The organism is Sphingopyxis sp. 550B, from assembly GCF_057401805.1.
Map to the genome: position 1 here is coordinate 2,348,713 of NZ_CM171610.1, position 450,750 is coordinate 2,799,462.

415 protein-coding genes, 11 tRNA genes, 1 other RNA gene, 6 pseudogenes and 2 riboswitches (1 of these 435 only partly in view) are annotated in these 450,750 nt (G+C 65.5%); of the genes and pseudogenes, 250 read left to right on the forward strand and 183 right to left on the reverse strand.

The window, feature by feature from the left end; all coding sequences use genetic code 11:
- The 22 genes from AC2S9W_RS10975 to AC2S9W_RS11080 form a co-directional block, all read left to right on the forward strand.
- Positions 1-1,303, forward strand: partial view of an acyl-CoA ligase (AMP-forming), exosortase A system-associated gene (locus AC2S9W_RS10975; protein WP_067184529.1) — the 3' portion only. 230 nt of this gene lie to the left of the window's left edge; the window shows 1,303 of its 1,533 coding nt (coding positions 231-1,533); its start codon lies beyond the left edge, outside the window; its stop codon occupies positions 1,301-1,303.
- A complete protein-coding gene (locus AC2S9W_RS10980; protein ID WP_212597427.1) occupies positions 1,300-2,529 on the forward strand; it encodes a pyridoxal-dependent decarboxylase, exosortase A system-associated in 1,230 nt (409 codons plus the stop codon). Before AC2S9W_RS10975 ends, AC2S9W_RS10980 begins: the two co-directional genes overlap by 4 nt.
- A 182-nt stretch (positions 2,530-2,711) precedes the next feature.
- On the forward strand, positions 2,712-3,365 hold the full coding sequence (locus AC2S9W_RS10985) for an XrtA/PEP-CTERM system exopolysaccharide export protein (protein WP_067111617.1): 654 nt from the start codon (positions 2,712-2,714) through the stop codon (positions 3,363-3,365).
- A 48-nt stretch (positions 3,366-3,413) separates the two neighbouring features.
- On the forward strand, positions 3,414-4,955 hold the full coding sequence (locus tag AC2S9W_RS10990) for an XrtA system polysaccharide chain length determinant (RefSeq protein ID WP_067111588.1): 1,542 nt from the start codon (positions 3,414-3,416) through the stop codon (positions 4,953-4,955).
- Between the two features lie 14 nt (positions 4,956-4,969).
- Positions 4,970-5,998 (forward strand): P-loop NTPase, encoded by a 1,029-nt coding sequence (locus AC2S9W_RS10995; protein WP_067111585.1) that lies wholly within the window; start codon positions 4,970-4,972, stop codon positions 5,996-5,998.
- A complete protein-coding gene (locus AC2S9W_RS11000; RefSeq protein WP_212597426.1) occupies positions 5,995-7,689 on the forward strand; it encodes a porin family protein in 1,695 nt (564 codons plus the stop codon). The genes AC2S9W_RS10995 and AC2S9W_RS11000 overlap by 4 nt, the downstream gene beginning before the upstream one ends.
- Before the next feature lie 23 nt (positions 7,690-7,712).
- Positions 7,713-8,858 carry an XrtA/PEP-CTERM system-associated ATPase gene (locus tag AC2S9W_RS11005; RefSeq protein ID WP_212597425.1) on the forward strand — a complete coding sequence of 382 codons (1,146 nt, stop codon included), beginning with the start codon at positions 7,713-7,715 and terminating at the stop codon, positions 8,856-8,858.
- Positions 8,859-8,902: 44 nt separating this feature from the next.
- Positions 8,903-9,763: an XrtA system polysaccharide deacetylase gene (locus AC2S9W_RS11010; protein WP_212597424.1), complete on the forward strand. Its 861-nt coding sequence runs from the start codon at positions 8,903-8,905 to the stop codon at positions 9,761-9,763.
- The gene (locus AC2S9W_RS11015; protein ID WP_212597423.1) at positions 9,760-10,830 is read left to right on the forward strand and encodes a FemAB family XrtA/PEP-CTERM system-associated protein; all 1,071 of its coding nucleotides are present in this window, start codon (positions 9,760-9,762) and stop codon (positions 10,828-10,830) included. The genes AC2S9W_RS11010 and AC2S9W_RS11015 overlap by 4 nt, the downstream gene beginning before the upstream one ends.
- A gap of 109 nt (positions 10,831-10,939) precedes the next feature.
- Positions 10,940-12,148: a TIGR03087 family PEP-CTERM/XrtA system glycosyltransferase gene (locus AC2S9W_RS11020; protein ID WP_212597422.1), complete on the forward strand. Its 1,209-nt coding sequence runs from the start codon at positions 10,940-10,942 to the stop codon at positions 12,146-12,148.
- On the forward strand, positions 12,145-13,623 hold the full coding sequence (xrtA, locus tag AC2S9W_RS11025; RefSeq protein WP_212597421.1) for an exosortase A: 1,479 nt from the start codon (positions 12,145-12,147) through the stop codon (positions 13,621-13,623). Before AC2S9W_RS11020 ends, xrtA begins: the two co-directional genes overlap by 4 nt.
- Before the next feature lie 11 nt (positions 13,624-13,634).
- Positions 13,635-15,530 carry an XrtA/PEP-CTERM system amidotransferase gene (locus AC2S9W_RS11030; protein ID WP_212597420.1) on the forward strand — a complete coding sequence of 632 codons (1,896 nt, stop codon included), beginning with the start codon at positions 13,635-13,637 and terminating at the stop codon, positions 15,528-15,530.
- An 80-nt stretch (positions 15,531-15,610) separates the two neighbouring features.
- The gene (locus tag AC2S9W_RS11035) at positions 15,611-16,810 is read left to right on the forward strand and encodes a GNAT family N-acetyltransferase (protein ID WP_212597419.1); all 1,200 of its coding nucleotides are present in this window, start codon (positions 15,611-15,613) and stop codon (positions 16,808-16,810) included.
- Positions 16,807-17,673 (forward strand): cupin-like domain-containing protein, encoded by an 867-nt coding sequence (locus AC2S9W_RS11040; protein WP_212597418.1) that lies wholly within the window; start codon positions 16,807-16,809, stop codon positions 17,671-17,673. Before AC2S9W_RS11035 ends, AC2S9W_RS11040 begins: the two co-directional genes overlap by 4 nt.
- Positions 17,674-17,976: 303 nt before the next feature.
- Positions 17,977-18,195, forward strand: coding sequence for a hypothetical protein (locus AC2S9W_RS11045; RefSeq protein WP_486570814.1), 219 nt, complete (start codon positions 17,977-17,979; stop codon positions 18,193-18,195).
- Entirely contained in the window at positions 18,196-18,414 is a 219-nt protein-coding gene (infA, locus tag AC2S9W_RS11050; RefSeq protein ID WP_010162480.1) for a translation initiation factor IF-1, read from the forward strand.
- Between the two features lie 26 nt (positions 18,415-18,440).
- Positions 18,441-19,013 (forward strand): Maf family protein, encoded by a 573-nt coding sequence (locus tag AC2S9W_RS11055; protein ID WP_486570815.1) that lies wholly within the window; start codon positions 18,441-18,443, stop codon positions 19,011-19,013.
- Positions 19,006-19,974: a ribonuclease gene (locus tag AC2S9W_RS11060; RefSeq protein ID WP_486570816.1), complete on the forward strand. Its 969-nt coding sequence runs from the start codon at positions 19,006-19,008 to the stop codon at positions 19,972-19,974. Before AC2S9W_RS11055 ends, AC2S9W_RS11060 begins: the two co-directional genes overlap by 8 nt.
- Positions 19,964-20,158 carry a DNA gyrase inhibitor YacG gene (locus AC2S9W_RS11065; protein ID WP_067105818.1) on the forward strand — a complete coding sequence of 65 codons (195 nt, stop codon included), beginning with the start codon at positions 19,964-19,966 and terminating at the stop codon, positions 20,156-20,158. The genes AC2S9W_RS11060 and AC2S9W_RS11065 overlap by 11 nt, the downstream gene beginning before the upstream one ends.
- A gap of 94 nt (positions 20,159-20,252) precedes the next feature.
- Positions 20,253-20,328 (forward strand) — tRNA-Phe (locus AC2S9W_RS11070).
- Between the two features lie 208 nt (positions 20,329-20,536).
- Entirely contained in the window at positions 20,537-21,040 is a 504-nt protein-coding gene (locus AC2S9W_RS11075) for a hypothetical protein (protein ID WP_212597416.1), read from the forward strand.
- A 14-nt stretch (positions 21,041-21,054) separates the two neighbouring features.
- Positions 21,055-21,870, forward strand: a complete 816-nt coding sequence (locus tag AC2S9W_RS11080; RefSeq protein WP_212597415.1) for a hypothetical protein — start codon at positions 21,055-21,057, stop codon at positions 21,868-21,870.
- Positions 21,871-22,012: 142 nt separating this feature from the next.
- On the opposite strand, the gene AC2S9W_RS11085 is transcribed toward AC2S9W_RS11080, so the two are convergent.
- The gene (locus AC2S9W_RS11085) at positions 22,013-23,419 is read right to left on the reverse strand and encodes an FAD-binding oxidoreductase (RefSeq protein WP_486570817.1); all 1,407 of its coding nucleotides are present in this window, start codon (positions 23,417-23,419) and stop codon (positions 22,013-22,015) included.
- A 33-nt stretch (positions 23,420-23,452) separates the two neighbouring features.
- On the reverse strand, positions 23,453-25,000 hold the full coding sequence (locus AC2S9W_RS11090) for an acetolactate synthase large subunit (RefSeq protein ID WP_486570818.1): 1,548 nt from the start codon (positions 24,998-25,000) through the stop codon (positions 23,453-23,455).
- A gap of 216 nt (positions 25,001-25,216) precedes the next feature.
- Between AC2S9W_RS11090 and AC2S9W_RS11095 the strand changes: the two genes are divergently transcribed.
- The 5 genes from AC2S9W_RS11095 to AC2S9W_RS11115 are packed head-to-tail and all read left to right on the forward strand — an operon-like array spanning position 25,217 to position 29,242.
- The gene (locus AC2S9W_RS11095) at positions 25,217-25,804 is read left to right on the forward strand and encodes a MaoC family dehydratase (protein ID WP_104960321.1); all 588 of its coding nucleotides are present in this window, start codon (positions 25,217-25,219) and stop codon (positions 25,802-25,804) included.
- Positions 25,804-26,286: a MaoC family dehydratase gene (locus tag AC2S9W_RS11100; protein WP_486570819.1), complete on the forward strand. Its 483-nt coding sequence runs from the start codon at positions 25,804-25,806 to the stop codon at positions 26,284-26,286. Before AC2S9W_RS11095 ends, AC2S9W_RS11100 begins: the two co-directional genes overlap by 1 nt.
- Positions 26,283-27,533, forward strand: a complete 1,251-nt coding sequence (locus AC2S9W_RS11105) for a CaiB/BaiF CoA transferase family protein (protein ID WP_486570820.1) — start codon at positions 26,283-26,285, stop codon at positions 27,531-27,533. The genes AC2S9W_RS11100 and AC2S9W_RS11105 overlap by 4 nt, the downstream gene beginning before the upstream one ends.
- Positions 27,530-28,441, forward strand: a complete 912-nt coding sequence (locus tag AC2S9W_RS11110) for an HpcH/HpaI aldolase/citrate lyase family protein (RefSeq protein ID WP_067105807.1) — start codon at positions 27,530-27,532, stop codon at positions 28,439-28,441. Before AC2S9W_RS11105 ends, AC2S9W_RS11110 begins: the two co-directional genes overlap by 4 nt.
- Before the next feature lie 9 nt (positions 28,442-28,450).
- Positions 28,451-29,242 carry an IclR family transcriptional regulator gene (locus AC2S9W_RS11115; RefSeq protein WP_104959497.1) on the forward strand — a complete coding sequence of 264 codons (792 nt, stop codon included), beginning with the start codon at positions 28,451-28,453 and terminating at the stop codon, positions 29,240-29,242.
- An 81-nt stretch (positions 29,243-29,323) separates the two neighbouring features.
- Here the strand turns inward: AC2S9W_RS11115 and AC2S9W_RS11120 are convergent, their stop codons facing one another.
- Positions 29,324-30,217, reverse strand: a complete 894-nt coding sequence (locus tag AC2S9W_RS11120) for an alpha/beta fold hydrolase (protein WP_104959498.1) — start codon at positions 30,215-30,217, stop codon at positions 29,324-29,326.
- Positions 30,214-30,495 (reverse strand): hypothetical protein, encoded by a 282-nt coding sequence (locus tag AC2S9W_RS11125; RefSeq protein ID WP_067105801.1) that lies wholly within the window; start codon positions 30,493-30,495, stop codon positions 30,214-30,216. The genes AC2S9W_RS11120 and AC2S9W_RS11125 overlap by 4 nt, the downstream gene beginning before the upstream one ends.
- 298 nt (positions 30,496-30,793) lie before the next feature.
- On the opposite strand from AC2S9W_RS11125, the gene AC2S9W_RS11130 reads away from it, so the two are divergent.
- The 4 genes from AC2S9W_RS11130 (at position 30,794) to AC2S9W_RS11145 (ending at position 37,164) form a co-directional block, all read left to right on the forward strand.
- Entirely contained in the window at positions 30,794-31,948 is a 1,155-nt protein-coding gene (locus AC2S9W_RS11130; protein ID WP_067105799.1) for an acyl-CoA dehydrogenase family protein, read from the forward strand.
- A 134-nt stretch (positions 31,949-32,082) separates the two neighbouring features.
- Positions 32,083-33,681, forward strand: coding sequence for a GMC family oxidoreductase (locus AC2S9W_RS11135; protein ID WP_067105797.1), 1,599 nt, complete (start codon positions 32,083-32,085; stop codon positions 33,679-33,681).
- 21 nt (positions 33,682-33,702) lie between these two features.
- Positions 33,703-34,590 carry an HpcH/HpaI aldolase/citrate lyase family protein gene (locus AC2S9W_RS11140; RefSeq protein WP_486570821.1) on the forward strand — a complete coding sequence of 296 codons (888 nt, stop codon included), beginning with the start codon at positions 33,703-33,705 and terminating at the stop codon, positions 34,588-34,590.
- A 330-nt stretch (positions 34,591-34,920) separates the two neighbouring features.
- Positions 34,921-37,164, forward strand: a complete 2,244-nt coding sequence (locus AC2S9W_RS11145) for a TonB-dependent receptor (protein ID WP_486570822.1) — start codon at positions 34,921-34,923, stop codon at positions 37,162-37,164.
- 145 nt (positions 37,165-37,309) lie between these two features.
- Here the strand turns inward: AC2S9W_RS11145 and AC2S9W_RS11150 are convergent, their stop codons facing one another.
- Positions 37,310-38,209 (reverse strand): MBL fold metallo-hydrolase, encoded by a 900-nt coding sequence (locus AC2S9W_RS11150; RefSeq protein ID WP_424539195.1) that lies wholly within the window; start codon positions 38,207-38,209, stop codon positions 37,310-37,312.
- Between the two features lie 178 nt (positions 38,210-38,387).
- Here AC2S9W_RS11150 and AC2S9W_RS11155 point away from each other — a divergent pair, with 178 nt between their 5' ends.
- Positions 38,388-39,812: an aldehyde dehydrogenase family protein gene (locus tag AC2S9W_RS11155; RefSeq protein ID WP_486570823.1), complete on the forward strand. Its 1,425-nt coding sequence runs from the start codon at positions 38,388-38,390 to the stop codon at positions 39,810-39,812.
- Positions 39,809-41,158 (forward strand): MmgE/PrpD family protein, encoded by a 1,350-nt coding sequence (locus AC2S9W_RS11160; protein ID WP_486570824.1) that lies wholly within the window; start codon positions 39,809-39,811, stop codon positions 41,156-41,158. The genes AC2S9W_RS11155 and AC2S9W_RS11160 overlap by 4 nt, the downstream gene beginning before the upstream one ends.
- Positions 41,159-41,191: 33 nt before the next feature.
- Here the strand turns inward: AC2S9W_RS11160 and AC2S9W_RS11165 are convergent, their stop codons facing one another.
- On the reverse strand, positions 41,192-41,752 hold the full coding sequence (locus AC2S9W_RS11165) for a peroxiredoxin (RefSeq protein WP_486570825.1): 561 nt from the start codon (positions 41,750-41,752) through the stop codon (positions 41,192-41,194).
- A 202-nt stretch (positions 41,753-41,954) separates the two neighbouring features.
- On the opposite strand from AC2S9W_RS11165, the gene AC2S9W_RS11170 reads away from it, so the two are divergent.
- The gene (locus AC2S9W_RS11170) at positions 41,955-42,293 is read left to right on the forward strand and encodes a YciI family protein (RefSeq protein WP_486570826.1); all 339 of its coding nucleotides are present in this window, start codon (positions 41,955-41,957) and stop codon (positions 42,291-42,293) included.
- On the opposite strand, the gene AC2S9W_RS11175 is transcribed toward AC2S9W_RS11170, so the two are convergent.
- Together AC2S9W_RS11175 and AC2S9W_RS11180 are read right to left on the reverse strand one after the other, a co-directional pair.
- Positions 42,290-42,868: a cytochrome b gene (locus tag AC2S9W_RS11175; RefSeq protein WP_486570827.1), complete on the reverse strand. Its 579-nt coding sequence runs from the start codon at positions 42,866-42,868 to the stop codon at positions 42,290-42,292. The two genes, AC2S9W_RS11170 and AC2S9W_RS11175, sit on opposite strands and share 4 nt — an antisense overlap.
- A 15-nt stretch (positions 42,869-42,883) precedes the next feature.
- On the reverse strand, positions 42,884-43,690 hold the full coding sequence (locus AC2S9W_RS11180) for an alpha/beta hydrolase (protein ID WP_486570828.1): 807 nt from the start codon (positions 43,688-43,690) through the stop codon (positions 42,884-42,886).
- A 130-nt stretch (positions 43,691-43,820) separates the two neighbouring features.
- On the opposite strand from AC2S9W_RS11180, the gene AC2S9W_RS11185 reads away from it, so the two are divergent.
- Both AC2S9W_RS11185 and AC2S9W_RS11190 read left to right on the forward strand, forming a co-directional pair.
- Positions 43,821-44,870 (forward strand): FecCD family ABC transporter permease, encoded by a 1,050-nt coding sequence (locus tag AC2S9W_RS11185; protein ID WP_486570829.1) that lies wholly within the window; start codon positions 43,821-43,823, stop codon positions 44,868-44,870.
- Positions 44,867-45,646 (forward strand): ABC transporter ATP-binding protein, encoded by a 780-nt coding sequence (locus AC2S9W_RS11190; RefSeq protein ID WP_486570830.1) that lies wholly within the window; start codon positions 44,867-44,869, stop codon positions 45,644-45,646. Before AC2S9W_RS11185 ends, AC2S9W_RS11190 begins: the two co-directional genes overlap by 4 nt.
- A gap of 56 nt (positions 45,647-45,702) precedes the next feature.
- On the opposite strand, the gene AC2S9W_RS11195 is transcribed toward AC2S9W_RS11190, so the two are convergent.
- The 3 genes from AC2S9W_RS11195 to AC2S9W_RS11205 are packed head-to-tail and all read right to left on the reverse strand — an operon-like array spanning position 45,703 to position 50,166.
- Positions 45,703-46,764, reverse strand: a complete 1,062-nt coding sequence (locus AC2S9W_RS11195; protein ID WP_486570831.1) for a YncE family protein — start codon at positions 46,762-46,764, stop codon at positions 45,703-45,705.
- Position 46,765: 1 nt separating this feature from the next.
- Positions 46,766-47,932 (reverse strand): ABC transporter substrate-binding protein, encoded by a 1,167-nt coding sequence (locus tag AC2S9W_RS11200; protein ID WP_486570832.1) that lies wholly within the window; start codon positions 47,930-47,932, stop codon positions 46,766-46,768.
- A gap of 17 nt (positions 47,933-47,949) precedes the next feature.
- Positions 47,950-50,166: a TonB-dependent siderophore receptor gene (locus AC2S9W_RS11205; RefSeq protein ID WP_486570833.1), complete on the reverse strand. Its 2,217-nt coding sequence runs from the start codon at positions 50,164-50,166 to the stop codon at positions 47,950-47,952.
- A 468-nt stretch (positions 50,167-50,634) separates the two neighbouring features.
- On the opposite strand from AC2S9W_RS11205, the gene AC2S9W_RS11210 reads away from it, so the two are divergent.
- The 3 genes from AC2S9W_RS11210 to alaS all read left to right on the forward strand — a co-directional run bounded on the left by AC2S9W_RS11210 (position 50,635) and on the right by alaS (position 54,604).
- Positions 50,635-51,261, forward strand: a complete 627-nt coding sequence (locus tag AC2S9W_RS11210) for a glutathione S-transferase family protein (RefSeq protein WP_486570834.1) — start codon at positions 50,635-50,637, stop codon at positions 51,259-51,261.
- Positions 51,251-51,850, forward strand: coding sequence for a hypothetical protein (locus tag AC2S9W_RS11215; RefSeq protein ID WP_486570835.1), 600 nt, complete (start codon positions 51,251-51,253; stop codon positions 51,848-51,850). The genes AC2S9W_RS11210 and AC2S9W_RS11215 overlap by 11 nt, the downstream gene beginning before the upstream one ends.
- A 96-nt stretch (positions 51,851-51,946) precedes the next feature.
- Positions 51,947-54,604 carry an alanine--tRNA ligase gene (alaS, locus tag AC2S9W_RS11220; RefSeq protein ID WP_486570836.1) on the forward strand — a complete coding sequence of 886 codons (2,658 nt, stop codon included), beginning with the start codon at positions 51,947-51,949 and terminating at the stop codon, positions 54,602-54,604.
- A 63-nt stretch (positions 54,605-54,667) separates the two neighbouring features.
- Here the strand turns inward: alaS and AC2S9W_RS11225 are convergent, their stop codons facing one another.
- Together AC2S9W_RS11225 and AC2S9W_RS11230 are read right to left on the reverse strand one after the other, a co-directional pair.
- Positions 54,668-55,081, reverse strand: a complete 414-nt coding sequence (locus tag AC2S9W_RS11225) for a holin family protein (RefSeq protein WP_067105766.1) — start codon at positions 55,079-55,081, stop codon at positions 54,668-54,670.
- Between the two features lie 57 nt (positions 55,082-55,138).
- Positions 55,139-55,708: a glycoside hydrolase family 108 protein gene (locus AC2S9W_RS11230; protein WP_076075844.1), complete on the reverse strand. Its 570-nt coding sequence runs from the start codon at positions 55,706-55,708 to the stop codon at positions 55,139-55,141.
- Positions 55,709-55,778: 70 nt separating this feature from the next.
- On the opposite strand from AC2S9W_RS11230, the gene AC2S9W_RS11235 reads away from it, so the two are divergent.
- Positions 55,779-56,756: an NADPH:quinone oxidoreductase family protein gene (locus tag AC2S9W_RS11235; RefSeq protein ID WP_486570837.1), complete on the forward strand. Its 978-nt coding sequence runs from the start codon at positions 55,779-55,781 to the stop codon at positions 56,754-56,756.
- A 12-nt stretch (positions 56,757-56,768) separates the two neighbouring features.
- On the opposite strand, the gene AC2S9W_RS11240 is transcribed toward AC2S9W_RS11235, so the two are convergent.
- Positions 56,769-58,226: a helicase HerA domain-containing protein gene (locus AC2S9W_RS11240; RefSeq protein WP_486570838.1), complete on the reverse strand. Its 1,458-nt coding sequence runs from the start codon at positions 58,224-58,226 to the stop codon at positions 56,769-56,771.
- A 93-nt stretch (positions 58,227-58,319) separates the two neighbouring features.
- Here AC2S9W_RS11240 and AC2S9W_RS11245 point away from each other — a divergent pair, with 93 nt between their 5' ends.
- Positions 58,320-58,580, forward strand: coding sequence for a hypothetical protein (locus tag AC2S9W_RS11245; protein WP_486570839.1), 261 nt, complete (start codon positions 58,320-58,322; stop codon positions 58,578-58,580).
- A gap of 160 nt (positions 58,581-58,740) precedes the next feature.
- Here the strand turns inward: AC2S9W_RS11245 and AC2S9W_RS11250 are convergent, their stop codons facing one another.
- Together AC2S9W_RS11250 and AC2S9W_RS11255 are read right to left on the reverse strand one after the other, a co-directional pair.
- Positions 58,741-61,410 (reverse strand): TonB-dependent receptor plug domain-containing protein, encoded by a 2,670-nt coding sequence (locus AC2S9W_RS11250; RefSeq protein WP_486570840.1) that lies wholly within the window; start codon positions 61,408-61,410, stop codon positions 58,741-58,743.
- Between the two features lie 42 nt (positions 61,411-61,452).
- Entirely contained in the window at positions 61,453-63,075 is a 1,623-nt protein-coding gene (locus AC2S9W_RS11255; protein ID WP_486570841.1) for a serine hydrolase domain-containing protein, read from the reverse strand.
- Between the two features lie 210 nt (positions 63,076-63,285).
- On the opposite strand from AC2S9W_RS11255, the gene AC2S9W_RS11260 reads away from it, so the two are divergent.
- From AC2S9W_RS11260 to AC2S9W_RS11275, 4 genes are all read left to right on the forward strand, one after another.
- Positions 63,286-63,951: a response regulator gene (locus tag AC2S9W_RS11260; protein ID WP_067105752.1), complete on the forward strand. Its 666-nt coding sequence runs from the start codon at positions 63,286-63,288 to the stop codon at positions 63,949-63,951.
- A gap of 3 nt (positions 63,952-63,954) precedes the next feature.
- On the forward strand, positions 63,955-65,448 hold the full coding sequence (locus AC2S9W_RS11265; protein ID WP_486570842.1) for a sensor histidine kinase: 1,494 nt from the start codon (positions 63,955-63,957) through the stop codon (positions 65,446-65,448).
- Positions 65,449-65,513: 65 nt separating this feature from the next.
- Positions 65,514-66,938 carry a CapA family protein gene (locus AC2S9W_RS11270; protein WP_486570843.1) on the forward strand — a complete coding sequence of 475 codons (1,425 nt, stop codon included), beginning with the start codon at positions 65,514-65,516 and terminating at the stop codon, positions 66,936-66,938.
- Between the two features lie 56 nt (positions 66,939-66,994).
- Positions 66,995-68,134 carry an NAD(P)/FAD-dependent oxidoreductase gene (locus AC2S9W_RS11275; RefSeq protein ID WP_486570844.1) on the forward strand — a complete coding sequence of 380 codons (1,140 nt, stop codon included), beginning with the start codon at positions 66,995-66,997 and terminating at the stop codon, positions 68,132-68,134.
- Positions 68,135-68,160: 26 nt separating this feature from the next.
- On the opposite strand, the gene AC2S9W_RS11280 is transcribed toward AC2S9W_RS11275, so the two are convergent.
- Positions 68,161-68,295 carry a hypothetical protein gene (locus tag AC2S9W_RS11280; protein ID WP_486570845.1) on the reverse strand — a complete coding sequence of 45 codons (135 nt, stop codon included), beginning with the start codon at positions 68,293-68,295 and terminating at the stop codon, positions 68,161-68,163.
- Positions 68,296-68,434: 139 nt separating this feature from the next.
- Here AC2S9W_RS11280 and AC2S9W_RS11285 point away from each other — a divergent pair, with 139 nt between their 5' ends.
- From AC2S9W_RS11285 to AC2S9W_RS11305, 5 genes are all read left to right on the forward strand, one after another.
- Entirely contained in the window at positions 68,435-68,677 is a 243-nt protein-coding gene (locus AC2S9W_RS11285; RefSeq protein ID WP_486570846.1) for a KTSC domain-containing protein, read from the forward strand.
- 456 nt (positions 68,678-69,133) lie between these two features.
- Positions 69,134-70,126 (forward strand): ornithine cyclodeaminase family protein, encoded by a 993-nt coding sequence (locus tag AC2S9W_RS11290; RefSeq protein ID WP_486570847.1) that lies wholly within the window; start codon positions 69,134-69,136, stop codon positions 70,124-70,126.
- A 179-nt stretch (positions 70,127-70,305) separates the two neighbouring features.
- Complete coding sequence (locus tag AC2S9W_RS11295; RefSeq protein WP_486570848.1) at positions 70,306-70,545, forward strand: hypothetical protein; 240 nt, start codon at positions 70,306-70,308, stop codon at positions 70,543-70,545.
- 11 nt (positions 70,546-70,556) lie between these two features.
- Positions 70,557-70,790 carry a hypothetical protein gene (locus AC2S9W_RS11300; RefSeq protein ID WP_486570849.1) on the forward strand — a complete coding sequence of 78 codons (234 nt, stop codon included), beginning with the start codon at positions 70,557-70,559 and terminating at the stop codon, positions 70,788-70,790.
- A gap of 23 nt (positions 70,791-70,813) precedes the next feature.
- Positions 70,814-71,041 carry a hypothetical protein gene (locus AC2S9W_RS11305; RefSeq protein WP_486570850.1) on the forward strand — a complete coding sequence of 76 codons (228 nt, stop codon included), beginning with the start codon at positions 70,814-70,816 and terminating at the stop codon, positions 71,039-71,041.
- Between the two features lie 338 nt (positions 71,042-71,379).
- Here AC2S9W_RS11305 and AC2S9W_RS11310 read toward each other — a convergent pair.
- Positions 71,380-71,456 (reverse strand) — tRNA-Pro (locus AC2S9W_RS11310).
- A 266-nt stretch (positions 71,457-71,722) separates the two neighbouring features.
- On the opposite strand from AC2S9W_RS11310, the gene yajC reads away from it, so the two are divergent.
- Genes yajC through secF form a run of 3 tightly spaced genes read left to right on the forward strand, consistent with a single transcriptional unit; the run spans position 71,723 to position 74,708 of the window.
- On the forward strand, positions 71,723-72,052 hold the full coding sequence (yajC, locus tag AC2S9W_RS11315) for a preprotein translocase subunit YajC (RefSeq protein WP_486570851.1): 330 nt from the start codon (positions 71,723-71,725) through the stop codon (positions 72,050-72,052).
- Positions 72,053-72,101: 49 nt separating this feature from the next.
- A complete protein-coding gene (gene secD / locus AC2S9W_RS11320; RefSeq protein WP_486570852.1) occupies positions 72,102-73,715 on the forward strand; it encodes a protein translocase subunit SecD in 1,614 nt (537 codons plus the stop codon).
- Positions 73,716-73,727: 12 nt separating this feature from the next.
- Complete coding sequence (secF, locus tag AC2S9W_RS11325) at positions 73,728-74,708, forward strand: protein translocase subunit SecF (protein ID WP_067184413.1); 981 nt, start codon at positions 73,728-73,730, stop codon at positions 74,706-74,708.
- 13 nt (positions 74,709-74,721) lie between these two features.
- Here the strand turns inward: secF and AC2S9W_RS11330 are convergent, their stop codons facing one another.
- Both AC2S9W_RS11330 and AC2S9W_RS11335 read right to left on the reverse strand, forming a co-directional pair.
- A complete protein-coding gene (locus AC2S9W_RS11330; RefSeq protein ID WP_486570853.1) occupies positions 74,722-75,885 on the reverse strand; it encodes a glycosyltransferase in 1,164 nt (387 codons plus the stop codon).
- 283 nt (positions 75,886-76,168) lie between these two features.
- Entirely contained in the window at positions 76,169-76,729 is a 561-nt protein-coding gene (locus tag AC2S9W_RS11335) for a helix-turn-helix domain-containing protein (RefSeq protein ID WP_486570854.1), read from the reverse strand.
- A gap of 105 nt (positions 76,730-76,834) precedes the next feature.
- Here AC2S9W_RS11335 and AC2S9W_RS11340 point away from each other — a divergent pair, with 105 nt between their 5' ends.
- A complete protein-coding gene (locus AC2S9W_RS11340; protein ID WP_486570855.1) occupies positions 76,835-77,317 on the forward strand; it encodes a DUF6456 domain-containing protein in 483 nt (160 codons plus the stop codon).
- A 195-nt stretch (positions 77,318-77,512) separates the two neighbouring features.
- Here the strand turns inward: AC2S9W_RS11340 and AC2S9W_RS11345 are convergent, their stop codons facing one another.
- Positions 77,513-79,294, reverse strand: a complete 1,782-nt coding sequence (locus AC2S9W_RS11345) for an ABC-F family ATP-binding cassette domain-containing protein (protein WP_486570856.1) — start codon at positions 79,292-79,294, stop codon at positions 77,513-77,515.
- Positions 79,295-79,428: 134 nt separating this feature from the next.
- Here AC2S9W_RS11345 and AC2S9W_RS11350 point away from each other — a divergent pair, with 134 nt between their 5' ends.
- A complete protein-coding gene (locus tag AC2S9W_RS11350; protein ID WP_424539469.1) occupies positions 79,429-80,181 on the forward strand; it encodes an SIMPL domain-containing protein in 753 nt (250 codons plus the stop codon).
- Between the two features lie 208 nt (positions 80,182-80,389).
- Here AC2S9W_RS11350 and AC2S9W_RS11355 read toward each other — a convergent pair whose 3' ends face one another.
- A complete protein-coding gene (locus AC2S9W_RS11355) occupies positions 80,390-81,010 on the reverse strand; it encodes a hemerythrin domain-containing protein (RefSeq protein ID WP_486570857.1) in 621 nt (206 codons plus the stop codon).
- A gap of 125 nt (positions 81,011-81,135) precedes the next feature.
- Positions 81,136-81,816 carry a prolyl hydroxylase family protein gene (locus AC2S9W_RS11360; RefSeq protein WP_244857909.1) on the reverse strand — a complete coding sequence of 227 codons (681 nt, stop codon included), beginning with the start codon at positions 81,814-81,816 and terminating at the stop codon, positions 81,136-81,138.
- Between the two features lie 102 nt (positions 81,817-81,918).
- Here AC2S9W_RS11360 and AC2S9W_RS11365 point away from each other — a divergent pair.
- The 4 genes from AC2S9W_RS11365 to AC2S9W_RS11380 all read left to right on the forward strand — a co-directional run bounded on the left by AC2S9W_RS11365 (position 81,919) and on the right by AC2S9W_RS11380 (position 83,885).
- Positions 81,919-81,995: transfer RNA gene (locus tag AC2S9W_RS11365), tRNA-His, on the forward strand.
- Between the two features lie 105 nt (positions 81,996-82,100).
- A complete protein-coding gene (locus tag AC2S9W_RS11370; protein ID WP_169799682.1) occupies positions 82,101-82,259 on the forward strand; it encodes a hypothetical protein in 159 nt (52 codons plus the stop codon).
- A 94-nt stretch (positions 82,260-82,353) separates the two neighbouring features.
- Entirely contained in the window at positions 82,354-83,403 is a 1,050-nt protein-coding gene (locus tag AC2S9W_RS11375; RefSeq protein ID WP_067110064.1) for a Glu/Leu/Phe/Val family dehydrogenase, read from the forward strand.
- A gap of 128 nt (positions 83,404-83,531) precedes the next feature.
- Entirely contained in the window at positions 83,532-83,885 is a 354-nt protein-coding gene (locus AC2S9W_RS11380) for a YbaN family protein (protein ID WP_067110067.1), read from the forward strand.
- 36 nt (positions 83,886-83,921) lie between these two features.
- On the opposite strand, the gene AC2S9W_RS11385 is transcribed toward AC2S9W_RS11380, so the two are convergent.
- The gene (locus tag AC2S9W_RS11385; RefSeq protein WP_486570858.1) at positions 83,922-86,537 is read right to left on the reverse strand and encodes a TonB-dependent receptor plug domain-containing protein; all 2,616 of its coding nucleotides are present in this window, start codon (positions 86,535-86,537) and stop codon (positions 83,922-83,924) included.
- 282 nt (positions 86,538-86,819) lie between these two features.
- On the opposite strand from AC2S9W_RS11385, the gene ccmC reads away from it, so the two are divergent.
- The 8 genes from ccmC to AC2S9W_RS11425 all read left to right on the forward strand — a co-directional run bounded on the left by ccmC (position 86,820) and on the right by AC2S9W_RS11425 (position 93,865).
- The gene (ccmC, locus tag AC2S9W_RS11390) at positions 86,820-87,572 is read left to right on the forward strand and encodes a heme ABC transporter permease CcmC (RefSeq protein WP_076075807.1); all 753 of its coding nucleotides are present in this window, start codon (positions 86,820-86,822) and stop codon (positions 87,570-87,572) included.
- A complete protein-coding gene (ccmD, locus tag AC2S9W_RS11395) occupies positions 87,569-87,724 on the forward strand; it encodes a heme exporter protein CcmD (RefSeq protein ID WP_076075805.1) in 156 nt (51 codons plus the stop codon). Before ccmC ends, ccmD begins: the two co-directional genes overlap by 4 nt.
- Entirely contained in the window at positions 87,721-88,158 is a 438-nt protein-coding gene (gene ccmE, locus AC2S9W_RS11400; protein ID WP_076075802.1) for a cytochrome c maturation protein CcmE, read from the forward strand. The genes ccmD and ccmE overlap by 4 nt, the downstream gene beginning before the upstream one ends.
- 133 nt (positions 88,159-88,291) lie before the next feature.
- The gene (locus tag AC2S9W_RS11405; RefSeq protein WP_076075800.1) at positions 88,292-90,259 is read left to right on the forward strand and encodes a heme lyase CcmF/NrfE family subunit; all 1,968 of its coding nucleotides are present in this window, start codon (positions 88,292-88,294) and stop codon (positions 90,257-90,259) included.
- The gene (locus AC2S9W_RS11410; RefSeq protein WP_076077927.1) at positions 90,256-90,786 is read left to right on the forward strand and encodes a DsbE family thiol:disulfide interchange protein; all 531 of its coding nucleotides are present in this window, start codon (positions 90,256-90,258) and stop codon (positions 90,784-90,786) included. The genes AC2S9W_RS11405 and AC2S9W_RS11410 overlap by 4 nt, the downstream gene beginning before the upstream one ends.
- A complete protein-coding gene (locus tag AC2S9W_RS11415) occupies positions 90,783-91,211 on the forward strand; it encodes a cytochrome c-type biogenesis protein (protein WP_076075797.1) in 429 nt (142 codons plus the stop codon). Before AC2S9W_RS11410 ends, AC2S9W_RS11415 begins: the two co-directional genes overlap by 4 nt.
- Positions 91,208-91,858 carry a tetratricopeptide repeat protein gene (locus AC2S9W_RS11420; protein WP_076075795.1) on the forward strand — a complete coding sequence of 217 codons (651 nt, stop codon included), beginning with the start codon at positions 91,208-91,210 and terminating at the stop codon, positions 91,856-91,858. Before AC2S9W_RS11415 ends, AC2S9W_RS11420 begins: the two co-directional genes overlap by 4 nt.
- Before the next feature lie 75 nt (positions 91,859-91,933).
- The gene (locus AC2S9W_RS11425; RefSeq protein ID WP_067110093.1) at positions 91,934-93,865 is read left to right on the forward strand and encodes a potassium transporter Kup; all 1,932 of its coding nucleotides are present in this window, start codon (positions 91,934-91,936) and stop codon (positions 93,863-93,865) included.
- Between the two features lie 36 nt (positions 93,866-93,901).
- Here AC2S9W_RS11425 and AC2S9W_RS11430 read toward each other — a convergent pair whose 3' ends face one another.
- Positions 93,902-95,383, reverse strand: coding sequence for a serine hydrolase domain-containing protein (locus tag AC2S9W_RS11430; RefSeq protein ID WP_486570859.1), 1,482 nt, complete (start codon positions 95,381-95,383; stop codon positions 93,902-93,904).
- 181 nt (positions 95,384-95,564) lie between these two features.
- Between AC2S9W_RS11430 and AC2S9W_RS11435 the strand changes: the two genes are divergently transcribed.
- Together AC2S9W_RS11435 and AC2S9W_RS11440 are read left to right on the forward strand one after the other, a co-directional pair.
- Positions 95,565-96,437, forward strand: coding sequence for a hypothetical protein (locus AC2S9W_RS11435; protein ID WP_486570860.1), 873 nt, complete (start codon positions 95,565-95,567; stop codon positions 96,435-96,437).
- The gene (locus tag AC2S9W_RS11440; protein WP_486570861.1) at positions 96,400-96,939 is read left to right on the forward strand and encodes an AHH domain-containing protein; all 540 of its coding nucleotides are present in this window, start codon (positions 96,400-96,402) and stop codon (positions 96,937-96,939) included. Before AC2S9W_RS11435 ends, AC2S9W_RS11440 begins: the two co-directional genes overlap by 38 nt.
- On the opposite strand, the gene AC2S9W_RS11445 is transcribed toward AC2S9W_RS11440, so the two are convergent.
- From AC2S9W_RS11445 to miaA, 14 genes are all read right to left on the reverse strand, one after another.
- Entirely contained in the window at positions 96,929-97,900 is a 972-nt protein-coding gene (locus tag AC2S9W_RS11445; protein ID WP_067110106.1) for an NAD(P)H-dependent flavin oxidoreductase, read from the reverse strand. The genes AC2S9W_RS11440 and AC2S9W_RS11445 overlap by 11 nt on opposite strands.
- A 96-nt stretch (positions 97,901-97,996) precedes the next feature.
- Positions 97,997-98,404, reverse strand: coding sequence for an acyl-CoA thioesterase (locus AC2S9W_RS11450; protein ID WP_486570862.1), 408 nt, complete (start codon positions 98,402-98,404; stop codon positions 97,997-97,999).
- On the reverse strand, positions 98,397-100,703 hold the full coding sequence (gene metE, locus AC2S9W_RS11455) for a 5-methyltetrahydropteroyltriglutamate--homocysteine S-methyltransferase (protein WP_486570863.1): 2,307 nt from the start codon (positions 100,701-100,703) through the stop codon (positions 98,397-98,399). The genes AC2S9W_RS11450 and metE overlap by 8 nt, the downstream gene beginning before the upstream one ends.
- A 116-nt stretch (positions 100,704-100,819) precedes the next feature.
- A riboswitch (cobalamin riboswitch) is annotated at positions 100,820-101,022 on the reverse strand.
- Positions 101,023-101,099: 77 nt separating this feature from the next.
- Positions 101,100-101,639 carry a hypothetical protein gene (locus tag AC2S9W_RS11460; RefSeq protein WP_486570864.1) on the reverse strand — a complete coding sequence of 180 codons (540 nt, stop codon included), beginning with the start codon at positions 101,637-101,639 and terminating at the stop codon, positions 101,100-101,102.
- A 168-nt stretch (positions 101,640-101,807) separates the two neighbouring features.
- Positions 101,808-103,472 (reverse strand): 2-isopropylmalate synthase, encoded by a 1,665-nt coding sequence (gene leuA, locus AC2S9W_RS11465; RefSeq protein ID WP_420877525.1) that lies wholly within the window; start codon positions 103,470-103,472, stop codon positions 101,808-101,810.
- Between the two features lie 211 nt (positions 103,473-103,683).
- Entirely contained in the window at positions 103,684-104,328 is a 645-nt protein-coding gene (locus tag AC2S9W_RS11470; RefSeq protein ID WP_486570865.1) for a YceI family protein, read from the reverse strand.
- Between the two features lie 95 nt (positions 104,329-104,423).
- The gene (locus AC2S9W_RS11475) at positions 104,424-104,837 is read right to left on the reverse strand and encodes a hypothetical protein (RefSeq protein WP_486570866.1); all 414 of its coding nucleotides are present in this window, start codon (positions 104,835-104,837) and stop codon (positions 104,424-104,426) included.
- 263 nt (positions 104,838-105,100) lie between these two features.
- On the reverse strand, positions 105,101-106,354 hold the full coding sequence (locus AC2S9W_RS11480; RefSeq protein ID WP_486570867.1) for an adenosylmethionine--8-amino-7-oxononanoate transaminase: 1,254 nt from the start codon (positions 106,352-106,354) through the stop codon (positions 105,101-105,103).
- A gap of 149 nt (positions 106,355-106,503) precedes the next feature.
- The gene (gene bioD / locus AC2S9W_RS11485; RefSeq protein ID WP_486570868.1) at positions 106,504-107,112 is read right to left on the reverse strand and encodes a dethiobiotin synthase; all 609 of its coding nucleotides are present in this window, start codon (positions 107,110-107,112) and stop codon (positions 106,504-106,506) included.
- A complete protein-coding gene (locus AC2S9W_RS11490; protein WP_486570869.1) occupies positions 107,112-108,248 on the reverse strand; it encodes an 8-amino-7-oxononanoate synthase in 1,137 nt (378 codons plus the stop codon). The genes bioD and AC2S9W_RS11490 overlap by 1 nt, the downstream gene beginning before the upstream one ends.
- Before the next feature lie 131 nt (positions 108,249-108,379).
- Positions 108,380-109,414 (reverse strand): ketol-acid reductoisomerase, encoded by a 1,035-nt coding sequence (gene ilvC / locus AC2S9W_RS11495; protein WP_486570870.1) that lies wholly within the window; start codon positions 109,412-109,414, stop codon positions 108,380-108,382.
- A 92-nt stretch (positions 109,415-109,506) separates the two neighbouring features.
- Positions 109,507-110,022, reverse strand: coding sequence for an acetolactate synthase small subunit (gene ilvN, locus AC2S9W_RS11500; protein WP_067184358.1), 516 nt, complete (start codon positions 110,020-110,022; stop codon positions 109,507-109,509).
- Between the two features lie 5 nt (positions 110,023-110,027).
- Positions 110,028-111,782: a biosynthetic-type acetolactate synthase large subunit gene (ilvB, locus tag AC2S9W_RS11505; RefSeq protein ID WP_212597352.1), complete on the reverse strand. Its 1,755-nt coding sequence runs from the start codon at positions 111,780-111,782 to the stop codon at positions 110,028-110,030.
- Positions 111,783-111,868: 86 nt separating this feature from the next.
- The gene (miaA, locus tag AC2S9W_RS11510) at positions 111,869-112,831 is read right to left on the reverse strand and encodes a tRNA (adenosine(37)-N6)-dimethylallyltransferase MiaA (RefSeq protein ID WP_486570871.1); all 963 of its coding nucleotides are present in this window, start codon (positions 112,829-112,831) and stop codon (positions 111,869-111,871) included.
- On the opposite strand from miaA, the gene serB reads away from it, so the two are divergent.
- Positions 112,830-113,714, forward strand: a complete 885-nt coding sequence (serB, locus tag AC2S9W_RS11515; protein WP_067109660.1) for a phosphoserine phosphatase SerB — start codon at positions 112,830-112,832, stop codon at positions 113,712-113,714. The genes miaA and serB overlap by 2 nt on opposite strands.
- Positions 113,715-113,716: 2 nt before the next feature.
- The gene (locus AC2S9W_RS11520) at positions 113,717-114,295 is read left to right on the forward strand and encodes a septal ring lytic transglycosylase RlpA family protein (protein ID WP_076075759.1); all 579 of its coding nucleotides are present in this window, start codon (positions 113,717-113,719) and stop codon (positions 114,293-114,295) included.
- Between the two features lie 750 nt (positions 114,296-115,045).
- On the opposite strand, the gene AC2S9W_RS11525 is transcribed toward AC2S9W_RS11520, so the two are convergent.
- From AC2S9W_RS11525 to AC2S9W_RS11565, 9 genes are all read right to left on the reverse strand, one after another.
- Positions 115,046-116,260 carry a dihydroorotase gene (locus AC2S9W_RS11525; protein WP_486570872.1) on the reverse strand — a complete coding sequence of 405 codons (1,215 nt, stop codon included), beginning with the start codon at positions 116,258-116,260 and terminating at the stop codon, positions 115,046-115,048.
- Positions 116,251-117,246 carry an aspartate carbamoyltransferase catalytic subunit gene (locus AC2S9W_RS11530; protein ID WP_486570873.1) on the reverse strand — a complete coding sequence of 332 codons (996 nt, stop codon included), beginning with the start codon at positions 117,244-117,246 and terminating at the stop codon, positions 116,251-116,253. The genes AC2S9W_RS11525 and AC2S9W_RS11530 overlap by 10 nt, the downstream gene beginning before the upstream one ends.
- Positions 117,247-117,324: 78 nt before the next feature.
- Complete coding sequence (locus tag AC2S9W_RS11535) at positions 117,325-117,948, reverse strand: FMN-dependent NADH-azoreductase (RefSeq protein WP_486570874.1); 624 nt, start codon at positions 117,946-117,948, stop codon at positions 117,325-117,327.
- A gap of 13 nt (positions 117,949-117,961) precedes the next feature.
- The gene (locus AC2S9W_RS11540) at positions 117,962-118,420 is read right to left on the reverse strand and encodes a MarR family transcriptional regulator (protein WP_082797106.1); all 459 of its coding nucleotides are present in this window, start codon (positions 118,418-118,420) and stop codon (positions 117,962-117,964) included.
- 24 nt (positions 118,421-118,444) lie between these two features.
- Positions 118,445-120,667 carry a TonB-dependent receptor gene (locus AC2S9W_RS11545; RefSeq protein ID WP_486570875.1) on the reverse strand — a complete coding sequence of 741 codons (2,223 nt, stop codon included), beginning with the start codon at positions 120,665-120,667 and terminating at the stop codon, positions 118,445-118,447.
- Positions 120,668-120,786: 119 nt separating this feature from the next.
- Positions 120,787-122,034, reverse strand: a complete 1,248-nt coding sequence (locus AC2S9W_RS11550) for an acyl-CoA dehydrogenase family protein (RefSeq protein ID WP_207797297.1) — start codon at positions 122,032-122,034, stop codon at positions 120,787-120,789.
- Positions 122,035-122,112: 78 nt separating this feature from the next.
- Entirely contained in the window at positions 122,113-122,571 is a 459-nt protein-coding gene (locus AC2S9W_RS11555; RefSeq protein WP_158682148.1) for a MarR family winged helix-turn-helix transcriptional regulator, read from the reverse strand.
- Between the two features lie 262 nt (positions 122,572-122,833).
- Positions 122,834-123,304, reverse strand: a complete 471-nt coding sequence (locus tag AC2S9W_RS11560; RefSeq protein WP_067109625.1) for a DUF3237 domain-containing protein — start codon at positions 123,302-123,304, stop codon at positions 122,834-122,836.
- Positions 123,305-123,380: 76 nt separating this feature from the next.
- A complete protein-coding gene (locus tag AC2S9W_RS11565) occupies positions 123,381-125,561 on the reverse strand; it encodes a TonB-dependent receptor (protein ID WP_076075741.1) in 2,181 nt (726 codons plus the stop codon).
- A 140-nt stretch (positions 125,562-125,701) separates the two neighbouring features.
- Here AC2S9W_RS11565 and AC2S9W_RS11570 point away from each other — a divergent pair, with 140 nt between their 5' ends.
- Entirely contained in the window at positions 125,702-127,081 is a 1,380-nt protein-coding gene (locus AC2S9W_RS11570) for a spinster family MFS transporter (RefSeq protein ID WP_076075738.1), read from the forward strand.
- A gap of 36 nt (positions 127,082-127,117) precedes the next feature.
- On the opposite strand, the gene ruvX is transcribed toward AC2S9W_RS11570, so the two are convergent.
- A complete protein-coding gene (ruvX, locus tag AC2S9W_RS11575) occupies positions 127,118-127,579 on the reverse strand; it encodes a Holliday junction resolvase RuvX (RefSeq protein WP_104960328.1) in 462 nt (153 codons plus the stop codon).
- Between the two features lie 189 nt (positions 127,580-127,768).
- The gene (locus AC2S9W_RS11580) at positions 127,769-129,070 is read right to left on the reverse strand and encodes a DUF3089 domain-containing protein (RefSeq protein ID WP_076075736.1); all 1,302 of its coding nucleotides are present in this window, start codon (positions 129,068-129,070) and stop codon (positions 127,769-127,771) included.
- A 196-nt stretch (positions 129,071-129,266) separates the two neighbouring features.
- Between AC2S9W_RS11580 and AC2S9W_RS11585 the strand changes: the two genes are divergently transcribed.
- The 7 genes from AC2S9W_RS11585 to AC2S9W_RS11615 all read left to right on the forward strand — a co-directional run bounded on the left by AC2S9W_RS11585 (position 129,267) and on the right by AC2S9W_RS11615 (position 137,933).
- Positions 129,267-131,015, forward strand: coding sequence for a DUF4153 domain-containing protein (locus AC2S9W_RS11585; protein ID WP_076075733.1), 1,749 nt, complete (start codon positions 129,267-129,269; stop codon positions 131,013-131,015).
- 66 nt (positions 131,016-131,081) lie between these two features.
- A complete protein-coding gene (gatC, locus tag AC2S9W_RS11590) occupies positions 131,082-131,384 on the forward strand; it encodes an Asp-tRNA(Asn)/Glu-tRNA(Gln) amidotransferase subunit GatC (protein WP_067109613.1) in 303 nt (100 codons plus the stop codon).
- 115 nt (positions 131,385-131,499) lie between these two features.
- A complete protein-coding gene (gene gatA / locus AC2S9W_RS11595; protein ID WP_104960329.1) occupies positions 131,500-132,981 on the forward strand; it encodes an Asp-tRNA(Asn)/Glu-tRNA(Gln) amidotransferase subunit GatA in 1,482 nt (493 codons plus the stop codon).
- A 1-nt stretch (position 132,982) separates the two neighbouring features.
- Positions 132,983-134,449 (forward strand): Asp-tRNA(Asn)/Glu-tRNA(Gln) amidotransferase subunit GatB, encoded by a 1,467-nt coding sequence (gene gatB, locus AC2S9W_RS11600; RefSeq protein WP_104959536.1) that lies wholly within the window; start codon positions 132,983-132,985, stop codon positions 134,447-134,449.
- Positions 134,450-134,874: 425 nt separating this feature from the next.
- Positions 134,875-136,188, forward strand: coding sequence for an amidohydrolase family protein (locus AC2S9W_RS11605; RefSeq protein ID WP_083675099.1), 1,314 nt, complete (start codon positions 134,875-134,877; stop codon positions 136,186-136,188).
- An 18-nt stretch (positions 136,189-136,206) separates the two neighbouring features.
- On the forward strand, positions 136,207-136,482 hold the full coding sequence (locus AC2S9W_RS11610) for a DUF3311 domain-containing protein (protein WP_076075728.1): 276 nt from the start codon (positions 136,207-136,209) through the stop codon (positions 136,480-136,482).
- On the forward strand, positions 136,479-137,933 hold the full coding sequence (locus AC2S9W_RS11615) for a sodium:solute symporter family protein (protein WP_067107427.1): 1,455 nt from the start codon (positions 136,479-136,481) through the stop codon (positions 137,931-137,933). The genes AC2S9W_RS11610 and AC2S9W_RS11615 overlap by 4 nt, the downstream gene beginning before the upstream one ends.
- A gap of 6 nt (positions 137,934-137,939) precedes the next feature.
- Here AC2S9W_RS11615 and AC2S9W_RS11620 read toward each other — a convergent pair whose 3' ends face one another.
- A complete protein-coding gene (locus tag AC2S9W_RS11620) occupies positions 137,940-138,860 on the reverse strand; it encodes a LysR family transcriptional regulator (protein ID WP_067107519.1) in 921 nt (306 codons plus the stop codon).
- Positions 138,861-138,985: 125 nt separating this feature from the next.
- Between AC2S9W_RS11620 and AC2S9W_RS11625 the strand changes: the two genes are divergently transcribed.
- The 10 genes from AC2S9W_RS11625 (at position 138,986) to AC2S9W_RS11670 (ending at position 152,378) form a co-directional block, all read left to right on the forward strand.
- Positions 138,986-139,909 carry a dihydrodipicolinate synthase family protein gene (locus AC2S9W_RS11625; RefSeq protein WP_234002619.1) on the forward strand — a complete coding sequence of 308 codons (924 nt, stop codon included), beginning with the start codon at positions 138,986-138,988 and terminating at the stop codon, positions 139,907-139,909.
- A 5-nt stretch (positions 139,910-139,914) separates the two neighbouring features.
- Positions 139,915-141,114, forward strand: coding sequence for an NAD(P)/FAD-dependent oxidoreductase (locus AC2S9W_RS11630; RefSeq protein ID WP_486570876.1), 1,200 nt, complete (start codon positions 139,915-139,917; stop codon positions 141,112-141,114).
- Positions 141,107-141,403 carry a (2Fe-2S)-binding protein gene (locus AC2S9W_RS11635; RefSeq protein WP_067107434.1) on the forward strand — a complete coding sequence of 99 codons (297 nt, stop codon included), beginning with the start codon at positions 141,107-141,109 and terminating at the stop codon, positions 141,401-141,403. Before AC2S9W_RS11630 ends, AC2S9W_RS11635 begins: the two co-directional genes overlap by 8 nt.
- Positions 141,400-142,776: an FAD/NAD(P)-dependent oxidoreductase gene (locus tag AC2S9W_RS11640; RefSeq protein ID WP_486570877.1), complete on the forward strand. Its 1,377-nt coding sequence runs from the start codon at positions 141,400-141,402 to the stop codon at positions 142,774-142,776. Before AC2S9W_RS11635 ends, AC2S9W_RS11640 begins: the two co-directional genes overlap by 4 nt.
- 120 nt (positions 142,777-142,896) lie before the next feature.
- A complete protein-coding gene (locus AC2S9W_RS11645; RefSeq protein ID WP_486572077.1) occupies positions 142,897-143,385 on the forward strand; it encodes a VOC family protein in 489 nt (162 codons plus the stop codon).
- A gap of 15 nt (positions 143,386-143,400) precedes the next feature.
- On the forward strand, positions 143,401-143,808 hold the full coding sequence (locus AC2S9W_RS11650; protein ID WP_104959541.1) for a RidA family protein: 408 nt from the start codon (positions 143,401-143,403) through the stop codon (positions 143,806-143,808).
- A 64-nt stretch (positions 143,809-143,872) separates the two neighbouring features.
- Positions 143,873-146,872: a TonB-dependent receptor domain-containing protein gene (locus tag AC2S9W_RS11655; protein ID WP_486570878.1), complete on the forward strand. Its 3,000-nt coding sequence runs from the start codon at positions 143,873-143,875 to the stop codon at positions 146,870-146,872.
- Between the two features lie 154 nt (positions 146,873-147,026).
- Complete coding sequence (locus AC2S9W_RS11660; RefSeq protein ID WP_486570879.1) at positions 147,027-148,823, forward strand: DUF885 domain-containing protein; 1,797 nt, start codon at positions 147,027-147,029, stop codon at positions 148,821-148,823.
- Positions 148,824-148,848: 25 nt separating this feature from the next.
- Positions 148,849-150,594, forward strand: coding sequence for a DUF885 domain-containing protein (locus AC2S9W_RS11665; protein WP_067107439.1), 1,746 nt, complete (start codon positions 148,849-148,851; stop codon positions 150,592-150,594).
- Positions 150,579-152,378 carry a DUF885 domain-containing protein gene (locus AC2S9W_RS11670; RefSeq protein ID WP_486570880.1) on the forward strand — a complete coding sequence of 600 codons (1,800 nt, stop codon included), beginning with the start codon at positions 150,579-150,581 and terminating at the stop codon, positions 152,376-152,378. The genes AC2S9W_RS11665 and AC2S9W_RS11670 overlap by 16 nt, the downstream gene beginning before the upstream one ends.
- 41 nt (positions 152,379-152,419) lie before the next feature.
- On the opposite strand, the gene AC2S9W_RS11675 is transcribed toward AC2S9W_RS11670, so the two are convergent.
- Positions 152,420-154,114 (reverse strand): amidohydrolase, encoded by a 1,695-nt coding sequence (locus tag AC2S9W_RS11675; RefSeq protein ID WP_067107444.1) that lies wholly within the window; start codon positions 154,112-154,114, stop codon positions 152,420-152,422.
- Positions 154,115-154,179: 65 nt separating this feature from the next.
- Positions 154,180-154,374: a hypothetical protein gene (locus AC2S9W_RS11680; RefSeq protein WP_067107446.1), complete on the reverse strand. Its 195-nt coding sequence runs from the start codon at positions 154,372-154,374 to the stop codon at positions 154,180-154,182.
- A 175-nt stretch (positions 154,375-154,549) separates the two neighbouring features.
- On the opposite strand from AC2S9W_RS11680, the gene AC2S9W_RS11685 reads away from it, so the two are divergent.
- The 3 genes from AC2S9W_RS11685 (at position 154,550) to AC2S9W_RS11695 (ending at position 158,830) form a co-directional block, all read left to right on the forward strand.
- Positions 154,550-154,634, forward strand: a tRNA-Leu gene (locus AC2S9W_RS11685).
- 91 nt (positions 154,635-154,725) lie between these two features.
- Positions 154,726-156,315 carry a trigger factor gene (gene tig / locus AC2S9W_RS11690; RefSeq protein ID WP_104959545.1) on the forward strand — a complete coding sequence of 530 codons (1,590 nt, stop codon included), beginning with the start codon at positions 154,726-154,728 and terminating at the stop codon, positions 156,313-156,315.
- Between the two features lie 40 nt (positions 156,316-156,355).
- Complete coding sequence (locus tag AC2S9W_RS11695) at positions 156,356-158,830, forward strand: serine/threonine-protein kinase (protein WP_076075718.1); 2,475 nt, start codon at positions 156,356-156,358, stop codon at positions 158,828-158,830.
- A 28-nt stretch (positions 158,831-158,858) separates the two neighbouring features.
- Here AC2S9W_RS11695 and AC2S9W_RS11700 read toward each other — a convergent pair whose 3' ends face one another.
- Positions 158,859-159,476, reverse strand: coding sequence for a DNA-3-methyladenine glycosylase family protein (locus tag AC2S9W_RS11700; RefSeq protein ID WP_067107452.1), 618 nt, complete (start codon positions 159,474-159,476; stop codon positions 158,859-158,861).
- A 100-nt stretch (positions 159,477-159,576) separates the two neighbouring features.
- Between AC2S9W_RS11700 and AC2S9W_RS11705 the strand changes: the two genes are divergently transcribed.
- Positions 159,577-159,894: a 2Fe-2S iron-sulfur cluster-binding protein gene (locus AC2S9W_RS11705; RefSeq protein WP_067107528.1), complete on the forward strand. Its 318-nt coding sequence runs from the start codon at positions 159,577-159,579 to the stop codon at positions 159,892-159,894.
- A gap of 82 nt (positions 159,895-159,976) precedes the next feature.
- On the opposite strand, the gene rlmB is transcribed toward AC2S9W_RS11705, so the two are convergent.
- Positions 159,977-160,744, reverse strand: coding sequence for a 23S rRNA (guanosine(2251)-2'-O)-methyltransferase RlmB (gene rlmB / locus AC2S9W_RS11710; protein WP_104959547.1), 768 nt, complete (start codon positions 160,742-160,744; stop codon positions 159,977-159,979).
- Positions 160,745-160,824: 80 nt separating this feature from the next.
- Here rlmB and AC2S9W_RS11715 point away from each other — a divergent pair.
- The 4 genes from AC2S9W_RS11715 (at position 160,825) to AC2S9W_RS11730 (ending at position 164,485) form a co-directional block, all read left to right on the forward strand.
- Positions 160,825-160,911, forward strand: a tRNA-Tyr gene (locus AC2S9W_RS11715).
- A gap of 187 nt (positions 160,912-161,098) precedes the next feature.
- Complete coding sequence (locus AC2S9W_RS11720) at positions 161,099-162,325, forward strand: tyrosine-type recombinase/integrase (protein ID WP_104959548.1); 1,227 nt, start codon at positions 161,099-161,101, stop codon at positions 162,323-162,325.
- A gap of 78 nt (positions 162,326-162,403) precedes the next feature.
- Entirely contained in the window at positions 162,404-162,640 is a 237-nt protein-coding gene (locus AC2S9W_RS11725; protein ID WP_104959549.1) for a sigma factor, read from the forward strand.
- A 75-nt stretch (positions 162,641-162,715) separates the two neighbouring features.
- Positions 162,716-164,485, forward strand: a complete 1,770-nt coding sequence (locus AC2S9W_RS11730; protein WP_083675097.1) for a tetratricopeptide repeat protein — start codon at positions 162,716-162,718, stop codon at positions 164,483-164,485.
- Positions 164,486-164,548: 63 nt separating this feature from the next.
- On the opposite strand, the gene AC2S9W_RS11735 is transcribed toward AC2S9W_RS11730, so the two are convergent.
- The 4 genes from AC2S9W_RS11735 to AC2S9W_RS11750 all read right to left on the reverse strand — a co-directional run bounded on the left by AC2S9W_RS11735 (position 164,549) and on the right by AC2S9W_RS11750 (position 168,821).
- Positions 164,549-166,660 (reverse strand): prolyl oligopeptidase family serine peptidase, encoded by a 2,112-nt coding sequence (locus AC2S9W_RS11735; RefSeq protein ID WP_076077904.1) that lies wholly within the window; start codon positions 166,658-166,660, stop codon positions 164,549-164,551.
- 98 nt (positions 166,661-166,758) lie between these two features.
- A complete protein-coding gene (locus AC2S9W_RS11740; protein WP_076075710.1) occupies positions 166,759-167,181 on the reverse strand; it encodes a DUF4112 domain-containing protein in 423 nt (140 codons plus the stop codon).
- Positions 167,182-167,223: 42 nt separating this feature from the next.
- Positions 167,224-168,717: an ABC transporter substrate-binding protein gene (locus AC2S9W_RS11745; RefSeq protein WP_076075708.1), complete on the reverse strand. Its 1,494-nt coding sequence runs from the start codon at positions 168,715-168,717 to the stop codon at positions 167,224-167,226.
- Between the two features lie 17 nt (positions 168,718-168,734).
- Positions 168,735-168,821 (reverse strand) — tRNA-Leu (locus tag AC2S9W_RS11750).
- A gap of 90 nt (positions 168,822-168,911) precedes the next feature.
- On the opposite strand from AC2S9W_RS11750, the gene AC2S9W_RS11755 reads away from it, so the two are divergent.
- Both AC2S9W_RS11755 and AC2S9W_RS11760 read left to right on the forward strand, forming a co-directional pair.
- The gene (locus AC2S9W_RS11755; RefSeq protein WP_076075705.1) at positions 168,912-169,871 is read left to right on the forward strand and encodes an ABC transporter ATP-binding protein; all 960 of its coding nucleotides are present in this window, start codon (positions 168,912-168,914) and stop codon (positions 169,869-169,871) included.
- Complete coding sequence (locus AC2S9W_RS11760) at positions 169,868-170,635, forward strand: ABC transporter permease (protein ID WP_067184276.1); 768 nt, start codon at positions 169,868-169,870, stop codon at positions 170,633-170,635. Before AC2S9W_RS11755 ends, AC2S9W_RS11760 begins: the two co-directional genes overlap by 4 nt.
- Before the next feature lie 38 nt (positions 170,636-170,673).
- On the opposite strand, the gene AC2S9W_RS11765 is transcribed toward AC2S9W_RS11760, so the two are convergent.
- The 4 genes from AC2S9W_RS11765 to aroA all read right to left on the reverse strand — a co-directional run bounded on the left by AC2S9W_RS11765 (position 170,674) and on the right by aroA (position 175,363).
- A complete protein-coding gene (locus AC2S9W_RS11765; RefSeq protein WP_067107492.1) occupies positions 170,674-170,952 on the reverse strand; it encodes an integration host factor subunit beta in 279 nt (92 codons plus the stop codon).
- Positions 170,953-171,153: 201 nt separating this feature from the next.
- Complete coding sequence (rpsA, locus tag AC2S9W_RS11770; RefSeq protein ID WP_067107495.1) at positions 171,154-172,863, reverse strand: 30S ribosomal protein S1; 1,710 nt, start codon at positions 172,861-172,863, stop codon at positions 171,154-171,156.
- 545 nt (positions 172,864-173,408) lie between these two features.
- The gene (cmk, locus tag AC2S9W_RS11775; RefSeq protein WP_067184272.1) at positions 173,409-174,038 is read right to left on the reverse strand and encodes a (d)CMP kinase; all 630 of its coding nucleotides are present in this window, start codon (positions 174,036-174,038) and stop codon (positions 173,409-173,411) included.
- Entirely contained in the window at positions 174,035-175,363 is a 1,329-nt protein-coding gene (aroA, locus tag AC2S9W_RS11780; RefSeq protein ID WP_067184269.1) for a 3-phosphoshikimate 1-carboxyvinyltransferase, read from the reverse strand. Before aroA ends, cmk begins: the two co-directional genes overlap by 4 nt.
- Before the next feature lie 125 nt (positions 175,364-175,488).
- Between aroA and AC2S9W_RS11785 the strand changes: the two genes are divergently transcribed.
- On the forward strand, positions 175,489-175,809 hold the full coding sequence (locus tag AC2S9W_RS11785) for an FYDLN acid domain-containing protein (RefSeq protein ID WP_067107503.1): 321 nt from the start codon (positions 175,489-175,491) through the stop codon (positions 175,807-175,809).
- Between the two features lie 122 nt (positions 175,810-175,931).
- Positions 175,932-176,007 (forward strand) — tRNA-Ala (locus tag AC2S9W_RS11790).
- A gap of 75 nt (positions 176,008-176,082) precedes the next feature.
- Here the strand turns inward: AC2S9W_RS11790 and AC2S9W_RS11795 are convergent.
- Positions 176,083-176,529, reverse strand: a complete 447-nt coding sequence (locus AC2S9W_RS11795) for an RrF2 family transcriptional regulator (RefSeq protein WP_067107506.1) — start codon at positions 176,527-176,529, stop codon at positions 176,083-176,085.
- 149 nt (positions 176,530-176,678) lie between these two features.
- Between AC2S9W_RS11795 and AC2S9W_RS11800 the strand changes: the two genes are divergently transcribed.
- A complete protein-coding gene (locus AC2S9W_RS11800; RefSeq protein ID WP_486570881.1) occupies positions 176,679-177,236 on the forward strand; it encodes a hypothetical protein in 558 nt (185 codons plus the stop codon).
- Positions 177,220-177,933, forward strand: coding sequence for a COG3904 family protein (locus AC2S9W_RS11805; protein ID WP_067184265.1), 714 nt, complete (start codon positions 177,220-177,222; stop codon positions 177,931-177,933). The genes AC2S9W_RS11800 and AC2S9W_RS11805 overlap by 17 nt, the downstream gene beginning before the upstream one ends.
- A gap of 195 nt (positions 177,934-178,128) precedes the next feature.
- On the opposite strand, the gene AC2S9W_RS11810 is transcribed toward AC2S9W_RS11805, so the two are convergent.
- Positions 178,129-178,932, reverse strand: coding sequence for an enoyl-CoA hydratase-related protein (locus AC2S9W_RS11810; protein WP_067184262.1), 804 nt, complete (start codon positions 178,930-178,932; stop codon positions 178,129-178,131).
- A 724-nt stretch (positions 178,933-179,656) separates the two neighbouring features.
- Entirely contained in the window at positions 179,657-180,295 is a 639-nt protein-coding gene (locus tag AC2S9W_RS11815; protein ID WP_424538173.1) for a hypothetical protein, read from the reverse strand.
- Between the two features lie 77 nt (positions 180,296-180,372).
- Between AC2S9W_RS11815 and AC2S9W_RS11820 the strand changes: the two genes are divergently transcribed.
- Positions 180,373-181,968, forward strand: coding sequence for a peptide chain release factor 3 (locus AC2S9W_RS11820; protein ID WP_067184256.1), 1,596 nt, complete (start codon positions 180,373-180,375; stop codon positions 181,966-181,968).
- 60 nt (positions 181,969-182,028) lie between these two features.
- Positions 182,029-182,493 (forward strand): hypothetical protein, encoded by a 465-nt coding sequence (locus AC2S9W_RS11825; protein ID WP_486570882.1) that lies wholly within the window; start codon positions 182,029-182,031, stop codon positions 182,491-182,493.
- Here AC2S9W_RS11825 and dinB read toward each other — a convergent pair.
- A complete protein-coding gene (gene dinB, locus AC2S9W_RS11830) occupies positions 182,486-183,607 on the reverse strand; it encodes a DNA polymerase IV (RefSeq protein WP_104959550.1) in 1,122 nt (373 codons plus the stop codon). The two genes, AC2S9W_RS11825 and dinB, sit on opposite strands and share 8 nt — an antisense overlap.
- Positions 183,608-183,732: 125 nt before the next feature.
- Between dinB and AC2S9W_RS11835 the strand changes: the two genes are divergently transcribed.
- Both AC2S9W_RS11835 and AC2S9W_RS11840 read left to right on the forward strand, forming a co-directional pair.
- A tRNA-Gly gene (locus AC2S9W_RS11835) sits at positions 183,733-183,806 on the forward strand.
- A 160-nt stretch (positions 183,807-183,966) separates the two neighbouring features.
- Positions 183,967-185,325, forward strand: coding sequence for a tyrosine-type recombinase/integrase (locus AC2S9W_RS11840; RefSeq protein WP_486572078.1), 1,359 nt, complete (start codon positions 183,967-183,969; stop codon positions 185,323-185,325).
- Here AC2S9W_RS11840 and AC2S9W_RS11845 read toward each other — a convergent pair.
- Positions 185,222-186,376, reverse strand: a complete 1,155-nt coding sequence (locus tag AC2S9W_RS11845) for a hypothetical protein (RefSeq protein ID WP_486570883.1) — start codon at positions 186,374-186,376, stop codon at positions 185,222-185,224. The genes AC2S9W_RS11840 and AC2S9W_RS11845 overlap by 104 nt on opposite strands.
- Positions 186,377-186,549: 173 nt before the next feature.
- Between AC2S9W_RS11845 and AC2S9W_RS11850 the strand changes: the two genes are divergently transcribed.
- The 12 genes from AC2S9W_RS11850 to AC2S9W_RS11905 all read left to right on the forward strand — a co-directional run bounded on the left by AC2S9W_RS11850 (position 186,550) and on the right by AC2S9W_RS11905 (position 198,451).
- Entirely contained in the window at positions 186,550-187,140 is a 591-nt protein-coding gene (locus tag AC2S9W_RS11850) for an RNA polymerase sigma factor (protein ID WP_486570884.1), read from the forward strand.
- Entirely contained in the window at positions 187,106-188,089 is a 984-nt protein-coding gene (locus tag AC2S9W_RS11855) for a FecR family protein (protein WP_486570885.1), read from the forward strand. The genes AC2S9W_RS11850 and AC2S9W_RS11855 overlap by 35 nt, the downstream gene beginning before the upstream one ends.
- A gap of 367 nt (positions 188,090-188,456) precedes the next feature.
- Positions 188,457-192,509 carry a TonB-dependent receptor gene (locus tag AC2S9W_RS11860; RefSeq protein WP_486572079.1) on the forward strand — a complete coding sequence of 1,351 codons (4,053 nt, stop codon included), beginning with the start codon at positions 188,457-188,459 and terminating at the stop codon, positions 192,507-192,509.
- A 16-nt stretch (positions 192,510-192,525) separates the two neighbouring features.
- A complete protein-coding gene (locus tag AC2S9W_RS11865; RefSeq protein ID WP_486570886.1) occupies positions 192,526-193,020 on the forward strand; it encodes a hypothetical protein in 495 nt (164 codons plus the stop codon).
- Positions 193,021-193,028: 8 nt separating this feature from the next.
- The gene (locus tag AC2S9W_RS11870; protein WP_486570887.1) at positions 193,029-193,919 is read left to right on the forward strand and encodes a sulfotransferase domain-containing protein; all 891 of its coding nucleotides are present in this window, start codon (positions 193,029-193,031) and stop codon (positions 193,917-193,919) included.
- A 146-nt stretch (positions 193,920-194,065) separates the two neighbouring features.
- Positions 194,066-194,923: a metal-dependent hydrolase gene (locus AC2S9W_RS11875; protein WP_486570888.1), complete on the forward strand. Its 858-nt coding sequence runs from the start codon at positions 194,066-194,068 to the stop codon at positions 194,921-194,923.
- Positions 194,924-194,951: 28 nt separating this feature from the next.
- Positions 194,952-195,365 (forward strand): DUF2147 domain-containing protein, encoded by a 414-nt coding sequence (locus tag AC2S9W_RS11880; RefSeq protein ID WP_486572080.1) that lies wholly within the window; start codon positions 194,952-194,954, stop codon positions 195,363-195,365.
- Positions 195,347-196,123 (forward strand): helix-turn-helix transcriptional regulator, encoded by a 777-nt coding sequence (locus tag AC2S9W_RS11885; protein ID WP_486570889.1) that lies wholly within the window; start codon positions 195,347-195,349, stop codon positions 196,121-196,123. The genes AC2S9W_RS11880 and AC2S9W_RS11885 overlap by 19 nt, the downstream gene beginning before the upstream one ends.
- A 53-nt stretch (positions 196,124-196,176) precedes the next feature.
- Positions 196,177-196,803 (forward strand): acyl-homoserine-lactone synthase, encoded by a 627-nt coding sequence (locus AC2S9W_RS11890; RefSeq protein ID WP_486570890.1) that lies wholly within the window; start codon positions 196,177-196,179, stop codon positions 196,801-196,803.
- Positions 196,800-197,675: a phytanoyl-CoA dioxygenase family protein gene (locus AC2S9W_RS11895; RefSeq protein ID WP_486570891.1), complete on the forward strand. Its 876-nt coding sequence runs from the start codon at positions 196,800-196,802 to the stop codon at positions 197,673-197,675. Before AC2S9W_RS11890 ends, AC2S9W_RS11895 begins: the two co-directional genes overlap by 4 nt.
- On the forward strand, positions 197,662-197,874 hold the full coding sequence (locus tag AC2S9W_RS11900; protein WP_486570892.1) for a transcriptional regulator domain-containing protein: 213 nt from the start codon (positions 197,662-197,664) through the stop codon (positions 197,872-197,874). The genes AC2S9W_RS11895 and AC2S9W_RS11900 overlap by 14 nt, the downstream gene beginning before the upstream one ends.
- Before the next feature lie 199 nt (positions 197,875-198,073).
- Entirely contained in the window at positions 198,074-198,451 is a 378-nt protein-coding gene (locus tag AC2S9W_RS11905; RefSeq protein WP_486572081.1) for a DNA -binding domain-containing protein, read from the forward strand.
- On the opposite strand, the gene AC2S9W_RS11910 is transcribed toward AC2S9W_RS11905, so the two are convergent.
- A complete protein-coding gene (locus AC2S9W_RS11910) occupies positions 198,421-198,660 on the reverse strand; it encodes a helix-turn-helix domain-containing protein (protein WP_431593717.1) in 240 nt (79 codons plus the stop codon). The two genes, AC2S9W_RS11905 and AC2S9W_RS11910, sit on opposite strands and share 31 nt — an antisense overlap.
- A gap of 154 nt (positions 198,661-198,814) precedes the next feature.
- Between AC2S9W_RS11910 and AC2S9W_RS11915 the strand changes: the two genes are divergently transcribed.
- From AC2S9W_RS11915 to drmB, 11 genes are all read left to right on the forward strand, one after another.
- Positions 198,815-199,054: a hypothetical protein gene (locus tag AC2S9W_RS11915; RefSeq protein WP_486570893.1), complete on the forward strand. Its 240-nt coding sequence runs from the start codon at positions 198,815-198,817 to the stop codon at positions 199,052-199,054.
- 234 nt (positions 199,055-199,288) lie between these two features.
- Positions 199,289-199,522, forward strand: coding sequence for a helix-turn-helix domain-containing protein (locus AC2S9W_RS11920; protein ID WP_486570894.1), 234 nt, complete (start codon positions 199,289-199,291; stop codon positions 199,520-199,522).
- On the forward strand, positions 199,515-200,078 hold the full coding sequence (locus AC2S9W_RS11925) for a S26 family signal peptidase (protein WP_486570895.1): 564 nt from the start codon (positions 199,515-199,517) through the stop codon (positions 200,076-200,078). Before AC2S9W_RS11920 ends, AC2S9W_RS11925 begins: the two co-directional genes overlap by 8 nt.
- Positions 200,066-200,644 (forward strand): lytic transglycosylase domain-containing protein, encoded by a 579-nt coding sequence (locus AC2S9W_RS11930; protein ID WP_486570896.1) that lies wholly within the window; start codon positions 200,066-200,068, stop codon positions 200,642-200,644. The genes AC2S9W_RS11925 and AC2S9W_RS11930 overlap by 13 nt, the downstream gene beginning before the upstream one ends.
- 112 nt (positions 200,645-200,756) lie before the next feature.
- A complete protein-coding gene (locus tag AC2S9W_RS11935) occupies positions 200,757-200,951 on the forward strand; it encodes a DUF6771 family protein (RefSeq protein ID WP_486570897.1) in 195 nt (64 codons plus the stop codon).
- A 251-nt stretch (positions 200,952-201,202) separates the two neighbouring features.
- Positions 201,203-201,715, forward strand: coding sequence for a hypothetical protein (locus AC2S9W_RS11940; protein WP_486570898.1), 513 nt, complete (start codon positions 201,203-201,205; stop codon positions 201,713-201,715).
- A 327-nt stretch (positions 201,716-202,042) separates the two neighbouring features.
- Positions 202,043-204,076: an AIPR family protein gene (locus AC2S9W_RS11945; protein ID WP_486570899.1), complete on the forward strand. Its 2,034-nt coding sequence runs from the start codon at positions 202,043-202,045 to the stop codon at positions 204,074-204,076.
- 88 nt (positions 204,077-204,164) lie between these two features.
- Positions 204,165-206,678: a DrmE family protein gene (locus AC2S9W_RS11950; protein ID WP_486570900.1), complete on the forward strand. Its 2,514-nt coding sequence runs from the start codon at positions 204,165-204,167 to the stop codon at positions 206,676-206,678.
- 12 nt (positions 206,679-206,690) lie between these two features.
- Positions 206,691-208,403 carry a nuclease-related domain-containing DEAD/DEAH box helicase gene (locus AC2S9W_RS11955; RefSeq protein WP_486572082.1) on the forward strand — a complete coding sequence of 571 codons (1,713 nt, stop codon included), beginning with the start codon at positions 206,691-206,693 and terminating at the stop codon, positions 208,401-208,403.
- Positions 208,400-211,822: a helicase-related protein gene (locus AC2S9W_RS11960; protein ID WP_486570901.1), complete on the forward strand. Its 3,423-nt coding sequence runs from the start codon at positions 208,400-208,402 to the stop codon at positions 211,820-211,822. The genes AC2S9W_RS11955 and AC2S9W_RS11960 overlap by 4 nt, the downstream gene beginning before the upstream one ends.
- Positions 211,823-211,854: 32 nt before the next feature.
- Positions 211,855-213,642 (forward strand): DrmB family protein, encoded by a 1,788-nt coding sequence (gene drmB, locus AC2S9W_RS11965; RefSeq protein ID WP_486570902.1) that lies wholly within the window; start codon positions 211,855-211,857, stop codon positions 213,640-213,642.
- A gap of 5 nt (positions 213,643-213,647) precedes the next feature.
- On the opposite strand, the gene AC2S9W_RS11970 is transcribed toward drmB, so the two are convergent.
- Positions 213,648-215,213 carry a DNA cytosine methyltransferase gene (locus AC2S9W_RS11970; protein WP_486570903.1) on the reverse strand — a complete coding sequence of 522 codons (1,566 nt, stop codon included), beginning with the start codon at positions 215,211-215,213 and terminating at the stop codon, positions 213,648-213,650.
- Between the two features lie 41 nt (positions 215,214-215,254).
- Here AC2S9W_RS11970 and AC2S9W_RS11975 point away from each other — a divergent pair, with 41 nt between their 5' ends.
- Entirely contained in the window at positions 215,255-215,677 is a 423-nt protein-coding gene (locus AC2S9W_RS11975) for a very short patch repair endonuclease (protein WP_486570904.1), read from the forward strand.
- A gap of 32 nt (positions 215,678-215,709) precedes the next feature.
- On the opposite strand, the pseudogene AC2S9W_RS11980 reads toward AC2S9W_RS11975, so the two are convergent.
- Positions 215,710-215,879 (reverse strand): annotated as a pseudogene (locus AC2S9W_RS11980) (IS3 family transposase); the annotation flags it as partial.
- Between AC2S9W_RS11980 and AC2S9W_RS11985 the strand changes: the two are divergent.
- From AC2S9W_RS11985 to AC2S9W_RS12000, 4 genes and pseudogenes are all read left to right on the forward strand, one after another.
- Positions 215,812-215,976 (forward strand): hypothetical protein, encoded by a 165-nt coding sequence (locus AC2S9W_RS11985; protein ID WP_486572107.1) that lies wholly within the window; start codon positions 215,812-215,814, stop codon positions 215,974-215,976. The pseudogene AC2S9W_RS11980 and the gene AC2S9W_RS11985 sit on opposite strands and share 68 nt — an antisense overlap.
- A gap of 498 nt (positions 215,977-216,474) precedes the next feature.
- Positions 216,475-217,455, forward strand: a complete 981-nt coding sequence (locus AC2S9W_RS11990; protein WP_486570905.1) for an ArdC family protein — start codon at positions 216,475-216,477, stop codon at positions 217,453-217,455.
- Positions 217,452-217,874 carry a DUF2958 domain-containing protein gene (locus tag AC2S9W_RS11995; RefSeq protein ID WP_486570906.1) on the forward strand — a complete coding sequence of 141 codons (423 nt, stop codon included), beginning with the start codon at positions 217,452-217,454 and terminating at the stop codon, positions 217,872-217,874. Before AC2S9W_RS11990 ends, AC2S9W_RS11995 begins: the two co-directional genes overlap by 4 nt.
- Before the next feature lie 88 nt (positions 217,875-217,962).
- A pseudogene (locus AC2S9W_RS12000) lies at positions 217,963-218,571 on the forward strand (ParB/RepB/Spo0J family partition protein); the annotation flags it as partial.
- Positions 218,572-218,851: 280 nt separating this feature from the next.
- Here AC2S9W_RS12000 and AC2S9W_RS12005 read toward each other — a convergent pair.
- Positions 218,852-219,217, reverse strand: coding sequence for a hypothetical protein (locus AC2S9W_RS12005; RefSeq protein ID WP_486570907.1), 366 nt, complete (start codon positions 219,215-219,217; stop codon positions 218,852-218,854).
- Positions 219,218-219,480: 263 nt separating this feature from the next.
- Between AC2S9W_RS12005 and AC2S9W_RS12010 the strand changes: the two genes are divergently transcribed.
- The 9 genes from AC2S9W_RS12010 to rlxS all read left to right on the forward strand — a co-directional run bounded on the left by AC2S9W_RS12010 (position 219,481) and on the right by rlxS (position 226,912).
- Positions 219,481-219,957 carry a tyrosine-type recombinase/integrase gene (locus AC2S9W_RS12010; protein ID WP_486570908.1) on the forward strand — a complete coding sequence of 159 codons (477 nt, stop codon included), beginning with the start codon at positions 219,481-219,483 and terminating at the stop codon, positions 219,955-219,957.
- A 107-nt stretch (positions 219,958-220,064) separates the two neighbouring features.
- Positions 220,065-220,235, forward strand: coding sequence for a tyrosine-type recombinase/integrase (locus AC2S9W_RS12015; RefSeq protein WP_486570909.1), 171 nt, complete (start codon positions 220,065-220,067; stop codon positions 220,233-220,235).
- Positions 220,229-221,140: a tyrosine-type recombinase/integrase gene (locus AC2S9W_RS12020; protein WP_475283338.1), complete on the forward strand. Its 912-nt coding sequence runs from the start codon at positions 220,229-220,231 to the stop codon at positions 221,138-221,140. The genes AC2S9W_RS12015 and AC2S9W_RS12020 overlap by 7 nt, the downstream gene beginning before the upstream one ends.
- On the forward strand, positions 221,137-221,376 hold the full coding sequence (locus AC2S9W_RS12025; RefSeq protein ID WP_486570910.1) for a hypothetical protein: 240 nt from the start codon (positions 221,137-221,139) through the stop codon (positions 221,374-221,376). Before AC2S9W_RS12020 ends, AC2S9W_RS12025 begins: the two co-directional genes overlap by 4 nt.
- A 16-nt stretch (positions 221,377-221,392) precedes the next feature.
- Complete coding sequence (locus tag AC2S9W_RS12030) at positions 221,393-222,136, forward strand: tyrosine-type recombinase/integrase (RefSeq protein WP_486570911.1); 744 nt, start codon at positions 221,393-221,395, stop codon at positions 222,134-222,136.
- A gap of 215 nt (positions 222,137-222,351) precedes the next feature.
- Positions 222,352-223,416, forward strand: a complete 1,065-nt coding sequence (locus AC2S9W_RS12035) for a chromosome partitioning protein ParB (protein WP_486570912.1) — start codon at positions 222,352-222,354, stop codon at positions 223,414-223,416.
- A 362-nt stretch (positions 223,417-223,778) separates the two neighbouring features.
- Positions 223,779-224,099, forward strand: coding sequence for a DUF736 domain-containing protein (locus AC2S9W_RS12040; protein ID WP_486570913.1), 321 nt, complete (start codon positions 223,779-223,781; stop codon positions 224,097-224,099).
- Positions 224,100-224,149: 50 nt separating this feature from the next.
- Positions 224,150-224,584, forward strand: coding sequence for a hypothetical protein (locus AC2S9W_RS12045; RefSeq protein ID WP_486570914.1), 435 nt, complete (start codon positions 224,150-224,152; stop codon positions 224,582-224,584).
- 342 nt (positions 224,585-224,926) lie between these two features.
- Positions 224,927-226,912, forward strand: a complete 1,986-nt coding sequence (gene rlxS, locus AC2S9W_RS12050) for a relaxase/mobilization nuclease RlxS (RefSeq protein ID WP_486570915.1) — start codon at positions 224,927-224,929, stop codon at positions 226,910-226,912.
- A 154-nt stretch (positions 226,913-227,066) separates the two neighbouring features.
- Here rlxS and AC2S9W_RS12055 read toward each other — a convergent pair.
- A pseudogene (locus AC2S9W_RS12055) lies at positions 227,067-227,231 on the reverse strand (acyl-CoA dehydrogenase family protein); the annotation flags it as partial.
- Positions 227,232-227,250: 19 nt separating this feature from the next.
- On the opposite strand from AC2S9W_RS12055, the gene AC2S9W_RS12060 reads away from it, so the two are divergent.
- The 5 genes from AC2S9W_RS12060 to AC2S9W_RS12080 all read left to right on the forward strand — a co-directional run bounded on the left by AC2S9W_RS12060 (position 227,251) and on the right by AC2S9W_RS12080 (position 231,584).
- A complete protein-coding gene (locus AC2S9W_RS12060) occupies positions 227,251-227,592 on the forward strand; it encodes an alpha-ketoglutarate-dependent dioxygenase AlkB (protein ID WP_486570916.1) in 342 nt (113 codons plus the stop codon).
- Positions 227,593-227,795: 203 nt separating this feature from the next.
- Positions 227,796-229,193: a His-Xaa-Ser system radical SAM maturase HxsB gene (gene hxsB, locus AC2S9W_RS12065; protein WP_486570917.1), complete on the forward strand. Its 1,398-nt coding sequence runs from the start codon at positions 227,796-227,798 to the stop codon at positions 229,191-229,193.
- A complete protein-coding gene (gene hxsC / locus AC2S9W_RS12070) occupies positions 229,184-230,254 on the forward strand; it encodes a His-Xaa-Ser system radical SAM maturase HxsC (protein WP_486570918.1) in 1,071 nt (356 codons plus the stop codon). The genes hxsB and hxsC overlap by 10 nt, the downstream gene beginning before the upstream one ends.
- Complete coding sequence (gene hxsA, locus AC2S9W_RS12075; protein WP_486570919.1) at positions 230,251-230,862, forward strand: His-Xaa-Ser repeat protein HxsA; 612 nt, start codon at positions 230,251-230,253, stop codon at positions 230,860-230,862. The genes hxsC and hxsA overlap by 4 nt, the downstream gene beginning before the upstream one ends.
- 2 nt (positions 230,863-230,864) lie before the next feature.
- Positions 230,865-231,584 (forward strand): hypothetical protein, encoded by a 720-nt coding sequence (locus tag AC2S9W_RS12080; RefSeq protein WP_486570920.1) that lies wholly within the window; start codon positions 230,865-230,867, stop codon positions 231,582-231,584.
- Here the strand turns inward: AC2S9W_RS12080 and AC2S9W_RS12085 are convergent.
- Positions 231,518-232,057, reverse strand: a complete 540-nt coding sequence (locus tag AC2S9W_RS12085) for a hypothetical protein (protein WP_486570921.1) — start codon at positions 232,055-232,057, stop codon at positions 231,518-231,520. The two genes, AC2S9W_RS12080 and AC2S9W_RS12085, sit on opposite strands and share 67 nt — an antisense overlap.
- Positions 232,058-232,147: 90 nt before the next feature.
- Between AC2S9W_RS12085 and AC2S9W_RS12090 the strand changes: the two genes are divergently transcribed.
- The gene (locus AC2S9W_RS12090; protein ID WP_486570922.1) at positions 232,148-232,792 is read left to right on the forward strand and encodes a hypothetical protein; all 645 of its coding nucleotides are present in this window, start codon (positions 232,148-232,150) and stop codon (positions 232,790-232,792) included.
- A gap of 93 nt (positions 232,793-232,885) precedes the next feature.
- Here AC2S9W_RS12090 and AC2S9W_RS12095 read toward each other — a convergent pair whose 3' ends face one another.
- The 6 genes from AC2S9W_RS12095 to AC2S9W_RS12120 all read right to left on the reverse strand — a co-directional run bounded on the left by AC2S9W_RS12095 (position 232,886) and on the right by AC2S9W_RS12120 (position 239,953).
- Positions 232,886-234,403 (reverse strand): hypothetical protein, encoded by a 1,518-nt coding sequence (locus AC2S9W_RS12095; RefSeq protein WP_486570923.1) that lies wholly within the window; start codon positions 234,401-234,403, stop codon positions 232,886-232,888.
- Positions 234,378-235,406 (reverse strand): nucleoid-associated protein, encoded by a 1,029-nt coding sequence (locus AC2S9W_RS12100; protein ID WP_486570924.1) that lies wholly within the window; start codon positions 235,404-235,406, stop codon positions 234,378-234,380. The genes AC2S9W_RS12095 and AC2S9W_RS12100 overlap by 26 nt, the downstream gene beginning before the upstream one ends.
- 327 nt (positions 235,407-235,733) lie before the next feature.
- Entirely contained in the window at positions 235,734-236,303 is a 570-nt protein-coding gene (locus tag AC2S9W_RS12105) for a Cap15 family cyclic dinucleotide receptor domain-containing protein (protein ID WP_486570925.1), read from the reverse strand.
- 23 nt (positions 236,304-236,326) lie between these two features.
- On the reverse strand, positions 236,327-236,794 hold the full coding sequence (locus tag AC2S9W_RS12110) for a hypothetical protein (RefSeq protein WP_486570926.1): 468 nt from the start codon (positions 236,792-236,794) through the stop codon (positions 236,327-236,329).
- A 313-nt stretch (positions 236,795-237,107) separates the two neighbouring features.
- Entirely contained in the window at positions 237,108-238,670 is a 1,563-nt protein-coding gene (locus AC2S9W_RS12115) for a ThiF family adenylyltransferase (RefSeq protein WP_486570927.1), read from the reverse strand.
- A 2-nt stretch (positions 238,671-238,672) separates the two neighbouring features.
- Positions 238,673-239,953, reverse strand: coding sequence for a CBASS cGAMP synthase (locus AC2S9W_RS12120; protein ID WP_486570928.1), 1,281 nt, complete (start codon positions 239,951-239,953; stop codon positions 238,673-238,675).
- Positions 239,954-240,043: 90 nt separating this feature from the next.
- Between AC2S9W_RS12120 and AC2S9W_RS12125 the strand changes: the two genes are divergently transcribed.
- Together AC2S9W_RS12125 and AC2S9W_RS12130 are read left to right on the forward strand one after the other, a co-directional pair.
- A complete protein-coding gene (locus AC2S9W_RS12125) occupies positions 240,044-240,661 on the forward strand; it encodes a hypothetical protein (protein WP_486570929.1) in 618 nt (205 codons plus the stop codon).
- A 200-nt stretch (positions 240,662-240,861) separates the two neighbouring features.
- On the forward strand, positions 240,862-241,806 hold the full coding sequence (locus AC2S9W_RS12130) for an IS630 family transposase (RefSeq protein ID WP_486570737.1): 945 nt from the start codon (positions 240,862-240,864) through the stop codon (positions 241,804-241,806).
- A gap of 168 nt (positions 241,807-241,974) precedes the next feature.
- Here AC2S9W_RS12130 and AC2S9W_RS12135 read toward each other — a convergent pair whose 3' ends face one another.
- Positions 241,975-242,979, reverse strand: coding sequence for a GSU2403 family nucleotidyltransferase fold protein (locus tag AC2S9W_RS12135; RefSeq protein WP_486570930.1), 1,005 nt, complete (start codon positions 242,977-242,979; stop codon positions 241,975-241,977).
- 346 nt (positions 242,980-243,325) lie between these two features.
- Here AC2S9W_RS12135 and AC2S9W_RS12140 point away from each other — a divergent pair, with 346 nt between their 5' ends.
- The 19 genes and pseudogenes from AC2S9W_RS12140 to AC2S9W_RS12230 all read left to right on the forward strand — a co-directional run bounded on the left by AC2S9W_RS12140 (position 243,326) and on the right by AC2S9W_RS12230 (position 259,627).
- Positions 243,326-243,541 carry a hypothetical protein gene (locus AC2S9W_RS12140; protein ID WP_486572108.1) on the forward strand — a complete coding sequence of 72 codons (216 nt, stop codon included), beginning with the start codon at positions 243,326-243,328 and terminating at the stop codon, positions 243,539-243,541.
- A gap of 23 nt (positions 243,542-243,564) precedes the next feature.
- Entirely contained in the window at positions 243,565-243,795 is a 231-nt protein-coding gene (locus tag AC2S9W_RS12145) for a transposase (protein WP_486570931.1), read from the forward strand.
- Between the two features lie 210 nt (positions 243,796-244,005).
- On the forward strand, positions 244,006-244,362 hold the full coding sequence (tnpB, locus tag AC2S9W_RS12150; RefSeq protein WP_486570932.1) for an IS66 family insertion sequence element accessory protein TnpB: 357 nt from the start codon (positions 244,006-244,008) through the stop codon (positions 244,360-244,362).
- A gap of 31 nt (positions 244,363-244,393) precedes the next feature.
- Positions 244,394-245,909: pseudogene (gene tnpC / locus AC2S9W_RS12155) on the forward strand (IS66 family transposase).
- 18 nt (positions 245,910-245,927) lie between these two features.
- Positions 245,928-247,796 (forward strand): annotated as a pseudogene (locus AC2S9W_RS12160) (conjugal transfer protein TraG); the annotation flags it as partial.
- A gap of 3 nt (positions 247,797-247,799) precedes the next feature.
- Positions 247,800-248,204: a ribbon-helix-helix protein, CopG family gene (locus tag AC2S9W_RS12165; protein WP_486570933.1), complete on the forward strand. Its 405-nt coding sequence runs from the start codon at positions 247,800-247,802 to the stop codon at positions 248,202-248,204.
- A complete protein-coding gene (trbB, locus tag AC2S9W_RS12170) occupies positions 248,201-249,220 on the forward strand; it encodes a P-type conjugative transfer ATPase TrbB (protein ID WP_486570934.1) in 1,020 nt (339 codons plus the stop codon). The genes AC2S9W_RS12165 and trbB overlap by 4 nt, the downstream gene beginning before the upstream one ends.
- A gap of 1 nt (position 249,221) precedes the next feature.
- Entirely contained in the window at positions 249,222-249,557 is a 336-nt protein-coding gene (locus tag AC2S9W_RS12175) for a TrbC/VirB2 family type IV secretion system protein (RefSeq protein ID WP_486570935.1), read from the forward strand.
- Positions 249,554-249,826 carry a VirB3 family type IV secretion system protein gene (locus tag AC2S9W_RS12180; RefSeq protein WP_184097120.1) on the forward strand — a complete coding sequence of 91 codons (273 nt, stop codon included), beginning with the start codon at positions 249,554-249,556 and terminating at the stop codon, positions 249,824-249,826. The genes AC2S9W_RS12175 and AC2S9W_RS12180 overlap by 4 nt, the downstream gene beginning before the upstream one ends.
- Positions 249,820-252,333 carry a conjugal transfer protein TrbE gene (gene trbE, locus AC2S9W_RS12185; RefSeq protein WP_486570936.1) on the forward strand — a complete coding sequence of 838 codons (2,514 nt, stop codon included), beginning with the start codon at positions 249,820-249,822 and terminating at the stop codon, positions 252,331-252,333. The genes AC2S9W_RS12180 and trbE overlap by 7 nt, the downstream gene beginning before the upstream one ends.
- Positions 252,314-253,063 (forward strand): P-type conjugative transfer protein TrbJ, encoded by a 750-nt coding sequence (trbJ, locus tag AC2S9W_RS12190; protein ID WP_431591512.1) that lies wholly within the window; start codon positions 252,314-252,316, stop codon positions 253,061-253,063. The genes trbE and trbJ overlap by 20 nt, the downstream gene beginning before the upstream one ends.
- Positions 253,064-253,186: 123 nt before the next feature.
- Positions 253,187-254,491 carry a P-type conjugative transfer protein TrbL gene (trbL, locus tag AC2S9W_RS12195; RefSeq protein WP_486570937.1) on the forward strand — a complete coding sequence of 435 codons (1,305 nt, stop codon included), beginning with the start codon at positions 253,187-253,189 and terminating at the stop codon, positions 254,489-254,491.
- Positions 254,492-254,494: 3 nt separating this feature from the next.
- Positions 254,495-255,292 carry a conjugal transfer protein TrbF gene (gene trbF / locus AC2S9W_RS12200; protein WP_486570938.1) on the forward strand — a complete coding sequence of 266 codons (798 nt, stop codon included), beginning with the start codon at positions 254,495-254,497 and terminating at the stop codon, positions 255,290-255,292.
- Positions 255,289-256,110 carry a P-type conjugative transfer protein TrbG gene (trbG, locus tag AC2S9W_RS12205; protein WP_486570939.1) on the forward strand — a complete coding sequence of 274 codons (822 nt, stop codon included), beginning with the start codon at positions 255,289-255,291 and terminating at the stop codon, positions 256,108-256,110. Before trbF ends, trbG begins: the two co-directional genes overlap by 4 nt.
- Positions 256,103-257,320, forward strand: coding sequence for a TraB/TrbI/VirB10 family type IV secretion system protein (locus tag AC2S9W_RS12210; protein WP_486570940.1), 1,218 nt, complete (start codon positions 256,103-256,105; stop codon positions 257,318-257,320). Before trbG ends, AC2S9W_RS12210 begins: the two co-directional genes overlap by 8 nt.
- Positions 257,313-257,528, forward strand: coding sequence for a DUF2274 domain-containing protein (locus AC2S9W_RS12215; protein ID WP_431591517.1), 216 nt, complete (start codon positions 257,313-257,315; stop codon positions 257,526-257,528). The genes AC2S9W_RS12210 and AC2S9W_RS12215 overlap by 8 nt, the downstream gene beginning before the upstream one ends.
- Positions 257,525-257,746 (forward strand): helix-turn-helix domain-containing protein, encoded by a 222-nt coding sequence (locus AC2S9W_RS12220; RefSeq protein WP_431591518.1) that lies wholly within the window; start codon positions 257,525-257,527, stop codon positions 257,744-257,746. Before AC2S9W_RS12215 ends, AC2S9W_RS12220 begins: the two co-directional genes overlap by 4 nt.
- Positions 257,747-257,967: 221 nt before the next feature.
- Positions 257,968-258,714: a type IV toxin-antitoxin system AbiEi family antitoxin domain-containing protein gene (locus AC2S9W_RS12225; protein WP_431591519.1), complete on the forward strand. Its 747-nt coding sequence runs from the start codon at positions 257,968-257,970 to the stop codon at positions 258,712-258,714.
- The gene (locus tag AC2S9W_RS12230) at positions 258,707-259,627 is read left to right on the forward strand and encodes a nucleotidyl transferase AbiEii/AbiGii toxin family protein (protein ID WP_431591520.1); all 921 of its coding nucleotides are present in this window, start codon (positions 258,707-258,709) and stop codon (positions 259,625-259,627) included. Before AC2S9W_RS12225 ends, AC2S9W_RS12230 begins: the two co-directional genes overlap by 8 nt.
- A gap of 305 nt (positions 259,628-259,932) precedes the next feature.
- Here AC2S9W_RS12230 and AC2S9W_RS12235 read toward each other — a convergent pair whose 3' ends face one another.
- From AC2S9W_RS12235 to AC2S9W_RS12255, 5 genes are all read right to left on the reverse strand, one after another.
- Entirely contained in the window at positions 259,933-261,105 is a 1,173-nt protein-coding gene (locus AC2S9W_RS12235; protein WP_104959563.1) for an acyl-CoA dehydrogenase family protein, read from the reverse strand.
- A gap of 23 nt (positions 261,106-261,128) precedes the next feature.
- Entirely contained in the window at positions 261,129-262,340 is a 1,212-nt protein-coding gene (locus AC2S9W_RS12240) for a CaiB/BaiF CoA transferase family protein (protein ID WP_076075696.1), read from the reverse strand.
- A gap of 108 nt (positions 262,341-262,448) precedes the next feature.
- Positions 262,449-263,666 carry an amidohydrolase family protein gene (locus tag AC2S9W_RS12245; protein ID WP_486570941.1) on the reverse strand — a complete coding sequence of 406 codons (1,218 nt, stop codon included), beginning with the start codon at positions 263,664-263,666 and terminating at the stop codon, positions 262,449-262,451.
- A gap of 139 nt (positions 263,667-263,805) precedes the next feature.
- A complete protein-coding gene (locus AC2S9W_RS12250; protein WP_067184094.1) occupies positions 263,806-266,025 on the reverse strand; it encodes a TonB-dependent receptor in 2,220 nt (739 codons plus the stop codon).
- 116 nt (positions 266,026-266,141) lie between these two features.
- Entirely contained in the window at positions 266,142-267,587 is a 1,446-nt protein-coding gene (locus AC2S9W_RS12255) for an MFS transporter (protein WP_076075695.1), read from the reverse strand.
- A gap of 196 nt (positions 267,588-267,783) precedes the next feature.
- On the opposite strand from AC2S9W_RS12255, the gene AC2S9W_RS12260 reads away from it, so the two are divergent.
- The 4 genes from AC2S9W_RS12260 to AC2S9W_RS12275 all read left to right on the forward strand — a co-directional run bounded on the left by AC2S9W_RS12260 (position 267,784) and on the right by AC2S9W_RS12275 (position 270,869).
- On the forward strand, positions 267,784-268,590 hold the full coding sequence (locus tag AC2S9W_RS12260; protein ID WP_067105470.1) for a FadR/GntR family transcriptional regulator: 807 nt from the start codon (positions 267,784-267,786) through the stop codon (positions 268,588-268,590).
- 118 nt (positions 268,591-268,708) lie between these two features.
- Positions 268,709-269,146 carry a hypothetical protein gene (locus tag AC2S9W_RS12265; protein ID WP_486570942.1) on the forward strand — a complete coding sequence of 146 codons (438 nt, stop codon included), beginning with the start codon at positions 268,709-268,711 and terminating at the stop codon, positions 269,144-269,146.
- Positions 269,147-269,430: 284 nt separating this feature from the next.
- Positions 269,431-270,504 (forward strand): serine hydrolase domain-containing protein, encoded by a 1,074-nt coding sequence (locus tag AC2S9W_RS12270; RefSeq protein WP_082737233.1) that lies wholly within the window; start codon positions 269,431-269,433, stop codon positions 270,502-270,504.
- A 191-nt stretch (positions 270,505-270,695) separates the two neighbouring features.
- Positions 270,696-270,869 carry a DUF1328 domain-containing protein gene (locus AC2S9W_RS12275; RefSeq protein ID WP_486570943.1) on the forward strand — a complete coding sequence of 58 codons (174 nt, stop codon included), beginning with the start codon at positions 270,696-270,698 and terminating at the stop codon, positions 270,867-270,869.
- A gap of 152 nt (positions 270,870-271,021) precedes the next feature.
- On the opposite strand, the gene AC2S9W_RS12280 is transcribed toward AC2S9W_RS12275, so the two are convergent.
- Positions 271,022-272,854 (reverse strand): DUF885 domain-containing protein, encoded by a 1,833-nt coding sequence (locus tag AC2S9W_RS12280; RefSeq protein ID WP_486570944.1) that lies wholly within the window; start codon positions 272,852-272,854, stop codon positions 271,022-271,024.
- Between the two features lie 215 nt (positions 272,855-273,069).
- Here AC2S9W_RS12280 and AC2S9W_RS12285 point away from each other — a divergent pair, with 215 nt between their 5' ends.
- From AC2S9W_RS12285 to AC2S9W_RS12295, 3 genes are all read left to right on the forward strand, one after another.
- Entirely contained in the window at positions 273,070-273,699 is a 630-nt protein-coding gene (locus AC2S9W_RS12285) for an EF-hand domain-containing protein (RefSeq protein WP_212597285.1), read from the forward strand.
- 121 nt (positions 273,700-273,820) lie between these two features.
- Positions 273,821-274,555 carry a response regulator gene (locus AC2S9W_RS12290; RefSeq protein WP_212597284.1) on the forward strand — a complete coding sequence of 245 codons (735 nt, stop codon included), beginning with the start codon at positions 273,821-273,823 and terminating at the stop codon, positions 274,553-274,555.
- Complete coding sequence (locus tag AC2S9W_RS12295; protein ID WP_486570945.1) at positions 274,552-275,892, forward strand: sensor histidine kinase; 1,341 nt, start codon at positions 274,552-274,554, stop codon at positions 275,890-275,892. Before AC2S9W_RS12290 ends, AC2S9W_RS12295 begins: the two co-directional genes overlap by 4 nt.
- Positions 275,893-275,928: 36 nt before the next feature.
- On the opposite strand, the gene AC2S9W_RS12300 is transcribed toward AC2S9W_RS12295, so the two are convergent.
- From AC2S9W_RS12300 to AC2S9W_RS12330, 7 genes are all read right to left on the reverse strand, one after another.
- Complete coding sequence (locus tag AC2S9W_RS12300; protein WP_486570946.1) at positions 275,929-276,732, reverse strand: acyl-CoA thioesterase; 804 nt, start codon at positions 276,730-276,732, stop codon at positions 275,929-275,931.
- Positions 276,733-276,855: 123 nt separating this feature from the next.
- The gene (locus AC2S9W_RS12305) at positions 276,856-278,025 is read right to left on the reverse strand and encodes a saccharopine dehydrogenase family protein (RefSeq protein ID WP_067184073.1); all 1,170 of its coding nucleotides are present in this window, start codon (positions 278,023-278,025) and stop codon (positions 276,856-276,858) included.
- A gap of 70 nt (positions 278,026-278,095) precedes the next feature.
- Positions 278,096-278,584, reverse strand: coding sequence for a DoxX family protein (locus AC2S9W_RS12310; protein ID WP_082737232.1), 489 nt, complete (start codon positions 278,582-278,584; stop codon positions 278,096-278,098).
- A 72-nt stretch (positions 278,585-278,656) separates the two neighbouring features.
- The gene (dcd, locus tag AC2S9W_RS12315; protein WP_067109979.1) at positions 278,657-279,211 is read right to left on the reverse strand and encodes a dCTP deaminase; all 555 of its coding nucleotides are present in this window, start codon (positions 279,209-279,211) and stop codon (positions 278,657-278,659) included.
- A gap of 39 nt (positions 279,212-279,250) precedes the next feature.
- Complete coding sequence (locus AC2S9W_RS12320; protein WP_067109982.1) at positions 279,251-279,718, reverse strand: cytidine deaminase; 468 nt, start codon at positions 279,716-279,718, stop codon at positions 279,251-279,253.
- Positions 279,715-280,467: a glycoside hydrolase family 25 protein gene (locus AC2S9W_RS12325; RefSeq protein WP_067184067.1), complete on the reverse strand. Its 753-nt coding sequence runs from the start codon at positions 280,465-280,467 to the stop codon at positions 279,715-279,717. Before AC2S9W_RS12325 ends, AC2S9W_RS12320 begins: the two co-directional genes overlap by 4 nt.
- A 2-nt stretch (positions 280,468-280,469) precedes the next feature.
- A complete protein-coding gene (locus tag AC2S9W_RS12330; protein ID WP_067109990.1) occupies positions 280,470-280,967 on the reverse strand; it encodes a UPF0262 family protein in 498 nt (165 codons plus the stop codon).
- Positions 280,968-281,140: 173 nt separating this feature from the next.
- Here AC2S9W_RS12330 and AC2S9W_RS12335 point away from each other — a divergent pair, with 173 nt between their 5' ends.
- Entirely contained in the window at positions 281,141-282,652 is a 1,512-nt protein-coding gene (locus AC2S9W_RS12335; RefSeq protein WP_067184065.1) for a replicative DNA helicase, read from the forward strand.
- Positions 282,653-282,765: 113 nt separating this feature from the next.
- Here the strand turns inward: AC2S9W_RS12335 and AC2S9W_RS12340 are convergent, their stop codons facing one another.
- The 8 genes from AC2S9W_RS12340 to astD all read right to left on the reverse strand — a co-directional run bounded on the left by AC2S9W_RS12340 (position 282,766) and on the right by astD (position 288,960).
- A complete protein-coding gene (locus AC2S9W_RS12340) occupies positions 282,766-283,575 on the reverse strand; it encodes a phosphoadenylyl-sulfate reductase (RefSeq protein WP_067184063.1) in 810 nt (269 codons plus the stop codon).
- 61 nt (positions 283,576-283,636) lie between these two features.
- Positions 283,637-284,062, reverse strand: a complete 426-nt coding sequence (locus tag AC2S9W_RS12345; RefSeq protein ID WP_067184061.1) for a DUF934 domain-containing protein — start codon at positions 284,060-284,062, stop codon at positions 283,637-283,639.
- Positions 284,055-285,689, reverse strand: a complete 1,635-nt coding sequence (locus AC2S9W_RS12350; protein WP_486570947.1) for a nitrite/sulfite reductase — start codon at positions 285,687-285,689, stop codon at positions 284,055-284,057. Before AC2S9W_RS12350 ends, AC2S9W_RS12345 begins: the two co-directional genes overlap by 8 nt.
- A gap of 1 nt (position 285,690) precedes the next feature.
- A complete protein-coding gene (locus AC2S9W_RS12355; RefSeq protein WP_067110003.1) occupies positions 285,691-285,987 on the reverse strand; it encodes a DUF2849 domain-containing protein in 297 nt (98 codons plus the stop codon).
- Positions 285,975-286,772: a uroporphyrinogen-III C-methyltransferase gene (cobA, locus tag AC2S9W_RS12360; RefSeq protein WP_486570948.1), complete on the reverse strand. Its 798-nt coding sequence runs from the start codon at positions 286,770-286,772 to the stop codon at positions 285,975-285,977. The genes AC2S9W_RS12355 and cobA overlap by 13 nt, the downstream gene beginning before the upstream one ends.
- A gap of 81 nt (positions 286,773-286,853) precedes the next feature.
- Complete coding sequence (locus AC2S9W_RS12365) at positions 286,854-287,192, reverse strand: helix-turn-helix transcriptional regulator (RefSeq protein WP_156483067.1); 339 nt, start codon at positions 287,190-287,192, stop codon at positions 286,854-286,856.
- Between the two features lie 20 nt (positions 287,193-287,212).
- On the reverse strand, positions 287,213-287,413 hold the full coding sequence (locus AC2S9W_RS12370; protein WP_486570949.1) for a type II toxin-antitoxin system RelE family toxin: 201 nt from the start codon (positions 287,411-287,413) through the stop codon (positions 287,213-287,215).
- Between the two features lie 101 nt (positions 287,414-287,514).
- Positions 287,515-288,960 (reverse strand): succinylglutamate-semialdehyde dehydrogenase, encoded by a 1,446-nt coding sequence (gene astD / locus AC2S9W_RS12375; RefSeq protein ID WP_486570950.1) that lies wholly within the window; start codon positions 288,958-288,960, stop codon positions 287,515-287,517.
- A 130-nt stretch (positions 288,961-289,090) separates the two neighbouring features.
- Here astD and AC2S9W_RS12380 point away from each other — a divergent pair, with 130 nt between their 5' ends.
- The 4 genes from AC2S9W_RS12380 (at position 289,091) to AC2S9W_RS12395 (ending at position 293,026) form a co-directional block, all read left to right on the forward strand.
- Positions 289,091-289,978, forward strand: a complete 888-nt coding sequence (locus AC2S9W_RS12380) for an alpha/beta fold hydrolase (RefSeq protein WP_067110012.1) — start codon at positions 289,091-289,093, stop codon at positions 289,976-289,978.
- Positions 289,979-290,022: 44 nt separating this feature from the next.
- The gene (locus tag AC2S9W_RS12385) at positions 290,023-291,174 is read left to right on the forward strand and encodes a glycosyltransferase (RefSeq protein WP_486572083.1); all 1,152 of its coding nucleotides are present in this window, start codon (positions 290,023-290,025) and stop codon (positions 291,172-291,174) included.
- Between the two features lie 84 nt (positions 291,175-291,258).
- Positions 291,259-292,662 carry an NAD(P)H-dependent flavin oxidoreductase gene (locus AC2S9W_RS12390; protein ID WP_067110015.1) on the forward strand — a complete coding sequence of 468 codons (1,404 nt, stop codon included), beginning with the start codon at positions 291,259-291,261 and terminating at the stop codon, positions 292,660-292,662.
- A gap of 61 nt (positions 292,663-292,723) precedes the next feature.
- Entirely contained in the window at positions 292,724-293,026 is a 303-nt protein-coding gene (locus AC2S9W_RS12395) for a GIY-YIG nuclease family protein (RefSeq protein WP_076075678.1), read from the forward strand.
- Between the two features lie 106 nt (positions 293,027-293,132).
- On the opposite strand, the gene AC2S9W_RS12400 is transcribed toward AC2S9W_RS12395, so the two are convergent.
- Positions 293,133-294,131 carry a 2-hydroxyacid dehydrogenase gene (locus tag AC2S9W_RS12400; protein ID WP_104959564.1) on the reverse strand — a complete coding sequence of 333 codons (999 nt, stop codon included), beginning with the start codon at positions 294,129-294,131 and terminating at the stop codon, positions 293,133-293,135.
- Between the two features lie 128 nt (positions 294,132-294,259).
- Here AC2S9W_RS12400 and AC2S9W_RS12405 point away from each other — a divergent pair, with 128 nt between their 5' ends.
- Both AC2S9W_RS12405 and AC2S9W_RS12410 read left to right on the forward strand, forming a co-directional pair.
- Positions 294,260-294,718 (forward strand): SH3 domain-containing protein, encoded by a 459-nt coding sequence (locus AC2S9W_RS12405; RefSeq protein ID WP_067184039.1) that lies wholly within the window; start codon positions 294,260-294,262, stop codon positions 294,716-294,718.
- Positions 294,719-294,791: 73 nt separating this feature from the next.
- A complete protein-coding gene (locus tag AC2S9W_RS12410) occupies positions 294,792-295,775 on the forward strand; it encodes a phosphatase PAP2 family protein (RefSeq protein WP_486570951.1) in 984 nt (327 codons plus the stop codon).
- Between the two features lie 69 nt (positions 295,776-295,844).
- On the opposite strand, the gene AC2S9W_RS12415 is transcribed toward AC2S9W_RS12410, so the two are convergent.
- From AC2S9W_RS12415 to AC2S9W_RS12425, 3 genes are all read right to left on the reverse strand, one after another.
- Positions 295,845-296,267: an RcnB family protein gene (locus AC2S9W_RS12415; protein WP_486570952.1), complete on the reverse strand. Its 423-nt coding sequence runs from the start codon at positions 296,265-296,267 to the stop codon at positions 295,845-295,847.
- A 382-nt stretch (positions 296,268-296,649) separates the two neighbouring features.
- The gene (locus tag AC2S9W_RS12420; RefSeq protein ID WP_424538189.1) at positions 296,650-297,837 is read right to left on the reverse strand and encodes a thiolase family protein; all 1,188 of its coding nucleotides are present in this window, start codon (positions 297,835-297,837) and stop codon (positions 296,650-296,652) included.
- 125 nt (positions 297,838-297,962) lie between these two features.
- Entirely contained in the window at positions 297,963-298,940 is a 978-nt protein-coding gene (locus tag AC2S9W_RS12425; RefSeq protein WP_067110032.1) for a helix-turn-helix transcriptional regulator, read from the reverse strand.
- A 188-nt stretch (positions 298,941-299,128) separates the two neighbouring features.
- On the opposite strand from AC2S9W_RS12425, the gene AC2S9W_RS12430 reads away from it, so the two are divergent.
- The 3 genes from AC2S9W_RS12430 to AC2S9W_RS12440 all read left to right on the forward strand — a co-directional run bounded on the left by AC2S9W_RS12430 (position 299,129) and on the right by AC2S9W_RS12440 (position 303,752).
- Positions 299,129-301,855: a hypothetical protein gene (locus AC2S9W_RS12430; RefSeq protein WP_486570953.1), complete on the forward strand. Its 2,727-nt coding sequence runs from the start codon at positions 299,129-299,131 to the stop codon at positions 301,853-301,855.
- 241 nt (positions 301,856-302,096) lie between these two features.
- The gene (locus AC2S9W_RS12435; RefSeq protein ID WP_486570954.1) at positions 302,097-303,551 is read left to right on the forward strand and encodes a coniferyl aldehyde dehydrogenase; all 1,455 of its coding nucleotides are present in this window, start codon (positions 302,097-302,099) and stop codon (positions 303,549-303,551) included.
- A gap of 114 nt (positions 303,552-303,665) precedes the next feature.
- A tRNA-Leu gene (locus AC2S9W_RS12440) sits at positions 303,666-303,752 on the forward strand.
- 512 nt (positions 303,753-304,264) lie between these two features.
- Here AC2S9W_RS12440 and hemN read toward each other — a convergent pair.
- The 10 genes from hemN to ccoN are packed head-to-tail and all read right to left on the reverse strand — an operon-like array spanning position 304,265 to position 313,586.
- Complete coding sequence (hemN, locus tag AC2S9W_RS12445; protein ID WP_076075660.1) at positions 304,265-305,578, reverse strand: oxygen-independent coproporphyrinogen III oxidase; 1,314 nt, start codon at positions 305,576-305,578, stop codon at positions 304,265-304,267.
- Positions 305,579-305,610: 32 nt separating this feature from the next.
- Positions 305,611-305,835, reverse strand: a complete 225-nt coding sequence (locus AC2S9W_RS12450) for a hypothetical protein (RefSeq protein WP_067107790.1) — start codon at positions 305,833-305,835, stop codon at positions 305,611-305,613.
- A complete protein-coding gene (gene ccoS / locus AC2S9W_RS12455; protein ID WP_067107787.1) occupies positions 305,832-305,978 on the reverse strand; it encodes a cbb3-type cytochrome oxidase assembly protein CcoS in 147 nt (48 codons plus the stop codon). The genes AC2S9W_RS12450 and ccoS overlap by 4 nt, the downstream gene beginning before the upstream one ends.
- The gene (locus AC2S9W_RS12460) at positions 305,975-308,092 is read right to left on the reverse strand and encodes a heavy metal translocating P-type ATPase (RefSeq protein WP_104959566.1); all 2,118 of its coding nucleotides are present in this window, start codon (positions 308,090-308,092) and stop codon (positions 305,975-305,977) included. Before AC2S9W_RS12460 ends, ccoS begins: the two co-directional genes overlap by 4 nt.
- The gene (locus AC2S9W_RS12465) at positions 308,089-308,535 is read right to left on the reverse strand and encodes a FixH family protein (RefSeq protein ID WP_067184025.1); all 447 of its coding nucleotides are present in this window, start codon (positions 308,533-308,535) and stop codon (positions 308,089-308,091) included. The genes AC2S9W_RS12460 and AC2S9W_RS12465 overlap by 4 nt, the downstream gene beginning before the upstream one ends.
- Positions 308,532-310,055, reverse strand: a complete 1,524-nt coding sequence (ccoG, locus tag AC2S9W_RS12470) for a cytochrome c oxidase accessory protein CcoG (RefSeq protein ID WP_083675093.1) — start codon at positions 310,053-310,055, stop codon at positions 308,532-308,534. The genes AC2S9W_RS12465 and ccoG overlap by 4 nt, the downstream gene beginning before the upstream one ends.
- On the reverse strand, positions 310,042-311,007 hold the full coding sequence (ccoP, locus tag AC2S9W_RS12475; protein ID WP_076075654.1) for a cytochrome-c oxidase, cbb3-type subunit III: 966 nt from the start codon (positions 311,005-311,007) through the stop codon (positions 310,042-310,044). Before ccoP ends, ccoG begins: the two co-directional genes overlap by 14 nt.
- On the reverse strand, positions 310,997-311,170 hold the full coding sequence (locus tag AC2S9W_RS12480) for a cbb3-type cytochrome c oxidase subunit 3 (protein ID WP_067184021.1): 174 nt from the start codon (positions 311,168-311,170) through the stop codon (positions 310,997-310,999). Before AC2S9W_RS12480 ends, ccoP begins: the two co-directional genes overlap by 11 nt.
- Positions 311,167-311,916: a cytochrome-c oxidase, cbb3-type subunit II gene (gene ccoO / locus AC2S9W_RS12485; RefSeq protein ID WP_067107773.1), complete on the reverse strand. Its 750-nt coding sequence runs from the start codon at positions 311,914-311,916 to the stop codon at positions 311,167-311,169. Before ccoO ends, AC2S9W_RS12480 begins: the two co-directional genes overlap by 4 nt.
- 11 nt (positions 311,917-311,927) lie before the next feature.
- Positions 311,928-313,586: a cytochrome-c oxidase, cbb3-type subunit I gene (gene ccoN, locus AC2S9W_RS12490; RefSeq protein ID WP_067107770.1), complete on the reverse strand. Its 1,659-nt coding sequence runs from the start codon at positions 313,584-313,586 to the stop codon at positions 311,928-311,930.
- Positions 313,587-313,815: 229 nt separating this feature from the next.
- On the opposite strand from ccoN, the gene AC2S9W_RS12495 reads away from it, so the two are divergent.
- Entirely contained in the window at positions 313,816-314,487 is a 672-nt protein-coding gene (locus tag AC2S9W_RS12495) for an OmpW/AlkL family protein (RefSeq protein ID WP_067107767.1), read from the forward strand.
- Here the strand turns inward: AC2S9W_RS12495 and AC2S9W_RS12500 are convergent, their stop codons facing one another.
- The 4 genes from AC2S9W_RS12500 to AC2S9W_RS12515 form a co-directional block, all read right to left on the reverse strand.
- A complete protein-coding gene (locus tag AC2S9W_RS12500) occupies positions 314,488-315,183 on the reverse strand; it encodes a Crp/Fnr family transcriptional regulator (RefSeq protein ID WP_067107764.1) in 696 nt (231 codons plus the stop codon).
- 46 nt (positions 315,184-315,229) lie between these two features.
- Entirely contained in the window at positions 315,230-316,081 is an 852-nt protein-coding gene (aguB, locus tag AC2S9W_RS12505) for an N-carbamoylputrescine amidase (RefSeq protein ID WP_486570955.1), read from the reverse strand.
- Between the two features lie 57 nt (positions 316,082-316,138).
- Entirely contained in the window at positions 316,139-317,122 is a 984-nt protein-coding gene (locus AC2S9W_RS12510; RefSeq protein WP_486570956.1) for an agmatine deiminase family protein, read from the reverse strand.
- A 138-nt stretch (positions 317,123-317,260) separates the two neighbouring features.
- Positions 317,261-318,937, reverse strand: coding sequence for a M28 family metallopeptidase (locus tag AC2S9W_RS12515; protein WP_486570957.1), 1,677 nt, complete (start codon positions 318,935-318,937; stop codon positions 317,261-317,263).
- A gap of 226 nt (positions 318,938-319,163) precedes the next feature.
- Between AC2S9W_RS12515 and AC2S9W_RS12520 the strand changes: the two genes are divergently transcribed.
- Complete coding sequence (locus AC2S9W_RS12520) at positions 319,164-321,149, forward strand: S9 family peptidase (RefSeq protein ID WP_104959569.1); 1,986 nt, start codon at positions 319,164-319,166, stop codon at positions 321,147-321,149.
- A gap of 57 nt (positions 321,150-321,206) precedes the next feature.
- Here AC2S9W_RS12520 and rpsD read toward each other — a convergent pair whose 3' ends face one another.
- Positions 321,207-321,818: a 30S ribosomal protein S4 gene (rpsD, locus tag AC2S9W_RS12525; protein ID WP_067107752.1), complete on the reverse strand. Its 612-nt coding sequence runs from the start codon at positions 321,816-321,818 to the stop codon at positions 321,207-321,209.
- A 200-nt stretch (positions 321,819-322,018) separates the two neighbouring features.
- On the opposite strand from rpsD, the gene AC2S9W_RS12530 reads away from it, so the two are divergent.
- On the forward strand, positions 322,019-322,324 hold the full coding sequence (locus AC2S9W_RS12530) for a chorismate mutase (RefSeq protein WP_067107749.1): 306 nt from the start codon (positions 322,019-322,021) through the stop codon (positions 322,322-322,324).
- On the opposite strand, the gene AC2S9W_RS12535 is transcribed toward AC2S9W_RS12530, so the two are convergent.
- Genes AC2S9W_RS12535 through rpiB form a run of 5 tightly spaced genes read right to left on the reverse strand, consistent with a single transcriptional unit; the run spans position 322,321 to position 325,508 of the window.
- On the reverse strand, positions 322,321-323,061 hold the full coding sequence (locus tag AC2S9W_RS12535; protein WP_104959570.1) for an RNA methyltransferase: 741 nt from the start codon (positions 323,059-323,061) through the stop codon (positions 322,321-322,323). The two genes, AC2S9W_RS12530 and AC2S9W_RS12535, sit on opposite strands and share 4 nt — an antisense overlap.
- Entirely contained in the window at positions 323,058-323,528 is a 471-nt protein-coding gene (gene nrdR, locus AC2S9W_RS12540; RefSeq protein WP_067107743.1) for a transcriptional regulator NrdR, read from the reverse strand. Before nrdR ends, AC2S9W_RS12535 begins: the two co-directional genes overlap by 4 nt.
- A gap of 3 nt (positions 323,529-323,531) precedes the next feature.
- Positions 323,532-323,750, reverse strand: coding sequence for a hypothetical protein (locus tag AC2S9W_RS12545; RefSeq protein WP_076077890.1), 219 nt, complete (start codon positions 323,748-323,750; stop codon positions 323,532-323,534).
- A 4-nt stretch (positions 323,751-323,754) separates the two neighbouring features.
- Positions 323,755-325,062, reverse strand: a complete 1,308-nt coding sequence (gene glyA, locus AC2S9W_RS12550) for a serine hydroxymethyltransferase (protein WP_067107740.1) — start codon at positions 325,060-325,062, stop codon at positions 323,755-323,757.
- Complete coding sequence (rpiB, locus tag AC2S9W_RS12555) at positions 325,059-325,508, reverse strand: ribose 5-phosphate isomerase B (protein WP_067107737.1); 450 nt, start codon at positions 325,506-325,508, stop codon at positions 325,059-325,061. The genes glyA and rpiB overlap by 4 nt, the downstream gene beginning before the upstream one ends.
- A gap of 114 nt (positions 325,509-325,622) precedes the next feature.
- Between rpiB and AC2S9W_RS12560 the strand changes: the two genes are divergently transcribed.
- The gene (locus tag AC2S9W_RS12560; protein WP_169799658.1) at positions 325,623-325,787 is read left to right on the forward strand and encodes a hypothetical protein; all 165 of its coding nucleotides are present in this window, start codon (positions 325,623-325,625) and stop codon (positions 325,785-325,787) included.
- Between the two features lie 23 nt (positions 325,788-325,810).
- Here AC2S9W_RS12560 and AC2S9W_RS12565 read toward each other — a convergent pair whose 3' ends face one another.
- The gene (locus AC2S9W_RS12565; protein ID WP_067107735.1) at positions 325,811-326,467 is read right to left on the reverse strand and encodes an alpha/beta hydrolase; all 657 of its coding nucleotides are present in this window, start codon (positions 326,465-326,467) and stop codon (positions 325,811-325,813) included.
- A gap of 241 nt (positions 326,468-326,708) precedes the next feature.
- Here AC2S9W_RS12565 and AC2S9W_RS12570 point away from each other — a divergent pair, with 241 nt between their 5' ends.
- Both AC2S9W_RS12570 and AC2S9W_RS12575 read left to right on the forward strand, forming a co-directional pair.
- Complete coding sequence (locus AC2S9W_RS12570; RefSeq protein ID WP_076075634.1) at positions 326,709-327,794, forward strand: cysteine desulfurase family protein; 1,086 nt, start codon at positions 326,709-326,711, stop codon at positions 327,792-327,794.
- Complete coding sequence (locus AC2S9W_RS12575; RefSeq protein WP_104959571.1) at positions 327,791-328,129, forward strand: 2Fe-2S iron-sulfur cluster-binding protein; 339 nt, start codon at positions 327,791-327,793, stop codon at positions 328,127-328,129. The genes AC2S9W_RS12570 and AC2S9W_RS12575 overlap by 4 nt, the downstream gene beginning before the upstream one ends.
- Positions 328,130-328,136: 7 nt before the next feature.
- Here the strand turns inward: AC2S9W_RS12575 and AC2S9W_RS12580 are convergent, their stop codons facing one another.
- The gene (locus AC2S9W_RS12580; protein WP_199775073.1) at positions 328,137-328,493 is read right to left on the reverse strand and encodes a nuclear transport factor 2 family protein; all 357 of its coding nucleotides are present in this window, start codon (positions 328,491-328,493) and stop codon (positions 328,137-328,139) included.
- A gap of 182 nt (positions 328,494-328,675) precedes the next feature.
- Here AC2S9W_RS12580 and ffs point away from each other — a divergent pair.
- From ffs to AC2S9W_RS12625, 9 genes are all read left to right on the forward strand, one after another.
- Positions 328,676-328,773: signal recognition particle sRNA small type (gene ffs / locus AC2S9W_RS12585), an RNA gene on the forward strand.
- 102 nt (positions 328,774-328,875) lie between these two features.
- On the forward strand, positions 328,876-330,582 hold the full coding sequence (locus AC2S9W_RS12590) for a DNA polymerase III subunit gamma/tau (protein WP_082797028.1): 1,707 nt from the start codon (positions 328,876-328,878) through the stop codon (positions 330,580-330,582).
- On the forward strand, positions 330,579-330,914 hold the full coding sequence (locus AC2S9W_RS12595) for a YbaB/EbfC family nucleoid-associated protein (protein WP_067107723.1): 336 nt from the start codon (positions 330,579-330,581) through the stop codon (positions 330,912-330,914). Before AC2S9W_RS12590 ends, AC2S9W_RS12595 begins: the two co-directional genes overlap by 4 nt.
- A 153-nt stretch (positions 330,915-331,067) precedes the next feature.
- Positions 331,068-333,464 (forward strand): endopeptidase La, encoded by a 2,397-nt coding sequence (lon, locus tag AC2S9W_RS12600; protein WP_076075625.1) that lies wholly within the window; start codon positions 331,068-331,070, stop codon positions 333,462-333,464.
- Between the two features lie 157 nt (positions 333,465-333,621).
- Positions 333,622-333,894, forward strand: a complete 273-nt coding sequence (locus AC2S9W_RS12605) for an HU family DNA-binding protein (RefSeq protein ID WP_067107716.1) — start codon at positions 333,622-333,624, stop codon at positions 333,892-333,894.
- Between the two features lie 152 nt (positions 333,895-334,046).
- Positions 334,047-334,121, forward strand: a tRNA-Val gene (locus AC2S9W_RS12610).
- An 88-nt stretch (positions 334,122-334,209) separates the two neighbouring features.
- Positions 334,210-334,518, forward strand: coding sequence for a hypothetical protein (locus AC2S9W_RS12615; RefSeq protein WP_067183997.1), 309 nt, complete (start codon positions 334,210-334,212; stop codon positions 334,516-334,518).
- A 118-nt stretch (positions 334,519-334,636) separates the two neighbouring features.
- Complete coding sequence (locus AC2S9W_RS12620) at positions 334,637-335,302, forward strand: response regulator transcription factor (protein WP_067107710.1); 666 nt, start codon at positions 334,637-334,639, stop codon at positions 335,300-335,302.
- A gap of 10 nt (positions 335,303-335,312) precedes the next feature.
- Positions 335,313-336,716: a sensor histidine kinase gene (locus AC2S9W_RS12625; RefSeq protein ID WP_212597244.1), complete on the forward strand. Its 1,404-nt coding sequence runs from the start codon at positions 335,313-335,315 to the stop codon at positions 336,714-336,716.
- A 269-nt stretch (positions 336,717-336,985) separates the two neighbouring features.
- Here AC2S9W_RS12625 and AC2S9W_RS12630 read toward each other — a convergent pair whose 3' ends face one another.
- Positions 336,986-337,681, reverse strand: coding sequence for a glutathione S-transferase N-terminal domain-containing protein (locus AC2S9W_RS12630; protein ID WP_076075620.1), 696 nt, complete (start codon positions 337,679-337,681; stop codon positions 336,986-336,988).
- On the reverse strand, positions 337,678-337,965 hold the full coding sequence (locus AC2S9W_RS12635) for a chorismate mutase (RefSeq protein WP_067107705.1): 288 nt from the start codon (positions 337,963-337,965) through the stop codon (positions 337,678-337,680). The genes AC2S9W_RS12630 and AC2S9W_RS12635 overlap by 4 nt, the downstream gene beginning before the upstream one ends.
- A gap of 104 nt (positions 337,966-338,069) precedes the next feature.
- Between AC2S9W_RS12635 and AC2S9W_RS12640 the strand changes: the two genes are divergently transcribed.
- The 3 genes from AC2S9W_RS12640 (at position 338,070) to AC2S9W_RS12650 (ending at position 341,915) form a co-directional block, all read left to right on the forward strand.
- A complete protein-coding gene (locus AC2S9W_RS12640; RefSeq protein WP_067107808.1) occupies positions 338,070-339,083 on the forward strand; it encodes a polyprenyl synthetase family protein in 1,014 nt (337 codons plus the stop codon).
- Between the two features lie 7 nt (positions 339,084-339,090).
- Positions 339,091-341,565: an ATP-dependent helicase HrpB gene (gene hrpB / locus AC2S9W_RS12645; RefSeq protein ID WP_286749825.1), complete on the forward strand. Its 2,475-nt coding sequence runs from the start codon at positions 339,091-339,093 to the stop codon at positions 341,563-341,565.
- A gap of 71 nt (positions 341,566-341,636) precedes the next feature.
- Positions 341,637-341,915, forward strand: a complete 279-nt coding sequence (locus tag AC2S9W_RS12650) for an ETC complex I subunit (RefSeq protein WP_067183988.1) — start codon at positions 341,637-341,639, stop codon at positions 341,913-341,915.
- A gap of 3 nt (positions 341,916-341,918) precedes the next feature.
- Here AC2S9W_RS12650 and pyrF read toward each other — a convergent pair whose 3' ends face one another.
- The 6 genes from pyrF to AC2S9W_RS12680 all read right to left on the reverse strand — a co-directional run bounded on the left by pyrF (position 341,919) and on the right by AC2S9W_RS12680 (position 345,031).
- Positions 341,919-343,028 (reverse strand): orotidine-5'-phosphate decarboxylase, encoded by a 1,110-nt coding sequence (pyrF, locus tag AC2S9W_RS12655; RefSeq protein WP_286749826.1) that lies wholly within the window; start codon positions 343,026-343,028, stop codon positions 341,919-341,921.
- The gene (locus tag AC2S9W_RS12660; protein WP_067107700.1) at positions 342,932-343,150 is read right to left on the reverse strand and encodes a DUF4170 domain-containing protein; all 219 of its coding nucleotides are present in this window, start codon (positions 343,148-343,150) and stop codon (positions 342,932-342,934) included. The genes pyrF and AC2S9W_RS12660 overlap by 97 nt, the downstream gene beginning before the upstream one ends.
- Before the next feature lie 156 nt (positions 343,151-343,306).
- Entirely contained in the window at positions 343,307-343,660 is a 354-nt protein-coding gene (locus AC2S9W_RS12665) for a hypothetical protein (RefSeq protein ID WP_212599067.1), read from the reverse strand.
- Positions 343,644-344,030: a hypothetical protein gene (locus AC2S9W_RS12670; protein ID WP_286749827.1), complete on the reverse strand. Its 387-nt coding sequence runs from the start codon at positions 344,028-344,030 to the stop codon at positions 343,644-343,646. The genes AC2S9W_RS12665 and AC2S9W_RS12670 overlap by 17 nt, the downstream gene beginning before the upstream one ends.
- The gene (locus AC2S9W_RS12675) at positions 344,030-344,482 is read right to left on the reverse strand and encodes a phage holin family protein (RefSeq protein ID WP_067107697.1); all 453 of its coding nucleotides are present in this window, start codon (positions 344,480-344,482) and stop codon (positions 344,030-344,032) included. The genes AC2S9W_RS12670 and AC2S9W_RS12675 overlap by 1 nt, the downstream gene beginning before the upstream one ends.
- 6 nt (positions 344,483-344,488) lie before the next feature.
- Positions 344,489-345,031, reverse strand: coding sequence for a hypothetical protein (locus AC2S9W_RS12680; protein ID WP_076077885.1), 543 nt, complete (start codon positions 345,029-345,031; stop codon positions 344,489-344,491).
- Between the two features lie 216 nt (positions 345,032-345,247).
- Between AC2S9W_RS12680 and eno the strand changes: the two genes are divergently transcribed.
- Positions 345,248-346,522 (forward strand): phosphopyruvate hydratase, encoded by a 1,275-nt coding sequence (gene eno / locus AC2S9W_RS12685; protein ID WP_286749828.1) that lies wholly within the window; start codon positions 345,248-345,250, stop codon positions 346,520-346,522.
- Position 346,523: 1 nt separating this feature from the next.
- On the opposite strand, the gene AC2S9W_RS12690 is transcribed toward eno, so the two are convergent.
- Entirely contained in the window at positions 346,524-347,282 is a 759-nt protein-coding gene (locus AC2S9W_RS12690; protein WP_286749829.1) for a class I SAM-dependent methyltransferase, read from the reverse strand.
- A gap of 124 nt (positions 347,283-347,406) precedes the next feature.
- Here AC2S9W_RS12690 and AC2S9W_RS12695 point away from each other — a divergent pair, with 124 nt between their 5' ends.
- From AC2S9W_RS12695 to AC2S9W_RS12720, 6 genes are all read left to right on the forward strand, one after another.
- A complete protein-coding gene (locus AC2S9W_RS12695) occupies positions 347,407-347,733 on the forward strand; it encodes an FtsB family cell division protein (RefSeq protein ID WP_067107690.1) in 327 nt (108 codons plus the stop codon).
- Positions 347,734-347,871: 138 nt separating this feature from the next.
- Entirely contained in the window at positions 347,872-348,942 is a 1,071-nt protein-coding gene (gene pdhA, locus AC2S9W_RS12700; protein ID WP_067107687.1) for a pyruvate dehydrogenase (acetyl-transferring) E1 component subunit alpha, read from the forward strand.
- 1 nt (position 348,943) lies between these two features.
- Positions 348,944-350,353 (forward strand): pyruvate dehydrogenase complex E1 component subunit beta, encoded by a 1,410-nt coding sequence (locus AC2S9W_RS12705; protein WP_286749830.1) that lies wholly within the window; start codon positions 348,944-348,946, stop codon positions 350,351-350,353.
- A 111-nt stretch (positions 350,354-350,464) separates the two neighbouring features.
- Positions 350,465-351,097, forward strand: coding sequence for an isoprenoid biosynthesis enzyme family protein (locus tag AC2S9W_RS12710; protein ID WP_286749831.1), 633 nt, complete (start codon positions 350,465-350,467; stop codon positions 351,095-351,097).
- Between the two features lie 85 nt (positions 351,098-351,182).
- Positions 351,183-351,902 (forward strand): serine O-acetyltransferase EpsC, encoded by a 720-nt coding sequence (gene epsC, locus AC2S9W_RS12715; protein ID WP_067107799.1) that lies wholly within the window; start codon positions 351,183-351,185, stop codon positions 351,900-351,902.
- Positions 351,902-352,255, forward strand: a complete 354-nt coding sequence (locus AC2S9W_RS12720; RefSeq protein WP_286749832.1) for a DUF2794 domain-containing protein — start codon at positions 351,902-351,904, stop codon at positions 352,253-352,255. The genes epsC and AC2S9W_RS12720 overlap by 1 nt, the downstream gene beginning before the upstream one ends.
- Here the strand turns inward: AC2S9W_RS12720 and AC2S9W_RS12725 are convergent.
- Together AC2S9W_RS12725 and AC2S9W_RS12730 are read right to left on the reverse strand one after the other, a co-directional pair.
- A complete protein-coding gene (locus tag AC2S9W_RS12725) occupies positions 352,227-353,288 on the reverse strand; it encodes a hypothetical protein (protein WP_286749833.1) in 1,062 nt (353 codons plus the stop codon). The two genes, AC2S9W_RS12720 and AC2S9W_RS12725, sit on opposite strands and share 29 nt — an antisense overlap.
- Positions 353,289-353,409: 121 nt before the next feature.
- Positions 353,410-354,312 carry an SDR family oxidoreductase gene (locus AC2S9W_RS12730; protein WP_067107670.1) on the reverse strand — a complete coding sequence of 301 codons (903 nt, stop codon included), beginning with the start codon at positions 354,310-354,312 and terminating at the stop codon, positions 353,410-353,412.
- A 271-nt stretch (positions 354,313-354,583) separates the two neighbouring features.
- On the opposite strand from AC2S9W_RS12730, the gene AC2S9W_RS12735 reads away from it, so the two are divergent.
- Positions 354,584-355,858 (forward strand): OprO/OprP family phosphate-selective porin, encoded by a 1,275-nt coding sequence (locus AC2S9W_RS12735; protein ID WP_486570958.1) that lies wholly within the window; start codon positions 354,584-354,586, stop codon positions 355,856-355,858.
- Between the two features lie 296 nt (positions 355,859-356,154).
- Here the strand turns inward: AC2S9W_RS12735 and phoB are convergent, their stop codons facing one another.
- From phoB to AC2S9W_RS12765, 6 genes are all read right to left on the reverse strand, one after another.
- Positions 356,155-356,853, reverse strand: coding sequence for a phosphate regulon transcriptional regulator PhoB (gene phoB, locus AC2S9W_RS12740; protein ID WP_067110139.1), 699 nt, complete (start codon positions 356,851-356,853; stop codon positions 356,155-356,157).
- Entirely contained in the window at positions 356,853-357,572 is a 720-nt protein-coding gene (gene phoU, locus AC2S9W_RS12745) for a phosphate signaling complex protein PhoU (RefSeq protein ID WP_076077882.1), read from the reverse strand. Before phoU ends, phoB begins: the two co-directional genes overlap by 1 nt.
- 25 nt (positions 357,573-357,597) lie before the next feature.
- Positions 357,598-358,380 (reverse strand): phosphate ABC transporter ATP-binding protein PstB, encoded by a 783-nt coding sequence (gene pstB, locus AC2S9W_RS12750; protein ID WP_286750536.1) that lies wholly within the window; start codon positions 358,378-358,380, stop codon positions 357,598-357,600.
- A 2-nt stretch (positions 358,381-358,382) separates the two neighbouring features.
- On the reverse strand, positions 358,383-359,639 hold the full coding sequence (pstA, locus tag AC2S9W_RS12755) for a phosphate ABC transporter permease PstA (RefSeq protein ID WP_486570959.1): 1,257 nt from the start codon (positions 359,637-359,639) through the stop codon (positions 358,383-358,385).
- Complete coding sequence (pstC, locus tag AC2S9W_RS12760) at positions 359,632-361,008, reverse strand: phosphate ABC transporter permease subunit PstC (RefSeq protein WP_067110148.1); 1,377 nt, start codon at positions 361,006-361,008, stop codon at positions 359,632-359,634. Before pstC ends, pstA begins: the two co-directional genes overlap by 8 nt.
- A gap of 137 nt (positions 361,009-361,145) precedes the next feature.
- A complete protein-coding gene (locus tag AC2S9W_RS12765) occupies positions 361,146-362,195 on the reverse strand; it encodes a substrate-binding domain-containing protein (RefSeq protein ID WP_486570960.1) in 1,050 nt (349 codons plus the stop codon).
- 186 nt (positions 362,196-362,381) lie between these two features.
- Between AC2S9W_RS12765 and AC2S9W_RS12770 the strand changes: the two genes are divergently transcribed.
- Positions 362,382-362,690: a putative quinol monooxygenase gene (locus AC2S9W_RS12770; protein ID WP_286750158.1), complete on the forward strand. Its 309-nt coding sequence runs from the start codon at positions 362,382-362,384 to the stop codon at positions 362,688-362,690.
- Between the two features lie 132 nt (positions 362,691-362,822).
- Here AC2S9W_RS12770 and uvrA read toward each other — a convergent pair whose 3' ends face one another.
- A complete protein-coding gene (gene uvrA / locus AC2S9W_RS12775; RefSeq protein ID WP_286750157.1) occupies positions 362,823-365,807 on the reverse strand; it encodes an excinuclease ABC subunit UvrA in 2,985 nt (994 codons plus the stop codon).
- A gap of 179 nt (positions 365,808-365,986) precedes the next feature.
- Here uvrA and AC2S9W_RS12780 point away from each other — a divergent pair, with 179 nt between their 5' ends.
- Both AC2S9W_RS12780 and AC2S9W_RS12785 read left to right on the forward strand, forming a co-directional pair.
- Positions 365,987-368,092: a M13 family metallopeptidase gene (locus AC2S9W_RS12780; RefSeq protein ID WP_286750156.1), complete on the forward strand. Its 2,106-nt coding sequence runs from the start codon at positions 365,987-365,989 to the stop codon at positions 368,090-368,092.
- A 114-nt stretch (positions 368,093-368,206) separates the two neighbouring features.
- Positions 368,207-368,614, forward strand: a complete 408-nt coding sequence (locus AC2S9W_RS12785; protein ID WP_156483069.1) for a hypothetical protein — start codon at positions 368,207-368,209, stop codon at positions 368,612-368,614.
- 198 nt (positions 368,615-368,812) lie between these two features.
- On the opposite strand, the gene AC2S9W_RS12790 is transcribed toward AC2S9W_RS12785, so the two are convergent.
- The 9 genes from AC2S9W_RS12790 to wecB (AC2S9W_RS12830) form a co-directional block, all read right to left on the reverse strand.
- A complete protein-coding gene (locus tag AC2S9W_RS12790; protein WP_286750160.1) occupies positions 368,813-369,547 on the reverse strand; it encodes a LytR/AlgR family response regulator transcription factor in 735 nt (244 codons plus the stop codon).
- Positions 369,547-370,719: a sensor histidine kinase gene (locus AC2S9W_RS12795; protein WP_067110166.1), complete on the reverse strand. Its 1,173-nt coding sequence runs from the start codon at positions 370,717-370,719 to the stop codon at positions 369,547-369,549. The genes AC2S9W_RS12790 and AC2S9W_RS12795 overlap by 1 nt, the downstream gene beginning before the upstream one ends.
- A 101-nt stretch (positions 370,720-370,820) precedes the next feature.
- A complete protein-coding gene (locus AC2S9W_RS12800) occupies positions 370,821-372,278 on the reverse strand; it encodes an MATE family efflux transporter (RefSeq protein ID WP_237233494.1) in 1,458 nt (485 codons plus the stop codon).
- Entirely contained in the window at positions 372,275-375,046 is a 2,772-nt protein-coding gene (locus AC2S9W_RS12805; protein WP_286750155.1) for a valine--tRNA ligase, read from the reverse strand. Before AC2S9W_RS12805 ends, AC2S9W_RS12800 begins: the two co-directional genes overlap by 4 nt.
- Positions 375,047-375,206: 160 nt before the next feature.
- Positions 375,207-377,279: an alpha/beta hydrolase family protein gene (locus AC2S9W_RS12810; protein ID WP_286750154.1), complete on the reverse strand. Its 2,073-nt coding sequence runs from the start codon at positions 377,277-377,279 to the stop codon at positions 375,207-375,209.
- A 67-nt stretch (positions 377,280-377,346) separates the two neighbouring features.
- Positions 377,347-378,405 (reverse strand): mannose-1-phosphate guanylyltransferase/mannose-6-phosphate isomerase, encoded by a 1,059-nt coding sequence (locus AC2S9W_RS12815; protein WP_286750153.1) that lies wholly within the window; start codon positions 378,403-378,405, stop codon positions 377,347-377,349.
- Positions 378,406-378,441: 36 nt separating this feature from the next.
- Complete coding sequence (locus tag AC2S9W_RS12820) at positions 378,442-379,221, reverse strand: class I mannose-6-phosphate isomerase (protein WP_286750152.1); 780 nt, start codon at positions 379,219-379,221, stop codon at positions 378,442-378,444.
- A 73-nt stretch (positions 379,222-379,294) separates the two neighbouring features.
- On the reverse strand, positions 379,295-380,590 hold the full coding sequence (wecC, locus tag AC2S9W_RS12825) for a UDP-N-acetyl-D-mannosamine dehydrogenase (protein ID WP_286750151.1): 1,296 nt from the start codon (positions 380,588-380,590) through the stop codon (positions 379,295-379,297).
- Positions 380,577-381,695, reverse strand: coding sequence for a non-hydrolyzing UDP-N-acetylglucosamine 2-epimerase (gene wecB / locus AC2S9W_RS12830; RefSeq protein WP_286750150.1), 1,119 nt, complete (start codon positions 381,693-381,695; stop codon positions 380,577-380,579). The genes wecC and wecB (AC2S9W_RS12830) overlap by 14 nt, the downstream gene beginning before the upstream one ends.
- A gap of 122 nt (positions 381,696-381,817) precedes the next feature.
- Between wecB (AC2S9W_RS12830) and AC2S9W_RS12835 the strand changes: the two genes are divergently transcribed.
- The 10 genes from AC2S9W_RS12835 to AC2S9W_RS12880 all read left to right on the forward strand — a co-directional run bounded on the left by AC2S9W_RS12835 (position 381,818) and on the right by AC2S9W_RS12880 (position 393,683).
- A complete protein-coding gene (locus AC2S9W_RS12835; RefSeq protein ID WP_486570961.1) occupies positions 381,818-382,696 on the forward strand; it encodes a metallophosphoesterase in 879 nt (292 codons plus the stop codon).
- Between the two features lie 232 nt (positions 382,697-382,928).
- The gene (locus AC2S9W_RS12840) at positions 382,929-384,872 is read left to right on the forward strand and encodes a polysaccharide biosynthesis protein (protein ID WP_486570962.1); all 1,944 of its coding nucleotides are present in this window, start codon (positions 382,929-382,931) and stop codon (positions 384,870-384,872) included.
- Positions 384,869-386,293, forward strand: coding sequence for an O-antigen ligase family protein (locus AC2S9W_RS12845; protein WP_286750147.1), 1,425 nt, complete (start codon positions 384,869-384,871; stop codon positions 386,291-386,293). Before AC2S9W_RS12840 ends, AC2S9W_RS12845 begins: the two co-directional genes overlap by 4 nt.
- A gap of 8 nt (positions 386,294-386,301) precedes the next feature.
- Positions 386,302-387,060, forward strand: coding sequence for a polysaccharide biosynthesis/export family protein (locus AC2S9W_RS12850; RefSeq protein WP_286750146.1), 759 nt, complete (start codon positions 386,302-386,304; stop codon positions 387,058-387,060).
- A gap of 30 nt (positions 387,061-387,090) precedes the next feature.
- Entirely contained in the window at positions 387,091-389,298 is a 2,208-nt protein-coding gene (locus tag AC2S9W_RS12855) for a GumC family protein (RefSeq protein WP_486570963.1), read from the forward strand.
- Complete coding sequence (locus AC2S9W_RS12860; protein WP_286750144.1) at positions 389,295-390,563, forward strand: tetratricopeptide repeat protein; 1,269 nt, start codon at positions 389,295-389,297, stop codon at positions 390,561-390,563. The genes AC2S9W_RS12855 and AC2S9W_RS12860 overlap by 4 nt, the downstream gene beginning before the upstream one ends.
- 1 nt (position 390,564) lies before the next feature.
- Positions 390,565-391,176, forward strand: a complete 612-nt coding sequence (locus AC2S9W_RS12865; protein ID WP_286750143.1) for a sugar transferase — start codon at positions 390,565-390,567, stop codon at positions 391,174-391,176.
- The gene (locus AC2S9W_RS12870) at positions 391,112-392,122 is read left to right on the forward strand and encodes an ATP-grasp domain-containing protein (protein WP_486570964.1); all 1,011 of its coding nucleotides are present in this window, start codon (positions 391,112-391,114) and stop codon (positions 392,120-392,122) included. The genes AC2S9W_RS12865 and AC2S9W_RS12870 overlap by 65 nt, the downstream gene beginning before the upstream one ends.
- A gap of 13 nt (positions 392,123-392,135) precedes the next feature.
- On the forward strand, positions 392,136-392,828 hold the full coding sequence (locus AC2S9W_RS12875) for an HAD family hydrolase (RefSeq protein WP_286750141.1): 693 nt from the start codon (positions 392,136-392,138) through the stop codon (positions 392,826-392,828).
- Between the two features lie 30 nt (positions 392,829-392,858).
- Positions 392,859-393,683: an FkbM family methyltransferase gene (locus AC2S9W_RS12880; RefSeq protein WP_486570965.1), complete on the forward strand. Its 825-nt coding sequence runs from the start codon at positions 392,859-392,861 to the stop codon at positions 393,681-393,683.
- 34 nt (positions 393,684-393,717) lie between these two features.
- Here AC2S9W_RS12880 and AC2S9W_RS12885 read toward each other — a convergent pair whose 3' ends face one another.
- From AC2S9W_RS12885 to AC2S9W_RS12920, 8 genes are all read right to left on the reverse strand, one after another.
- Positions 393,718-394,608 carry an AglZ/HisF2 family acetamidino modification protein gene (locus AC2S9W_RS12885; protein ID WP_486570966.1) on the reverse strand — a complete coding sequence of 297 codons (891 nt, stop codon included), beginning with the start codon at positions 394,606-394,608 and terminating at the stop codon, positions 393,718-393,720.
- The gene (gene hisH, locus AC2S9W_RS12890) at positions 394,509-395,120 is read right to left on the reverse strand and encodes an imidazole glycerol phosphate synthase subunit HisH (RefSeq protein ID WP_486570967.1); all 612 of its coding nucleotides are present in this window, start codon (positions 395,118-395,120) and stop codon (positions 394,509-394,511) included. Before hisH ends, AC2S9W_RS12885 begins: the two co-directional genes overlap by 100 nt.
- Positions 395,117-396,271, reverse strand: coding sequence for an N-acetyl sugar amidotransferase (locus tag AC2S9W_RS12895; RefSeq protein ID WP_486570968.1), 1,155 nt, complete (start codon positions 396,269-396,271; stop codon positions 395,117-395,119). The genes hisH and AC2S9W_RS12895 overlap by 4 nt, the downstream gene beginning before the upstream one ends.
- 106 nt (positions 396,272-396,377) lie before the next feature.
- Positions 396,378-397,262 (reverse strand): NAD-dependent epimerase/dehydratase family protein, encoded by an 885-nt coding sequence (locus tag AC2S9W_RS12900; RefSeq protein ID WP_486570969.1) that lies wholly within the window; start codon positions 397,260-397,262, stop codon positions 396,378-396,380.
- Positions 397,249-398,469 (reverse strand): glycosyltransferase, encoded by a 1,221-nt coding sequence (locus AC2S9W_RS12905; protein WP_486570970.1) that lies wholly within the window; start codon positions 398,467-398,469, stop codon positions 397,249-397,251. The genes AC2S9W_RS12900 and AC2S9W_RS12905 overlap by 14 nt, the downstream gene beginning before the upstream one ends.
- Before the next feature lies 1 nt (position 398,470).
- A complete protein-coding gene (gene rfbG, locus AC2S9W_RS12910; RefSeq protein WP_486570971.1) occupies positions 398,471-399,577 on the reverse strand; it encodes a CDP-glucose 4,6-dehydratase in 1,107 nt (368 codons plus the stop codon).
- The gene (locus AC2S9W_RS12915; protein ID WP_486570972.1) at positions 399,574-400,362 is read right to left on the reverse strand and encodes a sugar phosphate nucleotidyltransferase; all 789 of its coding nucleotides are present in this window, start codon (positions 400,360-400,362) and stop codon (positions 399,574-399,576) included. The genes rfbG and AC2S9W_RS12915 overlap by 4 nt, the downstream gene beginning before the upstream one ends.
- A 186-nt stretch (positions 400,363-400,548) precedes the next feature.
- The gene (locus tag AC2S9W_RS12920; protein ID WP_486570973.1) at positions 400,549-401,448 is read right to left on the reverse strand and encodes an FkbM family methyltransferase; all 900 of its coding nucleotides are present in this window, start codon (positions 401,446-401,448) and stop codon (positions 400,549-400,551) included.
- A gap of 45 nt (positions 401,449-401,493) precedes the next feature.
- Between AC2S9W_RS12920 and AC2S9W_RS12925 the strand changes: the two genes are divergently transcribed.
- Positions 401,494-402,474, forward strand: coding sequence for an SDR family oxidoreductase (locus AC2S9W_RS12925; RefSeq protein WP_486570974.1), 981 nt, complete (start codon positions 401,494-401,496; stop codon positions 402,472-402,474).
- A gap of 18 nt (positions 402,475-402,492) precedes the next feature.
- Here the strand turns inward: AC2S9W_RS12925 and AC2S9W_RS12930 are convergent, their stop codons facing one another.
- Entirely contained in the window at positions 402,493-403,836 is a 1,344-nt protein-coding gene (locus AC2S9W_RS12930) for a nucleotide sugar dehydrogenase (protein ID WP_486570975.1), read from the reverse strand.
- A 206-nt stretch (positions 403,837-404,042) separates the two neighbouring features.
- Here AC2S9W_RS12930 and AC2S9W_RS12935 point away from each other — a divergent pair, with 206 nt between their 5' ends.
- The 6 genes from AC2S9W_RS12935 (at position 404,043) to AC2S9W_RS12960 (ending at position 411,372) form a co-directional block, all read left to right on the forward strand.
- A complete protein-coding gene (locus AC2S9W_RS12935) occupies positions 404,043-405,200 on the forward strand; it encodes a methyltransferase domain-containing protein (protein ID WP_486570976.1) in 1,158 nt (385 codons plus the stop codon).
- Between the two features lie 36 nt (positions 405,201-405,236).
- Positions 405,237-406,091: a sugar nucleotide-binding protein gene (locus tag AC2S9W_RS12940; protein WP_486570977.1), complete on the forward strand. Its 855-nt coding sequence runs from the start codon at positions 405,237-405,239 to the stop codon at positions 406,089-406,091.
- A 42-nt stretch (positions 406,092-406,133) separates the two neighbouring features.
- A complete protein-coding gene (locus AC2S9W_RS12945) occupies positions 406,134-407,615 on the forward strand; it encodes a lipopolysaccharide biosynthesis protein (RefSeq protein ID WP_486570978.1) in 1,482 nt (493 codons plus the stop codon).
- A 43-nt stretch (positions 407,616-407,658) separates the two neighbouring features.
- A complete protein-coding gene (locus AC2S9W_RS12950; protein WP_486570979.1) occupies positions 407,659-408,819 on the forward strand; it encodes a glycosyltransferase family 2 protein in 1,161 nt (386 codons plus the stop codon).
- 130 nt (positions 408,820-408,949) lie between these two features.
- Complete coding sequence (locus tag AC2S9W_RS12955; protein ID WP_486570980.1) at positions 408,950-410,065, forward strand: glycosyltransferase; 1,116 nt, start codon at positions 408,950-408,952, stop codon at positions 410,063-410,065.
- A complete protein-coding gene (locus AC2S9W_RS12960) occupies positions 410,062-411,372 on the forward strand; it encodes an O-antigen ligase family protein (protein WP_486570981.1) in 1,311 nt (436 codons plus the stop codon). Before AC2S9W_RS12955 ends, AC2S9W_RS12960 begins: the two co-directional genes overlap by 4 nt.
- A gap of 19 nt (positions 411,373-411,391) precedes the next feature.
- Here AC2S9W_RS12960 and AC2S9W_RS12965 read toward each other — a convergent pair whose 3' ends face one another.
- From AC2S9W_RS12965 to galE (AC2S9W_RS12995), 7 genes are all read right to left on the reverse strand, one after another.
- Positions 411,392-412,561: a DegT/DnrJ/EryC1/StrS family aminotransferase gene (locus tag AC2S9W_RS12965; RefSeq protein ID WP_486570982.1), complete on the reverse strand. Its 1,170-nt coding sequence runs from the start codon at positions 412,559-412,561 to the stop codon at positions 411,392-411,394.
- Entirely contained in the window at positions 412,558-413,790 is a 1,233-nt protein-coding gene (locus AC2S9W_RS12970) for a glycosyltransferase family 4 protein (protein ID WP_486570983.1), read from the reverse strand. Before AC2S9W_RS12970 ends, AC2S9W_RS12965 begins: the two co-directional genes overlap by 4 nt.
- A 16-nt stretch (positions 413,791-413,806) precedes the next feature.
- The gene (wecB, locus tag AC2S9W_RS12975; protein ID WP_486570984.1) at positions 413,807-414,955 is read right to left on the reverse strand and encodes a non-hydrolyzing UDP-N-acetylglucosamine 2-epimerase; all 1,149 of its coding nucleotides are present in this window, start codon (positions 414,953-414,955) and stop codon (positions 413,807-413,809) included.
- Positions 414,952-416,091: a polysaccharide biosynthesis C-terminal domain-containing protein gene (locus tag AC2S9W_RS12980; RefSeq protein WP_486570985.1), complete on the reverse strand. Its 1,140-nt coding sequence runs from the start codon at positions 416,089-416,091 to the stop codon at positions 414,952-414,954. Before AC2S9W_RS12980 ends, wecB (AC2S9W_RS12975) begins: the two co-directional genes overlap by 4 nt.
- Complete coding sequence (locus tag AC2S9W_RS12985) at positions 416,088-417,116, reverse strand: polysaccharide biosynthesis protein (protein ID WP_486570986.1); 1,029 nt, start codon at positions 417,114-417,116, stop codon at positions 416,088-416,090. The genes AC2S9W_RS12980 and AC2S9W_RS12985 overlap by 4 nt, the downstream gene beginning before the upstream one ends.
- Positions 417,117-417,303: 187 nt before the next feature.
- Positions 417,304-418,308, reverse strand: a complete 1,005-nt coding sequence (locus tag AC2S9W_RS12990) for an NAD-dependent epimerase/dehydratase family protein (protein ID WP_486572084.1) — start codon at positions 418,306-418,308, stop codon at positions 417,304-417,306.
- 4 nt (positions 418,309-418,312) lie between these two features.
- Positions 418,313-419,344: a UDP-glucose 4-epimerase GalE gene (galE, locus tag AC2S9W_RS12995; RefSeq protein ID WP_486570987.1), complete on the reverse strand. Its 1,032-nt coding sequence runs from the start codon at positions 419,342-419,344 to the stop codon at positions 418,313-418,315.
- A gap of 112 nt (positions 419,345-419,456) precedes the next feature.
- Between galE (AC2S9W_RS12995) and AC2S9W_RS13000 the strand changes: the two genes are divergently transcribed.
- From AC2S9W_RS13000 to AC2S9W_RS13020, 5 genes are all read left to right on the forward strand, one after another.
- Positions 419,457-420,959 carry a protein adenylyltransferase SelO gene (locus AC2S9W_RS13000; RefSeq protein WP_486570988.1) on the forward strand — a complete coding sequence of 501 codons (1,503 nt, stop codon included), beginning with the start codon at positions 419,457-419,459 and terminating at the stop codon, positions 420,957-420,959.
- Between the two features lie 146 nt (positions 420,960-421,105).
- Entirely contained in the window at positions 421,106-423,397 is a 2,292-nt protein-coding gene (locus AC2S9W_RS13005; protein WP_486570989.1) for an autotransporter assembly complex protein TamA, read from the forward strand.
- Positions 423,398-423,444: 47 nt separating this feature from the next.
- Positions 423,445-427,623 carry a translocation/assembly module TamB domain-containing protein gene (locus tag AC2S9W_RS13010; RefSeq protein ID WP_486570990.1) on the forward strand — a complete coding sequence of 1,393 codons (4,179 nt, stop codon included), beginning with the start codon at positions 423,445-423,447 and terminating at the stop codon, positions 427,621-427,623.
- Positions 427,623-427,862, forward strand: a complete 240-nt coding sequence (locus AC2S9W_RS13015) for a hypothetical protein (protein ID WP_424539507.1) — start codon at positions 427,623-427,625, stop codon at positions 427,860-427,862. The genes AC2S9W_RS13010 and AC2S9W_RS13015 overlap by 1 nt, the downstream gene beginning before the upstream one ends.
- A riboswitch (yybP-ykoY riboswitch) is annotated at positions 427,839-427,941 on the forward strand. It overlaps the preceding gene by 24 nt.
- Positions 427,942-428,039: 98 nt before the next feature.
- Positions 428,040-428,612 (forward strand): TMEM165/GDT1 family protein, encoded by a 573-nt coding sequence (locus AC2S9W_RS13020; protein WP_486570991.1) that lies wholly within the window; start codon positions 428,040-428,042, stop codon positions 428,610-428,612.
- Here AC2S9W_RS13020 and galE (AC2S9W_RS13025) read toward each other — a convergent pair.
- A complete protein-coding gene (galE, locus tag AC2S9W_RS13025) occupies positions 428,609-429,625 on the reverse strand; it encodes a UDP-glucose 4-epimerase GalE (protein ID WP_486570992.1) in 1,017 nt (338 codons plus the stop codon). The genes AC2S9W_RS13020 and galE (AC2S9W_RS13025) overlap by 4 nt on opposite strands.
- A 236-nt stretch (positions 429,626-429,861) precedes the next feature.
- Between galE (AC2S9W_RS13025) and AC2S9W_RS13030 the strand changes: the two genes are divergently transcribed.
- From AC2S9W_RS13030 to AC2S9W_RS13040, 3 genes and pseudogenes are all read left to right on the forward strand, one after another.
- Positions 429,862-429,937 (forward strand) — tRNA-Lys (locus tag AC2S9W_RS13030).
- Positions 429,938-430,342: 405 nt separating this feature from the next.
- Positions 430,343-430,771, forward strand: a complete 429-nt coding sequence (locus tag AC2S9W_RS13035) for a hypothetical protein (protein ID WP_486570993.1) — start codon at positions 430,343-430,345, stop codon at positions 430,769-430,771.
- 384 nt (positions 430,772-431,155) lie between these two features.
- Positions 431,156-431,476, forward strand: a pseudogene (locus AC2S9W_RS13040) (ATP-binding protein); the annotation flags it as partial.
- Positions 431,477-431,572: 96 nt separating this feature from the next.
- Here AC2S9W_RS13040 and AC2S9W_RS13045 read toward each other — a convergent pair.
- Entirely contained in the window at positions 431,573-432,034 is a 462-nt protein-coding gene (locus AC2S9W_RS13045; protein WP_486570994.1) for a hypothetical protein, read from the reverse strand.
- A gap of 193 nt (positions 432,035-432,227) precedes the next feature.
- Between AC2S9W_RS13045 and AC2S9W_RS13050 the strand changes: the two genes are divergently transcribed.
- The gene (locus AC2S9W_RS13050) at positions 432,228-434,405 is read left to right on the forward strand and encodes a M3 family metallopeptidase (protein ID WP_486570995.1); all 2,178 of its coding nucleotides are present in this window, start codon (positions 432,228-432,230) and stop codon (positions 434,403-434,405) included.
- Positions 434,406-434,426: 21 nt separating this feature from the next.
- Here the strand turns inward: AC2S9W_RS13050 and AC2S9W_RS13055 are convergent, their stop codons facing one another.
- The 9 genes from AC2S9W_RS13055 to ectA form a co-directional block, all read right to left on the reverse strand.
- Positions 434,427-435,383 (reverse strand): cation diffusion facilitator family transporter, encoded by a 957-nt coding sequence (locus AC2S9W_RS13055; RefSeq protein WP_286750054.1) that lies wholly within the window; start codon positions 435,381-435,383, stop codon positions 434,427-434,429.
- 9 nt (positions 435,384-435,392) lie between these two features.
- A complete protein-coding gene (locus AC2S9W_RS13060) occupies positions 435,393-437,774 on the reverse strand; it encodes a membrane-bound PQQ-dependent dehydrogenase, glucose/quinate/shikimate family (protein ID WP_486572085.1) in 2,382 nt (793 codons plus the stop codon).
- Between the two features lie 151 nt (positions 437,775-437,925).
- A complete protein-coding gene (locus tag AC2S9W_RS13065; RefSeq protein WP_286750056.1) occupies positions 437,926-439,275 on the reverse strand; it encodes an MFS transporter in 1,350 nt (449 codons plus the stop codon).
- Positions 439,272-440,510 (reverse strand): MFS transporter, encoded by a 1,239-nt coding sequence (locus AC2S9W_RS13070; protein WP_286750057.1) that lies wholly within the window; start codon positions 440,508-440,510, stop codon positions 439,272-439,274. The genes AC2S9W_RS13065 and AC2S9W_RS13070 overlap by 4 nt, the downstream gene beginning before the upstream one ends.
- Positions 440,511-440,520: 10 nt before the next feature.
- On the reverse strand, positions 440,521-441,981 hold the full coding sequence (locus AC2S9W_RS13075) for an aspartate kinase (RefSeq protein ID WP_286750058.1): 1,461 nt from the start codon (positions 441,979-441,981) through the stop codon (positions 440,521-440,523).
- Positions 441,978-442,898, reverse strand: a complete 921-nt coding sequence (gene thpD / locus AC2S9W_RS13080) for an ectoine hydroxylase (RefSeq protein WP_286750059.1) — start codon at positions 442,896-442,898, stop codon at positions 441,978-441,980. The genes AC2S9W_RS13075 and thpD overlap by 4 nt, the downstream gene beginning before the upstream one ends.
- 30 nt (positions 442,899-442,928) lie before the next feature.
- On the reverse strand, positions 442,929-443,330 hold the full coding sequence (locus AC2S9W_RS13085; protein WP_286750060.1) for an ectoine synthase: 402 nt from the start codon (positions 443,328-443,330) through the stop codon (positions 442,929-442,931).
- A 24-nt stretch (positions 443,331-443,354) separates the two neighbouring features.
- Entirely contained in the window at positions 443,355-444,659 is a 1,305-nt protein-coding gene (ectB, locus tag AC2S9W_RS13090) for a diaminobutyrate--2-oxoglutarate transaminase (protein WP_286750061.1), read from the reverse strand.
- Between the two features lie 2 nt (positions 444,660-444,661).
- Positions 444,662-445,174 carry a diaminobutyrate acetyltransferase gene (gene ectA, locus AC2S9W_RS13095; protein ID WP_286750088.1) on the reverse strand — a complete coding sequence of 171 codons (513 nt, stop codon included), beginning with the start codon at positions 445,172-445,174 and terminating at the stop codon, positions 444,662-444,664.
- 259 nt (positions 445,175-445,433) lie between these two features.
- On the opposite strand from ectA, the gene AC2S9W_RS13100 reads away from it, so the two are divergent.
- The 7 genes from AC2S9W_RS13100 (at position 445,434) to AC2S9W_RS13130 (ending at position 450,032) form a co-directional block, all read left to right on the forward strand.
- Positions 445,434-445,928 (forward strand): MarR family winged helix-turn-helix transcriptional regulator, encoded by a 495-nt coding sequence (locus AC2S9W_RS13100; RefSeq protein WP_286750062.1) that lies wholly within the window; start codon positions 445,434-445,436, stop codon positions 445,926-445,928.
- Positions 445,929-445,979: 51 nt separating this feature from the next.
- Positions 445,980-447,203, forward strand: coding sequence for a glycosyltransferase family 4 protein (locus AC2S9W_RS13105; protein WP_486570996.1), 1,224 nt, complete (start codon positions 445,980-445,982; stop codon positions 447,201-447,203).
- Positions 447,204-447,243: 40 nt separating this feature from the next.
- Complete coding sequence (locus tag AC2S9W_RS13110; RefSeq protein ID WP_286750064.1) at positions 447,244-447,774, forward strand: sigma-70 family RNA polymerase sigma factor; 531 nt, start codon at positions 447,244-447,246, stop codon at positions 447,772-447,774.
- Positions 447,767-448,489, forward strand: coding sequence for an anti-sigma factor family protein (locus tag AC2S9W_RS13115; protein ID WP_286750065.1), 723 nt, complete (start codon positions 447,767-447,769; stop codon positions 448,487-448,489). The genes AC2S9W_RS13110 and AC2S9W_RS13115 overlap by 8 nt, the downstream gene beginning before the upstream one ends.
- Positions 448,490-448,508: 19 nt before the next feature.
- Positions 448,509-448,856 carry a VanZ family protein gene (locus AC2S9W_RS13120; protein WP_148650861.1) on the forward strand — a complete coding sequence of 116 codons (348 nt, stop codon included), beginning with the start codon at positions 448,509-448,511 and terminating at the stop codon, positions 448,854-448,856.
- Between the two features lie 60 nt (positions 448,857-448,916).
- Entirely contained in the window at positions 448,917-449,687 is a 771-nt protein-coding gene (locus tag AC2S9W_RS13125; protein ID WP_286750066.1) for a DUF72 domain-containing protein, read from the forward strand.
- Between the two features lie 75 nt (positions 449,688-449,762).
- The gene (locus AC2S9W_RS13130; protein WP_286750067.1) at positions 449,763-450,032 is read left to right on the forward strand and encodes a DUF6961 family protein; all 270 of its coding nucleotides are present in this window, start codon (positions 449,763-449,765) and stop codon (positions 450,030-450,032) included.
- A gap of 9 nt (positions 450,033-450,041) precedes the next feature.
- Here AC2S9W_RS13130 and folK read toward each other — a convergent pair whose 3' ends face one another.
- Positions 450,042-450,602, reverse strand: a complete 561-nt coding sequence (folK, locus tag AC2S9W_RS13135; protein WP_286750068.1) for a 2-amino-4-hydroxy-6-hydroxymethyldihydropteridine diphosphokinase — start codon at positions 450,600-450,602, stop codon at positions 450,042-450,044.
- Positions 450,603-450,750 lie beyond the last annotated feature (148 nt).

Consider the following 450,750-nt stretch of genomic DNA (forward strand, 5'->3'; position numbering starts at 1 on the left):
GGCGCGCGCCGGGCTGATCCATGTGCCCGTCAACCCGCTGCTCAAGGGACCGCAGGTCGCGCATATACTGGCCGACAGCGGTGCGACACTGCTCGTCACCAACGCGCCGCGCGCCGACATGCTCGGCGACGGCCGGCCGGCGGATTGCGCGTTCGAGGATCTGAAGGCCGCCGAAACGGCGATCGATTCGGACGGGCCGGCGCTGCCGCCCTCGCGGGCCGGAACGGACGAACTGGCCGCGATCCTCTACACCAGCGGATCGACCGGACGTCCCAAGGGCGTGATGCTGAGCCACGCCAACCTGTGGCTGGGGGCAGAGAGCGTCGCCTCCTATCTGAAGATCGCGCCCGACGACCGCGTGCTCGCGGTGCTGCCGCTCAGCTTCGACTATGGCCAGAACCAGCTTCTTTCGACCTGGTACGCGGGCGGGGCGGTCGCGCCGCTCGACTATCTGACCCCGCGCGACGTGGTGAAGGCCGTGGCGCGATACCGCGCAACGACGCTGGCGGGGGTGCCGCCGCTGTGGGTGCAACTCGTCGAAAGCGACTGGCCCGCCGATACTGCCGCCCTGCTGCGCCGCCTGACCAACAGCGGCGGCGCGCTGACCCCGACGCTCATCGATGCGATGCGCGCCACCTTTCCGAATGCCGCCATCTACCCGATGTACGGACTGACCGAGGCGTTCCGGTCGACCTGGCTCGACCCGGCGCTCGTGGCGTCGCATCCGACCTCGATGGGCCGTGCGATCCCCCATGCCGAAATCCTGGTGTGCCGCCCTGACGGCAGCGTGACCGACGACGACGAGCCGGGCGAACTGGTGCATTGCGGACCGCTCGTCGCGCAGGGTTACTGGCACGACGCCGAACGCACCGCAGAGCGTTTTCGCCCCGCACCGCCGGCCTCGCGCCATGGCGGCATCGCGGTCTGGTCGGGTGACACGGTGCGCCGCGATGCCGAGGGCCTGCTGACCTTCGTCGGCCGCGACGATGCGATGATCAAGACCGCGGGCAACCGCGTCAGCCCCACCGAGGTCGAGGATGCGGCCGTCGCCTCCGGCCTTGTTTACGAAGCCGTCGCCTTCGGCATCCCCGATGCGCGGCTCGGCGCGGCGATCGTGCTGATCGTGCGCGGCAGGGGGGGGGATGCGGATCGTGACGGGCTGGCGGCGTGGCTGCGCCAGACGCTGCCCAACTTCATGCAGCCGCAGACGATCGAGTGGCGCGACACCCTGCCGCGCAATCCCAACGGCAAGCTCGACCGCGTCGCGATCGCTGCGGACTGGACGCGGCAGGTGGCGGCATGAAGCCGCACGGCCCGATTCCGCCCGGCTTCGCCGCCGACGCCGACGGCATGCTGCTGATCGGGGGCGCGCGCGCGGACCGGCTTGCCGATGCTGCGGGCGACACGCCGCTGTTCGTCTATGTCGGCGCGCTGCTGGCGGCGCGGATCGCCGAATGGCGCGCCGCATTTCCCGAAACGGTGCAGCTTCACTATGCCATGAAGGCGAACCCCTATCCGCCATTGCTCGCCTTCATGGCGGAGCGGGTCGACGGGTTCGACGTCGCCTCGGGCGGCGAATTGCGGGCCGCGCTGGCGAGCGGCATGGCGGCCGAACACATCAGCTTTGCCGGACCCGGCAAGCGCGACCGCGAACTGGAAGCGGCGATCGCGGCGGGCGCGACGCTCAACCTCGAATCGATTGGCGAGGCGAACCGCGCGCTCGCCGTCGCCGCGCGGCTCGGCATCACGCCGCGGCTGGCGGTGCGGGTCAATCCCGACTTCGACCTCAAGGGATCGGGGATGAAGATGGGCGGCGGCGCCAAGCCGTTCGGCGTCGATGCGGCGGAGGTCCCGGCGCTGGTGCGGCGGCTGATCGACGCCGGTGCCGATTGGCGGGGTTTCCACATTTTCGCCGGATCGCAGGCGCTGGACGCCGCCGCCATCGCGGAGACGCAGGGGCAGACGGTGGCGCTCGCGGCGCGGCTGGCGAACGACGTCGGTGCGCCGCCGCCGCTCGTCAACATCGGCGGCGGTATGGGCGTGCCCTATTTTCCTGGCGATACCGCGGTGGATGCTGTGGCGGTCGGCGCCGCACTCGCCGATACGCTGGCGGCGCGCGATCCGGTGCTGGCGACCAGCCGCTTCGCGATGGAACTTGGCCGCTGGCTCGTCGCCGAAGCCGGCGTCTACCTGACGCGGATCGTCGATCGCAAGGTCAGCCACGGCGAAACCTTCCTCGTCACCGATGGCGGACTCCACCATCAACTGGCGGCAAGCGGCAATTTCGGCACCGTGATCCGGCGCAACTATCCGATCGCGCTTGCCAACCGCTTCGGCGGCGAGCCGGCCGAGACGGTGTCGGTAGTGGGCTGTCTGTGCACGCCGCTCGATCGGCTGGGCGATCAGGTTGCGCTACCCGCGGCACAAGTCGGCGATCTTGTTGCGCTTTTTCAGGCGGGCGCCTATGGCGCCACGGCGAGCCCGGCAGCTTTTCTCGGCCAGGGACCGGCGCGCGAAATGCTCGTCTAGACGGCGATTTCTGTTCCGAACAGGGACAGTTTGCGACAAGCGCGGCGCGAACCTACCCCAATACTAACGGTATGTTCACCCTTTTCGAGCATGGCTGACCCTGACGCAATGGATGTCATTGCGGGTTCCGGCGCGTTTCCGGGCCCGCGAGGGCGCCCGGCTATGCGAAAGGTGATATGAACATGCGATCCTTCCCCTCGCTCCGCGCCGCCCGCGCCGCGCTGGTTTCCGGCATCGCCGCGACCGCGCTGACCGGCTGCATGAGCGCCGGAACCGCGCCGCAATTGCCGAGCGCCAATTTCGTCGCGAACCAGGAAGGGCCGGGCGAGGAATATATCATCGGGCCGCTCGACGAACTGCAGATTTTCGTGTGGCGCAATCCGGAACTCGGCGGCAAGGTCCAGGTGCGTCCCGACGGGCGGATCACGACGCCGCTGATCACCGACATGCCCGCGGTCGGCAAGACGCCGACGATGCTTCAGCAGGACATCAAGCTGGCGCTCGGCCAATATATCACCGACCCGATCGTCAGCGTCATCGTCACCAGCTTCAACAGCACCTTCTCGCAGCAGGTGCGCATCGTCGGCGCGACGGAGAAGCCGGCGTCGATTCCCTATCGCGCCAACATGACCGTGCTCGACGCGATGATCGCCGTCGGCGGTCTCGGCGAATATGCCGCGGGCAACAAGGCGCGGCTCGTGCGCTACGATAAGGGAAGCGGCAAGCAGCACGAATATGCTCTGCGCCTCAACGATCTGATCAAGCGCGGCGACATCAAGGCCAATGTGAAGCTTCAGCCGGGCGACGTCATCATCATTCCCGAAAGCATGTTCTGACATGGACGGCCGACCCTGCCCCGCGATCCGAAGGACTGAACCCCGGCGATGAATGGTCTATATGACGAACTGCGGTTGGCGCTGCACAGCGTCTGGACACGCCGGTGGCTGGTGCTGGGCGTCGCCTGGGGTATCTGCATCCTCGGCTGGCTCGCGATCGCCTCGATCCCGAATCGCTACGATTCGCGGGCGCGCCTGCTCGTCGACATCAACCAGATCCTGCCCGACGATACGACCGCCGGTTTCGGCGGCCGTCAGCGGATCGATCAGATTCGCGAGACGCTGACCAGCGCGCGCAACCTCGAAAAGGTCGCGGTGACGACGGGCTTGCTGCCCGTCGGCGCGGGCGAGCGCGAGCGGGCCGGGGCGGTCGGCATGTTGCAGAAGAGCATCAAGATCGTTCCGCAACAGGATAATATCTTTGAGATCACGTCGAGCGTCGCCGTCGGCAGCCTGTCGGATGCCGACAATGCCAAGCTGGCTTCGGGGGTACTCGACAGCCTGATAACCGTTTTCCGTGATGACCAGTTGCGCGGCGGGCGCATGAACGCGCGCGAGGGGCTGAAATTCCTCGATTCGCAGATCGCCGACCGGGAAAAGGCGCTGCGCGAGGTCGAGGGTCGGCGCGCGGCCTTCGAGGCGCAGAACATCGGGCTGATTCCCGCCGGCGCCGGCTCGCCCGCGCAGCGCGTCGAAGCGGCGCGCGCCGAACTTGGTCAGATCGACACGCAGCTCGTTGCCGCGCAGGCTGCGCTTGCCGCGACCAACGGCCAGCTCGCCTCGACCCCGGCGACGATCAACGTGCCGGGTCTCGGTGCCACCGGCGGCGGCGTCGCGCGCCAGCAGTTGGCGGGCGCGCAGGCCGAACTGTCGGCGATGCGCGCGCGCGGGCTGACCGATGCGCACCCCGACGTCGTCGCGCTCAAGAGCCAGATCGCCTCGCTGAAGGCGCAGGCGGATCGCGAAGGCAGCGGCGGAAGCGCCGGCAACGCGCAGAACCCGGCTTATGGTTCGCTCGCCGCCATGCGTGCCGAGCGGCAGGCCACCGTCAGCGCGCTGAGCGCGCGCAAGGCGCAACTGACCGCCGATATCGCCAGGATCACGTCGCAGCAGATCCAGAATCCCGGCATCGCGGCGGAATATGACCGGATCAACGGCGAGTATACCGCGCTCAAGGCACAATATGACAAGCTGCTCGGGCAGCGCGAGCAGGTGCGCCTCCGCGGCGACGTGCAGACGGAAACCGACGCGATCCGCGTCGAGCTGCTCGATCCGCCGACCAAGCCGACCAGCCCCGCCGCGCCCAATCGCCCGCTGTTCCTGACCGGCGTCCTGCTCGCGGGTCTTGCCGGCGGCATCGGCGTGGCCTTTGGCCTCGCGCAGGTCCGCACCAGCTACGCGACGGCGGGCAAGCTCGAACGCGCAAGCGGACTGCCGGTGATCGGCTCGATCACCGAGGTGGTGACGCCCGAACGGCATGTCGAACGACGCAAGCGATTGATGTGGCTCGCGGGCGGGGCGGGCGCGCTCGTCGGCCTCTACGCCCTGCTGCTCGTCGCCGAGTTCGTCCAGCGCGGCATGGTCGCGTGAGCGGGGAGAAGGACATGAACGACCAACGCCCCGTCAAGCGCCCGCCGTCGCTGCTCGAACGCGCCGCCGACATGTTCGGCCTCGACCCCGCGGCGAACGCGCCGACGATCGACGTATCGAAGCTGCCGCCCGAGCCCGAGAAGAAGAAGGCGAAGGCCCGGCCGGCGCCCGCCGCCGAAACGCCGCAGGCGGAGGCATTGCCTCCCGAAGCCGTGGTCGAGGCCGCCCCCGCGATCGATCCCGCGCCGGCGAAACCTTCGCCGCGCAAGGAGGTCGCCAAGGCCGCGCCCGCCGTCGTGCCGACGCGCCAGGGGACGATTGACCGCGAGCGGCTTGCCGCGCGCGGCATGATCGTGCCCGGCGCGCCCGTCACCGGGATCGCCGAGGAATATCGTATCGTGAAGCGCGAGTTGATCCGCAACTTCGCGGGAACGGCGAACCGCCCGGTCGTGCCGCGCGGCCACCGCGTGCTGATCGCTTCGGCCAATCCGGGCGAGGGCAAGACCTTCTCCGCGGTCAATCTCGCGCTCAGCCTCGCGGTCGAGGCCGATCATGACGTGCTGCTCGTCGATGCCGACATCGCGAAGCCGAGCGTGCTCGAAACGCTGGGGCTGGAGGATGGGCCGGGCCTGATGGACGCGCTCGCCGATCCGCATCTGACGCTCGGCGATTGCCTGATCCAGACCGACATTCCGGGGCTGAAGGTCATGCCTGCCGGAACGCAGCATACGCACGATACCGAACTGCTCGCCTCCGCGCGCACAGAGGCGCTGATCGCCCAGCTCGAAGCGGGTGCGCCGGGGCGCATCATCATCTTCGATTCGCCGCCGGTGCTGGCGGCATCGCCGGCCGCGGTGCTCGCCGGCCATGTGGGGCAGCTCATCATGGTCGTGCGCGCCGACGAAACGCTCGAATCGGCACTGCGCGACGCGATCGGACTGATGGGCGCCTGCCCGCACGTCCAGTTGCTGCTCAACGGCGTCAAATATTCACCGGGCGGTCGCCGCTTCGGCACCTATTACGGACAGGGAGGCGCGTCATGATGCGCACAACCAGCTTGCGCCGCGTGGGCGCGATCGCAGCGCTGCTGCTCGCCGGCACCGCGACCGGCGCGCACGCGCAATTTTCGGGCGATGGCGGTCCGGGGGCGGACGAAGCCCCCGCTGCCCCTTCCGCAGCCGGCGCGGGTTCGCGGTCGCGCGGACAGAAGAAGATCGACGTGTCGCCCTATCTCGAAATCGGGCAGGTGCTGACCGCCGAGCTCAAGGGCGGCGGCGACGTGCTGACCTACACGACCGTTGCGGCCGGGGTCGACGCCGCGATCGTCACCCGCCGCGCCGAGCTGGCGGCAACGCTGCGCTACGAGCATCAGTTCGCCGAATCGCGCGGCTACAGCGATCAGGATATCATCAGCGGTCTCGCGCGTGGGCGGCTCGAACTCGTGCGCGGCCTCAACCTCGAAGGCGGCGCGCTTGCGACGCGAACGCGTGCCGACGGGCAGGGCGCCGACAACGGCATCTTCAACGGCCGCGCCACGAACGTCGCAAACCTCTATTCATTCTACGCCGGCCCGACACTGGTCCAGCGCGTCGGCGATCTCGACATCGGGGCGGGCTATCGCTTCGGTTACACCAAGGTCGACGTCGAAGCGCCCGCGCTGCTGCCTGGCGGCGTTGCGCGGCAGAATGTCTTCGACAGCTCGACGAACCATGCGGCGTGGGCCAGCATCGGCCAGCGGCCAGGCGATCTGCCCTTCGGCTGGCAGCTGTCGGGCGGCTACGAACGCGAGGATGCAAGCCAGCTCGACCAACGCTTCGAAGGCAAATATGCGCGCGCCGACATCACCGTCCCGATCAGCCCGACCGTCGCATTGCTTGGCGGTGTCGGCTATGAGGACATCGAGATCGGCCAGCGCGACCCCGTGCTCGACACGAACGGCATTCCGGTTCTCGACGCCAACGGCCGCTACGTCACCGACAAATCGAGCCCGCGCCAGCTTTCCTTCGACACCGACGGGCTGATCTGGGACGCAGGCGTCATGTGGCAGCCGAGCCGCCGCACCTCGCTGACCGCGCGCGTTGGCCGCCGTTATGGCGATACCATCTATACCGGCAGCTTCACCTATCGTCCCGATCACGCGACGCTGGTGCAGGTCGGCCTCTATGACGGCCTTTCCAGCTTCGGACGCGGCCTGTCGGGCGGGCTTGCCGCGCTCCCGACCCAGTTCGACCCGTCGCGCAACCCGGTCGGTGGCGACATCAATCCCTGTGTCTTCGGCCAGCAAAGCGCGGGATGCCTCAATCCGCAGCTCGGCAGCGCAACGGCGTTCCAGTTCCGCAGCCGCGGCGTTCAGGCGATGTACTCGTCGCGCTACGGACGTTGGACCTATGGCGTCGGTGTCGGCTATGACCAGCGACGCTTGCTGGCACCGGCGCTGTCGGCGATCGCCGATTTCGACGGCGTGAAGGATGAAAGCTATTATCTCTTCCTGTCGGCGGGCCGCGAACTCGGCACCGATGCAAGCCTCAGCCTTGCGGGTTACGTCAACTATTTCGACAATGGCGCGCCGGGGGCCGGCGATGTGCGGTCGGCGGGGGTTTCGGCGGCTTATTCGCGTAGATTCTGGCGTGGGTTGACGGGAACCGCGGCGGCGGCGCTGAATGCCTTCGACCAGGACGGCTTCAACAGCCAGCTTATCGGTTCGGCGCTCGTCGGCCTGCGCTATAACTTCTGATCCAGACTCCCGGGGATAGAGCGATGTACGATCAATTTTACGGCTTCAGCGGGCGTCCGTTCCAGCTCACGCCCGACCCGGCCTTCTATTTCGAGAGCGGCACGCACCGCAAGGCGATGTCGTACCTCGGCTATGGTCTGGCGCAGGGCGAGGGGTTCATCGTCATCACCGGCGACGTCGGCGCGGGCAAGACGACGCTGGTCGGCCACCTGATGAACACGATCGACGCCAACCGGCTGACCGCGGTCAAGCTGGTGTCGACGCAGGTCGAGGGCGACGACCTGCTGCGCCTGGTCGCCGAGCAGTTCGGCCTCGAATGGGAAGGGCAGAGCAAGGCCGAACTGATCCGCGCGATGGAACAATATCTGCGCGAGCAGGCGCGCGCGGGCCGCCGCACGCTGCTGATCGTCGACGAAGGCCAGAATCTCGCCATCTCCGCGCTCGAAGAGCTGCGGATGCTGTCGAACTTCCAGCTCGGCGGGCATTCGCTGCTCCAGATTTTCCTGCTCGGCCAGCCCGAGTTCCGCCAGACGCTGTTCCATTCGCCGACGCTCGAACAGTTGCGCCAGCGCGTGATCGCGACGCACCACCTCGACCCGATGGAGCCCGAGGAGGTCGAGCCCTATATCCTGCACCGGCTGGGCAAGGTCGGCTGGACGGGCAACCCGGGCTTCAGCCCCGAGGCGTTCGAGCTGATCTTCGATTATAGCGGCGGCGTGCCGCGCAAGCTGAACGTGCTGGTCAGCCGCCTGCTGCTGTTCGGCGCGGTCGAGGAACTGAACCGGATTTCGGGGCATCATGTCCGCAGCGTGATCGCCGAGATCGAGGCCGACCGCGGCATCGACGAAGCGACGCTGGCGCCGGCGCCGGTCGAGGAGGTCGTGGAACTTGCCGCCGCGATGGCGCCCGTCGCCGCGCCCGCGGCGCCGACGGAATGGCCGCCGGCCGCGCCCGACGCGGCGCCCTTTGCCGCACCGGTCGCCGCCGATCCGCCGGCGGTCGATCCCGAGCAGCTTGCCGCCCTGCGCGAGCAGATCGCGCGGCTCGAGGCGCGCGTCTGCGAACAGGACGACGCGCTGCGCCGGGTGCTTGACCTGCTGATCGAATGGGTCGAGCGCGATCCCGAGAACGCGCCCAATCCGGCGCGGTCGCAGGTCTGGGCGGCATGACGCAGCCACGATTCCCGGCTATGGGTTTCATGAGGTGAAGAACGATGCGGAACGGCCTGTCGGTCGATGTCGAGGACTGGTTCCAGGTCGGCGCCTTTGAGCGCACGATCGACCGCGCCGACTGGCCGACGCTCGAATGCCGGGTCGAGGCGAATTGCGACGCGGTGCTCCAGATGTTCGCCGAAGCCGGCGTCCACGGCACCTTCTTCACGCTGGGCTGGGTCGCCGAGCGCTACCCGGCGTTGATCCGGCGGATCGTCGCGGCGGGACACGAACTGGCGAGCCACGGCTACGACCACAAGCGCGTCTTTCAGATGAGCGCCGACGACTTCGCCGCCGACCTGAAGACAGCGCGCGCGATCCTCGAGGACCTGGGCGGCGTCGCGGTGCGCGGCTATCGCGCGCCGAGCTTTTCGATCGACGCGCGCACGCCGTGGGCCCACTCGATCCTCGCCGAACAGGGCTATGCCTATTCGAGCAGCGTCGCGCCGGTCGTCCACGATCATTATGGCTGGCCGCAAAGTCCGCGCCACGCATGGCGGCCGGTCGCGGACAGCGACCTTGTCGAATGGCCGGTGACGACGGCGCGCGCCTTCGGCCGCACGCTCGCGGCGGGCGGCGGCGGCTTCATGCGCCTGCTGCCCTATGGCTTCACGCGCTGGGCGATCCGGCGGATGAATGCCGAGGAACATCCGGCCATCCTGTATTTTCACCCGTGGGAGATCGACCCCGGCCAGCCGCGCGTGACCGACGCGCCGCTGAAATCGAAGATACGGCATTACAGCGGCTTGTCGGCCATGGCTGGCAAGCTGAAGCAACTGCTCGCCGATTTCGAATGGACGCGGGCCGATGCGCTGCTTCCCGCGCAGCAGGACCGCGCGCGGCCGTGGCGCGCCGCGGCATGAACGCCCCCACCCATCCAGCCGCAGCGCCGGGCGTTTCGGCCGCGCCGCTCGGCGAAGCGACGGCGTGGGACGCCTATGTCGCGGCGCATCCCGCCGCGACGCCTTTCCACAGTCGCATGTGGTGCGAGGCGGTGACCGCGGCGACGGGGCATCGGTGCCATCTGGTCGCGGCGCGCGACGCGACAGGGGCGCTGACCGGCATCCTGCCGCTTCATCATGTCCGATCGGCGCTGTTCGGCCAAGCGCTCGCCGCGACCGGCTTTGCCGTCGATGGCGGGATATTGGCGGACGATGACGCCGTCGCGGCGACGCTGGCAGACGGGGCGACCGATGTCGCGCGGTCGCTGGGCGTGCCTTCGGTCGAATTGCGCGGCGGCGTGCTGCCCATGGCGGAGAGATGGACGCGCGAGGATGGCGTCTACGCCGGTTTCGCGCGCGATCTGGCGGCCGACGATGCCGCAGAACTGCTCGCCATACCGCGCAAGCAGCGCGCCGAGGTGCGCAAGGCGCTCGAAAGCGGCCTGACGGTGACGACGGGCCGGGACGAAGCCGAACGGCGCGACCATTATCGCGTCTATGCGACGAGCGTGCGCAATCTGGGGACGCCGGTCTTTCCGAAGCAGCTGTTCGATGCGGCGCTCGATGCGTTCGGCGACGATGCCGACATATTGACCGTGCGCGAGGATGGCCGCGCAGTGGCGAGCGTGCTCAGCCTCTACTGGCGCGGCGCGGTGATGCCCTATTGGGGCGGTGGGCTGGCCGAGGCGCGGGCGCTGCGCGCGAACGAGCTGATGTATTATGCGCTGATGCGGCACGCGCGCGCAAAGGGCTGCACGCGCTTCGATTTCGGCCGATCGAAAGTCGGCACCGGGCCGTTCGCCTACAAGAAGAACTGGGGGTTCGAGCCGCGACCGCTCGTCTATGCGCGCTGGCTGGCGCCGGGCGAGACGCCGCGCGACACCAATCCCACCAGCGCGAAATACCGTTTGCAGGTCGATCTGTGGAAGAAAATGCCGCTGTGGGCCGCCAACCGCATCGGCCCGCTGATCGCGCGGGGGTTGGGATAGGATGGCCGCGATCTACGGAATTTCGTCATTGCGAGCGAAGCGAAGCAATCCAGAGCGGCGTACGCGACTCTGGATTGCTTCGCTTCGCTCGCAATGACGATGATCGTCGATGGCTGAGATCCTGTTCCTGGTGCATCGCGCGCCGTGGCCGCCCGATCGCGGCGACCGGATCAGAAGCTGGCACATGTTCGAGGCACTGGCGAAATGGGCGCCGGTGCATGTTGCCGCGCTCGCCGACAATGCGGCGGATGCAGCGGTGGCGCGTAAGAAAATGACCGCGCTTTGCAAGAGTTTGGCAATCGAGGTTCGCAAGGTGTCGCGACCGGTGGCGCTGGCGCAGGCCGTGCTGCGCGGCGAGCCGGTGTCGAACCGGCTGTTCCGCAGCAGTGCGCTTGCCGCGCATGTGCGCGGGCTTCTGGCGAGCGGCCGGGTCACGCATATCGTCGGCTTTTCGGGCCAGATGGCGCAGTATCTGCCCGCACGGTTCGACGGTCCGGTGATCATGGATTTCGTCGATGTCGATTCGGCCAAATTCGCCACCTATGCACAGCAGGACGCGCGCCAGCCGCTTCACTGGGTTCATGCGCGCGAAGCGCGGGTGCTCGGCGCCTATGAAGCCAAGGTCGCGCGCAGCGCCGATGCCAGCCTGTTCGTCAGCGAGGCGGAGGCGGCGCTGTTCCGCCGGCAAAGCGAGGTCGATGCCGACAAGGTGCACGCGGTCGAGAACGGTATCGACACCGATCGCTTCGACCCCGCGCTGCCGCTGGCCGAAGTCGCGGCGGGAGAGAGGCCGCTTGCCGTGTTCACGGGCCAGATGGATTATCGCCCCAATGTCGATGCGGTAAGCTGGTTCGCGACCGATATCCTGCCGCTGATCCGGCGGCGGCATCCGCAGGCGCGTTTCGCGATCGTCGGCCGGGCGCCGACCGACGCGGTGCGCGCGCTCGAAGGCCAGCCCGGTGTCACCGTCACCGGTGAGGTGCCCGACGTGCGGCCGTGGCTGGCCGCCGCCGACGCCGTGGTCGCGCCGCTGCTGCTGGCGCGCGGGGTGCAGAACAAGCTGCTCGAGGCGATGGCGATGGCGCGGCCGGTCGTCGCCAGCGCCGCCGCCGCGACGGGGATCGACGCGGTTCCCGGCGATCAGTTGCTGGTCGCCGACGATGCGGGGGCGATGGCCGGCGCGGTCGTCCGCCTGTTCGACGATCCGCAAGCGGCCGCGGCGATGGGCGCCGCCGCGCGCGCGCGGATGATCGCGCGCTATGGCTGGGACGCGCGGCTGGCCCCGCTCGGCCATCTGCTGGGACTGACGACGCGATGACGGTGTGGCGGAGACAACTGGCCGCGCTGGCATTACTGGCGGGGGCGATCCTCGCGCTTTTCGCGCGCGACCTGGCCGATCTGGTCGGCATCTGGTGGCATAGTTCCACCTTCACCCATTGCCTGCTGATGGTGCCGATGATCGGCTGGCTGGTGGCGCAGCGTTGGCCGCAACTGAAGACGCTGACGCCGGCCTTCTGGTGGCCGGCGGTCGGCTGGCTCGCGGGCGCGGCATGCGTCTGGCTGGTCGGCGAGGCGGCGGGGGTGGCGCTGCTGCGACAGTTCGGCCTTGTGCTGATGCTGCAGGGAGCGGTCGGCGCGACGCTCGGCGAAAAAGTGGTTCGCGCGCTGCTCTTTCCGCTCGGCTATGCGCTGCTCCTCGTGCCGTTCGGCGAGGAACTGGTGCCGCTGCTCCAGACGCTCACCGCGCATATCAGCGTCGCGCTGCTGCATCTGTCGGGGCTCGAAGCGCATATGGAGGGCGTGTTCATCACGACGCGCGCCGGTTTCTTCGAGGTGGCCGAAGCCTGTTCGGGGGTCAATTTCCTGATCGCGATGCTCGCCTATGCGGTGTTCGCGGCGCATCTTTGCTTCCGAAGCTGGCCGCGGCGCGTCCTGTTCGTCGCTATCGCGCTGGCCGCGACGGTTCTCGCCAACGCGCTGCGCGCCTGGGGCACGATGGTCGCCGCCGAAATCTGGGGAATCGAGCGCGCGGCGGGGATCGACCATATCTTCTATGGCTGGATCTTCTTCGGTCTGGTGATTCTGGCGGTGATGCTGGGCGCGCGCCGCTGGTTCGACCGCCCGGCCGGCGATGCGGCGGTCGACGTCTCGCGGCTCGGCGGGCCTGTGCGCTATCGCGGCGACGGCCGGGCCATCCTGCCGGTCGCGCTGGCGATCCCGTTGCTGTTCATCGGCTGGGCGGCGCTGGTCGGCGGGCGTTCGGCGCCGCTGCCGGCGACGATGCCGGTCGAAACGCCCGCCGGCTGGCATGCTGCTGCGGCGCAGGGCCTGCGCTGGGGGCCGCGTTTCGACGGCGCCGACCAGCGCCTGCTGCGCCATTTCGCCGATGCGAAGGGGCGCCGCGTTGCGGTCGCGATCGGCGGTTACGAGCGGCAGGCCGAGGGGCGCGAGGTCGTCGCTTTCGGGCAGGGGGCAGTCGATCCCGCCGGCAAATGGGCGTGGAGCGCGGCGCTTGCCCCGGTGGACGGCGGCCGGACCGAACGGCTGCTCCACCCCGGCCCGGTGCTCCGCGACGCCGCGACCTGGTATGTCGTCGACGGGCGCGCGACCGGCAGCGCGCGCGCGGCGAAGCTGGCCGGGCTGCGGGCGCGGCTGCTCGGCGGCGACCCGCGCGCGCTGTCGCTGATCGTGTCGAGCGAGGCGGGGCAGGGCGGGCGCGCTGCGATCGCCGATTTCCTTTCCGCGTCGGGCGGAGCGCAGGCGATGGCTGACCGCGCCCTCGAAAACCGCTAAGGCCCTGATCCATGTGTGGGATCGCGGGCATCTATCATCTCGAAACGGCGAAGCCCGTCGACCCGGCGCGCGTGCGCGCGATGCTGCACCCGATGGCGCATCGCGGCCCCGACGGATCGGGCGACTGGACCGCGCCGGGGGTCGGGCTCGGCCACCTGCGCCTGTCGATCATCGACATCGCGGGTAGCCCGCAGCCGATGGCGAGCGACGACGAGGCGGTGACGCTCACCTATAATGGCGAAATCTATAATTTCCGCGCGCTGCGCGCCGAACTGGAGGATCGCGGCCATCGGTTCCGCACCAGCGGCGATACCGAGGTCATCATCGCCGCGTGGCGGCAATGGGGCCCTGATTGCCTGTCGCGACTCAACGGCATGTTCGCCTTTGCGATCCACGATCATGTGCGCGGCTGCCTGTTCCTCGCGCGCGACCGGCTGGGCGTGAAGCCGCTGCATTATGCGCGCCTGTCCGACGGTTCGATCGCCTTTGCGTCCGAGCTCAAGGGGTTGCTCCGCCACCCGCTGCTGCGCTGCGAGGCGAAGCTGACCGCGGTCGAGGATTATCTCGCTCTCGGCTATGTTCCCGACGACAGTTGCATCGTCGCGGGGGTCGAGAAACTGCCCGCCGGCCATTATCTGATGCTCGAACGCGGCAAGGCCGTTCCCGCGCCCTCCTGCTGGTGGTCGCCCGATTTTTCGAACCGCATCCGCGCCAGCGAAGGCGAGGCGGCCGAGCATCTCGTCCACCTGATGCGCGCCGCCGTCACCGACCGGATGGTCGCCGACGTGCCGCTGGGCGCGTTCCTGTCGGGCGGGGTCGACAGCAGCGCGGTCGTCGCGCTGATGGCGGAGGCGAGCGCGCGGGCGGTCCGGACCTGCACCATCGGTTTCGACCAGGCGGCGCTCGACGAGACCGCCTATGCGCAGCAGATCGCCGAGCGGTTCGCCACCGACCATCGCGCGCGTACCGTCGCGGCCGCCGACTTTGCGCTGGTCGATCGCATCGCCGACATGTTCGACGAACCCTTCGCCGATGCGAGCGCGCTTCCCACCTACCGCGTGTGCGAACTGGCGCGCGAGGAGGTGACGGTCGCGCTGTCGGGCGACGGCGCGGACGAGGCGTTCGCGGGCTATCGCCGGCTGGTGTTCCAGCATCAGGAGGAACGGCTGCGCGCGATGATCCCGGCGGTGCTGCGGCGCAACCTGCTGGGTCCGCTCGCGCGCGTCTGGCCGCAGATGGACTGGGCGCCGCGCCCGCTGCGTGCCCGCGCGACGCTCGCCGGCCTGTCGAAAGGCGGGGCCGAAGCCTATGCCGAGGCGGTCGGCGTCACCGGCCCCGACCAGCGCGCGCGCCTGTTCAACGACGCCGCGAAACGCGCGCTCGGCGATCATGTCGCCGAGGCGCGCTATTGGAAAGCGATGGCCGAGGCGCCGGCGCGCGAGCGGCTCGACCGCGCGCAATATGCCGATCTGAAGATCTGGCTGCCCGGCGACATCCTGACCAAGACCGACCGGATGAGCATGGCGGTCGGCCTGGAGGCGCGCGAGCCGCTGCTCGACTATCGCCTCGTCGAATTCGCCGCGGCGCTGCCCGCCGCGATGCGCGTCAAGGGCGGAACGGGCAAGGCGATCCTCAAGCAGGCGATGGAGCGCTATCTGCCGCACGACATCCTCTATCGGCCGAAGATGGGGTTCGTGACGCCGGTGTCGCACTGGTTCCGCGGGGCGCTCGCCGATCAGGCGCGCGCGCTCGCGACCTCGTCGACGCTGGCGCGGTCGGGCTGGTTCGACATGGCGGAAATCGAGCGCATCGTCGCCGCGCACCAGGCGGGCCGCCGCGATCACGGCCGGCTGATCTGGCAGTTCTTCATGCTCGAGAAGTCGCTGGCGAAGCTGTTCGGATTGTGACGGCTGAAGATCGGCCTACGGAAAATCCCTCGCATGAATCGCCACGTCATCTTAACGACTTGCTGTCAGGCTCGCCGCCGATGACGGTCTATCCCGCCTTTCCGGCCCACGATGTGGCGACGCACGAGGACGCCGCGCCGCTGGCGGTGCGCGTCGTCGATCCGCTGTCGCTGTCGCCCGAACTGGCGGCGGCGTGGGACGCGCTGGCGGACGACGCGAGCGAGCCCAACCCCTTTGTCGAACGCTGGTGCCTGCAGCCCGCGCTCCATCTGCTCGACCCCGAACGGCGGGCGCGGCTGGTGATGGTGCGCGACGGCGACGGCGGGCCGGTGATCGGCGTGATGCCGCTCGCGCCGGCGGACCGGTACGGCCGCCTGCCGCTGCGCCATGCGATCGGCTGGGCGCACCCCAACCATTTCCTGGGCCTGCCGCTGGTCCGCGCGGGGTTCGAGCGGCTGTTCTGGTCGATCCTGCTCGGCTGGTGCGACGCCGCGCCCTGGGCGAGAACGCTGGTCCACCTGCCGCGCCTGACCGAGGACGGGCCGCTGCACCGCGCGCTCGCCGATGTGGCGCAGGGGCGCGGCCGTGCGGTCGAAATCGTTCACCGCGAGGAACGCGCGCTGCTCGATAGCCGCCTGTCGCCCGACGCCTATTGGCAGGCCGCCGTGCGCGCCAAGAAGCGCAAGGAATTGCGCCGGCAGACGAAGCGTCTCGCAGATCAGGGCGAGCTTGCCTTTCGCCGCTGGCGGCCGGACGAGCCGCTCGACCCGTGGATCGACGCCTTCCTCGACCTCGAGATGCGCGGCTGGAAGGGGCGCGCCGGATCGGCGCTCGCGAGCCATGGCGAGACCGAGGCCTGGTTTCGCGCGACGCTGGCGGGCGCTGTCGCCGCCGACCGGCTCGCGATGAGCGCGCTCGATCTCGACGGCCGGCCGCTCGCGATGCTGATCCATTTCCTCTGCCCACCCGGCGGCTTCTCGTTCAAGACGGCGTTCAACGAGGCTTATGCGCGCTTCTCCCCCGGCGTCCTCCTCCAGCGCGAGAATCTCGACCTGCTCGATGATCCGGCGATCGACTGGGTGGACAGTTGCGCGGTGCCGCATCATCCGATGATCGACAGCATCTGGCGCGAGCGCCGGCGGCTGGTCTGGGTCAATGTGCCGCTGTCCGCCGCGCCCGATCGCTGGCGCTTCGACGCGCTGACCCGGATCGAGGCGATCTGGCGGCGCTGGAAGCGCTCGCATTCCACCCCTTCCGACGCCATACAGGACCCGTCATGACCATGCATCAGGCGATCGCCACTCCGATCTTTCCCGCCGAGACGCTCGACCGCATGGCCGAACTCTATCCCTCGCAGGCCGGATTGCTTCACCATCGGCTCGATGAGCATCCGTTGCTGTCGCTGGGCGCGCTGGCCGCGCTCGGCGAGAGCCTGCCCGCGGGGCAGGTCGAATATAATCCCGGCGACCTGCCGGTCGGCATCCGGCCCGAGGACGTCCCGTCGAACGGCCTGTCGATCGGCGAGACGATCCGCACCATCGAGACCAACCGGAGCTGGGCGGTGCTCAAGAATATCGAGACGGAGGCCGGCTATCGCGCGCTGTTGATGGACTTGCTCGGCGAGCTCGAACCGGTCGTCGCACCGCGCACCGGCGCCATGCTGATGCCGCAGGGCTTTCTCTTCATCTCGTCGCCCGGGTCGATCACCCCCTATCATTTCGATCCCGAGCACAACATCCTGCTGCAACTGCGCGGCCGCAAGGTGATGCACGTCTGGCCCGCGGGGGACGAGCGCTTCGCCGACCGGCGCGAGCATGAGCGCTATCACACCGGCGGCCATCGCAACCTGCCGTGGCAGGACGCCTTTCGCGGCGGCGAGCAGCAGGTGCCGCTCGGCCCCGGCGACGCGGTGCTGGTGCCGGTGATGGCCCCGCATTTCGTCGCCAACGGCGATGCGCCGTCGATCTCGCTGTCGATCACCTGGCGCAGCGAATGGAGCTATCGCGAGTCCGAGGCGCACGCCGCCAACGCGCTGCTGCGGCGTCTGGGGCTCGACCCCGCGATGCCGCCGCGCTGGCCGGACTATGCGCGGGCAAAGACGGTGGGCTGGCGGATCGCCCGGAAACTCAAGCTGGTGTCATGATGATTTGCCTCACGCAAAGGCGTAAATAAAGGCGACTATGTATTTTGCAAACGCGCTGGCGCCGGCCTTCGAGCGGAAGGCGACTGCCGGTATGTTTAGAATCTTGTCATTCCCGCGAAAGCGGGAATCCAGCGTGGGGGCAGCCGACGCATACCCTGGATTCCCGCTTTCGCGGGAATGACAAAGGTGGGGAAGGCAGGCGAATGTCCGCTTCCCACCCCAAAGCCGGCGTCCTCGCTTGCGTTTGCAATCGATATAATCGCCAAATAAAAGATCTCACACAAAGACACAAAGAGGGCGACTGTGCTCCGCGACATCGTGCATGATGCGCGCAGCGCTTTAAAAAACGGCCGCCTGCGGCGGCAAGCACGCTTGCAAGGCGGCGCACCCTCTTTGTGTCTTTGCGTGAAGCAAATTCTTCATGCCTTCAGCGTGAAGGCCACCCCCGCGACAGATGGCTTTCCATTGCGCCGATTTGGCGTTATGGGCGCGCATCCGAATATTCGAGCCCCCAGAGGATAGATGGCGAAAGAAGAACTTCTGGAAATGCGCGGCCAGGTGGTCGAACTGCTGCCGAACGCGATGTTTCGCGTCAAACTGGAAAACGACCACGAGATTCTGGGCCACACGGCCGGCAAGATGCGCAAGAACCGCATCCGCGTGCTGGTGGGCGACGAGGTGCTCGTCGAACTCACCCCCTATGACCTGACCAAGGGTCGGATCACCTATCGCTTCAAATGAGCGGTGCGGCGACGATGCCCGCCCCCATGCGACATCTGGTCCTCGCTTCGACATCGCCGCGCAGGCGTGAGCTGCTGGCGCGGATCGGCCTGACGCCGTCGCGCATCGCCGCGCCCGAGATCGACGAAACGCCGCTGAAGGGCGAGAGCCCGCGCGCCTATGTCGCGCGCCTCGCCGAAAGCAAGGCGTGCGCGGTCGAGCGGGCGGCGGACGAGGTCGTGCTCGCCGGCGACACGACGGTCGCGGTCGGTCGCCGCATTCTGGAAAAGCCGGCCGACGAGGCGGATTTGCGCCGCATGCTGGCGCTGCTGTCGGGACGCCGGCACCATGTGCATTCGGGCGTCTGCGTCGTCGATGCCGATGGCAGGGCGCGGGCGCGCGTTGCCGACACCGTCGTCGCCTTCAAGCGGCTGACCCCTGCCGAGATCGACTGGTATGTCGCGAGCGGCGAGGGCATGGGCAAGGCGGGCGGCTATGCGATCCAGGGGCGCGCCGAAATCTTCGTCCGCTTCCTGTCGGGAAGCCATTCGAACGTCGTCGGCCTGCCGCTGTTCGAGACGCGGGCGCTGCTGACCGCCGCAGGCATTCCGCTTGGCTGAGTGGCTTTATGAGGCCGGGATCGGCGAGGCGCGCGCCGCGCTGGTTGAGGACGGCCGCATCGTCGAGGCGCGGATCGAGCGCGAAGGCGAGGGGCCGCGTGTCGGGGCGATCCTGACGGCACGGCTCGTCGAACCGGGCCGGTTGTCGCTCGACGCGCCGGGCGAGCCGGTCGCGACGATCGCCGCGCCGGGCGTCCCGCTCGGCAGCCGCCTGACGGTCGAGATCACCCGCATGGCGCTGCGCGAGCGCGGCCGCGACAAGCCGGCGCGCGCGCGGCTGGCGGATGACGGCACCCAGCCTTCGCCGGGCCCCGACCTGCGCGCGCGGATCGCCGCCACCGGGATTCCCGTCGCTGATCTGCCCGCGACCGGGCCCGACCGGCTCGAAGCGGCCGGCTGGTCCGAACTGATCGACCGCGTCCGCACGGGATACTGGCCTTTTGGGGGCGGGGCGCTGTGGGTCGATGCGACCCCGGCGATGCTGCTGATCGATATCGACGGCGAAGGCGACGCCTTCGCGCTCGCGAAGGGGGGCGCGGCGGCGGCGGTGCATGTCGTGCGCTGCTGCGACGTCGGCGGCGCGATCGGCATCGACTTTCCGTCCTTGCCCGGGCGTGCCGAGCGGCAGGCGATCGACGGGCTGATCGATGCCCTGTTGCCGCAGCCTTTCGAGCGCACGGCGGTCAACGGCTTCGGCTTTCTTCAGATCGTGCGGCGGCGCGAACGGCCGTCGCTGATCGAGCAGGTGCGATTCGACCCGGTTGCGACCGATGCGGCGTTGCTGCTGCGGCAGGCGGGGCGCGCGGTGGGGACGGGAGCGCTGCAACTTGTGACGCGCCCGGCCGTTGCCGAATGGATCGGCGCGCATCCACACTGGATCGATGCCTTGCAGAAGAAGAGCGGCCGCGCCGTGGCGGTCGTCCCCGATGCGCAGATAAAAGGAGCGGGCCATGCCCAATGAACGTTCGGCGAGGACGCGGCGCTGCCCGCTGTGCGGCAAGCCGCGCGACGAGGCGTACAAGCCCTTCTGCAGCCGTGGCTGCCGCGATCGCGACCTCAACGCATGGTTCGGCGAGGGCTATCGGGTGCCCGTCGACCAGGCCCCGGACGGCGCCGCCGACGGCGGCCGGCAAAGCGAAGATTGAGGGGCGCGACGGACGCCACAAAGGCTCTGGACAGGATCGAAAGCCCTGCCTATAGCCGCCGCTCTCCCGCCCGGCCGTCAGCCGCGGCGGCGATGCCCGGGTAGCTCAGTTGGTAGAGCATGCGACTGAAAATCGCAGTGTCGGTGGTTCGATCCCGCCCCCGGGCACCATTTGGCCTTTTAAGGCAATGTCCGGGATCTCCCAGTAAGCGGCTGGTTTCCAGAACTTTTCTGAGCGAATCGCCGAACCGTCGCCCGGATTTCGGGTTTCCGGAATTTCAGTCGAGTGGTCCTGCCGTTCCCAAATGCGATGCTCTTGAATAGCAGTTGACGACTTGCAGAACGATGATGAACAAGGGGGGATGGGAGGCGAAATATTGTGGGCGAACGGACGATCGAGCTTTGGGGATGGATAGTCGCTTGCGTCGCCTTTTTTGTTCCCATGCTCGCGGTCCTGGCGCTTTCATTCCTGGCCCTTTCTGACGCCGCTACCCCTGAAGTTCTGGTCGACATCAGACCATCCGAAAAGGCGATCGATCTTTTCGCCTCCTTGACACAGGTCATGATTACCATGTCGGTGGGGTTGGTCGTTGCGGCGCTGTGGTTGTTTCGGCAGCCGCTGAAGCCCAGATATCGGCGATTCCAGGGCGCGATGCTTATCGCATCCATGCTGGCGGCTCTTGTCACCTTTTATTCCGGCCTCCGATTTCTCTATGACAGCGGCGTCCAGCTTACGCTGATGCCGTTCGAGTTCGGCCTTGTGAGATCGCGGCTCTATTGGGAAGGCATAGGCCTTCTTGCCCAGCTGTCGGTCTTGTCTTTCACCGCCGTGGTCCATCATTATTATCGGGACGGCCGATATCGCACAGGGGGGCGCGGTTGATGCGATTATGCCATTTGGCGATGCTAGCGGTTCTCGGGGGATGCGGTAGCGGGGCGCGTGCGCAGGAGCCCGTTGCATCTTATGCCGAACGACAAGCTGCACTGAAAACCGCGGTCAGCCAGGAGTTTCGGCAAGTTGAGCGGGTGAACTGCATTCCCGCCCCGGATAATAATTGTGCTTTCTTCGGCCTGGTCATCGAATCTCAAGCCAGCACTATTTGCAGTGATACGGTCCTGCCAGTCGACCAGTATCGGTCGGCAACCGGCGTGAAGTACGGCCTTATCATGAAGGTCACGATCCGCGCGAACCACCCCGCGCCCGCAGACATCGAAACACCAATTCTGTTTTTATTGCCGCACGGCGAACCGCAAGGCGTCTGTGCGCCAGAACAGCTTTTGATTGCCAATACCCCCGTCTCCGTCCGCATCCCGCGTTGGAAACGGCTTTCGTGGAATGGACTTGAAAGCCTCCCGGACGCCGAGCGCGTCCAGCCCGATTTTGGCGATATCTTAAGCGGAAGCCTCGGGGGATTGTTGGGAGGCATCGCCACATCACAAGCGGCGATCCGCGCTCCAGGCATTCTGGACTGGATATTCAACAGCGGTCGGCAGGAGCCCGTTAAATTGCGCATCAGCTCACAGCCCGCCGGAGGAATCGTTTATGTTGGAAGCCGAATGATCGGCACGACGGAGCAGGCATTCGGCCTGACACCGACCCAGTTCAAGAATGCGTTTGTGCTGTTGAAGGGAAAAAAGATACCCATCAACACATGCACACAGATTGGCGGCGATTCCTGGGTCAAGATCGCCTGCCAATTGTCGGCGGAATAGTATCTTTTTCCTATAATTTTCTCCACGGCGGATCGTCTTCAATCGGCCGGAATAACCGGAACAAGTTGTCGAGCCGTCGCTCGGATGGGGAGCTTCGCGCTGAGCCTCCTTCCCTAAGTGGACCATCCGCCTCACAAATTGGTCAGGCTCCGCTGTCGGGGATGAGGACCTTGCCCGGATTGAGCAGATTCAGCGGATCGAGCGCGGCCTTGACCAGTCGCATGGTGGCGATTTCTTCCGGGGTTCGGGATGAAGACAGCCAGGCGCGCTTTTCCAGTCCGATGCCATGCTCGGCGGAGATCGATCCGCCGATCGCTTCGAGCGGGCGATAGACGAGCTCCTCCGCGCGGTGGCGCGCCTCTTCGCTCCACGGGCGCGGAGCGACGCTGATGTGCAGATTGCCGTCCCCCAGATGGCCGAACACCATCAGCTTGCCCTGGCCCGCCCATTCGGCGTCGACCGAAGCGGTCAGGCCCGCGACATAATCGGGCATCGCCGTCACGGGCAGGCTCACGTCGAACACCGCGCAGGGCATCATCGCCTCCATGATTCCGGGGATATCCTCGCGGATGCCCCAGATCGCGCCACGCTGGGCGCCCGACGACGCGATCACCGCGTCGGCGGCCAGTCCGCCGGCGAGCGTTTCCTCCATCAATGCCGTGAAGAACGTCTCGTCGCGCCCCGGGTCCATGCCGGACGCTTCGACGATGACATAATAGGCGTGCCCGGCGGGGAGCGGCGGTTGGTGCCGCCCGCTGTCGATCGCGATCGCCCGGTAATGCGATTCCCACATCACCTCGAACGAGGTCAGCATGGCGCCGAGCCTGCCGCTGCACAGCGAAAGCAGCCCGGTGATGCCATCGAAATCGTCCACTGCCAGCAAGGCGGTGGCGGTGGTCAGGGGCTTGGGATGCAACCGCAGGACGGCGCGAGTGACCAGGCCCAGCGTCCCCTCGCTGCCGATGAACATCTGCTTGAGGTCATAGGCGGCATTATTCTTGAGCAGATGGTTCATTGACGACAGCACCGTGCCGTCGGCGAGAACGACTTCCAGCCCCAGGACATTCTCGCGCGTCATGCCATAGCGGACCACCTGATTGCCGCCGGCGTTGGTCGAGACGGTTCCGCCGATCGTGGCCGACCCCCGTGCCCCCAGATCGACCGCATAGATCAGATCGTGCTCCAGCGCCGCGTCCTGCGCGGCCTGCAGCGGCACGCCCGCCTCAACCGTCATCGTTCGCCCGACCGGGTCGACCGCTTCGACCGCGCGCATCCGTTCGAACGATATCTGCAGTTCATGGCCGGCCGCGTCGGTGCCGTGGACCAGTCCGCTCAGCCCGCCCGCGGCGATGACGGGCTGGCGGCGCGCGTGGCACAGGCGCATGATCCGGGACAGTTCGTCCGTCGAGCGCGGCCGGACGATGGCGGCGGCCATGCAGGACGAGAAACCGAGCCAGTCGCCCGGCCGTTTGGCAAGCTCGGCGCCGGCGATGACGCCGCCATCCCCCGCGATGGCCCTGATGGCGTCGAGCAGATCGTCCTGTGGCATGGCTGCGTCTCCTGGCGGCGGGATATGGTGGGGTCAGATCAGGACTTCGATCAGGTGCGGTCCCTTGTCGGCCAGCGCTTCGTCCAGCGCTTCGCGTAGCTCTTCCGACGTCGTGGCTCTGCGTGCCGGCACCCCCATGCCCTCGCTGATCGAAACCCAGTCGATCGCCGGATTGCGCAGATCGAGCATCGACAGCGCCTTGGGGCCGGGGTTCTGCACGCCCACGCGCATCAGTTCGATGTTGAGGATGGCATAGCTGCCGTTGTTGATGAGGATCGTGGTGACATCCAGCTTTTCGCGCGCCATCGTCCACAGCGCCTGGCAGGTATACATCGCGCTGCCGTCGGCCTGGAGCGCGATCACCTTGCGTTCGGGGCACGCCACCGCCGCTCCCACGGCGAGCGGCAGGCCGATCCCGATCGCGCCGCCGGTCAGCGTCAGCCAGTCGTGCGGCGCGGCGCCCGCCGTATACGGAAATAGCGCGATGCCGGACGTGTTCGCCTCGTCGGTGACGATCGCGTCCTTCGGCAGCGCGGCCGCGATGACCGCACCCAGTTTCACCGGATCGAGCCGGCCGCCGTCGATGGGCGGCGTTCCCGCCTGCTGGACCAGCGCCGGCTCGGCCGGGGCGCCCAGCGCGTCGGCGAGATCGGTCAGCGCCTGCTCGACATCTTCTTCCGCGGAGGCGAGCCGGGCCGCGCGCGCGCCATCGGGCGAAAGCCGGCTGGGCTTGCCGGGATAGGCGAAGAAGGACACCGGTGGTTCGCAGCCGCAAAAGACGATCGCCTTGAAATCCTGCAGATATTCCTGCGCCTGTTCGCCGAAATAGGGGAGTCTCTCCACCGCCACGCGGCCCGCCCCGCGCTGCAGCCGGGCGGGGAACGTCTCGCAGATCAGGCGCGCGCCCGTCGCCGCTGCAATACGCCCGGCCTGCTCGAGCGCGCCTTCGCGCAGCGCGCGTCCGCCCAGGAAGATCGCTTTCGGCGCATCGGCTTCGCGAAGCAGCGTCGCGACCTCTTCGATCACCGCCGCCGGGACCGTCGGCGCGGCCGGCGCCGGGCGCACCGCGACGCTCGCGCTGCCCTCGGTCCACGCATGGTTGGCGGGGGCGATCAGGGTCGCGATACGCCCGGGATAGGCGGTGGCGACCGCCATCGCCTCGGCACCGGCCTGCGGCAGGTCGCGTTCGGACCGCGACGCCTTGACCCAATCGGACATCGGCCTTGCGACGCCCGCCAGATCGCTGGTCAGCGGCGAATTATATTGCAGATGATAGGTCGCATGATCGCCGACGACGTTGACGACGGGCGATCCGGCCCGCCGCGCATTGTGCAGATTGGCGAGGCCGTTGGCGAGGCCGGGGCCGAGGTGGAGCAGGGTCATCGCCGGCTTGTCGGCCATGCGGCCGTAACCGTCGGCCGCGCCCGTGACCACGCCTTCGAACAGGCCCAGTATCGCGCGCATCCCGTGCTGCCGGTCGATCGCGGCGACGAGCTGCATCTCGGACGTTCCGGGATTGGTGAAACATACTTCGACGCCTGCCTGGGCCAGGGTTTCGATCAGAGCTTCGGCGCCGTTCATACATATCTCCCCTTTATCTCGATCGCGGCCGGTCCGGTGGCGTGGCGAACCGATTGATAGCCGATGGCAGCCGCGACGAAATGACCTAGCGCAAAACGCACGCTTCTCCCGCATCAATTGTCGGCCGTCATGGCGATATCGTGCCTGCCTACGGTTTCGGCGATGGATTCCGATCCCGCCCATGCGACGCAATGCAGCGATCTCATCGCATCTGTAATGACAAGGCCGCAACGCGCTTTGCCACCTTGCCGCCTTCCCGCGAACATCGCATCGCAAAGCGTGCGGCGGCAGCAGGAGAAGGAAGTCGTGTCGAACGACGTGCGAGCGCGAGCGGAGCTTTGGGCAAAGGGGCGGCTGTTCGAGGATTTCCACGAGGGGCAAAGATTCGATCATCATTGGGGGCGGACGATATTGGAGAGCGATACCATGCTCTTCTCCACCCTGACCCTGTCCTTCAATCCGCTTTACTTCAATCGCAGCTATGCGGTCGCTCATGGTCATCCCGACATCGTGGTCAATCCACAGCTGGTGTTCAACGTCGTGCTCGGCCTGACGGTCGAGGATTGCAGTGAGATCGGCGGGCCGTTCCTGGGCGTGTTCGACCTCGACTATCATCGCCCGGTCTATCCCGGCATTACCCTGCGCGCGCGCAGCGAGACGATCGAGGCGCGCCTGTCCGCCAGCAATCCGGCGAACGGTATCGTGACCTGGAAGACGGAAGGCCTCGACGACGCGGGCGAACGGATCGTGTCCTTCCGGCGCTCGAACCTGGTCGCGCGGCGCTTTCCCGAAGGAGCGGAGTGATGGAGAAGCTGTCGAGCCTGACGGGCACAGCCAACTATTTCGAGGATTTTGCGGTCGGCGACGCGATCCGGCACCAGCGCGGCAAGACGATCACCCCGCTCGAAAACGTCCTTATCACCAACATGGTGATGAATACGGCGCAGGGGCATTTCAACGAGCACCATATGGCGAATTCGCCGTTCCGGAAGATATTGTCCTATGGCGGTGTCAACTTCTCGATGGTGCTGGGTCTCGCGTCGCAGGATTGCTGCGAGAATGCGCTGGCGGAACTGCGGCTCGACAATATCCGGCTGACGAAGTCGGTCACGCACGGCGATACGCTCTATGCCTGTTCGGAGGTGCTGGAGAAGCGCGACGCCGATCGTGACGATGCGGGCATCGTCGTCTTCAAGCATTATGGCTACAACCAGCATGACGAACTGGTCGCCGAGGTCGAGCGCACCGTGCTGCTGAAGCGCAAGAGCCATTGGGGCGACCGGTGAGCGCGCCGCGCTTCGGAGCGCTGTCCGACATCCGGATCATCGACCTGACGCAGATGCTGGCCGGGCCCTATGGGACGATGATGCTCGCCGATCAGGGTGCAGAGGTCATCAAGATCGAGAGCCCCGAGGGCGACATGAGCCGCGCCGCGGCGGGAAAGGCGCAAGCCGCCGGCGAAAGGAAGCTTTCGGGATATTTCCAGAGCATCGGGCGCAACAAGGACAGCGTCGTCCTCGATCTCAAGACTCAGGGCGGCGTGCGGGCGCTGAAGGCACTGGTCCGCGACGCCGACGCAGTGGTCGAGAACTTCCGCCCGGGGGTCATGGACCGGCTGGGTCTGGGCTGGGATGTGCTGCGCGCGATCAACCCGCGGCTCGTCTATGGATGCCTGCGCGGTTTCGGCGACCCGCGTACCGGGGCTTCCCCCTATCAGGATTGGCCGGCGTTCGACGTCGTCGCGCAGGCGATGGGCGGCATCATGGCGATCACCGGCCCCGATGCCGCGACGCCGACGAAGGTCGGGCCGGGGGTGGGCGACATCATACCGGGCATGATGCTGGGCTTCGGCGTGCTGGCGGCAATCCACCATGCGCGGCGGACCGGCGAGGGGCAGATCGTCGACGTCGCGATGACCGACGCCGTGCTTGCGGTGTGCGAGCGCAGCGTGTGGCAGCGATCGTTCGACGGTGTCCTGCCGGGGCCGGAGGGCAATCATCATCCCTTCCTCTGCCCCTTCGGCATGTATCCCGCGTCGGACGGGTTCGTCACGCTGGCGGCCCATATCGACAGTTTCTTCGCCTCGCTGTGCGATGCGATCGACGCGCCGCAACTCGCGACCGATCCCGATTTCGCGCGGCAGGATGCACGGTCGGCCAATCGGTTAAGCCTGATTGCGATCCTCAGCGACATCACGCGGCGCTTCACCAAGGCGGAGCTGGTCGCCCGGCTCGGCGGGCGCATGCCCTTCGGCCCGGTGATGAACATTGCCGAGATCGCCGAAGATCCGCATTTTGCCGCGCGCGAAATGATCGTGACGGTGGACGAGCCGGGGCAGCCCGACGCCACCGTGGCGGGCGTGCCCGTCAAGATGACCGTAACGCCCGGTGGGGTGCGCCGGCGCGCGCCCTTTCTTGGCGAACATACCCGCGTCCGCCTGATCGAGGCGGGCCTGACCGAAGACGAGATCGAAGGGCTGATCGCTCGCCGAGAGGCCGCCAGCTTTGATACCAACGAAAGGAATTCCGAATGACCCAACGGCCCGCGCGTGCCCGCCGTTCCCAGCTCTCCGTCCCGGGAAGCAGCGAAAAGATGCTGGCGAAAGCTGCCGCCTCGGCTGCGGACCACGTCTTTTGCGACCTGGAGGACGCCGTTGCGCCATCCGCCAAGGTCGAGGCGCGGCAGAAGATCGTCCACGCGCTGAACACGCTCGACTGGGGTGGCAAGACCCGCTGCGTCCGCATCAACGACGTGACCACCCAATGGTGCCACGGCGACATCATCGAGATCGTCGAGGGCGCCGGCGCCAATGTCGATACGATCATGCTGACCAAGCCCTACTGCGCCGCGGACGTGATCTTCCTCGATCGCATGCTCGGCCAGCTCGAACAGAAGCTGTCGCTGGACAGGCGGATCGGCATCGAGGTTCTGATCGAAGAAGTCGAGGCGCTTCAGAATGTCGAGGAAATCGCCCGCTGTTCGGATCGGATGGAGGCGCTGATCTTTGGCATGGGCGATTATTCGGGATCGCAGGGAATCGAGACGAAGAATATCGGATCGACCGACGGTTATCCGGGCGACATCTTCCACTATGCCCGTTTTCGCATCACCATGGCCGCGCGTGCCGCGGGTATCGATGCGGTCGACGGACCGTTCGCCAATTTCAAGGACGACGCGGCCTATCGCCAGGAAGCGGAACGCGCCAAGGCGCTCGGCATGGTCGGCAAATGGGCAATCCATCCGTCGCAGATCCAGCCCGCTCTCGATGTGTTCAGCCCCTCGCGGGAGGAAGTCGATCGGGCGCGCCGGATCGAGCAGGCTTATCGCGAGGCCGAAAGCGCGGGGTTGGGCGCGGTGCAGGTCGATGGCGTGATGATCGACGTTGCGGTGCTGCGCCTGACGCGCAATACGCTGCGCAAGGCCGAACTCATAGGGATGTAGGATAGGAACATGTCACGGTCGGTGAAGTCGGCGGAACGGACGCTCGCGCTGTTCGAGCTGTTTTCACGCCGACAGCAGCCGCTGACCGTGGGGCGCATTTCGGCCGAACTCGCGATCCCGCAGGCGAGCACCAGCATGCTGCTCGCCAATCTGCGCGATCTGGGCTACATCACCTATGACGCGCACCGGCGCACCTATGCGCCGACGATCCGCGTCGCGCTGCTCGGTAGCTGGATCAACCGCGAGTTCGACCAGGCGGGATCGCTGACCGCGATCCTGTCGGACCTTCAGCGCGAAGTGCAGGAAACCGTCTTTCTGGGTCTCCAGAACGGACCCTATGCCCAATATATCGCGACCATCCTGCTCAAGAAGCCGCGCGGGATGCGCGTGGAAGCGGGGCAGCACAAACTGCTCACGGCCTCGTCGGTCGGACGAATGCTGCTGTCGCTGAAAAGCGACGGCGAAATCCAGCGCTGGGTGCACCGCTGCAACGCCGAGGCGACCGAGGATCGGCTGCGGATCGGCGTCAGCGAATTCATGGCGATCATCGAGCAGATCCGGCGGCAGGGTTTCACACAGACCCGCGGCGACGTCACGCCGGAATTCGGGGCGATCGCCGTGACCGTGCCCGCACCGCGCGGCTTCATGCCGATGGCGCTGGGCGTCGGCATTCCCGTGGAGCGGATCGAGGCGAAGCATGACATGATCGTCGATGCACTGCGCCACGCCAGCGAACGGCTGAAAATCATCACGCTGCCGCAGCAGGAGCCGAGTTCGCGCGACACGATCCTTGGGCCCTGACCCTAGATCGTACCGCCGCCGGGTGTCGCCTGTGCGGGCGGGCCACCGGGCCTTATGTACGAAGACGATCCTGCCCCGATCTCAAGCCGCGACGCTGCTTTCCCGGGCACGGATTTCATCGAGCACGGGGCGAAGATAGCCGAGGAAGCGCTCGGGGTCCTCGCTCATCGGGAAATGGCCGAGGCCCGGCATCAGGCTGTACTTCGCGCCCTCGACGTGCCGCGCCACCTCTTCCGCCGCTTCGGGCGGCGCCGAATAGTCATATTCGCCGCTCAGCAGGTAGAGCGGACAGACGGCGGTGTCGATATTGGCGACCAGCCCGTTGCGAAGGTCGCCGTCGTCGAAATAATAATAGAGATCTCCGGCAAAGACGCCGGGGCCGCCCTGCATATAATGCCAGATTGTCTCCCACCGGTCCTTGTGCGGCGCTTCCGGCCCGATCAGGCCGGAGATCAGCATCGAGCACATCTCGCCGCCGTGCGCTTCGGGGCGGTTCATGATCGCTTCGTCGCTATATTGGGCGTTGAAGACGCTTTCGGCATGAAGCCCCGATTGCAGACCGATCGCCGCCCGGAACTTCGGACCGTGGCGCAGCGCGAGGTGCAGGACGGCGCGGCCGCCGATCGAGCAGCCCATGACGATGGGGCGGTCGATGCCGAGCGCCTCGATCACCTTCATCACCGTCGCGACATAGCGGTCGCTGGTCAGCAGATAATCGTCGCGCTCCCACCCTTCGGGCGGCGACGACTTGCCGTGATAGGGCAGGTCGAAGGCGATCACCCGATATTGGGACAGCAGCCGTTCGTCGTTCATCAGCGCGCGATACTGGCGACTGTCGGCACCGGCGGTGTGCAGGCAGAGCAGGGGAATGCCTTCGCCGGCCTGCTCGACATAGACGCGGTTGCGGCGCCCCTCGACGTCGATGGTGATGTAGCGGCCGACGGCCGGTTCGAAACAGGGTGCGACGGTGGTCATCCGAACATCCTTCCGGTTGCGAGTTGCTGGAGAATGTCCTTGAGGACATAGGAATAGCGAAACAGCGTCAGGAAGTCGCCCGTCACGTCGGCGCGGCCCGTTTCCGCCATCGCATAGATGTCGTGGCATCCCGGCGGCGGCACCGGTTGCTGGAACGCGGCCCAGGCCTCCGGCGCGATCCGGATCGTGACGTCGGCAGTCTCGTCGGCCGCCGCCGATGCGACCTTTCCGTCGCGCAGCGCCAGCAGCCAACGCCGGTCGCCGGTCTCGATGCGCAAGACGCAGTTTGCGAATCGCAATCTTCGCTGGACCGACGGGTCCGCGTTCAAGGCGTCCAATATCTCGGTCGAAGGCATGGCTACACTCTCCCTGCGACGGCGGTTCGCGCCCGTCCTGTCCGATGCCCCTTGTCTTGCGCGCTTTGTCCTCGCTGTCGAGTTCGCACCTGCTGCGTGCACCCTTCCATTACACATGCGATGAAGCGGGTGGTCGCGTGGCGCCCGGACGCCGATCCGCATAGACGGGAAGCGAGGGCGCCGGTGCAGCGCCGCACGACATGAGATCGGGAGCTTGGCAATGGGGTGGATGACCGAAGAACGCCTGATGATTCAGGAAAGCGCGCGCGATTTCGCGATGAACGAAGTGCTGCCGATCGCGAACCGGCTCGATCCCGTCCAGGGGATCATCCCCGACGATCTGATCCGCAAGATGGGCGAGCTTGGCTATTTCGGCATCGTCGTGCCGGAAAAATACGGCGGCCTGGGATTGGGCGCGTTCGAATATTGCCTTGTCGCCGAGGAACTGGCGCGCGCGTGGATGAGCGTCGGCAGCCTGATCGCGCGCGGCAACAGCATGATCGGCATGGAAAGCATGAGCGAGGAATGGCGCGCCGACGTGCTGCCACGCGTCGCGCGCGGCGAATATCTCGGTGCCTTCGCCATGTCGGAACCGAACGCCGGCAGCGATGTCGCCAACATCAGCACGCGCGCGGTCCGCGACGGCGACGATTATATCATCACCGGCAACAAATATTGGTGCACCTTCGCCGATGGAGCCGACTTCGTCACCGTCATCGCGCGCACCGGAACCGATCCCGACCCGAAGCGCCGCCATGCGGGGCTGTCGGCCTTCGTTCTCGAAAAGCCGCGCGGCGAATTGCCCGCGGGCGTGCAGGGGTCGCCGATCCCGAAGATCGGTTATTTCGGCTGGAAGACATGGGAACTGGCGTTCGACGGCGTGCGCGTTCCCGCTTCGGCATTGCTGGGCGAGGAAGGCAAGGCCTTCTACATGATCGCGCACGGCCTCGAACGCGCGCGGGCGCACACCGCGGCGCGCTCGATCGGTCTCGCGCGCGGCGCGCTGGAGGATGCGCTCGCTTACGCCAAGGAGCGACAGCAGTTCGGCCGACCCATCGCCGAATTTCAGGACATAAGGTTCAAGCTGGCGCGGATGGCGACCGAGATCGAGGCATGCCGCCAGCTCATGTATCATGTCTGCGATCAGATCGACACGGGGCGGCGCTGCGATGCCGAGGCGTCGATGGTCAAATATCTCGCCTCCGAAATGGCAGAGCGCGTCACCAGCGACGCGCTGCAGATATTGGGCGGCGCCGGCTATACCACCCATTATGCCGTCGAGCGCTATTGGCGCGACGCGCGGCTGACCAAGATTTTCGAGGGCACGTCGGAAATCCAGCTGCGGATCATTTCCGACCATCTGCTGGGACGCTGAGCGGCGGGCGGCGGGGCGCCATTCCATCGCAGATGTAATGAGATGGGTGCCCGGCTTGCGCGGGACCCCGCGGCGATGATCATGGCCGGCGAACGAAATGACGGGAGGCGCCGGACAGGTCCGGCGGACGGATCATGCAGCACTATGACTATATCATCGTCGGCGCCGGCTCGGCCGGCTGCGTGCTCGCCAATCGGCTGAGCGAGAGCGGAAAGCACCGGGTGCTGTTGCTGGAGGCGGGGCCGGACAAGGAAAGCTTCTGGGTCCGCACCCCGGCGGGAGTTCCGTTCCTCTACACCGATCCCAGGCTCAACTGGATGTATCATTCGGAAGAGGAGCCGACGCTGGACGGCCGGCGCGTCTATCACCCGCGCGGCATGCTGATGGGGGGATCGAGCGCGATCAACGGCATGGTCTATATCCGCGGCAATCGGTTCGATTACGACCGGTGGGCGGCGGAGGGCAATGCGGGATGGTCGGCCGCCGACGTTCTGCCCTATTTCCGGCGCGCCGAAACCAATCTCGATTTCGTCGACCAGTATCACGGATCGACGGGGCCGATGCGCGTCGCGCGTGCTTCCTATGACATCCCGGTGGTCGACGCCTTCGTCGATTCCGGCCGCGCGGCCGGGCTGCCGCCGACGGAGGATTTCAACGGCGCGCAGCAGGAGGGCGCCCAGCTCTATCAGTTCACGATCAGCGAGGGGCGGCGCAATTCGACGGCCCACTCCTTCCTCCGGCCGGCGCGGCGCCGTCCCAACCTCGAACTGCTCGATCGTGCGCCGGTCAGCCGCCTGATCATCGAGGACGGGCGGGTGCGGGGCGTTTGCTATGTCCGGGGTGGTCAGGAGCACCGCGCCTATGCGCGCGAGACGTTGCTGAGCGGCGGATCGATCAATTCGCCCCAGCTTCTGATGCTGTCGGGGATCGGCCCGGCGGCGCATCTCGCCGAAAACGGCATCGCGGTCGTCCACGATCTGCCGGGCGTCGGCCGCAATCTTCAGGACCATATCAGCGCCCCGGTCAACTACGAGACGCGCGAGGGCATGTCGCTCAACAAGACCCTGTCGGGGGTGCGCAAATATCTCAACGGCGTGCGCTACCTGCTGACGAGGTCGGGACCGCTGTCGCTCGGAACGTCGCAGGCGGCGGCATTCATCCGCACCGATCCCGAAGCGGCGGCGCCCGACATCCAGATCAGCTTCCGCGCCTGGAGCTTCGATTTCAACGCGAGAGGCCAACTCAAGATGCACAGCTATCCGGGGGTACAGGCGGTGGCGATCCTGCTTCGTCCCGAATCGCGCGGAACGCTGACTCTCAATCCGCAGGATCCGCGGCAGGCGCCGGTGCTGCGCTTCAACTATCTGACCGAGGAATATGATCGCGCCACCCTGCTGCGGGGCATCCGATGGATGCGCCGCATCGCCTCTACCGGCGCGTTCGGCGATGCGGTCGTGCGCGAATGCGGGCCGGGCGAACAGCTCCAGAGCGACGACGAAATCCTGTCCTACGTCCGCGAATATGCGCAAAGCGTGATGCATCCTGTCGGTACCTGCAAGATGGGGACCGGCCCCGACGCGGTCGTCGATCCCCGGCTTCGCGTCCATGGCATACCGGGCGTGCGCGTCATCGATGCGTCGATCATGCCCTATGTCGTCAGCGGCAACACCAACGCCCCGACGATCATGATCGCCGAACGCGCCGCTGACCTGATTCTGGCCGACGCCGGCTGACTTCCGTTCGGAGACGCTTTCATGCGATTGCCTTTCAAGCCGCGCCGCACCGCGCTCTACCTGCCCGCGATCAATGCCAGGGCCGTTGCCAAGGCGCGGACACTGCCGGTCGATATCGTCATCCTCGATCTGGAAGACGCGGTCGCGCCGGAGCGAAAGGAAGAAGCGCGTAACGCCGCCGTGGCGGCGGCGCAGGAGGGCGGTTTCGGGGACCGCGAGCTGATCATCCGCGCCAACGGACTCGACACGCCCTGGTGGCGCGACGATCTGGTCGCGGCTGCGCGCTCGGGCGCGGACGGCGTGTTGGTGCCCAAGGTTGGCAGCGCCGCCGACATCGCGCGCTGTGAGGAACTGCTCCGCGATGCGCCGGCGGGACTGTCGCTGTGGGCGATGATCGAGACTTGCGCGGCCGTTGTTGCATTGCCTGCCATCGCGGCCGCCGCGGAGGGCTCGCGCCTTGCGGCAATGGTTCTGGGCACCAACGATCTTGCGAAGGAAATGCGCGCGGCGCTCACGCCTGACCGGCTCGCTTTCCTGCCGATCCTGACCTCCGCCGTCATCGCGGCGCGCGCGCATGGGCTGATCGTACTCGACGGAGTCTGCAACGATTTTCAGGATATCGACCGCTTCGAGGCGGAGTGTCGGCAGGGTCTGGTATTGGGCTTCGACGGCAAGACCATCATCCATCCGCGACAGGTCGATCCGTGCAATGCCGTCTATTCGCCGACCCCCGACGAGGTGCGATGGGCGGAGCGCATCATCACCGCTTTCGATGCGCCCGACCATGCGGGGAAGGGGGTGGTGCAGATCGACGGGCAGATGGTCGAACGGCTTCACCTCGACGATGCGCGACGTGTGCAGGCTACAGCGGCCGCGATAGCACGCCGACGCGATGAATCGGTCGATTGAGAGCGCCATCTCATCACGTCTGTGATGAGTTCGCGTCGGATGGCACCGAATACTCGCACATCGGAGGCGATTGTGCTTTCGTAGTGGAGAAGGTTGGAAAAGGGCTGCCGACTCCTACTGATTTTCAACCTCTTCATCCTGTTTTCCAAATAATCCTGCGCTGCGGGAGGAGGAGTTGTTTCGCCTTTTCAGGCTCCGTTTCTCTGAATTTCTGAAAATGAAGTTCCATCATTCACAAGATATTCCATGCGCGAAGCATGAGATTTGGGAGGGAGTTTTGCGATGCTTACCAAAAGCATAATGCTTCAATCGGCCGCACTGGGGCTCATCATGGCGGCACCTGCCCATGCCCAGACGTCTTCGGACGAGAGCGAAGTCGCTCGTGCGACCTCGAGTGACGACATCGTCGTCACCGCGCAGCGCCGCGAGCAATCGATGCTCTCGGTCCCGATCGCGATTACCGCGGTAACGGGCGCCGCGCTCGCCAACGCGGGGGTCAGCGACAGCAGCCAGCTTGCGACGGTCGTTCCGAACCTCCAGATCAACAGCGCCTACGGCAAGACGCAGCCCAATTTCTCGCTGCGCGGTATCGGCGTCGGCAACGAATATTCCGCCAATCAGGCATCGCCGATCGGCGTCTATATCGACGATGCCTATATCGCGTCACGTACCAGCCAGGGCGCCCAGCTCTACGATCTCGAACGCATCGAGGTGCTTCGCGGTCCCCAGGGGACGCTGTTCGGCCGCAACACCACGGGCGGCGCGATCAACATGATCACGCGCAAGCCGGACCTGTCGGGCAGCAGCGGCTATGTCGAGGCGAGCTATGGCAATTATGACACCCTCCATGGACAGGCCGCGCTGGAAACGACGCTGGTCGAAGACCAGCTCGGCATCCGCATCGCCGCCAACTACGATCGCAACGACCCGACATTCAGGAATCTGATTCCCGGCAAACCCAGTCCGAACGGCGGAACGAGCTATTCGGGCCGCGTCCAGCTCCGCTGGAAGCCGGTGCCCGAACTCGACGTGTTGCTGAAGGCCTATGGATCAAAGGACAAGCTGACCCAGGGCGCGCTCCATTCGGTCGGCGCGACGCCGTCGGGAGCCAATCCGATCACCGGCTATACGCGCGACGGGCTGGGTTTCTACGAGGTCGAATATGGCTATGCCGGCAAGCGCCGGACCAACAGCTATGGCTTCCTCGGCAAGATTTCCTACGAGGCGAGCGACAGTCTCACGCTTCACTCGCTGACCAGCTACGACGGCGGCTATTTCCTCGTCGACAATGATGCCGACGCGCAGCCGCTCAGCCTGCTCGATTATACGCCGTCGTCGAAGACCCACCAGTTCAATCAGGAATTGCGGGCGAACCTGTCGACCGATCGCCTCGATCTGGTGCTCGGCGCCTATTACGGGACCGATACGACGCGGACCAACAACAATCTCGGCCTCTATTTCTTCCTGCGCGACCTTGGCGCGCCGCCCGATGTGACGGGTGCGGCGGGCGGCTTCTCGATCAACCAGCGCTATATCCAGGATCGCCGTTCGACCGCGATCTTCGCGCAGGCCGACTACAAGCTGACCGACCAGCTCACGCTGACGGCGGGGCTGCGCTATACATGGGACAAGTCGAAGCTGCGCAATGCGCTCTCCTATTTCGGCGACTATGACTATGAGCCGATCGTCTATACCGTCACCGACCCGGCAAATTACGGTCAGCCGGTGCCGACCCAATATGGCAAGGACGGCGCGCTGACCGGCCGCCTCGCGCTCAATTACGAGTTCGACAGCGGGGCGATCCTCTATGCCAGCTACAATCGCGGCTATCGCGGAGGGACGTTCAACGGCGGCGCCTACGCCAGCGTCGCACAGCTCGACTATATCAAGCCGGAGACGGTCAACGCCTATGAAGTGGGCAGCAAGGGACGGCTGTTCGACGGCGCGATCAGCTATTCGCTCGCGGCTTTCTATTATGATTACAAGAACCAGCAGACCAACGAGGTCATCAACTTCACGGGCTTCCTCCGCAATGCCGGTTCGGCGACCGTCTATGGCGGAGAACTGGAGCTCAACGGCCGCGTGTCGCCCGCGCTGTCGTTCAACGCGTCGCTGGGATTGCTGCACAGCAAATACGATCAGCTCGTGCTCGGCCGCGATGTCGCGAGCGGGACGGTCGGCGTCGATCTGGCGGGGAATGAGCTGCCGTTCGCGCCGCACGTGACCGCCCAGGCCGGCATCGACTGGACGATGGCGCGGATCGGCGACGGCGACCTCAAATTCCTGCCGCGTGTCTCCTATACCGGACATCAGTGGTTCTCGCCGTTCAACGACCGCGAATCCTTCCCCGGCGACCCGATCGGCAACGAGCGTCTGCACCAGGACGGCTATGCGAAGGTCGATGCCCAATTGCTGTGGAGCAACGACCGGATCACCGCCGGTCTCTATGTCAAGAACCTGTTCCAGAAGCATTATTATCTCTACGGTCTCGATCTCAGGACCTTCTTCGGGCTCGATTTCTTCGCGCCTGCCGATCCGCGCACCTGGGGGGCGATGGTGCGCTTCAACTTCTGACGCCTATCGCCTTCTCTCAGCCTGATCGGGCGCAGCCGCATGCGTGGCTGCGCCCGTTTTTTTTCATCCGGGGGTCAAGAAAAAGGCCGTCGCCATCGGTGGAACCGAAGGCGACGGCCGTGCGGGGCGCCGAAGCGATAGGGCGTCAGGGCAGCCGGACGGTCGGCTCGAACTCCAGCCGGAACGCATCTCCGTCGCGCACGACCGTGCCGCCGCCCGCGCCCGTCCAATGCGTGCCGAGGACGAGGCAGCCGTCCTCGGTCGCGTCGGTGAACAGCTTCCAGCGCGTCCTTTTGCTCATTTCGGGGTCGGCATCGACGTTGGTGCCCCAGTCGGGATGCGCGAGTTGGCAGGGGTGATGGACGCAGTCGCCGGTGATGATCGCGCTTTCGTCTTCGGAGCGGACGACGATCGAGACGTGGCCCGGCGTATGGCCGATGGTCGGCGTCAGAAACACCTCGTCGGTGATCCGGTGATCGACCTCGACCAGATCGACGAGCCCGGCATCGATCACCGGCTGGACCGACTCCCGCTCGACCGAGGCGTTGCATTCGCGCCAGGCTTCGTCGACGTCGGGACTGTGGTGGGTCGCCTGCATGAAATCATATTCGACCCGCCCGAACAGATAGCGCGCGTTGGGGAAAGTCGGCACCCAGCGCCCGTCGACCCGGATCGTGTTCCAGCCGACATGGTCGAGGTGCAGGTGGGTGCAGACGACGACGTCGATCGATTCCGGCGGGAACCCCGCGGCCTTCATCTTTTCCAGGAAATCGGTCTGCATCTGGTCCCAGATCGGCGCGATCTTCAGGTCCTTGCCGTTGCCGATGCAGGTGTCGACCATGATCCGCTTCGTGGGTGTGTCGAGGATGAAGGCGTGCAGGCTGAGGCTCGGCTCGCCCTTTTCGGTGATGAATTCGGGGTAGAGCCACGGGATCGCCAGCAGCGCCTCTGGCGTCGCATCGGGCATCAGGCCCGGTATGCCTTCGGGCACGATCTGTTCGATGACCTGACTGATCCTGACCTTGCCGATTGTCCAGCTTTGCATTGGTTCATCCCTCACCCGATCGAATAGGGCCCGTCCGGACCCGGTTGCGCGAGGATAGCGGAGAAAGGTCCGTGCCCGAATGCGTCCGGACGATCCATTGCATATGCGATGAAGCGCGCGGGCCGTTTTGCGCCGCCGCCGAAAGCGATAGGGTCATGCGGAGGGAAAGGATCGCACGATGGATTGCCACCATTTCATTGACGGCCGCGAGGTCGTCGAACCGGGCGCGCGCTATCTCGATAATCTGGCGCCGGCGACGGGCGAAGTGATCGGGCGTGTCGCGCTCGGCGGCGCGGAGATCGTCGACCAGGCGGTCCAGTCGGCGCGCGCCGCCTTTCCGGCGTGGCGCGACATGCGGCCGATGGAGCGCGGCCGTATCCTCGTCGACATCGGCCGCGCGATCCGCGCCCATGCCGCGCGACTGGCGGAGATGGAGGCGCGCGAAACCGGCAAGGTCATGGCGCAGGCGGCCGGCGAGATCGAGATGTCCGCCCAGTATTTCGAATATTACGGCGGCCTTGCGAACATCTTCTACGGCGAAGTCATCAATATCGGTGCGCCCTATCACAGCTACACGCGCCGCGAGCCTTTTGGCGTCGTCGCGACGATCCTGCCGTGGAACGCGCCGCTGAATCAGGCGGCGCGCGCGATCGCGCCGGCGCTGGCGGTCGGCAATACGGTGGTGGCCAAGCCGTCGGAGGAAACGCCGTCGACGCTGGTCGAGGTCGCGCGCCTTGCGGTCGAGGAATGCGGCCTGCCGCCCGGTGTCGTCAACGTCGTGCTGGGCACGGGGCGCGAGGTCGGCGAGCCGCTGGTCGCGCATGAGCGCATTCGCAAGGTCATGTTCACGGGCAGCGTGCGGGCCGGGCGAGAGATCGGCCGGGTCGCCGCGGAACGGATCATTCCGCTGACGCTGGAACTCGGCGGCAAGTCGCCGAACATCGTCTTCGCGGACGCCGACCTCGACGCGGCGGTGGCGGGCGCGGTGCGCGCCTTCACGATGAATGCGGGACAGGTCTGCGTCGCGGGAACGCGGCTGCTGCTCCAGTCGTCGATATATGATGCCTTTCTCGACCGGCTCGTCCCCGCGGTCGATGCGCTCCGATATGGCGATCAGGACGGCGCGGTCTTCGGCGCGACGACCACAGCCGCGCAGTTCGAGCGCGTGCGCCGGTTCCATGATCTGGCGAAGGCCGAAGGCGCGGTGCGGCTGACGCGCGAGCCGCCGGAACCGGCGGCGGGCAAGGGGCTCTTCCCGGCACCGGCAGTCTATGCGGGTGTAACGCCTGATATGCGGATCGCACGCGAGGAGGCATTCGCCCCCATTCTGACCGTGCTGACGTTCGAGGATGAGGATCAGGCGGTCGCGATCGCCAACGACAGCGATTTCGGGCTCGGCGCGGGAGTCTGGACCCGCGACATCGGCCGCGCGCTCCGCATGGCCGCGGCGCTGGAGGCGGGCCAGGTCTTCGTCAACGAATATATGGCCGGGGGCATCGAGACGCCCTTTGGCGGGTACAAGAACAGCGGCTATGGGCGCGAGAAGGGGATCGAGGCGCTGACCCATTATACCCAGCTCAAATGCGTGACGATCCGCATATGAGCGCGGAAAGCCGGATGGCAGGCGCGCAGCCGTTCACTGGCTTACTCGCGCGGTCGATCGCGGGGTCGGGGAACGCGCGTCCGACGGGCGAGCAATATGCCGCCGTCCGCCGCATCCTGATCGATTGGCTGGGCGTCGCGCTGGCGGGAACGACCGAGCCGGTCGCGAAAATCCTCCGCGCCGAGTTTGCATCCGCCGAAGGCGCGGCGTCGGTGCTGGGCGGCGGCCGGGCGGCAGCCGCCGATGCGGCGCTGGTCAACGGCACCACCGGCCATGCTCTCGATTATGACGATGTTCAGCAGTTCATCGGGCATCCGGCGACGGTCGTGGTTCCGGCCGCGCTGGCGGTGGCGGAGACGGTGGACGCGGGGGGCGAGGAACTCGCCCGCGCGATCATCGCCGGTTATGACGCCGCGCGCTTCGTCGGGACGCTCGCCATGCCGGGCCATTATGACCATGGCTTCCATTCGACGGCGACGATCGGCGCGTTCGGGGCGATGGCGACGTCCGCCGTGCTGATGGGCCTCGCGGCGGAAGAAACCGAAAACGCGATCGGGCTGGCGGCGACGCAGGCGGCGGGGCTGAAATCGATGTTCGGGACCATGGCCAAGCCCTTTCACGCGGGTCGTGCGGCGTCGGCCGGCGTCATTGCCGCCCGGCTTGCCGCGCGCGGAATGACCGCAAATCGCGAAAGTCTGGAAACCGATCAGGGCTTTCTCGCCACTCAGGCGCATCAGCCGGTTCCGGCCGACTGGCGGGCGCCGCGGTTCGGGGAGAGCCTCGATCACCTGCTCTTCAAATATCACGCCTCCTGCTACCTGACGCATTCGAGCATCGAGGCGGTCCGGCAGTTGGTGATCGAACGGGGGCTGATCCCGGACGCTTTGGAGAGCGTCGTACTTCGGGTTCCGGCCGGCCATCTCAAGGTCTGCAATATCGAAAATCCGGCGACCGGCCTCGAATCCAAATTCAGCCTGCGGCAGGTCGTCGCGTTGACGCTCGGCGGTTATGACACGGCGGATATCGGCGTTTTCAACGACATGCTCGCCGGCGACGAGGCGCTCGGACGCCTGCGCGGCAAAATCGGCGTGGTGGGCGATCTCGACAGCATATTCGGCGCGAGGACGACCATCAGGCTCGGCGATGATACGATGCTCGAGGCGGTTTGGGACGTGTCCGAAGCGGATATCGGACCGAATGATCTCGACGACAGGCTGGACCGGAAATTTTCCGTATTGGCGACACCCTTGATCGGCGCAGCACGCGTTCGCGAGGTCCTCGATCTTTCATACGACATTCGCAACATCGACCTGGCGAAGCTGTCGGCCTCCCTCCATATCGCCTGAGAAACCGCGGTTCTCACGGCTTAAGTTCGGCGGTCAGCCGCGCTTGGCGTTCCATGCGCGGACCGCAGCCAGCGTCTTTTCTATATGCGCCTGCGGGTTGCGGTCGGTGTAGCTCAGCAGGATGGTTCCGTCGGGTGCGATGACGAACGACGTCCGGTTGGAGATGAGCGTCTGGTTGGGGCCCGGCATGGCGGTGTCGTATTTGACCGCGACCTTGGCGCCCGGATCGGCCGCGACGGCGAACTTGTCGCGGCATTCCGACTTGGAGAATTCCGCCACGCGATCGATGTTGCCGGCGGTCACGCCAATGACGCGGGCGCCCAGCTGGTTGAACTGGCTGTTTGCCTCCGCGAACAGATGGGCCTCCATCGTGCAGCCGGGGGTGAAGGCGGCGGGGAAGAAATAGAGCACGACCGGCCCGTTCCGCAGCGTCTGTTTCAGCGTCAGGCTGAAGGATTTGCCGCCCTGCGCCGCGTTCAGCGTGAAGTCGGGCGCCTTCGCGCCCTGCTGGAGGGCCGCTATGCCCTGCGCCGGAAGGACGGCCAGCAACAGGCCGAGGCCGAACGACGTCGCGATCTTGTTCCGGATTTTCATCTGGCTTCTCCAACTCGAACGGTGGGCGCGCGCCTCGTCCGGACTCTCTTTCGCTCTCCTCTTCGTCGGCGCGTGGCGAAAGGTTGCGACGGGAGACAGGATGATGAAAAAAAGCGGCGGCGTCTACACCGATCATTCGTTTCCCGGCCGCGCGCTCGACGGGCCCCTTGTCGTCGCGACCGCCGCGATGCATCATTGAGCGATGACCAAATACCTCATTTCCTTTCCGAGCGAAGCCATGGTCCTCACCGACGCGGAGTTCCCGATCGTATCCGCCGACGCGCACGCGGTGATCGAGGAAGCCAGGGCCGCCGGCGTCTATGTGTTCGGCGGAGGGATTGCGGAGCAGGTCGCACCCGTGCTGGTCTCCACTGACGGATCGGTGTCGGCCGAAATCTATCCCGGCAGCGGGCTCACGGGCGGCTTCACGGTGCTGGAACTGCCGTCGCGCGAGGATGCGGTCGAGTGGGCGAGGAAGATCGCGGCGGCCTGCCGATGCGCGCAGGAGCTTCGCGAATTCATGTACGACCCCGCGAGCTAGTCCATGCTTGGTTGTAGCGGCGCCGCGGCGTCCACGCGGCGGCCGAGCATGCGGGAGAGCGTGTCGTCGCGCCACCCGAAGCGATGCACCAGAACCATCGCGACGTGCCCTGCGATCAGCGCAAGCAGCGTCCAGGCCAGCAAGCCGTGCACCGCATTGGCCGGGGCGGTCATCCACGCGATCTCCTGTCCCGTCGGTGCTGCGAACTCGATGCCGAACAGCGTCACCCCCTTGCCGCTTCCGGCCATGCGGAACAGCGCGAGCGTGGGCACGACGATCATCAGCAGATAGAGGAGGATATGGCCGATGCGCGCCGCCTGGCCGATCGCATTCGATGAATAGGCGGGGCGCCGCCGCCGGTTGCGAAGCGCCCAAAGCGCGCGGACGACGACGAGTGCAAGGATGAGGGCGCCGACCGATGCGTGCGTGCCGACCCAGAATTTCATCAGCGGGACGCGGCCGAGCACGCTCTTCATGATCATGCCGCCGAGCTGCCAGAACAGCAGCAGCGCCATCGTCCAATGCAGCAGCCGTGTCATCGATCCATAATGGTTGGGCGTGTCGCGCAGCAGCATGTCGGTCCTCCGTTCCTAGCGCCCGGCCGCCGACGCGAGCCGCAGTGCGCGCGGGATGGCGGCGGATATGATCGACGCATGATCTTCTTCGGCAAGCATCCGGTACTGGACGTTCGCGGGGTCGAGGCGGTCCGCGAGCAGCGTCGCCATGTCGCGGGCGCGCGCCACCATCTGCCGCTCGGCACGCCGGCTGCGGACCGCATCGCTGTCCTGCCGAGCGGTCTGCCAAGGCGGCAGTTCCTCCTCCCACTCGCCGACGCAGAGCAGGATGCGATGATCGCCGAGCGGCGCCTGACGCAGGGCTCCGCGCAGGCCGTCGGGGTCCCACCAGATCGACGGGCTGATCGCGGCGATCGCGGCGAACAGATGCGGGCGATGCGCCAGCATCCACAGCGCATGATAGCCGCCGAGCGAATGGCCGAAGAGGGTCAGGCGTCGCGGATCGAGCCGAGCGTGTGCCGCGACGGCGGCGATCACATCGGCCTCGACGAAACGCGCGAAATCCGATGCCCCGCCGCGCGCGCCGAAATCGCGTTCGCGATGGCGGTCCTGCGGGTCGCGGTCGGGCGACGACAGGCCGATCAGGATCATCGGTCCGGTTCCCGTTGCGTCGGGACGGCGACTCATCCGCCGCAAGGCTTCCACCGCGGTCGCGAAGCAGCCTTCGCCGTCGAGCATCAGCATCGCGGGCCAGCCCCCGACGGGTGCTTCGCCCGCCGGGACGTGGAGGTCGACGCGATAGGCCGCATCCCCGCGCGGCAGGCTCAGCGACAGGCATTCGGCGATGCGTGGATCGGTGGCGGGGGTGGCAGAAGCGGTCATGGTCCGATTAGGGCTGGAATTGCGAGCGGTTTTCAATAAGGCGGATGGCATCGATGCGCCGTTCGATCAACCCATGCCAATCCAAGGGAAACAAAATGTCATGATCCGGTCGGCCGGACCTTCTCCGACGATGAAAGCCATGCTGGACGATTATCGGCGCACGGTGCGGCGGCGCGTGATGGTCATCGTGCTGATCGCGGCGATCGCGGTGGCGGCGTTCGTCGTCGATCTGGTGACCGGGCCATCGGGGATGGGCGCGCGCGACGTGCTGTATGGCATCGCCCATCCCGACCGGATCACGCCGGGACAGCGCGCGATCATCTGGGACGTGCGATTGCCTTACGCGATGATGGCGGTGATGGTCGGCGCATCGCTGTCGCTCGCGGGCGCCGAAATGCAGACGATCCTCGATAATCCGATGGCGAGTCCCTTCACGCTCGGCGTGTCGTCGGCCGCTTCCTTCGGTGCGTCGCTGGCGATCGTGCTGGGGATCGGTCTGCCGTTCGCGGGGAGCTGGGCGGCCGACTGGATGGTGTCGCTCAACGCCTTTCTCTTCGCTTTCCTCGCGATGCTGCTGCTTCAGGCGGTCGCGCGGCAGCGCGCGGCGGGCGCACAGACGCTCGTCCTGCTCGGCATCGCGCTCGTCTTCGCCTTCAACGCGCTGACCTCGCTCGTGCAGTTCCTCTCGTCGCAGGAGGCGTTGCAGCAGCTCGTCTTCTGGACGATGGGGTCGCTGTCGCGCGCGACGTGGAGCAATGTCAGCGTGCTCGCGCTCGTCCTGCTCGCCGTTGCACCCTTTTCGCTGGCATCGGCCAGGGCGCTCACCGCGCTCCGGCTCGGCGAGGACCGGGCGCAGAGCTTCGGGGTCGACGTCGGGCGGCTGCGTTTCCTGTCGCTCTTTCGCATCAGCCTGCTGGCCGCGACCGCGGTGGCCTTCGTCGGCGCGATCGGGTTCATCGGCCTTGTCGGCCCGCATATCGCGCGCATGCTGCTGGGTGAGGATCATCGCTATCTGCTGCCGGCCAGCCTGTTCACCGGTGCCGCGATCATGTCGGTCGCGTCGGCGCTGTCGAAGCTGCTGGTGCCGGGGGTGCTGATGCCGGTCGGTATCGTGACCGCGATGATCGGCGTCCCGATCTTCCTGTTCCTGATCTTTCGCAGCGGAAGGCAGGGGGCATGAGCGCCGGCCTCCATGTCACCGACCTGTCGGCGGGATATCGCGACCGCGCGGTGATCGAGCATCTGTCGCTGCCGCCGATCGCGCGCGGCGAAACGATCGCGCTGCTGGGGCCCAATGCGGCGGGGAAGAGCACGCTGCTTCGTGCGCTCGCCGGCCTGACGCCCGCGCGCGGCTCGATCCGGCTCGACGGGGACGAACTCAACGGCCTGCCGCTCGCCGACCGTGCGAAAGCGGTGACCTACATGCCGCAGACGCTGCCGCAGGGGATCGCGCTCACCGTGCTCGAAACGGTGATCGGCGCGCTCGAGGCGTCGCCCACCGGGCAGGGCCATGGTGGCGATGCGGCGGAGCGCGCTATGGCCGTGCTCGGGCGGGTCGGGATCGAAGCGCTGGCGATGCGCGGAATCGATCAACTGTCGGGCGGGCAGCGGCAACTCGCGGCGCTCGCGCAGGCGCTCGTGCGCGCACCGCGCCTGCTGCTGCTCGATGAACCGACGAGTGCGCTCGACCTCAATCACCAGGTGCGCGTGCTCGATCTGGTGCGTTCGCTGGCGCGCGAGCAGGACATGATCGCCGTGCTCGTGCTTCACGACCTGCAGGCGGCGGCGCGGATCGCCGACCGCGTCGTGGTGCTGTCCGAAGGGCAGGTGGCCGCCGCAGGGCCGCCCGAAGAAGCGATCACGCCCGCGGTGCTGGCCGACGTCTGGCGAGTGCGGGCGCGCATCGATCATTGCGAGCGCGGGTCGCTGCGCATGGTGATCGACGATATATTGTAAGGAAGCCGCCCGTTCCGCTTGGGATCGGGCGGCCTTTCGGTGCGTTCGTCAGACGGTCAGGGGCGGATCAGCGTGACCGTGTCGCCCTTCGGATCCTCGACCGGCGGCGTCCCCGGCGCGGCGTCGCGCGGCAGGCCGCGGGCCTTGTTCGTCACATAGACGCTGTTGTCGGCGCGATTGATCGCGATTGTCTGCGGGAAGGTGCCCGTTTCCAGATCGGCGAGCTTTTCGTAAGTTTTCGCATCGATGACGCTGACCGTTCCGGCGCGGCGGTTCGCGACATAGATCTGGTCCACGGCGCCGTTGTAGGCGACGCTGAGCGCGCCTTCCCCGGTCGGGACCGCCTTGATCAGCGAGCCGTCCCTTGCGTTGATCACGCCGAGCACGCCATTGCCCTGGTTGGCGACGAACAGACGCTGCGTCGCGCCGTCATAGGCGACGTTGATGGCATTCTCGCCGCCGCTTGGCCAGCGGGCCTTCACCGCGCCGCTGTCGCTGTCGAGGACGATCACGTCGTTGCTGCTCATGCCGGTCGAGAAGATCCGCTTGTTCGCCGGGTCGAGCGCCAGTCCGGTGAGCGAAATGCCCGGCACCGCGATGACGCGGTCGAGCGTGTTGCTCTTGCCGTCGATCACCCAGATGGCGCTGGGCGTGTCGCTGCCGCGCATCGCGCCGACGACGGTGACATAGACCTTGTTCGCTCCCTCATCGACGGCGACCTGCCGGACATGGGCCTTTTCGCCGACCTTGACGGTTCCGACGACCTTGCCCGTTGCGAGGTCGACTGCCGATACCGATCCGTTGCGCGTATCGGTGCCGTAGAGGGTCTGTGTGGTCTGGTTGATCGCGAGGCCGTAGAGCGGGCTGGTCGAGACGTCGATCGACCCCTTCGGCTGCAGCGTCTTGCCGTCGAGGCGGACGATCGCGCCCTTGTCTTCGCCGCGCGGGCCGACCGCTGCGATATAGATGTCGTTGTCGGCACCGTTCTGCACGATCTCGTAGAGCCCGCCCGGAGCGACCTTGACCGAGCGGTCTACCGCCGGCTTCGCCCATGCGGCCGTTGCACCGGCCAGTGTGACGAGAGCCACCGACAATTTGAAGGCGTTGCGCATAACCATGTCATTCTCCTGTTGAAGCGGGGGAGGGCTGGAGATCGGTCCAGTAGCTTCCGGTGTAGGGGACCGCGAGAAACCGCCGATTGATCGCATCGAGCGTCGCCTGCGGATCGAGATCGCCGAACAGGTCGGGATGGATCCACCTGGCGAGCGCCTCGGTCGCGACGATGTCGATGGGCGAATTGATCATCTGGTGCGACAGGCCATGGACGCGTCCGGCGCGCACCGCCGACAGGCTGGCGATCCCGCGGCGTTCGGTCACCTTCCGCAACGACGCGCGCGACCGCGCCTCATCATATTGCGGGCCTACGACGAAGCCGCCGGCCTTTTCCAGATGCGGGCCGCCGGTGGCGATGTAGACGTCCGGATTCCGGTCGATGACATATTCGAGGTTGAGCTTGCCGAACGGCGCCTTGATCACATCCTCGCCGATATTCCTGCCGCCGACGAAGCTGATATAGTCGCCGACGTTGCCCTTGCCGGGCGAATTGCAGCAATCGGGGCCGTTGCCGGCATGCGCCTCCAGAAACACCGTCGGGCGCTTGTCGGCGGGGATGGCGGCGACGCGCTTGCTGATGACGTCGAGCTTGTCCTGACGGAATTTGTTGTAGGCCGCCGCTTGCTCTTCGCGACCGATCAGGCGCCCGAGCAGGGTCAGGCTGCGCGCCTGGTTTTCGAAGGGGTGCGAGAAGAAGTCGATGAAGACGACATCGACGCCGGCGCCGGTCAGTTGCGCGACCTGCGCGTCGGTCGGACCCGATCCCAGCGAGACGACTGCCGCTTTCGGCGCTGCGGCGAGCACCGCCTCGACGCTGAACTCGTCGGACGAGTTGGGCGTTCTGGGCAGCGTGGCGAGCTTCGGAAAGCGCGCGACATAGGCCTTATATTGTTCGGGGCTGATCCGGTTGACGTCGCCCGACCACCCCGACAGCAGGCTGACCGGATCGGGATGGATCAGCGACAGCGCGATCAGGTAGCGGCCGTCGTCGATCGTCAGCGGCGTCGCGGGCAGCGTCAGGTCGAGCGGACGGTCGCGCAGGTCGGTGAGCGGGGCATCCGCGCCCGCCTTGCGCTTGTCGTCGGACTTGCCGCAACCGGCAAGCACCAGCGGCAGGGCGCCGAGCAGCGTCAGCGCCGCGCGTCGCGACGGGATCGATCGTTCGATTTGCATCCGATGAATCTCCATCGTCACCAGCGATATTGCAGGCGCGCGGTCGCGGTGCGGCCTTGGCCGTAATAGCAGGCCTGCGTCGCGGTGCAGGTCGCGACATAGCGCTTGTCGGCGAGGTTGCGGACGTTGACCGCGAGCGACAGGCCCGAATCGGGTACGTCGTAGCGGAGGAACGCGTCGAAGAGCGTGTAGGAAGGGATCGCGAAGAGCGGGTCGTTGCTGACGAGCCCCCAGCTGTCGCCGGTGTAGCGCACGCCGCCGCCGAAACCGAAGCCGACGAGCGGCCCCGCCTTGATGCGGTAGTCCGCGAAGAGCGACGCCTGCCAGTCGGGAATTTGCGGCAGGGCATTGCCGATCTGCGCCGCGGCGCCTTCGGTCACCTTCGCCTTGATCCGCGTTGCCGTGGCGATCAGCGTGAGCGCGTCGGTCGGCGTCGCGCGGCCCTCGAATTCGAGCCCGCGATAGCGTCCTTCGCCGAGCTGGACCTGACAGGGCGTCAGGGTCGGGCCGCAGCGGGCGCCCGCCGGATCGGCCGTCAGCAGATTCTGCTGCGTGATCTGGAAAGCCGACAGCGTCAGATAGATGTTCTGCCCGGGCGGCTGATAGCGCAGGCCGAACTCATATTGCTGACCGGTCGTCGGCACGAAAGGGCGGCCGGTGGCATTGGTCACCGGATCGTTCTGCAGCGGCAGGAAGGATTCCGAATAGCTGGCGTAGGGGGCAAGGCCGAAATCGAAGAGATAGACGCCGCCGATGTTCCATGTGAAGGCCTCCGCCTTCAGGCGAAAGCCCGTGTTGTTCAGGCTGTTCGACAGATTGTCGGTCGCCCAGTCGTTACGCGCACCGATCGAAAGGCGCAGATTGCCGACCGAAAGCTGGTCCTGCAGATAGAGGCCGGTCTGTTTCGACACGGCGCCGCCATAAATCTGCGGGCTCAGCGCGGCGGCATAGCCCGAGGAACCGCGCGGAACGGGATCGAAAATGTCGAGGAGCGGCAGCACCAGCGTCGGCGCGGCGCCATCGCGATCGTGCGACCAGTCGGTGTGGAAATAATCGACGCCGCCCAGCACGACATGCTCGATCGCGCCGGTCGCGAAGCGCGCCTCGATCTGCGTGTCGGTCGCCCAGCCTTCGGATTCGCCGCGCCCCTGCACCGCGCGCCGCTGAATCGTCTGGCCGGGAATGCAGCCGGGAATGCAGCCGGGAATGTTGGCGGGACAGGCGGTCAGCGTGTCGCCGCCCATGACCACCGCGCGATAGAAGCTGTCGATCTTCGTATAGCGCGTGTTGTTGCGGATCGCGAAGCCGTCGCCGAAGCGATGCTCGAAGAAGGAGGCGACCAGATACTGGTCGCGGTCGAAATCGTTCCAGCCGGGCTCGCCGAGATTGGCGTCGAGCGGGATATACTTGCCGTTCGACGCGTTGAGCGTGCCGCGCATCGGCAGGAACTGGAAGGTCGAAGCGCCCTCGTCGCGCTGATACTGGCCGAGCAGCGTCCATGTCGTGTCGGCGCCGAGGCGGAAGGTCACGCTCGGCGCGATGTAATAGCGCGAGTTCGGCATGTCCTTCGCGCGCGTTTCGCCATGCGAGGCGAGACCGACGAACCGCACCGCGACATTGTCCGACAGCGGCGCGCCGACATCGGCGCCCGCCAGCAGGCGCGCACGGTCGAGGTCTCCGAAGGCCTGACCCTGGAACAGCACCTCGCCATGCGCGCGGAAGGTCGGCTTCTTGGTGACGAGGTTGACGATCCCGCCGGGCGCGGTCTGGCCGTACAGGACGCTCGACGGACCCTTCAGCACATCGACCTGTTGCAACCCGAACGGGTCGAAGGCGGGGCGTGTCCATTGTCCCCCTGCGGGAAGGCGCAGGCCGTCGACGAAATTGTTGTTGCTGCCGAAGCCGCCGGCGCCGAAGCCGCGGACCGTGATCTCGTCGACCCGGTTGTCGTTGCCCTGCGGCTGCGCTTGCACCCCCGCGACATAGGAAAGCGCGTCGGACACCGTATCGACCGCGCGAATATCCATCTCGGCGCGATTGACGACGGTGATCGTCTGCGGATTTTCGATCAGCGGCGTGTCGGTCTTGGTGCTGGCCGACGCGGTGCTCTGGCCGGTGGCGATCACGACGATCTCGTTCGACATGGCGTCGCTGCCGTCGCCGGCATTCGTCTGGGCGGCGAGCGCAGAGGGGACGAGCGCGGCAATGATCAGGCCGGTAAGGCGGGCACGCATAATGGGCTCCTGTGAATGCCGCTCCCATCGGCGGCTTTCTGTCCGCTAATAAGAATTAGTCGCATTAGCAACACTCCTTTGTGTCAAATCATGTCGGATGAGCGTGCCACTTGCGGGCTGGTCGGGCGAAACGGGGCCGGGAGCGGCCGAAAGGTTCGTTCGCGCGCGCGGCTTCGAAAGCCGATGAGCGTAACCTTCGATCTTTCGCCGCTTTGCCGATCTCGATCCCTCGCAGGTTTTCCCATCGCAGACCCGACATTGCTTCCATCCGAGCCCGATTGCGTTCTATGGTCGGTTGGGATTTGGCGTTCGGCGCGCTGCCTCATCCGTTCGTCATGCTGAACTTGTTTCAGCATCCATGGCCGGACCCCTCCTTTTGCGCCGCCTTTCAGGTGAGGGGCAGACCATGGACCCTGAAACAAGTTCAGGGTGACGAAAGGGACAAACCGTGCCGCGAAAGGAGAATCGATGAGCCTGATCGTCCACCATCTCAACAACAGCCGTTCGCAGCGTATCCTCTGGCTGCTCGAGGAAATCGGCGCGCCATATGACATCCGCTTCTATGACCGCGACCCGGCGACCAACCTCGCGCCGCCCGAACTGCTGGCGGTCCATCCGCTCGGCAAGTCGCCGGTGATTGAGGACGACGGCCGCGTGATCACCGAGTCGGGGGCGATCGTCGAATATCTGTGCGAGCGGCACGGCGGCGGGCATCTGGTTCCCGCGCGCGGCACCGACGATCATGTCCGCCATCTCGAATGGCTGCATTTCGCCGAGGGATCAGCGATGACGCCGATCCTGCTGCGCATCTACACCGCGCGGCTCGGCGAGGCGGCGGCGGTCCTCGAACCGCGGATCGTGCAGCAGCTCGACGCGCATTTCGCCTATATGGAAAGCCGTCTCGGCACGAACGGCCATTTCATCGGCGACAGCCTGTCGGCGGCCGATATCATGCTGAGCTTTCCCGCCGAGATCGCGATCATGCAGGGCATGGCGCCGCGCTATCCGAAGCTGGCGGCGTTCGTGAACGCCTGTCACGACCGTCCGGCGTGGCGCCGCGCGCGCGACAAGGGCGGCGCCTATTATGGCTATTGATACTTTTCCCGTCCGGCGCATCGCATTGGCGATCGGCGCGGCGCTGTTCGCGGCCGGCCCCGCGATGGCGGCGCCGCCGCAACTCGGCCCGGAGGTCGAGCGCGATGTCGTCGCGCCCGAAGGCGTCGCCTTCGCGCCCGCCGCGGTCGACGAGGAGGGGGCGATCGACCGCTTCGCCGCCTATGTCGCGGCGCTGGCGAAGCGCGATTACGATGCCGCCTATGCGATGCTGCGCCTGTCGCTGCAGGCGTCGAGCCCGCGGCTCGAATGGGAGATGAACCTGCGCAAGCGCGGCACATTGTGGGCCGACGGGAGGCTGCGCATCCTGCGGCTGAGCTGGTATCTCGACCCCGCAGGGCAGCCGCCCGGCGTCTATGCCGCGTTCGATTTCCGGGGCGACCGGGCGGATGGAACGATGGATTGCGGCTATGTCGTCGTCCATCGCGCCGCGCCGGGCGCCGGCTTCACCATCGTCCGCACCGATACCTCCGAAGTGCCGCCCGAACTGATCGAGGAGGGCGTGCCCAAGGCCGACGTGCTGCACCAGCTTCCCTGCTATCTGGGCAAGGGGATCGCGACGGCTTTCTGATGCGGAGGCGCCTTCCGTCGAACCGGCGGAAGGCCGATAATCGTGCGGACCACTAATCACCTTGTCGCACCGTGCCAAAATCCCTAATTCGCGCGCATGACATCGACCAACGACATCCGCCGCTCCTTCCTCGACTATTTCGCGGGCGAAGGGCACCATATCGAACCGTCGGCGCCGCTGGTGCCGTTCAACGACCCGACGCTGATGTTCGTCAACGCCGGGATGGTGCCGTTCAAGAATGTCTTCACGGGGCTGGAGAAGAAGCCCTACAGCACCGCGGCTTCGTCGCAGAAGTGCGTCCGCGCGGGCGGCAAGCACAACGACCTCGACAATGTCGGCTATACCGCGCGCCATCACACTTTCTTCGAGATGCTGGGGAATTTCTCGTTCGGCGACTATTTCAAGGAACAGGCGATCCACCATGCCTGGACCCTCGTCCACAAGACGTGGGGCCTGCCCGCCGACAAGCTGACCGCCACCGTCTACCACACCGACGACGAGGCGTTCGACCTGTGGCGCAAGATTTCGGGGCTGCCCGAGGAACGGATCATCCGCATCCCGACCAGCGACAATTTCTGGTCGATGGGCGATACCGGGCCGTGCGGGCCGTGCAGCGAAATCTTCTATGATCATGGCGACCATATCTGGGGCGGCCCGCCGGGATCGGCCGAAGAGGACGGCGACCGTTTCATCGAGATCTGGAACCTGGTGTTCATGCAATATGAACAGCTGCCGGGCGGCGAGCGCGTCGACCTGCCGCGGCCCAGCATCGACACCGGCATGGGACTGGAACGTCTTGCGGCGGTGCTGCAGGGCGTCCACGACAATTACGACATCGACACCTTCCGGGCGCTGATCGCCGCGTCGGTCGACCTGACCGGCGTTCCGGCCGAGGGCGCGACGCAGGCCAGCCACCGCGTGATCGCCGATCACCTGCGCGCGTCGAGTTTCCTGATCGCCGACGGCGTGCTGCCGTCGAACGAGGGGCGCGGCTACGTGCTGCGGCGTATCATGCGCCGCGCGATGCGCCACGCGCACCTGCTCGGCGCGCGGGACCCGCTGATGCACCGGCTGCTGCCGGCGCTGACCACCGAGATGGGCGCCGCCTATCCCGAACTGATCCGCGCGCAGGCGCTGATCTGCGAAACGCTCGAGCGCGAGGAGATCAAGTTCCGCCAGACGCTCGACAAGGGGCTGCGGCTGCTCGACGAGGCGACGGTGGGAATGGCCAAGGGCGCGACGCTGCCTGGCGACGTCGCCTTCAAGCTCTACGACACCTATGGCTTCCCGTACGACCTGACCGAGGATGCGCTGCGCGCAGAGGGCATCGCGGTCGACCGTGCGGGTTTCGACGCCGCGATGGCGCAGCAGAAGGCGGCGGCGCGCGCGGCGTGGAAAGGCAGCGGCGAAAAGGCGTCGGACGAAATCTGGTTCGACCTCGCCGAAGCGAACGGCGGCACCGAATTCACCGGCTACACCTCGACCGAGGGCGAGGGCGAGGTAATCGCGCTCGTTCGCGACGGCGTTCCGGTCGAAGAGGCGAAGGCGGGCGACACCGTCGTCGTGCTCACCAACCAGACGCCCTTCTATGGCGAAAGCGGCGGCCAGATGGGCGACGCCGGAACGATCGACACGCTGGGCGGCGCAAAGGCGACGGTGCGCGACACGAGCAAGCCGCTCGGCCGGCTGCACGCGCACCAGGCGACGCTCGAGGCGGGCAGCTTCAAGGTCGGCGACACGGTGCGGCTGAGCGTCGATGCCGCGCGCCGCGACCGCATCCGCGCCAATCACAGCGCGACGCACCTGCTGCACGCGGCGCTCCGCAACCGGCTGGGCGCGCACGTCACGCAGAAGGGCAGTCTCGTCGCCGAGGATCGCTTCCGCTTCGACTTCTCGCACCCCAAGGCGCTGACCGCCGAGGAGATCGCCGACGTCGAGGCGCAGGTGAATGCGCATATCCGCGCCAACGAGCCGGTGTCGACGCGCCTGATGACCCCCGACGATGCGATCGCGGCGGGTGCGATGGCGCTGTTCGGCGAAAAATATGGCGACGAGGTGCGCGTGCTCAGCATGGGCAAGGCCGACGACCGCAGCTATTCGGTCGAACTGTGCGGCGGCACCCACGTCCGCGCGCTCGGCGACATCGCCCTGTTCAAGATCGTTAGCGAAAGCGCGGTATCTTCCGGCGTGCGGCGCATCGAGGCGCTAACCGGCGAAGCGGCGCGCCAGTGGCTGATCGGCCGCGACGAGGCGCTGAAGGCGGCGGCGGCGGCGCTCAAGACCGCGCCCGACGAAGTGCCCGTGCGCGCCGCGGCGATGGCCGAGGCGCTCCGGAAGGCGGAGCGTGAGCTGGCCGAGGCAAAGAAAGCGCTCGCGCTCGGCGGTAGCGGCGGCGGCGGCGCGGCAAGTGGCGGCCCGGCGATCGAAGAGGTCGGCGGCACGAAGTTCCTGGCGCAGGTCGTCGACGGGCTCGACCCCAAGGGGCTGCGCGGCGCGGTCGACGACATGAAGAAACAGGTCGGCAGCGGCGTCGCGATGCTCGTCGCGGTCAACGACGGACGCGCCTCGGTCGCGGTCGGCGTGACCGACGATCAGGCGGGCGACTGCAGCGCGGTCGACCTCGTCAAGATGGCGGTGGCGGCGCTCGGCGGGCAGGGCGGCGGCGGCCGTCCCGACATGGCGCAGGGCGGCGGCCCCGACGGCGCCGCGGCCGAAGCCGCGGTCGCGGCGGTCAAGGCCGCGCTGGCGGGGTAGTTCGCGTGTCACGCGCCTGATCCCCTCCCGCTTGCGGGAGGGGAGGCAGTCTACCCCAGGCGATCAGCCTTCGATCCCCTTGGCTTTGCCCCATGCTCTTGCGGCGGTGTAGCCTAGGTAGCCCGTGCCGAAGAGCGCGTAGAGCGATTCGGGGATGCCGGCGAGATAGGCGTTCATGCCGTCGGCGATGCCCTGGGCCATCTCCGGCCGTGCTGCGGCGATCAGCCCCATCGGGATCGCCCACAGCAGCAGCGCATACATGACGTAGAGGAAGCTGGGCCGCGCGCGGCTGGTCCACGGGTCGGCGCTGTTGGCCTCGGCGATGATCGCGCTCATCCGGGTGCGGATCGTTTCCAGTTCCTGGCTGCCTTCGAGTTTCAGCAGTTCGAGCTTGGCGCGGTCGCGCGCCTCCGGGTCGGGGATGATCTTGTCGATCAGGCCCGCGACGGGACCGATCAGCCCTTCGAAGATGCTCATGTCGATTGTTCCTTTCCGCTAGAGAATCCGTGCAACTTCACTGTGAAACACATCGGGTCAGTTCTGCCCGATGCGGTTGGCGAGCCAGCCGTAGAGAAAGGCTTCCTGGCTCGGGCGGCGTTCGGCGAGCGCGATGTAGCGTTCGCCCTGCAGCGCCTCCATCGCGCGGAGCAGGATGGTCTCGCCGCCCTTGCCGCGCGCGGCGAGAAAGCCGTCGAGCGCCGACAGGGTGCGCGGGCCGATCAGCCGGTCGACCGCGATATCGGGATAATCGCGCGCCCCACGGTTGAGCGCGTTGAGCGCGCGCTGGAGAAAGCCCGTCGCGGTCGCGGTGCCCATGTTGACGCCGGTGTCGAACAGTTCGGCCGCGATCCGCGGTGCACGCAGCGCGACCCGGTCGAAACGCGGTTGCAGCCAATAGCGGCGGCGATAGATGGCGGCGGCCACCGTGCGCGGCAGCGCGCGCATGTCCCCGGCATAGCCCTCGGCGCGCGCGACCGCTTCGGTGATTCCCCAGCAGGTCGGGCCGCCGCGGTCGGCCGGGTGGTTTACATATCGGCCTTCGCGGTCGATGACGGCATCGATCAGGGTGTCGGCATCGCAGGTCGATGGATCGGCATTCGGCATGTTTCACTCCTGTGGTTTGTAGAAGTAATAAAACGAACCATATAGGAATAATGTAGGAAAGGCTTTTTTGATGCGTGCGTTGCAGGTTCGCGAACTGCTGCCCGATCATGCCGGCGTCGCGCTTGCCGACCTGCCGGTGCCGCAGCCGGGTCCGGGCGAGGTGCGGGTGCGGGTGCGCGCGGCGGCGGTCAATTTCCCCGACCTGCTGATGACGCGCGGCGCCTATCAGCTCAAACCCGACCTGCCCTTCGTTCCGGGGCTCGAATTCGCGGGCGAGGTCGATGCCGTCGGCGAGGGGGTGACGGCATGGCGCGCGGGCGACGCGGTGGTCGGCGGCAACCGTTTCGGCGCGATGGCCGAACATATCGTCGCCCCGGCCGCCGCGCTGCGGCCGAAGCCCGACCGGCTGGGATGGGAGGCGGCCGCCGCCTGTCCGGTCGCCTATCTGACCGCCTATGTCGCGCTCGTTCGCTGCGCGCGCGTCGAGCCCGGCGACTGGGTGCTGGTGCACGGTGCGGCGGGCGGAGTCGGGCTGGCGACAGTCGACCTCGCGAAGGCGCTCGGCGCGCGCGTGATCGCGGCGGCGAGCAGCGAAGCCAAGCGCGCGGCAATCGCGCGCCTCTATGCCCCCGATGCGCTGATCGCCGCCGATCCGGGGTTCCGCGACACGGTGAAGGCGCTGACCGGCGGGGTCGGCGCCGACGTGATCTTCGACCCGGTGGGCGGCGACGTGTTCGACGAATCGACGCGCTGCATCGCCTTTGGCGGACGCCTGCTGGTGGTCGGTTTCGCGTCGGGCCGCATTCCCGCAGTTTCGGCGAACATCCCGCTGATCAAGGGGTTTTCGGTCATCGGCGTGCGCGCCGGCGAATATGGCCGCCGCTTTCCCGAGCGGGGGGTCGAGAATATCGCCGCGGTCGACCGGCTGGCGGCCGAGGGAACGATCCGCCCGCACGTCCACGCCGCGCTCGACCTTGCCGACTGGCGCGAGGCTTTCGCGATGCTCGAACGGCGCGAGGTGATCGGAAAGGTCGTGCTGCGGCCGTGAAGGGATGACGGGTCAGGCCGCTTCGGTCGCCAGCCCGAGCTCGGGGATGTGGACCGAGCGCTGGCCGCCGAAGCTCGACCGCACCACGATGACGCCCTGTTTCTCCATATAGTCGAGCAGCCGCCGCACGCGCCCCGGCGACCGCGTGCCGTAAGCGCGGCCGAGCGCTTCCTCGTCAGGGCAGGGCGCCCCGTCCATCGCCGCGCGGGCGATGAGCAGGAAGGGCGCGAGCATGTCGTCGGGCAGCCGCGCCGCCGCGCCGAGCAGGTCGCGCCAGTGCGGATCGGCCGGGTCGAGGATGCCGCCCTTCGCCAGCGCGAAGCGACGGCGGAACTCGGCTAGGTCGAACGGCGCGGCGCGCAGGCGCTGCATCCGGCAACGCACCGAGAAATCCTGATAGAGGATCGTCTCCGGCTGATAGGCGCTTTCGGCATCGCCGAGCATGTCGCGCAGCACCGCCTCGACCACCGCGCCGGCATCGATGCTGTCGGCGGCCGCGGGCGCCGATACGTCGTCCGCGGCGGATGCGTCGGCTTCGTGATGCGCGATGCGCTCGATCACCTCAGCCGCGGCGACGGGGGCGGGGCGCAGGGGCGCCGGCGGGGGCGCCGCGCTCTCCATCTCGGCGAACAGCATCGTGCGCATGTCCTGCGGCTCGGCGTCGGGCAGCGGCAGCAGGCTGTGCGTTCCGGCGCGGCTGCGCGTCTCGGTCGCGCCGATGCGGATCGCGACCGGGCGCCGCGCGATCGCGGGACCGAGGCCCAGGAAATGCCCGCGTTCGAGGTCGCGGATCGCCTCCGCCTGCCGCCGCTCCATGCCGAGCAGGTCGGCGGCGCGCGCCATGTCGATGTCGAGGAAGGTGCGCCCCATCAGGAAGTTGCTCGCCTCCGCCGCGACATTCTTGGCGAGCTTGGCGAGGCGCTGGGTCGCGATGGCGCCGGCCAGGCCGCGCTTGCGGCCGCGGCACATCAGGTTGGTCATCGCCGACAGGCTGGCGCGGCGCACCGCGTCGGACACGTCGCCCGACGCGCTCGGCGCGAACATCTGCGCCTCGTCGATGACGACGAGCGCGGGAAACCAATGCTCGCGCGGCGCGTCGAACAGCGCGTTCAGAAAGGCGGCGGCGCAGCCCATCTGCGCCTCGATATCGAGCGCTTCGAGGTTGAGGACGACCGAGGCGCGATGCTCGCGGATGCGTGCGCCCATCGTCGCGATCTCGCGCTCGTTATAGTCGCCGGCGTCGATCGCGACATGGCTGTAGGCGTCGGCGAGGGTGACGAAATCGCCCTCCGGATCGATCACCACCTGCTGGACGAGGCCCGCGCTCTGTTCGAGCAGGCGGCGCAGCAGGTGCGACTTGCCCGATCCCGAATTGCCTTGGACGAGCAGGCGCGTGGCGAGCAGCTCCTGCACCTCGATGCGCACACCCTGACCGCGCTCGTCGATTCCGATTTCGATGCTGTTGTTCACCCCGCTGCCCCTAATCCGCGGCCCGCCCGAAGACAACCGAGCGGCGGCCGCGGCGTTGGAATATCGCGCGCCGTCTGCCACAAGGGCGCGGCCATGGATTTCGACGACCAGCTCTTTCGCTATTTCGGCACCCGCGACATGGGCGCGATTCCGCCCGCGGCGCTGGCGGCGGGGACTGAGCGGATGCGCGTTGATCTGGCGCTGGAGGCGCATGCGGGCCGCCGCTTCGCGCTGTGGGCGCTGCTCTATATGCTGGGCGCAGCGCCCGATCTGGAAGTCGCCTTTCCCGACGCGGCCGACCGCGATTCGGCGCGTGATTTCATGGACATGATCGACCGCGCACAGGACGAATGACGCGGGTTCGCGTGGGCTTGTGGTTGCGGTCTTAGCGCAGCCAAGCGGCAGAGTGGCGGGATGAGACCTCCGCCCCCCGTTCGCCCCGGCGCCGGAACGGCAAAAAGGTGGGCACCCCATGGGATGCCCACCTTTCCCTTCGCCTCGATGCTATCGGGGGTCAGAGGCGAAGCTTGGCACCGACCGTCACATAGGTGCCGATCGAGTCGTAGTGGACCGATCCGGCGGGGCTCAGCGGCGGATCGCGATCGAACAGGTTGTTGACGTTGGCGAAGAGCGTGAACCGCTCGTCGATATTCGCCTGCGCGTTGAGGTCGACATAGACCCGGGCGGAGGTGTCGTTGTTCGAGATGTTCAGCAGATGGTTGTACTGCCCGCCGCCGACATAGCGGACGCGTGCGGTAAAGGTCGCATGATCGTCGCCATAGGTGACGCTGCCGGTCCCGCGCCAGTGCGGCGTGCCGAAGGTGACGTCGCCGACGTCGCCGGCGCGGTCGATGACCGAGATGCCGTCGTCGATCACGACCTTCGACACATAGGTCGCCAGCGCCCGCAGGCGAAGCGTGCCGCCGCCGACCGGCTGCTGATAGCTCGCCTCGATATCGACGCCGCTGGTCTTGTACTGCGCAAGGTTCAGATAGGTCGAGTTGATCTCGGTCGGGCGGCCCTGGCCGTCGCGCGTGATCTGCGAGCAGGCGTTCTGGTTGCCGTTGCCGCAGGCGGTGATGACGTCCTGGGCGTTCGGCGAGGTGATCGCATCGCGCAGCTTGATGTCGAAATAATCGACCGCGAGGTTGAAGCCCGGCAGGAAGGTCGGGGTAAAGACCGCGCCGAGCGTCAGCGTGCTGCCGATCTCGGGCTTCAGGTTCGGGTTGCCGCCGCCGTACCGCGTGACGCTGTACGACTGGCCGTTCTCGGACACCGTCGAGAAGGTGGTCGTGCGCGTCGTGAACAGTTCGGCAAGGCTGCCCGAGCGGATGTCGCGCGAGCGCGAGACGCGCAGCAGCAGATTGTCGAGGATGCGATCGGTGGCGCCGATCTTCCACGACCAGATGCCGCCGCTGGTGCTATAGTGGCTGTAGCGCGCGGCGGCGCTGAAATCGAGCTTGCTGAACGGCTGGTCGAGCAGCGGTATCGCGACTTCGCCGAACCCTTCCTGCACGTTGAACCCGCCGTCGAGCGGCGAGAAGTTGAAGCGGCTGAACCCGCGCGCCGTCGAGATGGGATCGATGCTGTTCGTCACCTGCTTTTCCCAGCGCGCCTCGCCGCCGAACGCGATCGAGACCGGGCCGGCCCAGGTCGAGAAGGGGTCGCCGCGCAGGCTGGCGCCCATGCTGTCGAGCTTGATCGTGTAGACGACCTTGGCGAGGTCGCCGAACACATAGTCGATCGCGGCCGGATCGGCGCGACCGGCACCCAGGATGTTGAGCGGGCGGCACGCGGTGTTCGGGTCGGTCAGCGCGACCGCGCAGACGATGTCGCTGCCGACGCGGACCGCATCGAGCGCTTCCGTCATCTTCGCGCCGACGATCTGATTGTGATAGCTCTGCATGTTGCGCAGTTCGCCATGGTTGTAATAGGCGGAATAGCGCCACGCGCCGTCGGCGAAGCTGCCGTCGACGCCGATGCCGCCCTCGACGTTCTGGCGGTAGTAATCGAAGGTGCGCATGCCGTAATCTTCGAACACGCGGCCGATCCTGACCGTCGTCTCGCCCGCGCCGAGCTGGCTGCGGATGCCGTCGAGATAGGGATTCGAGGCTTTCAGCGTGTAATTGCCATATTCGGCATAGAAGGGATATTTGGCCCAGATGCGGCTGTAGAGCCCGTCGATCCAGAAGGTCGCGTCGCCGACCTCGAAGCTGGCGCGGGCATAGCCGTTGACGCGCTGATAGGGGTTGGCGAGCGACTTCTGGTCGCCGATCCCGCGCCCTTCGCCGCCGACCATCAGCGTGCCGTCGCCATTGATCATGCTGCCGTACTGATAGGGGCGCAGCAAGCCGTCGGCCGCGAAGGTCATGCCCTTGAGCGCGCCGGTGGTGATCAGGCCGTCGAGGCCAGTGTTGGCCGGATTGACGTCGCGGATCAATATCTGTTCGGTGCTGCCGGCGGGCGTGAACAGGTCGGCGCTGCCGACATTCTTGCGCGCGTTGCGGCTGAGGATGCCCTCGTCGTTCTGATATTCGCCGCCGATCATGAAATGGCCGCTGCCGCCCGCGAACTCGGTGCCGAAGCTGCCGTTGATGCTGTAGCGATAGCCGTCGCCGCGCGTCGACAGGCCGTTCTGGACGCCCAGCTTCAGGCCCGACAGATTGTCGTCGAGGATGATGTTGACGACCCCGCCGATCGCGCCCGAACCCCAGGCCGCGCTCGCGCCGCCGGTGACGATCTCGACGCGCTTGACCATGTCCTGCGGAATGCTGTTGAGGTCCGACGCGCCGTTGAAGCGGCGGTTGTTGAGCAGGGTCAGCGTGCGCGTGGCGCCCAGGCCGCGAAGGTCCATCGCCGAAGTGCTGGAATTGGTGTTGGCGTTGGTGCTGTTCGGCGACACGGTGGCGCGGAACTGCGGCAGGTCGTTCAGCACCTGCGCGATGCTGGGACGTGCCCCCTGCGCCAGTTCGGATTCGCCGACGACGGTCGTCGGGGTCGGCGCGTCGAAGCCCTTGCGGTCGATACGCGAGCCGGTGACGACGATCGCCGAATCGGCGGCGGCGCCCTCGTCGCCGGCTTCCTGCGCCGCGGCCGTGCCGCCGCAGGCCAGCGCGAGCATCAGCCCCGCCGCGGCGCTGCCGCCCATCAACAGGGTTTTCAACCCGGTCCGATCGTTACGCATAGATATTCCCCTTTTTTGAATGTCGTTGAATGAAATCGGCGGTCAGTCCGCGCGCGTGAAAAGCAGGTCGAAGGCGCGGTTCTCGCCGAAGCGGAGCGCGGTGACGGCGCCCGCGGCATCGCGCTGGAACTTGACGATGATGCGCGAGGCGCGCGGCGCGGCGGTGCCGGTGAACACGTCGCGATAGGCCGGCGCGAGCGGCTGGCCGGTCCAGCGCGGACCGCTGTAGACAAGCTGGCCGCCGCTGGCCTGGAAGCTGAGGCAGGTTCCGGTTTCGGCCGAGCAGAAGCGGCCGACATAAGGCGCGGGATCGAGCGCGGTCACGGCGTCGACCTTGCGATAGGGAATCTTTTCCCCCTCGCGCGTTTCGCGGACCAGGCTGCCCTTCGCGCCGAAGGCGAAGATATCCTCGCGCAGCATCCAGCGCCCCGGCCCGACCGGAACGAGCGCGCGGCCGTCGGCGCGCAGGCCGCCCTTGTCGTCGACGTCGAAACGGAGCGGCGCGCCGCTCACGCTGTCGGCATAGAGACCGGTCGGGGCGGCGCCGCGCGGCACATAGGTCCTGGCGTTGTCGGACGGCAGGAAGATATCGGCGGCCGCGCGCCCCAGCGCCGGCGCATCGGCATCGCCCGCGTTGCACAGCAGCGATACGGCGAGCCGCTGCGCCGGATAGCGCGCCATCCAGGCCCGATAGCCGCCGGTCGACCCCGAATGGCCGACCTCCTGCTGCCCGCGATGGTCGAGATTCACCAGCGCGAGCGCATAGGCGATCGGCGTTCCGTCGTTGAGCTTCGTCGTCTGCTGCATCTGGGCGGTGAAACCCGGCCCGAAGAAATCGCTGTCGAGCGCCGCCTGCCATTTGACGAGGTCGCCGACGGTGGTGAGCAGGCCGCCATTGCCATAGGCGTCCTCGATCACCTGTTCGTTGCGCCAGACGCCGTCTTCGAACTCATAGGCGCCGGTGCGACCCGGCACGATGTCGCCATGATCGTCGCGCCAGCGCGTGCTGGTCATGCCCAGCGGGACGAAGATGCGGTCGCGGGTGAAATCGGCGAGCGACTGCCCGCTGACCCGGTCGACGATGATCGCCAGCAGGTTGTAGTTGGTGTTGCTGTAGAGATAGTGGCTGCCCGGCGCGAAATTGAGCTCGGCCTGACGCGCGGCGATCCGCAGCACGTCATCGTTGTTCGCGGTGCGCGAATTGCGCGGCCAGCCCTCGATCGCCGAAACCGATCCCCAGTCGCGCAGGCCGCTGGTGTGGTGCAGCATGTGCGCGATCGTGACCGGAGCGGCATAGGCCGGCATTTCGGGAAGATATTTGCGGATATCGTCGTCGAGCGACAATTTGCCCTCGCGCGCCAGCATCAGGATCGCGGCGGAGGTGAATTGCTTCGAATCCGAACCGGCTTCGTAGATGCTGTCGACGGTGGCAGGCACCCCGAGTTCGAGGCTGGCCATGCCATAGCTTCGCATCGCGATCGGCTGTCCGCCCCGCGAGATGGCGATCGCGCAGCCCGGCGTATCGTCGCGCGCCCAGCGTGCGAACAGCCCATCGAGCTGCGCAATGGTAGCAGCGTCGCCGGGCGCGGGTGCCTGAGCCACGGCCGGCGTCGCGCCGCACAAGGCCAAGGTCGCCCCCGCAAGCAGAGGCAGGCTGGTCTTCATATCCGATTCTCCCGTGGCGCTACGGACAAGGTTCGAGCGCGCCTCCCTAATCGAGGTCGCTGTCACGAAGCTGACACCAACGACGGCGGCCCGGCTTTCGGGTAATGAATGGAAAATTATCGGTGCCGGGCGTGACATTTCCGTATGCGGAGATAGAGGCTGGCCGTAATTTCCATCGCAACAGGGCAGGAGGCGAAGCGGAATCGGATCATGCGCGTGCTGTTGGTGGAGGACGACGAGCGCCTGTCGCGCGGCATGGCCGCCTCGCTGGAGGCGGCCGGCTTCGCGGTCGATTGCCTGGCCAATGGCGAAGACGCGCTGCATCTCGCCGAAAGCGAGCCCTACAGCGCGATCATCCTCGATCTGGGACTTCCCGACATGGACGGGCTCGACGTGCTGGGGGCGCTGCGCACACGCGGGGTGACGACGCCGATCCTGATCCTGACCGCGCGCGACATGATCGACGACCGGGTCACCGGCCTCGATCGCGGCGCCGACGATTATATGGCCAAGCCGTTCAGTCCGCGCGAACTCGAATCGCGCCTGCGCGCGCTCGTCCGCCGCAGCCAGGGCACCGCCGACCCGGTGCTGCGGATCGGCGCGCTGTCGTTCGACCGGTCGAGCCGGACGGTGACGCTCGACGGCCGGGCGATCAATCTGCGCCGCCGCGAACTCGCGGTGCTCGAAACGCTGATGGGGCGGCCGGGCAAGGTGATCCCGAAGGAAAGGCTGGCGGCGGAAGTCTTCAATTTCGACGATGCCGTGACGCCCAACGCGCTGGAGGTCTATGTCGGGCGCCTGCGCCGCAAGCTGCAACCGTCGGGACCCGCGATCCGCACCGTGCGCGGCCTCGGATATATGATCGAGACCGATTGACCGATGCGCCGTCTTCCCCCCTCGCTGCGCTTTCGCCTGACCGCCGCCGTTCTCCTGCCGCTCACGGGGCTCGTGCTGTTCTTCGGCATCATCACGACGCTGGTCGCGCGCAATAACGAGGCCGATACCGTCGACCGGGTGTTGATCGGGTCGGTGCGCACCTTGAGTCTCGCGTACAACAGCCCGGCGGCCGACCGCGAACGGCTCATCCCGCTCGCGGTTCACCTGCTCAAGCGACGCGCGCGTCCGGTCGTGCATTACAGCGTCTGGCGCGGCGACCGGCTGATCGCCGGCGACGCGGCGCTGCGCCCGCCCGCCGACTATAGCCCGATCGACGACGGCACGATCGACCGCCATCCCCCGACGGTCTTCACCAACGCCTATCGCCAGACCCGGCTGGTGCGCGGCTATCTCGACCCCGCCGACGCGCGCGCGGTGACGCAGGCCGCCTATCTGCGTGATGGCACATTGCACGGAAAGCCCGCGCGGATCGCGATGGAAATTCGCCGCGCGCACGGCGACGACCAGCTGATCGCGATCCAGATCGCCGATTATGTCGACGACCGCCTGGCGCACGAGCGCGCCTTCCTGCGGCAGGTCCTGATGATCGGATTGACGGCACTGTTCGTGACCGGTCTGCTGTTCTGGCTGGCGATCCGCTGGGGTCTGCGCCCGCTCGGCACGCTGACCGAACAGGTCGAGGCGGCACGGCGCGCCGCCTCTCCCTCGGTCCGGCTCGATGCGGACGAGGCGACGCCGACCGAAATCCGTCCCTTCGTCGCCGCGTTCAACGGACTGATGGCGCGGCTGGAGCGCGCGAGCGAATCGCTGCGCCAGTTCACCTCGAACGCCTCGCACCAGATGCGCACGCCGCTGGCGGTCGTGCGCGTGCAGCTCGACGTGCTCGAACGCTATGGCCCGCAATCGCGGCAGGGGCAGGCGGCGCTGACCGACATTCCGCACGCCATCGACACGCTCGAACAATTGTTGCGCCAGTTGATCGCGCTCGCGCGGAGCGAGGATCAGGGGATGATATCGGTACAGCCGTTCGACCTGGCCGACATCGCCGCCGGCGTGACGGGCGAGCGCGCCGCGCAGGCTTCGGCCGACCGGCTCATCAGCTATGAAAAGGAGGGCGAGGGTCCGGTGATGGCGATGGGTCAGCCCACGCTTGCCGCCGAGTTGATCGGCAATCTGCTCGACAATGCGATACGCTACGGCCGCCCCGGCGGGATGGTCTCGGTCCGCCTGACGAACGACGCGCGCGGGCCGCTGGTCGAGATCGACGACGACGGCCCCGGCATTCCCGAGGCGGAGCGCGAGAAGGTGTGGGATCGCTTTTACCGCATCCAGGGACGCGGGCAGCCGACGGGGACCGGCCTTGGCCTGCCGATCGCGCGCGCGCTGGCGCAGCGCATGGGCGCGCAGATCGAACTGGCGGATGGCCGGAGCGGCCGGGGATTGTGCGTGACGGTGCGTTTTCTGCGCGCCGATTGACCGGTGACAGGTTGGTGTCAGCGCCGCCGCCTATTCGCTGTGCTTCACATCAGGGGAGCATCCGCATGTCGACCAATTTCGCCCGTCCCTTTGCCTGCCCCAAGGTCCTGCGCATCCTGTTGCTGGCCGGATCGGCCGCGGCGGCGCTGACCGGGCTTTCGGTCCATGCCCAGCAGCGCGGCGGCCAGACGCTCGAAACCGCGCCGGTCCCCAGCACGCCGATTGCGGGCGATTTCAGCCTCGCCGCCGTCGGCGACCTCATCTATCTGCGCCCGATGCTGGCGACGCTGGAGAAGCAGGCGCCCGAGATGCTGCGCATCCTGCGCGGTGCCGATGTGACCTTCGGCAATTTCGAGACCACCGCGCTCGACCTCGCGACCTTCAAGGGATCGCCGCAGGCCGAATCGGGCGGGACCTGGATGCTCGCCGATCCGGCAGTGCCCAAGGACGTCGCCGCGATGGGCATCGATATCGTCGGCCATGCCAACAACCATGCGACCGACTGGGGCGTCGAGGGGATGATCGAGACGCTGAAGCTGCTCGACGCCGCGAAGCTGGTGCGCGCCGGAACCGGACGGACGATGGCAGAGGCGCGCGCGCCCGCCTATTATGACGGACCGCAGGGGCGCGTCGCGCTCGTTTCGGCGACGACCACCTTCACCCCCATGACCCCCGCGGCCGACCCGCTGGGCCGGGTGCCGGGCCGTCCGGGCGCCAACACGATCCGCAGCACCGAGATCGGGCAGGTGTCCGAAGCCGACCTTGCGGTGCTGGCGCGCATCACCGGAACGAAGCCGGGCGCGACGGTGCGGATCAAGGGCCGCGACTTTCGCGCGGTCGATGCTCCGACGACCCCGATGACGATCGGCTACGATCTCAACCGGAAGGATCTGGACGCCAATCTGCTCGCGGTGCGGCAGGCGAAGCAGAATGGCAATTTCGTCGTCTTTTCGCTGCACAATCACGAACCCGGCAACGCCAGCCAGACCCCCGCCGATTTTGCGCCCGGTCTTGCCCGCCAGATCATCGACGCGGGCGCCGACGTCTATATGGGACACGGGCCGCACCAGCTTCGCGGCATCGAGATCTACAAGGGCAAGCCGATCTTCTATTCGCTCGGCAACTTCGCGATGATGAACAATTCGCTCGACGAGGTGCCCGCCGACATGTTCGACCAGTTCGGCGTCACGCCGGGCAGCGTTACGACCCCCGAACTGCTCCAGGCGCGCAACGCGAAGAGCTTTTCCGATCCCAACCTCTATGAATCGGTGATCGCGACTACGCATTTTCGCGACGGACGGCTGACCGAGGTGCGCCTGTATCCGATCGATCTCGGCGTCACCGCGACGGGCGCGGCGCGCGGAGTGCCGAACATGGCCGACGCGGCGACCGGCGCCCGCATCCTCGAACGGCTCCAGCGGCTGTCGGCGCCTTTCGGCACGCGGATCGACATCGTGAAGGGCGTCGGCATCATCCGCGTCGCGAACTAGGCCGGGCGAGGCCCACGCCGCGCCCGCCGCCGGCCACCGTTTCATAGGAGTGAGACTTGCAGACCGCCGATTTCCTGATCTTGGGCGGGGGCATCGCCGGCGTGTCCGCGGCGGCGCGCCTCGCCCCGCATGGCCGGACCATCCTGCTCGAGGCAGAGGACGGTTTCGGCTATCATTCGAGCGGCCGCAGCGCGACCTATTATCATTTCGGCATCGGTAAATCGGTGGTGCGCGGCATGACGGCGTTCAGCCGCGCGCATTTCGAAACCGTGGGCGCCAACGGCACCGCGCTGTCGCGTCCTTCCTCCGCGCTGTTCATCGCGCCGCCGGAGATGCTCGCGGGGCTCGACGCGCTGGAGGCGGAGATGCGGCCCTATAGCGACGGGCTCGAACGCCTGGACGCCAATGCCGTGCGCGCCGTCGTGCCGGTCCTGCGCTGCGGCGGCGACGGGATCGTCGCCGCGGTGCTCGACCGGACCGCGCGCCGCCTCGACAGCGAGGCGCTGCAACAGGATTACCGCGCCGCGATCAAGCGCGAAGGCGGCCGGTCGATCGCGGGCGCCCGCGTCGTTGCGATCGCCCGCGACGGGGCGGCCTGGGTCGCGACCACCGCGGCCGGCGATCGGTTCGTCGCCCCCGTCCTCGTCAACGCGGCGGGCGCCTGGTGTGACGAGGTCGCGCGGCTGGCGGGCGTCGCGCCGTTGGGCCTGCAACCGCTGCGCCGCACGATCATCGCCTTCGACGCGCCGCCCGGTCAGGAGGTTCGCGACTGGCCGTTCACCAAGACCGCGGTCGACGATTTCTACATGCTGCCCGAATCGGGGCGGCTGCTGGCGTGCCCCGTCGATGAGGTGCCGAGCGAGCCGACCGACGCCCAGCCGGAGGAGTATGACATCGCGCTCGCGGCGGCGAAGGTCGAACATTATACGTCGCTTGCCGTCCGGCGGATCGGCCATAGCTGGGCGGGGCTGCGCACCTTCACGCACGACCGCGTTCCGGTCGCCGGCTTCGCCCCCGACGCCGACGGCTTCTTCTGGCTCGCGGGCCAGGGCGGATATGGCCTTCAGACCGCCCCGGCGATGAGCGCGATCGCCGAGGCGCTCATCACCGGCGGCACATGGCCCGCGGGTCTGACCGACTGGGGCATCGCACCCGCCCATCTTGCGCCCGAACGGCTCGGGGTCGGGGCCGTCTAACGAGCGTGTGGCGTCGCCGTCGTGCGTCAAGCTTGCTGGGGGTGGATGTCGAAACCGGTGATGCGCGCCGCCCCCGCGGCGTCCGCGGCATCGCGTGCGTCATTGCCCGCGCTCTGACCGCGGCGAACACCCCACGGTGTCGAGGACCAGCGCGGCGTCATGTTCGCGAAATATCGGTCTGCATGGCCATCCAACGCAAGCCGCGTCTCCCGGTTGCTCGACGCGGACGGACCGCACCCCGATCGCAACTTTTCGGGCAGAGCTTCATTTCGACAGGGTGGGGGAAGGATAGAGACTGCAATGCGCACCTGCCGGATCGACCAATCCTCGATGATCGATTGCGCCGCGTTCGATCCGGATACGTCCATCCTTCGCATCCGCTTTCGCGATAGCGGCATCTATTTCTATTTCGACGTTCCGGAGGAACTGTTCGACGGCTTGTGTCGGGCGGCGTCGGCGGGGACCTTCTTCAACGACCGGATCAGGGACCGGTTTCGCTGCGAGCGCGACCCCGAACGCCGCCGCTTCCGTCCCGATGGCTAGACTCTGATGACATTGGATTGACCCACTTCGTCATTGCGAGCGGAGCGAAGCAATCCAGAGCGGTTTATGCCCACTCTGGATTGCCGCGCGGCTTCGCCGCTCGCAATGACGATTCCAACTCATGTCATCATATTCTGGCCGCCAGTCCGGTGGGCGAGCCTTTCCTCCTGACAGGGACGGGCGAGCAACATCGTCGCGCGCCGGGCGTTGCCGGAAAGAGGGGGAGTAGAAGGAGTCGATAGCGAGAGGCAGCCGCCTCGGCGATGGCGTGATGCCGATGCCGGAATGCTGCGCGTCGAGGGCCTCCGCCCTCCCGAGCCTGGCTGTCGGCGTGCCTTGCGAATTGTCGGGCTCGCATGGCTGGCGAGCTATTGTTGCGCTGGTATAGGGCAAACCGACCAGCAGCATGCCGGCGGAACTCCGGCTGCTTCGCTTTGACGACGAATCGGGGGTGGAATGAGCATCGAACTGCGCGTCTTGTCCGGTCCCGAAATCCGCGAAATGCTGCCGATGTCGGCGTGCATCGAGCTGATGGAAACCACGATGGTCGCGGTGTCCGAAGGGCAATCGCTGCTGCCGCTGCGCAGCATCATGACGATGCCCGGCGACATCGGTGCGCTCGGGATCATGCCGGGCTATCTGGCGACCGCCGATATGTACGCGGTCAAGCTGCTCAGCCTCTTCCCCCGCAATGCCGGCACCAGCCTTTCGTCGCATCTCGGGATGCTGGTGCTGTTCGAAACCGGCCACGGCCACCCGGTCGGACTGCTCGACGCCGCCGAGATCACGGCGATCCGGACGGCCGCCGCCAGCGGCATGGCGACGCGCCTTCTCGCCCGCGGGGAAGCGACGCGACTGGCCATATTGGGCACCGGCGAACAGGCAAGGCGACATGTCGAGGCGATGATTGCCGTCCGGCCGAGCGCGGACATCCGCATCTGGGGCCGCAATCCCGCGAAAGCGCAGGCTCTCGCCGCATCCTGTGCCGCCACCTATGATGTCGGCTGTCGCGCCGTCGAACAGGTGGCCGATGCCGTGGCGGGCGCCGACATCGTCTGCACCACGACCCATGCCTCCGAACCGATCCTGCCGGGTGCATGGATCGAACCGGGCACGCACCTCAACATCGTCGGCTCGAGCATTCCGAGCACCGCCGAGATCGACGGCGATCTGGTCGCGAAGTCGCGCTTCTTCGTCGATTATCGGGATTCCGCGCTCAACCAGGCCGGCGAATATCTGCGCGCGATCGCCGCGGGTCTGATTGGTCCCGATCATATCCTCGGCGAAATTGGCGAGGTCGCGTCAGGCAAGGTGGCGGGACGCCGCAGCGACGACGACATCACGATCTACAAATCGCTGGGCATCGCCGCGCAGGACATTGCGGCGGGATATCATGTGCTGGCCCGCGCTGCCGACCGGAATATCGGACAATGTGTTTCGTTCGGTTGAAGGTCTTGTCGGCCTCAGTTTCCTTTCATTCTTGATCGGCGGCACCGAATGCGCGTCCGCCCAAGTTGATCCATTTGAAGTTTTGCCGATTTTTGCGGCGCGCCCCTTGCTCCATGGGGAACTTCCCCATCGAGGGGCGCGTCTCTCCTGCATCTTGGAACGCCCGCAGGAGCGCGAAGATGGCGGAAAAGGACAAACGCGCCGACGGTGATGCCCGGCCCGAGCAGGCCGAGGGCGCTCCGACGCCGGGCGGACTTCCGCAGGAGGATGTCGAGGATCGCGATAATGTCGGCATCGTGAAGCCCGGGGACTATCCGCCCGATCAGCGCGCGTCGGCCGAGACCGCTGGCCTCGGACGGGACCGCGGCGAAAAGGGCAGGCCGGCGACGCCGCGTGCGAAGTCGAACCGGAGCGATTAGAGGAGGTTGTGATGGCGATCTGCGATCAATGCGGCAACGATTATGACAAGAGCTTCACCGTCGAACTCGGCGGGAAGACCTCGACCTTCGACAGTTTCGAATGCGCGATCGAAGCGCTGGCGCCGCGCTGCGCCCATTGCGACTGCCGAATCATCGGACATGGCGTGGAAGAGGGCGACGATATCTTCTGCTGCGCACACTGCGCCGGACAGAGCGGCGGCACTCGGATCAGGGATCGGGCATGACGGATGATCGGCATATCTGGGATTTGCGCGGCACGCTGACGCGCGCGCATGACGAAGAGAGCGGCATCGAATTGCCGCCGCTGGAAGATGATCTGCCAGCGGCGAGGCCGCTTCGCGAAATTCTTGTCGCGTTCCATCGGGCATCGCCGCAGGATCGCGAACATTTCACGCTCGTGCTGGAAAACGGCCAGGCGTTCAGTGCCGACGACATATCCGAACTTCTCTCGCGCCCTGATTCGCCGTTCCGCTGAAGCCTGTCTCATGGCGCGAGCGTCAGTCGGCCACCTCGAACAGGCCGCCGCGCCCATCCCCCCGCCGTGCACATCGCTACGACGATCCAGCGTACATCGCGGCGACGAAAGGTGGGATGGCGCTGTCCAAGGGAGCGCTTACGAGCCTTCCCGAGCAATCCCTCGCAGCATTCTTGTCGAGCGAAGGATTGGAATCATCCGCCGCATCGCGATTGCCGTGGTCGTGTTTGCCGGGCATTCTGGATTGACTGCACCACCAGCGGGCATCGGATAGGCGCGAATCGAAGTCCAGTCGCCAAAAGAGCTCGCACAAGCGATTGAATATAATCGAGGAAAATTGGTCGGGACGAGAGGATTCGAACCTCCGACCCCCACACCCCCAGTGTGATGCGCTACCAGGCTGCGCTACGTCCCGACCGGCCCGATTGGGCAGGCGAGGCCCCTAGCGCGGCTTGGCCGGCGATGCAAGGCTCTCCTGAGGAGAGCCGGGGGCGGTATGCGACGGACGGATGGCGGCTCTTGATCGGCGCTGTCCGGTCCCCATCTTGCCGCGGCCTGTCGCGGGGAGGGCTCAAGCCGCCGGTTGCGCGCGCCGCCCCTGCGTGATAGGCGCCGCGCCATATTTCTATGCGCCGGCCCTTCCTGCGGGCGGCGGCGCTTTCGAACGGAAAGTTTTCATCCATGTCGACGACATTGCTTCTGACCCAGGTGGCCGGATCGGGGGGCGGGGCCGCCAGCCTGCTGATGCTAGCGCCCTATGTCCTGATCTTCGTTGTGTTCTGGTTCTTCCTGATCCGCCCGCAGCAGGTGCGGATGAAGGAACATCGCGCCAAGATCGCGGCGGTGAAGCCGCGCGACCAGGTCGTTACCGGCGGCGGCATCGTCGGCAAGGTGACGCGCGTCGACGATGATTTCGCCGATGTCGAAATCGCGCAGGGCGTGAAGATCAAGGTCGTCAAATCGACCCTGTCGGACGTTCTCCAGCCCGGCGGCAAGCCCGCCAACGACTGATGCGGCGGCGGCGACCGCCGCTTCCGCCCAGACCAACGGAATCCCAGTCATGCTCGATTTCCCGCGCTGGAAGACCCTCGGCATCAGCCTCATCCTGCTGGCCGGCATCCTCTTTTCCATTCCCAGCTTCTTGCCGACGAAGGCGTTCGAAAGCCTTCCCGGCTTTGCCCAGATCAAGGTCAACCTGGGCCTCGACCTTGCGGGCGGCAGCCATCTTCTGCTCGAGGCCGACGTTGCCGACCTGCAGAAGACGCAGCTGTCCAACATGGAAAAGACGGTGCGTACCGCGATGCGCGGCGAACGCGGCGCCGACGACGACATCGCGATCGGCGAACTGTCGAACGCGGGCGGCAAGATCAGTTTCCTCGTCCGCGACCAGACGAAGCTCGACGCCGCGCGCGAGCGGCTGTTCGCCGAGACGCAGGGCGCCGGGCTGACCGGCCAGCGCGACTGGAACATCGACGTCGTCGACACGACGCGCATCGTGCTGACCCCGACCCGCGCCGGGCAGGCGCAGGCGGTCAGCCGTGCGATGGATACCGCGCGCGACATCATCGACCGCCGCGTCAACGCGCTCGGCACGCGCGAACCGACGATCATCCGCCAGGGCAGCGACCGGATCGTCGTCCAGGTGCCGGGGCTTCAGGACCCGAAGGCGCTGAAGGACCTGATCGGCAAGACCGCGCGCCTCGAATTCCGCATGGTCGACGCCAACGCCGATCCGAACGAGGCGATGCAGGGCCGCGTGCCGGTCGGCAGCGAGATCGTGCCCTATGCCAAGGGCGAAGGCGGCGGGGCGCCGTTCGAGGTGCTGAGCCGGCAGGTGATGATCAGCGGCGAGCAGCTCATCGACGCGCGGCAAAGCTATGATCCGCAGAGCAATCAGCCGGTGGTGACGATCCGGTTCGACGCCGCGGGCTCGAACACCTTCGCGCGCGTCACCGCGCAGAATGTCGGCAAGCGCTTCGCGATGGTGCTCGACGGCCAGGTGCTGTCGGCCCCGTCGATCAACGAACCGATCCTGGGCGGCAGCGCGCAGATTTCAGGCAGCTTCTCGGTCGCCAGCGCCAATGCGCTCGCCATCTCGCTGCGCTCGGGCGCGCTGCCGGTGAAGATGACGGTGGTCGAGGAACGGACGGTGACGCCCGAACTCGGCGCCGATTCGATCGAGAAGGGCGTGATCGCCGGGATCATCGCGACCGTCTCGGTGCTGGTGCTGATGCTCGTCGTCTATGGCCGCTTCGGCGTCTATGCGAACATCGCGCTGATCTTCAACGTCTTCCTGATCATTGCCACCATGGCCGCGTTCAACGCGACGCTGACCCTGCCGGGCATCGCGGGCTTCGTGCTGACCATCGGTGCCGCGGTCGATGCGAACGTGCTGATCAACGAACGGCTTCGCGAGGAGCTGAAACGCGGGCGCCGGCCTTTCCAGGCGGTCGAACTGGGCTATACCGAGGCGAGCCGCGCGATCTTCGACGCCAACGTCACCAACGTCATCGCGGCGGCGCTGATGTTCTGGTTCGGGTCGGGCCCGATCAAGGGGTTCGCGGTGGTGCTGACCATCGGTATCGTGACCAGCGTCTTCACCGCCGTCACCGTCACGCGCATGTTCGTCGCGCACTGGCTTCGCGCCAAGCGCCCGACGGCGATCCATATCTGAGGGAGCTGAACGATGCGCCTGCTGAAACTCGTCCCCGACGATACGAACATCGACTTTCTGCGCTGGCGGAAGGTCGCCTCGACCATGAGCTTCCTGCTCGTCGTCCTCTCGATCGCGCTCGTCGCGGTGCGCGGGTTGAACCTGGGCGTCGATTTCGTCGGCGGCCAGTCGGTCCGCGTCGATTTCGTGGGCACCATGCCGCCGATCGAGGAGATCCGGAGCGAGGTGGACAAGATCGGCCTCGGCGAACCGACGATCCAGCAATTCGGTTCGGACAGCGCGGTGTCGATCCGCACGGGGTTGCCCGAAGGCGACAAGGAAAGCGCCGATCGTGCCGGCGAGCAATTGGTCGCCGGGATTCACAAGGCTTTTCCCAACGCGAAAACGGGCGCGGTCGAAACCGTTTCGGGCAAGGTATCGGACGAACTGCTGCGAACCGGCGCGATCAGCCTGGCGCTCGCGGTGCTGGGCATCTCCATCTATATCTGGCTGCGTTTCGAGTGGCAGTTCGGCGTCGGGGCGCTCGGCCGCCTGTTCCACGAGGTGTCGCTGACATTCGGCTTCTTTGCGGTGACGCAGTTGCAGTTCGATCTCAACAGCGTCGCGGCGCTGCTGACGATCGTGGGCTATTCGCTCAACGACACGATCGTCGTCTATGACCGGATTCGCGAGAATCTGAAGAAATACCGCAAGATGGAGATCATTCCGCTGCTCAACCTCAGCATCAACGAGACCTTGTCGCGCACGGTGATGACCAGCGTCGCGATGTTCCTGGCGCTCGGCGTGCTGCTCGTTTTCGGGCCGGACGTGATCTTCGGCTTCACCGCCGCGATGCTGCTCGGCGTGTTCGTCGGCACCTATTCGTCGGTGCTGATGTCGACGCCGGTGCTGGTCTGGCTGAAGGTCGGCCCGCACAGCTTCGTGCCGCGCACCTCGGCCGCGACCAGCGGCGCCGAGCGTGTCGCGCGCTCGGACGACGGCGCGGTGGTCTGATACCCGGCGGGGCCTATCGTCCCGCGCAGCGACGCAGATGGTCGGCGAGTTCGCGGCCATTGCGGTCCCAGTCGAAGCGGCCGGCAAGGCTGGCCGCGACCTCCGCTTGCCCGGGCGGCGCGGCGAGGATCGCACGCACCGCCGCGGCGATGGCGTCGGGTGTGCGCTCCACGATGCGCCCGGCCGTCGGTGAGGCAACGAGTTCGGCCGCGCCGCCCGCGTCGCTGATCACGATCGGCGTACCGCAGGCGAGCGCCTCGACCCAGGCATTGGCCAGCCCTTCGCTGACCGACGGCATCACCACCGCATCGGCGGCGCGATAGAGCGTCGGCAGGTCGGCGTTGGCGACCGGGCCCATCATGTGGACCCGCCCGGCGACGCCGATCCGCTCGGCAAGCGCGCGATAGCGGCCTTCCTCTTCCCCCGCTCCGGCGAGCCAATAGTGCACGCCGGGCAGCATGGGCAGCGCCTCGATCACCAGCGCCTGGCCCTTGCGCGGGATCAGCGCGCCGACGGTGGCGATGACGGGATCGGTCCCGATGCCGAGCGCCGCGCGCGCGGCGGCGCGGTCGCCGGGGCGGAACCGCTCGCCGTCGATGCCGGTGTAATGGATCGCGACCTTGCCGGGATCGATCCCGATCGCCGCCATGTCGCGGCGCATCGATTCGGAGACGGCGAGCAGCCAGGCGGCCCCGTCGGCGGCGGTGAGCAGCTGGGCCTTCGTCGCCGCGGCATGGCCGAAATGACTGATGTCGGCGCCGCGCGCCTTGACCGAGAAGGGCAGGTCGAGCGCCGCCGCGACCCGCATCGCGGCGGGGCCGTCGGGATAGAAGAATTGCGCGTCGACGACGTCGAACGCCGCGCCGCGCACCGCCGACAGCACCGCGCGCGCCACCAGCGCGGGGTTGAAGCGTGCGCCATGGCGCGGGATCAGCGGGAAGTGCGGACGATGCACGGCGAGGCCGTTCCACGTCTCGGTTCGCGGCAGGCTGCGCAGCGCGCGATAGCGCGGGTGGAGCGATAGCGGGAAGGGCGGCAGGCCGACCGGCGCGACGACGGTCAGGGCGATGCCCGGCTGCTGCGCCAGCGCGCGCAGACTCCTTTCGACGAACAGCCCGAAGTTCGGCCGCGCCGCGTCGGGAAACAGCGTGGCGATCGAGAGGATGCGGAGCGTCACGGCGACGGATAGACGGAATGCGTCATTGCGAGGAGCCGAAGGCGACGCGGCAATCCAGAGCTTGCGCGAACCGCCCTGGATCGCTTCCCCCGGATCGGGTCGGCGTACATAGCCTTCAGGCAAGTAAGGGCCTGTGCCCCGGCGAAAGCCGGGGGCCACACGGGGCAGCGCTGTGCCATCTGGACCCCGGCTTTCGCCGGGGACCGGTTACCTGTGGAAAAGGAATAATTGCCGATCAGGTCTGGGATCGCAAGGACGAGCGTCTGGAACATGGGAGCGAACCTCACAGCGTACGGATCAGTCGCACCGCGACCGCGGCCCAGGGCGGATTGCTCACCACCTGCTGCCGCTGCCCGACCCCGAGCGGCAGCAGATAAAGCTTTTCGCCGTCGACGTTGAGCAGGCGGGCGAAGATGTAGCGCCCGGCGGGGCGCGGCACGAGCAGGTCGCGGTTGAGCGCAGCCGTCCAGTCGCTTTCGATCCGCCGGCACCAGATTTCGTCGCCCGCGCGATAATCGCCGATCGACGAGGTGACGCGCACCGCGACCATGTCCTCGCCCGGCCGCGCGGTCAGCGCCTGCTCGACCCGCGTCGGCGCCTGCGCGCCGTCGGCGCCGAGCAGCGCGGTGATCGTAAGCTGCGCGTCCTGCGGAAGCCGGACAAGTTCGGCCGCCTCGACACCCAGCGCTTTCGCGATCCGGTTCATCCAGCCGAGTGAAAGCGTGCGCGTGCCGGTTTCGAGCCGGCCGATCGTCTGCGCGGTCGTCGGCGGATCGCATCGCTGCGCGACCTCTTCCAGCGTCAGGCCCTTTGCGCGGCGGACGGTGCGGATGCTGTTGATCATGGTGCGGCTCCGATAACCAAATCGGTTTTTTCTTTCCTACAAAATATCCAGATGTCAAGCGCGGTTTGAACGCGAATCTTTCCGGACACCCCAAAGGAGAAGCCGATGACCGCACGCCGCCTCGAAACCCGCCTCCATCCCGACGACCGGATCGATCCTGGCAAGACGGGGCCGCAGGTGATGCGGCATGTCACGGTCAATGTCGCCGAAAGCCCGATCGCCTGGCTCGCCGCGCGCGGGTTGCTGACCGCGCCGCAACTGGCCGCAGGCGAACGGCTGCGCGCCGATTATGAGCGCGCGGGGCTGGCGGCGCGGGTGACGATGCGCTGGGACGCGGCGCCGCCCGCGAAGAGCCGCGGCGGCGCGCGGGCATCGGACGCCTCGCTCGCCCGGATCGATGCGCACCGGCGCTTTCACGCGGCGATCGACCATGTCGGGCCGGGGCTCGCCGACATCTGCTGGCGCGTGATCTGCGCGGGCGAGGGGATCGGCGGCGCGGAAAAGGCGCTCGGCTGGCCGGCGCGGTCGGGCAAGCTGGTCCTCGGGCTGGCGCTCGACCGGCTGGCGCGGTTTTACGGGGCGGGGTGATTTCGGATGGGGGCGGCTGCAAGCGAACCTCTCTGATCGTCATCCCGGACTTGATCCGGGATCCATTCCCGCAGCGCCGAAAGAATGGATCCCGGATCAAGTCCGGGATGACGAAAGCTGGAAAACGACCGGAACACGACATTCTGCATTTCATAGCAAAAGAAGGGGATGGCCGCTTACCCCGCTAAGTCGACGTTATCCCAGTGCCTCGACTTCCTCGGCGAGCGCCAGCCAGCGATCCTCCGCCGCCGCCTTTTCGTCGCGCAACGTGTCGAGTTTCGTCGTCAGCGCGGTGAAGCGCGCGTTGTCGCGCGTGAACAGGCTGCCGTCGGACAGTTCGGTCTCGATGCTTGCCATTTCCGCTTCGATCTCCTCGATGCGGGCCGGCAGGAGGTCGTAGTCGCGCTGGTCTTTGTAGCTCAGTTTCTTGCGTGCTTGCGGCTGAGGCGGCGGGGCGGTTCCGTTCGTGGCCGTCCTGGCCTTCGCGGCCGCCGGCTTGCTGCGCTTCGCCTCCCAGTCGGCATAGCCGCCCGCGACGATGTCGACCTTGCCCGATCCGTCTAGACCCAGCGTCACCGTCACCGTGCGGTCGAGGAAATCGCGGTCGTGGCTGACGAGCAGCACCGTTCCCTGATAATCGGCGATCACCTCCTGCAACAGGTCGAGCGTTTCGAGGTCGAGGTCGTTGGTCGGCTCGTCGAGGACGAGCAGGTTCGATTCGCGAGCGAATTCGCGCGCGAGCAGCAGACGCGATCGCTCGCCGCCCGACAGCGCGCCGACGCTCGCCTCGGCGACCGAGGGGTCGAAAAGGAAATCCTTCAGATAGCCCTGCACATGCTTGCGCACCCCGCGCACGTCGACCCAGTCGCCGCCATCGGCGAGGATGTCGCGCACGCTCTTTTCGGGCGACAGCAGGCTGCGCTGCTGGTCGATGACGATGCCGTCCAGCGTCGGCGCAAGCGTAACCGTGCCTTCGTCGGGCGCGATCTCGCCAGTCAGCAGCTTGAGCAGGGTCGACTTGCCCGCGCCGTTCGCGCCGACGATGCCGATGCGGTCGCCGCGCTGGACGCGAAAGGTGAAATCCCTGATGATCGTGCGGTCGCCGAACGTCTTGGAGATATTCTCCGCGACGATCACCGACTTGGACCGCACGTCGTCGTTGGCGAGGCCCAGCTTGGCGACGCCGGGGCCGCCGATCATCGCGGCGCGCGTCGCACGCATTTCCTTGAGCTTTTCCAGTCGCCCCTGGTTGCGCTTGCGCCGCGCGGTGACTCCGCGCTCCAGCCAGTGCGCCTCCAGCCGAAGCTTGGAATCCAGCTTTTGCGCGGCGCGGGCTTCCTCGGCAAACACCGCCTCGGTCCATTCGTCGAAACCGCCGAACCCGATTTCCTTGCGGCGGATGCTGCCGCGGTCGAGCCACAGCGTCTGGCGCGTCAGACGGGTCAGGAAGGTGCGGTCGTGGCTGATCGCGACGAAGGCGCCGGTGAAGCGCGACAGCCAGGATTCGAGCCAGTCGATCGCCGCAAGGTCGAGATGGTTCGTCGGCTCGTCGAGCAGCAGCACGTCCGGATTCTGCGCAAGCGCGCGGGCGATGGCGGCGCGGCGGCGCTCGCCGCCCGAAGCGCTGGCGGCGGCGCGGTCCATGTCGATGCCGAGCTGGTCGGCGATCGCGGCGACTTCATGCGCCTCGGGCGCGTGGTCGCCGCTGGTCGCATAGTCCATCAGCGTTGCATGGCCGGTGAAGTCGGGTTCCTGCTCCAGCAGCACGACGTGGGTGCCGGGGACGATGGTGCGCTTGCCCTTGTCGGGTTCGATGTGGCCGGCGAGCAGCTTGAGCAGCGTCGTCTTGCCGGCGCCATTGCGGCCGATCAGCGCCAGCCGGTCGCGCGCGCCGATATAGATGTCGAGATCCTGGAACAGCCAGCCGGTGCCCTGCACCAGGCCCAGGCCTTCATAAGATAAGATCGGTGCCGCCATGATGAACGGCTCGCTACCGGTCCGTTCAGCCTCATGCAAGCGCCGCGCGGTCAAAGGCCGGAACGGGTTCGCTCCGTCGGCGTTACGGGGGGACGATCATCAGGAACCGGACCTCCGGTGAACAGGAGAATGACATGACGAAGCAGATGCTCACCGCTATGGTTGCCGGATGGATGCTGGCGGCCGCGGCGCCCGCGATCGCGCAGCAAGGGGCAGGAGGTTCGACGGTGACGACAGCGACGGCGCAGGGACCGATTCTTTCCTTCAGCGTCAACGAAGAGGTGCGGGCGCGTCCCGACCAGGCGACGATCGGCGCCGGCGTCCAGACGACCGCGCCGACCGCGGTCGAGGCGATGCGCACGAATGCGGCGGCGATGGACAAGCTGATCGCGGCGGCGAAGAAGGCCGGGATCAAGGCCGAGGACATTCAGACGAGCGGCATCAACCTGTCGCCGCAATATGACTACAGCAATCGCACCGACGGCCAGCCGCCGCGTTTCCTGGGCTATCAGGTCACGAACAGCGTGCGCGCGACGACGGCGCGGATCGACCGGATCGGCGAACTGCTCGACACGCTCGTCGCGGCGGGCGGCACCAATATCGACGGGCCGTGGTTCGCGATGAAGGACCCCGACGCGATGCTGGTCGGCGCGCGCGGCGCGGCGATCAAGGCGGCCGAGGCGAAGGCGGCCGACTATGCGCGGCTCGCGGGCTATCGCGGCGCCGAACTGGTGTCGATCGGCGAAGGCGGCTTTTCGGGCCCGCAGCCGCCGATGCCCTATGCGCGCGGCATGGTCGCGCAGGCGGAGATGGCCAAGGCGCCGGTCGAGCCGGGGCAGGTCGGCAACACGCTGACGCTGAGCTTCCAGTATCGACTGGTGCGGTAAAGCGCTCGAAGCGATCCCTCCCCTCCGGGGGAGGGGTGTCCCTTTTCCGGCAGGGCCTCGTTTCCCGGCGAAAGCCGGGGTCCAGAAAGGGTAGCGCTGCCCTGCGTGGACCCCGGCTTTCGCCGGGGAGCAGGACCGCACTTGCAGGCGGATATATACGAGGGGAGGGGCGTAGCCGGAAGATATTGCGCAACGCCGCCGCGATGCGTCAGTCCTTGAGCTTGATCTTCCGCTCGATCTTGGCGGCCGCCTTTTCCTCGCGCTTCCGGCGGTTGAAGACGCGGCGCATGTAGCGGACGTCGGTGGCGCTCAGATGCGCCTCGGCGGCGACGAACTGCTCCTGCTCCTCTTCGCGGATATGGTGGAGATATTCGTCCTTCAATCCCGCAAACCGCCGCAGCCAGCCGGACGACGCCATGTCGCGGGCGGCGAGGTCTGCGAGCATGTCGTCGATCTCCTTGTGCTCGGCGATCGCGTGGCGCGCGAAGTCGGTGGTCTCGGGATCGCGCAGCACGCTCGACCACAGCGCCTGTTCTTCGGCCGCCGCATGCGCCTTCAGCTCCTTGGTCAATTCGCGGAACAGCCGCTGGCGGTCGGGCGACTTGCCCTCGGTCTCCTCGATCATCGCCAGCAGCGCGCGATGGCGGTCGTGATCCTCGACCAGGCGGCCGAATATGTCGGCGTCGCCGCGGAATTTCGTCCGCGGCGTGCTGCCGATGCGCGCCGCCACGTCGGGCGCGACCGCCCGGGCTTTCGCGATCGCCTCGCTCTTGGCCTGCTGTTCCGGTTTGCGTTTCGCCGTGCTGCGGACGGCTGCTCGTGCGGTCATTCCACCCTCCCATCATGGCACCCGCGACGCTGCGCGGGCGAAAGGCTTTCGGCGATTGCCGAACGCTCTTTCAACGCCGGTTCGGGCAAGCGGTTCCGGATCGGGCGGGCCCTGCTGTTCGGCGGTCAGCCCAGTTCCCCGTCCGCCCACGGCCACGGCCGTTCGCGGAACCATTTGGTGATGATATATTTGCGCCCCTTGCGCACCTTCATCCCGTGGTGGAGCGTGTCGGGGTTCGGGGTGCCGTCGGCGCGGACATTGTTCCACGCGAGCAGCTTGCCGGTTTCGGGCTGGTGCAGCTTGCCGGTGGCGAGGAAGCGCGTCGCGCCGCCCGCCGCGGGTTCGTTGAGGTAGATCATCAGCGTCCAGCTTCGCTGGCCGGGCACCGCGCAGAAGGTTTCCCAATCGGCGCCGTGCGGATCGAAATAGTCGGTGTGCGCCTTGAACTCCTCGCCGACGTCGTAGCGCTGGCCCTGCAGCGGCTCGCCATATTCGGGCGCGATGCCGGTGAGATCGTGGAGTCGCCGGTTGACCGCGGCGACCAGCGGGTCGCGATGATTGAGGTCGCAGGTCGAACTGGTGCGAAACGCCGTGTCGCCGTTGGGGTCGGCGATGGTCGAGGGATGCGCCCCCGCATCGATCCGCTCGACCAGCGCGGCGCAGGTCTCGGCATCGAGGAAATGCGGCAGCATGAACTGCGCAAGCTTCGGGCTCGGCGCGCGCCGGATGCCGGGCACCACGGCCAGCCGCTCGGCGGTGCGGTCGGCGCCGGAGGTCGCCATGTCGACATGCTCGTTTCCAGCCATGCCGCGGCTTTTACCGGCCGCGGTGCCCGCGAACAATGCTTGACGAACAGCGGTCCCCCGCCTATCGCCGCGCGCTGTCGATGGCGTTACGCCCGGCATGTGGCGATCGTAGCTCAGTTGGTTAGAGCACCGGTTTGTGGTACCGGGGGTCGTGGGTTCAAGTCCCATCGGTCGCCCCAGCTTTTTAAGAACTTAGCTCGAAAAATACCGGGAGCCTAAGGTTCAAATGAACCCGCTTTCACGGCTGCTGACGAGTGTTCCGGCGGCCGCCGGGGAGACTTCGCATGCATCACAAGCGCGGCAGATCCCGAAACCAGCGGGCCGGTTGCAAACTTTGCAAGCCGTGGAAGGTCAACGGCATCTCGGCTCTGGCCTATGGCAGCGAAAAGTTCGGCGATCATGCCCGGCGCATGGCCGCGCGGCGCGCGATGGCCGATGTGTGAGCCGACCGCGCGCCCTCGGACGCAAAACGGCGTGACTTTACACCTCTGTTTCTTTATTACGCATATGCGTAATTTTTGAATATGAGGTTCTGCCATGTCCGCCGTCTGGGATTTTGCCGATTTCGACGATCATGAACATGTCCACATGTTCCGAGATCGGGCGAGCGGCCTGACGGCGGTCGTTGCGGTGCATTCGACGCATCTCGGCCCCGGTGCTGGCGGAGTGCGATACTGGCGCTATCCCGACAAGGCGGATGCCATCGTCGATGCGCTGCGGCTGTCGCGCGGCATGAGCTACAAGAATGCGATGGCGGGCCTGCCGCTGGGCGGCGGCAAGGGTGTGATCCTGGCCGAGGAAGGGCAGGCGAAGAGCCCCGAACTGCTCGCGGCCTTCGGCCGTGCGGTCGAATCGCTCGGCGGCGCCTATGTCACGGCCGAGGATGTCGGCATGTCGGTCGCCGACATGGTCGAGATCGCGCGCGCGACACGCCATGTCAGCGGCCTTCCGGCGGCTGGCGACAAGGTGGGCGGCAACCCGAGTCCGCTGACCGCGCTCGGCGTCTATCTGGGCATCAAGGCGGCGATTCGCGAAAAGCTGGGCGTCGACAGCGCCAGCGGCGTGCGCGTCGCGGTGCAGGGCGTCGGCAGCGTCGGCGCCGGGGTCGCGCGACGGCTGGCGGCCGAGGGCGCGGTGCTGACGCTGGCCGACGTCGACCTCGCCCGCGCGAAGGCGCTTGCCGAGGAACTGGGCGCCGACCTTGCCGATTCGGCGGCGATCATGGAGGTCGAGGCCGACGTGCTGAGCCCCAATGCGCTCGGCGCGATCCTGACCGAGGAGAGCATCGGGAAACTGAAGGTGTCGATCGTCGCGGGCGCCGCGAACAACCAGCTCGCGACCGAGGCCGACGGCCAGCGCCTGCACGATCGCGGCATCGTCTATGCGCCCGACTATGTGATCAACGCCGGCGGCATCATCAACGTCGCGCTCGAATATCTGGGGCAGGGCAGCCATGAGGAAGTCGAGCGCCGCATCGGACAGATTCCGGGACGGCTCGCGGATATCTGGGCCGAGAGCCGGGCCAGCGGCACCCCCGCGTCGGACGTCGCCGACCGTATGGCGCAGGCGCTGATCGGACGCGGATAGACCAACGCCGCCCCAGCGAACGCCGGGGCCGCTTGCAACCGTTACGCCATGCCGATAGCGGCCCCGGCTTTCGCTGGGCGACGATTGCCGGCTGGCGCGGCCTATGATTTCCGCTAAGCCAGCGCGCGATGAAGCGGCATTTCTTTCTTGTCAGCGGCTGGGCTTCGTTGGGCCTCGGCGCGCTGGGGGCCTTCCTGCCGCTGCTGCCGACGGTGCCCTTCGTCATTCTGGCCGCCTTCTGCTTCGCGCGCTCGTCGCCGCGGCTCGAAAGCTGGCTGATCACGCATCCGCGCTTCGGCCATCACATCGTCGCGTGGCGCGAAAAGGGCGCGATCAGCCGCCGGGGCAAGCTCGCCGCGACCGCGGCCTTCGCGTTCAGCATCGTGCTGGCGGCGATCTTTTCGCCATGGCCGTGGGTGATGGCACCGGTGATCGCCGCCGCCGTCACCGGAAGCTGGATATGGACGAGGCCGGAAGCATAGCTCCCGGCCTCGCCGATTTTCCATCCGGCCGCGCGGTCAGAAATCGACCGACACGCGCCCATAGACGAAGCGCCCGCTGAACCCGAACGGCGAGAAGGACGAATAGGGCAGGAAGCTGTTGTTCGCGCCATAATCGACCCCGTTCACCAGCCCGAAGGGCAGGCGGTCGGGATATTCGTCGAGCAGGTTGTTCGCGCCGACCGCGATCTGCACCGGCTGGACCGGGCGGAAGCGGACTTCCAGATCGACCACCCACTTCGGCGACAGCGTGATGTCGCCCGGCGCGTCGCCCGCCGCGATGCGGATGTCGTCGCGGATCGCGGGATTGTTGAGCGTGACGGGGTTGCCGTCGGCCGCCACGGCCGTCACGCTGTCGGGCAGGAACACCTTGCCGTAGCGATTGGCGTTCAGCGTCATGCCGAACTTGCCGATGTCCCACGTCAGTCCGGCGTTGAACTTGTTGCTCGGCTGACCGTCGGTCAGACGCAGCGATTCCTGCCGCGCGAACAGGCGCTGCGCGGTGAAGGCGCTGAAGACGCGGCGATCGGTGATCTTGGTGTCGTTCAGATTATAGCCGACGTTCAGGCGCAGCGTGCCGAGACCGAAATCGGGAACGCGATAGCTGCCGACGATGTCGAGACCCTGCGTACGCGTGTCGACGCCGTTGACGAAGAAGCGCGCCGACGTTCCCGGAACATTGGCGGCCTGCAGAAGCGCCAGGACGTCCGCTCCCGACAGCGTCTCGGTCAGCGTGATGCGGTCCTTGATCTTGATCCGGTAGTAATCGACCGTCACGTTCAGCCCCGGCACCATGTCGAACACCAGGCCGCCGCCGAAGTTGACCGACTTTTCGGGCTTGAGCGGCTGCGCGCCGAGCGCGATCGCGATCGGCGACGAGACGGGGAAGGTGCCGACTTCGACCAGCGTTCCGCCCTGGCTGATCGTCGAGGTGGTCGAGAAATACTGCTGCGCCATGCCCGGGGCACGGAAGCCGGTCGAGACCGATCCGCGCAGGGCGAGGCCGTCGACGGGCTCGAAGCGCGCCGCCAGCTTGCCGTTCACCGTATCGCCGAAATCGGAGAAATGCTCATAGCGGCCAGCAGCCTGCACGTTGAACATGTCGCTGAGGTCGGCGTCGAGCTCGACATATCCCGCGAAGCTGTCGCGCGACTTGTCGACCGCCGAGCTGGGCATGAAGCCGCCGAACACCTGCGACCCGACACCGGCGCCGTTGGTGTAGAAATAGGGGCCGACTGCATAGCTGGCCGGTTCGCCCGCGACGATCTTGTAATTCTCGTTCCGCCACTCGGCGCCAAGCGCCAGCGACGTATCGCCGAAGCCGAGGTCGAGGTCGCGCTGGGCGTCGAAGTTCACCGCCATCTGGCCGTAGCGCATGCCGCCCGCGTCGAACTTGCGCGGGCTATGATTGCCGCCGAGCGAGACGTTGACGGTGTTCTCCACGCCATAGTCGAGGCGGTTCGAGCCATAGCCGAATGACAGGTCGAGGTTCCAGCCGCCCGCCATGCCGCGCAGCCCGCCGGTGAAGGCGATGTCGCGGATTTCGCTGGTGATATAGGGCAGATAGCCGTCGGCGTAGATCGGCGCGCCGCCATTGTCCCAGTCGGCGTTGCGCGGGTCGAGCGCGCGGCGATAGAAGCCCGCGCCATTGCCGTCGCGCACGCCATAGCTGCCGAAGCTGTAGAGCTCCCAATCGGCGCCCACGTCCATGCCGGCATTGTAGAAGAAGTTCATGTCCTTCGATTCGCCGTCGCCGAAACGGTGCCAGTAACGGTCGATCGTCACTTCGCGCGGATCGCCCGCCGCCGCATAGTTGCGGCGCAGGTCGGCGCCCGAGCGGTTCGTCGGCGAGCGGTCCTTATATTCGGCGGTGAAGTTCAGATAGCCGCTGTCGCCGACCGGCAGGCCGATGTTGGTCGCCATGGTATAGGTTTCGCCGTCGCGGCGCTTGCGGTCCTTGCCGGTGAAGCTGATCGCCGGATTGTCCGACGCGCCGGTGGTCGGCAGCACGTTCGCGACCTGCTCCACGTCCTCCATCGTCGTGATATATTTGCCGTAGCTGATCTGTGCGCGGCCGCCGACGCTCTTCTTGAGCTGGACGTTGATGACGCCCGCGATCGCGTCGGAGCCATATTGCGAGGCGGCGCCGTCGCGCAGCACCTCGATCCGCTCGATCGCGAGCGGCGGAATCGTGTTCATGTCGACACCCGCCGAACCGCGGCCGACCGAACCGTTGAGGTTGAGCAGCGACGACAGGTGGCGGCGCTTGCCGTTGACCAGCACGAGCACCTGGTCGGGCGCAAGACCGCGCAGCGTCGCCGGGCGCAGCGAGTCGGTGCCGTCGGTCAGCGACGGCTGCGGGAAGTTGAACGAGGGGACGAGTTGGCCCAGCAGGCGGTTGGTTTCGGTCGAACCGCTGTTCTGGAGCGAATCGCTCGAAATGACGTCGATCGGCACCGTGCTGTCGGCGATGGTGCGGTCGGTGCGGCGCGTGCCGGTGACGATGATCGTCGCGCTGTCGGCGGCTTCGTCGGCCCCCTCTTGCGCGAAGCCGGGCGTGGTCCAGCCGCCCGCGACGAGCGCGGCGGCGAGGGCGAAGGTGGAGAGCTGAGTGGAGAGCTGAGTGGTACGCATGGTTTTCCCCTGTCGTTGCGGGTCCGTCGGGCCCGATCCGCTGCCAGATTGGGAGGGAGGCGGGCGGTTTCCACCCATGGTTTGAAGAATCGGGCTGATTTTCCGTGCTTTTGTCGGAATTGTTGCAAATTTGACACAGGTGGCCCGCGCCTTGATCTTCATGGCCGGACCGGAACGGCTTCGGCGCGGCAGCGAAAGCGGCGCGCATAGCGAGCAAATCGGCCGCCGCGGCCACCTACAGGCTGGACCGGCGTTGCCGGCTCGCCTAAGGCTTCGCGCGCCATGCACGCCTATGCCAATCCGACCCGTTTTCTGGCGATCGCGCGTCCGCTGACGCCGTGGCTGCTGGGGCTTGGCGTCGTGCTGTTGCTTGCCGGGGCCTGGGCTGGGCTGGCGGTGGTTCCCGGCGAGGCGAAGCAGGGTGAGACCGCGCGGATTCTCTATGTCCATGTCCCCGCCGCATGGCTCGGCATGGGGGGGTGGACCGCGCTCGCGGTCAGCGGGCTCGTGCAGCTCGTCTGGCGCCACCCGCTCGCGGGGATCGCGGCGCGCGCCATCGCGGTGCCGGGGATGCTGTTCACCGCGCTCTGCCTCGCGACCGGGTCGATCTGGGGCAAGCCGACGTGGGGAACCTGGTGGGAATGGGACGGGCGGATGACCTCGATGCTCGTCCTCCTCTTTCTCTATGCGGGCTTCATCGCGCTGACGATGGGCGATGCCGGTGGGAATGGGGGCCAGCGGCAGGGCGGATCGCTGTCGCGCGGCGCCGCCGTCTATGCGCTGGTCGGGGCGATCAACATCCCGATCATCAACCGCAGCGTCGTGTGGTGGAACAGCCTGCACCAGGGACCGAGCATCACGGTGCGCGGATCGAGCATCGACGGTGCGCTGCTGTGGCCGCTGGGCTTGACCTTGCTGGGTTTTTCGTTCCTGTTCGGGGCGATCGTGCTGATGCGGATGCGGCGGATCATCGCCGACAACCGCGTCGCGGCGCGGCTGCGGCGGCTCGCCGACGACGAAGGGAGCGGGGTGTGACCGGGGTCATCAGCGGAAGCGGCCAATGGGCCTATGTCGTCGCCGCCTATGCGCTGACCGCGCTGTTGATCGCGGCGGTGCTGGGGCATAGCTGGCGCGCGATGCGCAAGGCCGAACGCCGCAGCGACGCGCTACGCAGGGATCGGACATGAAAGCGAAGCATCAACGATTGATCCTGGCGCTGGTCGCGCTGGTCGGCGTCGCGGGGGCCGGGGTGCTCGCCGCGAGCGCGCTGCGCGACGAGGCGGCCTATTTCCGCACGCCGACGGAGGTTGCGGCGGGCGCCGCCGCCACCGGCGAGGCGATGCGGCTCGGCGGCATGGTCGCGTCGGGCAGTCTCCGGCGGCAGCCCGACGGGCTGACGATCCGTTTCGTCGCCACCGATGGCGAAGCGTCGGTGCCGGTCGAATACAAGGGCATCGTCCCCGACCTGTTCGCCGAGGATTCGGGGATGATTGCCGACGGCCGGATGCGCGCCGACGGCGTCTTCGTCGCCGACCGCATCCTCGCCAAGCATGACGAGCGCTATGTCCCGCCGCAGATGAGCCACCCGCCCAAGACCGGGAAAGCGGCGCCGGCGGCATGAGGGTCTCTCGAATCCCGTCATTGCGAGCGGAGCGAAGCAATCTCCGGCATGCGGCCTGCCATGGCGATGGCGGGAGATCGCTTCGTCGCTGCACTCCTCGCAACGACGAGCTTCGGACAGGCGGGCCGGCGCGATGATCGCCGAACTCGGCCTGGCCCTGTTGTGGATCGCGGCGGCGCTGGCCTGCCTGTCGCTGGTCGCGGCGATCGTCTATCTGCGCAGCGGCAAGGGCGAACTCGCGGCGCTGGTGCGCCCGGCCAGCGTCGCGCAGGGTGCGCTGACCGCCGCGGCCTTCGGCGTGCTGATCGCGCTGTTCGTGCGGTCCGACATGTCGGTCGAACTGGTCGCGCGCAACAGCCACAGCCTGAAACCGATGCTGTTCAAGGTCGCGGGCGCGTGGGGCAATCACGAAGGATCGATGCTGCTGTGGCTGACGATCCTCGGCCTGTCGGGCGCGCTTGTCGCGCTGTTCGAGAAGCGGCTGCGCGAGGATACGCTGATCGCGACGCTCGCGGCGCAGGCGGCGCTCAGCCTCGGCTTCTTCGCCTTCCTGCTGTTTTCGTCGAACCCGTTCAAGCGGCTGCCCGTCGCGCCGCCCGATGGGCAGGGGCTCAATCCGCTGCTCCAGGATCCCGGCCTCGCCTTCCACCCGCCGACGCTCTACATCGGCTATGTCGGCCTGTCGGTCGCGTTCAGCTTCGCGGTCGGCGCGCTGGTGACGCGCGAGATCGGGCCGGCCTTCGCGCGCGCGATGCGGCCATGGGTGTTGGGGAGCTGGATCTTCCTGACGCTGGGAATCACCGCGGGCAGCTATTGGGCCTATTACGAACTCGGCTGGGGCGGCTGGTGGTTCTGGGATCCGGTCGAAAATGTGTCGCTGATCCCGTGGCTCGCGGGCGCGGCGCTGCTCCATTCGGTCAGCGTCACCGCGACGCGCAACGCGCTGCGCGCCTGGACGGTGATGCTCGCGGTGATCGCCTTCTCCATGTCGATGGTCGGCACCTTCATCGTGCGCTCCGGCCTGCTCACCAGCGTCCACAGCTTCGCCGTCGATCCCGAACGCGGCACCTTCCTGCTCGTGCTGATGGCGCTCTACATCGGCGGCGCGCTGACGCTTTTCGCCTTTCGCGCCGGGGCGGTCGCCGAGGGCAAGAAATTCGCGCTGCTCAGCCGTGAAGGCTCGCTCGTCATCAACAATCTGCTGCTCACCACCATCCTCGCGCTGGTGCTGCTCGGCACGCTCTACCCGATCGTCGCAGAGGCGATGGGGGAGAAGATTTCGATCGGGCCGCCCTATTACAATCGCGTCGCCGGGCCGCTGGCGCTGATCCTCTGCCTCGTCATGGTGGCGGGGCCGCTGCTCAACTGGCGCCGCGACGACGGCCGGAAGCTGTGGTCGCGCTTGCCCGCGGCGGTGCTGGCCGGGGCGGCGGTGCTGTTCGGGCTCGTCCTGTTCGGCGGCCATGTCGGCGTGCTGCCGCTGCTCGGCATGACGGTCGCGGCGGTCGTCGGCGTGGCGAGCCTCGCCCCGCTGTGGGGCCGCAACCTGCGCCGCACGCCGTTGCCGACCTGGGGAATGGTGATCGCGCATTTCGGCGTCGCGGTCGCGCTGGCGGGAATGGCCGCCGAAAGCGCCTTCATCAAGGAACGGCTCGTCGCGGCGGCGCCGGGCGAGACGGTCAAAGTCGGTGATTTCGCGGTGAAATTCGTCGGCGTGCAGCCGGTCGCCGGGCCGAATTACACCGCGATCGAGGGCACGCTCGTCGCCACGACGTCTTCGGGCGACAGCTTCACGATGCGCCCGGCGGCGCGGACCTTTCCCGGGCTGATGGGCACGCCGCCGACCGAGACGAACGAGGCGGCGTTGCTGACGCGGCCGGGGGGGCAGCTTTATGCGGTGCTGGGGCAGCCGGTGACCGATGCCGACGGCCGCGCCGACCGCTACCAGCTTCGGCTGTGGTGGAAACCGCTGGTGTGGTGGATATGGCTGGGCGGAGGGCTGATCGCCGTCGGCGGGACGCTGGCGCTGCTCGGCCGCGCGCAGTTGCTCGCGCTATGGCGCGCCCGGCGCGCGCGCAGGAAACAGGAGCGGTTCGCATGAGGTCGCGCTGGGTGCTGTTCGTTCCGCTGGCGATCATGGGGCTGCTGTTCGGCGCCTTCGTCTATCGGCTGGTGACGCCCAACGACACGCTGATCCGGTCGCAGTGGATCGACAAGCCGATGCCGCTGTTCGACCTGCCGCCCGCGACCGCGGGGGTCGAGGGGCTGAGGAGCAGCCAGCTCGCCGACGGGCGGCCGCGGCTGGTCAACGTCTTCGCAAGCTGGTGCATCCCCTGCCGCGCCGAGGCGCCGCAGCTCGAAGCGCTGAAGGCGGCGGGGGTGCCGATCGACGGCATCGCGATCCGCGACCGGCCGGAGGATGTCGCGGCCTTCCTGCGCGAGAACGGCAATCCGTTCGACCGCATCGGTGCCGACATGCAGAGCAGCGTCCAGATCGCGCTCGGATCGTCGGGGGTGCCCGAAACCTTCCTGATCGACGGCAAGGGCATCATCCGCGAGCAGATTCAGGGCGTGATCCTTGCCGAGAATGTGCCCGAGATCGTCGCCAGGCTGGAGGCGATGAAATGAGCGCCCGTCTGCTGCTGCTGCTGGCGGCGCTTTTCGCGTTCCCCGCCATGGCGCAGGACCGCCTGCCGCCCGCGCCCTATGCCTATCAGCAGCTCGCCGACCCCGCGCAGGAGGCGCAGGCGAAGGCGCTGATGGAAACGCTGCGCTGCCTCGTCTGCCAGGGCCAGTCGATCGCCGACAGCGACGCGCCGCTGGCCGGCGACATGCGGCACGAAGTGCGCAGCAAGATCGCCGCGGGCGAAAGCCCCGATGCGATCCGCACCTGGCTGATCGCGCGCTACGGCAATTGGGTCAGCTATGACCCGCCCTTCGACGCCGCGACCGCGCTGTTGTGGCTGGGGCCGCTGCTGTTCCTCGCGCTCGGCGGCTGGCTGGCCTTCGGCCGTTTCCGCCGCGGTACGGATGAAGAGGGGGGCGAGGCGTGATCTGGCTGTGGCTCCTGCTCGTCGCGGCGGTGACGGCCGGGGGAATCGCCTGGTTCGGCCGGGTGCCCGCCGCGGCGCGGCCGCTCGCGGCGGCGGCGGTGATGCTGGGGCTCGCGGGCTATGCGTTGCAGGGCAGCCCGGCGCTGCCGGGCAAGCCGGTGGCGGCGCCCGAGGAGCCCGACGGATTCGGCGAGGCGATCACCGACCGGCGGCAGGGGATGGCCGACCGCTTCGGCCCCGCCGCGCAGTGGCTCGCGATGTCGGACGGCTTCGCGCGCACCGGCAAGACCGCGCTGGCGGCGCAAACGCTCGAGAAAGGGCTGCAGAAATATCCCGACAATGTCGACCTGTGGGTTGGGCTGGGCAACGCGCTCGTCGCGCACGGCGGCGGGATGATGTCGCCCGCCGCCGCGCTTGCCTTCGACGAGGCGGCGAAGCGCGATCCGACCCACCCGGCGCCGCCCTTCTTCGCCGGGCTCGCGATGGCGCAGAGCGGCGACCTGCGCGGGGCCGATGCGGTGTGGAGCGGGCTTCTCGCCCGCTCGCCGGCCGATGCGCCGTGGCGCGCCGACCTCGAAATGCGGCTGGACCAGCTGCGCCGCGCGATGGGGCCGCAGCTGCCGTCCGAAGCCGGGAACGGGCCGTGATTTCGATGCTATTCGACCGCAACGGGCTCGTCTAAAGGCGGCGGCATGACTGCTGAGTCGCAACAGGCGGCGGGGATGACCGGCATGGCCGTCGAAGGAGACGCGGGTGCCGGCCACGCGCCGCACGGGCACGCCGGCGACGGCCGGATCAAGCTGGCCGTCGGCGCGATCGGCGTCGTTTTCGGCGACATCGGCACCAGCCCGCTCTACGCGTTTCGCGAAACTTTCGCCGGGCATCATTCGATCGACGCCGACCGGCTGCACATCTATGGCGTGCTCAGCCTGGTCTTCTGGTCGATGATGCTGGTCGTCACCTTCAAATATGTGCTGACGATCATGAAGGCCGACAACAAGGGCGAGGGCGGCAGCCTCGCGCTGCTGGCGCTGATCAGCCGCTCGTCGGGCGAGGCGCGCTGGACCTGGCCGATCGTGCTGCTGGGGGTGTTCGCGACCGCGCTCTTCTATGGCGACAGCATGATCACCCCCGCTATGTCGGTGCTCTCGGCGACCGAGGGGCTGAGCTATGTCAACGAGGGGTTCGAGCCTTATATCGTGCCGATCGCGCTGGCGATCCTGATCGGCATCTTCGCGCTGCAATCGCGCGGGACGGCAAAGGTCGGGGCGCTGTTCGGCCCGATCATGCTCGCCTATTTCCTGATGCTCGCGGTGCTGGGCGTGACGCATATCGTCGATCATCCGTCGATCATCCTGCACACGATCAACCCGATCAATGCGCTGAAATTCTTCTATTACGACGGGTTCACCGCCTTCATCGCGCTCGGCGCGGTCGTCCTCGCGGTGACGGGGGCAGAGGCGCTCTATGCCGACATGGGCCATTTCGGCCGCGCGCCGATCGGCCTGTCGTGGCTCTGCTTCGTGCTGCCGGCGCTGATGCTCAACTATATGGGGCAGGGGGCGATGGTGCTCGAGGCCGATCTGGGACAGCGGCTCGGGCTGATCCAGGATCCCTTCTTCCTGATGATGCCCGAAGGCTGGCGCATTCCCGTCGTGATGCTGGCGATCGCCGCCACGATCATCGCCAGCCAGGCGGTGATCTCCGGCGCCTTCTCCCTGACCCAGCAGGCGATCCAGCTCGGTTTCATCCCGCGCCTGCGCGTCGAACATACCAGCGCTTCTGCGGCGGGGCAGATCTATATCCCGGTCGTGAACTGGTTCCTGATGACGATGGTCATCATCCTCGTCCTCTTCTTCGGATCGTCGAGCAATCTTGCCGCGGCCTATGGCATTGCGGTGACCGGCGCGATGTTCATCGACACCTGTCTGATGTGCGTCGTGCTGTTCATGCTGTGGAAGTGGCCGGCGTGGAAGGCGGTGCCGCTGCTCGTGCTGTTCTTCGTCGTCGACATCGCCTATTTCGCCGCCAACCTGATCAAGGTTCCCGACGGCGGCTGGGTGCCGCTGGCGATCGGCCTCAGCATCTTCACCATGCTTACCACCTGGTCGCGCGGGCGCAAGCTGATGCAGCAGCGGATGGCCGAAGGCGCGATGCCGATCCCGGTGTTCGTGAAGTCCGCCGCCGACAGCGCGACGCGTGTCCCCGGCACCGCGGTGTTCATGACCTCCACCGCCGACGGGGTGCCGCACGCGCTGCTCCACAACCTCAAGCACAACAAGGTGCTGCACGAACGGATCATCCTGCTGACGGTCAAGATCGCCGACGTGCCCTTCGTGAAGGAGGAGAATTCCTGCCTGCTCGAGGATCTGGGCAAGGGCTTCCACCGGCTGGTGCTGAACTATGGCTTCATGCAGCCCGTCGACGTGCCCGCGGCGCTGAAGCGCGTCACCAGTTGCGGCGGCGAATTCCGGATGATCGAGACCAGCTTCTTCCTGTCGCGCCAGACGCTGATCGCGGCGAGCAAGCCCGGCATGCCGATCTGGCGCGAGAAACTGTTCGCGTGGATGCTGCGCAATTCGGAAAGCGCGATGGAATATTTCCGCCTACCGACCAACCGCGTCGTCGAACTGGGCAGCCAGGTCGCGATTTAGATTCTGTCCTGTTTGGACGTGCGCGGCCCCGATCGGTCAGGGCTGAACCCGATGATAGGCGACGTGGGGCTGCGAGGAGAAGGACAAGCGCCAGCGTCCGTCCTCGCCATAAAAGCGCAATTGTTCATAAGGGCCGCCCGCACGCGCGCCGGTGACCTGTTCGAACAGCAGCGGGCCGATCCGTTCCCAATAGGTCGTCGATTTCTGGCGCGTGACGGTGATCGCATCGGCGCCCGCGGCGCTGATCCAGAGGTCGCGGTCGGGTTTGACGGGGACATTATAGTTACGCCGGTTGGTGCGATAGGCACCGACCGGCACGACCTCGCCCGCGGGCGCGGCGGCGCGCGGCGCCGGCTTTTGCGGAAAGATCCGGCCGATCAGCGCGTCCGTCAATTCGGTACGCGCGCCATAACTGCCCGGCCCGCCGGTTTCGGACACGAAGATGCCGAGGCCGGCTTCAGGGGCGAGGATCAGGCGCGAATGGAAATCGACGGTATTGCCGCCATGGCCGACGAGGCGCGGTCCGGCGTTGCGAATGACGAAGAAGCCGTGCGCCATGCCGGGCAGGCCGGGGGCATTGGCATGCGAATCGCGCATCAGCAGCGCGACCGATTCGGGTTTCAGGATTCGCGCCGCGCCGATCGCGCCGCCGTTCAGCATCGCCATCATGAACCGCGCCACATCGGGGGCGCTTGCGGTTCCCGAACCGCCGGGCATGATCTGGCTGTACAGCTCGAACGGCTTTGCGACAAAACGCCCGTCCCTGAGCCGATAGCCCTTGGCCACGCGCGGGGCGAGCGGGGCGGGCAGGGGCTCGCGAAAGCTCGCCGATTCCATGCCGAGCGGCGCGAAGAGGTGGCGTTCGGCATAGTCGGCGAAGGGTTCGCCCGAAACCCGCTCGACGATATAGCCGGCCAGCGCCGCGCCATAGTTGGAATAGGATATCTTGGTGCCCGCGGGCCACAGCCGTTGCGGGACATGCGCTTTCAGCCAATCGCCATAGGGGACGAGTTCGTCGACCGACCGTGCGGTGATTCTGCCCGTATCGCTCATGCCCGGCGTATGCGCCATCAGATCGCGCACCCGGATCGGCTGCCCTTCGAACGGCGGGATGGGAAAGTCGATATAGTCGTTCACATCGGCATCGAGGCTGACGCGGCCGGCCTCGACCTGCTGCATCAGCGCCGCCCAGGTGAACAGCTTGGACACGGAGGCCAGCCGGAACAGGGTCCGTTGCGGGTCCACCGGGACGCCCTGGTCGACGTCCGCGAAGCCATAGCCCCGCGCGAGCAGCACGCGGCCTTGATGAACGACGATGACGACCGCGCCCGCAACCTCGCGCGTCGCGATCTGCTGGGCCATCACGCCATCGATGAAATCGGCGAGGCCGGCGAGTTGCTCCGTCGGGACGTTATAGGCGGTTTGCGGCGACGTCTGGGCAAAAGCTGCCGACGGCAGGCCGAGGGAGCCGAGCAGCGCGGCGCCAAGGGTGGCGTGCCAAATCCAGCGTCGCGACATGAAGGAACCTCTCTGGCGAACGAAAATATCCGTCGAGCGAAGGCTGGCAATCGAAACAATGCCGATGGGGTATAGGTCGACGCTATGCTGCGGGACGATGACCTGCCGCGCGGCGGCGGATTAACTTGTCGACAGGATCGCAATTAGCATTTGATCAAGGGCGCCCGTCCTGCGATGCCCGGTGCGATCGACGAAGGCCGGCGCGGCGATGGATGGCGACGACAACAGCAATGAAGGGGTCAAGGGGCTGGTTGCGGCTGGTCCCTTTGCGCTGATCGTCGCGCAGGGTTTCGGACGCCGGTCGCCGGCCGAGATCGAGCGCGCGCTGCGTCACATGGGCCTGCGGCCGGAGGGCGTTGCGGCGGACGGACAAGGCGGGCTGCTGGCGACGGGGCCCGACGCGCCGACATTCCACCTGAGGCTCGGCGCGACGGAACTGGTCGCCGCACCGGCGGGTGCGCCTGCGCTCGATTTTGCCGATCCCGACGCGCCGGCGACCAGCCAGCTTGCGGCAGGGCTGCCGCCCGACTGGCGCGGGGCCGGGCGATGCTGGGCGTTCGTCGCGGCCGGCGGCGCGACCCCATCCGCCGGGGGCGGTCAGGCCACGCGCATGCGCGAACTGTTCAAGACGCTGGTGCTGCTGATCGACCTGTTCGACGCCAGCCACATCTTCTGGTCCCCCGCACGGCTGTGGTCCGACGCCCCGCAGTTCCGCGCCGCGGTTGCCGAGATGCTGACGAGCGGCATGCCGCCCGTCCTGCACCTCGTCGCCTTTCGCCGGCACGAAACGGCGCGCGGCGCGCATGTCGGGACGCGCGGGCTCGCCGCCTTTGCCGGGCAGGAACTCACCGCCGCGATCCCGGCCGGCTGGACGGTGGCGGACATGGTGCGGCGGCTGGCGCGTCTCGCGCTCGACATCATGGTCAACGGCCCGATCCTCGAAACGCAGCGGGCGCGCGGGCTGCAACAGGGCGAATGGGTCGATCTGTCGCCGCGCCTCGATGCCGATCGGGGACATGCGGTGGTGGACGTCGCCTTCGACCGCGGCGGCTGAGGCCGCGTTGCGGTGCGATTCGCGGCGATGGCGCGGGGCGCCGCCGCCGCGGCCCGGTTTCCAGCGCCATCACCTGCTGCCCGTCCTGCTGCTCCGCCGCCCGCAGATGGCGGCGATGCTTGACTGCCTGCGCGCCGAGGGCTTCCTGCTCCAGCGCTTCGACCTCAACGGCCTGATGCTGCCGGCGAGCGAGGGCGGCGCGCTGTCGTCGGGCCACGCGCTGCATCGCGGGCCGCACCCCGGCTACAGCGACGTGATGGTCGCGCGGGTCGAGCGTATCCGCGCCCATTTCGCCGTGCAGGCGCCCGGCGACCCGATCGCGGCGCGGCGGACCGCGGTGATGCGGCTGCGACTGCTGCAGGATACGGCGCGGCGCGCGCTGACCGACCGGCATGGTGCCGGCTTCTGGCTCAACCGGCGCGATCCTATGCGGATTTTCGCCGATCGCCCCTATCTAGACGACGCGATCGGGCGGCTGTTCGGCGGCGGGGTCAGCCGATGACCTTGCCCTGCAATTCGCGCCACGCCTCCCGATATTGATCGGTCAGTTCGGCGACGAAATCGGCGGCGGGGCGCACCGCGCGCACCGACCCGATTCCCTGGCCGGACCCCCAGATGTCCTTCCACGCCTTGACCTTGGTATTGCCGCCCGAACCGAAGTTCATCGTCTTGAGGTCGCCCTTCGGCAGCGCATCGGGGTCGAGCCCGGCGTTGACGATCGAGCCGCGCAGATAATTGCCGTGGACGCCGGTGAACAGGTCCGAATAGACGATGTCGGCGGCGCGCCCCTCGACGATCCCGGCCTTGTATCCGGCGTCGGCGTTCGCCTCGGCGCAGGCGATGAAGGCGCTGCCGATATAGGCGAGATCGGCGCCGCAGGCCTGCGCGGCGAGGATCGAGCGGCCGTGCGCGATCGCGCCCGACAGCGCGACCGGCCCGTCGAACCATTCGCGGATTTCCTGCACCAGCGCGAAGGGCGACTGGGTGCCGGCATGCCCGCCCGCGCCGGCCGCGACCGGGATCAGCCCGTCGGCGCCCTTCTCGACCGCCTTGCGCGCGAAGCGGTCGTCGATGACGTCGTGAAGCGTGATGCCGCCCCAGTTATGGACCGCCTGGTTCAGCTCCTCGCGCGCGCCGAGCGAGGTAATGGTGATCGGCACCTTCCACTTCTCGCAGGTCGCGATATCGGCTTCGAGCCGGTCGTTCGAGCGATGGACGATCTGGTTGACCGCGAACGGCGCCGAGGGACGGTCGGGATTGTCGCGATCCCACGCCGCCAGTTCCTCGGTGATGCGGTGGAGCCATTCGTCGAGCAGCGTCTGCGGGCGCGCGTTGAGCGCCGGGAAGCTGCCGACGATTCCCGCCTTGCACTGCGCGATGACGAGGTCGGGGCCCGAGACGATGAACAGCGGCGAACCGATGACGGGCAGGCGAAGGCGGTCAAAAATCGCGGGAAGGGCCATGGGCGTCGCTCTCCGAATAGAGGTTTCGGCTGACCTTAACGTAAACGGAAGGCTGTGCAAGGGGGATCGCGGCCGCCTGTCACAAGTGCGAACCGGTCAGGACTGCGGAGGAACGGCGGCCGGGCGGCCGAGCGCGCGCGGGCGCCGGTCGGGGCCGACGGCGACGAAGATGAAGACCGCCTGCGTCACCTTGTGCCCGTCCTCGGCATGGCGGTCGCGTGCCCAGGCTTCGACCTCGACATGCATGGAGGTCCGCCCGACCTTCATCAGCCGGCCGAAAACCGACACCTCGTCGCCGACGAACACGGGGCGGTGGAAGGCCATGCCCTCCACCGAGACCGTGACCGCCCGGCCGCGCGCGTGGAGCGATGCGACCGAAGACGCGGCCAGGTCCATCTGAGCCATCAGCCAGCCGCCGAAGATGTCGCCATAGACATTGGCGTTGGCGGGCATCGCGGTGACGCGGATCGTGGGCTGGTCCGCGGGCATGGTTTCGTCAGGCATCATAGGCCTCCCGAATCCGCATCCGCTGCGCCGCGGCGACCATCGAGACGAGGGCCGGTCGCACCTCGTCCCACTTGCGCGTCTTGAGCCCGCAATCGGGATTCACCCAGATTTGATCGGGCGGCAGGTGCCGTCCGGCGAGGGTCAGCAGGTCGGTCATCTCGCGCTCGGCCGGAATGCGCGGCGAATGGATGTCATAGACGCCGGGACCGATCTCGTTCGGATAGGCATAGCTTGCGAAGGCCCCGAGCAGCTCCATCTGCGACCGCGCGGTTTCGATCGAGATGACGTCGGCGTCCATCGCACCGATCGCGGGAAGGATGTCGTTGAATTCCGAATAGCACATGTGGGTGTGAATCTGCGTGTCGTCGCGCACGCCGGAGGCCGCGATGCGAAAGCATTCGACCGCCCAGCCCAGATAATGCGGCCATTCGCCGCGGCGCAGCGGCAGCCCTTCGCGCAGCGCCGCCTCGTCGATCTGGACGATCGCGGCGCCCGCGGCCTCCAGGTCCAGCACCTCGTCGCGGATCGCCAGCGCGATCTGGCGGCAGCTCGCTTCGCGTGGCTGGTCGTCGCGGACGAACGACCAGTTGAGGATCGTCACCGGGCCGGTGAGCATGCCCTTCACCGGCCGGTCGGTCTGATCCTGGGCATAGCGCCACCAGTCGACCGTCATCGGCCGCGGACGCGACACGTCGCCATAGAGGATCGGCGGCCGCACGCAGCGCGAGCCATAGCTCTGCACCCAGCCGCTGCGGGTGAAGGCGAAACCGGCAAGCCGTTCGCCGAAATATTGCACCATGTCGTTGCGCTCGAACTCGCCGTGGACGAGGACGTCGAGGCCGATCTCCTCCTGCCACTTGATCGCGGCGCGGGTTTCGACCTTCAGATAGCGGTCATAGGCCGCATCGTCGATTTCGCCCCGAATATGCGCGGCGCGCGCCTTGCGGACCTCCGCCGTCTGGGGAAAGGAGCCGATCGTCGTGGTCGGATAGCGGGGAAGCGGAAGGCGCCGGCGCTGCGCCTCGCGGCGGGCGGCGAAGGGCGCGGCCCGGCGCGCGGCGTCCGCATCGAGCGCGGCAAGGCGCGCGGCGACGGCGGGATCGTGGATGCGGGGCGAGGTCGCCCGGGCGACCGCGGCCATCCGCGACGCCGAAAAGGCGGCGAAGGCGGCATCCTCGCCTTCGTTCAACGCCCTGGCGAGCGCGGCGAGTTCCTCGATCTTTTGCGCCGCGAAAGCCAGCCATTGCGCGATTTCGGGATCGAGCGCGGTTTCGAGCGCTAGATCGACCGGAACGTGGAGCAGCGAACAGGACGGCGCGAGGATCAGGTCGCGCGTCGCCGCCAACTCCTTGAGCCGCCAGTAAAGGTCGGGAAGGTTGGCGCGCCAGATGTTGCGGCCGTCGACGATGCCGAGCGACAGCAGGACGTGCGGCCGCACCTTGTCGAGTGCCGGGCCGAGCTGTTCGGGCGCGCGGACGAGGTCGAGGTGGAGGCCGTGGACGGGCAGTTCGGCGGCGAGGTCCAGATTGTCGCCGAGGCCGCCGAAATAGGGGGTGAGCATCAGGCGCGGCCCCGCCGTCGCCAGCCGCGCATAGGCGCGCTCGAACGCGGCGCGCTGCGCATCGTCGAGATCGAGGACGAGGCAGGGCTCGTCGATCTGCACCCAGTCGGCGCCCTGTTTCGCCAGCCGCGCGAGAATCTCGGCATAGGTGTCGAGCAGCGCGGGAAGCAGGGCGAGCGGTTCGACCGCCTTGCCTTTGGCGAGCATCAGGTAGCTGACCGGGCCGAGCAGCACCGGGCGCGTCTGATACCCCAGCGCCTTCGCTTCGTCATATTCGTCGAAGATCTTGGTCGAGGCGATGCGGAAGGTCTGGCCGGCGGTGAGTTCGGGGACGAGGAAATGATAGTTGGTGTCGAACCATTTTGTCATCTCCTGCGCGGTCGTATCGGCGGCGTGGCCGCACCCGGCGTGCGCCGGATCGCCCTGCGCGCCGCGCGCCATCGCGAAATAGAGATCGGTATCGACCGTCTCGCCGTCCCAGTCGTAGCGCGCGGGGACGGCGCCGATCAGCGCCGAGATGTCGAGCACATGGTCGTAGAGCGAAAAATCGTTCGACGGCAGGATGTCGGCCCCCAGCGCCTTCTGCCGCGCCCAGTGGGCGACGCGCAGGCCGGCCGCCGCCGCATGCAGGTCGGCGAGGGTCGATTTGCCCGACCAGTAGGATTCGAGCGCGACCTTGAGTTCGCGGCGAAGGCCGATGCGGGGAAAGCCTAAAGTGGCGACGCTGACAGTCATTTCGAGCACCTTGCAGGGGGCAAGGGCGACGGACAGACGCGAACGCACGATATCCCGCGTCCGCAGGGCAAGGGTCGGACGCAGCCATGCATGCGGCCTGACCGGGCACCCCGCCGGAGGACGTATCTGACGAGGCAGGTCTCCTGGCTCGCGGGTCGCCGCAGCGGTCTGGCCTTCCCGGTTCCTTGCCGAACCAGTGGCATGATCGACCGCCGCTCGCCGCTTACAGTTGCGGGGGCAGCGCCGGTTTCGCACCGGCTTCCCATCTTCGCTCCGCCCCAGATGCCCGGCGCGAAGAACCTCGACAGCATGCAGAATAGGCGCCGCGACGATCCTGTCAAGCGCTATATAAAGAAATCTTTATATGTGTCTCGCGGCGTGGTGACTGACCCTATCCTAAAAGGCAGTCGCCAGCAGCGCGGCGGTGGCGGCCGCGATCGCCAGCAGGAGCGCGATCTTCGGACCGTGCGAGGCGAGAATATGGGTCCGCCGGCGATCGAAGGGCGGCCCATCGACCTCATGAGAAAGCTCGGGTTCGGGCCGCGTGCGCGCCGCGAAGGTGGGCGGCGATGCGAGGGCGGGGCCGCTGATCCCGCTGGCGAGCGCCAGCTTCTCGAACGCCACTGCCATCTTCTCGCGGTCGAGGTGCCGGTCGATCGCCTCGCGCTCGGGGTCGGGATCGGGCGGCGGCGGCAGGCTTGCGACCCTGCGCTCGATTTCGCGGTCGAGCGCGTGGAGGCGGTCGATCGCCTCGACGATCCGCTGCCGGTCGCTGCTGGCGAGCGCCAGTTCGAGACGGGTCAGCGACAGCGCGCTCGCGCGGCAATATTGCAGGCTCCAGAACAGGTCGCTGCTTCCCCCGTCGGCGGGGAGCGGCCCGGTGGGCGCGGCGGACGCGCTCGGGCCGCTGGCGGACGGGGCCTGGGATGCGTTCACGGGTCCTTCTCCTTCGCCGCCCCCCGGCTGCGCGCATCGGCTTAGGACCAAATGCGCGCGCCGCGAAACGCCGATCGGGCCAGTCGTGACCGGGATGCGGCGGACGGGAGAGGGAAGGGGTGCGCGGAGGCCGGGGCGGCCCGCGCCGCGCCCGCCTCCGCGACCGGATCAGATCGCGTTCGCCGCCGACAGGATCGCGCGCACGCTGGCGGTCGCGACATCGGTGTCGAGACCGCAGCCGAACAGGCTGCGGCCGTCGGGGGTGCGGCATTCGACATAGGCGGCGGCCTGCACATTGCTGCCCTGGCCGATCGCATGTTCCGAATAATCGACGATGTCCATCGCCGGGCCGCCCGATTCGGCCAGCGCGGCGACGACGCTCGACATCAGGCCGTTGCCGCGGCCGCTGATGCTGCGCTCGGCGCCGTCGATGGTCAGCTTGCCCGCGAAGATGCGGTCGGCGCCGCTCTGGCTTTCCGCCCAGCTCACGAGCTGGAAGCGCTTGCCGTCCGCCGCCAGATAATGTCCCTCGAAGGCGGTCCAGATGTCGTCGGCGGTCAGCTCTCGGCTCGTCTGGTCCGCCACCGCCTGGACGATGTGGCTGAAGCTCGCCTGCATTTTCTTCGGCAGCTTCAGCCCCTTGTCCTGTTCGAGCACCCAGGCGACGCCGCCCTTGCCCGACTGGCTGTTGACGCGGATCACCGCTTCGTAGCTGCGCCCCAGATCGGCGGGGTCTATCGGCAGGTAGGGGACTTCCCACTTGTCGTCGTTCTGCCGCTCGCGCGCCGCGAACCCCTTCTTGATCGCGTCCTGGTGGCTGCCCGAAAAGGCGGTGTAGACCAGTTCGCCGCCATAGGGGTGGCGCGGGTGGACCGGCAACTGGTTGCAATATTCGACCGTCTGGATGACCTGATCGATGTCGGAGAAGTCCAGTTCGGGGTCGACGCCCTGCGTGTACATGTTGAGCGCGATGGTGACGAGGCAGGTGTTGCCGGTGCGCTCGCCGTTTCCGAACAGGCAGCCCTCGACGCGGTCGGCGCCCGCGAGCAGGCCGAGTTCGGCCGCCGCGACCCCGGTGCCGCGGTCGTTGTGCGTGTGCAGGCTGATCAGCGCGCGGTCGCGGTTCGGCAGATGCTTGCAGAAATATTCGATCTGGTCGGCATAGATGTTCGGCGTCGCCGCCTCGACCGTCGCGGGCAGGTTGAGGATGATCGGCTTGTCCGCCGTCGGCTGGAGCACGTCCATCACCGCGGCGCAGCATTCGATGCTGAAATCGATCTCCGCGGTCGAGAAGGTCTCGGGGCTGTATTCGAAGCGCCAGTCGGTGCCGGGCAGGCGCGCGGCATTGTCGCGCAGCTGCTTCGCGCCGTCGATGGCGATCTGTTTGATCTCGGGCATCTCCATGCCGAAGACGATGCGGCGCCACGCGGGGCTGACCGCGTTGTAGAGGTGGACGATCGCGGTCTTAGCGCCCGCCAGGCTGTCGAAGCTGGTGCGGATCAGGTCGGCGCGCGCCTGCGTCAGCACCTGCGGCGTGACGTCGTCGGGGATGCGGCCCGAGCGGACGAGGTTCTGGATATAGTCGAAGTCGGTCGCGCCCGAGGCAGGGAAGCCGACCTCGATCTCCTTGAGCCCGCATTTGACGAGCAGGTCGAAGAAGCGCGTCTTCTTTTCGGCGTCCATCGGATCGATCAGCGCCTGGTTGCCGTCGCGCAGATCGGTCGAGAGCCAGATCGGGGCCTTGGTGATCGTGCGGGCGGGCCACTGGCGGTTTTCCAGCGGGACCTGCGGAAAGGGTCGGTACTTGGCCGAGGGGTCGCGGAGCATGGGCATGGGTTGGCTTCTTCTGCTTGTGTGGATTCGGATGCTGTGTCGTCAGGCCCTTGAGCGCGTGGCCCACCGCGAAAGGCGCAGGCCGAAAGTCACGCCCAAGGGCGTGTAAGTCGCAGAAGAAGGAGGCCGCGCATGTGCATCGCCCGCGCTCATGACCAAAAAGCGCGGGCTTGGCAAGGGGGCGGCCGCAAAAAGTGCGGTGGGAAGGCGCCTATTGCTTCTCGAACGCCGCGTGAATCTTCAGCTCGACACGGTCGCTGACCAGCGGGATGCCATAGAGGATGCCGAAGTCGCTGCGGCGAATCTCGCCCTCCGCCTCGAAGCCGACGGTTTCCTTCTTGCTGCCGGGATTGGTGCCCGCGCCGTGGAAATCGACCTCGAGCGTCACCGGCCGGGTCACGCCGTTGAGCGTGAGATCACCCATCACCTTCGCCTCGTCGCCATCGTCGTCGAGGACGACGCGGGTCGACACGAAACGCGCGTCGGCGGGATCGGGGCCGAAGAAATCGGGCTTGGCGCCGTCCTTGCCGGCGCGAAGCAGGTGGCCGGTCAGCCCGGCGCTTGCCGTCGTCACCTTCGACACCGGGATCGTCACGTCGACCTTCGCGGCCGCCGGGTTGGCGGGGTCGAGGACGAGCGTGCCGGTCACGTCGCCGAAAATCCCCTGATATTTGCTGAAGCCGAAATGATCGACTTCCCACACGACGATCGTGTGGCCGGGGTCGGCGGCATAGGTTCCGGCGGCGACACGGCTCCTGTCGGGCGCGCCGGGCACGGCGGGGCCGCCCTGCGCAAGGACGACCGGGACCGCGACGACGGCGAGCGCGAGAGCGGCGAAGGGAAGGGTATGGCGCATGGGGGGCTCCTGTTCCGAGAGCGGCGAGGCTAGGCGAGAGGGCGGCGCGGCGTCAATGTCGTCGCGGCGAAACGCACGGTTTCCGGAATATGGCCCTATGGGTGCGTCGCGCGCCGCGCCTCGAACCATTCGCGCAGCGCCGCGGCGGCGCAGCCCGTGAAGCCGTAGCTGCCGACCGGCGAACAGCTGTTCGGCCGGGTGGCGCGGGCGACCGTCTCATAACCCTCGACCTGCGACGCCCAGCTGCCGCCGCCGACCGGGGCGTCGTCCTTGATCTCCTCGCGCAATTCCTTGGGGACGCGGTAGCGATCGGATTCGGGCTGCTGCGCGCAGACGACGATCTCGTCGCCCTGCGCCTCGGGACAGGGTTCGTCGCCATAGGTATAGAGGATCGAGCTCTTTTGCGGCGGCTGCGCCGACTGCGCGAGGCTTTCCTCCTCCTGCGCAAGCGCTGGAACCGCGGAGACGAGGGCCGCGAGACAAGTCAGAAGAGCGGCTTTTCCTGTCATTCCGGATCGCGTTCCCGATGTCGTGGCCTGCGACGATGGACCGCCGCAGATGAACCCAGGCCGAACTGCGGCCTGTGGATTCGGAGTTCGGCACAGCGCTGCCCCGCATAGACCCCGGCTTTCGCCGGGGAACGCTCACCTGTCGGAAGGGGATAATTGCGAAACAAGTTCAGCATGACGAACGGATGGGGCAGCGCGCCAAAACCCGAATCCTCACACGCCATAGAGGCGCCTGGAGAATGCTTGAGCGGACGCGCCACCACTTATGGCGATGGATCGAGATCGAGCGATGCGGCGATTGCGTCCCAGACCTGCGCGAGTTCGTCGGGCGCGATGCAATAGGGCGGCATGACATAAATGCTGTTGCCGAGCGGGCGGAGCAGGACGCCGCGTTCGCGATAGAAAGCGATCAGGCGGGGCGCGAGCGTCGACAGATAGCCGCCGTCGGGCACGCGGACGTCGAGCGCGGCGATGGTGCCCAGCCGGCGCGGGTTCGCGATGCGCGCATCGCCGGTCAGCAGCGACAAATGCGCCGCCTGCGCGTCGGCGAGCGCGTCGATCCGCGCCTGTACCGGCTCGTCGCGCCAGATGGCGAGATTGGCGACCGCCGCGGCGCAGGCGATCGGGTTCGCGGTGTAGCTCGACGAATGATAGAAGGTCTTTGCGCGGTCGGTCGAATAATGCGCTTCGAAGACCGGTTCGATGCACAGCGTCACCGCGAGCGGCATCGCGCCGCCGGTCAGCCCCTTCGACAGGCAGACGATGTCGGGGATCACCCCCGCCTGGTCGCAGGCGAAGCGGGTGCCGGTGCGACCCCAGCCGGTCATCACCTCGTCGGCGATGAACAGGACGCCGTGACGGGCGCAGATCGCGCGCATCTCCGCGAGCACCCATGCGGGGTAGATCAGCATGCCGCCGGCGCCGAGGATCAGCGGTTCGACGATGAAGGCGGCGGGCTTTTCGGCGCAGGCGGCTTCGAGCGCGTCGAGCGCCGCCTGTTCGCGTCCCCCGGCGGGGAAGGGAATGGTGCCGACGTCGAAGAGCAAAGGCTGCCACGCCCGGTTGTAGACGCCGCGCTCGCCGACCGACATCGCGCCGATCGTGTCGCCGTGATAGCTGTGCTCCATCACCAGGATGCGGCTGCGCGCCTCGCCGATGTTGAACCAGTAACCGAGCGCCATTTTCAGCGCGACCTCGACGCTGGTCGAACCCGAATCCGAAAAGAAGACGCGGGTCAGCGGATCGGGGGTGATGCGGACCAGTTCGGCGGCGAGCGCTTCGGCCGGCTCGTGCGTCCAGCCTGCGAAGATGAGCTGGTCGAGCTTCTCGCTCTGCGCCCGGATCGCGGTCATGATGCGCGGATGCGCGTGACCGTGGGTGGTGACCCACCACGAGGAGATGGCGTCGATCCAGCTGTTGCCCTGCGCGTCGTAAAGGCGCGCGCCCTCGGCCCGGTCGATCAGCGGTATCGGCTCACCGAGCCCGTGCTGGGTGAAGGGATGCCAGATGGGTGACATAAGTGCGACCTCTCTTACCGCTCGTGCTGAGCTTGTCGAAGCACCGTTCTTCCTTCTGGCGCCGGATGGAAAAAAGGACAGCCCCCTTCGACTGCCTTGCAGGCGCTCAGGACAGGCTTCGACAGGCTCAGGGCGAGCGGCTTCTGGTTTCAGGTGAAGCCGGCGAGATCGAAGTTGGCGGCGAAGGCTTGCGCCAGCGTCTCGTCCGTCAGCGGATCGAGGCGGGGAAGGCGGCCCAAACGGCGGACGCCGCCAATTTTCGCGACGATCGCCTCGCTGTCCTCGACGGCGTCGCCGACGAAGGCGATGCCGTGGATCGGGACGCCGCGCGCGCGCAGCGCCTCGATCGTCAGCAGGCTGTGGTTGATCGTGCCGAGACCCGTGTGCGCGCAGACGATGACCGGAATCCGCCAGCGCGCGAACAGATCGGCATAGAGAAGCGTGCGCGTGACCGGGACGAGGACGCCGCCCGCGCCCTCGACGATCAGGTCGCCCGCGGGCGGGGTCAGCGCATCGGGATCGATCGCGACGCCGTCGATCTCGGCCGCGAGGTGGGGGGAGGCGGGGGTGACGAGGCGATACGCCTCGGGCCGGACCGGCACCCCGGCCAGCCGCGCGACGACCTCGCTGTCGGTTTCGTCTTCGAGCCCCGACTGGATCGGTTTCCAATAGGCGGTGCCGAGCGCCCCCGCCAGCGCGGCGGTGAAGACGGTCTTGCCGATACCCGTGTCGGTGCCGGTCACGACGAAGCGCGGCATCAGGCGGCCGCCATCGCGTCGGCAAGCGCGCCGGTCATCGCGTCGATATCGCTTTCGGCGACGTTGAGCGTGATCGCGATGCGCAGGCGCGCGGTGCCCTGCGGCACGGTCGGCGGACGGATGCCGCGGACGTCGAAGCCCGCGGCCTGCAACGCGCCGGCGACGCGCATCGCGCGGGCGTTGTCGCCGATCACGACGGGAAGGATCTGGCTGCCGCTCGCGGGCAGGCCGAGCGCGGCAAGGCGCGCCTCGGCATGGCGGACGAGCGCGTGAAGGCGCGCGGGCCGCTCGGGCTCGGTCGCCACGATCTCCAGCGCCTGGCGGACGAGCCACGCCATCAGCGGCGACGGCGCGGTGGAGAAGATGAAGGGGCGGCCCCGGTTGACGAGGAAATCGCGGACGATCTGCGGCCCGCAAAGCAGCGCCCCCTCGCAGCCGAGCGCCTTGCCGCAGGTGTGCAATGTGATAAGCCTTTCGCGGGACGCAAGGCCGTGCGCAAGCCCCTGTCCGGCGGGACCGAAGACGCCGGTCGCGTGCGCCTCGTCGATCACCAGCACCGCGTCATGGCGCTCGGCGACGGTCGCGAGGTCGGCGAGCGGCGCCGTGTCGCCGTCCATGCTGTAGAGGCTTTCGACCGCGATCCACGGCGTGCCGGTGCCGCCCGCCTTGCGCCATGCGACGACCATGTCGTCGAACGCCTGCGCATCATTGTGCGCGGCGGCACGGATGTCCGTGCGGCCGAGCTTCATGCCGTCGTGCGCGCTCGCGTGGATCAATTCGTCGTGGATGATCAGGTCGCCGCGCTGCGGCAGCGTCGCGAACAGCGCGGCGTTGGCGGCGAAGCCGGTGGGAAAGAACAGCGCCGCCTCGCTGCCATAGTGGCGCGCGGCATGGGTTTCGAGCGCTTCATGTTCCGCATGATTGCCGCGCAGCAGGCGCGAGCCGCCCGAGCCGGCGGGAAGACCGCGCGCGATGCCCTGAGAGAGCGCGTCGCGCAGCGCGGCGGAGCCGGCGAGACCGAGATAATCGTTCGAGGCGAAATCGATCCCGGCGCGCGGGACGAGGGTGCGGCGGCGGTCTTCGGCCGCGAGCGCGGCGAGATCGGCGCGGTGGGCGTGGAAGGGCTGCCTCATCATTTCCCTCCGTTCGTCATTGCGAGCGGAGCGAAGCAATCTCCAGCTATCGACCATGTGCGAAGTCGATGGCTGGAGATTGCTTCGTCGCTACGCTCCTCGCAATGACGAGGTTCCGTCGCTGTCCGGCGCGGTCAGTTGACCGCCTTGTCGACCAGCTTGTTCTTCGCGATCCACGGCATCATCGCGCGCAGCGCGGCGCCGGTCTGTTCGATCGGGTGCGCGGCGGCGGCCTTGCGGCTGGCCTTCAGTTCGGGCTGACCGGCCTGGTTGTCGAGGACGAAATCCTTGACGAAGCGGCCCGAGGTGATGTCGGCGAGGACGCGCTTCATCTCGGCCTTGGTCTCGTCGGTGATGATGCGCGGGCCGGTCTTGATGTCGCCATATTCGGCGGTGTTCGAGATCGAATAGCGCATGTTCGCGATGCCACCCTCATAGAGCAGGTCGACGATCAGCTTGGTTTCGTGGAGGCATTCGAAATAGGCCATTTCGGGGGCATAGCCCGCCTCGACCAGCGTTTCGAACCCGGCCTGGATCAGGTGGGTGATGCCGCCGCACAGCACCGCCTGCTCGCCGAACAGGTCGGTCTCGCACTCTTCCTTGAACGTCGTCTCGATGATGCCGCTGCGCCCGCCGCCGACGGCGCTGGCGTAGCTGAGGGCGAGCGCCTTGGCGTGGCCGTTGCCCGCATTGCCGCTGGCTTCCTGCGCGACTGCGATCAGGCAGGGGACGCCGCCGCCCTTCTGATATTCGCTGCGCACCGTGTGGCCGGGACCCTTGGGCGCGACCATGAAGACGTCGATGTCGGGGCGCGCCTCGATCAGGCCGAAATGGATGTTGAGCCCGTGCGCGAAGGCGAGCGCGGCGCCGGGCTTCAGATTGTCGGCAAGGTCGTCATAATAGATTTTCGCCTGATGCTCGTCGGGGGCGGCGATCATGATGACGTCGGCCCACTGGGCGGCTTCCTTGTTCGACAGCACCCGGAAGCCCGCGCCTTCCGCCTTCTTCGCGGTCGCCGAACCGGGGCGCAGCGCGATCGCGACATCCTTGACCCCGCTGTCGCGCAGATTCTGCGCGTGAGCGTGGCCCTGGCTGCCATAGCCGAGGATGGCGACCTTCTTGCCCTTGATCAGATCCTGGTCGGCGTCGCGATCATAGTAAACCTGCATGTCTTTCTTCCCTAATAGTGTGTCCCCGCGAAGGCGGGGACCCATCTGACGTTGACTGGACCCCCGCCTTCGCGGGGGAGCACGAAATTGAACTAAACCGCCTCCGGCCCGCGCGAGATGGCGACGATGCCGGTGCGCCCGACCTCGACAAGGCCGCATTCGCGCATCAGCGCGATGAAGCGGTCGACCTTGTCGCTGTTGCCGGTGATCTCGAAGACGAAGCTGGTCAGCGTCGTGTCGACGACCTTGGCGCGGAACACGTCGGCGAGGCGCAGCGCCTCGATGCGCTTCTCGCCGGTGCCGGCGACCTTGACCAGCGCGATCTCGCGCTCGACATGCGCGCCCTGGTCGGCGAGGTCGATGACTTTGTGGACCGGAACCAGCCGGTCGAGCTGCGCGATGATCTGGTCGATCACCGGCGGCGGGCCGGAGGTGACGATGGTGATGCGCGACAGCGCATGGTCGGCGGTGATGTCCGCCACCGTCAGGCTTTCGATATTATAGCCGCGCGCGGTGAACAGCCCGGTGATCTTGGCGAGCACCCCGGCCTCGTTGTCGACGGTGATGGCGAGCACGTGGCGCTCGCCCGCTTCGGTCATGATTTTCATGTCGGTTACACCAGAGCCTTGGCTTCGTCGTCCATCGTGCCGGTGACGTCGCTCGGCTGGAGGATCATTTCGGTATGCGCCGCGCCCGACGGGATCATCGGGAAGCAGTTGGCGAGCTTGGCGACGCGGCAGTCGACGATCACCGGGCCGGGCGTATCGATCATGGTGCGGATGCCGTCCTCGAGTTCGCCCAGCGTGTCGATGCGCAGCCCCGTCCAGCCATAGGCCTCCGCCAGCTTCACGAAATCGGGCAGGCTGTCCGAATAGCTGTTCGAATAGCGGCTTTCATAGGTCAGTTCCTGCCACTGGCGGACCATCCCCATCCACTCGTTGTTGAGGATGAAGATTTTCACCGGCAGGCGGTGCTGGCTGACCGTGCCCATTTCCTGGATGTTCATCTGAAGCGAGGCTTCGCCCGCGATGCAGATGACGAGGCGGTCGGGCCGCGCGACCTGCGCGCCGACCGCGGCGGGAAAGCCATAGCCCATCGTGCCGAGACCGCCCGACGTCAGCCAGCGATTGGGGGCGGAAAAGCCGAAATGCTGCGCCGCCCACATCTGGTGCTGCCCGACCTCGGTGGTGATGATCGGGTCGCGGCCGCGCGTCGCCTCGAACAGCGCCTTGACCGCGCGCTGCGGCATGATCTCCGCCCCGCTGTCCTTCTTCTCCGGGAAGTCGAGGCAGCGCGTCGCGCGCCAGCCGTCGATGCGGCGCCACCATTCGCCGAGGTCGCGCGCCTTGTGCCCCTTGTCCTGCCACGCGCCGATCAGCGCGTCGAGCGCGCGCCCCGCGTCGCCGAGCACCGCGACGTCGACGGGAACGATCTTGTTGATCGACGACCGGTCGATATCGATGTGGATCTTCTTCGCATGCGGCGCGAAGGCGTCGAGGCGGCCCGTGACGCGGTCGTCGAAGCGCGCGCCGACCGCGATGATCAGGTCGGCGCGGTTCATCGCCATGTTCGATTCATAGGTGCCGTGCATGCCGAGCATGCCGAGCCATTTCGGATCGTCCGACGGAAAGGCGCCGAGCCCCATCAGCGTCGAGGTGATCGGCGCGCCGGTCAGCCCGACGAGCTGGCGCAGCGCCGCGCTCGCGTCCGGGCCCGCGTTGATGACGCCGCCGCCGGTGTAGAAGATCGGGCGATCGGCCGCCGCGATCAGCGCGATCGCATCGGCGATCGCATCGGCGTCGGGTTCGACCTGCGGGCGATAGCTCTGGTGCTCGATCAGTTCGGGCACGCTGTAGGTGCCGGTCGCCACCTGCACATTCTTCGGGATGTCGATCACCACCGGACCGGGCCGGCCATGCGTCGCGATATGGAACGCCTCGTGGATGATCGGGCCCAGCCGGTCGGGGTCCATCACCAGATAATTATGCTTGGTGCAGTGGCGCGTGATGCCGACCGTGTCGCATTCCTGGAATGCGTCGGTTCCGATCAGGGTCGTCGGCACCTGCCCGGTCAGCACGACCATCGGGATCGAATCGAGCAGCGCGTCGGTGATGCCCGTCACGGCGTTGGTCGCGCCCGGGCCCGAGGTGACGAGCACGACGCCGGGCTTGCCGGTGGCGCGGGCATAGCCCTCCGCCGCGTGGGTCGCCGCCTGTTCGTGGCGGACCAGAATGTGCCGGATCGTCGGGTGGTTGAACAGCGCGTCATAGATCGGAAGGACCGCGCCGCCCGGATAGCCGAACACCGTATCGACCCCAAGGTCGACCAGCGCCTGAACCACCATGTCGGCACCGCTCATTTCCGTCACGACACTGCTCCTTTTCTCCATTTCGCCCGCGCGCAAGGCCCGCGCTTGTGCGACGCAACAAGGCTGCGGGCAATAGGTATATGATTCTATCCTGTCAACAGTGCATGTTGTAATTTTATTGCTATTTCCTTTATGGAATCGACGGATAATGATACTTCATGCCGGGGCCACCCGGCCGGCGGCTGATGGCGCAGCCAGGTGAACTGGCGTTTCGCATATTGGCGGGTCGCGGCCTGCGCCCGGTCGAGCGCCTCGGCGCGCGACAGGGTGCCGCGCAGCAGGGCGGCGATCTGCGGCACGCCGATCGCGCGCATGACGGGAAGGTCGGGGTCGAGATCGCGGGCGATCAGCGCCGCGACCTCGTCGATCGCGCCGCGCTCGAACATCCCGGCAAGCCGCGCGTCGCAGCGCGCGCGCAGTTCGTCGCGCGGCGGCAGCAGGACCAGCGGGACGAGCGCGACGGAGCCGACGATGCCGCCCTCGCGCGCGCGTTGCCAGTCGGCGAGCGGCCGGCCGGTGGCGCGCACCACTTCGAGCGCGCGGGCGACGCGGGTCGTGTCGGCGGGATGCAGGCGCGCCGCCGCGGCGGGATCGGCCTTCGTCAGCGCGGCATGGGCGTCGGCCACCGCCATCGCACGCACTTCGGCGCGAATATCGGGGGCGATCGCGGGCACCGGCGCGATGCCGTCGAGCAGCGTGCGCAGATAGAGGCCGGTCCCGCCGACCAGGATCGGGATATCGTCGTCCTCCCACGCACGGGCCAGCGCACGGCGCGCTTCGGCGGCCCAGCGCGCCGCGTGATAGGCGCCGTCCGCCCCGTCGACATGACCGAACAGATGATGCGGGACGCCCTGCATCTCCGCCGCGGTCGGGCGCGCCGACAGGATGGTCAGGTCGCGATAGACCTGGCTGGCATCGGCATTGATGACTTGCGCACGCCCCACCGCCTGCGCCAAGGCGACGGCAAGGGCGCTCTTGCCGCTGGCGGTCGGCCCGGCGATAAGCGCCACAGGAAGCCGCTGGCTCGAGGATGAAGAAGGAGATGCCATGTTCGTTGCGACGCTGATAGCAGCCGGAGCGCTGACGGGCGAGGTGGTGCGCGAGGCGATCGACCGCCTCGCCGCGACCGGGCACGACGTGGGCGCGCCGCACTGGCTCGACGAAGGCGACGCGGCCGACATCGTCTTTCAGGGCAGTCTGGTCAGCGCGCGCAGCGAGCTTGCGAAGATGGACCATGGCGCGCTCGACATCGTGGTCCAGCCGCTCGGCGACCGGACGAAGAAGCTGCTGATCGCCGACATGGATTCGACGATGATCACCGTCGAGTGCATCGACGAACTCGCCGACTATGCGGGGCTGAAGGCGCAGATCGCGGCGATCACCGAAAAGGCGATGCGCGGCGAGATCGACTTTCGCGGCGCGCTGGCGGAACGCGTCGGGCTGCTGGGCGGCATGGCCGAGACGACGCTGGCCGAATGCCGGATGGAGCGGGTCCGGCTGACGCGCGGGGCGCGCACGCTGGTCCAGACGATGAAGGCGCACGGCGCCTGGTCGGTGCTGGTGTCGGGCGGTTTCATGCCCTTCGCCGGGCCGGTCGCGGAAGCGGTCGGCTTCGACAAGGTGGTCGCGAACGAGCTGGAGATCGTGGGCGGCCGGCTGACCGGGCAGGTGCGCGAGCCGATCGTCGATTCGGGCGCCAAGCTCGCGATGCTCCAGTCCGAGGCCGCGGCGCGCGGGCTGCCGCTGGCCGAGACGCTGGCGATCGGCGACGGCGCCAACGATATTCCGATGATCACCGCGGCCGGGCTGGGCATCGGCTATCACCCGCACCCCGCGGCCGCCGACGCCGCCGACGCCGCGATCCGCCATCACGACCTGACCGCGCTGCTGTGGGCGCAGGGCTATCCGCGGCGAAGCTGGGTGCTGGGGTAGGGATGCGGGGCCGTCCCGATTGCCGCCCCGTCCGGTTGGCCGGGGCCGCGGCGGCGATCCTGATGCTTTCGGCCTGCGCGGGCGGGAATTTCCGTCCGGTCAGCGATTCGCCGGTGCGGATCGGCAAGCCCTATGCGGTCCGCGGCACGACCTATGTGCCCGCCGCCGCCCCCGCCTATGACGTGGTGGGCTATGCGAGCTGGTACGGCAGCGAATCGGGCAACCGCACGGCCAATGGCGAGAAATTCCGCCCCGGATGGGTCACGGCCGCGCACACGACGCTGCCGCTGCCGACCTATGTCGAGGTGACGGCGCTCGACACCGGGCGGCGGATCGTCGTGCGCGTCAACGATCGCGGCCCCTTTGCGGGCGGCGGACGCATCATCGACCTGTCGCGCGGCGCGGCCGAACAACTCGGGATGAAGGCGCAGGGCCACGCCCCGGTGCGCGTGCGACGCGTCGAACCGTCGGAAAAGGACCGCGAGCGCCTTCGCAAGGGCAAGCCCGCCGCCGCGCTGGCGCCGCTGTCGCAGCGCGACCTGCAAAACCTGCGCGCGCGGCTGGCCGCCGGGGGGCGGTAGGGCGCGGTTGGAAGACGGGTATCGGACCGGACTGCTCGGCGGGATTATCATTGCGAGGAACCATCCTGGTTCCGCGCTGCCCCGGAGAACAATCGTTTGGGCTATAAAGCCGAGTGCTCCCGCGAAGGCGGGAGCCCAGAGCGGATGGAGCCATGTCGGCGTCTATCGCTCTGGGTCCCCGCCTGCGCGGGGACACGGCACGATTCATCCGAAGATGATCAGGCTAGGGAGCCATGCCTCGGATGGGCACCATTTTAAGGCGTGTGGGGGTTCATCTTGCGACTGTCCTTTATCGTGTGTCCCCGCGAAGGCGGGGACCCATCTGCGGTGGTTTCGAGATGGAACCGGCCGAAGATGGACCCCCGCCTTCCGCCTATGGCGGAAGTTTATCCTGAGCGCCCGCCCTGCGGGCAGTCGAAGGGTGGGGGAACACGGCTTTATACAATATCGCGGCGATAGACTCTGAATCCCCACAGACCTTAGAGAATCGTGCATTAAATCTGCATCACTCTTTCTGTCGTTCGTGCCGAGCCTGTCGAAGCACCGCCTTTCTTCCTGCGGCGTCAAAAGAAAGAACGGCCCTTCGACTGCCTTGCAGGTGCTCAGGACAGGCTTCGACAAGCTCAGCGCCTGCCCCCGCGAAAGCGGGGGGCGAACGGTTCGGATTTGACGCGCTACGGCCCGATGACATGGAACGGGCTCGCCATCTGCGAGCGGCAAAGCCACGCGGCAATCCAAAGCCATCGCGCCTCAGCGTATCCGCACGCCGCCTTTCCACAGCATCGTGGCGCGGCCCTGCATCGGCATGCCGTCGAAGGGGGTGTTGCCCGCCCACGCCGCCATCTTCTTCGCATCGACCTGCCACGGCGTGCCGTCGTCGATCAGGATCAGGTCGGCCTCGGCGCCGACCGCGAGCGTTCCGGCATTAAGGCCGAGCAGTTTCGCGGGGTTCGCGGCGAGCAGGTCGAACAGGCGCGCCGGGGTCGCGTGGCCGTCGCGGACGAGTTGCAGCCCCATCGCGAGCAGCGTCTCGGCGCCCGCCATGCCGGGCAGCGCCTCGGCGAAGGGCAGGCGCTTGTCCTCGGGCCCGCGCGGGTCGTGGCCCGAAGCGAGCACGTCGATCGTGCCGTCGGCGATGGCGGCGAGGCAGGCGCGGCGGTCGTCCTCCGACCGCAGCGGCGGCGACAGGCGCGCGAAGGTGCGGAAATCGCCCATCGCGGTGTCGGACAGGAACAGGTGCGCGGGCGTGATGCCGCAGGTGACGGGCAGTCCCGCCGCCTTCGCGGCGCGGATCAGGTCGAACCCGCGCCGCGTCGTGACCTGGCGGATATGCAGCGGCGCTCCCGTTTCCTCGACCAGCAGCAGGTCGCGCGCGATCGCCATCGCCTCGGCGATCGCGGGCGCGGAGGCGAGGCCGAGCCGCGTCGCCATCTCCCCATCGGTCGCGACCGCGCCGTGCGTCAGTCCTTCGTCCTCGGCATGCGCGATGACGGTGAGGCCGAGCGACGCGGCGTAGGAGAGGACGCGGCGCATCACGCCGGCATCGGCGATCCGGTCCCGGCCCGTCGCCACCGCGCGCGCGCCCGCGCCCTTCATCAGCCCGATTTCCGCCAGTTCCCTGCCGGCGAGCCCCTTGGTCGCGGCGGCGAGCGGATGAACCCACAGGTCGGGCTTGCCGCCCTTCGCCGCGCGCTCGACGAGCCCCGCGCCGTCGAGCGGGCCGCTGTCGGGCATCAGCGCGGCGCGCGTGATGCCGCCGAAATGAAAGGCCGGCTTGTCGGTTGCGAAGACGCCGAGGTCGATGATGCCGGGGGCGAGCCACCGGCTCTTCGCATCGACCGTCTCGGCGCCCTCGGGACGCTCGGCGGGGTCGATCGCGGCGATGCGGCCGCCGACCGCAAGCAGGCTGCCGCTCGCGCCGCCGAGCAGGCGGGCGTTGGCGATGAGGAGCGGCTTCAGTTCCATCCGGGCACCCCCCGCTTGCGGCGGGTCAATATGTCGAGGCACGCCATGCGCACCGCGACCCCCATTTCGACCTGCTCGGTGATCGTCGATCGCACCGGGTCGTCGGCGATGCTGCTGTCGATCTCGACCCCGCGGTTCATCGGGCCGGGATGCATGACGATCGCGTCGGGCTTCGCCTTCTCCAGCCGCTGCGGCGTCAGCGCGTAGAGCGCGTGATACTCGCGCGCGCTGGGCAGGTAGGCGCCGTCCATGCGCTCGTTCTGAAGGCGCAGCATCATCACCACGTCGGCACCCTTCAACCCCTCGTCCATGTCGGTGAAGGGGATGGCGTGCATGCGGTCGAGCGCGGGCGGGATCAGCGTCGGCGGCGCGACGACGCGCACCTCGTTGCCGAGCAGGGTCAGCGCGAGGATGTTCGATCGCGCGACGCGGCTGTGCAGCACGTCGCCGCAGATCGCGATGGTCAGCCCCTCGACCTTGCCCTTGCGGCGGCGGATGGTCAGCGCGTCGAGCAGCGCCTGCGTCGGATGCTCGTGCCGCCCGTCGCCGGCGTTCAGCACCGGGCAGTCGACCTTGTCGGCGATCAGTTGCACCGCGCCCGAGGCCGAATGGCGGATGACGATCGCGTCGGCGCGCATCGCATTCAGCGTCATCGCGGTGTCGATCAGCGTCTCGCCCTTCTTCACGCTCGACTGCGCCGCGTGCATGTTGACGACGTCGGCGCCGAGCCGCTTGCCCGCGATCTCGAACGACAGCAGGGTGCGCGTCGAATTCTCGAAGAAGGCGTTGATGATGGTGAGGCCCTTCAGCGCATCGTCATGCTTCGCCGCGCCCGAACGGTTCAGCTCGACCCACTGTTCGGCGGCGTCGAGGATATAGGAAATTTCCCATGGGGCGAGCTGGGCGATGCCGGTCAGGTCGCGATGGCGAAAGGCATCGCCACCGGGCGGGTAGTCGCTGGCGGGTCGGGTGGTTGCGCTTGTCATTAAAGCGCAGCGTCTAGGACGCGCGGGCCGATCCCGCAAGCGAAGAAGCGGGGTGATGCCGTATCGAGGGCAGGGCGCTCAAAAACGGGCGGCGGCCGCCTCCAGCTCCGGGGTGAAGGAATCGAGATAGGCGAGCCGCTCCGGCGCGGTGGCTTTCGTGGTCTTGCAGGCGTTGATCACGCGAATATCGTGCAGGCCCATCTGCCGGAAGATGTGCAGCAGATAGGGCAGCTGGAAATCCCCCGGATCGTCGTCGCCCGTCGAGGAACGGGTGAGGATGAACTGGACGGGGCGGTCGCGGAGCAGGCCGAAGTGCTGCCGGGTCTTCGGATCGAACCCGAATGTCCGGCCGGGCTGCATCAGGTGATCGAGATAGCGCTTCACCGCCCACGGCACCGAATAGTTCCACATCGGGCACGACAGCAATATCTTGTCGGCGCGGTCGAAATCCGCGATCAGCCGCTCGGTATCAACCCACGCGACCGTCCCCGCCTCGCTCCGTTCCTCGCCGAACAGCGGCGCCAGCTTGTGAATGGCGTGGACCGCACCGAAATCGGGATTCGCTGCGGCGTCGAACACGTCGATGTCGCCAATCTCATGGCCGGGATGCAGGGCGCGATAGCGGCGCAGGAAGACGTCCGCCAGTTTTCGCGAAGCCGACCGCTCGCCCTTGGGGCTGCCCGCGATATGCAATATCTTCACCTCGTGCGTCTCCTCAGGCTGCGGCGAGATTGGCGATCACGCTGCGCAACAGCCGTTCGAGCGTCGCGACCTCCGCCGCCGTGAAATCCTGCGTCGCCAGGACATGGACGTCGCGGGCGAGGGGGATCAGCACCGCCTCCAGCGCCTGCGTGCGCCGGGTCGGGAAGACCAGCATCTCGCGGCGGTTGCCGGCATTGCGCCGGCGGCTGACGAAACCCTTTTCCTCCAGCCTGCGAAGCGCGATGGTAGCCGTGGCTTCGGAAATTCCCAACCGGTTGGCCAGCTCGCGCTGGCAGATGCCGTCGGTGCGCCACAGCTGCCGCAGGAAGCTCCACTGGCTCGCCGACACGTCATGCACCATGGTCCGGTGCTCCAGCAGCCGCTGGAAGGACTGGAAGACCAGACGTGCAAGATCGTGCAGCTGTCCGCCGTCTTGCACATCCGGTCCGTTTTCCCGCAGAGCGTTCCGCATGGCAGGCCCCTCTGCAATGCCGGGTCAGAAGCCCTTGGTGACCTCCAGCGCGATGGTTCGCGACGGATTGACGAACACCGCCCAGCTTCCCGCCACCAGCGGCACGCCGAACGACTGGCTGAACGACACCTTGTTGGTCAGGTTGCGGCCGATCAGCGCGACCTCGAGGTCGTTCGCCTCGGACGCGAGCGCGAGCCGCGCGTCGAGCTTGGTATAGCCGGGCATGATATTGTTGGGATGGCGGTCGTCCTGATAGATGGAGGCGCCGGTATAGTCCGCCGCGACGCGGCCGGTCAGCGCCCAGTCCGACGCCACCGGCACCCGAACCTCGGCATAGCTGTTCCATTTCCACTTCGGCGCGCGCGTCAGCCGGTAGCCGGCGAGGTTCATCGTCGTGCAGCCCGCGGGCGCGTCATAGGTGCAGGCCGCCCCCGGATAATCGGTGTAATAGGCGTCGAGATAGGCCAGCGAACCGCCGATCGTCAGCATGTCGCCGATCCGCAACGCCGCGTCGCCCTCGATCCCGCGCGACCGCGCTTCGGCGGCGTTGCCGGTGGTGAAGGACGATCCGGTGAAGGAGGAGACCTGAAGGTTCGTGAAATCGGTCGTGAAGGCGGCCATGTTCAGGTGCAGCCGGTTGTCGAGCAGGCGCAGCTTGGCGCCGGCCTCCCACGACCGCGCCCGCTCGGGCTCGAACTCGACGCGCCCGGTCAGGCCGAGGCGGCTGTCGTTCGACACATAGCCGCCGCCCTTCGATCCGGTCGCATAGCTGAGGTAGACCTGCGCCGACGGGCCGAACTTGTAGCTGAGCTTCGCCGAATAATCCCACAGCGCCTCGCTGCGCGAGCGGATGAAGACGTAGCTGGGATAGGCGAGCACGCTCATTTCCCCGGCGACGCGCGCCTGCTTCGATTCGTGGTTGTAGCGCAGGCTGCCGCTGAAGGTCAGCGCATCGGTCAGATGCCAGTCGATCGCGGCGAAGGGCGACAGCGCCTCGCTCGTCTGGTGGAACGGCAGCCGCGCCGTCCCTTGCAGCAAGGGGCCGATCGGCGGGGTCAGCACCTTGTCGGCGCCGTTCCAGTAGATTTCCTGCAGGATGTCCGACCGCGCGTAGAAATAGGAGCCGCCGACGATCAGGTCGACCGGCCCGACGGCGCCCGCGACCCGGATTTCCTGCGAAAGCTGCGAGCTGTTTTCGGTATGGATCGAATCCGAAAAGGCGATGGGGCTGATGTCGATATCGTTCTGCGTCCGGGCGCGCAGCCGCTGATAGCCCGAGATCGACGAAAGCTCGAACCCCCCGCCGAGATCGAGCTTGGCGGTGACGGTGAGGTTGAGGTTGTTGGTGCGCGAGAATTCGGGATAGGCCGAACTTTGCGCGCGCTCGAACGAGGGGCGTTCGGGCGGGCCGCCGACGGCGGCCGACGCGGCGCGGATCTGGTCGCAGAAGACGCAGTTGCCCAGACCGTTGTAGGTCAGGTTGCCGCCCTTGTAGTTGTTCTCGGCATATTCGGCCTTGAACAGGATCGATCCGCCCCCGCCGGCGGGTTCGAACAGCAACTGGCCGCGAATGCCCATATTGTTGTTGCTGTTGTCGTCGCGTCGGGTGACGCGGTTGTACATGTAACCGCCCTCGTGCCCGGCCTGAAAGCTGAGCCGGGCGCTGAGGCTGTCGGTCAACGGACCCGACACGAAGCCGCCGCCGCCATAGCCGTCATTCTCGAACTCGTAGCGGCCGCGCAGTTGCGCTTCGAACTGCCGGGTGGGCGCGCGGCTGATCACGCTGATCGCGCCGGCGTTGGTGTTCTTGCCGAACAGCGCGCCCTGCGGACCGCGCACGACCTCGACCCGCGCGACGTCCATCATCGCGGTCTGCATCGACCGCGACCGGCCCGAATAGACGCCGTCGATGAAGAAGCCGACCGACTGTTCGAAGGCCAGGTTGCCGCCGCCCGAACCGAGCCCGCGCATTGACACGACGAAATTGCCGTTGGTCTGGTCGATCTGCAGATTGGGGACGCTCGACTGGAGGTCGTTGAACTGGCGGATGCCCATCGCTTCCATGCCCTCGCCGCTGACCGCCGCGACCGACAGCGGCACGTCGAGCAGCGTCTGCTCGCGCTTGGTCGCGGTGACGACGATTTCGGAATCGCGGGCGGCCGACGCGCCGTCGGTCTGGGCATAGGCGGACGTCGGAACGGCAAGGCTGGCAAGCAGCATCGAACGGAACAGCGTAATCCGGTTCATTTTTCCCTCCCATTTTCGGGCGCTCCGCCCCCGTCGCCATGACGGGTTTCGCGGGCCCCATTTATTGTCGGCGCCGGTCCTTTCGCCGCGGGCGCGCGCCTTTCGCCCGCCGCAAGCGATCAGTAGATCATCGAATTGGGTTCCATCCCCAGCATGGCGCGGCCGCGCAGTTCGGATGCCGCGTCGATGTCGTAGATGACGTGGTTCGACATGACGTTGATGTCGCGCAGATGCCGCTGCAGCGGATTGCCCCGCATGTGGGCGCCCGCGCCCGCCGCCTCGACCAGCGTGCGGATCGCCTCGCGGCAGATTTCCATCGCGTGCGCGATCTGCAGGCGCATGAAGCTGCGCTGCCCGAAGGTGGCGGGCACCGGTCCCGCCGCGAGTTCGACGTTGCGATTGACCGCCGCGCGCAGCAACATCTCCGCGGTCGCGATCTGCACGTCGGCATGGGCCAGACGCATCTGCGCCGCGGGCTTGTCCGATTGCCGGGTCGTGCTTCCCGGGATGACGCGTTGCTGAAGCTGTTCGGCAAAGGCGGCGACCGCCGCGCGCCCGACCCCGACGCCGCCGATCGCCGCGGTGACGCCCAGGAAGGGGGTCATCGGCTGGCGATAGATCGGATTGTCGTACAGGCGCGCGCCGTGGCCGGTTCCGGCCCGCATGTCGTTCATGTTCATCGTGCGATATTCGGGGATGAAGGCGTCCTCGATCAGCAGGTCGTGGCTGCCCGTTCCCTCCATCCCGTCGATATTCCAGGTGTCGAGCACCTTGACCTCGTTCGTCGGCAGGGCGCAGAACAGGGCGCGGCGCTCGGGATCGTCGGGGATCGCGCATGCCACCATCGCCCAGTTGGAATTCATGATCCCGGTGCCCCATTTCCAGCGGCCCGAGATGCGATAGCCGCCGTCGACCGGAATCGCCTTGCCCGGGGGCGCGGTCACGCCGGGCGCGATCACATAGGGGACATGGTCTCCGCCGCCGCCGAAAATCTCGTCCTGGAACGGCTCGGGAAATTGCGACAGCATCCAGACATGCTCGACGCAGAAAGCGGTGACCCAGCCGGTCGACGCGCACCCTTCGGCCAGCGGCAGCATCGCGTCGAGGAAGCTGTCGACGTCGAATTCCAGCCCGCCATATTTGCGCGGCATGAAGTGATAGAAACAGCCGGTCGCGCGGATGGCGTTCCACACCTCGACGATCGGGCGCCGTTCGCGCTCGCACGCCGCGGCGTGCCGTTGCAACAGCGGCTTGAGCGCGGTGGTGCGGCGGACCAGGTCTTCGGGCGTGAGCTGGGCCAGTTGCTCGCGCGTCAGGAAATCATCCCCGACCGGAATCGCGGGTTGGACGGTCGGCGGTAATTCCATGTCGGCCACGGCCATTCTCTCCCTCATGTCTTTGGAGGGAGTTTGTCAGGCTGCCTGACAAAGTCAATAGTATACTAACTATTTTCTTTCGGGCGCGCTCAAATCGGGAATGGGACCCCAGTCCGCCGAGATCGCGTCGTCGAGGGCGTCGAGGCGATCCTTCCCCAGGCGGGCGCCCAGATGCTGGTGCAAGGCGTTCATCACCGCTTCGGCGGCGTGCCGGAGCGGCGATGAATCGGGATGGAAGCTGATCTTGTGCGCGCGCCTGTCCTGCGGGTCGGGCCGGACCACCAGGATATTCTGTTCGACCAGCGTCGCGATCATCTCGCTCATCGACTGGCGCGTGATCCCCAGGTTGGCGGCGAGGCGGGCGGGGCGCGATTCGCCCATGGCGATGTTCGCGAACAGCATCGACTGGGTCCGCGTCGGGGTCGGCCAGCCGTCGCGGCGCAGGTTCGACTGGAGCGCCTCGTCATACCAATAGACCGCCCGCAACAGGTGGATCATCGTCATCGGGTGATGGGATGCTTGCGTCATGGGCGGGCCCGTTTCCTGCGTCCTGTTGCTCATCGGGGGCGGCGATGGACCAGATGCACGGCGTTGCCAACCCCGATCCCGCGCCGCGCCGGCCGGGATCGGGCGGGCATATATGGACTTCAGACATGCAAGGGCCCGTTCCCGGGCGAAAGCCGGGGTCCAGATGCCATGGTGCCGCGCGGCATGGGCCCCGGCGTTCGCCGGGGAACGGTTGGCTGGCGAAAAGGGGCCGTGACCGATCGGGCGATCGATCCCGCCCGCGCTACAGCAGTTCGAACACGTCGTAACGGACCGCGCCGCCGACGCTGGCGCCAAGGCCGACCGCGACGATGTCGTTCAGCCAGCGATAGCGCTCGTCGCCCGTTTCGAACATCGGCGTGGTGCGAAAATAGACTTCGGCCTTGTCTTCGGGAGTCTTCGGGCCGCCGTTCCGCGCATGCTTGTGCGCGGCCGAAAGCGGCCGCAGCACGCCGCGATAGGAGACGTAGATCAGGGCGCCGTCATGCGTTTCCATCGTAATGCGGGCGTCGAGCCGCAGCGTGTCGTTGTCGTCGATCGTCGCCCAGTCGCCGCCGCTCGGCATCACCCGGCCGCGCAGTCGCTCGCCTTCGACCTCGCCGCCGGTCAGCGCCGCGATCATCCGGCGTCCGAAATGCGCCTTGCCGATCATCTGCTGGGGTTCGGTGAAAGCGGCGCGATAGGAACAGAGGTAGCGGAAGCGGGGTTCGTCCATCGGTCATCCTTTCGGAAAAGAAGCGGGAAGCGAAAAAGGGGGAGGGCGGCTCCGTCGGGCGGAGCCGCCCGCCGCGTCAGAAGCTGAACGCGACCGTCGCCCCATAGGTGCGCGGCGGCGCATAGGGGGTCAGAAGCTGGCGATAGGCGGAGAACCAGGTGACATAGGTCGGCGTCAGCTCGTTCGTCAGATTCTTGCCCCACAGCGACAGCTCCCAGCCATCGTCGGGGTTCGACAGCGACAGGCGCGCGTCGACATTCTCGTGCGCGGGCCAAAGCTGCTGCGGAATGTTCGACGCCTCGAAATAGGCGTCGTCGACCCAGCTGTAATCGACCCGCAGCTTTGCCGTCAGGTCGCCGATCGGGCGCTCGAACTGGCCGCCGATGTTGAATTTGTTGCGCGGCGAGCGCGGCAGCTGGTTGCCCGTATAGTCGGTGCCGGGGATCGCATATTCGATGAACTTGGTATCGAGCCACGAATAGCTGCCGTCGATCTGGAGCCCGTCGACCGGGCGCACGACGGCTTCGACCTCGATCCCCTTGATCCGCGCCTTGGCGGCATTGCTGACGACAACGCAGCAAAGCGGGACGAGCTGCGAAATCTGCAGGTCCGAATAATCGGTCCGGAAGGCCGCGACGTTCAGGCGCAGCCGGCGGTCGAGCCAGTCGGTCTTGGCGCCGATTTCATAGCCCCAGGCGAATTCGGGGTCGTAGGGGGTGGAGGCGCCCGCCGCGGTGCCCGACAGCCCCTGGAACCCGCCGCTCTTGTAGCCGCGCGCGACCGAGGCATAGAGCAGGACGTCGTCGGTCGCCTTCCAGTTGAGCGCGAACCGGGGCGTGAAGGCCTTCCAGCTCTTCTTGCCCGTGACGTCGTAGCCGTCGAGCGACCCGAGCGGCGGCGGCAGGCCCGGGCCGTCGTCGGCCTTGTATCCCGCGAAGCGGCCGCTCTTGCGCTCCCACGTCATGCGCGCGCCGACCGTCGCGGTCAGCGCCGGGACGATCTCGACGTCGACCTGGCCGAAGATCGCGAAGCTGCGCGCGTTGACCGACTGCGGATAGATGCCGGTCCCCGATCCTTCGGGGGTCGGGAAATCCTGAATCTGCCCTTCGATGCGGTCGTTGTTCTCCTTGAGGAAATAGACGCCGGTCTGGCCTTTCAGGCGGCCGTCCCACGCGTCGAAGGCCAGGCGCAGTTCCTGGCTGAACTGGCTGTTGTTCTCCTCGCCGAAACTGGTCGATTCGATCTGCGCCGGCGGGTTGATGGGGTTGCTGAAGAAGGGCGTGACGAAGTTGAACTTGACCTTGCGCAGCGCGGTGAGCGAGGTCAGCGTCCCGAACGGCAGGTCGATGTTGACCTCGCCCGAATAGGTCTGGATCGTCCGCTTGATCTCGCCGTCGATATAGGCGTTCACGACGCGCGGGTCGGGATTGATGCCGACGCAGTGGATGCCGTCCTGAAAGCTGCTGTCGCAATTGTTGTGGCGCGGATTGCCCTTCTGGTCCTGGTGCGAGATGTCGGCGCGCAGGATGATGTCGAGCGTGTCGTTCGGGACGAAGCGCAGCGCCGCGCGGCCCGTCGTCAGGTTCAGGTCGTTGACGCGGTGGCCCGTCGTCTCGTTATATTCGAAGCCGTCGCGCTGCTTGTGCGAAACGCCGGCCGAAAAATAGATGGTGTCGGTCAGCGCCATGTTGCCGCGGGCGGTCACGCCGATGCGGTCGTAATTGCCGTAGGTGCCCTCGAAATGAAAGCTTTCCTCGTCGGTCGGCTTGCGGCTGACGAACTGGACGAGGCCGCCGATCGCATTCTTGCCGAACAACGTCCCTTGCGGTCCGCGCAGCACCTCGACCCGTTCGAGGTCGAGCGCGTCGAGGTCGGGCGTGCCGCCGCGCCCGGCATAGACGCCGTCGACGAAGACGACCACCGACGGGTCGCCGCCGGCATTCTGGCTGATGCCCGGCGCGCTGCCGATGCCGCGCATCGAAAAGTTGGTGTTGACCGGGTCGACCGCGCTGATCGCCAGGCCGGGGGTGCGGATCGCGATGTCCTGCACCGTCTCGATGCTGTTGTCGCGGAGCTGGTCGGCGCCGAAGGCGGTGACCGAAACGGGCACGTCCTGCAGCCGCTGTTCCTGGCGCTGCGCGGTGACGATGATGTCGTCGCTGTCGCGCGGCGCGCTGTCCTGCGCCGCGGCGGGCACGGCTATCGCCGCGGTGCCCGCGAGCAGCAGCGTGCTTATCCTGATTTCCGTTCTAGCCATCTCTCATCTCCCGACCCGCCGGCCCGCGGTTCATATCCGCTTGACTCAGCCTTATTTTTACTTAGCGTTCTAAGTAATATTTCATATATAACAGCATGATCGAGCGCGCAAGGGCGCGCCGTGCGCGAAGGGACGGGATGATGGCGAACGACGGCGCAACGACTCGATCGCGGCAGGAACCATCGCCCGACGCGGGCGCCGAATCCCCGCAATGGCCGCGTCCGGTCTATGGCTGGTACGTCGTCGGCGTCCTCCTGCTCGCCTATACATTGTCCTTCGTCGACCGGATGATCCTGAGCCTGCTCGTCGCGCCGATCCGCGCCGCGCTCGACATCTCGGATACCGAGGTCAGCCTGCTGATCGGGCTGGCCTTCGCGCTTTTCTACACGCTGCTGGGCCTGCCGCTGGCGTGGATCGCCGACCGCTGGAACCGCCGCAACCTGATCCTCGTCGGCGTCGCGCTGTGGAGCGTGATGACCGCGGGCTGCGGCTTCGCGGGAAGCTATGCCACGCTGTTCCTCGCGCGCATGGGCGTCGGGGTGGGAGAGGCGGCGCTGTCCCCCGCCGCCTATTCGATGCTCAGCGACACCTTTCCGCGCGACCGCCTGGCGCGCGCGCTGGCGGTCTATTCGATCGGGGTGCCGCTCGGCTCGGGCGTGGCGATGATCCTCGGCGCCTTCGTCGTCCAGGCCGTGCTCGCCGCGCCGATGGTCGATCTGCCGTTCGTCGGCCCGGTCGAGGCGTGGCGGACGATCTTCCTCTGGGTCGCGGCGCCGGGATTGCTGGTCTGCCTGCTGCTCCTCACGGTGCGCGAACCGCTGCGCCAGGGACGCCGGCAGGCCGCCGCCCACGCCGACGAGCCGCCGGCGCCCGGCTTTCTCGCCCACCTCGTCCGCCAGCGCGCGGCGCTCGGCGCGCTGTTCGTCGGCATGGCGCTGATCGGGCTCGTCATGTACGGCGTGATCGCCTGGGTTCCGACCTTCTTCTTCCGCACCTATGGCATGGAGGTGTCGCGGGCCGGGCTGTGGTTCGGCGTCATCATGGCGATCGGCGGCGCGGCGGGGCTGGTGCTCGGCGGCACGCTGGCCGACCGGATGTTCGGCAAGGGCGTCGCCGACGCGCATCTGCGCGTGATGCGGCTGTCGATCCTGCTGGGCGGCCCGCCGCTGCTCGCTGCGGCGCTGATGCCCGATGCGGTGCTGGCGTTCGCGATGCTGGCGCTCGCCTTTCCGATGCTGACGATGCACGGCGTCGGAACGGTGGCGTTGCAGCTCATCACCCCGAACGAATATCGCGCCCGCGTGACCGCGCTCTATTTCTTCATCGTCAACCTGACCGGGCTGGGTTTCGGTCCGATGCTGATGGCGCTGCTCACCGACCATCTGTTCGGCGACGATGCGGCGCTGCGCTATTCGATAGCGCTGGTGACCGGCGTCGCCATGCCGCTGGCGGCGATCATCCTGACCGTGGGTTTTCGCGCCTTTGCCCGCGAATTGGCGAAGATGTCGGACGGCGCCTGATCCCGTCCACGGCGATCCGCCGATCGGGTCAGGCGCTCACGCCCGCACCAGCGCGTCGATCGCGCCTTGCAGGATGAAGGCGGCGGCGGCGCTGTCGATGCGCTCGGCGCGTTTCGCGCGGCTGACGTCGGCGGCGATCATCGCGCGCTCGACCGCCGCGGTCGACCAGCGTTCGTCCCACAGCAGCACGGGCAGGCCCAGCGGCGCGAGGTTGCGCGCGAAGGCGCGCACCGACTGGGTGCGCGGACTGTCGCTGCCGTCCATGTTGAGCGGCAGCCCGACGACGAGGCCGACGACCGACTGGGCGGCGACGAGCCCGCGCAGGGCATCGAGATCGGCGGCGAACTTGCCGCGGCGGATCGTCCGGTCGGGGGTCGCGAAGCTCCACCCCGCGTCGCACAGCGCGACCCCGATCGTCTTCGTCCCGACATCGAGCCCGGCGAGGCGCCCGCCGTCGGGAAGCGCGGCGGCAAAATCGGGGGCGAGGGTGGAAATCATCGATCGGTCCTTATCGCCGGATTCCGTCATGCTGAACTTGATTCGGCATCCATTCGGCGCCTCGCCCGAAATGGGGCGCCGAATAGCCCCCGATCGAGGACCCGTTCCCCGGCGAAAGCCGGGGTCCACGCGGAGCGGCGCGATGCCGTCTGGACCCGGGCTTTCGCCGGGGAACGGGAAGATTGCCGATCAAGTGCGGGGTGACGAGGGAGCGGATGCGGGTGTTGCGGCAGCCGCTGGCGCCACGGCAGGCGGAACCGGCGAAGGCTTCCCCTCGAACGCCGCGAGCCGGCGCAGCACGTCGGCGCGGACGTTCGCCCAGAACAGGGTGATGTCGTAGACGTGATAATTGTTGCCCGGCAGCACATAGCCCGGAACGACATAATCCTTCACGACGTCGGCCTGCCCGATCATCAGGAAGCCGCGCGCATCGTCGCACGTCGCGCCGACCTTGCCGGGGATCAGGCGCCCCTCGGTGAACTTCGCCTCGGGTTTCAGCGTGCCCAGATTGGCCTCTGCCGGCGCATCGGTGTCCGGAATCCCGGTGATCGGATTGGTGCACAGCATCCGCGTTTCGGCGCGCGGGCGGCCGTCGAAGCCGATGGTGCCGTCATAGGCTTCGGTCACCATCGCCGGATCGGCGGGCTCGGCGAAGCTCGCCCACGACAGGATGCAGCCCTTCTGGTCGGGGGTCGTGCAGGCCGGAAGGCCGAGCGCGGGCAGGTCGGTTTCGACCGAGATCGGCCAGCCGACGATATAGGCGGCGACGACGCGCTTCGCGAGCGGGGTGCCGGCGACGCGGTTCTTCAGCAGCGTTTCGAGGTGCAGCGCGCCCTGGCTGTGCCCTGCGAGGATGATCGGCCGGTTTTTCGGGATCGCGGCCAGAAAGGCGTCGAACGCCTGCTCGACATCGCGATAGGCGGCGTCGATCGCCTTGCCCGCGGTGACGCGGTCGGTGGCGAGGAAAGCCCCCAGCGTCGCCTGGCGATAGCGCGGCGCCCACACCTCGCCCGCGTCGGAAAAGGCGCTCGCCATGCCGCGCACGAACAGGTTGGCGCGGTGGTCGGCGTCGCGGTCGGAGAGCGGGGCGTTCCAGCTCGACTTGCTGTAATAGCTTGTCGGATGGACGAAGAAGATCTCCGCGTCGCCTCGAACAGCGGCGGCGGATGCGGCGGACGGCGCGGCGGCGCGGGCGGGCGGCACGATCTGGCCGCGCGCCTGCGCCTCGTCGTCGCCGGAGGCTTCGCCCCCCGACGCATCGTCGGCAAGGTCGGGGCGCCATTTCGACGGATCGTCCTCCATCCCCGGCCGCGCGAACCACATCTCGGGATCGTCATAGGCGTTGGGCGCGGCAACGACCTGCGGCTTGAATTCGGCGCTGGGGACGAACGCGACCCGCGCGACCCAGCCGGGGAAAAGCTGATAGACGACGCCGGCGGCAAGGATCAGCAGGATGATCGCGGCGATCAGATAGAGGAATTTGCGGGCCAAATGCGGGCTCCATGGGAGAGAAGAGGCGAACATCCTTACCCGTTCGTGTCGAGCGAAGTCGAGACACCCATCGGTTTGGCGCTGCCCCGATGGGCATCTCGACTTCGCTCGATGCGAACGGGAAAAGAAAATCCCGTCGACGGGCGCCATGCTATCTGGCTTGCGCGCGTACCCGAAACAAGCCCAGATGTCGCGCATGACCGATGCGCCCGCCCGCCCGTCCGCCTCCGAGTCGCACCGTCTGGACGGCAGCGATCCGCCGTGGCCGCTGCGGCCGTGGATCATGGCGGCGGTCTGCTCGGTCGCGGGGCTCGCCTTTCACCTGCTCGTCGACCATTTGTACGAGGACCCGCTCGCCGCCTGGCGCAGCGCGCTCGCCGCCGCGGTCGCGGTGGGGACGATCACCTTCGTTCTGGGGGTCGAGCTTCGCCGCTGGCACTGGGCGCTGGGCTTCGCGCTGCTGTGGGGCGCGGTGATGGGGCTGATCGTCTGGCAGTCGGCGGGCTACAATATCCACGGATCGCCGGTCGAATGGCCGTTCTGGTCGGGGATGCTCGCGGTGCTCGTCGCGACGCCCCTGTTCCAGACGCGGCGCGACGTCGCGCCCGATGCCCGCTTCTGGCGGCTGTGGCGGATGCCCTACGACCGGCTGCACGGCCATGCGTGGACCGACGCCGTGATCGGCGCGGCCGGCCTTGCCTTCGTCGGCGTCACCTTCCTGCTCGTCGTGCTGATCGGACAGATGTTCAAGCTGATCGGGATCGACGTCATCGAACGGCTGCTCAATGACGAATGGTTCGGCTGGATGCTCGCGGGGGCGGCCTTCGGCGGCGCGGTGGGGCTGTTGCGCGAGCGCGACCGGCTGGTCGCGACGCTCCAGCGGCTGGTGATGATCGTGCTCGCGGTGCTGGCGCCGGTGCTCGCGGTCGCGCTGGTCCTCTTCCTCGTCTCTCTGCTCGGAACCGGATTGCAGAAGCTGTGGGATTCGGGCTTTTCGACCGCCGCGCTGATGATGGCGGCGGCGGCTTTCGCGGTGCTGCTCGCCAATGCGGTGATCGGCGACGGGCGCGAGGACCGCGCGACCAATCCGCTGCTGCGCTGGGCCGCGCCGGTGCTGGCGGTCGCGGTGCTGCCGCTCGCGGGCATCGCCTGTTATTCGATGGGTCTGCGCATCGGCCAATATGGCTGGACCCCCGAACGCCTGTGGGGCGTGATCGCGGCGGCGGTCGCGCTCGCCTATGGTGTCGCCGGGGTGTGGGCGGTGGTCCGCGGACGGCGCGATTTCGACGACTGGCTGCGCCCCTTGCAGCAGAAGCTCGCGATCGGATTGATGCTGCTCGCGCTGTTTCTGGCGCTGCCGATCCTCGATTTCGGGGCGATTTCGGCGCGCGACCAGCTGGCGCGGCTGAACAGCGGCGCGACCCCGGCGGCAAAGTTCGACTGGGCGGCGATGGCGTTCGATTTCGGCCCGGCGGGGCGGAACGCGCTGCGCGACATGACCCGGTCGCCGCAGAAGGCGCGTGCCGACGCCGCAAGGGCCGCGCTCGCGGCAAAGAATCGCTGGGACCTCGCCGGGCCGCGTGGGCCGACGCTGCTGAAACCCTTCACGGAGCGGCTGCGCATCGTCCCGGCGGACCGCGCGCTCCCCGCCGAAGCGCTCGCGCGGATCGAGGCGAGCTATATGTGCGCCCGCGCCAAAGCCTGCGTCGCGATATGGCTTTCCGACGACCGGATCGGCGTGCTGGGGCAGCAGGAAGCGGGCGAGGCGCTGCAATTCGACCATGTGACGCGCAATGCCGAGGGCCAGTGGGTCCAGGGCGACGCGACGAGCCCGCGTCCGGCGCGGCCGGGGCTCGACCTGTCGAAGGCGCGGGTCGAGGTCGAAACGGTTCGCCAGCGGCGCATCACGGTCGACGGCGTGCCCGAAACCGGCCCTTTCGATTAGGCGCCGCTTGATGCGCAGGGGGGAGGGTGCTAGCGGCGCGGCGTCCCCCGCACGAGGCAGGAAGCTATGGCAATCGATCAGGCAACGGTGAAGAAGATCGCGTCGCTGGCGCGCATCGCGATCAGCGATGCGGAGGCCGCCGCGATGGAAGGCGAACTCAACAATATCCTCGGCTGGGTCGAGCAACTCGGCGAGGTCGACGTGAGCGGGGTCGAGCCGATGACGGCGGTGATCCCGAACACGCTGCGGCTGCGCGACGATATCGTCGACGCCGACCCGCTGACCGGCGGCAACCGCCGCGACGACGTGCTGGCGAACGCGCCCGAGCCGCAGCACGGCTTCTTCGGCGTGCCCAAGGTGATCGAGTGATGACTGACGCTATGGTTCCAGCCGTTTGTCCTGAGCTTGTCGAAGGACCGTCCTTCTTCGACGCGGCCGGGAAAGAACGGTGCTTCGACAAGCTCAGCACGAACGGGTTTTGATGATGACTGATTTGACCAATCTCACCGTCGCGCAGATTCGCGACGGCCACCGCGCGGGCGATTTCAGCGCCGTCGAGGTCGCGGAGGCGTTCAACGCCAATGTCGCGGGCGCGAAAGCGCTCAACGCCTTCATCGTCGAGACGCCCGAACAGGCGCTCGGCGCGGCGAAGCAGGCCGATGCCGACCGGGCCGCGGGAACGCTCAAGCCGCTGTCGGGCGTGCCGATCGGCATGAAGGACCTGTTCGCGACCAAAGGCGTCCAGACCACCGCCGCGAGCCACATGCTCGAAGGCTTCGTGCCGCGCTACGAATCGACCGTGTCGCAGAAATTGTGGGACGCGGGCGCGGGGATGCTCGGCAAGCTCAACCTCGACCAGTTCGCGATGGGCTCGTCGAACGAGACGAGCTTTTTCGGCAACGTCATCTCGCCGTGGAAGCGGAACGACGGCGGGAACGCGGCGCTGGCGCCCGGCGGCTCGTCGGGCGGCAGTTCGGCGGCGATCGCGGCGCGGCTCTGCCCCGCGGCGACGGGCACCGACACCGGCGGCTCGATCCGCCAGCCCGCGGCGTTCGTGGGCATTTCGGGGATCAAGCCGACCTACGGCCGCTGCTCGCGCTGGGGCATCGTCGCCTTCGCCAGCTCGCTCGACCAGGCGGGGCCGATGGCGCGCGACGTGCGCGACTGCGCGATCATGCTTCAGAATATGGCGGGCTTCGACCCCAAGGACGCGACCAGCCTCGACCTGCCCGTGCCGAATTGGGAAGCCGCTTTGTCGAGCGATTTCAAGGGCAAGAAAGTCGGTATTCCCAGGGAATATCGACTGGAGGGCATCGATCCCGACATCGATGCGATGTGGGATGCCGGCATCGCGATGCTCAAGGATGCCGGGGCCGAGGTCGTCGAGATCAGCCTGCCGCACACCAAATATGCGCTGCCGGCCTATTATATCATCGCCCCCGCCGAAGCCTCATCGAACCTCGCGCGCTACGACGGGGTGCGCTACGGGCTGCGCGATCTGCCGCAGGGTGCGGGGTTGCAGGACATGTATGCCGCGACGCGCGCCGAAGGCTTCGGGCCGGAGGTCAAGCGCCGCATCATGATCGGCACCTATGTGCTGTCGGCGGGCTTCTACGACGCCTATTACACGCAGGCGCAGAAGGTGCGGACGCTGATTTCGCGCGATTTTTCGGCGGCGTTCGAGACGTGCGACGTGATCCTCGCCCCGACCGCACCGTCGGCGGCGTTCGGGCTCGGCGAAAAGACCGCCGACCCGCTGTCGATGTATCTGAACGACGTGTTCGCCGTGCCGGCCAGCCTCGCGGGGCTGCCCGCGATGTCGGTCCCCGCGGCGCTCAACCGCGAAGGCCTGCCGCTGGGCCTGCAGATCATCGGCAAGGCCTTCGACGAGCAGGGCGTGCTCAACGCCGGGCTGGCGATCGAGGAACGCGCGGGCTTCACCGCTCGCGCCGAGAGGTGGTGGTAAGATGACGGACTATCGCATCAAGGGCGAAACCGGCGAGTGGGAGGTCGTGATCGGCCTCGAGGTCCATGCGCAGGTCACTTCCAACGCCAAGCTCTTCTCGGGCGCCGCGACGGCGTTCGGGGCCGAGCCGAACACGCAGGTGTCGCTGGTCGATGCCGCGATGCCCGGCATGCTGCCGGTGCCGAACCGCGAATGCATCCGGCAGGCGGTGCGCACCGGCATGGCGATCGACGCGCAGATCAACAAATGGTCGCGCTTCGACCGCAAGAATTATTTCTATGCCGACCTGCCGCAGGGCTATCAGATTTCGCAGCTTTATCATCCGCTTGTCGGCGAAGGTTCGCTGACGATCGAGGCGGATGAGAAGGCGGGGATCAAGGAAGCGAAGCGCATCGCGATCGAACGCATCCATGTCGAGCAGGACGCCGGCAAGCTGATGCACGACCAGCATCCGACGATGTCGTTCGTCGACCTCAACCGCTCGGGCGTCGCGCTGATGGAGATCGTGTCGAAGCCCGACATGCGCTCGCCCGCCGAGGCCGGCGCCTATCTGCGCAAGCTGCGCGCGATCCTGCGCTACGTCGGCTCGTGCGACGGCAATATGGAAGAAGGCTCGATGCGCGCCGACGTCAACGTCAGCGTCCGCAAGCCCGGCGAAGCGCTGGGCACGCGCACCGAGACGAAGAACGTCAATTCGGTCCGCTTCGTCATGCAGGCGATCGAATATGAGGCGAAGCGCCAGGTCGAGGTGCTCGAATCGGGCGGCACGGTCGATCAGGAAACGCGCCTGTTCAACCCCGACAGCGGCACGACGCGGACGATGCGGTCGAAGGAGGATGCGCATGATTACCGCTATTTCCCCGACCCCGACCTGCTGCCGCTCGAACTCGACGATGCGTTCCTCGACGAATGCCGGGCGAGCCTGCCCGAACTGCCCGACGCCAAGCGCGCGCGCTACGAGGCGGCGGGGATTTCGGCCTATAACGCCGGCGTGCTGACCGCCGAGGTCGAGAGCGCGCGCTGGTTCGACGCGCTGCTCGACGCGGGCGCGGAGCCGAAGGCGGCCGCCAACTGGATGACCAGCGAGCTGTTCGGCGCGCTCAACCGGCTGGGCAGGGAGATCGCCGATTCGCCGGTCGGCCCGGCGCAGGCGGCGGAACTGCTCGGCCTCGTCGCCGACGGCACCATCTCGGGCAGCATCGCCAAGCAGGTGTTCGAGATCATGCTCGAAACCGGCGACGATGCGGCGAAGATCGTCGAGGACAAGGGCCTTCGGCAGACCAGCGACACCGGCGCGATCGAGGCGGTGATCGCCGAGGTGCTGGCGAAGAACCCGAACCAGCTCGAACAATATCGCGGCGGCAAGGAAGCGCTGTTCGGCTTCTTCGTCGGCCAGACGATGAAGGCGATGCAGGGCAAGGCGAACCCGCAGGTGGTGAACGAACTGCTGAAGAAGGCGCTGGGATAAGCGGCCGCGGCTCCGGCCGCGCCCCGGCTTAGAGCATCGAGCATTAAATCTGAACCGTTTGCCCCCCGCTTTCGCGGGGGCAGGCTCTGAGCTTGTCGAAGCCTGTCCTGAGCGCCTGCAAGGCAGTCGAAGGGGGCCGTTCTTTCTTTCGGCGCCGCAAGAAGAAGGACGGTGCTTCGACAAGCTCAGCACGAACGGCAGAAAGGGTGATGCAGATTTAACGCACGATTCTCTAGAACACCGCTTTCGCCGCATCGCCGTCGTTCGCCCGCGCAGGCGTCGCGATTGTTGATCCGAAAGGCGGCCTGCATCAGGATCGTTGCATTCAGCGCAACATCATGCATCAGCCCTTGGCATTGTCTTGGCCGCGACAGGCCCTAGACTTCGCTGGTTCCGGGCGGTTCCGGACGGATCGCGGAATCCCTATGCCTATCGACACCCTTCGCCGTATCGCCCGGTATCTGACCGGTCTTGCAGCCGCCGTCCTCGTCACGGCTCCCGCCGTCGCCCAGTCGCCGGCGCCCGATGTCGTCGCGCTGGTCGGCGGCGCGGTGGTCGACGTCGAAAACGGCCGCGTCATCGAGGACGCCGTCGTCGTCATCGAGGGCGAGCGGATCGTTCAGCTCGGCCCACGCGGCCGCCTCCAGCCCCCGCCGGGCGCGCGCATCGTCCCCGTCGACGGGCGCTGGCTGATCCCCGGCCTCATGAACATGCACGTGCATTTCGGCCTGAAGCTTCCCGGCACCGCCGGGGCCGAGTTGCAGAACGAGACCGACGCGCAACAGGCGCTGCGCATGGCGCACAACGCGCGCCTGTCGCTGCGCGCCGGCGTCACCTCGGTTCGTCTGGTGTCCGAGATCCACGGCAATGATTTCGCGCTTCGCCGCGCCATCGACCGGGGCGAGGCCGTCGGGCCGCGCATCGAAACGGCCGGCGAACTGATCGTGCCCACCGGCGGGCACGGCTTCCTTGAGGTCGACGGTCCCTACGCCTTCGCGCAGGCGGCGCGCCGGCAGATCAGCCAGGGTGCCTCGTGGATCAAGATCGCCATTTCGGGCGGCATCTCCGACACGCACGGCGCCATCGCCGCCGCCCCGATGACCAACGATGAATTGTCGGTCCTCATCGACGTGGCCCACCGCAACGGCGTGCGCGTCACCGCGCACAACGGTTCGCCCGAGGCGGCGATGCAGGCCTTGACCTACGGCATCGACGGTTTCGAGCACGGCTATCACCTGACCGAGCCGGTGCTGCGCCGCATGGCGAAGGACAAGGTGTGGCTGGTGCCGACGATCGTGGTCAGCCAGCCGGGCGCGCGCACCTTCTATCAGCGCATCGGGTCGCCGGACTGGTATCTGCAGCGGGTGGACAGCGTCGGCCGCGACCATTGGGCGATGCTGCAGTCCGCGATCCGCCTCGGCGTGCCGATCGCGCTGGGCACCGACCAGTTTCCCTTCGAGGACAATGAGGGCACGACCGCCACCGTGCGCGAGGCGGAGCTTTACGTCGACGCGGGGATGACCCCGCTCCAGGCGCTGCAGGCGGCGACGATCCAGCCGGCCCGCATGATGCGCCGCGACACCGACATCGGCAGCATCGCCGTGGGCAAATATGCCGACATCGTGCTCGTCGATGCCGACCCGACCCGCGATATCCGCGCCTTGCGCTCGATCGCCTTCGTCATGAAGGGCGGACAGGTCGTGCGCGACGACCATGGCCTTTCGGGCCAGGTCCGGTGATCCGGGCGGCGTGACTCCATGACGCTCCGATCCCTGCTGTCGCCGACCCACCGGCGCTACGCGCACCGCTGGCTCCTGCTGATTCCCTTCATCTGGCAGGTCGGCGGGACCCCGCTGGTCAACACCGCCGCCGTTCGCGTCTTTTCGCTGCCGCTGCCGATGCTGTGGCAGATGTGCGGGATTCTGGTGGCGAGCGCCACCATCGGCTTCGTCTTCGTGCGCGACGAGCGCATCGAGGCGAATGACGAGCCGGATTCCTTCCCCGAACCTTCCGACGAGGCGAAGCCCTCGTGATCCTCGGCCTGACCATCGCCATCGTTCTCGGCACCATGCTGGGGGCGCTGTTCTACGGCTATCGCAAGACCCGCGCCCGGACGGTCGCCGAATGGGCGGTCGGGGGGCGCCGGTTCGGCACCCTGATCTTCTGGTTCCTGAACGCGGGCGAGATATACACGACCTTCGCCGTTCTCGGGATTTCGGGCTATGCCTGGGCCTATGGCGCGCCCGCCTATCTGGCCTTCACCTCGGTGTCGCTGGCCGCGACGCTCGGCTATTGGCTGATGCCGCGCATCTGGCAGGCCGGGCGCGAAGGGGGATTCATCACGCAGGCGGATTTCTTCGCCGCCCGCTATGATGCGACCTGGCTCGGTTGCCTGGTGGGACTGGCCGGGATCGCGGCCATCGTGGTCTATGTGCAGATCCAGATCACGGCGCTCAGCCTGATCCTTCGCCTCACGCTGGGCACCGGCGTGTCGCCGACCATGTCGGCGGTCCTCGCCGCCGTCATCATGCTGGCCTTCGTCTATGTGGCCGGCCTGCGGTCGGCCGCCTTTGCGGCGGGGGTGAAGGACATATTGATGATCGTGCTGGTGGTGGGCCTCAGTGCGACCGTCGCCGGCAAGGTCGGGGCGTCGTCGATCCTCGACGTGTTCGACCGCGTGCAGGATCAATATCCGGGGATCGGCGTCTTTCCGGGGCTGGTTCCGGAGGCAGGCCTGTCGGTCACCTGGATGATGACCGCCGCGGTGAACGTGGCGCTGGGCACGTGGATATTCCCGCACATGTTCCAGCTCTGCTACGCGGCCGGCAGCCGCAAGGCGATCCGCCGTAACGCCGTCTGGCAGCCGCTCTATTCGCTGTCCTTCTTCTTCATCATCCTGCTCGGCTTCGGCGCCCTGCTGGCGGGCGTGTCCCCGCCGGACAACGACATCAACGCCGCGCTGCTGCAATTCGTGTCGGATTCCTATCCGGGCTGGATGATCGGGCTGCTGGCCGGAACCGCCTGCCTCCTCGCGCTCGTGCCCGGCTCGGTGCTGCTGCTCACGGCCGGCTCGATCTTCAGCCGCAACGTCGTCATGCCGTTGAAACCGGACCTGAGCGACCGCGCGACCCTGCTGCTGTCCCGGCTGTCGATGGTGGCCTTCGCGGTGATCGCGGTATGGCTGACGCTCGGCGCCACGGCCTCGCTGGTGGAGATCGGCCTGTCGGCCTATGCGGCGATCGGCATGCTGACGCCGGGGGTGTTCCTCGCCTTCCTGTGGCCCCGCGCCAATGCGCTCGGCGTCGCCACGGGCATCGGCGCGGGCTATCTGGCCCTGCTGCTGCCGGCGGCGCGGGACATGTGGGCCGTGGCCCTGCCGGATTGGGACATCGGCCTCGTGGCGATGGGGGTCAACTTCATCGTCGCGGTGATCGCGATCCTGCTCACCACGCGCGCCTCTCCGGCCGTCGCCGCGGCCGCGTGACGGCGATCACGCCGCGGCGGGACCGTCGCTTTCGCTCCATCCCTTGAGCCGCGCCTCGAAGGCCGCCATCAGGCGGGCCGGGGCGCCGTCCAGCTGGCGTCCCAGCCGGTGGATCAGGCTGACCGAGGTATGTTCGAGGTCGGCCTCGTAGATGGGCCGGGCGACGAGCCGGCCGTCTTCCAGTTCGGCGGCTGCGGCGATGCGCGGAAGGATGGTCACCATCCGCCCGGCGCGCGCGGCTTCGCGCATCACATAGATCGAACTGGTAGTGAGCACCGGTTCCAGCCAGACCTGCTCGCGGCGCTCCGCCTCGCGCAATATCTGGTGCAGCCGCAGGTTGGCGTCGGGCAGGCACAGGTCATAGGTGCTCAGGTCCTCCAGCGACAGCGACTTGCGCTTCGCCGCCGGGTGATCGGGCGCACAGATGACCATCAGCGGCTGGGCGACCGTCGCGCGGACCCGGATCTTGGGCTCGGTGCAATCGTTGAAGATCAGGCCGAAATGGGCGTCGTCCTCCAGAACCGCATGCACGATCTCGGATGTCGGCAGGACCGACGCGGTCACGGCGATGCCGGGATGCTGACCCTGGAAATCCTCCAGCACCTTGGAAAAGAATCCGCCCAGGAATCCCTCGCCGATGGCGATGCTGACCTTGCCCGCCTTCAACTGCCGATGCTCGTGCAGGCGGTTCATGAAGGCTTCTTCGTTGGCGATGCAGCCCTGATAATATTCATAGGCCAGGCGCCCGGCCTCGGTCATGCGGATGGCGCGCCGGCCGCGTTCGATCAGCGCCACGCCCATCGTTTTCTCCAGCTGCGCGATCTGGCGGCTGATCGATGAAACCGCCACGCCGATCTTGTCGCTGGCCAGTCGCATCGAACCCAGGCTGGCGGCTTCGTAAAAATAATAGAGAGCGTTTCCGTGCATGGCGGCCACATTATCGATCCTTGCGTTGAACGCAATGATTTCGGCCAATCATCCCGCCTTGCGGGACAGGGAAAAATGCAGGACAGGGGGCGCCATTTACGACTATGCCTAATTTCGAGGTGCTTGTGGCAACCAAGAGAACGCGCGTCGGGTGGCGCGGCTATATCCCGGCGATCACCACCCCTTTCGATGCCCAGGGTGACATGGACCCGCGCGGTCTCGGCCTGTTGGTGGAATGGCTTCATGCAGAGGGGATGCATGGGCTGGTGGTGGCGGGCACGACCGGCGAATGGACCAGCCTCAGCCCCCGGGAACGCAAGGCGCTGATCGCCGCGGTCGGCGCGCAGATGGCGGGCAAGCTGCCGCTGATCGCCGGATGCACGGCCTTCACGGCGGCCGAGGTGCTGGAATTCGCCGCCGAGGCGGCGGTTTCGGGCTTCGAGGGGATTCTCGTGACCCCGCCGCCCTACATCCGTCCTTCGGATGACGAGATTCATGCCTTTTACAAGATGGTGTCGGATGCCAGTCCGCTGCCGATCTGCGTCTACAACTGGCCTCCGGGCACCGGGGTGGACATGTCGATCCCGCTGCTGGAACGCCTCGCCGATATCGAGAATGTCGTCGCCATCAAGCAGTCGACCGGCGACCTGCGCCGTTTCGTGCAGACCTATTTCGGGCTCAGCGATCGGGTGCACGTCTTCGGCCACAGCATGGACGATTGCGGCCTCGCCCTGTTGAAGGGCGCGGGCGGCGATGGCACCATGGGGGCGGGCGGCGTGCTTGGCCGCGCGCAACCCGACTTCTACAATCATGTGTGGGCCGGCGATTTCGAGGCGGCCCGCGCATGCGGACGGCAGGACCGGGTCATCATGGACGAATGGTATACCAAGGATCTGGTCGGGCGCTTCGGTTCGGGGCCCGCGATTCTGAAGGCCGCGCTGAACATCCAGGGGCTGCCCGGCGGTCATGTGCGCCGTCCGCTGCTCGACGTGTCCGCCCCCGACCTCGATCGCATCCGCGCCACCTTGACCGCATTGGGACGCGTCTAGCCGAAATGGACGGCGTCGATGTCCTGGTGATCGGCGCTGGGCTGGTGGGATGTGCCGCCGCCTGTCGGCTGGTCCAGGCGGGGGCGCGGGTCGAAATCCTCGAAGCGGCGCGTCCCAACGCCGGCGCCTCGGGCGCCAACGCCGGTTCGCTGCATTTCCAGCTCGAGCGCCGCTTTCTCGAAAATGGCGAGGCGCTCGCCGATCAGGCGGCCTCGATCCTGGGCCTCAACCTGCTGGCGATCGAGGAATGGCGCGGGCTGGCCGACGAGCTGGGCCCCGACATCCGCGTCCATATGCGCGGCGGCCTGATGGTGGCCGAAACCGCGGACGAGGTCGCCATTCTCGAACGCAAGGTGGCGCGGGAGGTTCAGGGCGGCCTCGCGTCGCGGATGATCGACGGCGACGCGGCGCGCGCGCTGGCGCCCGGCCTGTCGGAAACGGTCGTGGCCGCCAGCCACCTGGAGGCGGAGGGGCACGCCGACCCCAAGGCGCTGACGCTGGCGTTCGCCGCCGCCGCCGCCGCGCGGGGCGTCCGGCTGCGCCGGCGGTGCCGCGTCGTCGCGGCGCGGCCGGTGCGGGGCGGCTATCGGCTCACCGTCGAAACGCCCGACGGTCCGGAGGATCTTACGGCGCCGAAGATACTGATCGCGGCGGGCGCGTGGAGCGCGCGGATCGGCGAATTGTTCAACCTGCACCTGCCGCTCTACCCCGTCGCGCTGCTGATGAGCGCGACCGAGCGGACGGCTCCGCTGCTCGATCCGCTGATCCAGCATGTCGGGCAGCGGCTGTCCATGAAGCAGGCGCATGCGGGGAATGTGCTGATCGGCGGCGGCTGGCCGTCGCGGATGCGGCTCGACGCCGCCGGCCGCTTCGATCTCGACCGGCCCGCGGAGATGCTGGCCTCGTCGCTGAGGGGCAATCTGGCCGTGGCGGCGCGGGTGTTCCCGCGCGTCGCCGACCTGAACCTGATCCGCAGCTGGACCGGGATCACGGCGATCACCGCCGACCAGCTGCCCCTGGTCGGAGCGATTCCGCAGGCGCCGGGCGTCTATGTGGCGGCGGGCGGTTCGGCCTTCACGCTCGGCCCCACCTTCGCGCGCCTGCTCGCACGGCGCATCCTCGACGAGCCCGAGGAGCGGCTGGAGATATTCTCGCCCGCGCGCTTCGGTCATCTCAACAGCTTCATGGGGGCGGCGGGTGCGTAGCGACGGCGATGTGCGGCGCGGGGCACCCCTGACCCTGCTGGTCGACGGACAGGCGGTCGCGGCTTTCGAAGGCGAGACGATCGCGACCGCCATGCTGGCCCGCGACCTTCTGGCCTTTCGCCTCGATCGCGGCGGCCGGCCGCGGGGCCTGTTCTGCAACATGGGCGTCTGCGGCGAATGCCTCGTCACCGTGGCGCACGGAAGCGCGTCGCCGCGCCGGCTGCGCGCCTGCCTGACCCCGGCGGCCGACGGCATGATCGTCACCACGCGCCCGGATGAGCGGCGATGAACGACGACGCTCGCCCCGACTATGATCTCGCGGTCGTCGGCGGAGGCCCCGCCGGGCAGGCCGCCTGTCTGGCGCTGCCCGACGGCCCGCGCATCGTCGTGATCGACGAGCAGCTTCGGCCGGGCGGCCAGATCCTGCGCCAGCCGCCCCGTGCCTTTTCCGTGCGCGGCTGGCTGGAGGGCGCCGAATACCGCCGCCTCAAGGCCCGGTTGGCGGCCTTCGAATCGCTGGAGTCGGTCGAATGGCGCGGCGGCTGCTCGGTGCTGGGCGCGCGCGAAGCGGGGGAGGGGTGGCGCCTCGCCCTTTCGGACGGCGGCGGCGTGCGGGAGGTCACCGCCCGGCGCGTCCTGATCGCCACCGGCTGTTACGACATGGCCGTGCCCCTGCCGGGCTGGACGCTGCCGGGGGCGATGAGCGCGGGGGGCGTGCAGGCTTTCGTGAAGAGCCAGATGCTGGCACCCGGGCACCGCATCGCCTTTGCCGGATCGCACCCCCTGCAACTGCTGGCGGCCGATCAGCTGCGCAAGGCCGGCGGAACGGTGGCGGCGGTCGCGTTCAGCCAGCCTTTCCGGCGCTTCGTCCTGAAGGCGCTGGGGCGGCCCTGGACGGCGCTGACGAACCTGCCGCGCCTGATGTCGGTCCTGCTGATGGGATGGCGGCTGCGCGCGGCGGGCGTGCCGATCCATTTCGGCCGCGCGCCGACGGCCGTCGAGGGCCGCGACCGGGTGCAGGGCCTGCGCCTCGAGGACGGCGCGGTCGTGGCGTGCGACGCGGCGGCCTTCTGCTTCGGTTTCCTGCCGCAGTCGGACCTGCCGCGGGCGATGGGGCTGGCGGTCCGTCCGGCACGGCCGGGCGGCTGGAAGGCGTGCCATGACGCATGGATGCGGGCCTCGCGCCCCGGCGCCTATGTTGCCGGAGAGACGACGGGGGTGAAAGGCGCCGATGCCGCCGCGGCCGAAGGCGCGCTGGCCGGCCTCGCCGTCGCCGTGGACATGGGCGTCCTGCCCCTGCGCGAGGCCGTCCGCAGGGCGGCGCCGGTGCGGCGCGCCCGCGCCCGCGCGCTGCGCTTCGCCGCGCTGCTGGAGGCGGTCGCGGACCCCGGGCCGCTGCCCGACCGGGATCTGCCCGCCGACACCATCGTCTGCCGCTGCGAAGACGTGACGATGGGCGACCTGCGCGCGGCGCTCGCGATCGGCGCCGACGCCGGCGGCGTCAAGCTGGCGACCCGCTGCGGCATGGGGGTGTGTCAGGGCCGCAATTGCGAACATGGCCTGCTGGCGCTGCTCGGCGACGTGTCGACCGAACCCCATGGATTCACGCCGCGATTCCCGGCGCGCCCGATCCGGATAGGCGATCTGCTCGCCGAAGATTGATTGCGTCCAGCGCAACGAACTTTGCAAAACCTGTCATTGTTCGCGACAAAGGGCGGACATAAAACCTGTCTCATTCAATGGCGCAAAGGCGCGTTGCGAGAAGGGGAGAGGGTGGCCGAGATGGTGAAACAGGCGCGCAAGCCGTCTTTCCTGGTCGTCGATCATGTTTCGCGCACGGTGCCCGATCTGGCCCAGGCGCTGGCCTTCTATTGCGATGTGCTGGGGGGCCGCGAGCTCTATCGCATGGGCCCGATGGACGCGGCCGACATTCCGGTCGGCACCGATGGGCGCGACTGGATGGAATCGCATGTCGGCGTGGCGGGTGCCAGCCTGACCCTGGCGATGATCGAGTTCGACGGCGGCGCCCGCATCCAACTGGTCCAGTACGACAAGCCTTCGGATCGAGATGCTTCGCCGCCGCGCAATTGCGACCTCGGCGGGCATCATCTGGCGTTCCGCGTCGACGACGTCGAGGCGGCGGCGGCCTGGCTCGCGGAGCATGGATGCACGCCGATGGACGTGATCGAAATCGACGCCGGCCCGCTGGCCGGAAAGAAGAACCTCTACATCCTCGATCCGTTCGGGCTCCAGCTCGAACTGGTGGACTGAACCGGGATCCGCATCATGGGCAGCACGAAGATCAATCCGCCGAACCTTTACAAGAGCACGCCGTTCGGCTTTTCCCACGCCGCCGTTCAGGACAGCGGCCGGGTCCTTCATCTGGCCGGGCAGGTCGCATGGGACGCGCAGTGCAACGTGATCGGCGAGGGCGACCTTGCCGTTCAGGTCGAGGCCGCGCTCGCCAACCTCACGGCGGTGCTGGAGCATATGAAGCTGACGCCCGCCGACCTCGTTCGCCTGCGCACCTACATCGTCGACAACGATCCCGAAAAGCTGGGCGTGGTGGTCGCCGCGATTCAGCGCTTCTACGGGGGAGCGACCCCGGCGCCGAATACCGTCGTCGGCGTTCAATCGCTCGCCCTTCCCGATTTTCTCGTCGAGATCGAGGCCACCGCGCAACTCGACGCCTGACGTTCCGTCCAACGCGTCGAAAGAACGCGATTATCCTTCAACATCGAGTCCATGGAGCTTCCTCTTGACCTTCAGCATCACCCGTGAACGCCTTCTGGCGTCAACCATGATCGGCGGCTTCGCGGCCCTCGTTCTCGCCGCAGCGCCGGCGGCTGCTCAGGATGGCGCGACCGCCGCCGCGCAAGCCGCCCCGTCCGAAGACATCGTCGTCACCGGTTCGCGCATCGTCCGCAAGGACTACAGCTCGACCAGCCCCATCGTGACGGTGGGGCAGTCCGACCTGCAGGCGACCGGCTCGGTCACGGCAGAGACGCTGATGAACGACATGCCGCAGTTCATGCCCGGCACCAGCAACGGCTCGGTGAACCCCGGCAACGGCGGTCAGGCGAACCTGAACCTGCGCGGCCTGGGCAGCAACCGGACGCTGGTGCTGATGAACGGCCGCCGCATCGTGCCGTCGAACGCCAACGGCACCGTCGACATCAACCTGATCCCGTCGGCCCTGATCCGCAACGTCGAGGTCATCTCGGGCGGCGCGTCGGCGACCTACGGTTCCGACGCTCTGGCGGGTGTAGCGAACTTCATCCTCAACGACAATTTCTCGGGCGTTCAACTCGACGCCCAATATGGCGTGACCGAACAGGGCGACGGCGCGACGCAGAGCTACACCATGACGATCGGCGGCCGATTCGACGACGGGCGCGGCCACGCGGTCCTGTCGGTCGGTCGCTCGACGCGCGAAGCGATCATGAGCAGCGCGCGCGGCTTTTCCGCGGTTTCGGGCCGCAACAGCGTGTCGCCGCTGGGCGTGACCACCTTCGACTCGACCAATCTGCCCAGCCAGGCTTTCATCAACAATTATCTGGGCTGCACCAACTGCGTCACGCCGACGGGCGAGTTCGGCTACAATACCGACGGCTCGCTGTTCAGCCATGTCGGCGCCTATAATTTCAAGAGCCCCGGCGGCCCCGAGTGGGACGCCTATCATCAACCCGGCGTGGCCTGGGCCTATAACACCGGCGCGACCGGCATGCTCAGCATTCCGCTGGAGCGTTGGAACGCTTTCGCGGCGGCGCGTTACGAACTGGCCGATTCCATCGAGCTCTACAGCAACGTCCTGTTCACCCAATATAGCGCGGACACCATCCTGTCGCCGACGCCCATGCCGGGACCGTCGCCGACCTACGGCTTCCGCGTGCCGTCGACCAATCCGTTCATCACCGCGGACCTGCGGGAATTTCTGGATGCCCGTCCCGATCCGACGGCGTCGTTCGGCCTGAACAAGCGCTTCAACGCGATCGGCGGCCGTCTGGCCCGCGACAGCACCACGGTCTTTCAGGTCACGGCCGGCTTGCGCGGCGATCTGCCGTTCGGCGACTGGCGCTACGACCTCAGCGGCCAGTACGGCCGCGTCGACAACTCGACCGAACAGTCGGGCAACGTCTCCCGTTCGGCCGTCCAGCGCCTGCTCGACGACCCGACCGGCGGCGCCAGCCTGTGCGAAGGCGGCTTCAACCCGTTCGGCCTGACGACCCTGTCGAAAAGCTGCATCGCCTACATCAACCGCAACAGCAAGAACTCGACCCTCAGCGAGCAGACCATCTTCGAAGGCACGATTCAGGGCGGCCTGTTCCAGCTCCCCGCGGGTCAGGTCCGTGTCGCGCTCGGTGCGCAGTATCGTGAGGACAGCTTTGCATTCCGTCCGGACTCCGGCCTGTCGCAGAGCAATCCGATCGTGCCCCATTTGGGCGCGGACGGCCTGCCCGACGGCGGCAGGATCGGCGGCGTCGAGGTGGCGGGCTTCAACCCGGTCCAGCCGCTGACCGGTTCGACCAACTCCACCGAATTCTTCGTCGAGGCGCTGATCCCGGTGGTGACCGACCTGCCTCTCATCAAGCGGCTGGAACTGACCCTCGGCTATCGTTACTCCGACTACAGCACCATCGGCGGCGTTCAGGCCTACAAGGCCGATGTGGACTGGACGGTGTTCGACAGCCTGCGGGTGCGTGGCGGCATCCAGCGCGCCGTGCGCGCGCCCTCGATCGGCGAACTCTACGGCAATCGCGACATCAGCTCGCCCCAGATCGGCGGGCCGGTGAACGCGCAGGGCGCTCCGGTCTTCGGCGGCGACCCGTGCGATATTCGCGGCGCCTATCGCAACGGTCCGGATGCGGCTCAGGTGCGCCAGCTCTGCCTCGCTCAGGGCCTGTCGGGCGCTGCGGTGGACAGCTATGTCTTCAACAGCACGCAGATTCAGGGCTTCGTCGGCGGCAACGTCAATCTGAAGGAGGAAACGGCCGATACGTGGACGGTCGGTGCCGTCTATCGCCCCAACTTCGGCAGCGCGCTGTTCTCCCGTCTTTCGGCTTCGATCGACTATTACAGCATCAAGATCACCGACGTGGTCGGCAGCATCACCGCGACGAACCAGCTTCAGGGCTGTTTCAACGCCACGGGCGTGACCAATCCGACCTATGACGTCAACAATGGCTATTGCCAGCTGTTCGAGCGCGATCCGCTGACCGGAAACGTGATCAACAGCCTGGGCCTCCAGCAGAATCTGGCGACCCTGAAGACGTCGGGCATCGATCTGCAGGTCGACTGGAGCTTCGATCTCGCCGATGCCGGTCTGGGCAATCTGGGCTCGCTGAACCTCAACTATGTGGTCGGCTGGCTGCGCGCCTGGCAGCGTCAGGACGCGGCGGGCGGACCGTTCAACGAGCGGGCCGGCACCATCGACTCGACCAACGGCTTCACCTTCCCGAAGTGGAAGATGCTGGGTTCGGTCAACTACAGCAACGGCCCGTTCGGTCTTGGCCTGCGCTGGCGCCGGGTCGGCAAGATGGACATCTACAACACCGCCAACAGCCTGCCTGCGATCAACTATTTCGATCTGCTCACCAGCTGGAACGTCAGCGACAGCTTCGTGCTGCGCATGGGGGTCAACAACCTGACGGACAAGGCGCCGCGCACCTGGACGCCGGGCATCCAGTCCAACACCGATCCGTCGACCTATGACATCCTGGGTCGCCGCTTCTTCGTTGGCGTGACGAGTCGCTTCTGATCCGCTCGGGGCGGCGACAGGCCTTTTTGTCCCGAGGGCCTGTCGCCGCTTCACCATGGATGGCTATGGTGGGGTGACGATATGGGCGCACGGTTCGCCCATCTGGATAAACCGCGCGGCCTTCGGGCGGGCGAACAAGGAACGAGGACGGACGATGAAAAGACGTGAACTCTTTGCGGGAGCCGCCGGCGTAGCCTCTCTGGCCCTGATTTCCCGGTCGCCGGTTGCGGCGGCGCTCGGTCAGCCGGCCGCGCGGGAACGCTTCGCCCAGCTGGTCCGCGACAGTCAGCAGGCCGACGATCTCCTCAACCCCATGCGCCTTGCCCGCCGCGGGAAGCGCCCTTTGGGGCCGGTGTTCGTCGATCCGCAGGGGGAGGCCTATGCCACCGGGCTCGAAGCGAACAAGCGCGCCGAACTCGCCGGCCTCGCCCGGATCGACCGGGCGGCGCTGCCGGAGGGCGACCAGATCGCCTATGACGTGTTCCGCTATCAGGCCGAAAAGGCGGTCGGGGAGTTCGACAGCGGCGTCAACGCCATCCGGCGCAAGGCGCCCCTGAACGCCTCCTTCGGGCTGCATGTGGAGTTTCCGGACTATATGTCGGCCAGCGTGTCGCTGGCGAGCGTCGAGGATTACGAAATCGCGCTGGAACAGCTCGACGGCTTCACGGGGTTCATGAACGACACGGTCGCGCGCCTGCGTCAGGGCATGGCCGACGGCTATCACCAGCCGAAGGTCGTGGTGAACAATGTGCTGAAGCAGGTGGAGGCGTTCCTGGCGCTGCCGGTCGAGCAGAACCCGCTCTATTCGCCCGTCACCCGCTTTCCCGAAACGATCGCGGCCGCGGACCGCGCGCGGCTGGAGGCCGCCTATCGCAAGGCGGTCGAGACGCGCGCCTATCCGGCCTATGACCGGTGGCGCACCTTCCTGCGCAACGACTATCTGCCCACGGCCGCCGACGGCGCGGGCCTGTGGTCGATGAAGGACGGCGACCGGGTCTATGCGGCCGATCTGGTGCGGCACACCACCACGACGATGAGCGCGGAGGAGATCCACCGCGTCGGCCTGTCCGAGGTGGCGCGCATCCTTGAAGAGATGGAGGGCGCGCGTCAGGCCGCCGGCTTCACCGGCGATCTTCACGCCTTTTTCGAATATATCCGTACCGAGCCCCGTTTTTATTACACCAAACCTCAAGACCTTATCGACCATTTCGAGAGGATCGAAGCAAAAGTCTGGCAAAAAATCCCCACCCTCTTCTCACGGCGCCCGCGCGCCGAGTTCGAGGTGCGTCCGCTGCCGGCGCTGGGGGATCAGCGCGGCACGGGCTATTACCGCTCCGGCCCGCCCGACGCGTCCGAGCCGGGCGTGCTCTATTTCAACATGGCGATGCTCAACACGCGGCCGATCCCGACGCTGGAAACGCTCCAACTCCACGAGGGCGTGCCCGGCCACCATTATCAGTCGTCGCTGGTGCAGGAGGATGAAAGCCTGCCCGACATGTTGCGTTTCCGGCTGGCGCCGGCGACGGCCTACACCGAGGGGTGGGGGTTGTACGCGGAGTCGCTCGGCAAGGAGCTGGGCCTGTTCACCGATCCCTATCAGTGGTTCGGCCATCTCGACATGGAGATGCTGCGCGCCGTGCGTCTGGTGGTCGACACCGGCCTGCACGCCCTTCGCTGGGAGCGGCAGCAGGCGATCGATTATATGATGGCGAACACTTCCATGGCGCCGCGCGACGTGGTTGTCGAGATCGACCGCTACATTACCAACGCCGGGCAGGCGAGCGCCTACAAGGTCGGCGAGTTGAAGATTCAGGAACTGCGGCGCCGCTCGACCGAGAAGCTGGGCAACCGCTTTGACATCCGCCACTTCCACGACCAGTTGCTCGATACCGGCGCCTTGCCGCTCGACGTGCTGGAAGCCAAGGTCGACCGCTGGCTGGCATCGGCTTGAGGGTCGCCGCCGGCCGGAGATGGGAATGAACAGAAGGCAGATGCTTCTGGGCGCCGCCGCCGGCGTCGCGATGGTCGGGACGGGCGCGGGGCCCCTGTTCGCGAGCGAAGGCGCCGACGCCCGGCTGAAAGCTCTGCTCGAGCGTCACGCGAACGCCTTGCGCCGGTTCGGCGCGGAGCCGGGCAATCCGGTCGGAGATCGGTCGCTGGCCGGTCGTGTGAGGGCGCATGCGGAGAACGCGGTCCGCATGAAAGAATTGGCCGGGATCGGCTACGACGCGCTGTCACCTGCCGCGCGGATTGACCATGATACGGCGGCCTTCGTCTACGGGGTTCTCGACGACCAGTTGGCACGGCCGGGAACGGTCGACCTCGACCTGCGTCCCAGCCCTTATGTGGTCAGCCAGATGAACGGCGCCTATTACTGGCTGCCGTCCAGGCTCGGCACGGGTGGGAGCAGCCCCGAAGCGGAACGCCGCGCCTATCTCGACAATATCGAGGCTCTGGCCCGGGGCATCGACGAGGAAAGCGAGCGCATCGTGCATGATGCCGGGCTGGGCGTTGTTCCGCCCGATTTTATCCTTGACGCGACCTTGTCCCAACTGCGTGCGCTGCGGGACAGCGCGCCCGCGGCCAATCCTCTTCTGGCGCCCGCCATCGCGGCGTCGGGCACGGTCGGTGCACAGGCGACCGAGCGCTTCGACCGCCTGATGAGGCCGGCACTCGACAGGCAGGCTCAGGCGCTACACGCACTGATGCCCCGCACTTCCTCGAAGGCCGGGGTCTGGGCCCAACCCGACGGCGAGGCGACCTATGCCTCCTCGCTCCGCGCCAACACCACTGCCAATATCGCGCCGGGCGATCTGCACCGCATGGGGCAGGAGTGGGTGCGGGAACTGAGCGCTGAGATCGATCACGATCTGCGTGCCCTGAATCTGACCCGCGGCTCGGTCGGCGAGCGCATTGCGGCGCTGAATACGGATGCCCGTTTGATCCAGCAGGACACCGACGCGGGCCGGGCCGAAGTCCATCGCCAGGCCAAGGCTTATCTGGTCGCTGCGCGGGGCCGCGCCGCCCGCGCCTTCAACCATTTCGTGGACGATCCCGTCGAGGTCCGGCGCATGCCGCTGACCAGCGAGGACAGTTCGCCCATCGCCTTCTACAACGGCCCGCGAGATGGCACTTCCGGCGCGGTCCTACTCAATCTCAAGAAGCCCAGCGACCTGCCGTCCTGGCGCCTGCCGACGCTGGTCCACCATGAAGGCGTGCCAGGCCATCACACCCAGGCGGCGGTGCTGAGGGACACGGGCGGCCTTTCGCTTTTCCGGCGCACGGTGCGTTTCTCGGCCTGGACCGAAGGATGGGCGCTCTACGCCGAAGCACTGGCGGACGAAATCGGCGCTTATGCGGACGATCCCCTCGGGCGGATTGGCTATCTGCAGGCCCAGCTTTGGCGCGCGGGGCGTGTGGTTGTCGATACCGGGATCCATCACGAGCGCTGGACCCGCGAACAGGCTATCGCCTTCATGGTCGACACGGTCGGCGAATTGCCCGGGCCCACCGCGCGCGAGGTGGATCGCTATTGTGTCTATCCAGGGCAGGCTTGCTGCTTCATGGTCGGCAAGCAGCAGATTCGCGCCTCGCGCGAGGCAGCGCGACGCGCCATGGGGCCGCGCTTCTCCCTTGGCGACTATAATGATCTCATCCTGCGGTCAGGCCCTCTGCCGATGGAGGTTCTGGACGCCCTGGTTCAACAATGGAGCGCCGCCTGATGCGTCGTCGTGATCTTCTGGCCGGCGCGGCTGCGCTGGGCGCCACCCTTTCTCTCACCGGCTGCGCCTCCGCAGGCCGTGCGGCGGGAACGTCCGCCGATGTCCGTCTCGCCGCCATGCTCGAGCGGCACGCCCGGGCCTTGCGGGACGAAGAGGGAGGACCGGACAGCCTGGGCGGCTATTCCCTCGCGGCGCGCGCGCAGGCACGCCAGGCCAATGCGGCGCGCCTGGCCGAACTGAACGGCGTCGATCGTTCCGTCCTCTCGCCCGCGGCCGCGCTAGACTATGACACCGCGCGCTTTGTCTATGACGCCATGGACGATCAATATGGGCGCTACGGATTCTCGGACATCAATCTGCGCCCCAGCCCCTATGTCGTCAGCCAGATGAACGGGGCCTATTACTGGTTGCCGGACGGCATCGCCGGTCGCTCCCCCCTGGCGAACGAAGCGGATGCTGAGCGGTATCTCGACAAGCTGCGGCAACTGGTGGTCGCCCTCGATCAGGAAACGGAGCAGATCGCCCATGACGCCGGTCTTGGCGTCGTGCCGCCGGCTTTCATTCTCGCCAAGACGGTGGCGCAGATCGCGACGCTGCGTGATATGCCCGCTGCTTCGAATCCCCTAATCGGGCCTGCGGTGGCCCGCGCCCGTGCCGCCGGCCTGAACGATCTGGAAAGCCGTGCCGCGGCGATCTTCGCCGCGCAGGTCGCACCGGCACTTACCCGTCAGATGGCGGCGCTGGACGCCCTGCGTCCGCGCGCCGACGATCGGGCAGGCGTGTGGGCAAAGCCGGACGGGGAGGCTTATTACGCTTCGGGTCTCCACTCCAACACCACGGCCGGCTACGCACCGGCGGAGCTTCACCGGCTGGGGCTGACGTGGGTGGCGGAACTGACCGCCGAGATCGATCGCCTGCTGCGCGCGCAAGGGCTCACCGAAGGCAGCGTCGCCGCGCGGATGAGCGCGCTGGACCGCGACCCGCGCTTCCTCAAGGCGGACAGCGATGCGGGGCGACGGGAGATCATCGACTATGCGACCGCGCGTCTGGCCCGGATAAGGAACCTCCTGCCTAGGGGTTTCGCTTTCGTGCCCGATCTTCCCGTCGAGGTCCGGCGGGTATCACCCGCGATCGAAAAAGGTGCGCCAGGCGGCTTCTACAGCGCCAGCAGCGATCCGGCCCAGCCATCGGTCATCTACATTAACCTTCGGTCGGTCGAAGAGAACGCCCTGTGGCGGATCCCCACGCTGTTGCATCACGAAGGCATCCCCGGCCACCATTTTCAGGCCAGCGTCCTGAAGGAAGCGGGCAAGCTTTCGTTGTTTCGCCGCACGGTGCGCTTCTCGGCCTGGACGGAAGGCTGGGCGCTCTATGCCGAGCAGCTGGCTGCCGAGATTGGTGCCTATGATGACGATCCGACGGGACGTATCGGCTATCTTCAGGGGCAATTGTTCCGCGCTTGTCGCGTGGTCGTCGATACCGGCATCCACCATGCGCGCTGGACGCGCGAACAGGCGATCGACTGGATGGTCGCCAATGCGGGCGAGAATCGCGATGCGGCCGAGCGCGAGATCGACCGATACTGTGTATATCCGGGGCAGGCCTGCAGCTTCATGGTCGGCAAGCAGCAGATCGTGGACCTGCGGGAGAAGGCCCGGGCAGACCTGGGCTCCCGATTTGATTCGCGGGCCTACAATGACATGGTTCTGGCCTCGGGGCCGTTGCCGATGGAAGTCCTCGGCGCGGCGGTGGACCAATGGACGACGTCGCTTCAGGGGGCTTGATGGCTTTCAGCTATTATGCCGGTGCTTTCCGGTAGCCGGGATCAGCCGGCCTTCGCCTCCCATACCGTCTCGCCCTCCTTCACCGTCTCCAGCACCTTGATGGCCTTGATGTCGTCGACCGGGGTGGTCAGCGGGTTGCGGTCGAGGATGACGAAATCGGCGAGTAGGCCCGCCTTGATGCGGCCCTTGCGATCCTCCTCGAACGCCTGCCACGCGGGGCCGGTGGTCAGCGCCTGGAGTGCCTCATAGGCGCCCAGCCGTTCGTCGGGTCCGCTGACCACCCCGGTCGGCGAGACGCGGGCCATCGACGTCCACAGCATGAAGCGCGTGTCGAGCGGCGTGACACTGAAATCACTGTGGTTCGATGCGATCAGTCCCGCGGCGCGCGCCGAGCGGAAGGGGCTGATGAAATCGACGACCTCCTTTGGAAAGTTGGTGCGGTGGACGTCGGCCCAATACCAGGCGTGATTGGAGAAATAGGCGGGCCCGACGCCGATGCGCCGATAATCGGCGAGTTGATCGGGGCGCTGGAACTGCGAGTGGATGACGATCGGCCGGCGGTCGTCGGCGGCGGTGATTCCCGCGGCGTCGAATCCCCTGATCGCCATGTCGATCGCAGCGTCGCCGTTTGCATGGACGAACAGCTGCCAGTCGCGGGTCGTTACCTTGCGGGCAAGATCGTCGAACGCTGGCTGGTCCATCGCGGGATGGCCATGCCACGGATGGATGCCGTCGGGGCTGCCGCGCTCGTAATCGCGGGTGAAATAGCCCGTGCGCGCCTGCACCGACCCGTCGAGGATGACCTTGATCCCCTGCAGCTTCACATGCCGGTCATAGGTGCCGAAGTGCAGGTCCGGCTGCGCCAGCAGCGCGTCGAGCCCCATGTAGATCGGCAGTAGCGCCAGATCGATCTTCAACTGGGCCTTCGCGTCGGGACCGGTGAAAAAAGCAAGGTCGGCGGGCATCGTCGCGCCGTCCTGCGCGTGGGTGTAGCCTTCGGCGAAATAACGCTGCTGCGCGGCGACGAGGCGTTCGAGCTTCTGCTCGGGTGTGAGCTGCGGCATCGCGGCGAGCATCAGGAAGGTCGATTTTTCGAGCAGCACGCCGTTCAGATGCCCCTCGGCATCGCGCAGCATCAGGCCGCCGGGGGGCGGTTCGCTGGCGTCGGTCAGCCTGGCCGCGTTGAGCGCGGCGCTGTTTGCGACGAGCGCGTGCAGCGACTGGTGCAGCACGACAATCTTGTGATCGGGCGACACCGCATCCAGTTCCGCGCGGGTGATGTGACGCTTTTCGGCCAGCTTCTCATTGTCATATTGCCAGACGACCACCCAGTCGTCCTTCGCGATGCCATGGCGCGCGATATGGTCGCGGATCACCCCCTGCAACGCGGCGATGTCGGTGATGGGAGGCAGCGCTGTATCCCACAGGTCGAGCCCACCCGCCATCTGCATCGCGATTCCGAAATGCGAATGGGCGTCGATGAAGCCGGGAAGCATCGTTGCGCCGCGCAGGTCGCGGATCGCGGCCTTTCCGCCGGCGGCACGGCGCGCGCGCGCCTCGTCGCCTGCGAACAGGATCTTTCCGCCCTTTGCGACGACTGCCGGCACGGTTTGCGGCGCGTCGCCGTCCATGGTGATGATCGTGCCGCCGCGATAGATGGTCGGCCGTTCCTGTGCAGTCGCAGGTAGCGCGAGCAGCGCCGCGAAAAGAGCCGTGGCCCGGATTCTGGATGTCATGCGTCTCTCCCGCCCCTACCGTGCGGATAGTCGGCGGGCGGGTCAAGGCCGGATTGGCGGGCCGGTCAGGGTTGCGGTGGCAACTCGTCGGGACCCCGGCCGGGCTGGTCGAGGTCGCCGCCGCCGGGGCCGTCGGGCAATTCGACGGGCCGGCCGGCCGGGTCTTCCAGTGGGTTCGGCTGCACCGGCTGCTCGGGCGGCGCCTGCGGCTCGATGGTATCGGGTTTGGGTTTGGGCAGCGGGTCGGGATTGGTCGCCATCATGCATCTCCTTGTCCTTTCAACGAATGGGATGATGCCATGTTCCGTTCCCCCGCATCCATGGGAAAAGGCGGCGTTCACCCTTGCTCTCGGCGTCCCGTCTGCTATAGCCCCGCGCGGCCCGCACGGGCGTGCGCGGCAGCGCGCGATTTCGTGCACCCGGCCGACAGCTCCTGCGGGCGTGGCGGAATTGGTAGACGCGCTGGTTTTAGGTACCAGTATCGCAAGATGTGGGGGTTCGAGTCCCTTCGCCCGCACCACCTCCGCGAGCTTCGATCGGGATATGGGGAACGCTGCCTTTCGGGCGGGGTTCATCGTTACGAGATTTTGAGCAAGGATAAGACCAAGGCAATGAAGACCGTCGAAACGCTGAACGAAGGGCTGAAGCGCGAGTATCGCCTGATCATCACTGCGAATGACATCGACGCGCGGGTCGATGACGAAGTGAAGAGCATCGCACCGACCGTGCGCATGCCCGGCTTCCGCCCCGGCAAGGTGCCGCCGAACCTCATCCGCAAGATGCATGGTGAGGCGCTGTCCGCTGATGCGCTCAACAAGGCGATTGACGAAGGCGTCAAGGTGCTGATGGCGGAGCAGAAGCTGCGCCCGGCGCTGCAGCCCGCGGTCACCCTCGCCGACGGTTACGAGCGCGGCAAGGATGCCGAACTGACCGTCGCGCTTGAGGTGCTGCCCGAAATCGAGGCGCCGTCGATCGACGGGCTGACGCTCGAACGGCTGACTGTCCCCGCCGACGACAAGGCGGTAATGGCGAAGATCGAGGAATTCGCTGTGCAGATGAAGCGCTTCGAGGACGCCCCCAAGACGAAGAAGGCCGCGAGCGGCGATCAGGTGATCATCGATTTCGCGGGCAGCGTCGACGGCGTCGCTTTCGACGGCGGCACGGGTGAGAACATGGCGGTCGAAATCGGCTCGGGCCAGCTCATCCCCGGCTTCGAGGATCAGCTCGTCGGCGTGAAGGTCGGTGACGAGAAGACCGTCAAAGTGTCGTTCCCCGAGGACTATCCGGTCGAGAATCTCAAGGGCAAGCCTGCCGAATTCGTCGTGACGGTGAAGGAAGTGAAGGTTCCCGCCGACACGAAGATCGACGACGAGTTCGCCAAGTCGCTCGGTCTCGAAAGCCTCGACAAGCTCAAAGAGCTGATGAAGGATCAGGTCGAGCAGGAGCATAACGGGCTCACGCGCACCTATATGAAGCGCAAGCTCCTCGATCAGCTCGCGGCGAGTCACGATTTCGAAGTGCCGCCGACGATGGTCGAGGCCGAATTCAACCAGATCTGGCAGCAGCTCGAACATGAAGCGAGCCACGAGGAAGACCCCGAGGCGGCAAAGGCCGAGCTGGAGAAAGATCGCGACGAATATCATGCGATCGCGGTGCGTCGCGTCCGTCTGGGCCTGCTACTGTCCGAGATCGGGCAGGCGAACGGGGTTCAGGTCAGCGCGCAGGAAATGCAGCGGCTGGTGACGCAGGCGGCGCAGCAGTATCGTCCCGAGGATCGCCAGCGCTTCGTCGAATATGTCCAGCAGGACGCGCTCGCCGCCGCGCAGCTCCGTGCGCCGCTTTACGAGGACAAGGTCGTCGACTTCCTGTTCGAGAAGGCCGAGATCAGCGATCGCGAAGTGACCCGCGACGAACTGGAAGCGGCGATCGAGGCCGATGACGACGGGCATGTCCACGGCCCTGGCTGCGGCCACGACCATGATCACGACGCCAAGCCGGCCAAGAAGGCGGCGGCGAAGAAGCCCGCCACCAAGAAGGAAGAGGCCGCCGAAGCCGCGCCCGCCAAGAAGGCGCCGGCGAAGAAGGCTGCGGCCGCCAAGGCCGATGACAAGCCGGCTGCGGAAAAGGCGCCCGCCAAGGCTGCCGAGGACAAGCCCGCTGCGAAGAAGGCTCCGGCAAAGAAGGCCGCCGCGAAGAAATAAGCTTCTTCGCGTCGCAAGAGACCGAAAGGCCGGGTGGGGAATGCTCCGCCCGGCCTTTTTCGTCGGTGTTCCCATTCCGGGACGCAGGGCGATCCAAAGGATCGACCTGCCGCGAAAATATACTAGGATCGACCCGGGCGAGATCGGGGGGATCAGCATGAACGAGCGCGAACGCGAAATACGGGTGCTTCGATTTTTCGAGGAATTGCTCGCGGTTGCCCCTGAGCGACGGGTTGTGTGGATCGACGCGCGAACGGCGGGTGAACCCGAACTGCGCGCGCGGCTCGAGTCGCTGTTGGCCGCAAGTGGCGACCCCGGTCTGCAGACCGGCATGGCTGCGTCGATGATCGACGACGAACCGGTTCCCGAACGGATCGGGCAGTATCGCATCATCGACGTCATCGGTCGGGGCGGCATGGGCACCGTCTACAAGGGGGAGCGGGTCGGCGGCGATTTCAACCACGTCGTCGCGATCAAGCTCATCAAACCGGGGCTGCTGTCCGAAGCGCTGATCGAGCGGTTTCAGCATGAACGCCAGGCGCTGGCCGATCTGGGCCATCCCAATATCGCAAGGCTTTTCGATGGCGGACAGACCGGCGGCGGCCTGCCCTATATCGTGATGGAATATGTCGACGGCGATTCGCTGGGCGACTGGCTGTCGAAGGAAAAGCCCGGCCTCGACCGGCGGCTCGATCTGTTCGAGAGCGTGTGCGACGCGGTCGCCTTTGCCCATCGCAACCTGATCATCCACCGCGACATCACGCCGTCGAACATATTGGTGACGCGCGACAGCGTCGCCAAGCTGATTGATTTCGGCATCGCCAAGCCGGTATCGGCGCTGTGGCAGGACCGCGCCGGCGTCGGCCCGTCGCTGGCGACGCTCAGCCTGACCCCCGGCTATGCCGCGCCCGAACGGATGACGGGCGGCGAGGCGACGACGCTGGTCGACATCTATTCGCTCGGCAAGGTGCTGGCGTTCCTGATTGACGGCGCCGAACGCGACCCGGAACTCGATGCCGTCATCGCCCGGGCGACGGAGGCCGATCCCGGCAAGCGATACGAGACCGCGCAGATGCTGCGCGGGGACGTCGCCGCGTGGCGCGCCGGCCGGCCGGTGTCGGCATATGGCGGCGGCAAGCGCTACCTGCTCGCCAAATTCGTCGGGCGCAATCGGTGGCCGGTCGCGTTCGCATCGGTGGCGCTGCTGGGGTTGACGGCGGCGCTGATCGCCGTGCTGGTCGCCAACGCCCGCGCCGAGGACGCCCGCCTGCGCGCCGAGGCCCGGTTCGACGACGTGCGCGCCTTGGCGAAGATATTGCTGTTCGACGCCTATGACGCCATCGACGCGGTGCCCGGAACGACCGATGCCAAATTGCTGCTTGCCGATAGCGGCAAGACCTATCTCGACAAGCTGGCTGCGGACCGCGACGCGCCGATCGATGTGCGGCTGGAGGTCGGCGAGGGCTATTTCCGCCTGTCGAAGCTGATCGGCTTCACCGGCGGCGGATCGCTTGGCAAGCGCGAGGAGGGGAAGCGGCTTCGGCAGCATGCGCTGAACCTGCTCGGGCAATTGCATCGCGACTATCCGCGCCGCGATGACATATCCTTGTCGCTCGGCCACCTGTTGGCGACCGCGGCCGGAGAAAGCTTGTACGGCGACGGCGATGCCAAGGTCGCGCGTGCACAGGCCCAGGAGGCGCAGCGGCTTCTCGGTGGGCTGGCGCGGCAGACGCCGCGCAGCGCCGGCGCCCTGGCCGGTGCCTATCTGTATCTGGGCGACAGCTATGGCTGGGACAATGACCTGCCGAAGGCGGGAGCGACCTACGAAGCGGGCATCAAGTTGGTGCAGACGATGCCGCCGGCTCTTCGCGACGAGCAGGCCACCCGCATTGCCCTGTCGGGCCTGTTGCGCCAGAGCGGCGAAGTCTACCGCTATGCCGACAAGCCCGACCAGGCGATCGCGCGCATGCGCGAAGCGGTGGCCCTCAACCGTGACATCGTTCGCGCCTCGAAGGGCGACCCCGCCACGGTCCGAAAGCTGGTCGCATCGCTCTGGTCGCTGGGCGACATGTACCGCGTCGCCGGCCGGCTGGACGACGCATTGGCGACGATCAACGAAGGGCAGAGCCTCGCGCGGGCGCAGCAGGCGGCGAACCCCAGGGATGCGGGCTGGCCCGAATCGGTGGCGCTGACCGGCATGGTGCTGGCCCAGATTCAAAGCGCCCGCCGCGACAGGCCGGCGGCGATCGCCGCGGCGCGGGAAGCGATCGCCATTCGCCGTTCGCTGGCCGCCAAGAGTGGCGGCAACAAGGGCGCTCGGTTGCATCTCGCCGTGGGGTTGAAGGACGGCGCCGGAGTCTATGCCGTCCTCGGGCGCCCGGATCTGCAATGCCCGGCCTTGCGCGAATCCCTGGCCATCATGCAAGCCTATCAGAAGGACGGAACGCTGTCGGAATATGACCGCGAAAACAATCTGAAACCGGTTACGCAGGCGTTGGCGCAATGCGCATCCTGACGGAGATTTCGGGGTAGGGGTAGGGACGTTAGATCACGTCCATGTTATAGCAGTGCCAACTGAAGATCGCCGCCGCGCCGCGGTGCGGGCGCCAGGGTTCGGCGAGTTCACGTACCCTTTTCTCGCTCGGCCGCGCGTCGAGGCACAGGATGCGGCCGACTGCTTCCTGCACCGCAAGGTCGCCCGCAGGCCAGATGTCGGGGCGTCCCTCGGCGAAGAGCAGGTAGATTTCGGCCGACCAGCGGCCGATGCCCTTGACCTTGGTGAGCAACGCGATCGCCTCTTCGTCGTCGGCGGGGAGGGCGTCGAAATCGAGCGCGCCGTCGAGCACGAGCTGCGCGAGGCTCTTGGCATAGCTCTGCTTCTGCGCCGACAGGCCGCAGGCACGCAGCGCGTCGAACTCGGCCGCGGCCATCACGTCCGCCGGGCAGCCTTCGCCGAACCCGGCCTCCAGTTTGTTCCAGATCGAATTGGCGGCGGCGACGCTGACCTGCTGGCCGACGATCGTGCGCAGCAAGGTCGTGTAGCCGGGCTCGCGGATGCGCGGTTCGGGATAGCCGGCGTTGCCGAGCGCGCGCGCGAAATTCGGTTCGACCGCCGCCAGCGCGTCGATTCCCGCGGTCAACTGCTCATGGCTCAGGCCCATTCGATATTCCCTTTTTGTTCCTGTCGTTTCCCTAGCAGCGCTTGATTTGCTGTGCAACGCGCGACATAGGCCAGCCGACTCGAAAATTATGGGGATGAGCATGGCCAAGCTGATTGTCGTGACGCGTGACGGGACCGAGCATGAGATCGAAGGCGACACCAGCCTGACCGTGATGGAGAATATCCGCGATGCGGGCTTCGACGAACTGCTGGCGCTGTGCGGCGGCTGCTGTTCGTGCGCGACGTGTCATGTCCATGTCGAAGAAGGCAGCCGCGATGCGATTCCCGCGATGAGCGAAGACGAGAACGACCTGCTCGATTCGACGAGCGACCGCGACGGCAATTCGCGCCTGTCGTGCCAGATTCCCTTCACCGCCGAACTCGATGGTCTGCGGGTGCGGATCGCCGAAGAGGATTGAGCCCGAAAGTCGCCCTAGCGAACGCTGGGACCTCTGGCCTTCTGTATAGCGATAGCGATCCCGGCTTTCGCCGGAACGCCGATCAGGCCGTCGTGGTCGCGACCGCGTAGAGCGCGACCGCCGCGGCGTTCGAGATGTTCAGGCTTTCCATGCGCGGCGAGATCGGTAGCCGCGCGAGCACGTCGCAATGCTCGACGACATTGTGGCGCATGCCATCGCCCTCCGACCCCAGCACCAGCGCCACCTTGCTGCCGTCGAGCGCCTCGCCGAGCGTCGTCCGGGTATCGCCGGTCAGACCGATGCGCCAATATTGCGCCTCGGCGATCTCATCGAGCGCGCGCGACAGGTTGACGACGCGTATCCACGGCACGGTTTCGAGCGCACCCGACGCGGCGCGCGCGATGACACCGCTTTCGGGCGGGCTGTGTCGGTCCTGCGTGATGATGGCGGCAGCATCGAAGGCCGCAGCCGAGCGAAGCACCGCACCGATATTGTGCGGGTCGGTCACCTGGTCGAGCAGGACGAGCGGGCGCCGGCTATCGGCATCGACCTCAGCCTGCAATATGTCGGCGAGGAAGATATCGTCGAGCGGATCAACTTCGATCACCAGCCCTTGGTGCGGCGCATCGCGTGCGACGAGTCGCGCAAGGTCGGCGACATCGGCATAGCTGATCGGAATCACCGGCGGCAGGTCGAGCTGACCGAGCGCTTCGCGCGTGCCCCAGATGCGCCGGACGCGGCGCTCGGGATTGGCGAGTGCGGCCAGCACGGCGTGCCGGCCCCAAAGCCGGACGCCCTGACCGCGCGGATTGCCACCCTGCGGGCGGCGATGACGGGAAATTTGTCGCATAGCGCGCGGCCTTTCCCACGACTGCCATTGACAGGCAAGCCTCGTTTCGCCATGGCACCGCTTCCCCGCAGGGGCCCCATGGACAGGTGGCCGAGTGGTTAAAGGCAGCAGACTGTAAATCTGCCCGGGTTTCCCGTACGCTGGTTCGAATCCAGCCCTGTCCACCATTTTTCCTTCCGGGGACTTCCGTCAAAGTCCCTAGAAATCCCAGAAAACCTAGCATATTATGCCTGCGGCTTTCCGCTCGCATCCGCTGCCGTTCGTGTGCAGCCGAAGCGTAGTGTGGGGAGAAATGTGGGGAGAGATCGGCTTGCTCCCACATTTTGACGCCTCAAAGTGTGGGGAGAGAATCCGATGGGTAAACTCACGGCGATAGCGGTCAAGGCGGCCCTGACTAATCCCGGCACCTATCAGGACGGAGACGGGCTGTTCCTGAAGGTGGACAAGCACGGCGGGGCCTATTGGCTCCTGCGCTTGCAGCGCGACGGCAAGAGGCAGGACATGGGGTTGGGCAGCGCCAAGCTGCTGACGCTGGCGGAAGCCCGCGAGAAAGCTGGCGGGCTACGCAAGGCGGTCAAGGTCGAACGGCGCGACGTTCTGGCGGAACGGAAAGATGAAGCCGCCGCCAAGGTGACGTTCCGCGAAGCAGCTAAGCAGTATCATGCCGAGAACAAGGCGGGCTGGAAAAGCGCCGTTTATGCTCGCCAGTGGCTCGCTAGTCTCGAAAACCACGCCTTCGCGAAATTGGGTGATATTCCGACCGGCGGCATCACCTCGCCCGATATCATCAACGCGCTGTCGCCAATCTGGCAGGACATTCCCGAAACAGCGCGTCAGGTCCGCAACCGGATTTGCGCCGTTCTCGACTATGCCCATGCGAAGGGCTGGCGTTCTGCCGAAGCCCCATCGGGTAATGGGAGCCTGAAAGCCGGGCGCGGCCTGCCTCGGCAAGTGAAGGAACGCGCGAACCGTAAGGCGATGCCCTATGTCGCGGTGCCTTCCTTCATGGTGGCGTTGCGGCGCAAGCCGTCGTTTGGGCGGATGGCGCTGGACCTACTCATCTTGACTGCTGTTCGTTCGCAGGAAGTGCGCCTCGCCACATGGGCAGAATTCGACCTTGAGAGCCGTCTATGGACCATTCCCGCCGATCATATGAAGCGGAGCAAGGCACACATGGTTCCGCTCTCCGACGCGGCTCTGTCGGTGCTTGCGAAGGCGGCGGCGTTCAGGATGGCAGGGAGCGATGTCGTGTTCCCCGGGGTGGCCGGCAAGCCGATGTCGGACATGACGCTGCTGAAAGTGATGCGCGACATGAGTGAGCCATATCACGTCCACGGCTTCCGTTCGGCCTTCACCGACTGGGCGGCGAACGAAGGCTTTGCCGATGCGGTGGTCGAGGCGGCGTTGGCCCACAAGACGCCAGATGCGGTGCAGGCCGCCTATCGCCGCACAACCTATCTTGGCACCCCCGACCAGCCGGGCGCGCGCGTGAAGCTGATGGCCGCATGGGGGCGCTATTGCGCGAACGGAGCGGCTGGCACGGGCAATGTCGTGCCCCTTCCGGGCAAGAAAGCGGGATAGTCTCCGCCTCCGATTCCCAGCGTCTTGACATAGTCCGATTTCCGCACACCCTCGCGCGAGGGAGGATTCGCGGGCGCAATGGACGATCTCGATCAATGGTTTGCCGAGCAGATATTGCCCTATGAAGGCGCGCTGACCGCCTATCTGCGGCGCGTCTGGCCCGATGCGTCGGAGGTCGCCGATCTGCGGCAGGAGGTCTATGTCCGCGTCTATCAGGGCGCGGCCAAGCAGCGCCCGCCCGTTGCCCGCTTCTTCCTCTTCACCGTCGCGCGCAACCTGCCACCAAGACCTTCGCCATCCCATCGGCTGAAATGACACCGCCACTCTTTTGAGCGGCCCCCCTTCGTGATAGATTGCTGCGATATTCACCTTCGGGGGGAGGGGATCGGGATGCGTCATCCGTTCAAGGCGGCCGCGATCGTCGGCATCGGCTTTTCGCTCGCCAGCTTCGCGCCCCTGCCGGGCTTTTCGACCGCGGCGCTCGACGCGCTCGACCCGAGCCGGCTCGCCGGACTGAACTGCGGGGCGCAGCGCGCGGGGTCGGCGCTGGCGCAGAATCTGCTCGTCGCGGCGGCGATGGCGGCGCCCGCCAGCCAGGTGCGGCCGATTCCGCTCTATCCCGATCTTGCCGCATCACCATTTCCCGTCTCGACACGCGATGCGCAGGCGCGAAGTTATTTCAGCCAGGGCCTGCTCCTCAATTACGGCTTCAACCATGCCGGCGCAGTGCGTTCCTTCCGCGAGGCGCAGCGCCGCGACCCGGACTGTGCGCTCTGCTGGTGGGGCGAGGCGGTGGCGCTGGGGCCGAACATCAACGCGCCGATGGACGAGCGCGACCGCACGGCGGCGCTCGATGCCATGGACCGGGCGATGGTGCTGCGGGCCGCGGCGTCGCCGATGGAGCGGGCGCTGATAGAAGCCGTCGCGCATCGCTATTCGCGCGATGCCGGCGCGGATCGCGCCGCGCTCGACGCCGGCTACGCCGATGCGATGCTCGGTGTCGCGCGCGCTTTTCCGGGCGACGACGATGTCGCGGTGCTCGCGGCGGAGGCGGCGATGGATACGACGCCGTGGAACTATTGGGAAGCCGACGGAAAAACACCGGTGGGCCGCATTGGCGAAGCGGTGCGGCTGATCGAAATCGTGCTGCGCCGCAACCCCGACCATGTCCAGGCGAACCACCTCTATATCCATCTGATGGAGGCGCGCGATCCGCAGCGGGCCGAGGCGGCGGCGGACCGGCTGGCGAAACCGCTGGCGCCGAGCGCCGCGCATCTCGTCCACATGCCGGGGCATATCTATCAGCTGCGCGGCCGGCACGCCGATTCGATCCGCGTCAACGTCGCCGCGGCGCGCGCGGACGAAGCCTTTATCCGCAGCGCGGGCGACGACGGTCTGGTGCGCTATGGCTATTATCCGCACAATGTTCACTTCATCGTCACCTCGGCGCAGATGGCGGGCGACATGCGCACCGCGGTCCGCGAGGCCCGGCGCCTGCGCAGCGTGCTCGACCCCGCGACCTCGGCGCGGATCGGCTGGATTCAGGCGATCGATGCGGCACCCTATTTCGCGATGGCGCAGTTCGCCGATCCGAAGGCCATATTGGCGATGGTCGCGCCCGATGCGCGCCTGCCCTATCCGACCGCGATGCGCCATTATGCGCGCGGTGCCGCCTATGCCGCGCTGCGCGATCGTGCCGGATTCGAAGGCGAAATGGCCGCGATGGCGAAGCTGCGCACGTCGGGCGCGCTGGCCGACCTGATCGAGCAGGGCCTGCCCGCGACGGATTTGGTGATGCTGGCCGAACGGGTCGCGCGCGGCCGGTTCGCGGCATCGCTCGGCCGCCATGACGAGGCGATCGCTTTCTATCGGCAGGCGATCGAAATCGAGGACGGCCTGCCCTATCAGGAGCCGACCTTCTGGTATTATCCGGTCCGGCAATCGCTCGGCGCGGCGCTGTTCCAGGCGCGGCGGTACGACGAGGCGAGCGAGGCATTTCGCGGCGCGCTGGCGCGGACGCCGAACAACGGCTGGGCGCTTTACGGGCTCGGTCGGAGCGAGTCCGCGCGCGGTCGCAGGCTCGAAGCCGCGGCCGCGGACCGGGCGCTGTCGAAGGCGTGGCTCGGCGACCGGCGCTGGCTTCGCATGGATCGTCTGTAGCTGGCGTCCGCCTCCGCAGCGCGCAGTCGGTTCCGGAAAGCGCGCCAGGCGGCGTTTCCGGCTCTATTTCCTCTCCTCCAGTTCGCGCAGCAGAAAGGCGTGGAGCATCGCCGCGCGCACGGCATCCTCGGCGTGATCGGCACCGACCGAATGACCGCCCTCCAGATATTCGTGGTAATAGACGCGGTTGCCGTATTCCTCCAGCTTCGCAGCGAACTTGCGCGCGTGGCCGGGGTGGACGCGGTCGTCCTTGGTTGACAGGTAGAGGAAGATCGGCGGATAGGAGACGCCGTCGCGCACATTCTGATAGGGCGAATATTGCGCCATGAAGGCCCAGTCCTCCGCCTTGTCGGGATCGCCATATTCGGCGACCCACGATGCGCCCGCGAGCAGGTGCGAATAGCGCTTCATGTCCTTGAGCGGCGAGCCGGAGATCACCGCGCCATACAGGTCGGGACGCTGCGTCATCGCCGCGCCGACCAGCACGCCGCCGTTCGACCGGCCCGAAATCGCGATCCCACCCTTTGCGCTGACCCCGGTCTTCACCAGATCCTCGGCGACCGCGTGGAGGTCATCGAAGCTGTTCTGGCGCTTCTCGCGCAGCGCCGCCTGATGCCAGGCGGGGCCATATTCGCCGCCGCCGCGGATATTGGCGAGCACATAGGCGTTGCCGTCCTCGACCCAGAACAGGCCCAGCGGTCCTGCGCGATAGGGCTGGCCGGTCAGATAGCCCGGCGTCTGCGCCGCGCGAAAGCCGCCATAGGCATGGACCAGCGCCGGGACCGGCCCCTTCGTACCGGTCTTGCGGACGAGGAAATAAGGGATTTTCGTTTCGTCCTTCGAGGTGGCGAAGCGCTTTTCGACCGTCATGCCCGCCGCATCGAAGGTGGCGGGCAGGCTTTGCACCGTTTGCGCCGCGCCGGTCTCGGCGACGGCATACAGCGTCGGCGGGTCGAGCATGGTCTCGCTGGTCGCCAGCGCGATATCACGCTTGCCGATCGTGCTCACGAGGTTGACCGTCGCATTGGTCGCGAGCGGCACCTCGCGCTGTGACCAGGCGCCCGTCGCCGCATCGCGGCGCACGGCGAAGAGCTTGCCCTCGACATCGTCGAGCGCCTTGACCCACAGCAGGTTATCGCTCGCCGCGACCTCCTCGATCGCCTGCGCGCGCGTCGGGGTCATCACTGGCACCATCGCCGTCTGGCGCCCCACTGCCATGTCGGCAAGCGACATCGCGACCAGTGAGCCTTCGGCGATCGCGCCCGCCGACTTGTTGAGGAAGACGATCGCCTGTCCGCCGAGCACGTCGCGCAGGTCGGCGGTGTCGGGGATCGGCGCGGTGACGAAGCGCGATCCGTCGGCGCTCGGGATCAGATAGTCGGTCGTGTAGAAGCTCTTGCCGCGCCGGATCAGCGTCCACAGCCGGTCGCCGTCGACGAGCGTGAAGGGCGCCATGCTGACGTCGCTCGTCTCGCCCTCGGCCACCACGGCGGCATCGGACAGCGGCGTGCCGCGCTTCCAGCGTTTGACGATGCGCGGATAGCCCGAAGCCGTCATGCTGCCCGCGCCAAAGTCAGTCGCGACCAGCAGCGTGTCGGCATCCTCCCACGCGACATTGCTCTTTGCTTCCGGCAGCGCGAAGCCGCCGTCGACGAAGCGGCCGGTCGTGCGGTCCCATTCGCGCACGACGTCGGCATCGGTGCCGCCGGGGCTCAGCGAGACGAGGCAGCGGCGATATTCGGGGGCGAGGCAGTCGGCCCCGTGCCAGACCCAGCTTTTTCCTTCCGCCTTGCCGAGTGCGTCGACGTCGATCAGCACCTGCCATTCGGGCTTGCCCGCCAGCCAGGCGTCGAGCGGGCTTTGGCGCCACAGGCCGCGGGGATTCTTCGCATCGCGCCACAGGTTGGTGACGACATCGCCGATCACCTCGTCGGGCATGGCGATCTGGCGTTCGTCGTCGAGGATCGCACGGGCGCGCCGGCGATCCGCCTCGAAGCCAGGGCGCGACAGGATCAGTTTGTCGGTGGCGGCATTTTCCGCCTTCACCCAGTCGAGCGCCTTCGCCCCCTCGATCTCCTCGAGCCACAGCCAACGATCCTCTTCTTCCGCCGCGGCCGGGGCGGCGGCGGACAGCGAACAGGCTAGGGCAAGCGCGGCAAGGCTGGCGCGGATCATCATCATCTCCCCTGAAGCATCCTTTGGCTGATGCTGTGCTAGCATCATCACACACCGCGAGGGAAGGGGCGACCGATGCGTCGGATCAGTTACCGCTCTTACTGGTCGATGACGACCGTGCCCGGATGATGCTTGTCGAGGTGCTTCTTGATGATCTTCAGGTTGCGCGTGTTCGACCGGAACAGCAGGTCGAAGGCGTCGCCCGCGAGCGGGATCGCGCCAAGCGCAGTGTCGACGCTCAGATTGCCGATCATCCGCCAGATCTGCCATTTCGACATGCCGAGGTTGCGCGCCTCCCATATGATATAGGCGCCCATCACCGCGGTGATCGCGTCGCCGACCACCGGAACGAGGCCGACGATCGCGTCGAGCCCGACCGGCCGGTTGATACCGGGGATGGTGAAGCTGCGTTCCAGAATGATTTCCAGCGTCTCGACGCGCTTGCGCAGCGCCGCCGGATCGCGCCGGTTGGGGATCAGCGCCTCGAAGATCGCGTCGGTATTCGGGGACGAAGGGGCCATCGGGGTCCTTTCAGCAAGCGCCCGAAGCTGGGCGCCGTCCGATCAGGTGGGGGCGGCGATCAGGCGATTCAATGGGTGCTGGGCGCGGGCGTTGGCGCGCAGTCCGGTGGTCCGCTGCGACGCGACCGACCAGCGCAGCGGCGTCGCGAGCGGGATGAAGGGGACATAGCGGGCGAGAACCGCCTCGGCCTCGGCGATCTGCGCCGCGCGCAGAGCGGGGTCGTCGTTGAGCGCGGCACGGTCGATCAGCGCCTGCGCTTCGCGATTGCACAGCGTGTCGCTGCGGCACGACAGTCGGCGCAGCGGCCACAGCGCATCGTCGTTGGGCGTCACCTCGTCGATCAGCTTGAGGTCGGTTTCGGCGTCGGCGTCGACGCGGCGGCTCGGCACCCCGATCGCCGCGAAATCGGCGGCGACATAGGCGAAGAGGATGCGCCCGCCGGGCGAATCGGGCACGGCGATGCGCAGCGGCGCGATGTCGCCGCGCGCCGCGCGCCAGCGGTCGACGACGCGCCGCGCCTGGATCAGGCGCGAATCGTCGTCGAAATCGGCCCACGCGGGCAGCAGCGGCGCCGGGCCGCCGTCGCGACGGTAAAGCGCCGGGCGCAGCGTCATCTGCGGCTGCCATTCGGTGAGCCCGAAGGCATCGACGAGCCGCTGCCGCCGGATCGCGCGCACCAGCGCCTCGCGGTTGGCGTCGGTGGCCAGAAATCCCTCGGCGCGCACGAACGCCAGCCCGAACAGGCCGGGAACCGGATCGACGACAAGGCGCGAGCGCCCGATATTCGACGCGACGAAATAGGGCAGCGTCGAAAAGCGCCCGCCGATCACCGCGTCGGCATAGCCGTTCTTGAACCGCGCCAGCGCGCCTGCGGGCGACGTTCCGACGAGTTCGATCGAGGCGGCGGGATCGTTGGCGGCTTCTTCGGCCTCCTCGGGGTCCTCCGCGAGCGGATCGGGAACGGGCGACAACAGCATCGCGCGGCCATGCCGTTTCGGTCGCATCGGTCCCCAGCCCATATCCTTGTCGACGATCGCCATCGACGGTTGGGCGAGCAGTTCGAGAATCGCGGGCTGCGGCGCGGCGAGGCGGATTTCGATGACGCTGTCGGTCATCGCCTTGATCGTCTCGATCTCGGGGAAATCGTCGCGCAGGACATGTCGGCTGCGCGGCGACAGATAGGTGCGCAGGATCGCGGCGACGCGTTCGGCCGTCACCTTGCGGCCGTTGCTCCATTTCGCCTCGCGGATGCGGAAGATATAACTGAGCCCGTCGCCGGTCACCGTCCAGCGCTCGGCGAGGCCGACGTCGATCTGCCCCTCTCCATCATAGCTGACCAGCCCCTGCGCGGTCGCATCGAGCAGTGCGGCATTGGCGGCCGACAATTCGCCGTTCGCCGGATTGGCGGCGGGATTGAGCGGCCCGATCGCCGCGACGCGGACCGGCCCGCGCTCGCCGAACAGCCCGCAACCGGCAAGCAAAAGGGCCAGAAGCCCGGCCGGGACGAACCGCGCGCCGTTGCCGCCAGCCTTCATGACCTGCCTCTCCTCGCTGGTGCGGACGGCGGGACTCGAACCCGCACACCCAGATGGATAGCAGATTTTAAGTCTGCTGCGTCTACCGATTCCGCCACGTCCGCGTGCCGTGCGCCGGTCAAGCCGAAGGGGGAGGGGAGGTCAAGCGATCTTTGCCGCTTCACCCGGCGAACGGGGTCGGCTAGACCGGCGCGATGACGGCCGTGCTCCAGATTTCCAACCTCGGCAAAACCTACAAGAGCGGCCACCGCGCGCTGAGCGGCGTCGACCTGACGATCGACAAAGGCGAGATCTTCGCGCTGCTGGGACCGAACGGCGCGGGAAAGACGACGCTGATCGGCATCGTCTGCGGCATCGTGACGCCGAGCGAGGGGGCGGTGACCGTCGGCGGGCACGATCACCAGCGCGACTATCGTGCCGCGCGGTCGATGATCGGGCTGGTGCCGCAGGAACTTCATACCGACGCGTTCGAAAAGGTCATCACGACGGTCAGCTTCTCGCGCGGGCTGTTCGGCAAGCCGCGCGATCCGGCGTTCATCGAGCAACTGCTGCGTGACCTGTCGCTGTGGGACAAGCGGAACGCGAAGATTCTCGAACTGTCGGGCGGCATGAAGCGCCGCGTGATGATCGCCAAGGCGCTGTCCCACGAACCCGAAATCCTCTTTCTCGACGAACCGACCGCGGGCGTCGATGTCGAACTGCGCCGCGACATGTGGAACATGGTGCGCGGCCTGCGCGACCGCGGCGTCACCATCATCCTGACTACCCATTATATCGAGGAGGCTGAAGAGATGGCCGACCGCGTCGGGGTGATCAGCAAGGGCAAGCTCATCCTCGTCGAGGACAAGGACGCGCTGATCAAGAAGCTGGGCCGCAAGACGCTGACGCTCAACCTGTCGGAGCCGCTGGCCGCCCTTCCCGCCGGGCTCGACGACTGGTCGCTCGAACTCGCGGGCGAGGGGCACGAACTCGTCTATGAATTCGACAGCCAGGCCGAGGCGACCGGCGTCCCGTCGCTGCTGCGGCGGTTGAGCGATCTTGGCATTCCCTTTCGCGACCTCCACACACGGCAAAGCTCGCTCGAGGAGATTTTCGTCGGGCTGGTCCACGAATCGAAAAGCGACGACGCGGGCGCGCAGGGGGCCACGGCATGATCGGGAATTTCCGCGGCATCCGCGCCATCTACGGGTTCGAAATGGCGCGCTTCGGGCGCACCTTCTGGACCAGCCTGCTGCTCCCGGTGATCACTACGACGCTCTATTTCGTCGTCTTCGGCTCGGCGATCGGCAGCCGGATGAGCGCGGTCGGCGACGTGCCCTATGGCGCCTTCATCGTGCCGGGGCTGATGATGCTGACGATGTTCACCGAAAGCATCAGCAACGCCAGCTTCGGCATCTACATGCCCAAATGGACGGGGACGATCTACGAGATGCTCTCGTCGCCCATGTCGCCGCTCGAACTGCTGATCGCCTATGTCGGGGCGGCGGCGACGAAGTCGGTTATCATCGGTGCGATCATCTTCGCGACCGCGCACCTGTTCGTCGATGTCCAGGTTGCGCATCCGTTGCTGATGGCCGCCTTCATGGTGCTGATGGCGGTGACCTTCTGCCTGTTCGGCTTCATCATCGGCATCTGGGCGCAAAGCTTCGAGCAGTTGCAGGTCATCCCGCTGCTTGTCGTCTACCCGCTGACCTTCCTCGGCGGCGCCTTCTATTCGATCGACATGCTGCCGGCCGCGTGGCGCGCGCTGACCTTGTTCAACCCGGTCGTCTATCTGATAAGCGGCTTCCGCTGGACCTTCTTCGACCGCGGCGATGTCGGCATCGGCGTCAGCATGGGCGCGGTCGCGATCTTTCTCGCGCTGTGCCTTGCGGTGATCTTCTGGGTGTTCCGGACGGGATATCGGCTCAAGAATTGAGGCAAGCACATCGCCAACCGCCGTAAGATGTGACCCCCTCAGTCGTTCAACCGTTCGCGCATTTCCTTGCCGGGCTTGAAATAGGGGACGTTCTTCGCCTTGACCGCGACCGGCGTCCCGGTGCGGGGATTGCGCCCCGTTCGCGATTCGCGCGCGCGCGTCGAAAAGGCGCCGAAACCACGCAATTCCACCCGTCCGCCCGCAGCGAGCTGCTCGATGATGGAATCGAAGAAGGCGTCGACGATCCTCTCGACCTCCTCCAGGCGCAAATCGCTGTTTTCGCTCGCGATCTTCTGAACCAGTTCTGACCGGATCATCTGCTTCCCCTAAATGTGCCACGCGCATCCCGCGGACGCGGGTTATCCGGCCGTTGCCGGCGACGATGCGTAGGACCCCTCCCGACGCGGCGCCGAGATTATCACGAATCGCTATCCCGTCAAAATCTATCGCCGAAAGAAAAAGGCCCGCAGAGGGACACTCTGCGGGCCTTTTCTTCGCTCTGGCGCGAAAGGAGGAAATCAGTCCTTCTTGCCGGCCTTCAGCGCCTCGCCGAGGATGTCGCCGAGCGACGCACCCGAGTCCGACGAGCCGTACTGCGCGACGGCCTGCTTCTCTTCGGCGATCTGCAGCGCCTTGACCGAGAAGGTCGGCTTCTTCGAACGGTCGAAGCCGGTGACCATCGCGTCGAACTTCTGCCCGACCTGATAGCGCTCGGGGCGCTGCTCGTCGCGGTCGCGGCCCAGGTCGGCGCGCTTGATGAAGCCCGTCGCGCCGTCGTCGCCGGCCTGCACTTCCAGCCCGTTGTCGCGGACTTCGAGCACGGTGACGGTGACGGTCTCGTTCTTCTTAAGCGAGCCGGAGCCGGCGCCGGCGCCGACCGCCGGAGCACCCTTTTCAAGCTGCTTGATGCCGAGGCTGATGCGTTCCTTCTCGACGTCGACGTCGAGAACGACGACCTGCACCTGCTCGCCCTTGCGGTGGAGATGCAGCGCTTCCTCGCCCGAGATGCCCCAGGCGATGTCCGACATATGGACCATGCCGTCGACGTCGCCGGGCAGACCGACGAACAGGCCGAACTCGGTCGCGTTCTTGACTTCGCCTTCGACGACCGAACCGATCGGATGCGCTTCGGCGAAGGCACCCCAGGGGTTCGACTGCGCTTGCTTGAGGCCCAGCGAAATGCGGCGCTTGTCGCTGTCGACTTCCAGGACGATGACGTCGACTTCCTGACTCGTCGAAACGATCTTGCCGGGGTGGACGTTCTTCTTGACCCACGACATCTCGCTGACGTGGACCAGCCCTTCGATGCCCGGCTCCAGCTCGACGAACGCGCCATAGTCGGTGATGTTGGTGACGGTGCCCTTCAGTTTGGCGCCGACCGGATATTTGGCGGCGACGCCTTCCCACGGATCGGCCTCAAGCTGCTTCATGCCTAGGCTGATGCGCTGCGTGTCGCGGTTGATGCGGATGATCTGCACCTTCACCGTGTCGCCGATATTGATCACCTCGCTCGGGTGGTTGACGCGCTTGTAGCTCATGTCGGTGACATGGAGCAGGCCGTCGATGCCGCCGAGGTCGACGAACGCACCGTAATCGGTGATGTTCTTGACCGCGCCTTCGATGATCTGACCTTCTTCCAGGTTCTGGATCAGGCCCGAACGCTGTTCGGCGCGCGTTTCCTCGAGGATCGCGCGGCGCGACACGACGATGTTGCCGCGGCGACGGTCCATCTTCAGGATCTGGAAGGGCTGCGGCAGGTCCATCAGCGGGCCGACGTCGCGCACGGGGCGGATATCGACCTGCGAACCCGGAAGGAAGGCCACCGCGCCGCCGAGGTCGACGGTGAAGCCGCCCTTGACGCGGCCAAAGATGACACCCTCGACGCGGGCTTCCTTGTTGAATTCTTCTTCCAGCCGGTCCCAGGCGGCTTCGCGGCGAGCACGGTCGCGGGACAGCATGGTTTCGCCATTGGCGTTCTCGACGCGGTCGACATAGACTTCGACCTCGTCGCCGACCTTCAGGTCGGCCTTCTGGCCCGGCATCGCGAATTCGCGAAGCGCCACGCGGCCTTCGCTCTTCAGGCCGATGTCGATCACTGCCAGGTCGTTTTCGATCGCGGTCACGGTGCCCTTGACGACGCGGCCTTCAAAGCCGCCGTCGGCGCCGCCCAGCGATTCATCGAGCATCGCGGCGAAATCGTCGCGCGTCGGAAAAGCCGTAGAGGCCATAGATGATTTCCTTACTTCACATGTTTCCGGCCAAGCGGTTGGGTCCGCTGGTCTTGTGGCCGAACCGTCCTGCCCGCCGAATGCGAAACAGGACGTCGTCGGGGCGCCTCGCAAGGTGAGCCACGGGCAAAGCAAAAAGGGCGCGACGAGGGTGCCCCGTCACGCCCGACGCTCCGGTGGGAGCGACGGTTCATCCGTGCCTCGACCGGCAAACCGCCCGTCGGACGGCGCGCATATAAGCGGGGAGGCGGTTTTCGGCAAGGAAAAAGGGCGTGCCGGTCGAGACGGCTGAGCCTTGAATGGTGGAGCAGATGATATTCGCGCAGAGGCGCAGAGATCGCAGAGGATTTTGGTTCACGCGGAGACGCGGAGGCGCGGAGATTATGGTTTGGGCCGATAGGCCCTTCTTGCTCCCCCGCATCGCGGTTCCAGATAGGTTGCAGAAGAAAGCCGCTTCGCGGCAAGCGCCATCTCTCCGCGCCTCCGCGTGAATCCTTTTCACTTTACCCTCTGCGATCTCTGCGCCTCTGCGCGAATATCTTCTTTCAGCCCCGCTTCCCGACTTTATCCTCGACAAATGCGATCGCTGCCATGATGCCCGCATCCCGGTCCAGCGTCGTATTGTCGAGCAGCAGTGCATCCGCCGCGCGGCGCAGCGGTGCGTCGGTGCGCCCGGTGTCGCGCGCGTCGCGGGCATGGATGTCGGCGAGCACCGCGTCATAGGTGACTTCGACGCCGCGCCCCAGCATCTCTGCATGGCGCCGCCGCGCCCGCTCCTCTGGCGTGGCGGTCACGAACAGCTTGGCGTCGGCGTGCGGCGCGATCACCGTGCCGATGTCGCGTCCGTCGAGCACCGCGCCGCCCGGCTGGTTGGCGAAATCGACCTGCCGCTGGAACAGCGCCGCCCGCACCGCGGGATGGATCGACACACGGCTCGCGAGGCTGCCGGTGCTTTCATAGCGCAGCGCCGGATCGTTCAGCAGACTGTCGGGAAAATCGCACGCGGCGAGCGCATCGTCCGCATCGTCGGGATCGCCATGGTCGAGCTGCGTCTGATAGCCGACGGCGCGATAGAGAAGCCCCGTGTCGAGCACCGGCAGCCCGAAATGCGCCGCCAGCGCGCGCGCGATTGTCCCCTTGCCCGAAGCGGTGGGACCATCGACGGCGACGATCATGCCTGCAGGCTTTCGAGCAGCGCCTCGAAATTGGGAAAGCTGGTCGCGACCGGGCCCATATCGTCGATCGTCACCGGTGCCTTGCCGACGAGGCCCGCGACCGCGAAGCTCATGCAGATGCGGTGGTCGAGGTGGCCGGCGATGGTCGCGCCGCCGGGCAGCGGGTCGCCGCCGGTGCCGTCGATTGCCAGCCCGTCCGCGCTTTCCTCGACCTGCGCGCCGATGGCGGTGAGACCGGCGGCCATCACCGCCAGCCGGTCGCTCTCCTTGACGCGCAGTTCGTCGAGGCCGGTGGTGACGGTGCGCCCTTCGGCAAGCGCGGCGGCGACGAACAGGATCGGATATTCGTCGATCATGCTCGGCGCGATGGCGGGATCGACCTCGATCCCCTTCAGCGCGCTGTGACGGACGTGCAGGTCGGCGACCGGCTCGCCGCCGACTTCGCGCGGGTCGAGCAGTTCGATATCGCCGCCCATTGCCTGCAGCACCTCGACCAGCCCGGCGCGCGTGGGGTTGAGGCCGACATTGGCGATGACGACGTCCGATCCGGGCACGATCAGCGCCGCGACGATGAAGAAGGCCGCCGACGAGGGGTCGCCGGGGACGGCGATCGTCTGCGGCCGAAGCTCGGCCTCGCCGCGGATGTGGATGCGGCGGGTGCCGTCGCCGTCGGTCTCGACGTTCAGGTCGGCGCCGAAGCCCTTCAGCATCCGCTCGCTATGGTCGCGCGTCGGGATGGGCTCGATCACCTCGGTGATGCCCGGCGTGTTCAGTCCCGCGAGCAGCACCGCGCTCTTCACCTGCGCCGACGCCATCGGCAGGCGGTAGGCGAGGGGGATCGCCGGCGCGAGGCCGCGGACCATCAGCGGCAGGCGCCCGCCGGGCGAGGCCGATATGTCCGCGCCCATCTGCGACAGCGGGTCGATGACGCGTCCCATCGGGCGGCTCGACAAGCTGGCGTCGCCCGTGAAGGTGACGGTGATCGGATGGCTCGCGACAAGGCCCATCAGGAGGCGCGTCGAGGTGCCGCTGTTCCCCATTTCAAGCGCTTCGCGCGGCTGGAGCAGGCCGCCTACGCCTACGCCGTCGATTACCCATTCGCCGTCGCCCGTCCGCTCGATGCTCGCGCCCATCGCGCGCATCGCCGCCGCCGTCGCGAGCACGTCATGCCCTTCGAGTAGCCCCGTGACGCGGCTCGTGCCGACCGCCAGCGCTGACAGCATCAGCGCCCGGTGCGAAATGCTCTTGTCGCCGAGAATCGCGATCTTACCTTTCAGCGGAGCGGAAGCGGAAAAGGCGCGCGGGCTGGGGTTGGGGTCTGTCATGGCGTGCGGCTTTTGACAGCGGGCAAACAATCTGGCAAGGCGCACGCCGATTTGGCGGGTGGCTGTTCCGGTGCCGCCCTTTCTCCGAAATTTATCTTATTCCTTCAAAGGGTTACGAGGCTTCTATGGTAAAGGCTGAATGGGGCGCGAAGCGAAGCTGCCCGAAATGCGCGACGCGATTCTACGATCTGACCAACGACGACCCGGTCACCTGCATCAACTGCGGCTATGCCTGGATTCCGGAATCGGTGCTGAAATCGAAGCAGCCGATGCCGTTCGAGGAAGTCGAGAAGCCCGGCAAGGCCAAGGAAGAGGCGGCCGACGACGATCTGGATCTGGACGTCGATGTCGACGAGGACAGCGATTCGCCCGACAATGACGTCGATCTGGGCGGCGACGACGATCTGGGCGTCGCGACCGGCGACGACGAGGACGACGAAAACTGACAATCGGACGCATGGGGCCAAAAAAGCATCGCGCGATGCATTTGGCCCCTTGCATATGGGACACGCGCTGGTAAAGGCGGCGTCCCGATCGCATCACCCAGAGCGATCGTCCGAAATGGCGCGGGGCCTTAGCTCAGCTGGGAGAGCGCTACAATGGCATTGTAGAGGTCACCGGTTCGATCCCGGTAGGCTCCACCATTTCGACAACCCGACCCGGAAACGGCCCGATGCGACAGCATGCGGGTCTTTTTCTTGCGAAACTGACAGGGGACGTCAGAGCGCGAGTTCCTCTTTCTCGAATAGCGGTTCCAGCATGATCGGATCGGCGAGCGTGATGCGGTCGAGGATCGAGGCGGTGTCGTCGCGCACCCGCAGCATCAGGCTGCGCAGCCGGCATTCACTTTCGGGCAGGCAGTTCTTGCAATGCTCGTGCGCGTTGCGCGCCGCGCAGGGCACGAGCGCTAGCGATCCGCGCGTCAGCCGGACGAGGTCGCCATAGCTGATGTCGACCGGCGGCAGCGCGAGCTGGTAGCCGCCATCGCGCCCCCGCTGCGAGATCAGCAGCCCCTCGCGCGCCATCTCGGACAGGATGACGGTCAGGAATTTGGGCGGGATGTTCTGCGCGTCTGCAATATCCGCAAGCTGCACCTGCCCCTTGCCCCAATGGTCGGCAAGATGCTGAAAGGCGCGGATCGTGTAGCGGGTCTTTTGCGAGAGCATGGCGGCGTTACTGTGACATATTCCAGCTTAATTCAACCTGTCTGGATGAGATTCGGGAAAGGTTGATGAAAATCACAGTGGGTGGCATGAATCGACGCCAGTGGGATCGCGCAGTTTGCCCGTTTCGGGCGCGACAAGGAATTAGGGCGATGCGGAAGCTATTCGAAGGCCCGGCGGTTCTCGCGGCGTGCATGCTGGTCGCTGCGCCGGCCCAGGCACAGTTCGGCGGCCTGCTGCGCAAGGTGACAACGCCGGCACCGAGCCCGAGCAGCGACGACAATGGCGGTTGTCCCAAGGGCAAGAAGGGCAGCGGCGTCGGGCGCAGCATATTGGGCGGAGTGATCCGCGATGCCGTCGGCGACGCGGCGAGCAGGGCCGGCGTCTACAGCTATGTGCCGATCGCGGAGGTTAGCGGGACGCTGACAGATGCGATCGCCTGCCGGCTCGATCCCGCCGAACAGGTGCAGGCGGCGCAGGCGACCGAAGAGGTCACGCGCGGCGAGGCGGTGGGCGCGACGTCGAACTGGACCAGCGAAACGCGCGAGAATGTCAGCGGTTCGTCGACCGTCGCGTCGATCAATCAGGAGGACGGCGGCCGCAAGTGTATGACCGTCAACGATTTCATCATCGTCGACGGGGAAGAGACGCGCGTCACGAAGCGGATGTGCAAGGGGCCGGACGACGCGCGCTATGTCCTGGCTGCCTGACCTGTCCCGCGTGCTGGCGGGGGCACTGGCGCTGACCTCGCTGACCGCGGCGACCGAGCGTGACCCACTGAACCCCACCTGTCCGCTCAATCCCAACTGGTCGACCAATGCGACGATGACGCTGACCGTCGAGACGCGTGGTCGGATGAAGGTCATGCTGGCCGAAGGGCGGGTCGATCCGGGCCTGCCCGAACGCCTCGCCGCGGCGCTGAAGGCCAACCCCGACGTCAGCGAGATCTGGCTGCGTTCGCCCGGCGGCGACGCGCGCGCGGGCAATGCGGCGGGGCGCATCATCCGGTCGAACACCGGTCTCGGCACGCGCATCCCCAGCGGCTGGGCCTGCTTCAGCGCCTGCAACTTCGTGTTCATGGGCGGCGCCCCGCGAATCATCGAACCCGGCGGCGAGTTCATCGTCCACATGTTCACCAGCACCGGCGACCGCGCCGCGATCGACCAGAGCGTGGCGATGGGCACCGATGCGACCACCGAACTGATCGGCGACGTCGAACAGGACAGCGCGCTGCTGGCGAGCGAGGACAATGACTTCCTGATCCGGATGGGCGTGTCGCGCAAATTGCTGACCGAGGTGATGTATCGGCAAAAGGCGGTCAAGGGCAGCGGGGCGGACAAGTCGACCCGCCGCTGCCTGACGCTGGAGGAGGCGCTGAAATATGGCGTGACCTACGCGGTCGAGTGACGGGGGCGTCGCAACGGACGTTATCCCGCCGAAGTATCAGGCGGCATCACGATGAAGCGTCCGGAATCTTTCACTTCTCCGTCATTGCTGCCCCGGACCTGATCCGAGGAAAGCAACCCAGAGTGTGCGTAAACCGCTCTGGATTGCTTCGCTGCGCTCGCAATGACGACAATGCCGGATTCGGTGGTGAAGGGCTTACTGCCCCTTGAACGCGGCCTTGCGCTTCTGAAGGAAGGCCGCGACGCCTTCGACCGCATCGGCGCTGTTGCCGGCGCGATACTGGCCCATCGCCTCCGCATCGAGCGTATCGGAATAGCTTTGGGTCAGCCCGCCGCGCAGCACCTGGCGCATCGTGCCGAGCGCGACCGTCGGGCCGCTCGCAAGGCGCTTCGCCAGTGCCTGGGCTTCGGCCATCAGGGCGTCGTCCGCGACCGCCTTGTAGATCAGGCCCCAGTCTGCCGCCTGCTCGGCCGGAATCTTTTCGCCCAGCATCATCATCTGCGTGGCGCGCGGTAGGCCGATCAGCCGCGGCAGCAGCCACGACGATCCGCCGTCGGGGATGAGTCCGATGTTGACGAAGGCCTGGAGGAAATAGGCGCTCTTGCCCGCGAGGGTGAAGTCGCCCGACAACGCGAAGCTGCATCCGACGCCGGCGGCGGGGCCGTTGACCGCGGTGACGACGGGAATGTCGAGGTTCGCGAGCGCGAGCAGCATCGGATTGTAATGGTTGCGCAGCGCCTTGCGACTGTTAGCGCCGCCGCCGACCGCCGACGCGCTGCGGTCGCCTGCCAGGTCGGCGCCCGAACAGAAGCCGCGCCCTTCGCCGGTGATCAGCAGCGCCCGCGCGCCGAGCACGCCCATCCAGTCGAGCGCCGCGCGAATATCGTCGGCCATCGCCGGTGGCATCGAGTTCAGCCGCTCAGGCCGGTTCAGCGTGATGGTCGCGACATCGTCGGCGACGGCAAGCTTGATCGTGTCGAAGGTCGGAAGGTCGGTCATGGGGAAGAAATCCTCTCGGGGCTGCTTTACCTTTACGTTCACGTAAGGATGTGACCCATTTGTGGGGCGAGTGCAAGGGGGAGGGGAGATCGGATGGCGACGGCTGGAAACGACCGATAGCGGTCATGGGCGCCAACCTTGAATCGGATTCGCGCAGAGGCGCAAAGATCGCAGAGGCGCGCGCGCTTCATCTCTGCGATCTTTGCGCCTCTGCGCAAATTTCGTGGAATGCCAGGTATCGGCCGAAGCGCGATATTCCTTTTCTCGTCACCCTGAACCGGTTTGGCAATTATCCCTTTTCGACAAGTCACTGTTCCCCGGCGAAAGCCGGGGTTCAGATGGCACAACGCTGCCCCGCGTGGACCCCGGCTTTCGCCGGGGAACAGCTCCCTACTTGCCTGAAGGGTACATATCCCAACCTGTTTCAGGGTCCATGGTCTGCCGTTTCCTTCGGCGCGGCGCCGATTTCGAGTCCCGGCCATGGATGCTGAAACAAGTTCAGCATGACGAAGGTGAAGGGCGGGCGCTACTCCCGGAACCGCAGCGCTTTCCTAATATCGGGGCATGATAGCCCTTTCGCGATGCGCCGCTCCGTTCGCCCTCTCTCCTCCCTTCCGCCACGGCTTCAGCCCGGCTCAGGAGACGAAATGGAGGGGGACGTCGTGTGACTTTCGTATACTTTGAAATAAAATGTCGCGGGTGATTCGCCATATGTCGATAGGCCCTATTCGTCACCCACCCGCACGAACCGCATGGTGCCCTCGGCGCGATGCAATGTCAGGCCGCGCTCGGTGCGCTCAGCGCACGCACCCTCGAAATCGACGACGCCGATGTCGTTGGGTTCGATGATCACGCGCAGCTTGCCGCCGTCGGCTCCGGTCAGGTCGAAGCGCGGCGCGGTGATGCCGTAAATCGGCTCGCGCACCTCGATCCAGCGCGGGATGCGCGGGTCGTCGTCGGGCATCGTCCAGCCGTCATATTGGGTGTAGCCGTCGATCGGCGCGCCGCTGTCGAAACCGATCGTGAAATCGACGCCTGCGATGGTCCGGCCGTTCGGCCAGGTGACGAGGATGGTGGGCACCGCGCCGTCGATCTCGCCGGTCGTGCCTTTCGACATCGTCGGCGGCACCGGCTTGGGGTCGGTGGTCAGGCAGATCATGGCCCCGCGCGCTTCCCAGCGCCCCTCGGCGCGTTCGTCGAGCGCGCCCGCAGCGAGCCCATATTGGAAACGCCCGTCGTTCCTTATCAGCAGGCCGCCGCCAACGTCGGGGCCTTCGGCAAGGCCGTATTCGCCGATGAACGGTGAATCCTGCGCGGCGACGGGCGCGCCGATCAGCGCGAGGGCAAAAAGGGAGTTTCGCATTGTCCGCTCTTGCCTATGCGATGGCGGCGGCGCCAGCCCCTTTCCACTCGCCCCGCACCCTGCTAACCGCCCGCGCCATGTCCCAGAACCGTCCCGACCGCCGCACCTTCGCCATCATCTCGCACCCCGACGCGGGCAAGACCACCTTGACCGAAAAGCTGCTCGTCGCGGGCGGCGCGATCCACATGGCGGGCGAGGTGAAAGCGCGCGGGCAGGCGCGGCGCGCGCGCTCCGACTGGATGAAGATCGAGCAGCAGCGCGGCATTTCGGTCACATCGTCGGTGATGACCTTCGAGCATGCGGGGCTGGTCTTCAACCTGCTCGACACGCCGGGGCACGAGGATTTCAGCGAGGACACCTATCGCACGCTGACCGCGGTCGACAGTGCGGTGATGGTGATCGACGCCGCCAAGGGCATCGAGCCGCAGACGCTGAAGCTGTTCGAAGTGTGCCGCTTGCGATCGGTGCCGATCGTCACCTTCATCAACAAGGTCGACCGCGAAGGTCAGTCGCCCTTCGAACTGCTCGACGAGGTCGCCGACCGGCTCGCGCTCGACGTCTGCCCGATGAACTGGCCGGTGGGGATGGGCGGAACCTTCTCCGGCCTCTACGATCTCGTCGAACCGTCGCTGGCAGTCCCGGGCAAGGAAGCTTCGCGCGCATTCGAGGGCGAGCGGATCGCGCTCGCCGGCCATGACGATCCGAAGCTGGCGGCGGCGGTCGACTCGCGCGCGCTCGACCAGTTCAACGAAGAGATCGAACTGGCTTCGGCGGGTTATGCGCCCTTCGACGCGGCGGCTTATCGCGGCGGCGACCTGACGCCAGTCTATTTCGGGTCGGCGCTCAAGGAATTTGGCGTCGTCGACCTGCTCGCCGCACTCGCCGCGCATGCGCCGGGGCCGCAGCCGCAGCCCGCCGAGCCTGCGCCCGTGCGCCCCGACGACGATGCCGTCACCGGCTTCATCTTCAAGGTGCAGGCGAACATGAACCCCGCGCACCGCGACCGCATCGCCTTCATGCGCCTGTGCTCGGGCAAGTTCGAGCGCGGCATGCGATTGACGCAGGGCGGGACGGGCAAGGCGATCGCGATCAGCCGCCCGATGCTGTTCCTCGCGCAGGACCGCGAAATGGCCGAGGAAGCGTGGCCCGGCGACATCATCGGCATTCCCAACCACGGCACGCTGCGCGTCGGCGACACGCTGTCGGAACGCAGCGACGTTACCATCACCGGCCTGCCCAATTTCGCGCCCGAAATCCTGCGCCGCGTCGCGCTGGTCGATCCGACCAAGACCAAGCAGCTCCGAAAGGCGCTCGACGACATGGCGGAGGAGGGGATCATCCAGGTCTTCTATCCCGAAATCGGGTCGAACATGATCGTCGGCGTCGTCGGCCAGTTGCAGCTCGACGTGCTGATCAGCCGTCTCGAGGCCGAATATAAGGTCGAGGCGAAGCTGGAGGCATCGCCGTGGGACACGGCGCGCTGGATCGCGAGCGACGATCCGGCGGCGCTCAAGGCCTTTCAGTCGGACCATCGTGGCGCGAGCGCGGCCGACCGCGATGGCGCGCCGGTGTTCATGGCGAAGGACGCGTGGGAGGTCGGCTATGTGACGCAGCGCCACCCCGCCATCCGCTTCACCGCGACCAAGGAGCGGCGGTTCGCCGACGCGGGTTGATCGCCCGCAGCGATTCCGCCACCATGACGTCACGTTCGACCATGGGTGGGGAGGGGATGGATGCGCGCTTTGGGAATGATCGCCGCCGCGGCGCTGATGAACGGAACGCCGGCCGGGGCACAGCCTGCGATCGAACTGCCGATCGCGCCGGGTTTCTGGACTAACGACACCGAAAAATGCGCCACGGTGCATCACGGCTATGTCTTCGACGGAACGCGCTGGGGCGCGCTCTATTATTATGGCCCCAACGGCAGCATGGGCCCCGCCGCCGAACTCGAACCGATCACGCAGACGCGCGCGGCGCCGGACGGCTTCACCCAGATGCAGTTCGGCGGCTACGACGGCGCGGGCTATTTCCGCATCAAGCGGGTCGAAACGGATCGCGCGCTTTACCGCGTTGGCGCACCTTTTCGGGACGAGATTCAGGAAATGGACGAGCCGCTGATCCGCTGCGATTTCAAGGCGATGTCACCGAAGATGCAGGTGGCGATCCGCCGCTTCGCGCCCGCGCTAGCGGTCAGATAAGACTGAGCAGGTCACTAGGTGCGGCGGGGGCTTCCTCCTCCTCTTCCCCCTCGAACTTGCTCAGCGTCACCCCCAGCAGGCGGATGCCCTGCTCGACGGGCAGCAGCGGGGCCAGGATCGCCTCGCCCACCGCGAGCAACGCCGCGCCGTCGCCGATGGGGAAGGGGACCGATTTCGCCCGCGTGATCGTCCGGAAATCGGCGTAGCGCAGCTTGAGCGTTACCGTGCGGCCGCGCGCATGACGCTTGGCGGCGCGGTCCCAGACGACGGTACAGACATGCGCGAGCGCCTCGCGGATCTCGACGTCGGCGATCAGGTCGTGGAAGAAGGTCCGCTCGCCGCCGAGCGACTTGAGCGGCCGGTTCGACTTGACGCGGCGATGGTCGATCCCGCGCGCCAGATTGTGGAGCCATTCGGCGCTGTTGCCGAAATGCGCGGCGAGCCACGCCCTGTCCTTCGCCGCCAGATCGGCACCGGAAAAGATGCCGAGCCCCTCCATCTTCGCCGCCGTCACCGGGCCGATGCCGTGAAAGCGGCGGATCGACAGCGTCTGGACGAAGGCGGCGCCCCGGCGCGGCGGAATGACGGTCAGCCCGTCGGGTTTGTTCTGGTCGGAGGCAAGCTTGGCGATGAACTTGTTGTAGGAGACGCCGGCTGACGCGGTGAGGCCGGTCTCGGCGCGGATACGGGCGCGGATCGCACGCGCCGCGGCGGTCGCGCTGCCCAGTCCGGCCTTGTCGCGCGTGACGTCGAGATAGGCCTCGTCGAGCGCCAGCGGCTCGACCTCGTCGGCATAGTCGCGAAAGATGGCGCGGATCTGGTGTGAAATCTCGCGATAGGCGTCGAAGCGCGGTGGGACGAAGACTAGGTCGGGGCAGCGCCGCTTGGCGGTGACGCTCGGCATTGCGGAGCGAACCCCGAATTTTCGAGCCTCATAAGAAGCGGCGGCAACCACGCCGCGCCGCGATGAGCCACCGACCGCAACGGGCTTTCCGCGCAAGGCCGGGTCGTCGCGCTGCTCGACCGAAGCGTAGAAGGCGTCCATGTCGACATGGATGATCTTGCGCACCGGGCCGCCTGCGCCCTCCGCACCGCTGTCGCTGCCCTCGCTCACGCGCCCATCCTATCATGTTGCCATGATGTTCTCAATCGCGGCGCCGGCCCGCTGCCCCCGCCCGATCCGACGTCGACGCTTGACGAATGCGGGCCGAAATGGCAATCGCCGCCGACCTTGGAGACGCGGGTATAGCATAGTGGTAATGCTCTAGCCTTCCAAGCTAGCTAGGCGGGTTCGATTCCCGCTACCCGCTCCAGAGGCTCTTCCGAGGACGTCCGGTGACGTCCAAAAAACGGCTGATTTCTCCCATTTTTTGTGCTATCACCGTCCGTGTTGATACGGGCGTATTTCGTCGCACCCCGACAATTTGGGGGTATATTTGATGGTATGTCCGAAGCAGTCATGGAAGAGATACCATCATGCTGACGGCGGTAGCGATCAAGGCGGCGAAGGGCCGCGATAGGCCATATAAGCTGGGTGATTCGGGCGGGCTATATCTTCTCGTGAACCCTTCGGGGCGGCGATGTTGGCGCATGAACTACCGCTTCCTTGGAAAGCAAAAGACCCTGTCCTTTGGGACTTGGCCCGATGTTGGGCTCGCCGGAGCCAGAGCCAAGCGCGACGAAGCTCGGCAATTGCTGGCCACCGGGCGCGACCCAGCCGAGCAGGCCAGGCTGGAAAAGGCGGCAGCGAGCGTAGCGGCGGCAAACACGTTCAAGGCCGTTGCAGAGGAATGGCTCGCCAAGGTCACGAAAGAAGGTCTCTCGCCAGCCACGCTCAAGAAGAATCGTTGGCTGCTGGACTTTTCCTACCAGTTTATCGGGCATCGGCCGATTGCAGAGATCAAGCCGTTCGAATTGCTGACCCTGCTTCGCAAATATGAAACGAAGGGAAAGCATGAAACCGCTCTTCGCCTGCGAAGCATATGCGGTCAGGTTTTCCGCTATGCGATCGCCACTGTTCGAGCGGACCGCGATGTCGCCGCCGATTTGCGCGGGGCGTTGATTACGCCAAAGGTGACGCATCGCGCCGCCATTACCACACCGGCAGAGGTTGGCGCGCTGCTGCGAGCGATAGAGAGCTATGAGGGCCATCCGTCCACGCTGATCGCGCTGCGCCTCTTGCCCCATGTTTTTGTTCGCCCCGGCGAACTTCGCCATGCCGAATGGAAGGAGTTTGATCTCGACAAAGCAGTGTGGACGATTCCCGAGAGCAAAATGAAGATGCGCCGGGCGCACAAGATTCCGCTTTCCCGGCAGGCTTTGGAGATCATCGCCATGCTGGAATATGATGCCAGCTTGAGTTCCTATCTTTTTCCTTCCCTACGCTCGGCCAGTCGCCCGATGTCGGAAAATACCATCAACGGCGCGCTCCGTCGTCTCGGCTACGCGAAGGATGAAATGACCGGGCATGGTTTCCGCGCGATGGCAAGCACGCTGCTCAACGAAATGGGCCGCTGGAATCCCGATGCGATCGAACGGCAGCTCGCCCACGCCGAAGGCAACGCGGTGCGGCGCGCCTATGCCAGGGGCGAGTATTGGGACGAGCGCGTCCAGATGATGCAATTCTGGTCGGATGAACTCGATCGTTTGCGGAAGAACTTAGAGTCCGCTCAGAATCTGGAGCCCGAAAAACCATCCGTGGGTGCAAGGCGTTCGGGCGGACTGCTTGTCAGTCTGAATAGGTCCAACGATCCACGGCTCCAATGGATTCGATCACGCTCTTCGGGTGTAAAAGCGGATCGTGACGGTCGACCGCAATCTCCGCCCAGTTGAGCCATTGCGCGATGGTCTTGCCCTCGATCATCGCGTCCATGTCGAGGTCGGTCTTGCGTATGGCCGCAACGAAGCGGCGCAGCAGCGACGTTTCACGCCATGCCGCGGCATGTTCGGCGAGCTGCCGGAAGCGATTTTTGTCCAAGCGCCGCTGTGCTTCCTGTTCGCTTTGCTGCTTCATCCTCATTTCAGAACGGCGCCTGCGTTCCTCCCGCGCTTCGCGTTCGGCAGCGAGAGCGGGGAGCGCCACGATCATGGTCGCGACGATGTCGCTGGCAAACTGTTCCATGCGATAGGTTGACCCCTCGCACCACTTGCGGCGGAAGCCTGAAGGCATCCAACTTGTCATCTCGAATATGAGATTGCCCGTCGCTTCGAGATCGCGACGAACGACGTCATCCCCTTTGGGTCGAATGTCCCAGGAGTCGGGCATCCCTGACGTCTTGATCCGCTTCATTCGGTAGCGAAGCTGAAACACGATTGCATCACAGCCCGAACGTGCGGTCAGTTCGCCGTGCTCATTGCGGCTTACCGCCACTCCATGCGCCTCGAGATTCTGGCAAATAGCATCGAGAACGCAAAAAAGGCGCCGATCAGTATCGTTGAAGAGCGTTATCTTCTCCCACGCGCGGGTGCCGCAGTCATAATATTCCCTGCCGGCGCGTATATCCGCTTTTCGGCAAGCGATACGCTCGGCGATGACCGGGTGCGGATGAAACAGTCGCTCAGAAATCCGAACCGGCGGGATCTTTGCCTTGTGCCGATCGACCTGCGATTTGGGCGTCGCGGGAGGAGCTAACAAGTCCGATATGCGAAAAACGATCGCATCCACGCCTCGATTTCCGGATGGAAGCGGCGGTCTTGCACCAACCTGCTTGCCGAATGCGAGCTTGTTCCAATGGCCCCCGAGCGGCCGCGGAATAGCCTCTCGCTTGCACAGGCTGGCAAGCTGTTGGCCGGTAATCCCAAATTCTTCTGCAAGGCGTGTCATCGGCTTCTGCCAGACGAGATCGTATAGTTCTTGCCGCGTTATCGTCGCCTCATCGTTCATGGCCTCGCATTCTCCTACTCCCTTCAACGATGCGCGGCGGTGCATTTTTTGTTTGGTTTCGGGCTTGGATGATTGGGATGTAGATTGTCAGCACCCAATAAATTTGAACAAAATTTACGGGAAATCCTCCGTCGTGCATCGTTGGGGTGAACGGGAGCGAAAAGTCGAATGACGTGAACCGGGAGAAGCGCGCGCAGATCATGGCCTGGGTGGGGCGGGAAATCCTGCCGCACGAAGCGGACGTGCGCGCCTGGCTTCTCCGCACGCTCGATCCCGACGACCTGGAAGACGTGATACAGGAAACCTATTGCCAAATTGCGGGCCTGAAAGGCGTGAGCCATATCGCCAGCGGTCGCGCTTATTTCTTCACCGCCGCGCGCAGCATCGTTCTCATGCGATTGCGCCGCGCGCGCGTGGTCAGCATCGAATCGGTTACGGAGATTGAGAACACAGGGATCGCAATGGACGAGCCGACACCCGAACGGGTTGTCGCCGCCCGGCGCGAACTGGAAAGGGTGCAGCGTCTTATCGCGGAACTGCCCGACCGCTGCCGAAGGATTTTCGAGCTTCGCAAGGTCGATGGACTATCGCAGCGCGAGGTTGCCGAGCAGCTTGGCGTTACGGAATTTGTGATCGGGAATGAGGTTGCCAAGGGCATGAAGCTGATATTGCAGTCGATAGCCGATGGCGATCGCAAGACCGCGCGAGCAATGGCAAGAATGGGATATGATGAGCGAGCGCGAAACAGCACAAGCGATCAATGATCGCGCGGTCGAGTGGGTCGCTCGCATGGACCGCGAGGGCCATGACCCTGCCGTGCGCGCCGAACTCAAGGCGTGGCTCGCGGGTGATGATCGCCGTCGCGGCGCCTATTTCCGTGCCAAGGTCGCATGGAACATGCTCGACCGCGCGAGCGTCCTTCGCGCCGGACAACCGCCAGCTTACGAGGTGGTCGCCGCTGGCGGCGGCTGGTTTTCCAGGTGGCGTGTCATATTGGGCGGCGGTGCCGCCGCCGCCGCTGCCGCCGCATTGGTGGTCGGCCTTCCGCGCATGGATTTCTTCGCTGCGCCGGATGAGCAAATCCAGACGGCGATAGGGGAAATCCGGCGGGTGCCGCTAAGCGACGGCTCGCTTGCCGCGGTGAACACGCAAACAGCGCTCGACGTGACCATGAAGCCGAAGCTGCGCCAGATCGCGCTCAAGGGCGGCGAGGCGTGGTTTCAGGTCGCCAAGGATCGGGCGCGGCCATTCGTCGTCGAAATCGGCGACGTGCGCGTTCGCGCGGTCGGCACGGCCTTTTCCGTCAGGCGGGAAGCGAACGGCGTTGATGTGCAAGTGACCGAAGGCGTCGTCGAGGTGTGGCGCGTCGGGGACGAAGCCAATACTCGCCGCGTTGCGGCGGGGACGCGCGCCTTCATCGCACCCGACAAAGCCGTGGTGTCCATTGCCGCTGCGAGCGAGGAAATCGACAATGCGCTGGCATGGCGCACCGGCCAACTCGTGTTCGACGGGGACACGGTTGCGGAGGCGGTGGCCGAATTCAACCGCTACAATGTCCGCAAGATCGAGCTTTCCGACGCGGCGCTTGGGCAAAAAAAGATGATCGGCCGCTTTCGCACGAATGAACCCGACGCCTTCGCGCACGCCGTTGAGATACTGACGGATTCTCGCGCCGTCGTCACCGCCGACCGGATCATCCTGTCGTCGGATTGACGGATTTTTTCAGAAAAAATTACAAAAAAGTGTCGCTCAAGCATCGTTGTCCATGTGAGCCCGAATAATCGGGGCAGCATACATGGGGGAGGATATTATGCGGTATCGCCATCTTCGCGGCGCTCTTGCGTCTTCGGCGGCAATCTGTGCAGTTGCGATTGCAGCGCCGGTCATGGCCCAGACCAAATCCTTCAACATTCCTGCGCAATCGGCGGCAACTGGCATCCCCGCATTGGCTACGCAGGCAGATGTCCAGATTCTCGTCAGCGCCGATGCCGTGCGCGGCAAGAGCATTCGTGCGATTAGAGGGCAGATGACGGTCGATCAGGCGATCCGGCGCGCCGCTGCCGACGCGGGCCTACGTATCATGTCGAGCGATGGACGCACATATACCCTTGCATCCGCGTCCGCTGCCGCAGCGCCGGTCGATGATGCTGGCTACCGCGACAACGAAATCGTCGTGACCGCACAGAAGCGGCGGGAATCGATCCAGGACGTGCCGATCGCGATGACCGCGCTTAGCCAGGAAGATCTGACGACGCGGCAGGTCGCCGGCGGTCCCGATCTGATCAGCCAGGCGCCTAACATCACGTTCAGCAAGACCAATTTCACCGGCTATACCATCCAGATCCGCGGCATCGGTACCCAGGCGGTATCGGCGACGACCGATCCGGCGGTGGCGATCGCGTTCAACAACACGCCCTTCGTCCGCAACCGCTTTTTCGAGCAGGAATTTTATGACGTCGAACGGATCGAGATCCTGCGCGGACCGCAGGGCACGCTCTATGGCCGCAACGCCACCGCGGGCGTGGTCAACCTGATCTCTGCCAAGCCCGAATATTATCCCGAAGCATTTGCGTCGGTCGATGCCGGCAACTACAAGAACCGCCGGGTCGAAGGGATGATCAACATCCCGCTGGTCGACGACAAGGTCGCCTTTCGCCTCGCGGGCGCGATGACTAAGCGCGATGGTTACACGACGAACCAGATGACGGGCAAACAGATCGACGGGCGCGATCTGTGGTCGCTGCGCGCCTCGCTGCGCTTCGAGCCGACGTCGTGGTTGCGCGCCGATTTCGTCTATGAACATTTCCAGGAGAATGACGACCGCCTGCGCAGCGGCAAGCAATTGTGCAAGAAGGATCTGGGGCCGGACGAGATCGGGGGCGTTCCGGTGAATCAAGAATTGGGCGGCACCTTCGGAGCCCAAACCTATCTCAGCCAGGGCTGTCTGCCGGTATCGCTCTATTCGGACGAGGCGTTCCAGACGCCGAATGGTTTCGCGTTGCCATTCTATGGTCCGACAGGAAATCTCGAGAATCCGGTTTTCATGAATGTCGATCCGTATGCCAGCGCGTTCCAATCGCGCGACCTGCGCGTCATCGAATCGTCGATCGAGCCCGAATATCGGGCGAAAACCGATATCTTCGAGTTGCAACTCAACATGGATCTCAGCGACGCCCTGACCTTGACCTCGGAAACGGCCTATAGCACCGACAAGCTGTTCTCCACTCAGGACTATAATCGTTTTACGACCAAGCCGGGGGCGTTCGATCCCTCTATTCCGCCGCTAAAGCCAAACCGTCCCGGCGTTATCGACGAGAATGGCGTGTTCTGTGATCCCCAACTCGGCTGCTCGGACCGCCTGCTGCTCGGCGATCTTTCGACCGCCGACTCCAAGCAGTTCAGCCAGGAGCTTCGCCTGTCATCGGATTTCGATGGTCCGTTCAACTTCAGCTTGGGCGCCAATTTTCTGCGTTACAAGACCGAGGATCGCTATTATGTCTTCGTCAACAGCCTCAGCATGTTCTCAGCCCTGCAATGGGCAAAATATACCGATGGCAATGTGTATATCCCCGGCGTCTCAGACAATAGCGAATGCCTGACGCCTGCTGGCGCACAGCCCGACCCGAATGGCGAATATGGCATTGTCCATTGTATATCCATGGACCCTAATCCGATCGGCAGCCTGAATGGCGAAGGTCGCAATTATTTTCTCAGCCGAAATCCCTATAAATTGACCTCCTATGCCGCTTTTGGCGAAGCCTATTATAATATCACCCCCAATCTGAAATTGACCGGCGGCCTCCGGTTCACGGTTGACGAGAAGGACGCGCCGCAAATTCCGAGTTGGTTGCTGGCGGCGGACACAGCCGGCGAATATCCTACGGAAAAGGTGGTCGCACAAAAGTGGAGCGAGCCGACAGGACGGGTCGCGATCGACTGGCAGCCCGATTTGGGCTTCACCGACCACACACTGCTCTATGCGTCTTTCGCGCATGGCTACAAGGCCGGTGGCGCCAACCCGCCGCCGCCGGTGATCGCGACTTACGGAGAATTCGATCCGGCAACGATTGCGAACCTTCAGGGTGCGCCTGAGACGTTCGCGGCGGAATATGTCAATGCTTTTGAAATCGGAATCAAGAATACGTTGTTCAACGGCGCACTGACGCTAAATCTTGGCGCCTTCTATTATGATTATAAGGATTATCAGACATCGGAGATTGTCAACCGATCGGCGGTCAATTCCAACTTCGATGCCGAAATATGGGGGCTGGAGATTGAGGCAGATTGGCGGCCCACCGACAATCTGCGGCTCGGGTTCAAGGGGGGCTACCAGAAAACCCGCATGGCCGACGGGTCGAGCGCCGTCGACCTGATGGACCGCACCGCCGGAAATGCCGATTGGGTCGTCGTTAAGCCGTTCCCGACCATTCCGTCCAACTGCATCTTGCCGGCCTATGTCGTTGCGGCTGGCGGAAACATTAATGTTAGGCCCGGCTATCTCAATACCACTGGCAACGGCATATGCGTCGATGCTTATTACTCCGGGTTGGATCCGATCACCGGTTTGCCTTATGTGGCTAATCCAACGGTCCGGGCCGGCGCGAGTGGCACCGGCACTACACGGCCGCTACAACCAAATTACTCCGGCTACATCGGGTTCGACCCCTCGACGGCGCCCAACGGCGGGCAGGGTTTTTCCAAGGATCTGAGTGGCAACGAATTGCCCAACGCGCCCCAATATACGGTGACGCTGACGGCGGATTACACGATCCCGCTGGCGACGGACACGAGCCTGACGCTGCATGGCGATTATCATTATCAGTCGAAAAGCTGGGCCCGGGTGATCAACAGCAATCCCTATGACCGGTTGAAGGGCTTTTCGACGGTCAATGTGGCGGCGATCCTCGACATCGCCGATAGCTGGCGGGTCATGGCCTATGTCAAAAATGTCTTCAACAAGACGGCGCTGACAGGGTCGTTCCTCAACAGCGACGACACCGGATTGACCACCAACGTCTTTCTGACCGAGCCGCGCCTCTATGGCCTGCGCGTCTCCAAGAGCTTCGGCGAAGTCTCGCTGCCCTGGGGCAGCGGGTGGCGCCAGCGGGGGCCGGGTGAGCCCTATCCGGTCGAATTCGAATTCGGTATCGGCGCCAACAGCATGATGGCCAAAAATGCCCTGTATAAGCAGGACTTCTTCGACAGTTATCTCGACAGCCTGCCCTTCGCCGATACCGCGGTGGCGACGCAGCGGAAGGACATGGGGATCAGCCATGTTCGCGACGCTCGCGTCACCTTCAATATGCCGGATGGCTGGCACGTTTGGGGAGCGTATCGTGGCAGGAAATTCGGCGCAAAGCATAAAGGCATCAGTTCCGAACAAGCGAAGGGCGGCTATGTCGAAGGAGTTGGTTTCGGCGCCCCACCTCGCTATTTCAGCGGCGGCGAGAATTTCGGCACCATCGAGGTCGATCAGTATGAAGACCACAGCATAGTCGATTTCATGGTGGGCAAGGATGTCGGCCTCGGCCTGATGGGAGAGGGCGGCACGTCGGTCATCGGTCTGGGCATGACCTATGCCCAGTTCCGGTCCGCCACCGACATCGACATCGCCGGCATCCCCGACCGCTATCGCGCCGAATATGAGGAAATAAAATATCCCACGCGCCATAGCAGCCTGTATCATGCGTCGCTCACCTCCACCCGCAAGTTCGAAGGCTTCGGCCCCTCGCTATCGTGGGAAGCGTCGAAGCGTCTGGTCGGCAGCGAACAGGGTGGCAGCCTCGCCCTCGACTGGCGGATCAACGGCGGCCTGCTGTTCGGCAAGCAGAGCATGGCCAGCCGCGAAGAACGCGACGGCAGCTATTATCATTTTCCCGAGGGTGTCATAAATGCGCAGCAGATCGTCGATGTCCTCTATGATGAGCAGGTCGACCGCAGCCGGTCGCGGCGCGTCACCGTGCCCAATTTTGGAGCGAGCATGGGGCTGAGCTATCGTGTTGGCGGGGTGAAAGTCGCCGCGGGCTATCGCTGGGAACGCTTCTTCGGCGCCATCGATGGCGGGATCGACAAGGCGCAATCCTTCGACCGGACCATCCAGGGCCCATATGTGAAATTCGGCATCGGTTTCTGATCCGGTTTCGCCTAGGATGACCATCATGGAAGAGCTTCGTTTCGTTCAGGCTTGGCGGCGCGATGATCCGCGTTGTGTCGCCGATGCCAAGGCGTTCTGGCGCCAGATGGGGATGGCCGATGAGGTGGCCGAGAAACGCGCCGGCGAGCTGTGCGTCGTCGCCTATCTGGGCGACACCCTCGCCGGCGTTTCCACCGCAAAACCCGGCGAGTTTCCGGCGCTTAAGGCGCGCTTCCTCCATCTGCGCTGCGCGGTGTCGCCGGCAGCGCGGCGCAAGGACGTGGCGGCGCGGGTCGTCGGCCACACCCGCACGGTGCTAGAAGCGTGGGCGGCTGACAATCCGGACGAAAAGCTGGTTGGGATGGTCGCCGTGCTGCAATCCCACGAACTGCGCGAAAAGCAGCGGGAACCGATCTGGCCAATCTATGGCATCGATCTGAATCTGATCGGCTATACCCCGGGCGGCGAACAAATCCGCGTCGGCTGGTTCCGCCACGCCCGCGTGGATTGAGGCGCGTCATGGGCGAGAGCGAAACACCGGCGCCCAGCGGCATATTGTGGATCGCGTCCTATCCCAAGTCCGGCAACACCTGGACGCGGGCGTTTCTCAACAATCTGCTGAAGATTTTGCAGGATGATGATCAGGGCGCGCCGCAAAATATCAATAGGATGACCGAATATACGCTGTGGGATATCGCCGCCAAGCCCTATGAACGCCATCTAGGTAAGCCGGTGACCGAGGTGGATCGCGCCGAGATCGCGCGCATCCGCCCTGCGGTGCAGGCCGAGATCGCGGAGCGCACCGACGGGCTGGCGATGGTCAAGACCCACCATGCGATGGTGTCCGACCGCGGCATCCCCGCGATCAACTTCGCGGTGACGTCGGGTGCGATCTACATCGTGCGCAACCCGCTCGATGTTGCGGTATCCTTCGCGCATCATCTAGGCACCAACGTCGACCATGCGATCGAGCAGATGGCGCTGCGCAACAAGGAGACGGGTGTTACCGACAAGAGCGTCTATGAAATCTACGGGTCGTGGAGCCAGCATGTCGAAAGCTGGACCCGCACCTCACATCGCGCCATCCATTTCATGCGCTACGAGAACATGCTGGCCGATCCGACGGAGGCGTTCGGGGCGCTGGCGCGACACCTCTTGCTGTCGCCAACGACCGAACAACTCGCCACCGCCATCGAACGCTCGTCCTTCGCGACGTTGAAACAGCAGGAGGACGAGGCGGGGTTTTCCGAAAAGCCGGACAGCGCCGAACGCTTTTTCCGCGAAGGCAAGGCGGACCAGTGGCGCGAAGAACTGACCCCGTGTCAGGTTCGCGCAGTCGTAACTGCGCATCACCAACAGATGCGTCGCTTCGGCTATCTGATCGACGAACTGCTGCCGCTGATCGAATAGCCAACCCACGAAAGGCCTCTCCACCCTCTCCACTGGGGGTTACTTGGGCCGATGTCTCGCTTGCTCCCGGCCAGCGCATCGGCCCAATTTTTCGAGAGGACAGGTGCTGGCGCTTTTTGGCGCATAGTAAGAGAAGGAATCGCCGCATGACAACACGAGCCCCAACGTCTGCCGGCCACGTTATCGAAAGGCGGAACTGGAAATTCGGCCGCGACATGCTGCCGCGCCGCTGGTGGCACAGCGGCGATCCGGGCCGGACCGCCTTCTATACCGCTCTGTCCTCGACTTTCCCGGTCGGCGAGAAATTGTTCATGTCGGCCGTGCGCCACTATCGCGGCGGCGCGCCCGAACCGCTACGTGAGCAGATCGACGATTTCATCTTTCAGGAATCGACCCATTCGCGCGAACATATCTTCTTCAACCGACAGGCGCGCGATGCGGGCTACGACATGGCCTCGTCCGATAACCTCGCCGCCCGCACGATCGCCTGGGTGAAGCGCCGCCCGCCGATCATGCAACTTGCCGCGACCTGCGCGCTCGAGCATTTCACGGCGATCCTCGCCAACGCTGTGCTGTCCGATCCCGCGCATCTCGCGGGTGCCGACACCGAGGCACAGCGCATGTGGCGCTGGCACGCGATCGAGGAGATCGAGCATAAGGCGGTTGCCTACGACACATGGCTGCACGCGACCCGCAACATGCCCCGCGCGCTACGCTGGGCGCTGCGGTCGCTCGCAATGGTAAGTGCGGCCGTGCGCTTCCATTGGGTGATGTTCTGCAATACCGCGAACCTGCTCGCACAGGACAGAAAGACCGACCTTGCGACATGGCGTCGCCTGCTCGCCTACCTCTACGACTATCCGGGCGCCATGCGCCTGCTCGCGCGCGGTATGGCCGGCTATTTCCGTCCCGGCTTCCATCCGTGGCAGCTCGACGACCGCGCGCTGGCACAGCGCGCCCTCGCGTCGCTGACCCCGCCGCTCATCACGCCCCTGCCGCGGTGATCGGGACATGAGGGCTGTCTTGTTCCCGATGATATTGGTTTCGGCCGCCGGAGGGGGAACGGCCGGGGCTCCGCAGGGGAGCGGCGCCATCGCCGGTCTGTGGTCGACCGGAAGCAACGGGGGGCGAGTCGAGCTATATCGCTGCGGCGCGGCCATCTGCGGCAAGGTGGTCGATGCCGCCCCCCTGCGGGCCAACCCCGACCACCGCGATGTGAAGAATCCCGACCGCAAATTGCGCGACCGGCGATTGAAAGGGCTGGTCGTGTTGCAGAGGTTCGAGGGTGGCCCACGCGAATGGAAGGGCGGCCCGGTCTATGATCCCGAGACGGGCGAAGGCGCAGCGCGGGCCACCCTGACGCTGCGTGCCGATGAAAAGCTGGAGGTGAAGGGTTGCAAAGCGGCCATTTTCTGCCGCACCAAAGTATGGACGCGAGCGCGTTAAGCCTCGCTGCGGCATTTCTGATCGAAATCCAGAAGGCGGACGATCTGCCTACGATCGAGAGCCTTCTCGCGGTCGTCGCGCATGAGTTGGGCTTTCGCCACTATGCGATGATCCATCACGACGATCATCGCAGCGGCTCGCCGGGCCTCATCAATATGAACAATTATGCGCCCGACTATGCCGCCGAATATTTCGGCGGCCTCTATCATCGCGACGATCCCGTCGTTCATGCCTGCATCGCGGCCAATGCCTGTTTTACGTGGTGCGAGATCGCCGAACTGATCGAGCTTGGACCGCGGCACTTGGCCTTCCTGGAACGCGGAGAATATTATGGCGTCAGCAACGGCATCACTGTTCCGGCCTTCGTCCTGGGCGAGCGTAGCGGATCGTGCAATTTCTGTAGCCCGCGCAAACCGGGGAGCGTCCGGCATCATCTCGACGCCGTTCATTCGATCGGCGGTTTCGCGTTCCAGAAGGCGCGGCGGATCGTGAACGGCGGGCGCTTGCGGCAAGTCCGCGTCGCGCAGCTTCGCCCGCGCTGGCGTGATTGCGTCGTCCTCGCCGGACAGGGCAAGAGTAACACCGACATCGCGACGATCCTCGGCCTGACCCCGGCGACGATCAAGACTTACATCGAAAGAGCCTGCGCCCGTTACGAGGTCAGCAATCGAACCCAGCTCGTGTTGGCCGCTATCCTCGATGGCGAAATCAGCATCCACGAAATCGCGCCAAGGCAACATCGCTACCTGGCGACCTGACATTTTCGGCGAAATTTCGTTCCCTTGCGTGGACACGCAAGGGAGCGAAAAACATGATCCACATCGTTGAAGGCCTTGGCACACCAGCCGACCAGCAATTGCTCGAATCCATGTTCGAGGACCGCAAGCGGCTGTTCATCGACCTGCTCGACTGGGATTTGACCGTCGTTGACGACCGGCTCGAAATCGACCGCTTCGACGACGCCTATGCCACCTATATCATCGCCGCCGATGGCGCCGGCCGTCATCTGGCGTCGATGCGACTGCTGCCCTCGACCCGGCCGCATCTGCTCGGCACGCTGTTCGAGCGGCTTTGCGCCGACGGCGTTCCGGTCGGCCCAGACATTTTCGAGATCACCCGGCTTTGCCTGCCGCCGAACCTGTTGCGGCCCGAACGGCTGCGGCTTCGCGACGGGCTGATCCGCGCGATGGTCGATCATGCACTGGATCGGGGCATCAACCGCTTTACCGGCGTCGTCACCGCGCGCTTCCGCGAACAGATCCTTGGCATGGGATGGCAGGGAGAGGCGCTGGGGCCGGGTCAGGATTTGGGAGGCGGTCGCCTCGGCGCCTTCGCCGTGACGATCGAGGCGGCGACGCCCGCCCATCTCGAAGCCAACGGCCTCTATGCGCTCCCCGCCTTGTCGGCGGGAACGACCGCAACTGGATCAGCGGCATGACCGGGCCTTTCTCCCCCGATAGCGCGCCCGTCAGGCTCGACCGCGATGGCTTTTGCGTCATCCGCAGTCTGCTCCCGGCCAATCAGATCGACACGATAGATTTGTCGCTCGACTATGATTTCGCGGCGACGCCCTATTGCGTCGGCGACTTCTTCGGCGAGCGGACCAAGCGTTTCGGGCGGCTGCTGACGCGCGCGCCGGCGACCCGCGCATTGGTGATGCACGACGCGATCCTGGCGCTTGCCCAAAGCGTCCTGTTGCCGAACTGCGACCGCATCGCGCTCAATCTGACGCAGGCGGTCGAAATCCACCCCGGCGCGCTCGCCCAATATCCGCACCGCGACCATGACCTATGGCCCGCGATCAAGGGTGGGCATCAATTTCAGGTGAATGTCATGTGGCCGCTGTCGCCGTTCACGGCGGAGAACGGCGCGACCCGGCTATGGCCGGGCAGTCACCGGCTCACTTATGACGGTGATACGAGCCAGAGCGCGGCCGTCGCCGCAACCTGCGAACCCGGCGACGCGCTGGTCTGGCTTGGCGGGACGCTGCACGGTGCGGGCGCCAATGTCAGCGATGACCTTAGGCGCGGGATCATCGTCAGCTATTGCCTTGGCTGGCTCAAGCCCTTCGAACTGCAATGGCTGGTCTATCCGCCCGAGGTCGCGCGGCACTTCGACCCTGAACTGGCGGCGCTGGTCGGCTACGCGCAGCATCGGCCGAATCTCGGCAATGTCGAGGGACGCTGTCCGTCGCTCTTGCTGACGGGCGGGAGACCCGATCGTGTCGCCGCCGTCGATGCGCTGCGGCCCGATCAGGCCGACGCCCTTCGCGCCTATGTCGACGCGCAGCGCGATCATGCCCGCGATTGAGGCGCGCCCGGCCCTCCCTCGTGGGAGTTGGCGCGACGCGCGCGCCTATTCTGCGCTCGCCGCGACCGGCGCGCGTGGCCTCGCATGGGAGTTGCTTCGCCGCGATCCCGGTTATCCCGACAGGGCGGATCCGGGCGACGGTGCACTGACCGCTGCCGACAGCGCGTTCGTCGCCCGCTGGGGGCTGCACTTTCGCTGAAGCGCCGGGCCGATCTGCGCCTAGCGCCCGCCTGCTATGGTCGGGCGCGTTCGACCCATCCGTTCTGCTGGCGAGGCCCGTTACGGGGGCGGCCAGCGCGCCTCGGGCCCTCTCGGTCACGCCCTATTTGGCGGTTGCCGGCGATCGATGCCTCCACGCCGTCATCGGTGGAGTTCACCATGGCATTCGGCTCGACATTATGGGAAGCCGATTACCGCCGCTCGATCGGCTGATATTCCCTTTCACTATCGCCATCGCGCCGAGGCAACTCACTGACTTCCGGCGGCTGGCCGCTCTTGCGCGCGGCCAGCCGCTCGCGCCGCATAGGGCAACACGCCGTCTCTATCGCATCGTGCAAATGCTGCGCGTTATTGATGCCTTGGCCGAGGGGGCATCGTTGCAGGTGATCGGCGAGACATTTGTTCGCGCGAACGATTGGCCCGGGCGCGGGGAATCGACCAAATCGGCCGCGCGCCGACTTGTCGATTCTTCCCGTCGATTATGGGCGGGCGGTCCCGCAATCATGTTGTCCGGCTCGACCGGGCCTCACAGATCGGCAGTATCGTCCGAACCATAATTGGCTTCGTCGAACAGGTCTCGCGGACGAACTCCCAGTGCTTCGCAAAGGCTCCAGATCGTCAGCAAGGTCGCATTCTGCTCGCCGCGCTCGATCAGGCTGACATGGGCACGATCGACACCCATGCGAGCCCCTACCTCTTCCTGGCTGAGAGCCGCAGCTTTGCGGTAGCGATGCACATTGCCGCCAACGAGACGCCTTATATCCATCCTGATCTTAGAGGACAGACGAGCATTTTAATGCTATGCACTATAATACGCGAAACGAATGAGCCTGCGAACGATAGGGATAGGGGATCGAATGGCGGTTTTTCTGAACGGATGCCGGGTCGGCATCGCGGAGCGTGCGCCGGACGGCCTGGCCATGACCGATTACGATCGCGTCCAGATGCTGACCTATGCGCGGCTGCTCGACGCCGAGCGCGACGATTATGACTGGACCGATGTGGCGTTGGAGGTGCTGGACCTCGATGTCGCTGCCGACGCCGCAGGCGCAAGGCAATGCTGGCAATCGCACCTCGATCGCGCGCACTGGATCGTCGGTGAAGGGCTGGCCGCGGCAATCGCGAGCGACGCCAAATCGTGCAGGAACCGCCGGTCCTGAATTATGGCGTCGATGCGCGCCGGGGAACCCTTGGCCTATGCGCGCGTAACCACCGCAACCTCACCTCCTACCTCCCCCCCTCAGGAGGTGAGGCCACCCCTCCATCCTGATTGATCCGGGCGTCTCGCGAGGGGTGTCGGATTTGCGCTTTGGCGAATCCGACACCTCCGCGGTGCTGCGCCATCGCCCATGTTTCCGGTTTCGCCGACGTGGCGCCGCGGAGCAGGAATCAGCATGGAAGAGCAGGACAGCATCGAACGGGCGAAGGAGGCCAGGCGCGGCTCTCCCTTTCTAAGTCCCAAACAGGCCGCCCATTATCTCGGCGTCTCGCTGCGCACCTTGCAGGTGCATCGCACCAACGGCACCGGGCCGCGCTTTTTCCGGCCCTGCCAGCGCGTCCGATACCATATCGACGACCTCGATGCCTGGTCGCGCAGCACCGTCAAAGCGGGCGCGGGCCGTGACTGATCGCGCCGCCATAGACCCGGTCGCGGGGCCGCTGCTGCGCCCCGCCCATCCGAAACGCTTGCTGGGCTGGAGCATTGCGCTCGGCGGTCTGGCCGGCGCGCTTGTCTCGACCCTGCTGATCGAACCGCGCCCGTGGCTGCTATGGAACGCCAGCGCCAGTGCGCCGGTCGGCCTTTATGCGGTCGGCGAGGCCGCGCCGCTCGCGCGCGGCGACATGGTGATCGCGCACGTTCCGGTCGGGTTTCGGATGTTTGCGGCGCGGCGCCATTATCTTCCAGCGAACGTGCCGCTGGTGAAGCGCGTTGCCGCTGTGCCGGGCGATGAGGTCTGCGCCGTTGGCGCGCGCGTGATGGTCAACGGGCGGCTTGTCGCGCGCCGGCTCGATCGCGACGGTGCCGGTCGGCCGATGCCGTGGTGGTCGGGATGCGCCGAGTTGGGGACGGGCGAGGTTTTCCTGTTGATGACCGATAGCCGCGCGTCGTTCGACGGGCGCTATTTCGGCGTTACGGAGGCGGACGATGTTGTCGGCAAGGCGCGGCTGATATGGCGGCGGTGAGGGTCGCTCTTGCCGCGCTGGCGCTGGTCGCGGCTTCGCCCGCCGAAGCGCAGTCGGTCGATCGTTGGCGACCCTATATCGAAGAGGCATCGGCGCGCTACGGCGTTCCCGTTGCATGGATCGAGCGCGTGATGCGCGCCGAAAGCGGCGGACGCACGACGCTGGACGGGCGCCCGATCGTCAGTCGCGCCGGGGCGATGGGCCTCATGCAGCTCATGCCGGGGACATGGGCGGACATGCGCGCGCGGCTCGGCTTGGGGAACGATCCGCACGCGCCCCGCGACAACATCCTGGCGGGAACCTATTATCTGCGGCTCATGTATGACCGCTTCGGTTATCCCGGCCTGTTCGGAGCCTACAACGCGGGGCCGGCGCGCTATTCGGCCTGGCTCGCGGGGCGGTCGGACCTACTCGGCGAGACGCGCGCTTATATGGTGAGCGTCGCAGGCCGGCGCGGATCGTCGGTTGCGGCGCCGCCCGCCGCCCTGTTTGCCGCTCGATCGCGACCGATCGCCGAAGCGGAAGCGCGCGAAGCGTCGCCGCCAATCTTTTTCATTCGCCGCTAAACGGCGATAATTCGCGCGCCCTTGGCAATCGGAAGCGGCCCCACCGCGCGCCGCGCCATCGGCCCATCGCGTTCCTCTTGCGTTATTGTTCTCTCTATGTTCTCATTTGGCAATGGAGCAGATAGACACGAATCGAATCGCCGAAACCATCCTCACCGCGCCGGGTTGGGCGCGCGTCGGCATCACGGCGCCGGCGCCTCATATCCGGTCCGATGCCGCTCAGGAGTTGGCGCGCGCGGTTGTTGCGGCGATCGAGAAACATGACCCTGGTGCGACGTCCGCAGACCAACCAGCACTGCCACTATAAGCAGCGGCTTGCTGGCCAACCTGCCATGCGAAGGCTGGCCGTCTCTTGAAGGAATTCTCTGCAGCGATGCCAAGGCGAGACATATAATTTGGGCAAAGATCGCTATGTATATAATTGTAAATCAATATAATATATGAATGTCTTTGCCGCCATAGTGACATCTTCTGCCAATTGACAATATGATAAGAAGCTTTCCCTATTCGGGCTGTCGCAGAACAATCGCGTCGTCGCGGTTGAGGGGGAGTGAGTTCATGAAAATCTTGATTTCTATCGGCGCGGCCGCTGCGCTTGCCGCCGTACCGGCGATCGCGCAGTCGACCGGCGACGCGCCCGCCGTGACCCAGCCCGCGCCGCGTACGATCACTTTGCCGGTCAACACATTGGTCCAGGTGACGCCGGCCAATGAAATCACCTCCAAGAAGATGAAGGAAGGGACCACGCGCGAATTTCTCGTCGTCAATGATGTCGAATATCAAGGCGTCGTCGTCATTCCTCGCGGTTCGCCGGTCGGGGCCCAGGTGACATGGCGGACGGGCAAAGGAATCGTTGGAAAATCAGCGAAATTCGAGCTGTCCTTCGATTGGGTTCGCGTTGGTCAGGCGAATTACAAGCTGCGCGGAATGCACCGGCAGGAAGGCCGCGGCAACACCGCGGGCGCGCTGCTTGGGGCTGCGATCATTACCGGTAAATCGGCAACCATGGTTCCAGGCCAGATCGTCAATGTCTTCACTGCCGAACCGATCATGACTACCAGATACCAGTGATCGCGCTCCTTCTCGCCTCGATTGTACCCGCTGGCCAGTCCTTCAATTGCACCCCGACAGCGGTGTGGGATGGTGACGGCCCGATCTGGTGCGCCGAAGGGCCGCATATCAGGCTGTCAGGGATTGCCGCGCGTGAAATGGACGGCTCGTGCATCCGTGTCCGCAAAAGGCACCGACCTCTCCTCCAAGGTGAGGATTGCCGTGGTGCGAATCTGGAGCGAGCGAATTCATGGCCGCCGACTGTCCATCAAAAGCTTGCATCGATTCTTAAGCGTGGCCAACCTAAACTTCTCAAGACGTTGTCGATTCAAAAATGGGGTAATTTGAATGCCATCGAGCAGCGGCGAAAACTTGTTGAGCCCTGAGCTCGCCGTATCAGATTTTGATGCTTTTCCGGATGAAGAAATCGATTTTGCTGTCGATTCATCTGGGCTGCTTGCTGAGGCGCAAGTGATCGATGACTTGCAGATATTTCCTGGCGTATTTGATTCAGGTACAGGAAAGGCGTCAATTGTCGGGGGGTATCTGGATGAAGATGCTGAGGTTCTTACCGTATTCAATCTGATTGCGGCTGAGCCAAACGCACGACTGACGCTTGCGCAGGTCAGGAACGTTGCCGATCAGTCGGTCAGACTGTACCGCCAAGCCAGCCGTGTTTCTCAGATCACGAGTATTCCGCCAGAGCTTCAGGAGTTCAGTCGGCAGATTGATGCTGCGCATGGGCATATTTCTCTGATCCGACTGGTGCTCGTGACGCGTGGTATTGCACCGGCAAAGAGCCTCGAAGACTATGTAATTGAGGGGACAAAGGTTCGAGTCGACATATTTGACAGTATCCGGTTAAGCCGCGCCGCCGGATCGTCGGTGTCCCGAGAGGATATCGAAGTAAATTTCGAAGAACTGACCGGATCGCCGCTGAGCTGCTTGGCCGTACGCGAACGGGACGGTTCCGATTTTGATACATATCTGGCCGCCATACCTGGCAATGCGCTTTGCTCCATGTATGCTGAATTCAATACCCGACTTCTCGAATTGAACGTTCGCGCATTTCTCGGCGTCCGCGGCAAGAAGACAGCAAATGCCGGCCTGAGGGAAACGCTGCTAAAGGAGCCCGGACACTTTCTGGCATATAACAATGGCATCGTTGCCACGGTGGACGAATTGGAGCTGACACCTGATCGGCTCGGGATCAAATCTTTGAGAGGGCTGCAGATCGTCAATGGGGGCCAGACCACGGCATCATTGCATCGGGCCAAGGTCAAAGATGGGGCCAATCTCGATGATGTGCTTGTTCCAGCAAAGATAATTCATGTGCGGTCTGGGGGTGAAATGCTCGACCAGATGGTTGCACGTATATCGAAATCAGCGAACACCCAGAACACGGTGCAACCGGCCGACTTTTCGGCAAACGACCCCTTTCATCGTGAAGTGGAGAATTTGGCAAATAACACTTGGTCACCAGATGGACGTGCTCGCTGGTTCTACGAACGTGCCCGGGGAACCTACGGTGTGGCGGAAGGCATAGCCGAGGCGAAGGCTGATACGCGTCGATCCTTTAGGGCCGAGACGCCGAAGGAGCGCCGCTTCGACAAGACCCAGCTGGCCCGATATCTCAACGCTTGGGAAGGCAGGCCTTTCGAAGTTGCTGCCGGGGCGCAGAAAAATTTCCAGTTCTTCATGCAAAGATTGAAGCAGGCGCCTGTGCAGATCGATGGGTCCTGGTACGAGCGGCTCATTGCATTGGCGATTCTCTACCGGACGACCGAGCGGATTGTGCGAGAGGAAGCATTTCCTGCGTACCGGGCAATCATCACGGTCTACACTGTCGCATCACTGGGGCAGTTGACGGCCGGCAGGATCGATTTTGCAATGATATGGCGCGAGCAGTCGATCTCGGCCGAGCTCCAAGCCTTGATCCGGTCATGGTCACACCGTCTGGACGAACTGCTTCGCTCGTCGGCAGGTGCTCGGATGCCGACTGAATGGGCGAAGAAGGAAGAATGCTGGAGCGCAATGCGCAACGACATTCCTCACGCCCAAAATCCCTTGCCACCAGAGATCGCCAGTGGAGTAGTTGGGGCCTCCAGTGGAGGCTCGGCGGCACCTGCAGGGCCAGCATTGAGTCCGGGCGACCTCGAGTTGGTGCGACGTGTGATGCAACTGAGAGCCGAGCAGATACTCAAGGTCGGAGAGAAGGGCCGCCAGTCAGGCCTGCTCCACTGGAAAGTTGCAGCTATTTGTCAGACGGTTGCATCCTATGCCGCAGGCTCGTGGCAACGGAGACCTTCCGTTAAGCAGAGCCGGATAGTTATCGATGCGATGGAAAAACTGCTGGGTGCCGGAGAGGCAATTGACGACTAGCGAGGTCACCGACCAACCTCTCGATACGGTATCGGCGCAATGGGTGATCTCCGATCAATCTGGAGAACCTCTCGAGCCTACGCGGCTCATGAAGACGCTGATGAAGGTTGCGGACGATAAGGATACGGGCGGTGTCTGCCTGATCCTTCCGGTCTCGGATGGTGTTGATCAACTGGCCGCAATTACCACCGCAATAGCTCACATGAGGGGTGATTGCGAAACAATGGCGCATTCCCATGAACAACGAACGTTCGTTGCAGGGCAGCGCGTCAAGACGCTGCCGGATGGACTTGTCTATGAAGTCGCAGGCAAAGTTTCGGAGAAGACCGGAGGCTACGAGATTGAAGGTTACTGGTTACAGCGATTAGACCGTCGCAAAGGTCAGGATGGTGGTCGCTTCCTAATCAGGAAATCCGATCTCCAGAGATTCGAAGCGACAAATCGTAAGAGACCGATGGGGCGAGAAAGGCAGACGTGGTCGCCCCTTGCGCCAACCCCATTGGACGTCTTGGCGGGTACTACTACCTTCGGCAACCTCTCGTTGCAGCGAAATCGAGTCATCGTGTTGGGCACCAAATCGGAAGCCGAATCTGGCCTTCGTTCGCTCAAGCTCTGTCGACCCGAACTGTTTAACGAACAGGGCTGGCCGGATCTCTCTGAATGGGTAGCTTGGGGTGGCTTGGACGAGGACGGTCGCGCATTCGTGGAATCAGTGGGCAACGCAGTTGGCGAGCCTCTTGTCGCAGCAACACGAGACTTCCAGGCCGCACGTAAGGCCGGAGAAAAAGCGGAACCCGGCAGCCTACTTTTCGTCACGCGTTCCATCGATGCATGTTTGCGCAATATCGAGAGCGTATCCCGCTTGGCCGAAAGGCATCGCTTCGTGCTGGTGGCGACAGGGCGTGACCGCGAAAAAGTTGCTCCGTTTCAGAAGGAAGGTTGGCTCGTATGGGAACTGAACCCGACGGAGCTTCTTGACACCAATTTCGACCGCAAGCCTGCACTTCCGGCACTTCGGATCAATGTGGACGCGGCCATTGCCGAGCGATCGCTCTCGACAGATTTGCATCAAGCCTGCGACCCCAATCTTGCCGAATGCAAAGCTGCATTGGCCGCTTTGGGGAAATGCGTCTCGGCAACAGAAGTAGATGAGGTCCTCGACGACAGGGTCGAAGATATCATGGCCGATCTGTGGGAAACATTCCTGGTTTTCTGCTCATGGTTGAGATTCCCTGCGCAGGCCGATCTCGACGCTCAATCGGAGCACCTGGCGCAATTGAAGTTGACTAACGCGATGCTGAAGCCGGTAATGCCGCGTGACGCCTGGGAGCCTACACGATTGGCCATTCAGGGTTTGCGGGCATTCTTGGAGAGCGGAACTCCCGGCAGGGATACCCCAAAAGGGCTCTCCCTTTTCGATGCTGTGGCAACGGAAAAGCCGGATCGGCTCATTGTAGGAAGTTCGAAGGATGTCACGGCGCTCAAGGAGTGGGCCGCCGAACTACTCCCGGATGCCAAGATTGAAGTCGCTGGAGCAGGCGAGATAATCCCGTCCCAAACCGCCGTGGCATTGTCTCTCATAAGCAGGCGATCATTCGAGAAGCTGATCGATCCAGTGCCCACCTCCCGCTTATGCCTCGTCGGCTATGATTTCGAATGCGATATCTACCGGTCAAGGCTCCGATTGCGGACGAAACGGCGAAAGGCGCTGCGACCGGACAGGGAATTTCAAGAGCGTGTCATTGGCACTATCGATCTGACGGAGTTGGAGAAGCCTCCGTCGAACACGGAACTGTCTGAAACGAGCACTGGCACGGACCGCTTCGAGCAAGGCAGGCGGCCTCCCAAAATGCACGTTCCTGTTTCTCTGGGACCCAGTGAGCACTCTCGCGAGGGGCGCCTTTGTGTGTTTGAAGGTTGCTCTTGGGCGGTCTTCACTACTGGGCACGGGCTATCAGCGGTGTCTGGCTCAGGCGGGAAGACCATCGAGAGAAAAACGGTGGACGATCTTGCTGTCGGTGATCGCCTCATTATTCGCGAAGCGGGACAGAAGGATGTCATCCGTCTCCTGGCCGAGGACAAGATCGGTGTCACCGAATACGACCAGCTTTGGCAAAGATCTCGAAAGTGGCGACAGGCTCTCCTCAAAATTTCCAATCGGCCCGCAGATCTCTGGCAGAAGCTGTCATGGGGAGGCCTCCATCGTGACCGTCTGACAATTCGGGGCTGGCTGCTTGATGACTCCACCATCGGCCCCAGAAACAGGGATGACCTGACCATCATCGCCGAGCTGGCCGACGATGAGCCCGATGCCCCGGCCTGGACGGAATGTTGGGATGCCATCAACAAATTGAGAGGCCTGCATATGCAGTCCGGCATGAGACTGGGGCGGCTACTCGACGAAGAGTGCCAAGGGTTGCTGGACGAAACAGTCGACAAGGAAACCGCTATCGAACTCTCACTCGGTCTCGTGTGGTTGGTTCAGGTTCGGGAGATCCATCAACTCGCCGACTGGCCATCCAACATGATCAATCATTTGAGCTGGGGCAATGAGGCTTGGCAAAGCCGAATGAAGAGCGCCCTGAACGATGTGGGAGTGTGATTTTTGGCAACGATGATCCCGCCAAGACCTGGCGCCGATGCTCCGGATTCCGAACGCGCCGTGTTTCAGCGATTGGCAAAGGCACCCGGTACCCAAGATTGGGTCGTGTTCCATTCGGTCGGCTTGTCGAGCGTCTACACGGGCCACTTCGGGGAACTCGACTTCGTTGTCCTGATCCCTGATCGAGGGATTGTGTGTCTGGAAGTGAAAGGCGGAGCGATCAGCCAACGCAATGGTATATGGACAACGCGCGATCGCAGTGGACGGACACACGATCTGGATCCACCGCCATACCGTCAGGTCCAGAACGCGATGTTCAAGCTATCTCGGGCAATTTCAAAGAAGTTCGGGCCCAACAGTCGGGAAGCGTCTGTGCCGTTTGGCTGGATGATGGTTTTTCCCGATTCCCCGGCTCCGCCGGTCAGCCCGGAATTCGTGCGTGCAGACGTCATCGACCGGGACGATCTGACGGGCGGGATCGCAGGCCGCATTTCGAACTGCCCGACTCTGGAGCAGTCGCGAAACAAGCTAGACGGCGGAACGGCAACTGCACATGTCCTTGATCGGATCAGGGGTTACATCCGGCCCGACTTCGATCGAGTCATGGCGCCTGGCGCAGCTTTGCATCCTGTCGAAGCCGCACTTCGAGCCCTCACCGAAGAGCAGTACGCTTTCCTTGACAGCGTCCAGTACAATCCACGCTGCATTGTTCTTGGACCGGCCGGATGCGGAAAGACAACCTTGGCACTCGAGCAGGCGCGGCGTATGGCGGAAGGTGGAAAACAAGTGCTGCTACTCTGCTTCAATCGTCTGCTCGGAAAATGGCTGACAGACGCTGCAGCCAAGATATCCGGAAATATTGTGGCCGGCTCCCTTCATCGGCTTCTGTCGGATCGGATTGCCCAAAGCTCGCTTGCCGCAGACTTCAAAGCCTCCTCGAGCCACAAGGATATCTACGACGAAATCTTTCCGCTTTACGGCCTTCAGGCGATCGAAGAGGCTGGCGAGCGCTTCGACATTGTCCTGGTGGACGAGGCGCAGGATTTTGACCCTGATGTGATTTCAACGTTGGTAAGGGCTTGGACCGGCGACAGCCCCGAAGCGTCGGTCGTCTTCTTCGGCGATTTCAGCCGTCAGGCAATCTACGGGAAAAATCAGGAAGCACTCCAGAGGCTGCAGGATCGGCTCGGTAGCGCAGGGATCATTTCTCTCACTCGAAACTGCCGGAATACACGGAGGATCGCGCTGCAGACTTCATACCTGTCCAGGTTTGATGGGTATCGAAATCTGGAAGGGCAACCAGACGGAGATGCTGTCGATGTGCGTTTCTATCGCAGCGAACAGGACGAAGCGTCCAAGTTCGCCCAGATCATGAACGACCTCAACCGGGAAGGTATTCCGGCAAAGGACATCGTGATTTTGGGCAAGCGACGGCTGGAGAATTGGAAGGCGGCAAAACAATCCGGTTTACCGTGGGCTATCGTCGAAGCGAGTGAGGTAAATGGCTTCTCAGTGCCATATTCGACGATCCACGCTTTCAAGGGTCTGGAGGCTCCAGTCATCATTCTAGCCCATGTGGACGCCTTGGAAGATGAGGAGGAATCCCTGCTTTACGTTGGAATGTCGAGGGCAAGGGCGCGACTGTACATGCTGATCGATGAAAGCTGCCGAAGGGCTCACGATCAGAAAGTGGCTGCAGGAATGGCGAAGGCGTTGTCGATATGAGCGCTGCACCGCTTCCGATTCCATCCAGACTTGAATCTGCCGTCGAGGTCAGGAATTTCATCGTCGACAGTCTGCGCAGGAAACTCATCGGGCCAGATCCGGGATATCCCGCAGTTCAATGGAGTACCGATGGGTCCCTGAACGGTCAGGAGATCCTGCGCCCGCAAGATCCTCCGAGGTATCGATACGCTGCCGGAATTCTTTTCCCGAATGGCGTGACATATTCCGGGGCCATGGCGGCACCCGAACTGCCGGAAGCCGCAGATTTCGGTATGAACGAAGCAGACATGGCGGGGCCGCCGGAAAGGGAGGTGCCCAACGAAGCGTCACAAGGTGAAGAGGAGGAGGTCGAGCAATCGTTCACCTTCCTCCCATCTTCGATGGGCGTTAGTTTCCTTCTTGCCGCAGGCTCAGGTGTGCGTGTCACCTTGGAATGGGCGACATACGAAGAGAAGAATCTGCCAGGATACGGAGCCGGACAGCCACAAGCTGACAACAAGTTGTGGTTCCGAAAACCGCATTCGGAACGCATCCATTTGTCGGAAAACGACCTCACGCCGGGAAGTCATCCCGAGCGCGAAGTCTTTCGGAACGAGCACGGTGCGATTCTGAACCTTCACTGGATCTCGCGCAGCTGGGGGCAGAATGGCGAGCGACTGGTGACGATGACCATGTTGCACCGAGGTGCCCAAGAGGTAAGCAACCAGGCGTGCCTATATCAATGCTCGTTTAACGTTGAATGCGAAGAAGCTGCAGCGATCCTTCCATATCCCGAACGAGTCGAGAGCAGTGCCGACGAGGAGGAGTTGTCGCTTCGCCTGCTATACCGGCACAAACCGGTATTCGCTGTTGGACACGGATGTGCGGCCGACTGGACAACGGACGGCAGACCCCACCTACTGGCGAGATCGGTCAGATCCGAAACAATGCCGATTTTCGAGCAGGCACCGATTGCTCCATTGGACCTGATACCGAACGTCGATCTATCCATGCTCCGCATGTCGCGGATGTCTCGGGCGGAACTTGCTCAAGTCTGCAGTGCGCTCGCAGATGCATACGGCGACTGGATCCAGACCAAGGGAGCTGAGCTCGAAGCGGACGCGACACTGTCCGCAAAATTGCGTGAGCGAGGGCGAGCCCACCTCGCAAATTGCCGGGAATGCCTGGTTCGCATGAACGCTGGCATCGATCTGCTCGGAGCAGACCGGGACGTGTTCGAAGCATTTTCCGAGATGAACCATGCGATGGTTGCACAGCGAGCACATTACGAACTCGCCTCGGTTGCCGAAAGGCGCCGGACGTGGCGCAAGGAAGGCACTGAATACATCCCGGAGCGACCTTATGTAGCGCCGGAATATCCCGAAAAGACTTCCTGGAGGCCCTTCCAGCTGGCGTTCGTCTTGATGAACCTCGTTTCATTTGCCGACCCTCACAGCCAGGAACGAGATGTCGCAGACATCATCTGGTTTCCCACCGGCGGCGGTAAGACCGAAGCCTATCTTGGCCTCGCTGCATTCGCTATCCTGCATCGTCGACTGACTGATCCTGGAAATTCCGGCACCTCGGTTCTGATGCGATACACGCTCAGGCTGCTGACAACTCAGCAATTCCAGCGGGCCGCTTCACTGATCTGTTCACTGGAGCTGCTTCGTCGGCAGTCGCCCGAGAAGTATGGGGTAGACCCTATTACAATCGGCCTCTGGTTGGGCGGTTCGGTGACGCCGAACAAGAACGCGAAGGCCGTTCAGGAACTCGCCGATCTTGAGGGCGGCGGCGACGACAACAAGTTTATCGTGCTATCCTGCCCTTGGTGCGGTGTGGACATGGGGCCGGTGGACATCGAAGGTCGCCGCCGAATTTTCGGCTACGAACGCGAGGCACGCCCCCCACAGGTGCGGTTTCGGTGTTCAGACCCAGCTTGCGATTTTCACGGCTCAACCGGCCTCCCCCTCGAAGTCGTTGACGAGCGCATTTATGCGAACCCTCCAACGCTATTGATCGGCACCGTCGACAAGTTCGCCATGATGCCTTGGCAACCCGAAGCTCGGCATCTCTTCGGAATCGACGCTGGAAAGAATGTCGATCCGCCGGATCTCGTCATTCAGGACGAGTTGCACCTCATCTCTGGTCCGTTAGGTTCCATGGTCGGGCATTACGAGACCGTGATCGACGAGCTTTGCATTCGCGAAAAATCGGGCAAGCGAGTCGGAGCGAAGATTGTTGCTTCCACGGCAACGATCTCGCGGGCTGAAGAGCAGGTAGAATCCCTGTATGACCGAAAGTCCATGCTTTTCCCGCCTCAAGGTTTGCGAGCGGGCGACTCGTTTTTCGCCATCGAACGTACGGACATCCCCGGAAGACTCTATGTCGGTGTGCTTGCGAGCGCCCTGCCGTCTCATATCACGGCTCAGGTCTGGACCCTGTCTTCACTTCTGCAATCACCTGCCTTCCTGAAACCGCCGTTTTCGGCGACCGATGAAGCCAATCGCGACCCCTATTGGACCGTGATGGCGTACTTCAACTCGCTTCGGGAACTCGGGCGCGCAGCCACCTTGATCCGAGCCGACATTCCCGAACACCTGAATGCCGAATGGTTCCGGATGGGCCTGATGAAGGACCTTCTGCCTGAGGGAGCGATGGACCTGCGTCGATTCATCAATCGGGACGAGGAGCTTACAAGTCGATTGCGCAGCGGCGAAATCCCGGGAACACTTCAAAAGCTCTTCACCTCCTTACCGTCCTCCGAAACTGTCGATCTCTGCCTTGCCACCAACATGATCCAAGTCGGCCTCGATGTTCCGAGGCTCAGTTTGATGCTTATCGTGGGGCAGCCCAAGACCGCGTCGGAATACATCCAGGCATCTAGCCGAGTAGGCCGTGATCGAGACAAGCCAGGGCTTGTCGTAACCAACTTCAATCCCTTCAAACCGCGAGATCGGTCACATTTCGAGAGCTTCAGAGCTTTCCACGAAAATGCCTACCGACACGTCGAGCCGACAAGTGTGACTCCATTTGCCGTTCCGGTAGTCGATCGAGCTATTCATGCGTTGGCCGTCGTCCTGGCTCGCTACAAGGACGCAGCTCTCCTGAATTCTCCGAATTCAGGAATATCCGATCAGACCCGTCGTCAGATCGTGGACGTGATTGCCCGAAGGACGAGGAATGCAACCGACCTAGAGAAGGACGTTGCGATGAAGCGTCTCAAGGCGTTCTTGGATCGTTGGGACGAGTGGCGACCTCAATCGTATGGTGAGTTTGGCTCGGATGACCCCAATGAACCGCTCCTATGGCCGGCCGGGCGGCCGATCCCCCATGAAGACTGGAATTCAATGAAGCCGACACTTTCATCCATGCGCAGCGTCGATGGGGAAGGCGAGGCCTTCTTGCTGAGAACATATCCGGGAGCAGAAGAGGAATGAGGCGCCCAGGTAAGCCGCGCCGCGGCGGTGGAATGATCATTCGCAATCGTCCCATCAGGCGGAGCCAGCTGATATCCCCTTTCGGCGTGGGAGCGATCACCGATTTCAGAAACGACGAAGCGCTGATGTGCGCCGGCATAGACAGCTGGTTCCAAGGAGAACCTCCTGCAGAGCTCCGAATTTCAGAAGAGCGACTGCAAGTGTCGCTTGGGTGCGAATACTTCGTCCTTCCTCCGGAGTACGCAGACAGCGTCGATGGAACCAAGCGTCGCGTGCCTTATGTAAGGTTCCCAGGCTGGCATTATTGCCCCCGCTGTTACCGGATGGAGCGAACAACGCCCTTTGGTGACCAACCTTTCTGTCAATCCGAAGGTTGCGGCAAGGGTAAAGGTCGTCGGATGATTCCAATCAGGATCGTTTCCGTTTGCGAACAGGGACATATCGAGGAATTTCCATTTGCCCAATGGATAGGATGCGAATGCGGAGCGAGCGCGCAGCTGTATTTCAAGTCGGGACGAAGCTCTGCCAGTATCCAAGGAACCAAGGTCGAATGCAAAGCATGCGGTAAAGCGAATTCGCTGGCGGCAGCATTCCAGCCCCAAGCTGTCGCCAACAAGGGCGCGATCTGCAACGGAGCTCGACCATGGCTGGGCGATGCGAAGGGCGATGGCAGTTGTCACCACCCGCTGCACACACTGCTTAGAGGTGCTTCCAACATCTATTTCCCGGCAGTGGAGAGCGCCATCTACGTGCCGAGGGGGCAGCGCGAATTCGACCCGCGTATCCAGAACCTGGTAGACGACCCGGCAAAGTGGGCGGGGCTGACAGCGCAGATCGTCGATGGCCAAGTTCCCGAAGCTATGTTGAGCATGTTTGCTTCTATGTTCAAGGTGGACGCCTCGGAACTTGTTGCTGCGGTTCGAGAGAAGCTCGGCGAGAAGCAACAGGCCAAGCAAATGTCCGGTACGCCGGAGGCTTTGCGGCGGGAGGAGTTCGAGGCACTCCGAAAAGGCAGCAACCGCGATGGTAGTGATCTGCTTTGCGAGATCATCGAAGGCAGTCAATTCGATAGGCTGAGCGAATTTGTCCAGCGCGTCGGTCTGGTACGAAAGCTTCGTGAGACACGCGTGATGACCGGCTTCACCCGGATCAACCCTCCGTCTGGAAAGGGTGATGATCTTCAGGCCATGCAGCGGAACGGCAAACCTCGCTGGCTTCCAGCTATCGTGGTGCGCGGCGAAGGAATATTCCTTGAATTCAAGGCGGAAAGGTTTGCCGCGCCCGCACTTGGTCTTGCAGAGCATGTTGCGCTGCTATCTAAAAATCTCGAGAAGCAAAGGGCCGAACGTGGTCAGGACCCAGGACCAATCGATGCGGGCTTTCTGACAATTCACGCACTTGCCCACGCGTTGATACGAGAGCTGACCTTCCTTTGCGGCTATGGCTCGTCTGCTCTCCGGGAACGGATATACCACGGGAAGGATGCCGACGGTAAAAGCATGCTCGGCCTCTTGATCTATACTGCCTCGGGAGATTCGGAAGGTACGTTAGGCGGCCTGGTCAGCCAAGGGGAGCCCGATAAGCTTGAGGCACTGTTCAGCTCTGCGATGCGGCGTTCCGGCTGGTGTTCGAACGACCCGGTCTGCATAGAGAGCCCGGCGCGAGGCCCGAATTCGCTGAACATGGCTGCCTGCCACGGGTGCATGCTATTGCCTGAAACGAGCTGTGAGGAAGGTAATCGCCTTCTGGACCGGGCTTTATTGATCGGAACTCCATCGAGCCCCAGCAGTGGGTTCTTCTCGAAGCTCGCAACCGATTGAACGCATCAGGCGTCCTCGAACTCCTTGTTGTTCATGGGGTGCTGCAGTTTGGTGAGCAGCGATAGCAAGGCCTGAGCGATCTGCCTGGCCATAAGCGGCGGGACGGCATTGCCGACCTGCACGAATTGCTCGGTACGGTTGCCTTCGAAAAGATAATTGTCGGGGAACGTCTGAAGCCTTGCTGCCTCGCGCACAGTCAGGCTGCGACACTGCTTCAGGTCTGGATGGATGAAATAGTGGCCGTCCTTGGAAATGTGGCTGGTAACAGTCGTCGACGCGCGTTTCCAGAGCTGTACACGGAACCGATCAGCAAATTTGCCGGTCTTCCAGTTGTCGTGGCGAGGCGCGAGGGCGTCAGGGAATTCGCGGGCCTTGGGAGAGCGTCCGAAAACCTGGGCGAACGCAGCGGCAAAGGCATAACGCGCAAGATCCTCCCGCATATGACCACGGGTTTCATGGTTCGGCAATGTGGTCAATTCAGGGTCGCTCAGCCACGCGGCAAGCACATTGTTTCGGGGAGTTGTCAGCTCTGTGCTGTTTCGTGCCGGAAGCTGCTTTCTTGTGGCAACCTCTTGGGCTGCGCTTCCTAGTGCGGAAGCGACTTCCGGCATGTCGCTATCGTTGCAGGCCTCCGACGCAGCAAGCATCGCTGCCGTGGCCGCCCCACGCCACTGTTCCGGCGTATCGATCTCGCGGCTGAGTCCACTCCGAAGTTCTGGCATGCCCTCCAGTACGCCTTGGACGGTCGCTTCAGCTGGCGAAATGGAGAGCAATCCAGCCTTGTCTTCTTCGCCAAGAGCGCAAGCGATATCGTTTCTGATTCCCACGATGATCACACGATGCCGCGCTTGCGGGATTCCGAACTGCTCACATCGGACGATGTAGCTGCTCGCCTGCTCCTCGATCGGTCGCACGACGGGAATCAGGTGATAGCTGCCGGTCGATCCGCCTGCGGTGCGCAAGTCGGCCAGAACCTGGTTGAAGATCGCCTTCTGTCCGACTTTCGACGATAGAATGCCTTTGACGTTCTCCATCACGAAAGCGGCAGGCTGTAGCTTTCCGATTATTCTGATGTATTCCTGATAGAGAAAATGGCGGTTATCCTTTTCAGGGTCATAGCCCTCGATGCCTTTGTTTCTGGCGCGTCCAACAAGAGAATAAGCCTGACAAGGAGGCCCCCCAATCAGAATTGTAGGGTCGTCACCGTTGCGAAGTCGGTCTAGGATCGGGTCCAGTTCACGCTGAGCCTGTTCCGAACCGAGTTCGAGCAGACGTGTCTCGGCCACAGCAGCCGCCCACTCGCGACGGTATTTGCCAGCAAGGGCTGCGTGGCTGACCTTGCCGGCCAAATAGTCATAGTACTCGGCTGGGGGAGCGGCGAACTGACGAACGAAACTCCTCAGGCGAAGGGTTCGATGGGCTGATGCCTCTTTTTCCACCGAAAGAGCTATTTCAAAAATTCGCTGACCGTCTTGGTTTCGAACCGACGAAAAGCCTTCGGCAAGGCCGCCCGGTCCTGCGAATAGATCAACAACCTTGAACTTGGCAGCCATACGCTCGACATTCTCCATCGAATGGCACTGATACCAGGCAATCCAGATATGGCAATGTGATGGCGGATATTGTTGATCCTCAAACGCGATCACGGATGATGGCGAACATCAAGGGATCCAACACGGGCCCGGAAATTGCCTTGCGCAAAGCGCTGCATGCGCTCGGTTTGCGGTTCAGGCTACACGATCGGAAGTTACCTGGGCGGCCGGATATCGTCCTTTCTCGCTGGAAAGCTGTGATTTTCGTTCATGGCTGCTTCTGGCACCGCCATGAAGGGTGCAGGTACGCAACCGTGCCAGCAACGCGCCCACAATTCTGGGATGAAAAGTTTGCGGCGAATGTTTCCCGAGATCAGCGCAATCTCGACGGTCTCGCTTCGGCAGGATGGCGCACGCGCGTAGTGTGGGAATGTGATCTCAAGACCCTTGGAGCTTTGACAGTCGCGAACGACGTGATGCATTGGCTTCAGTCCGAAATGTAGCGCAACCTATTTCGCGTTTCCCGCTCGCTGTCTTCCTTCCGGCACAGCTCTGGGATCCCGTCATTACCGCGCAGCCCCTCCAGCACGATACGGATCTTACCTCAGCCAGGAAGTGCCGGCGGGTCTGTCGGCGGATGTCCTTTACCACCCAATCAGCAGCGGCCTTCGGCGGTGATTTGGCATTGGAGGATCTTAACTTCATCTTCTTCCTTCGTCCCTACGACGACGCCCAGATCTTTGCAGTTTGTTCTGTCGAAGGCGGCTCGCTGGCCCATTCGGGCAGGCGTTCGCGCGTCTAACGTCTGAGATCGACAGGCAGAAGGTCGACAGCCTCACGTCATTTGATGATGCATGGTTTGGCCAGCGCGCTTTGCCGTAACGGTTGGCAATCGGGCGGCTCGCGCCTGACGGCGTGACCGCGCTCAGCTTCGCTTGGGCTCCCTCTTTGGGAGCACCAAGCGAAGGCGGGCCGCTTATGCGTCCCGCCCCGTCCGGGCTATGATCGCTGCCGCCGGGCCGGAACCAGGGGTTCCGGCCTGTTGACGCCGCGCGAGTGACCCGCGCGGCGGCGCTTGTCTTCGGCCGTCCCGCCGTCGTGGCGGTGAGCGGCGCTCCCTCTTGGGCGCGGCCCGGCGCGTCCGCAAGCCGGCCCTACGGGCTCGGCTCCTTCACATGCGTTGCGGCCTTTGCAGGTGCGAACGCGCCTCCTGGCCGCGCCCGGCAGGTCGCATTCCGCCGCTCACCCCCACTCCGGGGGAGGCCCGCGCAGGGTTGGGGGCGGAGATGGGAGGATAGCCATGCGCCAGACCAGCAACCGCCGTGCGCGCCGCGAGGGCGGCAGGACCAAGCCTGCCGAAGATCGCGTCAGCCTCTATGACGAAGTCACCGGCCGCATCATCGCCGAGCTCGAAGACGGCCGCTTTCCTTGGGTCCAGCCGTGGCGCAGCAGCGGCGCGGCGGCGCTTGGCCTTCCGCATAATGCGCTCACCAGCCGCAGCTACTCGGGCGTTAATATCCTCATTCTGTGGAGCGCGGTGATCGATCAGGGCTGGCCGACGCAAGGCTGGCTCACCTTCCGCCAAGCGCTGACTGCGGGCGGGCATGTCCGCAAGGGCGAGCGCGGAACCAGCATCGTCTACGCCGACCGCTTCACTCCCGAAGCCGAGAAGGATCGCGCGCGCGAAACCGGCGAGGATGCGCGCGCCATTCCCTTCCTCAAACGCTTCACCGTCTTCAACGTCGCGCAATGTGAGGGATTGCCGCCCGACCTCGTCGGCGACCCGGTCGCGCCTCTGGAACCGCGCCGCGATTGCGACATTCTGCCGCTTGCCGAAGCCGTCATCGCGGCATCGGGCGTCTCCGTCCGCAATGGCGGCGATGAAGCTTGCTATGTGCCCGCGCGCGACTATGTGCAGCTTCCGCCGCAGCCCGCCTTCTTCGAGCCGGTCGATTATTACCGCACCGCACTCCACGAACTGACCCACGCCACCGGGCACGAGTCCCGGCTCGCGCGCAAAATCCTCAACTCCTTCGGCACCAAGGATTATGCCCGCGAGGAACTGGTCGCCGAACTCGGCAGCGCCTTTCTTTGCGCCGCGCTCGGCATCGAGCCGACCGTTCGTCACTCTGATTATCTGGCGTCATGGCTTCAGGTTCTGCGCGAAGACAATCGCGCGATCTTCCGCGCCGCGAGCGCGGCGAGCAAGGCTGCCGACTGGCTGCTCGCACGTCATGTGGAAACGGACGGGATCGACGAACGGCGGGAGGTCGCGGCATGATGCTCCTGACCCCCGATCTTCACGCCGCGCTGCGCGCCAACGCCGCCGCGCATCATGACGCCCTCCAATTTCGCACCGCGGAACCCGACCCGGTTCCGCTGGTCAAATTCTTCAATCCGGTCGGCGCGGCGACATGGCTCGCGACCGAACTTCATGCCGATGGCGACACCCTGTTCGGCCTCGCCGATTTGGGGTTCGGCTTTCCCGAACTTGGGAGCTTCAGCCTGTCCGAACTGGCGGGCGTCCGCTTGCCCTTCGGCCTCGGTATCGAGCGCGATGTCGGTTTTGCGAGCACCCATAGTCTTTCGACATGGGCCGCATGGTCGCGCCGCGCCGGGTCGATCATCATCGCCGAAACATGGCTTCGCCGCGCCTCCGGTGCGGCGAATGACGACGGGACTCCGCCATCCGGCGGATAACGCGCGGCGCGTTTCGCCGCATATCTCGCCGGTCCGCCATCCTCCCATTTCGCGGCGGACCGGCACCTTCCATCGAAAGGTGACCATCATGAAACTCGACTTTATCGCCCCCGACAAGCTGGCGATCAGTAAGGCCAATATGCGCTATGCGAAGAAGCCGCCCGACGTCTCGGACATCCTGCCGACGATCCGCGCGCGCGGCATTCTCGTGCCGCTGATCGTGCGGCCTAACTGCTCGCCCGGTTCTTATGAAATCGTCGCGGGCGCGCGGCGTTTCACCGCCGCGCGGCAGGTCGCCGAAGAACGCGGCGACCTCCCCGGCGAGCCGCTGCCCTGCGCCATTCTCGGCGAAGGCGATGATGTCGCCGCCATTGAAGCCTCGCTGATCGAGAATATCGCGCGGCTCGCGCCCGACGAGGTGACGCGCTGGGAGACGTTCGCGCGGCTGGTCCGCGAGGGCCGCGATGTCGCCGATATTTCGGCAACTTTCGGCATTCCCGAAGCGGGCGTGAAACGCATCCTCGCGCTCGGCAATCTCCTGCCGCGCATCCGCACCCTCTACCGCAAGGAGGAAATCAATGCCGCGACCGTCCGCCATCTGACCCTCGCGAGCAAGGCGCAGCAGAAATCATGGCTTGCGCTCCATGACGACCCGAACAGCTATTGCCCGACCGGCCATCAATTGAAGGAATGGCTGTTATGCCGAGCTCGGCATAACAGCCATTATGCCGACCGCGTAATTATGCCGAGCACACCATAGCGAAGCGCCGTTTTCCGTACATCTGTCGGCGGCACGCTCGGGATAATCCTGTCCTCCCACAACCGAGGGAGGATATATGCACAGCACGATCTCACTATTCGATTACGAGCCGCTCGAGTCGGCTACGTCGATGTCGCTCGATGCGCTTGTCGCAGAGTTCGAGGCACCTTACGCCGGCAGTTCGAACCGCCGCCACGGCTTTGCCGCCCGGCATCTGCTATTCTGGCTGAAGCTCCGCAAGATCGCCTTGGCGGACGTCGACAATGCGGTGCTGGAACGGTTCGGCAAGCATCGGTGTCGCTGTCGTCGATACCGGACTCAGCCTAATCGCGATCCATACTATATGACCATGATACGGATGTTCGTGCATTTGCTCGAGCAGCGGGGCGTAATACCGGCTCGTTGCCCGCGTGATGTCGCATCGTATTTTGCGCCATATGCCGCCCACCTCAATGGCCAAGGCTACGTCGCCAAGGTTGTTCGGCGCATGATGTTTGACGCGCGGCACTTTGCTTACTGGGTCGGCCGCAACGCCTATTGGGGCCAGATCGACCGCAGCGTCATCGAGCATTTTGCCGGTCACGAGTGCTCATGTCCACGCGCGATGCGCGGTCGCCCTGGCGATACCGCTATCGCCGTACGCCGCCGACATGCCTCCAAGTTCCTCGCGTATCTCGTCGGCCACGGCGCCATTGCATCCACCGCAAGCGAGCCCGAGCTGGATGAACGCCTGACGGCCTATAGTCATTGGCTCGCAACCGCCCGCGGGCTTCCAACCGCTGGGATTAAACGGAACCTGCGGGAGGTGAAGCGGTGGTACGACAGCATCTGCGGTGAAGGCGTAACATGCTCGGCCGAAGCGCTCCGATCGATCCTGCTCGACCAGGATCCGAGCCGCTCGAAGGGGGCCATCGATCGTACGGTGAGCACCTTGCGGTCCTTTGTCCGCTTTCTGATTGCACGAGGGAGTGTCCGCCTGATCGCCTTGCGGCCCTTAGCATCGGGCCCAAGCGCGCGGCCACCCAGGTTCCCCGTTTCATCGATCGAGCATCCATCGAGCAGATTGTCGCAGCTTGCGATATATCAACGCCAACCGGCCTTCGTAACCGCGCCCTGCTGTTATTGCTGGCGCGTCTCGGACTGCGCGCTGGCGATCTCGTGGCAATGCAGCTCAACGATATTGACTGGGATCAGGGAACGGTCCGCGTTTCCGGCAAGTCTGCGCGCGCTGTGCGGCTTCCGCTCCCCAGGATGCCGGGGAAGCGACCCTCGCCTATATCGAACAGGCTCGACCAACAGTCGCGAGCAACCATCTTTTTCTGAACCTGAAGGCGCCATATCAGCCGTTCGCAGGCCCCAGCATCATCTGCTGGATAATCGGCAAGGCGGTCGAACGTGCCGGCCTTACCGGCATCCCGACCGGTTCGCATGTGTTTCGTCACTCGCTCGCCACATCGATGCTGCGTGAAGGCTCCACGCTGGAGGCGATTGGCACCGTCCTGCGGCATTCCAAGCCGGATACGACCGCGATCTACGCGAAGGTCGATTTCGCCATGTTGGGCGAGGTGGCGCAGCCCTGGATTGGAGGTGCGTCATGCTGATCCACCACGTCGAACGCTATGTCGACTATCGCCACAAGCTTGGGGTCGGGTTCGAAGAGGGCGAGCACACCCTCACATTGTTCGCGCGCTACGCTGGGGAACACGGCGACAGTCACGTCACCATCGAGCGGATTCACGAGTGGTGCAGTCAGGCGTGCTCGCCCGAGCGCGCTCGGGCCAAGTACAACGTGCTGCGCCGCTTTTCGCTGTTTCTACGAGCAGAAGATCCAGGCCACGCCGCACCACCGATCGGCGCGTTCGGGTGCCGCCGACGCCCGAGGCCGGCGCCGCATCTGCTCCAACGCGAGCAGATTGCGGCGATTATATCGGCTGCATTGACCCCGCCGGACAGGACGATCAACGGCTACACCTATCACTGCCTGTTCGGCCTGCTGGCCGTAACGGGCATGCGGGTGTCAGAGGCGCTCGCTTTGCAGCGCTCCGACCTCACCGGCGAGGGACTGCTTGTTCGCCGAAGCAAGGGCGGCGGCAGTCGGCTGCTGCCCATCCACTCGACAACACGGGACGCCATCGAGGCATATCTCAACCGGCGCAACCGAGTGTTTTCGATCAGCGATGATCTATTCATCATCAGCACAGGACGGGCACCGGACAGGTCGACCGTCCGCAAAGTGTTCATTGGCCTGGCCCGGGAGCTTGGCATCCGTGGCCCGGTCGGCACGCCCGGCCCGCGGCTGCATGATCTTCGGCACAGTTTCGCCGTCCGATCGCTTGAGGCCTGCGCCCACGATTACGATGCGGTGCGCCGTCACATGACGGCCCTTCGCGACTATCTGGGCCATAGCAGCATCTTGCACACCTATTGGTATCTCGAAGCCACCCCGGTGCTGATGCGCACTATCGCCGCGGCCAACGAAGTCCGCTTCCTGGGAGGCGCACGATGACCGCGCTCGCTCCTCATCTCACCGATTATCTGGTCGATCATCTGCCCCGGCATCGCAGCGCCAGCACTCATACGGTCGCAGGCTACGCCCACAGTTTCACATTACTGGTCCGGTTCGCGGCCGACCGCCGACGATGCCGACCGATCGACCTTCAGGTCGAAGATCTCGGCCCCGATCTCATCCGGCCTTCCGGATCATGTCGAGGAGGAGCGACGCAACAGCGTTTCCACCCGTAACGCCCGTCTCGCCGCGGTGCGATCCTTCTTCCGCTATATCGAATACAAGGTTCCAGCCTGCCTCGATCAGGCACTGCGCATCCACGCGCTGCCCCGCAAGCGGACCGCGACGCGGCTCGTCGATGCCCTGACGATCGAAGAGGTTCGGGCGCTTCTCGCAGCGCCCGATGGCCGTAGCTATTGTGGATTGCGCGATCGGGCGATGCTTCACATCGCCTATGCTTGCGGACTGCGCGCATCCGAACTGCTCGGCCTGCAGATGACCGCATTTCCGCCCGCCTCGCTGGCGACGGTCCGGATTCACGGAAAGGGGCGCCGGGAGCGCGTCCTGCCGCTATGGCGCGAGACCCAGCAAGCATTGCGAGGCTGGCTGGGCGCCCGCGGTGCGACGAGCGAACCGACACTATTCCTAAGCCGAGCAGGCGAGCCGTTGAGCCGCGACGGCTTGGCGCTGATGGTCGCAAAGCACGTCCGCCAAGCGGCATTGTCATGCCCGTCCCTGCTCTCGAAGCGGGTCACGCCGCATGTCCTGCGTCACAGCTGCGCCGCCCACACTCTGACGGCGACCGGCGATATTCGGAAGGTATCGCTATGGCTGGGACACGCTTCGCTTCGCAGCACCGAAGTCTATTTGCGCGCCGATCCGGTCGAGAAGCTCGCGATCCTCGCCGCCCACGCACCGCCAGGCGTTACGCCAGGCCGGTTCAGACCACCATCCGACGAGCTCCTCGCCATGCTTGCTATGGCCGGCAGCACCTGATCCCGGGAAGCCGCGATTATACCGATCAACGCGAGCCAGATTCCGCGCACAAAGCCGATTGGCACGACATCATCGGCATAATTACGCGGTCGGCATAATGGCTATTCGGCGGCGCCTCGATCAACGTCGATCATGCGCTGTTCGATGTCGGGGCGAGCGGCCTCGCGATCATCGCCGACCTGTTCGGCGACGAGCGTTATTTCGCTGACGCCGACATGTTCTGGCGCGCGCAGGAACAGGCGATCCTTGACCGCAAGCAGGCCTATCTCGCCGATGGCTGGAGCGATGTCGTGATCGTCCCGCGCGGTGACTATTTTCACCGCTACGACTTCGCACAAGCCCCGAAGCGCAAGGGCGGGCGCATCTATATCGAGGCGCGCAGCAATGGCGAAGTCGCCTTCCATGAAGGCTATGTGACGATGAAAGAGGCGCGGCGGCTCGAACGCGGCGAGGCGATCGATAAGGAAATCAAGCCAACCCGCGCCGAGGTCAGCAGCACGTGCCAGACCTATATCGACCTTCATCGTCACGCCGCCGTGCGCGCGGCGCTGACCGGTCACCCCAAGGTCGCCTTGAGGCTCATGGTCGCCCATGCGATTGTCGGCTCCTATCTGTGGCGCGTTCGCGCCGAGCCGCAAAGCTGTCGCAACGACGCGGTGCGCGAGAGCGTCGAAACCTGCGCTGCGGAGGCGCTATTCGACGAGCGCCGCCGCGCGGTCTTGGCGCTGATCGGCTTCGATGCCGAGGAGCCGACCGTCACCGGCGGCAATGGCGATCCGCATGGGCTGGTCGGCCTTTTCCTGCGCCTCCTCGAACTGCCCGACCGCGCGGTGATGGACGTCATGACCATCGTGATCGGCGAAACGCTCGAAAGCGGCAGCGCCGCCGTCGAGGCCGTCGGGCAGGAAATCGGCGTCGACATGGCTGCCGTCTGGCAAGCCGACGACGCCTTTTTCGAATGCCTTCGCGACAGGGACATACTCACCCGCCTTGTCGCCGAGGTCGCGGGCGAAATCGTCGCGAAGGCCAATACCAAGGAACCGGGCAAGGTTCTGAAACGCATTATCCGCGATCATCTGAACGGCACGAACGGACGCGAAAGGTGCGAAAACTGGGTCCCGAAATGGATGGCCTTTCCGCCCGCCGCTTATAGCGAACGCGGCGGTGTCGGCACGGTGAAAGCCGCCGCGCTGGTCGCGGCCGCGCGCGCCGATCATGTGCCCGTGCGTGATGGCGCAGGCACCGGCGAGCCGCAACAGCCCCAGCGCGAAGCGGCCTGAACCCTTGCGGGCGGCGGCGATGTCGCCGCCCATTTTCTCTTGTCTGATGGCGTCGTTTCGCCCCCACGGCAGAGGCCGAAAACGCCTTTGCTGACAATCATTCCGCTATCATCGCCCGGCGCCGGTGCCGGGACGGGGCATCGACCTGGGACGGCCGCGCCTCCCGCAAAACCATCGCGCGCTGCTGATTTCCCCGCGCCGCTGACGCGGCGCTCCTCGCGGCCGCTTCGCATCCAAATCAGCAGCGTGCTTCCGGTCCTCCGCTGGCGCTTCGGCCTCCGGTTCGCGTGAGCCGCTGAAACCGTCCCTCCGGTCTGCCCATCGCCCGGCACGGGGCTGGGCGAGATCGAAGGAGATGAACAATGTCAGCAATCGGTTATGTGCAGCGCCAGCCCGACGGGTCGTTCAAGGGCGCGATCAGGACGCTTTCGGTCAATGCCGAGGTCGCCATCGTCCCCAATCGCGGCAAGAGCGGCGAGCAGCCCGACTACCGCGTGGTGTCGAACGGCGTCGAGCTGGGTGGCGGCTGGATCCGCACCGGCGAGGTGTCGCAGCGCGAATATATCCGCCTCGCCATGTCGGCGCCCGAACTCGGTCCGCGCACCCTCTACGCCAATCTCGGACGCGCCGCCGGGCAGGATGACGAGGACGCCTATGCGATCATCTGGAACCCCGGCGACTGAGCCGAACTTCACCCCGCGCTGTCGATCGGCGCGGGGTTTTTCATGCTTGAATGGTAGAGCAATGGGGCGTGCGAAGTAGGTGTAGCGCGGCAGACGAGAGGAAGAAATCCGCTCAGCAAGGACCAGCATCCGGCGGCGAACGGGCCGCGTCAAGGATCGCCGGTGCCCCCAATTTTGCCGCCGTCTTCAAGCCGCTGCGCGGCGCTTCGCTGACGACAAAATCGGCACCCCCGTCGCCCGCTGGCGCGGCCGCTTCGCGGTCCTGGACCCGGCCCGCCCGCCGCCGGGCGAAGCCTCATCTTTCGCAAGATGGAGGCAAGAAGATGTCGATTGAACAGCAAATCGAGGAACTGCGCGCCGAGCTTTCCTGGTGCGACGACGCGGCCGAACGGCGTCAGATCGAAGCCGAATTGCGCGCTGCCGAGAGACGCTGGAAGCGGCACAATCGAGCGCAGCGGGAAGCCGACAAGACGGGCTGGCAATAGGCCGGTGCGCAATCGGAGAGGAAGGTTTGGGGAGCGGCGTCCGCAGGACGTTGCTCCCTTTTTTTGTGCGCGGGGAGGTATGAGGATGGGTCAGGAATGACGCGAAGGGGCCGGTCGAGAGGAAAGGCACGGAAGGCAAGATGGAAAGCTACGGCACCCCCTGGTTGCCGTAACTATTTGTCTGCACATCATTTTTGGGCGTTTAGGGGCAGTGCCGCCCTGTCGATAACAGTGCCGCCGCGCCGAAAATCAGCGGTTTTCCGCCGCATTCGGCGGCACCGATTTTCATGGGCTGCGAGCGCGCGCATGATCGCGTTTTCGCTTCCATCATAGGCCGCGCTCATGTCCACCACCGATGATTTTGAACCGCAACTCGGCCGCCCCGGCGACAAGGGCCGCAAGCCCCGGCCGCGCAAGTTCCTCTCGCGTGTCATCGCCGCCGCCAATCGTGCGCGTGGCGGGGCACCTGGACGTAACCGCCCATCGGCCTTCACCGGCAGCCGCATCGGACGCGGCGCCGGGGTCGGCCGTGTTCTCTCAGCGCGCGACCGATACGCGGCCTTTCGTCGGCGGCGCGTCATCGTCAAGGTTCGTACCGTCCGGCTGGGCGGCAAGGGTTTCGAGGGCGCCAAGGCGCATCTGCGCTATGTCGAGCGCGATGGCACCACGCGCGAGGGGGGACGTGGGCAACTTTATGGTGCGGAGGCCGACAAGGTTGACCGCCACGCCTGGCTCGACCCGGCGAAGGATGATCGTCACCAATTTCGCATCATCGTCAGCGCCGAGGACGGCTTTGAATATGACGACCTCAAACCGCTGACCCGCAGGCTGATGCAGCGGGTCGAGGAGGATCTGGGAACGAAGCTCGATTGGGTGGCGGTCGATCACTATAACACCGGCCACCCGCACACCCATATCATCGTGCGCGGCAAGGATGATCGCGGCAAGGATCTCATCATCGCGCGCGACTATATCAGCCATGGTCTGCGCGAGCGCGCCGCAGAGCTGGTCGATATCGATCTTGGCCCACGTACCGACGATGCCATCGAGCAGCGCCTTCGCGCCGAGGTGGGCCAGGAACGGCTGACCAGCATCGACCGCGCGATGCTGCGCGAGGCCGACGAGGGCGTTCTTGTCTGTAGCGATGCGCGCGGCGCCTTCGATCAGTCCATTCGCATGGGACGGCTCAGGAGGCTCGAGCATCTCGGGTTGGCTTCACCGCTCGGCGGAGCGCATTGGCGGCTCGCGCCCGATCTTGCCGATACGCTGCGCCGCATGGGCGAGCGCGGCGACATTATCCGCACCATGCAGCGCGCCTATGCGGCGCGCGGAAACGCGCCCGCGATAGTCGATCAGGCCATTTATGACCCGGCTGCGCCGGATGCGCGCTCGCTTGTCGGCCGTGTCGTCGAACGCGGGCTGTCGGACGAATATGCCGATCGCCATTATGTCATCGTCGAAGCGATCGACGGGCGCACCCATTATGTCGAGATCGGCAGGGGCGAGGCCGTCGGCCCGATTCCGAAAGATGCTATCGTGCAGATCGAGCCGCGTAGCGGCGGCGTTCGGCACGTCGATCGGACCGTTACCGAGGTCGCAGCCGCCAACGGCGGGCGCTACACGATCGACGCGCATTTGCGACACGACCCGACCGCCAGCGAGCGCTTTGCCGAAAGCCATGTCCGCAGGCTCGAAGCCATGCGGCGCGTAACCCATAACGTCGAGCGCGAACCCGATGGAAGCTGGATCATCACGCCCGACCATCTCGACAAGGTGGAGGTGTTCGAGGCGCGCCAACTTCGCGACCGCCCCGCCACCGTCGAAACCCTGTCGGCGCTGCCGCTCGACAAGCTGCCGGGGGCCGAGGCCGCGACGTGGCTCGACCGGGAATTGGTCGCCGACAATCCGGTGCCGCTCCGCGATGCCGGTTTCGGGCGCGAGGTTCGCGCCGCGCAGGCGATGCGACGGCAATGGCTGGTCGCCGAGCAGCTTGCCGAGGAACAAGGTGGGCGAACCCTCTATCGCACGAACATGCTCGCGGCCTTGCAGCGCCGCGAGCTGATGCGCGTCGCGCGCCCGCTATCCGAGGAAATCGGCAAGCCCTTCGCCGAAGCGAAGCCGCAGGAGCCGATACAGGGCCGGTTGGTCCGCGCCGTCGATATGACCAGCGGGCGGCATGCGCTGGTCGAGCGGTCGCGCGATTTCACTCTGGTTCCCTGGCGCCCGGTGATGGAGCGGCATATCGGCAAGAATGTCTCAGGTATCATGCACGACGGCGGCATAAGCTGGACCTTTGGACGACAACGCGGCGGGCCGACGATTTCATGACTGAAAATGGGCAATTTTGGCCGATCACGGACTGGCAGCTTTCAGGCGGCGAACATGGAGAAGCGGACGTTCCAAACCGGTAGGGCTAGATTAGCAGCTCGAGGCCGATTGCAGACATCAACAGTTCTCGGCAGCCTCGGCCAACGCCCGGCTTTTAGTGCATTCCGATCTTTTCACGCCGCGGCCCCAGACAGCCAAACAGATAGGCGCCGACCTTGCGCATCTGGATTTCCTCGGCGCCCTCCGTGATGCGATAGCGGCGATGGTGGCGGTAAATATGCTCGAAGGGCTTGTGGCGCGAATAGCCGATGACCGGGTGTTTCGCACCGGGCGAGCCGATGCCCTTATGGCTCGGACCACTCCGCGCCCGCGCTGCCGCTTTCGCGGGCGTCGATGCCGCAGCACTCGAACAGGTACTGCTCATCGATTATGGCCCCGGCGCGGGGATCGGCTGGCACAAAGATCGCCCGGTGTTCGAGCATGTCATTGGCGTGTCGTTCGGCGCGCCGGCGGTGATGCGCTTCCGCCGACGCACCGAAAAGGGCTCCGAGCGCGCGAGCGCCGATCTCGCGCCGCGGTCGATCTATCATCTCGCAGGCGAAGTACGCGACGACTGGGAGCATAGTATCGCGCCGATCGAGAACCGCCGCTGGTCGATCACCTTCCGCAGCCTGCGCTGAGCCAGCGCTTGCGATGGGCAAGCAGATCAACCAATGCGCGCAAAGTCGGCACCACCTATTGCCGCCCCCGCGGCAAAATTTGATCCATTTTGGCTATTATCACCCGAAAAAGCCGGCCTTCGCGTACGGAAGGAAGACCGCGAAACCGTTCCCCCGCTTGCCCGAAAATCTTTCCCGTGCGAAAGTTGCGTGGGGGATTAAGAGTGTCAGCAGAAGATTTCATGTGCGCTCCGCAGGCGCGGCCCCGCGTGATCGACGGGCTCGGCACATGCCATATTAGCGCGTCGGGCAAATTTATCCTCGAACGCTCGCAGCCAGCTGCGCCGACCGCCGTGACGGCCGCCGCTCGCGCCGGCACTGATATTCATCCGCTTTTCGCGCTCAGCGAGCGTGCCCGTGCGGCGGCGCGGCTTACAGAAACCAGGGCGCTCGACTATCTGATCCTCGTGCCGACGCTTCGCTGCAATTTGAGCTGCAGCTATTGCCAGGTGTCGCGCGCGCCGATCGACCAGACACGCTTCGACTGGACCGAGGCAACGCTGGGCCATGTCGTCGCGCTCCTTCACTCGCTCGACACCAAGGCGATCAAGATTGAGTTCCAGGGCGGCGAGCCGACGCTTCGCCTCGACCTCATCGAGGCCGTCATCGACGCATGCCAGCGTTTCGACGAACGGCAGTTCGTGATCTGCACCAACCTCAGCCGCCTCGATGAAGATGTCTTGCGGCTCCTCGAAAATCCCGAGGTCCTCGTATCGACCTCGCTCGACGGCAGCGCCGCGACGCACCGCGCGCAGCGGACCCAAAGCGGCGATGCGACCGACGATTTCTTCGCAAACGCGCGAACGATCGTCGAGCGCTTCGGCCCCGGCAAGCTTTCGGCGCTGCCGACGATCGACCAGACGAACCTGCCCGAGCCTGACGAACTGATCGACGCCTATGCGAGCCTCGGCCAGACGAGCATCTTCCTGCGCCCGATCAATTATCAGGGTTTCGCGCGCAAGCGCCATGCTGCGGCGAACCAGGATCATTCAGCCTGGTGGCGCTGGTACGATCGCTTCGTCCGCCGCTTGATCGCGCGCAATCATCAAGATCGCTCCACCGTCTTCGAAGAGAGCTATCTGACGCTCTGCCTCCAGCGCATCTTCCAGGTCGGGCACGACCGCCATGTCGATCTGCGCAATCCCAATCCGGTCGGCAAAGACTATGTGCTCGTCGACTTCGATGGGCGCGTCTATCCGACCGACGAGGCGCGCATGCTGACCCGGTCGGGCGTCGTCGACCTGGGCATCGGTACGGTCGCAAGCGGCTGGGACACCCGCGCGCGCGCGATGCTCGACCGGCATTCGACCAACATCGGCGACCCCGCCTGCGACAGCTGCGCCTATCAGCCTTGGTGCGGCCGCGACCTGGTCGACGACCTCTCGCGCTACGGGACGATCGCCAAGCCGCGGCACGAGACCTTCTTCTGCCAAAAACACCAGCATATGTTCGACCTCTGCATGCGGCTCCTCTACGACCCCGATCCGGGGACGCGCTATTCGCTCGCCAAATGGACCGGCCTCGCGGGCGAGCGCCTGCCCGATATGGCGGAATGCGTATGATACCGCTCGTCGTGCCCGCGATGAGCGATGCCGGCGGCCGCTTCGTTGCGCGGCTCGTCGACGCGCCTGACATCGGCCCGCATGACGCCCGCCTTCTGGGCACCACCGATGGCGAAGCCTTGTTCGCGGGCGAGAATGGCCTCTTTTCGATCGCGACGCCGCACGCGCTTATCGGCGACATCGTCTGCGTCGACCCGCGGCGCAAGACCGCCGAGCGGCTCATCCGCGCAGGCTCGCCCCACAATACATTTCTAGTCACCGAGCAGTGCGACCAGCTTTGCCTCATGTGCAGCCAGCCGCCGAAGAAGAGTCACGACGACCGTTTCGTGGAATATGCGCAAGCGATCCGGCTCGCCCCCGCGAATATCGTCATCGGCCTCTCGGGCGGCGAGCCGACGCTCCACAAGGAGGCGCTGTTTGCGCTGCTCGAAGAAGCCGCGACCGACCGCCCCGATCTTTTCTTCCACATCCTGTCGAACGGGCAGCATTTCGAGGCGAGCGATGTGCCGCGCATCGCTGCGACGAGCCGCAACACGCTTTGGGGCATTCCGCTCTATAGCCACGATCCCGCGACCCATGACGCAATCGTCGCCAAGCCGGGCGCCTATGAGCGGCTCCTTGACAGTCTCGTGCACTGCCTCTCGGGAGGCATGAACATCGAGCTGCGCACCGTGCTGCTTCAGGACAATCTCGACCATCTGCCCGCGCTCGCGCGGCTGGTGGGAGATCATCTCGCGTTCGTCGGCCAATGGTCGATCATGCAGCTCGAAAATATCGGTTTCGCGCGCAACCGCTTCGCCAGCCTCTATGTCGATCATGCCCGGAATTTCGCGCCGCTCGGCGAGGCGATCGACATCGCGACGCTGTTCGGGGTGCCGGTCGCGCTGTTCAACATGCCGCGCTGCTCTGTGCCGCCCGCATACCGCAGCCTTGCCGCCGCTTCGATTTCCGACTGGAAGCGCAAATATCCCGACGCCTGCGACCCATGCTCGCAAAAGCCCGACTGCTCGGGCTTCTTCGCCTGGCACCCCGACACGCATATGGAAGTGATGCCCCTATGACGACCCGGCAATTTCTGATTCCGAGCTTGCTCCTCGCCGGCTTCTCCGCACCGACCGAAGCCCCCGCGAGCGAGACGAACATGATATTCGCCGAGCCCGAGCAGCCGGTCGTCACCGACGCGGCGCGACAGCTCTTCCGCAATCCGCAAGCGATCCAGCTCGCGCGACACCGCTCGCACAGTAGCCATCGCAGCCATTCGAGCCACTCCAGCCACAGGTCGAGCACGAGCGGCGGCAGCTATCGCCCCTCGACGATCTACACGCCGGTCCCGACGCCCACGCCGGCGCCGCGCCCGCAACCCCAGGTCGTTTATCCGACCCCGAGCGACAAGATATTGCAGCGCAGCGAGCCCCAGTCCTCCTCCGCGACAGCCACGCCCACCACCCCCTATTCGCTTTACGACAGCGCGCCGGTCGAGGCACCCTACACGACGAAAGTGAAGGAGGTGCAGCGCGCCCTGCAAGCGCTCGGCTATTATAGCGGCGAGATCGACGGCATCGTCGGCCCTTCGACCCGCAAGGCGATTGAGACCTTCCAGGGCGCATTCTCGCTCCAGGTTACCGGGACGATCACCCCCGAACTTCTGACCGCGCTCACCTTTCGATGAGCATGCCTCGTCCCGCTTCGACGGCGCGGGCGCTGGGCGCCAAATGGCTTTTCCTCGCGATCGTCGCCTCGATCATCATCTTCGCCATCACCGTCTTGCTCGCCGAAGCTTTCGCCTGCTGGCTGGGAGGCAATGCAGCCGACCGCGTCCAGGCGATCGGCGGGGTCGTCGCCATCATCGTCGGCGGCACATTCGCCCTCTTCCAGCTCGACACGCAGCGCGCCGAGGCCGAAGCCGAGCGGTCCCGGCTCGTTCAGGTCGCCTATCGGCTGGCGTTCGACGCTCTCCAGATCGTCGGCGAGCGGCTGGACTCCGCACTGACACCGGCAAGCTCGGCAAAATTATATGCGCTGCGCGGCGACAGGGCGCGCGAGACAATCGAAGCCATGCGCGAGCTTGCGGCATCCAGCCTTCCCGCCGATGTTCTCCAGGATTTTACGAAGGTCAGGAGCTATGTCTTCGCGATCAACCAGCGCCTCAGCGAAATTTATGACAGCGAGGACCGTCTTGATGAAGAAGCGCGCCAGCTGCGACGGAATGAGCGGCCCGAAAGGCTGAAGAGCAGCGTAAGAGCCTATGTGCTGGTCCTTCCGATATTCGGCAATCTCGGCGACACCGCCGAAACCTACGGCGCCGTGACACAAATCCCCAAGGCCTACGACAGCATTAGCGACCATCCCGAGGCGAAAGCTATGCGGGGCACGAGTTCGGCATCCGCATGAAGATCGCCCTGCTCGACGCCAAGGGGACCGCGCGGACGCTCAAACGGCTCATCGCCGCGCACGATATCATTCATATCGCTGTCGCATGGGGCTATGACGGAGCGCTCGCCGATCATCTCCTGAAACATCGGCGAAAGTTCCGGTCGGTCATGATCGGGCTCAATGGCTTCGCGACATCGCCGGACCTGGTCGACCGGATCGTGAAGATGAAAAATGTCTATGGAAAAAAGGCGAGGACCGGCCTCTTTCACCCCAAAATCTATTATTTCGAAACTGGCGATCGGGCCGAAGCGATTGTCGGAAGCGCGAACTTCACCGGAGGCGGCCTCGGCCGCAATGTCGAGGCGGGAATCCACCTCGCGGGCGACGCCAAAGCCGATGTCTTCAAAAAATTGCGTAGCGAGTTGAAGACTTATCAACGCGGAGCCTTCGGCATTACCAATGAGATCGCGAAAGCCTATCGCCGACAGCATAAAATCGCATGCGCCAACCGCGGCCCAAAGGATCCCGCGCTGCCGACCGACAAGAAGGAGTGGGCGCGTGTCAATTCCGAGCTCGCGACGATGGAGTGGCGCACGTTCAGCAAGGCGGCCCGCGCCGAGGAATATTATGCCAAACGGATCAGGCTTCTCAACGACATGCGCGCGCGCCTCGAAGGCGCGAGGTCGCTGACCAATTTGAATTCTGCCGAATGGAAGGCGATCGCGGGCGTTATCGGCAAACGCGAACGCTTGGACGCAGAGCTTCCCGACCTCGATTGGGGCCTGTTCGGCTCGATGGGCGGAAGCGGCGAGTTCGCCAAACGGATTCGCCAGCAGAATGTAAAGCTCGCTGCAGCCTTCGATCTCGTCCCGCGCGCCGGCGAGGTCACGCACGAAGATTTCGGCCGATTTGTCGCGACCTTCCTCGAAGCGTTCGAAGGCGCGAGCCGCATCGGGGGCGTACCGACGGCGACGCGCCTCCTCGCCATGAAACGCCCCGATGCATTCGTCTGCGTCAATGACATGAACCGACGCGCCATCGCCGATGCGCTCGGCTTTTCCTATTCGACGCTCGGGCTCGACAATTATTGGGAGCGGGTGATCGAGCCCATACGCACCGCGCCCTGGTATAATGTGCCGCGCCCCGACGGACGCGATGGCGTCCTGTGGGATTATCGCGCGGCGATGCTCGACGCGCTCTATTATGATCCCGACGCCAAATCCTGAAATCACGACAAAGGCGCTGCCATGCGCAGCGATCTCCTCGTCGGCGAGCCAAGGCCAGGCAGGATCACCACCAGCCTGCGGCGCATCTCCCTTTTATCGCGCCGCCGTCTGGTCCTCCGGCGTGGCGCCAGCCGGCTGGCCAGCGGCGACGCTGGGTTCCAGCGCGCCAGCCTTTCCCGGCGCGGGCGCGGCAACGAGCCCTTCACCCCCTTTTTCGCCCGCCGTCTTTCCGGCAAGTCCTGCCCCGACCGCCGCGGACGACGCCGCAGGCGGAGCCGGCCTGCTCGCACAGGCGAACAGGAGAAGTAGGACGACGAGGATGAAGTAAAAGCCGCCGACCCAATATCTTACATTGTCGTAGCTTTTTATCGAGGCGTTGACCGGCGGGTCGCTCAGATCGTTCACTTCCTTCGGCGCGAGAACAAGGTTTAACTGCGACTTCCAGATATCGCGCGCTGCCTTCTGTTGATCGAACCAGCGCGCATTGATGCGCCATTGCATGACGTAGGAGAAAATCAGGAAGGCCGCGGCGCCGATCGCGAGGCCGCTGGCGATGAAGCTGTTTTCTGCCTTGCCCGCATCGGGAAATATCTTAAGCGCAAACGGCGTCGCGGCGACGGCGACATCCTTCCACATCGCGCCGATAAGATCTTGCGCGCGCTGGCTGATCTTCTGGGTCTCGTCGACGATCGACTTGCGCAGTTCGGCCAGCGCCTTGAGCGTCTCCTTGCTTCCCGCCTTCACATAGGCGCTATAGGCGCCCTTTGCCGATTCCAGACTGCCATGACCCAGGTCTTCGATTGCCGCCTTGCGGCCGGTTCGCGCCCATTCATTTGCAAGCAGCAGGTGGCGCGTGTCGGCGTCTCGCAGGCCTTCCGCATAGACCCAGACGGCGCCTTCGGCGACGCGGTCGAACAGCTTCGGCGCATTGTCGTCGTCGAGTTCGACCTTGCAAGCGGGCGGACCATTGAACGCGTAGAGGAGCTTTTCGTCTTCGATGCAGACCCGATCGGCGAGACTGGCGAGAAGCTTGCGCGCGGCAATCAGGCGCCAGGCGGCGAAGATATCGCTTTCTTCCTGCGGAGCCGCACGAAGCAGCCAGGGGCGAATATCCTGCGGCACGGCATTTTGCTGGGTGAAATCGCTGGCATAGATGCGCGGATCGGGGAGCTTTTCGGACGGGGCGAATTCGGCGGGCGGATCCGCGGTCCACGCCTCGAAACGCGTCCGGTAGGTTGCGAAGGTGCCGTCGGTGGGCATGGCGGCAACGCGCACATGGGCGACGTCGCCATGCGCTTCGACATTGTCGGGATAGCCGTCCGCGAAGAAAAGCAGGAGGACGTCATGCTCGACCTTTTTCGCAATCCGCACCTGGAATGTGTCACCGGCGGCAACGGGGCGGTCCGCATCGAGATCGCCGTCGCTGTCGCCGATCTTGACCGTGATGCCGGTTACGAAGGGCGGCGGCGAGCCCGCCAGCGAAAGCCATTCGGCACGCAAGGCAGCGTCGCCGAGGGCCGTCGCGAAACTCGCCGCATCGTCCCGTTCGTCGATCTCGCCCTGCGGCGCGGATCGAAGGATGAGATCAACCAGTTGGCTCGGGGTCGTCATAGGTCGTCTCGAGCCGGTCGTTGATGATGATCTGATTGCCTTCGACCTTGACCGCGCCGATCATTTCGGTCGGCACACGAATAAAGATCTTGTTGCGAGTGATGTAGCGCCGGCTGGCCGGACGTTTGACGTTCGAGGCATCGAGCGTCACGGGTGTGCCGTCGATCCGGGCGCGCCGGAGCGCATTATGATATTTGGCGACCAGCGGGTGATCGTCGGGCAGCTTCTGTCCCAGCACTGTGTCGAGGAAGGACTTCTGCTCGTCGACGCCGATCGAACCCCCGGCGGCGGCCGCGTCGTACGTGCGTTTCGTCATTTCGCGGAACACTTGCTCTGGAACGAGCTGCTTGTTTTCCAGGAAAAGGTCGCGCGTGACCTTCACCAGTGTCGAGGTGACGTCCGCATCCTCATGCACGCGCTTCGCCCCGAGGAACGTTTCGAAATAGCGCGCGACCTTTTGCTGGTTTCGCCGATCGAGCACGACGAGTTCGCCGCCACCATCTGTCAGCCGGATCAGCGCCGACTTCTGCAGTGCTTCCCGGTTCTGCACAAAGGTGCGCTCAAGCGCTTCGAGATTGACCTTCTTCCGGCCCTCTTCATCTTCCTCGAACGCGTAGCTGAGCACGGTTTCATCGTCATATTTGAGCAAGGCAAAACATTGATCGCCCGCCGCATCGATCTCGAACACGAGAAAGGCGCCGGCGGCCGCGCTTCCGCCATGATGCTGCTGGAAATCGTCGGCGAGCTTTTCGCTTTCCAGCTGGAAGCTCTTCGGATCGGCAGCGATGCGGGCAAGCCTCGTCCGCGTCGAGGAGGCATCGGAGAAAATATAGGGTATCCCGGCATTCACCGACAGGATGCGATCGAGGAAGAATTTCGCGAACTGCCCCGGGGCGAGTTCCTGGAGGAGAATGAGATCTTTGGTCTTATCGGGCCCAACCAGATGGAAGACCATCCGGCTGATTGTCAGTTTCGCACATTGCTCCTCGTCAAAAAACGCCATTCGGCCCTCCCCCGCGTGCGGCGCGGCTGCGGCCGCGCGCCATGTCGATTTTCCCCGCGCTCGTCTATCGTTGGCGGGGCCACCAATCAACGTCGCGAACCACCTATTTCCCTCACCTGGTCCGCAAAAGCCGTTAGCGAGGCTTGAACTTCGAACGGTATCAAACACTTGCAGAGTTTAATCCATTTTGGTGCAAGCAAGCACTAAACTTGCATCCGCGCAGGGTCCACGCCTGTCATCCCGAGGTCAAAGGCAGAGCATGGCTCGAATAGGAAAGGAACGCGGGCACGTCTTCGTCGGATGTTTTCGACACTCCCTCGCTCTCCCTTAGTAAATCCACCGACTTTGCACCCGCCTCAGCACGTACTCCCCGTAAGTCGGCCGTTCAGTCCAATATTTTCCTTTCAGCATATCGTCGTTCTTAAGGTAGTTCAGAACGGCGGCTCCACGATAAGGCATGCCCGAATTCCCTGGATTAACGCGATAGATATATTGCAACAGCGGAGCCTGCGCCTCGGCATCCATCTGGGCGGTAACCGACATCGTGTGCGACAGCGACTTCCCGGTTTGCACTTCGATACTGATTTTCAGCAACGACTGTTTGATTGTCGCACGGCCGGAAGCAGTGCCGTCGCCAAATTGCCCATGATAGGTTAGTTCGAACTCCCATTCGCCGGATAAGTCGGGGAAAATATTCTCGCTCAGCCAAGGCGCTTTCTTCCAAATTGTGCGCCAACCGATGCTGAAAAAGTAGATGATGACGAGATTTAATGCGGTGCCCCCGCTAATTGCCCAACTGGCTATCGTGAGCGCGTCATGGCGTCCGCCAGTGTACCACCAGAAGATGGAACCGATAAATGCGAGGCAGACCCCGTAAGCGATCGCGATATAGGTCACGATCCTCGTGACAGGTAGAACGGTCAGCACGCCAGATCTGTCCGATGAACGACCTTGCCATCGGCGAAGATCACGATGCCATGCGCTGGCGTGGCAATTGCGCTCATCAGAACGACCGGCAGCTTCGATCCGAAGAGGGCCGCGAGATATCTGCCGCCGATTGGCTTCACGCGATCAAATTCGAGGTTCGGCACGATCGGCGGTGAAAAATATTGTGAAAGACGGGTCACGCGGAAGTCCGCCGACAGAATATGAAACCCGTCGTGGAGCGGGCCGCCGACCACGGAAATTTCACCCAGGACTTCGGCTACGCCTGCCTTGGCGACGGCCGCAAGATCGGGGCGCAGGGGAAAGAGCGGCAGATTGTCCGGCGCATCGCTGACCAGCACGCCGAGCCCGGAAAATTGGAAGCCTGCGACCTTGGCGGCAGAACGCAGTATATTCGAGAGATCGCGGACGCGAGCGCTCCGTGCTTCAAGCTGTTCCGCCATCGTTCCCCCTATCGTAGCAGCCACCGTGTCATCAGTTTAGCGCCCCTCCGCAAACAGGAAATAGTCTTGGCCCTCCTCGACCATTTCGAGGCGTACGCCAAAGCGAATTCCTCTCCGCACGGCGAGAAAGACCTCTTCGCCAATGACCGGGCGCCCGACAGCCTGCGCCAAGGTCTTCCAAGCCTTGCGATCGGTGGCAGAGGGTGTCGACCAGCGCGAGGCTTTCGAGCCGCACGAGGCGACCGATGAAGCAACACGATGCGTGAGGTCGGTGATCTCGGTCTCAGGAAGCCGCCGGTTTCCTTTTGGCGCGCTAGTCACGAGCAGGTGTCACGCCGTGACGCCTCCCATCACGCTTCACCGTGGCCTCCCAATCGATCCTCACGGTGCGCATCAAGGGATGGGGGCGCCCAAACGCCCAGTCGCCAACATGGTTTACGGCGAGGCCCGCTGCGATCGTCGGGGCGGCCGGGCCATAGGGCGTGAAAGCGGCCTCACCGCATGGCTGAACGGGGTCCGCTGGCGCCTCCTTCAAAGGATCGAAGCGCCCGCGATCGCGCAGGTCGGGCTGCAGGCAGCGATAGCAGGCAAAGTCGTCGCCGGTCGATTTGGCCATCATGAAGGATTGTACCGCTGCTCCGGGGCCGGCGACCCAGCAGAACAGCAGGTCCGGCCGCACCTCGGCGGCGCGCGCGCGCCCGATCCACCAGGCATTCAACCATTCGCTGAACGCCTGTTCGCCGGTTGCATCGATGACGAGGTCCGCATCAACAAGCAGCGACGGATTCTGGTGCGCCTCGCCCACGAAGGGCTTGACGACGACACCAGGAAAGTCACGCCCCAACATCTCGGCGCACGCCACCACCTTATGCCGCGCGTAAGCCTCTCGACCTAGCTGGTGGCGCCGGATGTTCGTAGCGTCGAGGCGATCAGCATCAATCAGGTTGAGCCGACCGCCGCCGATTCCAGCTCCCATCTGAACCAGCATCCGCGCCAGATAGCCACCGATCGCGCCGCATCCCACTACTACGATCTTCTTGCTCGACAGCGGCGGAATACCATCGACGCCGTTTGCCCCGAGGATCGCGACGAGATCCATCGCACGGACTCGTAATCTCTCGATCTTGAAGGCGCGGGCTGCCGGAGTGCGAAGGAGCCGACGACGGCCCGCGCCCTTGTCGAACGCTCCTTGGGATTTCGCGCTTGCGGCCGGGACCGTCACGGCCACAGCAATGGCCCCATTAGGCGCCCGGATAACCACCGTCGGGTTTTTGGCCGATAGCCCAGCCAAGGCATTCGTAAGTCGCTCGTCGAGGCCCGGATCCCAGAACGCTGCCCAATCTACGAATTCGCCCCAAGTTTCCGGCTTCGCTTGGTGGGCTTCGAATGACAGGCGGCTAGCCGTCGTTACTTCGGCGAAATTGGCCGCTTCTGTCATAGCCGCTGCGCGATCCGCGTCTCCTTCCGACGCAGGATCAGGGATGTAGGTCGACGACCAGTACGACGGGAACTCCTCAGCTATTTCGTCGGTGCCGGCCTTGGTCATGCCGCGCTCCAGCACTTCCTTTGCGCGCGCGATAAGCCCGCGCACAAGTTCGGGAGCTTTTTCGCGATCAAAGACGAAGACACTGCGGTCAACCACGCACAGTTCGAGGGCATCATCGACATGCGGGACGACCTTGCGGCCCAGCATCGATATATCGGTGAGGAAGGCTCGCGGTCCCTCGGCGAGGGTCAAGTCTTCGAAGCGCAGAATGAGCGGCACCGACTTTCCGCGCACGATCACGCTACCTTCGAGGCGTACGCCGGCCCCCTCGAGCCTCATTAGAAAGCCATCGTCGCGGGCCGCCTCAAGGATCGGCTGAAAGACCTGCACGACTATCCCGATTTGGTCCGAGGCACCATCGGCTCGGGCTGACGCGCAGGCGCGACGCTGCGCACCACATCAGCGGCAACAGACATGGAAATCAGTGCCTCATCCGTCGGAACACGCGGACCAAGCGCGCGCTTTGCATGATCTAGGGCGATCGCTTTGTGATAAGTGCCGTCGGTAGCCGCCGCGAGCTGATCGGCAATCGCGCTGAAGAAATCGCGCACCTTGACGCGATAGGCATCATCCCAGCCTAGGCAGAGATATTTGGAACGGTCACCCGGAAAGACCGGATTCTCGACAGGCGCATGGACCTTGCGCGCCATTTCGCGCGCCACCCTGATCATCGCGAGATCGAGACGATTCTCGTCGATCCGGCCGATTACCTCGACCGCGCGGACGACGCTGGCCATGATGCAAATGGAGCTCAGACCGTGGTCGAAGTTCGCGTCGCGAGCCCCTTTGAAGCAACGCGACAGCTCACGCACGGGTCCGAATATCCCCTGCGCATTATTGAACCAAGTCTCGAGCCGCCGCGGATCAGATTCAATCCACCCGTCGCGGCGGTGTGCCAAAATGATCTCGGCGTGCTTCAGCTGGCGGTAGATTTGATCGTCGAGTTCTCGAGAATCTCTTATTTCAATCGACTTCTGAAGCGAATTGGCTGACGCGAAGCTGATCAACTGCTCGAATGCGTCGTCGCGGATGGCGTAGAGCGGAAGATCGATGTGAAGGCGATCGTTGATGCCCACCCGCACGCAGCTATTCTTTGGTTTCCGGCCCGGGTTCAGTGTCCACCCCTCTTCGGCGCAAAGAGGCGCGAGCGCCCGCTCTACGAGCCGAAAATAGGCGGCCGAAGCAATCGTCGGCCGCGCCGATCCGTTAACCATAACAAAGGACAAAGGTAGGAACACCCCGTCATCTTGATCGATCTGCTGGTCGGGGGGGTACTGGCAATCATTGGCCGTGTGATAGGCGAAGCTACCTTGGATGCGGAACTTCGGGGCGGGTAGCCGGAAGTCGAACCCGGTGCTCGCGACGGCCGAGTCGCGCAGTTCGATACGGGTCACAAAATCCTCCCAGTGCCGAAAGGCGTCTCGGAGGGTGTCCCGAATTTTTTCCCGCGCCACAGAGAGTTGGCTGCGGTCATCCCTCTCGACGCGAATTGCATGGAGATATCCGGCGTCGGTCCCTATCAGTCTGTGCAAGTTCAACTTTGTCGACATGGCGTAATCCTTTGGGATTATGCTTAACACGACTTCGCCGCATTGGGAACAATGCGCGAACATGGATAGAGGGACAGAGCCCTGATTTTCGCACTCACCCGGTCCGGAGCGATCAAACTGATCGCCACTGTTATCGTCCTGATCATCTGCGCGATGTTGCTAATTGAAAACCTGTCAGCGCTCGAAGTCTGGGAGGCGCGCGGGACCGTGATCGTGGGCGTGAACATCCTTGTTCTGGCGATGTGTCATCCAGCCGTCTATGGCGTCATTCATCGCATCACACTCGCGGACTTTTGGCTGTTCCCGCGGCTGGACGGTGACTGGGATGCAGAAATCTCGTCGAACTGGCCAAGGATTCGACGAACCTATGAGGCTGCCCGCAGCAAAAAGGAGCAATTCGACGCGATGTCCGACCCGCTCGGTCCTACCGATGAAACAGACCGGGTCACCAAGGCGAAGGTGACGATCAAATCGAGCCTTTTGACGATAGAGATGCGGCTGGAACCAGAGAATTCGAAGCGCAACAGTACGACGAGGTTCGTCCGTCCGCTTTGGAACCCGCCCCTGCAGCCCGAGCTTACCTATGTCTTCCAGCAAGTCGATCCTAACCCGGTTGCTGTGACTGACGAACCCGAACATTTCGGCGCAGGCCTGCTTCACTATGATGCAGTGTCGAAATCGCTAGTCGGGCAATATTGGACGCAGCGCGCCGAACGGTCGGGGTTCAACACTGCCGGCAGGATCATGTTGACGCCGACCGGCAAAGCCTGATTCTAGTCTCGGTCACTTATCTGCTGGTCTGCCCGCCATGCGGAAGAGAAGGATTCATTCGGGGCCCATCTCTTTTCAAGTGCGTGCGTCGACGCAACGTCCGCTTTAGAGCGGTTTTCGACCGTTTTGAATCGCTGAGGGATTTCCCTCTGGTCTGATTTGTGATTCAGAATCTGTGCTGGTGAAGGAGGCCGGCATGGATGGGTCACGCTCTGTCGATGGATTTGCGCACGCGGCTTCTGGCGGCGATTGATGGCGGGCTGAGTTGCCGAGGAGCGGCGGCGCGCTTTGGGGTTGCGCCATCGACAGCCATTCGCTGGCAGGCGCAGCGTCTGGAAACCGGCAGCTTCGCTCCCAAGCCGCAAGGCGGCGACATGCGATCCCGCCGAGTGGAGGAGCGGGCGGTCGACATTCTGGCCTTGTGGGAGGCGCGCAAGGACATCTCGCTCGAAGAGCTGCGCATTGCCTTGTCCGAAGCGGGCCTGACAGTGTCAGTTGCCGGACTGCACCGCTTCTTCGCGCGGCGGGGCATGACGCGCAAAAAGACTGGGCATGCCATCGAGCAAGACCGCCCCGACGTCCTGAGGCAGCGCCACGACTGGTTCGAGAACCAGGTCGATCTGGAGCCGGAACGCCTAGTGTTCATCGACGAGACGTGGACCGCCACCAACATGACCCGCAGCCACGGCCGTTGCGCTAGAGGCGAGCGGTTGCGGATGGGATACCCGCATGGCCATCGCAAGACCACCACGCTCGTCGCGGGCCTCCGCATGAGCGGCATGGTCGCGCCGATGGTGCTGGACGGCCCGATCAACGGGGACTGGTTCGAAGCCTATGTTGCGCAGGTTCTCGTGCCGGAACTGCGGCCTGGGGACATCGTCATCATGGACAATCTCTCGAGCCACAAGCGACCTGCGGTCCGTGAGCGGATCGAGGCGGCAGGGGCAACGTTGCGCTTCCTGCCGCCCTATAGTCCCGACTTCAACCCGATCGAGAAGGCCTTTTCCCGCCTCAAGGCCATGCTCCGAAAAGCAGGCGAGCGCACCGTTAGCGGCCTGTGGGGCCTCATCGGCAGGCTCGTCGACATCTTCCAGCCCGCCGAATGTGCCAACTACTTCAGCTCGTGCGGCTATGATCCAGACTGATCGAAAACCGCTCTAAGGGTTAATCTTGCGCCCATGCGAATGGCCGACTTCGGGCGCGAAGAAGTCATTCTGATTACCTATCGCGAAATCTTGTCTCGCATCGGAATAGGGATGCGACGACGGAATAGGCGCGTCGCCCTGGCATTTCCCTTTCAAAGAGGCCGATTGCTACCAGGATGATGTCCGTTCTCCTTTCCACTGAGCCTTCCAGCGATCGAATTGTGGAAGAAGGGCGGCGGGCAGGCTGGAGACAAACGCCTTGTCCATTGGATAGTGAGGCATCGCCTCCGCAACGGCGTCGAGCAGCAGCATGCCCTGCTTCTCATCCTTAGGCCGCTTGAGCGGATTCCGACCAGCCTTCTCAGCCATCCAGAGCTTGTGTAACGCGAAATACCGTGGGTCGGGGGCCACGATACGCGCCGGCGCGTTGTCACGAGCGATGACGACATGATCAACCTGTCGTCCCAGCAGCAGCCATTCTTGCTCTGGGAGAGGGATTGGTTTGGGCTGATCCTTGCGAAACATCCCGTCGATCGTGCTGGGGGCGGCCAGGATCTCGACTTCATAGGCCTTGGCGTTGCGTGCCTGAAATTGGCGTTCGGTGTTGACGGTATAGGTCCGGTCGACAGCCTTCAGCATCATCCAGATCGACGATAGCTCGTCAGCAGGGGGCACGGCCGTCCATGCAAGATCAAAGTCGAGTGTTTCCTCCGGAACGTCGCGGATCGCGCCGCCCGCTTCGATATGATAGGCGGGCATTGCGTTCGTGCCGACCACCATGAGGTGGCTGCCGAGAAGGCAGCGTCGATCAGCTTCGCGCAGGATTTTTCCTGCTTCCGGATCGAGCATCGGTAATTGGAGTGAGCGATAGATGCGCGCGCGCTCGGCGAGCATGGTTCGGCTGGACTCTATGCGCGCTTTGACCTCCTCCTTGTCGCTCTTGTAGGCATTGAATCGCGCCTGCTTCTCTTCGTCCAACCGACCGAGGCTCTTCATATTGCCTTCCCGATCGGTGAGCTCATAGAGATAAGCGTTTCCAGACACTTCCTTGATGCGCAGGTTATATGGCATTTCGGCGAGCGCGCGCTCGGCGTCGCGCCATACCTCATATTGCTGGCGAATATTGATCAGGTTTCGCGCCTGTTCATCGCTGAACGGAGTGACAGCTTTCATATTACCCTGCTTTTTCTATTATTCATTATATGCAGGGTAAAACAGCATTTTTCAAGAGATTACCCTGCAATTGCAAATTTGTATCGAAAAGAAGGGTAAATCCGTATTTGCTCACTGGGCTTTCGATCTCGAAAAAAATATGCGGCGGCTGGCAGGGGTATGTTGCACATCGCCCACTGTCGAGGTTGAGGCGCAAACCAAGCGTAGAATCATGACTCTTCGAAGAGCGCTTTAACCTCGCTGCGTCGTGCTGCGTTATCGCGCGCCATAACGGTAATATGCGATTTTTCCCGTCGGGCTGATTTTGGGGTCTGGCGGCGCCCCCCGGTGCCGCCGGGAGACTCTCGTGACCCCTACCAAGCTGCTGATCGGCCAAATCCTTGTCGTTTTCGCGATCGTCATCGCGGGTGTGTGGGCCGCTACCCAATGGTGCGCGGCGCAGCTCGGCTATCAGCCGCAGCTTGGTCCGGCCTGGTTCGTCTTGTTCGACACGAACGTCGTAAGCGGAGGCGTGACCCCACCTTGCGGGAGTGACGCGCAGCGCCGAGTGTCCGCGCCCTGATCGTGGGGTAGGAAGCTGGTGCTATGACGATGCCATATGATGATGCTGGCACCAGCGGGGTTCAGCGCTTCGAGGTTTTCACCGGTAGGGGCAAGCGGCGGGATTGGCCGCCAGAGTTGAAGGCCTCGATCGTTGCGGAGAGCTTTTCGGGTCACGAGACGGTCTGTGCGGTGGCGCGTCGGCATGGCTTGAGCCCCACGCAGTTGTTCAACTGGCGCCGCGATCTGCGCAAGCGCCTGGAAGGCCGGGCCTGACGTTGCCGACGGCGGCTCCCGCCTTCGTCCCTGCTGTGATCGATCCGCTGCCCGCGAGCGATCCACATCCAGCTGTCAAGCATTCCGCGAAGCGGCGGCGTCCCAGGCAAGTGCGGTCGAGCTGGAGATCGACGGCGTGGCGGTGAGGATCGGCCGAGGCGCCGATGTCGGCGTGATTGCCGCGGTAATCGAAGCACTCAAGGCCACGCGATGATCGGCCCCGGTGCCGGCGCGCGCGTGATGGTCGCAACGCGTCCCGTGGATTTCCGCAAGGGGCCCGACGCGCTCGCCGCGCTGGTCGCCGCCGAGTATGGCGGCGATCCCCGGTCGGGCGTGATCTATGTGTTCCGGGCGAAGCGCAGCGACCGGATCAAGCTGGTCTGGTGGGACGGCACGGGACTCTGCCTGATGGCCAAGAAGCTGGAGTCCGGCGGCTTCAAGTGGCCGGGCATCCAGGACGGTGTCATGCGCCTCACGGCCGCGCAGCTCGGGGCTCTTCTGGAGGGACTGGACTGGCGCCGCGTCCATGGCGGGCGCCGGCCACAGGCACCGCAGATTGCTGGTTGACGGGGCGTTCTTCCGCTGATTCACTGCTCCCATGCTCGTGGAAGCGGACCTGCCGGATGATGTTGACGCGCTCCGCGCGCTCGTCCTCGAACAGGCCCGCAAGCTCGAGAGTGCCGGTGCGGAAGTCGAACGTCTGAGGGCGATCCTCGAGGCGTTTCGGCGCCACCGGTTCGGCCGCCGTTCCGAACAGCTCGATCCCGATCAGCTGCAACTGGGTCTCGAGGATGTCGAGGCGGCGCTCGCCGAGGCCGAGGTCGCCGCCGAAGCGAAGGCCGGAAGGCCTCACAGCGATCGGGTGCGCAAGACCAACCGCGGTTCGCTGCCGTCGCATCTCGAACGGATCGAGCAGGTCGTGGATATCGAGGATAAGGCCTGCCCCTGCTGCGGCGGTGCGCTCCACCAGATCGGCGAGGATGTCGCCGAGCGTCTCGATGTCGTGCCGACCACCTTCCGCGTCCTGGTCACGCGCCGACCGCGCTACGGCTGCCGCGCGTGCGAGGGCACGGTCGTGCAGGCTCCCGCACCGCCGCGTATCGTCGAAGGCGGCATTCCGACTGAGGCGCTGATCGCCCAAGTGCTGGTATCCAAGTATGCGGATCATCTGCCGCTTTACCGGCAAGCCCAGATCTACGCCCGACAGGGCATCCGGCTCGATCGATCCACCCGGCCGATTGGGTCGGCCGAGCAGCATGGTATCTACGCCCCTTGCGTGACCATATCCTCGAACAGCTTCGCCGGTCCGAGCGGCTGTTCGCCGACGAGACGACGGCGCCGGTGCTCGATCCCGGGCGCGGGCGGACCAAGACCGGGCAACTCTGGGCCTATGCCCGCGATGACCGGCCATGGGGCGGCAGCGATCCACCGATCGTCGCCTATGTCTATGCTCCGGATCGCAAGGCCGAGCGTCCTCACGCGCATCTTGGCGATTTCGCGGGCATCCTGCAGGTCGACGGCTATGGCGGCTACACCGCGCTCGCCCGGCGGCGACAGCAGATCCGGCTCGCTTTCTGCTGGGCGCACGTGCGCCGCAAGTTCTACGATCTCGCCGACACGTCGCCGGTCTCCACCGAGGCGCTGCGCCGCATCGCCTTGCTCTATGCCATCGAGGACGACGTACGCGGTTCATCCGCCGAGCGGCGCCGCGCCGTCCGGGCCGAGCGCAGCCGCGCCATCGTCGACGATCTTCACCAGTATCTTGTCGCCCGCGGCCGCCGGTCAGCGCCAAAAGCAAGCTTGGCGAGGCGATCCGCTATGCACTCACCCGCTGGGACGGCCTCGTGCGATTCCTCGACGATGGACGCATCGACCTCGACTCCAATACCGTCGAACGGTCGATCAGGCCGCTGGCTCTCAATCGCAAAAACGCCCTGTTTGCCGGCTCCGACGAGGGCGGAGATAACTGGGCCGTCATCGCGACCCTCATCGAATGCTGCAAGCTGGGCGCCATCAACCCCCACGCGTGGCTGACCGACACGCTCACCAGCCTTGCCAACGGTCATCCCATCCAAAGCGTCGGCGATCTCATGCCCTGGTTCGACGTGGCCTGAAAACACCGGTTACCGAACGTCTATCGCCCGTGGTCCATCTTTCCATGGTGGTATCACTACGACGCCTACGCGCCGGAGATATTCGATCGCGCGGGGATGATCGCCGGGGCGAGTGGGTTTCTGGGTTGCGCATCGGCCATCGTCGGATCGCTCTGGCGGGCGCGGCAATCGCGCCATGTCACCACCTATGGCTCCGCCCGCTGGGCGACCACGCGAGAGATCAGCCGCGCCGGCCTGTTCCACGATGCGGGCGTGTTCCTCGGCCGCAAGCGCGGACGCTATCTGCGCCATGATGGCCCCGAGCATGTTATGGCTTTCGCCCCAACGCGCAGCGGCAAGGGCGTTGGGCTCGTCATCCCGACGCTGCTGAGTTGGACCCGTTCGGCGGTCATCCACGACATCAAGGGTGAGAACTGGCAGCTTACCGCAGGCTGGCGAGCGCAGTTTAGTCACGTGCTGCTGTTCAATCCGACCGATCCTCGGTCCGCCAAATATAACCCCCTGTTGGAAGTCCGTCGCGGCGATAACGAGGTTCGCGACGTTCAGAATATCGCCGATATTTTGGTCGACCCCGAAGGCGCGCTCGAACGTCGAAATCACTGGGAAAAAACCTCCCACAGTCTGCTGGTCGGCGCGATCCTCCACATCCTTTATGCGGAGGAGGAAAAGACGCTCGCGCGCGTCGCGACCTTCCTGTCCGATCCGCAGCGCCCGTTCACCGCGACGCTGCGCCGGATGATGACGACCAATCATCTCGGCACCAAGGAAGCGCCACAGGTTCACCCGGTCGTCGCATCGGCGGCGCGCGAGGTTCTGAACAAATCGGAGAACGAGCGCAGCGGCGTCCTCTCCACCGCGATGTCGTTTCTTGGTCTCTATCGCGACCCGACCGTCGCGGCGGTCACATCGCGCTGCGACTGGCGCATCGCCGATCTTGTCGAGGCCGACCATCCTGCCTCGCTCTATCTGGTCATTCCGCCGTCGGATATTTCGCGGACAAAGCCTCTCGTTCGCCTCGTTCTCAATCAAATCGGGCGTCGGCTGACCGAGAAGCTCGACGCTGACCCAACGCAGGGGCGCAAGCATCAGCTTTTGATGATGCTCGATGAGTTCCCGGCGCTGGGCCGTCTGGACTTCTTCGAGAGTTCGCTTGCCTTCATGGCCGGCTACGGCGTCCGCGCTTTCCTGATCGCCCAGTCGCTCAATCAAATCGAAAAGGCATACGGCGAGCATAATAGCATTATCGACAACTGCCACGTCCGCATTGCCTTCGCGACCAACGACGAGCGGACCGGCGGCCGCATTTCCAATGCGCTCGGGGTCGCCACCGAACAGCGCGCGATGCGGAACTATGCGGGCCATCGCCTCGCGCCCTGGCTCGCGCATGTCATGGTCAGCCGGCAGGAGACGGCGCGCCCGCTTTTGACGCAGGGCGAGGTGATGCAGCTTCCGCCCGCTGATGAACTGGTGCTGGTGTCGGGTATGGCGCCGATCCGGGCGAAGAAGCTGCAATATTACAAGGATGCCAATTTCCGCTCGCGGCTCGTGCCGCCGCCCGCGCTTGCGATCGGCGACTATCCCGACCGCCCGCAGGGCCGTCCCGACGGCTGGACCGGGCTGGTCAGCGCGCCGGATAACCGGCTCGGCAAGGCCGACGAGGACAGCGGCGCGGACGAGGACGGCGGGTTGCAGCAGCAGCGGCATCCTTCGATCGACGAAACGCCGCCGCAGGCCGAACCCGCGATGCAACTCGAACTGCCAGACCTCGAACGCGACGACTCCGACGCGGCGGCCGACAAGCGTGTCATGGACCGCGTTCGCGCTTCGCTGGTCCGCGGCCATGCGATGAATCAATCGCAATCCCAAGACCTGTTGCCGGGGCTATAGGCGATGAAGGTCCGGCAGAATCTCTATATCGACAGTGACTTGAGCGATGCGCTCGACGCGCTGGTGATCCGGCGCGGCGGCAACAAGTCGCGGATCGTCAACGAGGCGCTGCGAGATTGGCTGGCGCGCCGCGCAACCAAGGAGGTCGATGACCTTCTGAAAGTCCGGCTCGATCGCATATCGCGCGAGGTCGCGGCGGGCCGCCGCGACATGGAGGTGGTGCTTGAGGCGTTGGCGCTGTTCGTGCGCTACCAGCTCACCGTCACCGCGCCGCTCCCCGAAGCCGACGCCGCCGCGCTTGCGACCGGCAATCAGCGTTTCGAGCGATTTATCGCCCAGCTTGGCCGCCAGATCGCGGGCGGCAAGCGGACACTTGACACCCAGAACATCACCGAGGCACTGCCATGACCGACGCGCTTTCCGACGCCAATAATTCCTCTGGGCGCCGCCGCGCGATGCTGCGCACGGCGATGGGGCCAGGCATCGCGGCGGCGCTGTCCGACCCCGCGGTTATCGAGATCATGGTGAACCCCGACGGGGTGCTTCGGCTCGACCGGCTCGGCGAAGGCCGGATCGACACCGGCACGCGCTACGACCCGGCGCAGATCGAGCGCATCATTCGCCTGGTCGCGAGCCACGCGCGGACCGAGGCCCATGCGGCAGCACCTATCATATCGGCCGAACTGCCCCCGCACGGCGAAGGCGCGGGCGAAAGGTTCGAGGGCGTCTTGCCGCCCGTCAGCCTCGCGCCTTGCTTCTCGATCCGAAAGCCCGCCGCGCGCATCTATACGCTGCTCGACTATGTGAAGGACAGCATCATGCCCGCCGACACGGCGCGGCTCTTGTCGATGGCGGTTGTCGAGCGCCGCAATATCCTTGTCGCGGGCGGCACCTCATCGGGCAAGACGACGCTTGCCAACGCGCTGCTCGCGGAAATGGCGGGCCTCGACGAGCGCGTTATCATCATCGAGGACACGCGCGAACTGCAATGCGCCGCGTCCGATGTGGTTGCGCTTCGCACCCGCGCGATCGGCCCGAGCGGAACCGGCGCTGTCACGATGGCCGACCTTGTGCGCTCGACGCTGCGCCTTCGGCCCGACCGCATCATTGTCGGCGAGGTGCGCGGGCGCGAGGCGCTGGACATGCTCAAGGCCTGGAACACCGGCCACCCCGGGGGCATCGCGACGGTCCACGCGAACAGCGCGGGCGCCGCGCTCTATCGGCTCGAACAGCTTGTTCAGGAAAGCGTCGTCACCGTCCCGCGTCGGCTGATCGCCGAGGCGATCGACATGATCGTGTTCATATCCGGTCGCGGTCTCGCGCGCCGCGTCGATGGCGCCGTGCGCGTCACCGGCCTCGACGCGCAGGGCGGTTACGCCGTTCGCGACCTCACCCCCGACACCGCCATCTTTGAAGGAGAATGACATGCGCCTGTCCCGCGTCCGCCAGCCCCATAAGATCGTAACCGCCGCCGCTGCCGCCATGCTCGGCCTTTCTGTCACCGCCGCCGCGCAGGCCGCCGGGTCGGGGATGCCGTGGGAGGAACCGTTGCAGCAGGTTTTGGAATCGGTTCAAGGCCCGGTCGCCAAGATCGTCGCTGTCATCATCATTATCGTGACGGGCCTCACCTTGGCTTTCGGCGAGACGGCGGGCGGCTTCCGCCGTCTGATCCAGATCATTTTCGGTCTGTCGATCGCTTTCGCGGCGTCGAGCTTCTTCCTGTCCTTCTTCTCCTTCGGCGGCGGGGCGTTGATCGCATGATCGGCGCAGGCTCGCATATCGAAGGCTTCGAGGCGCCGATGCACCGCGCCTTGGCCGAACCCCTCCTGCTCGGCGGTGCGCCGCGCGCCATCGCGATCGTCAATGGCACGATCGCCGCCGCGCTTGGCCTCGGCTTGCAGCAATGGATTGCCGGGCTGGTGATGTGGGCGGCGGGCCACACGCTCGCGGTGTTCGCCGCGAAGCGTGACCCCGACTTTGCGCCCGTCCTCGCTCGCCACCTTCGCCAGCGGGGGTATCTGACATGCTGAACCTGCGCGAATATCGCAATCGCGCCGACCGGCTTGCCGACCATCTGCCTTGGGCGGCGCTCGTCGCCCCCGGCGTTGTGCTGAACAAGGACGGCAGCTTTCAGCGCACCTTGCGCTTTCGCGGTCCCGACCTTGAAAGCGCGACGGAGGCGGAACTGGTCGCGGCCTGCGCGCGGGCGAATAATGTCCTCAAGCGTTTCGGGTCGGGCTGGGCCTTGCACTTCGAGGCCGAGCGTCGCGAGGCGCTGGGCTATCCCGACAGCGACTTTCCCGATGCCGCGTCATGGCTGGTCGATCAGGAGCGCGCGGCGACCTTCGAGAGCGCGGGCGCGCATTTCGAGAGCCTCTATTATGCGACGCTGACCTTCCTTCCGCCGCCCGATCAGGCCGACACGGCGGGCCGCGCGCTGGTCGAACGCAGCGACGATGTGAAGGGACGCGATTGGCGGCAGGCGCTCGCCGGCTTCATCGCCGAGACAGATAGGGCGCTTGATCTCTTTTCCGGCTTCATGCCGGAGGTGCGCGCGCTCGACGATAGCGAGGCGCTGACCTTCCTCCACGGCACCATATCGACGCGGCGCCATGCCGTCGCGGTCCCCGAAACCCCCATGTATCTCGACGCGATACTGACCGACACGCCGCTGACCGGCGGCCTCGAACCGATGCTGGGCGATCAGCATTTGCGGACGCTGACCATAATGGGCTTCCCGAACGTCAGTCGCCCCGGAATCCTCGACGCGCTCAATCACGAAGATTTCGGCTATCGCTGGGTGACGAGATTCCTTGCACTCGACAAGCCCGACGCGACCAAGGCACTCACCAAACTGCGCCGCCAGTGGTTCAACAAGCGCAAGTCGGTGACGGCCTTGCTCCGCGAGGTCATCTATAATCAGCCCGTCCAGCTTCTCGACAGCGATGCCGACAACAAGGTGGTCGATGCCGACCTGGCGTTGCAGGCGCTCGGCGGCGATCATGTCGCCTTCGGTTATCTGACAACGACGATCACTGTTGCCGACACCGACCGGAGCCGTGTCGAAGAGAAGGTGCGCGCGGTCGAGCGCATCGTCAACGGGCTCGGGTTCACTTGCATCCGTGAAACCGTCAACGCTGTGGAGGCGTGGCTGAGTTCGCTGCCCGGTCACGTTTACGCCAACGTCCGGCAACCGATCGTCCACACGCTCAATCTCGCGCACTTGATGCCGCTGTCCAGCGTTTGGGCGGGACCGGCGCGCAACACACACCTCGATGGCCCACCGCTTCTCTATGCCGAAACCAGCGGATCGACGCCGTTCCGGCTGTCCACCCATGTCGGCGATGTCGGCCACATGCTCATTGTTGGCCCGACCGGTGCTGGGAAATCGGTGCTGCTCGCATTGCTGGCGCTCCAATTTCGGCGCTACTCGGATTCCCAAGTCTATATCTTCGACAAGGGCTTTTCGGCGCGCGCCGCGGTGCTGGCGATGGGCGGCGCGCATCATGCGCTCGGCCTTGGCGGCGAGGACGACGCGGGCGGTAGCGGGGGTGGCCGTGCTATCGCCTTCCAGCCCTTGCACCATATCGACCGCGCCGGCGAACGGGCGTGGGCGGCCGAATGGATTGGCGCCTTGCTGGCCCATGAAATGATCGTGGTCACGCCGGAGGTCAAGGAAGCTGTCTGGTCGGCGCTGACCAATCTCGCCGCCGCGCCGGTCGAGGAACGAACGCTGACCGGATTGTCGCTGCTCTTGCAGTCGGCGCCGCTGCGTGTCGCCCTCGCGCCCTATACGCTCGAAGGGCCATTCGGGCGACTGCTCGATGCCGCTGAGGACGACCTTGCGATTGCCGATGTTCAGTGCTTCGAGACCGAGGCGTTGATGGGGCAAGCGGGCGTCGTCGCGCCGGTGCTGACCTATTTGTTCCATAGGCTCGAAGAGAGGTTCACCGGGCGGCCGACGCTGCTCATTCTCGATGAAGCCTGGGTGTTTCTCGACCATCCCCTGTTCGCGGCGCGTATCCGCGAATGGCTGAAGGTTCTTCGCAAGAAGAATGTCGCCGTGGTGTTCGCGACGCAATCGCTAACCGACATCGCGGATTCGACGATTGCGCCCGCGATCATCGAATCCTGCCCGCAGCGGATATTGCTTCCCAATGACCGCGCCATCGAGCCGCAGAGCCAAGCCGCCTATGTGCGCTTCGGCCTCAACGTGCGGCAAATAGAGCTTGTCAGCCGCGCCGTGCCCAAGCGGCAATATTATCTGCAATCGGCGCGCGGCAATCGGCTGTTCGAGCTGGGGCTAGGTCCGGTCGCGCTCGCGCTGTGCGGCGCGTCCGATCCTGACACACAGAAGCGCATCGACGCGATCCTCTCGAAAATCGACCCGCTCGATCTGGGGTGGCGCGACCCGACCGCGTTCGCGCGGGCCTTTCTCGCCGACGCCGGTCTCGAGTGGGCCGCGGACCTGCTCGCCGATTTTTCCAACCCCCAAGCCCCCCTGAAGGAGACAAGTGATGCGCATTCCCCTCAATGACCACATCGTCACCGGCCTGCTCGGCCTCGGTGCCATCGGCTCATTTGCAATCGCCATCGCCATTCCGGTCCCGCCGGCATCGGCTCAGATCAGCGTATTCGACCCGACCAATTATTCGCAGAACCTGCTCACCGCCGCGCGCACGCTCCAGCAGATCAATCAGCAAATCCAGTCGCTCCAGAACGAGGCCCAGATGCTCGTCAATCAGGGGAAGAATCTGGCGCGTATCGACTTCCCGCAGCTCGACCGGCTTCGTCAGACCCTCGGCGAGATCGACAAGCTCATGGGGCAAGCGCAGGGCATCGACTTCCGCGTCGATCAACTGGGCGAGCAGTTTATGCGGCAGTTCCCGAGCAGCGTTGGCGAAGTGATGAAACGCGACCAACGCATCGCGGCGGCGAAGCAACGGCTCGACAACGAGATGGCCGCGTTCCGGCATACGATGGAAGTGCAAAGCGGTATCGTCGAAAATGTCCGCGACGACGCTCAGGCGCTCAGCGAGATCGTCGCCAAAAGCCAGGGCGCCGAAGGATCGTTGCAGGCCCAGCAGGCGACGAACCAGCTTCTCGCGCTCGCGACCAAGCAGCAATTCCAGCTCCAGACCCTGATGGCGGCGCAGTTCCGCAGCCAATCGCTCGAAGCGGCGCGGCGCGGACAGAGCGCGCGCGAGGCGCGGGAGCGGACGACCCGCTTCCTCGGTGACGGCAAGGCTTACACCCCGCGCCCGTGAGTTAGGGCGGCGCTGCGCCCCAACTCCCCGGCGAGCGCCGTCCCGTCGCGGGGCCGGATTCCCGTTCCCCTCTCACCGGGACCGGTCCCGCGACACCATTCGTCTTCATCCAGGAGTCCGCGCGTGCAGGATCTCAATGTCATCGATCAGTTCATGCAGGCGTTCATCGCCTATATCGACAGCGGTTTCGGGCTGCTCGGCGGTGACGTTGGCTTCCTGACGACGATCCTGATCGGCATCGACATCACGCTCGCCGGGCTGTTCTGGGCGCTAGGCGGCGAGGATGATATCATCGGCAAGTTCCTCAAGAAGATTCTCTATGTCGGCGCCTTCGCACTGATATTGAACAGCTTTCCGCTGCTGACCGACATCATCTTTCGCAGCTTCGCCGGGCTGGGACTGACCGCAGGCGGCAGCGCGATCGGCGCGCAGGATTTGCTGATGCCCGGGCGGCTGGCGGGAACCGGATTCGAGGCGGCCTTTCCGCTCCTGGTGCAAGCGAAAGAGCTGGTCGGTCCGGTCGACTTCTTCAACAATTTTGTCGAGATCGCGGTGCTGGTCATTGCATGGGTCATCGTCATCGCGGCCTTCTTCATCCTCGCGATCCAGCTCTTCATCACCATTCTCGAGTTCAAGTTGACGAGCCTTGCGGGCTTCGTGCTGGTTCCCTTCGCACTCTGGAATCGCACCTCATTTCTCGCCGAACGCGTGTTGGGCAATGTCGTCAGTTCCGGCATCAAGGTCATGGTGCTGGCGGTCATCGTCGGTATCGGTTCCAACTATTTTGCCGACTTCACCGGCGCGATTGCCGGCGCGGAGGTGTCGATCGAGCAGGCGGTATCGCTGATGCTCGCGAGCCTCGCGCTGTTCGGTCTCGCCATATTTGGTCCGGGCATTGCGTCCGGGCTGGTCGCGGGCGCCCCGCAACTCGGCGCCGGTTCCGTCGTCGCGACAACCGCATTGGCCGCAGGTGGCTTCGCGATGGGCGGTGCGGGCGCTGTTGCCGCTACGCGGGGCATCGCTGGCGCCGGTCTCGGCGCGGTCCGCGCCGGGACGGCGATGGGGAGCGCAGCATCGACCGCTTACAAGCTCGGCCAGGAAACTTCGGGATCCTCCACGGTTGGCGCCGGCATCGGCGGCATGGCGTCGGCCGCGAAAGGCGCCGTCGCCAACCGGATGCACAATGCGCTTGGCCTTCGCGCTGCCGCCGCGCGCGGTCAGCAAGCCGCCTGGGCCGCAGGGACCAGCGGCGCATCGAGCGCGGTCGGCGGTAGCGCAGCAAGCGGCGACGCATCGCCGCCCGCATGGGCACAAAAGCTCCACGCCACCCAGGCCAGCCGACACCGCCGTCAGATGGCGATCCATGCCGTTCAATCGGGCGATCGCGGCGGCGCCGGGATCACACCGGACATCAAGGAAAGGGACTAAGCTATGAGATTCAAACGAGCCGTGCAGCGCTACGGCCAGACGCCGGAGCCCGAAACACCCTATCAACGCGCCGGACAAGCATGGGACGAGCGCATTGGCGCGGCGCGTGTGCAGGCAAAGAACTGGCGGCTGATGGCGTTCGGCGGCCTGTTCCTCACCATCGGCCTGTCGTCGGCGCTGGTCTGGCAGTCGATGCAAAGCCGTGTTGTGCCCTATGTCGTCGAGGTCGACACTCTCGGTGAGGCGCAGGCGGTCGCGCCGGCAGACACGGAGTATCAGGCGACCGACCCGCAGATCGCGTGGCATCTTGGCAAATTCATCGCCAACGTCCGCTCGCGCTCGCTCGACCCGGTGCTGATGCGCGAAAATTGGCTGTCGGCATACGACTTCGCGACCGAGCGCGCGTCGCTGTTCCTTGGCGAATATGCGCGATCCGACAATCCCTTTGCCGATGTTGGCCGCCGCACCGTGTCGGTGCAGGTGACGAGCGTCGTCCGCGCGTCGGACACCAGCTTTCAGGTCAAATGGACCGAGCAGGCTTATGAACGCGGCAGCCTGTCGGGCACCTCGCGCTGGACGGCCATGTTGACCGTGAAGGTGCAGCCGCCACGCTCGGCCGAGGTGCTGCGCAAGAATCCGCTCGGCCTCTATGTCGATGCGATCGACTGGAGCCGCGAACTCGATACGAATGTCCTGAAGCCGCTCGAGCCTTTTCCGTCGCCCGAAGATTTGCTCGCCCCGCCTGCGGATTTTCCGCTCGACCCCGAATCCTCACCAGCACCCGAAGGAAATGAACCATGATCCGCGCCGTCATTCTGTCGGCGAGCGTCCTTGCGCTCGCCGTTCCCGCTGTCGCCCAGCCGACCACGAAGGTCGCCGCCGCCAACAAGGCCGCGCTGCGCGAGCCGGCGAGCGCCGGATTCGTCGGCGCCGTGCAAGTCTATCCCTATAATGACGGTAGCCTCTATCGGCTCTATGCTGCGCCTGAGCGCATCACCGATATTGCATTGCAGCCGGGCGAAACCATTACGTCGGTTGCCGCGGGAGATACCGTGCGCTGGACCGTGGGCGACACGACCAGCGGCAATGGCACAAGCCAGCGCACCCATATTTTCGTAAAGCCCTTTGCGGCAGGGCTGCGCACCAATCTGGTCATCACGACTGACAGGCGGGTGTATCACATCGAATTGGCGAGCCGGACGACCGGCGCGATGGCTGCCTTGTCGTGGACCTACCCGCAGGATGAGTTGATCGCGCTGCGCCGTGAGCACGATGCAGCCGCCGCGGCAGCGCCGGTCGCATCTGGCCTCGCCATCGAACGACTCAATTTCCATTATGAGATTAGCGGCGACAAGCCGGCATGGCGGCCTGTTCGCGCGTTCGACGACGGGCGGCAGACCTTCATCGAGTTTCCGCCGCCGATCGCCGTGGGCGAAGCGCCCCCGCTGTTCGTCATCGGCGCCGACGGCGAGGCTCAGCTCGTCAATTATCGCATGGTCGGGCGCTATTATGTCGTCGATCGCCTGTTCGGCGCCGCCGAACTACGCCTTGGCGGCAAGAAGCAGCAGATCGTGCGGATCGAGACGGCGCAGCCGAAGCGGAGGCGCGGTCGTGACTGAACCTGTCGAGCGGTCCGCAAAGGCCGCACCGCCCAAGGCCGATCCTGAAACTCTCGTGCTGCGCGCCGCGCCGGGGCGTGTCACCCGCTTCCGTCGCGGCGCCATCGTCGCCATTGCTGCCGCCGGATCGACTGCGATTGTCGGCGTGGCGTGGCTGGCGCTGAAACCGGCAAGCATCAATATCGTCGCGCCCACGGACGAGAAGGTTCATGGCGCGAAAGCACCGTCCGATGCGCTCGCGGGCGCGCCGACCAGCTATGGCGACGTGCCGCAACTCGGCGCGCCGCTGCCTGGAGATTTGGGACGCCCGATCCTTAATCGCCAGCGCGAAATCGGAATGGCACCTATGGAGTCCCGTGACGAGGCAGCACGACGAGCGGCGCAGGAGGCCGAAGCCGAGCGCCAGCGCCTCGCGGCGGAACAGCAAGCGGCGCGGGAATCCGGGGTCATGCTGCAAGTCGCAGGCAATGCCGCATCGACTCACCCCATCGCGGTTGAACCAGAACAGGTGCCCGAATTGCCAGCGCCCGCACACGCCGCAGACGATCCCAACGGGCAGCAGCGCAAGAACGCGATGGTTGGAAAGGAGAACAACAGTAGCGACGTGAGCCCGCACAAGCTGATCGCTCCCGTCTCGCCCTGGACCGTGCAGGCCGGGAGTGTCATCGCGGCCAGCCTTATTACCGGGCTGAATTCCGACTTGCCGGGGCTGGTCACGGCGCAGATCACCGAAAATGTCTATGACAGCGTGACGGGCCGAAGCCTGCTCATCCCCCAAGGCTCGCGGCTAATTGGCAGTTACGGCAGCGTCGTCGCGTTCGGTCAGGGCCGCGCGCTGGTGGTGTGGCAGCGGATCATCCTCCCGGATGGGTCGTCGATCCGCATCGACAATGTGCCGGCGACCGATACGCAGGGCTACGTGGGGCTGTCCGATAAGATCGACCGCCACACCTGGCAGCTTTTGAAGGGCGTCGCATTATCGACCTTGCTCGGTGTTGGCACGGAACTCGGATGGGGTGATGGCGAAAGCGACCTTGTGCGCGCTATTCGCGAATCCACGCAGCAGAACGGAACGCGGGCGGGCGATCAGCTCGTTACCCGCAATCTCGATATTCAGCCGACCTTGCGCGTCCGCCCCGGCTGGCCGCTTCGCGTCATCGTCCACAAGGATATTGTCGTCGGGAAGCCGTGGGGAGGCGGGCGTGGCTGATCTCAGATTACCGAAACTGCCCGAGCGAACGCCGGTCAAGATTACGATCAGTGTCATGCCGGACCTGCTCGAAGCGCTGAATGCCTATGCTGACACTTACGAAGCCGCATATGGCCAGCGGGAGTCGGTTCCAGACCTTATTCCCGCGATGCTTTCGGCCTTCATCGAAGCCGATCGCCGCTTCAACCGAGGGCGGCGGAAGCGATGAGCAGGGAGCAGAATAGGCAACGGCCGCAAATCCGATCGGACGATCGCGACAATGTCGAGCCCATTTGCGTCCGCATAGCTGTGGCGGTGAAACTCACCGGCATTGGTCGATCGACGCTCTATGAACTCATAAAAGCGGGCGAACTCGAAACAATAAAGGTGGGTCGATCGACCTTCATCCGATACGCCAGTCTCAAGCGCCTATTCGAGAAAAGCTAGGAGACTATGACCGGCTATGCCGCGCAAGTCACAAAGGCTGATTCGGCCTTTTCGATTCCCTCTTTCGCTCGCCCCCATTCGGTTCCCACATTTTGGAACCATTGAAATTTGTATCAGAAATATATTCACGGCATGTTCTGGAAAGAACTTTCGCAGTTTCTCTTGAGATACATTGAAAATTATGCCATAAATATACGATGAACATATCACGATCAAGAAAATTGAGGACGCTGCTCGACGCTTGGAAGCCGCACAGCGTCGCGACCACCGCCCATCTCAAGACCCTCGGAATAACGCCGCAGGATCTTCAGAATTACACCTCGTCACGCTGGCTAGCGTCGCTTGGTCGTGGTGCTTTCAAGCGTCCGATGGAGACGGTGACCTGGCAGGGCGCGCTATACAGCATGCAGACCCAACTGCGATTGCCCGTCCATGTCGGGGCACTGACCGCGCTCGAGATGTCGGGCAACAGCCACTATGTCCGTTTCGCTAACACCAAGGCTTATCTGTTCTCGCCGCTCAACGTCGCGCTACCGCTCTGGTTCAAAACCCATTGGGGCGATGACGTGCGGCATGTCCAGACCAAGCTCTTACCTCCCGAACTTGGTCTGACAGAGCAGCAGGCACCCGAGGGCTTTGCGTTGAAGGCATCCGGTGTTGAACGCGCCGCCTTGGAACTGTTGCATCTCGCGCCGAAAGAATTCGACCTCGTCGAGATCGGGATGATCATTGAGGGCATGACTTCGATACGGCCAACGCTCATGCAGGGCTTGCTGGAGCAATGCACCTCAATCAAGGTACGAAGACTGTTCCTTTACCTTGCGGAGCGCGCCAACCTGCCGGTCGTGCGCCATCTCGATCTTGACCGGATTGATCTTGGAACGGGAGACCGCAGCCTCGTGCCGAATGGGCGCTATGTCGCAAAATATCAGCTTCTGCTTCCGAAAGAGCTGGTCGATCATGGCTGAACCATATCGCGACCAGGTCCGGTTGCTCCTCGACATCCTGCCGCTGGTAATGACGGAGCCGGTCTTTGCGCTCAAGGGCGGCACCGCCATCAATCTGTTCGAATGGAATCTACCGCGCCTGTCGGTCGATATCGATCTTACCTATCTGCCGAACCATGATCGCAAGGATTCACTTGCTGCGATTGGCGAAGCGTTGGCGCGAATAGGGGCAGAGATCGAGCGGCGATTGCCGCCGACCCGTGTCACTCAGGCGCGACAGGGCGGCGAGGGCATGGAGGTGAAACTCAATTGCCAGCGCGCCCGCACCCAGGTGAAGATCGAGGTCAATCCCTCTCTTCGCGGCCACCTGCTGCCTGTGCGCGACCTGGCCTGCTCCGATCAGGTGCAGGAACAGTTCGAGGCCTTCGTGGAGGCGCGGTGCGTGTCACACGGCGAACTGTTCGGCGGAAAGATCTGCGCCGCGCTCGACCGCCAGCACCCTCGCGACCTCTTCGACATCAGGCGCCTGCTCAATCAGGAAGGCCTGGTGGACGAGGTCCGCCTTGGCGCGATCGCTGGCTTTGTCAGCCACGGTCGCCCGATCGCCGAACTCGTCGATCCTGCCCGCAAAGATCAGCGTGAGACCTTTCTGTCGCAGTTTGAAGGGATGCCGTTCGAACCCTTCAGCTATGACGACCATCAGGCAACGCTCGAGCGCTTAGTGGGCGCGTTGCGCGGATCGTTGACCGATGACGATCGAGCCTTCCTTCTATCCTTCGAAGCCGGTGATCCGGACTGGAGCCGCTTTCCAATCGCGGCGCTCGCCGGGTTGCCCGCGCCGCAGTTCAAATTGATGAACGTCCGCAAATTTCGAGAAGCTAGCCCGATACGCCATAAGGCGGTTTTGGATGCGCTGGAGAAGTCGCTGGGATAAGGGCTCACGATGCTGCTGTCCGAAATTTGTACTCAGAGCGAAACCGATCGTCGATTCAACCGGGACGGCGGAAACCATGAGCAGGGTGCAGAATATGCCCCGCAAGTCGCAAAGGTTGATTCGGCCTTTTCGATTCCCACTTTCCGCCTTTAGAATCCCTCAATTCGATTCCATTTTTTCATGATAGATGAGTGATGGTAGGGGTGTTGGTAAGGGCAATTTTGCGAGAAGAAATATTCAATATTAACAATTGCTTAAATTGATCCTGTGGCTCCCGCTACCGACATGTTCGGCCGCCTTCCGGTTCAGGCGCCCGGCAGGTTCAGCAGCCGTTTGGCGATGATGCCGAGTTGGACTTCGCTGGTTCCGCCTTCGATTGAATTGCCCTTGGTTCGCAACCATTCTCGCGCCGGTATGCCAAAAGCGGTGCGTTCGCTTTCCCATTCGAGCGTGGCGGTGCCGCCGAGCGCCATCCGCAGTTCGTGGCGGCGCTTGTGCAATTCGGTGGCGGCATATTTCATCAGGGACGGCTGCACGGGGTGCGCCCGGCCGCTTTTCAGCTCGTCGACGAAGCGCTCGCTCATCGCGCGAAAGGCGAGCGCGTCGACGTCGAACGCCGCGACCTCCGCCCGCAGGATGGGATCGGCCGCAAGCAGATCGGCAAATTCGGCGCCCAGCCCCTCCTCGGGGCCGAGCAGGCCGATGCCGGCGATCATCTCCCGTTCGTGGCCGAGCAGGAATTTCGCGACGTCCCAGCCTTTGCCGACCTCGCCGACCACCTGGTCTTTGGGAACGCGGACGTCGTCGAAGAAGGTTTCGCAGAATGGCGACAGGCCCGAGATCAGCCGGATCGGCCGCGTCGTGACGCCCGGGCTGGCCATGTCGAAAAGCAGGAAGCTGATCCCCCGATGCTTCGGCGCGGCGGGGTCGGTGCGCGTCAGGCAGAAGATCCAGTCGGCCTTGTCGGCATAGCTGGTCCATATCTTCTGGCCGTTGACCAGCCAATGGTCTCCCTTGTCGTCCGCCCGCGTCTGCAGCGCGGCAAGGTCGGAGCCGGCGTTGGGTTCCGAATAACCCTGGCACCACCGGATCTCGCCGCGTGCGATCTCGGGAAGGAAGCGGCGCTTCTGCTCTTCGGTGCCGAATTTCAGCAGCGCCGGGCCGAGCATCGAGATGCCGAAGCTGAACAACGGGTTGCGCGCTTCGATACGCGCCAGTTCCTGCTTCAATATCCGGCATTGCCCGGACGAAAGGCCGCCCCCGCCATATTCGACCGGCCAGTCGGGAACGGTCCACCCACGCGCTGCCATCGCCTCCATCCAGCGTCGCTGCGCATCATTCTTGAATTCGGGGTTGCGGCCGCCCCAGCAGTGATCCTCTTCGCCGTCGGCGGGGCCGCGCATTTCAAGTGGGCAATGGGTGTCCAGCCATGCGCGGACCTCGCGCCTGAACGGCTCGTCCGCATGGGAATCGGGCATATCGAGGGCTCGTTTCGTTCGGATCAGGACGCCGCGGCGGCGGTGTGCCCCTGGAGCGCGTCGAGCCGGTCGCCGCTTAGCCCCAGATCGCCCAGCACTGCGCGCGTATCAGCGCCAAGACTGGGGACGCCGGTCGGAACCGATCCGTCGGGCATCATGCGGAACGCCGCGCCCGGCACCGGCACCGAGCCGCCATCGCGAGCCAGTTCGGCGAAGACGATGGCGCTCGTCTCGTCGGCGCGCTCCTCCTGATAAAGCTGTTCGACGCTGCGCGCGACGCCGCACGCGATGCCGACCTGCTGCAATTCGGTGAAGGCCTGCTTCGAACTGCGCTCGGCGAGCCAGGCGGTTACGGCCTTCATCACCTCCATGATGCGCGCGGGATTCGACGCGAGGTCGAGCTTCTCACCCTTTTCGGGTATCCATTCGGGGTGGCCAAGCAGGCGGAACAGCGCGCTCCACATGTCGGGCGCGCCGGGCGCCAGGAAGATCGGCGCATCCTTCGTCGGGAACATGTCGAACATGCCGAAGCCGGAGCCGCGCCCGGCGACCTTGCCCTTCACCCCCGCCGAGGGGATGTGATAGCTGAGCTGCGAAGTCATCGATTCCATCATCGAGAGCGAGACGAAGCGGCCCTTTCCGGTGCGACGCTGTTCCCACAGTGCGCACATCGCGGCGAAGGCGGCGTTCATCGCGACCGAATGATCGGCCATGAAGAAGGGGCTGGCGAGCGGCGGGCCGTCGATCGTCGCGTTGAGCGCCGCAAAGCCGCTCATCGCCTGGATCGTCGGGTCGAATGCAAGGAAATCGCGGCGCGGATCGTCGGCGCCATAGCCGGTGATGTGAACCATCGACGCCGCCGGGTTGACCTCCTGCAGGCGGTCGAAGCCGAACCCCAGCTTTTCGGGTATGCCGGCCGCATAGTTGGTGACGACGATGTCGGCCCAGCCGAGCAGCGAGTCGAGGGCAGGGCGGTTCGCCGGATCGCGCAGGTCGATCGCGACGCTGCGCTTGCCGCGGTTGTGGCAGGCGAAGGCGAGGCTTTCGCCATTGTCGGCGAGGGGAGGCGATTGCCGCCCGGGATCGCCCGACAGCGGCTCCAGCTTGACGACGTCGGCGCCTTGATCGGCGAGCATCATCGCGCAATGCGGGGCCGCGATATAATGCCCGATTTCGAGTATTCTGACCCCCGCCAGCGGTCCGTCCGGCAACGTGCTGTCATTCGCTGACGTCATATCGTCCTCACCTATCCCTCGAGCGCATTCAGTTTTGATGGGTCTGCCCCGGAAAAATGGGCCGGCGCCGGAAACGCCGGCCCGAGGCGGCCCCGCCAAGCAAGGAAATCAGGCGGCAACCAGATGCTTGGGATAGCGCAGGTCCGGCGCGAGCCCTTCGCCCATCATGTCGATGTAATTTTCGCGCAGGAACGCGTCGAACGTCGCCTGCGGCAGGTTGGCGGCCTCCATCGAGGCGCGGAACCGCTTCATCGGATCGGTGCCGCCCTCCGGATGCGGGTAATCCGACGAATACATGCAGATTTCCGGTCCCGAATTGGCGATGATCCAGCCCGTGTCGTCGGTGGGGTAGGGCGTGACGCGCACCTGGCGGCGGATGATCTCGCTGGGCGTCGCGGACAGCTGGCGCAGCCGCTCCTCGTGCCGCGAAAAGGCCAGGACACTCGAATCGAGCAGTTTCATCAGGCTGGGCAGCCACGACGCGCCGAGTTCGATGACCCCGAACTTCAGCTTCGGGAATTTGCACATCACGCCATCGAACATGAGCGCCGAAAGCGTGAGCAGGATAGGATGCGGGATAGCGATCAGGCCCAGCGAATTGTGATCGCCGTCGCCGCCGCTCACCGTGTCGTTCACATTGGCGCGGCCCGTGAACTTGTACCCCTGCGGCAGTTCGGTCCCGGCGATATGGAAGACGATCGGCAGACCGGCTTCCTGTGCCATCGCCCACAGCGGTTCGAGGTCGATATGGGCGTGCGAATGCGTTGCCGGCGGGTGGGCCGGGATCATCAGTGCCTTGGCCCCCAGCTCGATCGCATAGCGAGCCTCCGTCACGGTGCGCTTCATGTCGGCGATCGGGATATAGGCCGTCGGCAGCAGTCGCCGGTCGACCGAGCAGTAATCGACCATCATCCGGTTGTGCGCCCGCGCCGAGGCATAGGCGAGGTCCATGTTCGGACCCTTGTCGAAGTCGAAGTTGCGCAGGCACAGCGAGGTGAAGATCAGCTGGCTGGCATAGCCCTGAAGATCGAGCACATGGGGGCGGTCATCGGCCCGGAAGGCGCCGAGCGCTTCATACATTTTGCGCCTGTGGACATTCTCGTCCGCGCCGGCGCGGAATTCGGGATCGTCATGTTTCGCCGCCCATTTGTCGAACGCCCCCATCTCGATCAGCGGGGCCATGCGCGCGCGGAACTCGCGTTCCTGATTGCGCGCCTCGTGATACACTTCGAGCATGCCGGGATCGAAATAGGGATCGAGGCAGTCGGGCATTTCGACGATATGGGCATCGGCATCATGGACGATCTGGTTTTCAACATAAGGCATGTGCATCTCCTCTGGCTTGCGCAGGGCAAGGCTATCCCAATGATATATTTATAGTTGAATCATAGCACTAATTCAAAAAGCGGCAAGTCCCGAAACGGTCGGCTCCGGCGCCCGGTCCGTCCTTTGGGGCGACCCTCATCTAGAAGGCCTTCGAAAGACGAACGCCGATCAGGCGCGGCGCGCCGACGTAGCCGACATGACCGCCGGCGCCGAAGGGCAGGCCGTAGGTGAAGAGCAGATATTTCTTGTCGAACAGATTCTTGGCAAAGACTTCGACACTGAAGCCGTCGCCGGTTTCGATCCCGACACGTGCGTTCGCGACGCCATAGGGCGCGATGCGCGAATTCGGGTCGAGGTCCTGCGCGACGTAGGAATCGCTCTTCCATGCGTAGTCGAGTCGGAGATAGCCATCGAGACCGGTGGTGATCGGCGCGGAGAAACTGCCCCCGATATTGAGATTCCACTTCGCCGATCCGTTCAGGCGCTGGCCCGACAGGTCGCACGCGCCGGCGACGCCGGTGCACTGGCCGTTGGTGAAATCGGTGTAATGCGCGTCGACATAGCTGCCCCCGAAGAACAGCGAGACGTGCCGTGACGGCGCCCACTGGCCTTCGACTTCGATGCCCTGGGTCGTGAACTGCTCGGCATTGGCGGTGATGTAGCGCGTGCCGTCGAACGCCGTCGTCTGGAAGTCATTATATTCGGTGTAGAAAGCGGCGGTGTTCAGGGTAAGGGTGCGGTCGAAGAAAATGCCCTTCAGACCGATCTCGTAATTGATATTGGTCTCTTCCTCGAACATCAGGCCCGACAGGCTGGAAACGCGCGTCATGGTCATGCCGCCGGGCTTGAAGCCGCGCGCGACGCTGACATAGGTCGTCACCTCGGGCGTCCAGGCATAGCGCAGGTCGGCCTTCCAGGTGAGCGCCTTGTCCGTGCGGCTGCGATAGATCTGCCCGAAATTGGGATAGATATAGATCTGGGACTGCTGGTCGAAGCTGAACTTCTGCGGTTCCCATGTGTAGCGGGCGCCGAGCGCGGCGGTCAGCTTGTCGGTGAGCTTGTATTCCGCCTGGCCGAAGATGGCGTAGGTGCGGTCTTTGACCCGCGAATCGGTGATCGCCGCCTGTCCGGTGAGCAGCACGGGCGGCAGCGGATTTTTGCCGATGTGCAGATCCTCGTAGTCACGCGATCGCCGGTCATAGAAGAACAGGCCGGCGAGATAGGTCAGCGGCTGGTCTGCGGGCGAAGCGAGCCGCAATTCCTGGCTGAACTGGCTGTGCTTCTGATAGATCAGGAAATCGTTGAGGAAATTCCAGTTCACCGAATCGGGATCGTTGATCGAGCGAACGGTCCACTGGCGCCATGCGGTGAGCGACGTCAGCGTGTGATCGCCGACGGCGACGTTGATTTCGGCGCTGACGCCGCCGCCTTCGTTGGGATTCGTGCTGAGCCCGTCCTGGATCGTGATCCGGCTGTATGGCGAGCCGGGGGGCACGGTGACGGGATAGGCGCCCAGGCCGGTCGCCGGCGTGCCCGTCACCCGGGTGAAGACGGCGCTGCAGCAGATCGACGTTTCCTTGTGGTAGTCGGCCGACAGCAGGACGTCGATACCGTCGTCGGCATAATAGAGCTTGCCGCGAACGTTGAACTTGTTCTCGGTATCGACCCGGCGGTCGAGCACCGAATTGTAAAGAAGGCCGCCGCGCGTGCTCTTCGCGGCCGAGACGCTCAGGCCCAGCTTGTTCTCGATCAGCGGCGCGGTCGCATAGCCGCGCGCTTCCAGCGTATCATATTCGCCGATGACAACTTCGGCCCGGCCCGACAATTCGGACAGGTTCGGCTTGCGCGTGATGATGTGGATCAGGCCGCCGGCGGTGTTCATGCCGAACAGCGTGCCCTGTGGACCGCGCAGCACCTCGATGCGCTCGATATCGAGGAAATCCTGCGAGGACGCCATGCCGGTTCGCGCCATGAAAACCCCGTCGATGAAGACGCCGAGCGACGACTGGCGGCCGGGATTGCCCTGGACCGAACTGACGCCGCGCATGTTCATGGTCGATGCGCGGGCATCGCCGAGCTGCAGCGACTTGAAGCTCGGCGCGATGCGCTCGATGTCGTGGAAGCTGGTGATCTGCTCTTCCTCGATCCGGTTGCCGCCGATGACGGTCACCGCGATCGGAACGTCCTTCACATTCTGCACTCGCTTCTGGGCCGTGACGACGATGTCGCTCGCTCCGCCCCCGGTCGCTGCCATGTCGGCTGGCAAGGCGGCGTCCTGCGCCTGAGCGGCGGAAAGCGGAACGGCGAAGGTCGCGGAGACGAACAGCAGGGCGCGCAGGCGCCGGAAATTATCTGACATTTAGGCCTCTCCCCAGAGACATGTTGTGTTTGCCTCGTCGCGCCGTGTCGCCGTCTCGCAGCGGGATTCGGTGCAACATGTCGACGATAAAGCTATTAATTAGTGCACTCAATACACTAAATTGATGCAAGCGAAGTTTTTTTCTGTGCCGGCTCGGGCGTTTCCGCTTCGCGCTCCGCCGTCCGGTCGCGTTCGTCGAGTTGGCGGCAGATATCGGCGTGGGTCGTGGCGTCGAGCCGGTAACCGCGGATAACCCATGCGGTCAGCAGGCCGGTTGCGGCGGGAACGATCGCATAGAGGAAGCCGAGCAGCCACAGGCTCTCCGTGCTGTTGCGGGCGCCGAGCGCGATGTCGAAATCCGCAAGGCTGAGGGCATAGAGGGCGAGCCCGGTCATGACCGCTGGCCCGATCTTTCCGATCGACGACAGCAGCGACAGCAGCAGCGACAGGCGATCGACTCCCGTTGCGAGCCGGACTTCGTCGGCGACGTCGGCCATCATCGACCGGATGAGGATGGGCCCCGCATTGCTGGGCAGGCCGGCGATCGCCATTCCGGCGAGGGCGAGCGGCACATTGCCCGCCGGGACGAGCAGGATCGCCGACTGGACGACGGCATAGGTCAGCCCCGACCACAGTAGCGCGCGATGCTTGCCCGTGCGCTTCGCGATCCGGACCCAGATCGGTGCGCCCAGCATGCCGCCGACGAAATAGGCGAGCAGCGCCAGCCCGGCGAGGTCGCGCTCGATCAGCTTGAGGCTGTCGAAAAAGGCGAAGAGCAACGCCGCCGCGACCGACGGCCCGATGCCCCAGACGATGTCCGCGGCGATCAGCCGGACCACGAGCCCCCGGCGCAGCAACGCGAGCAGTTCCTGGCGCGAGGGGCGTACCAGCGTCGGCCGGCGGGGCGGCTCGCCGACCGCGGCGATCGCCAGCAGCGCGGTCAGCGGCAGCGAGGCGATCATCAGCCAGCCCATCGATTGCACGGCGTGCGGCCGCTCCCAGCCGAGGGTGAGGCTCAGCACGGGGGGCAGCGCCATGATCAGGAACATGCCGAGCACTGAAAAGACCATCAGCCAGCCGAAGATGTTGGACCGGTGATCGTAGGAGCGCGCCGCCGAGGCCGCCCACGAGATATGCGCCAGATAGCTGACCGACTGCCCGACGTTGGCGGCGGCCAGCCACAGGAAGAGATAGGCGCCCGACACGCCGACGGGGGCGTTATAGAGCATGTAGATCGCGATCGCCGCCAGCGGGATACCGCAGAGGAACCATGTCCGGTAGCGCCCCGTGCGGGGATGGCTGCGGTCCATCATCAGCCCCAGCACAGGGTCGAAGGCGATGTCGGCTATCCGCACCGTCGTCAGCACGAAGGCGACGACCGCCAGATCGACGCCGAGGTCGCGGGCATAATAATCGGGCAGATACATCAGCACCGGCAGCAGCATGGCCGTCAGCGCGAAGGACGGGCTCGCGAAGGCCATGGTCCGCCAGCCGTGCAGGGCGTTGCGCCGCTCCGCCGATTGCTCACGGCCAGGGGTGGCCGTCGATGCGTCTGTGGTCACATCCTCTCCCGCATGTCGTTGTTGTTTTCACGACCATGTGCGAAAGCCGCGGACTGCGCAATAAAAAGAGTGCACCAATTATGTTTCCGCGCCTCTTTCGGCCTTTTCGACCGTCGACGGGGCATTGAAACGAGGGATTCCCCATTTTATAGGACTATCATCGCACCTTATCCGGACTCTACGAGGGAATAAGCCTTTGGCAACCAGAACGAAGACGCCGCGCCGCGAGCGCGAACCCGTCGCCAAATCCCAGCCGATCCATGTTCCCAAGGCGGCCGAGATCATTGCCGAGAAACTGCGGCGCCGTATTGTTCTGGGCGAGCTCAAGGCCGGCGACGCACTGCCTGCAGAAGCGGAAATGATGCTTGAGTTCAGTGTTTCGCGTTCTTCGTTGCGCGAGGCGTTCCGCGTGTTGGAAGCCGAATCGCTGATCGAGGTGAAGCGCGGCGCCGGTGGCGGGGCGCGGATCAAGCTGCCCAAGGACGAGATCGCGGCCAAGTCGATCGGCACCCTGCTGCAAATTCGCGGCGCCTCGCTCAAGGAGGTGCTGGAGGCGCGCCTGATCATCGAGCCGCCGCTGATGCGCGCGCTGGCGACGACGCGCACCGACGATGACCTGAAGGCGCTCCGCGACCATCTGGCCAAGGAACGCGACAATCTGGAGAATTTCAACGTATTCGCGCTCGCGACCGCCGAATTCCACCGCATATTGATGCAGCGCGCGGGCAATGTCGTGCTGGCGCTGATGACGGGAATGCTCGACGACATATTCCGCCGTCACGTGACGCATTTCATCGCCCGCGCGCGCGAGGACCAGCTCGAGCTCAACAAGGTGGCGCTGGCGAACCACACGTTGCTGACCGACATGATCGAGTCCCGCAACGCCGAGGCCGCGGCCGCGGTGTGGCGGCAGCATATGCAGCAGCTCAAGGACATCGTGCTCGGCGAACTGGGCGAGGCGTCGGTACTCGATCTCTATGGGGGCCAGTTGATCCCGCAATAATATAGTGCTATGATTGCACTATATTATTGCGGGAGGGTTCCATTTCCTATCGTCGTCACGCATCGGCCTGCGCCGAAGCCGCCGCACCTGCGCCGCTCGTCCGGCCGGATCGCGTCCCATGACCGCCGCGCGCCACGCCTATGCGTCGCCCGGCTGGTGCGATGCAATGCGCGCGATCCTGACCACGCTGGTCGACCAGCATCGGCACGATTTTCCCGACGCGGACTTCCGCATGTGCGAGGTGGTGACGGCGGTTCCGCCGGACGGCGGGACCGTGGTGCTCGCCGCGCGGATCACGGGCGAGAGCGTCGAATTCTTCGATACGGAGATCGACGCCGATGTCGTCGTCCGGGGCGACCATGACGCCATGCTGCCGGCGGCGCGACTGAACCGGCGCCGCGCCACGCCCGAGGAGAATGCGGCGCAGGCGGTGCATGCCATGGCGATGGCGAAGGCCGGTCGGGTTTCGATGCAGGGCGACATGGGCAAGGCGCCGAAGCCGCTGCTGCGCGTTCTTGCAGAGATGCACGACCAGTTGGCCGACATCACCCTTTAAGGCGTGTGGGGATTCATCTTGCGACTGTCCTTTATCGTGTGTCCCCGCGAAGGCGGGGACCCATCTGCGGTGGTTTCGAGATGGAACCGGCCGAAGATGGACTCCCGCCTTCGCGGGGGAACACGGCTTCATACAATATCGCGGCGATAGACTCTGAATCCCCACAGACCTTAGGCACGGCTTCGGCGGCCTCGCGATCGGGGCTGCCGCAAGCGATGCTCCGCGTTCCGCGCCGCAACCGCGCGGGGCGTTTTGCCCGTCCATCCATCGATCGAGGATAAGCCATGTTGTTAGCCAGCCAGGACCATCGCGATGCGGCCTTTCGCGCGGTCGAGGAACTTCCGGGCATCAAGGTCGCCACGATTCGCGCCGGAAACCGGATGCACCCGGTCCCGCAGGGGCGGATCATCGACCTGGGGTTCGATATCGGCGCGCATATGGCGAAACAGCGCAACGCCGGGTTGATCATCGTCCAGGATGGCGCGATCCGGTTCGAACGCTATGCGCTCGGCTATACCGCGACCGGCCGCTGGACGAGTTTTTCGGTCGCCAAGAGCATCACGTCCACGCTGGTCGGGGCGGCGCTGCAGGACGGATATATCGGAAGCCTCGACGACAGGGTGTCGACCTATCTTCCGGCGCTGCTGGGCTCGGCCCTCGAAGAGGTGACGGTGCGCCAGTTGCTCACCATGTCCTCCGGCGTGAAATGGAACGAGGATTATGAGGACCCCGCGTCCGACGTATCGCGGTTCAACAGCCAGAAACCGGTGCCGGGCGAGGATGTCTCCGTCAGCTACATGAAGGCGCTGCCACGCGAGGCGGCGCCCGGCACGACATGGGTGTACAAGACGGGCGAGACGAACCTGATCGGCGTCCTCGTTTCGGCGGCGACCGGCAAGCGGCTGTCCGATTATCTGTCCGAGAAGATCTGGAAGCCGTTCGGCATGGAGGACGATGCGGTGTGGATGCTCGGCGCGACCGGGCACGAGATCGCGGGCTGTTGCATTTCCGCGAGGTTACGGGATTTTGCGCGCTTCGGTCTGTTCATGATGAGCGGCGGCGTGGCGGGCGGACAGCAGGTCCTGCCCGATGACTGGATCGCGCAGGCGACGACGAAGGCGTATGATGTCGACATTCCCGGCCGCGGCTACGGCTATCAATGGTGGACGAACGACGACGGCAGCTATTCGGCGCAGGGCATATACGGGCAGGGCATATTCGTCGACGCCGCGCGGCGGCTGGTCATCGCGTCGAACGGCAACTGGCCGGTCGCCACCGATCCCGACGGCCTCGTCGCGGAGCGCGAGGCCTTCTACAAGCGCGTTCAGGCGGCGGTAGACCGGGAACAGGCGGCGTAACGCCGGACAAGGGGTCGCGCCTCCATCCCGTGCCGGCCACGCCCCGGAACTTTCGGCCGGTGCGGTCGTTTGATCAGGGCCCTTGCTATTCAGCAGATTGCGGCGCGGCCAAGGGCCGTCCGTCCTTGGAAAACTGCGTTGACGCGCGTTTCCCAAGGCCGATTTGCGCGCCGGTTTGGAGGAGGTATCGGATGTTCAAATGGGCCCTTATTTTCGCCGTGATCGCCCTGGTTGCCGCGGTGCTCGGCTTCGGCGGCATCGCTGGCGCGGCGGCCGGCATCGCGAAAATATTGTTCTTCATCGGGCTGGCGCTGGTGGTTCTGTTCCTGATCCTGGGCGCCGCAGCGGCCCGGAAAGTCCCCTGACCGCCGATTTTTTAACGTCCATGGAACCTTCCCGCTTCGCCGGGCGTTTCCATGGCCTACTTGATCGAAAGAAAGAGTAGATTTGGTTCGCGTCTTCGGACGCAACCTAGGGAAGCCCCGCCGCAGAGATGCGACGGGGCTTACTTTTTGGTTCAGGCCGGAAAGGCGGCGCGCACCCGGTTCTCGAGCACCGCGAGCGGGATGCGACCCGCACCGAGCACGACGTCGTGGAAGCGCTTGATGTCATAGCCCGGCCGCCCCGACACCTCGTCGCGCAGCCGGCTGATCGCCGTCTGGCCGATCTTGTACGAACAGGCCTGGCCCGGATAGACGATATAGCGGTCGATCTCGGTCCGCGCCGCGCTGGGGGCCTCCGACGAATTCTGCACCATGAAGTCGATCGCCTGTTCGCGGCTCCATCCCATCGCGTGCAGCCCGGTGTCGACGACGAGGCGCGACGCGCGGAAGGCATAGGAGGCGAGGTAGCCGATCTTGCCCAGCGGATCGTCGTCGTACATGCCGAGTTCGTCGGCGACCTGTTCGGCATACAGGCCCCAGCCTTCGCCGAACGCCGTCACCGACGCCGTCTGGCGATAGAGCGGCAGCGCCGCATCCTCATATTTGAGCGCACCCTCGAACAGATGCCCCGGCGCGCCTTCGTGATAGGCGAGGGTGGGCAGGGTGTAGCGCGGCCATTCGCCGGTATCGCGCAGGTTGATGAAGAAGATGCCGGGGCGCGATCCGTCGGGCGTGCCCGCCTGCGCCGACCCGCCGGGGGCGCCGATCTCGATCTCCGGCGGCACGCGCCGGATCTCGTAGGGCGCCTTGGGCATGCGGCTGAACACCTGCGGCAGGCGCGCGCGCACCGCGGTCAGGCGTCCGTTCAGGTAGGCGAGCATCTCGGCGCGACCGGCGTCGTCGTTCGCGAACAACTGTCCCTCCGCCTTGCCCAGCGCGTCGAGCCGTTCGCGAAGGCTGCCGTTGGCGTAACCCTGCGCCTTGAGCAGTTCGTCCATGCGCGCGGTCAGGTCGGCAAGCTGCTCGCGGCCGATGCGATGGATTTCGGCGGCGCCCAGGCTGGTCGTCGTATGCTGCGCAAGCGTCGCGGCATAATAGGCCTCGCCATCGGGCAGGCGGCCGACGCCCGCCGCATCGCCCGCGCGCGGCAGCAGCGCGGTGAGCGCGTCGATCTGGCGGGAGAGGGCGGCGCGGATCGGCCCTTCGAAAACCGCGGCGGCGCGCTCGCCATAGCCGTCGAGACCGATCGCGGCGCTGCGCCGCGCGATCGAGGCGACGAGCGTCTTGCTCGCGACGTCGCCGTCGCGCAGCCGCGCGAGCTGCTGGAGCGCCTGTTCGAGGATGAAGCGCGGCGCCACGACGTTCATCGCCGCGTTGGCGGCGACGATGCCGGTGTCGTCGTCGAGAAGCGCCGGGACCGCTTCGAGTCGCGCCATATAGGCATCGGCGTCGGCCTTGGTCGCGACCGGGTGCTGGCTGTCGAGGAAGGTGCTGACGCCGGTGTAGAAGCCGCCGAGCTGGGTCACGGCATAGGGACCGGCCCGGTGGCCGAAGCCGCCGCTGTGATAGGGGAAGCGCGCGAGCCGCTGGCGCGCGGTGAGGTCGAACTCGGCGCTGTCGTGCGCGGCGCGGGCGGTGTCGCCCAGCGTGTCGGGGTCGATCGCGCGCACCGCGGCGAGGTCGCTGTCGATGCGGCGGTCGCGCGCGGCGCGCCCGGCGGGCGACCAGTCGGGAAAGCACGCGCGCAGGTCGGCGAGCGCGCCGGTGTCGAGCCCGAGCGAGGTGGCGCGGGTTGGGTCGTCGCGCAGCCCCGCCTCGAACTGCGCCGCGAGCAGCGCGTCGAGCCGCGCGTCGGCGCTGTCCGCCGCGAACGCCGGCCGGACGATCGCGGCGGCCGCGACGCTCCCCATTCCGGCGAGCCCCAATCCCGCGAGCAACGTCCGTCGGTCGAGTGCGAAACCCCTCATGCCTTTTCTCCTTGTCGATCGCGCGTGCTAGACTTCGCGCGGGCGGGCCGCAACCGGGCCGCCGGCTTGCGCCGTCATGAACGGACCGCCGGTTTTGCGACAATTTGCGACAATTTTTCGTCGAGCGGGCAATAGCTTGGGACAAATGACCCCTAGAAGGCCGTCATCGGGACTGGCTTCTCTCCCCTCGGTCCCAGAACAAGGAGTTAGGTGACGTGAAAAAGAAGATCGCTTTTCTGACACTGGGCGCCGCGCTGATCGCGGGTCCGGTGCTTGCCGCCCCCGCGGGCGGCCCCCGCACCATGGGCGACGCCGATGGCAATGGCGTGCTGACCCGCGCCGAGGCGCAGGCGCACGCCGCGCAGATGTTCGCCAAGCTCGACGCCAATGGCGACGGCAAGCTCGATGCCGCCGACCGCGCCGCGGCGCGCGCCGCGATGCAGGCGAAGATGTTCGAACGGCTCGACGCGAACAAGGACGGCAGCATCAGCAAGGCCGAATGGGACCAGCGCGCCGCCGAGCGTCAGGCGAAGCGCGGCGAACGGAAGGAAAAGCGCGCCGCCGCTGCCGGCGAGGCTCGCGAAGGCCCGCGCGCGATGCGCGGCCATCACGGCAAGCGTGGCGGCCATGGCATGCGCGGCGGGATGATGATGAAGGCCGACACCAACGGCGACAAGGCGATCAGCCGCGCCGAGTTCGAAACGGCCGCCCTGGCGCGCTTCGATCGCCTCGACGCCAACAAGGACGGGCAGGTGACGGCCGAGGAACGCAAGGCGCAGCGCGAGGCGAAGCGCGCCGAGTGGCAGGCCAAGCGCAACGCCGCTCCGGCCCCCGCCACCAACTGATCGGCGCGCGGACGGCGGCCGGGCGGTCTCGCCATTGCCTTTGCCGCAGTCCGCTGCCAGCACGGTATCGCCCATCGGCCCCCGGCCGGTGGGCGAACCTCATGTTTCAGGCAGATCGACGATGACCGACAGCGATACCCCCCGCATCCTGCTGATCGACGACGAGCCGTCGATCCGCGAGCCGCTGTCCGAGTATCTGGAAGGACAGGGTTTTGCCGTCAGCGACGCCGCGAGCGCCGCCGAGGCGCGGTCGGTGCTGCGCGCCAAGAGCATCGACCTGGTGGTGAGCGACATCATGATGCCCGGCGAGGACGGGCTGTCGCTGACCCGCCACCTGCGCGAGACGAGCCATATTCCCGTCATCCTGCTGACCGCGCGGGCCGAGGATACCGAACGGATCATCGGGCTGGAGATCGGCGCCGACGACTATGTCGTCAAACCCTTCAACCCGCGCGAACTGGTCGCGCGCATCCGTACCGTGCTGCGCCGGACGCAGGCGAACGGCCGCGCGCTCGACGCCGGCGGGACGAGCTATGCCTTCGGCCCGTGGGTGCTGCGCGAGGTCGAGCGCGTGCTGGTCGATCGCGACGGGCGCGAGGTGGCGCTGTCGTCGGGCGAATATCACCTGCTCCACGCGCTGGTGCGTCATCCGCGGCAGGTGATGAGCCGCGACCGGCTGCTCGACCTCGTGCGCGGGCGGGAGGCCGACATCTTCGACCGCGCGATCGACAATCTGGTCAGCCGCCTGCGCAAGAAGATCGAGGACGATCCGGCACGGCCGCAGATCGTCAAGACCGTGTGGGGCGGCGGCTATACGCTGGCGTGCGAGGTCAAGCGGATGGACGCGGCGACATGACGCTGCGCCTGTGGCCCCGCAGCCTGATCGGGCAGCTTGTCTTCGCGGTTGCCGCGATGCTGTTCATCGCGCAGGCGGTCAATTTCGCGATGCTCGCGCGCGGGCAGCGGCAGCAGATCCTGGCTCACGGCGGCGGCATGGCGGTCGCGCGGATCATCGACGCGGTCGAACGCGACCGGCGCGGTGTGGCCGAAGCCGACGACAGCGATCACAACCGGCGCGAGCGCGTGCAGCGGCTCGTCATATCGAACGAACCGACCCGGCCGCCGCCGCAGGCCGAAGCGGCCCCGGCGCTCGCCACCTATGTCGCCGGGCTGCTCGACGAAGCCGACGTCCGCGCCGAGCGGGTCGATGCCTGGGCCCTGCCGCCGCGGCCGCACGCGCAGCGCACGGGCTTCTCCTCGCGGACGGTCGTCGTGTCGGCAAAGGTGGGGGATCGCTATTATGCGGTGCGCAGCCGGATTCCGACCGACGGAAAGCGGCTGCAGGGTTTCCTGCTGTGGCAGACGCTCTCGCTCTATCTGCTGCTGCTGGTGCCGATCCTGTTCATCGCCTGGCGCGCCGCCGCGCCGCTGCGCGACCTGACGCGCGCCGCGCGCGGCAATCCGGCGCTGCGCGACACGACCCCGCTCGTCGAGGCGGGGCCGTCGGACGTGCGCGACCTGATCAGCGCCTTCAACGCCTATCGCGCGCGGATCGCGGCGATGCTCGCCGACAAGGACCGGATGCTCGGCGCGGTCGGGCACGACCTGCGGACCCCGCTCGCCAGCCTGCGCGTGCGCGTCGAGCAGGTCGAGGATGCGCGGCTGCGCGACAAGATGATCGCGTCGATCGAGGAAATGACGGCGATGCTCGCCGACATATTGGCGCTGGCCCGCGCCGGCTCGGGCACCGAAGCGCGCGAGGCGGTGAGGCTGGACGTGCTGGCCGGCGACGTGGCGGCCGATTATCGCGAGCAGGGCAAGGACGTCTCGCTCGCCGCCGTCGCCGCCGTGACGGTGCAGGCGCGGCCGATGCTGCTGCGCCGGGCGCTGCGCAACCTGATCGACAATGCGGTCGCCTATGGCCTGCGCGCACGCCTGTCGGTGAAGGTCGCGGACGGCGAGGCGCGCCTGATCGTGTCCGACGACGGTCCCGGGCTCGCCGAGACGCAGATCGAAGCGCTGATGGAGCCCTTCGCGCGCGGCGAGGAATCGCGCAACCGCGCGACCGGCGGCGCCGGTCTGGGACTGGCGATCGCGCGCGAGATTGCCGAAAGCGAAGGCGGCCGCCTGACGCTGGCCAACCGCGCGGGCGGCGGCCTCGACGCGGTGATCGCGCTGCCGGTTCCGGAGTGAAGCGACGTCCTGCTATCGGCGGTTAGATCGCGATCGTCATGCGTACACCGCAACCGCCTGGCTACCGCTCAGCACCGGCTCGCCGGCGCGGTTCCACAGCATCATGTCCTGCACCGACAGCCCGCGGCGCGCATAGCCTGTCCTGGCCGACAAAAGCCACCAGCCGTCGTCGGTCTCGGGCGTCGCGGTGAGCATGTTGACGGTCCAGTTCATCGAGCTGATCGGCCCGAATTCGCTGAACAGCGCCATCGCCGCGGGCGGCAACGCGTCGCCGAGCGCGAGCAGCGCGACGGTGGGGTGGCACCGCGGTTCCTCGACGAAGCGCACCCAGGTCAGATACTCGCCGACCTCCTGCTTCCAGCCGAAGCGCGGGCCGGTGGTCGGGCGCATGTCGAAATGCTTCGAGAAGGTCGGGCGCACCTTGTGCTGAGGAACCGGTTCCAGCGCCTCGGGCGGCGGGGCGTCGGGCATGGTCAGGCGATTGTGATCGACGTGGCTTTCCCGGTCGGGCGAGAAGGCGAACACCGCGGCGGTGCCGAAACCCGCCTCGCTCGACACGCCCGCATCGACGAACAGGCTCGATTTCGACCGGCGCAGCACCCGTGTCTCGACTGTGCAATCGCCGGCGACCGGCCCGACGAAACTGATCTGGGCATAGCGCAGCGGCGCATCGGTCGGATGCAGCGCCATCGTGCCCGCGAGCGCCACCGCCGAACTGATCCCGCCATAGGAGGTGCGTCCCTGCATCCAGCCTTCGTCGATATGCGCGGTCGCGACATCGCCGTCGGTCCGCAGCGTCGAGAGAAGGGTGTCGAGGGGAGAGAGAGAGGAGAGGGTCATATCCGTCATTTCGTCATGAATCCGTTCGCACCGAGCCTGTCGAAGGGCCGCCCTTCCTTCGAGGGAAAGAAGAACGGTGCTTCCCCCGGACTTGATCCGGGGTCAGCACGAACGGAAGATGGGTCATTCCTCGATCTGGAAGCTCAACCCGGCCTCGGCGGTCAGCCGGTCGATCAACGCCTGCCCCAGCAGCGCGCCCGGCGTCCAGATGCCGCCTTCGCCCTCGGTCGCCAGCAGCGTCATGCCGGTTTCGGCGAGCATCTTCGACGTCGAGCCATAGCCGGGGTCGCGGTCGCCCCGCACCGAGGCGCGAATCGTCCGCCCGTCGGGATATTCGCCGATGAACAGGATGTCGTAGAAACCGTTCTCGCGGTCCTCCCTGCTCGGCCCTTCGCCGGGCTTGAGTTTCGCGTCGCCGAACGGATTCGCCTTCGCCATCGCTTCGGCCATCGCCTTTCCGGCGTCGCCGATCGTCGTCATCACCATTTCGTCATAGACGAGGTCGGTGCCCCAGCGGTGCCCGAGCAGGAAATTGGTGCGGTGGACGTTCTTGGTGTTGATCGGCGCCATCACGAAGGGCGCGGTCCAGGTGCCGGTCGCCGGATCATGTTCGGGAACCAGCCCGCTCGGCTGGTGCGGCCCTTCGAAACCGGGGGTGAGCGCGAAGCTCGATTTGAGCAGCAGCGCCAGCGACGGCTTCTTCGCGACGGCTTTCAGCGTCTCGGTCAGGCTGGCGATCGTGCCGCCCGATGCGCCGCCCTTCATCTGGCGCACCCGGCCCTTGACGCGCGGCGCGGGGGCGCCGTGGCGCTTCACCGCCTCGGCCTGCAGGAACAGCACGCCCAGGTCGAAGGGAATCGAATCGAAGCCGCACGAAAAGGTGATGCGCGCGCCCGACGCCCTGGCCGCGCCCTGGTGCGCGTCGATCATTTCGCGCATCCAGCCCGGCTCTCCGCACAGGTCGGCATAGGCGGTGCCCGCACGCACGCAGGCGGCGACGAGGGCGCTGCCGTAAAGCTGGTAGGGGCCGACCGTGGTCAACACCACGCGCGTGCGCGCGGCCATCGCGTCGAGGCTGCCGGGATCGTCGGCGTCGGCGACGATCAGCGGGGTTTCCTCGTCGGCGCCGATCAGGTCGCGCACCTCCGCCAGCTTGTCGAGGCTGCGCCCGGCCATCGCCCAGCGCGGCGCGTCCGCACGGCCCTTGTAATGATGCGCGAGATATTCGGCGACGAGCCGCCCGGTGAAACCCGTCGCGCCATAGACGATGATGTCGAGATCGCGGGATGCCATGAAACCCTCCCTTTACGTAAACGTCAAGCGAAGGCTAGCGCAGGCGGACCGCGATGCCAAGCGCGAAGCGTCAGAAGCGCCACCACGGCCGCTTGACGACGACCGGCGCGCCCACGGCTTCGGCCTGACCCTCGGCGCGCGCGGCGCGCAGTTCGGCCTCGTGCAATTCGATCTCGTCGCGGCGCCTGCGGCGCAGCGCATCATAGCTCCAGCGCGTGTGGCCATAGCCGAAGAGGCAGAGCAGGCCGCCCGCGATCGCCAGATTCTTCATCGCCGCCATCGCCTGCACGGGATCGGTGAAATCGCGGTGGAAGAAGAGGATGGTGAGCAGCACGAACGCCGCCAGCAGCAGCGAGAAGGCTCGCGCATAAATGCCGAGTGCGATGCAGACGCCCGCGATCAGTTCGAACAGCCCGGTCGGAACGGCGAGCCAGCCGGGCAGGTCGGCGGCGGAGATCATCGCGCTGGTGTCGTTGACGTGGATCAGCTTGTTGATCCCCGAGACGACGAAGATCAGCGCGATGAACAGGCGGCCGATGAAGACGGCGATCATGGACATGGAACATCCTCCGACACGCGCCCCTTCCGCTTGGGGAGATGACGCGCGAGAGGGCGGGGCGGTTCCGCGGGATCAGAGCTTGGGCAGCGTCACGCCCTTCTGCCCCATATATTTGCCCGCGCGGTCGGCGTAGCTCGTCTCGCACGGCTCGTTGCCCTGCAGGAACAGGAACTGGCACGCGCCCTCGTTGGCATAGATTTTCGCGGGTAGGGGGGTGGTGTTCGAAAACTCCAGCGTCACATGACCCTCCCAGCCGGGTTCGAGCGGGGTGACGTTGACGATGATTCCGCAGCGCGCATAGGTCGATTTGCCGAGGCAGATGACGAGCACGTCCCTGGGGATGCGGAAATATTCGACCGTGCGCGCGAGCGCGAAGCTGTTCGGCGGGATGATGCAGACGTCGGTCTTGCGGTCGACGAAGCTGTTCGACGCGAAATCCTTGGGATCGACGACCGCGCTGTCGACATTGGTGAAAATCTTGAACTCGTCGGCAACGCGCGCGTCATAGCCGTAGGACGACAGGCCATAGCTGATGCAGCCGTCGCGCCGCTGCGCCTCCACGAACGGCTCGATCATCTGCTGCGTGCGGGCGGCGTCGCGAATCCATTTGTCGGAAAGAATGGCCATGCCGCCGTCTTGTCGGCGCGCGCGCCTTTGCGCAAGCGGTCAGTCGCGGACGAGGCCCATATCCTTCGGCCCGAAGGCGGCGGGGAGCAGATCGCTCAGCCGATAGCTTTCCACCGCCGTGCCGTCGCCCGATGCGCAATGGACCCAGATGTCGGTCTTCGACTGCTCGGCCGCCTCGTTCAATATCTGGCGGCAGCGGCCGCACGGATGCACCGCCTCGGCACCGGCCAGCGCCGCGCCTTCGGGGCGGCCGCCGACGATCGCGACCGCGGCGAGTTCGCCGATCCAGCCTTCGTTGGCGATCTTCGCGATCGCCGCGGTTTCGGCGCACAGCGTCAGGCCATAGCTCGCATTCTCGACATTGGCGCCAGTGACGACGTCGCCATTCTTGAGCAATAGCGCCGCACCGACGTGAAAGCCCGAATAGGGGGCATAGGCGCGCGCGGCCGCCTCGCGCGCCGCGTCGATCAGCGCGTCGCGGTCGGCATCGGTCGGATCGTCGGTCATGGCGTGGTTCCTTCGGGGCGCACGACGTTCCAGCCGACCGTGCCGTCGGCGCCGGCGATGCGCAGATAATGGTTGGCCTGCCACATCACCCACGGATGGGCGCCATAGTCGGGCTCGAAGAAATCGCGGCGCAGCCAGGTGGTGCGCGCGATGCCGCTCGTCACTTTGTAATCGGCCTCGAACGCGGCGCCGGGTGCGATCAGGCTGCGCTTGCCCATATGCGCCTCGATCTGCGCCAGAAAGGTCGCGAGTTCGCTCAGCAGCAGCGCGCGCGTCGGCCGGTCGGGGCAGCGGTCGTCGTAATCGAGCCAGACCACCGGAGGCAGCGCGTCGGTGCGCCGCGGGACGTGGCGGATGAAATTGGCCGCCTGGTCGGTGGCGAGGCGGCACAGGCTGTAATGGTGGATCGGACCGGTGCGCACCCCGGCGTCGCGCGCCGCGGCCATGTTGCGCGCGTAGAGCGGATCGACGCCGCTGTCGCCGTCGGTCGCCGCCAGATAGGCGAAATCGGCGCCCGCCGCCTTGACCGAACCCCAGTGGACCTGGCCGTTCGAGGCGTCGAGCGTTACCCCCTGCAACGGATATTGCGCGCGCTGCGGCGTCCAGCGCGCCGCCCACCATAATCCGACCCCGATGGCGAGCACGGCCAGCAGCAGCACCCCGCCGATGCGCCGCAGGCCGCGCGCCGCCGCATCGCGCCAGCCGGTCGTCGCCGGCTTGTTCCTGCGCTGGATCGCCCCCTTCGCCATGCTCACCCCTTGATGTGGAGGACGCAGATGAGCGTGAACAGGCGGCGCGCGGTGTCGAAATCGACCGCGATCTTGCCGTCGAGCCGGTCCATCAGCATCTCAGCCGCATCATTGTGAAGCGCGCGGCGCGCCATGTCGACGGTTTCGATCTGCTGCGCGGTCGCCGACCGGATTGCCTGATAATAGGAATCGCAGATCGCGAAATAGTCGCGGATCGGGCGGCGGAAGCGGCCGAGGCCGAGGATGACCGCCTCGAGCGGCGAACCGTCCTCGCGGCTGATCTCGAAGATCAGCCGTCCGTCCTCGACCCGCAGCATCAGGCGATAGGGCCCGGCATAGCCGTCGGGATGGCCGCGCTGCGGCACGAACTTGTTGTCCTCGATCAGGTCGAAGATGGCGACGCGCCGTTCCTGCTCGACATCGGGATTGCGCCAGACGATCGTGCCCTCGTCGAGCTCGACCGAGATGATGCGCTGCTTCGATGGGTCGGCGTCGGTCATGATGAAGGTGCTTCTACCCGCCGCACGGCGAAGGGCAAGGGGGCGGCGAGGACTCCCTCCCGCCTGCGGGAGGGGGAGGCCGCAAAACTATCCCCAGAACGCTCCACGGCAGGCGTGGCTGCGACGATCAACGCCATTGCATATGGTTTCAGGGGGTTCCATTATGCGTCGCCATGCCCGAAGTCGCCCGTTTCCCGATCCCGGCTCCCGCCGGGGACGACCGCCAATTGCCCCGCAATATCGAGGCCGAGGCCGCGTTCCTGGGCGCGATCCTGATCGACAACCGAGTCGTCGAGGATCTGCCGGTGCAGCTTTCGCCCGCGCATTTCTTCGAACCGCTGCACGGGCGCATCTTCGCGCAGGCGATGGCGCTGGTCGAGCGCAACAGCATCGCGACGCCCGTGACGCTCAAACCCTTTTTCGAGGGCGACGAGGCGATGAAGGCGGTCGGCGGCGTCGGCTACCTCGCGCAGCTCACCGGCAGCGGCGCCGGGTTGATCGGCGTGCGCGACTTCGCGCGGCAGATCTACGACCTCGCCCTGCTGCGCGAGCTGGTCGGAGTCGGCCGCACGCTCGTCGACAATGCGCTCGACACCAGCGAGAGCGTCGATCCGCAGGCGCAGATCGAAGAGGCCGAGACCTCGCTCTACAAGGTCGCGGGCGGCGATGCCGAACTGGGGTCGGTCAAGAGCTTCAGCGCCGCGAGCCTGACCGCGCTCCAGGCGGCCGAACGCGCGCTCAATTCGGGCGGTCACCTGTCGGGCACGACGACCGGCATCGCGAGCGTCAACGCCAAGATCGGCGGCATGCACAATTCGGACCTGATGATCCTCGCCGGCCGGCCGGGCATGGGCAAGACCTCGCTGGCGACGAACATCGCCTATAACGCCGCCGAGCGCTGGCGCCGCGACGAGGAGGACGGGATTCCGCCCGAAAAGAACATGGGCGCGAAGGTCGCCTTCTTCAGCCTCGAAATGTCGGCCGACCAGCTCGCGACGCGCGTTCTGGCCGAGCAGTCGGGCGTGTCGGGCGAAGCGCTGCGCATGGGCAAGATCAGCAAGGAGCAGTTCCAGCAACTGTCGCGCGCCGCGCAGCAGCTCCAGACGCTGCCGCTGTTCATCGACGATACGCCGGGCCTGACGATCGCCGGTCTGCGCACGCGGGCGCGGCGGCTGCAGCGGCGGCACGGTATCGGGTTCATCGTCGTCGACTATCTCCAGCTTCTGCAGGGCTCGTCGCGCAGCGGCGACAATCGGGTGCAGGAGATTTCAGAGATTTCGCGCGGTCTCAAGACGTTGGCGAAGGAACTTAATGTGCCGGTGATGGCGCTGTCGCAGCTCAGCCGTCAGGTCGAAAGCCGCGAGGACAAGCGCCCGCAGCTTTCGGACCTGCGCGAATCGGGCTCGATCGAACAGGACGCCGACATGGTGCTCTTCGTGTTCCGCGAGGATTATTATGTCGCGGCACGCGAGCCGAAGCGCCCGGTGGAAGGCGACGACATCAAGATCCACGCCGCGCACGAGGAATGGGCGGCGGAGATGGAGCGCGTCTTCGGCCTGGCCGAACTGATCGTCGCCAAGTCGCGTCACGGCTCGACCGGCAAGGTGCGCCTGCACTTCGAGGCCAAGACGACCAAGTTCAGCGACCTCGCCGACGACAGCATGGCCTATGCGGATTACGAGTAGGCCGATCGCTCAATAGCGTCGTCATTGCGAGCGAAGCGAAGCAATCTCCAGCTATCGGTCTCGCACAAGGTCGATAGCTGGAGATTCCTTCGGCTCCTCGCAATGACAGAGCCTCAAAACGCCGGGTCGTTCGCCGGATCGTCGCCGATCGGCGTCACCGCTTCGTGGATGCCGCATTCGGTCTTGTCCCAGCCGCGCCAGCGGCCGGCGCGCGGGTCTTCGCCCGGCTTCACCTTCGAGGTGCAGGGCGAGCAGCCGATCGACGGATAGCCTTCCGCCTCCAGCGGATGGCGCAGCAGGTCGTGCGCCTCGAACCAGGCGTCGAGCGCCTCGCGTGTCCAGTTGGCGAGCGGGTTGAACTTGAGGCGGCCCGAGCTGCCATCGAGCTCGAAGCGCGGCAGGCCGGTGCGCGTCGCGGACTGGAAACCCTTGCGGCCGGTGATCGAGGCGTCGAAGTCGGCGAGCGCCTTTTCGAGCGGCCTGACCTTGCGGATCTCGCAGCAGCCGTCGGGGTCGTAGGACCAGCGCAGGCCCGTCTCGTCCTTCTTCGCCAGTTCCTCCGGATCGGGTGTCAGCGTGACGAGGTTGAGCCCGAGCCGCGCCGCGAGCGTGTCGCGATAGGCGAGCGTTTCGGGAAAATGCTTGCCGGTGTCCAAAAAGAGCACCGGAATATCGGGCGCCGCCCGCGTCACCAGATGGAGCAGCACCGCGCTTTCGGCGCCGAAGCTCGAAACGATCGCGGTGTCGCCGAGCAAGCCCGCGCCGAGCACGCTCGCGACCACCTCCGCGGCGTCCTGCCCGCGGAACAGATTGTTCAGGCGGACGACGTCGGCCTGCGTGAAGCGCGGCGCGACGTCGATCCGGTCGCGCCTCCTGTCATCCCCCGCATCACCGCTCGCATCGCGCGCGGTCGGGACACCCATCGGCCGCGCATGGCCTTGGGGCGTCTCGACCTCGTTCGACGCGAACGGGAGTTTAGAGGTGTCAGCCATGCCTCAGTTTCCAGATCGGCACCGCGCCGTCCGCCGCATGCTGATAGACATGATCGTACCGGCGCAGCGACGCATCGATGTCGGCGCGGTTAAGCTGGCTGTGCGGGGCGAAGCTGTCGATGCCGCAGCGCCGCATGAAGGCGACGAGGTCGACGAGCACGTCGCCTTCGGCGCGAATCTCGCCCTCATAACCCGCCTCGCGCAGGATGCGCGCCGCGGTGAAGCAGCGGCCGTCGCGAAAGCGGGGAATGCCGAGTTCGACCAGCTTCACCCGCCCGAGTTCGGGAATCAGCCGCCGCGGGTCCTCGCCCGCTTCGAGCCGCACCGCGCTGGCGTCGGGCTGTTCGAGGAAGGCGTCGAGCGTGACCGCGGGTTCCTCGACCGGTTCGTCGTTCCGAAAACGCAGGGCATCAGCCATAAATGGCCTCCTTGAAGGCGTCGAGGCCGACGCGGCGATAGGTGTCGAGGAAGCGTTCGTCCCCGGTGCGCAGTTCGCGGTAGCGCTCGATTGCGCGCTCGACCGCATCGACGACGCCGTCCTCGTCGAAGCCGGGGCCGGTGATCTTCGCCTGCGTCGTGTCCTCCGCGCCCGATCCGCCGAGCAGCAGCTGGTAGTTCTCGGTGCCCTTGCGGTCGACGCCGAGGATGCCGATGTGCCCCGCATGGTGGTGCCCGCAGGCGTTGATGCACCCCGAAATCTTGATCTTGAGTTCGCCGAGGTCGCGCTGGCGATCCATGTCGGCGAAGCGCTGTTGGATCTTCTGCGCGACCGGGATCGACCGCGCGTTGGCGAGGGTGCAATAATCGAGGCCGGGGCAGGCGATGACATCGGTGACGAGGTCGAGGTTGGCGTCGGCGAGCCCCGCCGCCTTCAGCGCCTGCCACACCGCATGCAGGTCCTGTTTGCGGACATGCGGCAGCACGACATTCTGGGCATGGGTCACGCGCAGATCGTCGAAGCTGTAGCGTTCGGCGAGGTCGGCAAGCGCCTCCATCTGCTCGGCGGTGACGTCGCCGCCGATGCCGCCGATCGGCTTGAGACTGACGTTGACGATCGCATAGCCGGCCGCCTTGTGCGCCACGGTCTGGTGATCGACCCACAGCGAGAAATCGGGGTCCGACCGGTCGATGGCCGCGGACAGACCCGCCTCGAACGGTGGCGGCGCGAAATAGGCGGCGATGCGGTCGTATTCGGCCTGCGGAAAGTCGGTGCCGAGCGTCAGGAAATGCTGGAACGCTTCCTCGACCTGGCGGCGGAACTCCTCTTCGCCCAGATCGTGGACGAGGATCTTCATCCGCTGCTTGTGGATATTGTCGCGCCGCGCGTGGAGGTTCCACACGCGCAATATCGATTGGAGGTAGGAGAATATCTGCGACGCCGGGCAGAAATCGCGGATCTTGTAGGCGATGAAGGGGGTACGTCCCATGCCGCCGCCGGCATAGACCTCGAAACCTTCCTCGCCCGCTTCATTGCGGACAATGCGCAGCGCGCAGTCGTGCCAGCGCAGCGCCGCGCGGTCGGCCGGCGACGAGATCACGCAGATCTTGAACTTGCGCGGCAGATAGCTGAATTCGGGGTGAAAGGTCGTCGCCTGCCGCAGCAGTTCGGCCCAAGGGCGCGGATCGCATATCTCGTCGGCGGCGGCGCCCGCATATTGGTCGGCGGAGATGTTGCGGATGCTCTCGCCGCTGGTCTGGATCGCGTGCATCTCGACCGTCGCCAGCTCGGCGAGGATGTCGGGCGCGTCTTCCAGTTTGATCCAGTGATACTGGAGATTCTGGCGCGTCGTGAAATGGCCGTAGCCGCGGTCATACTTGCGCGCGATCTCGGCAAGCTTGCGAAGCTGCGTCGAATTGAGCGTGCCATAGGGAATGGCGACGCGCAGCATATAGGCGTGAAGCTGGAGGTAGAGGCCGTTCTTGAGCCGCAGCGGCTTGAACTGGTCGTCGTTCATGTCGCCCGCGATACGGCGGCGGGTCTGGTCGCGGAATTCCTCGACGCGCGCATCGACCATCGCGCGGTCATATTGGTCGTATTTGTACATGTCAGATCACCCAGTCGCCGGCCACCGGATCGGCGGGCTTCAATGTCAGGTCGGGGCGCACGGTCGGGCCGCGCGCGCGGATGCGATCCTTGATATGCGCCGGGCGCGGTCCCTTGGCGGTGTCCACCGCGTCGATCAGATAGCCGCCGTTGACGCGGCGCGCGCCGTCCTCGGCCGACAGGATCGCCTCGCCATGTTCGCCGACGTCGGCGGCGTCCTCGACGTGGATCGACCAGCCGCGGCCGGTCCACCAGATCACGGCGCCCGTCTTCAGATCGTTTCCGGTCAGGAGTCGCATGCCATATCCTTCAATGAAGCAATCAGTCCCGGCGCGCCGAGGCAGTCGAGCGCGTCGGCGCGCGCCGCGACCTTGCCGACGATAATCAGCGCGGGGCTGGCGACCCGTTCGCGCGCGACGAGATCGCCGAGGTCGGTGAGCAGGGTGCGCAGCACGCGGGCGTCGGCGGTGGTGCCGCGCTCGATCACCGCGACCGGCAGACCGGGCGAGACCCCGTCCGCGATCAGCTTGTCGGCAATCGCCGAGGCGGTCGCGAGCCCCATATAGATGACGAGGGTACGGCCATGACCCGCGAGACCCGACCAGTCCTGATCGGTCAGATTCTTGCACTGGCCGGCGACGAAACTGACCGCGCTGGCATCTTCGCGGTGGGTGAGCGGGAGACCGGCCTGCGCGGCGCAGCCCGCCGCGGCGGTGATGCCGGGAACGACCTCGCAGGCGATGCCTGCGTCGCGCGCCGCGTCGAGTTCCTCGCCGCCGCGCCCGAAGATGAAGGGATCGCCGCCCTTCAGCCGCACGACCTGCCGTCCCGCGCGCGTCTCGCGGATCAGCAGTGCGTTGATCGCCTCCTGCTTCATCGTGTGGCGGCTGCGTTGCTTGGCGACCGAGATGCGCTCGACGTGCGGCGGGATCAGCGCGAGCACGCCCGCACCGACCAGCCCGTCGTGAACGATCAGGTCGGCGCTTTCGAGAAGGCGCGCCGCGCGCAGCGTCAGCAGGTCCGGATCGCCCGGACCGGCGCCGACAAGCCACAGCTTGCCCTGGGGGAGAGGATGCTTGTCCATGCCGCCGGTGTGGCCGTCGGCCCGAAAGATGGCAAAGCAGGCTTTTTTTGCTGGGGTGAAGCAAAATTTGCGTATTGAAATTCAGCCTCGCACCAGATCCTCCATTTCGACGCGCAGCGCGCGTGCCAGCCGCGCTATGGTTTCCACCGATCCCCGCTTTCGGCCCGATTCGATATCGGCGATCTGGACCCGGTTGACGCCCGACGCCTGTGCCAGGCCCTGCTGGGTCCATCCGCGCAGATCGCGCCAGACGCGAAGCGGATTTTCGCCGTCAAGGATGCGATCGGCATATTCGGCGGGAACCAGCTCGTCTTCGCCCGCATCAAGACGCGCCTTCGCCCGATCATAGGCGCGAAGGTCGACTAGCTCCTCCGCCGCTTCGCGAAGGCGGTCATATTCGTCTTGCGGGATCGTCACCATCTTGTTCACGCCATCGTCCTTCACTCATAGATGCTGCCGCGCGAACCGATTTCCAGAACCGCGACAACGACCCCGTCTTCCATGATCACACGCCAGTCGCCGACGCGAAGGCGGACGGCGTCGCGCCCCTTCAAGGCTTTGACATTGTTCGCCAGCGATGCGGGATCGCTTGCATATTGTTCGATCTTCGACCGGATCAATCGCGCCGTATTCGCCGGCATACGGCCCACGTCCTGATGGCGGACAGGGCGTAGGCGATGGGCTTCACGCGCACGATGTAACCCGCGGCTTCATTTCTATCAATCGCGGGATCGGCCCGCGCTCAGAGAAAACCCTTGCGAATCAGCTTCGACCCTTCGGGATCGCGCAGGCCGATGCCGATCGAGGCGCGCATCGCGTCGCTTTCGGACGACGCCACCGGATAGGCGCAATAGTCCGCGGCGTAGAAGGCGCTCGGCCGGTGATTCCCCGACAGGCCGATGCCGCCGAAGGGCGCGGCGGACGAGGCGCCGTTGGTCGGCCGGTTCCAGTTAATGACGCCGGCGCGGGCATTGGCCCAGAACTGGTCGTAAAGTTGCGGGTTGCCGCCGATCAGCGCCGCCGACAGGCCGAAGTGGGTGTTGTTCGCCTCGGCGATCGCCGCCTCGAAGCTGTCGACGCGAATGACCTGGAGCAGCGGGCCGAACAGTTCGACATCGGGGCGCTCGCGCATGTCGGTCACGTCGATGATGCCGGGGGTCAGGAAGGGGCGGCCCTGGACCGGCCGCGTCATGTGGCGGACGACCTGGCCGCCGTTGGACATCAGGATCAGGAAGCTTTCGGTCAGGCCGTCGGCCGCCTCATTGTCGATCACCGGCCCCATATAGGGGGCGGGGTCGGCGTGCGGATGATCGACGATCAGCCGGTTTGCGAGCGCCTTGACCTCCTCGATCAGCGCGTCGGCCATGCTGTCCCGGACGATCAGCCGCCGCGCGTTGCTGCACCGCTGCCCGGCGCTGAGGAAGGCCGACTGGACGATCAGGATGGCGGCGGTGCGGATGTCCGCGGTGTCCCATGCGACGATCGGGTTGTTGCCGCCCATTTCGAGCGCCAGTATCTTGCCCGGCTGACCGGCGAACTGGCGGCTCAGCGCGACACCGGTTCGTGCCGATCCGGTGAACAGCAGCCCGTCGATGCCCTCGTGCCCCGCCAGCGCCTTGCCCTGATCGGGGCCGCCGACGATCAGCCGCAGCACCTCTTGCGGTACCCCCGCTTCGTGGAACAGTTCGACCAGCTTCGCGCCGACCGCCGGGGTCTTTTCCGACGGCTTGAACAGCACCGAATTGCCCGCGAGCAGCGCCGGGACGATGTGGCCGTTCGGCAGATGCGCCGGGAAATTATAGGGGCCGAGAACCGCGAGCGTCCCGTGCGGCTTGTGCCGCACCGCGTTGCGCAGCCCCATCGCGCCCTCGATGCGGCGGTTGGGGGTGCGTTCGGCATAGGCCTTGATCGAGATGTCGACCTTGTTCGCGACCGATTCGACCTCGGTGCGCGCTTCCCACAATGGCTTGCCGGTCTCGCGCGCGATCAGGTCGGCGAGCGTCTCTCCCTCCGCCTTCACCCGGTCGGCGAAGCGGCGCAGCGTTTCGGAGCGGAAGGTGAGCGGCTTTGCCGCCCATTCGGGCCAGCCGCGGCGGGCGATCGCGACCTCTGCGTCGACATCGCTGATCGCGCCGCGCCAAAGCTCTTTTCCGGTGGCGGGTTCGAAGGAAAGCAGGGCTTCGCTCATGGTCGCTCGCCTCTTATCGGTGAAAGCCGCCCGCGGCAACCGGCGGCGGCGCGGGATGGCTTGCGCGGCGCGCCGGGTTGGCGATAGACGCAGCAGGGCGTCCGTGCGGACAGGAAGGGGACCCGCCATTTTGGCAAGACAGGATCATCGCCGCGAGTGGGATGACCATTATTGGTGGTCGGCCGACGGCGTCCGGCTGCACGCGCGCCTCTATCCCGGCCCGGAGGAGGCGGCCGCGCTGCCGCCGATCCTGTGCATGCCGGGGCTCGCGCGCAACGCCCGCGACTTCGAGGCGGTGGCGCCGCACATGGCGGCGCGGCGGCGCGTGATCGTCGCCGAATTCCGCGGCCGCGGCGAAAGCGCCTATGCGAAGGACCCGATGACCTATGTCCCGCTGACCTATGTTCAGGACATGGTGGCGCTGCTCGACGAACTGGGGATCGGGCGCTTCGCGACCGTCGGGACCTCGCTTGGCGGGCTGGTGTCGATGCTGATGGCGGCGAGCCTGCCGGGGCGGCTGGCCGGCGCGTTGCTCAACGATGTCGGGCCCGAACTCGAAAGCGCCGGGCTCGACCGCATCCGCGACTATATCGGCGTGGGGGGCAGCCAGCCGACGTGGATGCACGCCGCGCGCGCGTTCCGCGACCTGAACCACGCGGTCTTTCCGCACTATGGTATCCACGACTGGCTGCGGCTGACCAAGCGCACCCATCGGCTGACCCCGGAGGGGCGGATCGTCGCCGATTACGACAAGCAGATCGCCGCGCCGCTGCGCCTGCCCGCCGGTGACGGGGTCGACCTGTGGCCCGCCTATCGCGCCTTCGGCGACGCGCCGGTGCTGATCCTGCGCGGGGCGCTGTCGGACATATTGGCGGGAAGCGCGGCCGCGAAGATGGCGGCGGCCCTGCCGGGCGCGCGGCTGGTCGAGGTGCCCGGCGTCGGCCATGCCCCGACGATGGACGAACCCGAAGCGCGCGCGGCGATCGACGCGTGGATCGCGGACCTGCCCGCGGCGTGAAGGACCGGCCCGCGATCGCGCGCGAGCGTCCGGTTCGCCCCGCGATCGCGCGCGATCGCCCGGTTCGCATCGTCCACCTCCACTCCAGCTTTTCGCTGGGCGGCAAGGAGGCGCGGGCGGTGCGGCTGATGAACCTGATGGAGGATCGCGCACGGCACGTCGTGCTGTCGGCGGTGCCCGGCGCGCTCGGCGCGCGCGACGCGATCGCGCCGGGCATCGACGTGCGTTTCCCCGCCGACGCGCCGTCGCTCGCCGGGCGGCCGTCGCTGGCGCGCTACCGCGAGATCGCGCGCTACTTGCAGGATTTCGATCTCGCGCTCAGCTACAATTGGGGCGCCATGGACGGGGTGATGGCGCATCGGCTCCATCGGCGTCGCCTGCCGGGCCTGATCCACCATGAGGACGGGTTCAACGAGGATGAAAGCGCGCGGCGCAACCGGAAGCGCAATCTGTTCCGTCGCCTTGCGCTGCGTTCGGCGGAGGCGCTCGTCGTGCCCTCGACGCTGCTCCAGCGGATCGCCGCCGCCGAATGGGGCGTTGCCGACCGCACCCGGCTGATCCGCAACGGCATCGACGTCGCCGCCTATGGCCGCGCGCCGGACGTGCCGATCCCCGGCCTCGTCCGGCGCGAGGGCGAGGTGGTGATCGGCACCGTTGCCGGGCTGCGCAAGGTGAAGGACCTGCCGCGCCTCGTGCGCGCGGTGGCGACGCTGCCGCCGCACGTGCGGCTCGCGATCGTCGGCGAGGGGCCGGATCGCGACGCCATCGCCGCGGAGGCGGCGGCGCGCGGCATCGCCGACCGTCTTGTCATGCCCGGCTTCATGGCGCAGCCGGCGCGCTGGATCGGCCATTTCGATCTGCTCGCGCTGTCGTCGCTCAGCGAACAGGCGCCGATCGCGGTGATCGAGGCGATGGCGGCGGGGCTTCCCGTCGTCAGCCCCGACGTCGGCGACGTCGCGGCGATGGTGTCGGACGCGAACCGGCCGTTCGTCGCCGGCGACGAAAGCGCGTTTCGCGCCGCGCTGGCGCGGATGGCGGGCGCCGCCGCATTGCGGGCGGCCGTCGGCGCGGCGAATCGGCGCGTCGCCGCCGAACGCTTCGACGAATCAACGATGGTCGCGGCCTATGAAAAGCTTTATGCTCGACCGCTGGGTGGATATGGCCTGTTCGGCGGCGAACGGGTCGCGATCGATTGACAAAGGGGGCCGTCTTCCGCTTACGGAAACGGAAAATGGGGGCCGGAGCCGAGCAGGCGGTTGGCCGAGAGAAAGAGGTATAGAGTGTTCAAAGGTTTGAAGCCCATCCTTTACGGCGGCCGCGAAGTCTGGCCGCTGGTCGAGGGGGGCAAGGGCGTGTCGGCGACCAACCACGCCTCCAGCGGCGCCTGGGCCGCGGCGGGCGGGATCGGCACGGTTTCGGCGGTCAACGCCGACAGCTATGATGCGGAGGGCAAGATCGTCCCGCAAGTCTATCGCGCGCTGACGCGGCGCGAGCGGCACGACGAACTGGTGCAATATGCGATCGACGGCGCGGTCGAGCAGGTGACGCGCGCCCACGACATCGCCGGCGGCCAGGGTGCGATCAACATCAACGTCCTGTGGGAAATGGGCGGGGCGCAGCGCGTGCTCGAAGGCGTGCTCGAACGGACGAAGGGGCTCGTCACCGGCGTCACCTGCGGCGCGGGCATGCCCTACAAGCTCAGCGAGATCGCGGCGCGGCACAATGTCCATTATCTGCCGATCATCTCGTCGGCGCGTGCCTTCCGCGCCTTGTGGAAGCGCGCCTACAACAAGGTCGCCGACCTGATGGCGGCGGTGGTGTACGAGGACCCGTGGCTCGCCGGCGGCCACAACGGCCTGTCGAATGCCGAGGACCCGCTGAAGCCCGAGGATCCCTATCCGCGCGTCAAGGCGCTGCGCGACACGATGCGCGCAGAGGGGATCGCCGACAGCGTGCCGATCGTGATGGCGGGCGGCGTCTGGTATCTGCGCGACTGGGAAGACTGGATCGACAATCCCGAACTCGGCCAGATCGTATTCCAGTACGGCACGCGGCCGCTGCTGACGCAGGAAAGCCCGATCCCGCAGGCGTGGAAGGATCGCTTGCGCACCCTAGAAGACGGCGACGTGCTGCTCCACCGCTTCTCGCCCACCGGCTTTTATTCGAGCGCGGTGCGCAACCCGTTCCTGCGTGACCTCGAGGCGCGCTCGGAACGCCAGATTCCCTATTCGAAGCAACAGGCGGGCGACCATGTCGTCCAGCTCGACGCCGGGGTGAAGGGCAAGAATTTCTGGGTCACCCCGCACGACCGCGACCGTGCGCGGGGCTGGGTCGCCGAAGGCTATACCACCGCGCTCAAGACCCCCGACAACACGGTGGTCTTCGTCACCGAGACCGACAAGGCCACGATCCGCAAGGACCAGGCCGACTGCATGGGCTGCCTGTCGCATTGCGGCTTCTCGTCGTGGAAAGACCATGACGATTATTCGACCGGCTATCTCGCCGACCCGCGCAGCTTTTGCATCCAGAAGACGCTGCAGGACATCGCGCACGGCGGCGACGTCGAGCAGAATCTGATGTTCGCGGGCCACGCCGCGTTCAATTTCAAGACTGACCCCTTCTACTCGAACAACTTCACCCCGACGGTGAAGGAACTGGTGGACCGCATCCTGACGGGGGATTGAATATGTCCCCGTCATTGCTTCGCTGCGCCTCGCAATGACAAGCTTCTATTGATGTGAGGCCATGCGCGAACGTCAGCCGGCGGTCTATATCATGGCGAGCCGGCGCAACGGGACGCTGTATACTGGCGTAACCTCGAACTTGGCGCAGCGCGTGTGGCAGCATCGCGAAGGATTGGGCGGCTTTTCCGGTCGTTATGATTGCGGGATGCTTGTGTGGTTTGAAATTCACGCAAACATGGAATTTGCCATTGCGCGGGAAAAGCAACTTAAAGCTGGCAGCCGCGCGAAGAAACTGGCGCTGATCGAGGCGGAAAATCCGCTCTGGCGCGATTTGTGGCCTGACATTCTCGACGGCAGCGAGTGACACTCTGGATTGCTTCGCTTCGCTCGCAATGACGGAGTTTCATAGCGCACCGTCATTGCGAGCGAAGCGAAGCAATCCAGAGCGGCTCAACGCGCCCGTTGGGAAACTACACCCACCCCTCCAGCACCTGGTCCGGCGGCCGGTGGCCGTCGGCCCAGGCGCGGATGTTGGCGATGACCTTTTCGCCCGACGCCTCGCGCCCCTCGATCGTCGCCGAGGCGAGGTGCGGCAGCAGTACCGCATTGTCGAGCGTCAGCAGTTCGGGATCGACCACCGGTTCCTGCGCATAGACGTCGAGCCCGGCGCCCGCGATGCGGCGGCTCTTCAGCGCCGCGATCAGCGCCTTTTCGTCGATAATTTCTCCGCGCGCGGTGTTGATCAGATAGGCGGTCGGCTTCATCGCCGCGATCCGCGCCGCGTTCACCATCTCGTGCGTCTCGGTGGTGTGCGGGCAGTGGATCGTCACCACGTCGCTGATCCGCAGCAGCGTGTCGACGCTCGCGTGATAGCTCGCGCCCAGTTCGTCCTCGATCGCTTCGGGCAGACGCCTGCGGTTGTGATAGTGGATCGACAGGCCGAAGGCGCGGGCGCGGCGCGCGACCGCCAGCCCGATGCGCCCCATGCCGATGATGCCGAGCAGCTTGCCCCCGACGCGGCGGCCGAGCATCGTGCTGGGCGCCCAGCCTTCCCACCGGCCCGATCGCATCAGCTTCTCGCCCTCGGCCAGCCGGCGCGGGACCGACAGGATCAGCGCCATCGTCATGTCGGCGGTGTCCTCGGTGAACACGCCGGGGGTGTTCGCGACCATGATGCCCTTTGCGCGCGCCGCGGCCAGGTCGATATGATCGACGCCGGCGCCGAAATTGGCGATCAGCTTCAGCCGCTCGCCCGCCGCCGCGATGATCTCCGCGTCGATGCGGTCGGTCACCGTCGGAACGAGCACGTCGCAATTCTGCACCGCGGCGCGCAGTTCGTCGATCGTGAAGGCGCGGTCGCGCGCCGAGAGGGTGACGTCGAACAGCTCGGCCATGCGCCCTTCGACGTGCGGCATGAGCTGGCGGGTGACGATGACGCGCGGGCGCCGGGGACGGGAGGAATCGGACATGACCGCCGATAGAGCGTGCCGCGGCGAAGGGGTCAAGAGGGGCGGGCGCGACGAAGCCTGTGGACGAACCGTGCCGCGCGTGCCGCGAGCGGTTGAAAAAGCGGGCGGAGTTTGACAAGGCATCGGCCATGAAAAGCCGCCAGATTCTCGCTGTGCTGGCGCTGGTGGCCGTGATCGGCCCCGCCGCCGCCCAGTCCGACCCGCAACTGCCCTATTGGGCCTCGATCAGCGTCGACGAGGCGCGGATGCGCAAGGGGCCATCGCCCGACGTGCCGGTGATCTGGGAATATCGCCGCAGGGACCTGCCGGTGAAGGTGATCGCGCGGCACGAACTATGGCGCAAGGTCGAGGATCCCGACGGCACCCGCGGCTGGATGGCGGCGCGGCTGCTCAGCCGGACGCGCACCGCGATCGTCACCGGCGGAACCCGCCCGATGCGCGAATCGCCGAACGAATCCGCGCCTGTCGCCTATCGTGCCGAAGCCGGCGTCGTCGGCCGGATCAGCGATTGCCGCGACGGCTGGTGCCGCTTCGACGTCAAGGGCCGCCGCGGCTGGATCGAAACCGCGCATATCTGGGGCGATTGATTTTTCGCGCGCGCGCGGTCGATCGGGGCCGCCATTAATCGAATTTTATGCGCGCGCCGCTAACAGGCGGACCATGAGCGCATCCCTCCATCGTGAACCCGAATCACAGGGTTTCGACGACGCGTCCTGGCTGCTCATCGGGCTCTGCCTGCTGTTCCTGATCGCTTTCCAACTTGCCGCGCCTTTCGCTTTCGCGGCGAACGGCTTCGGCGGATCGGCCGCGATGATCGGCCTGCTGTGGACCACCGACCGCTTCTATACCCGCTATCGCGTCCGCCCGGCCTTTGCCGCGCTGGTCACGTCGGTCATGCTGATCATCCTCTTCTCGATCGTTGGCGGCATCCTCAGCTATCTGGTCGCCGCGCAGGGCGGGGCGCTCTGGGATGCGCGGCTTCAGCGCTGGGACCTGGCGCTCGGCTTCGACTGGCTCGGCTATGCGCGCTGGGTCAACGATCATCCGACGCTCGCCACCCTCTATCGCTGGGCCTATGTCAGCATGATCCCGCAGCTTCTGGTGATGGTGCTCGCGCTGACCACCACGAACCGGCTGCGCGAGATGCGGATCGCGATATGCGCCGCGATTCTCGCGGGGCTGGCGGCGGTGCTGCTTTCGGGCCTGACGCCGGCGGTCGGAAATTATATCCACCTGAACCTTGGTCCCGGCGATCTGCCGAACCTGCGGCCCGCGGCGGCCGTCGTCCACTACGCCGACCTGACGGGGCTGCGCGACGGCAGCTTGCGTCTGATCGACGTGACGCGGATCGAGGGGATCATCACCTTTCCCAGCTATCATTCCGCGCTCGGCGCGATCTTCATCTGGGGATTTGCGCAGCTGGGCCGCGCCGGATGGGCGGGGATGCTGTGGGCCGGTCTGATGCTGTTGGCGACGCCGATCGACGGCGCGCATTATCTGGTCGACGTTCTCGCGGGGATCGCGCTGGCCGCGGCGGCGCTGATCGCGGCCGGTCGGCTGGTGCGCCGCCCGTGGCTCCGGCCGGTTGCCAAAGCCGCCGGCGACAAGGCCCCGCTGCCGGCGCCCTCGACCCTTCCGGCCTGACCCTTCTTGGTCAGGACAAGGAAAAAGGGCCGGGCGCGAACGCCCGACCCTTCGACCGCCCGCCGGTGATCAGCGCCAGCGGAAGTGGTTGCGGTAAACCTTCATCACCTTGCCGCTGCGCACATTGACCAGCAACAGGTCGTTGTAGTGGCGGACATAGGCGAGGTTACGGCCCGCACGCGGCACGCCCCAGCGGCTGTCATAATTTAGCCGATAGGCCGGCGCATAATAGTTGGAGCGCAGCGTCGAACCGGCGCGGAACTGCTGATATTTGAACGGGGCGCGCCAGTTCTGATAGCGATTGTCGCGGCGCCAGTCGCGGACATCCTGGCGATATTCGCGCTTCGCATCGCGCACGTCGCGCTGGTTGACGTGCGTCTGCGCATAGCGGATATCCTGCCGGTCGCGGCGCAGCTCGTGGGTCTGGGCCTGCGCCATTGCGGGAACCATCATCGCGGCAATCAGGCCGGCGGTGAGAATTTTATTCTTCATGGTGCCATTCCTTTGATCGGTCACGGGGGAGGGGATCTGCCCGATGACAGGGAAAGGATTAGGCGAGTCGGTTTGAACGAACCCGGAATGCCGCGTTTATCTTCGGCTCATCAGTGTCGCAGTTTGTCGCGGTCGAATGGCGGGAGGAGCGAAGCCCCGCGGCAATCCAGAGCGGGCGGTAACTGCGCTGAATTGCTTCCCCCGGATCGGCTCGGCAATATCCCTTTTCGACCGGCAACCGTTCCCCGGCGAAAGCCGGGGGCCATGCGGGCAGCGCCGTGCCATCCGGACCCCGGCTTTCGTCGGGGACCAGGCCCCTACTTGCCTTAAGGATATATATGTCGATCAGGTCGGGGGTCGCAAAGACGAGGTCTATGCCTTGTCAGACCAGTTCGACCGCCACCGCCGTCGCTTCGCCGCCACCGATGCACAGGCTCGCGATGCCGCGCGTCTTGCCGTGACGCTGGAGCGCCGCGATCAGCGTCGTGATGATGCGCGTGCCGCTCGCGCCGATCGGGTGGCCAAGCGCGGTCGCGCCGCCGTGGACGTTGATCTTGTCGTGCGGAATGCCCAGGTCGTGCATCGCGAACATCGCGACGCAGGCGAAGGCCTCGTTGACCTCGAACAGGTCGACATCGGCGATCGACCAGCCCGCTTTTTCGAGCACCTTGTTGATCGCGCCGACCGGGGCGACGGTGAAATCCTTGGGCTCCTGTGCGTGTGCGGCGTGGGCGACCAGCTTCGCGACCGGCTTCGCGCCCTTCGCATCGGCGACCGACTGGCGCGTCAGAACGACTGCGGCGGCGCCGTCGGAAATCGACGAGCTGGTCGCGGCGGTGATCGTGCCGTCCTTGGCGAAAGCGGGGCGCAGCGTCGGAATCTTGTCGGGGTTGCCCTTGCCGGGCTGTTCGTCGGTGTCGACGACGACTTCGCCCTTGCGCGTGGTCAGCGTCACCGGGGTAATCTCCGTGGCGAAGGCGCCGCCCGCGATCGCCGCCTGCGCGCGCTTCAGCGATTCGATCGCATAATCGTCCTGCGCCTGCCGGCTGAGCTGATAGGCGTCGGCGGTGTCCTGTGCGAAGGTGCCCATCGCGCGGCCCGCCTCATAGGCATCCTCGAGCCCGTCGAGGAACATATGGTCATAGGCGGTGTCGTGGCCGATCCGCGCGCCGGAGCGATGCTTCTTGAGCAGATAGGGCGCGTTGGTCATCGATTCCATGCCGCCCGCGACGACCAGGTCGATGCTGCCCGCCGCCAGCGCCTCGGCGCCCATGATCACGGTCTGCATGCCCGAACCGCACACCTTGTTGACGGTGGTCGCCTGCACCGACTTGGGCAGGCCCGCCTTGATCGCCGCCTGCCGCGCCGGCGCCTGACCCAGCCCGGCGGGGAGGACGCAGCCCATGTAGATACGCTCGACATCGTCGCCCTTCACCCCGGCGCGCTCCACCGCCGCCTTGACCGCGGTCGCGCCCAGATCGGTCGCACTCGCGTCTGACAGCACGCCCTGCATGCCGCCCATCGGGGTGCGGGCATAGGAAAGAAAGACGACGGGATCGGTTGCGGTCATGATGCGAGACTCCGGTGGAAAAGGTCGGACGCCGGTCTAGCGGAAATGCTGCACGTGCGAAAGAAGATTGAGCCGTATCGTCGATCGAGCGCCGGGCGATGACGGAACCCGGCCACCGTCCGTCTTCAGCCGAGCGACGACCGCCAGTCGCGTGGAGTCATGCCGAAGCGGCGGCGAAAGGCTTTGGTGAAGGCGGACGGGTCTTCGTAGCCGCTTTGCAGGGCGACCTCGCCGATGTCCAGGCTCAGGTCGCGCAGCAACTGGCGCGCACCGTTCAGCCGGACATCGCGAATATATTCCGCTACGGCCACTCCGCGCCGATCGAACAGGCGATAGAGGCGGGCGCGCGAGCAATGAAGCGCCTGCGCGACCGCGCCGACCGTCAGGCGCGTATCAGCGCGATGCTGATCGATAAAGCGGCAGGCGGCGGCGAACAGCGATCGGTCGGCCATGGGCCGGTTCACCCCGAACCGCTCGCCGCATTGTGCAAGATAGGCGCGGACCAACAACCCGAGCGAATCCATGGCCGCACCCGATGCCGCGGCGTCCATCTTCGGGCCGAGTTGCGCTATCGCCCGCAGGTCGATTGCAATCATTCGCGCCAGCGGCGTATCGGGAAGGCGCATCAGGGGGTCGTCTCCCCGCAAGGAGGACAGGCCGGTTGCCCGGTGCACCAACGCGCGAGGCAACGAGATATAGAAAGCGCGATAACCGGCGGGCGAATTCGCCGTGCGTGCGCGCTGCGCGTCGAACAGGGCGATGCCTGACGCGTGTGAAAAAAGGGTCCGGCCGTCGCCGCGGTCGGTCACCTCGATCGCGCCGCCGCTGACCAGCGCCAGGCACATGTCCCGCTCGTCTACTTCGGTAAACCGGGCTTTAGTGGGAGCGCAGACCGTTTCGGAAAAGCCGATCCCGTCGTCTCCCTCGCAGCCGATGACGCCCGCGCCATAGTGGCTGTGATCGAGCAGCGGCATCGGCGCCAGATCCACCTCGGGGAAATGCGATCGCCAGAATTCGAATGCATCGTCCGGAGCGACACCGTTCGTATTGACCGAAAAGAAACGCGCCGCCCGTTGAGCGCTCAAATTGCGTTTTTTCTCCATATTCGCCCCCCCTTTTTTCTAGCGTATCTCTCGATGGCGTTCAACTGGCCGGGATTCGCTTCATCGAGACAAGCGGCCGAAGGCTGGAACAGCCGCACTAACGGCCGGGCATCCGCCGCGTCTATGCAGGCGACCGATTTGATCTGCGGCCGGGGCCCGACGCGCCCGGTCTGACCAAGGAGGTAGAGATGGGGCGATTGTCGAATGAGTTTCACAAAGTTAACGCTGCCGCACGCGCGGAACGTCGGCTGCGTCTGGTCCGCCGGGATCGTTTCATATGGCCGGGAAGCGTCCTGGGGGCCGCCGGCTTCCTGTTCGCCCTGTCGCCTTCGGCGGCCCTTGCGGACGATCCGGGCTATACTTTGTGTCCGGGTGGTTTGATCAGTTTCACCGGCTTTTGCCCCGCCGATCCTCCACAACCGACCCCGACCCCAGCCCCGACCCCAGCCCCGACCCCAACCCCAACCCCGACTCCCACGCCGGTCGATCCAGAGGCGAGCTTCGCCACCGGCGATCTGTCGGTGGCGATGGGCGAAGGCGCTGTCGCCGTCGGCGTGTCGAACACGGCCAGCGGTCAGCGCGCCATCGCGGTTGGGACGGCCAATCTGGCGGATGGCTCGAACGGCGTCGCCATAGGCGCCGCCAATGAGGCGCTCGGACAAACGAATGTGGCGATGGGGATGCAGAATGTCGCGGACGGCGCGGCCGTCTCGGTCGCGGCCGGTATCGGCAATCACAGCTCCGCCACCGGAAGCACCGCATTGGGCATCGCAAACACCGCGAGCGGCATAGCAAGCTCCGCTTTCGGTTACGGCAATGGCGCATCCGGTACATTCAGCCATGCCATCGGCACCTACAGCACCGCGCTGGGCGACTACAGCACCGCGCTGGGACTGAATGCCGCCACCGGCGTGAGCGCCGCCGGCGGCCTGGCGCTGGCTGGCTGGTACGACCGGAACGGCGACGGCAACTTCCTGTCCCCCGATTATCTGAACGTCGACACCGACGAAACCGCAGCGGCAATGGGCATAAGCGCCGTCGCGGTAGGCAGCGGCGTTCGCGCGTCGGGCGACTACAGCAGTGCGTTCGGCGTCAACGCAATCGCCATCGCAACCGGTTCCACGGCCATCGGTTTCGGGGCAGTCGGCGACGTCGCGGGCGCGCTTTCGGTCGGTTCGATTGATGCCCCCGGACGCATCGTTCATGTCGCCGCCGGGCAAAGCGGAACCGACGCGGTCAATTTGGGGCAACTCGATGCCGTGTCCCAGCGCGTTTCCCAACTGGAAACCAGCATTCCGTCAGGTGTCGTCGCTGGCCTTGGCACGCTCGCGCTTGGCAACGGATCGAATGCGTCCGGCGACACATCGCTCGCGATGGGGGGCAATGCGTCATCGCAGGGAACGCAGGCCGTTGCCATCGGCGCCTCTTCGGCGGCGTCGGGGGAGCAGGCGCTCGCCCTCGGGGGCAAGGCGGATGCGGCAGGCAAGACATCCATCGCTATCGGATCGGGTGCACGCACGGGTGGCCGGAGCTTCGATATCCTTTCGATTCCGACGGGTCCGATCCTGTTCGCAGCCGCGGCTGCGGTTGAAGACGAGAGTGCGAATGATGCCATCGCCATCGGGACAGATGCTTCGGCGAGCGCCGACGACGCCATAGCGATCGGCAAGGGCGCTTCGGCGTCTGCTGCAGGCGCTATCGCATTCGGCGCCGGATCGCTGGCGGATACGGCGAACACGCTGTCGGTCGGCAACGCGTCGCAGACTCGCGTCATCACCCGCGTTGGAGCGGGCGCAATCGATGAAAACAGCAGCGACGCCGTGACGGGCGCCCAGCTTTATGACACCAACCAGGTCGTGGCGGGACTGGAAGGGCGTGTCGCTACGCTGGAAGATCAGGCGGGTGCGGCGGTTCAGTCGAGCGCCGCGGCAACCTCTGCAGCGCGGGATGCCGCGCAGTCGGCCAATTTGGCCGCTGCGGGCGCAACGACCGCCGCGGCGGATGCCGTGAATGCGGCGGCAGGCGCCCGCACCGCTACGGTCGAGGCAACCACTGCGGCTGAGGATGCACGCAGCGCGGCACAGGAGGCCCGCGTCTCGCTTGCCCGGACCGAGCATATCGCCATCAGCGGTGAGGGCGACGCACCGGTCGCCAGTGGTCCCAATGCGGTTGCCATCGGTGGCGGTGCTCAGGCTACGGACGGCAACGCGGTGTCGATCGGCTTCGGCAATATCGCCTCTGGCAATGGGGCCGTCGCCATTGGCGACCCCAATGTCGCAACCGGGACCGGCGCGGTCGCCATCGGCGAAGACAATGTCGCGACGGGTATCGGCGCCATTGCTCTTGGCAATGCCAATCAGGCCCATGGCGCCGGCGCGGTTGCGCTGGGCAACGGTGCAAGCGCCACCGGTGACGGCGCGGTCGCCATCGGCCCCGATGCGGTGGCCGTGCGCGCAAATCAGGTGGCGCTGGGTAGCGCGCGCTCGACATACAAGCTGGCTGGCATCGCGTCGGACGCCAGTCGTGCCGCCCAGCAGGGCGCGGTCAGCCTCGTGACGTCCGACATCGCGGGCAATCTTGCGACGCTCGATCTCGACGTCAACGCTCTCCAGAATTTGGGAAACAGGCTCGATGCGATCGAAAGCGGCGTTAACGCGATCGGCAGCGCCCTGAACCGCGCGACACGCCGTGCTGACGGCGGGATTGCCACGGCCATGGCGTTGGGCGGAACGGTGATGCCCGCCGATGTTGACTTCGCCCTGTCGTTCAATCTGGCGACTTTCCGCGGGCAGCAGGGATTTTCAGGGTCTCTGGTGGCCCGTATCAGCGAGCGTGTCTGGGTATCGAGTGGCATCGCCGGATCGACCGTCGGAGGATCGACGGGCGCGCGCGCCGGTATCACGTTCGGCTGGTAGGGAGGGGGCATGGTGAGCGATCCTCCTCTCCTGCGTCCGCCTGCCGGCGAGGGGAGGAGGGCGGTCGCCCCCGTGGTTTTTGTTTGCCGAAAACCGCTGTCCTACAATCGTTCGCTGCGTTATTCTTGCATGCTTTCCACGCGGCCTTCCGCCCGGTTGCGCGCGCGTCAGGCGGGTTTCATCTTGCAACCCGCCGCGCGGCATGGTCAATTGCCGGCCGCAAGTCATAGGGGAGACGGTCATGGCCACCGCCATCAAGCAGGATATCGCCGGCGAAGCCGCCCGCATGCAGCAGGTCCTTGCCGCGCAGAAGGCGAACTTCACCGCCGCCATGCCCGAAAGCCTCGCGGTGCGCCGCGACCGCATCGACCGCGCGATCGCGCTGCTCGTCGATCATGCGGAGGATTTCGCCAAGGCGGTCAGCGAGGATTTCGGCCACCGCAGCCGCGAGCAGACGCTGATGACCGACATCATGCCCTCGGTCAGCGCGCTCAAGCATGCGAAGAAGCATCTCGCGAACTGGGCGAGGGGGGAGAAGCGCAAGCCGACCTTCCCGCTCGGCCTGCTCGGCGCGAAGGCAGAGGTCATGTACCAGCCCAAGGGTGTCGTCGGCGTCGTGAGCCCGTGGAACTTCCCGATTGGCATGGTGTTCGTGCCGATGGCGGGCATCCTCGCCGCGGGCAATCGCGCGATGATCAAGCCGAGCGAGTTCACCGAGAATATCTCGACGCTGATGGCGCGGCTCGTTCCTGACTATTTCGACGAAAGCGAGATGGCGGTGTTCACCGGCGATGCGGAGGTCGGCATCGCCTTCTCGAAGCTCGCCTTCGACCATCTGATCTTCACCGGCGCGACGAGCGTCGGACGGCACATCATGCGCGCCGCCGCCGAAAATCTGGTGCCGGTGACGCTCGAACTCGGGGGCAAGTCGCCGACCTTCATCGGGCGCAGCGCGAACAAGGACCTGGCGGGACAGCGCGTCGCGATGGGCAAGCTGATGAACGCCGGACAGATCTGCCTCGCGCCCGACTATCTGCTCGTTCCCGACGATCAGGAGGCGGCGGTGATCGACGGCGTCGCCAAGGGGGCGGCCGCGCTCTATCCGACCCTGCTCGCCAACGACGACTACACCTCGGTCGTCAACACGCGCAATTACGACCGGCTGCAATCCTACCTTGCCGATGCGCGCGACAAGGGCGCCGAGGTGATCGAGGTCAACCCGGGGAACGAGGATTTCGCCAGTTCGAACGGCCACAAGATGCCGCTCCACATCGTCCGCGGCGCGACCGACGAGATGAAGGTGATGCAGGAAGAGATTTTCGGCCCGATCCTGCCGGTGCGCACCTATCGGACGATCGACGATGCCATCGACTATGTGAATGCGCACGACCGTCCGCTCGGCCTCTATTATTTCGGCCAGGACCGGAGCGAGGAGGAGCGCGTGCTCACCCGCACTATCTCGGGCGGCGTCACCGTCAACGACGTGCTGTTCCACAACGCGATGGAGGATCTGCCCTTCGGCGGGGTCGGACCGTCGGGGATGGGCAATTACCACGGGGTTGACGGCTTCCGCACCTTCAGCCACGCGCGTGCCGTCTATCGTCAGCCCAAGTTCGATGTCGCGGGGCTGGCGGGTTTCAAGCCGCCCTATGGCAAGGCGACCGAAAAGACGCTGGCGCGCGAACTTAAGAAATAGGGACATACGGCGCGCCGGCCGAGGCGTCGCGGGGCCAACGATAGGCTATGGCCATCCCCCGCGCGCATCCTTATAGGGGCGAATCTGTCGATCGGCCCGCCGGGCGGTCGCCGTGCGGGTGTGGCGGAATTGGTAGACGCAGCGGATTCAAAATCCGCCTCTGGCAACAGAATGCCGGTTCGAGTCCGGCCACCCGTACCAGCTTTTTCGTGATTGTCAGAGCATCGAGCCTTAAATCTGACCCATCGTCCCGTTCGTGTCGAGCGCAGTCGAGACACCCATCAGCGTGGCGCAAGGCCGATGGGTGTCTCGACTGCGCTCGACACGAACGGATATAGGGGCGTTGCGGGTTTATGGCACGCTGCTCTAAATCTGAACCGTTGCCCTGAGCTTGTCGAAGCCTGTCCTGAGCGTATGCAAGGCAGTCGAAGGGGGCGGTCCTTTTTTTGGCGCCGCAACAAAAGGGACGGTGCTTCCCCAGGATCAGGTCGGCAATCATCTCCTTCCGACAGGTGAGCGTTCCCCGGCGAAAGCCGGGGCCCATGCGAGGCAGGCGCACGTAGCTGGACCCCGGCTTTCGCCGGGGATCACCGGCGTTCTTGTCTCAAGGGTATAAACGCCGACGTGATCCGGAGTCAGCACGAACGGCAGAAAATGGATGCTGAAACGAGTTCAGCATGACGAACGGATGAGGTAGCGCGTCGAAACCCGACTTAGACCGCCGAGCTGAACCGCCGCGGCGAATGCTGGCGATAGGGGTCGAAGGCCGCCGCGATGCTTCGGGCATAGGGCAGGCCCTCCGGCGGAATCGCCACTGCCCCATGGTCGAACGAGCACAGCCCGGCCTCGACATAGGGTGCCAGCCGTTCCCACGCCTCGTCGACCAGCGGCTTGTCGGCCCGGGCCCGCCCGTGGCAGAGCAATTCGCTGATGATCGCGCCGCGCCGGCGATCCTCGACGTCGCGCGCCTTGCCGAGCGCGATCGGCAGGATGTCGTGCGACAACAGCATGCGATAACGCCCCGAATTCTTCTCATTCTGTGCGAGCAGCGAGGGAAAGCTGCTGATCGCCGAAGCGCCGAGGCCGATCAGCGCCGGCGCGCCGTCGTCGGTGAAGCCCTGGAAATTGCGCCGCAGCCGCCCGGCGCGCGCCGCCTGCGCGATCGGATCGTCGGGCAGGGCGAAATGATCGAAGCCGATCGGGACATAACCCGCCTCGACCAGCGTCCGATGGCCGAGCGCCGCCATGCGGAACCGCTCGGCTTGCCCCGGCAATGCGCTGTCGTCGATGCGCCGCTGGCGCGGGATCAGGTGCGGGACGTGGGCATAGCCGAACAGCGCGATGCGGTCGGCGCCGAAGCGCACCGTGCGGTCGAGCGTATCGGCCAGATCGTCCTGCGTCTGCCCCGGCAGTCCGTACATCAGGTCGAAGTTGAGCGATCGGATGCCGCCGCGGCGCAATGTCTCGACGCTTGCCTCGATCGTCTCGACCGGCTGGATGCGGCCTATCGCGGCCTGCAGATGCGGGGCGAAGGTCTGGACGCCCAGGCTGGCCTGTGTCGCACCGACCCCCGCGACGACATCGCCCCATGTCGACGACATCGCACGCGGATCGAGTTCGATCGAGATGGTCGGATCGTCGAGCGGGAAATGGATGACCAGCGCTTCCATCAGGTGGATGAAATCGGTCGGCGCGATCGCATTCGGACTGCCGCCGCCAAAGGCGATGCGGCGCACCCGCGTGCTCGCGGGCAGCAATCCGGCGACCAGTGCGATCTCGCGGTGCAGCGCGGTCAGATAGCTGGTCAGCCGTTGCGCCTTGTTGGCGGCGCCCGTGTTGCAGCCGCAATACCAGCAGATATGCTCACAATAGGGGATATGGAGATAGAGCGAGACGTCGCCGGTCGCGGTGGCGACCGCTTCGGCGAACCGGTCGGGACCGACGTCGGGGGTGAACTCTGCCGCCGTCGGAAAGCTGGTGTAGCGCGGCACCGGCGTTGCGAGCAGATCGGGATGATAGGGCCACATGCAGGCGCTTGTCGCCGAAGACGGGCGGGCTGTCATTGCGCCCGGTCAATTTGCTTGCGCGAACGGCTGTTGTGGCACCCCTTCGCGCAGCAGGGCGCGGGCGTGTCGCCCGAAGGCGCCTGGCCGCCGAGCGGAACCGACGTCGCGCCGCCGCCGCAAAGCATGACCGCCAGCATTCGCTGCGACGTGCCCGGTAACGGCCCGGTCATCGCCGGGATCAGCGCCGACAGCGCGAAGAGCAGCGGGCTGGGCGTCATATGTCTTCCTCGTCGATCAGGATGCGCGCCGCAGAGCCGTCGGGATCGTCGAACTGGCCGTTCCGAAGCGCCCAGAAGAAGGCGCCGAGGCCGAGAAGGCCGAGCGCGAGCGCGGCAGGAATCAGGATCGCAAGGCCGGTCATCGCGCGATCCTCGCCAGACGCAGCGAATTGCCGACGACGATCAGCGAACTGATCGACATCGCCAGCGCGGCGATCAGCGGCGTCACCAGCCCCGCGATGGCGAGCGGCACCGCGAAGATGTTGTAGAGGATCGCCAGCGCGAAATTCTGCCGCACGATGCGCATCGTCGCGCGCGATGCGCGCACGGCGCGGGGCAGGGCGATCAAAGAATCCTGCACGAAGACGAGGTCGGACGCCTGCAATCCGACATCGCTGGCCGTGCCCGGCGCGATCGAGGCGTCGGCGGCGGCGAGCGCCGGGCCGTCGTTGAGCCCGTCGCCGACCATCAGCACATGGTGTCCGGAGGCGCGCAGCCGGGCGATCGCCGCCTGCTTGTCGGCGGGCGTCGCGCTCGCCTGCGCCGTCAGCCCGGTTTCGCGCGCCACCTCGGCGACCGCGGCGATGTTGTCGCCCGACAGGATCGAGCATTCGACGCCGAGCGCGCGCAGTCCGGCGAGTGCTTCCGCCGCATCGGGACGCAGCCGGTCGCTGCAGACGATCAGCCGGGCGGGGGCGCCGTCTATGTCGAGCACCACGGCGGTGCCGGTCGCCTGTTCGGGGCGGCGCAAGGCCACCGCGCCATCGTCATGATGCGCGAACACGCCTTCGCCGGGTCGCTCCTCGACGCCCCACAGGCTAGCGGCGCGGACGCCGCGGGCCGCAAGCGCACCGGCCAGCGCGCGCGACAGCGGGTGGCGGCTGTGCGACGCCAGCGCGAGCGCGATTCCGGCCTCGGTCGGCGGCAGCGCGTCGAGCGCGGCCGGATCGGGCGTCAGGCGCCCCAGCGTCAGCGTTCCCGTCTTGTCGAGCAGCGCGCGGTCGATGGTCGCAAGCCGTTCGAGCGCCGAGCCGTCCTTGACCATCAGCCCCGCCCGCATCAGCGCGCCGCTCGCCACGACCTGCGCCACCGGCACCGCAAGGCCGAGCGCGCAGGGACAGGTGATGATCAGCACCGCGACGCCGATGACCAGCGCCTCGTACAGGCTCGCCCCCCCGATCAGCCAGCCGATCACCGAGACGGCGGCGAGCGTGTGGACCGCGGGCGCATAGAGGCGCGATGCCCGGTCGGCGATGCGGACGTAGCGCGACCGGCTCTGCGTCGAGGCTTCCATCAGCCGCGCGATCTCGGCGAGCGTCGTGTCCTGCCCGGCATGGCTGACGCGCACGTCGACCGGCGCGTCGAGGTTGAGCGTGCCCGCGAGCGCGGCATCGCCGCGATGCAGCGCGATCGGCGCACTTTCGCCGGTCAGCAGCGACTGGTCGAAGCGGCTCTGACCCGCGACGATCTCTCCGTCGGCGGCGAGCCGTTCGCCCGCCGCGACGCGCATCACCATGCCGGCGGCGAGCTCGTCGGCCTTGCGCCATGCCAGCGTGCCGTCGGCGGCGACCACCGTCGCGCCCTGCGCCGCCTGGCGGATCAGCGCATCGACACCGGCGCGCGCCTTGTCGCGCATCATCGCGTCGAGCACCCGCCCCGCGAGCAGGAAGGTCAGTAGCATCAGCACGCCGTCGAACCACGCATGCTCGCCGCCGACGGCGGTCTCGTAGAAGCTGAGGCCGGTAGCGATCAGGACGCCGATCGAGATCGGCACGTCCATGTTGGTGCGCCCGTGCCGCAGCACGCGCCATGCCGAGGCGAAGAAGGGGCGTCCGGCGTAGGCGACCGCGGGGATCGCGATCGCCGCCGAAATCCAGTGGAACAGCGATCGCGTCGCGCCGTCGGCGCCCGACCAGATGCTGACCGACAGCAGCATGACGTTCATCGCGGCGAAACCCGCGACCGCGAACGGGGCGAGCAGCGGCTTCACCGCCGACAGATTGGGTGCAAGTTCGTCACGGCGCGGCTGCGCCTCGAACCCCAGCACTGCAAGTGCATCGACCAGATCGCGTTCCTCGACGCGGTCGCCGTGCGCGACGGTCACCGTGCGCGCCGACAGGTTGACGCGTGCGCCCGAAACGCCGGGCAGGGTGCTCAGCCCGCGCTCGACCTTGCTCATACAACCGGCGCAATGCATCCCCGGCACCGCGAGCACGGTGCGCAGCGGCGCGACGTCGGGGCGCGGCTGTGCGCTCATTGCAGTGCTTCTTCGCGGCGCCAGCGCTGTGCGCCGTCGGCGACCGCGAGGCGCAGCGTCCACCGGCCCTCCGGCACGGCTTCGTGCGACAGATAGCGGCCCTCGCCGATCGCCTCGAAGCGGAGCGCCCGGTCGGGCAGGCGGCCGAGCGGATGGCGCGCGACGCCGGCCACGCTGGCCTCCTCACCCGGCCCTTTCAGCGTCACGAGCAGCCGGCCGTCGGGGCGCCATGCGGTCACCGCGTCCCAGCCGAGCGCGCGTTCCGCCTCCGCATCGTCGAGCCACTTGTTGAAATGCTGGCTCGCGACATAGCTGTTCTCGACCACGATGCCGCCGAAGGTCGACGCGGCATAGCGCGCCATGACGACGTTGACCGCGATGATCGTGCCGAAGAAACCGACGAGGACGAGCGCCATGTGGCGGCCGGTGAAGGGGCGGTTCATGGATTGACCTCCGGCGCTTCGAAGCGCGTTTCGCTGCTGTCCCGCTCGCCGCGCTCGTCGAGCGAACGGACGGCGAAGGTGATCGCCTGCGCCGGCGTGTCGCGCGGCGCGACGACATAGAGGCGCAGCGGCTGGGTCGCGTCGGCGGGGACGGTCAGGGTCAGCGACCGTGCCGCGTCGGCCCGGTCCATCTCGTCGGTCCACATCATGGCGCCCCGGACGCCGTCGATCGTGATCGCCATGTCGCGCGGACGGCTTTCCATGTTGCGCAGCTTGATCGTGTAGGCGTTGCGGACGCTGCCGTCGCTGAGCAGCATGAAGGGCGGGTTGCGGTCGGGCGCGACCGAAATGTCGGTGCGCGTCCGCGCGCCGAGCAGGAACAGCAGCCCGAGGCCGATCCCACCCCAGGCGAGGAAATAGACGATCGTGCGCGGGCGCAGCAGCGTCTTCCACGCCGGACGCGGCGTTTCGCCCGCGGCTTCGCGCTTGCAGTCGTCGAGCGTCGCATAGTCGATCAGTCCGCGCGGCCGCCCGATCTCGCCCATCACCCGGTCGCACGCGTCGATGCACAGCGCGCAGGTGATGCAGCCGATCTGCGGCCCCTCGCGAATGTCGATTCCGGTTGGACAGACCGCGACGCACTGGTTGCAATCGATGCAGTCGCCGAACGCTCCCGGGTCCTTCGCCGCCTTCTTGACGCTGCCGCGCGGCTCGCCGCGCCAGTCCTTGTAGGTGACGATCAGCGATTTCTCGTCGAGCATCGCGGTCTGGATGCGCGGCCACGGGCACATGTATATGCACACCTGCTCGCGCATGAAACCGCCGAGGGTGAAGGTCGTCGCGGTCAGGATGGCGACGGTCGCATAGGCGACGGGCGCGGCGTCGCCGGCCCAGAAATCGCGCGTCAGCGTCGGCGCATCGGCGAAATACATGATCCACGCGCCGCCGGTCCAGAAGCTGATGACCAGATAGATCGTCCATTTGACCGCGCGCTTCGCGATCTTCTCGGCGGTCCACGGCCCGTTGGCGAGCCGGATCTGCGCGTTGCGGTCGCCGTCGATCAGGCGGTCGACGTGCTGGAACAGGTCGGTCCAGACGGTCTGCGGGCAGCTATAACCGCACCAGGCGCGCCCGACGGCGCTGGTGACGAGGAACAGGCCGATGCCGGCCATGATCAGCATGCCCGCGACGAAATAGAATTCGTGCGGCCATATCTCGATCCCGAACATGTAGAAGCGGCGATGCGCGAGATCGACGAGCACCGCTTGGTCGGGCGCATAGGGACCGCGGTCCCAGCGGATCCACGGCGTGATGTAATAGATGCCCAAGGTGACGAACATCACCAGCCATTTGAAGCGGCGGAACGGGCCCTGCACCTTCTGCGGGTAGACGCCCCGGCGCTTTTCGTAGAGCTGCGGCTCGTTCTCGGGCGGGGGCGGCGGCGTGCGTTGCTTGCGGGACGATGCACGCAGCGCCGCGGCGTCCGCCGCGAGTACGGACAGGGGGTCAGGGCCGGACATCGCCCGCCTCTTGCGGCGCCGCGCCGGCCTGCGCCGCGGCTATTTCACCGGGCGCCGCAGCGGTGGCCGCAAAGGCTTCGCCGCCTCCCAGCGAATGGACATAGGCCGCCAGCATCTTGATCGTCACCGGATCGAGCCGCCCGCCCCACGCGGGCATCACGCCGAGCCGCGCGTTGCTGATCTGTTGCACGACCTGCGCCTTCGATCCGCCATAGAGCCAGATGGCGTCGGCGAGGTTGGGCGCGCCGAACTGGCGATCGCCCTTGCCGTCGGCGCCGTGGCATGCCGCGCAATTGTCGGCGAAGATCTGCGCGCCGGTCGCATTCGGTTTTGCCCGGCCCGACAGGCTCAGCACATGGTCGGCGACCGCCGAAATCTGTCCGTCGGTCAGCATCTGGTCGCGGCCGAAGGCAGGCATCAGGCTGGTGTGCGTATCCTTGCCGCCCGGCTGGCGCGTGCCATGGATGATCGTATATTCGATCTCCTTCAGATTGCCGCCCCAAAGCCAGTCGTCGTCGTTGAGGTTCGGATAACCGATCGAACCCGCCGCGCCGGCACCGTGGCACTGGACGCAATTGACCTTGAAGGCGGCGCGCCCGCCCGCAACGGCGGCGCGCATCAGCGCCGGATTGTCGGGCAGCTTCTCGATCGGCATGTCGGCGAGCGCCGCGACGGTCGCGGCGCGCGCCTTGTCCTGTTCCGCGATCTCGGTCGCGAGTTGTCCGCGGCTCGACCAGCCGAGCACGCCCTCGGTCGCGCGATCGATCATCGGCCAGGCGGGATAGGCGATCACATAGGCGATACCCCAGACGATCGTGGCGTAAAAGGCCCAGAGCCACCAGCGCGGCATCGGCGTGTCGAGTTCCTCGATGCCGTCCCATTCGTGGCCGACGGTCTGCGTGCCCGTCGCTTCGTCCAGGCGGCTACCGGCTGCGAGCTTGTCATTCGCCATCGTTGTCGTCCTTGAAAATCGCCTCGGCGGCTTCCTGATTGCGCGACCGGGCGCCGGGCCGGAACGGCCATGCGCACAGGATCACGAACACGACCAGCATCGCGAGCAGCCCCCAGCTGTCGGCGAGATGGCGCAGCGTTTCATAGGTCGAATGATCGTTCATCGGCCCTTCTCCGACGCCAGCTCTTCCTGCGCCGCCGCGCTGTTCACGTCGACCAGCGTGCCGAGCATCTGGAGATAGGCGACCAGCGCATCCATCTCGGTGACGCGGCCGGGATTGCCGTCGAAATCGCGAATCTGCGCCTTGGGATAGCGCTTCGCGAGGTCGCCGGCGTCGGCATCAGGGTCGGCCTGCGCGCGCAGGTCGGCCTCCGCCTGCTCGATGTCGGCCTTCGTATAGGGCACGCCGACCTTGCGCAGCGCTTCCAGCCGCGCGGCGGGATCGCCGACCTTCAGTTCCTTCTCGGCGAGGAAGGCGTAGGGTGGCATGATGCTTTCGGGCACGACAGACCGCGGGTCCTTGAGGTGCTGGACATGCCATTCGTCCGAATAGCGGCCGCCGACGCGCGCAAGGTCGGGCCCGGTGCGCTTCGACCCCCACTGGAACGGGTGGTCGTACATGCTTTCCGCGGCGAGGCTGTAGTGGCCATAGCGCTCGACCTCGTCGCGGAACGGACGGATCATCTGGCTGTGACAGGTATAGCAGCCCTCGCGGACATAGATGTCGCGCCCCGCCTGTTCGAGCGGCGTATAGGGACGCATCCCCTTCACCTTCTCGATCGTGTTGTCGATCCAGAACAGCGGTGCGATCTCGACGATGCCGCCGATCGCCACCGCGATGAAGGCGAAGACGCCGAGCAGGGTGACGTTGCGTTCCAGCTTCTTGTGATGTTGGGTGACACTGGCCATGGCGACTATCCTTATTCGGCCGGGGCGGGCGCGATCGGGCGATCGGCGGCCGCGTCATAGGGAGCGGAGGACATCGGGGCCTCCTCGCGCTGGCGACCCTGGATCGTGCGCCAGACGTTGACGACCATCAGCACGCCGCCCGCGAGGTAGAGCACGCCGCCGAACGCGCGGAGCAGGTACATCGGGTGCAGCGCGGCGACCGTGTCGACGAAGCTGTTCACCAGATAGCCGTCGGCGCCATATTCGCGCCACATCAGCCCCTGGGTCACGCCGGCGACCCACATGGCCGAGGCATAGAAGACGATCCCCAGCGTCGCGAGCCAGAAGTGCCAGTTGACCATGCGCAGGCTATAGAGCCGCTCGCGGTTCCACAGCCGCGGAACGAGGTAGTAGACTGCGGCGAAGGTGATCATCCCGTTCCAGCCGAGCGCGCCGGCGTGGACATGGCCGATCGTCCAGTCGGTATAGTGCGACAGCGAGTTGACGACCTTGACGCTCAGCATCGGGCCCTCGAACGTCGCCATGCCATAGAAGGCGAGGGCGACGACCATCATGCGGATGATCGGGTCGGTGCGCACCTTGTCCCACGCGCCGTTCAGCGTCATCAGCCCGTTGATCATGCCGCCCCAGCTCGGCATCCACAGGATGACGGAGAAGACCATGCCCAGCGTCTGCGCCCAGTCGGGCAGCGCGGTATAGTGCAGGTGGTGCGGGCCCGCCCAGATGTAGAGGAAGATCAGCGACCAGAAGTGCAGGATCGACAGGCGATAGCTGTAGATCGGCCGCTGCGCCTGCTTGGGCACGAAATAATACATCATCGCGAGGAAGGGCACGGTCAGGAAGAAGGCGACCGCATTGTGCCCGTACCACCACTGGACCAGCGCATCCTGCACGCCCGAGAAGGCCGAGTAGGACAGCGATCCCGTCCACGACACCGGCACCGCCAGATTGTTGAGGATGTGCAGCATCGCGATGGTGATGATGAACGACAGGTAGAACCAGTTCGCCACATAGATATGCGGCTCCTTGCGCTTCAGCAGCGTGCCGACGAACACCGCGCCATAGAGGACCCAGACGATCGTCAGCCACAGGTCGACATACCATTCGGGCTCGGCATATTCGCGCGACTGCGTGATGCCGAGGACATAGCCGCTCGCCGCGAGCACCAGGAACATTTGATAGCCCCAGAAGACGAAGCGGGCGATCCCGGGGAAGGCCAGCCGCGCACGGCAGGTGCGCTGCACGACGTAGAAGCTCGTCGCGATCAATGCGTTGCCGCCGAAGGCGAAGACGACCGCAGAGGTATGCAGCGGCCGCAGCCGCCCGAAGGTCGTGTATTCGAGGCCGAGGTTCAGCGCCGGAAAGGCGAGCTGCAGGGCGATGTAGAGGCCGACCAGGAAACCGACGATGCCCCAGAAGACGGTCGCGAGCACGCCCCAGCGCACCGGATCGTCGTCATAGGTTGTCTCGCCCGACGGCATCCGCAGGACGCCGCGCGCGATCGTGCTGTAATCCGCCTTGGAGACGCCGATCGCCATGATGACCAGTGCCGTGAAGGCGACGATCGTCATGTGGATCGAGAAGCCGGCGTCCTTCGCGGTGGCCGCGGCCACCAGGGCCACCAGCATCACGGCGATCCAGATGCCGCCGCGCGCTACGACTTTGTCCATGAATCTTACCCCTACTGAACGGGGCCGCCCTGCGCCCCGCCTGTCGGTGAAACATTGATCCGGATCAATTATCAAGCCGGGAACGACCAATATTTCGCGCCGCTTCGGCGGGGCGGAACCCTTTTTGCGCAGGATCAATGTCGCGGGTCGTGAAGCGGCGCAGCAGGCCGCCGCGCCATAATCACCCTGGGCCGCGAAGGGCGGCCGCTATGGCGCACGGAGACTATCCATGCGTAAGCTTCCCCTCCTGCTGGCAACCGCTGCCTTCGCCGCGGCCGTCCAGCCCGCCCATGCTCAGGAAGGGCAGGGCCGGTTGCAGGTCAAGCTGCTGGCGACGGGCGTGCTGCCCGACGGCAAGATCGACAAGGTGCGCACCGACCTGATCGGCCTCCCCGCGGGCACGCAGACCAGCGCGAACGACAATGTCGTCCCGACGCTGGCGATCGAATATTTCGTCTCGCCCGCCGTGTCGGTCGAAACCATCTGCTGCATGACGCAGCATGACGTCGACGGAACCGCGGGGCTTCCTGGCGCCGAACTGGTGTCCAACGCAAAGCTGGTGCCCGCGACCGTCACGGTCAAATATCATTTCAATCCCGGCGGCGTGTCGCCCTATGTCGGGGCGGGGCCGGCCTATTTCCTGTTCTTCAAGGAAAAGCCCGGCGCCGCGACGCGCACGCTCGGCGCGACGCGCTTCGACATGTCGAACGAACTCGGCTTCGCTCTGCAGGCGGGCGTCGATATTCCGGTGAATGACACCGGGCTTGCGGTCAGCCTCGATGCCAAGCGCTATTTCATCGACACCAATGCGCGCTGGTTCGCCGGCACCACGAAGGTGCTGGAAACGCGCCACCAGCTCGACCCGTGGGTGATCAGCGCCGGGGTCGCCCTGCGCTTTTGATCAGCCGGCGAGCGCCTTCAGCTCCGCGCGGTCGCGAATGACGACCGCGCGGCGCGATGGCAGGTCGACGATTCCGTCGCGCTTCAGCTTGGTGAACTGACGGCTGACGGTCTCGATCGTCAGCCCCAATATATCGCCGACCTGCTGGCGCGAGAAGGGCAGGTCGAAGCGGTCGAGCGGCTGGTCGGGCGTGTCGCAGCCCGGATCGACGAGCCGTTCCGACATGTCGAGCAGGAAGGTCGCGACCCGTTCCTCGGCATTCTTGCGCCCGAGCAGCAGCATCCAGCGTCGCGTCCGGTCGAGCTCGGTCAGCGTGCGCTGGAGCAGCTTGTGTTCGAGCGCGGGGTGGCGGCTCGCGAAGCCGTCGAAATCGGTGCGCGAAAAGACGCAGACCTTCGCTTCGGTCATCGCCGTCACCGAATGCGGCGTCGTGGCGCCGAACGGCCGGCCGATGAAGTCCGAAGGATAGACGACGCCGACGATCTGCTCGCGCCCGTCCTCGGTACCGGTGGACAATTTGAGCACGCCTTCGACGACATTGGCGACGAGGACGGACTCGCTGTCCTCCCAGATCAACGACTCTCCCGGCTCCAGCGTGCGGCGACGGCCGATCGCATTAAGCGCCTCAACCTCGACGGAGTCGAGCGCAGCGCATATCGACCGGTTGCGGACGACGCAGGCATCGCAAGAATTCATGATTTAAAGGTACCATCGGTCCGTCGCGGACGCAATGGAGCGAGGGTCAGACGTCCTCGACCAGCCGGCCATAGAGCTGCGGGCGGCGATCGCGGAAGAAACCCATTCCCGCCCGATGCTTAGCGGCGCGGTCGAGGTCGATCGTCTCGATCAGCACGCCCGTTTCCACCGCTCCGAACGCCTTGGACAAATTGCCCCACTCGTCGCTGATGAAGCTGTGGCCATAGAAATCGGATTCGCCCTCGGTGCCGATGCGGTTGGCGGCGATTACCGGCATGCAGTTCGAAACCGCATGCCCCTGCATCGCGCGGCGCCACATCTGGCTCGTGTCGAGATCGGGGTCATAGGGCTCCGATCCGATCGCGGTCGGATAGAAAAGCAGTTCGGCGCCCATCAGCGCCATCGCGCGCGCGCATTCGGGATACCATTGGTCCCAGCAGACGCCGACGCCGATCCGCGTGCCGAACAGGTCCCAGACCTTGAACCCCGTGTTGCCGGGGCGGAAATAATATTTCTCTTCATAGCCGGGGCCGTCGGGAATGTGGCTCTTGCGGTACGTTCCCATGATGGCGCCATCGGGGCCGATCATCGCGAGCGTGTTGTAGTAATGCGGTCCGTCCTTCTCGAAGAAGCTGGTCGGGATAGCGACGCCGAGTCGCGCGGCGAGCGCCTGCATCGCGACGACGCTCGGGTGCTCGGCGGTCGGCCGCGCGTCGGCGAACAATTCCTCTTCCTCGACCTGGCAGAAATAGGGGCCTTCGAACAGTTCGGGCGGCAGGATGACCTGCGCGCCCTGCGCCGCAGCCTCTTCGACCAGTGTCGACACGGCCGCGATATTGGGTTCGACGGGGCCGGGCAGGGGAAGCTGCAGCGCGGCGACGGTGAGGGTGCGGGGCATGGCGGATCCGTGATGGGCTCGAAACGAGCCGGAATATAGGGGGCTTTGCGCCCGATGCTAGGCCGGAAGCTGCTGGCTCGAGCAATGGAAGCTGCCGCCGCCGACGATGATCCCGCGCGCATCGATCCCGACCGTGCGGCGATCGGGGAACAGCGCGCCGATCGTGTCGACCGCCACCCGGTCGTTCGCCGCGCCATAGGTCGGGACGACCACCACGCTGTTGCCGATATAGAAATTCATATAACTCGCCGCCGCAAGGTCGCCGTCGATTTCGATGCGGCCGGGCGAGGGCAGATCGACAATCTCGATCCCACCGAACGCCGCGGTGCGCGCGCGCGCGTCGGCATAGACGGAAGCGTTGGGGTCATGATCGTCTGTCGCCACGGGAATCGCCAGCCGCCCCTCGCCGACGAAGCGCGCCAGATTGTCGACATGCCCGTCGGTATGGTCGCCGATCAGTCCATTGCCCAGCCACAGCAGTCGCTCGATGCCGAGCGACTGGCGGAGCCGCACCGCGATATCCTCGCGCGTCAGCGTCGGGTTGCGGTTCGTGTTGAGCAGGCATTCCTCGGTCGTGACGCAAAGGCCGGTGCCGTCGACGTCGATGCCGCCGCCTTCGAGCACCCAGTCCTGATCGTCGACCGGCAGGCCGCCTGCATGCGCGAGCGCGGCGCCGACCTCCTGATCGCCGGGCATGACGAATTTCTCGCCCCACCAGTTGAATTCGAAGTTTCTCGCCCGGCGCGCCGCGCCGGTTCCGGCGACGATCGGCCCGGTATCGCGCAGCCAGATATCGCCGAGCGGCTGGACGAGGATGCGCACCGCCGGATCGACGAGCGCCGCCGCGACCTCGGCCTGGCGCTCGTCGTTGACGACCAGCCGCACCTCTTCGCCCCGGCCGCCGTCATGGACCGCATTGGCGAACGCCGCGACGTCGCGGCGCGCGGCGTCGATCCGGCCCGCCCACTCCGCGTCGAGGTGCGGGAAGCCGATCCACACCGCTTCGTGCGGCGCCCATTCGGCGGCCATGCGCAACGTCATGTCTGCTCTCGATCCTTGTTTCCTGCTCCGCCATGGCGAGCAGGGCTAAGCAATCTCCAGCCGGCGCCCCTTTCGGGACGGCAGCCGGAGATTACCGTGCCGCGTCGCCCCTCGCCATGACGAGGAGCGGACTCCGACCTACTTCGTCGGGCGCGACTTGTCGCGCGCGGCGCGGAACTCGTCGCCCTTCACCCAGTTCGGCCAGGCGTCGGTCGATGCGAGCATGCGGCCGGCGGCATAGAAGAGCTTGAGATCGGCGAGCATGCCGTCCCAGTTCTTGATCGCCGCATATTCGTCGGCGGGGGCGTGATAGCGGTTCTTCTCATAATCCTCCGACGCCTTCTTGCCGGCGTCGGTGCCGCCTTCGACCAGATCCTGGCCGGCGCCGAAGTTGAAGAAGGGCACGCCGCGCTTGGCGAAGCTGAAATGGTCGGACCGGTAATAGAAGCCCTTTTCCGGCGTCGGTTCGTCGACGATCGTGACGTTCGCCGCCTTGACGATCTTTTCGAGATAGGTATCGAGTTCCGACTTGCCGCGCCCGACGACGACGATGTCCTTGGCGGGGCCGTTGGGATTCAGCGCATCCATGTTCACCCCGCCGACCGTTTGGGCGAGGGGGAAGATCGGATTGGCGGCATAATATTCGGATCCGAGCAGCCCCGATTCTTCGGCCGTGACGGCGACGAAGACGACGCTGCGGTCGGGAGCCCCGGCCTTCTGATAGGCCTGCGCGAGCGTGATCAGCGCCGCGGTGCCGGTCGCATTGTCGACCGCGCCGTTGCAGATGCCGTCGCCGTTCACCGGCGTGCAGCGGCCGAGATGATCCCAATGCGCGGTATAGAGCACATATTCGTCGGGCCGCTTGGCGCCCGGCAGGATGCCGACCACATTGTGCGACAATTTCTTGGTGATGGCGTTGTCGAAGCCCAGCGAGGCCTTGACCCCGGCCAGCGGGACCGCCTTGAAGCCCTTCTTGCCCGCGGCTTCGCGCAGCTTGTCGAAATCCTGCCCGGCGCTCGCGAACAATTCCTTCGCCTTGCCGAGCTGGATCCAGCCGTTGGCGGCGGTCTGGTCGGCGCCGCCATTCTGGCTGTCGGCCAGATATTGCGTGCCGGTGTTGCTCGACTCGACGACGTTCCAGCCATAGGCGGCGGGTTCGGTGTCGTGGACGATCAGCGCCGCGGCCGCGCCCTGCCGCGCCGCTTCCTCATATTTATAGGTCCAGCGGCCGTAATAGGTCATCGCGCGGCCGTTGAACTCGCCCTTCGCTTCCTTCGTCTGCCAATCAGGATCGTTGACGAGGATGATGACCGTCTTCCCCTTGACGTCGAGCCCGGCATAGTCGTTCCACCCCTTTTCGGGGGCGTTGATGCCATAGCCGACGAAGACGACGTCGCTGTCCTTGACTTCGGTCTTCGGCTGGACGCGATAGCTGAACGCGACATAATCCTTCGCATATTGCAGCGTTACGGGCGTCTTTCCGCCGGTGAAGGTCAGCGGCGTCGCATTCTTCGCGGTGATCTCGACCAGCGGCACGTCCTGCGTCCACTTGCCGTCGTTGCCCGGCTGAAGCCCCGCCGCCTCGAACTGCCTGATCAGATAGGCGAGCGTCTTCTCCTCGCCCGCGGTGCCCGGCGCGCGTCCTTCATAGGCGTCCGATGACAATTCCTTCGTCGCGTCCTGAAGCGTCTGGAGCGACAGTTCGGGAAACTGCACGTCGGGCAGGGCGGAAGAGGCCGCCTTGTCGGGAGCGCTGCACCCGGCAACGGCGAGCAGCGCCGTGACCGAAAGCGCGACCAGAGAGGTGCGGGGCATGGAAATTCCTTCTCGAAAATCGACGAAGGGCGTCTTTTGGCAGCCCGGTCGGACCGATGCAAGGGCGTGGAGACCACACATGAACAGGGTGGCTTGACGATGCCCGGCAGCAGGACCCATGAAGGGAGTCTGCCATGCCGCTCTCGTTTTCGCCCCCTTTTTGGAGGGCGGGCGGAGCATTGGGGAGGGTCGCATTTGGCGGGGGCAAAAGAAAAGGGGGCAAAAGATGACGGGTCTGAAGCGTAGGCGGGTGCTCGCGTGCGGTGTTGCGGTCGCGGCGATGGCACCATTTTGCGGATTGGCGTCAGCACAGGAGGACGATGCGGCGCGGCGCTTCGGAACGCTTCCCGGCGTCATGCAGGCCAGCCTGTCGCCCGATGGACAGCGGCTGGCGTTTATCGCTCCCAACAAGGGGCAGGCGAATGACCTCTATGTCGTCGACATCGCCGATAACAGTGCGCCTCGGCGTATATTGCGGTCGAGCGGTGATCCCGAATGGTTGTACTGGTGTCGATGGGCCAACGACCGGCGGCTCATCTGCCAGGTCGGCGGTGTGCAGAAATATGGCGACGAATTGCTGGGGTTCAGCAACATCGTCGGAGTCGATGCCGACGGTCGCAATGCGAAATCGCTGAGCGTTCGCCGCGGACGCAACGCACTGGGCTATGATCTGCGGGGCGGAGGCGTCATCGACTGGCTGCCCGATCAGGAGGATTCGATCCTGATGACGCGCAGCCATGTTCCGGAGGTCAACCGCTATACATCCTCGTTGATTACAAAGGATGCGGAGGGGCTGGGAGTCGACCGAGTCGACGTGCAGTCGGGCAGCGTGCGCGTGGTTGAAAAGCCGCACCCCGATGCCGTCGAATTCATCACCGACGGCAAGGGGCGTCTGCGTATCATGGGGACGCATCCGATTAAGGGGCGGACCGATAATCTGAGCCGCACGCTTACCTATCTTTTCCAACCTGCCGCCGGCGGCAACTGGCAGCCGCTGTCGACGGTCGACGTGCTGACGTCGGACGGGTTCGATCCCTATACCGTCGATGCCGCGACCGATCGTGCCATCGGTTTCGACAAGGTCGACGGGCGCCGCGCGGCGGTCGCCAGGCGACTCGATGGATCGGGGGCCACCGAAACCCTCTTCGCGCATCCGCATGTTGATGTTGACGGGCTGGTTCGCGTGGGCCGCGATCAGCGCGTTGTCGGCGTGACTTTCGCCACCGAAAAGCGCCAGATGGTCGTGACCGATCCCAAGGTGGAGGCGATGGCCCAGGCGCTGGCGCGCGCGCTCGGCGACAAGCAGGTCAATTTTATTGATGCGTCGGCCGACGAAAAGCATTGGTTGCTGTGGGTGGGATCCGACACCGACGCCGGACGCTATTATCGCTATACGCCTGCCGCCAAGGAATTGCGTCCGTTGCTCGATGAGCGACCGCTGCTGGCGGATATCACTCTCTCTCCCGTTCGTCCGATCCGCTATGCTTCGGCCGACGGCACGTCGATCCCTGGCTATCTGACGCTCCCGCCGGGGCGCAGCGACGCGAAAGGGCTTCCCGCCATCGTCATGCCGCATGGCGGCCCATCTGCGCGCGATGAATGGGGCTTCGACTGGCTCGCGCAATATCTCGCGCACAAGGGTTTCGCCGTCGTGCAGCCCAATTTTCGCGGTTCGGCCGGCTATGGCGACGAATGGTTCGTGATCAATGGTTTCCAGTCGTGGCGGACCGCGATCGGCGACATCGACGATGCGGGCCGCTGGCTGCTGTCGCAGGGCGCCGATCCCGCCCGCCTGTCGATCGTCGGCTGGTCCTATGGTGGATATGCGGCGCTGCAATCGGGCGTCGTCGATCCCGGCCTATTCAAGGCCATCGTCGCGATCGCGCCCGTTACCGATCTCGAAATGCTGAAGAACGACAGCAAGAAATACACTTCGGAGCGCATCGTGCGCGACTACATCGGGTCCGGGCCGCACGTCCGCGAAGGGTCGCCGTTACGGAACGCTGCTGCGATCCGGGTGCCCGTGCTGATGGTGCATGGCACGTTCGACCAGAATGTCGACATCGAACAATCGCGGGCGATGAAGCGCGCGCTCACGGCCGCGGGCGGCCGGGTGGAACTCATCGAATATCCGGGGCTGGCGCACAGTTTGTCTGACAGCAAGAGCCGGACCGAGATGCTCACGCGCATTGCAGCCTTCCTGCCGCGCTGAAACGAAAAGAGGCGGCCCGTTGCCGGACCGCCTCTTTGATTTCGTGATCCGGAACGATCAGCGCGAATAGAATTCGACGACCAGGTTCGGTTCCATCTTCACCGGATAGGGCACTTCGTCGAGCGCGGGGACACGGACGAAGGTCGCCTTGGTGCCGTCGACCGCGACATATTCGGGCAGGTCGCGCTCGGGCAGGCTCTGCGCTTCGGCGACCAGCGCCATTTCCTGGGCCTTCTTGCCCAGCGTGACTTCGTCGCCCGGCTTCACGAGGCGGCTCGCGATGTTGCACTTGACGCCGTTCACATAGACGTGGCCGTGGCTGACGAGCTGGCGGGCCGAGAAGATCGTCGGCGCGAACTTGGCGCGGTAGACGATCGCGTCGAGGCGGCGTTCGAGCAGGCCGATCAGATTCTGGCTCGTATCGCCCTTCATTCGCGCGGCTTCGATATAGTTCTTCTTGAACTGCTTTTCGGTGATGTCGCCGTAGTAACCCTTCAGCTTCTGCTTGGCGCGAAGCTGGATGCCATAGTCGGACATCTTGCCCTTGCGGCGCTGGCCATGCTGGCCGGGGCCGTATTCGCGGCGGTTGACCGGGCTCTTCGGGCGGCCCCAGATATTCTCGCCCATGCGGCGGTCGAGTTTGTACTTGGCGCTGTGGCGCTTCGACATCGGTCGTCTCCAATCTGCTGTGTGCCGAGGGATTTCGGCTTGTGTCCCGGGTCGCACCACAGGAAAGCCTTCCTGCGCGACCGCCGCTTCACCGGGGTGCGGGGTCCATTGCGAAGGCGCGCCGTTAGACGGAGCGTGTGTCCGAGTCAAGTGCGGCGACCCGCTCGACAGCGCCGAAAAAGCCGCTAAAGGCGACGCACATGACAGCCAAACCGCCCGAACAATGCCAGACGATGATCGAGGTGCGCGAAGGGGTCGACCAGGTCGACCGCGAACTGGTCGCGCTGCTGGCGCGTCGCTTCGGTTATATGGACGCGGCGGCGCGGATCAAGGCCGAGCGCGGCGCGGTCCGCGACGAGCCGCGCAAGGCGCAGGTGCTCGACAATGTGGGGCGCGCGGCCGAAGCGGCGGGGCTCGACGCGGCGCGCATCCGGGCGGTGTGGAACGAACTGGTCGAACAGTCGATCGCACACGAGTTCGACCGCTGGGACGATCTGCGCGCCTAATTATCGTCGCCGCGAGCCGATTTCCGCGCTTTCCCCAGCGTCGTAACGATGCCGTGCATCATCCTGATATCATTGTGCGACCATCCGGTCTTGGTCAGCGCGGTGCGCAGCGTGCGCAGCGTCGCGGTGGTGCGTTCGGGCGGAAAGAAATAGCCCGCCGCATCGAGATCGCGGACGAGGTGATCGATCAGATCCTCCAGTTCCCGATGCGGAGCAGGGGGATCGAGCGGCACGTCGGGCGGGCTCGCGAGCGCTTCGCCCTTCGACCATTCATAGGCGATCAGGATCACCGCCTGCGCGAGGTTCAGCGATCCGAAAGCAGGATTGATCGGCACGGTGACGATGTTGTGCGCGAGCGCGACATCGTCGCTGTCGAGCCCCGACCGTTCGGGGCCGAAGACATAGGCCGAGCGACCGGACGTGGTATGAACCTGCGTCGCGGCGGCTTCGGGCGTCAGCACCGGCTTGGTGACGCCGCGCTTGCGCACGGTCGTGGCGTAGACGTGAGTGCAGTCGGCGACCGCATCGGCGAGCGTGCCGAAGACCCGGGCGTTGGCAAGCACGACGTCGGCGCCCGACGCCGCGGGGCCGGCGGCCGGATTGGGCCAGCCGTCGCGCGGGGCGACGAGGCGGAGTTCGGTCAGCCCGAAGTTGAGCATCGCGCGCGCCACGGTGCCGATATTCTCACCGAGCTGCGGACGGACGAGGACGATAACCGGGACGGGCGCCTTGGTCACGAGCCGCCCTTGTGCGCTGCTTCGTTGATCGTCGAGGCGAATTCCTCGAAATCCTTCGCTTCGGTGAAATCGCGATAGACGCTGGCGAAGCGGATATAGGCGACGCTGTCGAAGCCTTTCAGCGCCTCCATCACCATCGCGCCGATCTGCGAGGCCTTCACCTCATTCTCGCCCGATGTTTCGAGCTGACGCTGGATGCCCGACACCAGCCGCTCGATGCGCGCGCCATCGATCGGGCGCTTGCGGCACGCGATCTGGACGCTGCGCATCAGCTTCTCGCGGTCGAAGGGTTCGCGGCTGCCGCCCGCCTTGAGCACCGCAACCTCGCGAAGCTGGATGCGCTCGAAGGTGGTGAAGCGCGCGCCGCAGTCCTCGCACTGGCGGCGGCGGCGGATCGCGGCGCCGTCCTCGGTCGGACGGCTGTCCTTCACCTGGCTGTCTTCATGGCCGCAATAGGGACAGCGCATCGCTCAGCGTTTCACCCGGCCATAGAGCGCGATCGCCGCCCCCGCGAGCAGGCCGACCGGCCAGCTCACGACGGGCAGCAACGCACCGGCGACCGCGCCGATCGCCCCGCCGGTCAGCACCGGGCGCGTCGAGGGATGGTCCATCCCCTGACGGCCCATCGCCTTGACCTCTTCGATCGTCAGTTCGACCAGCGTCGGCTCCTCGGGGTGCTGGCGCGCCATCATCCTATCCCTGATAGATGGGGAAGCGTTCGCACAGGGCGCGGACGCGCGCGCGGACGTCGGCCTCGACATCGGCGTCACCCTGCTCGCCCTTGTCGCGCAGCGCTTCGAGCACGTCGGCGACCATGTCGCCGATCGCCTCGAATTCGGCGATGCCGAAGCCGCGCGTCGTGCCGGCGGGCGATCCGACGCGGATGCCGCTGGTCTTGACCGGCGGCAGCGGGTCGAAGGGGACGCCATTCTTGTTGCAGGTGATCGCGCTGCGTTCGAGCGCTTCGTCCGCGTCGCGGCCGGTGATGCCGAGCGGGCGCAGGTCGATCAACGCAAGGTGCGTGTCGGTCCCGCCCGCGACGATATCGGCGCCCCGAGCCTTCAGCCGGTTCGCCAACGCCTGCGCGTTGGCGATCGTCGCCCTGGCGTAGGTCTTGAACTCAGGGCGCAGCGCTTCGCCGAAGGCGACCGCCTTCGCGGCGATGACATGCACCAGCGGGCCGCCCTGCAGGCCCGGGAAGACCGCCGAGTTGATCCGCTTCGCGATCGCTTCGTCATTGGTCAGCACCATGCCGCCGCGCGGGCCGCGCAGCGTCTTGTGCGTCGTCGTGGTGACGACATGCGCATGTTCCATCGGCGACGGGTGCGCGCCGCCCGCGACGAGGCCCGCGAAATGCGCCATGTCGACCATCAGCAGCGCGCCGACATCGTCGGCGATGGCGCGGAAGCGCGCGAAGTCGAGCGTGCGCGGATAGGCCGAACCGCCCGCGATGATCAGCGCCGGCCGATGCTCCTTGGCAAGGCGTTCGACCTGGTCGAAATCGACGAGATGATCGTCGGCGCGCACGCCATATTGGATGGCGTTAAACCATTTGCCCGACAGCGCCGGCGCGGCGCCGTGCGTCAGGTGGCCGCCGGCGTCGAGGCTCATGCCGAGGATCGTCGCGCCCGGCTTGGTCAGCGCCAGCATCACCGCACCGTTCGCTTGCGCGCCCGAATGCGGCTGAACGTTGGCGAAATTGCAGTCGAAAAGCTGCTTCGCGCGGTCGATCGCCAGCGTCTCGACCTCGTCCGACGGACCGCAGCCCTGATAATAGCGGCGGCCCGGATAGCCTTCGGCATATTTGTTGGTGAAGACCGATCCCTGCGCCTCGAGCACCGCCTTCGAGACGATGTTCTCGGACGCGATCAGTTCGATCTGATAGCGTTCGCGTTCCAGCTCATGCTGCATCGCCGCCGCGACCGCGGGGTCGGTCGTGCCGACGCCGTCGGTGAAATAACCGGCCGATTTGATGGGCTTGTCGAGCGTGTCTGTGGTCATCGGCTGGTCTCCAGTTGCGGGTTGGAAAGCTTGTCGACGCGGCGCGCGTGGCGGTCGCCGGCGAAATCGGTGGACAGGAAGGCGGTCAGGCACGCCTTCGCCATGTCGATGCCGGTCAGCCGCGCGCCCATCGCGATGACGTTCGCGTCATTATGCTCGCGTGCGAGCCTCGCCGACAGCGGTTCGGAAACGAGCGCACAGCGGCACGCCGGGTTGCGATTGACCGAGATCGAGATGCCGATGCCCGACCCGCACAGCGCGACGCCGCGCTCCGCGCCGCCGGTCGCGACCGCATCGGCGAGAGCGTAGCCATAATCGGGATAATCGACCGATTCCGGCCCGTTGGTGCCGAGGTCGGCAACCTCGTGCCCCTCGCCGCGCAGCCATTCCGCCAGCAGGGCCTTCAGCTCATATGCGGCATGGTCGGATGCAATGGCGATGCGCATGGCGCGTCTCCCGCTGGGTTTCGAGGGAATCGGATGAGCGCGCTTTAGGCGAAGCCGCCCCGCTTTGCCATAAGCGAGGTGGTAAATTTGTGACGCGGGCGATAAGGCGGCGCGATGTCCGACACGATCATGTCCGTTCTGGTGTTCACCGGGGTCGCGCTGACCGGCGGCGGCGCCTATCTCTTTCGCAAGGGAGACCGGCGCCGCGCGCTGCTGATGTTCGTCGCGGCGCTGGTGATGTTCGCCAATGTCGCGATCTGGCTGATCCCGACGACCTGATGCGTCGCCCCCGCGACGGGTTGTTACCGGATCGGTGAATCGGGCGCGAGCCGCATGTCCAGATAATTGTCGAGGCTCTTCATCAACTGGTCGAGTTCATGCTCGAAGAAGTGGTTCGCGCGCGGAATCTCGTCGTGATGGATGGTGATGCCCTTTTGCGTCCGCAGCTTGTCGACCAGCTTCTGCACCGCGGTGGGCGGCACGATCTCGTCCGCGCCGCCCGCGACGATGATCCCCGACGAAGGGCAGGGCGCGAGGAAACTGAAATCATACATGTTCGCGGGCGGCGCCACCGACAGGAAGCCCCGGATTTCGGGGCGGCGCATCAGAAGCTGCATGCCGATCCAGGCGCCGAAGCTGAAGCCGGCGACCCAGGTCGTCTGCGCCTCGGGATGGATGGACTGCACCCAGTCGAGCGCCGACGCGGCATCGGAGAGTTCGCCGATGCCGTTGTCGAACGTCCCCTGGCTGCGTCCGACGCCGCGGAAGTTGAAGCGCAACGTCGCAAAGCCGCGCGCGACGAAGCTCTTGTACATCGCCTGGGTGATGCGGTCGTTCATCGTGCCTCCGCCCTGCGGATGCGGATGCAGGATCAGCGCGACCGGCGCGCGCGGGCGCGGCGGGGGAGAGAAGCGGCCTTCGATGCGGCCCTCGGGGCCGGGGAAAATGACGTCGGGCATGGAGCACCTTTATCTGTGTCGGGCTGGCCACCGATTCGCGTGGGGTACGGGGTGGCGGAGCGGAATTGGCGCCTATATAGAAAATCGGTGGCAAGTTGCAACTTTTGCGAATCGTTCGCAATAAGTGCTTGTTCGTCACCCGGATTTGATCCGGGGTCCATTCTTTCGACGCTGCGTGAATGGACCCCGGATCAAGTCCGGGGTGACGATGATGAGAGATGGAAGAGCAGAGACCGGCGGAATGATCTACCTCGACTACCAGGCCACGACGCCGCTCGCCCCCGAAGCGCGCCAGGCGATGCTGCGCTGGCTGTCCGATGACGGCGACAGCTTCGCCAATCCGTCGAGCACGCACAAGGCCGGCCGCGCCGCCGCCGCCGCGGTCGAGGTCGCGCGCGACCAGGTCGCGGCGCTGCTGCCGAAGGGAGGGCGCGTCTTCTTCACCTCGGGCGCGACCGAGGCGCTCAACTGGGCGCTGCTGCGCGGCGCGGAGGCGAAGCCGGGCGGCGTCGCGGGGCTCGCCATCGAACATGCCGCGTCGCTGCAATGCCTCGAACGCCTGAATGCGGCGGTCCTGCCGGTCGATGGCGAGGGGCTGGCGCTCCCCCCCGATGCGGCGCTGATTCCGGAGGGCGGCATCGTCGCGGCGATGCTCGTCAACAATGAGGTCGGGACGATCCAGCCGGTCGCCGATTTCGTCGCCGCCGCGCATGCGAGGCAAAGCCTGCTGCTGTGCGATGCGGTGCAGGGTTACGGCCGCGTCGCGATTCCCGATGGGCCGGACCTGATCGCGCTGTCGGCGCACAAGATCCACGGGCCGAAGGGGATCGGCGCGCTGTGGGTGAAGGACGGCGTCGACCTGCCGCCGCTGCTGCTCGGCGGCGCGCAGGAACAGGGAATGCGGTCGGGCACCGTGTCGCCCGCACTGTGCGCCGGCTTCGGCGCGGCGGCGGCACTGATGGCGGAGCGCGCGGACACCGACGCGCGCCATGTCGAGCGCCTCTGGTCGCTTGCGCTCGACGGCCTGCCCGGATGGACGGTGAACGGTTCGGTCGAGCGGCGCTATCACGGCAATCTCAACATCCGGCGCGAGGGGGTGAACGGACTGCGCCTGATGTCCGATGCGCGGAACGTCGCCTTCTCGCTCGGCAGCGCGTGCGGCAGCGGCTCCGGAAAGGTCAGCCATGTGCTTCGCGCGATGGGGGTAAGCGAGGCCGATGCGCGCGCCTCGATCCGCCTCGGCTGGGGGCGCTATACCAGCGAGGCGGAATTGCGCGACGGCCTGACCGCGATCAGGGACGCGGCGCGGCTGCAGGGAGTCGATTGATGCGCGTCACTTTCATCCACGCCGATGGCAAGGGTCGCACCGAGGCCGAGGCGGTCCCCGGCGACGTCCTGCTCGACGTCGCGCAGGCGCATCTGATGCCGCTCGAGGGCACATGCGAAGGCCAGATGGCCTGCTCGACCTGCCACGTCATCGTCGTGCGCGAGGATTTCGACCGCCTGCCGCCCGCGAGCGAAGAGGAAGAGGATATGCTCGACCTCGCCGCCGGCGCCCGCCGCACCAGCCGCCTGTCGTGCCAGATCGTGCTGACCGAGGCGCTCGACGGACTGACCGTGCATATCCCGGGGGAAAGCCGCAACATGCAGGGCGCGCGTTGAATCGACCTCAGACGATACCATGCTCTTTCAGAAGCGCCCGTTCGTCGCCCGATACCCAGCCGAAAACCTTTGGTTCGTCCTCCAGTTTCTGAACGAAGTAGTGAACGTCGAAGTCTATTGCCACATCCGGTCGATCCTTGCGGGCATAATGTGCCGTCCAGGCGACATGGGCCACGCAATGATGCTCATCCATGGGGGAAACGCGGATGTCGCGTATCCGCATCTCCTTCGTCCCCATCGCCCGATAGCGTTCATAGCCCTGCGCCATGACCTGTTTCAGCTGATCGTCGTTCTTGCCGGTCACCACGCCCGCAGGCGATGCTGCGATGAACTCCGACGCATATAGCGCCGCGACCTCCGTCATATCGGTGTCGCCGGCGAGGGAGCGGTTGAAGACGCTCTCATATCCTTCTTACGCTGGCTTCCATCGTCCGTCCTCCGGGTGCCGCCATGATCTGTAGGAAGCCGGAAATGGAAATTCAAATCCGAAAGATGTCTACAGAACGGCTCCTGCTTGCATTTCGCGCGATCCGCCGCCATATCCGCGCCGGGAGTCGGGCGGACGCAGTCTTCGCCAACCCGGTCAGGTCCGGAAGGAAGCAGCCGCAACGAATTCGCTGCGGGTCGTTCCGGCTCCCACCCTCACGACATGTCTGAATCGTCACCCCGGGATGACGTAAGCATGTGGGTGCGGCGGCCTCGCATTCCCCTTCGACAAGCGCTCCGGCCGCCCCTAAGACGGGCGCATGAGCGATTCCGCCGACGATGAACCCGCGATGCCGGGAATGGACCTGCCCGAAACGCCGGCGCAGCCCGCCGCGCAGGCCGGGCCTTACCGCGTCCTTGCGCGCAAATATCGGCCGCAGACCTTTGCCGAACTGATCGGCCAGGACGCGATGGTCCGCACGCTCGGCAATGCGATCGCCCGCGATCGGCTCGCGCATGCTTTCCTGATGACCGGGGTGCGCGGTGTCGGCAAGACCTCGACCGCGCGGCTGATCGCCAAGGCGCTCAACTGCATCGGTCCCGACGGGCAGGGCGGGCCGACGATCGATCCGTGCGGCGTCTGCGAACCGTGCCGCGCGATCACCGAAGGCCGCCATATCGACGTGATCGAGATGGATGCCGCGTCGAACACCGGCGTCGACGACGTGCGCGAGATCATCGAGGCGGTGCGCTACGCCGCGGTGTCGGCACGCTACAAGATCTACATCATCGACGAAGTGCACATGCTGTCGCGCAACGCCTTCAACGCGCTGCTGAAAACGCTTGAGGAACCCCCGCCGCACGTCAAGTTCCTGTTTGCGACGACAGAGGTCAACAAGGTGCCGGTGACGGTGCTGTCGCGCTGCCAGCGCTTCGACCTCCGCCGCATCACCCCCGACATGCTGTTCGCGCATTTCAGCGCCATCCTCCAGAAGGAAGGGGTGGAGGCGGAGGCGCCGGCGATCTGGCTGATCGCCAATGCGGCCGAGGGTTCGGTGCGCGACGGGCTGTCGATCCTCGACCAGGCGATCGCGCACGCCGATCTCGAATCCGGCGGCGGCGGTGGCCGGATCGCCGCCGAGCAGGTGCGCACGATGCTCGGCCTGTCGGATCGCTCGACGATCGCGCAACTCATGGCGGCGATCCTGGAGGGCGATGCGGGCGGCGCGATCGACCTCGCCCGCGCCCAATATGCGCTGGGGATCGAACCGGTCGCGATGGTGCGCGGGCTGATGGACCTGACGCATGCCGTCACCCTTGCCAAGGTGTCGCGCCACGAGGACCCGGCGCTGTCGGACGATGACCGCGCGCGCATCGGCGACTGGGCGCAGAAGCTGGGCTTCGCGCCGCTGAACCGCCTCTGGCAGCTCCTGCTCAAGGGGCATGAGGAGGTGCTGCGCGCGAATAATCCGCTCGAGCATCTCGAAATGCTGCTGCTGCGCGTCATCTACGCCGCCTCGCTGCCCGATCCGGGCGAGCTCGCGAAGCGCATCGAGGCGGGCGGTGCGTCCGCCCTGTCGGCGCCCCCTTCGCCGGGTCCCGCGGCGGCCGGACCGGAGAGCGCGGCAGTGGCGCCCGCCGAGACTCCGGCGGTGGCGCTCACGATCCGGCAGATTCATCATCTTCTCGACAGCAGCGGGCACCAGCAGCTCGCACGGCAGGTCCATGACGAGGTGCGCGTGATCGAGCTGGAGCCCGGGCTGCTGGTGTTCGCCGCGGTCCCGACGCTCGACGGCGATTTCGCGCGCCGGCTGGGGGAGGTGCTGCGCGCGCAGACGGGCAGTCATTGGCAAGTGCGCGCCGGCGAAGGCGAGGCGCGCCCGAGCCTGAAGGACGTGGCGGAAGCGAAGAGCGCCGACAATGACGCGCGGATTCGCGAACTGCCTGTCGTGAAGGCTGCCCTGGCGGCTTTTCCCGACGCAAGGCTTGTCGAGGACGAGCATCATCAGCAAAGGTTCCAGTCATGAAATCCATCGAGGAAATGATGAAGGCGGCGCAGGAAGCGGCCGCTTCGGTGCAGGCGCAGATGCAGGAGGCGCAGGCCAAGCTCGACACGATCGAGGTCGAAGGCGTCTCGGGCGGCGGGCTCGTGCGGATTCGCGCCAGCGCGAAGGGGCGGATCAAGGGCATCGCGATCGACGACAGCCTGATGGTCCCGGGCGAGAAGCAGATGCTCGAGGACCTGCTCGCCGCCGCCTTCAACGACGCGCGCGACAAGGCCGACCAGGCGAGTAACGAGGAAATGGGCAAGATGACGAGCGGCCTGCCGCTGCCCCCGGGCTTCAAGCTGCCGTTCTGAGGTCTCCCCGGCGCCCTGAACCCCCGTTCGCGGAGTTGGGAGGTCGCCGTTCAGCCCCGTGTCATTGAATAGGCGGCAGGTTACGCCATATTAGCGATAACGACCCTATGAACAGGGAGGCGCGTCCGCTCGGAGCGCCTTCCAGGAGCCCTGATGAGCCAGACCTTTCCCCTTCTTCCGCTACGTGACATCGTCGTTTTCCCGCACATGATCGTTCCGCTGTTCGTCGGCCGCGACCGTTCGGTCGCGGCGCTCGAGACGGCGATGGAGGCCGACAAGGAAATCTTCCTCGTCGCCCAGCTCGATCCGGGCGAGGACGATCCGGTACGCGACGACCTCTACGATACCGGCGTAATTGCAACGGTGCTCCAACTCCTGAAGTTGCCCGACGGCACCGTCCGCGTGCTCGTCGAGGGCAAGCAGCGCGCCCGGCTGATCGACCTCGCGACCGAGGACAAGGCCGTGATGGCGACCGTCGATCCCACCGCCGACGCGGTCGACGACAGCGTCGACACCGCCGCGCTGATGCGGTCGGTGGTCGACCAGTTCGAGCAATATGCGAAGCTCAACAAGAAGATGCCCGCCGAAACCGCGGTGCAACTCTCGCAGATCGACGACGCCTCGCGCCTCGCCGATTCGGTCGCCGGCAACCTCAACATCAAGGTCGCCGACAAGCAGGCGCTGCTTGTGGAAGAGGCGCCCGCCAAGCGGCTCGAAATGGTGTTCGCCTTCATGGAGGGCGAACTCGGCGTGCTGCAGGTCGAAAAGAAGATCCGCGGCCGCGTGAAGCGGCAGATGGAGAAGAGCCAGCGCGAATATTATCTCAACGAACAGTTGAAGGCGATCCAGCGCGAACTCGGTAACGACAATGGCGAGGGTGGCGACGATCTTGCCGAACTCCAGACGAAGATCGACACGCTCAAGCTGTCGAAGGAAGCCAAGGCCAAGGCCGAAGCCGAATTGAAGAAGCTGCGTGCGATGGCGCCGATGTCGGCCGAGGCGACGGTCGTCCGCAACTATCTCGACACGCTGCTCGGCCTGCCCTGGGGCAAGAAGTCGAAGCTCAAGAAGGATATCGCGACCGCGCAGGCGGTGCTCGACGACGACCATTATGCGCTCGAAAAGGTCAAGGACCGCATCGTCGAATATCTCGCGGTGCAGGCGCGGACCAACAAGCTGAAGGGGCCGATCCTGTGCCTCGTCGGCCCGCCGGGCGTCGGCAAGACCTCGCTGGGCCGCAGCATCGCCAAGGCGACGGGCCGCGCGTTCGTGCGCCAGTCGCTGGGCGGCGTGCGTGACGAGGCCGAGATTCGCGGCCATCGCCGCACCTATATCGGCTCGCTGCCGGGCAAGATCGTCACCAACCTCAAGAAGGCGGGGGCGATGAACCCGCTGATCCTGCTCGACGAGATCGACAAGCTCGGCCAGGATTTCCGCGGCGACCCGGCGTCGGCGCTGCTCGAGGTGCTCGATCCCGAACAGAATGCGAAGTTCCAGGACCATTATCTGGAAATCGACGTCGACCTGTCGGACGTGATGTTCGTGACGACGGCCAACTCGCTCAACCTGCCGCAGCCTTTGCTCGACCGCATGGAGATCATCCGGCTCGAAGGCTATACCGAGGACGAGAAGGTCGAGATCGCCAAGCGTCACCTGATCGCCAAGCAGGTCGAGGCGCATGGGCTGAAGCCCGACGAGTTCGAACTGACCGAAGACGGGCTGCGCGACCTCATCCGCTATTACACGCGTGAAGCGGGCGTCCGCACGCTGGAGCGCGAGATCGCGCGGCTGGCGCGCAAGGCGCTGCGCCGGATTCTCGAAGGCAAGGTGACGAGCGTCACCATCACGCCCGAGAATCTGGCCGAGTTTTCCGGCGTGCAGAAATTCCGCCACGGCGTCGGCGATCGCGAGGATCAGGTCGGTGCGGTCACCGGCCTTGCCTGGACCGAGGTCGGCGGCGAACTGCTGACGATCGAGGCGGTGACCGTCGCCGGCAAGGGCCAGGTGCGGACGACCGGCAAGCTCGGCGAGGTGATGACCGAATCGGTGCAGGCGGCGCTGTCGTTCGTGAAGGCGCGCGCCCCGGCCTATGGCATCAAGCCCAGCCTGTTCGCGCGCAAGGACATCCATATCCACCTGCCCGAAGGCGCGGTGCCCAAGGACGGTCCGTCGGCGGGCGTCGGCATGGTCACCGCGATGGTGTCGACGCTCACCGGCATCCCGGTGCGCAAGGATGTCGCGATGACCGGCGAGGTGACGCTGCGCGGGCGGGTGCTCGCGATCGGCGGGCTCAAGGAAAAGCTGCTCGCGGCGCTGCGCGGCGGCATCACGACCGTCCTGATTCCCGAGGAGAATGAGAAGGATCTGGTCGAGATTCCGGCGAATATCACCGAGAAGCTCCGGATCGTGCCGGTCAGTCACGCCGACCAGGTCCTGGCCGAAGCGTTGACCGGACCCGTCGAACCGATCGAGTGGACCGAGGCCGACGAACTGGCCGCGTCGCCGCCGCTGGCGCCCGGCGCCGACCCCGAATCGGCGATCCGGCACTGACCGGGCGTGGCGTACGGAGCGCTTTTCGTCGCAAAAACGCCGATTCGGGGCGTTTTTCCCCGTTTTTTGCTTTGACAAGGCGGGGTGAAACGGCGTTAGTGACGCGCCATGGCAAGGCCATGAATCACTTACAACCACTCACAGGGGTTCCTTAGGCATGAACAAGCAAGACCTGATCGCCACCGTCGCTGACTCGAGCGGCCTGACCAAGGGCGATGCGAGCAAGGCGGTCGAGGCCGTTTTCGACGCGATTACCGCATCGCTGAAGAAGGGCGGCGAAGTCCGTCTCGTCGGCTTCGGGACGTTCTCGGTCAGCAAGCGCAAGGCGTCGACCGGCCGCAACCCGCGCACCGGCGAGACGATGACCATCGCGGCGTCGAACCAGCCGAAGTTCAAGGCCGGCAAGGCCCTCAAGGACGCCTGCAACTAAGGCAGGCGCCTTTTGGCGAACAAATCTCGGGCCGCGGCGCAAGTCGCGGCCCGATTTGCATGCGGTGCGTGCAAAAGCCCGTTGCAATCATCGCCGCAGCGGTTATGGACGACCCGCTTTCGGACGCGGCATCAGCCGCAACATGCCGGAACGGGCGCGTAGCTCAGTGGTAGAGCACACCCTTCACACGGGTGGGGTCGCAAGTTCAATCCTTGCCGCGCCCACCATGATCCGGACGGCCGAACCCGAAGCGATATGGGGGCTGACCACGTCATTCATCGCCTATTCAATGCGTCGGACTTACAGGATGCGGTCATGACCCGCGCCCTGATCCTTTCGCTCGCTTCGGCGGTCCTGCTTTCGACGGGCGCCCCCGCGGCCGCGCGCGGCGACCGCGATCAGGACCATCTGCGCGAGGCGGCGGCGCAGGGCGAGGTGATCCCGCTCAACAAGCTGATCGCGGAGGTGCGCTCGCGTCCGCCCTATAATGGAATGACCTATCTCGGCGGGCCGCAGTTCATCGCCAGCCAGATGGTCTATGCGCTCAAGTTCATGGACGGCAGCCAGGTCGTCGTCGTCTATGTCGACGCGCGCACCGGCCGCATCGTGGGCCGCAAGCCCTGAATTCCTTCCGCTGAATCCCGCTTCGTGCAACGACATTTTGCGATGATCGTTCGGAGTTGTTAGACAGTCGCAACCCAGGCGGCCGGCGGGTGCCGGTCCGCGGCAGAAAGGCCTTTGAATGCGGATCCTGATTGTTGAAGATGAACCCACGCTCGGGCCGCAGCTCAAGGCGACGCTCGAAGCAAACGGCTATGCCGTCGACCTTGCCACCGACGGCGAGGAGGGGCATTTCCTGGGTTCGACCGAAAGCTACGATGCCGCGATCCTCGACCTCGGCCTGCCGGAGATCGACGGGCTGACCGTGCTCGACCGCTGGCGCAAGGAAAAGCGCAATTTCCCCGTGCTCGTCCTGACCGCGCGCGACAGCTGGTCGGACAAGGTCGCCGGGCTCGACGCCGGTGCCGACGACTATCTCGCCAAGCCTTTCCAGACCGAGGAACTGATCGCGCGGCTGCGCGCGCTGATCCGCCGTGCCTCGGGCAATGCGTCGAGCGAACTCGTCGCGGGCAAGGTGCGCCTCGACACCCGCTCGGGCCGCGTGACGCTCGGCGGCGAGCCGGTGAAACTGACCGCGCAGGAATATAAGCTGCTCTCCTACCTCCTGCACCACAAGGGCAAGGTGGTGTCGCGCACCGAGCTGATCGAGCATATCTACGATCAGGATTTCGACCGCGATTCGAACACGATCGAGGTTTTCGTGACGCGCATCCGCAAGAAGCTGGGCGCCGACATCATCACCACCATCCGCGGCCTCGGATACCAGCTCGACGATCCACAGGATTGACCGTCGGCCGATGACCGAGGGGGATGCGGCGAAAGCGGAAGCGGCGAGCGACGATTTCGCATCGCGCCCGGCGCTGACGAGCCGCATCACCGGCTCGCTGGCGCGGCGCATGATCGCGATCGCCGCGCTGTGGATATCGCTGCTGCTGATCGGCGGCGGCTTCGCGCTCGACCGGGTGCTGACCGGCGCGATAACGCGCAATTTCGATTCGAACCTCGAATATGTGCTGATCGCGATGATCCGCTCGTCGGAAATCGGTCCCGACGGCGAGGTGCGGATGATCGAGCCGCTCGGCGATCAGCGATTCCTCGAACCGTACAGCGGCCTTTACTGGCAGATCAGCGGCGGCGGGCAGGAACCCTATCCGTCGCGCTCGCTGTGGGAGCGTCGCCTCGACACGTCGGACAAGCACGACGACCGGCAACTCCACACCTATGACAGCCGCCAGTTCCCCGATGAGGAACTGCGCGTGCTCGAGCGTGATGTCGTGCTGCCCGGCAGCAAGGTCAACTGGCGCTTCCAGATCGCCCAGTCGCGCGAGGCGCTCGACCTTCAGATCCGGGCGGTGCGCGCGACGCTGATCCCCAGCCTGGCGCTGCTCGGCCTTGGCCTGATCGTGCTCGCGGGCTTGCAGACCTTCTATGGCCTGTGGCCGCTGCGCCATATCCGCCGCGCGATCGCGGCGATGCGCGGCGGGGAAAATCGCCGCATCATCGCGCCGCTGCCGCTGGAGGTGCAGCCGATGGTCGATGAACTCAACGCGCTGCTCGCGCACAATGAAAAGCAGGCGGAGGAGGCGCGGCTGCACGCCGGCAACCTCGCCCATGCTCTCAAGACGCCGCTGACCGTCCTGCTCACTAGCGCCACCGGTTCGACGAGCGACCTCGCCGACATCGTGCGGCGCGAGGCGGCGGCGATGCGGCGGCAGGTCGACCATCATCTGGCGCGCGCGCGCGCGGTCGGTCGGCGCGGCGCGGCGCAGGCGCGCGCCAATGTCTTCGCCAGCGTCGACAGCGTGTCGCGCGCGGTCGCCGCACTCTATCCCGACGTGCGGCTGGACGCCGCGGGCGACAGGAATGTCGTCGCGCGCGTCGAGCGCCAGGACCTCGACGAACTGGTCGGCAACCTGCTCGACAATGCCGCCAAATATGGTGGCGGCAGCGTCTTCGTCACGGTGCAGCGCGACGGCAACATGGCAGAGATATTGATCGAGGACGACGGCGCGGGCATTTCGCCGACCGATCGCGATCGCATCTTCGACCGCGGCGTACGGCTCGACAGCAACAAGCCCGGAACCGGTCTGGGCCTGGCGATCGTCCGCGACGTCGCCGAAATCTATGGCGGCAGCGTCGCGCTGGAGGAAAGCGAGGACCTGGGCGGCGCGCTCGTGCGCCTACGGCTACCGGCGGGGTAGCGGTACAGGTTGCTGGAGCGGTGGACATTCCCCATCTTCGTCATCCCCGCGAAAGCGGGGGTCCAGAGCATGCGCCAGCTGACCTTTCCCTGGCTTCCCGCTTTCGCGGGAACGACAAGGTGAAAGTAAGAAGGGCGCTCCACCTCCCGGCTCACCGAACCCGCGCGAAATTCCGCTGTCCTGCATTATCCGGCCGTGCCGGCATGACGATGACTCTTTGACCCGTTCGCCGTTCGCCTGCCCAATCGCGCATACGGGGCTTTTGTGGCTTAAGCCGCCCCGACCTCCAGCCCGCGCTGCACCGCCGGCCGCGCGAGCCCGCGGTCGAGCCAAGCCTGCACGTTGCGGAACCGCTCGAACCCGACGATGTCGGCGGCGTCGTAGAACCCGATCAGGTTGCGCACCCAGCCGAGCAGCGAGATGTCGGCGATGCTGTAACCCTCGTCCATGATCCACGTCCGTCCATCGAGCCGGTCGTCGAGCACCCCGAGCAGCCGCGCGGATTCGGCCGCGTAGCGGTCGCGCGGACGCTTGTCCTCATAGTCGCGTCCGGCGAACTTGTGGAAGAAGCCGAGCTGGCCGAACATCGGGCCGGCACCGCCCATCTGCCACATCACCCACTGGATCGTTTCGTAGCGGGCGTTGGGATCGGCGGGCAGGAACATCCCCGTCTTGTCGGCGAGATAGATCAGGATCGCCCCCGATTCGAACAGCGCCAGCGGCTTTCCGCCCGGTCCGTCGGGATCGTAGATCGCCGGAATCTTGCCGTTGGGGTTCAGTGCCAGAAAGGCCGGGTCATGGCTTTCGTTCGCCATGATGTCGATGCGATGCGCCTCATAGGGCAGGCCCGTTTCCTCGAGCATGATGCTCGCCTTGACGCCGTTGGGGGTCGGCGCGGTGAAGAGTTGCAGCCGCTCGGGATGGCGCGCCGGCCATTTGGCGAAAATGGGGTGATCGAGGGTCATGCACCGGCCTCCCTTTTGAAATGTTCGTGGTGGCGGATCACTTCGTCGATGATGAAGCGGAGGAATTTCTCGCTGAACTCGGGGTCGAGGTCGGCCTCCCGGGCCAGGCCGCGCAGCCGCTCGACCTGGCGCGCCTCGCGGTCGGGATCGGCAGGCGGCAGGTCGATCCGTGCCTTCAACTCGCCCACCGCCTTCGTCACCTTGAACCGTTCGGCGAGCATATAGATCAGCGCCGCGTCGATATTGTCGATGCTCTGGCGGTAACGGCTCAACTGGTCGTCCATGCGCGGCTCCTCTCGTGCCCGGCACGCTTGGCACCGGCGGGGGGCGGCTGGCAAGCCGAAAGTCGTTGCAAAATCGGGATGGCGCGGCCAAGGCTCGCCGCGTCATGACTGCCGAAATCCTCCAGCTCCACGGCGACCGGCCGCCCTCGCTCGACCCGATGATGGCGCTCGTCGCCGCCGATATGAACGAGGTGAATGCGGTCATCCTCGACCGCATGCAGTCGCAGGTGCCCTTGATCCCCGAGCTGGCGGGTCATCTGATCGCGGGCGGCGGCAAGCGGATGCGGCCGATGCTGACGCTGGCGTGCGGAAAGTTGCTCGATTATCCGGGCCACCGCCATTGCAAGCTCGCCGCGGCGGTCGAGTTCATCCACACCGCGACGCTGCTCCACGACGATGTCGTCGATGGGTCGGACCTGCGCCGCGGCCGCAAGACCGCGAACATCATCTGGGGCAACAGCGCGTCGGTCCTCGTCGGCGATTTCCTGTTCAGCCGCGCCTTCGAGGTGATGGTTGAGGACGGTTCGCTGAAGGTGCTGAAGATCCTCTCCCGCGCGTCCGCGGTGATTGCCGAGGGCGAGGTGAACCAGCTTTCGGCGCAGCGCCGGATCGAGACGAGCGAGGACCAGTATCTCGAGATCATCAACGCCAAGACCGCCGAACTGTTCGCCGCGGCGTGCAAGATCGCGGCGGTGGTCGCCGAGCGCGACGAGGCGACCGAGGCGGCGCTCGACGCCTATGGCCGCAATCTCGGCATCGCCTTCCAGCTTGTCGACGATGCGATCGACTATGTCTCCGACGAGGCGACGATGGGGAAGGGGGTCGGCGACGATTTCCGCGATGGCAAGGTCACGCTGCCCGTCATCCTCGCCTATGCGCGCGGCACGGCGGAGGAGCGCGAATTCTGGAAGCAGGCGATCGTTGGCCACCGGACCTCGGACGACGACCTCGCCCATGCGACCGCGCTGCTGTTGAAGCACGACACGATTGCCGACACGCTGGCGCGGGCGCGTCACTACGGCCAGCGCGCGGTCGATGCGATCGGCGGCTTCCGCGCCAGCCGTGCCAAGGCGGCGCTGACCGAGGCCGTCGCCTTCGCGGTCGCCCGCGCCTATTGAACCGGGGATGACGCGCGGGTCGACGATCCTGCCGATCGACGGGGTGCTGCCCGACATATTGGCGGCGCTGACCCTGAAACCCAATGCCGTCGTCGTCGCGCCGCCCGGCGCGGGCAAGACGACGCGCGTCGCGCCCGCCCTGCTCGACCAGCCGTGGTGCAAGGGCGCGGTATGGCTGCTTTCGCCGCGCCGGCTCGCGGCGCGCGCCGCGGCCGAACGGATCGCCGAGGAAATGGGTGCCGCGGTCGGTGGGATCGTCGGCTATGCGACGCGGCTCGACAGCCGCCAGTCGCCCGCGACGCGGCTGCTGGTGATGACCCCCGGCCTGTTCCGCAATCGCATCCTCGCCGACCCGGAGCTTCAGGGCGTGTCGGCGGTGCTGTTCGACGAGGTCCACGAACGCAGCCTCGACGGCGATTTCGCGCTCGCGCTGGCCATCGACGCGCAGCAGGGACTGCGCGACGACCTGCGTCTCGTCGCCATGTCGGCGACGCTCGACGGCGCGCGTTTCGCCGCGCTGCTCGGCGACGCGGCGGTGATCCGGAGCGAAGGGAAAAGCTGGCCGCTCGACCTGCGGCATGTCGGCCGCCGCGCCGAAGATCGGCTCGAAGCATCGCTGCTGGCGACGGTGCGGCAGGCGATGGCCGGCGAACCGGAGGGCGACATGCTCGCCTTCCTGCCCGGCGCCGCCGACATCGAGCGCGCCGCGGCGGCGGTCGAGGCGGCCGGCCTGCCTCTCGTCGTCCATCGCCTCCATGGGCAGGTCGACCCGGCGCAGCAGCGCAAGGCGCTGGTGCGCGACCCCGATGGCGGGCGCAAGCTGATCCTCGCGACGAGCATCGCGGAGACCAGCCTGACCATCGACGGCGTGCGCATCGTCATCGACGCCGGTCTGTCGCGCCGCCCGCGTTTCGACAAGGCGGCGGGGATCGCGCGGCTCGTCACCGAACGGGCAAGCCAGGCATCGGCGACCCAGCGTGCGGGGCGTGCGGCGCGTCAGGCGCCGGGGGTTGCCTATCGGCTGTGGGAAGCGGCGGCGACCGCGGGCATGCCGCCGTTCGACCCGCCCGAAATCCACGAGAACGACCTGATGCCGGTCGTGCTCGATTGCGCGAGCTGGGGCATCGTCGATCCGCGGCAGCTCGGCTGGCTCGATCCGCCGTCGCCGGCCGCGGTCGCCGAGGCCAAGGGGCGATTGCAGGCGATCGGCGCGCTCGGCGACGACGGGCGGATCACGCCGCATGGCCAGGCGCTCGCGGCCGTGCCGCTGCCGGTGCCGCTTGCGCACATGCTGCTCGACGCGGCGGGGGCGGGTGAGGCCGGTCTCGCGGCGCGGCTCGCGGTGCTGCTCACCGAGCCGGGGCTTGGCGGTCGCGGCGTCGATATCGAGGCGCGGCTCGGCCGCTGGAAGGCGATGAGGGGCGACCGCGCCGAGGGCGCGATACGTCTGGCCCGGCGCCTTGTCGCGCTGGGCGAGCGATTGGCGGAACCGTCCGGGTCGGGCGAAACGCGCTCGATCGGCGGCTGGATCGCGACGGCGTGGCCCGACCGCGTCGCGCGCCGGCGCGCCGGCCAGCGCGGCGAATATCTGGGCGTCGGCGGGCGCGCCTATCGCATCGACCCCGTCGATCCGCTCGCGGGTAGCGAATGGCTCGCCATCGCCGATGCGCAAGGGCATGCGGCGGGCGTGCGCATCCTCGCCGCGGCGGCGATCGACGCGGCCGAGGTCGAGGCGATCTTCGCCGACCGCATCGTTCAGCAGACGGCGAGCCGCTACGACGCCGATAGCGACCGCGTCGATCACCGCCGCGAACGGCGGCTGGGCGCGGTTGTGCTGACAAGCGGCAGGACGGCGCGCGAGGCCGGGGCCGAGGACGACGGCGCGGTGCGGCTTGCCGCGGTGCGCGACAAGGGGCTCGGGCTGATCGGCTGGGGCCCGGCATCGCAGGCGCTGCGCCAGCGGGCCTCTTTCGCCGGGCTCGACGCGCTGTCGACGGCCGCGCTTGCCGACAGCCTCGACATCTGGCTCGAACCGTTGCTCGGCAGTTGCCGGGGACTGCGCGACATCGGCGACCGGCGGCTGGCCGACGCGTTGGCGGGCCTGCTCGACTGGCCGGCGCGGCAGTTGCTCGAGAAGCTGGCGCCCGCCGACTATGCGACGCCGGCGGGCAGCCGCCACGCGATCGACTATGGCGCCGAGGGCGGACCGACGGTCGGCGTGCGGGTGCAGGAGATGTTCGGTCTTGCGCGCCATCCGACCGTCGGCGATCCGCCGATGCCGCTCGTCCTCGCGCTGACCTCGCCGGCGCATCGCCCGATCCAGACGACGCGCGACATCGTCTCATTCTGGAAAGGAAGCTGGCACGAGGTGGCGCGCGAGATGCGCGGACGCTATCCGAAACACAGCTGGCCTGACGACCCGGCGAGCGCGCGGCCGACCTTGCTCACCAAGGCGGCGCAGGCGCGACGCGACGCGCGATAAGCCCTCTTTCCGGGCGCGCCGCAAATGGCTAAGGCGGCGGCATCGGCACCAGCACCAGTTGAGGACGAACCATGAAAGCGCGGATTTTCCAGAAGCCCAAGAATGCGATGCAGTCCGGCCGCGCCGGAACGCAGCGCTGGATGCTGGAGTTCGCCCCCGCCGAACCGCGCAAGGCCGATCCGCTGATGGGCTGGGCGGGCAGCGGCGACACGCAGCGTCAGCTTCGCCTGGGCTTTGCGAGCCGCGACGAGGCGCTCGCCTATGCCGAGCGCGAAGGGCTGGAGGTCGAAATCATCCCGACGCCGACGCGCCGTCTGAAGATCCAGGCCTACGCCGACAATTTTCGCTGACCATCATCCCGGCAAGGAAGCGGGTATCGCGGCGGGGCTGAGGGTCTGGCGAAATCCGTCAAGGCGGCTTCGGATCAGGGCGCGATAGGCATCGAGCGGCATCTCGCGATCTTCGACGGCTGCGACGCCGCGCGAGGCGGAAACGAGCACGGGCCCGGTCGGCGTCGCGAGGGCGGACGTCGCGCGCGGGTCCCCGCCCTGAAAACCCAGGCCCGGCGCGAGAAAGATCGAGCGCGGCATGACGGTTCGCAATCGTTGGCCCTGCGATGGGTAGGTCGCGCCGACGACGGCGCCGACCGCGCCTATCCCATGATCGCCGATGGTTTCGTCCGCCCAGACGGCTACGGCTTCGGCCAATCGCTCCGATACCGAAGTGCCATCCACGATTTGATCCTGAAGCCAACCCGATCCGGGATTGGAGGTTTTGACGAGAACGAAGAGCCCCTTGCCGTAATCGCGGGCGCAATTGACGAAGGGCTCGAGCGTTTCCGGCCCCAGGAACGGGTTGACCGTCAGGCAGTCGACTTCAAGGTCCGAGCCGCTCGGCACCAGATAGGCGCGCGCATAAGCATCGGCGGTCGATCCGATATCCCCGCGCTTCGCATCGAGGATCACCGACATCCCCCGTTCGCGCGCGATCGCGATGCATCGTGCGAGGCTGACCATCCCGCCGCTGCCGAATGCCTCGAAATAGGCCGACTGGAATTTGACGAAGCCGACCTTGCCTTCCGCGCCGTCGAGAAGGGCCGTGACGTATCGTTCCAGGAACAGATCGGACCGGTCGCACAGCGACAAGGGCGCATGATCCGGCGCCGGATCGATTCCCAGAACGAGGGAGCCGACCGTTTCGATCTTCGATTTTACGGTGTCGCCCCAGTGCATATCCCGTTTCCCGCCGATCCAGCGCCGGTTATCTGCCACTTCGTCGCCGAATCCGCAAACGATTAGCGTGGACCGAGCAGACGGCGGATGTGGGAAAGGAAGCAGGCGATCCCGGCTTGCGGCGGAACGACGGATCAGGCGTCGGCGTCGGGCTGCAGCAGCTTGTGCAGGTGGACGACGACATATTTCATCTCGGCGTCGTCGACGGTGCGCTGCGCGGCGGCGCGCCATGCCTTTTCGGCGGCCTTGTAGTCGGGGAACAGGCCGACGATGTCGAGGTTGTTCAGGTCGACGAAATCGAGGCCCTGGGGATCGCTGACGCGACCACCGAAGACGAGGTGCAGCTTGCTCATTGTCTATATTCCTTGGCGTGCAGCGCTGGGGAGGGAAGGGCGCGCCCCTAACAGCCCCGCGCCGTTACGGCAAGGGGCCGCCATGGTCGCAGCAGACCACGGCGGACCTGCTTCGGCGCTCCCGGCTCAGCGCGCCGGCTCAGTGCGGATGACGGCCTATTCGGAATCCCCGCGCTTCGGCAGCAGCGAGCCGAGCAGCGCCCCCACCGCCGCGGCGCCGGCGAGCAGGGCAAGCGGCTGTTCCTCGGCCACGGTCTTGAGCTTGCCGCCCGCACGCTTCGCCTGGGCCTTGCCCTTCTCATAGGCTTGCTCCGCCGCCTCGCGTGCCGCGTCGGCCTGTTCGCGGCCTTTGGTCGCGAGATCGCTCGTCGCCGCGCGGGCGCGGCCATAGCCTTCCTGGATGCGCGCCTTAGCCGCCTCGGCGGTTGCGCGGGCATTTTCGGCGGTTTTCTCCGCAAGTTCATTCGCTTTCGCCTGCGCGTCGCGGGCGGTCTCACCGAAGGGCTTCATCGTCATTCTCCATCGTCTGTGCACTTTCGTCCGCAGCCTTGTCGGCGGGGCGCAGTCGTTCGGCGAGCGCGTTCGCTAGATCGCGTGCCTTGCGCCCGACCGTGGGGGCGTGTGTTCTGATCGGTTCGCGAAACATCCATGCGAGCCCGGCGACGGCGGCCAGCGTGATCGGCAGGCGGTTGTCGCGAAACTGCTTGCGGACCGCGTGCGCGGTGTCGTCGACCGCCGCGCTCAGGCGATATTTGCCGCGATCGACGAGCGCCTGCGGTTTGAAGGCCTGCTGCGCCACGTCCAGTTTGCGGCGCAGCTGTGCGCGCTGCATCATCGACCGGCGCGCGGCGTTGATCAGGCGGTTGCGCGATGCGGGCATCAGTCGTCGTCTCCCTCGTGCATCAGGTCGCGGCGCAGCGCCGTCCTGACATCGCCGACGCTGACCTTCGCGCGCCACCCGGCGAAGCCCGCAAGCGCGATCAGCGACGCAAAGACGATCAGCGTCGCGAGCAACGGCCCGACGTGCGGTGCGAGAACCAGGATCGCGCCGAACGCCACCGCCAGCATCGCCACGAGCAGCGCGCAGGCGGCGACGAAACCCCAGGCCGACGCCCATTTGACCCCGTGTCCGGCGAGCGCGCCGCGTGCTTCGAGCAGCGCCAGTTCCGCTCTGGCGGTCGTCGACAGATTGTCGACGACATCGCGGACGATGTCCTCGAGCGGCACCGGAGGAGGCGGCGCGGCAGGGCCGTTGGGCGCGTAACCGTGGCTTACGCCGTCGAAGGCGCGCCGATCGGAGGCGGGCGGCGTGTCGGGATCGTGCGGCGGCAAGACAGATCAGCCGTTGTTCGAGCCCTTCAGCATCCGGGCGAGAACGAAACCGATCACCGCCGCGGCGCCGACAGCGACCGCCGGGCTCTTCTTGACGAAATCGCGCGTCGAAGCGGCGAGTTCGTCGAGATCCTTCTGGTCGAGCGTCGAGGCGAGGCCCGCGACGGTCGAGGCGGCCGAGCGAGCATAGTCGCCATATTGCTTGCCGAACTTGCTGTCGACGGTACCGGCGCTGTCCTCGAGCATCTTGGCGAGGCTGCCGACGGCTTCGGCGGCCTTGTCCTTGCCCTTGGCTGCCGCGTCGCGGGCCTTCGTCGATGCCTGGTTGGCGAGCGTCGTCGCTTCGTCCTTCAGCGAGGCGGCCTTCTTGCCGGCTTCGGTCTTGATCGTGTCGCGCGTCGCGGCAAGCTGATCGCGGATCGGATGGTCCTTCGCCGCCTTCACGGTCGCGGGATTGCGAGCCGGGGCAGCCTTGGTCGCACCGGCCTTTGCCGGTGCCTTGGCGCGGGGAGCAGCCTTTTTCGTCGCGGGAGTAGCGGCTTTGGCCATCACGTCATCCTCTTCATCTGTGTCGAACGCCACGCCTGCCGTGCCGTCGATGATCCTGTCCCCATTATATAGCAAGGCGCGCCGAATGGTTCCATAGCGCCGCGAATTTCCCGCGAAAATTCCCGCGGCACCGGTTGCCTTGCCGGCGCGGCGTCGATAACAGGCGGGCGCCTTCCTCATCCGGCCAGCGATGGCCTTTTCAACAGGACCCGACCCATGAGCGCGATCATCGACATCCACGGCCGCGAAATCCTCGACAGCCGCGGCAATCCCACCGTCGAAGTCGATGTGCTGCTGGAGGACGGCAGCTTCGGCCGCGCCGCGGTGCCCTCGGGCGCCTCGACCGGCGCGCACGAGGCGGTCGAACTGCGCGACGGCGACAAGGCGCGCTATCTGGGCAAGGGCGTGACCAAGGCCGTCGCGGCGGTGAACGGCGAGATCGCCGAGGCGCTGATCGGCATGGAGGCCGAGGATCAGCGCGACCTCGACATTGCGATGATCGACCTCGACGGCACGCCCAACAAGGGCCGCCTCGGCGCCAATGCGATCCTGGGCGTCAGCCTGGCCGCCGCGAAGGCCGCGGCCGATGCGCGCGGCCTGCCGCTCTACCGCTATGTCGGCGGCGTGTCGGCGCGTACCCTGCCGGTGCCGATGATGAACATCATCAACGGCGGCGAGCATGCCGACAATCCGATCGACGTGCAGGAATTCATGATCATGCCGGTCGGCGCGGGCAGCATCGCCGATGCCGTGCGCTGGGGCAGCGAAATCTTCCACACGCTGAAGAAGGGGCTCGCGCAAAAGGGGCTCGCGACCGCGGTTGGCGACGAGGGCGGCTTTGCCCCGAACCTCGCCTCGACGCGCGACGCGCTCGACTTCATCGCCGCGTCGGTCGAGCAGGCCGGGTTCAAGCTGGGCAGCGACGTCGTGTTGGCGCTCGATTGCGCCGCGACCGAATTTTTCAAGGGCGGCAAATATGAGATCAGTGGCGAAAGCCTGTCGCTGACCCCCGAACAAATGGCCGATTATCTCGCCGCGCTGGTCAGGGATTACCCGATCAAGTCGATCGAGGACGGGATGAGCGAGGATGATTTCACCGGCTGGAAGGCGCTGACCGATCTGATCGGCGACCGGTGCCAGCTCGTCGGCGACGACCTGTTCGTCACCAACCCGGCGCGCCTCGAAGAGGGGATCAAGAGCGGGCTCGCCAATTCGCTGCTCGTCAAGGTCAACCAGATCGGCACGCTGTCGGAGACGCTCGACGCGGTCGATATGGCGCATCGCGCGCGCTACACGGCGGTGATGTCGCACCGTTCGGGCGAGACCGAGGATGCGACGATCGCTGATCTCGCCGTCGCGACCAACTGCGGCCAGATCAAGACCGGCAGCCTCGCGCGGTCCGACCGGCTCGCCAAATACAACCAGCTCATCCGCATCGAGGAGGAACTGGGCGATATGGCGCGCTATCCGGGTGCGTCGATCTTCGGTTGAGCTACGCGGCTTCGAACAGCGCCATGTCGATCGTGAAGGAGCCGTCGGCCTCGATCGCATAATGGCGCGCGACCGTATCGCTCGCCGCCGCCTGCAACGCGCGGATCGCTTCGACCTGGACGGGCGGCGTTCGCATGCGCGCGGTCCAGTCGGCGAAATCCATTCGTAGCCGCGCCGTGACGACGGCGCCGACCGAGAAGCCGGCGCGCGCCAGCATCGCGGTCCATTCGGCCTGGGAATAATCGCGGACATGCGACGTATCGCGCAATAGCTCGACCGACTGAAGATGCGTGTCGCGGGCGGCTTCGCCGGGGGACACGATGTCGATGAACAGGGCCGGGGCCCCGCGCGCCAGCACGCGCCGCGCTTCGCGCAGCCCCGCCTCGGCGTCGCGCCAGTGATGGGCCGAAAAGCGGCAGGCGAGGAAGTCGAAGCTGCCGTCGGGAAAGGGCAGGGCTTCGGCCGAGGCGACGATCGTCTCGATATTGCCGATCTGTCGCCGCGCGGCTTCGGCCTCGACCGCCGCGAGCATGTCGGACGACAGGTCGCACGCCGTGACGGCAACCGCGTGCGGCGCGATCGCATAGGCGACATGGCCTCCGCCGCAACCGAGGTCGAGCGCGCGCCGCGGACGCAACGCCGCGGCGCGCGTGGCGATCCGCGCAAGATCGTCCCCCGTCGCATGCACGGCGCTGGTGACATAGGACCGGGCGGTCGGGCCGAACTGTTCGCGGACGCGATCATCGTGATGGCTGCTCATTTCGGGCGTCTTCCCACAGGCTTTTGCCCCGCGCAAGCCCGGTTCCCGCCTGTTTCGTCCGAAGGCGGAGGAGGATCGCATCATGCCGCTTGACGTCTGGAATCACTTGTGATTCAACGCCCGAATGACGCAGCGCCACAAATTCCGCAAGTCGATGAGCCGGGCCGTCGGTCCCGCCGTGGCGCTGATCGCGGTGCTGGCGATGATCGGCTATATCATCTTCGGTCCGACCGGGCTCTACGCCTGGGGCGACTACAGCCAGTCGGTCGAGAAGAAGCGCGTCGTGCTGAGCGAACTGGCCAAGAAGCAGAACGAACTGCAGAACCGCGTCAACCTGCTCGATCGCCGGCGCGTCGACCCCGATCTGGCGGACGAATATGTGCGCGAGAAACTGGGCGTCAATCACCAGGACGAGGTGATCATTCCGATGGACGGATCGGAAAAGCCCTAGGTCACAGACCTAGACGTCCCGACGGGACGGAGAAACCCGGAAAGGCATATCGGGCGGCCCGAAGCGGGCGTTGCCAATCATGGCTGGGCAGTCCTATAGGAGGCCTTGCCGTAACGGCTAAACGCAAAGGAAACCGCCTTGGCCAAAGCACCTGCGCGCAAGACTGCCGCGCCAAAAAAAACTGCATCCACCCCAGCCCCCACGTCCAACCGCGAAACACCGCGCGATCCCGCCCCCTATGAGGCGACACCGGAGGAACTCGAGACATTCTATCGCGAGATGCTGCTCATCCGGCGTTTCGAGGAGAAGGCCGGCCAGCTCTATGGCCTCGGCCTGATCGGCGGCTTCTGTCACCTCTATATCGGGCAGGAGGCCGTCGCGGTCGGCCTGCAGTCGGCGCTCGACGGCGACAAGGACAGCGTCATCACCGGCTATCGCGACCATGGCCACATGCTCGCCTATGGCATCGATCCCAAGGTGATCATGGCCGAACTGACCGGCCGCGCCGCGGGCATTTCGCGCGGCAAGGGCGGTTCGATGCACATGTTCAGCGTCGAGCATAAATTCTATGGCGGTCACGGCATCGTCGGCGCGCAGGTCGCGCTCGGTACCGGTCTTGCCTTCGCGCACAAATATCGCGGCGACGGCGGCGTCGCCATGGCCTATTTCGGCGACGGCGCCGCGAACCAGGGTCAGGTGTACGAAAGCTTCAACATGGCCGAGCTGTGGAAGCTGCCGATCATCTTCGTGATCGAGAACAACCAGTATGCGATGGGCACGTCAGTCAACCGCTCGTCGGCCGAGGATCAGCTCTATCGCCGCGGCGAGAGCTTCCGCATTCCCGGCATGCAGATCGACGGCATGGACGTGCTCGCGGTGCGCGGCGCGGCCGAGGCGGCGCTCGAATGGGTGCGCGCGGGCAAGGGACCGATCCTGCTCGAACTCAAGACCTATCGCTATCGCGGCCACTCGATGTCCGACCCCGCCAAATACCGCAGCCGCGAAGAGGTGCAGGCGGTGCGCGACAAGTCGGACGCGATCGAGGGGCTGAAGAAGCTGATGCTCGATGCCGGGATCGGCGAGGAAAAGATCAAGGAGATCGACAAGGAAATCCGCCAGGTCGTGAACGAGGCCGCAGACTTCGCCGAAAGCGCGCCGGAACCGGAGCTTTCCGACCTTTATACCGATGTGCTGGTGGAGCAATATTGAGATGGCGATCGAACTGAAGATGCCGGCGCTGTCGCCGACGATGGAAGAAGGCACGCTCGCCAAATGGCTCGTCAAGGAAGGCGACGAAGTGAAGTCGGGCGACATTCTCGCCGAGATCGAGACCGACAAGGCGACGATGGAATATGAAGCGGTCGACGAAGGCACGGTCGCGCAGATCCTGATCCCCGAAGGCACCGACAATGTGAAGGTCGGCACGGTGATCGCGCTGATCGCGGGCGAGGGGGAGGAGGCCGCTACGGCAACTGCGCCTGCCCCCGCCCCCGCTCCCGCGGAACAGGCGCCGACGGCGGCCGAGGCGAAGAGCGAGAGCGAGGAGGCGCCGAAGAAGGCCGAATCGGGCACCGATCAGCTTGCCGTCAAGGCGAAGGCGCAGGTCGCGGACCCCGACATTCCCGCCGGCACCGCGATGGTCAAGCTCACCGTCCGCGAGGCGCTGCGCGATGCTATGGCCGAGGAAATGCGCGCCGACGACCGCATCTTCGTGATGGGCGAGGAGGTCGCCGAATATCAGGGCGCCTACAAGGTCACGCAGGGGCTGCTCGACGAGTTCGGGGCGCGGCGCGTCGTCGATACGCCGATCACAGAATATGGCTTTGCCGGGCTGGGCACCGGCGCGGCGATGGGCGGACTGCGTCCGATCATCGAGTTCATGACCTTCAACTTCGCGATGCAGGCGATCGACCACATCATCAACTCGGCGGCAAAGACCAATTACATGTCGGGCGGACAGATGCGCTGTCCGATCGTGTTCCGCGGCCCCAACGGCGCCGCGTCGCGCGTCGGGGCGCAGCACAGCCAGAATTATGCCCCGTGGTATGCGAGCGTCCCCGGCCTGATCGTGATCGCGCCCTATGACGCGGCCGATGCCAAGGGGCTGCTCAAGGCCGCGATCCGCAGCGAGGACCCGGTGGTCTTCCTCGAGAACGAGCTGCTCTATGGCCGCAGCTTCGAGGTTCCCGACGTCGAGGATTATGTGCTGCCGATCGGCAAGGCGCGGATCATGCGCGAAGGCAATGACGTTACCATCGTCAGCTATTCGATCGGCGTCGGGCTCGCGCTCGAGGCGGCTGAGGCGCTGGCGGGCGAGGGCATCGACGCAGAGGTCATCGACCTGCGCACGCTGCGCCCGCTCGACACGGCTACCGTGCTCGCCAGCCTGAAGAAGACGAACCGCATGGTCGTCGTCGAGGAAGGCTGGCCGACCTGCTCGATCGCCAGCGAACTGGCGATGGTCGCGATGGAGCAGGGCTTCGACGACCTCGATGCGCCCGTGATGCGTGTGACCGACGAGGATGTGCCGTTGCCCTATGCTGCCAATCTCGAAAAGGCAGCGCTGGTCGACACGCCGCGCGTGATCGCGGCGGTGAAGGCCGTGTGCAACCGCGGTTGATTGCATCCTCGCCATGACCGTCGCCCGCGCGGAGGCGGGGCGACGGTCGGGCGGCAGGCGATGAGTGTGTCGAGGTCGCAATGACGGCTTTGAAATGATAGCGCGCCGCACATGACCGGCGACGACGAATCCGAGGTAAGCCTCTATCCCGACCTGCGCGATCCGCGCGTCATGGTCGCCGTGCCGCGCGACCGCCGCGCCGCGATGACGGCGCTGTGGGCGCTGGCCGAGCGGCTGGGCAAGTTGGTCCGCGATGCGCGCGAGCCGCTGATCGCGCAGATCAAGCTCGCCTGGTGGCGCGACATGATGGCGACGCTCGAAAACGACCCGGCCGCGCTGCCGAAGGGCGAGCCGCTGCTCGCCGAACTGCAGACGGACTGGGCGGGGAAGGCCGGGCTTGGCGCGCTTCCCGATGCCGCCGAGGCGCTGCTGCTCGCCGACGATGGCGCGGCACGGAGCGTGGCCGCATGCGACTTCGGCACGGCGCTTTTCGCTCTGTCGGGTGGCGGCGGTGGCGAGCGCTGGGGCCTCGTCTGGGCAGCGACATTGCAGGGCGAAGCGGAGGCCGCGCACCGGCTGTTCGCCGATGCCCGCGACCGTCCGCGACCGTCGCGGGCCGCCGTCGGTCATCGCGCGCTGCTGATGCTCGACCGCTGGGCCGGGGCGATCGCCGCGCATGGGGGCGAGCGCCGCTGGCGCCGCGAGGAATGGCTGCTTTTCCGGATCGGGCTTCTGGGCCGCTGACGAAAGTGCGGCGCCGGGGGTGGAAATGCGCCCGCCGAACCTCTATCTTGCCGCGAACAAGACAGGGTCGCAGGGGAAAAATGCGATGTTCAACGGGCTCGTCGCCTATCTGGATTCGATCAAGGCGCGCGACCCCGCGCCACGGACCCGCTGGGAAATCCTGCTCTATCCGGGCTTGCTCGCGGTCGGCATGCACCGCATCGCGCACTGGTTGTTCGAGGCCGACCTGTTCTTCCTGGCCCGCTTCGTCAATCATCTGGCACGCTGGCTGACCGGGATCGACATCCACCCGGGCGCGACGATCGGCCGCCATCTGTTCATCGATCACGGCTTTGGCGTCGTCATCGGCGAAACGGCGGAGATCGGCGACAATGTCTCCATCTATCAGGACGTGACGCTGGGCGGCACCGATCCCGCCAACGGCATCGGCGGCAAGCGGCACCCGACGCTGTGCGACGATGTCATCGTCGGATCGGGCGCGCAGATATTGGGGCCGGTCGTCGTCAACGCGCGCGCGCGTGTCGGCGCCAACGCCGTGGTGACCAGGGACGTGCCCGAGGGCGCGGTGATGGTCGGCATTCCGGCGCGCTCGACGCTGGTCGATGCGACCGAATATGCGCGCGAGTTCGTGCCCTATGGCACGCCGTGCAGCGAAACCTTCGATCCGGCGACGCAGAAGATCGAGCTGCTCCAGTGCCAGCTCGACCAGCTTCAGAAGCAGCTCGCCGCGTTGATCGCGGAACGCGATGCCGACGGGGCCGAGGACAATGCGCCGCGGCGCAAGGGAGGTCGGAAAAGCGCCTGATGGGGACGGTCACGCCGCTCTCCTTTCCTGGCCGCGTTGCGCCGCGGCAGACGGGGTTCGACCGGCACGAACTGACCCGCATCCTCGATCTCTACGGCCGCATGGTCGCGGCCGGGAAGTGGCGCGACTATGCGATGGACTTCCATCACGACGTTGCGATCTTCTCCGCCTTTCGCCGCAGCGCCGAGCGTCCTGAATATCGCATAGAGAAACGCCCCGCCTTGCGGAGCCGCCAGGGCATGTGGGCGCTGGTGTCGGAGGGCGGGGCGGTGCTGAAGCGCGGGGACGAGCTGACGAACGTGCTCGCCCCCGTCGAGCGCAAGCTTATGAAGCTGGTTGCGGGCGGATCGTAGCGGGAAGCTGTTCGGCCAGCCCGGCGGGCAGCATCGCGACGATCACCGCGCGGGCATTCTGCCAGAAAGCGGAAAGCAGCAGCAGCGCCGATCCGATCACGAAAGCGGTCAGCGCGACGTTGAGTTCGACGGCGCCGAAGGTGCGGAAAAGCTGGGTCAGCGCGAAGAGCACGTAGGCGAGCGCCGAAACGAGCAGCGCGCGGCGGTCGACCGCCAGCGCGATCAGCCCGAACAGCACGTAGATGCCGACGACCATCACCGCGGCGGCGCTGGAAATATCGTCGCCCTGCGTCACGCCGAGCAGGTGGAAGATCGGGTGCGCGATCATCGGCGCCGCGAGCAGGTGCAGCCAGAAGGCGACGTCGCTGCGGCGCGTCGTGCGCGTGCGGTCGCTGCGGTCCCACCACATGGCGAGCGCGAAGACGCCGAGCCCCGCGACCAGCACCAGCGCCATCACCAGGTCGGGCGACCCGAAGCTGCCGACGACCGACAGGATCAGCGCGACCGCCGTCGCAGCGAGCGCGGCGGTGCCGGCGGCGACGGTGATCGGCACCATGAAGCGCTTCCAGTGCAGCCAGGTCGCCGCCGCGGTGACGAGCGCGATGCCGCCGATCAGCAGGGCGCCGGCCGTGTCGCCGAGACGCGGACCGAACAGCGCCTCGCCGTGCCGGAAGAAGAAGCCGAGCATCGTCGCGCAGACGCCGCCCGAAAAGGCGAGGACGAGCACGATGCTGGGGAGCGCCATCCGGCGATGCCGGGTGAAATATTCGGCGAGCAGCCACGCCGATGCCGCGACGAAGGCGCCCGCAAGCGCCGTGTGGATCGATTCGCCGATCCAGCCCACCGCGACGAGCAGGATGACCGCCGCGATGCTGACGAAAATATCGTTGAATCCGGTGATGAGGCGGAAGGATTCCTCGTCCGCTCCGGGGGCGTCGCGCACCGATGCGACATGCGACCGAAAGGCCTGAACGGCTTCCGGCGTCAACACCTTCGCATCGACCGCGGCTTGCAGGTCGCTTTCACTATACATCGGGGTCGTCCTTTCGTCCGATCCCCTTGCCCCGCGACGGTATCGCACGGGCGTGTTAGTGTGTCAATACGGTGAAGCGCGGCGGCCTCCCCATCGCTATGCGACAGGGAGGGTTTTCGCGTCAGCCCAGCGCCTGCAACGCCTTCATCACGATCATCGACTGCTCGCTGCCCGATTGCGGGACGATTTCGCCGTTGCGGTCGATGATCTTCTCCCATGCCGCGGCGATGCCCTCGGGCGTGCGCTCGTCCTCGGGCAGCGCGACGCCCGGCGTGGCGGTGACATAGGCGGCATGGAAGGCCCCGGCGCCCGCGCCGACGATCATGTTGGTCGGGGCGTCCTCGCTGACGAGGAACAGCGCGGCGGGCACGACGTTTTCGGGCGTGAACTTCTCGAACAGTTCGGGCGGGAAGATATCCTCGGTCATGCGCGTGCCCGCGACCGGGGCGATCGTGTTGCAGCGGACGTTGTATTTCGCGCCTTCGAGATGCAGCGTCTTGGTCAGGCCGGCCAGGCCGAGCTTCGCCGCGCCGTAATTGGCCTGGCCGAAATTGCCGTAGAGGCCGGTCGACGAGGCGGTCATCAGGATGCGGCCATAGGCCTGGTCGCGCATGATGTCCCAGCACGCCTTGGTGACGTTGGCGCTGCCGAGCAGGTGAACCTTCACGACAAGGTCGAAATCGTCCATCGTCATCTTCGCGAAGCTCTTGTCGCGCAGGATGCCGGCGTTGTTGATCAGGACGTGGACGCCGCCCCATTCTTCCTTCGCCTTGGCGACCATTTCGACCATCTGCTCATATTCGGTGACGCTGCCGCCGTTCGACATGGCGGTTCCGCCGGCGGCGCGGATTTCCTCGACCACCTGCAGCGCGGCGTCCGAATGGCCGGTGCCGTCGCGCGCGCCGCCGAGGTCGTTGACGACGACCTTTGCGCCGCGCCGCGCGAGTTCGAGCGCATAGGCGCGGCCCAGCCCGCCGCCGGCGCCGGTGACAATGGCTACACGTCCGTCGAATTTGATCGCCATGATGATCTCCTGAATTGAGCCGTCCGCGAAGCGTTGCGGAAGAAAACGGGGATGTCCTTAGCCGTTCGGGCCGTGCTGGCAAGGGGGAAGGACACAAGGGCGATATTCATCGAAATGTCATTCAAATGACGTGCAACTGTCATCTATCGGTCATACGGCCCCCGAATAGCCACCCTTTCGCAATGGAGCGATTTCGATGCGCCTCGCCTGTCCAGCGGCCCTGCTCGCGACCACGATGCTTTGTCTGCCTGCAACCGCGCACGCCCAGGCCATGACCGCCGAGGAGGCTTCGGCGCTCCGCGCGGAACTCGCCGCGCTGCGGACGCAGGTGGAGAGGCTGGAGGCGCGGCTCGATGCGGCGGACGCGGGATCGCCGGGCGCATCGCCTTCCGCCTCCGCACCCGCCCCCGCGGCATCCGCCGCACCGGTGACGACGTGGAAGGGTGCGCCGGAGATCGGCAATGCCGACGGGTGGAGCTTCAAGCCGCGCGGGCGGGTGCAGATCGACGTCGCGGGCATCGACACGCCCGGCGCGACCGGAAACCGCGGCGGTATCGGGAGCGAATTTCGCCGTGTCTATCTGGGCGTCGACGGCAAGATTCCGGGCGGTTTCTCCTATCGGGTCGAGGCGGATCTGGCGAACGGATCGGTGGAACTGACCGACGTCTACCTCACCTATGGTCCGGGGCCGCTGTCGGTCACGGCGGGGCAGGTCAAACCCTTCTGGTCGCTCGACGAGATGACGAGCGACCTGTTCACCAGCGTCATGGAGCGCGCCGCCTTCACCCAGGCGTTCGGTTTCGAACGCCGTCTGGGCCTGTCGGCGCAGTATAAGGGCAAGGCGTTCCTCGCGCAGGCGGGCGTCTTCGGCGACAATGCCAACGACCTGCTCGACGATGCCAACAACAGTTTCGGCGTCGACGGCCGCGCCGTGTGGATGCCGAAGTTCGGCGACACGCAACTCCATCTCGGCGGGTCGGCGCATTGGCGCGACTTCAACGATTCCGCGGCGACGACCCGCTATCGTGCGCGCCCGTTCGCGCACACCACCGACGTCCGGCTGGTCGATACCGGCGCGATCGCGGCGACCGGCGAGCGCGGGCTGGGGCTGGAGGCGGCGCTGTTGTCGGGGCCTTTCCATGCCGCGGGCGAAACCTTCTGGCAGACGGTCCGGCGGCCGGGGCTTCCCGATCCGACCTTCTTCGGCGGCTATGCGGAGCTCGGCATGGTGCTGACGGGCGAGAGCCGGACCTACAAGGACGGCGCCTTCGACCGACTGAAACCGTCCAGCCCGATCACCGCGGGCGGGATCGGCGCGTTCGAAGTGAACGTGCGGTACGACCATCTCGACCTCAATGATGCGGGCATTGTCGGGGGACGGCAGAGAGCGGCCTTGGTCGGGCTGGTCTGGGCACCGATCGACTATGTCCGCATCACCGCCAACTACGGCAGGCTGTGGATCGACGACGCACACATCGCGACGGCGGCGGGCGACCGCGATTATTCGGTGGATACGTTCGGACTGCGGACGCAGATCGATTTCTGACGGGCGGCTTTGAAAGGGGCGGCGGGCGTTCCCCGAATTCGGTCATCCCGGACTTGATCCAAGATCCATTTACTCGACGCTGGTGAATGGAACCCGGATCAAGTCGGCCATTATCCCTTTCCGGCAAGTCACTGATCCCCGGCGAAAGCCGGGGTCCAGATGGCACAGCGCTGCTTCGCATGGACCCCGGCTTTCGCCGGGGAACAGCTCCTGACTTGCCTGAATGGTATATATGCCGATCAAGTCCGGGATGACGATGGGGGCTCCGGTCTATCCCTGCAGCCGCTCCATGATCCCTATACATTATTCGCCGCATCCAGCGCATAGCCTGCCGAGCGCACGGTGCGGATGATATCGGCGGTGCCTGGCAGGTTGATCGCCTTGCGCAGCCGGCGGATATGGACGTCGACCGTGCGCAGCTCGATGTCGCTGTCCTGCCCCCACACGCTGTCGAGCAACTGCCCGCGTGAAAAGACGCGGCCCGGATGCTCCATGAAATGGCGCAGCAGGCGGAACTCGGTGGGGCCCATGCTCACCAGCCGCCCGTCGCGCACCACCTTGTGCGCGACCGAATCGAGCTCGATGTCGGCATAGGTCAGCATCTCGCCCGCCAGCGCCGGGCGCAGGCGGCGCAGTACCGCCTGGACGCGCGCCACCAGTTCGCGCGGGCTGAAAGGCTTGGTTACATAATCGTCGGCGCCGGTTTCGAGACCGCGGATGCGATCCTCCTCCTCGCCGCGCGCGGTGAGCATGATGATCGGCACGTTCGCCGACTTGGGGTTGCGGCGCAGCCGGCGGCATACCTCGATGCCGGGCAGGCTCTCGATCATCCAGTCGAGCAGCACGATGTCGGGCACCCGTTCCTCGACCAGGATCAGCGCCTGTTCGCCGTCGGGGGTCTGGCGCACCGAAAAGCCTTCGCGTGCGAAATGCCAGACGATCAGTTCGGCGATCGCCTCGTCGTCCTCGATCAGCAGCAGGTCGGGCTGCGGCATCAGCCTTGCTCCTGCTCCGCGGCGCCATCCTCGGGCTGCTCGCCGCGCTCGCGCTCCTCCATCCGCTCGCCGGTCACGACATAATGAACCATTTCGGCGATGTTGGTCGCGTGATCGCCGATCCGTTCCAGATTCTTGGCGACGAACAGCAGATGCGCACTTTCGGTGATATGCTTCGGATTTTCCATCATGAAGGTGACGAGCGCGCGGAAGATGCTGTTATAGAAATCGTCGACCGTCTTGTCGCGGATCGTCACCCGCACCGCGAGGTCGGCATCGCGCGCGGCGAAGCTGTCGAGCGCGTCATGGACCAGTTCGACGACGAGCGACGACATCGACATCAGCAGCGGGATCGCCTCGATCGAGCGGGTCTGGTCCATCAGCGCGACGCGCTTGGCGATATTCTTCGCATAGTCGCCGATCCGCTCGACGACCGACACGATTTTCAGCGCCGCGATCATCTCGCGCAGGTCATCGGCCATCGGCGCGCGCAGCGCGATCGTCTGGACGGTCAGTTGCTCGACCTCGGTTTCGAGCGCGTCGATCTTCTTGTCGCCTTGCACGACCTGCGCCGCGAGGTCGAGGTCGCCCATGTTGAGCGCGGTCATCGCCTGGAGCAGCGCCTGTTCGGCGCGGCCGCCCATCTCGCTGATCAACCCGCGCAGGCGGTTGAGGTCCTCGTCGAAGGCCTTGACGGTATGATCGTTGACTATTGCCATCATGCTGTCCTTTCGCGCCTATGGCTCAACCATAGCGGCCGGTAATATAATCCTTGGTGCGTTCCTGCTTCGGGTTCGTGAAGATATCGGTGGTCTTGCCGTACTCGACCAGCGTCCCGAGGTGGAAAAAGGCGGTGCGCTGCGACACGCGCGCCGCCTGCTGCATGTTGTGGGTGACGATCACGATCGCATATTTGCCGCGCAGTTCGTGGATCAGCTCCTCGATCTTCGCCGTCGCGATCGGATCGAGCGCCGAGCAGGGCTCGTCCATCAATATGACTTCGGGATCGACCGCGATCGCGCGTGCGATGCACAGGCGCTGCTGCTGGCCGCCCGACAGCGCGGTGCCGCTTTCGTTCAGCCAGTCCTTGACCTCGTCCCACAGGCCGGCGCGGGTCAGCGCGCGCTCGACGATGACGTCGAGGTCGGCCTTGTTCGCCGCGAGCCCGTGGATGCGCGAGCCATAGGCGACATTGTCGTAGATCGACTTGGGAAAGGGGTTCGGCTTCTGGAACACCATGCCGACGCGCGCGCGAAGCTGCACCACGTCCATCGACGGCGCATAGATATCCTCGCCGTCGAGTTCGATGCGGCCGGTGACGCGCGCGCTCGCGACCGTGTCGTTCATCCGGTTGAGCGAGCGCAGGAAGGTCGACTTGCCGCAGCCCGACGGGCCGATGAAGGCGGTGACGAGGTCGGTGCCGACGTCGATCGACACGTCCTTGATGGCCTGCTTTTTGCCGTAGAAGACGTCGACGCCCTCTGCCCGCATCTTGGGGTCGGCGATGATAAGATCGTCTTGGGTCATGATCACCAGCGCTTTTCGAACTTGTTGCGAAGATAGATGGCCAGCGCGTTCATCGACAGCAGCACGATGAGCAGCACGATGATCGCGGCGGAGGTCTTTTCGACGAAACCGCGGTCGACCTCGTCCGACCAGAGGAAAATCTGCATCGGCAGCACGGTCGAGGGGGCGCAGATGCCGTTCGGCACGTCGCCGATAAAGGCGCGCATCCCGATCAGCAGCAGCGGCGCCGTCTCGCCCAGCGCGCGCGCCATGCCGATGATCGTGCCGGTCAGGATGCCGGGCAGCGCGAGCGGCAGGACGTGGTGGAACACCACCTGCACCGGGCTGGCGCCGACGCCGAGCGCCGCGTCGCGGATCGACGGCGGCACTGCCTTGATCGCGTTGCGCGCGGCGATGACGATGACCGGCATCGTCATCAGCGCCAGCGTGAGCCCGCCGACCAGCGCGCTCGCCTGGCAGAGCCCGAACCAGTTGATGAACACCGCGAGCGCGAGCAGGCCGAAGATGATCGACGGCACCGCGGCCAGATTGTTGATCGACACTTCGATCAGGTCGGTCCAGCGGTTCTTGGGCGCATATTCCTCGAGATAGAGCGCCGCGAGCACCCCGGTCGGAAAGGCGATCAGGAAGGCGATGACGATCGTCAGCACCGACCCTTTCAGCGCGCCCCAGATGCCCGCGACCGCCGGATCGGTGGCATCGGCGTTGCGGAAGAAGGGCCAGTGGATTCCGGTCGACAGCCGTCCGTCGCGTTCCAGCGCATCGACCCGCGCGCCCAGTTCGCCCTTCGCGTCCTCCTTGGCGGCAATGTCGATGGCGCTCGACGCGGGCAGTTCGAACACCGTCCGGCGCTTGAGGAGATCGGGATCGGCCTTGATCGCGCTGCGAACCTCTTTCCACGCATTCTCGCTGATCAGCGCCGATCCGCCATCGCCCAGCGCCTCGTCGGCGGCGAAGGCGACGATGTCGGACAGGCCGGCGCCCGCGATCGCCTGATCGGCGTCGGGATCGGACAGGCGGGCGGGGTCGATCACCAGCGGCGTCGTGCGGAAATCGACCGGCACCGCGACATGCGTGTAGGTGAAGCCGCGCGCGCCGTTGCCGACCATGACGATCAGCAGGAAGGCGAGAAAGGCGCCCGAAAGCAGCACCGCGCCCAGTCCGAGCGCCTTGAAGCGGCGCTCGGCGGCGTAGCGCCTGGCGATGCGGGCCTGCATCGCCCGGCCTTTCCAGTCGGTGGGGGCGGTTTCGCTATTCATAGGCTTCGCGATACTTTTTGACGACGCGCAACGCGACGATGTTGAGCAGCAAAGTGACGAGGAACAGCACGAGGCCGAGCGCGAAGGCGGCGAGCGTCTTGGCGCTGTCGAATTCCTGATCGCCGGTGAGCAGCTTGACGATCTGCGCGGTCACGGTGGTGACGCTGGCGAAGGGGTTGGCGGTCAGGTTGGCGGACAGGCCGGCGGCCATCACCACGATCATCGTCTCGCCGATCGCGCGGCTGACCGCGAGCAGGATGCCGCCCATCACGCCGGGCAGCGCGGCGGGGATCAGCACTTGGCGGATCGTCTCGTTCGGTGTCGCGCCCAGCGCGAGGCTGCCGTCGCGCATCGCCTGCGGCACCGCGTTGATGCTGTCGTCGGCCATCGACGAGACGAAGGGGATGATCATCACCCCCATCACGATGCCCGCCGCGAGCGCGCTCTCGGTCGACGCGTTGGGGATGCCGAGCATCACCGCGAACTCGCGCAATGCCGGTGCGACGGTCAGCGCGGCGAAATAGCCATAGACGACGGTCGGCACGCCCGCGAGAATCTCGAGGCACGGCTTCACCCATTTGCGCACCGTCGGCGCGGCATATTGGGTCAGGTAGACGGCGGTCATCATGCCGATCGGGATCGCGACGATCATCGCGATGATCGCTCCGATCAACACCGTCCCCCAGAACAGCGGAATGCCGCCGAACGTGCCGGGCTGCGGCGCGCCGCTCTGCGGGTTCCAGTTGGTGCCGAACAGCAGTTCGGTCGCCGGAACGAGGCGGAAGAAGCGGATCGATTCGAACAATAGCGACAGCACGATGCCGAAGGTGGTGAGGATCGCGACCAGCGACGCGAGCAGCAGCACCCCCATTACGATCCGCTCGACCCGCGTCCGCGCGCGAAAATCGGGACGAATGCGCGTGAAGGCATAGAGGCCCCCCGCCAGCCCCAGCGCGAGCATCGCCGCGATGCCGATCCACGCATATTCGCGCGTCGCCTCGGCATAGGGCCGGACCAGCGGCGCGGCGGCGGGGAGGCGCACCGCGGCCTGCCTGCCCTGCGCGACGCCCCGCGCGTCGGACAGGATCGCCCCGCGCTCGAAACCAAAGGCGGGCAGGTCCTTCGCCGCTTCGCTGGTCAGCACCTCGTTGGTGATCAGCGCCGGCGAGACGCTTGTCCACACGGCGAGGAAGATCGCGGCGGGCGCGAACAGCCACAGCGCGACGTACCAGCCATGATATTGCGGGCGCGAATGCAGCTTCGTACCCGTGCGGCCCGCGAGCATCGCCGACCGCGCGCGGCCGGCCAGCCAGCCGATCAGCGCAAGGCCGAGGATCAGGAGCAGAAGGGCGGCGGGGTTGAAGGTCACGGAGTAATTTCGGCCTATCTTGTTCCGTTCGCATCGAGCGAAGTCGAGATGCCCCTCGGCCTTGCGCGTCTTCGATGGGTGTCTCGACTTCGCTCGACACGAACGGGGTCAGGGATAATCGGTGGTGGGGGAGAAGCTTATTTCAGCACCGACCCGTCGAGCGGCGTCATCGCCTTCGCCGCCGCGGCGGCCGCGTCCGCCACCGCCTTCGGCGACACGATCAGCCCCTTGGGCGCCAGATAGCCGCCCTCGGCCGCGCCCTTCAGGATTTCGGCGACATAGTCGGCCAGGCCGGGGATCACGCCGACGTGCGCCTTCTTGACGTAGACGAACAGCGGGCGCGATCCGGGATAGCTGCCGTCGGCGATCGTCGCATAGGTCGGCGACACGCCCTGCACCGGCACCGCCTTGATCTTGTCCTTGTTGGCGTCGAGATAGGAAAAGCCGAAGATGCCGAGGCTGCTCGGGTTCTTGTCGAGCTTCGAGATGATCAGATTGTCGTTCTCGCCCTGCTCGACATAGAAGGGCGCGCCGCGCAGGCCGGTGCACACCGCTTCATGCTTGTCCTTGTCGCTGTCCTTCAGCGCCTTCATCGCGGGGTCGGCGTCGCAGCCCTTGCCCATGATCAGTTCCTTGAACGCGTCATAGGTGCCGCTGGTCGACGGCGGACCGAAGACCGAGATGCCGACCGCGGGGAGGGCGGGGTTGACGTCCTTCCACGTCTTCGCGGTGTTCGGCTTGCCATAGGGATTGGCGGCGAGCGCCTTGTAGACATCTTCCTCGGTCAGCCTGAAACCGGGGCCGCGCGCCGCTTCGCCCAGCGCGATGCCGTCGATGCCGATCTGGATTTCGACGATGTCCTTGACGCCGTTCGCGGCGCAGCTGTCGAATTCCTTCTTCTTGATCCGGCGCGAGGCGTTGGCGATATCGGGCGTGTCGCCGCCGACACCCTGGCAGAAGCGCTCGAAACCGCCGCCGGTGCCGGTCGAGTCGATCTTCGGCACCTTGTTGCCGGTCGCCTCGGCGAATTTCTCGCCCGCCGCGGTGGCAAAGGGATAGACGGTGGAGGAGCCGACCGCGCTGATATAATCGCGCGCGCCGCCGCCCGATGCCGCCTGATCCTGACAAGCGGAAAGCGCCAGCGCGGCGGTCGCGACGCCGATGGCAAGGGCAAATGTCTTGGCCATGGAAAAATCCTGTCGGGAGTCGCTATCCAACCAAGCCGCCACCCCCGAGGGCGACTCGCTGAGCCGCCAATGGGGGTTTTGTATGACGCGTATGTGACAGAGGGCGTCACATAAGTGTCATGGACGCCGTGATGGTGACGAGCCGAAGACCGCCATTGCCAACGTAACAGGAAGGAACGAACAGCGATGATCCTCATCACCGGCCATGTCATCCTCACCCCCGAGAATCGCGAGCGCATGATCGCGCTCGGCGCCGAGCATAGCGCGCGGTCGCGCGGCGAGGCGGGGTGTCTGGCGCATAACTGCCATGTCGATGTCGAGAACCCCGACCGGCTGATGTTCGTCGAGGAATGGGAAAGCGCCGACGCGGTGCGAGCGCATTTCGCGGTGCCGGCGTCGGGGGCTTTCGTCGCCGAAATGCGCCGTCTCTCGCCCGAACCGCCCGTGATCCGCATCTATGCTGCCGAGGATATCACCGCGAAGCTGATGGGCTGAGATTTCCTCCCCTCCCGCTTGCGGGAGGGGCAGCGAGACTTGCGAGCTTGCTCGCTAGTCGCAGCGGGGTGGGCCAATGCGACGCCGCCAGCCCACCCCCGGCCCCTCCCGCGAGCGGGAGGGGAGTCATCTTTATTTCCCCAGCAGCGGCGCCAGATACTGCCCGGTGAAGCTGCGCTTTTCCTTCACCACCTGTTCGGGCGTGCCCGCGGCGACGATCTCGCCGCCCTTGACGCCGCCTTCGGGGCCGAGGTCGACGATCCAGTCGGCGGTCTTGATGACGTCGAGATTATGCTCGATCACCACGACGCTGTTGCCCTGATCGACCAGCGCCTGCAGCACCTCGAGCAGCTTGCGGACATCCTCGAAATGCAGCCCCGTCGTCGGCTCGTCGAGGATGTAGAGCGTCTGCCCGGTCGAGCGCCGCGACAATTCCTTCGCCAGCTTCACCCGCTGCGCCTCGCCGCCCGACAGCGTCGTCGCCTGCTGCCCGACCTTGATATAGCCGAGGCCGACGCGGACGAGCATCGCCATCTTGTCGCGGATCGCGGGCACCGCCTTGAAGAATTTCGCCGCATCCTCGACCGTCATGTCGAGCACGTCGGCGATGCTCTTGCCCTTGAACTTCACCTCCAGCGTTTCGCGATTGTAGCGTTTGCCGCCGCACGTTTCGCACGTCACATAGACGTCGGGCAGGAAATGCATCTCGATCTTGATCAGCCCGTCGCCGGTGCAGGTCTCGCAACGCCCGCCCTTGACGTTGAAGCTGAAGCGGCCGGGCTTGTAGCCGCGCGCCTGCGCCTCCGGTAGCCCCGCGAACCAGTCGCGGATCACGGTGAAGGCGCCGGTATAGGTCGCGGGGTTCGAGCGCGGGGTGCGGCCGATCGGCGACTGGTCGATGTCGATCACCTTGTCGCAATGTTCGAGCCCCGACAGGCTGTCGTGCGGTCCGGCGACCATGCGCGCGCCGTTCAGCGTGCGCGCCGCGCTGGCGTAGAGCGTGTCGATGACGAGGCTCGACTTGCCGCTGCCCGACAGCCCGGTGACGCAGGTGAAGGTGCCGAGCGGAATCTTCGCGGTGACGTTCCGCAGATTGTTCGCGCGCGCGCCCTTCAGCACCAGGTCGAAGCCGTTGCCGGGGCGGCGATGCGGCGGCACCTCGATCCGGCGCGCGCCGGTCAGATAGGCGGCGGTCAGGCTCTTCTCGTTCGCCAGCACCTGTTCCAGCGTGCCCTCGGCGACCACCTCGCCGCCATGAACGCCGGCGCCGGGGCCCATGTCGACGATATGGTCGGCGGTGCGGATCGCATCCTCGTCATGCTCGACGACGATCACCGTGTTGCCGAGGTTGCGCAGCCGCTTGAGCGTCGCGAGCAACCGGTCGTTGTCGCGCTGGTGGAGGCCGATCGACGGTTCGTCGAGGACGTAGAGGACGCCCGACAGCCCGCTGCCGATCTGGCTGGCGAGGCGGATGCGCTGGCTTTCGCCGCCCGACAGCGTGCCGCTGGTGCGGTTGAGGTTGAGATAGTCGAGCCCGACATTGTTGAGGAAGCCGAGCCGCTCGTTGATCTCCTTGAGGATGGCCTTGGCGATCTGCTTCTGCTGCGCGTTCAATTTCTCTTCGAGCGTGCCGAACCAGTGGAGGGCGTCTGCAACCGACCGCCGCGCCGACTGGCTGATGTCCTCGCCCGCGATCTTCACCGCGAGCGGTTCGGGGCGCAGGCGCGCGCCGTGGCAGGTCTCGCACGGCTGCGCGGTCTGATATTTGCCGAGTTCCTCGCGCGTCCACGCGCTTTCGGTCTGGAGCATGCGGCGGTTGAGGTTTCCGATCACCCCCTCGAACGGCTTGTGCGTGGTATAGGTGCGCTTGCCGTCCCGGAAGGTCAGTTCGACCGGCTTGCCGCCGCTGCCGTAGAGGATGACGAGCTGCACCTCGCCGGGCAGGTCCTGCCACGGCGTTTCGAGGCTGAACCCATAGGCTTTGCCGAGGCTTTCGAGCACCTGCATATAATAAGGGGAGGGCGGGTTCGATTTCGCCCACGGCACCACCGCGCCCTTCTTGAGGCTGAGCGCGTGGTTGGGGACGACAAGGTCGGGATCGAATTCGAGCCGCTCGCCCAACCCGTCGCATGCGGGGCAGGCGCCCTGCGGCGCGTTGAAGCTGAACAGGCGCGGTTCGATCTCGGCGATGGTGAAGCCCGAGACCGGGCAGGCGAATTTCTCGGAAAAGATGATGCGGTTCGACGGTATCCCAACATTCTTCATTCCCGTTCGCCCTGAGCTTGTCGAAGGGCCGCCCTGTTCTTCGGAGGACGGTGCTTCGACAAGCTCAGCACGAACGGACGAACTGGAATCCGTAGTCTTACCATTAGACGACAGCGCCTCCGCCACCGTCGTGTCCGCCAGATCGACATAGGCCAGCCCCTCGGCCAGCTTCAGCGCCGTCTCGAAGCTGTCGGCGAGCCGCGTCTCGATGCCCTCGCGCACCGCGATGCGATCGACGACGACCTCGATGTCATGCTTGTATTTCTTGTCGAGCGCGGGGGCATCCTCGATCGCGTGGAATTCGCCGTCGATGCGGACGCGGGTGAAGCCTTCCTTCTGCCACTGCGCCAGTTCCTTGCGATATTCGCCCTTGCGGCCCCGCACGACGGGGGCGAGCAGATAGGCGCGCGTGCCTTCGGGCAATTCCATTACGCGGTCGACCATCTGGCTGACCGTCTGCGCGCTGATCGGCTCGCCGGTGGCGGGCGAATAGGGGATGCCGACGCGCGCCCATAACAGGCGCATATAGTCGTAAATCTCGGTGACGGTCGCGACGGTCGAGCGCGGGTTGCGGCTCGTCGTCTTCTGCTCGATGCTGATCGCCGGCGACAGACCGTCGATATGTTCGACGTCGGGTTTCTGCATCATCTCGAGGAATTGGCGCGCATAGGCGGACAGGCTCTCGACATAGCGCCGCTGCCCCTCGGCATAGATGGTGTCGAAGGCGAGGCTGGACTTGCCCGACCCGGAAAGGCCGGTGATGACGATCAGGCTGTCGCGCGGCAGGTCGACGTCGACGCCCTTGAGATTATGCTCGCGCGCGCCGCGCACCGAAATGTGGGTGAGACTCATGGGAGGGGTGTGTTCCAGATTTGTTCTCGACGCGCAAGAGGCGAGCGTCGCCTCTTAAATAGGAAGCACGAAGGTGGCCCGCAATGCGACGATCGACGCGAACTTTCCACCAACCCGCCGAACCCTTCGACCAATGTTCGCCCGCTCGCTTGACCCCCTGCCGCCAAGGGCGAACAAGCATGGCATATCCGCCGTCCGACCGCGACGGCGTGCGAAACGGGGAGAAGAAGATGAAGTCGATCCACATGGGGGCGGCGATGCTGGCGATGGCCGCGATGCTGGCGGGGATGCCGGCGCCGGCGCGCGATACGACGGCGTCTGCCGCAGCGGCAGATGCGGACGCGGCGTCGCTTCGGGCGCTGACCTTCGGGGCGTGGGGCGTCGACCTGTCGGCGCGCGATCCGTCGGTGAAGCCGGGCGACGATTTCGACCGATATGCCAACGGCGGCTGGTCCGCGCGCACCGAGATTCCGGCCGACCAGCCGTCGGCGGGGGTCGATTACGACGTCTATAATCTGACCCAGCGCCAGCTCCGCCAACTGGTGACGGGCGCACCGGCGATCAGCCAGCTCGGTGGCCTCTACCAGAGTTTCATGGACGAAGCGCGGGTCGAGGCACTGGGCAGCAAACCGCTGATGGTCGACATCGCCAGGGTGCGGGCGATCGGGGACAAGAGCGCGATGGCGCGCTTCATGGGGCAATCGCAGGGCGCCTTCGGTTTCAGCGTCGTTTCCGGCGAGCCCTATGCCGACTCGGCCGATCCGACGACGAACGTGCTGTGGCTCGGCCAGAGCGGATTGGGGCTGCCCGACCGCGAATATTATCTGTCGGACGATTTCCAGGCGCAGCGCGATGCCTATCGCGCCTATATCGTGCGGACGATGACGATGATCGGCGATCCGGCGCCCGAAAAGGCGGCGGATGCGATCCTGGCGTTCGAAACCGGAATCGCCCGGGCGAGCTGGCCGATCGCCGACCGCCGCGACCTCGGCAAGATCAACAATCCGATGTCGTCCGACGAACTGGCCGCCTATGCGCCCGGACTCGACTGGGCGGCCTGGTTCGCCGGCGCCGGGATCGCGCCTCAGAAGCGCATCATCGTCAACGAAAACACCGCCGTTCGCGACATCGCTGCTCTCTATGCGAAGACGCCGCTCGACACGATCAAGGCGTGGCAGCAGTTCCACGTCGCCGACAATGCGGCGAACTATCTGTCGAAGGACTGGGTCGACAGCCGGTTCGAATTCACCAAGGCGATGAGCGGTGTCGCGGAGTTGCGGCCGCGCTGGAAACGGGGCCTGCGGCTCGTCGACGGCAGCCTCGGCGAACTGGTCGGCGAAACCTATGCCCACGCCTATTTCCCGCCGAGCGCCAAGGCGGAAATGGAGAAGCTCGTCGCGAATCTGAAGCTGGCGATGGCCGACCGCATCCGCGCCAACGACTGGATGGCGCCCGCGACAAAGGAGGCGGCGCTCGCCAAGCTCGCACGGATGGACGTGATGGTCGGCTACCCCGACAAGTGGCGCGACTATTCGGGACTGAAGATCGATCCTGCCGACCTCTATGGCAACGTCGAACGCAGCGCCGCTTTCGAATATGCCTATCTGCTATCCGACCTCGGCAAGCCGGTCGATCGCAAGAAATGGGCGATGAACCCGCAGGAAGTGAACGCCTATAACGGCGGGCTGGAAAACAAGATCGTCTTTCCCGCCGGCATTCTTCAGGCGCCCTTCTTCAGCGAGTCCGTCGACGACGCGGTCAACTATGGCGCGATCGGGGCGGTGATCGGGCACGAGATCGTGCACGGCTTCGACGACCAGGGACGCAAGATCGATGCCGAAGGCGCGGTGCGCGACTGGTGGACCGCCGAGGACGCCGCGCGCTTCGAGGCGCAGGCGAAAGGGTTCGGCGCGCAATATGCGACCTATGAGGCGGCACCGGGCGCCTTCATCAATCCCGAACTGACGATGGGAGAGAATATCGCCGACCTGGGCGGGCTGGAGATCGCCTATGATGCCTACCACCGCTCGTTGGGCGGCAAGGAGGCACCGGTCATCGACGGGCTGACCGGCGACCAGCGCTTCTTCCTCGCTTTCGCGCAGGCGTGGCGCAACAAGGCGCGCGACGATGCGATCAAGCAGCAGGTGGCGAGCGACGAACACAGCCCGTCACGCTGGCGCATCATCGGGCCGCTGCGCAACGTCGATGCCTGGTACAAGGCGTTCGATGTGCCGGCGGATGCAAAATATTATCTGAAGCCAGAGGCGCGGACACGGATCTGGTAGGTCGCGAACGGCGTGCCTATAGCGGCCGTCCGAACCCGGGCCGTCTGGGAACGGCTTCGCGGCGAAGGCGTTTGCACGGCAAGCAATCGCCGTTGCCGTGAAGGAGAAACTTCGATGACCAGGATGCTATTGGCCGCGACCGCCGCGCTGGCGCTGTTCGGAGCCGGGCAGGCTACTGCCCAGACCGAACCCGACGCCGCCGACACGGCCGCTGCCGTCCAGACCAAACCCGACGGCACGACACCGGAAGAGCGTGCGAATACCGCGCGGCTCAACGCGGAACAGGCGGCGCGGGCGAAGGCCGAGAATGTCACCTATGAGCAGGAGGTCGCTGCCGCCGCTGCGCAGGAACAGGCGGAGCAGGAGAAATACGCCGCCGAAACCGCGGCCTACGAGGCGGAGAAGGCCCGCGTCGCGGCGATGGGCGCCGAGGAACGGATGCAGTGGGAAGCCGATGTCGCGGCCTGCAAGGCCGGTGACACCACGCGTTGCGCGCATCCATTGCCCGAACCGCAGCGCTGACATGAGGCGCTGATACGGACGCCGTTGGTCGATCGTCGGGCGACTTTCGTCGGCCCGTCGACCGGCCACAGGAGTCGATCGAAAGCGGGCCGAGAATCGCCGCATCGCGCGGCATGATGCGGATGTGGAACACGGAGGCGACGGTCTACCCCGGTCCGGGCCTGCGTGTTCCGCTTCATACCGGTGGCTATGGCAGGATCACCGCCCCTGCATGATCGCCTTGACGTCGTGCAGGTAAGTGCGGCCGATGCGATGCAGCCCGCCTTCGCCCAGATCGACGCTCCACGCGCCGTCGCCATGATGTTTGAGCCCGACGATGCCGCCGCGGCGGACCATCTTCGATCGGTGGATGCGGATGAACTGTTCGGGATTCATCCGTTCTTCGAGCGATTTGATCGTCTGGTGGATCAGCCAACTCCGGTTGCCGACATGCAGGCGCATATAATCGCGCTCGGCTTCGATCAGGTCGACCTGCCCGGCGTCGATACGCAGCATCTCGCCGCGGTTCTGGACCCAGAATTCGTTGATCCATCGGCTTTTGATGTCGTGGCTGTGGTCGGTCTGGCGCCATTCGCGTACGCGCGCGATCGCGCGAGCCAGCCGGTCGGGAGACACGGGCTTGAGCAGATAGTCGACCGCCGCGACATCGAAGGCCGCGACCGCATAACGGTCGAAGGCGGTGACGAAAACCACGGCCGGCGGGTTGTCGAGCTTGTCGATCGCCGCCGCGACCTCGATGCCATTGAGGTCCGGCATCGCGATGTCGCACAGCACGAGGTCGGGCGCGAGCGCTCCGACCATGCGCAGCGCAGAGGCGCCGTCACCCGCGGTGCCGACGAGTGCGATGCCGTCCTGCTGCCCCGCGAGAATCTGCAGCCGCTCGATCGCGAGCGGCTCGTCGTCGACGATCAGGGTGCGCAGCGTCGGCGGCATCAGCATCCGTCCCGCGCCAGCGGCAGCCAGAGTGAGACGTAGAAGCCGCCCTTGCCGGACCGCCCCCACTCGCACCCCGCGACGGGTCCATAGCGCGTGATCAGCCGCTCGCGCACGTTGCCGAGGCCAAGGCCGATCCCCGGATCGGGCGCGGGCGCCGCGGGGTCGACGTCATTCTCGACCCGCAGGATCAGCAGACCGTAGTCGCTCGACACGGTGACGCGGATGCCGATGCGGCCCTTGCTGGGCGCGACGCCATATTTGATCGCATTTTCGATGACGGGCTGCAGGATCAGGACCGGGACGCACGCATTGCCGAGCGCGTCGGGCACGTCGACCGCGACCTGCAGCCGGTCGGGGAAACGCGCCTGTTCGATGTCGAGATAGAGACGCTGGAGGGCGATCTCCTCGTCGAGGCTGACCAATTGTTCGGGGTCGACCTCGAGACTCGACCGCAGGAAGGAGGAGAGGTTCATGATCATCGCCTCCGCCTCGCTCTGCGAACCGCGCATGACGAGCGTCGACAAGGAATTGAGCGTGTTGAACAGGAAATGCGGGTTGACCTGATAGTGCAGCGCGCGAAGCTGCGCATTCTTCGCCTCGAGGCGATAGGCGTTGGCGCGCCGTTCGACCGCGCGCATCTCGTTCGCGTAGCCGAGCGCGACGTAGAGCGCGGCCCACACCGCGAAGAAGAAATACCAGCGGATCGAACTGTCGAGGATGAGCACCAGTTCCCAGGCGATCGGATATTTGTCGTGCAGATCCTCGATGATCTTGGCCGTCTCGTCCGACGGAAACCAATAGAAGAAGACGAGCATGTTGATGCTCGCATAAAGGGCGACGAGCGGCACCGCCGCCCCCATCGCGACGGCGAGCCGCGCGCCGAAGCTGCGCGGCTGGACACGCTGGAGAAGTTGATAGAGCAGGAAGGTGCAGAGGATTCCGGCGACCACGACGATGCCGCGTTGGTTGATGAAGGACCATTGCCCCGGCGCGCCGGTCAGCGCCGAAAGCCCCGTCGTGATCAGGAAATAGAGCAGCCACATCGCGATGATCGACCCGATGGCGACGCGCGGGTTGACGCGCGCGTCGGACGCACGCCAGTCGGGCGCTGCCGCAAGCATGCGCGCGCGCTGCTCGCGCATCGGGTCGGGGTGGCGGTCGCGGTTCATGGCGCCGGTCTAGCCGTAAAGGCGGGGACGAGGCCAGCGGGCTTCGAACCGCCAGTCGAAGCGGCGGGCGCCTTGGTCGAAAGTCGTCGGGTGCCGCGCCCTCATCCGACCCCCGGCTGCGGCATGGTTCTGCGCCAGTTGCCGCGCTGATACACCCACCAGGCCATCGCCAGCGAGGTGAGCGACGACAGCGGGAAGCTCCACCAGATCGCGTCGCCGCCGAGCCACGGATAGGCGAAATGATAGATGCCGAGACGGATCGGGAACATCGACAGGAACAGGATGATCAGCGGCGGCACCACCGATCCGTTGGCGCGCAGCGTGCCGATCAGAACGATTGTCGTGCCGAAGGGGAGGAAGGTCCAGGTCGCGATATATTGGGCGTGCCGCGCGACGTCGACTGCCTCGCTGCCGCTGCCGAGGAACAGGCCGAGCGCGGCGCGGTCGAAAGCGAGCAGGAGCGCGATCAGCACCCCCGTCATCGCGAGGTTGATCGCCATGCCGCTGTTGGTGATCGCGGTGACGCGGTCCCACCTGTGCGCGCCGATATTCTGCGCCGCCATCGCGCTGACCGCGGCGCCGACCGCGAGCGCGGGCATCTGGACGTAATTCCAGAGCTGGAGCGTCGCGCCATAAGCCGCCGCCGTCACCAGCCCCTCGCGGTTGACGAGGCCGACCATGACCAGCCCGGCGCCCGAGATGACGAGCATCTGTGCGCCCATCGGTACGCCTTTGGCGACGATGAAGCGCAGTTCGTCGATCTTTGGGATCAAATAAGCGAGTTCGCGGCCGCGCAGGCGCAGGACATGATCCCTGGCGTAGAACCAGACAAGCATCGCGACGAGGCTGATCGTCCCGGAGCTGGCGGTGGCGAGCGCGCTCCCCGTGATGCCGAGGCGCGGGAAGGGGCCCAGGCCGAGGATCAGCACGGGATTGAGCACGATGTCGAGCACGACCGACAGGATCATGAAGCGCAGTGGCGTCACCGCGTCGCCCGCGCCGCGCGACGCCATCATCAGCGTAACCATCAGCATGCTGGCGGGGATTGCGATGAAGGTGACGCGCAGATAGTCGTGCGCGAGCCCAAAGGCCTCCGCCGGGGTTTCGAGCAGGCGCAGGATCGCATCCGAGGCGAACCAGCCGACGACCGCGATGACGAGCGAGAAGAACAGCGACAGGCCGATCGCGCCGCCCGACGCGCGGCGCGCGGCATCGATGTCGCCGCGGCCGATCGACTGGCCGATCAGTACCGTCGCCGCCATGCCGAAACCGAAGAAGGTCGCGAACATCAGGAACATGACGATATTCGCATTGGCGGTCGCGGCGAGCGCGCTTTCGCCGAGGAATTGCCCCACCCACACCGAATTCACCGAGCCCGAGAGCGTCTGGAGAATATTCGACGCCAGCGTCGGCAGCGCGAAAAGGACCAGTGTCCGCGTGATCGGCCCGTCGGTCAGGTCGAGCCGCCCATTGCCGCGCGCGGTCTGGCGCGGCGGCACCGGCCCCGAAGCGGGGTCGGCCGCGGCGACGACGGGCGCGACGGGTGCCTCTTCCTTCACCCCAGCCGCGCCAGTGCGGCGGTCAGCCGGTCGGCCTCGGCCGCCTTGGCATCATGGTCGGCGCGCGCCTTTTCGACCGCTTCGGGTTTTGCGCGCTCGACGAAATTCGGATTGGCGAGGCGCCCGGCGAGGCTGTCGCGCTCCTTGACGGCTGCGGCGAGCGCCTTCGACAGACGGTCGCGCTCGGCGGCGATGTCGATCACGCCTTCGAGCGGGACGGTGATCGTCTCTCCCTCTACGACAAGCTGCGCCGACGCTCCCGCCGGCGCGGGATCGAAGCGGATCGCGTCGAGCCGCGCGAGGCGATCGAGTTGCGCCGCGAGCGTATCGGTGCGTTCCCTCAGCGACGCCGGGAAATGCGCGGTCAGGCGCGCGCCCGGCGGCAGGCCGAGCTCGGCCTTGGCCCCGCGCAATTCGCCGACCAGCTTGATCAGCCAGTCGATGTCGGCGCTCGCCTGCGTATCGCGCTGCGCCTGCGGCTCGGGCCATTTCGCGGTGATCAGCGGGTAACCCGCGCGGTCGCCGAGGCCGGTCCAAAGTTCTTCGGTGATGAAGGGCATGAAGGGATGGAGCATGACGAGGATCTGATCGAGAACCCAGCCGGCGACGGCTTTCGTCTCTTCATCGATCGAACCCTTGATCAGTTCCAGATACCAGTCGCAGAAGCGGTCCCACGCGAAGCTGTAGATCGCATTCGCGGCGTCGTCGAAGCGGAAGGCGGCGAACGCCTTTTCCATCGCGGCGACGGTGTCGGTAACCTCGCCGATGATCCAGCGGTTGACTGGCAGGCTCGCCGCGGGCGCTGCGAGGCTGGTCGAGGCCGAAATGCCGTTGGCCTCGCAGAAACGTGCGGCGTTCCACAGCTTGGTCGCGAAGTTGCGATAGCCCGCGAGACGCGCGTCATCCATCTTGATGTCGCGGCCCTGGCTTTCCATCGCCGCCATGAAAAAGCGCAGCGCGTCGGCGCCATATTGGTCGATCAGGCCGAGCGGATTGACGACGTTGCCCTTCGATTTCGACATCTTCTGCCCGTCGGGCGCGCGGACGAGGCCGTGGAGATAAAGCGTCTTCCACGGCACCTCGTTCATGAAGTGCATCCCCTGCATCGCCATGCGCGCATCCCAGAAGAACAGGATGTCGAAACCCGAGACGAGAACGTCGTTCGGATAATGGCGGCGCAGCATTTCGGTATCGTCGGGCCAGCCGAGCGTCGCGAAAGGCCACAGTGCGGAGGAGAACCAGGTGTCGAGGACGTCGGGGTCGCGGGTAAGGGCGACGCCTGCACCTGCTTCGGCCTGCGCCTCTTCCTCGGTCTCGGCGACGAAGATGCGGCCGTCTGCGGCATACCACGCCGGAATCCGGTGTCCCCACCAGAGCTGGCGCGACACGCACCACGGCTGGATATTCTCCATCCAGTTGAAGAAGGTTTTTTCCCACGTCTTCGGGACGATCCGGATGCGTCCGTCGCGCACCGCCTGCATCGGCGGCTGCGCCAGCGTCTTGGCATCGACATACCATTGATCGGTCAGCATCGGTTCGATCACCACGCCGCCGCGGTCGCCGAACGGTTGCATGATCAGCTTGTCCTCGACCTTGATCATCAACCCTTCGGCGTCGATGTCGGCCACGACCCGCTTACGCGCCTCATATCGGTCGAGCCCGCGATAGGCTTCCGGGACGAGGTTCAGCTTGTCGACTTCGGCCGCCGTGACCTTCTCCCCCATGGCGATGGCCTTCGCGCGGGCGGCGGCCTCCGCATAGCTGGGGCCATCGGTTCGCATCGCCGCCACTTCGTCCATCAGGCGATACATGGGGATGCCGTTGCGCTGCGCGACGCCGTAGTCGTTTTCGTCGTGCGCGCCCGTGATCTTGACTGCGCCCGAACCGAAATTCGGATCGGGATAATCGTCGGTGATGATCGGGATCAGCCGTCGATGTTCCTTGGGGCCGACCGGGATTTCGCACAGCTTCCCGACGATGGGGCGATAGCGTTCGTCGTCGGGATGGACCGCCACGGCCCCGTCGCCCAGCATCGTTTCCGGCCGCGTCGTCGCGATCGAAATATAGTCGCGCTCTTCCTCGAACAGGATGGTGCCGTCGCCGTCGCGCTCGACATAGCGATAGGTTTCGCCGCCCGCGAGCGGATATTTGAAGTGCCACATGTGGCCGTTCACTTCGCGGGCATCGACTTCCAGATCCGAAATCGCGGTCTTGAGCTTGGGGTCCCAGTTCACGAGGCGCTTGTCGCGATAGATCAGGCCCTGCCGGTGCAGATCGACGAACACCTTGACCACCGCGCGGGTGAAATGCGGGTCCATCGTGAACTGCCCGTTATTGTCTCTGGAATTTAGGCTCCAGTCCATCGAACAGCCGAGCCGGCGAAGCTGGCGGGTGATCTGGCCGCCGCTTGTCGCTTTCCATTCCCAGACCTTCTCGACGAATTCGTCGCGCGTGTAGTTGGTGCGCTTGTCCTGCCGCGCTTCCAGCTGGCGCTCGACGACCATCTGGGTCGCGATGCCGGCATGATCGGTGCCGACCACCCACAGCGCGTCCTTGCCGCGCAGCCGCTCGTAGCGGACGAGCACGTCCTGCAGCGTGTTGTCGAGAGCATGACCGATATGCAGCGCGCCGGTGACGTTGGGCGGCGGGTTGACGATGGTGAAGGGCTGCGCATTCGGGCGCGCGGGGCGGAACAGCCCGCGGTTCTCCCACTCATGGGCCCATTTCGCTTCTATGGCGGCGGGATCGAAGGTTTTTTCCATCGGCATGACCGGGGCCTTTGCCAGCCATGCTGCGATGCGGCAAGGGGGTGATCGTTTCGCCGCCCCGCCTCTTTCGTCATGCCAGACGCGATCCGGCATCCTGCTTTTGTGGGATCAGCGGGACCCCGGATCAAATCCGGGGTGACGAGAGGCGGGAAATAGAAGGCTATTTCTTCAGATAGCGCTTCATCCAGTCGAACACCGTGCGGTGCCACTGGACGCTGTTTGCGCCCTTCAGCACCCAGTGATTCTCGTCGGGGAAGACGAGCAGTTCGGACGGCACCCCCCGCCGCTGAAGCGCGGTGAAAGCTGCGAGCCCCTGCGTATAGGGAATGCGGAAATCCTTCTCGCCGGTGATCACCAGCATCGGCGTCTTCCACTTGTCGACATGGTTCACCGGATTCCATTTCTCATATTCTTCGGGAACCGCGAAATAGGGGCCGCCGTGCTCCCATTCGTCGAACCACAGCTCCTCGGTCTCATAGGCCATGGCGCGCGCGTCGAAGACGCCGTCGTGCTGGACGAGGCATTTGAAGCCGTCGATCCATTGCCCGGCGATCCAGTTCATCATGTAGCCGCCATAGGAGGCCCCGAGCGCGCAGGCGTTGCCGATGTCGAGCTGCGCATCTTTCTGCCCTGCAGCGGCAAGGCCGAGCTTCAGGTCTTCGAGCGGCTTGCCGCCCCAGTCCTTGTTGATGCTGTCGGTAAAGGCCTGACCATAGCCGGTCGAGCCGTGAAAATCGACGGTCACCGCGCCATAGCCCTGCTGCGCGAACAGGCGCGGGTTCCAGCGCGTCGACCAGCTGTCGCCGAAACTGCCCTGCGGGCCGCCGTGGACGAGGAAGGCGACGGGCAGCTTGCCGGTGGCATTGGCAGGCTTGACGATCTGACCCCACACCGTGTCGCCGTTCGCACCGGCGAACTGCATGCGTTCGACCTTGACCGGATCGAGTTCGGCGAGCGTTGCGGCGTTGGCGTCGGTGAGTTGGGTGACCTTGCCCTTGGCATCGCGGAGGTAGAGGTCGGTCGGCAGCAGGATCGAATTGCGCGAATAGAGCAGGCCGCCGTCGGCGAGCGGGGTCACGTCGCCGATATTGCCCTCGGTCGCGGCGTTCGACGCCTTCAGTCGCTCGACCTTGCCTGTCGCAACATCGACGCGGAAGACGGGATGGTCGAGAACCTCCTGCGCGGTGACGTAGAGCGCCTTGCCGCCGGGTGCCCAGGCGATCGAGGCGACCGAGCGATCCCAGGCGTCGGTCAGCTTGCGCGTCTCGCCGTTTTCGAGATTGCGCAGCATCACCACCTGCCGGTCGCTTTCATAGCCGGGTCGCGCCATCGCGGCATAGGCGAGCCACTTGCCGTCGGGGGAGGGGGAGGGCAGCGTGTCGGTCGCCTTGTTGGCTTCGGTCAGATTGATCGGCGCGATGCGCGCATCGACCTTCGCCTTATAGATGTCGAGGTTGGTCGAGGTCGGTTCGTCGCGGTCGGCCTTGCGCAGCGTGAAGAAGATCGTGCGGCTGTCGGCACCCCAGGCGAGTTCCTCGCCGCCGCCGAAGGGTTTCGACGGCGTGTCGCCGATCAGCGCGCCATCGACCGCGCGCCCCGCGGTCGCTTTGCCGTCGACGAGATCGAAGACGAAGGGGCGGCTGTAGGTGCCCGGCGTCTCCCATTGATCCCAGTGGCGGACGAAACCGACGCCGTCCTTGTAGTGGCGGCCGCTGCCCGGTCCGACGAGCGCGCCTTTTTCCTTCGCATCGCAGCCGAAGCTCGTGCACTCGCGCGGCACGTCGCCCCAGACGAGCAGGCGCTGGCCATCGGGCGACAGCTTGAAGCCCGCGACGTCGGCCTTCTCGCTGGTGACCTGCGTTGCCGGGGCGCTGCCGTCGCCGACGGCGATTCGCCAGAGCTGGTCGCTGCCCGACGCGTCGGAGAGGAAGTAAAGCGCGCCATCGGGGCCGAACGCCGGGCTCGTCTCGTTCTTGCCGGGGGTGTCGGCGATGCGCACCGGTACTGCTCCCTTCGCCTTGCGGTCGAGAAGCCACAGGCCGGTCGAGCGCTTGTAGGACTCCGCCTCGGTCTCGGTGATCTGGAATGCGACCCAGCGTCCGTCGGGCGAGGCGGCGGGAGCGGCAACGCGCTTCATTGTCGCCAGATCGACCTCGGTCATCGGCCGGGCGAGAGCGGGGGTGGACAGGACGGCGGCGAGCGCGATCGCGCTGGACAGGAGATGGTTTCGCATGAAAGCGGTTTAACGCCGCCGCCGCGCGGCGCAAGGGCACTACTGCGGACGGACAGAGCTTCCCGCGTCAGCGCGGTGGGTGCGCGGCCAGATATTCGACGATCGCCTTGACCTCCTGCGCGCGCTCGCGTGGGATGACCAAGATGTCGTCGCCGTGCGTCACCACGATCAGGTCGGATACACCGACCACGGCGATGCGCTTGCCGCCGTCGGCGCGCAGATAGTTGCGTTCGGCGTCGAGCGTGACGACGTCGCCGATGCGGACGTTGCCGGCGTCGTCCTTCGCGCCGAGCGTGTGCAGCGCCGCCCAGCCGCCGACGTCGGACCAGCCGGGATCGACCGGCGCGACGACGACCCGGTCAGCGCGCTCCATCACCGCATAGTCGATCGAATCGGCGGGGCTGTGCAGGAAGGCGTCGGTGTCGGGATGGACGCGTCCGCCATCGTGCCGTGCGTCCGTCATGGCGGCGGTGCAGGCCGCGGCCATCGCCGGTTGCTGGCGTTCGAGCTCGGTCAGGAAATGATCGGCGCGCATCAGGAAGATGCCGGCGTTCCAGTAATGGCCGCCTTCGGCGAGCATCGCCTCCGCTCGCTCGCGCGGAGGCTTTTCGACGAAGCGCCTGACGCTGTGAACGCCGGGCGCATCGGGATGCACTTCGCCCGCCGCGATATAGCCATAGCCGGTTTCGGGATGCGACGGCGCGATCCCGAAGGTCGCGATCGCGCCCGCTTCGACCGCGGGGCGCGCCGTGTCGATCGCGCGCAGGAATGCGGTGACGTCGGTCATGACATGATCGGCGGGCATGACGAGAAGCAGCGAATCGGGGTCGCAGGCGCGTGCGGCCAGCGCGATCGCCGGGGCGGTGTTGCGCGCCGCGGGTTCGACGATGACCCGCGCGTCGGCGATTCCCGCCGCCGCCAGATCGGCCTCGACCGGCGCGACGTGCCCGGGGCCGCAGACGACCAGCGGCGCGGCGAAGCGCGCGCGATCGGCGACGCGATCCAGCGTCTGGCGAAACAGGCTGACTTCGCCGATCAGCGGCTGGAACTGCTTGGGCGCGGCGCTGGTCGACACGGGCCACAAGCGGGTGCCCGATCCGCCGGACAGGATGACGGGGACGATCATGGACTTCCTGTTACCACCCTTCGCCCCGCATCGCCATCAGCAAGGCCAGCACAGAAGGGCGCGGGCATTCGGGGCCAGCGCGATGCCGTCGGCGCGGTCGATGACGACGCACTCGCCGAGCGCCACCGCCTCGTCATCGACGCGGCACCCCGGCGAGAGCGGTACGAAGCTGTAGGCGCCGTCGGTCTGGGGCAGCATTGCCGCGGCGTCCGGGCCCGCCAGATGCAGCAGGCGGAAATGCGGGCCGTCGACCAACAGGCGGTTGTCGTCCGGCTCGACGCGGCCGTCGCGCGAATCGGGGCGCGGCCCCGGCGCCGCGACCGCCAGCCCGGCGTCGAGGTGCAATTCGCGCGGCCGGCCGTAATCGTAGAGCCGATAGGTGCAGTCGACATTCTGCTGCACCTCGACCACCGTCAGCCCGGCGCCGATCGCGTGGATCGTCCCCGCCCGATTATAGACGAAATCGCCTTCCCGTGCAGGCCGCCAGTCGATCATGTCGACGATCGATCCATCGAGCGCGGCGTCGCGCAGCGCCTCGCGCGACGTCTCGGCGACCAGCCCGACCCCGAGCTCGGCGCCGGGATCGGAATCGAGCACCAGCCAGCACTCGTCCTTGCCGCGTGCGAAGCCGGCGGCCTGCGCCGCCGCATCGTCGGGATGGACCTGAATCGACAGGCGTTCGGAGGTGAAGAGGAATTTGACCAGGATCGGCGCATCGTCGCCATCGGGATGGGCAAACCAGATTTCCCCGATCCGGCGGCCGCCGAAATCGCCGAAATCCCTGGGTATGTCGGTTCGGCCCCAGGGCTTTTCCACGACAAGCGTTTGCAGGCGCACGAGCATGGCCGACAGATGTGGAGGCGCTCCCGCCGCGTCAAGCGGAAAAGGGTCAGGCCGCCCGGTGCAGACGGTGGCTAGTCGCCGCTCCAGGCTGGTCGGGCCAGAGGCCGCGCGTATCGTAGACGATCTTGTCGGCACGCTCCTCGAGCGGGATCGAGCGGAACAGGTCGTGATCGACGAGCACGATCAGGATGTCGCACGACGCCAGCGCGCTATCGAGATCGATCAGTTCGGCACCGGTATCGGCGAACGCGGCCGGAAGCGTGCGCGCGAAGGGCTCGACGATATGGATCTGCGGGCCGAACCGACGCGCGAGCGCTGCTGCGACCTCGACCGCGGGGCTTTCGCGGAAATCGTCGATATTGGGCTTGAAGGCGAGGCCGAGGCAGGCGACGCGCGCCTCCGGATGCTGCGAGACGAGCATTTCGGCCGCGCCGACGACATGCGCGGTCTTGGCGAGGTTGACCTCGCGCGCGGTGCGGATCAGGCGGCTGTGCGCGGGGGCGCCGTGGACGAGGAACCACGGATCGACCGCGATGCAATGCCCGCCGACACCCGGCCCGGGCTGGAGGATGTTGACGCGCGGGTGCCGGTTGGCGAGCCGGATCACCTCCCACACGTCGACGCCCATTTCCTCCGCCATCATCGACAGCTCGTTGGCGAAGGCGATGTTGACGTCGCGATAGCTGTTTTCGACCAGCTTCACCATTTCGGCGGCGCGTGCCGAGGTTGTGATGCAGGTGCCGCGCACGAACTGGCGATAGAAGGTCATCGCGCGCCGCGCGCAGCGCGGGGTGATGCCCCCGATGCAGCGGTCGTTGTCGACGAGCTCGACGAGGATGCGCCCCGGCAGCACGCGCTCGGGACAGTAAGCGACGAAGATGTCGGCGGCGCCGGTGCAGGCGCCCGGCACCTTGAGATCGGGGCGAAGCTCGGCGAGCAGTGCGGCGATTTTCTCGGTGGTGCCGACGGGCGAGGTCGATTCGAGGATCACGAGATTGCCGGCCTCCAGCTTCGGCGCGATTGCGCGCGCGGCCGAGAGGACGTGAGTGATGTCGGGGCGATGCTCCTCGTCGTGCGGGGTGGGCACCGCGATGACGAAGACGTCGGCGGGCGCGACCTCGATCGAAGCGACGAGCGCGCCGCGCGACACGACGCCCTGGACGAGGCCGTCGAGATCGACTTCCTCGATATGCACCTTGCCGCTGTTGATGGTGTCGACGACGTGCCGACTGACATCGACACCGGTGACCTTGCTGCCCGTGCGTGCGATCAGCGCGGCGGTCGGCAGGCCGATATAGCCGAGGCCGAGGACGGTAACCTGCTGGTCGTTATCGATGGGCACGCGCAACAATCTCCGCTATTCGTGTGGCGGCGCGGCCATCTCCGAAGGGATTATGCGCGCGCGCCATGGCGTTATAGGCGCCTTCATCGTCCAAAAGGCTGAAAATTTCCGAAACGATGCGATTTTTGTCGGTGTCGACGAGCCGCGCGGTGCCGGCTTCGATGCCTTCGGGGCGTTCGGTTGTCTCGCGCATCACGAGCACCGGCTTGCCGAGCGAGGGCGCTTCCTCCTGCACCCCGCCGCTGTCGGTCAGCACGAGATGGCTGAGGCCGAGCAGGCGGACGAAATGCGGATAGTCGAGCGGATCGATCAGCGCGACGTTCGCGAGATTGCCGAGGATCGGTTCCATCGCGCTGCGCACATGCGGGTTCGGGTGGATAGGGAAAATCACCGCGACGTCTTCGCGCGCCGCGATACCGGCGATGGCCTCGGCGATCGCCTTCATGCCGTCGCCGAAATTCTCGCGCCGATGCGATGTTACGGCTATGACCCGCTTGCCCGCGAAGCGCGCGAGCAGCGGGTCGAGCCCGGCGGCCAGCGCCGGTTCTTCCTCAATTCGCGCCTTGGTGGCGAGCAGCGCGTCGATGACGGTGTTGCCGGTGACGTGGATGCGCTCGGCAGGCACATTTTCGGCACGAAGCGCGGCGGCAGCGGTCTCAGTCGGCGCGAAATGCAGGTCCGAGATCGCGCCCGCGACCTTGCGGTTCACCTCTTCGGGCCAGGGATGATAGATATTGCCGCTGCGCAGCCCCGCCTCGACATGCCCGACGGGTATCTTGCGGAAGTAAGCGGCAAGCGTCGCCGCCATCGTTGTCAGCGTGTCACCGTGAACGAGAATGCGCTCCGGCTTCTCGGCATCGAACGTCTCGCCGAGACCCGTCACTAGCCGCGCGAGCAGCGCGTCGAGCGACTGGTTCGGCGTCATGACGTCAAGATCGATGTCGGGCACGATGCGCGCGATCTCCAGCACCTGGTCGAGCATCTCGCGGTGCTGCGCCGTCACGCAGACGCGCGCGTCGATTCCGTCTCGCGCCTGCAGCGCATGGACGACCGGAAACATCTTGATCGCTTCCGGGCGTGTGCCGAAAACGCTCATCACCTGCATCGTCGGCTCCTTCACTTTACCATTAGCCTTTCCCGCTCGGAAAAGTCCGACCGGCCATGATCAACTAATCCGCAAAGCTTGCGACACCCTTAAGTCCGCGCGACCTGTGTAAAATCAACCGGATGGATACACCGATCAACGGACACACGGCAAAGCCCTTATTGTCTCCCGATGCCGGGAAGGCTAGGGGCAGCTTGCCTCGCCCACGGCTGCCGGTTTTTTTTTGCAAGTTGGATTGTTTCATGTTCTGGAAGCGTAAGAACAAGCATGTTCCCACCGCACGGAACGATTTCGCTGTTCCCGCGGGCCGGCGCATCTATGCGATTGGCGACATTCATGGCCGTGATGACTTGTTCGCAGCCCTCATGAATCTGATCCGTGCCGATCATGCTGCGCACGCATCGGCGGAAGTCACGCTGATCCTGCTTGGCGACCTTATCGACCGCGGACAGCAATCGGCCGCAGTTGTCGAACGTGCCATCCACCTGAAGGAAGAGTTCAAAGACACGCGCCTGTTGATCGGCAATCATGAGGAATGTTTCCTTTCCGCGCTGACGGGAGACATCCGCCGAGTGCGCTATTTCATGCGGATCGGAGGATACGCTACGGTGCAAAGCTATTGGAAGGGCGCGATGAGCTTGACCGAAGCGACCTTCGATGAAGTTGCGGAGCATTTTCCGGCGATGGTGCCGCCGTCGCATGTTGAATTTCTGAGCGGCGGCGAAGATGTAATCGAAATCGGCGATTATGTCTTCGTACATGCGGGTATCCGCCCAGGCATTGCGCTCCGCAAGCAGACGCTTGCCGATCTGCGCTGGATTCGCGATGATTTCTTGGAGGACGATCGCGATCATGGCGCGATGATCGTCCACGGCCATACGATAGGGGCCGATGTTGACGAGCGGTCAAATCGAATCGGGATCGACACTGGCGCCTATGCGTCGGATGTGCTGACCGCGATCGTGTTGGAGGGAACCGCGCGTCGCTATCTGAGGACATGAGGCTACTGTCGCCTGATTCGTTGCCACATTCTGGATTCGCCGGGTTTTGTCATTGCTCCCATCTGGATGCGGCACTAAGAGCCGCTAGGCAGCCTGTTGATGTTGCAAGTCATTGATCGGACAAACCCGCAAGCGCTAAGCCATGACCATTGCTCACCCGCAGATACTTTTCCTACCGGCCGGTTTTTAGCGGGTTGATGTGACTCTGTCTCAATCCACTGAAACGTCCTCTTTGCTCAACTTCGTGGTCTCGGTGTTGCGGCGGGTGGCAGATTTGCCGCGCGCAATGCGGCGCTCGATCGCATTTGCGATGGACGTGGTGACTTGCATCCTTTCGGTATGGCTAGCTTTCTCAATCCGGCTGGGCGGATGGGACCTTTTTAGTCGGCCGGTGCTGATTGTCATCGCGCTGGTGCTGCCTTGCTGGTTTCTCATCGCCTTATGGGTGGGTATCTACCGCGCGATCATCCGGTTTGCTGGAGGGCGAACCATCGTCGATATCGGCGTCGCCTGCCTCATACTTTCATTGCCGATGATTACGATCTTCAGTTTCGTGGGTGTAGATGGGGTGCCTCGAACGATCGGAATTCTTCAGCCCATCCTTCTGCTCATGCTTCTCGCGATAAGCCGGGTGATCGTCCGCTATGCGCTGGTGGATGTTCTTCATTTGGTGCATCGCGGCCATACGCGCCGAGTGGCAGTGTATGGCGCTGGGCGTGCAGGACAGCAATTGGGCCGGGCTCTTCGACACGAAGGGCATTTGCCGCTTACCTGTTATTTCGACGATGACCATAGCTTGGCTGGCGACCGGATCGACGGCGCCCCCATCCATCCCGCTCAGCAGATCAGCCGCTATATCGGCGAGTTGGGGATTGATGAGATATTGCTGGCTTTGCCGAGTGTCACGCGCGGGAGGCGGCGCGAGATTGTTGAGGAACTTAAGAAATATCCGGTTCGGGTCCGTTCTCTTCCCAGTATCGGCAATATTATCGATGGACAGGTATCGATCAGGGACTTGAAGGACGTTCGTGTAGAGGATCTGCTCGGTCGCGATCCGGTCCCGCCCGATGAGCAGTTGCTGGGCGGAGCGATCGCGGGGAAAACAGTGCTGGTGTCGGGTGCGGGCGGCTCGATCGGCGCCGAATTGTGCCGACAGGTGATCATGCGCCATCCGCGCTGTTTGGTGCTTGCGGAGCAGTCCGAATTCGCCCTTTATAATATTCTTTCCGAATTCGAGGAGGATATGCGTGATAGCGGGATCATTGTCGTTCCCGAACTGGTCGATGTGTCCGATGGACCCGCGATTCGCCGGATCATGGAGCGCTACCGGCCCGATACCGTTTTCCATGCCGCGGCTTACAAACATGTTCCCTTAGTCGAGAGGAATCCCATATCGGGGCTTCGGAACAATATATCGGGAACCCTTCACTGCTGTCTCGAAGCCGAGCGAGTCGGCGCTTCGCGCTTCATCCTTGTCAGCACCGATAAGGCGGTCCGTCCCACGAACATCATGGGCGCGTCAAAGCGGATTTGCGAACTGATCCTTCAAGGTCGGGCGGGCGAGGGGAGCGGTACGATCTTCTCTATCGTTCGCTTCGGTAACGTGTTGAGTTCCAGCGGTTCGGTCGTTCCGCGCTTTCAGGCCCAGATTAATGGCGGAGGACCCGTGACTTTGACGCACCGGGAGGTCACGCGTTATTTTATGACTATTCCCGAAGCGGCTCAATTGGTCATGCAGGCTGGGGCGATGGCGAAAGGTGGAGAGGTCTTCATCCTCGATATGGGAAAGCCGGTGCGCATCCTCGATCTTGCCCGCTCTATGATTCAGCTCTCAGGTTGTACGGTGCGCGACCACGATAATCCTGACGGCGATATCGTCATTGAAGAAATAGGTTTGCGGCCCGGCGAGAAAATGTATGAGGAGTTGCTCATCGGTGATAATCCTGAGCCGACAGATCACGACCGTATAATGAGGGCGAGAGAGAAAAAGTTCGACTGGCGTGGCCTGTCTGCGCAATTGGACAAGATGATGCGTGCGCTGGAATCGGGAGATGTCGAGGGGGCGATGACGGTGGTTCGTTACGTCGTTCCCGATTACGCGCCGCCGCCGCTCCAAGAAGATGACAGCATCTCGCAAACGCGCGTCAATTCCCTGAAGAAATCGACGAAGCGATGACACGAATCCTGAAGAAAAATCGTCTGGATAATATGCCTGCCGCAACGTCCATGTCACGTGATCGATTGGCCTATTACGGCGTGGTCATTCTGCTGACGGTAGCTTTTCTGTTGGCGGGCGGAGCCAGGGACGATCTGTTATCGCTGCTCTTCTGGCGGCCGCTATCGATGATCGTCCTTGCACTAGCCGTTGCCGTTTATTGGCAGGATGCGTGGCGGAATGGTCGCGCGCTTATGTGCTTCGCCTTGGCCGTGATACTATTGCCGGCGCTGCACCTCGTTCCGTTGCCGCCTGCGATCTGGTCTTCCCTGCCGGGGCGGGAATTGATGGTCGCGATCTATCGCGATGTGGGAATGGATATTCCCTGGCAGCCGCTTTCGGTCGCGCAGGCACGTACTTGGAACGCGCTGTTCTCGCTTGCCGCGCCGGTTGCCATGTTGATTCTCGTGCTCTCGCTCCCTTCGCAATGGCAGCGTCGAATTCCGCTCATCCTTCTTGGTTTGGGGTTTATGAGCGGTGTCATCGGGATGCTTCAGGCCATTGGCCCGGCGCAGGGGCCGCTCTATTTCTATCGCATCACGAACAATGGATTCAGTGTCGGCTTTTTCGCCAACCGGAACCATCAGGCGGCCTTTCTTGCGGCTATGTATCCTCTGATTGCCGCGAATCTTACGCTGTTCAAGGGTAAGCCGGAACAGTTGCTCTTTCAAAGGACGATGGCGATTATCGGGGCGTTCGTGCTACTCCTGTTGATCTTGATGACAGGGTCGCGTGGCGGTGCCGCGCTCGCGGTGCTCGGCGTCGCATTGGCGTGGTGGGTCTATAAATCGCCTGTCGCGAAGGCGCGCTCGGCGGATCGGGCGACAGACTATCGGACCCGACTGATCGCTTTTGGTCTCGCGTCGCTCTTTACGATCTTTGCCGTGATCGTGGCTGTGCGCACACCGGCTGTTCACCGGCTGCTCGAAACCGATTCAGCCGACGAACTGCGGGTGAGCACATTTCCGATCGTCATGGACGCCGCACAGAAATTTTTTCCTTTCGGCAGTGGAATAGGAACATTTGTCGAAACCTATCAGCTGTTCGAACCAAACAAGCTGATTTCGCAGACCTATTTCAATCATGCGCATAATGATTTTCTCGAAACCCTGCTGACGGCGGGCGTTCCGGGCGTTGCGTTGGTGTTTTGGGCGATTGTGCTGGGTTTGTTCGCGTTGCGCTCGCAAGTCAGGCTTCGGGGATTGCGGCAGGATCAGCCAGGTTTCCAATCGCAGGTCCTGGGCCGTGCGGGCCTTTCCGTCATCGCCATGCTTGCACTCTATAGTGCGGCTGACTATCCGCTGCGGGTTCCTTCGCTCATGCTGTTGGTGGTTGTTGCCGCCGGCTGGTGTTCAAATGCCTATCGGGCTGCTCAACGATGAAGAGAGTTATGTCGCAAGTCGATTTTAGACATTTTGTGAAAGCAGCGGTCACGGGCGCTGCGGTGACACTGTTGCTGACGACTGCGGGATGCGCGAACAGTCTGACGGCTGGCGGTCTTGGCGGCGCGTCGGTCACGCGCGTGGATGCCAGCGAATTGCCGGGGCCTGACGGGCAGGTGGGATCGGAGCAGCACTATAGCTATCGTATCGGACCATATGATAAGTTGATTGTCGATGTTCTCGGCATTGAGCAATTATCCGATCGTCGCGTGACTGCGGATGGCGATGGTGCGATCAGCCTGCCGGTTGCGGGTGTGGTCAATCTCAACAATCTGACGCTTGCCGAAGCGATGGAGCGGATGACGCAGCAGCTTCGCGCCGGGCACGTACGCAATCCTCGCGTTGCCATTAACCTTCAGGAATCCGTCAGCCGCTTCGTGACGGTCGATGGAGAGGTGGAGCAGCCTGGGAACTATCCGATGATCGGTGACATGACGCTGATGCGCGGGGTTGCTGCGGCGAAGGGAGCGACCGATTTCGCGAAGCTTCGCGAAGTGGTCATTCATCGCACGGTACAAGGCCGCCAAATGGTCGCGCTATACGATCTTGCCGCTATTCGCCGCGGCGCCTATTCGGACCCAGTCCTTTATCCCAACGATGTTGTTGTTGTGGGCGACTCCCCCTCGCGCCGATTGCTTCAGCAGCTCGTGACCGTTGCGCCGCTCTTCATTTCGCCGCTGATTGCGATTCTGGACAACAGGCGCTAATCCGCACCTTGGCTTTAAGAGTTTGATTTGATGTCAAAAATGGAATTTCTTGGGCAAACGGCCAGCGAAGACGCCGGCACCAGTGCGCCTTCCTGGGCAGCCCCGATGCTGCTGGAATATTGGAACGCATTGAAGCGGCACATCTGGGTGGCCGCGGCGATCATCGCCGTGTCGGTGATTATCGGAACGATCCTGACTCTGCTCATGACGCCGCAATATACGGCCACATCGCGGATCGAGATTGCACGCGAACAGGCCAACGTCACCAATGTCGAGGGGCTGCAGCGCGAGGATGCGACACCCAATCAGGAATTCTATCTGACGCAATATTCGCTGCTCAACGCGCGTTCGCTGGCCGAGCGCGTCGAGCGGCGTTTGCGATTGGCGACGAACAGGGGTTTTTTCGACGCCCATGGCGCGACGCCGGTGGGTGAGGGCATCCTGTCGAATGGCGGCGCCGCTGGTACCGTGTCGGTCGGGAATATGCGTGACCGTCAGAGGCAGGCTGCGGATATTCTTCTCGGCCATGTGACGATTTCGCCGGTGCGCGGCTCTGCACTGGTGGATGTCAGCTATGCCAGCGCGTCGCCGAGTATTTCGCAGTTGATCGCAAAGACTTGGGTGAACGAATTTGCTCAGCAGAGCATGGACCGCCGTCTTGCCTCGACGGCGGACGCTCGCGTATATCTGGAAACCCGGCTTCAGGGCCTGCGCGAGCGCCTGGAGCAGTCGGAGCGCGATCTCGTCAACTATGCGGCCCGGCAAGGTATTGTCCGTTTGTCCGAGACGAAGAGCAGTGATGGAAAGACCCAGACGACGCAGACGCTTGCCTCGAGTAATCTCGATCAATTGAACCGCGTGCTCATTGAAGCCACGGCGGAGCGGACGCTGGCGGAATCCCGCTTGCGCGCCGCGCGGTCGGCGGGCAGCACGCAATTGGCTTTGCAGAACCAGTCATTGAGCAACCTGCGTTCGCGCCGAGCGGAAGCCAACGCCAAATATCAGGATATGCTCGTGCATTTCGAGCCTGAATATCCCGAAGCGCAGGCGGCACGCGAGCAGATCGCGGCCTTGGATCGTGCAATTACGGCCGAGGAAAGGCGGGTTCGGGATTCCTATGCGGCCGATTTCGATGCCGCATCACAGCGCGAAAAGGAATTACGTGGGCGCGTCAACGAACTGCTCGGACAACTCGATTCCGAAAGCCGTTCGAGCATCCAGTACAACATCTATCAGCGTGAGGTGGACACCAACCGGCAACTCTACGATTCCCTGTTGCAGCGCTATAAGGAGATTGGTGTTGCCGGGGTCGGCACCAATAACATCTCGATTGTCGATCCGGCTCCGGTACCCGAAACGCCGTCGTCGCCCAAACTGTTGGTTAACCTGATCCTCGCGTTGCTCGCAGGAACCGGGTTGGCGGCGATCACGATCTTCGTCCTTGAAAATCTTGATGAAAGCCTGCGCGAGCCGCAGCAGGTCGCAGCGAAGCTCGATGTGCCGCTTCTCGGTGCCATTCCGATTATTGAGGATGACGCACTGGAGAATATGAACGATCCAAAGTCGATTCTGTCCGAAGCCTATATGACGGTCAGAACCAATCTCAGCTTTTCGACCGATCATGGCGTGCCAAAGACTTTCGCGCTCACCAGCACGTCCCCCGCCGAAGGCAAATCGACGTCCGCTTATTCGTTGGCTCGCGTGCTGGGCCGCACATCGGGTTCGGTCGTGCTGGTCGATGTCGATATGCGTCGCCCGATTCTGGCATCGCGCTTGGGACTGCAGAGCGGATATGGCGTATCGAACTTCTTGGCAGGCGACGACAATTGGGAGAAACTCGTCCAGGAAACGACCGCGAACAATGTCTATTTCGTCGCGGCGGGTCCCACGCCGCCGAGCGCGTCCGAACTGCTCAGTGGCGAGCGTCTGGCGCTGTTGATCCAGCAACTCGCCAGTCGGTTTGATCACGTCATCCTCGACAGCCCACCGATGCTGGGCCTGTCAGATGCTCCGCTGATCGCAAATGTTGTCGAAGGCGTGGTCTATGTTATCGAGGCCGACCGCACGGCCGTTCGTGCCTCGCAAGCGGCTATCCAGCGGCTTCGTGATTCGCGCGCGCATATCCTGGGCGTGTTGCTCACCAAATATAGCGCCAAGCAGGCAGGTTACGGCTATGGTTACGGCTATGGCTATGGCTATGATTATGGGCGTGAGAAGACCGATGGGGCGCAGGGGTGATTCCGGTCGATCGGGGACATCGGGAAGAGATTCTTGCCTTGCGCTTCACACCATGGATATTCTTGGTACTGCTGTTTGGACTGCTGCTTTCGGTACTTGCGTTCTCGCAGGCCGCGGCGTCGATCGGTATCAAGCTCGATACATTCCGTCCGCTGGGCGGTAGCTTTTTCTCTTGGCGTAGTGCTCAACGCGATCTGGCGATCGAACTGTTCCAGAAACGGAAAAAGTTGCCTGATGCGGCGAAGCTGGTTCGGTCAGGTCATATGGGGCTGCGCTATACACCGCTGTCGGCCCGATCCGTGTGGCTGGTGGGCAAGGGGCTGGAGGCGCGGAAGGATTTCGAGGGCGCCCGTCGCGTGATGGCGGACGCCGAACGGATCACGCGGCGCGATACCGCGGTTCAGTTGTGGCTTGCCGAAGACGCATTTCGTCGCTCGTCGATTGCTGGCGGCCTGGCTCATTACGATCTGATCATGCGTGTCGAGCCGGCGACCCAGCCTGAGATTCTTCCCCGCCTGGCCGCAGTGATGGTAGCGCCTGAAGGGCGGCGCTATCTTCAGCCCTATATTCGCGCGAACAACTCATGGTTCAGACCCTTGCTGATTGCGGCGGTGAACGGCTTGCCCAGGGCGGAACCCGCAGCGCGATTGCTGATCGAACGCCGAGCAAAAGCTCCTGCCATTGCGGAGCTTGAACCGGCATATGCCAAGCTCGTGACCAGACTTGTCGATGAAGGCTCCGTGGACGTCGCGCTGCGGCTCTATCCGCTGCTGCCGAACGGCAAGCCGGATGCGCTGGGTGATGTCAGCGGCGTTACGAAGAACGGGCTTGTCACCGGTTACCCGCCCTTCATCTGGTCGCTGGCGAATGATTCCTTCGGCGCCACCCTGGTCAGCGTCGATGCAAAGGGAAGCGGAATCGAATTTTACGGTTCTTCCGGGACTGTCGGCATGGCCGCGTCCAAGCTCGTCACGCCGGGCGCCGCCTCGCAGCTTCGCTGGCGCGTGTACGACCGATCGACCAATTTGCAGAGCGCGGCGACATGGATCGTGACTTGCGTTGCCGGGAAGGCCAAGGGCGCGGCGCAAACGTCGGTCAATCTGCTCGACGCCGCGACGCCGCTGAACAAGATGATGGCCATGCCGCTGCCATCCGATTGCGACGTGGTGCGGCTCGACATGCGAATTGCGGGCGGTATCGGCACCAATCCGGCCAGCCTGATCGTGGGCGATCTGGAGTTGGCCAAAGCTGCAACGGCGCGCTGACGTGCTCAAACGATCGGTCGATGTTCTGTGCAGCGCGCTGGGACTGATCCTTTTATTGCCCGTTATGGCGCTGGTCGCCATGCTCGTGCGGATCAAGCTGGGGTCGCCGGTGCTTTTCCGGCAGCAGCGCCCCGGATTGCTGGGGCGTCCCTTCGCCATGCTGAAGTTCCGCACCATGACGGACGCATGCGATGCCGACGGGCGGCTGTTGTCCGACGCGGAGCGGCTGACCGCCTTCGGCAAGTGGCTGCGTTCGGCGAGCCTCGACGAATTGCCGGAACTCTGGAATGTCCTGCGCGGCGACATGAGCCTGGTGGGACCGCGTCCGCTATTGATGCAATATCTCCCGCTCTATTCCCCTGAGCAGGCACGGCGCCATCTCGTCCGGCCGGGACTGACGGGATGGGCGCAGGTCTGCGGGCGTAACGCGCTCAGTTGGGATGAGAAATTCAAGCTCGACGTCTGGTATGTCGATCATCGCAATCTTTGGGTCGATATGAAGATCATGTTGTTGACGATCTGGAAAGTGTTCCGGCGGGACGGCATCAGTGCGGCCGACAACGCGACAATGCCTGTCTTTAGGGGGACCGAAGGCATGGGCGATCATGGCTGATGTTCTGCTCCTTTCGGCCGGGAGACGGGTTTCGCTGTTTCGGGGCGTGGCAAAGGCCGCGGAGGCGCGCGGACTGAGCGTAGCCACTGCCGACATGAACCCCGATATGAGTGCGGCCTGTCAGGTCTCGGGCCAGTCCTTTCGTTTGCCGCATGTGCGATCAGATGAATATCTCGCCGCGCTTGAGGATTGCTGCCGCCGCAATGGTGTCCGCCTGGTCATTCCGACGATCGACACCGAGCTGCCCGTTCTGGCCTCTCTGCGGTCGCATTTCGCGACATTCGGATGTTTTCTTGCCGTGTCGGAAGCGCCGGTTATCGACGCTTGCGCGGACAAGCGGAAGACGATTTCCTTTTTCGAACCCTATGGCCTGCGGTCGCCGATGCTCTACGATCCGGCACATCTTGCCTATCCCCTGATCGTCAAGCCTTATGACGGTTCGCTTAGTGTCGGCATATCGGTGGTGCGAGCGCCGGAAGACCTCACGGCCGCGCATCTGGCGGAACCGCGCAATATATTCTGCCAGTATCTCGACCCTGCCGAGTTCGAGGAATATACTTGCGACGCCTATTATGATCGAAGCGGCGCGATGCGGTGCGTCGTGCCTCGACTGCGTATCGAAGTGCGGGGCGGCGAAGTGGCGAAGGGACGGGCTGTCCGCAACAATATCGTGGCCCACCTCAAGGACCGGATTGGGCAGATCGATGGCGCGGTGGGCTGCCTGACCATTCAGGTGATGCGCCATCGCGAAACGTCCGAGATATTCCTGATCGAGGTCAATCCGCGGTTCGGCGGCGGCTATCCGCTGACCGCGCGGAGCGGCGCGCGCTATCACGAATGGCTGATCGACGAATATCTGATGGGCGCCGCGATCCCCGACTATGACGATTGGCGCGACGGCTTGATGATGTTGCGTTACGATGCCGAGGTGTTCGTTGGCGAATGACCCCGTTCATTTCGTGTTCGACCTCGATGACACGCTCTATTTCGAAGAGGACTATGTCCGGTCCGCTTTGCGTTTCGTTGGTGGAGAGGTCGCGGAACGCTTCTCGTTAGCTAATGCCGCTGACCGGCTGCTGGTGCTTCGTGCGGCCGGTGAGAAGAATCCGATAGGCCGGTTATGGGACGAACATGGCTTGCCGCCGGATATACGGAGCACCGTTCTCGACGCGATGCGCGCCCATGTGCCGGCCATTTCCCTTCGGCCGGATGCCGCGGATTTTATTGATGTCCTGCGCGCGGACAGGACCGCTTACGCCATCGTGACCGACGGACGCAGCGTAACGCAACGCGCGAAGATCTCGGCGTTAAATTGTCTCGATGCGGCCTATATCTCGGTGTCGGAAGAAGTCGGACTTTTGAAGACCGATCCCGCTCGCTTCGCGGCTGTGGAGGAGCGATTAGGCGAGGGGCGTTATGTCTACGTCGGCGACAATCCGGCGAAGGATTTCGCCGCGCCGAACGGCCTTGGTTGGCTGACCATTATGTTGGTTCACGATGGGCAAGGAGTTCATGGGCAGCATCTACCGCCCGACCGGAGCTATCACCCCCAATTCGCCATGCGAAGCTTTGCCGAGCTTGCCGAACTGGCGTCCTGCCCGGCTCGTGGCCGCGATGTCGTTCCGCTTGTGCGGCGACCGGAAGAGCATTAGTCGGGACCGCTGCTGGGAACTGAAAGCAACATGACTTCGCTCTACGAAAACAAGATTCTTCGCTCCATCGCGCTTCCTGTGCTGAAGGCGGTCAACCGGGACATCCGGATACGCCATCACTGGACGGGGCGGCCGGTGAAGCTCAACCTGTTCGCGCACAAAGGCTATTGGTATCACGGCCGCAACCGCGAAAAGGAGGAGATGGAAGCCATCCGTCTGCTAATCGACGATGGCGATATCGCGGTCGAGGTCGGCGGGCATATCGGCTATATCAGCATGCTTCTGTCACAGGCCGTAGGGCGGGGCAGCGTGATCGTTTTCGAACCGGGATCGAACAACCTCCCATATCTTCGCGCGAATATCGCGGGTCTCGACAATGTCAGGCTGATCGAAAAGGGTTGCGGCTCGCAAGCCGAAGACCTGGTCTTCTACGAAGAGAGTTTGACGGGGCAGAACAACAGCTTCGTGCCGGACTTCCAGGGGTTGCAGAGCAACGCAGCCCATGCGGGGACAGTCGATGTCGATGTCACCAGCAGCGTCGTACAGGTCGTGCGGGTCGATCAGGAGGTTCCCGATGCCCCGTCGTTCGTCAAGATCGACGTCGAGGGTTTCGAACTGGCAGTGCTGCACGGCGCCGAAGGCTGGTTCACCGCGGGCGCCACGCCGCCCATCTTCATGATCGAAGTGCAGGCCGATCAGGCCGCCGTCACCGACTGGTTCCATAGCCGGGGATATCGCCTGTTCGAAATCGACGGAACGGCGATGCCGTCGATCCCCGAAATGACGATCAATCTGTTCGCCCTCCATCCCACCGAACACAAGCGCCAGATCGCAAACTGGCTGGGCGCGGAATGAACCCGGCTTCAAGGGCGGCCGCCTGATTGCGCTGCTACATCGCCTTCTTCGCCGCCGCGTAAATCTGATCTTTTTTCTCGCTTGGCGGATAGTTGATCAGGACGGCGCGCAAGGACCCCTTGAATACGAACAGGCTGCCTGCGGACGCGCCGATCGTCCCGCAAGCGCCGATCAGGGCCGCGATATCGTCCAGCGACCCCGCACCGCCCAAAATCGTTAGCGGAACCTGGAGGCGGCTACGCATCTCTGCCGCGAGATCGATATCATAGCCGGTCATCGTGCCGTCGCGATCGACCGAGTTGATGACGATCTCTCCCGCGCCCGCGCGTTCCAGCTCGACCGCCAGGTCGATCGGCGCGATCGTATGCGCGCGCGTCGCATTATGGGTCGTGACTTCCAGTCCCTTGCGGAACATGCCGGTCCTGCGGCGAACGTCGATGACGGCGACGACGCTCTGCCGGCCGATCCGTTCGGCGATTTCCGACAGGAGGGCAGGGCGGTCGATCGCGGCGGCGCTGAGCGCCACTTTTTCGACACCGAGCCCGATGATCCGTTCGGCTTGTTCAACGCTGTGGACTCCGCCGCCGTAACAGAGCGGCATCCGGCATTCGGCCGCCAGATTGGCGATCATGCGGTAATCGGGCGCCGTGCCGTTTACGGTGGCGTCGATGTCGAGCACGACCAGTTCGTCCGCTTCCTTTTCATTGAAGATCTTCACGGCATTGATGGGGTCGCCGACATATTTCGGATCCTTGAAGCCGATTGTTTTGACGAGGCCACCGTCGTGCACGAGCAGGGTCGGGATGATGCGAGGTCTCAGCATGATCAGGTCCGCGCAAAGTTGCGGAGCAGCGCCTGGCCCCAATGATGGCTTTTTTCCGGATGGAATTGTACGCCATAGACGTGGCCGTTCGACACGGCGCAACTGAACCTGTCTCCATATTCGACGGTAGCGAGGACATTCCTGTCGTCGTGGCATTCGAAATAATAGGAATGGAGGAAATAATAGCGCAAATCGTCAAGGCCGTCGAACAGGACGACATCGGCGCGCGCGGTGACGTCGTTCCATCCCATATGCGGCATGGGCAGATCCTTGGCCTTTTCGAGGCGATCGATTTGCCGGACCCGGCCCGGAATCCATCCCAATCCCGGCAGCTGGCCTTCGTCGCTGTCCTCCGCCAGCATCTGCATCCCCACGCAAATGCCGAGGATGCGCAGGTCGGTTTCGGCGATCATCCGTTCGACGGGCGCGCGAAAGCCCGACTGGTCGAACAGGCTCATGGCCCGGTCGAATGCCCCGACGCCGGGGAGTATGACATGGCTCGCCCCGGCCAAGGCCGCGGGGTCGGTAACGCGCTCCGCGGGAATGCCGAGCCGCTTGTAAGTGTTGAGGAACGCCTGGATGTTGCCCAGGCCATAATCGATGATCCGGATCACCTGAACAGTCGCTTTTCCAAACCCAGAAACCGCATCGCGGCGGCGCCGATGCCGATCGCCCAGCGCTTGTTGGGATAGTCGTGATAGGTCTTGTTCTCGCCCTCGAAAATCATCTGCAGTTCATCGACCGTCATGTCGAGCTTGTTCGCGACGAACTCGAACTCCTGCTTGATGAAATGATCGTCCAATTCGGGCCTCGATATCCGCTCGATAGCGGCCTCGCGCGTCAACTGGCCGGTCATGATGAGGCTGGAGAAATGCGCGCGGCGCTTTTCATATCCGAATTTGCGCGGCATCCAGAAATCCTCATAAAAGCGCGTGAAACGCGATTCGTGATGCTTGTGCTGAAAGCGCTGCCACCCGAACCGGCGCTCAAGCTCGGCCTCGGCGTCCGCCTTGATATAGGGGACGAGGTTCAACGGCTTGACGATCTGCATGCCCAGAACGCGCTGATACCATATCTTATAGGTCATGATGTCGACGAGCGGGAATGTCTTGAGCGGACGCTTGCCGAACCGCTTGTGGATCGCCATCACCAGCTTTTTGTCGATCCCTGGATATGCGCCCCATTCCTCGGGTTCGCGGCAGCATTCGGTCGAATAGTTCGCGCCGGTCAGGACATATTTGATCCCATGCTTGCGCGCGAATTTATAGAGCGCCGAAAAGAAGGCGGCGTCCTGCGGGAAATCCTGATCCGGAATCTGGGCGTGGAAGAAGGCGGCTTGCAGATCCTTCATCTCCTGCCAGTTCACGACCTCGGTAAAAAGCTCCAGCCCCAGCCCGTCGACCAGCTTTTCGATATTCCCGACCGCCTGGTCGGTGTTCCAGCCGGCATCGACATGGAAGAGCAGGGGACGCAGGCCCATGCGCTCACATGCGATATAGGTCGCATAGGAACTGTCGAGACCACCGCTCAGCCCGATGATGCAATCGAAATCCTTGCCTTGGCCCTCCTTGCGGATGCGGGCCGCAATGTCATCGAGTTCGCGCGCGCCGCGTTCGTCCGTGTGCCAGTTGGGACGGATATGCTCGTCGAAATTCTGGCAATATTCGCACAGGCCATCGTCGTCGAACGCGATGTTCGGGTCCGACGTGTCCATGATGCAGCGCGCGCAAATCTGATATGTCCGGTCAGCAGCTTGGCTGGTCATAGAAATTCCAACTTTCGTGAATCGGCAAATCGATCGAGCCTGCCCATTGTGCTGCGACTAGCCAATAATCGCGCGCCCGAAAAGCGCGCCGGACAGTTTTTCGGCATCATGTCCCGTCATTGGCGATCATGGCGCGCACGATCTCTTCCGAGAGGTCCCGGTCGAGCCAGCGCTGCCGCGGCGGCGTCGTGAAAGTCTGCATCCTGCCGACGTCCGCGATCAGGCAGTCCTGATCGACGGCCCTGCGTGCCATCGCGCCGAATTGCAGCAAGGCGGGGTCGGCACCCAGGATATCGGCAACGGCTTCGCAGACCTGACGGACAGTGACGCCGATGCCGGTGCCGATATTGCTGATCGCGGAATCATTTTCGACTGCTGCGTCGGCCAAGGCCGCGAGAGCCGCACAGACATCGTCGACATGAACGAAATCGCGCCGCTGGGCGCCGTCGCTGAGCGGCACCGCCTCGCCGGTCCGCAGTTTTCCGATCAGCCAGGGCAGCAATCGCGCGGGCGTCTCGCCGGGGCCATATACGGCAAAGAGCCGCGCAACGCGGATGTCGAGACCATGCGAGGCGCGCAGCGCCAGACCGAGATTGGTGCCGCTGAACTTTGCGCAGCCATAGGCCGTATCGGGCGCGCATCGATGGCGTTCAGAAAAGGTGCCGGATCGGCCATATTCGGCCATGCTGCCCGTATAGACCAATCGGCAATGGGCGGGCATCGCATAGGCCAGATTGGCGAGCATCCGCTGCTCGTCGGCGATCAGCGACCATGATTCCTCGCCCGCGGACGGCAGGACGGAGGCGAGGTGATAGATGACGTCGGGCTTCATCTCGGCGAGCGCCGACCGGACCGCGTCACTGTCGCGCAAATCCCCGTCGGAGCGCGTCCATGCGCGAACGTCGCCGCCGTTCGCCCGTAGCGATGCGACAAGACGGCGCCCGACGAACCCGCCCGCGCCCGTCACCAGCGTGCGGTTACGCCCGGACACGTCCGCTGTCCCCGGCGGCCGTCGCGGCCGCGCCATAGGCCTCGCTCAACTGCTCGGCAACGCGAGCCCAGGTATAGCGGCGATCGAAAAGCGCGCGCGCGTTCCGGCCCATCGCCGCCAGTTCCTCGTCCGTCAGCGCGAGGAGGAGCCGCAAGCCCGCCTCGATCGCTTCCGGCGTCGGATCGACGACCACGCCTGCGCCTTCGCTGGCGACCAGCGGCACATGGCAATAGCGCGTGATCAGCGAGGGAAGGCCGTGCGCGAGCGCCTCTGTCAGCGCGACCGAAAAGCCCTCCGCATGCGACGGCAGCACGAAGATGTCGCACAGCGAATAGACGAAATGACTTTCCGGCCCCGTCAGCCGCGTGGTCAGGACGATGCGGTCCGGCGCCGGGCATTGCGCGACGAGGCTGGCGACCCGCGCGCCATAATCCTCGTCCTTCATGATGCCGGCTATCAGCAGGCCCACGCCCGGAAAGTCGAGGGCTACGGCATTGAAGGCCTTGACCAGCATGTCGAGCCCTTTTTCGGGATGGATGCGGCTATAGAAGAGAAGCGAACAGTCCCATTGGTCGAATTGGGGCGCGATGGCCGCCAGCTTCTGCCGGGATCCGGGTGTCGCGGGCCTTTGTCCGACCGCTGCGTCGACGCCGTTGGGAATATAATATTTGCGCATTCCGGGTGTCGGGTCCCAGCTTTCCGCATCCTCCGTCTCGCTGCCGAAGATCACGCCGCTGGCGTCGCGAAACACCGGGCGGAAGCCCAGGAAAGTCAACGCGGCGCGCTTCTTGATCCATTTGCTCCGCGATGACGTGAGCGCGCGCCGGTCGAGCAGGCCGTGCGTCGACAGGAAATAGGGTGTCCCCGCGCGCTGCGCCATCTTGGCCGCCAACAGGAGCGCGGGGGTCCAGAAGCCATGGACATGCACTACGTCGGCCGCGGCGACGGCATCGCGCATCGCCGGGTCGATCCGGTCGAGGCCCAGCAGATGCGAAAGACCGACCGGCGCGCAGAAGGTCATCTCGACGCCCGCATCGCGCATCGCGGCCCATGTCGAACAGACGTCGGCTTCGTCGCCGGGTTGCAGGGTCGTGAGGACCGTCACGGCATGACCCAGCCCGCGAAGCGCGATGGCCGAACCCGCGACGACCGCCGGGGGACCGCCGTCGCGTGGATGCATCCCGTCGATGACCAGCAAGATCCGCATATCAATCGATCGAGCCGACGCCGATCCCGCGTTCGGCCATGGCGCGTTCGAACGCCGCAATCTGGCCCAGTGTCGCCTGACGCAGCAGGGCAGGGTCGTCGAGCCATTGCTTGTACCAGCCGACGGTCTGCCGAACGAGCGCATCAAGGTGCCAGCATGGCTTCCAGTGCAGAAGCCCCATCGCCTTGTCGCAATTGAGCGAGAGCAGCGATGCTTCTTTCGGATGCGGGCCGTTCGACATGGTCGATGCGGCGTCGTCGCCCCATTCTTCCACCATCATGCGGACGATCCTTCCCACGGGCTGGACGTCGTCGGTCGCCGGACCGAAGTTCCAGCCTGAACAATAATCGTCCCCGTTCTGCGACAACAGGCGCGCGGCGAGCAGCAGGTAACCGCCCAGTGGTTCCAGCACATGCTGCCAGGGGCGCGTGGCGCCGGGGTTGCGCAAGGCGACCTTTTCGCCTTTCGAAAAGGCGCGGATGCAGTCGGGCACGATGCGGTCCTTTGCCCAGTCGCCGCCGCCGATCACATTGCCCGCCCTGGCCGACGCCAGCCTGACTCCGCTGTCGCCGCCGAAGAAGCTGCGCCGCCAGGACGAAACGACCAGTTCGGTCGCCCCCTTGCTCATGCTGTAGGGGTCGTGCCCGCCCATCGGGTCGTCCTCGCGATAGCCCCAGATCCAGTCGCGATTTTCATAGCATTTGTCGGACGTGACGACGACGACCGCGCAGGGTGAACCAAGCGCCCGGACTGCTTCCAGCAGATTGGCGGTCCCGACGATGTTGGTCGTCACCGTATCGAGCGGATCGTCATAGGATTGCCGGACGATCGGCTGCGCCGCCAGGTGAAAGACGATGTCCGGTCGCGTTTCGCGCACGAACTGCGTCATCGCGGCGAGGTCGCGTATGTCGCCGATCCGGTGGCGGATGCCTTCGTCGATGCCGCACAGGTCGAACATTGCGGGACTGGTCGGCGGCGCCAGTGAGTAGCCGGCCACGTCCGCGCCCAGTCGTTCCAGCCAGAGGCTCAGCCAGCTTCCCTTGAAGCCGGTGTGGCCGGTGACGAGCACGCGCTTGCCACGAAACGCCTCCAGAAACTCAGGTGTCACTGCCAGGGTGCTTTCGCCTGGCCGGCCAGCTTCTCAAGCAGTTCCCAGTCTCGGGCGGTATCCATGCACTGCCAGAAACCGGAATGCTGGAACATCATCAACTCGCCGTCGAGCGCCGCCCGTTCGAGCGGCGCGCGTTCCAGCATGATGTTGTCCGCGTCCGGAACCTCGCAATAGCGCCGCACGAACTCACGATCCAGCACCATGAAACCGCCGTTGATATACCGGTCCGTGGTCTCGGGCTTTTCCATGAGCGTGGCGACTCTTGCCCCATCGAGGTCGAGTTCGCCGAACCGGCCCGGCGGCGCCACCCCGGTGATGGTCGCGAGGCGGCCATGGTCCCTGTGGAACGACAAGAGGCGCGCGAAGTCCACGTTGGAAAGGCCGTCGCCATAGGTCAGGAAGAAAGGCCCCTCCGGGTCGAGATAGCGGGCGATACGGGCAATCCGCCCGGCAGTCTGCGTTTCCGTGCCGGTGTCGGCGATCGTGACCGTCCAGTCGTTTTCGCTTTCGCCCAGGAACTGGACCTCTCCCGTCCGGGTGTTGACCCGCATGTCGCCGTCGAACAGCCTGGAGTGGAGGAAATATTGCTTGATCATCTCCGACAAATGACCCGCGCAGAGGACGAAATCGGTGAAGCCCTGCTGCGCATAGCATTTCATGATGTGCCACAGGATCGGACGGCCGTTGATTTCGACGAGCGGCTTGGGAAGCCGTCGTCCCGTCAGTTCGCCGAGCCGCGTGCCCTTGCCGCCACACAACAACACAACCTTCACGTGCCGCATTCCTTTCGGGGATAGGGGAGACGATCGTCTGTTGTCCCGGACGAATTCCCTGTTGCGCCTTCATCGCCTTGCGCGCGCCTATATCCAATCCTGCCGCGCGTTGCCAAGCTTCCTCTGGCCCATGATCCGCCGCCTCGCCGGGCAGCGTCCTGCATCAGCGTCTTGTCCCGTTTCCGGCATATCCGTTCATGATGCGATCGCCGCCTGATGCACCAGCCCATATTCGTGACCGCTGTCGGAGACATGGAAAATCCGATAGCCGGCGGCACGCAGCCGCTCGATCTGGTCCAGCGTGCGGCTGTTGGGAATGCCGTACATGCGATGATGAAATTCGACGAGCAACTGCGCGGGCCGCAAGCTGCCTTCGATCAAATCGTCGAGCACGCCATATTCAAAGCCTTCGATGTCCATCTTCAGCACGTCGGGCTTGCCGGTCGCCAGTTCGGCGGCGATCGTCGACAGCCGCTTGATGGGCGCGCGGATCGCCAGGGCGGGATCGGATTGCGCGGCGGGCTGAGCGGAAAAGGAGACGTGGGCGTCCACTTCCGGCGCGAAGAACTCGGCTTCCCCGTCTTCGGAGCCGAGCCCGATCGGATGAAAATGAAAGGCCTCCGGCAGCGTTTGCGCCTCGATCCATTTGCGCGATCGCGGCGTCGGGTCGAACGCATGAAGGGTCGCGCCAAAGCGATCAATAGCTGCCAAGTCGAAGGATATGTCCTCCCCGACGCCGAACGAATAGATCAGCGGGTTGCGCGGCGTTTGGGCGGTCAGCAGCGGCCAGCCGCCATAATCCGTGCCCAGCACCTCATATCCAAGGTCGATCTCGGCCTTGTGCAGCGGCGGCCGCAATATCCGGCGCGCGATCTTTTTGAAAAGGTCCATCATCGCCGGGGCATTGCCCGAAGTTCCTATATACGGCAAGTCAAACAGGGCGGACCTTGAGCTTTCGTGAATTGACGCGAAGCCGCGGCTAGTCAACGTCGATCGCACTGGCCTATGGGATGTTCTCTTGAACGGTGGAATCATCGTCGGGGTGCCGATTGGAGAAATATTTTGTCTGGTAACGACTGGCTGGATCGGCCGCACAACAGCGATCTGGCGGCATTGCTGCGTACCCCGCGCACTTGGCTTGTGACCGGCGCTGCCGGCTTCATCGGATCGAATCTGGTGGAAGATTTGCTGGAGAACGGACAGGTCGTGGTGGGCCTCGACAATTTCGTGACGGGCCATAGGCGAAATCTTGAAGAAGTCGAACGCGCGGTCGGCGCGGATGCCTGGTCGCGCTTCCGGCTGATCGAAGGCGATATACGTGACGGGGATGCCTGCGACCGGGCGGTCTTGGGCGTTGATATCGTATTGCACCAGGCCGCGCTCGGTTCGGTGCCCCGTTCGCTGGGCGATCCGTTGACGTCGCATGAGGTGAACGTAACCGGTTTTCTCCGCATGCTCGATGCGGCGCGCCGAGCGGGCGTGGGACGATTTGTTTATGCCGCTTCGAGTTCGACCTATGGTGACGAGCCGAATCTGCCGAAGCGGGAGGACCGGATCGGCCAGCCGCTTTCGCCCTATGCCGCGACGAAGCTGATGGATGAAATCTATGCCGACGTGTATTCCCGAAGCTATGGCTTCGCGGCGTTTGGATTGCGCTATTTCAATGTTTTCGGGCCACGGCAGGACCCCGATGGCGCTTATGCTGCGGTGATACCCAAATGGGTCGCCGCGATGATCGGCGGCGCCGTGGTGGAAGTAAACGGCGATGGGACGACCAGTCGCGATTTTTCCTATATCGATAACGTCGTGCAGGCAAATCTCAGGGCTGCGCTCCTCCTCGACCGCGATACGAGCGCCGTCTATAATGTTGCGGTCGGTGAACGCGTCTCCCTCAACGAGCTGTTCGGCCTGCTGCGCGACGGTCTGCGGGATCGCGGTATCGATTATAAGTTGGAGCCGCAGTATAGGGATTTTCGCGCGGGCGACGTGCTGCATTCGCAGGCGGACATCGCAAAGGCGGCGCGCGAGCTGGGTTATGCACCGACTCACAGGGCGGCCGAGGGACTAGCGGATGCGCTGGCCTGGTATATCGATTTCTTTAAGGCGAGCCGGGCCGAATGACGCTCTGAGCGCCGCGCGTCAAAGCGACCAGTAGTGAATGTCGCCGCGCACCTGCGCGGGGGCAATCGCGCTGCGCAGGTCGCAGAGCAGGCCGTTTTTACGGATCACCGAATGGGCGAACGGAATAAGCTCATCGGCAAAATCCCTGTGCGGTACTGCGACGATCAGCGCGGACAAATCTTTCCATTGGCGATGATCGCTAAGCTCGATGCCATATTCGTGCATGGTCTGTTGAGGGTCCGCCATCGGGTCGCTGACGAACGGCGTGATGCCGTATCGCTTCAGTTCGCTATACAGGTCCGCAACCTTGGAATTACGAATGTCGGGAACATTTTCCTTGAAGGTGATGCCCAGGATGCCGACTTGGTGCGGTCCGTCGCCGGTTCGCGTTTCCGCAAGCATCTGCGCGACCCGCGATGCTGTATAGGCCGCCATGCTGTCGTTTATACGGCGGCCCGCAAGGATCATCTGCGGGTGATAGCCCAGCTGCTCTGCTTTCGATGTCAGATAATAGGGATCGACTCCGATGCAGTGTCCGCCGACAAGCCCAGGCGTGAAAGGCAGGAAGTTCCACTTCGTGCCCGCCGCGCGCAGGACGTCGTGCGTCCGAATGCCAAGGCGATCGCAAATCTGGGACATCTCGTTCATCAAGGCGATGTTGATGTCTCGCTGCGTGTTTTCCAGCACCTTCGCCGCTTCCGCGACCTTGATCGATTCGGCGCGATGAACACCTGCCTTTATGATTTGACCATATGCTTCGGCGATGATGTCGAGCGATTCCGCGTCTTCGCCGGCGACGATCTTGACGACCTCCTCCAGCGGATGTTCGCGATCGCCGGGATTGATCCGTTCGGGGCTATAGCCGATCTTGAAGTCGTGCCCGGCCTTCAAACCCGATGCCTGTGTGAGGGCAGGAAGGCAAATTTCCTCTGTCGCACCGGGATAGACCGTCGATTCAAAGACGACGATGCTGCCCCGTTGCATCACTGAACCGACGAGTCGCGAAGCCGCTTCGAGCATACGGAAATCGGGGCGCCGCTGGTCATCGACGGGCGTCGGCACCGACACGACGAAGAAACTGCATCGTGCAAGTTCAGCGGAATCGGCGGTGATATGAAGCGACGATTGTTGAAGTTCCTCGCCCGTGATCTCTCCGGTCCAGTCTTCACCGCGCCGGAGCCATTCTACTCGAGTCTGATCGATGTCGAAGCCGACGACATCATAAACGCGAGCAAACGCGACCGCGATGGGCAAGCCGACATATCCCAAGCCGACCACGCCGATCGTGATATCCTGCATAAATTCCTCAATCTCCAAATCGCTCCGGCCGGGCGCGCGCGGAACATGGGCGTCCTGCGCCATTAACTGGGGTCGGCAATGATTGCATGCGGTAATTTTCTCGCGCGCGGAAAAAACGCGCCAGGCCATGCAGGTTGAGGCGTCGAAGCTTGCTAGCGCGGCGGACGGTCGGGACGACGCACGCGGGAGCGAATGTCTGCGCATACCCTTTTCTTTTTCTCGCTCGCCACTATGGGGAGCGGTTCACTCCAAGAAAAAAAGGCGTTTTCGTGAAATCCACGCTTTGTCGATCCTGCGGTTCGGACCGGTTGACGCTGATCCATGACTTCGGCCTCCAGCCGCTTGCGGGGAATTTCCCGGCCGTGCCGAACAGCCAGTCAACCGCGGATCGCTATCCCCTCGACCTGACGCAATGCCGTGTCTGCACCTTGCTGCAAGTGACCAACCTGCCGCCCATCGAGGCCGTGTTTCACGACGACTATCGCTATGCGTCATCGACGGTGCCCGATCTGGTCCGGCATTTCGTCGGCTATGCCGACTTTCTTGCGCGGCGCTTGCAGAGCGGGGCGCGGATTCTCGAATTCGGCAGCAATGACGGGGTTCTGCTGGCGCAACTCCACGCGCTCGGTTTTCCGGCGATCGGGATCGATGCGTCGGACAATGTGGCGGAAATGGCCCGGCAAAAGGGACTCGACGTTCGCACGGGCTTCATGACCATCGATCTGCTGGAGCGGGAGGGGCTGGCGGGGCAGTTCGACCTCGTGACCTGTTCCAACGTCTTTGCCCATATCGACGAGATTGCCGCGACCGCGGCGGCTGTTCGCGCCGCGCTCAAGCCCGGCGGCCTGTTCGCGATCGAGGTTCACGACGGCGAATTGCTGACGCGAGAGGCGCAGTTCGACACAGTCTATCATGAACATCTGACCTATTTTACGGAAGCCAGTCTGCGGCATTTCCTTGAGCATCATGGCTTTGAGTTCGTTTCGTGCGACCGCACGCCGATGCACGGCGGGGGCCTTCGGTTCGTCGCGCGCCTGTCGAATGCCGCCTCCGCCTATGTCGCGCCTTCCGAGGGGCTGGTGTCGAGCGATGCGTTCGGCGCGATGATCGCGCGGTGCGGCGCCGACATCCGCAGGCTTGCCGAGGCGCACGGCCCGGTTCACGGCTATGGCGCGGCGGGACGATCACAGATGTTCATCAACATGACCGGCACGGCCGACTGTTTCGATCGCGTGTTCGACGACAGCCCGCTCCGGCGCGGGCGTTATATCGTCGGAACCGACGTTCCGATCGTCCCCTTCACGCAGCAGGACCGGGGAGGGGCCTGCGCGATACTGGCCTGGAACTATGCGGAATCGATTTCCAGGCACATACATGATCATTTCGACGTCATCGCGACCATCCTCCCGGCCTATCGCCAATGGTAGATGGCCGGACCGGCAAGCCCATGTGAGCCCGTACCCATGCGCGTGATGGTTTTTGGCGCGGCCGGGATGCTCGGACACATGCTGCTCCGGGTACTCGCGCTCGACCCGCGATATGAGGTCTTCGGTACGATCAGGGGGGCTGTGGATCGCTATCCGCAGCTTGCCGCGTATCGCGCACGGATTTTCGATCATGTCGATGTCGCGGACCAGTCCCATGTAGGCCGTCTCGTCGAACGGGTTGCCCCCGATGCGGTCATCAATGCCGTCGCGGTGCGCGCGGCCGGGGCCGGGTCTGCGTCAACGGCGGACTTCGTTCATGCGAACGCCTTGTGGCCGCACCAGATCGCTGCCGTCACCGAAGGGCTCGGCATTCGCCTTTGCCATATCAGTTCGGACGGCGTTTTTTCGGGGCAGAAGGGGCAGTATAGCGAAGACGATCAACCCGACCCCTGCGATCTCTATAGCGCGGCCAAATTCGTCGGCGAACCGGCGGGGAAGAATGTTCTCACGCTTCGTACTTCGATCATCGGTCCCGAATTGAACGGCAGCAGCGGGTTGCTGTCGTGGCTGCTTGGACAGAGTGGGCCGATCAAAGGCTATAGCCGCTGGCTCTATTCGGGTTTCACGACGCTCGAACTGGCGCATATCTTTCGCGATCACATTCTTTGCCGGGACGGTCTGGACGGGATCTATCATATCGCGGCGGACTCGATCAGCAAGTTCGAGCTGCTGAAACTGATGGCGGACATATATGATCACAGGATCGATATCGTCGAGGATAGCGGAATCGTGAAAGACCGGACGCTCAACGCCGACCGCTTCGGCAAGGCCACCGGCTATCATCCTCCGAGTTGGCCCGAAATGATTTCCGCGCTTCGGCATTTCGGATGACGGCGCTGCCGCCTTTGCCGCTCGGCCTGAGAGCCTTGTAATATGCTGTATCGCAACATCATCGCCAACTATGCGGGCCGTGCCTGGCTGATGGCGTCCGTCTATTTGTTCGTGCCGATCTATATTTCGATCCTCGGTTCCGAATCCTATGCATTGATCGCGTTTTACACCATCTTATTGACCTTCGCGTCGTTGGCGGACGTGGGGTTGTCGAGCACCTTTTCGCGGCAGGCGGCGTCCACGCGGGACAGGCGCGCGCTTGTCGACATGTTTTCGACCATGGAAATGATCCTGTTGACCACCACGGTTTCGATTGCGGTCGTCATTTTCTTCCTGTCGCCCTTTATCGCCAGCAGATGGCTGAACGATATCCATGTCATCGACCGTGAATCCGTCCAGACATGTCTGCGCCTGATGGCGGCCACCATCCCTCCCCAGATCATGATGACATTCTATTCCGCCGGAACGATCGGATTGCAGCGCCAGGTTTCGAACAATCTCGTCCAGTCCATCTATATATTGATACGGTCCGGGTTCGTTATTCCCATCCTGTTTCTCTATAGGGACCCGATTTTATTCTTCGGCTGGCAGCTCGGGACGACGATCATCTTCTCGATGATTTTCCGGGGATTGTTTTTCAGGGCCATTGGCCATTCGCCTTTTACGATGGGCAGATATGATTTTGTCTCGATACGCCCGGCGCTGTCGTTCGCCGGCAGCATGATGCTGATTTCGATCATCTCCACCGTCAACACGCAGATCGACAAGCTGGTGGTCAGCGGTTTGTTTTCCGTGTCCGATTTCGGCTATTATGCGGCGGCGAGTACATTGTCGCAATTGCCCGTGGCCCTGGCGATGCCCATTGCGGTCGCCTTTTATCCGCGGTTGACCGAATTGCTGGCCAAGCGAGAGTTGGCGCCGGCGCGGCAGCTCTATAATTATTTTTCCGCGCTGACGTCCGTCACCGTCGCTGTGCTGGCAGGCGGATTGATGGTGCTGGCGCCGGAGATCCTCGCGCTGTGGATGCCCGGGCAACCTTTGCCCCCGGCGATGCCCGATGTGGTCCGGCTGCTGGCTTTGGGCAGCCTGTTCTATGGATTGCAGATCGTACCCTATTATCTGAGCCTCGCGCGCGGGGAATCACGGATCATTCTGGGTCTGGCCGTCACGGCGATGCTGTTGACCGCGCCGTTCAGCTATATCTGCGTGCGCTATCTGGGAGTGATGGGGGCGCCGCTGCCTTGGATCGTGCTGAACCTTGCGAACTTTGCGACGATCGCCTTCGTGGTCAATCGCCGCGCCTGGGCCGAGGGACGAATGCAATGGTTCGTGCAGTGCATTGCATTACCCGCGGCACTCGGCCTGGCACCGGTTGTACTGGGAGGATTCCTCGCAAAGACATTGTCGCTCAATCCCATTTTTTCTGTGGCGCTGGCGGGCGTGATGGGCGCTTGTGCTCTGGTGGCCTTCTTTCGCCTCGTGCTGCCCGTGGTGGCGCGGGGCCGCCTTGCTTCGGCACCATAGCTCCTCTACACGCGCGCCATTCCCATGGGCTGTAGATCGTTTCATGTCAGACACTTCCAACGACATTCCCCTGTTGTCCATCGTCGTGCCGACACGAAACAGACAGGATTGCGCGCTCAGCCTTGCCCGCAGCCTTCATGCCTCCACCGAATCGTCATTTGAGCTGGTGCTTCACGACAATTCCGACGATGACAGCCTGGGCAGGGCGATTGCCGATCTGGGTGACGCCCGGCTCCGCTACATTCATTCGTCCGAAAAGCTGAACATGCACGAAAATTTCAGCCGCGCGATCGCGAATGCGCGCGGCGCCTATCTGTGCGGATTGGGGGACGACGACGGTATCCTTGTGGAGCCCGCGCTCCGCATCGTCGAGCAAGCACAGGTAGAGGGTGTCGATGCGGTCCTGACGGCGATCCGGTCTTTTCTCTGGCCGGGGTTGCGGCATTGGCTGTGGGGCGATCTCGGCGGCAAGATATTTCCGACGCATCGCCATTTTTCGACCTCTCGCCAACTCGATCCGGTTGCGCAGGCGGTGGATGTCTTTTCCGATGCGACGGTCAACGGCCTGCGCCGGTTGCCCAGATTATATCATGGCATCGTCAGCCGTGCGGCGCTCGATCGCCTGCGCGAACGCAGCGGCAGCTATTTTCCGGGCGGCAGTCCCGACATGGCAAACGCCATGGGACTTGCCTATTGCACCAACGCTCTGACCTACGACCCGCGGGCAGCCGTGATTTCCGGCCATTCGCGCAAGAGCGGCGGCGGCACGGGCGCCGCCGGACAGCATCATGGCAGGATCGAGGATCAGCCGCATCTGCCGCCGGGTATCCTCGATCGCTGGCCGGCGGAAATCCCGCGATACTGGTCCGGCCACACCATCTATGCCCAATCGGCGATCGCCGCTGCGGAGGATGTGGCCGCCGGCCCCTTGCCGCCGTTCGCATTCCACAGGCTTTACGCGGCCTGTTTCATCTTCGACCGGAAGGAATATCGCGGGGATGTCATCGCCGCGATGCGCGGCAATCCGGCGTTCGGTCCGGCTCTTGTCGCGCGCACTGCGGTATCGGCAGCGGCGATGTTCGCGATCCGCGTCCGCGCTTTCGTCGGCAGCATATGGCGCTATCGGATCGCCAGGTCGGGGCAGCGCGCATTTTCCGATATGGAAGATTTCATATCCGATCTTTCCGCCCGACGGGACTGGTGATCTGCCGTTCAACGCTCGCTGCTTTCGCAGGCTTTCCGCACGGTTGCACAAGTCCTGCCGGGAATTTATACGAACCGCGCATCTTCGCGCCGAATGATGCCTTGGGAATGAAGATACATTGTCGGCCATCGTGAATTCCAATCCGCGTCCTCGCGTCATTTTCTGTCAGCCCGCCTTGCCTGCCTATCGGATCGATTTTTTCGATCGGTTGGCGAAGCGGCTGGGGCCGCGCTTTAGCCTGCATTATTCACCAACGGACATGGGAGCCCTTACGCAGAGCCGGGAACCGTTTGATTGGGAGCGGCCGGTGGGCCTTATGCAGCCGTTGATTCCCGGTGTCATCGAATGGCAGCCGGGCGTGATGCGGATTCCCATGGAGCGCGACGATACGTTGATCGTCTGCGGCGGCCCCCGGACGGTATCGACGATCGCGATGTTGATCAAGGCGCGCCTGGGCGGAATCAAGACCATCTGGTTCGGCCATTACTGGAGCAGCACGTCGAAGCCCCATCGTTTCTGGCTGCGCATGATGCTGATGAAGCTCGTGCATGGCGTTCTGTTCTATACGGATCAGGAAATCGACGAATATCGCGCGGGTTTCGGGCGCAACGATCGCCGCCCGATCAGCGCCGTCAACAACGGCATTAATGTCGATCCGATCATTGCGGTGCGCCAATCCTATAGTGCCCAGGACCGGCCGCGCGACATGCTGCTGATCGGCAGGCTGCAAGAGAAATGCCAGGCCGAACTCGCGATCGAGGCGCTGACCGACCCAAGGCTGGCGGGGGTTCGGCTGCATATTATCGGAGATGGTCCCGCTCGCGCCGGACTGGAAGCGCTGGCGGACGAACTTGAAGTGTCCGATGCGATCGTCTGGCATGGAGGGACATCGGACGAAACCGTTATTGCCAAGGTGGCGAATCAGTGTCGCGTCTTCGTGTTTCCGGGTGCGGTCGGACTGAGTTTGATCCACGCAATGGCTTACGGGTTGCCGGCCGTCATCAACGATGATCGGTGGGGCAACGGGCCGGAAATCACCGCCTTCGGCGCCGATGCCACCGGCGTTGCCTTTGCAAAGGACGATGGAACCGATCTGGCTGACAAGATCGCGCTGATAATCGATGATGTTCAGGCCTTGGACAGTTGGTCGAAGGAGGCCGTGCGCCGCGCCGATCAGCTTTACAACACGCGCGGAATGACGGATCGCGTTATCGCATTGATGGATCAGTTGGGCGACAGCCAATGAGCCACATTAAGCGCGTGTCCAGATTTATCTTTTTCCTCCAGGCTTTTGCGCTGGCGGCAGTCGTCGCGGGCTTTCCGCTCGCCGCGGCGTTTTCGCAAACGATCGAAGTATCGAGCACGCCCTTTTCGATTGGCATACGCGGGCTCTCCGCGCTGGCTTGCGCCATGCTGCTGGTCATTTCCGTTCCCTGGACTCGCGGCCGGATCAGATGGTGGCTGGTTGCGACCTTGGTAGGTTTCTGGATTTTGTATCTGTTGCGGATGACCAACGACACGACGAAGGCATCCTATACCCTGATGGCCGAGCCTTCCAACTATTGGCTATGGGCCATCGGCGGATCGCTCGTGCCGCTGCTCGGGCTCGCGCGCGCGCGCTTCGATGCATTCGACGCGAATGGATATTTCAATTGGTGCTTCGCCTTCGTGATATCGGCGTCCTTTCTGGTCCTGCCCAACATGTCGACGATGGTGGAGACGGACTATGGCGGGTATGAGGGAGGGCGCGCCGCGTTGACGGCGCTCAACCCCATTTCGCTTGGACATCTTGGTGTCCAGCTCGTTCTGCTCTGCACATGGGGCCTTTTCCTTCGGGCCGGAGAGAAGAGCCGCTATATGAAGCTCCTCTTCGTGATTGGCGGGCTTTTGGGTGCCTATCTTGCGCTTGCCGCCAATTCGCGCGGACCGCTGGTCAGCCTTGTCGTCGCCCTGATGTTGGCTGCCATCGCGTCCAACCTGCGCAGCAAATATTGGTTGATCGGTTTGATGACGCTTGTCGCCGCTGCTTTCGTTCCAATTGTCGCGCTGGTAGATAAAGTGGCTGGAACTCAGGTTTACGATCGGTTGTTGGGCCAATCGCAGTTTGATGAGGTTAATACGCTGAGCCGCCTCGATCTCTATGCGTCCGCTTGGGCTCAGTTCGCGAAGTTCCCGTTGACTGGTTATGGGCTCGAAGATCCGGTTTTTGGCGGTTATCCGCATAATCTTGTCATCGAAGCATTTATGGCAACCGGGATATTCGGGGGCCTGATGATGCTGGCCATCATCATATTGACGCTGACTCTCGCCTATCGGGTAATGCGCGATATCCCTAATTTTGGCTGGCTCGCGTTGCTCGTCGTGCAGCAGGTCATCGCGGCACAGTTTTCGGGATCGATCAATCAGGCGACAATCCTTTGGGGCGTGCTCGGCGCATTGGTATCGACGTCTGCATTGGGTATCACGGCGGGGAGCAAGCTCACGCCCGCACCGCGCACCGACGAAAGCAGCCCGCACGCTGCGGGCGCTCAAACGGCGGACGCACTTGGTTAACGAATTGTGGGCCTGCCAATCAGGCGGGGATGCTCTGCAGAACGCTCCGGATATTTTCGCATTGAGCCGCGACATCGGCGTCATCCATCGTGGGATGAGTCAGGAACGTCAGGCTGGTCTCCCCCAGTCTCCGCGCGACAGGCAACGGCTGAGCAGGGCGCCATCCCGTGCCGTCGAAGGCTTTTTCGAGATAGACCTCGGAACAGGAGCCTTGCATCACCGAAACGCCGCGCCCGGACATTTCCGCGATGATGCGATCGCGCGACCAGCCTGTAGGCAGGGCTTCCGGCCGGACATAGGCACAGAAGCGGTAATAGGCGTGCCGGAAACCGGAGGGCGGCGCGGGCGCGCGCACGATATCGGAAAACTCGGCAAGCGCGTCACGGAACCGGTCGGCGATTTCCGTGCGCCGCTGCGTCCAGCCCGCCATCCGGCGAAGCTGAATGCGCCCGATCACCGCCTGCATTTCCAACATGCGCCAGTTGGTGCCGAAGCTTTCGTGCAGCCAGCGGAATCCCGGCGGATGCTCGCGCTCATAGACGGCGTCCCAGCTCTTGCCGTGATCCTTGAACGCCCACATGGCGGACCAGAGATTCTCGTCATCGGTGGTCACCATCCCGCCTTCGCCGCCAGTGGTCATGATCTTGTCCTGGCAGAAGGACCAAGCGCCCACATGGCCGATCGAGCCGACGGAGCGCGAGCCAATCGCGGCGCCGTGCGCCTGGGCGCAGTCCTCGATGACCTTGATCCCCTGTGCGTTCGCAATCTCCATGATGGCGTCCATGTCGCAGGGCCAGCCGGCGAGGTGCACCGGGATGATCGCGCGAGTCCGGCTGGTGAGGGCGGGGGCGATCGTGGCGGGCGCGATATTCCCGCTGTCCTCGTCGACGTCGACGAATACCGGCGTCGCGCCCGCGTTCACGACGCAGGATACCGACGCGATGAACGTGCGCGGCGTGACGATCACTTCGTCCCCCGGACCGATCCCGAGCGCCTTCAGCGCGACATCGAGCGCCAATGTGCCGTTGGCGAGCGCGATCGCCTTGTTCGACCCGGTCCAGGATGCGAACTCCCGCTCGAACGCGCGGCCTTCTGTTCCGGTCCAGTAGTTCACCTTGCCCGATGCCAGCGCGGCCGTCACGGCCGCGATTTCCTCGTCGTCATAGCTTGGCCACTTGGCATTGCTCATCGTTCTTGCTCCGCGCGATCCTGATCCGCGTCACTGCGGTCGCGGCCTGAAATCAGCCGCAGCGTTTGTTCGACCGCGCGGCCCATGCTGAAATGATCCTCATAATAGACGCGCGCGCGCTGTCCCATGCTCCGTCGCTCCTCCGGGCTCATGTCGGCCAGTGTCCGCAGTCCTTCGGCCATGGCCGCGACATCGCCGGGCGCGCAGACGATGGCGGCGCCTGAGCGCCGAAGAATGTCGGCGGCCTCGCCGCTCAGCCCGGCGATGATCGGCTTTCCGCACGCGAGATAATGTTGGGTCTTCGACGGAATGGTGATCTGATAGAGCGGATCGTCCTTCAGGTGGACGGCGAGGATATCCGCCGCGTCGAAAATCCGGTCCATCCGGTCGCGCGAGACCGGGGGATGGAGGTGCAGGCCGCCGTCGGCGCGCTCCGCCGCGCGGCGCGCCAGCCGGTCGCGTTCGATCCCGTCGCCGAACAGGTGAAGCCGCAGCGCGGGCGTGTCGCGGCGGGCGATGTCGAAGGCATCGACCAGCCTGTCCAATGCCTGTGCCTGGCCGAGATTACCGCCATAGACGATGTTGATATGGTCCGCGAACATGTCCGGCGCCTCGGCCGGGCCGGGCTCATAGGTCGCCCAATTGTAGATGCGGTTCAGCTTCGCCTCGGGAACGCCCCGTTCGATCAGGCGCCGACGCATTCCGTCGGACTGCGGAACGACAATGTCGGCGGCGCGATAGACGAACCGGCACAGGCGCCCCAGCAATGCGATCACCCTTTGGTTCGCCATGCCGGACGCGCCGACGCTGTCGGGCCAGAGGTCCTGTATCTCGATCACCAGGCGGCGGCGCCAGATGCGCGTGAACAGGGCCGCCGCAAGGCCCGGCGTGATCGGCGGATGATAGACGTAGACCGCGTCGTACCGCCGCCCGCGAAGAAGGCCGAAGGCCAGGACCGACAAGAAGAAGCTGAGATAATTCAGCGCGCGCCCCAGCGACGATCGGTCGTGCGACGGATAGAGGAACAGCCGGTGGACAGAGATGCCGTCCATATCATCCCGCCGATAGGGACGCAGCGAAAATCCAGGATAGAGCGTGCCGCCGGGATAGTTGGGAAAGCCTGTCGCCACTTCGACGTCATGCCCCGCCGCCGCGAGGGCCTTGGCGAAGTCGAGGCCCTTGAACGCGGGCTCCGGGTCGAACCATTGCGTGATGTACAGAATGCGCATGGGAGTGAAAAACTGCCTAGTGGTTCACGCGAATCCCGTCCCACCCGTTGGACAGGCGCGCCGTGCCGAGGATCAGCTTTACCACGCGCTCGGACGTATTCGTGATCTGGTAATCCTCCGGCACGATGGCCGGTGTTCCGGCCGCGATCCGGGCGGCGTGAAAGGCGATCGCCGCCTCGACGCCCGAGACTATCGCGTCGCCGTTCATGCCGGTGAGGATGATGTTGCCCGTGTCGATCGCCTCGGGCCGTTCGATGGCGTCGCGCGGCGTGATGGCGGGGAAGTCCAGGATGGCGCTTTCCTCGGCAATCGTGCCGCTGTCCGAAATCGCGCAGCACGCCTTCATCTGAAGATGATTGTAATCGTGAAAGCCGAAGGGCTTCATATACTGGACGCGGCTGTCGAGTGTGACGTCCTCCAGCGCTTCGAGGCGGTTGCGCGTACGCGGATGCGTCGAAACGATGACGGGCATGTCATAGGCGGCGGCCAGCCTGTTCAACGTATCGACAAGCACGGCAAGCCGTTCGCGGCTGTCGACATTTTCCTCGCGGTGCATCGACACGATGAAATAGCCGCCGGGCTGAAGCCCGAGTTCGGACAGGATGGCGGAACTTTCGATGCGCGGCCTATAATGGTCCAGCACTTCGCGCATCGGCGAGCCGGTCAGATAGACGCGGCGATGCTGCATGCCTTCGCCGAGCAGGTGACGGCGCGCATGTTCGGTATAGACGAGGTTGAAGTCGCTGATGTGATCGACCAGCCGACGATTGGTTTCTTCCGGAACATTGCGATCGAAGCAGCGGTTGCCCGCTTCCATGTGATAGATGGGGATCTTCATTCGCCGGGCCATGATCGCGGCGATGGCGCTGTTCGTGTCGCCGAGCACGAGCAGCGCGTCGGGACGATCTTCCATCAGGACCTTTTCGGTCCCGATCAGGATTCCGCCGAGAACGGCGCCCAGGCTGGAGGTGTCGATGCCGAGGAAATGATCGGGCTTGCGGACGTCCAAATCGGCGAAGAAGAGTTCGTTGAGCTCATAGTCCCAGTTCTGACCCGTATGAACGATGCGATGGTCGGTATAGGCGTCGAGCATCGCCATCACGCGCGATAGGCGGATAATCTCCGGCCGCGTGCCCAATATGGTCATCACCTTCAATTTGCTCATGCTGCATTCTCTATCACGGGATCGGAATATGTGTCGGGATTGGCGGGGTCGAAAAGGCGGTGCGCCCAAAAGAAGGTTACGACCTCTCGATCGCCGGTATTTTCGATGTGATGCGTGTGCAGCGGGGGCATGTCGATGGCGACCGGCTTTTCTCCCGACACGTCGAAGCTGTGTATCGTGTCGGTCAGCACCTTGCGAATACGGATCGTCGCCTTGCCGGAAACGACGACGAAGCGCTCGATCAGATCGGTATGGAAATGGTCGCCGCGACGCTGGCCGGGCAGGGTGGTGGACAGGAACGTCTGCGATTCCGCTTTCGACTTGGCCGATTCGAATAGCCCGCCGCGGGCATCGCTGTTGAGTGCGAGGCGTATCGGGTAATGGCGGGGAAATCCGCCGGTCCGATAGCTGTTGAACAGCGCGAGGTCGAAGGGATCGGTCAGGTCCGGAAATATATTGGCCTGATAGGAACGGTGAAAGCCCAGCAGTTTTTCGTAGAGCGCAAGCACCGCCATGGCGCGGCCCGTGGGCGCGCATTCTCCCGACTGTCCGGCAAGCCCCTTGGCAATCGCCAGCGTGGCGGCTTCTCCCGCATGAAGCAACGCGACTTGCCCGTCGGGATTGATCGTCGGTTGATCCCCGGACCATATCTGGTCGATCAGCGTCGCGGTGACATTGTTATAGAAGGGGCGCGCGCACTCGCCGAAAATATGCGGCAGGACGAGGTTGGTGAAGCCGTGAGCGGCTCGTTCCAATATCTCCGCCGCGCCGCGTTTCGATCGGCCATAAGGCGTGTCGAACGCGGCATGGGTGCTGTTCGCATAAACGATATGGGGGGCGGCGCCGGTTCGGGCGATGCTGTCGGCGAGCAACTGCGCAATGGCCGGATTGGCGGCTTCCACTTCGGCCTCGTCGCCGCGGTTGATGCCGGCGAAATGAAGAATGACGTCGGCCCTCGCGACGGCCTGATCACGTATCAGGTCGTCGGCGAACGCCTGCCGCGTCAGAAAAACCGGCGAATAGGGTTCCGGCTCGCCGCGGTAACGGGCCATGCAATTTGCCGCATGTATCCGGGCCGCGGCGTGCCATCCCAGCAGGCCCGCGGCGCCGGTGACCACGATCGTGGTGGCTTTCATGGCGCCCAGGATGCGAGTTCGCTTTGAACTTCGTCAAGCGTCAGGAGCAGTTCCTTGACGCCTTCCTTGTCCAGCCGCTCGGCGTTGTGCGAATGGAAATCCTCCGTCACCGGGTTCAACTCTTCGCCTTCGGTGAAATAGGCCGAATAGTTGAGGTCGCGGCTGTCGAGCTGGATGCGCCAATAGTCGCCCATATCCTCGGCCGTCGAAAGCTCCTGCGCGCTCGCCAGCGTTTCGGCCAGCTTTTCCGCGTGGCGCCATCCGATCACCTGTACCGGATGGTCAGGGACGCCGAAAAGATCCTTGAGCGCGGCGACCAGGTCGGCGATCGTCGCCGCCGGCGCCTTGCGGACGAACAGATCGCCCTGCCGCGCATTCGCAAAGGCGAAGCGGACAAGCGCGACGCTGTCGCGCAGCGGCATGAGGAAGCGGGTCATTTCGGGTTCGGTCACGGTGATCGGACGCCCGGCCTTGATCTGGGCGATGAATAGCGGAATGACTGAGCCGCGCGAATACATGACATTGCCGTATCGAACGCAACTGATCGTCGTGTCCGCCCCGACCCCGACTTCGCGCGCGGCCGCATGGGCCAGCTTTTCCATCATTGCCTTGGATATCCCCATGGCGTTGATCGGGTGAACGGCCTTGTCGGTCGACAGGCAAACGAGGCTTTCGACCTTGTGCTCGATGGCCGACCGAATGACATTTTCGGACCCGAGAATATTCGTCCGCACGGCCTCCAGCGGGAAGAACTCACATGAAGGCACTTGTTTCAAGGCGGCGGCATGAAAGATCGCGCCGGTGCCGCTGACGGCGCGGTCGACGCTGGAACGATCCCGGATATCGCCGATGAAGAAGCGGACGCGCGCATCCCGCAACTCGTTGCGAAGCGCATCCTGCTTTTCTTCGTCCCGGCTGAGTACGCGGATTTCGCGGTCGCTCGTATGCAGCAGTTCACGCAGGATGGTCTTGCCGAACGAGCCGGTGCCGCCGGTAATCAAGATCGGGCTTTCGGTCCGGGACACGAGTGGGGGCTCCTTTTCGGCGCGCAAGGTCGATGAAACGACGCTGTGAATGAGGCCCTTTAACGCGACCGCAAAAACTGGCTACCCCCAATTTGGGCTTTCGCTTGCATAAACCGCTGCAGAGAGGGCTGATAATTTGCTGATATTCGGATCTCTAGCTCTGCGTGGAACTCCGAAGGGCATCATGTTAGATGTGCTGATACTGATAGCGGCGAAACCATTCGACGAATGCGGGTATGCCCACGCTGATTGGCGTTTTCGGCACATAGCCGAGTTCGCTCGCAATCGCGTCGATATCGGCGTAGGTCGCGTAGACGTCGCCGTCCTGCATCGGCAACAGGTTAAGCTGTGCTTTACGACCGCAGGCTTCCTCCACCGTCCTTATGAGATCCATCAGCGGCTCTGGCCGGTTGTTGCCGATGTTGTAGATGCGATGCGGCGTCATGAAGCCGCCCGCTTTTTCACGTCCGTCATCGACCGGCGGGTGATCGAGGCTGCGGATCACGCCATCGCCGATATCGTCTATATAGGTGAAGTCGCGGCGCATATCGCCGTTATTATAGACGTCGATCGGCTTGCCCGTGAGGATGTTGGCGGTGAATTTCCACAATGCCATATCAGGTCGGCCCCACGGGCCGTAGACGGTGAAAAAGCGCAGCCCCGTTTGCGGGATGCGGAATAGATGAGCATAGGTCTCGCTCATCAATTCGTCAGCGCGTTTTGTTGCGGCATAGAGCGAGATCGGATGATCGACGCGGTCCTCGACGCGAAACGGCATCGTCTTGTTTGCGCCATAGACCGACGAGGAGGACGCATAAACAAGGTGCCGCACGCCGCGGTGGCGCGCGATTTCCAATATGTTGACATGGCCCGCGAGGTTCGAGCGGACATAGGCGGCAGGATTGTCGAGCGAGTAGCGTACGCCCGCTTGCGCCGCGAGATGGATGATGCGATCAAATTCCGCACCGGCGAACGCCGCCGCCAAGGCCGCCTCGTCGCCGATATCGGCACGGTGGACGGTGAGTCTACCCCCGCCGAGGCGTTCGAGTTCGGCAATGCGAGCCTCCTTCAGCGCGACGGAATAATAATCGTTGAAATTGTCGATACCGATTACCGTTTCGCCGCGTTCGAGCAGTCGCGCGGCGGTTTGCATCCCGATGAAACCGGCGATGCCGGTGACGAGTACGGTCATGGGGTCAGCACTCCTGTTCAGTGGCGGAGGAATAGCCTTGCGGATTATCCGCCTGCCAGCGCCACGAGGAGGCGCACATCGCATCGATGTCGAACGCCGCGCGCCAGTGCAGCAGCCGTTCGGCTTTTCCCGTCGCGGCATAGCTGCTCGCGACGTCGCCTTGCCGGCGCGGCGCGATCGTGACCGGGATCGGGCGCTCGCAGGCGCGTTCGTAGGCGGCGACCAGTTCCTTGACGGTAATGCCGCCGCCGGTGCCGACGTTGACCGCTTCGCAGCCCTGCGCGCGCGCCGAATATTCGATCGCCGAGACGTGCGCTGCCGCCAGATCGACGACGTGAATATAGTCGCGTTCGCCGGTGCCGTCGCGCGTGTCGTAGTCGTCGCCGAAGATCGATAATTTCTCACGCCGCCCGACCGCGACCTGCGCGACGAAGGGCATCAGATTGTTGGGAATGCCCTGTGGATCTTCGCCGATGCGGCCCGATTCATGCGCGCCCACCGGGTTGAAATAGCGCAGCAGCACCGCCGACGATCCCGGCGTGGCGGCGGTCCAGTCGCGGATCACCTCCTCGACCATCGCCTTGGTGCGGCCATAGGGGTTGGTCGGCGCGATCGGATGATCCTCGTCGAAAGGCAGATAATGCGGTTCGCCATAGACGGTGGCGGAAGAGGAGAAGACGATGCGGCGGCATCCGGCGGCGTCCATCGCCGCGAGCAGGTTCATCGATCCGGTGACGTTGGTCTGATAATAGCGCAGCGGAATATCGTTCGATTCCCCGACCGCTTTCAGCCCGGCGAAATGGATCACCGCGTCGGGGGCGAAGCCGGTGACGGCCTGGGTCAGGGCGTCGGCGTTGCAGATGTCGGCCTCGATCGCGGTCAGGTCGCGGTTGGTGAGTTGGCGCACGCGGGCGAGCGCGACGGGCGAGCTGTTGCAATAATTGTCGAAGACGCAGACCTCGTGCCCCGCGGCAAGAAGCGCCACCAGCGTATGGCTGCCGATATAGCCCGCTCCGCCGGTAACGAAGATTTTCATGCCCGCTCCTGTGCCGCTATGCCGACGCAAGATCAATCGGCTTTCCACGCAGGCTCTTTGCCACGCTTTGGAAAACAGGGGGTTAACCTGACGCGCGCGGTTGGCGCAGCCGATGCTTGCAATCGCCGCCGCGCGGCTCGACATTGGCGGCATGAATATCGCCTTCGACAACAGCTTTCACGATGCGATGGCGGGCTTTTACGCGCCCGCCGAGGCGGCGATGCCCGCGGCGCCCAAGCTGCTCGCGTTCAATCATGCACTGGCGGCGCGGCTCGGTATCGACACACAGGGCGCGACCGACGAGGATCTCGCGCGCCGGTTTTCGGGCGCGGCGCTTCCCGAGGGCGCGGCCCCGCTCGCGTTTGCCTATGCCGGGCACCAGTTCGGCCATTTCTCGCCGCAGCTTGGCGACGGACGCGCACTGCTGCTGGGGGAGGTCGTCGCGCCCGATGGAACACGCTTCGACCTGCAATTGAAGGGGTCGGGGCCGACGCCTTTCTCGCGCAACGGCGACGGCAAGGCGGCGATCGGGCCGGTGCTGCGCGAATATCTGGTGTCGGAGGCGATGGCGGCGATGGGGGTGCCGACGACGCGCTCGCTGGCCGCGGTCGCGACAGGCGACCGGGTGCAGCGCGAGCGGGCGCACCCCGGTGCGGTGCTGACCCGCGTCGCCAGCAGCCATATCCGCGTCGGCACCTTCCAATTCTTCGCCGCGCATTACGGTGCGGATCATGTGATCCGTCTTTCGGACTACAGCATTAGACGGCATTTTCCCGACCTTGCCGATGCCGCGAACCCGCATATCGCGCTACTCGACCGGGTAATCGGACTGCAATGCGACCTTGTCGCGCACTGGCTGGGCGTCGGCTTCATCCACGGCGTGATGAATACCGATAACATCGCGATCTCGGGCGAGACGCTCGATTATGGTCCGTGCGCCTTCATGGACCGTTTCGCTGTGAACACCGTCTTCAGTTCGATCGACGTCAACGGCCGCTATGCCTATGGGCGGCAGCCGCAAATCATGCACTGGAACATGGCACGCTTCGCCGAAGCGCTGCTACCGGCGATTCATGCTGTCGACCCGGTGGATGTCGAGCAGGCGAAGGCGATCGTCGCGGCGGTTCCCGAACGCTTCCGCGAAGCATGGTTCGCACGGATGCGCGCGAAGCTGGGTTTGGTCGCTAGTAGCGAGACCGACGCCGACCTGTTCGACGGCCTGTTCGATGCGCTCGAGCGGCACTCGGTCGATTTCACGTCTTTCTTCCGGGCGCTCGCGATGCTGCTGCGCGGTGACGACGCGCCGCTGTCGGCGCTGCTTCCCCAGCGCGATGGCATGGCGTCCTGGATCGACAACTGGCGCAAGCGGATCGACCTCGCGACGGTCGATCTGATGGAGCGCGCGGCGGCGATGGATGCGGTGAACCCGCTGTATATCCCGCGCAACCACCTCGTCGAGGCGGCGCTTGAAGCGGCCGAAGCGGGCGACATGGGGCCGTGGCGGGATTTGCTGGAAGTCGTTCGTCATCCCTTCGAGAGCCGTGACGATTGGGAAGTCTATGCGCAGCCGGCGCCCGAAACCTTTGGTCCCTATACGACCTTTTGCGGAACCTGACCCGTTTCGGCTCGTTAGGGGAACAGGCCGCCAGCAACCGGGAAAGCCGTTCGACATGAAGATGCCGTATCGGGATCAGTCCCGTCGCAAAATCCGGTTGCGCCGGTTCGCGGGGCAAGCCACAAGTGCGCATCGGTTGTGAACAGATGCAAATTCCGGAAAAATCTCGAAAATCAGGTGACATAAAGGGAGCGCGCTGGGCGCTGACCCTTTCCGTGTCGCTATGGGGCGTCATCGCGGGCAGCGCGGTGGCCGCCCAACAGGCCGAAGCGCCGTCCGTGCCGCCAGCAGAGGCCGATGAAGCCGACAGCAAGGATATTGCAGCCCCTGCGCCCCCGCCGCCCGGGGCGTCTTTGCCGCAGGTCGAGCCGATCATCGAAGACGAAGAGTTCCAAAAGGCCATCCCCCCGATCGGCGCCGAGGATGATCCTGAGTTCGACCGCCCGCTCGAATCGATCGCGGAATTCGAGCGCCGGCAGGCGGCCAAGGAACGGCAGGAGGGTGAAGATGCGGCCGTTCCGGTAGCGGGCGGTACGCCGGTTCCCGCGCTCGCCGACGGCGATACGGCTGAAGCGATCGGCGATGCGCCGATCAGCGACAGCGAACTCGCCGCGCCGCTTCCCCCGCTAGACAGCTTCAACGTCGAACCCGTGCAATTCGCCGAATCCGAGCCCGACCGCGACGATGTGAAGATCCGATACAAGGTGGAGGTCAACGGGTTGGCCGCGGCGGACGAGTCCACCGACATCGATCTGGCCGACCTGTTTCACGACCTGTCGGCGCTCTACGATGGCGACGGCGAGGCTGCGAATGGGGCCATGATCCGCGCGCGCCTGTCCGCCGATGCCGAACTGATGCAGCGCATCCTTGCATCGGAAGGCTATTACGACGCCGTCGTCGATACGCGGATCGACCGCAGCGGACGCGAACGGGGCGATCCGCTGAAAGCGATGGTCGATGTGACGCCGGGCGTTCGTTACAAGTTTTCGGAAATCACGATCAAGGCCGACCCGACGGTGCCGCCGCGGCTGATCGACGATAATTTCCCATTGAAGGTCGGCGAACCCATCGTCGCCGAGCGGGTGCAGGGGGCGGAAGCGGCGATCGCGCTCAAATTGCCGCAGGAAGGCTATCCCTTCGCCAAGGTCGAACAGCGCGACATATTGCTCGACGGCGCGACTGGCGAAGGCGCCTATACACTGCCGGTCGAGATCGGCCCGCGCGCGCGATTCGGTGGTTTCGAGACGACCGGCGACCTGGCTTTCGATGCCGAGCATGTCGCGGTGCTTTCGCGCTTCGAACGCGGCGATCTTTACGACAGCCGGATGGTTGACGACCTGCGCCAGGCGATGGTCGCCTCAGGCCTTTTCTCGACAGTGGCGGTCGAGCCGCAGCGGACCGGCGAGAGCGCCGGCGACGACACTGAATATGTGACGATGATGGTGACGCAACAGGCCGGCCCGCCGCGCACGCTGGCGGCGAGCGCGGGCTATGGAACCGGCGAGGGCATCCGGCTGGAGGGGAGTTGGATGCATCGCAACCTTTTCCCGCCCGAAGGCGCGCTGATCGTGCGCGGCGTTGCCGGGACGCAGGAGCAGGGGCTGGGCGTCACCTTCCGTCGTTCGAACGCCGGGCGCCGCGATAAGACCTTTGAGCTGGTCGCCGAGGCGACGCGCAGCGACTATAATGCATTCGAGGCGCTGACCGGGCGGGTCGGCGTGCGCTGGAGCTATGATTCGACGCCGTTGTGGCAGAAGCGATGGACCTATGCCTATGGTGCCGAGCTGATCGCGACGAGCGAGGATGATTATGATTTCACACGCGGCGCCCGCAACCGCGATTTCTACACGATATTCGGCCTGACCGGGCAGATCGGGATGGACCGGACGGACAGCCTGCTCGATCCGACCAAGGGTTTCCGTATCACCGCGCTCGTCCAGCCTGAAGGCTCCATGCGCGGGCATTTCTCTCCCTATGCGCGCGTGCGTGTCGACGCGAGCGGCTATTATCCCGTGACCGATAGCATCGTGCTCGCCGGGCGGGTGCGCGTCGGTTCGATCATGGGCGCGGCGCGCGAGCGGCTCGCGCCGTCGCGGCGCTTCTATGCCGGCGGCGGCGGGTCTGTACGCGGCTTTGGCTATCAGGAGCTTGGTCCCAAGGATCCGAATAATGATCCGATAGGCGGTCGCAGCCTCAACGAGGCGGCGGTCGAGGCGCGCTATCGTTTCGGCAATTTCGGTGTCGTCGGCTTCGTCGACGCTGGACAGGTCTATCGCGGCTCGACCCCGAACTTTTCCGACATGCGTTTCGGCGCCGGAATCGGTGCGCGTTATTACACCAATTTCGGACCGATGCGGCTCGACGTCGCGACACCGATCAACCGTCAGCCGGGTGAAGCGCGGATCAGCGTTTATGTCTCGATCGGTCAGGCCTTCTGATGGCGGAGGATGCTGCGCCTGTTGAGCCCGGGTCGGCAAGGACGCGTATGAGCCGGCCGTGGCGCATCGCGCGCGGGGTCAGCATCGCACTGTTCGGGATTATCGCGCTGCTGGCGTTATTCCTCGTGGGACTGAACAGCGACGCAGGCCGACGCTTCGTGGTCACCCAGATCGAGAAATATGAATTCGAAAACGGGATGAAGATCGGCATCGGCCGGCTCGACGGATCGCTCTACGGCCAGATGATCGTGCGCGATTTTTCGTTGTCGGACCCGAAGGGGCGTTTTCTGACCTCGCCCGAATTGCGGATCGACTGGCGGCCCTTCGCTTATCTGGCGAACCATGTCGACGTCCGGTCGGCGACGGCCAAGATCATCACGGTTCAGCGCCTGCCCGAGTTCAAGCCGGTTCCCGACACCGGCGAGCCGCTGCTGCCCGACATCGATATCGATGTCGGGCGCCTGTCGGTCGATCGCATCGTCTTTGCCCCCGCCGTGGCGGGAGAACGGCAGGAAGCCCGGCTCGCCGGCAAGATCGCGATCGCCGACCGGCGCGCGCTGGTGCAGGCCGATGCCGAGACGATCGGAGCGAATGGCAAGGGCGACGCACTGAAGCTGCTGCTCGACGCGGTTCCGGACAAGAACCGGCTGGCGATGACGCTCGACCTCACCGCGCCGCGAGGCGGCGTGCTCGCGGCGATGGGCGGGTTCGATGAGCCGCTCGTCGCACGGCTCGATGGGCGCGGCGACTGGAAGGCGTGGAATGGCAATCTGACCGCCGATCTCGGCACGGGGCCGCTGGCACGCATTGCTCTGTCGGCGCGCGACGGCACGTTCGCGGCGAAAGGGACGACGCAGGCTTCGCGCCTGTTCGACGGCCCGGCCGCATCGCTGCTGGGGGCGCAGACCGACCTCGACGTGACGGCGCGCCTGGCCGAGCGCAAGGCCGACCTCGATGCACGCGTCGCATCCGAGGCGTTTCGGCTGGGGATCAGCGGCGGCATCGATCTCGGCGCCAATCGCTATGAGGCCTTGCAACTCGCGTTCGTGCTGTTGCGGCCGGGCGCGTTGGCGCCGGCGGTACGCGGCAACGACGTGCGCGCGACAGCGCGGCTCGACGGCGCCTTCGCACTGCCGACCGTCGATTATCAGGCGAGCGCCAAGGCGTTGGCTGTCAACGACATCGTCGTCGAATCGCTGAATCTCTCCGGCAAGGCGCGCGTCGATGCAGACCAGATCGTCGTTCCCGTCGCCGGGCGTGCCGCGCGCATCCGCGGGCTCGACACGGTTGCCGGAGGAACGCTCGTTTCGGTACGGCTCGACGGCGATCTCGCCTATGCGGACGGGCGCATCCTCAGCGACAATCTGCGCCTGCGTTCGCCGCGCATCGATGCCAAGGCCATCATCGTCGCCGACATGAACCGCGGCTTCTACACCGGCGCGATCGACGGGCGGGTCAACGATTACCGGATCGAAAGCGTCGGTATCTTCGATATCGACACCGACGCCGACCTCAAGACGGCGCCCGGCGGCGGTTTCGAAATCGCGGGCAGGGTGCGTGCGCGCTCGACGCGGCTCTTCAATTCGGGCGTGCGCGACTTGCTCGGCGGCAATGCGGTGGCGACCAGCGACGTGCGTTATGGCACCGATGGAGTCGTCCGTTTCGCCAACCTGCGGCTGACGTCGCCGCTGCTGAGAGTCGTCAGCGGGCAGGGAAGCTATGCCCCCGACGGGCGCGTCCAGCTCAGCGCGCGCGCGGATTCGCGCGAATATGGCCCGCTCGGCCTCCAGCTTGCCGGAACGATCAGCGACCCACGCGCGACGCTGACCGCGAAGCGCCCCGGTCTCGGCATCGGTCTCGCCGACCTCGAAGCGCGGATCACGGGAGCGCCGAAGGGTTATCGCCTCGCCGCGAAGGGCACGACCGATTATGGCCCGCTGTCGGCCGATGTCGTGCTGCTCACCGCCGCCGGGCCGCTGACGATCGACGTCGAACGCGCCGATCTGTCGGGCATCGGCATGACGGGCCGCCTCGTCCAGAGCGCGGCGGGACCGTTCACCGGCCAGCTCGACGCGGCAGGGCAGGGACTTGGCGGAATCGTCCGGCTGAGCGCCGACGGCAAATATCAGGCGGCATCGGTCAATATGCGCGCGAACAATGTCGTTCTGCCCGGACCGGCGCGGCTTGCGGTCGGCTCGGCGATCGTCGACGCCGACGTCACCCTCTATGACCAGCCGCGCGTGATCGCCGATATTCAGCTCGCCGACACGCGTATCCGCGAATTCGACATCGCGGTCGGGCGCGTGAAGATCGATTATCGCGATGGCCGCGGCAAGGCGCAGGCGCTTGTCGAGGGGACGAGCGGCGTGCCGTTCCGCATCGCCGCCAATGCGGACCTTCAGCCCGAGCTGTGGCGCGCCTCGGTCCAGGGCCGCGCGACCGGCGTCAATTTCCGGACCGTGTCACCCGCGCGCATCGTACCGGGCAAGGACGGCTATGAACTGTTACCGACGACGATCGACCTCGGACGCGGCAGCAGCGCGCGTGTCGCGGGACGCTTTGGAGAGGGCATCATGCTCCAGAGCCGGCTCGACCGCGTCAACATGGCGCTGCTCAATGCCATCTATCCGGATATGGGGCTGGGCGGCCACGCGACCGGCAGTCTCGACTTCGCGCAGGCGAATGCCGACGCCTTTCCGCGCGCCGATGCCCGGCTGACGATCAACGACTTCACCCGTACCAGCGCCGCATCGGTGAGCCAGCCGGTCGACGTCAACTTCGTCGGCAAACTGCTCCCCGATGGTGGGGAGGCGCGGGCGGTGATGCGCAAGCGCGGCACCGTGATCGGACGCCTGCAAGCCTCGCTGCGGCCGCTCGGGCCAGAGGTCGGCCCGTGGACGACGCGGTTGCAGGCGGCGCCGCTCGGCGGCGGGCTGCGCTACAACGGTCCGGCGGATACGCTCTATTCCTTCTTCGGCCCCGCCGATCAGGGGGTTTCCGGTCCGATCGCCGTTGCCGCCGATTTCAGCTGTCGCGTCGCCGACCCCTGCCTCAACGGCGTCATACGCGGCAAGGACATGGTCTATGAGAACCAGACCTATGGCACGCGGCTGACCAACATGGCGGTCAACGGCCGTTTCACCGGCAACCGTCTCGAAATCGAAGATCTCGCCGCGACCGCGGGTGACGGCACCGTCAAGGCCAAGGGGTTCGTCAGCCTCGCCGCGGCGGACGGCTACCCGATGCATGTCGAGGCGACGCTCGACAATGCGCGTCTCGCGCGCAGCGACAATATCGCGGCGCGGGCGACCGGCAATCTGACGCTCGACAAGGTCGCGGGCCAGACCGCGCTGCTGTCGGGGGATCTGCGCCTCCCCGAAACCCGCTATCGCATCGTACGCGAAGGGGCGGCGAGCGTCCCGGTGCTGACCGGTGTGCGCCGGAAACCGCCGGCGGGCCGGCGCCGTATCAGCGGCGACGGGCTTGCGGCAGCAGGCGGCAGCCTGTTCGACCTGATCCGCCTCGATATCCGCCTGCGCGCGGGCGACGAGGTCTATGTCAGCGGCATGGGACTCGAGTCCGAATGGCAGGCCGACATCACGCTCAAGGGCACGACGCAGGCGCCGCGCGTGACCGGCGACATCGAACTGGTACGCGGTACGCTGGGCTTCGCCGGGCGCTCCTTCGACCTGGAGGAAGGAAAGGTGACCTTCCCGACCGGCGATGCCTATGACCCGTCGATCCAGCTTCTCGCCACCGACACGATCGAGACGGTGACGGTGAACGTCAATGTTTCGGGCCGCGCGATGAATCCGCAGGTGACATTCTCCAGCGTTCCCGGCCTGCCGCAGGACGAAATCCTCTCGCGCATCCTGTTCGGCGACTCGATCACCACGCTGTCGCCTTTGCAGGCCGTCCAGCTCGCGGCTTCGCTCAACACGCTGCGTGGCGGCGGGGGAGGGCTCAGCCCGCTCGGCGCCCTGCGATCGGCGACGGGAATCGACCGGTTGCGCGTGCTCGGCCCCGACGACACCGTCGGGCGCGGCACCGCGCTCGCCGCGGGACAATATATTTCGAAGGACATCTATCTGGAGGTGATCACCGACGCGCGCGGCTATACCGCGACCCAGCTGGAGATCAGCCTGACCCGCGCCCTGTCGCTGCTCAGCCAGGCCGGCGGTTCGGGGCAGTCGAACCTCAGCGTCCGCTATCGCAAGGATTATTGATGGCTCGCGCCCTCGTGATCCTGCCGATCCTTCTGCTCGCGGCCTGCGATCGGGAGCCCGATTTCGACACCCGCTACGACGCGGCCGCCAGCGAAATAGAGGCGCGCGCGAAAGCCATGGATGCCGCCGTGGCGGCATCCGAAAAAGCCGCCCGCGCGGCGGGCGAAACGGAAGGGGGCAGTTCCGCCTTGCCAACCGACGACAAGGCGGCTACCCCGCCGCCGTCATCTGGGGAGTAGCCAGCCGTCGATCCGACGGGCCACCGCGTCAACATACTCGGCCGAGAGGTCGTGGCGCGATGGAAGCGGGACACCGCTTGGGCGAGACCAATGGCATCGACCCCACGTCCGGGCCGGGCGGCGGGGTACGATGACCGTTGGAGTTCGCTGCGCCGCCCGGCCCCGGAGTGTCTTTTCATGGAAGCCCTGTTCACCTCGACCGCAGTGGTCGCGCTGGCCGAGATCGGCGACAAGACCCAGTTTCTCGCCATGCTGCTTGCGACGCGCTTTCGGCGTCCGCTGCCGATCATATTCGGCATCCTGGTCGCGACACTGGCCAATCACGCGCTCGCTGCACTGCTTGGCGCGCAGGCCGCCGCTTTCCTCGACAGTCCGGTCTTTCGCTACGCGGTCGGCTTCTCTTTCATCGCCATGGCGGCGTGGACGCTGATCCCCGACAAGCTCGACGACGAAGAGGCGCCGCGGCCGCGTTTCGGCGCCTTCCTGACGACACTGGTCGCCTTCTTTCTCGTCGAGATGGGGGACAAGACGCAGATTGCCACCATCGCCCTGGGCGCGCGCTTTCACGATGTAGTTAGCGTGACGGCGGGTACGACTCTCGGCATGATGATCGCCAATGTTCCTGCCATCTTCCTCGGCCACGAGCTGCTAAAGCGTATCGACCTCGCCAAGGTGCGGCTGATCGCCGCTGGCCTGTTCCTGATCATAGGACTGTGGGTTCTTGTGCAGACCGCGGGCTGGATCGGCTAACCGCTGTTGCGCGTCGCCAGCATGCGCTCGAACCGCCAGGCCGATGCGCACATGGCGTCGAGTCCGCGGCTGGCTTGCCAGCCCAGTTCGTCGCGCGCCTTGGCCGGGCTCGCGTAGCAGGTCGCCACGTCGCCCGGGCGGCGCGGCGCGATGCGATAGGGGATCGAGACGGCGTTCACACGCTCGAAGCTGCGGATCATGTCGAGGACCGAATAGCCCTGACCGGTGCCGAGGTTCCAGATCGAGAGCGGCCGGTCGATGGTCGTCAACGCTGCCAGCGCTGCGACATGCCCTTCGGCCAGGTCGACGATATGCACATAATCGCGCACGCCGGTGCCGTCGGCGGTATCGTAATCGTCGCCGAACACCGACAGTTCGGGCAGCCGGCCCGCGGCGACGCGACTGATGAAGGGCATCAGATTATTGGGGATGCCGTTCGGATCCTCGCCGATCAGCGCGCTGTCGTGCGCACCGACCGGGTTGAAATATCGCAGCACGCCGATGCGCCAGCCGGGATCGGCGGCGGCGATGTCGCCCAGCATCTCCTCGATCATCAGCTTGGTCCGGCCGTAAGGGTTGGTTGCCGATGTCGGATGGGTCTCGTCGAGCGGCAGATATTGCGGCTGGCCGTACACGGTCGCGCTCGATGAGAAGACGAGGCGGCGGACACCGCATTCGGCCATCGCTTCGACGAGGGCCAGCGTCCCGCGCACATTGTTATCGTAATAGAGAATCGGCTTTTCGACCGATTCCCCGACCGCTTTCAGCCCGGCGAAATGCACGACGGCCTCGATGGCATGATCGGTCAGGGCGCGGCGGACGGCCTCCCGGTCGCGAATGTCGCCGACGACCAGCGGAATGCGCGTGCCGGTGATGCTTTCGACCCGCTCGACGACTTGCGGCCTGCTGTTCGACAGATTGTCGAAACCGACGACCTGATGCCCCGCAGCGATCAAGGCGACCGCGCAATGGCTGCCGATATAGCCCGCGCCGCCCGTCAGAAGAACCTTCATCGCATCTCCATTCGCTCACTGATCCATGGGAACGAAATCCTCTATATTGGTCAAACGCTAATAGGGATTTCCCGTCGCTGGGGAAACTTCCTCATACATCGATGGGAGAAATGCCGGCGTGCCCGTAAAGGATATTGAACAATATTATTGCACGGAGGGTTAGGCCATGATAGCGGGCCGCTCGCTTCGCAGCAAAAGGGTTCCGCCCGCTGCCGGGCGGTGCCGCGAATGGCAACGGGCCCTTAGCTCAGTCGGTAGAGCAACTGACTTTTAATCAGTAGGTCGCTGGTTCGAACCCAGCAGGGCTCACCATAACACTATGACATTAAAAGGTTTTATGGGCACTGCGAGCGAGGCGGTTTTCACCTTTCGCATCTAGGTAACATACAAGGTAACAAGCGGTCGGTCAGACGATCCGTTTCAAAGGGCAAATTTGCCTCTTGATCGGAAGGCCGTAAATCTGCGGAGTTATCGAGGTCGGGCAAATTTGCCCCACCTTCCCTCTATTGAGGGAAACTGTCGCAATTGAGCCAGTATGAACATCGCGCCGATTGACGCTATGCTCGGCAACCAGCGCAATTGGAGCGCCCGTCAAACTAACTAAGCGCGCTTGTCCGGTGGCGGTGTGGACGATCAGCAGGGAGCGATTGCGCCTTTCCCATATGGCTGTGACGATGTTATGCGACCCAACCCAGGATGATCTGGGAGACAGCGAGGGTGCAGCAGGGTGATCGAAAAGAGACGCGCTTCAAGGTGATAACCTATCCTGCGATTCGGATCGGCGATCTTCCGTTCGAAAAGATCAATTTGGCCCTTGGGACGGAACTTGAGGCAGGCGAAGTGTGGCTGAGCAAGATCGCCCACCAGCACATCGCCCTCGACCATGCGGCAGACTATCCGTTCATCATGGCATGCCTCGTCGAGATTGTGACCGGCCCTCTTTATGTGGGGCAGGATCCAAAGCACGGTGACAATTTCTATCTGGTGAAGCCCCTACCAGCCGAAGCTCCAAATCCTCATGCCTTGGTTGCGATTGGCTTCCAGCTTAACAGGTTCGGGAGCTACAACGTGCGGACGGCTTACTCGATCAATCAGGAAACGGTAAATCAACGCCGCGCGGCCAACCGATTGCACATCGTCATATGAAAAATGGGGCCGGTTTTACCCGACCCCATTTAGGTAGCTTGAGCGCGTTGCAAAGCGCGATCTCTAGGCCCGAAGCCTCTACTCCGATTGCTCGAAGTGCGTGGGTAGCGGTTCCACCTCTCAAGCTGTCTGGTATCTATGTACAATGCGTGGGCGCATATTTCAACTGGGAGTTGAGAACGCACGTCTCAGTTGATGACCGCTTTAGCCCGGCACGATTAACGTCAGGTATATAGGCCCCATCGCGACAATTAACCGGCACAGCTCCAAACATCACGGAATCTCGAAATATTCAGGCTGGGTCAGTCCTCACCGGCGCGAGCCGCGCGGGCCATCTTGTCGAGCGCGTTGACGGCAGCGACCTTGCCGGCGCGGGCCGCGTCGATGGTGACACGCCTCGAAGAGGAGACCCGGATCGGCAAAGGCGGGACCCTGGCGGCGCAGCTGTCGCGGCTCGACCTGATCGTGCTCGACGAGCTCGGTTATCTGCCGTTCGCCCGCTCGGGAGGGCAGTTGCTGTTCCACCTCATCAGCAAGCTTTATGAGCGGACCAGCGTCATCATCACCACGAACCTCGCCTTCGGCGAATGGCCGACCGTGTTCGGCGATCCCAAGATGACCACGGCGCTGCTCGACCGCGTCACCCACCACTGCGATATCGTCGAGACGGGCAACGACAGCTGGCGCTTCAAAAACCGCAGCTGACAGCCACCTTCGGCGCCTTCAAAAATCTATCTTGCGCTGCGCGCGCCTCCGGTCGGGCTACGCCCGCCCTCCGCCGCACGCAGCGCAAGGCCATCTTCAACAAACCAGCATCATATTATCCGAAAAGGGGGTCCCTCTTCGACGCCGATCGGGGGTCCCTTTTGAACGCCGTTTGACAAATATGCCGGTCGCAACCTGCCGCTGCGCCCGCTGGAACGCCTTGTCCCCCTTCAGCGGAAGGGCATAATCACTTTCGCCGAACAGCACAGCCAGCGGCGCGTAATGCGCGATCAGCCAGTCCTGATCGTGCGCCAGCATCCTGGCGGTCGGGATCAGCAGGCGCGCGCGCCGGTCCAGTGGCGAGACACGGCTTTCGAGGAAATCGGTCTGCACCAGCCTCCCCACGATCTGTTCGATCCGCCGCGGGCTGGCGAGGCCGAACAGCGCCAGCGCCTTTTTGAGGTTGCCGATCGTCGGCCATGTGTCCCGATCGTTCGGACGATATCCGGCCTCCATGCAGATGGCTACGGCAAAGACCACGATCCGCACCGCCTCCATCAGCAATTTGTTGAGGAACGGATCGTCGCCGTAGAGTGCCAGAACCTTGTCGAAATAGGCTCTGCGCGCGTGCGGGAAATCCGGATGGCGAAGGATCGATTCCGCGGACCAATAATCGACCTTGAAATGGGGGTCATGGGTTTTGGTGGAGCTGGCTGCGTTCACGCTCTTACTTTGCGATAATCGACGTCTATTGAGCGAAAAAGCGTGTAGGAACTATGGATTGGAAAATATACGCAAAAATTTCCAGCGCCAGCCCGGCCGGAGTGCGCTAGCGAGCCAGAAGGGAGATACGAGCGGACGGCGACGGTCGATGGAGCGGACCCGCATCGAAGCCATTTCAAGGGGGAAGACCATCATGTCGATGCTGCGTTCGTTTGCGTTTCCACTCCTGCTCAGTGGAACGGCGATGCCGGCGCTCGGCGCGGACTATCAACCCATGTCCGACCGCATCATCGGAGCCATCAGCGTGGCGCCGAAGAGCGCCGCCGAGGTTGCCGCGCAATGCGACACCCGTCTCGATGCGCTGGCGAGCCTGCGCGCGCGTGTCGAGGCGATGCCGCTGTCGACCGAGCCGCTGGATTTGCTTGCCGCCTATGACGACCTCTATAATCTTGCTTTCACCACCGCCTATACCGAACCGGGCGTTATCAAGGACACGAACCCCGATGCGGCGATCCGCAAGGCGGCCGAGGACTGTTTTCAGCGCGCCAGCGCGGTGCTGGTCGATCTGGGCATGTCCCGGCCGATCTATGAACGCCTGCTGACGGTCGGAAAGGCGGATATTTCGCCCGCCCTGCGCTATATGGTGGACCGCCAGCTCGATTCCTATCGCCGCCTGGGCGTCGACAAGGACGCGGCGACGCGGGCGCGCATCGGCGAGCTTCAGAATGGCATCACCGCCGCATCGATCGAGTTCGAGGGGAATATCTCTGCCGACACCCGCACCGTCACGGCGACCCCCGAAGAGCTTGCGGGTATGCCGCAGGACTGGCTAGCGGCGCGTCCGGCCGGCGCGGACGGGTTGGTGCAGATCGGCATGAGCTATCCCGACGTCATGCCGCTGTTGCGCTATGCCGACCGCGTGGACGTGCGGAAGCGCGTGATGACGGCCTTCGCGGACCGCGCCTATCCGGCCAACGACGCGGTGCTGCGGCGGCTCATCGACGATCGGGCCCAATTCGCCGGCCTGCTGGGCTATCGCGATTTCGCGGGCTACGACTTCGCCAATCGCATGGCGGAAAATCCCGGACGAGTGCGATCCTTTCTCGACGAGATCGACCGCGTGGCCCGGCCGATCGGCGAGGCCGAGGCGGGGCGGATGCTGGCCCGGCTGCACAAGGACGATCCGTCACTTGCCTCGCTCGGCTCCTGGAGCAGCAGTTACGCCCTGCGGCTCATCCGCAAGGAGGATTATGCGGTCGATCCGGAGCAGGTCCGTCAATATTTCGCGTTCGACAAGGTGCAGGCCGGCATTTTCGACCTGACGCGGGATTTGTTCGGCGTCGAAATCCGGCCGTGGGCAACCGAGGTCTGGCATCCCGATGTCGGCGCGTTCGAAATGGTGCAGGACGGGGCGGTGATCGGCCGCTTCTACCTCGACATGCATCCGCGCGACGGCAAGTTCACCCATGCCCAGATGGCTCCGCTGCGATTCGGCATCAAAAATCGCGTGCTGCCCGCCGCGGTGCTGGAGCTTAACGTGCCGAACGGGCTGATGGAGCATAGCGACGTCGTCACTTTCCTCCACGAATTCGGGCATCTGCTGCACTGGATCTTCGCCGGCGGGCAGGATTATGCGGCGCAAAATCCGATGGAGCTGGAGAATGACGTCATCGAGGCGCCATCGCAGCTGCTCGAGGAATGGGTGTGGGATTACGACACGTTGAAGCGGTTCGCGACCAACGCGGCGGGCGAACCGATCCCGGCCGCTCTGGTGGAGAAGATGAACGTCAGCCGCCGTTTTGGGGAAGCGTTCGGGACGATGATGCAGCTCGGCTATGCCGGCGCCTCGCTCGCTTTCTATTCGGGCGTTCCCAAGGATCGCGATCTGGCCGCGGTCTATGACGCGGCCTATAATCGCTACGCTCTCGCTCCCGATCCCGAAGGCACGCATGGCTATGCCGCTTTCGGCCATCTCACCGGCTACGGCGCCTCCTATTACACCTATCAATGGTCCAAGGCGCTTTCGAGCGACCTGCTGAGCGAGTTCCGCAAACATGGCCTGCGCGATCCGGCCACGGCGAAGCGCTACCGCGATCTCATCCTCGCCCCCGGCGGGTCGGCTTCGATGAATCAACTCGCCAGGAATTTCCTTGGCCGCGATTGGACGGTGGACGCCTATCGGGCGGAACTGCAACTGGCCAGATAGCGGACACGCCGACCGCCGGGTTCAGGCTTTGGGGCGCGGCTGAAGGACCGCGTCCCGGCGCTTTTCGGGGCGGATGTAGATCGAGCTGATATCGGGTGACGCGGCCTTCAGTTCGGCCTCGATCTCCTCGATCAGGCGCTCGCCGTCTCCCATCGTCAGCGCATCCTCGAAATCGGCGCTGACCGCCACGAAGATCGAATCGGGCGCCGTGTGGATGGTGCGGACATGGTTGACGGCGCTGATCTCGCGCCGCCGCTCGACGATCCGCCAGATCATCGCGATCCGCGCCGGATCGGCCGCTTCACCGATCAGAAGCTCCTTCGATTCGCGCGCGAGCAGCGCGGCGACCGCCGCCAGGATCAGGCCGATCAGGATCGAGGCTACCCCGTCGATCCGCGCGTCGCCCGTCGCATGACTCAGCCAGACGCCGGCCACCGCGATGACCAGCCCGGCCAGCGCCGCGCTATCCTCGAACAGCACGATGAAGCCGGCGGGGTCCTTCGACCGCCGGATCGCCTGCCACCAGCCCAGCCCATTGCGGCCGGCGTCGAACTGGCGCACCGCAATCGTCCACGATGCCCCTTCGAGCAGGAAGGCGATCCCGAGGACGATATAGTTGATCGTCGGATCGCGCAGCGGTTCGGGCGCGGCGATATGCGTCCAGCCCTCATAGATCGAAATGCCCGCACCGACCGCGAAGATCAGGATCGCGACGACGAACGCCCAGAAATAGAGTTCGCGGCCATAGCCGAAGGGATGTTGATCGTCGGGCGCCTGCTTCGCCCGCGCCTGGCCGTAAAGGAGCAGAAGCTGGTTCCCGCTGTCGACGAGCGAGTGCACTCCTTCGGACAGCATCGACGACGAACCGCTGATCGCCGCCGCGAAGAACTTCGCGGCGGCGATGCCGAGGTTGGCGAACAATGCCCCGTAAAGGACGATGTTCGCCTTGATGTGCCCGATGCGCGGACCGTCGGCCATGGCGGTGGATTACGGCAAGGCGTAGGCGACGACCTCGTCGCCGATCGGCGTCTCCATGAAATGGTGGCCGCCGGCGTAGATCACGACATATTGCCGACCGTTCGCCTCATAGGTCATCGGAGTCGCCTGCCCGCCCGCGGGCAGCACGTCGGACCAGACGGTCTTGCCGGTGGCGAGATCGATCGCACGGATCAGATTGTCGGTCGCGGCGGCGATGAAGATCAGCCCGCTCGCGGTGACCACCGCTCCGCCGTTGTTCGGCGTCCCGATCGTTACCGGCAGCATCGACGGGATGCCGAACGGCCCGTTGGTGCGCGCGGTGCCCAGCGGGCGGTCCCAGATCGTCTTGCCGGTCGCGATATCGATCGCGCGGATGCCGCCATAGGGCGGCTGCTTGCACAGCATGCCGGTGAAGGGCAGGCGCCAGCCCGCATTGACGTCGATCGCATAGGGCGTACCGGCCTGCGGGTCGCCCGCGCCTTCGGGGCCGCCGATCTCGCCGCGGGCCTGGTCGCGCGGTGCCCAGCCCTTCCGGTCGGCCTCGGCGCGGGGGACGAGGCGGACATAGTTGGGCATGTCGTTATAGTTGGCGACGATCACGCCGCGCACCGGATCGACCGCGACGCCGCCCCAGTCGGTGCCGCCGTTATACCCCGGATATTCGATCGAGCGGCCGTTGCTCGTCGGCGGGGTGAAGAAACCCTTGTAGCTCGCCTTGCGGAACTGGATGCGGCAGATCATCTGGTCGATCGGCGACATGCCCCACATGTCGCGCTCGGTCAGGTCCGGCTTGCGCAGCGTATGCCACAGCGACACGATCTGCGTCGGCGACCGCTCGGCGGGCTCGACCCCGCCGCCGGGCGCCTTGATCGTGCCGACCGGGGTCAACGGCTGGCCGGTGCGCCGGTCGAGTACATAGACGTCGCCCTGCTTCGACGGCAGAACCAGCGCGGGGACCGTCCCGCCCGCGCTCCGATAGTCGATCAGCGTCGCCTGCGCCCCGAAATCATAGTCCCAGACGTCCTTTTTCACCGCCTGAAAGCGCCAGCGCGGCTTGCCCGTCGTCACGTCGAGCGCGACGAGCGAGGTCGCATAGTCGTTCTCGGCCGGGCGGCGCAGGCTCGAATAATAATCGGCGGCGGCATTGCCCATCGGCAGGTAGACGAGGCCGAGCTGCTCGTCGCCCGATGCGATCGTCCACATGTTCGGCGTGCCGCGCGCCCATGTCTGTCCCGGCGGAGGATAGCCGTCCCAGTCGGGGTGCATCATGTCCCACGCCCATTGGAGCTTGCCGGTCACCGCGTCGAAGCCGCGGATCACGCCCGATGGCGCCCAGCGGTCCTGCCCGTCGAGCACCTGGTGCCCGGTCACCACCACGCCGCGCACGATGGTCGGCGGCGAGTTGATCGAGACATAGCCCGGCGGCGTGTCGCCCATGCCGATCTTGGTATCGACCTGGCCGTTGGCGCCGAAATCCTGACACGGCCGCCCCGTAGCGGCGTCGAGCGCGAACAGCCGCGCGTCGAGCGTGCCGAAGATGATCCGCCGCGCACACGCCTGTTCGGCGGCGGCGCCGGGCACGGCATAATAGCTCACGCCGCGGCAGGCGGCGGTATAGGGGATCGCATCGTCGGATACCTTGGGGTCGAACCGCCAGCGCTGCTTGCCGGTCGCGGGGTCGAGCGACAGGACGATGTTCTTCGGCGTGCAGACATACAGGCTGTCGCCGACCTTCAGCGGCGTATTCTCCGCGCCATAGGTGCCGCGCACGCGCTTCGACGAGGGCAGGTCGCCGGTATGGATCGTCCACGCGCGCTTCAGCTTGCCGACATTGGCCGGGGTGATCTGGGCCAGCGGCGAATAGCGCCGCGCGCTGTAGGTACCGCCATAGGCGGGCCAGTCGGTACCGGCCTGCATCGGCGCGGGATCGGCCATCGCCCAGCGCGGGCTGGGAAGCGGCTGCAGCGGCCGCGCGGTGTTGAGCCAGCCGAGCATCGCGCCGCCCGCCGCGCAGAGCAGAACGGCTACGGCGCTGCTTGCCAGCGCGAGCCGCCAGCGGTGCGGGCGGACCGACAGCGCGGCCATCGCGAACAGGACGAGGACCAGCAGCACGACCGGCGCGACGACCCGCGGCACCAGCGCCCACCCATTGCCCCCGACCTCCCAGAAGGCCCAGAGCAGGGTGAAGAAGACGACGGCGACATAGATCCAGCCGCCGAGCAACCGCCCGCGCATCAGCAGCAGGCCCGCGGCGAGCATCGCGACGCCGGTCACCAGATAATAGGCCGATCCGCCGAGCGCGGCGAGCCAGACGCCGCCGATCAGCAGGACCAGCGCGATGACCGCGACGATCAGCCCGGCGATCAGGGTCAGGAGCGGAGCGGGGAACATCTGGCGTAGCCGATTCATCGCCATATCCTTCACTGTCGGGGCGGATGCGCCCTGCGGTGCAACGCACTGCGCCGACGAACGATGCATCGCTGGCTCGAGATTTGCCTCGGGAATGGAGCATCGCGGCAGGCTCGGCCGATCCGCGATGGAGCTAGCGGTCGATCACCGATACCGGTCGCGCGAACGGATCGCCGCGCAGCGAGCTGCCCGCCGTCTCGGGCATGAAGCGCAGCGCCACGAGGCCGATCAGGCACGACAGGATCATGTAATAGGCGGGCATGAGCTGGTCGCCCGTCCAGCCGATCAGCGCGCTGCCGATCGCCGGCGCGGTGCCGCCGAAGATCGAGGTCGAGACATTATAGGCGATCGCGAAGCCCGCGAAGCGCACCGGGGTCGGGAACAGCGCGGGGAAGGTGGCCGAGATGGTCGCGAGCTGCGGGACGTAGAGCAGGCCGAGCAGGATGAAGGCGATGGTGGCACCCGCGAGGCCGGTGCCCATCAGCATGTAGAGCGGCACCACGCCGACCAGCAGGCCGATCAGCGAGGCGCGCCACATCGGCCGCCGCCCGACGCGATCCGACAGCGCGCCGGCGAAGGGCAGGAACAGCATCATGAAGAACATGCCGACGATCGGCACGATCAGCGCCTCGTCGGGCGACAGGCCGATGCGCCGCTGGAGATAGGTGGGCATATAGCTGAGCAGCGTATAGTTGACGACGTTCAGCGCGACGACGAGCCCACCGACGACGAGCAGCGGGCGCCAGTGATCGCGCATCAGCGTGCCGAGCCCGGGGGCTTGCCGGGCTTCGGCAACGACGCATTCCTCCAGGAAGATCGGCGTGTCTTCCATCCGCGAGCGCAGATAGGTGCCGATCAGCCCCAGGGGCGCGGCGATCAGGAAGGGGATGCGCCAGCCCCAGTCGTGCATCGCCGCGTCGCCGAGCGTCAGCGAGAAGATCAGCATCAGCGAAGCGCCGAGCGAGAAGCCCGCGAGCGTGCCGAATTCGAGGAAGCTGCCGAAGAAGCCGCGGCGGTCGTCGGGTGCATATTCGGCCATGAAGGTCGCCGCGCCGCCATATTCGCCGCCGGTCGAAAAGCCCTGGATCATGCGCAGGACGATCAGCAGCGTCGGCGCCCAGAAGCCGATGCGGTCATAGGATGGGATCAGCCCGACGCACAGCGTTGCGCCCGCCATCAGCAGGATAGTGAGCGCGAGCACCGACTTGCGCCCGATCCGGTCGCCGAGCGGCCCCCAGAACAGGCCGCCCAGCGGCCGCACGAGAAAGGAGATGGCGAAGGTCGCGAGCGCGAACAATATCGCCTCGTCGGTATCGCCCGGGAACAGCGCCGCCGAGATATAGGTGACGCCATAGGCATAGATGCCGTAGTCGAACCACTCGGTCGCATTGCCCAGCGCCGAAGCGGCGATCGCGCGGCGCAGCGTCGAGGGGTCGGCGCTGGACGGCGCGCAGGAGGGTTGCGCGAGGGTTTGCGTGGTCATGTCATCACCTGTTGTTGCGGGTCGGCGGCGGGATCGAGCAGCGCGGCGGTCGGGGTCGTGCGCGGCAATATCTGGAAATCCTGCTGCGCCTCGCCCGGCACCGCGTCGGTCACCACGAGGCGCCAGAGGCCAAAGACGAGCATCGCGCCGGCCGCGAACGCGATGAAGAGAAAGAGGCCGCCTGCTCCGGCAAGCGTCATCGCCGCCGCGCCGCCGATCGGGCCGAGCGCGGCGCCGACCGAGTAGAGGAGCACGAGCTGCCCGCTCGCGGTCACGCGCTCCGACGGCAGCAGCCGGTCGTTCGCATGCGCGACGCTGAGCGGATAGAGCGCGAAACCGAGCCCGCCGAAGGCGAAGCCGAGCGCGAGCAGCAGCGTGCCCGACGGCTGCATCGCCAGCGCGACGCTGACCGCCAGCGTCAGCGCGAAGCCGCCGACGATCACGCGGCGGCGGTCGTAGCGGTCGGACAGGTGCCCGAGCGGCCATTGCAACGCCACCCCGCCGAGGATCACGACCATCATGAAGGTCGCGGTCGCTGCGAGGCTGAGCCCGAGCCGCCGCGCATAGATGGCGGCGAGGCCGTAGAAGGCGCCGAGCAGCAGTCCGGTGATCCCGGCGCCGACGACGCCGAGCGGCGAGGCGGCGAACAGGCGGCGGAGCGGCAGCGAGGCGGCTTCCGTCAGCGCCGGGGCGGTGCTGCGCGTCAGGCAGATCGGGATGATCGCGAGCGAGATCAGGATCGAGGCGAGTTCGAACGGCACCTGCGGCGCCGTGCTGCCCGAACGGAGCAGCAACTGGCCGATCGCCTGCCCCGAATAGAGGGCGACCATGTAGGACGCGAGCACCGTGCCGCGCGTATCGGGCTCGGCGCGGTCGTTGAGCCAGCTTTCGAGGCAGACGAAGACCCCCGCGACGCAGACGCCGTCGACCAGCCGCAACGCGCCCCACAGCAGGGGATGCTGGACCAGCGCATAGGCAAGGGTGCTGGCCGAAAGCAGCGCGACGAACGCCGCAAAGGACCGGATATGCCCCACCCCCCGCACCACGCCCCCGGCGCGCAGCGCACCGATCACCAGCCCGCCGAAATAGGCGGTCGCGACGAGGCCGATGACCATCGTTCCGCTACCCTCGCGTTCGAGCCGCAGGCCGATCAGCGTCGACAGGAAGCCGCTGCCCGCCATCATCATGAAGATGGCGATCAGCAGGCTGCGGACCGGGCGGATCGAGTCGAGCATGGGCGGCGCGTCAAGCGGCGCGCCGATCTTCCGCCGGCGCCGCCTCGTCCTCGACCAGCGCCCCATCCTCGACCAACACCTTGTGCAGCGCGCGCACCGCGGTATCGAAATCGCGCGGCGCGACGAGGAACTGCACGTCGACGTTGCGGATCTGGTGCTGCATCGCGATCATCGGCACCCCCGCCGCGTCGAGCGCGCGCAGCGCCTCGGTAACGAGGCCGGGGCGCGAAATGTCGCTGCCGATCACCGACACCATCGCGACCGGCTGCGCGGTGATCGATGCGTCGGGATATTGGTCCTGCAATTCGGCGGCCGCCCGGTTCACCGCGGCGGCATTCGCCGACAGATAATGGGTGATGGTGTTGGCGTTCGACGATTTGCTGACGATCCACAGCTTGTGGCGGGTCAGCGCGGCAAGGATCGCGGCATCATACCCCTTCACCCCGACCATGTCCTGCTCGAAGAATTGCAGCGCCTGCATCTGGCGCAGCCCGGTGACGATCTCGACCCGCGGGACGTCGGAGACATAGTCGCCGGTGACGAGCGTCCCCGCATCCTCGCGGTCGAAACTGTTGCGGACGCGCAGCGGAATGCCCGACTGGCGCAGTCCGCGGCCCGCACCCGGATGGATCGCCTCCATGCCCAGATTGGCGAGCTGGTCGGCGACGTCGTAATTGGTGCGCCCGATCTTGCGCGCCCGCCGCTCGCCGACCAGCTTCGGGTCGGCGCTCGACAGGTGAAACTCCTTGTGGATGATCGCCTCGCGCGCGCCGGTCAGCACCGCGATGCGCGAAAAGGTCATTTCAGTGTAGCCGCGCGCATAGCGCCGCACCATGCCGCCCTCGCAGCCGGCATAGCCGGTGACGATCGGCAGGGTGGTGCGAAGGTCGATCGCGGCGAACGCCTCTTCGATCCGCGCGTCGAGGCTGCGCACGTCGTCCTCGTCCCACAGCGTCAGGTCGACGAAGCGCGCGTTGACGTCCCGGTCGCGGAGCAACAGCGCGGTGCTGTGCGCGCTGTGTGCCTCGCCGATCCCGGCGAGCAGTTCGCGCACCGTCACGAACTGGTCCTTCAGGCTGAATCGCCCATGGCTGCGCAGCCGCGCGAGATCGTCGAGGCAGGCGGCGACGGCATCGACCCGCGCATCGACAAAGCGGTCGGCTTCGGCACGGCTTTCAGGCCGCGCGAACATCTCCGCATTGCGCGCGCGCATCGCCGCCCGCACCCGCTCCATCGCCGCGCGCCACGCCCCGGCATCGTCGTCGTCGACGAAATGGCCATAGACGCCGGGTTCGCCGCTCTTCTTGTTCTCGAGCAGCAGGTCGGTCATCCCGGCATAGGCGGAGACGACGAAGATGCGGCTATAGAGGTCGCCGCCCGAACACCCCGCGATCAGCACATTGTCGAACAGGGTCGCGGTCGCGGCCATCGAGGTGCCGCCGACCTTCTCGACGCTATGATGCCCCCTCATGCCGGCACCGCTTCGACGAGCGGGCCCGACGCGACCGTCAGCGGCTCGGGCTCGCCGCGATGGGCCAGGAACCAAGGCCGCGGTTTGTCGACACCGAACGGCTGTTCCAGCCGGTTGCTAACCGCATTATAGACGAGGAAGGCGTTGGCGCGGGGGAAGGGCGTGATGTTGCCGTTCGATCCGTGCATCAGGTTGCAGTCGAACAGGATGACGGTGCCGGGCTTGCCGGTCGGCGCGACGATGCCATGATCGTGCGCCAGTTCGGCGAGGTGATCCTCGTCGGGAACGCCATATTCCTGTTTCCTGAGCGAACTCAGATAATGGTCTTCGGGCGTCTCGCCGACGCAGGTCAGATAGGATCGGTGCGACCCCGGAATGACCATCAGCGGTCCGTTGTGCGGCGTGTTCTCGGCAAGCAGCACCGACATCGACAGCGCGCGCATCCGCGGCATGCCGTCCTCGACATGCCATGTCTCGAAATCGCTGTGCCAATAGAATTCCTTGCCCTTGAAACCCGGTTTGTAGTTGAGGCGCGACTGGTGGATGTAAACCTCGTCGCCGAGCAGGAAGCGCGCTACGTCGGCGAGCCGCGCGTCGGACGCGAGCCGCGCCATCGCGTCGCTCTGGCGGTGAATCTCGAAGATCGAGCGGATTTCACGGCTCTGCGGCTCGGCGACGATCGTCTCCGCGTCGAGCGCGGCGGGATCGGCGAGCAGCTTGCTCGCCGCCCCCTGCAGATGCGCGACCTCGGCGTCCGAGAAGACGCCTTTGAGGACGAGATAGCCGTCGCGGTCGAATTGCGTAGCCTGCGCCTCGCTGATCGGTGCATCCGGGTTCCAGTCGCCATGGACGACGGGGTCGAGACGCGGTAGCAGTTCGGCGCTTGCCGCGTGCCGCGATGGGTAGAGGTCTTTCACGGAATGTCCCCCTGCTGATGATGGATGGATTCAGTCGGCGGAGACGAGATCGGCCTCGGCCGGATAGGCACCGTTCTCGTCATGCACTTCCTTGCCGGTGACCGGCGGGTTGAAGACGCACGCGGTCAATATGTCGGTCTCGGGCCGCACGACGTGCCGGTCATGGTCGTTGAGCGCATACATGACGCCGGGCTGCAGCCTGTGGATTTCGCCGGTCGCGAGATCCTCGATCGTCCCGGTGCCCTTGAGGACGAGCACGGCTTCGAGGTGGTTTTGATAGTGCATCTTCAATTCCTCGCCGGCGAACATCGTCGTGACGTGGAAGGAAAAGCCCATATCGTCGTCCTTGAGCAGCAGGCGGGCGCTGACCCAGCCGTTCGAGCGGACGTTGCGATCCGATTTGCGGATATCGCCGAGATTGCGGATGAGCATGGATGTGTCTCCTGTTGATGAGGCCTATTCGGCGGCGACGGCGAAATCGTCGGCCATCGCCTCGCGCAGGCTCGTTTCGAGAATGTCGAGGCCGCCCGCGAGCAGCGCGTCGTCGATGATAAGCGGGGCGAGGATCTTGATGACCTCGCCGTGCGCGCCGCTGGTCTCGATGATCAGACCTGCATCGAAACAGGCGGCGGTCACCGCGTCGGCAAGCTCGCCCGATCCGACATTGATGCCGCGCATCATGCCGCGACCGCGGGTCTCGAAGCCATGCTCGGCGGCCATCGCATCGAGCCGCGCCGCGAGCAGGTCGCCGCGTCGCGCGATATCCGCCGTGAAGGCCCCGTCGCTCCAGAAATGGCGCAGTGCGGCGGTGGCGGTGACGAAGGCGTGGTTGTTGCCGCGAAAGGTGCCGTTATGCTCGCCCGGCGACCATTGGTCGAATTCGGGCCGGAACAGCGTCAGCGCAAAGGGCAGCCCCATGCCCGACAGCGACTTGGCCTGGGTGACGATGTCGGGCGTGAAACCCATCCCTTCAAAGCTGAAGAAGGAGCCGGTTCGCCCGCAGCCGGCCTGGATATCGTCGACGATCAGCAGCGCGCCATGCGCTTTCGCCAGCGCGGCGATGCGGCGCAGCCATTCAGGCGATGCGGTGTTGAGGCCGCCTTCGCCCTGCACCGTTTCGACGAGGATCGCGGCGGGGGCGTCGAGGCCGCTCGACGGGTCGGCGAGCCGCTGCGCGAGCAGGTCGGCGGTATCGACTTCGGGCCCGTGATAGCCGTCATAGGGTTCGTGGCTGACATGGGACAGCGGCACGCCCGCGCCGCCGCGCTTCGCGGCATTGCCGGTGCAGGCGAGCGCGCCCAGCGTCATGCCGTGAAAGCCGTTGGTGAAGGCGATGACCATCTCGCGCGCCGTGACCTTGCGCGCGAGCTTGATCGCCGCTTCGACCGCGTTGGTGCCGGTCGGGCCCGTGAACATCGCGCGATAGTCGAGCCCGCGCGGCTTCAGGATCAGCGCCTCATAGGTTTCGAGGAAGGCCGCCTTCGCGTCGGTATGAAGGTCGAGGCCGTGAGCGATGCCGTCGCCGCCGATATAGTCGAGCAGCGCCTGCTTCAGGATCGGATGGTTGTGTCCATAGTTGAGCGTCGAGCAGCCCGACAGGAAATCGAGATAGCGGCCGCCGCGATTGTCGTGCATCCACACGCCCGCCGCCTTGCCGAACTGGCGCGGCATCGACCGGGCATAGCTGCGGACCCCCGATTCACGGCGCTCATAGATGCTCCTGTCCGGAATCGCGCCGGACGGTTGAGGTGTCATGGTCATGGTTATCCCTGTGCTTGCTGAAACTTGCTGCGATCGATCGGGCCGATGCGGGCCTGATATTCGGTGGCGTGCGCACCGGCGAAATGGGTCTTGTTGTCGAACAGGACGCTACGCTCGAACGGCGCGTCCCAGGCGCGCGCGAGGCCGCGAAAGAGCGCCCACGAGGCATCATTGTCGTCGGTGACGGTCGTCGTCAGATGCGTTGCATCCTGCTGCGCGGGACGGGCGAACAATGCCCCGATCATCCGACTGGCGAGTCCTTTCCCGCGCCCCTCGACCGCGACCGCCACCTGCCACACGAAAAAGGCGTGCGGGTCGGACGGCGGGCGGTGGCCGGACACCCAGCCGACGATCCGGCCGTCCTTTTCCGCCACGATGCACTGATCGGCGAAATGTGCGCACTGGATGAGGTTGCAATAGGCGGAATTGCGATCGAGTGGCGGGCAGCGCGCGATCAGGGCGGTGATCGCCGGTCCGTCTTCGGCAACCGGTCTGCGCAGTTGCAGACCCGGCATCGATGCCGGCGCCGCGTCCGACACAGGCCTCAAGGGCAAGGATTCATTATTCTGGCGTTGATCCAGTATCGTTCATCTCCTGAAATATATTTCGGAGTCGCATGAAAAATTGCGAGTGGGGATGTGCAAAAACATACGCATTATTGAGAAGCGATCAACCCCTGCGGGGAAAAATGGTTCATAAAGCGAAATATATTTACCCGCATTCATCGGGAAGAATGGGATTGGTGCCGCCCCTCCGTGCCGCTAACAGGGGCGCATGCAGACCGAGATTGCGAATGCGACCCTGAAGGCCTTGCGGCGTATCCTGCGCGCGACCGATCGTGGGAGCCGCAAGCTGGCAGCGGCGACCGGCCTGACCCCGTCGCAACTGCTCGTCCTGCGCGAGGTCGAGGCGCGGGAAGAGGTCACGCCGGGAACGATCGCCCAGCGGCTCCAGTTCAGCCACGCCACGATCACGGCCATCACCGACCGGCTCGTCGCCCTCGGCCTCGTGACGCGGCGGCGCAGCGAGCGGGACAAGCGGCAGATATTCCTGGATGCGACCACGGAGGGCCGGCAGCGGCTCGCCGATGCGCCGGATGCGCTGCAGGAAATCTTCGCGCACCGCTTCGCCGCGCTGCCGTCGTGGGAACAGGCGATGATCCTCGCGAGCACCGAACGGCTGGCGGCGCTTCTGGGCGCCGCGGATATCGACGCCGCGCCGTTGCTCGACACCGGGCTGATCGACCGGGAGGGAACCGGCGCTCCGTAGATCGGGCGCGAGCCGATGGAATAACCGGGCCGCTACAGGCGTATGCCTGGCATGTCCGGCATTTTATCACGTTCCTCTCCCTTGCTTGTCCAGCCCCGGTCCACGCGGACCGCCCCCTTGCGGATCGCCTTGTTCTCCGGAAATTATGATTGCGTTCGCGATGGCGCCAACCGCGCGCTGAACCGTCTGGTGGACCATCTTCTGCACCAGGCGGGCGCGCAGGTGCGCATCTATTCGCCGACGGCCCCGCAAAAGGCTTTCGCTTCGGTCGGCGACGTCGTGTCGGTCCGCTCGGCCTGCATTCCCGGGCGCCCCGAATATCGGCTCGCGCTCGGCTTCACGCGCGCGGCGCGCTCGGACATGGAGGCTTTTGCGCCCGACATCGTCCACCTGTCCGCGCCCGACATTCTCGGTCGGCAGGCCCAGAAATATGCGCGGGCCGCCGGTATCCCGCTGGTGGCGAGCCTGCACACCCGGTTCGAAACCTATCTCGACTATTATCGCCTCGGCTTCCTGCGGCGGCCCGTCGTCGATTATCTGGCGCGCTTCTACGGCGACAGCGATCACATCCTCGCGCCGACGCCGCCGATCCGCGACGAGATGGCCAGCCGCTTCGGCGATCGGAAGGTCTCGATATGGTCGCGCGGGGTCGACCGCGCGATGTTTCATCCGGCGCTGCGGAGCGAGGCGCTGCGTGCCCGGCTGGGCTACAAGCCGGACGAGATCGTGCCGCTGTTCTTCGGCCGGCTGGTGCTCGAAAAGGGGCTCGGCCTGTTCGCCGAGACGATCGCCCGCCTGCGGTCGCAGGGGTTGGCGGTGCGCCCGATGATCGTCGGCGACGGTCCGGCGCGCGACTGGATCGCGCGCCGTTTGCCCAACGCGACCTTCATGGGCTTGCTCGAAGGAAGCGAACTGGGCCAGGCGGTGGCGAGCGCCGATCTTCTCATCAACCCCAGCGTCACCGAAGCCTTCGGAAACGTCAATCTGGAGGCGATGGCGTCCGGCCTCGGCGTGGTGTCGGCCGATGTCGCGAGCGCGTCGGCGCTGATCGATCACGAACGGACCGGCCTGCTAGTGCCGGCGCGCGACGCCGGGGCCTATGCGGCCGCGGCGGCGCGGCTCATCGGCGAGCCGGCCCGCCTTCGCCTGCTGGGCCGCGCGGCGAGCGACGCGGCCGACCGCTTCCGCTGGGACGAGATACTGGCGGAGGTCGCGCGCGTCTATGAGCGCGTCGCGCGCCGCGAATCCGTTCCGACCTTGGCGAAAGTCGCCTGACGATGGCGAAACCGGTGCTTTTGGTGCATATGAGCCCGCGATGACCGATCGCCATGAAGACGACGATATCGCCGGCGAGCTGGCTGCGATGCGACGCTATGCTCGCGCGCTGGCGCGCGATCACCACGACGCCGACGACGTGGTGCAGGACGCCGTCGTTCGCGCGATCGAGCGCGATGCTGGTTACAAGCGGGGCCGGAGCCGCCAGCGCTGGCTGCTCGCGATCGTTCACAACGTCTTCGTTTCCGGGCTCCGGCGGCGGGCGGCCGAGCGACGGCGCGACGACCGCTTCGCCGAGACGCTGGTCGCCCATTCGGACGCGGCGCAGGAACATCACGCCCGGCTAACTGATATCGCGCGCTGCTTCGCGGCGCTGCCCGAGCATCAGCGCGCGGTGCTGCACCTGACCGCGGTCGAGGGACTGAGCTATCAGGAATGCGCCGACCTGCTGGATGTTCCGGTCGGGACGGTGATGTCGCGGCTCGCCCGGGCGCGCACGGCGCTTCGCGAACTGGACGAGCAGCCGGTCCCGACGACCGCGCTGCGCATCGTGGGAGGGCGGGGTGACTGACGGACCGAGCGATATGGAGATCGATGCCTATATCGACGGCGAGCTCGATGTCGAAGGCCGTTTCGCGGTCGAGGACTATCTGCGCCGCCATCCCGAAAAGGCAGCGGCGGTTCTGGGCGACATGGGGCGACGCAGCGCGTTGCAACTCCTCGCGCGCGGCCGGCAGCCGGTGCCGGCGCATCTGATCGAGGCGGCGCGTTCGCTTTCCTCCGCAGCACCCGTGCGGCGCCGGCTCTGGGCGCCGCTGGGCGGGCTGGCGGCCGCGGGAATGGCGGCGCTGGTGCTGACGATCGTCATCCGCACGCCGCCTGCCTATGTCGACGATGCGTTGACTTCGCACCGCGTCGCTCTTTTGCGCGCGGCGATGGATTCGCAGGTCGAGGCGCCGCGCTTCAACGCGCAGGAAATCCGCCGCGCGACCAACATCGCCGTGCCTGCGGTGCCGGAGGACTGGACGGTCACCGACGTGCAGCTCTTTCCGACGGAGCGGGGCCCGGCGCTGCTGATGGCGGTGCAGACGCAGGAGGGCGACCGGCTTTCCATCTTCCTACAGCGCCGGAAGAATGGCGCGCCCGAACAGCCCGACGCGATCCGCGAGGGCGCGCAGTCGGTAGCCTACTGGCGGCGCGGTGACATGTCCTACGCGCTGGTCGGCGAAAGCGAACCCGGCGAGATGGACGCGAGGGCGGAAGTGCTTGCACGCACATGGTCCTGATGCGGTATAGGGCGGCCGTATGGATCGATTGTTCAGGCTCTTCTTCTGGCTGGCGCTGCTCGTCACGCTCTGGTTCGCATGGTCTCCGCAACCCCCCATGCTGATCGAAAGCGACAAATCGCAGCATATGCTGGCTTTCGTGGTGCTGACCCTGCTGTTCTTCCTGGCCTATCCCGCCGTCCGCTGGTTCTGGATCCTCGCGGCGCTGGCGGCGCTTGGCGCGTTGATCGAGTTCGTGCAGTCGGTGCCGACGCTGCACCGCGACGGCGACATCGGCGACTGGTATGCCGACCTCGCCGCCATCGCGCTGACGATTGCGCTTTGCGTCGCGGTTCGGAAATTCGCCCGAAGGGAACGGGCGGGATAAAGCCGTCTACGAGGGCGGCCGACACCGGAACGCCCGCGCCGCAAGGGCGTTGGGAAACACATGTCGGTCAGGATCGGAACGGCGGGCTGGAGCATCGCGGCGCGTTATGCCGATGGCTTTCCGCACGAAGGCTTCGCGCTCGAACGCTATGCCGCGCGGCTTTCGTGCGTGGAGGTCAATTCATCCTTCTACCGATCCCACCGTCCCGAGACATGGTCGCGATGGGGCGCCATCGTGCCGCACGATTTCCGCTTTTCGGTCAAGGTGCCCCGCACGATCACCCATGAAAGGGCGCTGGCCGATTGCGGCGACCCGATCGCGAAGCTGCTCGACGAGATGGCCGGTCTTGGCGATAAGCTGGGCGTGCTGCTCGTTCAGTTGCCGCCGAAGCTCGTCTTCGATTCCGCTATTGCCGAAACCTTCTTTCACCAGCTTACCGCCGCGTCGGCGGCTCGCGTGGTGTGCGAACCACGGCATGCAAGCTGGTTCGCGGCCGAGGCCGACGACCTGCTCGCCAGCCTGCGGATCGCGCGGGTTGCCGCCGATCCAGCCCGGGTTCCTGCGGCGGCAATGCCCGGCGGATGGCGCGGCTTTTCCTATTGGCGGCTGCACGGGTCGCCCGTCGTCTATCATTCGCCCTATGGGGCCGAGCGGCTGAAATCCTATGGCGCGCAGATCGCGCAGGCGGAATCGGCGGCGCCGGCGTGGTGCATCTTCGACAATACGGCGTCCTTTGCTGCTCTGGGCGATGCGCTCGCGCTCGACGATCTGCTTTCGAACGATGGCGCGCAGCGCGAGGCCGACGGGTTCGCGCCGCGCGTCGGTCCCTAACCTTTGTTATGGAAGCCGTTGCGGGCGGCTCATATCGTCCTTGCAGCCCACAGGCATGGAAAATGGAGTCGCGACATGGGAGCCAAAGCCGATCACGACCTGTGGGGACAGGCGCTCGCGTTCGAAAGCCGCTATGGCGACGAGGCGCCGCGGATCATCGCCGGCAAGATCGCGCAGTTCAAGGCATCCGGCGAAGTGGCCGAAGCCGATTTCTGGGCCCAGGTTGCCGAGTGCCTGACCGATCTGCACGCGATCCGCTATCAGGGATATGGAACCCCCAGGGATGTGTCGCTGGACCCGGCTGTCGTCGCATCCGTCTCGAACGGCTCGCCTTCCGGAACCTAGGTCTGCGACCTAGACCTCCGACCGTCCACCGGCCTCGTGCGCCGCGGCCTTGCGGTCGATGGGCCTCGGGCGTTCGAGTCTTCGCAGCAATTGGCGGATGCTTCGCTGCGCCAGCGGATGGCGCCAGCGCGGCGCGATCGTCGTCAGGGGGCGCAGCACGAAAAGGCGCCGGGCCATCTCCGGATGGGGGATGGTCAGCGCCGCGTCGCTCCACGCCCCGCCCGACCAGAGCAGGATATCGAGGTCGAGCGTCCGCGCGCTCCAGCGCTGGCCCTTGCGGCGCCCGAAGGCCGCCTCGATCGCCTTCAGTCGATCGAGCATTTCGGGCGGGCTGAGCGGCGACGCGACGAGCGCGACGGCATTGGCGTAGCGCCGCCGCGACGGGCCGAGCGGTGCGCTGGCGATGATCGGACTCGCGTCGACCGGCTCGATCCCGACGCTCTCCATCGCGGCGAGCGCGGCCAGCAGCACTCGCCGCGGATCGCCATGGCGCGCATGGCGACGGTTCGACCCGAGCCCGATGGCATAGAGCGCCAGCGGCTCGGGAACATGGGATGGCGCGTCGCGCATGCGGCGGCGCCTATCGCAAGCGGCCGGCGATTGTAAGCCCGGCGTGCAATCCTTGGCGCACCCTATCCGAGTCACCGTCCCGTTCGTGTCGAGCGAAGTCGAAACACCTAATCGGTGTAGCGCAAGGCCGATGGGTGTCTCGACTTCG

Excerpts from the sequence above, each read along its gene's own strand:
- AC2S9W_RS11440 (WP_486570861.1), top strand. The coding sequence starts at position 96,400 with ATGCGGTGGTGGACGTCGCCTTCGACCGCGGCGGCTGAGGCCGCGTTG.
- AC2S9W_RS11210 (WP_486570834.1), top strand. The coding sequence starts at position 50,635 with ATGAGCCTGATCGTCCACCATCTCAACAACAGCCGTTCGCAGCGTATC.
- AC2S9W_RS12620 (WP_067107710.1), top strand. The coding sequence starts at position 334,637 with ATGCGGATCCTGATTGTTGAAGATGAACCCACGCTCGGGCCGCAGCTC.
- AC2S9W_RS11475 (WP_486570866.1), bottom strand. The coding sequence starts at position 104,837 with ATGACAGGAAAAGCCGCTCTTCTGACTTGTCTCGCGGCCCTCGTCTCC.
- AC2S9W_RS11140 (WP_486570821.1), top strand. The coding sequence starts at position 33,703 with ATGCGATTGCCTTTCAAGCCGCGCCGCACCGCGCTCTACCTGCCCGCG.
- AC2S9W_RS12435 (WP_486570954.1), top strand. The coding sequence starts at position 302,097 with ATGGCCACCGCCATCAAGCAGGATATCGCCGGCGAAGCCGCCCGCATG.
- AC2S9W_RS11160 (WP_486570824.1), top strand. The coding sequence starts at position 39,809 with ATGAGCGCGGAAAGCCGGATGGCAGGCGCGCAGCCGTTCACTGGCTTA.
- AC2S9W_RS13120 (WP_148650861.1), top strand. The coding sequence starts at position 448,509 with ATGGATCGATTGTTCAGGCTCTTCTTCTGGCTGGCGCTGCTCGTCACG.
- phoU (WP_076077882.1), bottom strand. The coding sequence starts at position 357,572 with ATGGCAATAGTCAACGATCATACCGTCAAGGCCTTCGACGAGGACCTC.
- AC2S9W_RS11030 (WP_212597420.1), top strand. The coding sequence starts at position 13,635 with ATGTGTGGGATCGCGGGCATCTATCATCTCGAAACGGCGAAGCCCGTC.
- AC2S9W_RS12590 (WP_082797028.1), top strand. The coding sequence starts at position 328,876 with ATGAGCGATTCCGCCGACGATGAACCCGCGATGCCGGGAATGGACCTG.
- AC2S9W_RS11645 (WP_486572077.1), top strand. The coding sequence starts at position 142,897 with ATGGTGAAACAGGCGCGCAAGCCGTCTTTCCTGGTCGTCGATCATGTT.
- AC2S9W_RS11880 (WP_486572080.1), top strand. The coding sequence starts at position 194,952 with ATGATATTGGTTTCGGCCGCCGGAGGGGGAACGGCCGGGGCTCCGCAG.
- AC2S9W_RS12905 (WP_486570970.1), bottom strand. The coding sequence starts at position 398,469 with ATGCGGATCTTGCTGGTCATCGACGGGATGCATCCACGCGACGGCGGT.
- serB (WP_067109660.1), top strand. The coding sequence starts at position 112,830 with ATGTTCGTTGCGACGCTGATAGCAGCCGGAGCGCTGACGGGCGAGGTG.
- AC2S9W_RS13060 (WP_486572085.1), bottom strand. The coding sequence starts at position 437,774 with ATGTTCCCCGCTCCGCTCCTGACCCTGATCGCCGGGCTGATCGTCGCG.
- wecB (WP_486570984.1), bottom strand. The coding sequence starts at position 414,955 with ATGAGCAAATTGAAGGTGATGACCATATTGGGCACGCGGCCGGAGATT.
- AC2S9W_RS11800 (WP_486570881.1), top strand. The coding sequence starts at position 176,679 with ATGCGGAAGCTATTCGAAGGCCCGGCGGTTCTCGCGGCGTGCATGCTG.
- AC2S9W_RS12090 (WP_486570922.1), top strand. The coding sequence starts at position 232,148 with ATGGAGTGGCGCACGTTCAGCAAGGCGGCCCGCGCCGAGGAATATTAT.
- AC2S9W_RS12415 (WP_486570952.1), bottom strand. The coding sequence starts at position 296,267 with ATGAAGAATAAAATTCTCACCGCCGGCCTGATTGCCGCGATGATGGTT.
- AC2S9W_RS12635 (WP_067107705.1), bottom strand. The coding sequence starts at position 337,965 with ATGGACGACCAGTTGAGCCGTTACCGCCAGAGCATCGACAATATCGAC.
- AC2S9W_RS11190 (WP_486570830.1), top strand. The coding sequence starts at position 44,867 with ATGAGCGCCGGCCTCCATGTCACCGACCTGTCGGCGGGATATCGCGAC.
- cobA (WP_486570948.1), bottom strand. The coding sequence starts at position 286,772 with ATGGACAAGCATCCTCTCCCCCAGGGCAAGCTGTGGCTTGTCGGCGCC.
- AC2S9W_RS11920 (WP_486570894.1), top strand. The coding sequence starts at position 199,289 with ATGGAAGAGCAGGACAGCATCGAACGGGCGAAGGAGGCCAGGCGCGGC.
- AC2S9W_RS11910 (WP_431593717.1), bottom strand. The coding sequence starts at position 198,660 with ATGGATATAAGGCGTCTCGTTGGCGGCAATGTGCATCGCTACCGCAAA.
- AC2S9W_RS12835 (WP_486570961.1), top strand. The coding sequence starts at position 381,818 with ATGGATACACCGATCAACGGACACACGGCAAAGCCCTTATTGTCTCCC.
- AC2S9W_RS11735 (WP_076077904.1), bottom strand. The coding sequence starts at position 166,660 with ATGATCCGCGCCAGCCTTGCCGCGCTTGCCCTAGCCTGTTCGCTGTCC.
- AC2S9W_RS12145 (WP_486570931.1), top strand. The coding sequence starts at position 243,565 with ATGACGATGCCATATGATGATGCTGGCACCAGCGGGGTTCAGCGCTTC.
- trbG (WP_486570939.1), top strand. The coding sequence starts at position 255,289 with ATGATCCGCGCCGTCATTCTGTCGGCGAGCGTCCTTGCGCTCGCCGTT.
- pstB (WP_286750536.1), bottom strand. The coding sequence starts at position 358,380 with ATGACCCAAGACGATCTTATCATCGCCGACCCCAAGATGCGGGCAGAG.
- AC2S9W_RS12310 (WP_082737232.1), bottom strand. The coding sequence starts at position 278,584 with ATGTCCATGATCGCCGTCTTCATCGGCCGCCTGTTCATCGCGCTGATC.
- AC2S9W_RS11095 (WP_104960321.1), top strand. The coding sequence starts at position 25,217 with ATGACAAGGCCGCAACGCGCTTTGCCACCTTGCCGCCTTCCCGCGAAC.
- AC2S9W_RS12665 (WP_212599067.1), bottom strand. The coding sequence starts at position 343,660 with ATGAAGCCCTTCGGTGAGACCGCCCGCGACGCGCAGGCGAAAGCGAAT.
- AC2S9W_RS11720 (WP_104959548.1), top strand. The coding sequence starts at position 161,099 with ATGGGTAAACTCACGGCGATAGCGGTCAAGGCGGCCCTGACTAATCCC.
- hrpB (WP_286749825.1), top strand. The coding sequence starts at position 339,091 with ATGACGCGCGGGTCGACGATCCTGCCGATCGACGGGGTGCTGCCCGAC.
- trbJ (WP_431591512.1), top strand. The coding sequence starts at position 252,314 with ATGCGCATTCCCCTCAATGACCACATCGTCACCGGCCTGCTCGGCCTC.
- AC2S9W_RS13010 (WP_486570990.1), top strand. The coding sequence starts at position 423,445 with ATGAGCCGGCCGTGGCGCATCGCGCGCGGGGTCAGCATCGCACTGTTC.
- AC2S9W_RS12545 (WP_076077890.1), bottom strand. The coding sequence starts at position 323,750 with ATGGCGCGCCAGCACCCCGAGGAGCCGACGCTGGTCGAACTGACGATC.
- AC2S9W_RS12135 (WP_486570930.1), bottom strand. The coding sequence starts at position 242,979 with ATGAAAGCTGTCACTCCGTTCAGCGATGAACAGGCGCGAAACCTGATC.
- AC2S9W_RS11115 (WP_104959497.1), top strand. The coding sequence starts at position 28,451 with ATGTCACGGTCGGTGAAGTCGGCGGAACGGACGCTCGCGCTGTTCGAG.
- AC2S9W_RS11945 (WP_486570899.1), top strand. The coding sequence starts at position 202,043 with ATGCCATCGAGCAGCGGCGAAAACTTGTTGAGCCCTGAGCTCGCCGTA.
- ccoO (WP_067107773.1), bottom strand. The coding sequence starts at position 311,916 with ATGGCCAGTGTCACCCAACATCACAAGAAGCTGGAACGCAACGTCACC.
- AC2S9W_RS13055 (WP_286750054.1), bottom strand. The coding sequence starts at position 435,383 with ATGGCCGACGGTCCGCGCATCGGGCACATCAAGGCGAACATCGTCCTT.
- hemN (WP_076075660.1), bottom strand. The coding sequence starts at position 305,578 with ATGTGGCCCTATCATCCCGATCTGCTCGCAACGCCGGTGCCGCGCTAC.
- rpsA (WP_067107495.1), bottom strand. The coding sequence starts at position 172,863 with ATGGCCTCTACGGCTTTTCCGACGCGCGACGATTTCGCCGCGATGCTC.
- AC2S9W_RS12720 (WP_286749832.1), top strand. The coding sequence starts at position 351,902 with ATGGGGACGGTCACGCCGCTCTCCTTTCCTGGCCGCGTTGCGCCGCGG.
- AC2S9W_RS11135 (WP_067105797.1), top strand. The coding sequence starts at position 32,083 with ATGCAGCACTATGACTATATCATCGTCGGCGCCGGCTCGGCCGGCTGC.
- ccoS (WP_067107787.1), bottom strand. The coding sequence starts at position 305,978 with ATGACCGGCCTTGCGATCCTGATTCCTGCCGCGCTCGCGCTCGGCCTT.
- AC2S9W_RS12930 (WP_486570975.1), bottom strand. The coding sequence starts at position 403,836 with ATGGCGCAGGACGCCCATGTTCCGCGCGCGCCCGGCCGGAGCGATTTG.
- AC2S9W_RS11215 (WP_486570835.1), top strand. The coding sequence starts at position 51,251 with ATGGCTATTGATACTTTTCCCGTCCGGCGCATCGCATTGGCGATCGGC.
- AC2S9W_RS12180 (WP_184097120.1), top strand. The coding sequence starts at position 249,554 with ATGATCGGCGCAGGCTCGCATATCGAAGGCTTCGAGGCGCCGATGCAC.
- ruvX (WP_104960328.1), bottom strand. The coding sequence starts at position 127,579 with ATGATTTCCACCCTCGCCCCCGATTTTGCCGCCGCGCTTCCCGACGGC.
- AC2S9W_RS12010 (WP_486570908.1), top strand. The coding sequence starts at position 219,481 with ATGCTCGGCCGAAGCGCTCCGATCGATCCTGCTCGACCAGGATCCGAG.
- AC2S9W_RS11890 (WP_486570890.1), top strand. The coding sequence starts at position 196,177 with ATGATCCACATCGTTGAAGGCCTTGGCACACCAGCCGACCAGCAATTG.
- AC2S9W_RS13100 (WP_286750062.1), top strand. The coding sequence starts at position 445,434 with ATGCAGACCGAGATTGCGAATGCGACCCTGAAGGCCTTGCGGCGTATC.
- rlmB (WP_104959547.1), bottom strand. The coding sequence starts at position 160,744 with ATGCGACAAATTTCCCGTCATCGCCGCCCGCAGGGTGGCAATCCGCGC.
- phoB (WP_067110139.1), bottom strand. The coding sequence starts at position 356,853 with ATGCCGCAGCCCGACCTGCTGCTGATCGAGGACGACGAGGCGATCGCC.
- AC2S9W_RS12270 (WP_082737233.1), top strand. The coding sequence starts at position 269,431 with ATGTTGTTAGCCAGCCAGGACCATCGCGATGCGGCCTTTCGCGCGGTC.
- AC2S9W_RS13020 (WP_486570991.1), top strand. The coding sequence starts at position 428,040 with ATGGAAGCCCTGTTCACCTCGACCGCAGTGGTCGCGCTGGCCGAGATC.
- AC2S9W_RS11345 (WP_486570856.1), bottom strand. The coding sequence starts at position 79,294 with ATGGCGGCACCGATCTTATCTTATGAAGGCCTGGGCCTGGTGCAGGGC.
- AC2S9W_RS12960 (WP_486570981.1), top strand. The coding sequence starts at position 410,062 with ATGAGCCACATTAAGCGCGTGTCCAGATTTATCTTTTTCCTCCAGGCT.
- AC2S9W_RS11810 (WP_067184262.1), bottom strand. The coding sequence starts at position 178,932 with ATGACCGACCTTCCGACCTTCGACACGATCAAGCTTGCCGTCGCCGAC.
- AC2S9W_RS11335 (WP_486570854.1), bottom strand. The coding sequence starts at position 76,729 with ATGATCAACAGCATCCGCACCGTCCGCCGCGCAAAGGGCCTGACGCTG.
- drmB (WP_486570902.1), top strand. The coding sequence starts at position 211,855 with ATGATCATTCGCAATCGTCCCATCAGGCGGAGCCAGCTGATATCCCCT.
- AC2S9W_RS11845 (WP_486570883.1), bottom strand. The coding sequence starts at position 186,376 with ATGAACGATGAGGCGACGATAACGCGGCAAGAACTATACGATCTCGTC.
- AC2S9W_RS11680 (WP_067107446.1), bottom strand. The coding sequence starts at position 154,374 with ATGGCGACCAATCCCGACCCGCTGCCCAAACCCAAACCCGATACCATC.
- dcd (WP_067109979.1), bottom strand. The coding sequence starts at position 279,211 with ATGGCCATTCTTTCCGACAAATGGATTCGCGACGCCGCCCGCACGCAG.
- AC2S9W_RS12710 (WP_286749831.1), top strand. The coding sequence starts at position 350,465 with ATGACCGGCGACGACGAATCCGAGGTAAGCCTCTATCCCGACCTGCGC.
- AC2S9W_RS11065 (WP_067105818.1), top strand. The coding sequence starts at position 19,964 with ATGCCCAATGAACGTTCGGCGAGGACGCGGCGCTGCCCGCTGTGCGGC.
- AC2S9W_RS11930 (WP_486570896.1), top strand. The coding sequence starts at position 200,066 with ATGGCGGCGGTGAGGGTCGCTCTTGCCGCGCTGGCGCTGGTCGCGGCT.
- AC2S9W_RS11090 (WP_486570818.1), bottom strand. The coding sequence starts at position 25,000 with ATGAACGGCGCCGAAGCTCTGATCGAAACCCTGGCCCAGGCAGGCGTC.
- AC2S9W_RS12650 (WP_067183988.1), top strand. The coding sequence starts at position 341,637 with ATGAAAGCGCGGATTTTCCAGAAGCCCAAGAATGCGATGCAGTCCGGC.
- AC2S9W_RS11040 (WP_212597418.1), top strand. The coding sequence starts at position 16,807 with ATGACCATGCATCAGGCGATCGCCACTCCGATCTTTCCCGCCGAGACG.
- AC2S9W_RS13105 (WP_486570996.1), top strand. The coding sequence starts at position 445,980 with ATGTCCGGCATTTTATCACGTTCCTCTCCCTTGCTTGTCCAGCCCCGG.
- AC2S9W_RS12025 (WP_486570910.1), top strand. The coding sequence starts at position 221,137 with ATGACCGCGCTCGCTCCTCATCTCACCGATTATCTGGTCGATCATCTG.
- AC2S9W_RS12785 (WP_156483069.1), top strand. The coding sequence starts at position 368,207 with ATGACCAGGATGCTATTGGCCGCGACCGCCGCGCTGGCGCTGTTCGGA.
- AC2S9W_RS12040 (WP_486570913.1), top strand. The coding sequence starts at position 223,779 with ATGTCAGCAATCGGTTATGTGCAGCGCCAGCCCGACGGGTCGTTCAAG.
- AC2S9W_RS11865 (WP_486570886.1), top strand. The coding sequence starts at position 192,526 with ATGACCATCATGGAAGAGCTTCGTTTCGTTCAGGCTTGGCGGCGCGAT.
- AC2S9W_RS11875 (WP_486570888.1), top strand. The coding sequence starts at position 194,066 with ATGACAACACGAGCCCCAACGTCTGCCGGCCACGTTATCGAAAGGCGG.
- AC2S9W_RS12080 (WP_486570920.1), top strand. The coding sequence starts at position 230,865 with ATGCCTCGTCCCGCTTCGACGGCGCGGGCGCTGGGCGCCAAATGGCTT.
- AC2S9W_RS12615 (WP_067183997.1), top strand. The coding sequence starts at position 334,210 with ATGACCCGCGCCCTGATCCTTTCGCTCGCTTCGGCGGTCCTGCTTTCG.
- AC2S9W_RS12495 (WP_067107767.1), top strand. The coding sequence starts at position 313,816 with ATGCGTAAGCTTCCCCTCCTGCTGGCAACCGCTGCCTTCGCCGCGGCC.
- AC2S9W_RS12810 (WP_286750154.1), bottom strand. The coding sequence starts at position 377,279 with ATGCGAAACCATCTCCTGTCCAGCGCGATCGCGCTCGCCGCCGTCCTG.
- glyA (WP_067107740.1), bottom strand. The coding sequence starts at position 325,062 with ATGACCACAGACACGCTCGACAAGCCCATCAAATCGGCCGGTTATTTC.
- AC2S9W_RS11940 (WP_486570898.1), top strand. The coding sequence starts at position 201,203 with ATGAAAATCTTGATTTCTATCGGCGCGGCCGCTGCGCTTGCCGCCGTA.
- AC2S9W_RS13005 (WP_486570989.1), top strand. The coding sequence starts at position 421,106 with ATGCAAATTCCGGAAAAATCTCGAAAATCAGGTGACATAAAGGGAGCG.
- AC2S9W_RS11290 (WP_486570847.1), top strand. The coding sequence starts at position 69,134 with ATGAGCATCGAACTGCGCGTCTTGTCCGGTCCCGAAATCCGCGAAATG.
- AC2S9W_RS11785 (WP_067107503.1), top strand. The coding sequence starts at position 175,489 with ATGGTAAAGGCTGAATGGGGCGCGAAGCGAAGCTGCCCGAAATGCGCG.
- AC2S9W_RS12020 (WP_475283338.1), top strand. The coding sequence starts at position 220,229 with ATGCTGATCCACCACGTCGAACGCTATGTCGACTATCGCCACAAGCTT.
- AC2S9W_RS11730 (WP_083675097.1), top strand. The coding sequence starts at position 162,716 with ATGCGTCATCCGTTCAAGGCGGCCGCGATCGTCGGCATCGGCTTTTCG.
- AC2S9W_RS12980 (WP_486570985.1), bottom strand. The coding sequence starts at position 416,091 with ATGAAAGCCACCACGATCGTGGTCACCGGCGCCGCGGGCCTGCTGGGA.
- AC2S9W_RS12275 (WP_486570943.1), top strand. The coding sequence starts at position 270,696 with ATGTTCAAATGGGCCCTTATTTTCGCCGTGATCGCCCTGGTTGCCGCG.
- AC2S9W_RS11550 (WP_207797297.1), bottom strand. The coding sequence starts at position 122,034 with ATGGAATTACCGCCGACCGTCCAACCCGCGATTCCGGTCGGGGATGAT.
- AC2S9W_RS12480 (WP_067184021.1), bottom strand. The coding sequence starts at position 311,170 with ATGAACGATCATTCGACCTATGAAACGCTGCGCCATCTCGCCGACAGC.
- ccmE (WP_076075802.1), top strand. The coding sequence starts at position 87,721 with ATGAAAGCGAAGCATCAACGATTGATCCTGGCGCTGGTCGCGCTGGTC.
- AC2S9W_RS12705 (WP_286749830.1), top strand. The coding sequence starts at position 348,944 with ATGGCGATCGAACTGAAGATGCCGGCGCTGTCGCCGACGATGGAAGAA.
- AC2S9W_RS11545 (WP_486570875.1), bottom strand. The coding sequence starts at position 120,667 with ATGAACCGGATTACGCTGTTCCGTTCGATGCTGCTTGCCAGCCTTGCC.
- AC2S9W_RS12460 (WP_104959566.1), bottom strand. The coding sequence starts at position 308,092 with ATGAGCGCACAGCCGCGCCCCGACGTCGCGCCGCTGCGCACCGTGCTC.
- AC2S9W_RS11855 (WP_486570885.1), top strand. The coding sequence starts at position 187,106 with ATGAGCGAGCGCGAAACAGCACAAGCGATCAATGATCGCGCGGTCGAG.
- AC2S9W_RS12765 (WP_486570960.1), bottom strand. The coding sequence starts at position 362,195 with ATGGCCAAGACATTTGCCCTTGCCATCGGCGTCGCGACCGCCGCGCTG.
- AC2S9W_RS12340 (WP_067184063.1), bottom strand. The coding sequence starts at position 283,575 with ATGGGTGTCCCGACCGCGCGCGATGCGAGCGGTGATGCGGGGGATGAC.
- AC2S9W_RS13070 (WP_286750057.1), bottom strand. The coding sequence starts at position 440,510 with ATGCTCGACTCGATCCGCCCGGTCCGCAGCCTGCTGATCGCCATCTTC.
- AC2S9W_RS12330 (WP_067109990.1), bottom strand. The coding sequence starts at position 280,967 with ATGACCGACGCCGACCCATCGAAGCAGCGCATCATCTCGGTCGAGCTC.
- leuA (WP_420877525.1), bottom strand. The coding sequence starts at position 103,472 with ATGCCCATGCTCCGCGACCCCTCGGCCAAGTACCGACCCTTTCCGCAG.
- AC2S9W_RS13085 (WP_286750060.1), bottom strand. The coding sequence starts at position 443,330 with ATGCTCATCCGCAATCTCGGCGATATCCGCAAATCGGATCGCAACGTC.
- yajC (WP_486570851.1), top strand. The coding sequence starts at position 71,723 with ATGTCGACGACATTGCTTCTGACCCAGGTGGCCGGATCGGGGGGCGGG.
- AC2S9W_RS12690 (WP_286749829.1), bottom strand. The coding sequence starts at position 347,282 with ATGAGCAGCCATCACGATGATCGCGTCCGCGAACAGTTCGGCCCGACC.
- gatC (WP_067109613.1), top strand. The coding sequence starts at position 131,082 with ATGGCAATCGATCAGGCAACGGTGAAGAAGATCGCGTCGCTGGCGCGC.
- ilvN (WP_067184358.1), bottom strand. The coding sequence starts at position 110,022 with ATGAAAATCATGACCGAAGCGGGCGAGCGCCACGTGCTCGCCATCACC.
- AC2S9W_RS11355 (WP_486570857.1), bottom strand. The coding sequence starts at position 81,010 with ATGACCGCACGAGCAGCCGTCCGCAGCACGGCGAAACGCAAACCGGAA.
- AC2S9W_RS12230 (WP_431591520.1), top strand. The coding sequence starts at position 258,707 with ATGGCTGAACCATATCGCGACCAGGTCCGGTTGCTCCTCGACATCCTG.
- AC2S9W_RS11450 (WP_486570862.1), bottom strand. The coding sequence starts at position 98,404 with ATGCCTGACGAAACCATGCCCGCGGACCAGCCCACGATCCGCGTCACC.
- AC2S9W_RS13110 (WP_286750064.1), top strand. The coding sequence starts at position 447,244 with ATGACCGATCGCCATGAAGACGACGATATCGCCGGCGAGCTGGCTGCG.
- infA (WP_010162480.1), top strand. The coding sequence starts at position 18,196 with ATGGCGAAAGAAGAACTTCTGGAAATGCGCGGCCAGGTGGTCGAACTG.
- AC2S9W_RS12430 (WP_486570953.1), top strand. The coding sequence starts at position 299,129 with ATGGGGCGATTGTCGAATGAGTTTCACAAAGTTAACGCTGCCGCACGC.
- AC2S9W_RS12500 (WP_067107764.1), bottom strand. The coding sequence starts at position 315,183 with ATGAATTCTTGCGATGCCTGCGTCGTCCGCAACCGGTCGATATGCGCT.
- AC2S9W_RS11825 (WP_486570882.1), top strand. The coding sequence starts at position 182,029 with ATGCGCGCTTTGGGAATGATCGCCGCCGCGGCGCTGATGAACGGAACG.
- AC2S9W_RS12630 (WP_076075620.1), bottom strand. The coding sequence starts at position 337,681 with ATGACCCTCGATCACCCCATTTTCGCCAAATGGCCGGCGCGCCATCCC.
- aroA (WP_067184269.1), bottom strand. The coding sequence starts at position 175,363 with ATGACAGACCCCAACCCCAGCCCGCGCGCCTTTTCCGCTTCCGCTCCG.
- ectA (WP_286750088.1), bottom strand. The coding sequence starts at position 445,174 with ATGCCGGGTCTGCAACTGCGCAGACCGGTTGCCGAAGACGGACCGGCG.
- AC2S9W_RS11245 (WP_486570839.1), top strand. The coding sequence starts at position 58,320 with ATGGATTTCGACGACCAGCTCTTTCGCTATTTCGGCACCCGCGACATG.
- AC2S9W_RS11705 (WP_067107528.1), top strand. The coding sequence starts at position 159,577 with ATGGCCAAGCTGATTGTCGTGACGCGTGACGGGACCGAGCATGAGATC.
- AC2S9W_RS12855 (WP_486570963.1), top strand. The coding sequence starts at position 387,091 with ATGTCAAAAATGGAATTTCTTGGGCAAACGGCCAGCGAAGACGCCGGC.
- AC2S9W_RS12425 (WP_067110032.1), bottom strand. The coding sequence starts at position 298,940 with ATGGAGAAAAAACGCAATTTGAGCGCTCAACGGGCGGCGCGTTTCTTT.
- AC2S9W_RS12220 (WP_431591518.1), top strand. The coding sequence starts at position 257,525 with ATGAGCAGGGAGCAGAATAGGCAACGGCCGCAAATCCGATCGGACGAT.
- AC2S9W_RS12165 (WP_486570933.1), top strand. The coding sequence starts at position 247,800 with ATGAAGGTCCGGCAGAATCTCTATATCGACAGTGACTTGAGCGATGCG.
- AC2S9W_RS12845 (WP_286750147.1), top strand. The coding sequence starts at position 384,869 with ATGACACGAATCCTGAAGAAAAATCGTCTGGATAATATGCCTGCCGCA.
- AC2S9W_RS12265 (WP_486570942.1), top strand. The coding sequence starts at position 268,709 with ATGACCGCCGCGCGCCACGCCTATGCGTCGCCCGGCTGGTGCGATGCA.
- rlxS (WP_486570915.1), top strand. The coding sequence starts at position 224,927 with ATGTCCACCACCGATGATTTTGAACCGCAACTCGGCCGCCCCGGCGAC.
- AC2S9W_RS11120 (WP_104959498.1), bottom strand. The coding sequence starts at position 30,217 with ATGACCACCGTCGCACCCTGTTTCGAACCGGCCGTCGGCCGCTACATC.
- folK (WP_286750068.1), bottom strand. The coding sequence starts at position 450,602 with ATGCGCGACGCGCCATCCCATGTTCCCGAGCCGCTGGCGCTCTATGCC.
- AC2S9W_RS11340 (WP_486570855.1), top strand. The coding sequence starts at position 76,835 with ATGACCGCACGCCGCCTCGAAACCCGCCTCCATCCCGACGACCGGATC.
- AC2S9W_RS11585 (WP_076075733.1), top strand. The coding sequence starts at position 129,267 with ATGACCGATGCGCCCGCCCGCCCGTCCGCCTCCGAGTCGCACCGTCTG.
- AC2S9W_RS11360 (WP_244857909.1), bottom strand. The coding sequence starts at position 81,816 with ATGGCTGGAAACGAGCATGTCGACATGGCGACCTCCGGCGCCGACCGC.
- AC2S9W_RS11370 (WP_169799682.1), top strand. The coding sequence starts at position 82,101 with ATGCATCACAAGCGCGGCAGATCCCGAAACCAGCGGGCCGGTTGCAAA.
- AC2S9W_RS13045 (WP_486570994.1), bottom strand. The coding sequence starts at position 432,034 with ATGGAGGCGGTGCGGATCGTGGTCTTTGCCGTAGCCATCTGCATGGAG.
- AC2S9W_RS11955 (WP_486572082.1), top strand. The coding sequence starts at position 206,691 with ATGATCCCGCCAAGACCTGGCGCCGATGCTCCGGATTCCGAACGCGCC.
- ectB (WP_286750061.1), bottom strand. The coding sequence starts at position 444,659 with ATGACCATGACACCTCAACCGTCCGGCGCGATTCCGGACAGGAGCATC.
- AC2S9W_RS10995 (WP_067111585.1), top strand. The coding sequence starts at position 4,970 with ATGAACGACCAACGCCCCGTCAAGCGCCCGCCGTCGCTGCTCGAACGC.
- AC2S9W_RS11150 (WP_424539195.1), bottom strand. The coding sequence starts at position 38,209 with ATGCAAAGCTGGACAATCGGCAAGGTCAGGATCAGTCAGGTCATCGAA.
- AC2S9W_RS12300 (WP_486570946.1), bottom strand. The coding sequence starts at position 276,732 with ATGACCCTCTCCTCTCTCTCTCCCCTCGACACCCTTCTCTCGACGCTG.
- hxsC (WP_486570918.1), top strand. The coding sequence starts at position 229,184 with ATGCGTATGATACCGCTCGTCGTGCCCGCGATGAGCGATGCCGGCGGC.
- AC2S9W_RS12695 (WP_067107690.1), top strand. The coding sequence starts at position 347,407 with ATGACGCAGCGCCACAAATTCCGCAAGTCGATGAGCCGGGCCGTCGGT.
- AC2S9W_RS12035 (WP_486570912.1), top strand. The coding sequence starts at position 222,352 with ATGTTCTGGCGCGCGCAGGAACAGGCGATCCTTGACCGCAAGCAGGCC.
- AC2S9W_RS12175 (WP_486570935.1), top strand. The coding sequence starts at position 249,222 with ATGCGCCTGTCCCGCGTCCGCCAGCCCCATAAGATCGTAACCGCCGCC.
- AC2S9W_RS11765 (WP_067107492.1), bottom strand. The coding sequence starts at position 170,952 with ATGATCCGGTCAGAACTGGTTCAGAAGATCGCGAGCGAAAACAGCGAT.
- lon (WP_076075625.1), top strand. The coding sequence starts at position 331,068 with ATGAGCCAGACCTTTCCCCTTCTTCCGCTACGTGACATCGTCGTTTTC.
- AC2S9W_RS12680 (WP_076077885.1), bottom strand. The coding sequence starts at position 345,031 with ATGGCCAAAGCCGCTACTCCCGCGACGAAAAAGGCTGCTCCCCGCGCC.
- secF (WP_067184413.1), top strand. The coding sequence starts at position 73,728 with ATGCGCCTGCTGAAACTCGTCCCCGACGATACGAACATCGACTTTCTG.
- AC2S9W_RS13075 (WP_286750058.1), bottom strand. The coding sequence starts at position 441,981 with ATGAGGGGGCATCATAGCGTCGAGAAGGTCGGCGGCACCTCGATGGCC.
- AC2S9W_RS13130 (WP_286750067.1), top strand. The coding sequence starts at position 449,763 with ATGGGAGCCAAAGCCGATCACGACCTGTGGGGACAGGCGCTCGCGTTC.
- AC2S9W_RS11660 (WP_486570879.1), top strand. The coding sequence starts at position 147,027 with ATGAAAAGACGTGAACTCTTTGCGGGAGCCGCCGGCGTAGCCTCTCTG.
- epsC (WP_067107799.1), top strand. The coding sequence starts at position 351,183 with ATGTTCAACGGGCTCGTCGCCTATCTGGATTCGATCAAGGCGCGCGAC.
- AC2S9W_RS10985 (WP_067111617.1), top strand. The coding sequence starts at position 2,712 with ATGCGATCCTTCCCCTCGCTCCGCGCCGCCCGCGCCGCGCTGGTTTCC.
- galE (WP_486570992.1), bottom strand. The coding sequence starts at position 429,625 with ATGAAGGTTCTTCTGACGGGCGGCGCGGGCTATATCGGCAGCCATTGC.
- AC2S9W_RS12510 (WP_486570956.1), bottom strand. The coding sequence starts at position 317,122 with ATGACGTTGCGCATGGCCGCCGAATGGGCGCCGCACGAAGCGGTGTGG.
- AC2S9W_RS12365 (WP_156483067.1), bottom strand. The coding sequence starts at position 287,192 with ATGGTGACGATCCCGCAAGACGAATATGACCGCCTTCGCGAAGCGGCG.
- AC2S9W_RS12780 (WP_286750156.1), top strand. The coding sequence starts at position 365,987 with ATGGCATATCCGCCGTCCGACCGCGACGGCGTGCGAAACGGGGAGAAG.
- galE (WP_486570987.1), bottom strand. The coding sequence starts at position 419,344 with ATGAAAATCTTCGTTACCGGCGGAGCGGGCTATATCGGCAGCCATACG.
- AC2S9W_RS12235 (WP_104959563.1), bottom strand. The coding sequence starts at position 261,105 with ATGCCCGATTCCCATGCGGACGAGCCGTTCAGGCGCGAGGTCCGCGCA.
- AC2S9W_RS11280 (WP_486570845.1), bottom strand. The coding sequence starts at position 68,295 with ATGACGCCGCGCTGGTCCTCGACACCGTGGGGTGTTCGCCGCGGTCAG.
- trbF (WP_486570938.1), top strand. The coding sequence starts at position 254,495 with ATGAGATTCAAACGAGCCGTGCAGCGCTACGGCCAGACGCCGGAGCCC.
- AC2S9W_RS12770 (WP_286750158.1), top strand. The coding sequence starts at position 362,382 with ATGATCCTCATCACCGGCCATGTCATCCTCACCCCCGAGAATCGCGAG.
- astD (WP_486570950.1), bottom strand. The coding sequence starts at position 288,960 with ATGAGCGAAGCCCTGCTTTCCTTCGAACCCGCCACCGGAAAAGAGCTT.
- AC2S9W_RS11015 (WP_212597423.1), top strand. The coding sequence starts at position 9,760 with ATGAACGCCCCCACCCATCCAGCCGCAGCGCCGGGCGTTTCGGCCGCG.
- AC2S9W_RS11020 (WP_212597422.1), top strand. The coding sequence starts at position 10,940 with ATGGCTGAGATCCTGTTCCTGGTGCATCGCGCGCCGTGGCCGCCCGAT.
- AC2S9W_RS11675 (WP_067107444.1), bottom strand. The coding sequence starts at position 154,114 with ATGACATCCAGAATCCGGGCCACGGCTCTTTTCGCGGCGCTGCTCGCG.
- trbB (WP_486570934.1), top strand. The coding sequence starts at position 248,201 with ATGACCGACGCGCTTTCCGACGCCAATAATTCCTCTGGGCGCCGCCGC.
- AC2S9W_RS11470 (WP_486570865.1), bottom strand. The coding sequence starts at position 104,328 with ATGCGCCATACCCTTCCCTTCGCCGCTCTCGCGCTCGCCGTCGTCGCG.
- AC2S9W_RS11235 (WP_486570837.1), top strand. The coding sequence starts at position 55,779 with ATGCGTGCGTTGCAGGTTCGCGAACTGCTGCCCGATCATGCCGGCGTC.
- AC2S9W_RS11260 (WP_067105752.1), top strand. The coding sequence starts at position 63,286 with ATGCGCGTGCTGTTGGTGGAGGACGACGAGCGCCTGTCGCGCGGCATG.
- AC2S9W_RS12395 (WP_076075678.1), top strand. The coding sequence starts at position 292,724 with ATGCGCGAACGTCAGCCGGCGGTCTATATCATGGCGAGCCGGCGCAAC.
- AC2S9W_RS12045 (WP_486570914.1), top strand. The coding sequence starts at position 224,150 with ATGGTAGAGCAATGGGGCGTGCGAAGTAGGTGTAGCGCGGCAGACGAG.
- AC2S9W_RS11185 (WP_486570829.1), top strand. The coding sequence starts at position 43,821 with ATGAAAGCCATGCTGGACGATTATCGGCGCACGGTGCGGCGGCGCGTG.
- rpiB (WP_067107737.1), bottom strand. The coding sequence starts at position 325,508 with ATGCGCATCGCCATTGCATCCGACCATGCCGCATATGAGCTGAAGGCC.
- AC2S9W_RS11425 (WP_067110093.1), top strand. The coding sequence starts at position 91,934 with ATGACCGGCATGGCCGTCGAAGGAGACGCGGGTGCCGGCCACGCGCCG.
- tnpB (WP_486570932.1), top strand. The coding sequence starts at position 244,006 with ATGATCGGCCCCGGTGCCGGCGCGCGCGTGATGGTCGCAACGCGTCCC.
- AC2S9W_RS12990 (WP_486572084.1), bottom strand. The coding sequence starts at position 418,308 with ATGACCGTACTCGTCACCGGCATCGCCGGTTTCATCGGGATGCAAACC.
- AC2S9W_RS12120 (WP_486570928.1), bottom strand. The coding sequence starts at position 239,953 with ATGTTCGCGCATTGTTCCCAATGCGGCGAAGTCGTGTTAAGCATAATC.
- AC2S9W_RS12795 (WP_067110166.1), bottom strand. The coding sequence starts at position 370,719 with ATGAACCGCGACCGCCACCCCGACCCGATGCGCGAGCAGCGCGCGCGC.
- AC2S9W_RS12125 (WP_486570929.1), top strand. The coding sequence starts at position 240,044 with ATGTTGCTAATTGAAAACCTGTCAGCGCTCGAAGTCTGGGAGGCGCGC.
- AC2S9W_RS11555 (WP_158682148.1), bottom strand. The coding sequence starts at position 122,571 with ATGACGCAAGCATCCCATCACCCGATGACGATGATCCACCTGTTGCGG.
- tig (WP_104959545.1), top strand. The coding sequence starts at position 154,726 with ATGAAGACCGTCGAAACGCTGAACGAAGGGCTGAAGCGCGAGTATCGC.
- AC2S9W_RS11725 (WP_104959549.1), top strand. The coding sequence starts at position 162,404 with ATGGACGATCTCGATCAATGGTTTGCCGAGCAGATATTGCCCTATGAA.
- AC2S9W_RS11905 (WP_486572081.1), top strand. The coding sequence starts at position 198,074 with ATGGGAAGCCGATTACCGCCGCTCGATCGGCTGATATTCCCTTTCACT.
- AC2S9W_RS11155 (WP_486570823.1), top strand. The coding sequence starts at position 38,388 with ATGGATTGCCACCATTTCATTGACGGCCGCGAGGTCGTCGAACCGGGC.
- AC2S9W_RS12280 (WP_486570944.1), bottom strand. The coding sequence starts at position 272,854 with ATGAGGGGTTTCGCACTCGACCGACGGACGTTGCTCGCGGGATTGGGG.
- AC2S9W_RS11055 (WP_486570815.1), top strand. The coding sequence starts at position 18,441 with ATGCGACATCTGGTCCTCGCTTCGACATCGCCGCGCAGGCGTGAGCTG.
- AC2S9W_RS12240 (WP_076075696.1), bottom strand. The coding sequence starts at position 262,340 with ATGACGTCAGCGAATGACAGCACGTTGCCGGACGGACCGCTGGCGGGG.
- AC2S9W_RS12420 (WP_424538189.1), bottom strand. The coding sequence starts at position 297,837 with ATGACCGCAACCGATCCCGTCGTCTTTCTTTCCTATGCCCGCACCCCG.
- AC2S9W_RS11300 (WP_486570849.1), top strand. The coding sequence starts at position 70,557 with ATGGCGATCTGCGATCAATGCGGCAACGATTATGACAAGAGCTTCACC.
- AC2S9W_RS12670 (WP_286749827.1), bottom strand. The coding sequence starts at position 344,030 with ATGCCCGCATCGCGCAACCGCCTGATCAACGCCGCGCGCCGGTCGATG.
- AC2S9W_RS11480 (WP_486570867.1), bottom strand. The coding sequence starts at position 106,354 with ATGTCACCCATCTGGCATCCCTTCACCCAGCACGGGCTCGGTGAGCCG.
- AC2S9W_RS11740 (WP_076075710.1), bottom strand. The coding sequence starts at position 167,181 with ATGGCCCCTTCGTCCCCGAATACCGACGCGATCTTCGAGGCGCTGATC.
- AC2S9W_RS11950 (WP_486570900.1), top strand. The coding sequence starts at position 204,165 with ATGAAGACGCTGATGAAGGTTGCGGACGATAAGGATACGGGCGGTGTC.
- AC2S9W_RS12110 (WP_486570926.1), bottom strand. The coding sequence starts at position 236,794 with ATGGCGGAACAGCTTGAAGCACGGAGCGCTCGCGTCCGCGATCTCTCG.
- AC2S9W_RS11795 (WP_067107506.1), bottom strand. The coding sequence starts at position 176,529 with ATGCTCTCGCAAAAGACCCGCTACACGATCCGCGCCTTTCAGCATCTT.
- nrdR (WP_067107743.1), bottom strand. The coding sequence starts at position 323,528 with ATGCGCTGTCCCTATTGCGGCCATGAAGACAGCCAGGTGAAGGACAGC.
- AC2S9W_RS11900 (WP_486570892.1), top strand. The coding sequence starts at position 197,662 with ATGCCCGCGATTGAGGCGCGCCCGGCCCTCCCTCGTGGGAGTTGGCGC.
- AC2S9W_RS12640 (WP_067107808.1), top strand. The coding sequence starts at position 338,070 with ATGACTGCCGAAATCCTCCAGCTCCACGGCGACCGGCCGCCCTCGCTC.
- AC2S9W_RS11860 (WP_486572079.1), top strand. The coding sequence starts at position 188,457 with ATGTCGAGCGATGGACGCACATATACCCTTGCATCCGCGTCCGCTGCC.
- AC2S9W_RS11560 (WP_067109625.1), bottom strand. The coding sequence starts at position 123,304 with ATGGACGAACCCCGCTTCCGCTACCTCTGTTCCTATCGCGCCGCTTTC.
- AC2S9W_RS12450 (WP_067107790.1), bottom strand. The coding sequence starts at position 305,835 with ATGACGCCCAGCCCGCTGCTCTTCGCGCTGTCGGCGCTGATCCCGGCG.
- AC2S9W_RS12405 (WP_067184039.1), top strand. The coding sequence starts at position 294,260 with ATGAAAAGCCGCCAGATTCTCGCTGTGCTGGCGCTGGTGGCCGTGATC.
- AC2S9W_RS11165 (WP_486570825.1), bottom strand. The coding sequence starts at position 41,752 with ATGAAAATCCGGAACAAGATCGCGACGTCGTTCGGCCTCGGCCTGTTG.
- AC2S9W_RS11530 (WP_486570873.1), bottom strand. The coding sequence starts at position 117,246 with ATGACAAGCGCAACCACCCGACCCGCCAGCGACTACCCGCCCGGTGGC.
- AC2S9W_RS11175 (WP_486570827.1), bottom strand. The coding sequence starts at position 42,868 with ATGCTGCTGCGCGACACGCCCAACCATTATGGATCGATGACACGGCTG.
- AC2S9W_RS12570 (WP_076075634.1), top strand. The coding sequence starts at position 326,709 with ATGATCTACCTCGACTACCAGGCCACGACGCCGCTCGCCCCCGAAGCG.
- AC2S9W_RS12530 (WP_067107749.1), top strand. The coding sequence starts at position 322,019 with ATGACAGCCAAACCGCCCGAACAATGCCAGACGATGATCGAGGTGCGC.
- AC2S9W_RS12325 (WP_067184067.1), bottom strand. The coding sequence starts at position 280,467 with ATGGCGAAGGGGGCGATCCAGCGCAGGAACAAGCCGGCGACGACCGGC.
- AC2S9W_RS12805 (WP_286750155.1), bottom strand. The coding sequence starts at position 375,046 with ATGCCGATGGAAAAAACCTTCGATCCCGCCGCCATAGAAGCGAAATGG.
- ccoG (WP_083675093.1), bottom strand. The coding sequence starts at position 310,055 with ATGTCCGGCCCTGACCCCCTGTCCGTACTCGCGGCGGACGCCGCGGCG.
- AC2S9W_RS11145 (WP_486570822.1), top strand. The coding sequence starts at position 34,921 with ATGGCGGCACCTGCCCATGCCCAGACGTCTTCGGACGAGAGCGAAGTC.
- AC2S9W_RS12245 (WP_486570941.1), bottom strand. The coding sequence starts at position 263,666 with ATGCCTTATGTTGAAAACCAGATCGTCCATGATGCCGATGCCCATATC.
- AC2S9W_RS12400 (WP_104959564.1), bottom strand. The coding sequence starts at position 294,131 with ATGTCCGATTCCTCCCGTCCCCGGCGCCCGCGCGTCATCGTCACCCGC.
- AC2S9W_RS11620 (WP_067107519.1), bottom strand. The coding sequence starts at position 138,860 with ATGCACGGAAACGCTCTCTATTATTTTTACGAAGCCGCCAGCCTGGGT.
- AC2S9W_RS11960 (WP_486570901.1), top strand. The coding sequence starts at position 208,400 with ATGAGCGCTGCACCGCTTCCGATTCCATCCAGACTTGAATCTGCCGTC.
- ccmC (WP_076075807.1), top strand. The coding sequence starts at position 86,820 with ATGCACGCCTATGCCAATCCGACCCGTTTTCTGGCGATCGCGCGTCCG.
- AC2S9W_RS11695 (WP_076075718.1), top strand. The coding sequence starts at position 156,356 with ATGCTCCGCCCGGCCTTTTTCGTCGGTGTTCCCATTCCGGGACGCAGG.
- AC2S9W_RS11895 (WP_486570891.1), top strand. The coding sequence starts at position 196,800 with ATGACCGGGCCTTTCTCCCCCGATAGCGCGCCCGTCAGGCTCGACCGC.
- AC2S9W_RS13125 (WP_286750066.1), top strand. The coding sequence starts at position 448,917 with ATGTCGGTCAGGATCGGAACGGCGGGCTGGAGCATCGCGGCGCGTTAT.
- AC2S9W_RS12880 (WP_486570965.1), top strand. The coding sequence starts at position 392,859 with ATGACTTCGCTCTACGAAAACAAGATTCTTCGCTCCATCGCGCTTCCT.
- alaS (WP_486570836.1), top strand. The coding sequence starts at position 51,947 with ATGACATCGACCAACGACATCCGCCGCTCCTTCCTCGACTATTTCGCG.
- AC2S9W_RS11540 (WP_082797106.1), bottom strand. The coding sequence starts at position 118,420 with ATGCGGAACGCTCTGCGGGAAAACGGACCGGATGTGCAAGACGGCGGA.
- AC2S9W_RS11525 (WP_486570872.1), bottom strand. The coding sequence starts at position 116,260 with ATGGAACTGAAGCCGCTCCTCATCGCCAACGCCCGCCTGCTCGGCGGC.
- AC2S9W_RS10990 (WP_067111588.1), top strand. The coding sequence starts at position 3,414 with ATGAATGGTCTATATGACGAACTGCGGTTGGCGCTGCACAGCGTCTGG.
- AC2S9W_RS11035 (WP_212597419.1), top strand. The coding sequence starts at position 15,611 with ATGACGGTCTATCCCGCCTTTCCGGCCCACGATGTGGCGACGCACGAG.
- AC2S9W_RS11745 (WP_076075708.1), bottom strand. The coding sequence starts at position 168,717 with ATGAAGGCTGGCGGCAACGGCGCGCGGTTCGTCCCGGCCGGGCTTCTG.
- AC2S9W_RS12945 (WP_486570978.1), top strand. The coding sequence starts at position 406,134 with ATGCTGTATCGCAACATCATCGCCAACTATGCGGGCCGTGCCTGGCTG.
- metE (WP_486570863.1), bottom strand. The coding sequence starts at position 100,703 with ATGACTGTCAGCGTCGCCACTTTAGGCTTTCCCCGCATCGGCCTTCGC.
- AC2S9W_RS12305 (WP_067184073.1), bottom strand. The coding sequence starts at position 278,025 with ATGGCATCCCGCGATCTCGACATCATCGTCTATGGCGCGACGGGTTTC.
- AC2S9W_RS12915 (WP_486570972.1), bottom strand. The coding sequence starts at position 400,362 with ATGCGGCACGTGAAGGTTGTGTTGTTGTGTGGCGGCAAGGGCACGCGG.
- AC2S9W_RS11820 (WP_067184256.1), top strand. The coding sequence starts at position 180,373 with ATGTCCCAGAACCGTCCCGACCGCCGCACCTTCGCCATCATCTCGCAC.
- AC2S9W_RS11005 (WP_212597425.1), top strand. The coding sequence starts at position 7,713 with ATGTACGATCAATTTTACGGCTTCAGCGGGCGTCCGTTCCAGCTCACG.
- AC2S9W_RS11130 (WP_067105799.1), top strand. The coding sequence starts at position 30,794 with ATGGGGTGGATGACCGAAGAACGCCTGATGATTCAGGAAAGCGCGCGC.
- AC2S9W_RS12660 (WP_067107700.1), bottom strand. The coding sequence starts at position 343,150 with ATGAGCAAGCTGCACCTCGTCTTCGGTGGTCGCGTCAGCGATCCCCAG.
- AC2S9W_RS11520 (WP_076075759.1), top strand. The coding sequence starts at position 113,717 with ATGCGGGGCCGTCCCGATTGCCGCCCCGTCCGGTTGGCCGGGGCCGCG.
- AC2S9W_RS12465 (WP_067184025.1), bottom strand. The coding sequence starts at position 308,535 with ATGAACCGCCCCTTCACCGGCCGCCACATGGCGCTCGTCCTCGTCGGT.
- ilvC (WP_486570870.1), bottom strand. The coding sequence starts at position 109,414 with ATGCAGGTTTACTATGATCGCGACGCCGACCAGGATCTGATCAAGGGC.
- AC2S9W_RS11170 (WP_486570826.1), top strand. The coding sequence starts at position 41,955 with ATGACCAAATACCTCATTTCCTTTCCGAGCGAAGCCATGGTCCTCACC.
- AC2S9W_RS12100 (WP_486570924.1), bottom strand. The coding sequence starts at position 235,406 with ATGGCGTTTTTTGACGAGGAGCAATGTGCGAAACTGACAATCAGCCGG.
- AC2S9W_RS12815 (WP_286750153.1), bottom strand. The coding sequence starts at position 378,405 with ATGATCGTCCCCGTCATCCTGTCCGGCGGATCGGGCACCCGCTTGTGG.
- AC2S9W_RS11380 (WP_067110067.1), top strand. The coding sequence starts at position 83,532 with ATGAAGCGGCATTTCTTTCTTGTCAGCGGCTGGGCTTCGTTGGGCCTC.
- AC2S9W_RS12625 (WP_212597244.1), top strand. The coding sequence starts at position 335,313 with ATGACCGAGGGGGATGCGGCGAAAGCGGAAGCGGCGAGCGACGATTTC.
- AC2S9W_RS12295 (WP_486570945.1), top strand. The coding sequence starts at position 274,552 with ATGACGCTGCGCCTGTGGCCCCGCAGCCTGATCGGGCAGCTTGTCTTC.
- AC2S9W_RS11180 (WP_486570828.1), bottom strand. The coding sequence starts at position 43,690 with ATGACCGCTTCTGCCACCCCCGCCACCGATCCACGCATCGCCGAATGC.
- AC2S9W_RS11670 (WP_486570880.1), top strand. The coding sequence starts at position 150,579 with ATGGAGCGCCGCCTGATGCGTCGTCGTGATCTTCTGGCCGGCGCGGCT.
- AC2S9W_RS11975 (WP_486570904.1), top strand. The coding sequence starts at position 215,255 with ATGGCGGATATTGTTGATCCTCAAACGCGATCACGGATGATGGCGAAC.
- AC2S9W_RS11815 (WP_424538173.1), bottom strand. The coding sequence starts at position 180,295 with ATGCGAAACTCCCTTTTTGCCCTCGCGCTGATCGGCGCGCCCGTCGCC.
- AC2S9W_RS12790 (WP_286750160.1), bottom strand. The coding sequence starts at position 369,547 with ATGCCGCCGACGCTGCGCACCCTGATCGTCGACGACGAGCCGCTCGCG.
- AC2S9W_RS13015 (WP_424539507.1), top strand. The coding sequence starts at position 427,623 with ATGGCTCGCGCCCTCGTGATCCTGCCGATCCTTCTGCTCGCGGCCTGC.
- AC2S9W_RS12580 (WP_199775073.1), bottom strand. The coding sequence starts at position 328,493 with ATGACGGAGGTCGCGGCGCTATATGCGTCGGAGTTCATCGCAGCATCG.
- AC2S9W_RS11110 (WP_067105807.1), top strand. The coding sequence starts at position 27,530 with ATGACCCAACGGCCCGCGCGTGCCCGCCGTTCCCAGCTCTCCGTCCCG.
- AC2S9W_RS12605 (WP_067107716.1), top strand. The coding sequence starts at position 333,622 with ATGAACAAGCAAGACCTGATCGCCACCGTCGCTGACTCGAGCGGCCTG.
- secD (WP_486570852.1), top strand. The coding sequence starts at position 72,102 with ATGCTCGATTTCCCGCGCTGGAAGACCCTCGGCATCAGCCTCATCCTG.
- ccoN (WP_067107770.1), bottom strand. The coding sequence starts at position 313,586 with ATGGACAAAGTCGTAGCGCGCGGCGGCATCTGGATCGCCGTGATGCTG.
- AC2S9W_RS11760 (WP_067184276.1), top strand. The coding sequence starts at position 169,868 with ATGATCGGGAATTTCCGCGGCATCCGCGCCATCTACGGGTTCGAAATG.
- AC2S9W_RS12565 (WP_067107735.1), bottom strand. The coding sequence starts at position 326,467 with ATGCCCGACGTCATTTTCCCCGGCCCCGAGGGCCGCATCGAAGGCCGC.
- AC2S9W_RS12130 (WP_486570737.1), top strand. The coding sequence starts at position 240,862 with ATGGGTCACGCTCTGTCGATGGATTTGCGCACGCGGCTTCTGGCGGCG.
- AC2S9W_RS11295 (WP_486570848.1), top strand. The coding sequence starts at position 70,306 with ATGGCGGAAAAGGACAAACGCGCCGACGGTGATGCCCGGCCCGAGCAG.
- AC2S9W_RS11870 (WP_486570887.1), top strand. The coding sequence starts at position 193,029 with ATGGGCGAGAGCGAAACACCGGCGCCCAGCGGCATATTGTGGATCGCG.
- AC2S9W_RS11195 (WP_486570831.1), bottom strand. The coding sequence starts at position 46,764 with ATGGTTATGCGCAACGCCTTCAAATTGTCGGTGGCTCTCGTCACACTG.
- AC2S9W_RS11265 (WP_486570842.1), top strand. The coding sequence starts at position 63,955 with ATGCGCCGTCTTCCCCCCTCGCTGCGCTTTCGCCTGACCGCCGCCGTT.
- aguB (WP_486570955.1), bottom strand. The coding sequence starts at position 316,081 with ATGCCCCGCACCCTCACCGTCGCCGCGCTGCAGCTTCCCCTGCCCGGC.
- AC2S9W_RS11430 (WP_486570859.1), bottom strand. The coding sequence starts at position 95,383 with ATGTCGCGACGCTGGATTTGGCACGCCACCCTTGGCGCCGCGCTGCTC.
- hxsA (WP_486570919.1), top strand. The coding sequence starts at position 230,251 with ATGACGACCCGGCAATTTCTGATTCCGAGCTTGCTCCTCGCCGGCTTC.
- AC2S9W_RS11230 (WP_076075844.1), bottom strand. The coding sequence starts at position 55,708 with ATGCCGAATGCCGATCCATCGACCTGCGATGCCGACACCCTGATCGAT.
- AC2S9W_RS11100 (WP_486570819.1), top strand. The coding sequence starts at position 25,804 with ATGGAGAAGCTGTCGAGCCTGACGGGCACAGCCAACTATTTCGAGGAT.
- AC2S9W_RS11995 (WP_486570906.1), top strand. The coding sequence starts at position 217,452 with ATGATGCTCCTGACCCCCGATCTTCACGCCGCGCTGCGCGCCAACGCC.
- AC2S9W_RS11640 (WP_486570877.1), top strand. The coding sequence starts at position 141,400 with ATGAACGACGACGCTCGCCCCGACTATGATCTCGCGGTCGTCGGCGGA.
- AC2S9W_RS11410 (WP_076077927.1), top strand. The coding sequence starts at position 90,256 with ATGAGGTCGCGCTGGGTGCTGTTCGTTCCGCTGGCGATCATGGGGCTG.
- AC2S9W_RS11415 (WP_076075797.1), top strand. The coding sequence starts at position 90,783 with ATGAGCGCCCGTCTGCTGCTGCTGCTGGCGGCGCTTTTCGCGTTCCCC.
- AC2S9W_RS12725 (WP_286749833.1), bottom strand. The coding sequence starts at position 353,288 with ATGTATAGTGAAAGCGACCTGCAAGCCGCGGTCGATGCGAAGGTGTTG.
- trbE (WP_486570936.1), top strand. The coding sequence starts at position 249,820 with ATGCTGAACCTGCGCGAATATCGCAATCGCGCCGACCGGCTTGCCGAC.
- AC2S9W_RS11700 (WP_067107452.1), bottom strand. The coding sequence starts at position 159,476 with ATGGGCCTGAGCCATGAGCAGTTGACCGCGGGAATCGACGCGCTGGCG.
- AC2S9W_RS11805 (WP_067184265.1), top strand. The coding sequence starts at position 177,220 with ATGTCCTGGCTGCCTGACCTGTCCCGCGTGCTGGCGGGGGCACTGGCG.
- eno (WP_286749828.1), top strand. The coding sequence starts at position 345,248 with ATGAGCGCGATCATCGACATCCACGGCCGCGAAATCCTCGACAGCCGC.
- AC2S9W_RS12370 (WP_486570949.1), bottom strand. The coding sequence starts at position 287,413 with ATGCCGGCGAATACGGCGCGATTGATCCGGTCGAAGATCGAACAATAT.
- AC2S9W_RS12085 (WP_486570921.1), bottom strand. The coding sequence starts at position 232,057 with ATGCTGTCGGCGATAGGCTTTCGCGATCTCATTGGTAATGCCGAAGGC.
- AC2S9W_RS11985 (WP_486572107.1), top strand. The coding sequence starts at position 215,812 with ATGTCCTTTACCACCCAATCAGCAGCGGCCTTCGGCGGTGATTTGGCA.
- wecB (WP_286750150.1), bottom strand. The coding sequence starts at position 381,695 with ATGCAGGTGATGAGCGTTTTCGGCACACGCCCGGAAGCGATCAAGATG.
- AC2S9W_RS11285 (WP_486570846.1), top strand. The coding sequence starts at position 68,435 with ATGCGCACCTGCCGGATCGACCAATCCTCGATGATCGATTGCGCCGCG.
- AC2S9W_RS11270 (WP_486570843.1), top strand. The coding sequence starts at position 65,514 with ATGTCGACCAATTTCGCCCGTCCCTTTGCCTGCCCCAAGGTCCTGCGC.
- rpsD (WP_067107752.1), bottom strand. The coding sequence starts at position 321,818 with ATGTCGAAGCGCCACAGCGCCAAGTACAAACTCGACCGCCGCATGGGC.
- AC2S9W_RS12345 (WP_067184061.1), bottom strand. The coding sequence starts at position 284,062 with ATGGCTGATGCCCTGCGTTTTCGGAACGACGAACCGGTCGAGGAACCC.
- AC2S9W_RS11490 (WP_486570869.1), bottom strand. The coding sequence starts at position 108,248 with ATGATGAGGCAGCCCTTCCACGCCCACCGCGCCGATCTCGCCGCGCTC.
- AC2S9W_RS11650 (WP_104959541.1), top strand. The coding sequence starts at position 143,401 with ATGGGCAGCACGAAGATCAATCCGCCGAACCTTTACAAGAGCACGCCG.
- cmk (WP_067184272.1), bottom strand. The coding sequence starts at position 174,038 with ATGATCGTCGCCGTCGATGGTCCCACCGCTTCGGGCAAGGGGACAATC.
- bioD (WP_486570868.1), bottom strand. The coding sequence starts at position 107,112 with ATGCCGCGCTTCGTCGTGACCGGCACCGACACGGGTATCGGCAAGACC.
- AC2S9W_RS11935 (WP_486570897.1), top strand. The coding sequence starts at position 200,757 with ATGGAGCAGATAGACACGAATCGAATCGCCGAAACCATCCTCACCGCG.
- AC2S9W_RS11605 (WP_083675099.1), top strand. The coding sequence starts at position 134,875 with ATGCCTATCGACACCCTTCGCCGTATCGCCCGGTATCTGACCGGTCTT.
- AC2S9W_RS12355 (WP_067110003.1), bottom strand. The coding sequence starts at position 285,987 with ATGCGACTCCTGACCGGAAACGATCTGAAGACGGGCGCCGTGATCTGG.
- AC2S9W_RS12060 (WP_486570916.1), top strand. The coding sequence starts at position 227,251 with ATGCCCTTATGGCTCGGACCACTCCGCGCCCGCGCTGCCGCTTTCGCG.
- AC2S9W_RS12290 (WP_212597284.1), top strand. The coding sequence starts at position 273,821 with ATGACCGACAGCGATACCCCCCGCATCCTGCTGATCGACGACGAGCCG.
- AC2S9W_RS11385 (WP_486570858.1), bottom strand. The coding sequence starts at position 86,537 with ATGCGTACCACTCAGCTCTCCACTCAGCTCTCCACCTTCGCCCTCGCC.
- AC2S9W_RS12895 (WP_486570968.1), bottom strand. The coding sequence starts at position 396,271 with ATGACCAGCCAAGCTGCTGACCGGACATATCAGATTTGCGCGCGCTGC.
- AC2S9W_RS12595 (WP_067107723.1), top strand. The coding sequence starts at position 330,579 with ATGAAATCCATCGAGGAAATGATGAAGGCGGCGCAGGAAGCGGCCGCT.
- miaA (WP_486570871.1), bottom strand. The coding sequence starts at position 112,831 with ATGGCATCTCCTTCTTCATCCTCGAGCCAGCGGCTTCCTGTGGCGCTT.
- AC2S9W_RS12965 (WP_486570982.1), bottom strand. The coding sequence starts at position 412,561 with ATGAGCAATGCCAAGTGGCCAAGCTATGACGACGAGGAAATCGCGGCC.
- AC2S9W_RS12940 (WP_486570977.1), top strand. The coding sequence starts at position 405,237 with ATGCGCGTGATGGTTTTTGGCGCGGCCGGGATGCTCGGACACATGCTG.
- AC2S9W_RS11755 (WP_076075705.1), top strand. The coding sequence starts at position 168,912 with ATGACGGCCGTGCTCCAGATTTCCAACCTCGGCAAAACCTACAAGAGC.
- AC2S9W_RS12730 (WP_067107670.1), bottom strand. The coding sequence starts at position 354,312 with ATGGCGATCAAATTCGACGGACGTGTAGCCATTGTCACCGGCGCCGGC.
- AC2S9W_RS11885 (WP_486570889.1), top strand. The coding sequence starts at position 195,347 with ATGGACGCGAGCGCGTTAAGCCTCGCTGCGGCATTTCTGATCGAAATC.
- AC2S9W_RS12250 (WP_067184094.1), bottom strand. The coding sequence starts at position 266,025 with ATGTCAGATAATTTCCGGCGCCTGCGCGCCCTGCTGTTCGTCTCCGCG.
- uvrA (WP_286750157.1), bottom strand. The coding sequence starts at position 365,807 with ATGAGTCTCACCCACATTTCGGTGCGCGGCGCGCGCGAGCATAATCTC.
- pstA (WP_486570959.1), bottom strand. The coding sequence starts at position 359,639 with ATGAATAGCGAAACCGCCCCCACCGACTGGAAAGGCCGGGCGATGCAG.
- AC2S9W_RS11610 (WP_076075728.1), top strand. The coding sequence starts at position 136,207 with ATGACGCTCCGATCCCTGCTGTCGCCGACCCACCGGCGCTACGCGCAC.
- AC2S9W_RS11915 (WP_486570893.1), top strand. The coding sequence starts at position 198,815 with ATGACCGATTACGATCGCGTCCAGATGCTGACCTATGCGCGGCTGCTC.
- AC2S9W_RS11405 (WP_076075800.1), top strand. The coding sequence starts at position 88,292 with ATGATCGCCGAACTCGGCCTGGCCCTGTTGTGGATCGCGGCGGCGCTG.
- AC2S9W_RS11255 (WP_486570841.1), bottom strand. The coding sequence starts at position 63,075 with ATGAAGACCAGCCTGCCTCTGCTTGCGGGGGCGACCTTGGCCTTGTGC.
- AC2S9W_RS11225 (WP_067105766.1), bottom strand. The coding sequence starts at position 55,081 with ATGAGCATCTTCGAAGGGCTGATCGGTCCCGTCGCGGGCCTGATCGAC.
- AC2S9W_RS12850 (WP_286750146.1), top strand. The coding sequence starts at position 386,302 with ATGTCGCAAGTCGATTTTAGACATTTTGTGAAAGCAGCGGTCACGGGC.
- AC2S9W_RS12520 (WP_104959569.1), top strand. The coding sequence starts at position 319,164 with ATGACGGGTCTGAAGCGTAGGCGGGTGCTCGCGTGCGGTGTTGCGGTC.
- AC2S9W_RS12515 (WP_486570957.1), bottom strand. The coding sequence starts at position 318,937 with ATGCCCCGCACCTCTCTGGTCGCGCTTTCGGTCACGGCGCTGCTCGCC.
- pyrF (WP_286749826.1), bottom strand. The coding sequence starts at position 343,028 with ATGGCGCGCCGCCGCGCAGCGCACCGTCGACGACGCCGAGATGAAATA.
- AC2S9W_RS12970 (WP_486570983.1), bottom strand. The coding sequence starts at position 413,790 with ATGCGCATTCTGTACATCACGCAATGGTTCGACCCGGAGCCCGCGTTC.
- AC2S9W_RS11970 (WP_486570903.1), bottom strand. The coding sequence starts at position 215,213 with ATGGAGAATGTCGAGCGTATGGCTGCCAAGTTCAAGGTTGTTGATCTA.
- AC2S9W_RS11200 (WP_486570832.1), bottom strand. The coding sequence starts at position 47,932 with ATGCAAATCGAACGATCGATCCCGTCGCGACGCGCGGCGCTGACGCTG.
- AC2S9W_RS11350 (WP_424539469.1), top strand. The coding sequence starts at position 79,429 with ATGACGAAGCAGATGCTCACCGCTATGGTTGCCGGATGGATGCTGGCG.
- gatB (WP_104959536.1), top strand. The coding sequence starts at position 132,983 with ATGACGGACTATCGCATCAAGGGCGAAACCGGCGAGTGGGAGGTCGTG.
- AC2S9W_RS12350 (WP_486570947.1), bottom strand. The coding sequence starts at position 285,689 with ATGTACAAATACGACCAATATGACCGCGCGATGGTCGATGCGCGCGTC.
- AC2S9W_RS11990 (WP_486570905.1), top strand. The coding sequence starts at position 216,475 with ATGCGCCAGACCAGCAACCGCCGTGCGCGCCGCGAGGGCGGCAGGACC.
- AC2S9W_RS12410 (WP_486570951.1), top strand. The coding sequence starts at position 294,792 with ATGAGCGCATCCCTCCATCGTGAACCCGAATCACAGGGTTTCGACGAC.
- AC2S9W_RS12560 (WP_169799658.1), top strand. The coding sequence starts at position 325,623 with ATGTCCGACACGATCATGTCCGTTCTGGTGTTCACCGGGGTCGCGCTG.
- xrtA (WP_212597421.1), top strand. The coding sequence starts at position 12,145 with ATGACGGTGTGGCGGAGACAACTGGCCGCGCTGGCATTACTGGCGGGG.
- AC2S9W_RS11445 (WP_067110106.1), bottom strand. The coding sequence starts at position 97,900 with ATGGCCCTTCCCGCGATTTTTGACCGCCTTCGCCTGCCCGTCATCGGT.
- AC2S9W_RS10980 (WP_212597427.1), top strand. The coding sequence starts at position 1,300 with ATGAAGCCGCACGGCCCGATTCCGCCCGGCTTCGCCGCCGACGCCGAC.
- ccoP (WP_076075654.1), bottom strand. The coding sequence starts at position 311,007 with ATGGCGAATGACAAGCTCGCAGCCGGTAGCCGCCTGGACGAAGCGACG.
- AC2S9W_RS11565 (WP_076075741.1), bottom strand. The coding sequence starts at position 125,561 with ATGGCTAGAACGGAAATCAGGATAAGCACGCTGCTGCTCGCGGGCACC.
- AC2S9W_RS13000 (WP_486570988.1), top strand. The coding sequence starts at position 419,457 with ATGCTTGCAATCGCCGCCGCGCGGCTCGACATTGGCGGCATGAATATC.
- AC2S9W_RS11085 (WP_486570817.1), bottom strand. The coding sequence starts at position 23,419 with ATGCCACAGGACGATCTGCTCGACGCCATCAGGGCCATCGCGGGGGAT.
- AC2S9W_RS11375 (WP_067110064.1), top strand. The coding sequence starts at position 82,354 with ATGTCCGCCGTCTGGGATTTTGCCGATTTCGACGATCATGAACATGTC.
- AC2S9W_RS11000 (WP_212597426.1), top strand. The coding sequence starts at position 5,995 with ATGATGCGCACAACCAGCTTGCGCCGCGTGGGCGCGATCGCAGCGCTG.
- gatA (WP_104960329.1), top strand. The coding sequence starts at position 131,500 with ATGACTGATTTGACCAATCTCACCGTCGCGCAGATTCGCGACGGCCAC.
- AC2S9W_RS12950 (WP_486570979.1), top strand. The coding sequence starts at position 407,659 with ATGTCAGACACTTCCAACGACATTCCCCTGTTGTCCATCGTCGTGCCG.
- AC2S9W_RS11205 (WP_486570833.1), bottom strand. The coding sequence starts at position 50,166 with ATGCGTGCCCGCCTTACCGGCCTGATCATTGCCGCGCTCGTCCCCTCT.
- AC2S9W_RS12335 (WP_067184065.1), top strand. The coding sequence starts at position 281,141 with ATGCCCGAAGTCGCCCGTTTCCCGATCCCGGCTCCCGCCGGGGACGAC.
- AC2S9W_RS12095 (WP_486570923.1), bottom strand. The coding sequence starts at position 234,403 with ATGACGACCCCGAGCCAACTGGTTGATCTCATCCTTCGATCCGCGCCG.
- AC2S9W_RS13065 (WP_286750056.1), bottom strand. The coding sequence starts at position 439,275 with ATGACCACGCAAACCCTCGCGCAACCCTCCTGCGCGCCGTCCAGCGCC.
- AC2S9W_RS12735 (WP_486570958.1), top strand. The coding sequence starts at position 354,584 with ATGACCGCCGAGGAGGCTTCGGCGCTCCGCGCGGAACTCGCCGCGCTG.
- AC2S9W_RS11570 (WP_076075738.1), top strand. The coding sequence starts at position 125,702 with ATGGCGAACGACGGCGCAACGACTCGATCGCGGCAGGAACCATCGCCC.
- AC2S9W_RS12320 (WP_067109982.1), bottom strand. The coding sequence starts at position 279,718 with ATGACCGACGATCCGACCGATGCCGACCGCGACGCGCTGATCGACGCG.
- AC2S9W_RS11250 (WP_486570840.1), bottom strand. The coding sequence starts at position 61,410 with ATGCGTAACGATCGGACCGGGTTGAAAACCCTGTTGATGGGCGGCAGC.
- AC2S9W_RS11010 (WP_212597424.1), top strand. The coding sequence starts at position 8,903 with ATGCGGAACGGCCTGTCGGTCGATGTCGAGGACTGGTTCCAGGTCGGC.
- AC2S9W_RS11665 (WP_067107439.1), top strand. The coding sequence starts at position 148,849 with ATGAACAGAAGGCAGATGCTTCTGGGCGCCGCCGCCGGCGTCGCGATG.
- AC2S9W_RS11630 (WP_486570876.1), top strand. The coding sequence starts at position 139,915 with ATGGACGGCGTCGATGTCCTGGTGATCGGCGCTGGGCTGGTGGGATGT.